General features: G+C 62.7%; 367 protein-coding genes, 1 tRNA gene and 2 pseudogenes (1 of these 370 only partly in view). 171 read left to right on the top strand and 199 right to left on the bottom strand.

Annotation, left to right across the window (positions count from 1 at the left end; all coding sequences use genetic code 11):
* Positions 1-405, bottom strand: the beginning of a protein-coding gene (locus tag EJ079_RS15315; protein ID WP_127809407.1) for an amidase. 792 nt of this gene lie to the left of the window's left edge; 405 of the gene's 1,197 nt are visible here — the first part of the coding sequence; the start codon lies at positions 403-405; its stop codon lies off the left edge, out of view.
* Positions 406-945: 540 nt separating this feature from the next.
* Between EJ079_RS15315 and odc2 the strand changes: the two genes are divergently transcribed.
* Together odc2 and EJ079_RS15325 are read left to right on the top strand one after the other, a co-directional pair.
* Positions 946-2,079, top strand: coding sequence for an ornithine/lysine decarboxylase (odc2, locus tag EJ079_RS15320; protein ID WP_027038225.1), 1,134 nt, complete (start codon positions 946-948; stop codon positions 2,077-2,079).
* A 171-nt stretch (positions 2,080-2,250) separates the two neighbouring features.
* Positions 2,251-2,820 (top strand): N-acetyltransferase, encoded by a 570-nt coding sequence (locus EJ079_RS15325; RefSeq protein ID WP_127809408.1) that lies wholly within the window; start codon positions 2,251-2,253, stop codon positions 2,818-2,820.
* Between the two features lie 92 nt (positions 2,821-2,912).
* Here the strand turns inward: EJ079_RS15325 and EJ079_RS15330 are convergent, their stop codons facing one another.
* From EJ079_RS15330 to flhA, 12 genes are all read right to left on the bottom strand, one after another.
* A complete protein-coding gene (locus EJ079_RS15330; RefSeq protein ID WP_127809409.1) occupies positions 2,913-3,197 on the bottom strand; it encodes an SCP2 sterol-binding domain-containing protein in 285 nt (94 codons plus the stop codon).
* Between the two features lie 198 nt (positions 3,198-3,395).
* A complete protein-coding gene (locus tag EJ079_RS15335) occupies positions 3,396-3,911 on the bottom strand; it encodes a hypothetical protein (protein ID WP_127270032.1) in 516 nt (171 codons plus the stop codon).
* A gap of 97 nt (positions 3,912-4,008) precedes the next feature.
* Positions 4,009-4,434 (bottom strand): hypothetical protein, encoded by a 426-nt coding sequence (locus EJ079_RS15340; RefSeq protein ID WP_127809410.1) that lies wholly within the window; start codon positions 4,432-4,434, stop codon positions 4,009-4,011.
* Positions 4,435-4,447: 13 nt separating this feature from the next.
* Positions 4,448-5,059 (bottom strand): rod-binding protein, encoded by a 612-nt coding sequence (locus EJ079_RS15345; protein ID WP_164748967.1) that lies wholly within the window; start codon positions 5,057-5,059, stop codon positions 4,448-4,450.
* On the bottom strand, positions 5,047-5,202 hold the full coding sequence (locus EJ079_RS33310; protein ID WP_164748966.1) for a hypothetical protein: 156 nt from the start codon (positions 5,200-5,202) through the stop codon (positions 5,047-5,049). The genes EJ079_RS15345 and EJ079_RS33310 overlap by 13 nt, the downstream gene beginning before the upstream one ends.
* 46 nt (positions 5,203-5,248) lie before the next feature.
* Complete coding sequence (locus tag EJ079_RS15350; protein WP_127271704.1) at positions 5,249-6,142, bottom strand: carbohydrate ABC transporter permease; 894 nt, start codon at positions 6,140-6,142, stop codon at positions 5,249-5,251.
* 1 nt (position 6,143) lies between these two features.
* Positions 6,144-7,094, bottom strand: a complete 951-nt coding sequence (locus EJ079_RS15355; protein ID WP_127271702.1) for a sugar ABC transporter permease — start codon at positions 7,092-7,094, stop codon at positions 6,144-6,146.
* Between the two features lie 94 nt (positions 7,095-7,188).
* A complete protein-coding gene (locus tag EJ079_RS15360; protein WP_027038230.1) occupies positions 7,189-8,514 on the bottom strand; it encodes an ABC transporter substrate-binding protein in 1,326 nt (441 codons plus the stop codon).
* A gap of 36 nt (positions 8,515-8,550) precedes the next feature.
* Positions 8,551-9,636, bottom strand: coding sequence for a sn-glycerol-3-phosphate ABC transporter ATP-binding protein UgpC (gene ugpC / locus EJ079_RS15365; RefSeq protein ID WP_127271287.1), 1,086 nt, complete (start codon positions 9,634-9,636; stop codon positions 8,551-8,553).
* Positions 9,637-9,816: 180 nt separating this feature from the next.
* On the bottom strand, positions 9,817-10,200 hold the full coding sequence (locus tag EJ079_RS15370) for a hypothetical protein (RefSeq protein WP_127396337.1): 384 nt from the start codon (positions 10,198-10,200) through the stop codon (positions 9,817-9,819).
* Positions 10,201-10,202: 2 nt separating this feature from the next.
* Positions 10,203-10,955, bottom strand: coding sequence for a flagellar biosynthetic protein FliR (fliR, locus tag EJ079_RS15375; RefSeq protein WP_023810025.1), 753 nt, complete (start codon positions 10,953-10,955; stop codon positions 10,203-10,205).
* Positions 10,952-13,039: a flagellar biosynthesis protein FlhA gene (gene flhA, locus EJ079_RS15380; RefSeq protein ID WP_127809411.1), complete on the bottom strand. Its 2,088-nt coding sequence runs from the start codon at positions 13,037-13,039 to the stop codon at positions 10,952-10,954. The genes fliR and flhA overlap by 4 nt, the downstream gene beginning before the upstream one ends.
* Before the next feature lie 147 nt (positions 13,040-13,186).
* Between flhA and EJ079_RS15385 the strand changes: the two genes are divergently transcribed.
* On the top strand, positions 13,187-13,486 hold the full coding sequence (locus tag EJ079_RS15385) for a putative quinol monooxygenase (RefSeq protein ID WP_127809412.1): 300 nt from the start codon (positions 13,187-13,189) through the stop codon (positions 13,484-13,486).
* Positions 13,487-13,615: 129 nt separating this feature from the next.
* The gene (locus EJ079_RS15390; protein WP_127809413.1) at positions 13,616-15,397 is read left to right on the top strand and encodes a chloride channel protein; all 1,782 of its coding nucleotides are present in this window, start codon (positions 13,616-13,618) and stop codon (positions 15,395-15,397) included.
* A gap of 49 nt (positions 15,398-15,446) precedes the next feature.
* On the opposite strand, the gene EJ079_RS15395 is transcribed toward EJ079_RS15390, so the two are convergent.
* From EJ079_RS15395 to EJ079_RS15545, 31 genes are all read right to left on the bottom strand, one after another.
* Positions 15,447-17,090 carry an MFS transporter gene (locus tag EJ079_RS15395; RefSeq protein ID WP_127809414.1) on the bottom strand — a complete coding sequence of 548 codons (1,644 nt, stop codon included), beginning with the start codon at positions 17,088-17,090 and terminating at the stop codon, positions 15,447-15,449.
* 230 nt (positions 17,091-17,320) lie between these two features.
* Positions 17,321-17,587, bottom strand: a complete 267-nt coding sequence (gene fliQ / locus EJ079_RS15400) for a flagellar biosynthesis protein FliQ (RefSeq protein ID WP_023810020.1) — start codon at positions 17,585-17,587, stop codon at positions 17,321-17,323.
* Positions 17,588-17,611: 24 nt separating this feature from the next.
* Positions 17,612-18,019 carry a flagellar hook assembly protein FlgD gene (gene flgD, locus EJ079_RS15405; protein ID WP_013529774.1) on the bottom strand — a complete coding sequence of 136 codons (408 nt, stop codon included), beginning with the start codon at positions 18,017-18,019 and terminating at the stop codon, positions 17,612-17,614.
* Positions 18,019-18,462, bottom strand: a complete 444-nt coding sequence (gene flbT / locus EJ079_RS15410; RefSeq protein ID WP_027038236.1) for a flagellar biosynthesis repressor FlbT — start codon at positions 18,460-18,462, stop codon at positions 18,019-18,021. Before flbT ends, flgD begins: the two co-directional genes overlap by 1 nt.
* Positions 18,459-18,806 (bottom strand): flagellar biosynthesis regulator FlaF, encoded by a 348-nt coding sequence (gene flaF, locus EJ079_RS15415; RefSeq protein ID WP_023810018.1) that lies wholly within the window; start codon positions 18,804-18,806, stop codon positions 18,459-18,461. Before flaF ends, flbT begins: the two co-directional genes overlap by 4 nt.
* Before the next feature lie 31 nt (positions 18,807-18,837).
* Positions 18,838-19,881: a flagellar hook-associated family protein gene (locus EJ079_RS15420; protein WP_127269451.1), complete on the bottom strand. Its 1,044-nt coding sequence runs from the start codon at positions 19,879-19,881 to the stop codon at positions 18,838-18,840.
* A gap of 4 nt (positions 19,882-19,885) precedes the next feature.
* Complete coding sequence (flgK, locus tag EJ079_RS15425) at positions 19,886-21,340, bottom strand: flagellar hook-associated protein FlgK (RefSeq protein ID WP_127809415.1); 1,455 nt, start codon at positions 21,338-21,340, stop codon at positions 19,886-19,888.
* A gap of 27 nt (positions 21,341-21,367) precedes the next feature.
* Positions 21,368-22,627, bottom strand: coding sequence for a flagellar hook protein FlgE (locus EJ079_RS15430; protein WP_127322241.1), 1,260 nt, complete (start codon positions 22,625-22,627; stop codon positions 21,368-21,370).
* Positions 22,628-22,706: 79 nt separating this feature from the next.
* Positions 22,707-23,375, bottom strand: coding sequence for a response regulator transcription factor (locus EJ079_RS15435; protein ID WP_013529780.1), 669 nt, complete (start codon positions 23,373-23,375; stop codon positions 22,707-22,709).
* Between the two features lie 222 nt (positions 23,376-23,597).
* Complete coding sequence (locus EJ079_RS15440) at positions 23,598-24,185, bottom strand: transglycosylase SLT domain-containing protein (protein ID WP_050592657.1); 588 nt, start codon at positions 24,183-24,185, stop codon at positions 23,598-23,600.
* On the bottom strand, positions 24,115-25,497 hold the full coding sequence (locus EJ079_RS15445; protein WP_127398111.1) for a flagellar hook-length control protein FliK: 1,383 nt from the start codon (positions 25,495-25,497) through the stop codon (positions 24,115-24,117). The genes EJ079_RS15440 and EJ079_RS15445 overlap by 71 nt, the downstream gene beginning before the upstream one ends.
* On the bottom strand, positions 25,494-26,873 hold the full coding sequence (locus EJ079_RS15450; protein WP_127809416.1) for a chemotaxis protein MotC: 1,380 nt from the start codon (positions 26,871-26,873) through the stop codon (positions 25,494-25,496). Before EJ079_RS15450 ends, EJ079_RS15445 begins: the two co-directional genes overlap by 4 nt.
* Positions 26,870-28,204, bottom strand: coding sequence for a MotB family protein (locus tag EJ079_RS15455; protein WP_127809417.1), 1,335 nt, complete (start codon positions 28,202-28,204; stop codon positions 26,870-26,872). The genes EJ079_RS15450 and EJ079_RS15455 overlap by 4 nt, the downstream gene beginning before the upstream one ends.
* A complete protein-coding gene (locus EJ079_RS15460; protein ID WP_127809418.1) occupies positions 28,201-28,827 on the bottom strand; it encodes a hypothetical protein in 627 nt (208 codons plus the stop codon). The genes EJ079_RS15455 and EJ079_RS15460 overlap by 4 nt, the downstream gene beginning before the upstream one ends.
* A gap of 3 nt (positions 28,828-28,830) precedes the next feature.
* Positions 28,831-30,477 (bottom strand): flagellar basal-body MS-ring/collar protein FliF, encoded by a 1,647-nt coding sequence (gene fliF / locus EJ079_RS15465; RefSeq protein WP_127397375.1) that lies wholly within the window; start codon positions 30,475-30,477, stop codon positions 28,831-28,833.
* A gap of 131 nt (positions 30,478-30,608) precedes the next feature.
* Positions 30,609-31,673 carry a flagellin gene (locus EJ079_RS15470; RefSeq protein WP_127270046.1) on the bottom strand — a complete coding sequence of 355 codons (1,065 nt, stop codon included), beginning with the start codon at positions 31,671-31,673 and terminating at the stop codon, positions 30,609-30,611.
* A gap of 258 nt (positions 31,674-31,931) precedes the next feature.
* A complete protein-coding gene (locus EJ079_RS15475; RefSeq protein WP_127809419.1) occupies positions 31,932-32,918 on the bottom strand; it encodes a flagellin in 987 nt (328 codons plus the stop codon).
* Between the two features lie 197 nt (positions 32,919-33,115).
* Entirely contained in the window at positions 33,116-33,847 is a 732-nt protein-coding gene (gene fliP, locus EJ079_RS15480; protein ID WP_023810007.1) for a flagellar type III secretion system pore protein FliP, read from the bottom strand.
* On the bottom strand, positions 33,844-34,338 hold the full coding sequence (locus tag EJ079_RS15485; RefSeq protein WP_127809420.1) for a flagellar basal body-associated FliL family protein: 495 nt from the start codon (positions 34,336-34,338) through the stop codon (positions 33,844-33,846). Before EJ079_RS15485 ends, fliP begins: the two co-directional genes overlap by 4 nt.
* Positions 34,339-34,355: 17 nt before the next feature.
* Positions 34,356-35,063, bottom strand: a complete 708-nt coding sequence (gene flgH / locus EJ079_RS15490; protein WP_127809421.1) for a flagellar basal body L-ring protein FlgH — start codon at positions 35,061-35,063, stop codon at positions 34,356-34,358.
* The gene (locus EJ079_RS15495) at positions 35,060-35,650 is read right to left on the bottom strand and encodes a MotE family protein (RefSeq protein WP_164873795.1); all 591 of its coding nucleotides are present in this window, start codon (positions 35,648-35,650) and stop codon (positions 35,060-35,062) included. Before EJ079_RS15495 ends, flgH begins: the two co-directional genes overlap by 4 nt.
* A gap of 3 nt (positions 35,651-35,653) precedes the next feature.
* Positions 35,654-36,895: a flagellar basal body P-ring protein FlgI gene (locus EJ079_RS15500; protein ID WP_127809423.1), complete on the bottom strand. Its 1,242-nt coding sequence runs from the start codon at positions 36,893-36,895 to the stop codon at positions 35,654-35,656.
* Entirely contained in the window at positions 36,892-37,419 is a 528-nt protein-coding gene (gene flgA / locus EJ079_RS15505; RefSeq protein WP_127397192.1) for a flagellar basal body P-ring formation chaperone FlgA, read from the bottom strand. The genes EJ079_RS15500 and flgA overlap by 4 nt, the downstream gene beginning before the upstream one ends.
* A gap of 3 nt (positions 37,420-37,422) precedes the next feature.
* Positions 37,423-38,211 (bottom strand): flagellar basal-body rod protein FlgG, encoded by a 789-nt coding sequence (gene flgG / locus EJ079_RS15510; RefSeq protein ID WP_013529795.1) that lies wholly within the window; start codon positions 38,209-38,211, stop codon positions 37,423-37,425.
* 11 nt (positions 38,212-38,222) lie between these two features.
* Positions 38,223-38,549: a flagellar hook-basal body complex protein FliE gene (locus tag EJ079_RS15515; RefSeq protein WP_127809424.1), complete on the bottom strand. Its 327-nt coding sequence runs from the start codon at positions 38,547-38,549 to the stop codon at positions 38,223-38,225.
* A complete protein-coding gene (gene flgC, locus EJ079_RS15520; protein ID WP_013529797.1) occupies positions 38,549-38,965 on the bottom strand; it encodes a flagellar basal body rod protein FlgC in 417 nt (138 codons plus the stop codon). Before flgC ends, EJ079_RS15515 begins: the two co-directional genes overlap by 1 nt.
* Before the next feature lie 2 nt (positions 38,966-38,967).
* Positions 38,968-39,348 (bottom strand): flagellar basal body rod protein FlgB, encoded by a 381-nt coding sequence (gene flgB / locus EJ079_RS15525; RefSeq protein WP_027038255.1) that lies wholly within the window; start codon positions 39,346-39,348, stop codon positions 38,968-38,970.
* Between the two features lie 79 nt (positions 39,349-39,427).
* Positions 39,428-40,267 (bottom strand): hypothetical protein, encoded by an 840-nt coding sequence (locus tag EJ079_RS15530; protein WP_127809425.1) that lies wholly within the window; start codon positions 40,265-40,267, stop codon positions 39,428-39,430.
* The gene (gene fliI, locus EJ079_RS15535; protein ID WP_127326680.1) at positions 40,254-41,657 is read right to left on the bottom strand and encodes a flagellar protein export ATPase FliI; all 1,404 of its coding nucleotides are present in this window, start codon (positions 41,655-41,657) and stop codon (positions 40,254-40,256) included. Before fliI ends, EJ079_RS15530 begins: the two co-directional genes overlap by 14 nt.
* Positions 41,658-41,660: 3 nt before the next feature.
* A complete protein-coding gene (gene flgF / locus EJ079_RS15540) occupies positions 41,661-42,383 on the bottom strand; it encodes a flagellar basal-body rod protein FlgF (protein WP_127809426.1) in 723 nt (240 codons plus the stop codon).
* Positions 42,384-42,390: 7 nt separating this feature from the next.
* The gene (locus EJ079_RS15545) at positions 42,391-43,512 is read right to left on the bottom strand and encodes a DUF1217 domain-containing protein (protein WP_127320967.1); all 1,122 of its coding nucleotides are present in this window, start codon (positions 43,510-43,512) and stop codon (positions 42,391-42,393) included.
* Positions 43,513-43,658: 146 nt separating this feature from the next.
* Here EJ079_RS15545 and motA point away from each other — a divergent pair, with 146 nt between their 5' ends.
* The 6 genes from motA to EJ079_RS15575 are packed head-to-tail and all read left to right on the top strand — an operon-like array spanning position 43,659 to position 48,497.
* The gene (gene motA / locus EJ079_RS15550; protein ID WP_127290388.1) at positions 43,659-44,534 is read left to right on the top strand and encodes a flagellar motor stator protein MotA; all 876 of its coding nucleotides are present in this window, start codon (positions 43,659-43,661) and stop codon (positions 44,532-44,534) included.
* 32 nt (positions 44,535-44,566) lie between these two features.
* Positions 44,567-45,514, top strand: a complete 948-nt coding sequence (locus EJ079_RS15555) for a FliM/FliN family flagellar motor switch protein (protein WP_127269588.1) — start codon at positions 44,567-44,569, stop codon at positions 45,512-45,514.
* A 16-nt stretch (positions 45,515-45,530) separates the two neighbouring features.
* Positions 45,531-45,917: a flagellar motor switch protein FliN gene (gene fliN / locus EJ079_RS15560; RefSeq protein ID WP_023809994.1), complete on the top strand. Its 387-nt coding sequence runs from the start codon at positions 45,531-45,533 to the stop codon at positions 45,915-45,917.
* Positions 45,918-45,960: 43 nt separating this feature from the next.
* Positions 45,961-46,971 (top strand): flagellar motor switch protein FliG, encoded by a 1,011-nt coding sequence (locus EJ079_RS15565; protein ID WP_027038262.1) that lies wholly within the window; start codon positions 45,961-45,963, stop codon positions 46,969-46,971.
* Positions 46,972-46,980: 9 nt separating this feature from the next.
* Positions 46,981-48,063, top strand: a complete 1,083-nt coding sequence (gene flhB, locus EJ079_RS15570; protein ID WP_127396602.1) for a flagellar biosynthesis protein FlhB — start codon at positions 46,981-46,983, stop codon at positions 48,061-48,063.
* Entirely contained in the window at positions 48,060-48,497 is a 438-nt protein-coding gene (locus EJ079_RS15575) for a hypothetical protein (protein ID WP_127380740.1), read from the top strand. The genes flhB and EJ079_RS15575 overlap by 4 nt, the downstream gene beginning before the upstream one ends.
* A 34-nt stretch (positions 48,498-48,531) precedes the next feature.
* Here the strand turns inward: EJ079_RS15575 and EJ079_RS15580 are convergent, their stop codons facing one another.
* The 4 genes from EJ079_RS15580 to EJ079_RS15595 form a co-directional block, all read right to left on the bottom strand.
* Entirely contained in the window at positions 48,532-49,302 is a 771-nt protein-coding gene (locus EJ079_RS15580) for a helix-turn-helix transcriptional regulator (protein WP_127396601.1), read from the bottom strand.
* On the bottom strand, positions 49,299-50,009 hold the full coding sequence (locus EJ079_RS15585; protein WP_127268993.1) for a helix-turn-helix transcriptional regulator: 711 nt from the start codon (positions 50,007-50,009) through the stop codon (positions 49,299-49,301). Before EJ079_RS15585 ends, EJ079_RS15580 begins: the two co-directional genes overlap by 4 nt.
* A gap of 553 nt (positions 50,010-50,562) precedes the next feature.
* Entirely contained in the window at positions 50,563-51,594 is a 1,032-nt protein-coding gene (locus EJ079_RS15590; RefSeq protein ID WP_127809427.1) for a histone deacetylase family protein, read from the bottom strand.
* A gap of 26 nt (positions 51,595-51,620) precedes the next feature.
* Entirely contained in the window at positions 51,621-52,412 is a 792-nt protein-coding gene (locus EJ079_RS15595; RefSeq protein ID WP_245481873.1) for a TetR/AcrR family transcriptional regulator, read from the bottom strand.
* A 124-nt stretch (positions 52,413-52,536) separates the two neighbouring features.
* Between EJ079_RS15595 and EJ079_RS15600 the strand changes: the two genes are divergently transcribed.
* The 8 genes from EJ079_RS15600 (at position 52,537) to EJ079_RS15635 (ending at position 63,162) form a co-directional block, all read left to right on the top strand.
* Positions 52,537-54,216 carry an amidohydrolase gene (locus tag EJ079_RS15600; protein ID WP_127809428.1) on the top strand — a complete coding sequence of 560 codons (1,680 nt, stop codon included), beginning with the start codon at positions 52,537-52,539 and terminating at the stop codon, positions 54,214-54,216.
* Positions 54,217-54,357: 141 nt separating this feature from the next.
* A complete protein-coding gene (locus tag EJ079_RS15605) occupies positions 54,358-55,452 on the top strand; it encodes an ABC transporter ATP-binding protein (RefSeq protein WP_127380735.1) in 1,095 nt (364 codons plus the stop codon).
* Positions 55,453-55,454: 2 nt separating this feature from the next.
* A complete protein-coding gene (locus EJ079_RS15610; protein WP_127380734.1) occupies positions 55,455-56,375 on the top strand; it encodes an ABC transporter permease in 921 nt (306 codons plus the stop codon).
* On the top strand, positions 56,368-57,168 hold the full coding sequence (locus tag EJ079_RS15615; protein WP_023809983.1) for an ABC transporter permease: 801 nt from the start codon (positions 56,368-56,370) through the stop codon (positions 57,166-57,168). The genes EJ079_RS15610 and EJ079_RS15615 overlap by 8 nt, the downstream gene beginning before the upstream one ends.
* A 23-nt stretch (positions 57,169-57,191) precedes the next feature.
* Positions 57,192-58,226 (top strand): extracellular solute-binding protein, encoded by a 1,035-nt coding sequence (locus EJ079_RS15620; protein ID WP_023809982.1) that lies wholly within the window; start codon positions 57,192-57,194, stop codon positions 58,224-58,226.
* A 68-nt stretch (positions 58,227-58,294) separates the two neighbouring features.
* A complete protein-coding gene (locus tag EJ079_RS15625) occupies positions 58,295-59,494 on the top strand; it encodes a serine hydrolase (RefSeq protein WP_127809429.1) in 1,200 nt (399 codons plus the stop codon).
* Between the two features lie 37 nt (positions 59,495-59,531).
* The gene (locus tag EJ079_RS15630) at positions 59,532-60,713 is read left to right on the top strand and encodes a serine hydrolase domain-containing protein (protein ID WP_127809430.1); all 1,182 of its coding nucleotides are present in this window, start codon (positions 59,532-59,534) and stop codon (positions 60,711-60,713) included.
* Between the two features lie 121 nt (positions 60,714-60,834).
* Complete coding sequence (locus EJ079_RS15635) at positions 60,835-63,162, top strand: Tex family protein (RefSeq protein ID WP_127809431.1); 2,328 nt, start codon at positions 60,835-60,837, stop codon at positions 63,160-63,162.
* Here the strand turns inward: EJ079_RS15635 and EJ079_RS15640 are convergent, their stop codons facing one another.
* Entirely contained in the window at positions 63,163-64,074 is a 912-nt protein-coding gene (locus tag EJ079_RS15640) for a LysR family transcriptional regulator (protein ID WP_127809432.1), read from the bottom strand.
* A gap of 138 nt (positions 64,075-64,212) precedes the next feature.
* On the opposite strand from EJ079_RS15640, the gene EJ079_RS15645 reads away from it, so the two are divergent.
* The 9 genes from EJ079_RS15645 to EJ079_RS15685 all read left to right on the top strand — a co-directional run bounded on the left by EJ079_RS15645 (position 64,213) and on the right by EJ079_RS15685 (position 78,039).
* Entirely contained in the window at positions 64,213-65,409 is a 1,197-nt protein-coding gene (locus EJ079_RS15645; protein ID WP_127321027.1) for an acyl-CoA dehydrogenase, read from the top strand.
* Positions 65,410-65,521: 112 nt separating this feature from the next.
* Positions 65,522-68,881, top strand: a complete 3,360-nt coding sequence (locus EJ079_RS15650; protein ID WP_127809433.1) for a transglutaminase family protein — start codon at positions 65,522-65,524, stop codon at positions 68,879-68,881.
* A gap of 6 nt (positions 68,882-68,887) precedes the next feature.
* Complete coding sequence (locus EJ079_RS15655) at positions 68,888-71,299, top strand: circularly permuted type 2 ATP-grasp protein (RefSeq protein WP_127809434.1); 2,412 nt, start codon at positions 68,888-68,890, stop codon at positions 71,297-71,299.
* Between the two features lie 66 nt (positions 71,300-71,365).
* The gene (locus tag EJ079_RS15660) at positions 71,366-72,250 is read left to right on the top strand and encodes a transglutaminase family protein (RefSeq protein ID WP_127809435.1); all 885 of its coding nucleotides are present in this window, start codon (positions 71,366-71,368) and stop codon (positions 72,248-72,250) included.
* A 138-nt stretch (positions 72,251-72,388) separates the two neighbouring features.
* On the top strand, positions 72,389-73,327 hold the full coding sequence (locus EJ079_RS15665) for a glycosyltransferase family A protein (RefSeq protein ID WP_127809436.1): 939 nt from the start codon (positions 72,389-72,391) through the stop codon (positions 73,325-73,327).
* Positions 73,328-73,426: 99 nt separating this feature from the next.
* Positions 73,427-74,524 (top strand): DNA topoisomerase IB, encoded by a 1,098-nt coding sequence (locus EJ079_RS15670; protein ID WP_127809437.1) that lies wholly within the window; start codon positions 73,427-73,429, stop codon positions 74,522-74,524.
* 117 nt (positions 74,525-74,641) lie between these two features.
* Positions 74,642-75,016: a YciI family protein gene (locus EJ079_RS15675; protein WP_127270092.1), complete on the top strand. Its 375-nt coding sequence runs from the start codon at positions 74,642-74,644 to the stop codon at positions 75,014-75,016.
* Positions 75,013-76,287, top strand: a complete 1,275-nt coding sequence (locus tag EJ079_RS15680) for an RNA polymerase sigma factor (protein ID WP_127809438.1) — start codon at positions 75,013-75,015, stop codon at positions 76,285-76,287. The genes EJ079_RS15675 and EJ079_RS15680 overlap by 4 nt, the downstream gene beginning before the upstream one ends.
* Positions 76,288-76,503: 216 nt before the next feature.
* Entirely contained in the window at positions 76,504-78,039 is a 1,536-nt protein-coding gene (locus EJ079_RS15685) for an aldehyde dehydrogenase family protein (protein ID WP_174800350.1), read from the top strand.
* 46 nt (positions 78,040-78,085) lie between these two features.
* Here EJ079_RS15685 and EJ079_RS15690 read toward each other — a convergent pair whose 3' ends face one another.
* The 5 genes from EJ079_RS15690 to EJ079_RS15710 all read right to left on the bottom strand — a co-directional run bounded on the left by EJ079_RS15690 (position 78,086) and on the right by EJ079_RS15710 (position 83,173).
* Positions 78,086-78,952: a hypothetical protein gene (locus EJ079_RS15690; protein WP_127809440.1), complete on the bottom strand. Its 867-nt coding sequence runs from the start codon at positions 78,950-78,952 to the stop codon at positions 78,086-78,088.
* A gap of 155 nt (positions 78,953-79,107) precedes the next feature.
* The gene (locus EJ079_RS15695; protein WP_127809441.1) at positions 79,108-79,980 is read right to left on the bottom strand and encodes a hypothetical protein; all 873 of its coding nucleotides are present in this window, start codon (positions 79,978-79,980) and stop codon (positions 79,108-79,110) included.
* A gap of 372 nt (positions 79,981-80,352) precedes the next feature.
* Positions 80,353-80,688: a hypothetical protein gene (locus tag EJ079_RS15700; protein ID WP_127809442.1), complete on the bottom strand. Its 336-nt coding sequence runs from the start codon at positions 80,686-80,688 to the stop codon at positions 80,353-80,355.
* A gap of 62 nt (positions 80,689-80,750) precedes the next feature.
* Positions 80,751-81,599 (bottom strand): endonuclease/exonuclease/phosphatase family protein, encoded by an 849-nt coding sequence (locus tag EJ079_RS15705; protein ID WP_127809443.1) that lies wholly within the window; start codon positions 81,597-81,599, stop codon positions 80,751-80,753.
* 110 nt (positions 81,600-81,709) lie between these two features.
* Complete coding sequence (locus tag EJ079_RS15710; RefSeq protein WP_127809444.1) at positions 81,710-83,173, bottom strand: phosphatidylserine/phosphatidylglycerophosphate/cardiolipin synthase family protein; 1,464 nt, start codon at positions 83,171-83,173, stop codon at positions 81,710-81,712.
* A gap of 304 nt (positions 83,174-83,477) precedes the next feature.
* On the opposite strand from EJ079_RS15710, the gene EJ079_RS15715 reads away from it, so the two are divergent.
* From EJ079_RS15715 to EJ079_RS15770, 11 genes are all read left to right on the top strand, one after another.
* A complete protein-coding gene (locus EJ079_RS15715) occupies positions 83,478-83,681 on the top strand; it encodes a hypothetical protein (protein WP_164749109.1) in 204 nt (67 codons plus the stop codon).
* 655 nt (positions 83,682-84,336) lie between these two features.
* Positions 84,337-84,858, top strand: coding sequence for an AraC family transcriptional regulator (locus EJ079_RS15725; RefSeq protein WP_127809445.1), 522 nt, complete (start codon positions 84,337-84,339; stop codon positions 84,856-84,858).
* 196 nt (positions 84,859-85,054) lie between these two features.
* Complete coding sequence (locus tag EJ079_RS15730; protein WP_127809446.1) at positions 85,055-90,352, top strand: YadA-like family protein; 5,298 nt, start codon at positions 85,055-85,057, stop codon at positions 90,350-90,352.
* Between the two features lie 7 nt (positions 90,353-90,359).
* The gene (locus EJ079_RS15735) at positions 90,360-90,917 is read left to right on the top strand and encodes an invasion associated locus B family protein (protein WP_127809447.1); all 558 of its coding nucleotides are present in this window, start codon (positions 90,360-90,362) and stop codon (positions 90,915-90,917) included.
* A gap of 13 nt (positions 90,918-90,930) precedes the next feature.
* Complete coding sequence (locus tag EJ079_RS15740; RefSeq protein WP_127809448.1) at positions 90,931-91,599, top strand: hypothetical protein; 669 nt, start codon at positions 90,931-90,933, stop codon at positions 91,597-91,599.
* Positions 91,600-91,638: 39 nt separating this feature from the next.
* Complete coding sequence (locus tag EJ079_RS15745) at positions 91,639-92,100, top strand: DUF4189 domain-containing protein (RefSeq protein WP_127809449.1); 462 nt, start codon at positions 91,639-91,641, stop codon at positions 92,098-92,100.
* Entirely contained in the window at positions 92,097-92,633 is a 537-nt protein-coding gene (locus tag EJ079_RS15750; protein ID WP_245481874.1) for an invasion associated locus B family protein, read from the top strand. The genes EJ079_RS15745 and EJ079_RS15750 overlap by 4 nt, the downstream gene beginning before the upstream one ends.
* A gap of 423 nt (positions 92,634-93,056) precedes the next feature.
* A complete protein-coding gene (locus EJ079_RS15755) occupies positions 93,057-94,505 on the top strand; it encodes a TolC family protein (RefSeq protein ID WP_127809450.1) in 1,449 nt (482 codons plus the stop codon).
* 39 nt (positions 94,506-94,544) lie between these two features.
* The gene (locus EJ079_RS15760; protein WP_127271964.1) at positions 94,545-96,677 is read left to right on the top strand and encodes a type I secretion system permease/ATPase; all 2,133 of its coding nucleotides are present in this window, start codon (positions 94,545-94,547) and stop codon (positions 96,675-96,677) included.
* A gap of 42 nt (positions 96,678-96,719) precedes the next feature.
* Positions 96,720-98,009: an HlyD family type I secretion periplasmic adaptor subunit gene (locus tag EJ079_RS15765; RefSeq protein WP_127320297.1), complete on the top strand. Its 1,290-nt coding sequence runs from the start codon at positions 96,720-96,722 to the stop codon at positions 98,007-98,009.
* Entirely contained in the window at positions 97,999-98,634 is a 636-nt protein-coding gene (locus EJ079_RS15770; protein ID WP_127809451.1) for a ribbon-helix-helix domain-containing protein, read from the top strand. The genes EJ079_RS15765 and EJ079_RS15770 overlap by 11 nt, the downstream gene beginning before the upstream one ends.
* Positions 98,635-98,693: 59 nt before the next feature.
* Here the strand turns inward: EJ079_RS15770 and EJ079_RS15775 are convergent, their stop codons facing one another.
* On the bottom strand, positions 98,694-99,623 hold the full coding sequence (locus EJ079_RS15775; RefSeq protein ID WP_127809452.1) for a transglutaminase-like cysteine peptidase: 930 nt from the start codon (positions 99,621-99,623) through the stop codon (positions 98,694-98,696).
* 323 nt (positions 99,624-99,946) lie between these two features.
* Here EJ079_RS15775 and EJ079_RS15780 point away from each other — a divergent pair, with 323 nt between their 5' ends.
* From EJ079_RS15780 to EJ079_RS15805, 6 genes are all read left to right on the top strand, one after another.
* Complete coding sequence (locus tag EJ079_RS15780) at positions 99,947-105,172, top strand: VCBS domain-containing protein (protein WP_164873797.1); 5,226 nt, start codon at positions 99,947-99,949, stop codon at positions 105,170-105,172.
* Positions 105,173-105,232: 60 nt separating this feature from the next.
* Positions 105,233-105,604 carry a hypothetical protein gene (locus EJ079_RS15785; protein WP_127270682.1) on the top strand — a complete coding sequence of 124 codons (372 nt, stop codon included), beginning with the start codon at positions 105,233-105,235 and terminating at the stop codon, positions 105,602-105,604.
* Between the two features lie 32 nt (positions 105,605-105,636).
* Positions 105,637-106,395 (top strand): transglycosylase SLT domain-containing protein, encoded by a 759-nt coding sequence (locus EJ079_RS15790; protein ID WP_127811344.1) that lies wholly within the window; start codon positions 105,637-105,639, stop codon positions 106,393-106,395.
* A 93-nt stretch (positions 106,396-106,488) separates the two neighbouring features.
* Positions 106,489-107,688 (top strand): ABC transporter substrate-binding protein, encoded by a 1,200-nt coding sequence (locus tag EJ079_RS15795; RefSeq protein WP_127809453.1) that lies wholly within the window; start codon positions 106,489-106,491, stop codon positions 107,686-107,688.
* Positions 107,689-107,709: 21 nt separating this feature from the next.
* Entirely contained in the window at positions 107,710-108,426 is a 717-nt protein-coding gene (locus EJ079_RS15800) for a thermonuclease family protein (protein WP_245481875.1), read from the top strand.
* Between the two features lie 151 nt (positions 108,427-108,577).
* Complete coding sequence (locus EJ079_RS15805) at positions 108,578-109,330, top strand: GGDEF domain-containing protein (protein ID WP_127396970.1); 753 nt, start codon at positions 108,578-108,580, stop codon at positions 109,328-109,330.
* Positions 109,331-109,388: 58 nt separating this feature from the next.
* On the opposite strand, the gene EJ079_RS15810 is transcribed toward EJ079_RS15805, so the two are convergent.
* Together EJ079_RS15810 and EJ079_RS15815 are read right to left on the bottom strand one after the other, a co-directional pair.
* Positions 109,389-110,936 carry a GMC family oxidoreductase N-terminal domain-containing protein gene (locus EJ079_RS15810; protein ID WP_164873798.1) on the bottom strand — a complete coding sequence of 516 codons (1,548 nt, stop codon included), beginning with the start codon at positions 110,934-110,936 and terminating at the stop codon, positions 109,389-109,391.
* Between the two features lie 43 nt (positions 110,937-110,979).
* Positions 110,980-111,657 carry an FCD domain-containing protein gene (locus EJ079_RS15815; protein WP_013529856.1) on the bottom strand — a complete coding sequence of 226 codons (678 nt, stop codon included), beginning with the start codon at positions 111,655-111,657 and terminating at the stop codon, positions 110,980-110,982.
* A 202-nt stretch (positions 111,658-111,859) separates the two neighbouring features.
* Between EJ079_RS15815 and EJ079_RS15820 the strand changes: the two genes are divergently transcribed.
* The 9 genes from EJ079_RS15820 (at position 111,860) to EJ079_RS15860 (ending at position 120,959) form a co-directional block, all read left to right on the top strand.
* Entirely contained in the window at positions 111,860-113,488 is a 1,629-nt protein-coding gene (locus EJ079_RS15820; RefSeq protein ID WP_127809454.1) for a choline dehydrogenase, read from the top strand.
* Positions 113,489-113,778: 290 nt separating this feature from the next.
* A complete protein-coding gene (locus tag EJ079_RS15825; protein WP_127809455.1) occupies positions 113,779-114,930 on the top strand; it encodes a cupin domain-containing protein in 1,152 nt (383 codons plus the stop codon).
* Positions 114,931-114,985: 55 nt separating this feature from the next.
* Entirely contained in the window at positions 114,986-116,143 is a 1,158-nt protein-coding gene (locus EJ079_RS15830) for a hypothetical protein (protein ID WP_127809456.1), read from the top strand.
* A 6-nt stretch (positions 116,144-116,149) separates the two neighbouring features.
* Positions 116,150-116,560 carry a RidA family protein gene (locus tag EJ079_RS15835; protein WP_013529860.1) on the top strand — a complete coding sequence of 137 codons (411 nt, stop codon included), beginning with the start codon at positions 116,150-116,152 and terminating at the stop codon, positions 116,558-116,560.
* Positions 116,561-116,586: 26 nt separating this feature from the next.
* Complete coding sequence (locus EJ079_RS15840) at positions 116,587-117,207, top strand: glutathione S-transferase family protein (RefSeq protein ID WP_013529861.1); 621 nt, start codon at positions 116,587-116,589, stop codon at positions 117,205-117,207.
* A complete protein-coding gene (fhmpcd1, locus tag EJ079_RS15845; protein WP_127811347.1) occupies positions 117,207-118,136 on the top strand; it encodes a 5-formyl-3-hydroxy-2-methylpyridine 4-carboxylate 5-dehydrogenase in 930 nt (309 codons plus the stop codon). Before EJ079_RS15840 ends, fhmpcd1 begins: the two co-directional genes overlap by 1 nt.
* Before the next feature lie 130 nt (positions 118,137-118,266).
* The gene (locus EJ079_RS15850; protein ID WP_127809457.1) at positions 118,267-119,097 is read left to right on the top strand and encodes an ABC transporter ATP-binding protein; all 831 of its coding nucleotides are present in this window, start codon (positions 118,267-118,269) and stop codon (positions 119,095-119,097) included.
* Complete coding sequence (locus tag EJ079_RS15855) at positions 119,094-119,909, top strand: ABC transporter permease (protein ID WP_127809458.1); 816 nt, start codon at positions 119,094-119,096, stop codon at positions 119,907-119,909. Before EJ079_RS15850 ends, EJ079_RS15855 begins: the two co-directional genes overlap by 4 nt.
* A gap of 39 nt (positions 119,910-119,948) precedes the next feature.
* Positions 119,949-120,959, top strand: coding sequence for an ABC transporter substrate-binding protein (locus EJ079_RS15860; RefSeq protein ID WP_127809459.1), 1,011 nt, complete (start codon positions 119,949-119,951; stop codon positions 120,957-120,959).
* 38 nt (positions 120,960-120,997) lie between these two features.
* On the opposite strand, the gene EJ079_RS15865 is transcribed toward EJ079_RS15860, so the two are convergent.
* Entirely contained in the window at positions 120,998-121,423 is a 426-nt protein-coding gene (locus tag EJ079_RS15865; protein ID WP_127809460.1) for a hypothetical protein, read from the bottom strand.
* A 100-nt stretch (positions 121,424-121,523) separates the two neighbouring features.
* Between EJ079_RS15865 and EJ079_RS15870 the strand changes: the two genes are divergently transcribed.
* From EJ079_RS15870 to EJ079_RS15905, 8 genes are all read left to right on the top strand, one after another.
* The gene (locus tag EJ079_RS15870; RefSeq protein WP_127397073.1) at positions 121,524-122,552 is read left to right on the top strand and encodes a BMP family protein; all 1,029 of its coding nucleotides are present in this window, start codon (positions 121,524-121,526) and stop codon (positions 122,550-122,552) included.
* 77 nt (positions 122,553-122,629) lie between these two features.
* Positions 122,630-124,198: an ABC transporter ATP-binding protein gene (locus EJ079_RS15875; RefSeq protein ID WP_127809461.1), complete on the top strand. Its 1,569-nt coding sequence runs from the start codon at positions 122,630-122,632 to the stop codon at positions 124,196-124,198.
* Positions 124,195-125,292, top strand: a complete 1,098-nt coding sequence (locus EJ079_RS15880; RefSeq protein WP_127809462.1) for an ABC transporter permease — start codon at positions 124,195-124,197, stop codon at positions 125,290-125,292. The genes EJ079_RS15875 and EJ079_RS15880 overlap by 4 nt, the downstream gene beginning before the upstream one ends.
* Before the next feature lie 3 nt (positions 125,293-125,295).
* The gene (locus EJ079_RS15885) at positions 125,296-126,231 is read left to right on the top strand and encodes an ABC transporter permease (RefSeq protein WP_127267958.1); all 936 of its coding nucleotides are present in this window, start codon (positions 125,296-125,298) and stop codon (positions 126,229-126,231) included.
* A 47-nt stretch (positions 126,232-126,278) separates the two neighbouring features.
* Positions 126,279-127,085 carry a 4-pyridoxolactonase gene (locus tag EJ079_RS15890; protein WP_127809463.1) on the top strand — a complete coding sequence of 269 codons (807 nt, stop codon included), beginning with the start codon at positions 126,279-126,281 and terminating at the stop codon, positions 127,083-127,085.
* A gap of 25 nt (positions 127,086-127,110) precedes the next feature.
* The gene (locus EJ079_RS15895; RefSeq protein ID WP_127809464.1) at positions 127,111-128,289 is read left to right on the top strand and encodes an alanine--glyoxylate aminotransferase family protein; all 1,179 of its coding nucleotides are present in this window, start codon (positions 127,111-127,113) and stop codon (positions 128,287-128,289) included.
* A 33-nt stretch (positions 128,290-128,322) separates the two neighbouring features.
* On the top strand, positions 128,323-129,069 hold the full coding sequence (locus tag EJ079_RS15900; protein ID WP_127809465.1) for an SDR family NAD(P)-dependent oxidoreductase: 747 nt from the start codon (positions 128,323-128,325) through the stop codon (positions 129,067-129,069).
* A 122-nt stretch (positions 129,070-129,191) separates the two neighbouring features.
* Positions 129,192-130,028: a sulfite exporter TauE/SafE family protein gene (locus tag EJ079_RS15905; RefSeq protein WP_127809466.1), complete on the top strand. Its 837-nt coding sequence runs from the start codon at positions 129,192-129,194 to the stop codon at positions 130,026-130,028.
* Between the two features lie 21 nt (positions 130,029-130,049).
* Here EJ079_RS15905 and EJ079_RS15910 read toward each other — a convergent pair whose 3' ends face one another.
* Positions 130,050-131,399 carry an HlyD family type I secretion periplasmic adaptor subunit gene (locus tag EJ079_RS15910; RefSeq protein ID WP_127809467.1) on the bottom strand — a complete coding sequence of 450 codons (1,350 nt, stop codon included), beginning with the start codon at positions 131,397-131,399 and terminating at the stop codon, positions 130,050-130,052.
* The gene (locus EJ079_RS15915) at positions 131,396-133,165 is read right to left on the bottom strand and encodes a type I secretion system permease/ATPase (RefSeq protein WP_127809468.1); all 1,770 of its coding nucleotides are present in this window, start codon (positions 133,163-133,165) and stop codon (positions 131,396-131,398) included. Before EJ079_RS15915 ends, EJ079_RS15910 begins: the two co-directional genes overlap by 4 nt.
* 997 nt (positions 133,166-134,162) lie before the next feature.
* On the opposite strand from EJ079_RS15915, the gene EJ079_RS15920 reads away from it, so the two are divergent.
* On the top strand, positions 134,163-136,247 hold the full coding sequence (locus EJ079_RS15920; protein WP_127809469.1) for a hypothetical protein: 2,085 nt from the start codon (positions 134,163-134,165) through the stop codon (positions 136,245-136,247).
* Between the two features lie 320 nt (positions 136,248-136,567).
* Here EJ079_RS15920 and EJ079_RS15925 read toward each other — a convergent pair whose 3' ends face one another.
* The 7 genes from EJ079_RS15925 to EJ079_RS15955 form a co-directional block, all read right to left on the bottom strand.
* Positions 136,568-137,206 carry a response regulator transcription factor gene (locus EJ079_RS15925; RefSeq protein ID WP_127809470.1) on the bottom strand — a complete coding sequence of 213 codons (639 nt, stop codon included), beginning with the start codon at positions 137,204-137,206 and terminating at the stop codon, positions 136,568-136,570.
* Positions 137,207-137,547: 341 nt separating this feature from the next.
* Positions 137,548-137,910, bottom strand: coding sequence for an AraC family ligand binding domain-containing protein (locus EJ079_RS15930; protein WP_164873799.1), 363 nt, complete (start codon positions 137,908-137,910; stop codon positions 137,548-137,550).
* A 2-nt stretch (positions 137,911-137,912) separates the two neighbouring features.
* Positions 137,913-139,346, bottom strand: a complete 1,434-nt coding sequence (locus EJ079_RS15935) for an FAD-binding oxidoreductase (RefSeq protein WP_127809472.1) — start codon at positions 139,344-139,346, stop codon at positions 137,913-137,915.
* A complete protein-coding gene (locus tag EJ079_RS15940; RefSeq protein WP_127809473.1) occupies positions 139,346-140,524 on the bottom strand; it encodes a M20 aminoacylase family protein in 1,179 nt (392 codons plus the stop codon). Before EJ079_RS15940 ends, EJ079_RS15935 begins: the two co-directional genes overlap by 1 nt.
* Positions 140,521-141,330, bottom strand: coding sequence for an ABC transporter permease (locus tag EJ079_RS15945; protein ID WP_127809474.1), 810 nt, complete (start codon positions 141,328-141,330; stop codon positions 140,521-140,523). The genes EJ079_RS15940 and EJ079_RS15945 overlap by 4 nt, the downstream gene beginning before the upstream one ends.
* A complete protein-coding gene (locus EJ079_RS15950; RefSeq protein WP_164873800.1) occupies positions 141,327-142,526 on the bottom strand; it encodes an ABC transporter permease in 1,200 nt (399 codons plus the stop codon). The genes EJ079_RS15945 and EJ079_RS15950 overlap by 4 nt, the downstream gene beginning before the upstream one ends.
* Positions 142,527-142,557: 31 nt before the next feature.
* Positions 142,558-143,613: an ABC transporter substrate-binding protein gene (locus EJ079_RS15955; RefSeq protein WP_127809476.1), complete on the bottom strand. Its 1,056-nt coding sequence runs from the start codon at positions 143,611-143,613 to the stop codon at positions 142,558-142,560.
* A 121-nt stretch (positions 143,614-143,734) separates the two neighbouring features.
* Between EJ079_RS15955 and EJ079_RS15960 the strand changes: the two genes are divergently transcribed.
* The 7 genes from EJ079_RS15960 (at position 143,735) to EJ079_RS15990 (ending at position 150,747) form a co-directional block, all read left to right on the top strand.
* Entirely contained in the window at positions 143,735-145,069 is a 1,335-nt protein-coding gene (locus tag EJ079_RS15960; RefSeq protein ID WP_127809477.1) for an aminotransferase class III-fold pyridoxal phosphate-dependent enzyme, read from the top strand.
* Complete coding sequence (locus EJ079_RS15965; protein WP_127397404.1) at positions 145,069-145,806, top strand: GntR family transcriptional regulator; 738 nt, start codon at positions 145,069-145,071, stop codon at positions 145,804-145,806. The genes EJ079_RS15960 and EJ079_RS15965 overlap by 1 nt, the downstream gene beginning before the upstream one ends.
* A gap of 101 nt (positions 145,807-145,907) precedes the next feature.
* Complete coding sequence (locus tag EJ079_RS15970; RefSeq protein ID WP_348629739.1) at positions 145,908-146,912, top strand: ABC transporter ATP-binding protein; 1,005 nt, start codon at positions 145,908-145,910, stop codon at positions 146,910-146,912.
* Positions 146,913-146,943: 31 nt separating this feature from the next.
* Positions 146,944-147,879 carry a 3-keto-5-aminohexanoate cleavage protein gene (locus tag EJ079_RS15975; RefSeq protein WP_127317813.1) on the top strand — a complete coding sequence of 312 codons (936 nt, stop codon included), beginning with the start codon at positions 146,944-146,946 and terminating at the stop codon, positions 147,877-147,879.
* On the top strand, positions 147,876-148,304 hold the full coding sequence (locus tag EJ079_RS15980) for an acyl-CoA thioesterase (RefSeq protein WP_127399093.1): 429 nt from the start codon (positions 147,876-147,878) through the stop codon (positions 148,302-148,304). Before EJ079_RS15975 ends, EJ079_RS15980 begins: the two co-directional genes overlap by 4 nt.
* A gap of 662 nt (positions 148,305-148,966) precedes the next feature.
* Positions 148,967-149,635, top strand: coding sequence for a HemK/PrmC family methyltransferase (locus tag EJ079_RS15985; RefSeq protein ID WP_245481877.1), 669 nt, complete (start codon positions 148,967-148,969; stop codon positions 149,633-149,635).
* Positions 149,632-150,747: a hypothetical protein gene (locus EJ079_RS15990; protein ID WP_127809479.1), complete on the top strand. Its 1,116-nt coding sequence runs from the start codon at positions 149,632-149,634 to the stop codon at positions 150,745-150,747. The genes EJ079_RS15985 and EJ079_RS15990 overlap by 4 nt, the downstream gene beginning before the upstream one ends.
* 49 nt (positions 150,748-150,796) lie before the next feature.
* Here EJ079_RS15990 and nadE read toward each other — a convergent pair whose 3' ends face one another.
* From nadE to EJ079_RS16025, 7 genes are all read right to left on the bottom strand, one after another.
* Positions 150,797-151,804, bottom strand: a complete 1,008-nt coding sequence (gene nadE / locus EJ079_RS15995; protein ID WP_127809480.1) for an NAD(+) synthase — start codon at positions 151,802-151,804, stop codon at positions 150,797-150,799.
* Positions 151,801-153,345 carry a class I adenylate-forming enzyme family protein gene (locus EJ079_RS16000; RefSeq protein ID WP_127809481.1) on the bottom strand — a complete coding sequence of 515 codons (1,545 nt, stop codon included), beginning with the start codon at positions 153,343-153,345 and terminating at the stop codon, positions 151,801-151,803. The genes nadE and EJ079_RS16000 overlap by 4 nt, the downstream gene beginning before the upstream one ends.
* A 26-nt stretch (positions 153,346-153,371) precedes the next feature.
* Entirely contained in the window at positions 153,372-153,638 is a 267-nt protein-coding gene (locus tag EJ079_RS16005; RefSeq protein ID WP_127809482.1) for an acyl carrier protein, read from the bottom strand.
* A 23-nt stretch (positions 153,639-153,661) separates the two neighbouring features.
* Positions 153,662-155,599 carry an asparagine synthase (glutamine-hydrolyzing) gene (asnB, locus tag EJ079_RS16010; RefSeq protein WP_127809483.1) on the bottom strand — a complete coding sequence of 646 codons (1,938 nt, stop codon included), beginning with the start codon at positions 155,597-155,599 and terminating at the stop codon, positions 153,662-153,664.
* Between the two features lie 77 nt (positions 155,600-155,676).
* Complete coding sequence (locus EJ079_RS16015; protein ID WP_164873801.1) at positions 155,677-156,069, bottom strand: autotransporter-associated beta strand repeat-containing protein; 393 nt, start codon at positions 156,067-156,069, stop codon at positions 155,677-155,679.
* 56 nt (positions 156,070-156,125) lie between these two features.
* Positions 156,126-156,224, bottom strand: coding sequence for a hypothetical protein (locus tag EJ079_RS34200; protein ID WP_164873802.1), 99 nt, complete (start codon positions 156,222-156,224; stop codon positions 156,126-156,128).
* Positions 156,225-156,314: 90 nt separating this feature from the next.
* Positions 156,315-156,391, bottom strand: a tRNA-Met gene (locus tag EJ079_RS16025).
* Positions 156,392-156,631: 240 nt separating this feature from the next.
* Between EJ079_RS16025 and EJ079_RS16030 the strand changes: the two genes are divergently transcribed.
* Positions 156,632-157,597: a Gfo/Idh/MocA family oxidoreductase gene (locus tag EJ079_RS16030; RefSeq protein WP_127317829.1), complete on the top strand. Its 966-nt coding sequence runs from the start codon at positions 156,632-156,634 to the stop codon at positions 157,595-157,597.
* A gap of 28 nt (positions 157,598-157,625) precedes the next feature.
* On the opposite strand, the gene mnmA is transcribed toward EJ079_RS16030, so the two are convergent.
* Positions 157,626-158,816, bottom strand: coding sequence for a tRNA 2-thiouridine(34) synthase MnmA (mnmA, locus tag EJ079_RS16035; RefSeq protein ID WP_127317831.1), 1,191 nt, complete (start codon positions 158,814-158,816; stop codon positions 157,626-157,628).
* Positions 158,817-159,104: 288 nt separating this feature from the next.
* On the opposite strand from mnmA, the gene EJ079_RS16040 reads away from it, so the two are divergent.
* The gene (locus tag EJ079_RS16040; protein ID WP_013529904.1) at positions 159,105-159,380 is read left to right on the top strand and encodes a DUF1153 domain-containing protein; all 276 of its coding nucleotides are present in this window, start codon (positions 159,105-159,107) and stop codon (positions 159,378-159,380) included.
* Positions 159,381-159,443: 63 nt separating this feature from the next.
* On the opposite strand, the gene EJ079_RS16045 is transcribed toward EJ079_RS16040, so the two are convergent.
* The gene (locus EJ079_RS16045; RefSeq protein WP_127809486.1) at positions 159,444-160,370 is read right to left on the bottom strand and encodes an NADP-dependent oxidoreductase; all 927 of its coding nucleotides are present in this window, start codon (positions 160,368-160,370) and stop codon (positions 159,444-159,446) included.
* A 90-nt stretch (positions 160,371-160,460) separates the two neighbouring features.
* Between EJ079_RS16045 and EJ079_RS16050 the strand changes: the two genes are divergently transcribed.
* Entirely contained in the window at positions 160,461-160,859 is a 399-nt protein-coding gene (locus tag EJ079_RS16050) for a helix-turn-helix domain-containing protein (protein WP_023809911.1), read from the top strand.
* 86 nt (positions 160,860-160,945) lie between these two features.
* Here the strand turns inward: EJ079_RS16050 and EJ079_RS16055 are convergent, their stop codons facing one another.
* Positions 160,946-161,323, bottom strand: coding sequence for a flagellar export protein FliJ (locus EJ079_RS16055; protein ID WP_013529907.1), 378 nt, complete (start codon positions 161,321-161,323; stop codon positions 160,946-160,948).
* 452 nt (positions 161,324-161,775) lie between these two features.
* On the opposite strand from EJ079_RS16055, the gene ctrA reads away from it, so the two are divergent.
* The gene (gene ctrA / locus EJ079_RS16060) at positions 161,776-162,471 is read left to right on the top strand and encodes a cell cycle two-component system response regulator CtrA (RefSeq protein WP_006203583.1); all 696 of its coding nucleotides are present in this window, start codon (positions 161,776-161,778) and stop codon (positions 162,469-162,471) included.
* Positions 162,472-162,573: 102 nt separating this feature from the next.
* On the opposite strand, the gene EJ079_RS16065 is transcribed toward ctrA, so the two are convergent.
* Positions 162,574-162,978: a response regulator gene (locus EJ079_RS16065; RefSeq protein ID WP_127268016.1), complete on the bottom strand. Its 405-nt coding sequence runs from the start codon at positions 162,976-162,978 to the stop codon at positions 162,574-162,576.
* Between the two features lie 239 nt (positions 162,979-163,217).
* A complete protein-coding gene (locus EJ079_RS16070; protein WP_024504504.1) occupies positions 163,218-163,847 on the bottom strand; it encodes a histidine phosphotransferase family protein in 630 nt (209 codons plus the stop codon).
* 391 nt (positions 163,848-164,238) lie between these two features.
* On the opposite strand from EJ079_RS16070, the gene EJ079_RS16075 reads away from it, so the two are divergent.
* Entirely contained in the window at positions 164,239-164,775 is a 537-nt protein-coding gene (locus EJ079_RS16075; RefSeq protein ID WP_236382921.1) for an EipA family protein, read from the top strand.
* Positions 164,776-164,965: 190 nt separating this feature from the next.
* Positions 164,966-166,102 carry a hypothetical protein gene (locus EJ079_RS16080; protein ID WP_127809487.1) on the top strand — a complete coding sequence of 379 codons (1,137 nt, stop codon included), beginning with the start codon at positions 164,966-164,968 and terminating at the stop codon, positions 166,100-166,102.
* 11 nt (positions 166,103-166,113) lie between these two features.
* Here the strand turns inward: EJ079_RS16080 and EJ079_RS16085 are convergent, their stop codons facing one another.
* From EJ079_RS16085 to EJ079_RS16110, 6 genes are all read right to left on the bottom strand, one after another.
* Positions 166,114-166,923, bottom strand: coding sequence for an RNA methyltransferase (locus EJ079_RS16085; RefSeq protein WP_127809488.1), 810 nt, complete (start codon positions 166,921-166,923; stop codon positions 166,114-166,116).
* Positions 166,924-167,087: 164 nt separating this feature from the next.
* Positions 167,088-167,432, bottom strand: a complete 345-nt coding sequence (locus EJ079_RS16090) for a metalloregulator ArsR/SmtB family transcription factor (RefSeq protein WP_013529913.1) — start codon at positions 167,430-167,432, stop codon at positions 167,088-167,090.
* Between the two features lie 150 nt (positions 167,433-167,582).
* Positions 167,583-168,362: a HugZ family protein gene (locus EJ079_RS16095; RefSeq protein ID WP_127809489.1), complete on the bottom strand. Its 780-nt coding sequence runs from the start codon at positions 168,360-168,362 to the stop codon at positions 167,583-167,585.
* A gap of 31 nt (positions 168,363-168,393) precedes the next feature.
* The gene (locus EJ079_RS16100; RefSeq protein ID WP_245481878.1) at positions 168,394-169,503 is read right to left on the bottom strand and encodes a CaiB/BaiF CoA-transferase family protein; all 1,110 of its coding nucleotides are present in this window, start codon (positions 169,501-169,503) and stop codon (positions 168,394-168,396) included.
* A gap of 70 nt (positions 169,504-169,573) precedes the next feature.
* Positions 169,574-170,335: a 3-hydroxyacyl-CoA dehydrogenase gene (locus EJ079_RS16105; RefSeq protein ID WP_127809490.1), complete on the bottom strand. Its 762-nt coding sequence runs from the start codon at positions 170,333-170,335 to the stop codon at positions 169,574-169,576.
* A 61-nt stretch (positions 170,336-170,396) separates the two neighbouring features.
* Entirely contained in the window at positions 170,397-170,933 is a 537-nt protein-coding gene (locus tag EJ079_RS16110) for an N-acetyltransferase (RefSeq protein WP_127809491.1), read from the bottom strand.
* Positions 170,934-170,962: 29 nt separating this feature from the next.
* Between EJ079_RS16110 and EJ079_RS33320 the strand changes: the two genes are divergently transcribed.
* Positions 170,963-171,127: a hypothetical protein gene (locus EJ079_RS33320; RefSeq protein WP_164748917.1), complete on the top strand. Its 165-nt coding sequence runs from the start codon at positions 170,963-170,965 to the stop codon at positions 171,125-171,127.
* A 77-nt stretch (positions 171,128-171,204) separates the two neighbouring features.
* Positions 171,205-172,197, top strand: coding sequence for a glutathione S-transferase family protein (locus EJ079_RS16115; RefSeq protein WP_127809492.1), 993 nt, complete (start codon positions 171,205-171,207; stop codon positions 172,195-172,197).
* A 1-nt stretch (position 172,198) separates the two neighbouring features.
* On the opposite strand, the gene EJ079_RS16120 is transcribed toward EJ079_RS16115, so the two are convergent.
* The gene (locus EJ079_RS16120; RefSeq protein ID WP_127809493.1) at positions 172,199-172,693 is read right to left on the bottom strand and encodes an NUDIX domain-containing protein; all 495 of its coding nucleotides are present in this window, start codon (positions 172,691-172,693) and stop codon (positions 172,199-172,201) included.
* Between the two features lie 53 nt (positions 172,694-172,746).
* Here EJ079_RS16120 and EJ079_RS16125 point away from each other — a divergent pair, with 53 nt between their 5' ends.
* Positions 172,747-173,670: a metallophosphoesterase gene (locus EJ079_RS16125; protein ID WP_127317849.1), complete on the top strand. Its 924-nt coding sequence runs from the start codon at positions 172,747-172,749 to the stop codon at positions 173,668-173,670.
* Here the strand turns inward: EJ079_RS16125 and EJ079_RS16130 are convergent.
* The 4 genes from EJ079_RS16130 to leuA form a co-directional block, all read right to left on the bottom strand.
* The gene (locus EJ079_RS16130) at positions 173,654-174,271 is read right to left on the bottom strand and encodes a hypothetical protein (RefSeq protein ID WP_127397201.1); all 618 of its coding nucleotides are present in this window, start codon (positions 174,269-174,271) and stop codon (positions 173,654-173,656) included. The two genes, EJ079_RS16125 and EJ079_RS16130, sit on opposite strands and share 17 nt — an antisense overlap.
* Before the next feature lie 114 nt (positions 174,272-174,385).
* Complete coding sequence (locus EJ079_RS16135) at positions 174,386-175,189, bottom strand: alpha/beta fold hydrolase (RefSeq protein WP_127811348.1); 804 nt, start codon at positions 175,187-175,189, stop codon at positions 174,386-174,388.
* Positions 175,190-175,387: 198 nt separating this feature from the next.
* Positions 175,388-177,163 carry a hypothetical protein gene (locus EJ079_RS16140; RefSeq protein WP_127809494.1) on the bottom strand — a complete coding sequence of 592 codons (1,776 nt, stop codon included), beginning with the start codon at positions 177,161-177,163 and terminating at the stop codon, positions 175,388-175,390.
* 184 nt (positions 177,164-177,347) lie between these two features.
* The gene (leuA, locus tag EJ079_RS16145) at positions 177,348-179,087 is read right to left on the bottom strand and encodes a 2-isopropylmalate synthase (protein WP_127809495.1); all 1,740 of its coding nucleotides are present in this window, start codon (positions 179,085-179,087) and stop codon (positions 177,348-177,350) included.
* Between the two features lie 422 nt (positions 179,088-179,509).
* Here leuA and EJ079_RS16155 point away from each other — a divergent pair, with 422 nt between their 5' ends.
* Together EJ079_RS16155 and EJ079_RS16160 are read left to right on the top strand one after the other, a co-directional pair.
* Complete coding sequence (locus EJ079_RS16155) at positions 179,510-180,676, top strand: ATP-grasp domain-containing protein (protein WP_127271680.1); 1,167 nt, start codon at positions 179,510-179,512, stop codon at positions 180,674-180,676.
* 4 nt (positions 180,677-180,680) lie between these two features.
* On the top strand, positions 180,681-181,457 hold the full coding sequence (locus EJ079_RS16160) for an esterase family protein (protein WP_127809496.1): 777 nt from the start codon (positions 180,681-180,683) through the stop codon (positions 181,455-181,457).
* Between the two features lie 372 nt (positions 181,458-181,829).
* Here the strand turns inward: EJ079_RS16160 and EJ079_RS16165 are convergent, their stop codons facing one another.
* A complete protein-coding gene (locus tag EJ079_RS16165) occupies positions 181,830-183,365 on the bottom strand; it encodes an MFS transporter (protein ID WP_127809497.1) in 1,536 nt (511 codons plus the stop codon).
* Between the two features lie 147 nt (positions 183,366-183,512).
* Here EJ079_RS16165 and EJ079_RS16170 point away from each other — a divergent pair, with 147 nt between their 5' ends.
* The gene (locus tag EJ079_RS16170) at positions 183,513-184,406 is read left to right on the top strand and encodes a LysR family transcriptional regulator (protein ID WP_127269787.1); all 894 of its coding nucleotides are present in this window, start codon (positions 183,513-183,515) and stop codon (positions 184,404-184,406) included.
* A 129-nt stretch (positions 184,407-184,535) separates the two neighbouring features.
* Entirely contained in the window at positions 184,536-185,615 is a 1,080-nt protein-coding gene (locus EJ079_RS16175; RefSeq protein ID WP_127809498.1) for a siderophore-interacting protein, read from the top strand.
* 7 nt (positions 185,616-185,622) lie between these two features.
* Here EJ079_RS16175 and EJ079_RS16180 read toward each other — a convergent pair whose 3' ends face one another.
* The 5 genes from EJ079_RS16180 to EJ079_RS16200 all read right to left on the bottom strand — a co-directional run bounded on the left by EJ079_RS16180 (position 185,623) and on the right by EJ079_RS16200 (position 188,831).
* The gene (locus EJ079_RS16180) at positions 185,623-186,726 is read right to left on the bottom strand and encodes an AbrB family transcriptional regulator (protein ID WP_127809499.1); all 1,104 of its coding nucleotides are present in this window, start codon (positions 186,724-186,726) and stop codon (positions 185,623-185,625) included.
* Between the two features lie 91 nt (positions 186,727-186,817).
* On the bottom strand, positions 186,818-187,063 hold the full coding sequence (locus EJ079_RS16185) for a type II toxin-antitoxin system Phd/YefM family antitoxin (RefSeq protein WP_127809500.1): 246 nt from the start codon (positions 187,061-187,063) through the stop codon (positions 186,818-186,820).
* Positions 187,064-187,091: 28 nt separating this feature from the next.
* On the bottom strand, positions 187,092-187,400 hold the full coding sequence (locus tag EJ079_RS16190; RefSeq protein ID WP_023809886.1) for a putative quinol monooxygenase: 309 nt from the start codon (positions 187,398-187,400) through the stop codon (positions 187,092-187,094).
* Between the two features lie 63 nt (positions 187,401-187,463).
* On the bottom strand, positions 187,464-188,243 hold the full coding sequence (locus tag EJ079_RS16195; protein ID WP_127270549.1) for an SDR family oxidoreductase: 780 nt from the start codon (positions 188,241-188,243) through the stop codon (positions 187,464-187,466).
* A 150-nt stretch (positions 188,244-188,393) separates the two neighbouring features.
* A complete protein-coding gene (locus EJ079_RS16200; protein WP_127809501.1) occupies positions 188,394-188,831 on the bottom strand; it encodes a DsrE family protein in 438 nt (145 codons plus the stop codon).
* A gap of 102 nt (positions 188,832-188,933) precedes the next feature.
* Between EJ079_RS16200 and EJ079_RS16205 the strand changes: the two genes are divergently transcribed.
* The 3 genes from EJ079_RS16205 (at position 188,934) to EJ079_RS16215 (ending at position 190,732) form a co-directional block, all read left to right on the top strand.
* The gene (locus tag EJ079_RS16205; RefSeq protein ID WP_127809502.1) at positions 188,934-190,037 is read left to right on the top strand and encodes a hypothetical protein; all 1,104 of its coding nucleotides are present in this window, start codon (positions 188,934-188,936) and stop codon (positions 190,035-190,037) included.
* 66 nt (positions 190,038-190,103) lie between these two features.
* The gene (gene vapB / locus EJ079_RS16210; RefSeq protein WP_023760667.1) at positions 190,104-190,349 is read left to right on the top strand and encodes a type II toxin-antitoxin system VapB family antitoxin; all 246 of its coding nucleotides are present in this window, start codon (positions 190,104-190,106) and stop codon (positions 190,347-190,349) included.
* A complete protein-coding gene (locus tag EJ079_RS16215; RefSeq protein WP_127809503.1) occupies positions 190,346-190,732 on the top strand; it encodes a type II toxin-antitoxin system VapC family toxin in 387 nt (128 codons plus the stop codon). The genes vapB and EJ079_RS16215 overlap by 4 nt, the downstream gene beginning before the upstream one ends.
* A gap of 6 nt (positions 190,733-190,738) precedes the next feature.
* Here EJ079_RS16215 and EJ079_RS16220 read toward each other — a convergent pair whose 3' ends face one another.
* Positions 190,739-191,686, bottom strand: coding sequence for a cation diffusion facilitator family transporter (locus EJ079_RS16220; RefSeq protein ID WP_127399193.1), 948 nt, complete (start codon positions 191,684-191,686; stop codon positions 190,739-190,741).
* A gap of 5 nt (positions 191,687-191,691) precedes the next feature.
* Positions 191,692-193,881, bottom strand: coding sequence for an anthranilate synthase (locus tag EJ079_RS16225; RefSeq protein ID WP_127809504.1), 2,190 nt, complete (start codon positions 193,879-193,881; stop codon positions 191,692-191,694).
* 317 nt (positions 193,882-194,198) lie between these two features.
* On the opposite strand from EJ079_RS16225, the gene EJ079_RS16230 reads away from it, so the two are divergent.
* Positions 194,199-194,969 (top strand): isocitrate lyase/phosphoenolpyruvate mutase family protein, encoded by a 771-nt coding sequence (locus EJ079_RS16230; RefSeq protein WP_127809505.1) that lies wholly within the window; start codon positions 194,199-194,201, stop codon positions 194,967-194,969.
* Position 194,970: 1 nt separating this feature from the next.
* Here the strand turns inward: EJ079_RS16230 and EJ079_RS16235 are convergent, their stop codons facing one another.
* From EJ079_RS16235 to EJ079_RS16250, 4 genes are all read right to left on the bottom strand, one after another.
* Complete coding sequence (locus EJ079_RS16235) at positions 194,971-196,026, bottom strand: succinylglutamate desuccinylase/aspartoacylase family protein (RefSeq protein ID WP_127809506.1); 1,056 nt, start codon at positions 196,024-196,026, stop codon at positions 194,971-194,973.
* Positions 196,027-196,112: 86 nt separating this feature from the next.
* Entirely contained in the window at positions 196,113-197,285 is a 1,173-nt protein-coding gene (locus EJ079_RS16240) for an MFS transporter (RefSeq protein ID WP_127272313.1), read from the bottom strand.
* 125 nt (positions 197,286-197,410) lie between these two features.
* Complete coding sequence (locus tag EJ079_RS16245; protein ID WP_127809507.1) at positions 197,411-198,787, bottom strand: FAD-containing oxidoreductase; 1,377 nt, start codon at positions 198,785-198,787, stop codon at positions 197,411-197,413.
* The gene (locus EJ079_RS16250) at positions 198,784-199,245 is read right to left on the bottom strand and encodes a membrane protein (RefSeq protein ID WP_023809876.1); all 462 of its coding nucleotides are present in this window, start codon (positions 199,243-199,245) and stop codon (positions 198,784-198,786) included. Before EJ079_RS16250 ends, EJ079_RS16245 begins: the two co-directional genes overlap by 4 nt.
* Before the next feature lie 142 nt (positions 199,246-199,387).
* On the opposite strand from EJ079_RS16250, the pseudogene EJ079_RS16255 reads away from it, so the two are divergent.
* Positions 199,388-199,944, top strand: a pseudogene (locus EJ079_RS16255) (sugar O-acetyltransferase).
* Between the two features lie 5 nt (positions 199,945-199,949).
* Here EJ079_RS16255 and EJ079_RS16260 read toward each other — a convergent pair.
* Complete coding sequence (locus EJ079_RS16260) at positions 199,950-200,945, bottom strand: helix-turn-helix domain-containing protein (protein ID WP_127809508.1); 996 nt, start codon at positions 200,943-200,945, stop codon at positions 199,950-199,952.
* Between the two features lie 127 nt (positions 200,946-201,072).
* Between EJ079_RS16260 and EJ079_RS16265 the strand changes: the two genes are divergently transcribed.
* Positions 201,073-201,717 (top strand): cysteine hydrolase family protein, encoded by a 645-nt coding sequence (locus EJ079_RS16265; protein ID WP_127266543.1) that lies wholly within the window; start codon positions 201,073-201,075, stop codon positions 201,715-201,717.
* 66 nt (positions 201,718-201,783) lie between these two features.
* On the opposite strand, the gene EJ079_RS16270 is transcribed toward EJ079_RS16265, so the two are convergent.
* The 9 genes from EJ079_RS16270 to EJ079_RS16310 form a co-directional block, all read right to left on the bottom strand.
* Positions 201,784-203,463 (bottom strand): formate--tetrahydrofolate ligase, encoded by a 1,680-nt coding sequence (locus EJ079_RS16270; protein ID WP_127321325.1) that lies wholly within the window; start codon positions 203,461-203,463, stop codon positions 201,784-201,786.
* Between the two features lie 312 nt (positions 203,464-203,775).
* Positions 203,776-204,900: a DUF2333 family protein gene (locus EJ079_RS16275; RefSeq protein WP_127809509.1), complete on the bottom strand. Its 1,125-nt coding sequence runs from the start codon at positions 204,898-204,900 to the stop codon at positions 203,776-203,778.
* A 104-nt stretch (positions 204,901-205,004) separates the two neighbouring features.
* Complete coding sequence (locus tag EJ079_RS16280; RefSeq protein ID WP_127809510.1) at positions 205,005-206,309, bottom strand: DUF6638 family protein; 1,305 nt, start codon at positions 206,307-206,309, stop codon at positions 205,005-205,007.
* Positions 206,310-206,376: 67 nt separating this feature from the next.
* Positions 206,377-206,712, bottom strand: coding sequence for a DUF559 domain-containing protein (locus tag EJ079_RS16285; RefSeq protein ID WP_348629592.1), 336 nt, complete (start codon positions 206,710-206,712; stop codon positions 206,377-206,379).
* 146 nt (positions 206,713-206,858) lie between these two features.
* Positions 206,859-208,769 carry an ATP-binding protein gene (locus EJ079_RS16290; protein WP_127809511.1) on the bottom strand — a complete coding sequence of 637 codons (1,911 nt, stop codon included), beginning with the start codon at positions 208,767-208,769 and terminating at the stop codon, positions 206,859-206,861.
* A 24-nt stretch (positions 208,770-208,793) separates the two neighbouring features.
* Positions 208,794-209,939 (bottom strand): hypothetical protein, encoded by a 1,146-nt coding sequence (locus EJ079_RS16295; protein ID WP_127266548.1) that lies wholly within the window; start codon positions 209,937-209,939, stop codon positions 208,794-208,796.
* Between the two features lie 31 nt (positions 209,940-209,970).
* Positions 209,971-211,059, bottom strand: a complete 1,089-nt coding sequence (locus EJ079_RS16300) for a hypothetical protein (RefSeq protein ID WP_127266549.1) — start codon at positions 211,057-211,059, stop codon at positions 209,971-209,973.
* Between the two features lie 311 nt (positions 211,060-211,370).
* Positions 211,371-211,760, bottom strand: coding sequence for a cytochrome c family protein (locus EJ079_RS16305; protein WP_127809512.1), 390 nt, complete (start codon positions 211,758-211,760; stop codon positions 211,371-211,373).
* A gap of 94 nt (positions 211,761-211,854) precedes the next feature.
* On the bottom strand, positions 211,855-212,712 hold the full coding sequence (locus tag EJ079_RS16310) for a LysR substrate-binding domain-containing protein (RefSeq protein ID WP_127809513.1): 858 nt from the start codon (positions 212,710-212,712) through the stop codon (positions 211,855-211,857).
* Positions 212,713-212,809: 97 nt separating this feature from the next.
* On the opposite strand from EJ079_RS16310, the gene EJ079_RS16315 reads away from it, so the two are divergent.
* Positions 212,810-213,706, top strand: coding sequence for a DMT family transporter (locus tag EJ079_RS16315; RefSeq protein ID WP_127809514.1), 897 nt, complete (start codon positions 212,810-212,812; stop codon positions 213,704-213,706).
* A gap of 69 nt (positions 213,707-213,775) precedes the next feature.
* Here EJ079_RS16315 and EJ079_RS16320 read toward each other — a convergent pair whose 3' ends face one another.
* Positions 213,776-214,387 (bottom strand): thymidine kinase, encoded by a 612-nt coding sequence (locus tag EJ079_RS16320; RefSeq protein WP_127809515.1) that lies wholly within the window; start codon positions 214,385-214,387, stop codon positions 213,776-213,778.
* A gap of 258 nt (positions 214,388-214,645) precedes the next feature.
* On the opposite strand from EJ079_RS16320, the gene EJ079_RS16325 reads away from it, so the two are divergent.
* The 3 genes from EJ079_RS16325 (at position 214,646) to choV (ending at position 217,737) form a co-directional block, all read left to right on the top strand.
* Positions 214,646-215,581, top strand: coding sequence for a choline ABC transporter substrate-binding protein (locus EJ079_RS16325; RefSeq protein WP_127809516.1), 936 nt, complete (start codon positions 214,646-214,648; stop codon positions 215,579-215,581).
* Between the two features lie 123 nt (positions 215,582-215,704).
* Entirely contained in the window at positions 215,705-216,559 is an 855-nt protein-coding gene (gene choW, locus EJ079_RS16330) for a choline ABC transporter permease subunit (protein WP_127266555.1), read from the top strand.
* A complete protein-coding gene (choV, locus tag EJ079_RS16335; RefSeq protein ID WP_024504539.1) occupies positions 216,556-217,737 on the top strand; it encodes a choline ABC transporter ATP-binding protein in 1,182 nt (393 codons plus the stop codon). The genes choW and choV overlap by 4 nt, the downstream gene beginning before the upstream one ends.
* A gap of 50 nt (positions 217,738-217,787) precedes the next feature.
* Here the strand turns inward: choV and EJ079_RS16340 are convergent, their stop codons facing one another.
* Positions 217,788-219,194 (bottom strand): ATP-binding protein, encoded by a 1,407-nt coding sequence (locus tag EJ079_RS16340; protein WP_127809517.1) that lies wholly within the window; start codon positions 219,192-219,194, stop codon positions 217,788-217,790.
* Complete coding sequence (locus EJ079_RS16345; RefSeq protein ID WP_127809518.1) at positions 219,191-219,907, bottom strand: response regulator transcription factor; 717 nt, start codon at positions 219,905-219,907, stop codon at positions 219,191-219,193. The genes EJ079_RS16340 and EJ079_RS16345 overlap by 4 nt, the downstream gene beginning before the upstream one ends.
* 252 nt (positions 219,908-220,159) lie before the next feature.
* On the opposite strand from EJ079_RS16345, the gene EJ079_RS16350 reads away from it, so the two are divergent.
* The 4 genes from EJ079_RS16350 (at position 220,160) to clpS (ending at position 221,820) form a co-directional block, all read left to right on the top strand.
* A complete protein-coding gene (locus EJ079_RS16350) occupies positions 220,160-220,462 on the top strand; it encodes a hypothetical protein (RefSeq protein WP_127266560.1) in 303 nt (100 codons plus the stop codon).
* A gap of 39 nt (positions 220,463-220,501) precedes the next feature.
* Complete coding sequence (locus EJ079_RS16355) at positions 220,502-220,735, top strand: hypothetical protein (protein WP_013529962.1); 234 nt, start codon at positions 220,502-220,504, stop codon at positions 220,733-220,735.
* 174 nt (positions 220,736-220,909) lie between these two features.
* A complete protein-coding gene (locus EJ079_RS16360) occupies positions 220,910-221,275 on the top strand; it encodes a hypothetical protein (RefSeq protein WP_127809519.1) in 366 nt (121 codons plus the stop codon).
* Between the two features lie 239 nt (positions 221,276-221,514).
* Positions 221,515-221,820, top strand: a complete 306-nt coding sequence (clpS, locus tag EJ079_RS16365) for an ATP-dependent Clp protease adapter ClpS (protein WP_023809857.1) — start codon at positions 221,515-221,517, stop codon at positions 221,818-221,820.
* 2 nt (positions 221,821-221,822) lie between these two features.
* Here the strand turns inward: clpS and EJ079_RS16370 are convergent, their stop codons facing one another.
* From EJ079_RS16370 to EJ079_RS16385, 4 genes are all read right to left on the bottom strand, one after another.
* Positions 221,823-223,901: a hypothetical protein gene (locus EJ079_RS16370; RefSeq protein WP_127809520.1), complete on the bottom strand. Its 2,079-nt coding sequence runs from the start codon at positions 223,899-223,901 to the stop codon at positions 221,823-221,825.
* Between the two features lie 63 nt (positions 223,902-223,964).
* The gene (locus EJ079_RS16375) at positions 223,965-226,787 is read right to left on the bottom strand and encodes a DUF4159 domain-containing protein (RefSeq protein ID WP_127809521.1); all 2,823 of its coding nucleotides are present in this window, start codon (positions 226,785-226,787) and stop codon (positions 223,965-223,967) included.
* Positions 226,784-227,749 carry a DUF58 domain-containing protein gene (locus EJ079_RS16380; protein ID WP_127809522.1) on the bottom strand — a complete coding sequence of 322 codons (966 nt, stop codon included), beginning with the start codon at positions 227,747-227,749 and terminating at the stop codon, positions 226,784-226,786. Before EJ079_RS16380 ends, EJ079_RS16375 begins: the two co-directional genes overlap by 4 nt.
* On the bottom strand, positions 227,749-228,753 hold the full coding sequence (locus EJ079_RS16385) for a MoxR family ATPase (RefSeq protein WP_127271985.1): 1,005 nt from the start codon (positions 228,751-228,753) through the stop codon (positions 227,749-227,751). The genes EJ079_RS16380 and EJ079_RS16385 overlap by 1 nt, the downstream gene beginning before the upstream one ends.
* Positions 228,754-228,904: 151 nt before the next feature.
* On the opposite strand from EJ079_RS16385, the gene EJ079_RS16390 reads away from it, so the two are divergent.
* The 3 genes from EJ079_RS16390 to EJ079_RS16400 are packed head-to-tail and all read left to right on the top strand — an operon-like array spanning position 228,905 to position 231,428.
* Complete coding sequence (locus EJ079_RS16390) at positions 228,905-229,534, top strand: DUF1285 domain-containing protein (RefSeq protein WP_127326869.1); 630 nt, start codon at positions 228,905-228,907, stop codon at positions 229,532-229,534.
* Positions 229,534-230,166, top strand: a complete 633-nt coding sequence (locus tag EJ079_RS16395; RefSeq protein ID WP_127809523.1) for a CoA pyrophosphatase — start codon at positions 229,534-229,536, stop codon at positions 230,164-230,166. The genes EJ079_RS16390 and EJ079_RS16395 overlap by 1 nt, the downstream gene beginning before the upstream one ends.
* Complete coding sequence (locus tag EJ079_RS16400) at positions 230,163-231,428, top strand: CCA tRNA nucleotidyltransferase (protein WP_127809524.1); 1,266 nt, start codon at positions 230,163-230,165, stop codon at positions 231,426-231,428. The genes EJ079_RS16395 and EJ079_RS16400 overlap by 4 nt, the downstream gene beginning before the upstream one ends.
* A 1-nt stretch (position 231,429) precedes the next feature.
* Here the strand turns inward: EJ079_RS16400 and EJ079_RS16405 are convergent, their stop codons facing one another.
* The 3 genes from EJ079_RS16405 to hemF form a co-directional block, all read right to left on the bottom strand.
* Positions 231,430-231,615 (bottom strand): DUF1059 domain-containing protein, encoded by a 186-nt coding sequence (locus tag EJ079_RS16405; protein ID WP_127269428.1) that lies wholly within the window; start codon positions 231,613-231,615, stop codon positions 231,430-231,432.
* A gap of 233 nt (positions 231,616-231,848) precedes the next feature.
* Positions 231,849-232,109: a DUF1344 domain-containing protein gene (locus tag EJ079_RS16410; RefSeq protein ID WP_127396775.1), complete on the bottom strand. Its 261-nt coding sequence runs from the start codon at positions 232,107-232,109 to the stop codon at positions 231,849-231,851.
* A 308-nt stretch (positions 232,110-232,417) separates the two neighbouring features.
* Positions 232,418-233,332: an oxygen-dependent coproporphyrinogen oxidase gene (gene hemF / locus EJ079_RS16415; RefSeq protein WP_127380582.1), complete on the bottom strand. Its 915-nt coding sequence runs from the start codon at positions 233,330-233,332 to the stop codon at positions 232,418-232,420.
* A 166-nt stretch (positions 233,333-233,498) separates the two neighbouring features.
* On the opposite strand from hemF, the gene EJ079_RS16420 reads away from it, so the two are divergent.
* Positions 233,499-233,756 (top strand): hypothetical protein, encoded by a 258-nt coding sequence (locus EJ079_RS16420; RefSeq protein ID WP_013529975.1) that lies wholly within the window; start codon positions 233,499-233,501, stop codon positions 233,754-233,756.
* On the opposite strand, the gene soxR is transcribed toward EJ079_RS16420, so the two are convergent.
* Together soxR and EJ079_RS16430 are read right to left on the bottom strand one after the other, a co-directional pair.
* Complete coding sequence (soxR, locus tag EJ079_RS16425; RefSeq protein ID WP_127396776.1) at positions 233,753-234,214, bottom strand: redox-sensitive transcriptional activator SoxR; 462 nt, start codon at positions 234,212-234,214, stop codon at positions 233,753-233,755. The two genes, EJ079_RS16420 and soxR, sit on opposite strands and share 4 nt — an antisense overlap.
* A gap of 160 nt (positions 234,215-234,374) precedes the next feature.
* On the bottom strand, positions 234,375-234,833 hold the full coding sequence (locus EJ079_RS16430; protein WP_127396777.1) for a tRNA (cytidine(34)-2'-O)-methyltransferase: 459 nt from the start codon (positions 234,831-234,833) through the stop codon (positions 234,375-234,377).
* A 443-nt stretch (positions 234,834-235,276) separates the two neighbouring features.
* Here EJ079_RS16430 and EJ079_RS16435 point away from each other — a divergent pair, with 443 nt between their 5' ends.
* From EJ079_RS16435 to EJ079_RS16455, 5 genes are read left to right on the top strand one after another with little or no spacing between them, the layout of a single operon-like run.
* Positions 235,277-235,672 (top strand): hypothetical protein, encoded by a 396-nt coding sequence (locus EJ079_RS16435; protein WP_127809525.1) that lies wholly within the window; start codon positions 235,277-235,279, stop codon positions 235,670-235,672.
* Between the two features lie 29 nt (positions 235,673-235,701).
* Positions 235,702-237,588, top strand: a complete 1,887-nt coding sequence (locus tag EJ079_RS16440; RefSeq protein ID WP_127809526.1) for an ABC transporter ATP-binding protein — start codon at positions 235,702-235,704, stop codon at positions 237,586-237,588.
* A gap of 10 nt (positions 237,589-237,598) precedes the next feature.
* On the top strand, positions 237,599-239,482 hold the full coding sequence (locus EJ079_RS16445) for an ABC transporter ATP-binding protein (protein WP_127809527.1): 1,884 nt from the start codon (positions 237,599-237,601) through the stop codon (positions 239,480-239,482).
* Positions 239,483-239,486: 4 nt separating this feature from the next.
* Positions 239,487-239,966 carry a GNAT family N-acetyltransferase gene (locus EJ079_RS16450; RefSeq protein ID WP_127270964.1) on the top strand — a complete coding sequence of 160 codons (480 nt, stop codon included), beginning with the start codon at positions 239,487-239,489 and terminating at the stop codon, positions 239,964-239,966.
* Between the two features lies 1 nt (position 239,967).
* Positions 239,968-240,279 carry a DUF6665 family protein gene (locus EJ079_RS16455; RefSeq protein WP_127326788.1) on the top strand — a complete coding sequence of 104 codons (312 nt, stop codon included), beginning with the start codon at positions 239,968-239,970 and terminating at the stop codon, positions 240,277-240,279.
* A 3-nt stretch (positions 240,280-240,282) separates the two neighbouring features.
* Here EJ079_RS16455 and EJ079_RS16460 read toward each other — a convergent pair whose 3' ends face one another.
* Positions 240,283-240,627, bottom strand: coding sequence for a cupin domain-containing protein (locus tag EJ079_RS16460; RefSeq protein WP_127809528.1), 345 nt, complete (start codon positions 240,625-240,627; stop codon positions 240,283-240,285).
* 314 nt (positions 240,628-240,941) lie between these two features.
* Between EJ079_RS16460 and petA the strand changes: the two genes are divergently transcribed.
* From petA to EJ079_RS16490, 6 genes are all read left to right on the top strand, one after another.
* On the top strand, positions 240,942-241,502 hold the full coding sequence (gene petA / locus EJ079_RS16465) for a ubiquinol-cytochrome c reductase iron-sulfur subunit (protein WP_127270959.1): 561 nt from the start codon (positions 240,942-240,944) through the stop codon (positions 241,500-241,502).
* A gap of 16 nt (positions 241,503-241,518) precedes the next feature.
* On the top strand, positions 241,519-242,820 hold the full coding sequence (locus EJ079_RS16470; RefSeq protein WP_127326789.1) for a cytochrome b N-terminal domain-containing protein: 1,302 nt from the start codon (positions 241,519-241,521) through the stop codon (positions 242,818-242,820).
* Positions 242,821-242,848: 28 nt separating this feature from the next.
* Positions 242,849-243,721, top strand: coding sequence for a cytochrome c1 (locus EJ079_RS16475; protein WP_127396067.1), 873 nt, complete (start codon positions 242,849-242,851; stop codon positions 243,719-243,721).
* Between the two features lie 127 nt (positions 243,722-243,848).
* The gene (locus EJ079_RS16480; RefSeq protein WP_127396068.1) at positions 243,849-244,544 is read left to right on the top strand and encodes a phosphatase PAP2 family protein; all 696 of its coding nucleotides are present in this window, start codon (positions 243,849-243,851) and stop codon (positions 244,542-244,544) included.
* Positions 244,545-244,720: 176 nt separating this feature from the next.
* Complete coding sequence (locus EJ079_RS16485) at positions 244,721-245,866, top strand: alpha-hydroxy acid oxidase (RefSeq protein ID WP_164873953.1); 1,146 nt, start codon at positions 244,721-244,723, stop codon at positions 245,864-245,866.
* 9 nt (positions 245,867-245,875) lie between these two features.
* Complete coding sequence (locus EJ079_RS16490) at positions 245,876-246,421, top strand: adenine phosphoribosyltransferase (RefSeq protein ID WP_013529989.1); 546 nt, start codon at positions 245,876-245,878, stop codon at positions 246,419-246,421.
* A 165-nt stretch (positions 246,422-246,586) separates the two neighbouring features.
* Here EJ079_RS16490 and EJ079_RS16495 read toward each other — a convergent pair whose 3' ends face one another.
* The 7 genes from EJ079_RS16495 to EJ079_RS16530 form a co-directional block, all read right to left on the bottom strand.
* Positions 246,587-247,057, bottom strand: coding sequence for a MaoC family dehydratase (locus EJ079_RS16495; protein ID WP_127396070.1), 471 nt, complete (start codon positions 247,055-247,057; stop codon positions 246,587-246,589).
* Complete coding sequence (locus EJ079_RS16500; protein ID WP_127396074.1) at positions 247,054-247,530, bottom strand: MaoC family dehydratase; 477 nt, start codon at positions 247,528-247,530, stop codon at positions 247,054-247,056. Before EJ079_RS16500 ends, EJ079_RS16495 begins: the two co-directional genes overlap by 4 nt.
* Before the next feature lie 121 nt (positions 247,531-247,651).
* Positions 247,652-248,626 carry a magnesium/cobalt transporter CorA gene (gene corA / locus EJ079_RS16505; RefSeq protein WP_127396071.1) on the bottom strand — a complete coding sequence of 325 codons (975 nt, stop codon included), beginning with the start codon at positions 248,624-248,626 and terminating at the stop codon, positions 247,652-247,654.
* A gap of 226 nt (positions 248,627-248,852) precedes the next feature.
* Positions 248,853-249,956: a redox-regulated ATPase YchF gene (ychF, locus tag EJ079_RS16510; RefSeq protein WP_127809530.1), complete on the bottom strand. Its 1,104-nt coding sequence runs from the start codon at positions 249,954-249,956 to the stop codon at positions 248,853-248,855.
* 90 nt (positions 249,957-250,046) lie between these two features.
* Positions 250,047-250,772 (bottom strand): aminoacyl-tRNA hydrolase, encoded by a 726-nt coding sequence (gene pth, locus EJ079_RS16515; protein ID WP_127809531.1) that lies wholly within the window; start codon positions 250,770-250,772, stop codon positions 250,047-250,049.
* Between the two features lie 23 nt (positions 250,773-250,795).
* The gene (locus tag EJ079_RS16520; protein WP_127270548.1) at positions 250,796-251,437 is read right to left on the bottom strand and encodes a 50S ribosomal protein L25/general stress protein Ctc; all 642 of its coding nucleotides are present in this window, start codon (positions 251,435-251,437) and stop codon (positions 250,796-250,798) included.
* Positions 251,438-251,684: 247 nt separating this feature from the next.
* On the bottom strand, positions 251,685-252,719 hold the full coding sequence (locus EJ079_RS16530; protein ID WP_127809532.1) for a class I SAM-dependent methyltransferase: 1,035 nt from the start codon (positions 252,717-252,719) through the stop codon (positions 251,685-251,687).
* Between the two features lie 294 nt (positions 252,720-253,013).
* Here EJ079_RS16530 and EJ079_RS16535 point away from each other — a divergent pair, with 294 nt between their 5' ends.
* Positions 253,014-255,020 (top strand): EAL domain-containing protein, encoded by a 2,007-nt coding sequence (locus EJ079_RS16535; RefSeq protein WP_127397023.1) that lies wholly within the window; start codon positions 253,014-253,016, stop codon positions 255,018-255,020.
* 85 nt (positions 255,021-255,105) lie between these two features.
* On the opposite strand, the gene EJ079_RS16540 is transcribed toward EJ079_RS16535, so the two are convergent.
* Entirely contained in the window at positions 255,106-255,534 is a 429-nt protein-coding gene (locus tag EJ079_RS16540) for a MarR family transcriptional regulator (RefSeq protein ID WP_127397024.1), read from the bottom strand.
* A 150-nt stretch (positions 255,535-255,684) separates the two neighbouring features.
* On the opposite strand from EJ079_RS16540, the gene EJ079_RS16545 reads away from it, so the two are divergent.
* Positions 255,685-256,542: an alpha/beta hydrolase gene (locus EJ079_RS16545; RefSeq protein ID WP_127809533.1), complete on the top strand. Its 858-nt coding sequence runs from the start codon at positions 255,685-255,687 to the stop codon at positions 256,540-256,542.
* A gap of 71 nt (positions 256,543-256,613) precedes the next feature.
* On the opposite strand, the gene EJ079_RS16550 is transcribed toward EJ079_RS16545, so the two are convergent.
* The gene (locus tag EJ079_RS16550) at positions 256,614-257,855 is read right to left on the bottom strand and encodes an MFS transporter (RefSeq protein WP_164873804.1); all 1,242 of its coding nucleotides are present in this window, start codon (positions 257,853-257,855) and stop codon (positions 256,614-256,616) included.
* A 173-nt stretch (positions 257,856-258,028) separates the two neighbouring features.
* Between EJ079_RS16550 and EJ079_RS16555 the strand changes: the two genes are divergently transcribed.
* Positions 258,029-258,931 carry a helix-turn-helix transcriptional regulator gene (locus tag EJ079_RS16555; RefSeq protein WP_127809534.1) on the top strand — a complete coding sequence of 301 codons (903 nt, stop codon included), beginning with the start codon at positions 258,029-258,031 and terminating at the stop codon, positions 258,929-258,931.
* 137 nt (positions 258,932-259,068) lie between these two features.
* On the opposite strand, the gene EJ079_RS16560 is transcribed toward EJ079_RS16555, so the two are convergent.
* From EJ079_RS16560 to lgt, 7 genes are all read right to left on the bottom strand, one after another.
* The gene (locus EJ079_RS16560; RefSeq protein ID WP_013530002.1) at positions 259,069-260,004 is read right to left on the bottom strand and encodes a ribose-phosphate pyrophosphokinase; all 936 of its coding nucleotides are present in this window, start codon (positions 260,002-260,004) and stop codon (positions 259,069-259,071) included.
* A 63-nt stretch (positions 260,005-260,067) separates the two neighbouring features.
* Positions 260,068-260,199 (bottom strand): hypothetical protein, encoded by a 132-nt coding sequence (locus EJ079_RS34205; protein ID WP_256747485.1) that lies wholly within the window; start codon positions 260,197-260,199, stop codon positions 260,068-260,070.
* A 43-nt stretch (positions 260,200-260,242) separates the two neighbouring features.
* Positions 260,243-260,830, bottom strand: a complete 588-nt coding sequence (locus tag EJ079_RS16565) for a hypothetical protein (protein WP_127321245.1) — start codon at positions 260,828-260,830, stop codon at positions 260,243-260,245.
* 43 nt (positions 260,831-260,873) lie between these two features.
* Positions 260,874-262,025 carry a Xaa-Pro peptidase family protein gene (locus tag EJ079_RS16570; protein WP_127270541.1) on the bottom strand — a complete coding sequence of 384 codons (1,152 nt, stop codon included), beginning with the start codon at positions 262,023-262,025 and terminating at the stop codon, positions 260,874-260,876.
* The gene (gene pgeF, locus EJ079_RS16575) at positions 262,025-262,819 is read right to left on the bottom strand and encodes a peptidoglycan editing factor PgeF (protein ID WP_127380566.1); all 795 of its coding nucleotides are present in this window, start codon (positions 262,817-262,819) and stop codon (positions 262,025-262,027) included. The genes EJ079_RS16570 and pgeF overlap by 1 nt, the downstream gene beginning before the upstream one ends.
* A gap of 107 nt (positions 262,820-262,926) precedes the next feature.
* Positions 262,927-264,015 carry a class I SAM-dependent methyltransferase gene (locus EJ079_RS16580; RefSeq protein WP_127809535.1) on the bottom strand — a complete coding sequence of 363 codons (1,089 nt, stop codon included), beginning with the start codon at positions 264,013-264,015 and terminating at the stop codon, positions 262,927-262,929.
* The gene (gene lgt / locus EJ079_RS16585) at positions 264,012-264,866 is read right to left on the bottom strand and encodes a prolipoprotein diacylglyceryl transferase (protein WP_127396991.1); all 855 of its coding nucleotides are present in this window, start codon (positions 264,864-264,866) and stop codon (positions 264,012-264,014) included. Before lgt ends, EJ079_RS16580 begins: the two co-directional genes overlap by 4 nt.
* Before the next feature lie 168 nt (positions 264,867-265,034).
* Here lgt and EJ079_RS16590 point away from each other — a divergent pair, with 168 nt between their 5' ends.
* From EJ079_RS16590 to EJ079_RS16600, 3 genes are all read left to right on the top strand, one after another.
* Positions 265,035-265,337 carry an accessory factor UbiK family protein gene (locus EJ079_RS16590; RefSeq protein ID WP_013530008.1) on the top strand — a complete coding sequence of 101 codons (303 nt, stop codon included), beginning with the start codon at positions 265,035-265,037 and terminating at the stop codon, positions 265,335-265,337.
* A 346-nt stretch (positions 265,338-265,683) separates the two neighbouring features.
* Positions 265,684-266,184 (top strand): YbjN domain-containing protein, encoded by a 501-nt coding sequence (locus tag EJ079_RS16595; RefSeq protein ID WP_013893499.1) that lies wholly within the window; start codon positions 265,684-265,686, stop codon positions 266,182-266,184.
* A gap of 27 nt (positions 266,185-266,211) precedes the next feature.
* Positions 266,212-266,571, top strand: coding sequence for a tRNA-binding protein (locus EJ079_RS16600; protein ID WP_127261686.1), 360 nt, complete (start codon positions 266,212-266,214; stop codon positions 266,569-266,571).
* Here the strand turns inward: EJ079_RS16600 and EJ079_RS16605 are convergent.
* The 4 genes from EJ079_RS16605 to EJ079_RS16620 form a co-directional block, all read right to left on the bottom strand.
* Positions 266,568-267,590 (bottom strand): glycosyltransferase family 1 protein, encoded by a 1,023-nt coding sequence (locus tag EJ079_RS16605; protein WP_127326801.1) that lies wholly within the window; start codon positions 267,588-267,590, stop codon positions 266,568-266,570. The genes EJ079_RS16600 and EJ079_RS16605 overlap by 4 nt on opposite strands.
* Positions 267,591-267,809: 219 nt before the next feature.
* A complete protein-coding gene (locus EJ079_RS16610; protein ID WP_127268417.1) occupies positions 267,810-269,225 on the bottom strand; it encodes an ATP-binding protein in 1,416 nt (471 codons plus the stop codon).
* A 49-nt stretch (positions 269,226-269,274) separates the two neighbouring features.
* Positions 269,275-269,994: a response regulator transcription factor gene (locus tag EJ079_RS16615; RefSeq protein ID WP_127809536.1), complete on the bottom strand. Its 720-nt coding sequence runs from the start codon at positions 269,992-269,994 to the stop codon at positions 269,275-269,277.
* Positions 269,981-270,514, bottom strand: coding sequence for a MarR family transcriptional regulator (locus tag EJ079_RS16620; RefSeq protein WP_027039379.1), 534 nt, complete (start codon positions 270,512-270,514; stop codon positions 269,981-269,983). The genes EJ079_RS16615 and EJ079_RS16620 overlap by 14 nt, the downstream gene beginning before the upstream one ends.
* 246 nt (positions 270,515-270,760) lie before the next feature.
* Between EJ079_RS16620 and EJ079_RS16625 the strand changes: the two genes are divergently transcribed.
* The 3 genes from EJ079_RS16625 to EJ079_RS16635 all read left to right on the top strand — a co-directional run bounded on the left by EJ079_RS16625 (position 270,761) and on the right by EJ079_RS16635 (position 272,894).
* Positions 270,761-271,654, top strand: coding sequence for a branched-chain amino acid aminotransferase (locus EJ079_RS16625; RefSeq protein WP_127268418.1), 894 nt, complete (start codon positions 270,761-270,763; stop codon positions 271,652-271,654).
* 145 nt (positions 271,655-271,799) lie between these two features.
* Positions 271,800-272,117 (top strand): hypothetical protein, encoded by a 318-nt coding sequence (locus EJ079_RS16630; protein ID WP_023809804.1) that lies wholly within the window; start codon positions 271,800-271,802, stop codon positions 272,115-272,117.
* A gap of 138 nt (positions 272,118-272,255) precedes the next feature.
* A complete protein-coding gene (locus tag EJ079_RS16635; RefSeq protein WP_127268419.1) occupies positions 272,256-272,894 on the top strand; it encodes an MBL fold metallo-hydrolase in 639 nt (212 codons plus the stop codon).
* Between the two features lie 225 nt (positions 272,895-273,119).
* Here the strand turns inward: EJ079_RS16635 and EJ079_RS16640 are convergent, their stop codons facing one another.
* The 3 genes from EJ079_RS16640 to EJ079_RS16650 all read right to left on the bottom strand — a co-directional run bounded on the left by EJ079_RS16640 (position 273,120) and on the right by EJ079_RS16650 (position 274,474).
* Entirely contained in the window at positions 273,120-273,551 is a 432-nt protein-coding gene (locus tag EJ079_RS16640) for a BA14K family protein (protein WP_127268420.1), read from the bottom strand.
* 177 nt (positions 273,552-273,728) lie between these two features.
* Complete coding sequence (locus tag EJ079_RS16645) at positions 273,729-273,941, bottom strand: cold-shock protein (protein ID WP_013530020.1); 213 nt, start codon at positions 273,939-273,941, stop codon at positions 273,729-273,731.
* A 320-nt stretch (positions 273,942-274,261) separates the two neighbouring features.
* Complete coding sequence (locus tag EJ079_RS16650; protein WP_006202520.1) at positions 274,262-274,474, bottom strand: cold-shock protein; 213 nt, start codon at positions 274,472-274,474, stop codon at positions 274,262-274,264.
* 491 nt (positions 274,475-274,965) lie between these two features.
* On the opposite strand from EJ079_RS16650, the gene EJ079_RS16655 reads away from it, so the two are divergent.
* The gene (locus EJ079_RS16655; RefSeq protein WP_127809537.1) at positions 274,966-275,382 is read left to right on the top strand and encodes a Kazal-type serine protease inhibitor domain-containing protein; all 417 of its coding nucleotides are present in this window, start codon (positions 274,966-274,968) and stop codon (positions 275,380-275,382) included.
* Between the two features lie 31 nt (positions 275,383-275,413).
* Here the strand turns inward: EJ079_RS16655 and EJ079_RS16660 are convergent, their stop codons facing one another.
* The 7 genes from EJ079_RS16660 to EJ079_RS33330 all read right to left on the bottom strand — a co-directional run bounded on the left by EJ079_RS16660 (position 275,414) and on the right by EJ079_RS33330 (position 279,086).
* Complete coding sequence (locus tag EJ079_RS16660) at positions 275,414-276,967, bottom strand: EAL domain-containing protein (protein WP_127809538.1); 1,554 nt, start codon at positions 276,965-276,967, stop codon at positions 275,414-275,416.
* Positions 276,968-277,115: 148 nt separating this feature from the next.
* Complete coding sequence (locus tag EJ079_RS16665; RefSeq protein ID WP_127809539.1) at positions 277,116-277,334, bottom strand: hypothetical protein; 219 nt, start codon at positions 277,332-277,334, stop codon at positions 277,116-277,118.
* Between the two features lie 99 nt (positions 277,335-277,433).
* Positions 277,434-277,571, bottom strand: coding sequence for a hypothetical protein (locus tag EJ079_RS33325; RefSeq protein WP_164482279.1), 138 nt, complete (start codon positions 277,569-277,571; stop codon positions 277,434-277,436).
* Positions 277,572-277,610: 39 nt separating this feature from the next.
* On the bottom strand, positions 277,611-277,892 hold the full coding sequence (locus tag EJ079_RS16670; protein ID WP_127809540.1) for a hypothetical protein: 282 nt from the start codon (positions 277,890-277,892) through the stop codon (positions 277,611-277,613).
* The gene (locus EJ079_RS16675) at positions 277,889-278,158 is read right to left on the bottom strand and encodes a hypothetical protein (protein ID WP_023809798.1); all 270 of its coding nucleotides are present in this window, start codon (positions 278,156-278,158) and stop codon (positions 277,889-277,891) included. The genes EJ079_RS16670 and EJ079_RS16675 overlap by 4 nt, the downstream gene beginning before the upstream one ends.
* 144 nt (positions 278,159-278,302) lie before the next feature.
* Positions 278,303-278,503, bottom strand: coding sequence for a cold-shock protein (locus tag EJ079_RS16680; protein WP_127809541.1), 201 nt, complete (start codon positions 278,501-278,503; stop codon positions 278,303-278,305).
* A gap of 190 nt (positions 278,504-278,693) precedes the next feature.
* Complete coding sequence (locus tag EJ079_RS33330) at positions 278,694-279,086, bottom strand: hypothetical protein (protein WP_164748817.1); 393 nt, start codon at positions 279,084-279,086, stop codon at positions 278,694-278,696.
* Positions 279,087-279,225: 139 nt separating this feature from the next.
* Here EJ079_RS33330 and EJ079_RS16690 point away from each other — a divergent pair, with 139 nt between their 5' ends.
* On the top strand, positions 279,226-280,848 hold the full coding sequence (locus EJ079_RS16690; RefSeq protein WP_245481680.1) for a sulfotransferase: 1,623 nt from the start codon (positions 279,226-279,228) through the stop codon (positions 280,846-280,848).
* 143 nt (positions 280,849-280,991) lie between these two features.
* Here EJ079_RS16690 and EJ079_RS16695 read toward each other — a convergent pair whose 3' ends face one another.
* Together EJ079_RS16695 and EJ079_RS16700 are read right to left on the bottom strand one after the other, a co-directional pair.
* Positions 280,992-281,345: a DUF1428 family protein gene (locus EJ079_RS16695; RefSeq protein WP_127809544.1), complete on the bottom strand. Its 354-nt coding sequence runs from the start codon at positions 281,343-281,345 to the stop codon at positions 280,992-280,994.
* Between the two features lie 75 nt (positions 281,346-281,420).
* On the bottom strand, positions 281,421-281,849 hold the full coding sequence (locus EJ079_RS16700; RefSeq protein WP_127268665.1) for a glyoxalase/bleomycin resistance/extradiol dioxygenase family protein: 429 nt from the start codon (positions 281,847-281,849) through the stop codon (positions 281,421-281,423).
* Positions 281,850-282,087: 238 nt separating this feature from the next.
* Here EJ079_RS16700 and EJ079_RS16705 point away from each other — a divergent pair, with 238 nt between their 5' ends.
* Positions 282,088-282,702 carry a glutathione S-transferase family protein gene (locus EJ079_RS16705; protein ID WP_127268661.1) on the top strand — a complete coding sequence of 205 codons (615 nt, stop codon included), beginning with the start codon at positions 282,088-282,090 and terminating at the stop codon, positions 282,700-282,702.
* Positions 282,703-282,718: 16 nt separating this feature from the next.
* Here the strand turns inward: EJ079_RS16705 and EJ079_RS16710 are convergent, their stop codons facing one another.
* The 8 genes and pseudogenes from EJ079_RS16710 to EJ079_RS16745 all read right to left on the bottom strand — a co-directional run bounded on the left by EJ079_RS16710 (position 282,719) and on the right by EJ079_RS16745 (position 292,324).
* On the bottom strand, positions 282,719-282,877 hold the full coding sequence (locus tag EJ079_RS16710) for a hypothetical protein (RefSeq protein ID WP_127268662.1): 159 nt from the start codon (positions 282,875-282,877) through the stop codon (positions 282,719-282,721).
* Between the two features lie 135 nt (positions 282,878-283,012).
* The gene (locus tag EJ079_RS16715; protein WP_127268663.1) at positions 283,013-283,321 is read right to left on the bottom strand and encodes a HigA family addiction module antitoxin; all 309 of its coding nucleotides are present in this window, start codon (positions 283,319-283,321) and stop codon (positions 283,013-283,015) included.
* Positions 283,322-283,348: 27 nt separating this feature from the next.
* Positions 283,349-283,627: a type II toxin-antitoxin system RelE/ParE family toxin gene (locus EJ079_RS16720; protein WP_023809788.1), complete on the bottom strand. Its 279-nt coding sequence runs from the start codon at positions 283,625-283,627 to the stop codon at positions 283,349-283,351.
* A 79-nt stretch (positions 283,628-283,706) separates the two neighbouring features.
* Positions 283,707-284,669: pseudogene (locus EJ079_RS16725) on the bottom strand (ATP-binding cassette domain-containing protein); the annotation flags it as partial.
* Between the two features lie 627 nt (positions 284,670-285,296).
* Positions 285,297-285,632, bottom strand: a complete 336-nt coding sequence (locus EJ079_RS16730; RefSeq protein ID WP_127809545.1) for a hypothetical protein — start codon at positions 285,630-285,632, stop codon at positions 285,297-285,299.
* A gap of 62 nt (positions 285,633-285,694) precedes the next feature.
* A complete protein-coding gene (gene uvrB / locus EJ079_RS16735; RefSeq protein ID WP_127809546.1) occupies positions 285,695-288,871 on the bottom strand; it encodes an excinuclease ABC subunit UvrB in 3,177 nt (1,058 codons plus the stop codon).
* 128 nt (positions 288,872-288,999) lie between these two features.
* A complete protein-coding gene (locus EJ079_RS16740; protein WP_127809547.1) occupies positions 289,000-290,622 on the bottom strand; it encodes a DUF2778 domain-containing protein in 1,623 nt (540 codons plus the stop codon).
* A gap of 436 nt (positions 290,623-291,058) precedes the next feature.
* Entirely contained in the window at positions 291,059-292,324 is a 1,266-nt protein-coding gene (locus EJ079_RS16745; protein ID WP_127809548.1) for a hypothetical protein, read from the bottom strand.
* A 107-nt stretch (positions 292,325-292,431) separates the two neighbouring features.
* Here EJ079_RS16745 and EJ079_RS16750 point away from each other — a divergent pair, with 107 nt between their 5' ends.
* Together EJ079_RS16750 and EJ079_RS16755 are read left to right on the top strand one after the other, a co-directional pair.
* Positions 292,432-293,460 carry a CapA family protein gene (locus EJ079_RS16750; RefSeq protein ID WP_127809549.1) on the top strand — a complete coding sequence of 343 codons (1,029 nt, stop codon included), beginning with the start codon at positions 292,432-292,434 and terminating at the stop codon, positions 293,458-293,460.
* A gap of 354 nt (positions 293,461-293,814) precedes the next feature.
* Positions 293,815-294,765: a hypothetical protein gene (locus EJ079_RS16755; RefSeq protein ID WP_245466242.1), complete on the top strand. Its 951-nt coding sequence runs from the start codon at positions 293,815-293,817 to the stop codon at positions 294,763-294,765.
* A 17-nt stretch (positions 294,766-294,782) separates the two neighbouring features.
* Here the strand turns inward: EJ079_RS16755 and EJ079_RS16760 are convergent, their stop codons facing one another.
* Positions 294,783-295,277 carry a DUF2314 domain-containing protein gene (locus EJ079_RS16760; protein ID WP_027039359.1) on the bottom strand — a complete coding sequence of 165 codons (495 nt, stop codon included), beginning with the start codon at positions 295,275-295,277 and terminating at the stop codon, positions 294,783-294,785.
* 443 nt (positions 295,278-295,720) lie between these two features.
* Here EJ079_RS16760 and EJ079_RS16765 point away from each other — a divergent pair, with 443 nt between their 5' ends.
* The 4 genes from EJ079_RS16765 to EJ079_RS16780 all read left to right on the top strand — a co-directional run bounded on the left by EJ079_RS16765 (position 295,721) and on the right by EJ079_RS16780 (position 299,092).
* Complete coding sequence (locus tag EJ079_RS16765; RefSeq protein WP_013530037.1) at positions 295,721-295,963, top strand: DUF1344 domain-containing protein; 243 nt, start codon at positions 295,721-295,723, stop codon at positions 295,961-295,963.
* Between the two features lie 232 nt (positions 295,964-296,195).
* Positions 296,196-297,818, top strand: coding sequence for an FAD-binding oxidoreductase (locus tag EJ079_RS16770; protein WP_127809550.1), 1,623 nt, complete (start codon positions 296,196-296,198; stop codon positions 297,816-297,818).
* Between the two features lie 15 nt (positions 297,819-297,833).
* Positions 297,834-298,466 carry a hypothetical protein gene (locus EJ079_RS16775; protein WP_127809551.1) on the top strand — a complete coding sequence of 211 codons (633 nt, stop codon included), beginning with the start codon at positions 297,834-297,836 and terminating at the stop codon, positions 298,464-298,466.
* A gap of 95 nt (positions 298,467-298,561) precedes the next feature.
* Positions 298,562-299,092: a dihydrofolate reductase family protein gene (locus EJ079_RS16780; RefSeq protein WP_127809552.1), complete on the top strand. Its 531-nt coding sequence runs from the start codon at positions 298,562-298,564 to the stop codon at positions 299,090-299,092.
* Between the two features lie 27 nt (positions 299,093-299,119).
* On the opposite strand, the gene EJ079_RS16785 is transcribed toward EJ079_RS16780, so the two are convergent.
* From EJ079_RS16785 to EJ079_RS16795, 3 genes are all read right to left on the bottom strand, one after another.
* The gene (locus EJ079_RS16785; protein ID WP_013530041.1) at positions 299,120-299,641 is read right to left on the bottom strand and encodes a hypothetical protein; all 522 of its coding nucleotides are present in this window, start codon (positions 299,639-299,641) and stop codon (positions 299,120-299,122) included.
* Between the two features lie 149 nt (positions 299,642-299,790).
* Complete coding sequence (locus tag EJ079_RS16790; protein WP_127809553.1) at positions 299,791-300,921, bottom strand: hypothetical protein; 1,131 nt, start codon at positions 300,919-300,921, stop codon at positions 299,791-299,793.
* 6 nt (positions 300,922-300,927) lie between these two features.
* Positions 300,928-301,362, bottom strand: a complete 435-nt coding sequence (locus tag EJ079_RS16795) for a hypothetical protein (RefSeq protein ID WP_127268292.1) — start codon at positions 301,360-301,362, stop codon at positions 300,928-300,930.
* 718 nt (positions 301,363-302,080) lie between these two features.
* Here EJ079_RS16795 and EJ079_RS16800 point away from each other — a divergent pair.
* Positions 302,081-303,019: a diacylglycerol kinase family protein gene (locus EJ079_RS16800; protein WP_127809554.1), complete on the top strand. Its 939-nt coding sequence runs from the start codon at positions 302,081-302,083 to the stop codon at positions 303,017-303,019.
* A gap of 79 nt (positions 303,020-303,098) precedes the next feature.
* Here EJ079_RS16800 and EJ079_RS16805 read toward each other — a convergent pair whose 3' ends face one another.
* Genes EJ079_RS16805 through EJ079_RS16815 form a run of 3 tightly spaced genes read right to left on the bottom strand, consistent with a single transcriptional unit; the run spans position 303,099 to position 306,837 of the window.
* On the bottom strand, positions 303,099-304,016 hold the full coding sequence (locus tag EJ079_RS16805; RefSeq protein WP_127809555.1) for an NAD(P)-dependent oxidoreductase: 918 nt from the start codon (positions 304,014-304,016) through the stop codon (positions 303,099-303,101).
* Positions 304,013-305,224: a mandelate racemase/muconate lactonizing enzyme family protein gene (locus EJ079_RS16810; protein ID WP_127809556.1), complete on the bottom strand. Its 1,212-nt coding sequence runs from the start codon at positions 305,222-305,224 to the stop codon at positions 304,013-304,015. Before EJ079_RS16810 ends, EJ079_RS16805 begins: the two co-directional genes overlap by 4 nt.
* Positions 305,221-306,837, bottom strand: coding sequence for a GMC family oxidoreductase N-terminal domain-containing protein (locus EJ079_RS16815; protein ID WP_127809557.1), 1,617 nt, complete (start codon positions 306,835-306,837; stop codon positions 305,221-305,223). Before EJ079_RS16815 ends, EJ079_RS16810 begins: the two co-directional genes overlap by 4 nt.
* A gap of 204 nt (positions 306,838-307,041) precedes the next feature.
* Here EJ079_RS16815 and EJ079_RS16820 point away from each other — a divergent pair, with 204 nt between their 5' ends.
* The 3 genes from EJ079_RS16820 (at position 307,042) to EJ079_RS16835 (ending at position 309,011) form a co-directional block, all read left to right on the top strand.
* Positions 307,042-307,983 carry a phosphoribosylaminoimidazolesuccinocarboxamide synthase gene (locus EJ079_RS16820; RefSeq protein ID WP_127809558.1) on the top strand — a complete coding sequence of 314 codons (942 nt, stop codon included), beginning with the start codon at positions 307,042-307,044 and terminating at the stop codon, positions 307,981-307,983.
* A 312-nt stretch (positions 307,984-308,295) separates the two neighbouring features.
* Positions 308,296-308,691 (top strand): acyl-CoA thioesterase, encoded by a 396-nt coding sequence (locus EJ079_RS16830; protein WP_023809765.1) that lies wholly within the window; start codon positions 308,296-308,298, stop codon positions 308,689-308,691.
* Positions 308,692-308,807: 116 nt separating this feature from the next.
* Positions 308,808-309,011: a hypothetical protein gene (locus EJ079_RS16835; RefSeq protein WP_127271958.1), complete on the top strand. Its 204-nt coding sequence runs from the start codon at positions 308,808-308,810 to the stop codon at positions 309,009-309,011.
* A gap of 150 nt (positions 309,012-309,161) precedes the next feature.
* Here EJ079_RS16835 and EJ079_RS16840 read toward each other — a convergent pair whose 3' ends face one another.
* Positions 309,162-309,530 carry a helix-turn-helix domain-containing protein gene (locus tag EJ079_RS16840; RefSeq protein WP_164781857.1) on the bottom strand — a complete coding sequence of 123 codons (369 nt, stop codon included), beginning with the start codon at positions 309,528-309,530 and terminating at the stop codon, positions 309,162-309,164.
* Between the two features lie 89 nt (positions 309,531-309,619).
* Between EJ079_RS16840 and EJ079_RS16845 the strand changes: the two genes are divergently transcribed.
* Positions 309,620-310,225, top strand: a complete 606-nt coding sequence (locus tag EJ079_RS16845; RefSeq protein ID WP_127809560.1) for an NADPH-dependent FMN reductase — start codon at positions 309,620-309,622, stop codon at positions 310,223-310,225.
* Between the two features lie 60 nt (positions 310,226-310,285).
* On the opposite strand, the gene EJ079_RS16850 is transcribed toward EJ079_RS16845, so the two are convergent.
* Positions 310,286-311,095 carry an MBL fold metallo-hydrolase gene (locus EJ079_RS16850; RefSeq protein ID WP_127809561.1) on the bottom strand — a complete coding sequence of 270 codons (810 nt, stop codon included), beginning with the start codon at positions 311,093-311,095 and terminating at the stop codon, positions 310,286-310,288.
* A 285-nt stretch (positions 311,096-311,380) separates the two neighbouring features.
* On the opposite strand from EJ079_RS16850, the gene EJ079_RS16860 reads away from it, so the two are divergent.
* A complete protein-coding gene (locus EJ079_RS16860; protein ID WP_127809562.1) occupies positions 311,381-312,307 on the top strand; it encodes a DMT family transporter in 927 nt (308 codons plus the stop codon).
* 10 nt (positions 312,308-312,317) lie between these two features.
* On the opposite strand, the gene EJ079_RS16865 is transcribed toward EJ079_RS16860, so the two are convergent.
* Positions 312,318-313,226 (bottom strand): alpha/beta hydrolase, encoded by a 909-nt coding sequence (locus tag EJ079_RS16865; RefSeq protein ID WP_127319675.1) that lies wholly within the window; start codon positions 313,224-313,226, stop codon positions 312,318-312,320.
* 174 nt (positions 313,227-313,400) lie between these two features.
* Here EJ079_RS16865 and EJ079_RS16870 point away from each other — a divergent pair, with 174 nt between their 5' ends.
* Complete coding sequence (locus EJ079_RS16870; RefSeq protein WP_245481681.1) at positions 313,401-313,940, top strand: CGNR zinc finger domain-containing protein; 540 nt, start codon at positions 313,401-313,403, stop codon at positions 313,938-313,940.
* A gap of 50 nt (positions 313,941-313,990) precedes the next feature.
* Here the strand turns inward: EJ079_RS16870 and EJ079_RS16875 are convergent, their stop codons facing one another.
* Entirely contained in the window at positions 313,991-315,499 is a 1,509-nt protein-coding gene (locus EJ079_RS16875) for a winged helix-turn-helix domain-containing tetratricopeptide repeat protein (protein WP_127809563.1), read from the bottom strand.
* 230 nt (positions 315,500-315,729) lie between these two features.
* Between EJ079_RS16875 and EJ079_RS16880 the strand changes: the two genes are divergently transcribed.
* A complete protein-coding gene (locus EJ079_RS16880) occupies positions 315,730-315,984 on the top strand; it encodes a DUF1127 domain-containing protein (protein WP_127398419.1) in 255 nt (84 codons plus the stop codon).
* An 82-nt stretch (positions 315,985-316,066) separates the two neighbouring features.
* Here the strand turns inward: EJ079_RS16880 and EJ079_RS16885 are convergent, their stop codons facing one another.
* A complete protein-coding gene (locus EJ079_RS16885) occupies positions 316,067-316,420 on the bottom strand; it encodes a winged helix-turn-helix transcriptional regulator (protein ID WP_127270482.1) in 354 nt (117 codons plus the stop codon).
* 129 nt (positions 316,421-316,549) lie between these two features.
* Between EJ079_RS16885 and EJ079_RS16890 the strand changes: the two genes are divergently transcribed.
* Positions 316,550-317,434: an NAD(P)-binding domain-containing protein gene (locus EJ079_RS16890; RefSeq protein WP_127809564.1), complete on the top strand. Its 885-nt coding sequence runs from the start codon at positions 316,550-316,552 to the stop codon at positions 317,432-317,434.
* 1 nt (position 317,435) lies between these two features.
* Entirely contained in the window at positions 317,436-317,828 is a 393-nt protein-coding gene (locus tag EJ079_RS16895) for a nuclear transport factor 2 family protein (RefSeq protein ID WP_127809565.1), read from the top strand.
* A 27-nt stretch (positions 317,829-317,855) separates the two neighbouring features.
* On the opposite strand, the gene EJ079_RS16900 is transcribed toward EJ079_RS16895, so the two are convergent.
* Positions 317,856-319,166, bottom strand: coding sequence for a hemolysin family protein (locus EJ079_RS16900; RefSeq protein ID WP_127295019.1), 1,311 nt, complete (start codon positions 319,164-319,166; stop codon positions 317,856-317,858).
* Between the two features lie 75 nt (positions 319,167-319,241).
* On the bottom strand, positions 319,242-320,156 hold the full coding sequence (locus EJ079_RS16905) for a LysR family transcriptional regulator (protein WP_127809566.1): 915 nt from the start codon (positions 320,154-320,156) through the stop codon (positions 319,242-319,244).
* Positions 320,157-320,283: 127 nt separating this feature from the next.
* On the opposite strand from EJ079_RS16905, the gene EJ079_RS16910 reads away from it, so the two are divergent.
* From EJ079_RS16910 to EJ079_RS16915, 3 genes are all read left to right on the top strand, one after another.
* Positions 320,284-320,511, top strand: a complete 228-nt coding sequence (locus tag EJ079_RS16910) for a hypothetical protein (protein ID WP_245481682.1) — start codon at positions 320,284-320,286, stop codon at positions 320,509-320,511.
* 195 nt (positions 320,512-320,706) lie between these two features.
* The gene (locus tag EJ079_RS34210; protein WP_281040132.1) at positions 320,707-320,829 is read left to right on the top strand and encodes a hypothetical protein; all 123 of its coding nucleotides are present in this window, start codon (positions 320,707-320,709) and stop codon (positions 320,827-320,829) included.
* A 9-nt stretch (positions 320,830-320,838) separates the two neighbouring features.
* Positions 320,839-321,510, top strand: coding sequence for an NAD(P)-dependent alcohol dehydrogenase (locus EJ079_RS16915; RefSeq protein WP_245481683.1), 672 nt, complete (start codon positions 320,839-320,841; stop codon positions 321,508-321,510).
* A 12-nt stretch (positions 321,511-321,522) separates the two neighbouring features.
* On the opposite strand, the gene EJ079_RS16920 is transcribed toward EJ079_RS16915, so the two are convergent.
* On the bottom strand, positions 321,523-322,230 hold the full coding sequence (locus EJ079_RS16920; protein ID WP_127809567.1) for an LssY C-terminal domain-containing protein: 708 nt from the start codon (positions 322,228-322,230) through the stop codon (positions 321,523-321,525).
* A gap of 109 nt (positions 322,231-322,339) precedes the next feature.
* Between EJ079_RS16920 and EJ079_RS16925 the strand changes: the two genes are divergently transcribed.
* Complete coding sequence (locus tag EJ079_RS16925; RefSeq protein WP_127809568.1) at positions 322,340-323,053, top strand: gamma-glutamylcyclotransferase; 714 nt, start codon at positions 322,340-322,342, stop codon at positions 323,051-323,053.
* 12 nt (positions 323,054-323,065) lie between these two features.
* Here the strand turns inward: EJ079_RS16925 and EJ079_RS16930 are convergent, their stop codons facing one another.
* The 3 genes from EJ079_RS16930 to EJ079_RS16940 all read right to left on the bottom strand — a co-directional run bounded on the left by EJ079_RS16930 (position 323,066) and on the right by EJ079_RS16940 (position 325,659).
* Positions 323,066-323,872, bottom strand: a complete 807-nt coding sequence (locus EJ079_RS16930; RefSeq protein WP_127396635.1) for an extensin family protein — start codon at positions 323,870-323,872, stop codon at positions 323,066-323,068.
* Between the two features lie 116 nt (positions 323,873-323,988).
* On the bottom strand, positions 323,989-325,047 hold the full coding sequence (locus EJ079_RS16935; protein ID WP_164873957.1) for an extensin family protein: 1,059 nt from the start codon (positions 325,045-325,047) through the stop codon (positions 323,989-323,991).
* A gap of 186 nt (positions 325,048-325,233) precedes the next feature.
* Positions 325,234-325,659, bottom strand: a complete 426-nt coding sequence (locus EJ079_RS16940) for a DUF3775 domain-containing protein (protein WP_013530064.1) — start codon at positions 325,657-325,659, stop codon at positions 325,234-325,236.
* A 141-nt stretch (positions 325,660-325,800) separates the two neighbouring features.
* On the opposite strand from EJ079_RS16940, the gene EJ079_RS16945 reads away from it, so the two are divergent.
* Together EJ079_RS16945 and greA are read left to right on the top strand one after the other, a co-directional pair.
* On the top strand, positions 325,801-326,340 hold the full coding sequence (locus EJ079_RS16945) for a tetratricopeptide repeat protein (RefSeq protein WP_127270421.1): 540 nt from the start codon (positions 325,801-325,803) through the stop codon (positions 326,338-326,340).
* Between the two features lie 271 nt (positions 326,341-326,611).
* Complete coding sequence (gene greA, locus EJ079_RS16950) at positions 326,612-327,085, top strand: transcription elongation factor GreA (protein WP_013530066.1); 474 nt, start codon at positions 326,612-326,614, stop codon at positions 327,083-327,085.
* A gap of 242 nt (positions 327,086-327,327) precedes the next feature.
* On the opposite strand, the gene waaC is transcribed toward greA, so the two are convergent.
* The 3 genes from waaC to rfaD are packed head-to-tail and all read right to left on the bottom strand — an operon-like array spanning position 327,328 to position 330,262.
* A complete protein-coding gene (gene waaC, locus EJ079_RS16960; RefSeq protein ID WP_127809570.1) occupies positions 327,328-328,317 on the bottom strand; it encodes a lipopolysaccharide heptosyltransferase I in 990 nt (329 codons plus the stop codon).
* Positions 328,314-329,321 carry a lipopolysaccharide heptosyltransferase II gene (gene waaF, locus EJ079_RS16965; RefSeq protein WP_127809571.1) on the bottom strand — a complete coding sequence of 336 codons (1,008 nt, stop codon included), beginning with the start codon at positions 329,319-329,321 and terminating at the stop codon, positions 328,314-328,316. Before waaF ends, waaC begins: the two co-directional genes overlap by 4 nt.
* A complete protein-coding gene (gene rfaD, locus EJ079_RS16970) occupies positions 329,294-330,262 on the bottom strand; it encodes an ADP-glyceromanno-heptose 6-epimerase (RefSeq protein WP_127809572.1) in 969 nt (322 codons plus the stop codon). The genes waaF and rfaD overlap by 28 nt, the downstream gene beginning before the upstream one ends.
* A gap of 149 nt (positions 330,263-330,411) precedes the next feature.
* On the opposite strand from rfaD, the gene EJ079_RS16975 reads away from it, so the two are divergent.
* The 6 genes from EJ079_RS16975 to EJ079_RS17000 all read left to right on the top strand — a co-directional run bounded on the left by EJ079_RS16975 (position 330,412) and on the right by EJ079_RS17000 (position 334,592).
* Positions 330,412-330,648, top strand: a complete 237-nt coding sequence (locus EJ079_RS16975) for a type II toxin-antitoxin system Phd/YefM family antitoxin (protein ID WP_023809741.1) — start codon at positions 330,412-330,414, stop codon at positions 330,646-330,648.
* The gene (locus EJ079_RS16980) at positions 330,641-331,054 is read left to right on the top strand and encodes a hypothetical protein (protein WP_236382885.1); all 414 of its coding nucleotides are present in this window, start codon (positions 330,641-330,643) and stop codon (positions 331,052-331,054) included. Before EJ079_RS16975 ends, EJ079_RS16980 begins: the two co-directional genes overlap by 8 nt.
* Positions 331,055-331,090: 36 nt before the next feature.
* Positions 331,091-331,723: a LysE family translocator gene (locus EJ079_RS16985; RefSeq protein WP_127809573.1), complete on the top strand. Its 633-nt coding sequence runs from the start codon at positions 331,091-331,093 to the stop codon at positions 331,721-331,723.
* 143 nt (positions 331,724-331,866) lie between these two features.
* Positions 331,867-333,360, top strand: a complete 1,494-nt coding sequence (gene rfaE1 / locus EJ079_RS16990; RefSeq protein WP_127395769.1) for a D-glycero-beta-D-manno-heptose-7-phosphate kinase — start codon at positions 331,867-331,869, stop codon at positions 333,358-333,360.
* A 7-nt stretch (positions 333,361-333,367) separates the two neighbouring features.
* A complete protein-coding gene (locus EJ079_RS16995; protein ID WP_127270425.1) occupies positions 333,368-333,940 on the top strand; it encodes an SIS domain-containing protein in 573 nt (190 codons plus the stop codon).
* The gene (locus EJ079_RS17000; protein ID WP_127809574.1) at positions 333,933-334,592 is read left to right on the top strand and encodes an HAD family hydrolase; all 660 of its coding nucleotides are present in this window, start codon (positions 333,933-333,935) and stop codon (positions 334,590-334,592) included. The genes EJ079_RS16995 and EJ079_RS17000 overlap by 8 nt, the downstream gene beginning before the upstream one ends.
* Positions 334,593-334,596: 4 nt before the next feature.
* Here the strand turns inward: EJ079_RS17000 and EJ079_RS17005 are convergent, their stop codons facing one another.
* Together EJ079_RS17005 and EJ079_RS17010 are read right to left on the bottom strand one after the other, a co-directional pair.
* Entirely contained in the window at positions 334,597-335,391 is a 795-nt protein-coding gene (locus EJ079_RS17005; RefSeq protein ID WP_127809575.1) for a glycosyltransferase family 2 protein, read from the bottom strand.
* 250 nt (positions 335,392-335,641) lie between these two features.
* Positions 335,642-336,121 carry an Lrp/AsnC family transcriptional regulator gene (locus tag EJ079_RS17010; protein WP_013530077.1) on the bottom strand — a complete coding sequence of 160 codons (480 nt, stop codon included), beginning with the start codon at positions 336,119-336,121 and terminating at the stop codon, positions 335,642-335,644.
* A gap of 239 nt (positions 336,122-336,360) precedes the next feature.
* Between EJ079_RS17010 and trxB the strand changes: the two genes are divergently transcribed.
* Together trxB and EJ079_RS17020 are read left to right on the top strand one after the other, a co-directional pair.
* Entirely contained in the window at positions 336,361-337,335 is a 975-nt protein-coding gene (trxB, locus tag EJ079_RS17015; RefSeq protein WP_127267436.1) for a thioredoxin-disulfide reductase, read from the top strand.
* A gap of 79 nt (positions 337,336-337,414) precedes the next feature.
* A complete protein-coding gene (locus EJ079_RS17020; protein WP_023809733.1) occupies positions 337,415-338,311 on the top strand; it encodes a LysR family transcriptional regulator in 897 nt (298 codons plus the stop codon).
* Between the two features lie 24 nt (positions 338,312-338,335).
* Here the strand turns inward: EJ079_RS17020 and EJ079_RS17025 are convergent, their stop codons facing one another.
* Positions 338,336-338,833, bottom strand: a complete 498-nt coding sequence (locus EJ079_RS17025) for an isoprenylcysteine carboxylmethyltransferase family protein (protein WP_127809576.1) — start codon at positions 338,831-338,833, stop codon at positions 338,336-338,338.
* 720 nt (positions 338,834-339,553) lie between these two features.
* Complete coding sequence (locus EJ079_RS17030; protein ID WP_127267438.1) at positions 339,554-341,605, bottom strand: elongation factor G; 2,052 nt, start codon at positions 341,603-341,605, stop codon at positions 339,554-339,556.
* Between the two features lie 309 nt (positions 341,606-341,914).
* Here EJ079_RS17030 and EJ079_RS17035 point away from each other — a divergent pair, with 309 nt between their 5' ends.
* Positions 341,915-342,319, top strand: coding sequence for a cupin domain-containing protein (locus EJ079_RS17035; RefSeq protein WP_127809577.1), 405 nt, complete (start codon positions 341,915-341,917; stop codon positions 342,317-342,319).
* Between the two features lie 147 nt (positions 342,320-342,466).
* Here EJ079_RS17035 and EJ079_RS17040 read toward each other — a convergent pair whose 3' ends face one another.
* Positions 342,467-343,423 carry a hypothetical protein gene (locus EJ079_RS17040; protein WP_127809578.1) on the bottom strand — a complete coding sequence of 319 codons (957 nt, stop codon included), beginning with the start codon at positions 343,421-343,423 and terminating at the stop codon, positions 342,467-342,469.
* 220 nt (positions 343,424-343,643) lie between these two features.
* Between EJ079_RS17040 and EJ079_RS17045 the strand changes: the two genes are divergently transcribed.
* Positions 343,644-345,161: an MFS transporter gene (locus EJ079_RS17045; protein ID WP_127396155.1), complete on the top strand. Its 1,518-nt coding sequence runs from the start codon at positions 343,644-343,646 to the stop codon at positions 345,159-345,161.
* Between the two features lie 62 nt (positions 345,162-345,223).
* Here EJ079_RS17045 and EJ079_RS17050 read toward each other — a convergent pair whose 3' ends face one another.
* Positions 345,224-346,426, bottom strand: a complete 1,203-nt coding sequence (locus EJ079_RS17050; RefSeq protein ID WP_127809579.1) for a pyridoxal phosphate-dependent aminotransferase — start codon at positions 346,424-346,426, stop codon at positions 345,224-345,226.
* A 208-nt stretch (positions 346,427-346,634) separates the two neighbouring features.
* Between EJ079_RS17050 and EJ079_RS17055 the strand changes: the two genes are divergently transcribed.
* The 3 genes from EJ079_RS17055 to EJ079_RS17065 all read left to right on the top strand — a co-directional run bounded on the left by EJ079_RS17055 (position 346,635) and on the right by EJ079_RS17065 (position 349,274).
* The gene (locus EJ079_RS17055) at positions 346,635-347,528 is read left to right on the top strand and encodes an EAL domain-containing protein (RefSeq protein ID WP_127321442.1); all 894 of its coding nucleotides are present in this window, start codon (positions 346,635-346,637) and stop codon (positions 347,526-347,528) included.
* Complete coding sequence (locus EJ079_RS17060) at positions 347,525-348,373, top strand: EAL domain-containing protein (protein WP_127381719.1); 849 nt, start codon at positions 347,525-347,527, stop codon at positions 348,371-348,373. The genes EJ079_RS17055 and EJ079_RS17060 overlap by 4 nt, the downstream gene beginning before the upstream one ends.
* 292 nt (positions 348,374-348,665) lie before the next feature.
* A complete protein-coding gene (locus EJ079_RS17065) occupies positions 348,666-349,274 on the top strand; it encodes a glutathione S-transferase family protein (protein WP_127322770.1) in 609 nt (202 codons plus the stop codon).
* A 31-nt stretch (positions 349,275-349,305) separates the two neighbouring features.
* On the opposite strand, the gene EJ079_RS17070 is transcribed toward EJ079_RS17065, so the two are convergent.
* The 3 genes from EJ079_RS17070 to EJ079_RS17080 form a co-directional block, all read right to left on the bottom strand.
* Positions 349,306-349,560: a hypothetical protein gene (locus tag EJ079_RS17070; protein ID WP_127809580.1), complete on the bottom strand. Its 255-nt coding sequence runs from the start codon at positions 349,558-349,560 to the stop codon at positions 349,306-349,308.
* Complete coding sequence (locus tag EJ079_RS17075; protein WP_027039317.1) at positions 349,557-349,757, bottom strand: hypothetical protein; 201 nt, start codon at positions 349,755-349,757, stop codon at positions 349,557-349,559. Before EJ079_RS17075 ends, EJ079_RS17070 begins: the two co-directional genes overlap by 4 nt.
* 269 nt (positions 349,758-350,026) lie before the next feature.
* Complete coding sequence (locus EJ079_RS17080) at positions 350,027-350,239, bottom strand: cold-shock protein (protein ID WP_010910991.1); 213 nt, start codon at positions 350,237-350,239, stop codon at positions 350,027-350,029.
* Between the two features lie 296 nt (positions 350,240-350,535).
* Between EJ079_RS17080 and EJ079_RS17085 the strand changes: the two genes are divergently transcribed.
* Positions 350,536-350,865, top strand: a complete 330-nt coding sequence (locus EJ079_RS17085) for a hypothetical protein (protein ID WP_127809581.1) — start codon at positions 350,536-350,538, stop codon at positions 350,863-350,865.
* A gap of 34 nt (positions 350,866-350,899) precedes the next feature.
* Here the strand turns inward: EJ079_RS17085 and EJ079_RS17090 are convergent, their stop codons facing one another.
* The gene (locus EJ079_RS17090) at positions 350,900-351,469 is read right to left on the bottom strand and encodes a methylated-DNA--[protein]-cysteine S-methyltransferase (RefSeq protein WP_127809582.1); all 570 of its coding nucleotides are present in this window, start codon (positions 351,467-351,469) and stop codon (positions 350,900-350,902) included.
* 181 nt (positions 351,470-351,650) lie between these two features.
* Here EJ079_RS17090 and EJ079_RS17095 point away from each other — a divergent pair, with 181 nt between their 5' ends.
* From EJ079_RS17095 to EJ079_RS17115, 5 genes are all read left to right on the top strand, one after another.
* The gene (locus EJ079_RS17095; protein WP_127809583.1) at positions 351,651-352,556 is read left to right on the top strand and encodes a lytic transglycosylase domain-containing protein; all 906 of its coding nucleotides are present in this window, start codon (positions 351,651-351,653) and stop codon (positions 352,554-352,556) included.
* Between the two features lie 5 nt (positions 352,557-352,561).
* Positions 352,562-353,050 (top strand): GNAT family N-acetyltransferase, encoded by a 489-nt coding sequence (locus EJ079_RS17100; protein ID WP_127326851.1) that lies wholly within the window; start codon positions 352,562-352,564, stop codon positions 353,048-353,050.
* Positions 353,051-353,335: 285 nt separating this feature from the next.
* A complete protein-coding gene (locus EJ079_RS17105; RefSeq protein ID WP_127809584.1) occupies positions 353,336-354,604 on the top strand; it encodes an ABC transporter substrate-binding protein in 1,269 nt (422 codons plus the stop codon).
* A 52-nt stretch (positions 354,605-354,656) separates the two neighbouring features.
* On the top strand, positions 354,657-355,619 hold the full coding sequence (locus EJ079_RS17110; RefSeq protein WP_127809585.1) for a sugar ABC transporter permease: 963 nt from the start codon (positions 354,657-354,659) through the stop codon (positions 355,617-355,619).
* A gap of 1 nt (position 355,620) precedes the next feature.
* Complete coding sequence (locus EJ079_RS17115; protein ID WP_127809586.1) at positions 355,621-356,445, top strand: carbohydrate ABC transporter permease; 825 nt, start codon at positions 355,621-355,623, stop codon at positions 356,443-356,445.
* A gap of 12 nt (positions 356,446-356,457) precedes the next feature.
* On the opposite strand, the gene EJ079_RS17120 is transcribed toward EJ079_RS17115, so the two are convergent.
* Positions 356,458-356,793, bottom strand: coding sequence for a hypothetical protein (locus tag EJ079_RS17120; protein WP_127399076.1), 336 nt, complete (start codon positions 356,791-356,793; stop codon positions 356,458-356,460).
* A 147-nt stretch (positions 356,794-356,940) separates the two neighbouring features.
* Between EJ079_RS17120 and EJ079_RS17125 the strand changes: the two genes are divergently transcribed.
* Positions 356,941-357,684 carry a DUF899 family protein gene (locus EJ079_RS17125; RefSeq protein WP_127809587.1) on the top strand — a complete coding sequence of 248 codons (744 nt, stop codon included), beginning with the start codon at positions 356,941-356,943 and terminating at the stop codon, positions 357,682-357,684.
* A gap of 211 nt (positions 357,685-357,895) precedes the next feature.
* Positions 357,896-358,450, top strand: coding sequence for a DUF4142 domain-containing protein (locus EJ079_RS17130; protein WP_127809588.1), 555 nt, complete (start codon positions 357,896-357,898; stop codon positions 358,448-358,450).
* Positions 358,451-358,543: 93 nt separating this feature from the next.
* Here the strand turns inward: EJ079_RS17130 and EJ079_RS17135 are convergent, their stop codons facing one another.
* On the bottom strand, positions 358,544-358,864 hold the full coding sequence (locus EJ079_RS17135; RefSeq protein WP_127809589.1) for a DUF1476 domain-containing protein: 321 nt from the start codon (positions 358,862-358,864) through the stop codon (positions 358,544-358,546).
* Positions 358,865-359,082: 218 nt separating this feature from the next.
* Here EJ079_RS17135 and EJ079_RS17140 point away from each other — a divergent pair, with 218 nt between their 5' ends.
* The 5 genes from EJ079_RS17140 (at position 359,083) to EJ079_RS17160 (ending at position 363,265) form a co-directional block, all read left to right on the top strand.
* Positions 359,083-359,472, top strand: a complete 390-nt coding sequence (locus EJ079_RS17140; RefSeq protein WP_127809590.1) for a DUF6152 family protein — start codon at positions 359,083-359,085, stop codon at positions 359,470-359,472.
* A complete protein-coding gene (locus tag EJ079_RS17145; RefSeq protein ID WP_127809591.1) occupies positions 359,473-359,934 on the top strand; it encodes a hypothetical protein in 462 nt (153 codons plus the stop codon).
* 281 nt (positions 359,935-360,215) lie between these two features.
* On the top strand, positions 360,216-360,608 hold the full coding sequence (locus tag EJ079_RS17150; RefSeq protein ID WP_127809592.1) for a RidA family protein: 393 nt from the start codon (positions 360,216-360,218) through the stop codon (positions 360,606-360,608).
* A 283-nt stretch (positions 360,609-360,891) separates the two neighbouring features.
* Positions 360,892-361,665 carry a hypothetical protein gene (locus EJ079_RS17155; RefSeq protein ID WP_127809593.1) on the top strand — a complete coding sequence of 258 codons (774 nt, stop codon included), beginning with the start codon at positions 360,892-360,894 and terminating at the stop codon, positions 361,663-361,665.
* 715 nt (positions 361,666-362,380) lie between these two features.
* Positions 362,381-363,265 (top strand): reverse transcriptase family protein, encoded by an 885-nt coding sequence (locus EJ079_RS17160; protein ID WP_127809594.1) that lies wholly within the window; start codon positions 362,381-362,383, stop codon positions 363,263-363,265.
* Positions 363,266-363,361: 96 nt separating this feature from the next.
* Here the strand turns inward: EJ079_RS17160 and carB are convergent, their stop codons facing one another.
* On the bottom strand, positions 363,362-366,853 hold the full coding sequence (gene carB / locus EJ079_RS17165) for a carbamoyl-phosphate synthase large subunit (protein WP_127809595.1): 3,492 nt from the start codon (positions 366,851-366,853) through the stop codon (positions 363,362-363,364).
* Positions 366,854-367,006: the final 153 nt, after the last annotated feature.

Raw genomic sequence — 367,006 nt, forward strand, 5'->3', positions numbered from 1 at the left:
GCCGCCGGTGTCTGAGCCGGTGGCGATATCGGCCAGCCTGCCCGCCACCGCCGCCGCCGACCCCGATGAGGAGCCGCCGGTGACGCGGTCGGGTGCCGCCGGGTTCACCGGAAACGAGAAATGCGCATTCTGGCCGAACAGCGCGAAGGCAAGCTCGTCGGTCTGCGTCTTGCCGACGAAGCGTGCGCCGGCATCGAGGATCATCTGCACGGCGGGTGCGGTGCGCGAGGCCGCGTGGCTTTCGGCGAATTTTTGCAAATTGCCGCAACCGGTGCGGTAGCCGGCGACGTCGTAGATGTCCTTGACGGCCAGCCGCAGGCCGGCCAGCGGGCCTAGCTGGGCATGTGCCACCGGCATCCGGCGAAGATCGAGAAAGGCGTTGAGAGGGCCGTGCGTGCCTGTCATCGTTCGATATCCGGATACGGTTGCCGCAACATTGTTCGGCGCCAGAAATTTTACAACCTGCGATACGATTTTTATTGATTGTGAAAGTCTTCGCCCTTATATCGCGCTTGCCCAAAGTCGCACGTGCCTGTGGGTGTCCGCCGATCCTCGAATGGTGAGGGAAATCGGTAAGGTAACTGGAGCCAACCCCTCCAGTCGGTCTAGCGGCCAACCGCCAGCCCGAGGACACCTTGAAGCAACGACGGTGCGGGCCTTTCTGGTGTTCTGCCGGTTGTCCAAAAACCGGGGTTACTGAAGAGGCACACCTTCATTGCCGGCAGTGCGGACGGGTCTCCCATCCAAGCCAAGGCAGACAAAGCGAACCGAGGCCGGGCAAGGCCAAGGTTCACCGCCGCGAGACGGCGCTTCATGGTTCCGGGGTCTCCACCGGCTGGTTCCATGGATATCCGTCCCGCCTTTGTCCACCGCGTGTTCGCGAGGCTGACAGCCCGCGTCCCGCAGCCTTATTGCGCGCCGAAAGGCGCTGATGGAGAGACCCCGATGGCCACCCAGCGCATCCTTGACTTCCTCGCCACCCGACGTCCGTCCGGCCCCTGCCTCGTCGTCGACCTCGATGTCGTGCGCGACAATTTCCGCGCCTTCGAGAAGGCGCTGCCCGATTCCAAGATCTACTATGCGGTGAAAGCAAACCCGGCACCGGAAATCCTGCGCCTGCTTGCTGCGATGGGCTCGTCCTTCGACACCGCTTCCGTTGCCGAAGTCGAGATGGCGATGGACGCCGGCGCGCCGGCGGACCGCATCTCCTTCGGCAACACCATCAAGAAGGAGCGTGACATCGCACGCGCCTACCAGCTCGGCATCCGCCTGTTCGCCGTCGATTGCGTCGAAGAGGTCGAGAAGATCGCCCGCGTCGCTCCAGGCGCGCGCGTGTTCTGCCGCGTGCTGACCGATGGCGAGGGCGCCGAATGGCCGCTGTCGCGCAAGTTCGGCTGCGTGCCGGCGATGGCCGTCGACGTGCTGCGCCATGCCAAGGGGCTCGGCCTCGACGCTTATGGCGTGTCGTTCCATGTCGGCTCGCAGCAGACCGACCTGACCGCCTGGGACCGTGCGCTGGCCGACGCCAAGGTGGTGTTCGCGACGCTCGCCGAGGAAGGCATCGTCTTGAAGATGGTCAATATGGGCGGTGGTTTCCCGACGCGCTATCTGCGTGACGTGCCAGCCGCCCAGGCCTATGGCCAGGCGATCTTCTCGGCGCTACGCAAGCATTTCGGCAATGCGCTTCCCGAGACCATCATCGAGCCGGGCCGTGGCATGGTCGGCAATGCCGGCGTCATCAAGTCGGAAGTCGTGCTGATCTCGAAGAAAGCGGCCAATGACAATGTGCGCTGGGTGTTCCTCGACATCGGCAAGTTCGGCGGTCTTGCCGAGACGATGGACGAGGCGATCCGCTACCCGATCGTCACCGCGCATGACGGCACGGAGACCGCACCTTGCGTGCTCGCCGGCCCGACCTGCGATTCGGCCGACGTGATGTACGAGAAGACGCCCTATCCGCTGCCTTTGTCGCTGACCATCGGCGACGAGGTGCTGATCGAAGGCACCGGCGCCTACACGACCACCTACTCGGCGGTCGCCTTCAACGGCTTCGAGCCTCTCCGATCCTACGTGATCTGACGGCGCTTCCTCAGCGCATTTTCGGACGGCGAACCGGACACAACTTCGCCTGAAAATGCGCTGAGAGAGCCGATCAGATCATCCCCGGTGGGCGCGTGTTGTCCACCCGGGCTCGCCTGTGGAACAGATCTCCGCTCGCCAGGGATTGCGGAAATGGAAATGTCAGTTGAAATGGAAATGCCAGTTGAAATTGGGGGCCACGCACCGGCCTCTGTGATGGTCGCCGAAACCGCCGCCGATGTTGCGGCGCGCGAGGCGTTGCTCGATCGGGCCATGGGGCCGAAGCGCAGGAAAAAGTCGTCGGAGAAGCTGCGGCGTGGCCGGCGGCCCTCGGAAGGCCTGGCCTTCGTCGCCCGCGATGCTTCGGGCGGCGTGGCCGGCACCGTGCGGCTGTGGGATGTCAGGCTGGGCGAGGGCGGTGCGGCCGTGCTGCTGCTTGGCCCGCTTGCCGTCGACCCGTCGCTCAAGAATGCTGGCATCGGCTCGGCGCTGATGCGCCATGCCATCGCCGAAGCGGCGCGTCTCGGCCATGCCGCTATCCTTTTGGTCGGCGATGCGCCCTATTACGCGCGCTTCGGCTTCTCGGCCGAGAAGACCGGTTCACTTGCCATGCCAGGACCCTATGAGCGGCATCGCCTGCTGGCGCTGGAACTGGTGGAAGGCGCGCTTGACGGCGTGCACGGCACGCTGAAGGCGGCCGGCCGCAAGCTGAAGGCGCTGGAACTGATATCGGCGGCCTGACACGAAGCCGGCAGCATTTCATAAAAAAAAACGCCGCCCGAAAAGGCGGCGTTTTTGCGCTTGGTGGGTGCCGCTTGGGCGGCTGGATGCCTTCAGCCGATCAGCTGGCTGAGCGCCATGGCGACGTTCATGTCGCCTTCGACCTTTATCTTGCCGGTCATGAACGCCATTGTCGGGTTCAGGTCGCCAGCGATCAGCGAATCCAGATCGTCGAGCGAGAGCTTGATGGTGCAGTCGGTGGGTGCATCGGTGTTCGAGACGGTTGCGCCGTCGATGACGATGACGCCGTCGCTGCCGGTGTCGAATTTCACGGAACGATCGAACCCGCTGCTGGCCACGCGCGACTTGATCTTCTCGGCAATCTCCTGAACGCTCACGCTGTTCTCCTTGTCTGGTTGCATCTGTCTCGCAACGGCGCTTCGATCCAGCCGAAGCCCATGCCGCGGTTTCGCGATCACGGTCGCTGCCGCATATAGCTTTGGGTTGACGTTTACGTCAACGCGAATTCGGGCGGTTGGTTCCTGCCGTCGCGGCAGGTGAGCCCCGATGAGGCCGGGACTCCGAGCCGGGGCAACTCAGTGTTCCTTGAACGCCTTGGTCATTTCGCTCGCCGTCTCGCTTTTCTTGCGGCGCAGCCAGTTGTCGCGGATTTCGTCCTTCGACAGGAAATTGACCTGGTCGATCAGAACCTCATGCACCAAGGGCGCGCCGACACGCGCGTTGACGGTATCGCGGATTGCGGCGCGGAAGGCATCGAGATCGATGGTCGCCTTGTTGGTGAAGTCGATCTGCGGATTGGAATAGAGGTAGGAATAGACCTGGTCGGTGATCAGCGCTTCGGCCGGAATGGACAGCTTCTTTATCTGCTCGGGTTCGACGGTGTAGACGAGCTTGGTCAGGAAATAGCCGCCGATCTCAGAATCGCGGATCAGCGGCACCGAAATAATGTCGGTCTTGACGTAGTCGAGACCGCCCAGCATCGGCTTCGGCGTTTCGCCGACACCGCGCTCGCCGGCCGCCTGAAACGAATAGAATACTGCGCCGAGAGTTGCTGCGCAGATCCAGACGGCGATGGCGATGACCTTGATCATCGGCTCTTGTCAGTCCCTTGATCAGTCCCTTGTGAAGGCGACGCGGCACTGCGCCGTTGCTTCGGCAGTATCTCCCAAGTGTCGCTCGTGTTCGGCATCATGCCTTCATCCAGCCGAACTCGCCGGCGGAGTAGGTGCCGTCGGTCTCGGCGCGCTGGATGGCGTGCCGCAGCAGGCTGGCGACTTCGTTGACCGCGCTGAGATGCGCCAGGATCGCCGCTTCGTTCTTCGCCAGCTTCTGGCGCAGCCGGGTCAGGCCCTCGCGGTGCTGTTCGAGGAATTCGGCTTCGCTGCCGCCCTTCATGGCGCGCGTCAACTCGTAGAGGTAGCGGCTCTTGCGGGCGTTCGATGCCTTGAGATCATAGTTGGTCGCGTTGCGGATGCCGGCGGTCTCTTCCTCGACCACTTCCTCGATGCGACCGATGATGGCGGCGAGGTTGCCGGGCCGCGCGAACGGGATCGGCGATTCCGACGCGGTCGTGCGTGCTGGCAGATTGGGGGTGGATTCTGAAAAGTCGGCCATGGCGTTTCCCAGTCTAGATCTTGATGTTTGTTTTTATGGTCGTCTCGTCACCGGTCATCGACCCCGCAGCCTTGCGCTGCAATTGGTGAACCAGCGAGGTCGACAGGCTGTTTTGCTGGTCGATCTCGGTCTTTTCCAACCCGCCCGAGACCGGACCGACCGGAACCACGCGCTTGCCTTCGAGATAGTGGTCGGCAAGCATCGACTTGGCGATGCCGATGCCGCCGCGTTCGGCCATCACGTCGGCCACCCGCTCGGCAAGCTGCGATTTCCACATGTCGCCAGCCAGGCCCTTGCCGTAGACGCCCTCGGTATCCTTTGGCAGCATGTTCTGGATGAAGGTCTGCAGCACCATCGCCTCGAACTTCTTGAATTTGTTGGCCGGGTCGGTTGCAGCGGCGGCCTTGTCGGCGGTGGCGCGCGACAGGATCGAGCCGGCATCGACCGAAGCGGCGGTGTCGAGTGAAAACGTGCCCGCAGCGCCGCCGGCCCGCTTTGCCAGCGCGGCGCGGGCGGTCTCGATATCCGCCGGGTCGGCGGCTCGGGCCACATCCATAACGATGTCGCTGGGTGGAGAAATCGCCAAGAAAGTCCGCCTTTTACCGGTTTTCCTTAGCCAGACCATGCCTCAACAAGCTTGTGGCAGGCTTGCGGGAAGGAGAGGGAGCGGAGTGCGCGGATCGGATCGAAGCTGCCGGCTTCGCGCCATCGGGCAGATTTTTCCATCGTCGCCTTTGGCCGGAAGCTGACGATCAGCTTGGCACCCACGAGCTTGCTTCGATGGTCCGCCGAGGGTGGGATTTTCGCCTCAGCTTCACTCCTTGACCGCCCCCGTCATCGAGGAGACGTAGTGCTCGACAAAGAAGGAATAGAGCACCACCACCGGCAGGGAGCCGATCAGCGCGCCTGCCATCAGGGCTCCCCATTCATAGACGTCCGAACGCACGAGTTCGGTAAGCACGCCGACCGGCACGGTCTTGTTTTCGGACGACTGGATAAAAGTCAAAGCGTAGATGAATTCGTTCCATGACAAGGTGAAAGCGAAGATGCCGGCGGAAATCAGGCCAGGCACCGACAGCGGCAGAACTATCTTGGTCAGGATTTGCCAGCGGCTCGCGCCGTCGATCAGCGCGCATTCTTCCAGTTCGAAGGGTATCGAGCGGAAGTAGCCCATCAAGAGCCACGTGCAGAATGGAATGAGGAAGGTCGGATAGGTGAGGATCAGCGCGAACGGCGTATCGTAAAGCCCGAGGTTGAACACCATTACCGACAAGGGAATGAACAGTATCGAGGGCGGCACGAGATAGGCCAGGAAGATCGCCAAGCCGACCTGCCGCGCCCCGGAAAACCTCAAGCGCTCGATCGCATAGGCAGCGAACACCGCCGCCAGCAGCGACAGGAAAGTTGAGGCGGTCGAGATGATGATCGTGTTGAGAAGCCAGCCCGGATAGGATGTGTCGAAGAGCAGATACCGAATATGCTCGAGTGTCGGATTGACGACCCAGAACGGATTGAAATTGGCATAATCCGTCATCTCGAGATTGGGTTTCACCGCCGTGATCGTCATCCAGTAGAACGGGAACAGCAGCACGATGACGAAGATCAGGAGCGGCAGATAAACGGTGACCACGCGCCGGGGCAGGCTCTGGAGATAGCCCATGCCGCCTTCATCCGTGTTCGGACGATTGTTCGTTTCGATCGCGGCCATGTCAGTCTCCACCGCCCTGCTGCCATTTACGACGTTGCAGCCCGAAATAGCTGAAAAGGATCGCCGCTAGCAGGAACGGGATCATCGCCACCGCGATCGCGGCTCCTTCGCCAAGCTGGCCGCCGGAAATGCCGCGCTGGAACGAGAGCGTCGCCATCAGATGGGTGGCATTCACCGGCCCGCCGCGGGTCAGCACATAGATCAGCTGGAAATCGGTGAAGGTGAACAGGACCGAAAAGGTCATGGTGATGGCGATGATCGGCGTCAGCAGCGGCAGCGTCACATAACGGAACAACTGCCAACGGCTGGCGCCGTCGAGCGTCGCGGCCTCGTAAAGCGATTGGGGAATCGTCTGCAGGCCGGCCAGCAGCGTGATGGCCACGAAAGGAATGCCGCGCCAGACATTGGCAGCGATCACCGAGGCGCGCGCGTTCTCCGGATCGCCAAGGAAATTGATGCGGTGATCGATCAGTCCCATTTCCATGAGAGCCCACGACAGGATGGAGAACTGCGAATCGTAGATCCACCAGAAGGCGATGGCCGAGAGCACCGTCGGCACCACCCACGGCAGCAGGACAATCGCGCGGAAGAACGATTTGAAGGGAAGGTTCTGGTTGAGGATGAGCGCCAGCCAGAGGCCGAGCGCGAATTTCAGGATCGAGGCGCTGATCGTGTAGAGCAAGGTGTTGAAGACGGAGAGCCAGAAGACGGCGTCGCTCCACAGATATTCATAGTTTTCGACGCCGATGAAGATGCCGGGGCGGCCGATGCGGGCATCGGTGAAGCCGAGCCAGACGCCGAGCCCCAGCGGATAGGTCAGGAAGACAAGCAGCAGTGCAGCCGCCGGAAGCATGAAGCCGAAGCCAAGTGCGTTCCGGCTTTCGCTCCAGCGCGACAGAATCCGTGAGAAGATCGAAGGTCGCGGCTGGATAGCAGCTGACGGCACGGCCATGGGTTGGCTCCTGCTGAGGTCTCATTGATAGGCCGGATCGGCCGCGACGCAATCCGAAGCCAGCCGGGCAGCCGCGCTGCCCGGCTGAGCCGGCTCAAACGCGATAATAGCGATTTGCCCGCTTCTCGGCCTCTTCCATTGCCTCTTGCGGCGTGGCCTGGCCGGTCACCGCTTTGGCGAACATGTCGACCAGCACGTAGTCGGCCATGGTTGCCGCCGAGGCATAGCCGAGCGGCCCGGCATAGCCGTTAGGCCGCAGAGTAGCCGAAGCCTTGGCGTAAGCGGCGTTGTTGGGATCGGCAGTCCACACGGGGTTGTTGTCGAATGCCTTCAGTGTCTGGCAGCAATATCCGGCCGAGGAGGTGATCCAGTCCTTCATTTGCGGTTCCTCGAACATGAACTGCAAATACGCCTTAGCCGCGTTAGGGTAGGGCGTGTAATTGAAGATGACAGCCGTGGTCACCTGGAACAATTCGACGGATTTGCCGACAGGACCGATGGGCAGGTTGGTCGTGCGTATGTCCTTGGCGATTTCAGCCAGCTTTGGATCTTTGTCCTTGTTGATCTTGGCCGTGTTGTAGGCAGAAATTCCATTGGCGATCACCCCCAGTTCGCCGGCCAGGAAGGCGCGGTTGTTGTTGACGTCGAGCCAGCTTTCGGTGCCTGGAATGAAGGTCTTGTAGAGTTCCTGCGCGTATTCGATCGCCTTGAGGGTCTCGGGGCTGTTGATCGTTACCTTGCCACTCTCGTCGACCATCTGGCCGCCATGGCTCCACAGCAGCCAATGAGCATAGTTGTTGCCGTCGCCGACGCCATGGCCATGCGTGAAGCCGGCAGGATGGCCCTTCGCTTGCAAGGCCTTGCAAAGTTCCAGGAAGCCTTTCGTGTCCTTGGGAAACTCCGAAAAGCCGGCCTCTTTCACCCAGCTTTCCCGATAGACGATGGCATTGCCGATCGTGGCCAGGGGCAGGCCGACGAACTTCCCGTCGCGTGTCGCATATTGCTTAGGTCCCTCGTGCCAGCCGCCATATTTCGAGCCGAGATACTCGCCCAGTTCGCTCACGTCGTGCAGCTTGTCGGGATATTGGTGCGGGTCATCGAACCAGACGAACATCAGGTCGGGGCCGGACCCGACATTCGCTGCGACCGCCGCCTTGGGACGAATGTCCTCCCAGCTTTCCTTGTCGACGCGAACCTCGACACCTGTCGCCTCGGTGAAGCGTTTGGTGTTGGCCAGCCATTGGTCCTCATCGCCCTGGACGAAGGGCGACCAGCGCAGCAGTCTAAGCTTGGCGCCATCCTCGGGTTTGTATTTCAGTCCGTCCTGGGCAAGGGCCGGAGAGCTGATGAACCGACTTCCCAAGGCACCCGCCGCCGCGCCGGCGGTGGTGCGGATCACGTCGCGTCTGGTGAACTTCATGCTCGTTTCCTCCTGTTGTTGTCCTTGCCTGTGGTCCTACTGATCGATACGTGTCTGGAATCTCTGTCCGGTTTCTGCGTGAAAGAGATGGATAAGGCTGGGCTCGGCCGTAAGCCGGATGGTTTCGCCCGGCGTAAAGGAATGTCGTTCCCGGAAATTCGCGACGATCTCTTCGCCGCCGGCTGTCCGGCCGATGAGCTGCACTTCGGACCCGGTTGGTTCAACCACCGCGACGGTGACCGGAATGCCCTGGTCGTCGGACAGCCGCAAATGCTCGGGCCTTATTCCCAGCACCACAGGCTCGCCATTGCGGATGGAAAGTGCCGAGGCCAACGGGACCGAAATCCCCCCGGCGCCGCGGAACGAGGGTGAGCCGTCGGTAGCGATCTCGCCCCTCAGCAAATTCATGGCCGGCGAGCCGATAAAGCTGGCGACAAAAAGATTGTTCGGCCGGTCATAGAGTTCCAGCGGCGGCCCTATCTGCTCGACGATGCCGTCATGCATGACCACGATCTTGTCAGCCATGGTCATGGCTTCGATCTGATCGTGAGTGACGTAGACTGTCGTGGTCTTGAGGCGCTGGTGCAGTTCCTTGATCTCGGCGCGCATCTGCACCCTGAGTTTGGCGTCGAGATTGGACAGCGGTTCGTCGAAGAGAAAGACCGCCGGATCACGAACGATCGCGCGGCCCATTGCGACGCGCTGGCGTTGGCCGCCGGAAAGCTGCCGAGGATAGCGAGCCAGCAACGGCACCAGCCCAAGGATTTCGGCCGCGCGGCGCACGCCGGCATCGCTCTCCGGCTTGGAAACTCCTTTGAGCATCAGCGAGAACGCCATGTTCTCGGCAACGGTCATGTGTGGGTAGAGCGCATAGTTCTGGAAGACCATGGCGACGTCGCGCTCCTTGGGCGCAACGTTGTTGACGACACGTTCGCCAATCGCGATCTGGCCGCGTGAAATCTTTTCCAGGCCGGCGATCATTCTGAGGAGGGTTGATTTTCCGCAGCCCGACGGTCCGACCAGAGTGACGAACTCGCCGTCCTCGATGTTCACGCTGACCCCGTGCAGGATCTCGACAGCGCCGAATGATTTATAAACTTCGCCAATTGCGACAGACGCCATCGATCCTCCCAACAAATTCCCGCGACGTCGTCGAAGGAACAACGCTTCCGCTAGCGACAGCCCTGGCTCCTCCCAGGCTCACGCTAGGCCGAAACGGTAGCGCTACCAAACCGGGCTGTAAAGCGTTTACGGGAAAGCCGAACCTTGGAGGGTCCGCTTCGCGCCACGCAATCCTCCCAGCTACTCCTGCGTCCGCTTCTGCGTGATCAGGTCCAGCCGCTCGCGGTCGGAGCGTTCGCGTTCGTCGCGGTTGCGTACGTCCTTGTAGGCGCGCTCGACCATATTGGTGCGGGCGGTCGCCGCGGCGATGAGGCTGGCTTCCTGCCTGGCGCTCGCCAGGTTCGCTTCCTGGCGCACGACCGCCTGGGCAATGCGGCGATGGTAGAGATCGGGAAACAGGGCGGAGAGCGAATCGTCCTGGTCGAAATGGCCGACCAGTTCCCTGGCTTCGGCCTCGGCGGCACTGGCCGCCGCAAGGAAGGTGGCGTGGCGGGTTTCGTGCAGCGCCTTCAGCTGTTCCTGAACCTTGACCAGCTTCTTGAGGCGGTCCTTGCGCGTGCTCATTTCTATCTCGCCAATGTCAGATCGACGAAGCCGTCGACGAACAGCGACAGCATGGTGCCGACGGCGAAATAGAAGATGATCATGCCGCCGGCGATGATGAAGGGCTGGGAGATGAAATAGATCGGGATCTGCGGCGTCAGCTTGTTGACGAAGCCGATCGTCAGATTGACGAGAATAGCATAGGCGACGAACGGGCTGCCGAGGCGGATGACCAGGAAGAAGGTGTCCGACACCGTGTCGGTGACATCGACGAGGGCGGCCTGCGGGTTGAAGAAGACGTTGACCGGCGCGACCGTGTAGGAGGAAACCAGCGCGCGTATTATCTCGTGGTCGAAATCGAAGACAAACAGCATCAACAGCGCCGAGAACGAGATGATTGCGGCAAGGGCTGCCTGGGGTTCGGGTTCCTCGATCGCCGGTCCGCCGGTGCCGCCATAGCCGACCAGCATGGCGATGGCCGAGCCCATGAAGCGCAGGGCTTCCATGTAGAGCCTGGTCATGGCGCCGATCAGGCCGCCGACCAGAAGTTCCGAGATGATCATCGGCACCAGGATTTGCGGGCGCGGGTCGACGAAAGGAAAGATCTTGTCCCACAGGAAGGCGAGCAGGCCGCCGGTGGCGGCGACCGCCACGAACAACCTGACCTGGACCGGGACGCGGGCGCTGGAGAGGCCCGGCATCAGCATGAAACAGGCGCCGATGCGGCAGAAGGCGAGGAACGCCGCGATGACGACGCCTTGCGACAGCACGCTCACGATATGGTTCCGAGCACCTTGATCTCGACGCCCTTGGCGATTTCGACATGGCTGAGCACCGGCAGTGTGGTGAACAGGCGCTCGATAATCATGCGCACATAGGGGCGGGCGTCGGGCGCGGTGACGAGGACGAAACGCTCGCCGGCTTCCAGATATTTCTTGATCGCCTTGGTGGCGTCCTGGCCGAACTCCTCGAGCTGGCGCGGGTCGATGTCGAATTCGCGCACCTCGCCCTTGGCGTCGCGCTTGAGGCTCTGGTGGAAGGCGAGGTCCCAGCGATTGCCGAGGCGCAGCACCTTCAGCACGCCGCCCTCGGACAGGTCGCCGCATATCTGCTGGGCCATGCGGATGCGGACATGCTCGACAATCTGCTCGGTGCGGCGCACATGCGGCGCGATCTCGGCGATCGCCTCGATGATCAGGTGCAGATTGCGGATCGAGACGCGCTCGGCCAGCAGCAGCTTCAACACCGCCTGCAGGCCGGGATAGGAGATGTGCGTGGTGCAGATCTCGTCGGCGAGCTTGCGGTATTCCTGGTCCTGGCGTTCGAGCAGCGCCTTCATGTCCTTGTAGGACAGAAGCTGCGGCAGGTTGTTGCGGATGACCTCGGAGAGATGGGTGAGCAGCACCGACATGTTGTCGGCGAAGGTGTAGTTCTCGCGCTTCAGATCCTCGGCGAAGGCTTCGACCACGGAATAGGCGCGCATGCCGAAGGCCGGCTCGCGGATTTCCTCGCCCGGTATCTCGGGTATGTCGCGGTTGCCGAGCAGCACCATGATCTCGCCGACGCGCATCTGGTACTCGGCCACCACGGTGCCGTGCACCTTGATCTGGTAGCTCTTCGGCGGGATGGCGAAATCGTCGGCGACGCGCACTTCCGGCACGACGAAGCCGTACTGGGTGGCGAATTTCTTGCGCATCTTGCCCATGCGGAAAACCAGTTCCTGATGCGACGTCAGCAGCCTTGTCGACAGCTGCTTGCCGATCAAAAGCTCGATCTCGGCGGTGGCGAGCGAAGCCTTGACCGAGTTCTTCTCCTCTTCGACCTTGGTCGCCTTTTCCTGATCCTTGATCGCCTCGGCTTCGGCGACGGCGCGGTTGGCGCGCATCGGGATGACGTAGCCGAGACCGGCCATGCCGGCGGCGAGCGCAAAGAACGGGAACAGCGGCAGGCCGGGCATCAGGCCGAGCAGGACCAGCAGCGATGCCGCGACATAGAGGGCGCGCGGGTGGGCACCGAGCTGGCCGAACACCGCCTGGTTGGTCGAGCCGCGGGTGCCGCCCTTGGAGACGAGCAGGCCGGCGGCGAGCGACACGATCAGTGCCGGGATCTGGGTGACGAGGCCGTCGCCGACCGACAGCTTGATGAACACGTCGGCGGCTTCGCCCATGCCCATGCCGTGCCTGATGTAGCCGATGGCGATGCCGCCGACGATGTTGATGGCGGTGATGATGAGGCCGGCGATGGCGTCGCCGCGCACGAACTTCGAGGCGCCGTCCATCGAGCCGAAGAAGGAGCTCTCTTCTTCCAGTTCGCGGCGGCGCAGCTGCGCGGTCTTGTCGTCGATCATGCCGGCGGACAGGTCGGCGTCGATCGACATCTGCTTGCCGGGGATGGCGTCGAGGGTGAAGCGCGCGCCGACTTCGGCGATACGCGTGGCGCCCTTGGTGATGACGATGAAGTTCACCACGATGAGGATCATGAAAACGATGAGGCCGATGACGAAGTCGCTGGCCATCACCAGCTTGGAGAAGCCGGCGATGACGTAGCCGGCCGCGTGCGTGCCCTCATTGCCATGCGCCAGGATCATGCGCGTGGTGGCGATGTTGAGCGACAGCCTGAGCATGGTGGCGATGAGCAGCACGGTCGGGAACGACGAGAAATCGAGCGGCCGCTGGATCCACAGCGCCACCATCAGGATCAGCACCGAAAGCGCGATCGAGAAGGCGAGGCCGATGTCGATGAGAAAGGCCGGAATCGGCAGGAACAGCACGGCCAGGATGATGACGATGCCGATGGCGAAAAAGACGTCGCGGCCGTTCTTGGCCACCGCGCCGGGCTGAATGCTTTCGCTGATCGCCATACCGTCCTCAAACCCCATAGACTGCCGAGCGCGCGACAGCCCTGTGAGGGTAGCCCGCCAAGCTTGCGCGAGGGTGGGAGACTGGCTAGTTCCAACGATCATGCGCAGGTCGCCGTGTCGGCCGGCCTCCTGAAGAAGGCAAACCCCATGCTTCTGATCATCGGCACCATCCGCTTGCCGCCAAACAAATTTGAGGAAGCCAAGCCCGCAATGGAACGCATGGTTTCCGGCAGCCGAGCCGAGCCCGGCTGTCTCGAATATTCCTATGCGCAGGATGTCTTCGATGCCGGGCTCATCCGGGTCACGGAAGTCTGGAGCGACAGGGCGGCGCTCGACGCGCATTTCGCCTCGCCGCACATTGCGGACTGGCGTGCGAGCTGGGCGGCGCTTGGCATAGGTGAGCGCAACCTCGTGCTCTATGAAGCCGGCGAGCCCATGCCGACCTGAACTGTCCATCGGCGATCGATATCGCGCTGTCGCCAACAGGGTGTCTGTCGGCATTGTGGTTGCCATGCCGTGCCGCCGGGCGTATCAGGCTGGCTTTCCACTGCCTTTCGATATCGGCGAGCCGCCCCGGTGCTTTCCAGAAACCACAGCGAAGTCTATGCCCGCCGGCTGCGCGCGGTGCTGATCAGGTCGTTGCCCCTGCTCGAGGCACGCGGCATCGTGGTGGTCATCCTCGCCGGTGTCGTAGGCGTAATGGCTGGCATATTGGTCACGGCGATGAGCCAGATCGTGCAGGACCTGCACGGGCTGCTGTTCGGCGTTCAGCCAGGCGGCCGGCTTTCCGGCATGTTCTCGCTCGCCAATCCGATGCAGGCGCTGGTACCGGCGATCGGCGGCATGCTGCTGGGGCTGACGGTGGTCTGGCTCAGGATACGGAAATTCCGCACGCCGATCGACCCGATCGAAGCCAATGCGCTCTATGGCGGGCGCATGTCGCTGACCGACACCTTCATCATCGCCGGCCAGACGATGATCTCCAGCGGTTTTGGCGCCTCGGTCGGGCTGGAAGCCGGCTATACGCAGGTTGGCTCCGGGCTGGCATCGCGGCTGGCGGGCATCTTCAGGCTGCGCCGCAACGATGTCCGCATCCTGGTCGGCTGTGGTGCTGCCGGCGCCATTGCCGCCGCCTTCGATGCACCGCTGACCGGCGCCTTCTACGGCTTCGAACTGGTCATCGGCATCTACTCGGTCGCCAATGTCGCGCCAGTCTTGACAGCGGCGATCTGCGCCTCGCTGACCGCCGAAATGTTCGGCGGCGTGCCGTTTCCGCTCGAGCTTTCGGGCCTGCCGGCGCTCACCGCCAGCCAGTATGTGCCGTTCCTGCTGCTCGGCCTGCTCGGCGGTGCCGCCTCGATCGCCATCATGCATCTGGTGACACTGATCGAGCGCGGTTTTGCCAGGCTGTCGATCGATGCGGCGCTGCGCCCGGTCATCGGCGGCGTCATCGTTGGCTTGTTGGGGCTGATCACGCCGCAGGTCCTGTCCAGCGGCCATGGCGCGCTGCATCGCGAATTCTCGATGAATTACGGGCTGGCCGTGGTGGCCAGCGTCTTCGTGCTCAAGCTGGCGGCGTCGGCGGTCTCGCTGGGGTCGGGTTTTCGCGGCGGATTGTTCTTTGCCTCGCTGTTCCTCGGCGCGCTGCTCGGCAAGGCGTTCGCGGATGTGATGCTTGTTATTTCTCCGGCAACCGGCATCGACCCTGCCGTCGCCGCCGTCGTCGGCATGACGTCGCTCGCCGTCGGTGTCGTCGGCGGTCCGCTGACGATGACCTTCCTGGCGCTGGAATCGACCCGCGACCTGACGCTGACCGGCGTTGTGCTGGCCGCCTCGATCATGTCGGCGATCCTGGTGCGCGAAACCTTCGGCTACTCGTTCTCGACATGGCGCTTCCATCTGCGCGGCGAGACCATCCGCAGCGCCCACGATGTTGGCTGGATGCGCAGCCTCACAGTCGGCTCGATGATGCGCAAGGACATCAAGACCATCTATGCCTCGACGACGCTGGCAGCCTTCCGCAAGCAAGTGCCGCTCGGCTCTGCCCAGCGGGTCATCGCCGTCGACGCGGGCGACCACTATGTCGGCGTGCTGATCGTGGCCGAACTGCACAGCGATCCTTCCGATGGCGAGGTGCCGGTGCGCGATCTTGCCAAATACAAGGACGCGGTGCTGGTGCCGAGCATGAACGTGCAGGCCGCCGCGGAAACATTCCAGCGGGCGGGCGCCGAAGAACTCGCTGTCGTCGAGGATTTCACCGACCTCATCGTCTTGGGGCTTTTGACCGAAGGCCATCTGATGCGGCGCTATGCCGAGGAACTCGACAAGGCGCGCCGCGACCTGTCGGGCGAGGGGTGACGGGAAGGCCAAGCGGGGTGCCTGCGGCAGGGGGCGCGATTGCGGAGCCCTAATGCTCGATCGGCCCCTTGGCCATCACGAGAGCCGTGCCGGCGGTGGTCGGGCGTTCGATCATGCGCCGCACGCGGGGCGGTTCGTCGCCGCTGTGCAGGGCCCGCACGCGTTCGCCGATGACGGCGTCGGCATGGGTTATGCGTCCATTGTGCCTGATATATTCGATCCAGGTCGGCGTGTGATAATGCTCGATCCATACGGTGGGATTCTCGAGATCGCGCGCCAGCGTCCAGTTGCGGGCGCCGTCACGACGGCGGATGCGGCCGCGTTCGGCCATGATGGCGAGGAACTCCGGTTCATCCTCGTGCCGGATCACATACTCGATCATGATGGCGATGGGACCGCTGCGCGGCTTCAGGTCAAGCGCCAAATGCGGTTCCTTGAAGCGATTGAGCGGATCGAGGTTGAGCACCTGCTGTTGCGGTAGCGGGAGCAAAAGACCGATGGCGCCGCCGGCCAGCATGGCGACGCTGGCTGCGATCAGCGCGGCTTCGGCGCCGTGCGCATCGGCGACGACACCCCAGATCCAGCTGCCGAGCGCGATGCCGCCGAAGGTCGCGGTCTGGTAGACCGACAGCACCCGGCCGACCACCCAGCGCGGCGTCGCCATCTGCACCGTGACGTTGAAATGCGAAAGCGCGATCACCCAGCAGGCGCCGCCGACAAGCAGGCCGAGCGACGTCTGCCAGGCATGCTGGCTGACGGCGGCATTGAAGGCGCAGACAGCGAAGCCGGCGAAAGCACAGCGCACCATCGTCTCGCTGGAGAGCAACTGCCGCAGCCTGACGCTGATCAAGGCGCCGCCGACCGCGCCGATACCAAAGGCGCCGAGCATGATGCCATAGGTCAGCGCATCGCCCTTGACGACATCACGCGCCACCAGAGGCAGCAACGCAAGCACAGCGCCTGCACTGAAGCCGAACGCAGCGCCCCTGACCAGCACCTTGCCGATGTTGGGCGACATGGCGACATAGCGCAGGCCGGCGCCCATGGCGGCCCCCAGCGATTCGCGCGGCAAGGTCGATACCGGCACGTCCGGCTTCCAGCGCGCCAGCACGACGATCAGGCCGATATAGCTCACCGCGTTCGCCGCGAAGGCGGCCGCCGCACCGGCCGCGGCGACGATGATGCCGCCGATCGCCGGACCGACGCTGCGCGTCAGGTTAAAGCCCATCGAATTGAGGGCGACGGCCGCCGGCACCTTGTTGCGGGGAACGATATCGCCGACGGAGGCTTGCCATGACGGGCTGTTGAGCGCGGTGCCGCTGTCAATCAGGAAGGTGAAGGCAAGCAGCGTCCATGGCGTGATCAGGCCTGAATAGGTGAACAGGGTCAGAAGCACCGACACCACCAGCATGAAGGTCTGGGCGACAAGCATCACCTTGCGCCGGTCGAAACTGTCGGCGATGGCGCCGGCTACGAGTGCAAACAGCATGATCGGCAAGGTGGTCGAAGCCTGGACCAGGGCCACCTGATAGGGCGAGGTGGCGATCGTGGTCATCATCCAGGCGGCGCCGACACCCTGGATCAAGCCACCGAAATTCGAGACGAGGCTTGCGCCCCACACGGCGCGGAAAATGCCGTGCCGGAAGGGCGCCAGCGCCGAGACGCTCTCGCTGTCCGGCTTTTCGTCAATCATTTGGGGTTCCTGCCATGTCGTGCCTGCTCGTCAGACAATCGGTTTGCGCAGACCGTTTGCCGAAAGTAGGGCATGGCGCCGCAAAGGGCAAAAAAGCGCATGGTCCAACAATGGGATAGAGGCGGTCCAGGCCTTGTCCGCCGTGGGTCCGGAGGTGCCGCGGGGATCGGCGGCGTCTGTCCTCAGACAATTGCGAACGGCATGCCGCGGCACACCATCCTGGAACAGGCTCAGAAGCCGTTCTGGATGCGCTCGAAGATGACGTTGGTGAAGGCCGATATCTGGCTGCCGATGAAGGGGCCGGTCAACGCCACCACCAGCATGATCGCGACGATCTTCGGCACGAAGGTCAAGGTGATCTCCTGTACCTGCGTCAGCGCCTGGATGAGGGCGATGCCGATGCCGACCGCCATGGCGACCAGCACCACCGGAGCGGACGCGACGAGCACCGTCCACACCGCGTACTGGACGATGTCGAGAGCGTCGGCCTCATTCATGGGACTGGCTCTCTGCCGAAAGCGTCAGCTTGCTGCCTTGACCGAGACTCCCGGACCGACCGCGACTTCGGTGCCGTTCTGCAGCACGGCGATGAGACCGTTGCTGGCGAGGCGCACCGAAGCCACGGTGCCCGTGGTCAGGCCGTCGGCGGAGGTGATCGAGCGCCCGATCAGTGCGTCGGCCTGCGACAGCGCCGAGGACTGCATGATCTGATTGAGCTTGGTGTTGGTCTGCACAGACTGCTCGACCTGAGAGAAGGTGGCGAGCTGGGCGACATATTGCGTCGAATCCATCGGCTTGGTCGGATCCTGGTTCTTCATCTCGGCGATCAGAAGCTTCAGGAAGGACTGGTAGTCGACCGCTGTCTTCGAGGTCGACGCCGTGGCCTGATTGGCGCCTGTCGGAATCGTCGTCGTCATGTCCACGTTCATCAGTATCGTGCTCCCACGGCCAGCGGGCGCTCGGCACCCAAAACATCGTCATTACCACCCAGCGCGCGGCGTTCGAGCGGATAAAGCGCGCGGATCGCCTTCAGCGCCTCGTAGATATGATCCTCGCCGACCATGCGGTCGATCTGTTTCAGCGCGCTGCAGATCTGGGTGTCCTCGAAGCTTGCCAGAAGCAGCGGCAGCGAACGGCGGAACATGTCGCGCGCGGCGGCGGCGCCGGCCGGGTTCATCAGCATGACCTGCAGGATGAAATAAAGCTGCTTGAGCGGCGTCGAGGCATCGTCGGCCTGGATCACGTGGCTTTCGAGCAGGAACTGGACGTCGTTCATCAATTCGACGGTGACCTTGCGGTCGACCCGGATGACGGCGCCGTTGATGTAGATCTTTTCGTTCGGCTTCAGCGATATCTTCAGCGTGTTGGTCATTGAATGCCGTCCCTGATGATCTGGGACACCTCGATCAACCCTTCGAAATTGTTGGTGCGGCCCTGACGGATGTCCTCCGCCTCGCGCAGCAGCCACAGGCCGATGGAAATGAGATTGGCGCGCAGTTCCTTGGGCAGGGCGTTGTCGCTGGAGCCAAGATCCTCGACGAAGGCGGTCCAGACGCGGTTGGTGAAGTGAAGCGCCTCGATCGCCTCCATCGAATCGTGGCCGGCCGCTGCTGCCGCCGCCAGCATGTCGATCGAGCGGGTCAGAAGCTCCCGCTCGCGGTCCTTCGCGTCGGCAACGGAGTTGCTCTGGATGTCGGCGTAGGAGAATTGGTACATCGTTGGGGCTCTACCGTTCCGTTAAGCGTTGTCAGGTCAGGTAATTCAACAGGCTGAGCTGCTGCAGGCGTGCGGTCAACGCGAAAGACGTTTCGATGTGCTGTGTCAGGTCCGCGACCCGTGTCGCGGCTGCCGCCGGATCGACGGCTTCCAGATCGAGAATGTGCCGTTCGAAAAGGTCGACCTGCGTTTTCATCCGATCGTTGGCATCGGAAACCCGCTTCTGGACGATGCCGGTCTCGGATTGAAGCTGGCCAATGCCGCTCAGCGCTTCGCCAACCAATGTGGTGGAGCGGCTGACAACCGTATTCTTCGCCGCCTGGCTGATGTTGCTGGACATCAGGCTGCTGACCATGGCTGCGGCCATGGCGAGTTTCTGAATGCCATCGCTGTTGGCGCTGGTCGAAGTCGGTGTGGTTTCGTTGAGTGCGATGCGGCTGACGATCTGCTGGTCGGTGGCGTTCGACCAGTCGCCCTGCCAACCCGCGCCCGTGAACAGCGGCGCGACATCGTTGGTGATGAAATCGTCCATCTGGGCGGCCGTGATGTTGGCCGCTGCCGGGTCGTCCTGGGTGAAACCGAAATTGGTGAGGAAAGCGGTATCGAATGCAGCCTTGGCGGGAGAGCCGGCAGCCGTGAAATCGTTGATCGGCTTGACGTCGGTGTTGGTGCCGGCAAACAGATATTCACCATTGACGCTGGTGTTGAGGATCGAGGTCAGCTGCTGGATGGTCGCCTTGCCGGAGTCCCGGGTGAGGCTGTTGGACGAGTCGCTTGAGGAAGCGGTGGTCAGGGCGGACAGGAAGGTCTGAGCGGCGCCGGAGAGCTGGCCAAGCGAGGTCTGTGTCGAGGAAAGCCTCGCGCCGACTAGGCCGTTGGAATCGATAATGACGTTGAGCCGGTCGAGATCGCGCGAGAAGGTGACGGACTGGGCGGTGCGCCCTCCGAGAGCCAGCCCGACATCGGCGACCCTGCCGGTCGACGCTTCCTTCGTGGCTTTGACGAGTTCGGCCTGCATGCGCATCTGCTGGGAGCGCATGGCATTGGAGATTGCGGCCGAGGAGACTGAAGTCATGGAATTATCCCACCGCGTTAAGCAAGGCCGTCAGCATGTCGTCGACGGTTTTCATCATCCGGGCCGATGCCTGGTAGGTGTGTTCGAGGTCGAGCAGCAACGACATTTCCTGGTCGACATTGACCCCGGTCGCGTTGGACAGCGCTTCGGCGCTGCGCGATGCCAGTGCTTCCTTGGCATCGGAGGCGGTCGAAGCCTGCTGGCGCACGCCCTCGAACCAGCCGATCGAACTGGCGGCGTAGTCGGATACGCTGGAGGTTGCCGAAACGCCGGCGGCGGGGTCGAAAGTCATCGGCTGGTCGAGCCGGTCGCCATAGGCGACCAGAAGGGTGGAATAGGACGCGCCGCCGCCGGTGTTGGCGACATAGGCCGCACCATTGGCGCCGCCGTCGCGCAGCAGCGTCGGGTTGCCGCCGGTGCTCGGGTCCATCGCCGCATTGACGCTGATGGACGCGGCAAGGCCGGTGACCAGCGTGTCGGCGGCCGGCACGGCCGGCGCTCCCGACCAGGTGAACAGGCCGGCGGCATTGGCCATCGAGGGTGCGGTCTCGGCAAAAGCGGTGATCAGGCCACGCGCGGTCTCGTCGAGCTGGCTCTGCATGGTCGAGGCGACGCCGTCGCGCAATTGCAGCAGGCCGGCAAGCGTGCCGCTGGCGCTGGTGTTGCCGCCGGCTCCCGCCGAGATCGGCACGTTGTCGATGTAAACGGCATTGCCGGCGGCACCCGCGGTATAGCCTGCCGACGCCGCGAAGGTGACCGTGCGCGGTATCGTCTCGAACAAAGTCGTGCCGTCGCCGGTGGTGATGACCATGTCATTGTCGCCTCGTGTGAAGGTCGACACTGGGACATAGTTCGAAATCTTCTTCAAAAGCGCGTCGCGCTGGTCGAGCGCATCGGAAACGTCGGTGCCGGAACGGGTTCCGGACATGACCGCCGTGTTGGCATCCTGGAACTGGCTGAGCAGCGAGTTCAGGTCATCGACGGCGGTGGCGATCTGGCCGTCGGTCTGGGTGCGGAAATCCTGGACTGCCTTGGAGCCCTCGTTGAGCGAGCGCACGACCTGTTTGGCGGCGTCGATGACCGAGGCGCCGAGGTTCTGGTTCGACGGCGAGGTGGCGTAGAGCTGCAGCGCCTGCTGCAGGTTGGCGATCGCGGTCGAGGGCGAGGACGCATTGTCGACGCCATTGACCGCGACGCCCAGCTGATCCATGCCGCTGTAGAGCGCGTTCTGCCCGCTCCAAGCCGATAGCGCGCCGAGATTCTGGCGAAACAAAAGCTCGTTGGCTGCGCGCTGGATATCGACCGAACGCGCGCCCGGCGCCGTGCTGGTGACGACGGCCTGGCGCCGCGAATAGTCCGGGTTGGAGGCGTCGGCGACGTTGCGCGAGACAACGCTTGTCTGTCGCGCGGTGTTCATAAGCGCCGACTGGGCGATACTCAATGCGGTAGACAGTGACATGCGGGTCTTTCGCGGGCGACGCCCGTCTTATCTCTTCAGGTTGACAAGGACGTCCATCAGATCGGAACCGGTCTGGAAGACTTTCGAATTGGCGGTGTAGCTGCGCTGCGCCGCGATCATGTTGGTCAGTTCTTCGGCGATGTCGACGTTGGAATTCTCGAGCGCGCCGGAGATGATGGAGCCGAGTTTGCCTTCATTGGCAAAGCCGACACGAACCGCGCCGGACTCGGTGCCCTGCGAATAGACGTTGCCGGGCAGCGCGGTGAGCTGGTCCGGGCTCTGCACGTCGGCCAGCGGAATCTTGTAGAGCGGCTTGGTCGAACCGTCCTTGTACTGTGCGTAGATGGTGCCGTCCTTGCTGATCTGGACCTTGTCGATGGTGCTCGGCGCGTTGCCGTTGACCTGGGCATCGGAAACCGTGAAGCCGGCGCCAAGCTGGGTCAGCGCAGACAGATCGAGATTGAGGGTGGCGCCGTTCGGCACGGTAAATGAAACGCCGGTGGGCGTGCCGGTGAGCTTGCCGGTGGTGGTGTCGAAGGTCAGGTTGGCCGAGCCCAGCAAGCCGCCAGCGGTGTAGGGGAACGATGTTCCAGCGGTGGCCTTCGACTGATCGAAGACCGCCACCTGCCAGGTGCCGGCGCCGGTGTTGGTGAAATAGACGTCGAGCAGCTTTTTGTTGCCGAGATTGTCGTAGGCGACCATCGAGGATTTCGACGTGTATTGCGCGGTCGCAGCGTTGGCGGCGGGCAGGTTGGCGGTCGCGACCGGTGTCGCGCCGGCCGGCAGGTTGCCGGCATAGCTGCCCTCGGTGCTCGGCGTTGCGGTCATTCCCTGGTCGGAGATGACAACCGGGACCAACCCCTCGAAGCCATTGACCGTCGCTGCCGGTACGCCGTTGTCGTAGCTGTACGCCATCAGCTGGAAGCCGGCCGAGTTGACCAGTCTGCCCTGACCGTCGGGAACGAAAGCGCCGGCCCGGGTCAGGTAGGGGGTGCCGCTCGGATCCTGGACGACAAAGAAGCCATCGCCGCTGACGGCAAGGTCGGAAACCGAGGTCGTGTACTGAAGCACACCCGGATCGCTGACCGCCTGGCGGATCGTCGTGGTGACGCCGCCAGAATTGTAGGCACCGCCGGTCGACGGCATGACCAGCGTCGAGAATTCGGCGGAGGAGCGCTTGTAGCCGGTGGTGTCGGAATTGGCGATGTTGTCGGCGACCGTCGATAGGCGGTTTGCCTGGGCGTTCATGCCGGAAACGCCGGTCCGCATCATTCCGTAGAGGCTCATCGAAACGTCTCCGCTGTGTCCATGCTGCTGGCTACGAGGCTACGCATGTTTTCTTGCGCGAGGCTGGCGCGGCGCTGCATCAGAAGACGAGCCGGTAGCCGAGGAAACGCTTGGAATCGATCGGGTCGGTGCCCAGCTTCTCGCGCAGCTTCTTGCGCAGTTTGCTGATGTGGCTTTCCACCACGTTCTCCTCGACCTCTTCGTCGAAGATGCCGTAGATGGCGTTGAAAACCTGGGTCTTGGTGACACGGCGCCCGCGATTGCTCGCCAGATATTCGAGGATGCGGCGTTCACGGCGCGGCAGGGGGAGGGGCTGACCGTCGATCTCGGGGTCGCGGCCATCCATGAAGATGCGCATGGCGCCGATCTCGGTGTAGGCGACGTCTTCCTGGGCGCGGCGGCGGATGGCGGTGATGCGGGCCAGGATCTCGCGGATATGGACGGGCTTGCGAATGACGTCGTCGACGCCGCTCTCGAACAACCGGAGCGTGTTCTCCAGCGAATGCTGTTCGCTGAGCGCAATCACCGGGGCGCCGGTGCGGTCGCGGATCTGGCGCGGAGAGATGGAGCCTTCACGGCAGTCGCCGATGAGGAAGGCCCGGACCGAGCGCAGATCGGTGTCCGCGGCAGAGTTCACCCACTCACCGAATTCGCCGGACGCAAAGCCTGCACAGGCGATGCCCTCACGATCGAAAAGTGAATTGTATCCCTCTGTTACGAGCTCGCGCTCGTCAACGATCACAATCATCGGCCCCGCCTTCCGAATCAAATCATTTGCCCCGTGAAGAGAGGCGTATCCGCTGGCGGGAATCCTGAACAACCGTCATTTCTTGTAGCTAGTTTCTTGGGAGTCTGGAATCGTTTCGGTTGCATTAGCGGGCGGCCAGATGTGCTTTCGGCGGCAAGTTCTGACCAAGTCAAACCGACAATTCGGGTTGTACGGTTGGTCTATTAGTAACGGGAAATGCGCTTACGGGTTGCAGAAGCCGCGGGCGTTCGCGGTCCATTTTCCAAAGCCGGTGGCGACCATGTTGGCAATGACGCGGCAGACATAGATCTTCTGCGCCGGGTCGTTGTCGGGACCGGCATGATAGCGGGCCACGGCCATAGACCAGGTCTCGTGACGGGCATGAAGGCTGGCCAGGAAGCGCGCCGCATAGTCGACGTTCTGGCGTGGGTCGAGCATGTCCTCGACGCTGCGAAAATGCGATGCGTGGTAGTGGTGATTGATCTGCATGCAGCCCAGATCGATCAGGGTCTTGCCCTCGCGCCGGGCATTGGCGAAGGCGGCAAGGGCCTCGGTTCGGCTCCTCGGAAAGACTGCTTTTCCTTCTATATTCAAGGCATTGGGTTGAAGGCTGCCCTTGTTTCCAGTCTCCGTCAGGCCAACGGCATAGAGGATGCCGGCGGGCACGCCATAACGATCGGCGGCGCGCAGGATCTCCGGCTCGCAGGGATTGGCCGCGGCTGCGGCGGCGTTTGCCGCGCTAGATAAAGATATCGCCGCCAGCGCGCTCGCGAGCAGGCGAAGTGCCGCGGCCGTAGTCCTGCGCGTCATCGTTGCGTTTCCCTGAGGATTGCTGGCCCGGTTGCTGGCCGCCGGCTCCACCATTGCCGCTGCCCGAATTCCCCGGTTGAAAGGATGCTGGATCGCGGCCTGTCGCCGCCGCCATAGGAGCGGTTGCATCCGCCCGGGTTGTAGCGGGAACTGCTACCGAAGGTTGCAGTATCGTGACCTTGTCAACCTCGAAGCCGAGCCCCCGCAGCGACTTGACGATGGCCTCGCTGTCGGCCGACAGCCGACGATAAGCGTCGTGCGTTTCAGGCTTCAGCTCAATCGAAAGTTGTTCCCCGGAGAGGCGAAGATTGGCCGTCACCATGCCGAGTTCGGCGGGGTGGAGTTCGATCTTCAACACATGTGTCGGAACGGCAACAGAGCTGGCCAGATGGGCGGACGTGGGTGAGGCTGAAAGCGCCTTTTGCGGCCCGGCGTCGGCGGCTATGGCGTTGATCACATTGAGGGCTGCCTGGCTGATGGGACTCTGCGGCGGTGCGGGGAAGCTCCGTTCCGAGACGACGTCGATGCGCGCAGTGGACAGCGACTGTTTTCCCGCTTCTGGACGCATCGAGGACTGGACATCCTCGATGCTCTTCATCGCATTCGCGGCGTGCTTCGACCGCACGCCGGGCACATCGGCGGCCGGTGCGTCCGGCAGCTTCTGGGCCGCCGCCGCGGCGTCGCGTTTTGGCGCGCTGGAGGCAGCGCTCAGTGACTGACCGTCAAGCGCCGTCAAAGGTCCGTCGACGATCGACGCCTGCTCCGGCTTCGGCATGGTTTCGAGTGCTTCGCGTCCGCCTGCGGATTTTGGCCGGTAGGTCTTTGGCAGTGAAGCCTGCCCATCGAGCGCCGGGTCCGACGGATTCTCGCCGGTCATCGTATTGCCCCCGGCTGCCTTGGCCGTTGTCGAGAAATGCCGCAGGTCATGAAACGCGATCAGCAGCGGCAGGTCGTCCTGAAGCGGCTCGGCGTCCGGCGCCGTCTCTTCAGCGTGGGCCTTCGCGTTTGCTTCCAAATCGTCCTTGCCGGCTTTCACGTTTGCCACTTTGGCCGAGATGGTCCTTGCGGGCTCGGCCGATGCTGGTTCGGCCTTGGCGTCATGCCCGGCAAGGCCGGCAGCGAGCTTGCTCCAGTGCTGGTCGCGCGATCCCGCCTCTGTCGACGGCTGCCGTTCCGGGCGGGCAGCACCGGCATCGTCGCGCAGCATCTTGCCGAAGCCGGCGTCATCGTTCCTGCCGTTCGCGGCCGGCTGCTCCGACGTCGCGCGCGTGGAGGCAAATCCTGGCAAAGCCGAGCCGAGGCTGGTGGTCATTTGGGGGCGGCTCCAAGCATCTGGTCGATCAGGTCGAGCTGTCGACGTGTTCTGGTCATGGCGGCGTCGGTCGGATCGGCGGGCTCTGGACCGGCTGCGGGTGACGGTACCGACGCTGGCATGACAGTCGCAGGGTCGGGGGATGCCGCTGCTGCCCTGTCCGGCGCATTGGCGGCTGGTCCGCCGGAGGCCGCGGTGACGGCGGGTTGCTCCGAGATGGCGCCTTCGACCGGTGGCAGGCCACTGTCATCGGCGCCTTGCACCGTGGCGATCTCGGGCACCGGCTGCGCCGCGGCGGCAGGAACTGGGGCAGGCTTTTCCGCCGGAAGGGCGGTGGGCGGCGCGACGACCTCGCCGGCAATGGCCTGCGCGGCGTCGAGCAAAGCGCGGTCGCCCTCCGACAGCCGGCTGCGGTCGATCTTGCCGAGCTTGGCACGAACGTCCTCGATTGTCCCCGAGGTGACGGTGGAAAGGCTGGCATAGAGCAGGGCGCGTGGATCGTCCTGATTGGTGTTGCCGTCGCGGCCCTGTTCCGCCCGCGCCGAAGCGAAGGCCGATAGGTCATTCAGGCCGTCTATCGCGGCCCGGCGGGCGATGCGCAGATAGATCACCTTCTCGCGCTCGGGATCCATCATCGAGGTGATGTCGCCCAGCTTGTCCTGGCTGATCGACATGTGCAGCGCGATGACGCCGGAGACGAAGGAGTCGGCGAACTGGCTGGCATAGGGCGAATAGAGGTAGCGCTCGACATATTGGGTGGAAGCAAGGGCGAAGCGTGCCGCGTCGCCTTGCGCGACTGCAAGGCCGACCGAACGGCGAAGTGCCGCTTCCTCGACCAGCGTGCCGGGGCTGAGCAATCTTGCCTCGTCGAGCAGACGGAGTGCGGTCGCCGGCTGATCACCGGCAAGCAGTGAGCCTTTGACCAAAGCGAGGAAGGCGCCGAGATCCGGAGGCAGCGCCATGGGATCGATCGGCCTCAAGGCTTCGATAGCCTCGCCGGGCCGGCCGTTGAGGTAATCAATCACGCCTTTGGCGATGGCAAGGCTTTGCGGATCCGTCGTAGCGCGCGACGTGGCCGCTTCGACGGTCACCGGGTTGCCGCCGCTCATGCCGTAGACAAGCAGGGCTCGAAAGTTCTTGGGATCCTTGTAGTCCTCGGCATTCGCCGCCCGCAGGCGCGCATCCGCCATCTCCAGCAGCTTGGCCTGCATCGGCAGGGCGGCATGATCGCCGGCGGCTATGCGGTCCTGGATGAGTTGCAGCGAGCGCACCAGCTGATACGGCTGCAGCGCGTCCTGGGCGAAACCGGCCGACGGGTGTCCGCCGGCCAGCAGCAACAGACCAATCAACCGGCGGGTGACGGCCGCTCGCTTCATTCGCCGGTCGCCATCAGGATCTCGATGCGACGGTTCGCGGCCGCCAATGGATCGGCTGCTATTTTCGGCTGGCGGTCGGCGAAGCCGGCGACCTCGGTGATGCGGCGTTCGTCGACGCCGCCGCGCACGAGCATGTAGTAGGCGGAATGCGCGCGCGCCGTCGACAGCCGCCAATTGTCGTAGCTGTCGCCGCGGAACGGCCGGGCATCGGTGTGGCCGTTGATGCTGATGGTGCCCTTCTGGCTGTTGATGATGCGGCCGATCTTCTCCATCGCCAGCACCAGTTCGCGTCTCGGCAATGCCGAGCCGACCTCGAACATGCCGAAGTCGAGCTGATCGGTGATCGAGATGACGATCCCCTTGTCGGTGGCTTCGACCGAGACGCCGTCGTGCAGCTTGTCGCCGGGCTTGAAGGCATCGGCCAGCTGCCGCTTGACGTCGGCAGCTGCCTTGACGGCAGCCGCGGTTGGCGCCTTCTCGCCGATGTCGGGCTTGGCGGCCTTTTGCGCCTCAGGCTCTGCCTTGGCTGCGTCGGCGACCGTGGTGCCGTCCGGTTTGGTCTCGCCGGCAATTGCCGTGGCAGGGTTCGCGGCCTGCTTGCCGGTCGCGTCCTTGGCCAGCGGCTCAAGCGGTGAGGCCGCGACAGGCGGCACGGCTTTGACTTTGAGCACTTTCGTTTCGGCGGTCTTGTCGCCGGGCTTGGCCGGATCGCCCTCGATCTTCGTGCGCTCGGCGCTGGCTTCGGCGCCGGGCGCCGCTACCTGCTGCGACCAGAAATCCGGCTCGAAGGGATCGCGGTAGGAGGCGCCACCGGAGGCGCCGGTAGCCGGGCCGGCAGCCTGCACGCCGCCGTCGCCTTTCTGGCTGACATTCTGCATGACGCCGGTATCCGCGGCGATTTCCGAAAGCACCGCGTAGGGGTCGGCGAAGAGATGGTCGTCGGAGCGTTCCGCCTGCTGCGGCTCCTGCTTGTGGTCCGACGCTCCCGCGCCGGCATTGCCGTTCTGTCCGGCTTTGCTGGTCGCCTCTTGCGGATCGTCGGCCGTCAGCCCCATGGCGCGCGGACCGTCGCCGAGATCCTCCAAGCCCTTGCGGCTCGAATTGCGATCGACCAGCTTGACCGGGTTGAAGTAGCTGGCGACGGCTGCCTTAGTCTGCTCGTTCGCGGCGTTGATCAGCCACATGACCAGGAAGAAGCACATCATGGCCGTCATGAAGTCGGCGAAGGCGATCTTCCAGACGCCGCCATGGTGGGCCTCGTCATGGTCGTCATGGCTGCGCCGCACGATGATGATCTCGTGGCGGCCGTGGTCGGCGTCTGCGACGCTCATGCCAGGACCTCCGAGAGGACCGTCGACCATTCGGCCATGCGCGTCTCGAACACTGCTTCGTCGATGGCGACGGTCAGGTCGAAGCCTGGCGCCTCGACAAAATCGAGATTGGCGGCGCCGGGTCCGAGCGACGCCTTCAGCGTTTCGAACATCGAGAGCGGGCCGCGCACGACGATGCGCACCGCTTCGGCATCGCCGACCGCTTCGCGGATGGCGCCGGCCAATGCCTCGATCGAACGTTTCTGCAGATCGTCGCTGACGATGCCGCCGATGATGCGGGCGACCGTGGCGGCGACAAGTCCGGTGACGCGCGCCTCCATGGCATCGATGCGCAACGAGACCGCCTTGCCGACATCGTCGCCGAGGCTTTCGAGAAATATCCTTGCTTCCTCGGCATTGACCTGGCGTTCGGCTTCGAGCGCGGCGTCATGCGCAGCCGACAGGCGGACCTGCAGCGCTGCCTCCGCCTGGGCGACCGCCTCGGCGATCAGCGTGCCGATATCGGCCTGCGGCGCCGGCGTCTCGGGCTTGTGTTCGGGATCGATTGCTGCCCGGGACTGGCCGGCACGTTGCGCGCGCGTCCCGAAATCAGGCAGAAGGTCGAAGAGGGCTACGGAGGGCATGGTTTACACCGCCACTTCCTGGGCAGCCCATTTGCGCAGTATCTGCGCGGTGCGCTCCTCGTTGAGATCGACCATCCTGGCAAGCCTGTCCTGCGGCGCCGGCCGGATCTTCTGGCGAAGATCGTCGAGCGGCGTGGGGCCTGGGCGTGTGCCTGGCAAGGCCCCAATCGCGGCACTGTCGGTGGCCGCCATTGCCTCCGGCGTCGGCAGCGAGCGCTGGACGTCGTCGAAGCTGGGACCTGCCAGGGCCGGAGTAGCCTTTGCCGTCAGCGCCGCGGCCATCGGCCTCAGGCCGAAGAAGGCGACCAGGAACACCACGACGATGAAGGCACCGGCATTGATCATCGTGCCGGCATGCTGGCCGATCGAATCGAGCATTCCCGCCTGCGGGATCGCCTCGCCATCCAGGCCGTCGATGAACTCGACCGCCGAGACGTCGATGATGTCGCCGCGCTTTTCGTCAAGGCCGGTAGCGGACGTGACCATCTTCTGGATCTCGGCAACGCGCTTGGCGATCTGCTCCGGCGTGGCGTCCTTGCCGAGGATGGCCGTCAGCCGTTGCTGATTGACGACCACGGCAATCGACATCTTGGTGACGGTGTAGCCGTTTGAGACCGTGGCGATCTTCTTGGAATTGATCTCGTAGTTGGTGATCTCTTCCCTGCGGTCGTTCTGCGAGGAGGATTGCGGACCATCGGTGGCGGTTGCCTGGGTCTCGGGCAGATTCTGCTCGACGCTGGCCGGAGTGGAAGCCTGCTTCTGGTTGTTGTTCTCGTTGGCGCGCACCGACTGCACCGAGCGTTCGACGCGGGAATTCGGATCGAAGATGGTCTCTTCCGTCTGCCGGGTGTCGGTGTTGACCTCGGCCTTGACGCTGGCGCGGAAATTGTCGGGGCCGAGATAGGCCGTCAGCGCACGGCGGATGTTGTCTCCGATCTGCGCCTCGACGGTCTGCTCGACGCCGAGCGTGCGGGCGGCGCTGGTGTTGGAAGGATCGTCGCCCGCGGCCAGCAGATTGCCGCTGGAATCGAGCACAGTCACCTTGTCTGCCGACAGGCCGGGAACGGCGGCGGCGACGAGATGGCGGATCGACATGGCGCTCTTCTCGGCGTCGATGCCGGCGTAGCGGATGACCACGGAGGCCGAGGGCTGCTGTTCGTCGCGGCGGAAATTGGCGCGTTCAGACATGACGATGTGGACGCGCGCAGCCTTGATGCCCGATATCGATTGGATGGTGCGGGCGATCTCGCCTTCCAGCGCGCGCACACGGGTGATCTGCTGCATGAAGGAGGTGAGGCCGAGCGAGCCGACATTGTCGAATAATTCGTAGCCGGCATTGGCGCTGGTCGGCAGACCCTTCTCGGCGAGCAGCATGCGGGCCTGAGCGGTGGTGCCGGCCGGCACCAGAACCGAGGTTCCATCGGCGCCGACATCGAAACCGATGCCGGCTTCGCCCAGCACCAGGCCGATCTGGTTCACGTCGGCGCGGTCGAGTCCAACATAGAGCGTGTCGTAAGCGGGGCGGTTGAGATAGACCGAGGCAATGCCGATGACGCCCATCACCAGGACGGCGATGCCCGCCAGCATGGCGAGGCGCTTCACGCCAAACCCGCGGAGATTCGAGATGATGCTCTGGATCTGTTCCGGCACGTTCAACGACTCCCAGCATGATTGTCCGCCGGAACTCTAGTCTTCGAAGCTTGTGCGAAAATGAAATCGGGCCGCGCTGGCGGCGCGGCCCGATTATCTGATGGAAAGGACGGCGCCGGTGGCGCCCGTGATCAGCTCTTGAACAGAGACAGGATCGACTGCGAGGCGCTGTTGGCGATCGACAGCGCTTGAACGCCGAGCTGCTGCTGAACCTGCAGTGCCTGGAGTCGGGTCGATTCCTTGTTCATGTCGGCATCGACAAGCTGGCCGACGCCGCGGTCGATGGAGTCCATCAAACTCTGGGTGAAGGTCTTCTGCAGGTCGATGCTGCTCTTGGCCGAACCGAGGATGGTGGCGGAGTCGGTCAGCTGGGCCATGACGTTATCGATCCTGTTCACCATCTGCGTGATGATGTCGTCGGTAATGCCTGGTGCCGTGATATCGAGGTTGTAGGCGGAGATATTGTCGACCTTGGCGACCGCTCCCGCCGCCGTCTGGCCGGCGGTGTTCGCGGCGATGTCCGTTCCTCCGCCCGCGATCACGCCCGCATAGGCGTTGTCGTACAGGGTCTGGGCGGCGCCCGTGGAATAGATGGACGTCTGGCGATCGAGGGTTCCGTAATTCTTGACCTCGGCGGCGAGGCCGTAGTCGAAAAGCTTGGTGCTCTCGACATCGATATCGATCGTCCCGATCGAGATGGCGCCGGATGAGGAACGATTGAATGAGGACACGATCTGGGAGTCGGGCTGGACGCCGTCATTGGCGGCCGCAACCTGCTTTGAGGTCACCGCTAGGAAGTTCGAGCCTGAAAAGGTGGCCGCATCGGCGAACGACTTCATCTGCGCCTGAAGCGCCTTAATCTCGGTCTGCGTCTTTGCCTTGGCCGCGTCCGTCTGGCCGACGGTCGAAAGCAGCTTGGTCTTGATCTGGCCGATCGTTGTCAGCACATTGTTCATGCCGGTGTAGGCGGTATCGACTTTCGAGGCGCCGAGGCCGAGTGCATCCTGCACCGTCGACAGGGCCTGGTTGTCGGAGCGCATCGTGGTGGCGATCGACCAATAGGCGGCGTTGTCCGAGGCTTGCGAGACACGGTAGCCAGTCGATATGCGGGCCTGTGTCTGCTCGAGTGACTTGTTGGTGGCGCTGAGGCTTTGAAGCGCGGTTAACGCCGCGGCGTTGGTCATGATACTCGCCAAGAAAGTCGCTCCTTCTCAAAGGCCGGCATGCTCAGACATGCCGGATAGGCCTGCTTCAACCGTGGTATCGTGCCAGTAGGGCCGATTCGCCAACCGTTGTAACCTATTGGTTAACCATAATTAGCGGGACATGGTTAACAGCCTGTTAAACGCGGGCTTTCGAGAGTTAAGGACCGAGCGTTGCGCGCGGTCCGAGCAAACGCAAATCGGGCCGCGCTTTTGGCGCGGCCCGATTTTAGTGCGAGTTGGCGGATGCGATTAGCCGCGGAAGAGCGACAGGATCGACTGCGACGAACCGTTGGCGATCGACAGCGCCTGGATGCCGAGCTGCTGCTGGACCTGCAGGGCCTGGAGGCGGGTCGATTCCTTGTTCATGTCGGCATCGACGAGCTGGCCGACACCGCGATCGATGGAGTCCATCAGGTTCGAGGTGAAGGTCTTCTGCAGGTCGATACTGCTCTTGGCGGCGCCGAGCGTGGTGGCGGCGTTGGTCATGGCCTTGAGCGCGGCGTCGACGACGTTCATCTGCTGCGCGATCTGGCTATCGCTGGCAGCCGTGCCACCCGAAAAGATAGTCAGCGAGGCAACCGAATAGGTGTCGGTAACCGCTGCGGCAGCACCCAGGGTGGGGTTCGAGGCCGTGGCAACAGCAGCGCCCGTGGTGCCGAGGCGAGCCGTGTCGAGAATACCCTTGGCGGTTGGTGCCGCGCCGGCATCGTACAGCTTGATGCTTTCCACATTGACATCGATCGTCGAGATCGAAGCCGCGCCGGTTGCGTCGCGGTTGAAGGCCGAAACAATCTTCACGTCGGCCGCGGTGCCTGTCGCAGTGGACACCGAAAGCATGTTGGTGCCGGAGAAGGTGGCGCCATCGGCGTAGGCCTTCAACTGGTTCTGAAGGGCGGCGATTTCGACCTGGGTCTTTTCCTTGGAGGCGTCCGTCTGGCCGTAGGACGCGACCAGCTTGGTCTTGATCTGGTTGATGGTATCGATCGCGCTACTCATGCCGGTATAGGCTGTGTCGACCTTGGAGGCGCCGAGGCCGAGAGCGTCCGAAACGGTGGACATTGCCTGGTTGTCGGAGCGCATCGTGGTGGCGATCGACCAGTAGGCGGCGTTGTCCGAAGCCTGCGAGACCTTGTAGCCGGTCGAGATGCGGGCCTGGGTGTCGGTGAGGGATTTGCTGGTGGCGTTGAGGCTCTGCAGGGCCGTCAATGCGGCGCTGTTCGTCATGATGCTGGACATGGTACTCGTACCTTGATTTTACAGGTATTTTTTACATACCGGATCTACCGGTATGACGGTGCGGCATCATGCCCATGATCTCTCAAATCGATCACCCGCCATCTGCGAGCGAATATGCGGGCAAGTCCCTACCAAAGGGCTAAACCGGACGGTTAATCGAAAATATATTGCTGGGATTTCGAGCCGACGCGGCAGGGTCAGTTGAAGGAGCGCACCAGGCTGCCGACAAGCAGGTTCCAGCCGTCGATCAGGACGAAGAACAGGATCTTGAACGGCAGCGACACCACTGTCGGCGGCAGCATCATCATGCCCATCGCCATGGTGATGGTGGCCACGATCAGGTCGATGACCAGGAATGGCAGCACGATCAGGAAGCCGATCTCGAAACCGCGCCGGATCTCCGAGATCATGAAGGCCGGCACCAGGATGCGCAGGTCGACGGTGTCACGCGAAACGGTCTGGCCGCGCTCGCGGGCGAGGTCGGCGAAGAGGTCGAAATCCTTGTCACGCACATTGCGCAGCATGAAGGTTCGGAACGGGTCCGAAATCTTGTCGAAGGCTTCGGTCTGGGTGATCTGGTTGTCCATCAGCGGCTTGACGCCGGTGTTCCAGGCCTGATCGAAGGTCGGCGCCATGACGTAGAACGTCATGAACAGCGATAGCGAAATGAGGATGAGGTTTGCCGGTGTCGACTGCAGGCCGATGCCGGCGCGCAGGATCGAGAAGGCGATGACGAAGCGGGTGAAGCTCGTCACCATGATCAGCAGGCCCGGCGCCACCGACAGCACGGTCAGCAGGCCGAACATCTGGATGATGTAGCCGACGGTAGTGCCGTCGGCCTTGCCGATTCCGCCGAGATCGAGTTGCTGCGCCGCCGCGACGGACGTTGCGGCCGCGATCATCGCCGTGGCGAGAAGGAACTTTCTCATTCGAGCAGCAATGTCCTGATAAGAATCTGCTTGGCGTGACCCTGGCTGCGGATCGAGGCGCGTTCCTCGAGATCGGCCTTCAGGTGCTGGTAGCCGCTGGCGCCCTCGATCTGATGCATCTTCAAGGTGCGCACCAGGGCCAGAAGATCCTGGTGGATGTCATCCGACATTGCCTGTGGCTGCGGCCCGTCATAGACGACGGACACCTCCATTCTGATCCAGGTATCGGCAGGCGAGGCGATGTTGGTGGTGATCGGCGCCAGCACGACCAGTGTAGGCCCCACGGCTGGCTGCTCGGCAGAAGCCGGCTGCTCCGTCTTGCCTTCATTCTCGGGCGCCGCCGGTACCGACGACGGTGCGTCGACACCCTTCAGATAGCCGCCGGACATCCAGCCCATGCCGATGGCGGCCGCCGTCACAACCAGCAGCAGGCCGGCCTGCATGGCAGGGGAGGGACCCTTGCGTGGCTGAACCTGTTCGATATTTGCCACGGCGCCCTGCTCCGATCCTAGAACGGAAGAACCTGGTCGAGAATCTGCTGGCCGTAGGCAGGCTGCTGGACCTCGGTGATGCGACCGCGTCCGCCGTAGGAGATGCGGGCCTCGGCGATACGTTCGTAGGGGATGGTGTTTTCGGCGCCGATATCGGCCGGCCGCACGATGCCGGCGAGCGTCAGCACCCTGAGCTCGGCGTTGACGCGCACTTCCTGCGATCCGGTGATCATCAGATTGCCGTTGGGCAGCACATCGGTGACGATCGCCGCGACATTGAGCTCAAGCGTCTCCGAGCGCTTGATCTCGCCGTCGGCAGTCGTGTCCGTGGTGGAGCTGAGAGCCCCAGCGCCCTTGCCGGCGGTGCTCCACTTGTCCCACTGCGCGCTGAGGTCGTAACCGAGCTTGCGACTGGCGGTGCGGCTCCTGTCGTTCTGGTTCTTGAAGTTGGCCCGATCGTTGATCTTGATCTTGACCGTCAGGATGTCGCCCTGGGACAGCGCCCGCGGGTCGGTGAACAGCCGGCTCTGGCGGTCGTCCCACAACGAGAATTTCTTGACTGGCGCGGGCGGCGTTTGCGGATAGCGATAGAGGGAGCCGGTACTGCCGCCATCGATGCCGGAGCCGACCGGGGACAGAGCCGGCTCCCTGCCGACCTCCTTGAGGTTGGTTCCGCAACCCGACAGCACGGTGACCGCGCACAGGACAAGCATTTTCCGGATCATGACGGATCTACCCTTCGGGCTGCGCTGGCCATAATGCCGGTGAGCGTCGCCGCCGCCTTCTGGTCCATTTCGTTGAGGATGACGCTCGCCTTGCGTGAATCGAGCTTCATCAATATGGCCGCAGCCAGATCGGCGTTGACGATGGCCAGCCGCTCGGCGGCGGCGTCGGGCTTCATGCCGGCGTAGATCTGGACGACGCCGTCCTCTGCCCGGGCCAGGAAAACCTCGCGTCGCTTCAGCCAGGTCTCGTATTCAGCTTTCTTTGCATCGAGTGCTTTCATGCGCTCGTCAATGCCGGCCTGGAGCTGCTTCAGTTCCTCCGCCTGCAGGACATAGCGGCGGTCGCGGGCGGCGTCGGCGATGTTTGAGCAGAAGCGCTCGATCTCGCTTTGGTCCGGCGCCTTTTCCCGCGTCAATTGCTGCGGCGCCGCTGCCACCGGTGCCCCCGGCAGGACCTGGCGGACCGTCTCCTCGCCGCGCGCAGTGTCGCCGGCAAAGGGCAGCGTCGCGAGAATAGCGGTCGCGAGCAGGATCGCGGCTTTGCGGTGTCTGCCATCATGGCGTGGGAAGGAGCGCGTCATCGGCATCGCCTATTGCAGAACCAGGTCGGCCTGCAGAGCCCCGGCCGACTTGATGCCCTGCAGGATGGCGATGATGCCATCCGGCTTGACGCCGAGGCGGTTGAGGCCGGAAACGAGGGTCTGGAGATCGGGTCCGTCAAGCACGGCAACGCGGGCGTCGGGCCGGCTGGCGTCGATGGCGGTGAACGGTTCGACGGCGGTCTCGCCCTTGGAGAAGGGCTCGGGCTGGACGATGCGCGGCGCTTCGGTGATGCGCACGGTGAGCGTGCCGTGGCTGATGGCGACACGTGAGATCTTGACGTCATTGCCGATGACGATGGTGCCGGTGCGCTCGTCGATCACGACACGGGCCGGCGTGTCGGATTCGACCACCAGATTCTCGATTTCGGCATAGAAGCGCGCCGCCGAGACACCCTTCGGCCTTCTGATCTGCACGGTGCGAGAATCGCGCTCGGCCGCCACCCGCATGCCGAAGCGCTGGCCGGTGTAGTCGTTGATGGCGTCCGCGATGCGGATAGCGGTCGAGAAATCGGGATTGCGCAGTTGCAGCGTCAGGACCGCCTGATCGTCGAACTCGGCCTGGACAGCACGCTCGACGATGGCGCCGTTCGGCACGCGGCCGGAGGTCGGCACGCCTTGCGTCAGCTGCTCGGCCTGTCCCTGGGCGGTAAAACCGGACACGATGACCGAGCCCTGGCCGACGGCATAGATCTCGCCGTCCGCTGCCTTCAGCGGCGTCATGATCAGCGTGCCGCCGGAAAGCGAGGTCGCGTCGCCCATCGAGGAGACGTCGATGTCGATGCGGGCGCCCGATTGCACGTAGGGCGGCATGTTGGCGGTGACGATGACGGCGGCGACATTCTTGGCGCGCGCACTGCCGCCTTCGGTGGCGATGCCGAGATTTTCGAGCATCGCGCGGATCGACTGTTCGGTGAATGGCGAGTTGCGCAGGCTGTCGCCCGATCCGGCAAGGCCGATGACCAGGCCGTAGCCGACGAGCTGATTGTCGCGCGAACTCTGCAACTGGGCGATGTCCTTGATGCGCGCGGCCACCTGGCCCGGCGGCAGCGAACTCGGCCCGGTCGAAACCCGGAACATGCGGCTGGTGGTGGCCGGATCATATTCGGGATCGCTGTAGACGCCGCCATTCTTGGCGGCGAGCTCGCGCTTGGCCTTCGACGTCAGGCCGTCGGCCAGCGCCGGCTGCAGGCCAAGCACGGCTGCCAGCATCAGGGTAAGCCCGCGCATCATGACGCGCTGACCTGGATGGTTCCGTCCGCCATCACCGTGCCGGACAGGATTTTGCCGCTGTCGATGTTGCGAACCTTGACGAGGTCGCCCGCAGCTCCCGGCTGCAGCGTCACGGCGGTGGCCGAGATCGTCAGCCCGCCGGCGATGAAGAAGATCTGCACGGAAGCACCCTGTTCGACCAGCCAGGCCTCGCGGATGGCGGTGGAAGGAATGTAGCGGCCGGGCAGCAGCGTGCGCTTGGCGACCTTGCCATCCAGTTCTTCGGCTCGCGTGGCGACCGCCTCCGGCTTGTGCTTGCCGACGATAAGGGTGACCTGTTTCAGGGCAGCCAGGTTGATGGTCTCGCCGGGATAGATTACCCGGCTCGGAATAAGCACCACCTCGCCGCCAGCTTGATTGCTGGCGATCCGGGTGGCCGATTGGTTGGCCGACTCCTGGGCAAAAGCCGGCATCGTGCCGGTCACCAGCGCAAGGATGAGCGCGGTGCGGCGGAATGCGGACAGGAGGCCGGGCGTCGACATCATGCGTTACCTGATGTTCTTGGAGACCACGGAGGCCATGTCGTCGGCGGCCTGAATGACCTTGGAGTTCATCTCATAAGCGCGCTGCGCCGAGATCAGTTCGGTGATTTCCTTGACCGGGTCGACGTTGGAGGCTTCGAGATAGCCCTGCTGGATGGTGGCAAAGCCGGGATCGCCCGGCACGCCGACATTCGCCGGCCCCGAAGCCGTGGTTTCCTGGAACAGATTGTCGCCGAGCGGCGCCAGGCCGGCCTCGTTGGCGAAGTTGGCGATCTGAAGCTGACCGAGGTTCTGCAGGTCGGTCTGGCCGTCGATGCGGGCGAAGACCTGGCCGGTCTTGTTGACGATGACCTCGACGGCATCCACGGGAACATTGATTGCCGGAATGACGGCAGCGCCGTCGACCGTCACGAGTTGGCCGGTGGCGTTGGTGTTGAGAGCTCCGGCGCGGCTGTAGAGCGTGCCGCCGTCGGCACCCTCGATCTGAAACCAGCCCCTACCGGTCAGCGCCAGGTCGAAACTGTTGCCGGTGCTGGTCAGTTCGCCCTGGGTGTGCACGTTGCGCACGGCCGTCGTCTTGACGCCGAGGCCGATCGAGACGCCCTCCGGCACCAGCGAGGCGTTGGAGCGGTTGGGCACGCCCTGCGTGCGGTCGACCTGATAGAGCAGGTCGGAGAATTCGGCACGGGCGCGCTTGTAGCCGGTGGTGTTGATGTTGGCGATGTTGTTGGCGATGACTTCCAGATTTGTCTGCTGGGCATTCATGCCGGTGGCGGCGATGGCGAGTGCTTTCATGGCGGAATTCCTCAGATGCCCATTCGACTGACTTCGAGATAGGCGGAAACCACCTTGTCGCGGATGGCGACGGCGGTCTGAAGCGCCTGCTGCGCGCTCATCACGGCGTCGACCACCTGACGGGTGTCGGCGTCGCCCTTGAGCGCCTGCAACGATACCTGCTCGGCATTCTGCAGCGTGTTCACGGTCTTGGAGGCTGCCTGGCTCAGCGCCTCGGCAAAGGAGGTGCCGACATTGCCGCCGGCCGAGGGTGTCGCGCCGCCCTGGAGCAGGCTTGTGGCCGCGTCGTCGCCGCCGATCGACGGCTTGAACTGAAGCGCTCCGATACCGCTGATCATTACTGGTTCCTCATCAGGTCGATGGTCATGGAAATCAGGTCGCGGGCCTGCTTGACCACCTGAAGGTTGGCCTCGTAGGAGCGATTGGCCTCAGTCATGTCGGCCATTTCGATCAGCACGTTGACGTTGGGCATCTTGACGTAGCCCTTCTCGTCGGCGGCCTCGTTGCCGGGCTGGAACTCGACTGGAAAGTCACTGGGATCTCGATCGATCGAGTTCACTGCAACCGTTGAACTGCCGGAGGCCCGGTCAAGCTCAGAGACGAAGCTGATGGTCTTGCGGCGATAAGGATCGGAGCCGGGCGCGGTGCCGGTCGACTGGGCGTTGGCGAGGTTTTCGGAAACCACGCGCAGGCGCTCCGACTGGGCGCCGAGGCCTGATGCTGCGACTTTGAGGGCTGCGGTCAGTGCGTCCATGGTCAGCTCTTCACCGCCATCATCATCATCGTATGAAACGCCTTGACGATCGCTGTGTTGAGCTCGAAGGAGCGGCGCACCTCGCCGGCTTTCAGCAACTGGTCTTCCAGAACGACCGAGTTCTTGGACGGCATGACGACGCCGTCATTCTCCTGCGGCTTGATGGTGAAGCCGGCATTGGTCGCTGCATTGCCGAGATGGCCGGCCTGGGTCGCCTGCAGCGATACGGCAGCGCGGTCGAGCACCTTTTCGAATGGCTCGACATCGTTTGCCGTATAACCCGGCGTGTTGGCATTGGCGATGTTGCCGGCGACTGCCGACTGGCGCACGGCCAGCCATTGCGCTTGCTTGGCGGCGAGGTCGAAAAGGGAAACGGGCTCCATGGGAATCTCCGAGCAGGTACCCAGAGACTAGGCCACCAGTCTTGCGCGGGCCTTGCGGATGGCGGGAGCCGGAGATCGTTTATCTGGAGAGTTCGATCACCCGGTCGGCACTGGTGACCATGACCCATTTGCCGTTGCGCTGCTCGATGGAGGACACCTGACTGGAGTCAGGCAGTATCGAGCCGCGCTGGACGATCCAGAGGCCAGCGTCGTCCTGGATCATGGCACGGCCGTTAGCGACATGAACCATGCGGAATTTCGCCGCGTCGGCTGGAAACGGTTGCTCGTCGGGTGCGGCTGCGGGATTGGCATCGTCCCGCACCGTCCCCGTGGCAAGAAGATCGAGATTGGCCGCGGGAATATCCTTTGCCGTCAGCGGCGCGCTGCGTTGCGCGACCACGCCGCCGCCCGCTCGCCCGGAATTGGAGCCGGTGCCGCCGAACTTCATCGCCTGGACGCCAAACTGGTCCTGGTTGAAGAAGATGTACCAGGGGAACAGGGCGCAGATCAGGCCGAGCGTGATGCCGAGCGCGGCTATGACGAAATCGCTGCGTCGGTCGGACTTCTTCTTCAGTCGGGGAAACGGTGCCTTTGGCGGCTGCGGCCATTCGGTGCGCGGGAACAGCCCGTCGATCAGCGAGTCGCGGCTGGCCTGCGTCATCTCGGCAGCCACCGCCTGGGGAGCCCGGGGCAGAGCGGGTTCGACGGGCCTGGCCAGATCAGGATCGGCTTTGCCAGCCCGTGGCAGGATTGGCTTGACGGCTCTGGCCAGAACGGCCTCGGCTTTGGCTGCGATGGCACGGGCCGCCTTTGCCTTGGCGGTTCTCGTTTCGTCAGCCTCGGCTTGCTCCACGGCGTTGGCCTCGGCGATCATGTCGCGCAGGATGCGCTCGGTATATTCGCGTTCAGTCTCCGGCATCGGCGTTCAGCTTGCTCTTGAGGTGGCGGGCGAGATCGGAGAACGGGTCGGTCGACGGGCGATCCTTCGGCGCTTGCGTCAGCGCCTCATAGATCAGCGGCACCTGGCGCACGGCGATGTCCAGTTCGGCATCGGCGCCCCCCTGATAGGCCCCGAGCAACCGGATATCGCGCGTGTCCTCGAAGCGCGAGATCATCGACTTCAGCCTTGTCACCAGCGCGCGCTGTTCGACGCTCCAGGCCTTTCCGGCCAACCGCGATATGGACGACAGCGGGTTGACGGGGGGATAGCGACCCTGTTCGGCGATCGTGCGATCGAGCACGACATGGCCGTCGAGGATGCCGCGCACGGAATCGGCGACCGGATCGTTGTGATCGTCGCCGTCGACCAGCACGGAAATAATGGCGGTGATGGATCCTTTGCCTTCCCCGCCCGGCCCGGCGCGTTCGAGCAGCTTGGGCAGTTCGGTGAACACCGAGGCCGGATAACCGCGCGCGACCGGCGGCTCGCCGGTACCCGTCGCCACCTCACGCAGGGCGTGGGCGAAGCGGGTGATCGAATCCAGCACCAGCAAAACGCGATGCCCCTGGTCGCGAAAATGCTCGGCGACGCGCATGGCGGTGTCCGGCGCACGCCGGCGCATCATGGCGCTTTCGTCGCTGGTGGCGACGACGGCGACGGTCTTGGCCATGCTGTCGCCGATAGTATCCTCGAGGAATTCACGGACTTCTCGGCCGCGTTCGCCGATGAGCGCCACCACGACGGTATCGAATGCGTCGGCGCCGGCGAGCATGGCGAGCAGCGTCGACTTGCCGACGCCGGAGCCGGCAAAGATGCCGAGGCGCTGGCCGAAACAGAGCGGCGTGAAGATGTCGATGACCTTGACGCCGGTCATGAAGGCAGTGCCGACGCGTTGCCGCGCCATGGCTCCCGGCGTCGTCTGGGCGCCGCGCGATGTGTCGTCTCCCCGGGCGAGCGGCGGGCCGCCATCGATCGTCCTGGTGAGTGCGTCGATGGTGCGGCCGCGCCACGAGGCATGCGGCGCCACCACGAGCGGACCTCGGCGGAAAACGGCATCACCGATGCCGGAATCGGCGCTGCGTTCGAAGGGTGCCACGACGGCCTCGTCGCGGCCGATCTTGACGATCTCGCCGCGCCGCGCACCAGCATCGCCGCGCTGCTCGACGATGTCGCCCAGCCTGGCGAAGCCGGAAAGGCCGTGCACCTTGTAGTGCGTGGGCGTGACTTCGATGACGCGGCCGCCGCGCTTGAGCAGCGCCTCGGCGTCGGCGAAACGCCGCCAGACCCGTTCCAGCGCGGCAAGCCGGTCTTCCGGCGCCGGCTGGAGTTGTCTTTCGAGTGCGCGCAGGGATGGCTGGTCGAGCGACATGGATTACTTCGAGCCGAGCGTCTTGATCGCCTCGTCGGTGGAGGAGTCGGTCTGCCGCATCAGGGCGGCGGTGTTCTCGAAGGCGCGCTGGACCATGATCAGCCTGGTGATCTCCAGCACCGGATTGACATTGGACTCTTCGAGAAAACCCTGGGCGACGCCGATATCCGCGCGATCGGTGACAGGCTCCGGGGTGCGTGCCGGAACGATGCCGGAATTGCCGTAGCGGACGAAGTTCGGGCCTGGGTCGAAATTGTAGAGACCGATCGAGCCGACAAGCTGATCGTTCTGGCGCAACGAACCATCGGCCCCGGCCTTGGGTGGGCCGTTGCGGGGATCAAGCTGGATCGGCGAGCCGCCGGCATCGAGCACCGGGTGGCCCTCGATCGACATCAGCTCGCCGTTCTCGTTCATCGAAAAGCGGCCGTCGCGGGTCATGACGGTGCCGACCGGCGTCTCTATGGCAAACCAGGCATCGCCCTGGACGGCGAAATCGAAGGGATTTCCGGTCTCGCTCAAGGCACCGTGGGCGCCGGAAAGGTAGGTCTTGCCCGGGGAGGCGAAGGATACCGATTTCTGCCCGGTGCCGGAGACGACGTCATCGAACTTCACGCCGGTGGCGCGAAAGCCGATCGTCGAGGCATTGGCGACGTTGTCGGCGATGGTGTCGAGGCGCCGCTCGAGCGCGATCTGCGACGAAAGGGCGACGTACAGGCTATCCCGCATGATGGTCTCAGAACCTCAGTTTCTGCATGGCCATCATCAGGTCGGTGGAGATGCCGACTGTGAGTGGCTGGGCAAACAGCACGCTGACCGAGGTGACGGCCGATGAAGTCGGGTGGTTGATCTCGTACATGCTGGTGAAGCGGGTCAGGAACTTGCCGAGTTTCTCGGGGTCGGAGAAATCCGAGATGTCGAGTTTTTGCTCGAACAGCTGCGCCTGCTTGTCGACGTCGGCGGTGGCGAAGGAATCGGGCAGGCCGAGCACGGTGCGCACGACACTGGCAAGCGCGGTGTCGGCCAGCACGTCATACCAGCTGGTGATGGTTGGGGCCTTGCGATCGAAGTAAAGCGCCAGCCGCACACCCTGGTTAGCCTGACCGGCATCCTCTTCGAGGGTCTGGCGCATGTATTTGTCGACGGTCGGCTGCTGCGCCGGATTGATGGTGGTGGTGTTTTCGCCATAGGCCTCGAAGTTGAAGGCGGAGGCAAGCGCGGCATAGGTCTTGTCCGTCATCTTGTTGGCGACGCTGTCGGGATCGCGGACGCCGCCCTGCAGAACCCGCTTGATGAGATCCTTGTCCTCCGTCGCGGAATCGAGACCGAATGACGCCAGCGCGTATGTGTAGAGCCGGTTGTTCGACATCAGATCGTCGATCGACTTCACCTTGGTGATGTTGGCGAGATAGTATGTCGTCTCGCCCTTCACATAGGCCGAATTGGGATCGAGGCCGGCGATCTGGGCCTGGATGGCATAGTTCTTGGTCACCAACTGCTGTGTCTTGTTGTAGATGGTCGCATCGGCGCCGTTGGCGGCGAAGTTGAAGGCGCTGACGAATTCGGCGTAACGCTTGTCGGTCAGCTTGTTGGCGAAGCTGTCGGGATCGGAGACGCCTTCCTTGAGTGCCTTGACCATGAAGGCCTTGGCGTAGTCCATGTCCTCCAGCCCGTAGGCCTTCATGGCATACTTGAACAAACGGTCGTTTTTGACGAAATCGTCGATCGATTTCACCTTGGTGATATTCGCGAGATAATATTTGGTGTCGCGATCAACCACGGGCTGCTGCTCGATCCTGTCGATCGATTTTGAAATGTCCTTGGTGATGAGCTGGTAGCTGGTAAAGGTATTGAGCAAAGACGTGCCTCCGGCCGAAGCTATGCCGGCACAATACCCCTACTTCCTTGCGCGAAACTGAATCGCTTCCACGCCCTCGATTCAAGCCTCACACAAGGCACGGGGACTATCCCTAGCTCCTGATGTGAAATGCGGAAGGACCTGTCGTGGGCATTCTGATTGGACTGGTGGTAACGCTCGGCTGCGTCCTCGGCGGCTTCATGGCCATGGGCGGCCATCTTCACGTGCTGATCCAGCCATGGGAGGCCGTGATCATCTGTGGCGCGGCTTTTGGCACCTTCCTCGTTGCCAATCCGATGAAGACGGTCAAGGACACCGGCAAGGCCATTCTCGAAGCCTTCAAGCAGGCGGTGCCGAAGGAACAGGACTATCTCGAGACGCTCGGCGTGCTGCACTCGCTGATGCGCGAGCTGCGCTCGAAATCCCGCAGCGAGGTCGAGGCGCATATCGACAATCCGGAAGAGTCGGCGATTTTCCAGGCGTTCCCAACCGTGCTGCACAATCATGACCTGACGCATTTCATCTGCGACTACTGCCGCATCATCATCATCGGCAATGCCCGCTCGCACGAGATCGAGGCGCTGATGGACGAAGAGATCCAGACCATCAGGTCCGACAAGATGAAGGCCTATCACGCGATGGTGGCGGTGGGCGATGGCCTGCCGGCGCTCGGCATCGTCGCCGCCGTGCTCGGCGTGGTCAAGGCGATGGGCGCGCTCGACCAGTCGCCGGAAATCCTCGGCGGTCTGATCGGTGCCGCACTTGTCGGAACGTTCCTCGGCATCTTCCTGTCCTATTCGGTGGTCGGGCCGGTCGCCACCAAGATCAAGACGGTGCGTGAGAAGAAGAACCGCCTCTATATCATCGTCAAGCAGACGCTGCTGGCCTACATGAACGGCGCGCTGCCGCAGGTGGCGATCGAGTTCGGCCGTAAGACCATCTCGTCCTATGAACGGCCGACGATCGATGCCGTCGAGCAGAGCACGATGAATACCGGCACCGTCGAAAAGAAGGCCGCCTGAACGATGCGCGATAGATCGGTCCCAGCACTGTCATGACCAGTCCGGGCAGCCCAGCGGAAGCGCGTTCGCTGATCATCGAGCGTCTGGTCGGCGACAGCGGCGAGGCCGCGCAGGTCATCGACGCAGGCCGCGCCATGGCCGAACGCGCCGTACCGCTGTTGCAGAAAAGCCTGACCAGCGAGCTTGGCGTTCCGGTCGTCGTCGACCTCAAAGCGATCGAGGTCAGCCGCGTTCCCGAGGCGCGTTCGCGTGCCGGCGACACGTTTGCCATGACCGTGATCGGCTCGTCGGCGTCCTCTGATGCGATGACCCTGGTGATCGATGCTCCGGCGATCGCGATCATGGTCTGCACGCTGTTCGGCGGCGACCCGGATCTGCCGGCATCGCCGATCGAACGCGATCTGTCGCAGATCGAAATCGATGTTTCGACCATGGTGTTCCAGCAGGTCGCGCAGGCCCTCAACGGATCGGGAAAGCGCTCGCTCGACCTGCGCCTGCCCGCGCCGCGAGCAATGTCCGGCACCGAGGCGAAGCGGTATGTGCTGCGCGATGGCGCGGCAATCCGTATCGTGCTTGGCATCTCGACGCCGGCCGACAGTGGCACCGTCACGGTGACGATGCCGCAGCGCGTCGTGCTGGCCAGCCGCGACGGAGCCGTGCCTGTCAGCGACGACGATCACGGCCCCAGCTGGCGCGCCCGCTTTTCGGAAGAGGTGATGCGCTCCACCGTGGCGCTCGAGGCCACTATGCCGCTGGCGCGGCTGACGCTCGGCGACCTCGCCGGTTTCGAAATCGGCGACGTCATCGAATTCGAGGAAACGGCCCAGTCCCAGGCGCGTCTCAGCGCACGGGGCAAGACGCTGTTCGTATGCGAGTTCGGCAAACTGGGACAGAATTACACCGTCCGGATCAGGCATCCTTACGACGCCGGGCAGGACTTTATCGACGGGCTGATGCCGGCTGCCGCCGGACGCGCCTGAGCATTTGGAGACGATCATGGCCAAAACCAAGGCGGAAGCCGACCTCGACCAGCCGGACGAGCAACTCGATCGCGCCATCGAAGAGTTGCGCGGTGTCCTGCATGAAGAGGAGCAACGCCCCGATGCGGCCTTCAGGGCGGCCTCATCAGCCAATTCGAGCGTGATCATGAACATCCCCGTCGATGTCCAGATCATCCTCGGCAGCACCGAGATGCCGGTCTCCGATCTGATGGCGCTGCAAAAAGGCTCGACCGTGGCGCTCAATCGCCGCATCGGCGAACCTGTCGACGTCGTGGTCAACGGCCGCAAGATCGCGCGCGGCGAGATCACCGTGCTGGAAAGCGATCCGTCGCGGTTCGGCATCAGGCTGACCGAAATCATCGCCGGCACGAAGGGCGCCTAGACATGGTTTGCGGGGCTTGCCGGTGGCAGCGGAGGCGAGTGGCATGACGACGCCGGTGACCTTGACCCGCGCGCAGAAGGCGGCCGCCATACTTGTGGCGATGGGCAAGCCGTCGGCCAGCCGCCTGCTGAAATTCTTCAAGCAGGAAGAACTGAAGGCCCTGATCGAGGGCGCCCGCCTGCTGCGGACGATTCCGCAAAGCGATCTTGAGCGCATCGTCGCCGAGTTCGAGGCCGAGTTCACGGAAGGGGCGGGATTGCTTGATTCCGCCGACAGGATGGACACCATCCTCAACGAATCGCTCTCGCCCGAAGAGATGAGCGCGATCATGGGCGACAAGAAATTCGAGGTCGCACCGGAAGGCCCGCCGCCGATCTGGCCCGAACTCGAAAAGCTCGAACCGGCGCGGCTTGGTGCCTTCCTGGCCGGTGAGCATCCGCAGACGGCGGCCATGGTGTTGTCGAAGCTGGCGCCGCAGGTGGCGGCCAACGTGCTGCTGACACTGACCAAGCCGATGCGTGGAGAAATCATCAAGCGCATGGTGACGATGGCCAATGTTCCCGACGCTGCCGCCAGGATCGTCGAAAACCGGCTGCGCACCAGCGTGCTGGCGGAAACCTCGACCAAGGACACCTCGGCCGGGCAGGCGCGTGTCGCCAGCGTTCTCAACGAACTCGACAAGCCGCTGCTCGAGGAGGTCATGCAGGATCTGGAAGCAGCCGGCACGCCTGATCTCGACGGTGTGAGGGCCCGCCTGTTTGCTTTCGACGACTTGCCGTTGCTCACCCAGAAAGCCCGGGTGCTGCTGTTCGACGGGCTGTCGACGGAGTTGGTCACGCTGGCCCTGCGCGGCACTTCGGCCGCACTCGCAGAATCGGTGCTGTCGGCCATCGGCGCCCGCTCGCGGCGCATGATCGAAGCCGAACTCGGACAGGGCTCGGACGGGGTCCCTCTCGCCGACATCACGGCGGCCCGCAAGACGATCGTTACGACGACGATCCGCCTGTCGCGCGAAGGCGCCTTCGAACTGCCCTCGACCCAAGACGCCGCCTAAGGCCGCGCCATGGCTGACGCGGTCGACAAGGATTCGAAAACCGAAGAGGCGACGGAAAAGAAGATCCGCGACACCATCGAACAGGGCAAACTGCCCCATTCGCGGGAGACAGCGCTCCTTGCCTCGTTCGTTGCCATCCTGGTGTTCACCGTCTTCTACGCCAAGGATGCGATCATCGATCTCGGCATGTTCCTGTCGATGTTCCTGGAGAAGCCGGAAGCCTGGCCGATGGACACCGAGACCGACGTCATCGCGCTCTACAAGATCGTCCTCCTCGAGGTTGGCCGCGCCGTCCTGAGCCTGATGGTGCTGCTGACCGTCGCCGGCGTCGGCGCCTCGGTGTTCCAGAACATGCCGCAATTCGTAGGCGAGCGGGTCCGGCCGCAACTCTCGCGCATTTCGATCGCCAAGGGGTGGAACAGGCTGTTCGGCATCCAGGGTTGGGTCGAGTTCCTGAAGTCACTCGGCAAGGTCGGGTTTGCCATCGTCGTGCTGAGCTTCACGCTGTCGGAAGACCACCGAAAGCTGCTCGCCGGGATGATCACCAATCCGGTCGCCTTCGGTCTCGTCATCCGCGGCATCGCCGTCGACATCCTGGTGGCGATCGTCTTCGTCATGGGGCTGATCGCGGCAATCGACATCGTCTGGTCGCGCTTCCACTGGAAGCAGGATCTGCGCATGAGCAAGCAGGAGGTCAAGGACGAGTTCAAACAGTCCGAGGGCGACCCGATCGTCAAGTCGCGGCTGCGCTCGCTGGCGCGCGACCGGGCGCGCAAGCGGATGATGACGGCGGTGCCGCGCGCGACGCTGATCATCGCCAACCCAACGCACTTCTCGATCGCGCTGAAATATGTGCGCGACGAGGACTCGGCACCCATGGTGCTGGCCAAGGGGCAGGATCTGGTGGCGCTGAAAATCCGCGAGATCGCGCGGGAACACAACATCCCGGTCTTCGAGGACGTGGCGCTCGCCCGCTCCATGTACAAGCAAGTTTCGGTCGATAGTGTGATCCCGTCACAATTCTACCAGGCCGTCGCCGAACTGGTGCGGATCGTCTACTCGAAAAAGGCTGAGCGCAGACAGATTTCATGAACCGGCAACCACACGCAAAATCTCGCGAGATCATAGTCGCCAGCGCCATCGAGCAGGTGGTGGGGGAACTCAGGCTGATCGATGTCGCCGACTACATCGCCTTTATCCGGCTGGAGCATTTCGCGTGCCTGTCGGACCTGGTTGATTCAGCGGTCGAGTTGTTCTTCATGCCGGGCACTCTGCGGCTCGGCCATGGTGGTGAGGCGCATGTCGACTGGAGCGGCAGCCCGCGCATCGTGCTCGATCTGGAACTGAGGCCGCCCGGCGTCACCGTCTATTTCCAGCTGACGCTGAGCGAGCTCGGCGCTTCGGTGGCGGTCAACTACGTGTCGTTCGAGAAGCCGGGCGAAGACCCGGAGCACAATACGGCGCTGCTCGAGGCGGTGATCGAACAGGCGCGCATCCGCAGGGTCGAGCCGCTCGCCTATCGCTGACGTCGGTCGCTATCGAGCTGCCTGTCGAAAACCCCTATTCGATCAAGCCCAGCCGCAGCGCCTTGGCCACGGCCTGGTTGCGATTGACGGCGTTGAGCTTCTGGGTCGATTGGGTCAGATACTGGTTAGCGGTGTGCACCGATAGTTTCAGGAGCCGCGCAATCTCTTCGCTGGTGTTGCCGTTGGCGGTCAGCTTCAGGCATTCGAGCTCGCGCTTGGAGATTGCCCGCATGCGGCCGGTATCGCCCGGACGGATGCGGGCGACGGCGGCGAACAGCGAAAAGCAGCGGGCGTGTATTTCGTAGAGCGCATCCTGCTGCAAGGTCATCTCCGAGCCCAGGAATACGACAAGACCGCATTGGCCGCGGTCGGCGTGCACGGGAAAAGCGATGCCGCTGGTTCCGGGCACCAGCGCCGCCATCTGCTCGGTCCAGGCGAGAGTGGTAAACAGCTCCACCATGGCAAGGACGCCGTCATCCGTCCACCAGCGCGGTTCGGTCGAGAGGCGGGTGTGGCGCACGATCTCCTCGCCGTTGGCGCCTGAGATGAACTTGGTCGCCACGGCAATGCCCGGATAGTCGGAATCAAAGCATGGCACGAGCCGCGCCCGCTCGGGCGAGGGGCTTACGAAGAAGAGGCCGAAAGCCGAGGCATTCATGTCAACGGCGATCCAGCGGCAGCGGCGCACGGCATCGGGAATGGTGACAGCGTGATGGGTTTCGGAGCTAAGGGTGAAGGCCCCGAACGGGTTGCGCTGCTCGTTGAAAAGGGCTTCGGCCGTTTCCTTGATATCGGCGTGTTTCAAATGATGCCGCTCCTGATCGCCGTGGCGATGGCCATCGCGCGGTTGCTGGCCGCAAATTTCTGGATGGCGTGGGTGATGTAGCTGTTGACGGTGTTGGAGGAGACGCCAAGGATGACGGCGACCTCGTCGGTGGTCTTGCCTTCGGAAACCCAGAACAGGCATTCGCGCTCGCGATCCGACAACGGATCCTGCATGGCGGCAGCGGCAATCAGTTGCGGGATGTGCGAGAGCGCGTAGCAGCATTTCAGTTGCGCCCGCATCAACGCCGGCTGGTCGATGCTGCCGGCGGTCGCCGCAGAGAACAGGGCGAACAGGCGCTGGCGACCGACATTAAGGCGCAGCGAATAGATTTCGGCATGGCCGAGCACGTCGAGAAGGCGGGCTTCCTCTCCGGTGATCAATCCGTCTGTTTCTGGTGCCCGGGATGCCACGAGCGGATGTGGACGGATACCTGGCGCGACGGTGAGCGCGCCTTGCGCGAGCCCGGCGATCAGCCGCTTGCCGATCAGTTCGATGGCATCGAAAATCCAGTTGGAGGAGACGATGCGCGCATCGTTGCGGTCCTGGTCGTGGACAATGGCGACCAACATGTAGCTGTCGGCCCCGATCTCGGCGGTCAGTTGCATGAAAAAGCTGGTGAGATCGCCGCGCGACGTCAGGCGCGAGCCCAATGTGTCGGATTGAAGAAGTGCGGCGGGACTGCTCATTCTTGTTGCTTTTGGCCGGAATCGTTTCTGCTGTCCGGATGCTGGGAGCCAGCCGCCGAACCCGAATACGCATTACTTTGACGAAGACACACGCGTGGCGCAGGGCTGCGCCGAACCAAATCCCGAATCCATTCAGGGAACGCGAAGCCGTCCGCGTCTGGTGCCGGAAAAGCTCCGGAACAAGAGACTTTGGGTGGTCGCCGCGCCCCCCAAGGACCGGCTGATTCGGGTCTAATCTACCCGCAGTTGAATCTGACATCAAACGCGATTTGACAAAATCGAATCCGGTGGACTCACGTGCGACTCAGAGGTCGGTTTTCGCGCCTCGGACAGAAGACCGGGACGCGAAAATCTTCGCCGGCCATTTCGGCAGCCGGTCGATTTCCCCAGGCTAGGGAGTATTTGAATGGACGGGCGCGCCGGTGCTGGCGCCGAACGCTAAGGCCTTGGCCTGATCGTGGGAGCCGGGCGATGTTGCCGCCCGGTCCCGGTGGCCTTTTGCTTATGCCTGTCGTTGTCCCAAAACCGCTAGATGCTCCGGGACGACAGGCATTTACCGATCCTCGAACCCGGTCAGCACGCCGACCGCGTTGATGCCGATCTCCTCGACGGCATAGCCGCCTTCCATGACGAACAGCGTCGGCAGGCCGAGCCCGGCGATGCGGCGGCCGATCTTGGGATAGTCCGATGTCTTCAGCTTGAACTGGCTGATCGGGTCCTTCTCGAACGTATCGACACCCAGCGAGACGATGACGACATCCGGTGCATAAGCGGTGAGCCTGGCGCAGGCATCCTCGAGCGAGGCGTTCCATGCATCCCAGTCGGTGCCGAAGGGCATCGGATAGTTGATGTTGAAGCCTTCGCCGGCACCCGCGCCGCGTTCGTCGGCATGGCCGAGGAAGAACGGGTACTCGACCATCGGATCGCCATGCAGATTGAGCACCTGGACGTCTGCACGGTCGTAGAAGATCTCCTGCGTGCCGTTGCCGTGGTGATAGTCGACGTCGAGGATCGAGATGCGTCTGGCGCCCTGGTCGCGGAACCATTGCGCGGCGACGGCGGCGTTGTTGATGTAGCAATAGCCGCCCATGAAGCCAGCCCCGGCATGGTGGCCGGGCGGACGGCAGAGCGCGAAGGCGGAAGCCTCGCCATCCTTGACCAGGCAGGCGGCGGTCAGCGCCACGTCGTAGGAAGACTTGATCGCAGCCCATGTGCCTTCGACGAAGGTGGCGCCGGCATCGAAGGAATAATAGCCGAGCAGTGCGTCGATGCGCTTTGGCGGCACGTCGCCGCGCAGGCCGCGCGTCGGCCAGGTGAAGGGCATCGCCGTGCCCGTGAGGCCTGCTTGCAGCCATTGCGGCCAGACCGTCGGGAGAAAGTCGATATAGTCCGATTTGTGGATGCGCTTGGCGGCGGCGAGGTCATGTTCGTGCGGCGCGATGATGGGACCCAGTTTCTCGCTTTCGACCCGTGCCTTGATGAATTCGGCCCTCGATGGCTTTTCGAAACCCGGCACGATGGCTGATGTGACCAGTTCCATTTGGCCGGCATGGCCGGCGTGAAGGGGGGAGAAAACAGTCTTCATAAATTCCTCTCGAAGTGCGAAATCAGTCAAGATTCAAGATTGAGATAAGGGCTCACCAGAGCGAGCCACATTCTTTCCACATCGTCCTCGATGAGGTCGTATGTCTTGCGGTCTCTTTTCAGCCCGACAAGCCGGCAGGCGTGCCCGACGTCCATCATCAGCACGCCGAGCCGGCTGGCGATCTTGTTTTCAAGCGCCGGGTTCACATGCTGCAGCCATGCGGCGTAGAGCGCGATGATCTGCTCGTCATATTCGTTCTGGATCGGCCTGAGGTCGGCATTGCCTGAAATGGCCTCGATCACCGGCATCAGGCTGGCGTTTTCGAGGTAGAGTCTGGACGTGTCGATGAAGAGCTTGCGCACTTCGCGCCGAAACTCTTCACGGTTGGTGGGCGGGGCGACCTTGATACGCTTGGCGATCACCTCGGGAAAGGATGACAGCCAGCGCCGGGCGAGGTCCAGAAGAATGGCTTCCTTGTTGGGAAAGTATTGGTAGATCGAACCAACCGACAAGCCTGCGCGCTGCGCAATGGCGAGCGTCGTCGGCGTCTTGGTTCCTTGCTCCCGCGTCAAGACCAGCGCTGCGTCGAGAATCCGGTCGACCACCTTGCTGGAGCGTTGTTGCCGCGGCTGTTTGCGCGGTTCGAGCGCTATCTTGGTTTTGCGGTCGAGACTGCGCTTCACGCTTGATGTCCTCGTTCCCCGCCCGGTCTCAACATGGTGGGAGCTTGCTGTCCACAATACATTCCAGATTCGGTATGTTGACAAACGCGAATAATCAGTCGCATTCTTTATCCACGCTGCCTCTTGGGATGACAAGGGGAATTTCCAAGACAGCGCACTGGCATTCTTTTTCGTCCATGGCGTCGCTCCGGTGGGGTGGCAGGTCGTTGGACAAGAGGGTTTGTCGGTCCCAGTCAGTCGTCAAAAGCGCGGAGTTGCGATGTCTGTCACAGGTGCGGGTCACAATGCGGATCTGATCGTCATCAACGGTCTCGTGCAGACCATGGACGACGACAATCCCACCGCCGAGGCTGTCGCCGTCAAGGATGGCGCAATCATCGCCATCGGCAGCCGTGCCTCCATCGAAGAGTTCAAGGGACCGGCCACCAGGGTCATCGACGCCAAGGGCGGTTCGGTGGTCCCGGGGTTCATCGAAGCCCATATGCATCTGTTTTCGGGCGGGGCTGAACTTGCCCACCTTCAACTCACCGGTATTCATGGCTTCGAGGCGCTGCAGAAGGCGATCCGCGACTATGCGCCGACCCGGCCCGACGCGAAGATGCTGGTCGGCCAGGGCGTCGACTACACCGTGCTCGGCAGCGAGCGCGTGACGCGCCATCACCTCGACGCCATCTTGCCCGATCGCCCGTTCTGCATGGCGGCGCCCGACCATCACACCATGTGGGCCAACACCAAGGCGCTGGAAATGGCCGGCATCCTGCAGGGGCGCACGCTTGGTCCGGGCAATGAGATCGTCATGGGTGACGATGGACTGGCCGCTGGTGAATTGCGCGAGGGTGAGGCCTTTGGCCCGGTGCTCGATCTTGCCGGCGAAGGCCGGGTGCGGCTGGGGCTGTCGACCGGCGGCGAGCCGGACCCGATGCCGACGACGGCGGAGCGGGACGCCGACCGCGACATCATGCGGCGCGGGCTCGCCTGGTGCGCCCGCCACGGCATCACCTCGATCCAGAACATGGACGGCAATCTCTATCAGCTTGAGCTGCTGGCCGAGATCGACGCCGAGGAAGGCTTGCCCTGCCGCGTCAAGATCCCGTTCCACTACAAGAATTTCATGACGCTCGACATGCTCGACAAGGCGTCTGATATGGCCGAACGATACAACAGCGAATGGCTGTCGTCGGGCATGGTCAAGGTGTTCTACGACGGCGTTCTCGATTCCTGGACAGCTGTCATGGTCGAGCCTTATGCCGACCGGCTCGACTGGGTGGGCGAGCCGCTGTTCACGCCGCAACAGTTCATCGATCTGGCCGTCGCGGTCGACAGACGCGGGCTGCAGATCGCCGTGCATTCGATCGGCGACGGCGCGGTGCGCGCGGTGCTCGACGGTTATGAGGCGGCGCAGAAGGCGAACGGCAAGCGCGACAGCCGTCACCGCGTCGAGCACATCGAGGTCACCACCACCGCTGATGTGCCGCGTTTCGCCGAACTCGGCGTCATTGCCTCCATGCAACCGCCGCATCCGCCGGGCGCAATGGATTTTCCACTGGAGCCGACGGTATCGCGCATCGGACCGGCGCGCTGGCCGCTGAGCTATGCCTGGCGGACCTTGAAGGATGCCGGCGCGCATGTCGTCTTCGCATCCGATTGGCCGGTGTCGCCGATCGATCCGATCCTGGGCATTCAGGCGGCAGTGTTGCGCAAACCGTGGGCAGAAAGCGACCCGGACCAGAGTTTCTCACTGCATGAAGCGATCGCCGGTTACACGATCGAGGGCGCCTACGCCGAATTCGCCGAGCACCGCAAGGGCACGCTGAAATCAGGCTACATGGCCGATCTGGTGGTTTTGTCGATGGATATCGAGAACACCGCCCCGGCCGACCTGCACAAGGTGCGGCCGGTGACGACGATTTGCGGCGGCAAGGTCACCTATCAGGCCTGACTATGGCATGGGGCTTGCAGGCCTCAATGACTGATTGAACTGTGACCCAATGCCGGGCTTGCCAACCCACCGGCCATGTGGTCACATCGAACAGGGGAAGAGCTCCGCCAGCAAGAGCGGGGTCAACAGTGAGGCGTAATCGTGCCGGACAAACCGGATCGGAATGCGATTGAAGTAGTAAACGTCAGCAAAATTTTCGGATCAGGTGAGGGGCAGGTAGCTGCCCTCGACACGGTCTCGGTATCTATCCGCGAGAACGAATTCTTCACGTTGCTGGGGCCATCCGGCTGCGGCAAGACGACGTTGCTCAGGCTGATCGCCGGCTTCGACTTTCCAACCGCCGGTGAAATCCTGCTCTACGGCCAGGACATCGCGCCGCTGCCACCCTTCAAGCGGCCGGTCAACACTGTTTTCCAGTCCTATGCGCTGTTCCCGCACATGACGGTCGCCGACAATATCGGCTTTGGCCTGGAGATGCTGGGCAAGCCGAAGGCCGAGATCAAGGCGCGCGTCGCCGAGATGCTGAAGCTGGTCAAGATGGAGGCACTCGCCGGGCGTCGCACCAGCCAGATCTCCGGCGGCCAGCAGCAGCGCGTGGCCTTGGCCCGCGCTTTGGCGCCGCAGCCGAAGGTGCTTTTGCTCGATGAGCCGCTGTCGGCGCTTGACTACAAACTGCGCAAGGAGATGCAGATCGAGTTGAAACGGCTGCAGCACGAGACCGGTATCACCTTCATCTTCGTCACCCACGACCAGGAAGAGGCGCTGACCATGTCAGACCGCATCGCGGTGATGTCATCGGGCAAAATCCTGCAGGTCGGTTCGCCCTGGGATATCTACGACAAGCCGGCGGAGCGCTTCGTCGCCGACTTCATCGGTGAAACCAACTTCCTCACCGCCGCCATCAGCGAGATGGCCAACGGCAAGGCGCGCGCCACGCTCAAATCCGGTGCGACCATCGAGGCGACCGTGGCCCAGGGCTTCCAGCCCAAACCCAACGCCACGGTGGTGGTTCGGCCCGAACACGCCAAGCTGACCAAGGCCAAGGGCGAACTGTCGGGGACGGTCGAAAACATCGTCTATTTCGGTACCGACACCCACATCCATGTTCATCTCGACAGTGGCGAACTCTTCACCGTACGCCAGCAGAACACGCGCAGCGCGGGCTGCGGTTTCGAGAAGGGCGACGCAGTCGGCATCCTCATCGGCAGCGATGCCGCTCAGGTTCTGAAGGACTGACGATGGCGACCGCGGAAGAAGTCGCCAAGGCAGCGGAGCGGCGCGATGTCCGTGACCGCTGGCTTTTGTCAGCGCCAGCGCTGCTGGTCATTTTCCTCGCCGCGACCGGCCCCTTGCTGATCGTGCTCGTCTACTCGTTCCTGACGCCAGGCTCCTATGGCGACGTGAAGTGGCAGTTCTCGCCGGAAGCTTGGGTATCGGTGTTTCTGGAACGCGATATCTTCGACGACACGCTTTCGATCGCCGCCGCCCACGTCACCATCTTCCTGCGCTCGATCAAGCTCTCGGTGGTGACGACGATCGCCACTTTGGTGCTTGGTTTCCCGACCGCCTATTTCATGGCGACGCGCAGCGAAAAGACCCGCGATCTCTGGCTGTTCCTGATTACCATTCCGTTCTGGACCAACCTTTTGATCCGCACCTTCGCGGTGCTGCAGATCATCCGCAACGAAGGCATCGTCAACACGATCCTGCTCAAGCTCGGCATCATCTCGGCGCCCATCCAGATACTCTACACCGACACGGCGATCCTGATCGGCATGGCCTATGTCTACCTGCCACTGATGGTGCTGCCGATCTATGCCAGCATGGAAAAGCTCGATTTCCGGTTGGTCGAGGCGGGGTACGACCTTTACGCGTCGCGCTTCCAGGTGCTGCGGCGGATCATCTTTCCGCTGGTCAAGCCGGGGGTCATCGCCGGCTCCATACTGGTCTTCATTCCAGCACTTGGCGCCTATGTGACACCGAGCGTTCTTGGCGGCGGCAAGAACATGATGTTGTCCAACCTGATCGAACTGCAGTTCGGGCAGGGCCGCAACTGGCCACTCGGCTCGGCGCTGTCGATCGCCGTCATGATCATCGTCATGGTGGCGCTGCTTGCCTATGTGCGCAATGCCGGAAGATCGGGGGTGCGTCATGGCTAAGAACTTTTCCATCAAGCACCAGCCAGGATTCACCGCGATCGCCGCGACCTGCTTTATCGTGCTGTACCTGCCGATCATCGTGCTGGTCATCTATGCCTTCAACGCGGCGAGCTCGACCTCCGAATGGGGCGGCTTTTCGCTGAAATGGTTCCAGTCGGCATGGCAGAACACGCAGGTCGTCGATGCCACGCTGCGTTCTTTCCAGATTGGCTCCATCGCGGCGGTGCTCTCCACGATCTTTGCCACCATGGCGGCGCTCGCCACCACCCGCACCGCGCCCTATCCCGGCCTCACCTTCAAATATGCGGCGATCAACCAGCCGCTGATGGTGCCCGAGATCGTCACCGGCGTGGCGCTGCTGATCTTCTTCTCGCGCATCAAGATCTTCACCGGCTATTCCGGCATCGGCTATCTGGTCGCCGCACACACGGCGTTCTGCATTCCCTTTGCCTATTTGCCGATCCGGGCGCGGCTTGAGAATATGGACCTGACGCTGGAGCGTGCCGCAGCCGACCTCTACGCGACGCCCTGGAAGGCTTTCCGGCGCATCACGCTGCCGCTTCTGTGGCCCGGCATCCTGGCCGGGCTGATGCTGGCCTTCGTCATCTCGCTCGACGATGTCGTCATCACCGAGTTCGTCAAATCGGGCGGCCAGGACACGCTGCCCACCTACATGCTCGGCCAGATCCGCCGCGGCATCACACCCGAGATCAACGCGATATCGACCGCCTTCCTGCTGCTTTCGGTCGCGATCGTCACGTTGTTTTTCTTCGTCAGCAGGAAACGAGACTGAACCGAAAAATGGGAGTTAAAACCATGAACTGGAAGACAACAGCAACCGCCATGGGGTTGGCGTTGCTCGCCTCGACGGGCCTGGCCCGCGCCGACGGCGTGCTCAACATCTACAATTGGGGCAACTACACCAGCCCCGACGTGATCAAGAAGTTCGAGGCCAAATACAACGTCAAAGTGACCATCACCGACTACGATTCCAACGACACCGCGCTGGCCAAGGTTCGCCAGGGAGGCACCGGCTTCGACATTGCGGTGCCGTCGCAGACCTACGTGCCGATCTGGATCAAGGAAGGCCTCATCCAGGAGACCGATCCTGGCAAGATGGAAAACTTCAAGAACGTGGCGCCGGAATGGGCCAATCCCGATTTCGATCCGGGACGCAAATACAGTGTTCCATGGGCGTGGGGCACGATCGGCGTGGTCGTCAATACCGATGCCTACAAGGGGCCGGCCGATAGCTGGGGCATCATCTTCAACACGCCTGACGAGCTCAAGGGCAAGGTCAATGTCGTTCCGGAGATGGGCGATGTGATGTTCGCCGCGATCAAGTATGTCGGCGGCCAGCAATGCACCGACGACAAGGCGGTGCTGAAGAAGGTGCGCGACCTGTTGGTGGCGGCCAAGCCGAACTGGATCGCGATGGAATACAACACCATCGAGAAGATGGGCGCCGGCGACTTCAAGGCGACCAGCGACTGGAACGGCTCGGCGCTGCGCCAGCGGCTGGCCAACCCGGCCATCCACTACAACTATCCGAAAGAAGGCTTCGGCCTGTGGAGCGACAACGTCGTCGTTCTTAAGGAAGCCAAGAACGTCGAGAACGCCAAGCTTTTCCAGAACTTCATCATGGACCCGGAAAACGCGGCAGGTCTCTCGGCCTTCCATCGCTACGCCAATGCCATCACCGGCTCGGACAAGTACATGCCGGCCGACATGAAGGACGCGCCCGAAGTCATCATTCCGGCCGCGGACAAGCCACGTGGCGAGCTGCAGCAGATGTGCTCGCCGGAGACCCAGGAAATTTACACCAAGATCTGGACCGAGTTGCAGAAATAAACTGGGTTCGACGGACCCGGCGGCACACGCCGCCGGGTCCGTTTTCATGTTCAAGGGACTCGGCCGTCATGGACTCCTATCGCAATTCCGATCCGCGGCCGCCGATCATGCAGGGCTCGCCGCCCGCCATGGTACCGCCGAAGCTCGACTGGGACCGGCCGCCGTGGAACCGCTGGGCGTTCCAGCACATCCGTGAAATTCTGCCGACCGCCGAAGTCTGGCGCGGCAACGGCCATCGCCACCGCTTCGAACGCGCCGAGGCCGATCTCGACGGGCTGGCGGTCGAGGACAGCGAGGGCATGCCGACGACGCTCGCCGGGTTGCTCGACGAGACCTATACGGACGGCTTTCTGGTGCTCAAGGACGGCAAGGTCGCCTATGAGCGCTATTTCAACGGCATGGATGAGCGCACGCTGCACTTGTCGCAGTCGATGGCGAAGTCCGTTACCGGTTCGGTGTTCGGCATACTGGTCGGGCGCGGCCTGATCGATCCGGCCAGACTGGTAACAGATTACCTGCCGGAACTCGGCGTTACCGGCTGGACCGGCGCCAGCGTCCAGCATGTGCTGGACATGACCAGCGGCGTCCGTTTCTCAGAGGAATATACCGACCGCTATTCCGACATCGGCCAGGTCGATGTCGCCACCGGCTGGAAGCCGGTGCCGCCGGACAGCGATCCGGCCTTTCGTTGGCCCTCGCACATGTTCGAGCTGATCCTCGGCTTGAAGGACACGATCCGCCCGCACGGGGCTCAATTCGAATACCGCTCGATCGAGACCGACGTGCTTGCCTTCATCATGGAGCGGGTGACGGGCAAACGGCTGCCGCAGGTAGTTTCGGAAGAACTCTGGCAAAAGCTCGGCGCTGATGAAAGCGCCTGCTTCACGGTCGATAGCGCCGGCTATGCGGTGGCCGACGGTGGCTTCAACGCGACGCTGCGCGACTATGGCCGCTTCGGCCAGCTGATCCTCGACAATGGTGGCGGCGTCGTGCCGGCCGGCTGGGTCGAGGCGACGCGCAACGGCAGGCATGGGCCGGACTTCAGCCCCAGCCTGCCGGAGGGCAGCTATCGCAACCAGTTCTGGATCGAGGATCCGCGCTCGCGCGCACTGATGTGCCGCGGCGTGTTCGGTCAGATGATCCATATCGACTGGAACACCGGAATGGTCGTGGTGAAGCTTTCGACCTGGCCGGATTTCGCCAATGGTGCCTATTCCATAGCGACGCTGAAGGCCGTGCACGCTATCGCCGCCACGGCACTTCGCTGAGCCCCCACAAGGAAGAAACGACCCGGAAGGAAACGCCATGACCGGCAAGACCGTGTTCGAGACCCGCTATGGCTTCCGGCGCAACCAGGTGGTGCTCGCCAACTGGCGCGAGAACCCGTTCAACCGGTGGTCGTTCCAGAATCTCGGCGAACTGGTGCCGACCGCCCGCGTGGCGGCGACGTCGGGCGTTGTCGAAACCCCCGTGTGCGATATGGGCGGGCTGCTCGGCGAGAAGGTCACGGTGGCCGGCATATCGGAGACAGTGGCTGAATTTCTCGCGCGTTCGAGCACCGACGCACTGACGGTGATGAAAGACGGCAAGATCGTCGGCGACTGGTTCGCCCCGCATATGGATTTCGGCGCCCGCCACATCATCTTTTCGATCAGCAAGTCGCTGACCGCCATCATTGCCGGCATTCTGGAAGGCGAGGGCGTATTCGACCCGGAAGCGCCGGTGACGGCCTACATCCCTGAAGCCGCCGGCTCGGCCTATGGTGATGCGAGCGTGCGGCATGTGCTCGACATGAGCGTCAGCCTCGATTTCGAGGAAGCCTATCTCGATCCGGAGAGCGCTTTCGCCCGCTATCGTCGCGCCACGCTGTGGAATCCGGGCGGCGGCACGGAGAGCCTGCGCGAATTCATTTTGACCCTGCAACGCCTTGCAGAGCCGCATGGCCAGACCTTCCGCTACCGCTCGCCGAATTCCGACCTGCTCGGCCTGCTGCTCGAGCGCGCGTCGGGCCAGCGGTTCACCGACCTGGTTCGCGAGAAGCTGTGGCTGCCGCTCGGCGCTGTCAGCGAAGCTTCGATCGGCGTCGACATGGAAGGCACGGCGCGCACGGCCGGCGGCATTTCGGTGACGCCGCGCGATCTGGCGCGTGTTGGCGAGATGATGCGGCAAGGCGGGGTGGCCAATGGCCGCCGCATCGTGCCGGAAGCCTGGGTGCGCGATACGGTTGCTAGCGGCGGCAGTTCCGAGGCTTGGCAGCGCGGCGCGATGCAGCCGCTGTTCCCGAAGGGCCGCTATCGCAACAAATGGTACCAGACGGGCTTGCCGAACGGCGCCTATTGCGGCATCGGCATTCATGGCCAGTGGCTGTATGTCGATCCCAGGACCAAAGTGGTGATCGCCAAGATGTCGTCGCAGCCCGAGCCGGTCGACGATCCGCTCGATGTCGAAATCGTCGCCTTCTTCGAGGCGCTGAGCCGCATGGTCTAGACTGGGCCCGAGCATTAGCGCTGCTTTCCTGTGGACCCGCCGGGCTGATCGAAGCGCGGCGGTTGGCGGACCGGACGTCTGCGCCTATGGTCGCCGCTCTTTGGACGAGAGCAGGTACGACATGGCATCCGACATCAAGCGCATTGCAGCCATCATCGCGGCCGAGATCAGTGCGCGGCCCGAACAGGCGGCCGCGGCGATTGAACTGCTCGATGAGGGCGCGACAGTGCCGTTCGTGGCGCGCTACCGCAAGGAAGTCACCGGCGGGCTCGACGACACGCAATTGCGCGATCTTGCCGAACGCCTTGCCTATCTGCGCGAGCTCGATGCGCGCCGCGACACCATCCTTGGCTCGATCCGCGAACAGGGCAAGCTGACCGAGGAGCTTGAAGGCAAGATCGTCGCCGCCAGCACCAAGGCGGAACTTGAGGATATCTACCTGCCCTACAAGCCCAAGCGCCGGACCAAGGCCGAGATCGCCAGGGAGCGCGGGCTGGGGCCGCTGGCCGAAGCCATCCTGGCGAACCGCTCATTGGTGCCTGCCGAACTGGCGCTGGCCTATGTCAGCGAAGAGGTGGCCGATACCAAGGCAGCGCTCGAAGGGGCGCGCGACATCCTGTCGGAACAATTCGCCGAGAATGCCGATCTGGTCGGCAAATTGCGCAGCTACATGAAGGAGCGCGCTTTCATGCGCGCCAGGGTGGTCGACGGCAAGCAGGAAGCCGGTGCGAAATTCTCCGACTATTTCGACCATGTCGAGCGCTGGGCAAATGTGCCGAGCCATCGCGCGCTGGCGATGCTGCGTGGCCGCAACGAGGAAGTGCTTTCGCTCGACATCGAGGTCGATGCCGATGATACGTCGCCGGTGAAGCCGGTCGAGCGGATGATCGCCAATGCCTATGCCATCGGAGGCAGCCTGCCGGGTGACCGCTGGCTGATGGAGGTGGCGGGCTGGACCTGGCGGATAAAACTGTCGCTGCACCTGACTCTCGATTTGATGCGCGACCTGCGCGAGCGGGCAGAAGAGGAAGCGATCCATGTGTTCGCCCGTAACCTCAAGGATTTGCTGCTGGCCGCTCCCGCCGGTTCGCGCGCCACTATGGGGCTCGACCCCGGCATCCGCACCGGCGTCAAGGTGGCGGTGGTCGACGGCACCGGCAAGGTGCTGACCACGACGACGGTCTATCCGTTTCCGCCCAGGAATGATGTGCGCGGCACGCAGGCGGAGCTCGCCAAGCTCATCCGGCTGCACAAGGTCGAGCTGATTTCGATCGGCAACGGCACCGGCAGCCGCGAGACGGAAAAGCTGGTCGCCGACATGCTGTCCGACATGCCGGCGGATGGTGGTCAGAAGCCCCTGAAGGTGATAGTCAGCGAGGCCGGCGCCTCGGTTTATTCGGCATCGGCGACGGCGGCGGCGGAATTCCCCGGCCTCGACGTATCGCTGCGCGGCGCGGTGTCGATCGCTCGGCGCCTGCAGGATCCGCTGGCCGAACTGGTCAAGATCGAACCTAAATCGATTGGCGTCGGCCAGTACCAGCACGATGTCGACCAGTACCGTCTCGGCCGCTCGCTGGAAGCGGTGGTGGAAGACGCGGTCAACGCCGTCGGCGTCGATCTCAACACCGCCTCGGCGCCGCTGCTGGCGCGCGTTTCAGGTCTCGGCGCGTCTCTGGCCGACGCGATCGTCGCCCATCGCGATGCGACCGGGCCCTTCGCCAGCCGGAAAGATCTGCTCAAGGTGCCGCGGCTCGGACCTCGGGCCTTCGAACAATCTGCCGGCTTCCTGCGCATTGCCAATGGCAGCGAGCCGCTCGATGCCTCGTCGGTGCATCCGGAGGCCTATGGCGTGGCGAAGAAGATCGTCGCCGCCTGCGGGCGCGATGTGCGGTCGTTGATGGGCGATAGTGCCGCGCTGAAGGCACTCGACCCGCGCGTCTTCGTCGATGATCGCTTCGGCTTGCCGACGGTGCGCGACATCCTGGCGGAGCTGGAAAAACCGGGCCGCGACCCGCGCCCGGGCTTCAAGACGGCGACCTTCGCCGACGGCGTTGATGACATCAAGGATCTGAAGCCCGGCATGCTGCTTGAAGGCACGGTCACCAATGTGGCCGCCTTCGGCGCCTTTGTCGATATCGGAGTGCATCAGGACGGGCTGGTGCATGTCTCGCAACTGGCCGACCGGTTCATCAAGGACGCGCATGAGGTCGTGAAGGCCGGCGATGTGGTCAAGGTGCGGGTCGTCGACGTCGACATCAAGCGCAAGCGCATCGCGCTTTCCATGCGCAAGGATGGCGGCGAGGGTGGCGCACCGCGTGGCGGGCCACGCGACAATGGTGGCGGCAGGCCGGCACCACGTTCGCCGGCACCGCAGCAACGTCAGCCGGAGCGGCCGGCACAGCAAGGCGCATTCGGTGCTGCCTTGGCGGATGCGCTGAAGCGGAAGTAACTACCACGCCAGAACGGCCGGCTCCTTCTCGACCTGGCCCAGCAGCCAGTCGCGAAAACTGGCGACTGGCGGATGGCCGCGCTTGTCGTGTGGGACGACGAGATAGTAGGCGCTGCGGCTTTGCATGGGCTGGCCTGGCGCCGGCACCAGCTGGCCGCGCTGCAGTTCGCCTGCAATGAGGATCAGCGGCAGCAGCGCCACGCCGAGCCCCGCCATGCAGGCCTGGGCGGCGGTGCCGAACTGCTCGAACTGCATGCCCGGTCCGGTCGGCGCGCTCAGGCCCTGATGCTCGAACCATTCGGTCCAGGCGCCAGGACGCGTCGCCATGTGCAGCAGCGGCAGGCGGCCGATATCGGCCGGTGAGGCGATGGCGCGGCCAGTGAGGAATTCGGGCGACACGACCGGCGCCACGGTTTCGCGCACCAACAGTGTCGAGTCGGCCTCGGGCCAGTCCGGCAGGCCATAGTGGATGGCGGCATCCAGCCTCTCCTTGGCGAAGTCGAAGCGGCCGACGCGGGTGACGAAATTGATGGTGATATCGGGATTGTTTTCTACGAAATCGGGGATCATCGGCATCAGCCAGCGCGTGCCGAAGGTCGGCAGGATGGCAAGGTTCAGGATGCCGCTATGCCGATTGCTCATCAATCCAAGGGCTGCGTCACGCAACTGACCAAGTGCTGAACGCACCGCTTCGGCGTAGATGTCGCCCGATGTCGACAGCCTGACATTGCGGCTGTCGCGTTCGAACAGCCGGCGGCCGAATTGATCTTCAAGCGATCTGATCTGCCGGCTGACCGCGCCCTGGGTCAAATCGAGCTCCTGGGCGGCAGCGGTGAAACTGCCCAGCCGGGCCACAGCCTCGAAGGCGGCAAGGGCGCTTATGTTGGGCAAAAGGCGGCGTTGTACACTCATGATCCATTCCTAGAGCTCATTGATCGGTGAATCAATTTCGTTTGATTTTTTCGAGACGCAGGCCGATAGAACGGGCCAACATTTTGCTTCATGCATGTCATCGTTTTGAGCGACATGCATTGGTTTGGGAGAAACGCGATGGCCGCCGACAAGAACGCATTCGTCTGGGAAGATCCGTTCCTGATCGAGGGCCAGCTTTCGGAAGACGAGCGCATGGTGCGCGACGGCGCGGCCGCCTTCGCCGCCGACAAACTGGCGCCGCGGATCGAGGACGCCTACCTCAACGAAACTTTCGATACCGCGATCTTCCGCGAAATGGGCGAGGCTGGCCTGCTCGGCATCAACATCCCCGAGGAATTCGGCGGGCTTGGCGCGAACTACGTCACCTATGGGCTGGTCGCGCGGGAAGTCGAACGTGTCGACTCGGGTTATCGCTCGATGATGTCAGTGCAGTCGTCGCTGGTGATGTATCCGATCTACGCCTATGGCTCGGACGAACAGCGCAAGAAGTACCTGCCCAAGCTTGCCAGCGGCGAGTGGATCGGCTGTTTTGGCCTGACCGAGCCGGATGCCGGCTCCGACCCGGGCGGCATGAAGACACGCGCCGAGAGGACAGCCAACGGCTACAAGCTGTCCGGTTCGAAGATGTGGATTTCCAACGCGCCGGTCGCCGACGTGTTCGTCGTCTGGGCGAAGCTGAAGGGCGAGAACGGCAAGGACGAAATCCGCGGTTTTGTGCTGGAAAAAGGCATGAAGGGGCTGTCGGCGCCGAAGATCGGCGGCAAGCTCAGCCTGCGCGCGTCGATCACCGGCGAAGTGGTGATGGAAGGCGTCGAGGTCGGCGAAGACGCGCTGCTGCCCAACGCAAAAGGCCTTGGCGGACCGTTCGGCTGCCTCAACCGGGCTCGCTTCGGCATTTCCTGGGGCTCGATGGGCGCCGCCGAGGATTGCTGGCACCGCGCCCGCCAATACGGTCTCGACCGCAAGCAGTTCGGCAAGCCGCTGGCCGGCACGCAGCTCTACCAGAAGAAGCTGGCGGATATGCAGACCGAGATCGCGCTTGGGCTGCAGGCATCCTTGCGCGTCGGGCGGCTGCTGGATGAAGGCAAGATGGCGCCGGAAATGATCTCGATCGTCAAGCGCAACAATTGCGGCAAGGCGCTCGACATCGCCCGCCAGGCCCGCGACATGCATGGCGGCAACGGCATCCAGATCGGCTACCACGTCATGCGCCACGCGCAGAACCTGGAGACGGTCAACACCTATGAAGGCACGCATGACGTGCATGCGCTGATCCTGGGACGGGCGCAGACGGGGATACAGGCGTTTTTCTGAGCCGGCAACCGTTGCTTAAATTAGGTGCACCGCAACATCTCTGCTTGGAGAATGGTCGCCAGATGTGTCAGGGTTCAGCGAAATCGTTTGAAACGCTGAATTCCGGGGCTCCATGGCAATTCTGGCAGCTGTCTACCACCTGACCCACTACAAGTACGACCGGCCGGTGGTTCTCGGGCCCCAGATCATCAGGCTGCAGCCGGCGCCGCATTCCCGCACCAAGGTGCTGAGCCATTCGCTCAAGGTCGAGCCGGCCAACCACTTCGTCAATCTGCAGCAGGACCCCTACGGCAACTTCCTAGCCCGCTTCGTCTTTCCGGAGCCGGTGACGGAGTTGAAGATCGAGGTCGACCTCGTCGCTGACATGACAGTCTACAATCCGTTCGATTTCTTCGTCGAGCCGTCGGCCGAGGCATTTCCATTCGAGTATCCGGAAGAAATCCGCGACGATCTCGCCATCTATCGCACGCCGGAACCGGCGGGACCGCTGCTGTCGGCGCTGCTGAACACCATCGATCGCAGCGCAGCCAACACCGTCAATTTCCTAGTCGACCTCAATGCGCGGCTGCAGCGCGAGATCGCCTATATCGTGCGCATGGAAACCGGGGTGTTCTCGCCGGAAGAGACCTTGGCCGCAAAAAAGGGGTCATGCCGGGATTCGAGCTGGCTGCTGGTGCAGATCCTGCGCAATCTCGGCATCGCCGCGCGCTTCGTTTCCGGCTATCTGGTCCAGTTGAAGCCCGATCTGGTGGCGCTCGATGGTCCAGCCGGAACCGCGGTCGACTTCACCGATCTGCATGCCTGGTGCGAGGTCTATCTTCCCGGCGCCGGCTGGATCGGCTTCGATCCGACCTCGGGCCTGCTCACCGGCGAAAGCCATGTGCCGCTGGCCGCCACGCCGCATTTCCGCAACGCGGCTCCCATTTCCGGCATGGCAAGCTTCGCCAATGTCGAATTCGGCTTCGAGATGCGGGTCGACCGCATCGCCGAACATCCGCGCATCACCAAGCCATTTTCGGACGAAAGCTGGCAGGCGCTCGACGCGCTGGGCAACAAGGTCGATGCAGCGCTTGCCGCCGGCGACGTGCGGCTGACGATGGGGGGCGAGCCGACTTTCGTGTCGATCGACGATTTCGAGTCGGCCGAGTGGAACACCGCCGCCGTCGGTCCCACCAAGCGCGAAAAGGCGGACGAACTGATCCGTAAACTGCGCGAGCGCTTCGCGCCCGGCGGCTTTCTCCATTACGGCCAGGGCAAATGGTATCCGGGCGAAAGCCTGCCGCGCTGGACCTTTTCGCTCTACTGGCGTGCCGACGGCCAGCCGGTATGGAGCGATCCGTCGCTAATCGCACGCGAAAAGAGCGAGGCCGATATCGGCCCGAAGCAGGCCGAAAGCCTGCTCACCGCGATTGCCGGCGAACTCGGCATCGACAAGGCCATGGTCAGCGAAGCCTATGAGGATCCGGCCGAATGGCTGCTCAAGGAAGGCAAGCTGCCTGACAATGTCGATCCGTCCAACTCCAGGCTGGAGGATCCGGAAGAACGCAGCCGTATGGCGAAGGTGTTCGAACGCGGACTGACCAAGCCGTCCGGCTATGTGCTGCCGGTGCAGCGCTGGAATAGCCAGGCATCGGATCCGCGCTGGCGCTCGGAAAAATGGAAGACGCGGCGCGGCCGGCTGTTCCTGGTACCCGGCGATTCACCCGTCGGCTACCGCCTGCCACTCGGCACGTTGCCCTATGTGCCGCCGGAGCAATTCCCCTACATCGTGCCGGTCGATCCGTCGCTGCCACGCGGACCGCTGCCCGCGCGTGAAGCCATCCTGCCCTCGGCGGCTCCGGCTGAACTGGAAGGTGCCGACGAGATGGCGCGCCGCCAGCAAGCGGCATCGTTCACCGCTGCGACCGGCCAGCAGGACCGGGTCGAACAAGAGATCACCGAGATCGGCGGCGCGGTGCGCACCGCGCTTTCGGTCGAGCCGCGCGATGGGCGGCTTTGCGTGTTCATGCCGCCGGTCGAGGCGCTGGAAGACTATCTCGAACTGGTCGCTGCGGCCGAGAACGCGGCGAAGGCGATCGGCCTTCCCGTGCATATCGAGGGCTACGGCCCGCCTCACGATCCGCGCCTCAACGTCATCCGCGTCGCGCCTGATCCCGGCGTCATCGAGGTCAACATCCATCCTGCTTCCAACTGGCAGGATTGCGTGGCGACGACGACGGCGATCTATGAGGAAGCGCGGCAGACACGGCTTGGCGCCGACAAGTTCATGATTGACGGCCGCCACACCGGCACCGGCGGCGGCAACCATGTCGTGGTCGGCGGTGCGACACCCAATGACAGCCCCTTCCTGCGAAGGCCGGACCTGCTGAAGAGCCTGGTGCTGCAATGGCAGCGCCATCCGTCGCTGTCCTATCTGTTCTCCGGCCTGTTCATCGGGCCGACCAGCCAGGCGCCACGCTTCGACGAGGCGCGTCACGACTCGCTCTACGAGCTTGAGATCGCGATGGCGCAGGTACCGCATCCGGACCAGGGCAACGCACCCTTGCCATGGCTGGTCGACCGGCTGTTCCGCAATTTGTTGACCGACGTCACCGGCAATACGCATCGTTCGGAAATCTGCATCGACAAACTGTTTTCGCCGGACGGACCGACCGGTCGGCTGGGACTGGTCGAATTCCGCGGCTTCGAGATGCCGCCCAATGCACGCATGAGCCTCGCGCAGCAACTGCTTGTCAGGGCGATCATTGCCCGTGCCTGGAAGAGCCCGCTCGATGGCCGCTTCGTGCGCTGGGGCACCTCACTGCACGATCGTTTCATGCTGCCGCATTATGTCTGGGCCGATTTCCTCGACGTGCTCGACGACCTCAAGCTCAACGGCTTCGAATTCAGGCCCGAATGGTTCGACGCCCAGCTCGAATTCCGCTTCCCCTTCTGCGGTCAGGTTCAGCATGCCGGCATCAAGCTGGAACTGCGGCAGGCGCTCGAACCCTGGCATGTCATGGGCGAGCAAGGCGCGATCGGCGGCACCGTGCGTTTCGTCGATTCCTCGGTCGAACGGCTGCAGATCAAGACCGAAGGGCTGAACCCGGAGCGTCACGCAGTTGTCTGCAACGGCCGCATCGTGCCTATGAAGGTCACCGACAATCGCGAAGTGGCGGTGGCGGGCGTCCGCTTCAAGGCCTGGCAGCCGGCATCGGGCCTGCATCCGGCGCTGCCGGTCAACACGCCGCTGGTCTTCGACATCTATGACCGCTGGTCGGGACGTGCGGTCGGCGGCTGCGTCTACCACGTCGCCCATCCCGGCGGGCGCAATTACGACACCTTTCCGGTCAATGGCAACGAGGCGGAAGCTCGGCGGCTCGCCCGCTTCGAACCGCGCGGCCATACGCCATCCGCCTATGTGATCCGTGAAGAACAACCGGCGGAAGATTTCCCGATGACCCTTGACCTTCGGCGGCCGGCAAGACTCTGATCAGCGATGGCAAAGGGGAATCACAAGAGGGGACGCGGCAAGCCGCAGACCCACAGCCTGCTGGAGCACTACCAGCCGATCGACGGCGTCGTCGACGAGATGGTCGATGCGTCAGGCAATCCTCGCCCGGCCTGGAAGCATTTTGTCGAGGCGCTCGAGGAACTTGGCGCTGAAAAGCTCGGCCAGCGCTTTGCCCGCGCCGACCAATATCTGCGCGATGCCGGCGTTTATTACCGCGTCTATGACAAGGCCGGTGCCAATGAGCGCGAATGGCCACTGGCGCATGTCCCGGTTCTCATCGAGGAGAGCGAGTGGGCGGCGATCAGCGCCGGCCTCGTGCAGCGCGCCGACCTGTTCGAGGAAACCATCGCCGATATCTACGGGCCGAACCGGCTGGTCGAGAAAGGCATCCTGCCGGCGGGATTGATCGCCGCCAGCCCCGAATATTTGCGGCCTGTCGTCGGCACCAGGCCGGCGGGCGGCCACTTCCTGCATTTCTGCGCCTTCGAACTCGGCCGCGGACCTGACGGCCAGTGGTGGGTGCTGGGCGATCGTACGCAGGCGCCGTCCGGCGCCGGTTTCGCACTGGAAAACCGCGTCGCCACCACACGCGCGCTGTCCGACATCTATGGCGAGATGCATGTGCACCGCCTTGCAGGCTTTTTCCGCCGTTTTCGCGACGCGCTGATCGGCATGGCCAAGGAGACCGACGGCCGCGTCGCCATCCTGACGCCGGGGCCGCTCAACGAAACTTATTACGAGCACGCCTACATCGCCCGCTACCTCGGCATCATGCTGCTCGAAGGCGAGGATTTGACCGTCTCCGGCAGCCGGCTGATGGTGCGCACGGTTTCCGGCCTGATGCCGATCAGCGTGTTGTGGCGGCGGCTCGACGCCGCCTTCGCCGACCCGCTGGAACTGCGCCCGGATTCGCAGATCGGCACGCCGGGCCTGGTCGAGGCGATCCGCCAGGGCGCGGTTGCTACCGTCAATGCACTGGGCTCCGGCCTGATGGAGACGCGCGCGCTGCTTGCCTTCCTGCCCAAGATTTCACGGGCCTTGCGGGGCGAGGAATTGCTGCTGCCAAGTGTCGCGACATGGTGGTGTGGGCAAGCTACCGAGCGCGCGCATGTGCTGGCCAATATCGATCGCATGGTGATCGGGCCGGCGCTGTCGACGAGGCTTGCCTTCGAGGACGACGATTCGACGAAGCTAGGCTCGGCTCTGTCGGCCGGTGAGCGGGCGGAACTGGTGGCGCGCATTGAACGTGACGGCGGCGATTTCGTCGGCCAGGAAGCGGTGACGCTTTCGACGACGCCCGTCTATGTCGGCGGCTGGCTGGAGCCGCGGCCAGCGAGCCTGCGCGTCTACCTGGCGCGAACGCCGGAAGGCTGGACGGTGATGCCGGGCGGTTTTGCCCGTATCGGCCTGTCGCTCGACCCGACGGCGATCGCCATGCAGCGTGGCGGCCAGGCGGCGGATGTCTGGGTTGTCAGCGACAAACCGGTGGAGCGCGAGACGCTGCTGCCGCAAGAAGGCGACAGTTTCAGCCGCACCAGGCCCGGCAGCCTGCCCAGTCGCGCGGCGGAGAACCTGACCTGGCTCGGCCGCTATATCGAGCGCTCGGAAGACACGGTGCGTATCCTGCGCGCCTACCATGTGCGGCTGGCCGAAACCTCCGACCCGGATATGCCGCTGCTCGCCGACATCAGGGATTATCTCGAACCTTTCGGCATCGATGTGGAGACAGCGATCCCGTCAGGGCTGATCGGCACGCTGGATAGTGCGGTCTACAGCGCCGGGCAGATCCGCGACCGCTTCTCGCCCGATGGCTGGCTGGCGCTGAAGGACCTGTCGAAAACCATCCATCAGTTCGCAACGACGGTCGCGCCCGGCGACGACGCGACCCGGGCGATGACAGTCATCCTGCGTAAGCTCGCCGGCTTTTCCGGCCTGCTGCACGAGAACATGTACCGCTTCGCCGGTTGGCGCTTCCTCGAGATCGGCCGCCGGCTGGAGCGCGGTATCCAGATCTCCCGCACGCTGTCGCGGCTGACCAGCGCCAAGGCGCCGGACGGCGCGCTGGACATGATGCTGGAGATCGGCGACAGCGTGATGACCCATCGCCGCCAATATCCGGTGCAGGCCGGTCGGCGCACGGTGATCGACCTGCTGGCGCTCGATCCGCTCAATCCGCGCTCGATCCTGTTCCAGCTCGAAAGGCTGAAAGCCGAAATCGGCCTGTTGCCGTCACTCGGCGGCGAGGGACAAATGTCGCCGGCGGCGAAGGAAATCCTGCAGCTCAACACCCAGATCGCCATCAAGGAGCCTTCGGATATGACGGCAAAGGCGCTGGACGACCTCGCCTTTGAAATCGGCGGCCTCTACAACAGCCTCGCCAAAGCCTATTTCGGCTAAGCAGGTTCCGCAAAAGTGTCGCACGGTTTTGCGACAAGAACCTGCGCAAAGGCAGAAAAATAGAACATGCTCTACGACATCAGGCTTCATCTGCATTACGATTACGCTGCAGCGGCCGGCGGCGGTCGTCATCAGGTGCGCGTACTGCCGTCGACGATATTAGGCGTGCAGCGTGTCATCGCCGCATCCCTGTCCTTTGCGCCGGCACCCAACGAACGTTCCGACTTTTCCGATTTCTTCGGCAACAACGTCACCTCGATCGCCTTTCGCGACGCGCATGACGCGCTCGACATCAGGATGAGCGCCCGCGTGTCGGTGTCTCGGCCCGAGCCCGGGCTCGACGTGTCGCCCGATATCGCCCGGCTGAGGCAAGAACTCGCCGCGATGCGGTCTCTGGCACCTGATGCACCGCACCACTTCCTGACGGCCAGCACCCATGCCGGCATCGACGATGCGATCACCGCTTACGCACGCGACAGCATCGCCGGCTCTGCCGCCGGCACGACCGTGAGCCTGTGCAATCGCATCCATCGCGATTTCACCTATGACGGCGAAGCGACAACGGTGCGGACCCGGGCCAGTGATGCCTTCAAGTTGAAGCGCGGCGTCTGCCAGGACTTTTCACACATCATGATCGCCGGCCTGCGCGGGCTCGGTATTCCGGCCGGCTATGTCAGCGGCTTCTTGCGCACCATCCCGCCGAAGGGCAAGCCCCGGCTGGAAGGCGCCGATGCCATGCATGCCTGGGTCAAGGTCTGGTGCGGGCGCGATGCGGGCTGGCAGGAATTCGATCCGACCAACGGCATGCGGGCCAGCAACGACCATATCACCGTCGGCCACGGCCGCGACTATTCGGACGTGGCGCCGATCGTCGGCGTGCTCAAGACCACGGGGGGACAGGTTGGCGAGCAAGCTGTCGACGTCATTCCGGTCGTGCTCGAAAGAGCCTGAAGCAGGTCGTACACGCAGCGGTATTTGCGCCGCAATTCGGGATGGACAAGACTGCTTCTCAAATACCGATGCGGCCGCTAGTCTGTATTTCGGGGTGACGGTAGTTGTATCCTCAAGCGCATGGCGCGAGGTTTGTAATTGAGAGCAATCAGCGTCGTCATTCCTGCCTGTAACGCGGCGGCGACCATTGCTGCAACGCTGGCATCGCTACGCAGCGAGGCCGAGATCATCGGCGAGATATTGCTGGTCGACGATGCGTCGACCGATGGCACGGCAACCATCGCGCGGGAGGCCGCGGCACAACTCTCGTTGCCGCTGCGCGTGCTGTCGGCCAAATGCCGCGATGCAGGCGGTGCCCGCAATTTGGCGCTGGCCGAAGCGGTCTATTTCTGGGTCTACCTGATCGATGCCGACGACCTGCATCTGCGGGGCGGGTTGCGCGCACTGCTCCGCAAGGCCCGGGAGCAGCCGGAGGCCGACATGATCGTGGGTGCCTACCGGCGACGGGTGAACGGCCAGGACCGGCAGATCAAGATGCCGAACGGCTATCAGGCTGCGTGCCTGGCAAATGCCTCGGCCTATGTGAAAGGCGACATACGTTCGGTCGCCGTGGGCAGCGTTCTGGCATCGCGGACCCTGATCGGCGAGACGCGGTTCCCCATCGGAATGGCCTATGACGAGGACACGCTGTTCTGGGCACGGCTGATGAGCAAGGCATCGCTCGCCATGGTTTCGCAACCTGTCATGGTCTATGAGGTTTCGCCGGTACGTTCCGATGACCGCTTTGCCCTCAACCCGGTGCGGCGCTTTCTGGACTGGCGCCGGGAACTGCGCACACTGACCGACTGCAACATCCCGTTGTCGGCGCTCAAGGCCAGGGAAGGGCTTGTCGCCCTCAAGATCGCCCGGGTCCACTATGCGCGCGGCGATCTGGGCACCGCGGCGCGCTTCCTGGCGGTAGCCGCGGCCGCGCCGAAGCGGCGCTCAGAAGCTTGGCGCTGCCTGCGCTACAGGTTCAAGCTCGCGGCGCGGCGGCGTTTGTCGGCGCCGCCGATCAAGCTGCAAGGCGCTCTGTAGGCGCCGGCCAGCGCGATATCGGCGCGAGGCGCTTTTCGGACGGCGGGTGGAACCAGGGGTCGGCCAGTGGCTTATCTACGGAACTCGCGTGGAGCCGACATGTTGCAAAAATCCGGATTGTCGCCCAGCCGACCGGCTGGCGAGGACGCTGTATCGCCAGATGGTGCGCCCAAAAACGGGGCACAAAGCTCGGCCGACCATGCGTCGCTTAGCTATGTCAGTGATGCCGAGCCCGGTATCCGGCGGCTGAAAACAGGCAAGGGGTTCTCCTACAAGGGACCGGACGGAGGAACAGTTTCGGCCACTACCAGGGCCCGCATCGAGGCGATCGTCATTCCGCCGGCCTGGACGGATGTGTGGATTTCGCCGGACGCGGACGGCCATATCCAGGCAACCGGCAGGGACCAGCGCGGACGCAAGCAATACCGCTATCATCCGCAATGGGCCGAAGAGCGCGATGGTGCCAAATATTCGAGCCTGGTTGCTTTCGCCGAGAGCCTGCCAGACCTGCGGCACAGGATCGACAGCGATCTGCGCCGTCGTGGCCTGCCGTTCGAGCGTGTCGTCGCCGCGGTCGTCTGGCTGCTCGACAACACGATGATCCGCGTCGGCAATGCCGCCTACGCCCGCGACAACAAGAGTTTCGGGCTGACCACGTTGCGCGACCGGCATGTGGATATTGTCGGTTCAAGCCTGCGCTTTGCCTTCAAGGGCAAGTCGGGCAAGGAGTGGAAGCTGAAGCTGGTCGACCGCCGCATCGCCAGGATTGTGCGCGGCGCGCAGGACCTGCCAGGCCAGAAGCTGTTCCAGTATCTCGATGAGGACGGCAACAGGCGGCCGGTCCGCTCCGAGGACGTCAACCGCTATATCCGTGAGGCGGTCGGTGACGCCTTCAGTTCGAAGCATTTCCGCACCTGGGGCGGCACCATTCACGCCGCGTCGCTGTTTGCCCAAACGGAACTGCCGCAAAGCCAGGCGCAGCGAAACAGGGCGATGAACAGCGTCATCGACAAGGTTGCCGAGCGGCTGGGCAATACGCGTGCCGTCTGCCGCAAATGCTATATCCATCCGCGGGTCTTCGAAGCGTGGTCCGAAGGGCGGTTGCTGAATGAAATGGCGCAAGCCAACAAACGCAAACGCTCCATCGATGGTCTCGATGACGAGGAAGCTCTCGTGCTGCGATGGCTGAAACTGTGAGAAAGCTGACCGGCGCGGCTGGCCGTGGCCAAATCCGTCCACATCTGGATTTTTTTATCGACGTCGTGTCGGGATCGGTCTTACTGTTTCGTCCTTTGACAGAGAAAAGGACCAGCCATGCTCTACGCAATCCTCTGCTATGCCTCCGAAGATGTCGTCTGCTCCTGGAGCAAGGCACAGGACGATGAGGTCATGGCCAATCTCCTCGACGTTCAGGACAAGTACGCCAAGGCTGGTCGGCTCGGCCCGGTGGCACGGCTTCTGCCGACGACCGCCGCGACGACCCTGAGAAAGGTCAAGGGCGAATCAGTCGTCATCGACGGGCCGTTCGCCGAGACCAAGGAACAGTTCCTCGGCTTCTACACGCTCGAATGCGCCGATCTCGACGAGGCGGTGGAGTTCGCCCGCGAGCTTTCCGAAGTCAACCCGAGCGGCGGCTCCTATGAGATCCGGCCGGTCTCGATCTTCAATCCCGCCAAGGTTTCCGCATGACCGAAATGGCCTGGATCAGCTCCGCGATCAGCGCCGCCCGCCCGCAGGCGATGGGTGCGCTGCTGCGTTATTTCCGCGATCTCGATACGGCGGAGGAAGCTTTCCAGGACGCGTGCCTCAGGGCGCTGAAGAACTGGCCGCAGAACGGGCCGCCGCGCGACCCGGCGGCGTGGCTGATCTTCGTCGGCCGCAACAGCGGCATCGATGCGGTGCGCAAGCGCGCCAAGCAGGCGCCGATGCCGGAGGAAGACCAGGTTTCGGATCTGGAGGACGCCGAGAGCGATATCGCAGAGCGGCTGGACGGGGCGCACTACCGCGACGACATATTGCGGCTGCTGTTCATCTGCTGCCATCCTGATCTGCCGGCAACGCAGCAGATCGCGGTGGCGCTGCGCATCGTCTCCGGTCTTACGGTCAAGCAGATCGCGCGCGCCTTCCTGGTTGGCGAAAGCGCCATGGAGCAGCGCATCACTCGCGCCAAGGCGCGCATTGCGGACGCCGGCGTGCCGTTCGAGACGCCGGGCGCGGTCGAGCGGTCGGAACGGCTCGCCGCCGTCGCCGCCATGGTCTACTTGGTCTTCAACGAGGGCTATTCGACCAACAGCGGCGAGGCGCCGGCCCGCGCACCGCTGTGCGAGGAGGCGATCCGGCTGGCACGGCTCCTGCTGCGGTTGTTCCAGACCGAGGCGGAGATCATGGGGCTGACGGCGCTGTTGCTTCTGCAGCATGCGCGCGCACCGGCCCGTTTCGACGAGAGCGGCGAGATCGTGCTGCTCGAAGACCAGGATCGCAGCCTGTGGAGCCGCAAGATGATCGATGAGGGGCTGGCGCTGGTCGACAAGGCGCTACGCCATCGCAAGCCCGGCCCCTACCAGGTGCAAGCGGCGATTGCCGCATTGCACGCGCGGGCCGAAAGGGCCGAGGATACCGACTGGAACGAGATCGACCTGCTCTATCGCTTGCTGGAGCAGATGCAGCCGTCGCCGGTGGTCACACTCAACCGGGCCGTCGCGGTCTCGAAGGTGCGTGGACCGGCAGAGGCGCTGGCCATGATCGAGCCGCTGGAAGAACGGCTTTCCGGCTATTTCCATTTTTTCGGCCTCAAGGGGGGCCTCTTGATGCAGCTCGACCGGGGCGACGAGGCGCGCGTCGCCTTCGACCGCGCCATAGCGCTTGCAAACACGGCGGCGGAAGCGGCACATATCCGCATGCATATCGACCGGCTGATCAGGGACGGTGCGGTACGCCCAGCGGCCAAGAAGGCAAACTGAGCGCCATCTGCCCCATCTGGCTCAATCGTGCAGTTTGGGCTTAGACCATGCCGGGGTGGTGATTTTCCCTTGAAACGAGTAATGCCACGCGATGATCGTGCCTGAGGTGCCTTTGTGCACGCGGGCAGCATGACGCCAGGCTTTGACCGGCATGCCTTTTGTGCATGTCGTTGTTCCAAAACCGGGGCACTTTTGGGCGACATGCATTATGAGCGACTGGATCTGAAAGGGACAAGAATGACGATAGGCAAGGAAACGACCGAACTGCTGGCGAAACTGGGTGTGGCCAAGGAGACGCTTGTCGGCGGCGACCTGATCGTGCGCAGCCCGGTGACGGGCGAGCAGATCGCGGCGCTGAGGACGATCTCGCCGGCCGAAGCGGCTAAGACCATCGATGCCGCGCACAAGGCCTTCCAGGCCTGGCGCATGGTGCCCGGCCCGCGGCGTGGCGAACTGGTGCGGCTGCTCGGCGAGGAGCTGCGCGCGCACAAGGCCGAGCTTGGCCGGCTGGTCTCGATCGAGGTCGGCAAGATCCCGTCCGAGGGGCTCGGCGAAGTGCAGGAGATGATCGACATCTGCGATTTCGCTGTAGGCCTCTCCCGGCAATTGTACGGCCTGACCATCGCCACCGAGCGCCCGGGCCATCGGATGATGGAAACCTGGCATCCGCTCGGCGTCGTCGGCGTCATTTCCGCCTTCAACTTCCCGGTGGCTGTGTGGTCGTGGAATGCAGCCCTGGCACTGGTCTGCGGCGACGCAGTGGTGTGGAAGCCGTCGGAAAAGACGCCGCTGACCGCACTTGCCTGCGAGGCTATCTTCAAGCGTGCGGTCGAGCGCTTCGGCGCGGACGCACCTGATGGCCTGGCGCCGGTGCTGATCGGCGACCGCGCCGTCGGCGAGATCCTGGTCGATCACCCCAAAGTGCCGCTGGTTTCGGCAACCGGCTCGACCCGCATGGGCCGCGACGTCGGCCCGCGGCTGGCCAAGCGCTTTGCGCGCGCGGTGCTGGAACTCGGCGGCAACAATGCCGGCATCGTCTGCCCGACCGCCGATCTCGACATGGCGCTGCGCGCGATTGCGTTTGGAGCGATGGGCACGGCCGGCCAGCGCTGCACGACGCTGCGGCGCCTGTTCGTGCATGACAGCGTCTACGACGCCTTGGTTCCGCGCCTCAAGAAGGCTTACGAGAGTGTGTCTGTCGGCAATCCGCTGGAGACCTCCTCGCTGGTCGGGCCGCTGATCGACAAGGCGGCCTTCGACGCCATGCAGAAGGCGCTGAAGGAAGCCGCTGCCCATGGCGGCAAGGTGACCGGCGGCACGCGGGTCGAGAACGGCCATCCGGATGCGTACTACGTGCACCCGGCGCTGGTCGAAATGCCAAGCCAGGTGTCACCGGTCACGGAAGAGACCTTCGCACCGATCCTCTACGTGATGAAATATTCGGATTTCGACGCGGTGCTCGACGAGCACAATGCCGTGGGGGCAGGCCTGTCCTCGTCGATCTTCACCCGAGACCTGCAGGAATCCGAGCGTTTCCTGGGTGTCGACGGATCGGATTGCGGCATTGCCAATGTCAATATCGGTACCTCGGGCGCCGAGATCGGCGGTGCCTTTGGCGGCGAAAAGGAAACCGGGGGCGGCCGCGAGAGCGGCTCCGACGCATGGAAGGCCTATATGCGGCGCGCCACCAACACGGTGAACTATTCCAAGGCGCTGCCGCTCGCCCAGGGCGTGTCATTCGATATCGACTGAAAGGCTCGCCGGCTTGGGCATCCCCGCACGGGGGATGCCGCACCGGTCAGCTGCCTGCCGGCGAGTCGAAGGCCTTGACGAACGCGGCATCGATGATAGCCAGCTTGACGGCCTGGGCGGTCATGTATTCCCGGTAGAAATCGCCCGACACCCACATCACCGAATTGCCGCGCTGGCCAAGCCAGCCAACGCTGCCGAGGTCTTCGGCATCCCGCAGTTTGCGTGCCAGGTGGGTTCGCGACAGCTTGAGCCATTTGGCGAAATCGCCGATCGAGACGACGCCGGTCGGTATTTCAGCGAGGCCGGCATGGTCGGGATCGACGCCCGATATCAGCCAGTCAATGACGACGCCGCCATTGTTGAGCCAGGTGAACAGCGAAAAGGTCTGCCTGGGCTCGCGCACGGGGCTGGAGGAGATCAGGCCGTCGGCCACCAGCGGCTGCACCCTGGCGAGAGCATCGGGCCGCTCCAGAAACGTCGCCAGACGGTTCGCACCGTCGAGACTGTCCAGCGTGTGCAGGTGCGCCATCATCCAGCCGGCAACCGTCTCCAGCGTGTTCATCGTTGGCTGAATGGGGCGGATGCGGCCGTCCTGTGTTGCCGGCAGGTGCTCGATGAAATTGTAATGCAGCATCTCCTTGAGGAAGGCGTCGGCGGTGTTGCGGCTGGCGACGGAATTCTCCCGGATGACGTCGATGAAACGCGCCGCCGTCAACTGCTTGCGGTAATCATCGGGCTCCCGTCTGAAATGCAGGGCAAGGCAGATATGCGCCATCAACCAGCGCTGCTGGGTGGCAAATATCGAGGCAAGCCTCGGGTTCGTCCCATAGGCCTGGATCATCGCCTGCGCCTGGGCACGGACACAGCGATGCAATGCCGGGTGACCGGCAATATGGTCAAAGGTCTGCGTCATTCCCCCCATGCTCCGATCCAGCCTTACGGCCACGAAGACGCAGATCACATTTTCAGCCTTCACGGCCCGTGTCCAGACGCGCCCTGTCTATAACAGGTTATGATCGCCAGGAGACAAGGTTCTCGGTCCGGGCAGATATCGATCGCGCCGATCCTTCAGCGGTCTTCCGGGGCTGGAAAACAGGCGTCGAAGGCCGCATCGACAATGGCCAGTTTGGCGGCCTGGACGGTCATGTACTCCTGGTAGAAGGTGTTCGATACCCACATCACCGAATGGCCGCGCTGGCCGAGCCAGCCGATGCTGCCGAGTTCCTCGGCAGCGCGCAGCTTGCGGGCGAGGTGGGTCCGCGAGAGCTTGAGCCATCTGGCGAAATCTCCGATCGACACCACGCTGGTCGGAATCCGGTCCAGGCCGGCATGATCGGGGTCGATGCCCGACATCAGCCAGTCCATGACGATACCGCCATTGTTGAGCCAGATGAACAGGGAAAAGGTCTGGTTGGGCTCGCGCACCCGCTTGGAGGCAAGCAGGCCGTCCGCCACCAGAGGCTGCAGCCTGGCAACCATATCGGGCCGCTCCAGGAAGCTGGCCAGCCGGTCGGCACCATCGAGATGATCCAGCGTCCGCAGATGAGCAAGGACCCAGCCGGTGAAAGTCTGCACGGTTGCCGCCGTTGGCTGCAAGGGGTGCGTGCGCCCGTCGCCACCCGAAACGTACTCGGCGACATGATAGTGCAGCATCTCCTTGATGAAAGCGTCCGCCGTGTTGCGGCTGGCCACCGCGTGCTGGTGTACGAACTCGATGAAACGCGATACCGTCAGCTCCTTGCGGCGGTCGTGCGGATCGCGCCTGAAATGCATGGCAAGGCCGACATGACCCATCAGCCAACGCTGCTGCGTGGCGAAAATGGAAGCCAGTCGCGGGCTCGTTTCATAGATGTCGATCAGCGCCAACGACTGTGCCTGGACACAGCGATGCAGGGCCGGATGGCCGGCAATGTCTTCCAGATTCAGCGCCTTCCTCCTCATGTTCCGAGTTAACTCCAACAGCGGAGTCGCGTCTACATTTTCCAGCCTTCGATAGCTGTGTCCAGAGGCACCGAATGCGAAGAGCAAGCCCAACCCGAACATGGGGCCGGCCACGACCGGTTGATGGTGGGATCCGCTAACCGGTTGTCATGCCCTGGGAAGCGGGCCGGTGATCTGCGGCTTGACGGGGATGGTGGAGAGTGAGTTACCGTGCCAAGTGCAATCGCGACAAAATCAGCCATCCAGCTGCGCGAACCGCGCCGCGCGTCAGTCTGCAGGGGCGTTTTCAACTGATCCATGGCGGCATCATCTCTCGCGCCCAATACGCGACCAAACCGGCCAGCTTTGGCCGGCCGGTTGGTACGATCGGCATCAGCCGCAGACGCGGACCTCTTCGATCACCCTGTGGTGGTGGCGCCAGTGCCTGACCAGTTCTTTGTGGCAGCGGTGATGCCGGTGGTGGCGGCGATATTCGCCGTACCGGTATCCGCCATTGTCATACTGAACGTCCTGGTCGCCATCATACTGATTGTCGTAATAGCGATCGCGGTGGTGACGGCGAATAACGATCCCACTATCGGAATCGTCATCCGGCAAATATCGGTCGTCATCGTCGGACTGGATGGTCACGCTTGCCGCGTGCGTCGGCGCAGTGATCGCCGCTGTCGCGGCCAATGCCAACAGGCAAGCCAGAATCAGCTTTTTCATCTCGTCCTCCTGCGCGTTCGAGACATGTTAACTCGGGGAAGAACTGGGCGTTCCGTCTAATTTTACACGCTTTGCGACGCGGAAGACATTAAGGCGTTATCGTCTACCCGCTCCAGGCGCACCAAGGCCGTCAGCGGCAGGTGGTCGGAGGCAACGCGCGAAAGCGGCGTGTCATGCGCGTTAATGGCGGCAATCATGCCGTGCCTGTTGGCCATGATCCGGTCGAGCGCCAGCAGTGGCAGGTTCGACGGGAAGGTGGGGACCGCCGGCGGCTGCGGGCCGAACGTTGCATGCAGCGTGTTGAGAGCGGAGCGGTTGCCAAGTCGCCATTCGTTGAGGTCGCCGAGCAGCAAGGTCGGTCTTTCGTCCGGGCTGTTCATCAGGTCGAGCACGACGCGCGCCTGCTGGGAGCGCGAGCGGCGCAGCAGGCCGAGATGGGCGGCGATGATGCGCAGCGTCTGGCTTCCGTCGAGGTCGATCTCCGCCACCACCGCGCCGCGCGGCTCCAGTCCCGGAAGCTTGATCTGGTGCACGTCGCGAACGACGCCCTTCTTGAACAGCAAGACGTTGCCATGCCAGCCATGGCCCTTGCCGGTGGCCGAAATCGGCACCGGAACCAGGCCGGTTTCCCGTTCGAGCCGGGGCAGGTCGAGAAGCCCATTACGGTCGCCGAAGCGATTGTCGGCCTCCTGCAGCGCGATGAGATCCGGATCGATTTCGCGGATGACGCGGATGGTCCGTTCCGGGTCGAATTTCCTGTCGACGCCGATGCATTTGTGGACATTGTAGGAGGCAACCAGCGTGCCGGTGGTGGCTGTCGTCTTGAGTGCGGCGGCATTCGCTTTCTGCATCCGGCGGTCACGAAGGGACAGAAGCATGGTTGCCGGGAGGCTGCGTCCAATTCTGTGCATCTCTGTGCTGCTCGTCCTCGCTGGCATCAATTCAGAAGCCGGATACAGTGAAAATAGGCAATTTCCGCGTATGTTCCATGACGGACGAGTTCCTCAAGCGCAACTCCGCCTTAGAGATAGGGTGAACCGAGCCACAATACCCGGTCGAACAGCCTGATAAGAAACGGCCGGGCTCGCAAGGCTTCCAGCGTCACCGGCACGGCGGAGGCGATCGCCGACCCGATCCGCGCCTCGATCTCGCTGGCAAAGCCGGCATCGAGCACCTCCAAGTCGATCTCGAAATTCAGCCGCAGCGATCGGGCGTCTAGATTGGAAGAGCCGACATAGGCCCACACTCCGTCGATCGAAAGCAGCTTCGAATGGTCGAACGGTCCCTCGGTGCGCCAGACACGGCAATAGTGTTTGAGCACCTGATCGAACTGCGCCATCATCGCGCGGTCGACGAGGAAAAGATTGTTCACCGCCGGCACCACGATGTCGATTTCGACCCCGCGCCTGCCGGCGGTGATCAGCGCGCTGATCAGTTCCCGATCCGGCAGGAAATAGGGCGACATCACGCGTATAGACTTGCGGGCGACCGAGAATGCACCGATCAGCAGCTTGTGGTTGGTCTCGTTGCTGGCATCCGGGCCGGAAGCGACCGCCCGCACCATCATCGGTGCGCCTGGCGACGGCGACAGCGGGGCGATGCGCCAGGCGTCGCCTTTCAGCGCCTCGTTGGTGGCGAAGCGCCAGTCCTCGGCGGCAACCGAAAAGAGGTCGGCGACGATCGGACCGGTCACCCGGAAATGTGTGTCCCTGGCGCTGTTGGAGCCGGCGAATTCGGCGGAGAAGCCTTTTCGGATGTTCATGCCCCCGGTGAAGGCGGCGATGCCGTCGACCACCAGGATCTTCCGGTGGGTCCTCAGATTGGCGTAGGGCAGGCGCAGGCCCATGACGATGTTGCCGTTGAAGACATCGGCGGGGATGTTGGCCTCGCGCAAATGCCCCAGGATGCTCGGCACCGAGTAGCGGGCGCCGACGGCATCGATCAGCACGCGGACGGTGACGCCTCGGTGGACGGCGCCGGCAAGCGCCTGGACGAAGAGCAGGCCGACGGCGTCATTGTCGAAAATATAGGTCTCGAGCAGGACGCTGCGCTCGGCACCATCGATGGCCGCGCACATGGCGGCATAGGCCTCGTCGCCGGTCTCCAGCACATCGATTGCATTTCCAGGATTGAGCGCGCGCCGCGCCACCCTGTCGCCCAATGTCCGCAAGCCCGTGAACCGTTGCCCGTAGCGCTCGACGATCAGAGCCTCTTCGACAGCGACGTCGCGCTCGTGCTTGGCGGATACCGCGCCATCGGCAAACGGGCGCTGGGCGGTGATCGTGGCGCGGCGAATGCGGTTGATGCCGGCGACGGCATAGATCAGCACGCCGAGAATCGGGGACAGCACCATCACGCCGACCCAGCCGGTGGCGGCGCGGACATCTTCCTTGGTCATGACGGCATGGACGATGCCGAGCGTCGCCATCACCACGGAGATGATCGCCAGAATTTGCGGCCAGTGAGTCGCCAGGGTCGCCAACATGCCGAGACTATCCAGCGAGCGGTTGCAGAAGGCAATGCAGCCGCTCGTGCCGTGCATTCGGTGGATGGTGGCATGCGGCCTTGGCTGAAGAGTTCGACCGGCCGCAGAGATCGATGGGTTGAAGCACCCCGATAGATCCTGTTCAGAAGGACAAACCTGACCCAGGGGAAGCATAAAGCCTGGCATCGTCCTGTTCTTCCCAGGCCCACCGAAGCCTCTTATGCTTTGGTACCACCTCTATTGTATATCAGGAGGATGAATTTAGTTATATAAACACTTTGATTGATGGCGAGGGGGGCGCTGAATGATGAAATTCAACTTCGATGGACCTCCCGGCGATGACGCAGTTGCGGACACGTCGGCAGAATGCCAACGCCAATTGCTGCCTCTCGTCCGTGAGATCGTTCAGGCAGCGGTCGCTGCCGGGTGGAGCGAGGAGGACGTTCTTCTGGGGTTTGTGGAACTTACATGGGATTTGTACGAGAATCGTCGCGACGATCTGCAATGACCGGCAGCAAATCGGGTAGCTCTGCATTGCCTTGAAGGGCTGCTGAATTGGTCGAATTGTCCAAACCTGAAGCAGGGCTCCGAACTCAGGCCAACCAGAGGCCTCGCGGCAGCGGGCTCGGTGTGGCAGCTTTTGCGCGGGCAGCTTTCACGATAGGAATTTTTTCTTGACTCGGTGACCTCAGCTAAGGTATAAATTCGTGCATGGTGCTGATTTGCGCCAGTGACCCGCCGAACAGGCGGGTTTTTCGTTTGATGCTCCGTCAGCCAATGCGCCGGCGAAGGTTCCGAAATGGTCCAGCCCTTGCCTTGTTGACTGGTCCGTCTTCTTATCCCGAACAAAATTTTTTCTTTGCGTACGGATGTTATTCACACTCCGCGCCATGTGCGTTACGTTGGATCCGGGTCGGGCTAAGGGGGATTTCAGGCGGCGGACAAGCGGCTGAGGCCAGGCAATGAAAAATACGGACGATGCTCGGGAAAGCGGCGTTTCCCGGGGCGTCAATCGAGAACGGACAGCTCGATTTGTCCTGGACATAATTCCTGAAAGCGCCGGGCCCAGGAGGGTCACCGCGCGGGGGAGTGTCATATCCTCCGTCCGCGATCCCGTCTCGCAGACATTCATCGTTCGCCGTCCGGCCGGAACGATCCGATGAATGGCGATGCCGGTCGGCTTCGATCAATCACGAATTGTTTTTCGGGGGAACGAGGAGGAAGGCCTCCGGTTGAACCTCATCTGGGACGTGTCAGGAGGCCGAAAAATGCCGGGTGATGATGGTTTCCCCGGACCGGCTTCCGGAACCAATCTGCGACAGCCGACGCTCAACGCGAAAGGCGGACTTTCGGTCCGCAGCACACGCCGCGTGCAGGAATTTCTGGACAAGAACTTTACGCGCAAGCTGGCGCTTGCCGAAATGGCCGCTGTTTGCGAGCTTTCGCCGTACCACTTCATGCGGGCTTTCTCGAGGACGTTCGGGGTGCCGCCGCACCAGTATGTCCTCGAGCTGCGGCTGGATTTGGCTGAAAGACTGCTTGCCGACAGCCGCATGACGATCGCCGACATCGCGCATTCCTGCGGATTTTCAAGCCAGAGCCATTTTACCACCGTGATGAAGAAATACCGCCAGGTGACGCCGCTGCAGCTGCGGGTGGGCAAGCTTAACGCCAAGGTTAGATGAGGCGGCGCTTAGGTCGTTGCTTTATTTCTTGGTTTTAAAGCATTGGCTAAGGTAACAAGCCGTTAACCTCTGCAGGTTTGCTCCGATCTTTTCTCACAAGGCAGCAATTTCGTGAAATACCGCGGGCAGGAATCATGTCTTCCTGCGGTGGAGCGGAATTGTCAGACATTTCGTGCCGGCCAGCGGAGAGGGAACCATGACCGACAACCAGTTTTCGAACGGCTCGCTTCTTGTTCAGCGTCGCGCGGCGCATTTCGCCGGGCACTGGATCGCGGGGGCCGATGTCAGTTCCCGCTCGGTTCGCCGCCGCCTGATGGCGGTGCTGCGGATGGCGCATCGTGCGCTCGGTATGGGGCGCAAGCGCCTGGGGCTGGGAACTTTGGGCGTTGGCGGGATGCTCGGGGCCGTGGTGGGGATCATGGTCCCGCAGCCGGCGTTCGCGCAGCTTGCCATTGGTAACGGGGTTCTGACCAACACCGCGAACTGCACGACTCCCTCCGCGGGGGTGCAAAGCACAGCGATCGGATGTGCCACCAGCGCCACCGGCTCCGCCTCGACCGCCATTGGTGCTGGCGCCAAGGTGAATGGTGACAACGGCGTGGCGATAGGCACCGGTAACACCGCAACGGGCAATGCTTCGATCGCCATCGGCTATACGATGAGTGCCACTGGCCTCAACGCCATAGGCATAGGCGTCTTCGCGAACGCGACCGGCGTCAATGCTCTTGCCGTAGGCGGGAACGCCCGCGCGCTCGTGGATGGAGCATCAGCTTTTGGTGTCAACAGCACCGCAAACGGGGCGAACGCGACTGCCATCGGCTCCACGGCTACTGCTGGCGCCGCCGCGACGGCCGTTGGCGTATCGAGCCAAGCGACCGGCGGCAATTCCGTCGCTATCGGCAGCGTAAGCCAGGCTTCGGGGAACAGTTCGACCGCCCTCGGCACGGGGACCGTCGCCAACAGCTTTGGTACCGCGGTTGGATCGACCAGCCAAGCAACCGGCGGCAACGCGACCGCAATGGGAGCGGGTAGTAACGCAAGCGGCGGCAATTCGATAGCGCTGGGAGTGGTCAGCCAGGCGACCGGCGGCAATTCTCTCGCCGCCGGGAACGGCGCCAACGCCAGCGGAGTCTCGGGCGTCGCCGTCGGCAACGCTGCTAGGGCGACCGGCAACAGCTCAACGGCACTCGGGGTGCAAGCGGTGGCGATCGGCGACAGCACGGTTGCGGTCGGGCAGGGTGCGGGTGCCGGCTCGACCACCGGAAATGCCAGCTCGGTCGCGGTGGGCATCGCGGCAGGCACGCTCGTCAGCGGCGGACAGAATACCGCTGTCGGCGGCGGCGTCCCAAGCGTCTTGAGAGGCGCTGGCTCCGGCGTCACGGGGCAGCGCAATGTCGCCCTCGGCACTGGTGACGGCGCCGTTGCCTATGACGCAACGCTCTCCGCCTCCGCGGGCAATCTGGTCACCGGCAACGACAACATCGCGATCGGAACCAATGCCGGTATTGGTGTCGCCGTCAGCAACACCGCGTCGATCGGCCACAACGCTCAGGCCAGCCAGACTAACGCCGCCGCCATTGGCACGGGATCCATCGCCAGCGGCGTGAATTCCATCTATCTGGGCGCACGCTCCGCTGTCGGAACGGGGGCTCTCGCTCAGAGCGCGATCGCTATCGGCGTGGACGTGACGGCAAACGTGGCTGATGCCACGGCGATCGGCCGTACAAGCGTGGCATCGGCCCAGTTCGCCGTCGCAATCGGGGTAAATTCCCGTGCGACGGGGATAAGCTCGTCAACGCTCGGCCCCAACGCACTCGCCTCAGGCAATTTCGCATTGGCTTTCGGCAATGCCGCCGTGTCGAGTGGAATCGGCTCGGTCGCGATTGGATCGGGTGCCCAGGGCACGGATGTTGGCGCCGTGGCGCTCGGCAATGGCGCCCGTGCGACCCTCGCGCGCGCAACGGCGCTGGGCGTTAGCGCATCGGCGAGTGGCGCGAGCGCGCTGGCGATGGGCGATACCGCGAACGCGAGTGCCCAGAACGCGATCGCCGCCGGAACGAACGCGGTCGCAAACTCCGTCGACGCCGTCGCCATCGGCACCAACGCAAACGCAAGCGGCGGCAAGGCCGTCGCAATCGGCGCGGACAACGTTGCTTACGGCGACGGCGCGGTCGCCATCGGCGATCCCAGCTTCGCCAGCGGCACCGGCGCCTTCACCGGCGGCGCCAACAACATAGCCAACAGCGACGGCACGGCGACCGCCACCGCGGCCAACATGGCCAACGGCGCTGTCGCCATCGGCAACAACAACAAGGCGATCGGCCAAGGCTCCGTGGCGCTGGGCAACGGCTCGACCGCGGGTGCCGCCGGCCTCGCGGGCAATATCGCGCTTGGCGATGGCGCGACGGCGGCGGCGAGCTCCGGCGACGTGGCGCTCGGCTCGGGCTCGGTGACCACCACGGCGGTCGGCACGGCCAGTGGGGTGGTCAATGGCACCACCTACGCCTTCCAGGGCACCAACCCGACTTCGACGGTCAGCATCGGCGCGCCTGGTGCGGAACGCACCATCACCAACCTGGCCGCGGGGCGGATCAGCGGGTCCTCGACCGACGCGATCAACGGCTCGCAGCTCTTCGCCACCAACCAGGCGGTCGATGCCATTGGCGCCGTCGTCAACAACATCAATGTCGGCGGCGGCATCAAGTATTTCCATGCCAACTCGACGGCGGCGGACTCCTCGGCGACGGGCACGGACTCCGTTGCGATCGGACCCGTCGCGACCGCAACGGGGACGAACGCCATCGCGGCCGGTGTCAATTCGAGTGCATCCGACGCCAATGCGTCGGCCTTCGGCAGCGGCGCCGTCGCATCGGCGCTCGACGCAACGGCGATGGGATACATTTCCAACGCCTCGGGTCAGTACAGTACGGCCATCGGCGCCAATGCCAACGCGACAGCCACCTCCAGCACCGCGATCGGCCAGAACTCCTTTGCTACCGCCCTTCAGGCGACCGCTGTGGGCGTGGGAGCGAATGCCGGCGCCCAAAATGCGGCCGCTCTCGGCGCGGGAGCGAATGCCGGCGCCCAGAATGCGATTGCGCTTGGCGCCCTCTCCAGCGCCGTCAATGCAGGCGACGTGGCGCTCGGCTCGGGCAGTGTCACCGACGTCGCCGTCGGCACGCCGAGCACCGTGATCAACGGCACGACCTACGCTTTCCAGGGTACCACTCCGACTTCGACGGTCAGCGTCGGCGCGGTCGGTGCGGAACGCACCATCACCAATGTCGCCGCGGGGCGGATCAGTTCGACGTCGACCGACGCCATCAACGGTTCGCAGCTCGCCGCCACCAACCAGGCCGTCGACGCCATCGGCACCACGCTCAGCACCATTGGCGGTTCCGTGACCGATCTCGGCAACACGATCAACAACATCGCCGGCGATACCTCGACCGCCTATACCGACGCCAATGGCGAGGGCATCCGCTACGCCCGCACCAACGAGGCCGGTCTGGCGCAAACCGATTCCTTCGCACAAGGGGTCGGCTCCACCGCCGTCGGCTACCAGGCGACCGCGACCGGCGACAGCGCGCTGGCGCTCGGCCGCGACAGCAATGCCAGCATCGACGGCGGCGTGGCGCTCGGTTCGGGTTCGGTTTCCGATCGTGCGATCGCTCCGACTACCGGGCAATTGCCCGCCGGCCCATCCAACTTCATCCAGTACAACACCACCGACAAGACGCTGCTCGGTGCCGTTTCGGTGGGCGATGCCACCTCGTACCGGCAGATCACCAATGTGGCCGACGGCACCCAGGACCAGGACGCGGTGACGGTGCGCCAACTCGCCGGCGCCATAGCTGCCGTATCGGTCACCTCGACCAAGTATTTCCATGCCAATTCGGCGGCGGGCGACTCGCTGGCGGTCGGGGCAGAGTCGGTCGCGGTCGGTCCGACCACGGTCGTCAACGGCGACAACGGCATCGGCATCGGCAACGGCGCCATCGTCGACCAGACCGCACCCGGCGGAACTGCGATCGGCCAAAACGCCCATGTCATGCTGGCCGACGGCCTGGCCTTCGGCACCAATTCGCTGGCGTCCGGCATCCAGTCGGTGGCGCTCGGCGCCGGCGCTCAGAGCACCTTCCTCAACAGCGTGGCGCTCGGTGCGCAGTCCATCACCACGGTCGGCGCGCAGGCAGGCTACACGGCCTTTGCGCTCGCCGGTCCGCAAACGTCGGTCGGCGAGGTGTCGATTGGCTCTGCCGGGGCCGAACGCAAGCTCACCAATGTCGCGGCGGGCTCTGCCGACACCGACGGCGTCAACGTTTCGCAGTTGCGCGGCGTGACGCAAAACGTCAGCAACCTGTTCGGCGGCGGCACGACCGTCAATCCCGACGGCTCGATCACCGGCCCGACCTACAACATCCAGGGCAACAATTATTCCACCGTCTATGACGGCTTCACGGCCGTCGACAATGCGCTGACCAGCATCAGCAATGGCGGCGGCATCAAGTATTTCCACGCCAACTCGACGCTGGCCGACAGCATCGCCGGCGGCACCAACGCCGTTGCGATCGGACCGGAGAGCGTGGCGAGCGGCACCGACAGCCTGGCCGCGGGACATGGCTCGACGGCCGCTGGGCAAGGCGCCGTCGCGCTCGGTCAGGGCGCGCAAGCAAACAATGCCAACGATGTGGCGCTCGGTTCCGGTTCGGTGACGCAGACCGCCGTCGGGACCTCCAGCACCGTCATCAACGGCAAGACCTACACTTATGCCGGAACGACTCCAACCGGAACCGTCAGCGTCGGCGACGCCGGCGCCGAGCGGACGATCACCAATGTCGCTGCCGGCCGCGTGTCTTCCGACAGCACCGATGCGATCAACGGCTCGCAGCTCTACGCCACCAATACGGCGATCGAGGATCTGAAAGCCGGCGTCGGAAACCTTACCGAGAACGCGGTGACCTATGACGCCCCGGGCGGCGTCAAGTCGAACACCATCACGTTGCAGGGCGGCGACGTCAACGCGCCGGTCGTCATCTCCAATGTCGGCCCCGGCGTCAAAGGGACCGATGCGGTCAACGTCGACCAGATGAACCAGGGCCTGACCGCGGGCAAGAGCTATACGGACAACCGCGTAGCCTACGCTATCGATACGTCCAACGACTACACCGACAAGGTGGCGGTCACGACCTTGCAGCAGGCCAACGACTATACCGACCAGAAGCTCAGCCAGCTCAATTCGGACATCAGCGGCATCCGCGACGAGGCGCGGCAGGCGGCCGCAATAGGCCTTGCGGCCGCCTCGCTGCGCTATGACGACCGGCCCGGAAAGCTGAGCTTGGCGGCGGGCGGCGGCTTGTGGCGGGACGCAGGCGCGTTCGCCTTCGGTGCGGGCTACACCAGCGAAGACGGCCGCATCCGGGGCAATCTGTCGGGCACGGCCGCGGGTGGGCATGTCGGTGTCGGCGCCGGCATCAGCTTCACCTTGAACTGAGACAGGAATGAAAGGACTTGTTGCCCTGACCTGCCTGGCACTCTGCGGCGGCCTCATGCCGGCCGCCGGGCAGGTCGCGTCGACCTACAGGATCAAACCTTCGGACGTGGTGGTGCCGCCCGAGGTGAAGCTCGGCGACTATCAGCGCACCATCCGCCCATTCGATAACTGGACGCTGATCTGCGACGAGAACCTCAAGGCCCGCAAGAAGGTCTGCAACGTCTCGCAGATCATCGAGGACGCATCAGGCAAGATGGCCTTCAGCTGGTCGCTTGCCGCCACACAGGACGGCAAGCCTTACATGATCCTGCGCACCGCTGCGAATGCCAGGAGCGATGGCCTGGTGTCGCTGAAGTTCGATGGGCAGAAGCAGCCGATCGACGTGCACCTGAACGGCTGCAACGAAATGGTCTGTGTCGGCATGTTGCCGGTCGGCCCCGTCATGCGCCGACAGATCTCGCAGAATGCGACACCGGCGATCACCTATTCGACAGTCGACGGCCAGACGATCACCGTGACCGCAACGCTCAAGGGGCTGTCAGAGGCCCTTTCACCACTCAAATAATCGGGGCATCACCATGAGCCAGCAGGACCAGTTCACGTCCGCGAAACGCACTCCGGCCGTCGAGGCGGATCGGCAGAGGCGGGCCGAGCCCCCAAGGCGGCGCTGGCCACGCGTGGCCGGATATTCATTGCTGGGATTGGTCGTGGCGGGGCTTGGCTTCGCCGCCGGGAACTATGCCGCGATCGCCAATCTGGTCGGCGGCGCGACGGCCGCACCTGCAGAAACTGCGGCGGCCCCCGTGCTTCCGGACATGCCCTTCCTCGAGCATGTCAAGCAGGCCGGTGTGCAGGCCTGCTCGACCGTCTATCCGGCGCTCGGACAGATTCTGACGAACGGCACGAAATACAGCGTCAAATCCCTGTGGAACGATCAGGCGGCCGACAAGCACGCCATTCAGGCCTTTGTCGGCATGGACTATGCGTCGGAAAGCTATAGCGGACCGGCCGCCGGCATCGTCTTCGCATCGCCCACCGCCACGGGTTGCGAAGGGGCGATGGTGCGGGTGGCGCCATTCGCCAGCCCTTGCGCCGACATCGCATCCATCCTGCCGCAGGGCAGCAAGATTACCGACCATCTCGGGCAGGTCGAGGTCTACGAACTCGGCGGCAATGCCGGTGAAGCGCTTCTCCTGCCGACGGGCAAAAGCTGTGTGGTGATCTCCCTCGCTTCGGCGGCGAAGTAGGACGCGAAGCGATTGAGGTTAAGGAAAGGATGGCCGACCATGAGATCGCAGGCTTTGGCAGTTTTGGGCTTGACCCTGTTGTGGAGCGGACAAGTCGTCTCAGCCGACCTTGTGGCCCCATCGGAGCCGCAACAGGAGGAAAAAGGCATATGGGCGGCCATTGCCTATTCGCAGGCCGATAGCAAATACGGCTTCTTCTGGGGCGCCGACAAGCGGCAGGAAGCGAAGGACATCGCACAGAAATATTGCGAAAACGCGGGCGGAAAAGCCTGCAACGTCGTCACCGTCTTCCGCAACCATCGCCATTGGAATGATGACGACGAGACCGGCTTTCCCTACAAGCACTGCGGTGCCCTCGCCGTGGCGGACAAGGTGGAGAACCGTTTTACGCCCTGGGGCGTGAACTCGGCAGAGACCCGTCGGGAAGCGGAGGATCTCGCTTTGCAGGCCTGCGAGGCGACGGGAGAGAAATGCAAGATCCGCGAGTGGGTCTGCACATGAAGCCTGGCCCGAAGGCCGTCTCCGCATGTGGGGCAATTCTATTCTCGTTGATGTCGCCGGCGTCCGCCCAGCAACAGGTGGCGGCTGTCCCGGACGGACCGTCATCGCTGCGTGAGGTCTATCAGGACTGGAGTGTGACCTGTTCGGTTCGCGAGAAGGCGAGAGTGTGCTCGCTCGCGCAAGACCAGGTCCAGCAGAACGGGCAGAGGCTTCTTGCCGTGGAGATCGCGGCACGCCCGGACGGCTCGACGACGGCTACCTTGCTTTTGCCCTTCGGCATCCTGCTCGATCCGGGCGTGACGCTGCAGATCGATGATCAGCCGCCACTGTCCCCGCAGCGATTCAGGACTTGCCTGCCGACGGGTTGCGTCTCCGTCTTTACCGTCGATCGGCCGACGCTTGGAAAGCTGAGGGGAGGCTCGGTGCTGAAGCTCAATGTCACGACGGACGCCGAGACCCCGCTGAGCTTCCCGGTGTCGCTTCGCGGCCTGACCGCGGCGCTCGACCGCATGGTGGCGTTGAGCGCAAATTAGAGATACGCGCTGACCAGCTTTTGGCCGTGATGAGCGACATGACGCGCAAGCCGGCCGCCACTATGGAGTATTTTTTGGACGCGGCACCCAAGGGGGGCGTGCCTGAAAAAGCGTTCAACCTCCGGTTGGATTGTCGACAACCGCTATCCGAACCGGCCATGATTCTGGGCATATCGGCCCACTGGCTGCGATTTTTTGTGCTTCCCCACTGAATGGGGCGTCCGGATACAACCGCAGCGAGCCGACGTTATGTGCTATTTTTGCTACATCTCGCAGCCTTGTTGCCCAAAAAGGCTATTTAGCGCCCTCTAAATCAATAATCGCTCACACATTTCGTGAATTTGTGAATAATCCACCGACGGGCAGGCCTTGGCTTGGTTAGCGCTCTGAAAAGGACGCTGGGGAAACGTTAGGGTGGGATTAATGAATACGACAAACATGTCGACCATAGGCAGGCGCCTTGGTCTTTTGATGGCGGCCACCATGCTGACCTGCGGGGGTGCTCATGCGCTTACGCTCAAGGAGGCGATGGCTGTCGCGGTGGAATCCAATCCCGAGATTGGACAGGCGATCGAAAACCGCGAAGCAATCGAGTTCGAGTTGCGGCAGGCCAAAGGCCTTTACCTTCCCAGTGTCGATGTCGAGGGATCGGCTGGCGTTCGCCGGCTCGACAATTCGTCCCGGCGCTCGCTGTCGATAGAGAACGATTCGCTCTATCCGGCGGAAGCGAATCTGGTGGTGACCCAGAAATTATTCGACAGCGGAGCGCGTCGCGCGGAATTGAACCGCCAGGCATCGCGCGTCGACGGAGCGTCGTTCCGGGTGCTGGAACGGTCCGAATTCATCGGGCTGTCCGTTGTCCAGGATTACCTCGAATACATGCTGCAGGCTTCGATCGTTTCCGAAGCCAAGAAGAATCTGGGTTTCCATCAGGCGATACTCGGCGACATCCGGCAAGGCATCTCAGGCGGGGCGTTGAACGAGGCCGACCGCCAACAGGCCGAGGAGCGTCTGTTCGCGGCCAAGGCCCGCATGCAGGAGGCGACCGAAGAGCTGGAAGCCTCCAAGATCCGGTTCTTCAAGACCGTCGGCAAGCCGCTGGTCAATGCTTCGCGGCCGGGTGACGTCGCCGCCGCGCTTCCGCGGTCACTGGATGACGCGATCGGCCTGGCACGACAGAACAATCCGCGCGTTCACATGGCCACCAGCGATATCGACGCCGCGGCTTCCCTGGTGGATGCGGCCCGGGCGAAATATGGCCCTGAAGTCATTGCTGAAGGTCGGGCCAGGGCAGGCACCGACATTGACGGCGACGACGGGGACACCAATGACCTGCAGGCGCGTCTGGTGCTGCGTTGGAATTTGTATCGCGGCGGCATAGACAAGGCCAATGAACAGGAGCAGATCCGCCGCGCCAGCGAGCAGCGGCTCGCCTATCATCAGGTCTTGCGCGAAATCGAGGAAGCCGTTCGCACCTCATGGGATCGCCGTTTCCGGCAAGCCGATCTGGCGAAGACCCTGAGGCAACAGGCCGCCGCCAATGAAAAGCTGGTCGCTTCCTATCGCGAGCAGTTCAAGGTTGGACAGCGCTCGCTGCTCGACGTGCTCGACGCGCAGAATACGCGGTTCAACACGGCAACGCTGGCCGATACCGCGTCCTACGCATCGCTGTTTGCCCAGTACCGGCTCCTGGCCGCGACCGGACAGTTGCTGAAAACGATGAATCTCGAGCCGGCAAAGCAAGCGACAGCCTATGCGCGCACCGAGTTTGCAACACCGGAAACCGCGGACACCGAGACCTATGCGCGGACGCCATCGGAGCAGAAGAACGACCTGCCATTCGATATCCTCGCCCCGGTGAGGAAGAAATAAGACGACGCAAGGTCCAGCGAGCGTCCTGACGGGCAGATCGTGAACCAGCAACCCAATATCCTCTCCCCCAAGGAGGCGTTCAAGGCCTGCTTCTCGGCCGTTGCCGGATATCTCGGCAGGCCGAGCGCGGAGACCGTGCTGTTTGCCGGCGTGCCGCTCTCGGACACGCGAATTGCGGCCGACGACATCAGGCACCTTGCCGAACGCATCGGCCTGGAAGTCACCGAGTTCAACCACCGCGATTTTCTCAGGGGGCGTATCGACCTGCCGGCAATCGTCTTTCGCGTCAGCCAATTGCCGGTTGCCCTGCTCGCTCTGGGCGAAGACGATGCGTATATCACCGCGCCCCAGGAAGACGGCCGCACCACGATCGGCCGATCGGAACTGGCCGCCAGCTACATCAGCGGCGGCGCTTCCTTCTCGATCACCTATGCCAATGCCGCCGAGACCATGTCGGTCGGCTCGGCGGCCAGGATCGAGCGGAGACATTGGCTTACGGGGACGATGGGCGCTTTCTGGCGCACCTACTCAAAAGTCGTCCTGGCGGCGGTGTTCATCAATCTGCTGGCCATAGCCTCGCCGATCTTCACCATGAACGTCTACGACAGGATCCTGCCGAACAAGGCAATATCGACACTATGGGTGCTGGCTCTCGGCATCGGCGCGGTCATCCTGTTCGACCTGCTCTTGAAGACGGCCAGGGCCTCCCTCATCGACTATGCCGGGCGCAAGGCGGATCTCCGGATATCCTATCTGCTGTTCGAGAAAGTGCTGAACTCGTCGCTGTCGGCGCGCCCCGGCTCGACCGGTGAATACGCAAACAGGGTCACGCAATATGAATTCGTCAGGGAGTTCTTCACCTCCAACACCATAAGCGTGTTCATCGACACGGCATTCGTCTTCGTCTTCCTCCTTGTGATCTATGCAATAGGCGGATGGCTGGTGATCATACCGGCGCTGGCCTTCGTGATGTCCGTCATCGTCGGCCTGATCACCCAGCGCCGCATCGGCAAGCGCGTCGCCGCCTCGATGAACGAAGCGTCGCAGCGCCAGGCCCTGCTGGTCGAATCCATCTCGACGCTGGAGACCATCAAGTCGTTGCGCGCCGAGGCCTATCTGCTGCGAAAATGGGGAGAGCACTCCAAGAACGCCGCCAACACGTCCGAGAAGATCAAGCAGCTTTCGGCGGCGGCGGGCAACATCACCCAATCCATACAACAGCTGGTGACCGTCGCCCTGGTCGTGGCCGGCGCCTATGCCTTCTCGGAAGGCCATGTTTCGACAGGAGCAATCATAGGAACGGTGATGCTGGCGAGCAGGGCCGTGGCGCCGCTCGGCCAGATCGCCATAACGCTGTCCCGGTTTCGCCAGGCCATGCTCTCGCTGAGAATGGTGAACTCGATCATGGCTCAGCCGGAAGATCGACCCGACACGGTGGGCTTCGTCAACCGCCCCATCCGCAAGGGGGCGATGGTGTTCAGGAATGTCGGGTTTGTCTATCCAGGCTCGGAAAACGAGGTTCTGACCGGCCTGAATATCTCGGTCAAGCCGGGTGAGCGGATCGGCATCATCGGCCGCATAGGATCGGGAAAGACGACGATGGGGCGGCTGATCGGCCGGCTCTTCCTGCCGACTTCCGGTGAGCTGCTGCTGGATGGGATCGACATTCGCCAGTATCACCCGTCCGAGGTTCGCGCCGCGGTCGGCATCGTTGCGCAGGCCGGCGACCTGTTCTCGGGCACCATCAAGGAAAACCTCCTGATGGCATGCCCCGAGGCTACAGACGAACAGATCATCGAAGCGGCAAAGGCGGCCGGTGTCGACGATTTCGTTTCACGCCACCCGCGCGGCTACGACATGAATGTCGGCGAGCGCGGCACCAATCTTTCCGGCGGCCAGAGGCAGACGGTGGCAATCGCACGCCTGCTGCTGACCAAACCGAAAATCGTCTTTCTGGACGAGCCGTCGGGCTCGATGGATCTTGCATCGGAACGCCAGTTGATCAAGCAGCTCAAAGTCGCCTTCGACCGCGACACCACGCTGATCGTCTCGACACATCGCTTCAGCATGCTTGAGCTGGCCGACCGCCTGATCGTTATCGAACAGGGCAGAATCGTTGCCGACGGACCGAAGGACCAAGTCATACAGGCGTTGCAGAAAACAAGCGCCTGACAAAACAAATATTGCTGCATCCAATGCGTTGGGGCGTGGGAAATGCTTGCCAGAGAAGATCGACCGCCGCTGTTTGCGTCGGCGTCCATATTCATCATCGGAGCGCTCTTCGTGGTCTTCGTCGCCTGGGCGTCCTTTGCCGAAGTCGATGAGATCGCACGCGGCGACGGCAAGGTCATACCCGCTTCCAAGACCCAGATCATTCAGGCGAGTGAAGCCGGTGTCGTTCAGGAAATCGCCGTGACGATTGGCCAGGTGGTCAAGAAGAACGATCTCATCATCCGCCTGGACAACACGCTCAACACGTCCAGTCTCGGCGAGCAGCAGGCCAAGGCGCGCGCGCTGGAAGTGCGCATAGCAAGGCTGAAATACGAACAGGCCGGCAATCTCTCGGGCCCATTTCCGTGCCCGCAGGACATCCAGTCGGTCGCTCCGCAAATCTGCGACAACGAACAGAAGCTGCTCATCGCCCGGCGCGGGAACTTCGATAACAAGCTATCCGTGCTCAAGTCACGCCTTGACCAGCGCGAGAGGGAACTGGCCGAGGCGCAGGCCAATTCCGATCGTCTTACAAAGAACCTGGTCGTCAGCGACCAGGAGGCAAAATTGGTCGACGCGATGGTCAAGAAAGGCCTGATGGCACGGACCGAGCAACTCCGGGTGGAGCGCGAACAGACCGAGCTCAACGGCCAGCTGAACCTTGCGGGCGAAACGATAAAGAAGATCAAATCGTCGATCACGGAAGCCCAGCTTCAGGTCGAGGAACTCGGCCTGCAATTGCAGCAGGAGGCGTTGGACGACCTGACCCAGGCGCTGGCTGAACTGTCGGTGGTGGATGAGACCATAAGGGGAGCCACCGACAAGGTCGCGCGCACTGATATCCGTTCTCCCGTGGATGGCATAGTCAACACGCTGGAGCTTAACACGGTAGGCGCCTTCGTTCAGCCTGGCGCCGTGGTGGCCGGCATCGTGCCGACCTCCGAGACGTTGCTGGTGGAGGCACGGGTCTCGCCACGGGATGTCGCGTTCATCCGTCCAGACCAGGAGGCCCTTATCAAGGTCACCGCCTATGATTTCTCGATCTTCGGCGGCATCGAGGGCAAGGTCTCGAACATCACAGCCGACAGCCTGGTCGATCAGAAAACGGGGGAACCCTACTATCAGGTGCGTGTGGCGACCGACAAATCCACCCTTCAAAGAGACGGCAAGGCCTATTCGATCATCCCCGGAATGATCTGCTCGGTCGACATCAAGACCGGGCGCAAGACGATCCTGCACTACCTCCTGAAGCCGATCAACAAGGCGCGCGAGGAGGCGATGAGTGAGCGGTAGCGCCAGCCTTCATCATTCCGGTCGGCTGCTGCCTCCAGTCGCCGCCGAGGATTTTGGACTGGAATTCCGGGTTGTGGCGCGCGGCGGCATCCGGCGCGGCATCCGTCTGGAGCGGGCATTCTGGATGTCGCTGAAGCAGATGGCCGAAAGCAGGAAGTGCACGATCGGCATGCTCATCGACGAGATCGCCGAAAGCCAGGCACAGACAGGCAATTTGACATCCGCGATCCGGGTGGCCTGCATGCGTGGGTTGGGAGACGAAAACCTGACCCTGCGAAGGCTTGCATCGATCAACACCATCAACGCCATACTGGTCGCTTGCCCGTCTCCGGCCTTTGCCCTGGCTTCGTCGAAGAAGATCCTGTCGTTCAACGCGCCGTTCCAGCAATTGGTCAAACGTCAATTGCCGATCGCCCCAAGCGATGACGCACGGCACGATCTCAAGCTGGCGCTGGACCTCAATGTGGCCGACATATTCGCGCGGCTCGATGCCAATGGCGAATCGCCGGTGGCCACCGGTTTTGTCATCGGCGCGGGCGACCGTCGATACCGGGGACAATTGAATGCGGTGCGGGCTCCGGTGCTCGAGCCGGAGCTGCTGATGGCGTTCGTCTTCGGCGGCTAGAGCAGTTCACCGTTACACTTACCGGAGTTGCTCTGCATGCATCGCCAATGCTGGCGAACCTATGGCTGAAAGCCTTCGCCGGGTGCGACGGTTGCGAAACCGCCCTTGATGTCGGCCATCTGGGCTCCGCCCGGTCTTGAACCGTGGATCCAGGCCCGGTCCGTGCTGAACGAATAGAGCGGAACGTAATCCGGAAGATCGCTGTCACGCACGACAGTGTTGCTGAGGCTGTCGAGAATGAAGGTGCCGCTGCCTGTGCTCACCGACAGCACTGCGTGAAAGAAGCCTCTCTTGCGATCCTGGAGGACGACAAGCGCCATGCTTTGCGTGGGAATGCCGGCCCTCAGCAGGGCTGTCATCTTGAGGATGGCAAAATCCTCGCAATCGCCTGCTCGCCGCTCGAGAATCTCCGAAGGCTTCGCCCAATAGTCGAGCTTGCCGTAGACGACGCTGTCTTTCCTGTAGGCGATCAGGCGATTTACGCTGCTGTTGACGAAGGACAGCTTCTCGCTGAATCCCTTGCCTTGTGCGGCGGCGATCATGCCGGCAAAAGCCGCGCTCTTGTGCTCGCAGGGGCTGCCTGCCGAACAAGCGGCGATTGCCCGGTAGACCGGCGCCCAGCGAGCCGCGACGGGAAAATTGCGCATGGACAAGGCAACCGATCCGAATACCCCCGGAATAATCGACGCGGTCTGCAGCGGATCTATCCCGGCGTCATCTCGCGCCGTTGACGAGCCATCCCCGCCGCCGACATCTGGGCCATAGCTGCCGGTGACCATACCGACCCGGTAAGCGCCCGCGGGCTGCCAGGGCTGAGGCCTCGCCAGCGAAACACCGCCGAGACTGGGTGGCGTCTGGACCTTCTCCTGAGGCCAGCCGGGTGCGGCGATATCGCTCGCGAATGACGGCCCCGCCAGGCCGACAAGCCCGATTGCCAGCAGGAGCATCTGGAGCCGGGTTTTTCCCGGAACTGATTTTTGCTTTTTCATAACGCCCACCTTTGACTGTGGACGCTACCAATCTTGTCTCAAATTATTGGAAAGGAAGGTGGATAAATATCCAGCAACTGTCTTTATCCACTTTGCTTAAATTTTTATTCAAATTTATACTTTGATTTGCCGAAAAATGGTGGCCAGCCCTCCATCAAGGAGGCCTTCAGAAACAAACATATATCAGGTTATATTGCCGCGGTTTACCACGTGTAAAAAATGCCGGGCAATGCATATCAGAATATATGAAATAGATTAGGAGGCAGTTGCAAAGTAGAAGTGTCCGCTGTCTCTATCCGGTAAATATCGGAGGGGTTTCAGCCATGACGAACAATATCGAGTTGGACAGCTTTTCGGCTTCCTTGAACGAGCATTCCGTGTCCAATGAACACGGCCATCAGGCATCGCCGGCGGAGATGCAGGTCGCACAAGCAAATTCGACGCAGCAGCCCGCGCCGGCAGCGTCCGAGCCGGTGCCGGTCGATGTCGGCGGAGCGCCTGTCAAGCCAGAAGCCCCCGCGGAAGCAAAGGCGCCGCCGGCAGCTGCGCCGCACGAATATGTGGCCGACGCCAGCCATGTGGTGAGGCTTCCTGCCAACGCCTCCATCGACAACATCAAGGTCGACGGCCAAAACCTTGTGCTCGAACAGGCCGACGGTTCGGTGATCGTGATCAAGGACGGCGCCCTGAACGTGCCGACCTTCATCATCGGCGATGTCGAGGTGCCGCGCGTCGCGCTGCTGGCGGCGCTGGAAGCCAGCCATGTCGATGTCGCCTTCGGCGCCGACGGTTCCATGTCGGCCGGCCCGGGTGGTTCGAATTCAAGCGCAGGCGGAGATTTCTCGGTTCCTCCCGGCGGCATCGGCGACGGGTTCGACCTGTCGGCACTGTTGCCGCCGACTGCCTTGCAGTTCGGGCTCCTGGAGCGGCGCGAGTTGTTCCCGTCCATCGTCGACAGGCAGGTTTCAGTGACGGCCACGTCACTGCTTGCCCCGACCGAAGCGGCCAGTGAAGCCGGTCTTGACGGCGGTGGGGCGCAATCTCCGGGCAGCGAAGCGCTGACCGACAATGAAACGTCCAGCACTGGAACGATCAGCATCGACGCGCCTGATGGAATTGGGTCGATCGTCATCAATGGCGTCACCGTCACTAGCGTCAACCAGCAGATCCCGGGAGAGTACGGTTACCTGACGATCGTCTCCTTCAATCCGAGCACCGGTGCTATCGAATACAATTACACGGTCACCGAATCGGTCATTCATACCGATCAGACAGCCGGCTATGATCCCAACAACGACACCGTCCCGGACAATTTCAGCATCACTGTCACGGATGTTGACGGCGATTCGGCCAGCACGACCTTTGCCGTCGCCATCGTCGACGACGCGCCGACGGCGGTTGCCGATACGGACAGCGTGACGGAAGACGGTGCGACGGTCGCGGACGGCAATGTCATTACGGCCAGCGGCGGCGCGGACGCGAATGTGACGGACGGCGTTGCCGACGTTAGGGGTGCGGACGGGGCGACGGTAACGGGCGTCGAGGCAGGCACGGTTGCATCGGCCTCGGGCCATGTCGGTTCGGCCGTGGGGGGCAGCTACGGTTCGATCACGATCGATGCAGACGGCCACTACAGCTACACGCTGAACAACGGCGCCGCGGCGGTCCAGGCGCTGACCAGCGGCCAGCATCTGACGGACACGTTCACCTACACCCTGACCGATGGCGACGGCGATACCTCGACGACAACGGTCGAGATCACCATCAACGGCACCAACGACGTGCCGCAGGTCGTCGTCAACCAAGGCAACCCGGCTGGCGCGCATGACCAGGTCTATGAAGCAGGTCTGGCGGCGGGTTCGGCGGCCGGCGACGGGAGCACGGTGGCAACAGGCACCTTCACGGTGTCGGACGCCGACGGGCTCGACGATGTGCAGACCGTCACCATCGGCGGCGTGACGGTTGCCATCGGCAGCCTCAACGGTTCGGCCTTCCAGGGCGACCACGGCACGCTGCTGATTACCGGCTATAACCCGGCAACCGGCGTTGCGACCTATCAGTACACACTGACCAGCACGACGACGGACGTTCCGGCAGTCACCGAGACCGACAGCTTCTCGCTCACCGTCTCGGACGGCACCTCGTCGTCCGTCCCGGCGGCCATCGTCATCGACATCGTCGACGACGTGCCTAATGCGGTCAACGACACCAACAGCATCAGCGAAGACGCGCTCTCGCCGGTCAACGGCAATGTGCTGACCAACGACCTTCATGCCAACAACCAGCCGGGCGCCGACACGCCGACGAGCTTCGTCAGCTGGGATGGCTCGACGACGGGCGCACACGGCACCTTCGTTGCCAATCCCGACGGCACCTACACCTACACGCTCAACAATGCCGATCCGGCGGTGCAGGCGCTGGACGCCGGCCAGACGCTGACCGAGACCTTCAACTACACGATGAAGGATGCCGACGGCGACACCGATACGGCAACGCTGACCATCACCATCAACGGCACCAACGACGTGCCGCAGATCGTCGTTGACCAGGGCAACCCGGCCGGCGCGCATGACCAGGTCTATGAGGCGGGTCTGGCGGCGGGTTCGGCGGCCGGCGACGGCAGCACTGTGGCGACAGGCACCTTCACTGTGTCGGACGCCGACGGGCTCGACGACGTGCAGACCGTCACCATCGGCGGCGTCACGGTTGCCATCGGCAGCCTCAACGGTTCGGCCTTCCAGGGCGACCACGGCACGCTGCTGATCACCGGCTACAACCCGGCAACCGGTGTTGCGGCCTATCAGTACACACTGACCAGCACGACGACGGACGTTCCGGCAGTCACCGAGACCGACAGCTTCTCGCTCACCGTCTCGGACGGCACATCGTCGTCGGCCCCGGCGGCCATCGTCATCGACATCGTGGACGACGTGCCGACGGCGCATGCCAACACCAACAGCGTGTCGGAAGGCGCGCAGGCCTCGGGCAACGTGCTGACGGACGGGACCATCACCACCGAGCAGGACAAGGACAGCTTCACCTATACGGTGACCGACGCCCACGGCAACACCACCACCGGCTCCATCCTGGTCGACATCGTCGATGACATMCCGACGGCGCATGCCAACACCAACAGCGTGTCGGAAGGCGCGCAGGCCTCGGGCAACGTGCTGACGGACGGGACYGCGGARGTTCTGGGTGCCGACGGTGCTGCACCTGGCGGCGCGGTGACGGGCGTGGCAACCGGTTCGAACGTGTCGAACCCGGTGAGCGGCAATCTCGGCGGAGCCGGYATCGCGGGCCAGTACGGCACGCTGGTCCTGGGCGCCAACGGCGCCTACACCTACACGGCCAATCCCAACGCGGTGACCACCAATGCGGTCGATCACTTCGTCTACACCATCACCGACGGCGACGGCGACACCTCGACGGTGACGCTGGACATCACCGTGAACAATGTGACGGTGACGGCATCCGACACCGATGCGCTGGTCAGCGAGAAGGGCCTTGCGACGGGCAGCGATGCGGCCGGCAACAGCGAGATCTTCAACGGCGCGATCACGCCGGCCGGCGGCACCGGCCCGTACACCTATACGCTGACCTCGCCGGCCAGCGGCAGCTACGGCAATCTGGTGCTCAACGCCAACGGCACCTACACCTACACGCTGACCCAGACCTATGATGGTGCGACGACCAACAATGGCATCACCACCGAGCAGGACAAGGACAGCTTCACCTATACGGTGACCGACGCCCACGGCAACACCACCACCGGCTCCATCCTGGTCGACATCGTCGATGACTCGCCGGCCAGCGGCAGCTACGGCAATCTGGTGCTCAACGCCAACGGCACCTACACCTACACGCTGACCCAGACCTATGACGGTGTGACGACCAACAATGGCATCACCACCGAGCAGGACAAGGACAGCTTCACCTATACGGTGACCGACGCCCACGGCAACACCACCACCGGCTCCATCCTGGTCGACATCGTCGATGACGTGCCGACGCTTGGAGCTTTCACGCCAGGGACGATCCCCAACGAGGTCGGATCCGTCAACGGTTTGTTTGACTTTGTGGCGGGAGCCGACGGTGTCAACCATTTCAACATCACAGGTCCGGCGATCACGGGGGTTAGCTACAGCACGGCAGTCCAGGCTGACGGAACGACGGTGCTGCTGGCCGAAACCTCCACGGGGACTGACATCTATTCACTCACCTTGCATCCAGATGGTACCTACGCCTTTGCGCTTATCACACCCGATGCAGCAACAACGGTAACTCAAACGCTCACGGGGCTGTCGCCGGGTGGTCCGACACCTTTCCTTGAAACATCGGATGGCCTGATCGAGTTCACCGGTACTGGCACGGGCGTCAATTCTTCGACACAGGGCTTCGGTGTCGCCGATCAGTTTATCGAGAAAGATGAGAACTTCACCATGGAGTTTCACACCTCCGCAACCGCGGGGGATGACGCACCGACGCTGAATCCGAAGTTCATAGGCAGCCTCGATTTCGCGGCAAGCGGCAACAGCTCGGGCTCTGTATCGTGGATCGCAACCAATTCCGTCACCGGCGAGACCCGTAGCGGAACGGCGACAGTTACGAACGGACATCTGGTCATCGATCCTTCGATCGACTTCAACCTAATTTCCATAACCGGTGATGCTGGTTCGAAAATCAGGCTGTCCGCCGTCGACATCTCACAAACGATACTGCCATCCGACACCACGTTGCATTTTCAAGTCAGTGCGGTCGATGGTGACGGTGACGTTAGTGCAACCCAGTCCTTGGACATCCACCAGGTAGCTGCAAGTTCGGGTGGATCCTTTACGCTGGCAGGGTTTGCGGGCACCGTGAACGACGTGATCGCCGGCAGCACCCACGCTGACACGATCTCAGGCGGAGCCGGCACCGACATTGCCGACTATACCGGGAGCGCGGCGATCTCGATAAACCTGACAGATGCAGGTGGCGCCGCCGGTGTTCATGGCACCCCCAGCAATCCGAGTGATGGCAACATCACCGGGGGCGATGCCACGGGAGATACGCTGACTGGCATCGAGGGCTTGATCGGCGGTTCCGGCGATGACTATCTCTACGGAAACTCCGGCGCCAATTACCTGGCCGGCGGATTGGGCAACGACACGCTCAGAGGCGAAGGCGGCGCCGACACTTTGATCGGCGGCGCCGGCAACGACCTGCTGGTCGGTGGTGCCGGGAGTGACACGCTCACCGGCGGGACGGGCACTGACACGTTCAGACTTGAGAACCTCGACATCAAGGATCTGATCACGGACTTCAATGGCGGCGACGGCGACAAGATCGACCTGACAGCCCTGTTCGACTCGGCTCCTGCGAATGTCGGCAACTTCGTCAACTACGACGCAGGGACCGGCGTGCTGAGTGTCGACACGAGCGGATCGGGAGATCCGGCCAATTTTGTCCAAGTGGCGGAACTCACGAACCACCCCGCTGCCAACACGATCACGCTGCTCTACGACGATGGCATAACCCAGCATCAGACAACGGCAAACGTGGTGTAACGCCATAGCGCACAACCACGTGACTATGTTATACGTCGCTAATATCTAGGGGAGCTCAATATGAAACGTTCTGCAAGACTGCTTGTTTCCGCTGCGACGCTGTTGCTGGCAGTCGGGTCGACGGGGTATGCCGCCGACATCATCGACGGTCCGACGGGCGACTATTGCCGTGTCGTCGGCACCTCCAACCTGGTGCTGAACGACAACATCGTCGATCTGAAGCAGGAGGTTGTGAAGTTGATGGACGAGTCGGTTGCCGTCGCCAACAGCTCGGAGTGGATCAACTCGTCGCGGCCCGTCTTCGTCTGGGCGTCGGAGGCCAAGGTCGCTTGCGGCAAGGCCTATGGCTACCTGAAGACGAACTACAAGGACGAAGACTACCTCAACAAATGCGAGTGTTTTCACGATCGCATGGTCGAGTACATGCACTGACCGGATAGGCGAACCCACGCCTGTTGGCCATCATGACAGCCGACGGATCCTTCCTGAAGGCGGTCGCGGGCGCGATCGTGTTGTTTGGCTTTGTCCAAACGGTCACGCCGGCCAGTGCCAACTGGCTGGAACGACCATCCGTGAAACCACAGCTTTCGTCCGGACTGAAGCAATCGGTGCGCTGTGATCCGGCCACGGAGTGGACCCGGCAGGCTTTCAAGGCATTTGCGAGTTGCCAGGCATCGATCTATGGCCTGGAGCCGATGCTGGCGCATGCGGTGATGGAGATCGAAAGCGGCTTTGATCCCGACGTGCAAGGCGGCGACGGCGAAGTCGGCCTGATGCAGGTGATGCCGGCGACCGCCAGGATGCTCGGCTTTCGAGGTTCCCTGGACGATCTGAGCGCGCCGGCGGCCAACATCGCGCTGGGGGTCAAATATCTTGCACAGGCCAACAGGCTGGCCGCGGGCGATCTGTGCACCACCGTCATGAAATATCGCGCCGGGCACAATGAAAGCCGGTTCTCGGCCCTTTCGGTCCGCTACTGCCAGCGTGCGCGGGCAATCCTGGCAAGGGAAGGCTTTGAAGTGACCGGGCCTTTGCCGGTGGCGACGTTCGGCTTTTCCGCATTTTCGCCGGGCGGAGAGGGCGGAGCCCCTGCCCAGGCAAAGGGCGTCTGCGTGCGCCGCGTGTTCGTGCCGGGGCCGCGATACATGAAATGCGCCGACTATCGAAGTGCCGGGCAAGCAAGGCAGATCAGGACGCTCAGAGGCAGGCTTTTCGGCGGCTAAAAGAACTACAGACGGCACTGCAAGTCCGCCGTAACATGCGTTGAAGACCAGACCGGGAACAATATCCGGCGGCACATAGGGGTGGGAGCATTCATGGAAGCTGGCCGACAGGTCCACTGTCCGCGGACATGGGCAATCGCCTTGGCGCTCGCCGCGATCTTATCGGGCTGCCAGTCGAAGGGCGGCGTGTCCGAAGTGCTCGATCCGGCGGCGATTGCCGCGCCTGCCGGGCAGAATGGCGCCGCCGGTGCCGGTCCCGTCCAGGCGACCCAGTCGCTGGGCACCGGTTCGACCAAAGTCACGATGCTGCTGCCGTTGTCCGCCCCCGGAACGGCCGGGGAAAACGGCAGGAAGATGCTCGATGCGACCAAGCTGGCGATGACGGATATCGGCAACGGATTGCTGACGCTGACGATAGAGGACACCAAGGGCGACAGCACGCAGGCCAGCAAACTGGCAGTAACGGCCATTACGACGGGATCGAAAGTCGTCATTGGCCCGACCGAGCTGCCGGCAGCCCAGCATATTGCCACGCTTTCGGGATCGAAGCGGCCACCGGTTCTGGCGCTTGCCGACAATTTCGCCGGCGGCGCCGGGGTTTATGCCGTGCTCCTTGGCGAGGCGGACAGCGCCGCAGCCGGCGCCGCGGGACTTGCTGCGAAAGGCAGCAAGAAGTTCGTACTGCTTGTCGCGGACGGTCCAAACGCCGGCGCCATGGAGAAGCGGGTCGCAAACAGCCTCAGCATCTACGGCGCGGCGCTTGCGGTCACTCTCCGATATTCTGCCGGCGATGGTGGCGCGAAGGCGGTCGACGAAATGGGCTCACTCGTGGACGCCCCCGACGCCGTCATTGTCGCCAGTGGCAATGGCAGTCCGGCGCCTATCCTTGCCGCCCTCAAATCGAAGGGCATTCCGGGAAAGACCATCTCCGTCGTCGGAACGAACCGTTGGCTGGAGCACCCCATGGATCCGCTCTTCGAGGGGGCGTTTATCGCCACGCTCGATCCAAGTGAAACCGGGCCGATCGCCGACCGCTTCAGGACGACATACAACTATCCTGCCGACGTCAACGTGGCCTATGCCTATGATATGGTTGCCTTGACGGCAGGGATTGCCAGCGCGGTCGGGCCTGATGGTTTCAGCAAGAAAGTTCTCGAAAATCCAAACGGCTTTCGTGGCTCGACCGGCCTGTTCCGGTTTCGGGCCGACGGATCCAGCCAACGCTCGATGCCGTTCTATCGGATTGAAAAAGGTGCGCTCAAGCTGGTTGCCAAATCGACGTCGGGTTTCTGACCGGCGCAAATCCCCGAGATCTTGTTCAAGCTGATGGCTAGGCCGGGCCGCAGCCGCTTGGCGATCGCGCTCGGAAGCTTCCTGCTTCTGGCCGGTATCCTGCTGATCATTCAGGGCGGGGCGTTGCTTTCGGTCGATCGGCCTGTCCGTGCCCCGTCGCCGGATGTTGGCGATACCCGGCCTATCCGGCCGGTTGCCCCGGTTGCCGGCGCGCAACGCCTGGAGCCGGCGCGCAAGGTTGCTCAAGACCTGATCGCTCCGCCACGGCTTGATCCCGCTGAGATCGAACGGGCCGAGCCCCGTCCGCCACTCAGCGAGCTCGGTCTCGCCGTGCCCCCGAAAACGCCAATGCCCGGGGATTGGCGGGAGGTCTTGCTCTACCGCCCGATCGCCACATCGTCGGCGATGTTCGAAGCCATGGGCCGCAAGGTGGTCATCAGCGGAGTGCGAGGCATCGATCTCGACAGCTCCTGCTCGTTTCATGACGTCATCTGGCCTTGCGGCGTGCGCGCCCGCGCCGTTTTCAATTCCTGGCTGAGGGGACGCGCGCTGCACTGTTTCGTACCGCCGGACGTCGAGCGTTTTGCCGTCGCCGCACCATGCAGGCTGGGCAAGCAGGATGTTGGCGCCTGGCTTGTCTCCAACGGCTGGGCCACGGCGCTGCCGAGCGGCATCTACGGCAAGGCGGAGGCGACAGCCCGAAAGGCTGGGATGGGCATATTCGGCCCGGCGCAATAGCCTGCCATTCATTCCCTGATGTTTTGTTTGTTAACCGCCACGGGCGCAGCCTTGATGGGGTCATCGCGCAATCGATTAAATTGCAAGCTTCCTTGAAACTGAAATTGCAACACACCGGCCTTATACCAGCCCAACCACAGGAGATCGGCCAGTGATAAAGACTATGGCGAGCACCACCGACCAGGCATGGAAAAGCGTCGCTTTGCTGACCTTTCTGGGAACCGCTGCAATCCTGGGCGTTTCCGTCGGCCTCAATTACCTGCTCCTGTTCTCCGAGGCGCTGACGCCATTTGGGCGCAGCATGATCACGGCAATCCTGTTGCCCGTTGTCCTTGGCGTTCCGCTTTTTCTGTTCGTTGGATTGAAACAGATCGAGCTTCGTCGCTATCGCCGGGAACTCGACAAGTCGGCAACCTTCGACACCATGACCGGCTGCCTGAACGGAGCGGTCTTCACGTCGATGGTCGAAAAAAGAACGGCACGGCCGTCGGTGCCGGGGCCGAAATCGGGCGCCTTCCTGGTCATCCATTCGGAACATCTGCGGTCCATCAACCTGCGCTTTGGTCTTGAATGGGGCGATCAAGCCTTGCGGCTCATAGCCTCGACCATACAATCGTCGGTGCGCGCGGAGGATCTGGTTGGACGCATGGGGACGTCGATGTTCGGGGTTTTCCTCGCCGGCGCGACCGAAGCAGAAGCCAGGGAAATCGGCGAGCGTATCAGTGCGCGCATCGCGCAAGTCTATTTCGCGCCAAAAGGGACGGAGGATGCCCTGACCGTCAAGGTCGGCGGCGTGGTGTTCGAAAACCAGGTGGAGTTCGCGGACATGTTCCGGTCCGCCGAGCAGCGCATGGCCGGCGTCCAGGACGGAGCCGCGTTTGAACTGACGCATCTCCATAGCTGACCGTCGCTGGGAACCAGAGCCATTCGGAAACCAGGGGAACTGTCGGACGCGGCCGCGGTTACGCTGAGGACGGGGTAGCCCGTGAAGACGCCGCCCAGGTTTCGGCGATGGCGACGATCGCGGCGTTGATCGGTCCGCTCGGGATCGCCGGCATCACCGAGGCGTCTACGACAAAGGCATTGTCGAAGCCGTTCAGCCGCAAGTCAGGATCGACGACGGCCTCAGCGTCACGACCCATCCGGCAGGTGCCGGCCGGATGGTGATGGGTGGAAGCAGCCCTGGCGATGAAAGCATTGAGTTCGGCATCGGACTGAACCGGTGCACCTGGCAGGATCTCCGTATCGCGCCATTCGTCCAGGGCCGCATGATGGCCGACCATGCGCGCCCGCTTCAACGCCATCCTGAATGTCGCGCGATCGTGTTCGGTTTCGAGGTAATGCGGGTCGATGACCGGCGCATCGTTGCGGCTCGGGCCGCTCGGTGTGATGCGCCCGCGGCTTGTTGGATGAGTGACGCCGCACAGGATGGTAAAGGCCGAGCCATAAAGCGGGGTCTTCAGGCCCTCGGCCGCCGACGGCGCGACGACGCAGGCGAGCACGATATCGGGACTTCCCGTGGAGCGGGTCGGGTCGTCGCTGTGCAGGTACATCAGCGATTCGGAGTGCTGCAGGCGGGAGGGCGGCACCGGCTTCTTCGTGCTGTAGACATTGCCGAGAGCCAGCAGATGATCCTGCAGGTTGCGGCCGACATCGCCGCGATCGGCAAGGCAACGTATGTCAGCTTGCTTCAGCGTATCGGGACAGCCAATGCCCGACCGCATGAGAATGAGCGGCGTGGATACTGCGCCGGCGCAAAGGACGATCCGGTCGGCGGACAGCGTTCCGGTCTCACCCTCGCACACCACGCTCACGCCCGTGATCTTGTGGCCGTCCAGCACCAGGTGCTCGACCTCGTGGCCGGCAAGCAAGGTCAGGTTCGGCCGCGCCATGACCTGCAACGACAGATAGGCGTCGGCGACGCTCAGGCGCTTGCCGTCACGTATGTTGAGTGAATTGGGACTAGTGCCGACCAGTTCGCCGCTGTTGTGGTCGCTCAGGGCGGGAGCACCCATGGCGCGCCCGGCGGCGATGTAGGCCCGCACGACCGGACTGACCTCGGCGTCCGGCAGATAGACGTCCAGCGGGCCACACTTGCCGCGTGTCGGCCCGTCGAAGGCAGTGAAGGCTTCGCTGCGGATGAAGCCCGGCAACAACCCCCGATAGGACCAGCGCTCGCCGCCAGCTTGCGCCCAGGGTTCGAAATCATCGGCATGGCCGCGGACATAGGCCATTGCATGCAGGCAGCTCGAGCCGCCGACGATCCTGCCGCGCGGCCATTCATGGACGCGGTTGGCGGTGAAGGGCTGGGGCACGGTCCGGTAGCTCCAGTCGTAGGCGCGGCCCTGGAGCATCGTCCATTTCAGCGGATCGGCGATGTCGGGATCGGCCGGCATCGCCCCGGCCTCGACGAGGCCGACCTGGCACGACCGGTCTTCACTGAGCCGGCTGGCAACAACCGAGCCGGCGGATCCCGCACCGATCACCAGCACGTCGAAATGACGTTTCAATTTGAAATTCCCCGCACAGGCTCACTATCGGAAGCTGATACGATCACGCGGCAAAGGCGCCGGCATTCGACCGTTCCATGATCTGTCTCTGCACGGACAAAAGGTGCGCGCGCATTGCGGCCTCTGCCGCTTCGGGATCGCGCTGCGAGATCGCCTCGGCGATCAGGCGATGCTCGCCGTCGCGGTGGGCGATCCGCTTGGGGCAGGTGGGGGCTGCGGTGCGCGCAACCTTCACCCGCGCATCGACGCCGACCTGGCGCAGCATCTTGTAGAATTCCGCGGCGAGATGGTTGCGGGCCGCGGCAACGATCGCGAGATGGAAAGCGAAGTCGACCTCACCCGACGGGGCGTTCTCCGGCGTGGTTGCCGCGTCGAGGATCCGCGCCGTCTCGAAAGAGGAGGCGCGCAGCGACGCCAGTCGGGCAAGGCCCGGCTCCATGATCAGGCGCAATTCCAGGACCTCGATCGGATTGGTTACCCTGACCAGTTCCTCGCCATATCTCGGAAGGGCGGTCGGCGCCCGCCTGGCGCGCGCCGGTTTGAGGTCGCCCGAAAGGCGCAGCACTTCAAGCGCCTTGCGAAGCTGATGGCGCTTGACGCTCAGATGTTCCGCAAGATCGCGCTCGGACGGAAGCTTGCCGCCGCCCTGCTGCAACTGGCGGACCGCGGCGATGATGTCGTCGAGATCCGATGGTCCGACCTGCGGCTCGAATGCGCTCAAAACCAAATCTCCTGTCCGATCGGCAGACCGCCGACTCAACGTCCGGCATCATGTTGTGACACGAAAGCCTGTTCGACGGCACTCAACCAATTCAACCAATCTACAGCTGTACGCAATGGTTGACAACACCAGTTGCGCGATGGTTGACTGCCCATGTCGACGGTTGCCATCGCGGCGGGCCGTTTTCTCCCGAGGATCACGCATGCCGGCTGGCGAAACCTTTGACTACGTCATTGTCGGTGCGGGATCGGCCGGCTGTGTGCTGGCGAACCGGCTGAGCGAGGACCCTGCCGTATCGGTGCTTCTGCTGGAGGCGGGGGATTGGGACCGCGATCCGATGATCCACATCCCGCTCGGCTGGGGCAAGATACTGACCGAGCGCCGCCACGACTGGATGTATTTCTGCGAGCCCGAGGCCAATGTCGGCGGGCGCAAGGTCGAATGCGCGCGCGGCAAGGTCATCGGCGGCTCTTCCTCCACCAACGCCATGGCTTATGTGCGCGGCAATCGCGGCGACTACGATCGCTGGGCGGCAAGCGGCCTGACGGATTGGTCGTTCGACAAGGTGCTGCCCTACTTCAAGAAGCAGGAGCGCTGGGAAGCGGGGGAAAGCCGGTACCGTGGTGGCAGCGGGCCGCTGAACACCCAGTTCTGCCGGTACAAGGACGAACTGATCGATGCCTTCGCCACAGCCAGCCGTGATGCCGGATACCCGCAGACCGACGACTATAACGGCGCCATACAGGAAGGCTTCGGCCGGCTGCAGATGACAATTGCGAACGGCCGCCGCTGCTCGACCGCGACCGCCTATCTGCGGCCTGCCATGCGCCGCGGCAACGTCAAGGTGCTGACCGGCGCGATGGCGACGAAGATCCTGCTCAGGGATGGCCGTGCAACGGGCATTGCCTACACCAGAGGCGGGGCGAGCCATGAAGTACTGGCGCGGCGCGAAGTCCTGCTTGCCGGCGGCGTCATCAACACGCCGCAGCTGATGATGCTGTCAGGCATAGGCGACAGCGGTGAGCTCGCGGCGCATGGCATCGAGACGAAGGTCGATCGTGCGCAGGTCGGAAAGAATTTGCAGGACCACGTTTCGGTCATCCTGATGTATCGGCGCAAACAGCCGGGACCGTTTCTCAAGATGATGCGGGCCGATCGTATCGGGCTGGATTTCGTCAAGACCTATCTCACCGGAAAGGGCTTTTCGGGAGATGTGCCTGGCGGCGTCGTGGCATTTCTGAAGAGCGACGCAAGCCGGCCGCTGCCGGACGTGCAGCTGCTTTTCACCGCTGCACCGCTGGGGGCATGGCCTTACATGTCGCCGTTCAAGGCGCCGTTCGCCGACGGCTTTGCGACCCGTATCGTTGCGGTGCAGCCGGAGAGCCGCGGCAGCGTCAAGCTGGCGTCGAGCGATCCGGTCGCCGCGCCGCTGATCCACCAGAACTTCCTGTCCTCGCAGCGCGACTGGCAATCGCTTCGCGCCGGCTTTCGCGTTGCGCGCAACCTTGCCAGCCAGCCGTCCATGGCTCCGTTCGTCGGCGCGGAGTTCTTTCCCGGCCCGAAATGCGCGAGCGACGAAGAGATCGACGAGCATATCCGCAAGACCTCGATCACCGTGCATCATCCGGCCGGCACGTGCCGCATGGGCGTCGATGCGGCATCGGTGGTCGATCCGGAATTGCGGGTGCGCGGCATCGCCGGACTTCGTGTCGTGGACGCCTCGGTCATGCCCGACCTCGTCTGTGGTAACATCAATGCGGCGGTCATCATGATCGCCGAAAAGGCCGCGGATCTGATCCGCAGCCGCGCTCAACAGAGCGTGGCGGCCTGATAGAGGCGGCCGGAATACAACCAAAGTCTTTTGGTTGAGACTGAAAAACTGCGTTGGTTGGACTGTCATGCGCTTCCGCATGGCCGTGGCGAAGCGGTTTCACACCCTGATTGCGAGCCGTATCTCGCGCATTTCTAGGCTATTCTGCCTATTTCTGGGCATTTGCCTCCCAAAAATGCACCTCAACCAAAAACTTATAAAATTCGCAATTTGGCTATTGTCGAGCAAAACCAATGCGAATACGGTTGAGTTGGTTAGAAGTATTTTCTTCGTGACGAGAGGTGTCCGATATGTCCCTGGCGCAACCAGCTAACGATGTGCTCACCAACAAGAAGGCAGCACTCAAGGGCCTCTATGACGCCCTCTACGCAAAGAACATGTTTCCGTTCTGGGCGACGTCGGAAGGCGTCGATCATGACGAGATCAAGCAGCTGATGGCGACGTCGAAGGCCGTTCCCTTCGTGTGGTCCTATTCGGACATCGAGCCGCTGCTGCAGCGCGCCGCCGAACTGGTGACCATGGACGACAGTGAGCGCCGTTCGCTGATCCTGGTCAATCCCGGTCTTGCGCCCAAGCGTGCATCGGTCAGCACCATGTACACCGCCTACCGCCTGAACGATCCCGACGAGATCATGCCGCCGCACAAGCACTCGCCGAGCGCCATCCGCTTCGGCCTGACCGGCAGGGGCAATTTCACCGGCGTCGAGGGCGAAGACGTGGTCTTCGGCCCGGGCGACATGGTGCTGACGCCCAACGACGCCTGGCACAATCATGGCACCGTCGGCGGCGAGCAGGCGGTCAACCTGTCGGTGCTCGACCTGCCGCTGGTCGAAACGCTGCATGCCGTCCATTTCGACCACAAATACACCGAGATGGTCGATGGCAAGGAAGTCGAGAAGAAGGTGCAGACCGCCCGCTATCCCGGTGACTACTCACAGCGCATCTATGGCGAGGGTGGCCTGATGCCGCGTTTCGTCGATCACAAGCGCGGCGGCGGCCTGTCGTCGCCGATGTATGTCTATCGCTGGGAGAAGATGGAAGCGGTCCTCGACGCCCACAAGGATTGGGATGGCGACCCCCATGAAGGCATCGTCATCGACTATGTCGATCCGACCACCGGCGGACCCGTCTTCCACACCATCAATTTCTACGTGCAGATGCTGCGCCCCGGCGAGAAGACCTTGCCGCAGCGCGAGACCGCCAGCCTGCTCTTGGCGCCGTTCCGCGGCAACGGCCATTCGATCATCGACGGCAAACGTTATGACTGGAACCAGTTCGACACCATCGCCATACCTGGCGGTTCCTGGGTCGAGCATGTCAACGGCTCGTCGAGCGAGCCGGTGATCTTCTTCGGTGCCACTGATGCGCCGACGCAGAAGGCGCTGCTCCTCTACAAGCGCTGGGGCCGCAACCAGGCCGGCGATCTGCTCCGCCTCGTCTAGTTTTCGGCCCTTCGGCAAGCACTGTCCCGCCGCGATTGGCGGCGGGGACATCGAAATGACGTTTCAGCAGCAAGGGCGTATGCATTTGGTTTCGGCGTTCAACACCAAGCAGATCGGCCATGTCGACTGTCCAGGCGGCGGCCAGGTCTGGGTCGATGGCAACATCCTTTATATCGGCCACATGCGGCCGCCGAGCGGCACGACGCTGGTCGACATTTCCGACCCGCGCAATCCGCGCAAGATAGCCACGATCGATGTTCCGCCCGGCTGGCATTCGCACAAGGTGCGCGCCAAGGACGGGCTGATGATCATCAACCACGAGCGCTTTGGTGATGCCGGCCCGGCCGATTTCGGCGGCGGACTGGCGCTTTACGACACAACCAAGCCGGCGCAGCCCAAGCTCATCTCGAAATGGATAACCGGCGGCAAGGGCGTCCACCGCTACGACTTCGACGGCCGTTACGTCTACATCTCGCCGACCGCCGACGGTTATGTCGGCAATATCGTGATGATCCTCGATCTGATCGATCCGGCACAGCCGGTCGAGGTCGGACGCTGGTGGATACCCGGCCAGTGGACGGGTGGCGGGGAAGAATACCCGTGGCATGACTATGTCACGCCGCGCTGCCACCATCCTCTGCGCATGGGCGACCGGCTCTATGTCAGCTACTGGCATCACGGGCTGTTCATCCTCGACATTTCGGACATCACCAAGCCGAAGCTGGTCTCGCACGTCAATTCGAGCCCGAGCTTTCCGCATCCCACCCACACCTGCCTGCCGATCCCACAGCCGCTCAAGGGCCGCAACATCATGGTGGTGGCCGACGAGGATGTCGCCAAACTGCGACCTTCACCGCCGGCCTTCACCTGGATCTACGACATCACCGACGAGACCAACCCGTTGCCGATCTCGACCTTCCAGGTGCCTGGCCTCGACCCGGATGGCGCGCCGCAACCGCCGATGACGGGCTGCCACCAGCCCTCCGAGCGGTTCAATGGAACCGTCATTCCGTTTGCATGGTTCGCGCAGGGGCTGCGCCTCGTCGACATCGCCGATCCGTTCGCGCCAAAGGAAGTCGGCCATTTCATGCCCGACGCGCCGGAGGGGGCGGAGCGTTCCTCGTCCAACGACGTGACCATCGACGACCGCGGCATCGTCTACCTGATCGATCGCATCCGCGGCGTCGACATCATCGAAACCAGCGTTCTCTAGGGGGGTATGTTGAGCGACAGCACGCGAAAATCCGCCAGCCACTACGCCATCGGCAACAAGAACCCGAACCTGCCGTTTCATCCGGCGGTGCGTGCCGGCGATTTCATCTTCGTCTCGGGCCAGGTGCCGAAGGACGAGAACAACAACATGATCAGCGGCACGATCGAGGAAGAGACGCTGGCGACGCTGAAGACCATTGCGCGCGTCATCGCGCATGAAGGCGCGACGCTGTCGGATGTCGTGCGGATCACCACCTATCTCGAGGATACGCGCGATTTCGGTCGCTACAACAAGGCGTTCCTCGAAGGGATCGGCGACGCCGTTCTGGCACGCACGACCGTCGAGGCAAAGGCCGTCATCAACACCAAGATCGAAATGGACGCCATCGTCTACAAGCCGCTCCCGGCGAGCAAGTAGGCCTTGGACACTAGCGAGGAGACGACATGTACAAGCTGTTAGGCCGCCAGACATCAGGCAACGTCCAGAAGGTGCTCTTCATGCTCGAAGAGCTGGGGGCCTCCTACAAGCGCGAGGATTATGGCCGCCAGTTCGAGAACACGCAGACGGCGGAATACAAGGCGCTCAACCCGACCTCCAAGGTGCCGACGCTGGTCGACGGCGACACCGTGATCTGGGAGTCCAACACCATCCTGCGCTATCTCGCGGCATTCGGCGGCGAACAGTTGAATGGCGCCACGCCGGCCGAAAAGACCGAGGTCGAGCGCTGGATGGACTTCCTGCTGGCTGCGGTCAATCCGGGCTACCTGGCGGCCTTCAAGGGCGCCAAGCTCACGCCCGAAGAACAGACCGCCGAATACAAGGAACAAGTGAAGGACCTTGTCGCGCAGCTCAAGATCGTCGACGGCCACCTGGCCGGCAAGGACTTCCTGGCGCTCGGCAAGCTGACCCTTGCAGACATTGCCTGCGCGCCGATCCTGAAGCGCTGCGTCGACTTCAAGATCGACCGGCCGTCGATGCCCAATCTGGAGCGCTGGGTGGCCGCGATCGCCGCTCGGCCGGCCTTCAAGGCGGCAACCACTGCTGCTCCGGCAAAGGCCGCATGATGATCAAGCGCGCCGCTCTCATCGGACTGGGAACGATGGGTCCAGGCATCGCCGCGCGGCTTTCGCGCGGCGGGCTCGATGTGACGGCGTATGATGTTTCGCCAGGGGCAATCGAGCGCGCCCGCGGCATGCTTGATCTCGCCGGCGGCGTGCTCGACCGCCTCGACATCAAGGCGCCCGGGACAGGCGCCGGCAGCGTGCGCTTCGTCGAGACGATCGCCGAGGCCGTCGATGGCGCCGAACTGGTGATCGAGAACGTGCCCGAGAATATCGAGATCAAGGCGCAGACCTATCGCGACATCGATCCGCTGATCGGCCCGTCCGTCATCGTCGCCTCCGACACGTCGGGCATCCCGATCACCAAGCTGCAGGCGCATATCTCGCATCCCGAGCGGATGGTCGGCATGCACTGGTCGAACCCGCCGCACATCATCCCGATGATCGAGGTGATCGGCGGCGAAAAGACCGCGCCTGAAACCGTGACTGTTATCCGCGATCTCATCCGCTCGATCGGCCTGCTGCCGGTGGTGGTGAAGAAGGACGTTCCAGGCTTCGTCGAGAACCGCGTGCTCTATGCGCTGCTGCGCGAGGCGGTCGATCTTGTCGAGCGCGGCGTCATCGAGCCGGAAGACCTCGACACCTGCGTATCCTGGGGCATCGGCTACAAGATCGCCGTCATCGGCCCGATGGCGCTGCTCGATATGGCGGGGCTGGACATCTACAAATCCGTCTCGTCCTTCCTGAATGCCGATCTCTCCAACCGCGACGATGTCGCGCCGATGGTGCTGGAGAAAACGGCTGCGTCGAAGTTCGGCATCAAGTCGGGCGAGGGCATGTTTGCCTACACGCCCGAGCAGACAAAGGCGCTGCAAGGTGAACGGGCGCGCAAGCTCGTCGCGGTGCGGCGCATCCTGGAAGGCCGGGAGTAGCCAATGTCACATGGTGCGCAGAGGGCAGGCCGGTTTGAGGAGTTCCACCGGTCGGCTGTTTGTGTGAAGGGCGCCTTCGCCATCAAGATGGTGCGGGTGCGACAGAAAACAGCGCGCGGGGCGGCAAGCCATGCGCATTGAAACCATCCGGGCCGCCGGCGACAAGCCGGCCCATATCCGCCATGACGATCTGATCTCCGCCAAGGGCGTTTCGGTGGTCATGGCCCGTCAGCTGATCCTCAGGAACATCGATCTTTCGGTGCCAAAGGGATCGTTCGTTTCCCTTATCGGCCCTTCCGGCTGCGGCAAGAGCACCTTGCTCAAGGTGCTGGCCGGACTGGTGCAGCCGACCCAGGGCAGCGTTTCGATCGCCGGGCTCGCGCCGACCGAGGCGGCGCGCAAGCGGATGATCGGCCTCGTCTTCCAGGACGCCAACCTGCTCCCCTGGAAAAACGCCGTCGACAATGCCTCGATGCTGCTCAGCATTGCCGACAAGTCGCTGTCGCGCTCGGATCTGCGGGCGCGCGGGCAGGAGATGCTGGAACTGGTCGGGCTTGGCGACAGCGCCCACAAGCGGCCGAACGAGCTGTCGGGTGGCATGCGGCAGCGGGTCGCCATTGCACGGGCCCTGGCGCTCGATCCCGCAGTCCTGCTGATGGACGAACCGTTCGGCGCGCTCGATGCCATCACCCGCGATTCGATGGGCCAGTCGCTGCTGGAGATCTGGCAGCGGACCGGCAAGACGATCGTGCTCGTCACCCATTCCATCGACGAGGCCATCCATCTGTCGCGCCATGTTCACGTGCTGGGGATCAAGCCCGGGCGGATCACCGAGAGCCTCGACATTGCGCTGCCTTATCCGCGCGACCTGTCGGTCACCGAAGATCCGGAGTTCGTCAGGCTGGTGGTCCAGTTGCGAACGATGCTGCGCTCCAGCCATCAACCGGGAGGCGCGTCTTGAGCGACCAACCCATCACCGACCTTTCCGAGCCGCGCCTCGCCTCCAACTGGAGTGCGGCGACCGGCAGCTGGCTTCCTGCGGTCATCCTGCTGCTGGTGACGATCGTGCTGTGGGAAGCGGCCGTGCGGGTCTTTGCCATATCCGCTTTCATTATTCCCGCTCCGTCCGAGATCGCGAAGTCGCTGGTCGCGCAATGGGGCACGCTGATGCAGGCGACGCTGGTGACGGCGGGCGAGATCCTGTTCGGCTTCCTGGTCTCGGTCGTGGTCGGCATCGCCATTGCGCTGCTCATCGTGCGCTTCGATTGGTTGGGACGCGCGCTGTATCCGCTGGTGGTGCTGTTCCAGAACGTGCCGAAAGTCGCGCTCGCGCCGATCTTCATCCTCTGGTTCGGATATGGACTGGCGCCCAAGATCGGCCTGATCCTGGTCATCGCCTTCTTCCCGGTGACGCTCTCTATGCTGGCCGGCATGCAATCGGTCGACCGCTCGCTGCTGTCGCTGATGAATTCGGTCGGGGCCAGCCAGACGCAGATCCTGTTCAGGATCCGCGTTCCGCACTCGCTGCCGAACCTTATGGCCGGAACCAAGATCGCCGCCACTTTGAGCGTGATCGGCGCCATCGTCGGTGAGTTCGCCGGGGCGTCGGACGGTCTCGGCTACGTCATCCAGTTCGCTTCGACCCAGCTCGACACGGCGCTGGTCTTCGCAGCGCTGCTGCTCGTTTCCGTGCTTGGCATCGCCTTCTACTACGCCGCCGAAATCCTCGAACGCATCGTGGTGCCGTGGGCGCCGAAATTCAGCCAGTCCTAGGCCCACTCGATCAACCAAATTCATAAAGGGGAACAAAACATGCTGAGACGGTCACTTATCAAGGCAGCTACCTTGGCAGCTTTTGTCGGCGCGCTCGGCTTCTCCAGCGCGGCTCTGGCGGCCGACAAGGTCAACGTCCAGCTCGACTGGGTGGTGCGCGGCAATCACGCCATGTTCTTCGTCGGCAAGGAAAAGGGCTTCTTCGCCAAGAACGACATCGATGTGGCCGAGATCCGCAAGGGATCCGGCTCGCCGGACGCGATGCGGCTGGTGGGCAATGAGAACGCGGATTTCGGGTTCGGCGATCTTCCCACGCTTGCCGTCGCACGCTCGCAGAATGTTCCGGTCGTGGCGCTGGCGGCCGTCAATCAGCACTCGCCGCTGGGGATCATTTCGCTGGCCAAGACGCTGAAGCTCACCAAGCCGTCCGACCTCAAGGGACTGACCATCGGCATTCATCCGGCCGGCTCCACCTACATCTTCTTCAAGGGTTTCCTGGCCGCCAACGGCCTGACCGAAAAGGACATGACGCTGAACAGCGTCTCGCCTCCCTATGAAAGCTATTTGCTGCTTGGCCGGGTTCAGACGGTCGTCGGCTATATCGATGCGGAGGTTCCCGAACTGGAAGCGAAGGCCGGAGGCCCCGGCTCGCTCAGCATCATGATGGGGGCGGACCATGGGTGGAAAGCCTATGGCTCGGGCCTGTTCACCTCGCAGGCGATGATCAAGGACAAGCCGGACGTCGTGCGCCGCTTCGTCAAGGCATACAGGGAGGCCTTCGACTATGTCGTGGCGCATCCGGAAGAGGCTGCCGAGATCACGGCCAAGGCAGCGCCCGGCTATGCGGACAAGAAGGACGTGCTGCTGGCGCAGATCAACGCCGACATCGCATCGACGTTCAGCAGCCCCGACACAAAGGAACACGGTCTCGGCTGGATGACGAAGACGCAGTGGGAGGAGACCCTCAAGACGCTGACGGACCAGGGCGTGCTCAAGGCGGCTCTGTCGGCGGACGACGTTTTCACCGACGCATTCCTGACAAAAGAATAAGAGGTGCGCGGTGTTCGAAGGGAAAGCTCGATGAGCGCCTACCGGCAGACCAGGCTGTCCTGCGCCATGGCGCAGGACACATCACGCTCGCCTTTCGCCGCATCGGTGCGGTCGAGCGTGACCTGCACGCGGGTGGCATATGCTCGGCTCGCCAGACCGCACCACAGCCGCTCGACGGGCAGGTTCTCGCGTTTGTCGTTGAGGATCGTGAACGTGCCGGTCTTCGCATCGAACCAGAGCTCGACGCGGGTTTTCTTGCCCGGCTCGACCGTTGCGATCCCGGCTGAATACCAGTGGGCGAAGTCGGCGTTGCAGGAGAGGCTTTCGCTGCCCGCATTCGAAATCGTCAACGGAACCATGTCGAGCCCGTCAGTGCCGGTGCGGACGGTGACATGGTGCAACTCAACCGCGTTGGCGAAGGACGACAACGCCAGCATCACCGGAAGGGCATAACGGATCTTCACTTTGCCTGAGCTCCATAATGTAATTTTTCCTAGGCAGTCTATCTCGCTTTTGCGCAATAACAATAAGAATATTGATTGGTGAAACAACAGAGAGGGTAACATGTTTAAGCTTCTTAAGAGCAGTGTAAGTGCAGCTATATTGACCGGTGTCTTGATGAGCGGCGCGCTTGCCGGCGAGGTCAAGTCGATCGCCATCCTGACGCCCGAAGAAGGCACGGACTATGGCTGGAACCAGCAAGGCATCGACGCCGCCAAGGCGGCGGGCAAGGCCGCCGGCGTCGAAGTGGTCGTGGCCCAGGGCCTCGGCTATGGCGATGTTCGTCCGACCTTGCGGGAACTTGCCTCCGACGGCGCCAGCCTGTTGATCGCGCATGCCAGCGGCTACAACACCTCGGCGCCCGAAATCGCCAAGGAACTGAAAGTTCCGGTGGCGATCGTCGACACGCCAGCCGGCCTGGAGAAGGGCCTCGTCGCCGACTACACGCTGAGCGGCCACGAGGGTGCCTATCTGGCCGGCCGTCTCGCCGCCAAGGTGTCGCGTTCCAAGTCGGTCGGCATCGTCGTCTCGGGCGAACCGCCATCGTGGAATTCGCAGTCGGCGGCGTTCGCACAAGGCGTGAAGGCGGAAAATCCTGACGTCAAGATCACCTATGCGGTGATCGGCCCTGCCGCCTACAGCGATGCGGCCGGCGGCAAGCGCGTCACCGAAAGCGTGATCGCATCGGGTGCCGACATCATCTTCGGCCAAGGCAACGGTTCGAGCTTCGGCATGCTGCAGGCGGTCGAGACGACCAAGGCAGCCGATGGCGGCAAGGTCTATTTCATCGACGTCATCGGCGACAAGTCACCGATCGACAAGGGCTTCCTGCTGTCGTCGGTGGTGTGGAACATCGAGCCGGTCTATGCGGCCATGATTGCCGACCTGAAGGCCGACACGTTCGGCACCAAACACTATACGATCGGCCTCAAGGACGACTCGGTCAAGCTGCTGAAGACCGCTGCGATCCCGGACAATGCCTGGACGGAAATCCAGGCGCTGCGCGAGGACGTCATTTCCGGCAAGATCAAGGTTGAGCCGGTCTATGACGCGGCCGCCGTCAGGGCATTGATGACCAGCGTCGCCCAGTAAGGCGATCACGGTCGGCTGCCGGAGGGGTGATCCGTTCACCCCTCCGGACGATTCCTGTTTTTTGGTGCTGGGCTTTCATGAGCGGTTTTTCTTCATCGTCCGTTGCAGGGCGCGACATCGTCGCGCTTGAAGGCGTGACCAAACGGTTCCCCGGCATCGTTGCCAATGACAGCGTCGACCTGTCGATCCGCCCGGGCGAAGTGCATGTGTTGCTGGGCGAGAACGGCGCTGGAAAATCGACACTGATCGGCATGTTGTCCGGCCTGCAGCAGCCGGACGAAGGACGCATACTGGTCGACGGCAAACCGACGCCGATCACCTCGCCGCGCCATGCGCTGGCACTCGGCATCGGCACCGTATTCCAGCACATGATGCTGGTGCCGACGCTGACGGTGGCGGAAAATCTCCTGCTTGGCGGGCCGTGGTGGCAGCGCCCCAGGACCGAGGAACTGGCGGCGCGCGTCGCCGAGATCACCGGCACGCTCGGCATCACCGTCAAGCTTCAAGCCAAGGTATCGGAGTTGTCGCTCGGCGAGCAGCAGCAGGTTGAGATTCTGCGCGCGATGCTGCGCAACAGCCGGCTGCTCATCCTTGACGAGTCCACCTCCATGCTGACGCCGAAAGGCATCGACGAACTCGGCGCACTGATGCGCCGCCTTGTCGAGCAGGGCCTGGCGATCGTCTTCATCACCCATAAGCTCAAGGAGGCGGCTGCCTTCGGCGATCGCATCTCGGTGCTGAAGCTCGGCCGCAAGGTCGGCGAGATCCCGCCCGAGCGGTTTCGCGCGCTGGGCGAACAGGAGATCGTCTCGGAGATCGTGGAATTGATGTTCGGCAAGCAGAAGGATGATCCGGAAGCCGTCGAGCGTCCGGTCCGCACTGCCCGAGCAGAAGCGGCCCCGCTGCTTCAGGTCGCAGATCTGGCGGTCGCGCCGACGGACAATGCGCCGGGCCTGTCGTCGATCTCCTTCGACATCCGCCCGGGCGAGATCCTGGGCATTGCCGGCATCGACGGCAACGGCCAGAAGCAACTGGCGGAAGCGCTGGCCGGCCAGCGTACAGCTGCCGGCGGCTCGATACGGCTGGACGGCGCCGCCATCGAGACGCTGAGCGTCGGCGAGCGCCGCCGGCGCGGCCTTCGCTACCTGACCGACGACCGGCTGGGCGAGGGCACTGTCGGAACCTTCCCGGTCTCGATCAACTTCTTCCTCAAGCAGGTCGGCGCGGCCCCGTTCTGGCGCAACGGCGTCGAGCAGCGCGCGGAGATCGACAAGCGCGCCGCGCAGCTCGTGCGCGAATACGACGTGCGTACGCCGAGCCTGAAGACGCCCGTCGCGCGGCTGTCCGGCGGCAACATCCAGAAGGTGCTTCTGGCACGGGAACTGGCTGAAGGCGCCAAGGTGGTGATCTTCAACAAGCCGACCTACGGGCTCGATCTCGCCAACACTTTGGCGTCGCGCCAGCGCATCCGCGACACGGCGGCGCGTGGCCTTGCGGTGCTGCTGATCTCCACCGACCTCGAGGAATTGCTTGGTCTGTGCGACCGCATCGCCGTCATCGCCGATGGCGCTTTGGTCGGCACCGTCGAGAACGTAGACGACGCCCGCACCAAGGTCGGTCGCCTGATGATCGGACTTGCCGCATGAGCATCGACACCGCACCCACGGTCAGTGCTACCGCACTCGATGCCACGAGCGGGGCAACGACGCGTCGCGACATCGCGCATCGGTTGCTGATGACGCTCGGCCCGATCCTCATCGCTCTCGTCATAGCCGGCTGTATCCTGCTTGCGGTCGGCGTCGACCCGCTCGCCTACTACGGCTTCGTGCTGGAGAAAGGACTGTTCTCGCCGCTCGGCATCCAGCAGACGCTGACGCGCATGGCGCCGCTGCTGTTTCTTGCCGCCGGCCTGATCGTGGCCTTTCGCGCCGGCATGTGGAATCTCGGCGGCGACGGCCAGTTCCTGCTCGGCGCGGTGACGGCGGCGGCCAGCGCTCCTATGTTCGTGCAGGTCATGCCAGCCTGGCTGGCGCTGGTCTGCTCGTTCCTCATCGCCATGGTGGTGGCGATGATCTGGTCGCTGGTGCCGGCCCTGCTGCGTGCCTATCAGGGCGTCAACGAGATCATCACCACGCTGATGATGACGTTCCTCGGCACCTCGCTCGCCAATGTGCTGGTCAAGCTGGCGTTTCGCGACCCCAACACGACCGTGCCGCAGACCCGTACGCTGCCGGTGGAAGACCGGTTGCCGCGCCTGTTCGAAACGACCATCACCAGCGGCTTGCTGCTTGGGCTGGCGGCGATCGTCATCGTGCATCTGGTGATGACGCGCACGGCGTTCGGGCTGAAGCTGAGGATCGTCGGCGCCAATCCACGCGCGGCGGTTCACTCGGGACTCGGTGTCCCCGGCCTGACCGTCGCCGTCTTCGCCATTTCGGCCGGGCTGGCCGGGCTTGCCGGCGCCGTCGACATCATCGGCGTCCAGGGCAATGTCCGCGCCGACTGGAATCCCGCCTACGGGCTTGCGGTGATACCCGCCGTGTTTCTCGCCCGCATGAACGGCTTTGCAGCCATCGGCTTCGTGTTCCTGCTTTCGGTGCTTTCGATCGGCGGTGAGAGCGCGGCGCGCCGGCTCGGCGTGCCCAATCATTTCACTCTGGTGCTGGTTTCCATCGTGCTGATCGTGCTCGCGCTCGCCGAATATTTCGATCACCGATACAACCAGTCGCGGAGGGCCTAGGGCATGACCGGGCTGTTCAGCGAAGTCTTTCTCAGCGCGCTCCTGTTCGGCGCCGTCACCGCGGCGATCCCGCTGCTGCTTGCCGGGCTCGGCGAGCAGATCTCCGAGAAGGCGGGCGTGCTCAATATCGGCATCGAAGGCATGATGCTGGCCGGCGCCTATCTCGGCTTTGTCGGCGCTTTCTATTCCGGGTCGCTGTGGCTGGGCTTTCTCACCGGTGCCGCCGGGGGTGCTGCGGTGGCGCTTGTCATGGCGCTGCTTTGCGTGCGCATCGGGCTGAACCAGATCGTCATCGGCATCGCGCTGACCTTGGGGCTCGAGGGCCTGACGGCACTGCTCCACCATTTCCAGTTCTCACGCAGCTACCCGCGCCTGCCCGCGGCGGATGCTACCGTCATTCCGCTGCTTTCGGACATCCCGGTCATCGGGCCTGCATTCTTCAAGCATCATCTGATCGTCTATCTGGCGGTCGCGCTGGTTTTCGGCATGAGCTACCTCTATCGGCGCACGCAACTCGGCCTCAATTTGCAGGCGGCAGGCGACAAGCCGGCCGCGCTCGATGTCGCCGGCATCGATGTCGTGCGGACCCGCACCATCGCCGTGTTGACGACCGGAGCGCTGGCTGGGCTCGGCGGCGCCTATCTCGCCAATGTCGGGGCTGGGCTGTTCATTCCGTTCATCACCAATGGCGCGGGCTTTCTCGGCATCGTGCTGGCCATGCTGGCGCGCGGTCGCCCGATCTGGGTGCTGTTCGGTGCGTTGCTGTTCGGTGTCTGCCTGTCGCTGACGACGGCCATGCAGGTGGCCGGGATCAACATACCGACCGACATCATCCAGATGCTGCCGTTCTTGGCGGTGATGATCATGCTGGTGCTGTTCGGCCGGCGCGCGAGCCTGCCGGCGGCGCTCGGCATTCCATACGAGCGCGGCGCGCGCTGAGGACAATTCATGCGCGGACGGGACCCGCGCCAAGAAAGGAGGCAAGAATGTCGGATACCAAGGTCTACCTGCTCGACGGCGGCTCGCTCGTTCTCGACGGCTATCATGTGTTCTGGAATCGCGGCCCTGGCGGCGAAGTGCGCTTCCCGGTCTATTCGATCCTGATCGAACATGCCGAGGGCCGGTTCCTCATCGACACCGGCTACGACTACGATCATGTGATGAAGGTGCTGCCATTCGAAAAGCCGATCCAGGAAAAGCACCAGACCATCCCCGGCGCCCTGGCGCTGCTCGGCCTTGAGCCGAAGGACATCGACGTCGTGGTCAACTCGCATTTCCACTTCGATCATTGCGGCGGCAACAAGTATTTTCCGCATGCCAAGAAGATCTGCCACCGGACCGAGGTGCCGCAGGCGTGCAATCCCCAGCCTTTCGAACATCTCGGCTATTCCGATCTGAGTTTTTCGGCGGAGGCTGCCGAAGCGCGTGGCGCGACCGGGCAATTGCTTGCGGGAACGACACGGGCGAACTCGAGCTTCGAAGGCGTCGATGGCGACGTCGACCTTGCCAGGGGCGTCCGGCTGATCTCGACGCCCGGCCATTCGATCGGCCATTACAGCCTGCTGGTCGAGTTCCCCAAGCGCAAGCCGATCATGTTCACGATCGATGCGGCCTATACGCAGAAGAGCCTTGAAACGCTGTGCCAGGCGGCGTTCCACATCGATCCGGTAGCGGGCGTCAATTCGATGCGCAAGGTGAAGAAACTTGCCGAGGACCATGGCGCCGAGTTGATGTACTCGCACGACATGGACAACTTCAAGACCTACAGGACCGGCACGCAATTCTACGGCTGACCCCGCCAATCCGGAGACCAAGACGATGCGCTATCTCGAACATGCCGATCCGGTCATCACCCTGACCGCGGGGCCGGTGAACGCCTATGCCGAAGTGCTGCGCGGCCTCGGGCGCACGGTGCTCTACGACTACGACCCGGCGTTCCAGCTTTTCTACGAAGGTGTGGTCGACAAGGCGCAAAAGGCGATGCGGCTGTCGAACAAGCCGGTCATCCTGCATGGCGAGCCGGTGCTTGGCCTGGAGGCCGCCGCGGCCTCGCTGATCACGCCGGACGATGTCGTGCTCAACCTTGCCTCAGGCGTTTACGGCAAGGGGTTCGGCTATTGGGCGAAGCGTTATTCGCCACATCTGCTCGAGATCGAGGTGCCCTATAACGAGGCGATCGATCCGCAGGAGGTCGAGGCAATGCTGAAGGCGCATCCGGAGATCACCGTCGTTTCCGTCTGCCACCACGACACGCCGTCCGGCACCATCAATCCGATCGACGCCATCGGTGCGCTGGTTTCAGCGCATGGCGGCTATCTCATCGTCGATGCCGTCTCGTCGTTTGGCGGCATGAAGACGCATCCCGAGGATTGCAAGGCCGATATCTATGTCACCGGCCCGAACAAATGCCTGGGCGCGCCTCCCGGCCTCACGATGATGGGTGTCAGCGAGCGGGCCTGGGCCAAGATGAAGGCCAATCCCCTGGCGCCGCGCGCGTCGATGCTCAGCATCGTCGACTGGGAGCATGCGTGGTCGCGGGACAAGCCGTTTCCATTCACGCCGTCGGTCTCGGAGATCAACGGGCTCGATGTCGCGCTCGACCTCTATCTCAATGAGGGACCGGAGGCGGTGTGGGCGCGCCATGCACTCACCGCCAAGGCCATGCGCGCTGGCGTTGCCGCGATGGGCCTGTCGATCTGGGCTGCCAGCGACAGCATCGCGTCGCCGACCACGACCGCTGTCCGCACGCCCGAAGGTGTCGACGAGAAGGCGCTTCGCCAGGCCGCGCGCGCCCGTTACGGCGTGGTGTTTTCGTCGGGGCGCGGCGAGACCTTGGGAAAGCTGACGCGCATCGGCCATATGGGACCGACAGCCCAGCCGATCTATGCGATCGCGGCGCTGACGGCACTGGGCGGCGCCATGAATGCGGCCGGCCAGAAACTGGCGATCGGCAGGGGCATCGACGCGGCGCTGGCCGTGATCGACGCCGACGCCTGAACAGACATCACCACGGATTGAGGGAGCATTTTCATGACTGAACGGCTTGCGGGAAAGACGGCCCTGGTTACAGGCGCCGCGCAGGGTATCGGCAAGGCGATCGCAGCGCGGCTTGCCGCCGACGGGGCAACCGTCATCGTCGGCGACATCAATGCCGAAGGTGCCGGGGCGGCGGCTGCGGCGATAGGCGGAAAGGCGAGGGCGATCGCCGCCGACATTTCCGATCCGGCATCGGTCAAGGCACTCTTCGCCGAAATCCAGGCCCTGACCGGGGGCATCGACATCCTGGTCAACAATGCCAGCATCGTGCCGTTCGTCGCCTGGGACGATGTCGATCTCGACCACTGGCGCAAGATCATCGACGTCAATTTGACCGGCACTTTTATCGTCAGCCGTGCCGGTACGGACCAGATGCGTGCGGCGGGGAAGGCCGGACGGGTAATCAGCATCGCATCCAACACCTTCTTTGCCGGCACGCCGAACATGGCGGCCTATGTCGCGGCCAAGGGTGGCGTCATCGGCTTCACCAGGGCGCTCGCCACCGAGCTTGGCAAATACAACATCACCGCCAATGCGGTGACGCCCGGCCTGATCGAGAGCGACGGCGTCAAGGCGAGCCCGCACAACGAGGCGTTCGGCTTCGTCGAGATGCTTCAGGCGATGAAAGGCAAAGGGCAGCCGGAGCATATCGCCGATGTGGTCTCGTTCCTGGCCTCCGACGATGCGCGCTGGATCACTGGCCAGACGCTCAATGTCGACGCCGGGATGGTGCGCCACTAGCCAAAGCGCATCCCAAAAACGCTACGACCCTTCTGGGCGACCTGCATTTTGGGTCGCAACAGCGGATGAGCGGCCGTGTCCGCAAGGCCGTGCCGCAAATGGCCAATCAAGGAAAAATCATAGTGGACTTCGGATTCGACACGTCGGTTTTCGACGGGCTGACGATTGCAATGCTGATCGCCGGCCTGGCCATGACCGGAATTGCCTCCGGCGTGCTCGCCGGTCTGCTGGGAGTCGGCGGCGGCATCGTCATCGTCCCGGTGCTGTTCTGGGTACTTAGCCTGTTCCAATTTTCGCCTGCTGTGATCAGCCATCTGGCTGTCGCGACGTCGCTTGCGGTCATCATCCCCACCTCGATCTCGTCGATGCGGTCGCACAACAGGCGCGGCAATGTCGACCGGGCACTGCTCACTCTGTGGGGACCGGCCATTTTCGTCAGTGCCCTCATCGGCGGCATCATGTCGAAATTCATCCCGGGCGCCGGCTTGCGGCTGGTCTTCGGCGTCGTCGGCCTGCTGGTGGCCGTCAACATGGCATTGCCGAAGCACCTCGTGATCTCCGATCACCTGCCGCAAAGCGGCTGGATCAACCGCGCGATCGCTGCTGTGATCGGCTTTGTCTCTTCGCTCATGGGAATTGGCGGCGGCACGCTCTCGGTGCCGACGCTTTCCAGCTTTTCCTTTCCGGTCCACCGGGCCGTCGGCACATCGTCGGCACTTGGCCTGCTCATCGCGCTTCCGGCGGTGGCCGGCTTCATCTGGTCGGGTCTCGAGATTGCCGGCAGGCCCCCGCTCAGCCTGGGCTACGTCAGCCTGCCGGCGGTTGCCATCATAGCGCCCGTGAGCTTCCTGTTCGCCCCTCTGGGCGCAAGGCTCGCCCACGCGCTCAACCCGCGCTACCTGAAACTTGCCTTTGCATTCTTCCTGGCGATCACGGCCGGGCGAATGCTGCTTTCCTGAATCCGGTTAGGCGGCTTACGGCTATTTTTCCCGCATGGCCCGGCGGAAGTTCTGCGTGATCGGCTCGGCGAGATAAGAGAGAACGGTGCGAGCCCCCGTCCGGATCATCGTCTCGCTCGACATGCCGGGCAGCAGCTTGCGACCCTCCAGCTTGCCGAGTTCGCTTTTGTCGATCACAACCGTCGCGGCGAAATACGGTGCGCCGCTGCGTTCCTCAACCATGCGGTCAGCCGACACGATCTCCACAACACCCTCGAGCGGCGGCAGGTTGTAGCGGGCGAAGGCCGGGAAGCTGACGCGCGCGGGCTGTCCGGGTGCGATCGTCTCGACATCCTCCGGCTTGACCATAGCCTCGACCACGAGTTGTTGTCCGAGCGGGACGATCGTCATCAATGTCTCACCGGGTTTCACGACACCGCCTGCCGTATGGACCTTCAGCTCCATGACAATGCCGTCAACGGGCGCGACGACGTTGGTACGGCTAAGCACGTCCCTGGCGGAACGCTCCTGCTGTCCGAGGTCAAACAGCTCCGCCTCGACTTTGCTCAACTCGTCGACGGCCTCGTTCAGGCGCACTGTGTTGAGGTTCAGGATCTGCATGTCGATCTCGGCCATGGCGCTTCCGGCACGGGCGATTGCCGCGACATTGGTGGCGCGCTCGCCCTCGATCTCCCGCTGCTGGCGTCTGAGCGACAGGTTCCGTTCGCGGGTGGTCAGCCCTTTCTTGAGCAGACCCTCAAGGTCTTTGCTTTCGCCCTCGATTGCCTCGATCTGCTTGTCTTCGGTGACGACAAGCTGCTCCAGCCCCGTTATCTCTTCCTCGACCTGGTGACGGCGCTGGCCGAGAATTTCCCGCTCGTCCTTCAGATTGTGGTGCTTCGCTGTAAACACGTCACGCTGTGCTGCCACCGCGTCCTTCACGGCGATCGCGGGGTTTGCGAGCAACGCCGGATTGAACTCGATCTCGGTCTTGCCGTCACGCTCGGTCCTGAGACGCGCGGCCAGCGCCTCACGCGTTGCTATCCGGTTCTGGATCAGGTCGAGCTGCGCCTTTGCCTGCGTGCCGTCGAGCCGGACGAGGATCTTGCCCGCCTTGACGATATCCCCGTTGGCGGCGTTCAACTCCGCGATGATGCCGCCCTCGAGGTGCTGGATGAGCTTGCGGTCGCCGGCGACCTTGATCACGCCCGACGCTACCGCAGCGCTGTCCAGCGGCGCCAGGGCCGCCCATCCCCCGGCCACGCCGAAGAACAGGAACATGATCGCGAAGCCGGTGCACGTCACGCCGGTGAGACGCAGCGGCACCGGTTCCAGCAGCGAGGGCGGGGGACGGGGCAGCGGCACGACGTTCAATTCGGGGGGGCGGCTCATGCTTCCTTGACCTCTTTGATTTCCTTCACCACTTCAAGGGCTGGCAACTGGGCCGCCTTGGGCAGATGGGCCACCTTGCCGACACGGCTGGCGAGTTCGTTGAAGACATGGTCGCGCGGCCCGAAGAGATCTTGCTGACCCCTGTTGAGGACCAGTATCTTGTCTACCTTGTCCAAAATGTTGGCGCGGTGCGCGATCAGGATAACGGTCGTGTTCGTCGCCTTGGCCACGCCGAGAGCGGCAATCAATGCCTCCTCGCCCTCCCTGTCGAGGTTGGAATTGGGTTCGTCGAGGATAAGCAGCGCGGGATCGCCGTAGAGGGCCCGCGCCAGCCCGATGCGCTGGCGCTGCCCGCCCGACAGTATCGCACCTGCTTCGCCGATCTCGGTGCCATACGCCTTCGGCAGTCCTTTGATCAGCTCGTGGACTCCCGCCAGCTGCGCGGCCTCGACCACCTTGTTGAAGACCGCCGGGCTGAGCGTAGCAAAGCGGCAAATGTTTTCGGACACGGTGCCGGCGAAGAGTTCGATGTCCTGCGGCAGATAGCCGACATGACGACCACGGTCCTCCGCCGCCCATTGGGCGACATCCGTTCCGTCCAGCAAGGCGCGCCCCGCGGACGGGCGCCAGGCGCCGGCGAGTATGCGCGCCAGGCTCGTCTTGCCGGCCCCGCTCGGGCCGATCAACGCCATCGCTTCACCGGGCTCGAGGCGGAAGTTGATGCCTTTGAGGATATGCTCGCCACCCTGTCGGGCAAGCACAAGGTTGTCGGCCTCGAACCTGCCTTTCGGACGGGGCAGTGGCAGGACCGGTGTGGCCTCCCGGTGCTGTCCGGCGACCGCGGTGAGGCGCCGGTAAGCGGCACGGGCTCCGACCGTCGCCTTCCAGGTGCCGATCGCTTGCTCGACCGGTGACAATGCGCGCCCCATCAGGATCGAGGCGGATATCATGATACCGGGCGAGGCCTCGTTGCGAAGAACCAGATAGGCACCGAGGCCGAGTATGGCCATTTGCAGGGCCAGCCGGTGACAACGCGCGATGGCCGCGATGACCCCACCCCGGTTAGCGGCAAGGACTTGTCCTTTGTTCGCCTCGTCCTGCTGTGCCTTCCAGCCTTCCATCAGCGGCTTTAGCATACCCATCGCCTGGACGACCTCGGCGTTGCGGATCGCCGCCTCGGCCTGCACATAGGCCCGCGACTGCGCACCCGCAGCCTCGATCAAGGGCTTTCGCGTGACATATTCGTTGAGCAGCGCCAAAGCGAACAGGATGATCCCGCCGCCAAGCGCCAGCCAACCCAGCCAGGGGTGCATGATGAATATGGCAGCGAAAAACAGCGGCGCCCAAGGCGCGTCGAGGATCGGGAAGATGCTGGGACTGGTGCAGAAATTCCGCACCTGGTCCAGATCGCGCAACGGACGGGCGTTGGCCTGGCCGGGCGCCGAGGCGGCATATTCCACCGATGCGGTCAGGAGAACCGGTCCCAAGCGCGCGTTCATCCATGATCCGACCTTGGCCAGAAGACGCCCGCGTATTACTTCCAACCCGGCGAGCGTCCCGAGCGCGGCCGCCGCCATCAGCGACAGCATCGCCAGCGTCTCCAGGCTGTGGCTGGACAGCACGCGGTGGTAGACCTGGAGCATGTATAGCGCCCCGGTCAGCATCAGCACGTTGATGCCGCCGCTGAACCAGATCAGTGGCCGGATGGCGCGCCTGACCTCTTTCATAACCACTTGCAGGGCAGGGGGCTGTTGGGTGATCTTCATCGTTCATATCTCGCGGGATGACATCTCGTGCAACAGATCGCGGGGCAGCCAATGCGGCCGTGATCCTCCATTGTGTCGCGGCCTAAGAGGAGGCGTCCATTCCCGGTTCGATGGTATTGAGGTCAATGTCCGCACCTGATCGAACGATATATATCTTTCGATAGATCAGTCCGGCGCAGGCGCTGCGACGGATCTTATTGGCATGCCATCGCGCGGCTTTCCGGCCTTGCCGGCCTCATGTCGATGCCAGCGCGGATGTCGGAGGAAGGCCCGTTCCTGGGGGGCGAGGCCCATGCCATGCGCCACACCCAGACCAATTCCGGCCGACTGCCGAGGTGCGGCTTTTCGTAGAGAAGGTGCAGGTGCAACGTCTTCGGTCTGGTCGACCAGTTCAAGACCGGGGTCGTGCCGGCAAGCAGGGCCGCATCGCCGACTATCTCACCCGCCACGGATTCGTCATCCTCGATTAATTCGGATCGTCTCATCCATCACTATGAGATCGTCGAGACGGGGCAACGAGTTCCGGCGTATCAAGAACAGCGCCTGATCAACCTAACACGGCCAAACTCATCCGCGCTCGGCGGGCTGCAACCCGAAAGCTCCTGCGAGCGCCAAACAACGTGCCCTTACTTAGAGGGAGTCAAAATTGGACGCTGATCGGGGCTCAGTTTTGCAAAGCGGTTGACACGTGTGGCTTGCTCGGATGCGAGCTTTCACTACGGCTCTTCTCGCGGGCTAATGTTTCTAGTTATATTGATGGCAGCGACACTTTCGAAACGATATATATCGTTCGATATAGGTCGTAATACTATCAGACGGAAAGTTGACCAGCCGTCCTTAGGCTGCGCCAAATAGGCCCCTCAGCAGCCAGGGTTTGTTGGCATCTCAAGTGATAGCCGGGGGGGCAATCGTGGTTTTCTACGATCCACCATTTCGCCGCGGCCTGACCTAATCCAACTAACCCTGGAACAGCTCAATCACAATTGGGAGGCAGGTTATGGCTACTATTACCAACACAAATCTCGTTCTCGATGAGCAGATCGGCGTACAGACCGTCACCGATGACAATGATGTCCTCCTCGACCAGGCGCTCATCGACGATCTCGTGGCCCTGGGTGTGGCGGGAATCAGTCTCGGTACCGACGCCACGACAGGTTTTCCGCAGGTGGCCGTCAACACCGCCCTACTTGACACAACCGGAGCGACCGATTTGGCGCTGTCGATCCCCGCTGACGGCACGACGAGCGGCCTCTTTACCGTCGACGGTACGGAAATCTTCCTCTACAACGAGGGCGGCGTCATTTATGGGCGCGAGGCCGTGAATGGTGTCGCTGACCCCACGGGCGATCTGGCGTTCGCGGTTGCGCTTGATAAGACTGACGTGTCGTCAGCGCAGATTTACCTCGTCCAATACGAACCGCTGCATCACAACGATCCCCTCGCCGTTGACGATGCCGACATCCTGTCTTTCGCCGAAGGCAAGATCACACTGGATGTAACGACCACCGAACTCGTAACGACGTTTCAGTCGCTGGACTTCGCGTCGATCCCGTCAGGTAGTCCGCAGGAGACGCTCACGGTTGCGACAGCCGATCTCACTGACAATCACAGCGCCAAGTTTGATGGGCTCATCTTCCCGGCAGGTGCAGTCACTGATCCGACGACCATCAACACGAACCCCGGAACCGATGATGATCTGAACCCCAACGCGATCGGCTTCGGTGTGAAGGGCGGCCAAGCCTCTCAGTTGAATCAAAATGAGGGCTTCTTCGTTCAAGACGCGGCCTGGACTTCTGCTAGTCCGGATGCGAACGAGATCGGCGGTATCAGGTTCGACGTCCAGGGCGTAGGCGGCGTGAAGAGCGTTAACATTGAGTGGTGGACTGTCGATAATGGGATAGTAATTGAGCACGGGACCGACACAGTAGTATTACCTGGGGGCAGCTCCGTCTTTGAGAATTACACCATCGAATCGGCCGATAGCGTCGACCAAATCTACGTTCGATTTTTCTACGACACGAAGCAAAGCACGTCCGGCGTGCGCGTTGAGAACCTCGAAGTCGCGTTCCCCTCATCGAGCGAGGTGACGGTCGTCAACCACGAGGATCTCGGGACGCACCTCGTGTTCGAGGACGCCGGGCCGACGTTCGACGGCATCACTGGTGATGCCACGCCGTTCCAGGTCGGATTGGCCGCCAATCAACAGGACACCGGGACGTTCGACCTTACTCCCGGAGCCGATGGCTCACACGTCACCATCACCGCTTACACCGATCTCGGTGGCACTGCCATCGAGGAGATTCTCAACGCCGACGGAACCACGCTGACGTACCACGACGTGGCCACCGATACGGACCTTTACCAACTGAACGTGACCGACTCGGGATACACCTTCGACGTGCTCTTCACACCCCAGGGTGAGCAGTCCGACCTCAACTTCAATGCGGTCAAGTCGGGCGGTCCCCAGGAGACCTTGATAGTACCCACGGTGGATAACACCGGCAGCATCGTCTTTGACGGTCTGATCTTCAACGCTACGCCCGCAGCGAACGCGACCGAGGCAGCCTTTGCGCCGTTCAACACTGCTCCACTGGGAGGCCCGACTGTAGCGGCTGACGACCTTAACCCCGATGCAGTTGGGTTCGGCGTGAAAGGCGGTCAGGCTTCGCAGATCAACAACAATGAGGGCTTCACCTTCTCCACTGCGGACGGGTCTGACATCAACAATCTGGCCTTCGCGGTCGCAGGAATTGGAAACATCAACGCCATCACGGTAGAATCGTGGCTTTACGACGATGGCGGCAATCTGATCGATCACAATATCGACAACGTTACTGGCTTGCGCTCGGGCAATCAGACCGTGACCATCGACGACGATGGTGGTCAAGCCTTCGACACGGCCTACGTTCAGTTCCACGTCGCCGGTGCCAACTCGGGTGTTCGCATCCTCGACTTCTCGACGAGCATCGAGGGTCCGGTTGACGATCAGCCGTTCGAATTCACGCTGGCAAACACCGACCTCGACGGGGATGCCGCTACTCAAACACTAAGCATCCTCGCAAGCCAGGACTTCATCGTTTGATGACGTTCTCGTAGCCTTCATTAGCTTCAACGCAAGCGATCCGGCCCCCTTCGAGGGGCCGGACGTTCAAGGCTCTGGACTCAACCTAGGCGAGACGCAAAGCGGCAGCTTGCGGTGTATGCTGTGGTAGCCTGTTTGCTAAAGGAACCGGAGGAGGGGAGAGCCAGCAACCGCCAAGTCAATCCCCGGTTATCAGGCGGGTCGGACCGAGAGCAGGCGTCCGCAATCGTCGAGAAACAGACGATGTCACGGCCGATGCTATCGCGCGGCTTTCCTGCCCGTTGCCGGCCTCACTTGGATGCCCGATAAAAGTGCAGCTTTCAGAGGAGGCCCGTTCCTGAGGGGGGGAGGCCCTTGCCATGCGACACCCAGGCCAGTTCCGCCCGGCTGCCGAGGTGCAGCTTCTCATAGACGTGATGCAGGTGCATCTTCACAGTGCCTTCGGATACGTGCAACCGCTGCGCGATGGCCTTGTTGCGCAGCCCGCGCGAGACGAGATCGGCGATCTCGGTCTCCCGCCCGGTCAGCCTGGACATTGGCTGCGGCTGCGATCCGGGCATCAGCAGCTGCTGGACGATCTTGTTGTCGATCCACTTCTTGCCCGCCGCCACCGCATTCACGCATTCGATGAGAAAGCGGTGGCTGATGCCGTCCAGAAACAGGCCGTCGACGTCGAGCGTCTGTATTTCCCTGACATCGAGCCCGCCGGTTGGCTGCACGATGAAGATGATGCCGAGAGCGCTGCTGCAGGCCTTCAGCCGTGAGGAAAGACCTGATGTCTGCTGGTCCGCGAGATCCACGCCAACGATGACCATATCAGGTCGATGGCGCTCCACATGAGCGAGAACGTCCACAGGGCGGCGACACTGGGCGACAACATCGTGTCCAGCCTTCTGCAAAACCCATTCCAGACCAGCGAGATACACCCCCCGCGGGTCCGCGACAACTAACGTTGACATGCGAACACCGTCCGTAAAAAAAACGCAACGAACTTGGTTAAACACCCGTTAAATCAGGAAACCAGAGCCCAGGCAGATTGTCAAGGAATAGCTAATATGCATATTGCTATGATGACAATCCGCCGTCTGCCAGGCGGATCGGCGGATATCTCACATCGTACTTGGGCGGAAAGCTGGCTAGCTGCCCTTCCTGGCCGCTATCACCATGAAATCGCTTCCAAGCGTGACGCTTTGCAGCCGACGATATTGACCTGCAATGCGTACTTCGCGGAGCTGCCAACAGCTGTTTCACTACCCCGGAACTGCGCGGTGAAAGGCGAACCTATGATATGCCTGTCACTTCAAGGTTCTACCGTCCCTTGCCGCGCGGCCCAGTCGTATGGGTACAGGCAGTAAAAATAGCCGGTGCGTTCGGTTGCGATGTATTTCAGATGCGTGCCATTGGGCAGCCAGACGATGTCGCCAGGGCGGCATTCGTGGCGGCCGTCATCCAGTTCGATCGTCAGCGTGCCTTCATGGATGAACAGCACCTCGTCATAGGTCACGGTCCAGTCGATCGAGGCGTTCTCCAGATACTCAATGCCACCGCCCATGGTCCGGCTGATCTCGGCATTGATGACGCGCGCGATCGACGACGTTCCGGTCGGCGTGACTGATGGCTTCAGAGTCAACTCGCTGTGCTTGAAAATCCTGGCCTTGGACATTGTCATCCTTTCTTTGCGCGAAGATTGGCTTTGGAGGGAGTGACGCCGGACGGAGCCAGCCCGGCGAGCCATCTCGTCACCGGATCCAGCTTGCGCCCGGCATGTTCAAGATCGTCGCGCCGACGCACCGCGCCACGGACGAAATGCGCACCGACGAAGCGAAAGGGTTCGGGCGGGAAACCGCGCGCCACCGGACGCACCAGCGCCGAATGCGTCAGTTCCGATTCGCCGTCAGTCAGCAGGCTGGTGAGGATCTCGCCGCCGATATAAGCCATTGTCGTGCCATTGCCGGAAAAGCCGTAGCCGTAGACGACATCGCGGTTGGCGGGCAAAGCGCCGAACAGCGGCACGCCGCTGACCGTCCGGTCGATCGGGCCGTTCCACGATGTTTCGAGCGGGAAATCGGCGAGCGCCGGGTGGCCATCCCGCAGCACGCGACGCATTTCGGCGACCCGTGGCGACAGGCCATGGAAACGCTGGTCGACGATGCCGCCGAAGCCAATGACGCCACCGCTGACGCCGACGGACAGCCGACCATCGCGCGTCGGAGACCAACCGCCAACGAAGACGCGGGAATCGATCATCAGCGGCGCCCGGCGGTAGCCGACCTTGTCGAGAAGGTCTGGAATGGGCTGTGACATGGCGTCGTCGCTGGAGATGTTGAAGATCGCAGGGGCCAGTTCCGGAATCGCCCCGGACCAGGCGTTCATGGCAAGCACGACCTTGCCGCAGGACACAGTTCCTTTCGCCGTTTCCACCGTGAGCTTGCCACGTCGCGAAAACCGCTTCATCGGCGACTTTTCATAGATCCGAACGCCGCGGTTCAGCGCTGCACGACGCAGGCCGCGCACCAGGAACCCTGGATGCACAGTTGCCGACGAAGCGTCGAACGCACCGCCAAGGTGGCTCGTCGTACCGGCCATCGCCGCGATCTCCGGGCGCGAAACTCGCCGCGCCGGGACGTAGCCGTGCGCTGCCAGCTTGTTTAACGCGTCGTCCCAGGCGCCAAGCTGTGCTTCGCACGTAGCGCCCCAGATCCAGCCGATGCGATCGAACCAGGCGTCGATTGCCTCGGCCTTGCAGAAAGCCTCGATGCCGCCGATCGCGGCTTCGGATGCCTTGATGATCGAAAGCGCGTCGTTTCCGTCGCGCAGCGCGGCAAGCGCGCTGTATTTGGTCCACGCCGAAAGCACCATTCCGGAATTGCGGCCGCTCGGGCCACCACCACAAATGTCGCGCTCTACAATGACAATGTCGAAGCCTGGATTGTGCTGCTTGAGGCGAATGGCGGTCCACAGTCCGAGATACCCGCCGCCAACGATGCAGATGTCGGCCTGCGTTGTCTCTTCGAGCGGAGGCGCAAGGTCCGGGTCCTCGGGCAATGCCTGCCGCAGCCAATGGCTCCGCCAGCGGATGTCTTTTTCCGGCAACTGCATCACGATGCGCCTGCGGCGGACAGGCGGCGCTCCACCAGCCTGACCCAAAGACTGGCGCCCATCGGCAGGATAGCGTCGTTGAAATCGTAATTGGTGTCGTGCGCGGCGGCCTGGTGCGCGTCGTCCGCCTGGCCAAGCAAGAAATAGCAGCCCGGCCGCTGTTCCAACATGTAGCAGAAATCTTCAGAACCCATCTCGGGAGGCGGATCGACGACGAGACGTTCCGAGCCCATCACCTCGTTCGCAATCGCGATCATCGCGTCGGCTTGCGCCGGAGTGTTGATCGTCGGCGCGAAGGGCGTTTCGTAGCGAATATCGACGCTGGCGCCAAAAGCTTCGGCCTCGTTTTTCGCGATGCGGCGGATTGCCATCTCCAGCGTCTTTTGAACCTGATGGTCGAAGGTGCGCACGGTGCCGGTCAGAAACGCCGCATCGGGGATGGTGTTGAAGGCTTCGCCGGCGCGCAGGCTGCCAACGGTGACGATTGCCGGAGAGTGCACATCGGTCAGGCGACCGGGCAGGGCTTCGATTGCCAGCAGGATGCGCGCGGCGACGGGGAGTGGATTGATCGCAAGATGCGGCATCGCCGCATGGCCGCCCCTTCCATGCACGACGATCTCGAAGCGATCAGCCGCCGCTGCCACCGTCTCGTGGTGGACGGCGATCTCGCCCAGCGGCCGTTCGCAATTGTGCAGCGCGTAGACTTCATCGCAGGGGAAACGCTCGAAAAGGCCATCATTCAGCATGGCGAGGGCCCCACCTCGGCCCTCCTCGGCCGGCTGGAAAATGAAATGCACGGTGCCGGCGAAGTCGGGCGAGCGGGCAAGCGCCGAGGCTGCGCCGAGCAGCATCGTCGTGTGACCGTCATGGCCGCAGCCATGCATCCTCCCGGGAATGCGGGATGCATGCGGCAGCGGCCGCGCCTCGGTCATCGGCAGGGCGTCCATGTCGGCTCGGATGCCAAGACTGCGACCAGCGCCGAGCCTGCCCCTGAGCGTACCGACGACACCTGTCCGTCCGACGCCTTCGGTCGTCTCGATGCCCCACGAGCGCAGTTTGTCCGCCACGAAACGCGCCGTCTCGAACTCTTCGAAGCCGAGTTCTGGATTGGCATGCAGATGCCGCCGCCAGGTCGTCATCTCGGTCTCCAACTGCTGTACCGATGGAACCAGTCTCATGCCGATGCCCTTGCGCGGAGAGTTTGCGAGCGGCCCTGAAGGATGGCGATGACACCAAGCAGGGTCGCAGAGAATGCGATCAGCAGCACAGCGACGGCCGCGATGGCAGGGCTGATGGATTCGCGAACCCCGGAGAAGATCATGCGAGGCAAGGTTCGCTCCGCGCCTGTCGAGAGGAAACTTGCGACGACGACTTCGTCGAAAGAGATGATGAAGGCGATGATGGCCCCTGTAATGACGCCCGGCGCTATCAGCGGCAGCACTACCTTGAAGAATGTGCGGATGGTGCCGGCGCCGAGCGATGCGGCCGCGCGAACCAATGTCCGGTCGAAGGTCGAAAGGCTGGCGACGGCAGTCGTCAGCATCACAGGCACGGCCATCGCCGTATGCACCAGAATGATGGATAGCTTGTTGCCTACGAGTCCCAGTGTGGCGAAGAATGAAAAAGCCGCGACGCCGACGATGACAACCGGCGTCACTAAGGGCGCGGCGATGATCGCGTAGAGAATCCGTTTGCCGGCAAAATCGCCCCAGGCGAGTCCGATCGCCGCAGGTATGCCGAGCAGCAACGCCAGAACCGTGGTGGACAGCCCGATGACGACCGAGTTCCACAGTGCGTTCGGCCAACGCTGGTCGACCCACAGTTCGGCATACCAGCGCAGCGACCAGCCCGGCGTCGGAAATGCCAGCGAATTGCTCGAGGTCAGCGACATAGGGATCACGATCAGCAGGGGCAGGATGATGAACGCCAGCAACGTCGCCGCATAGGCATACATCAGCCACTTCCGGAAGCGGTCGGCGCTCATGCGACATGCGCCTTGCGGCGGAAGAGGACGGACGCCGTCCAGAACAGCAACGCAAACAACACGAGGATCATCAGCAGTTGCAGCGAAAGCGCTGCACCCATGCCCCAGTTCAGTGTGCTGTTCGTGTAGAAAGCTATGTAGCTGGAGATCATCTGGTCGGTCGGCCCGCCGACAAGCGTCGGGGTGATGTAGTAGCCAAGTGCGAAGACAAAAACGATCGCCCCGCCGGACAGGATCCCTGGCAGGATCAACGGTAACTGCACGCGGCGCCACGCCGTGAGCCACGGCGCACCCAGCGACAGTGCCGCGCGCATGTAGGTGGTCGGAACCCGCCGCATGACAGCGACGACGGAGAGCACCATCATAGGCAGCAGAACCTGAACCATCGCCAAATAGAGCGAAAAGCGGGTGTAGATGAGGTCGAGGGGTTCGCTGACGATACCCAATCCGAGCAGAGTGGAATTCACGGGGCCGTTCTTCTGCAGCACGATGATCCAGATGACGGTGCGCACCAGCAGCGACGTCCAGAGCGGAAACAGGATCAACGCGAACATCAGCTTCGACCACGCCGGGGGCGCGCTGACAATTGCCTGCGCCAGCGGCACGGCGAGCACCGCGCAGATGACGGTCACCACGATGCTGATCCAGATCGTACGCAGCAGCGCGTCGACGAAGATGGCGCGGTCGGCGGAAACGGCTTCGATCGAATTGTCCGCGCCTCGCTTCAGGTCCAGGCTCGCCAACAGATAATAGTCCGTTCGCGCGCTTTGCTGGCGCGCTATGACCTGCCAGAGATCGATGTTTTTCCAGCCGGCCTGTTTGGAGAGCACCTCGTCGCGCACGGGACGCATAGTGAGTTTGCCGTCGGCCGCATCCTTTGCCGTCTTGATGACGAGGAAACGGCTGCCGACGACGCGCTGGTTCACGAGTTGCGCCAGGACGCCTTCCTTCCCGGCGCGCCGCGCGTCGGCCAAATCCTCGACGAGTGCTGCAAAGACGGGTTCGCCAGGCAGGCCGCTATCCGCATTCCAGCCCGCCAGAGCGGCAATTGTGCGCGGCAGGTTGTTCGAGAAATCCGAGTTGTCGACGGCCAGAGCGAGGAAGCGCGCTACCGGCCACAGAAACAGAATGACGACGAACAGAATAAGCGGGGCCGTCAACAGGGCGAGCATGCCGCCCCGTTGGCGCCGCTTCATAGCCGGCTTTGTCCCGACCAACATGCCTGGGTTACTTCGCGAGCCAGGCCTTGAAGCGTTCTTCCAGTGCTTCCTTGTGCTCGGTCCAGAAGTCGTTGTCATAGGAGGCGCCGTACTGAAGGTGCTCCGGCGACGTCGGCAGGTTGGCCTTCCAATCCGCGGGAATGAGGTCGGCGGCTTCCTTGCGGCCGGTGCCATAGGCATAGAGTTTCGAGAAGCCGGCCTGGTTTTCAGGGATGGAGAACCACTTGAGGAGATCCAGCCCGGCCTGCTGGTGCGGCGCGCCCTTCACCACCGCCCAGTAGTCGGTGCCATAGAAGAAGCCAGCGTCCCATGCGATCGCATAGGGCTTCTTCTCGTTGATGGCTTCGTTGGTGATGCGCGCATTGAACCCGTCGCTGAGAGCCACTTCACCACTGTCGAGGTTCTGGATGCCCTGCGTCGTTGTGGACCACCAGACGACGTTCGGCTTGATCTTGTCGAGCATGGCGAAAGCCCGATCGACACCTTCCGGCGTGGCCAGCACCTTGTACATGTCCTCGCGTTTCACGCCGTCGGCCATCAGCGCATTTTCCAGCGTGAACTGTGCCTGCTGGTAAAGCCCGCGCTTTCCCGGAAATTTCTCGACGTTCCAGAAATCCGCCCAGCTCTTCGGCGCGGCGTCACCTTTGTAGACCTTCGTGTTGTAGGCAAGGACCGTAGCCCAGGTGTCGGATGCGACGCCGCATTCGTGCAGGGTGCCTGGAAGATAATTCGCCGCGTCGCCGGTGATCTCGGGCGTCAGCGGGACGAACAGGCCTTCGGCGCAGCCGACTTCCATGGCGGGCGCTTCGACCGAGACGACGTCATAAGTGATGTTGCCTGCCTGCACCTGGGCACGCACCTTGGCGACCTCGCCGCCCCATTCTTCCATGACGATCGGAACGCCCGTCTTTTCGGTGTACTTGTCCCAGACCCCATCCTTGTAGGCCTTGTCCCATGTACCCCCCCAGCCGACCACCGTGACGGGGTCGGCCGCGGACGCGGCCAAAGTCGAGGTCGCGAGGCAGATCGCGGCGGCAGATACGGCTTGCAGATAAGTCCTCATTGCAGTTCCCCTTTCTTATCGTTGTGGATTTGATCAAATTTCAAACGCAAAATGGATTGATTAGCAACAGGAATTTACGATACGGTGCAAAAAAGTGAAAAAGCCAAAGGGATTTGATCGAATGCTGCAAGGCACTAGAGACGTGCGCGCCAATGTCAGTCTCGCTGCTGTTCTGGACGAGGCGCGACAGCGTTTCGCTGACGCCAACCCGAACAGCCTGGCGCGTCAGAACGAGGCCGCGGCATCGTTGCCGGGCGGCAATACGAGGGCTGTTCTATGGTATCGGCCATTCCCCGTATCGTTTGTTTCCGGTGAAGGCTGCAGGGTGACCGATCTGGACGGCCATACCTATGTCGACCTGGTCTCGGAATACAGTGCCGGTTTCTACGGCCACTCCGACAAGGCGATTTCGGCGGCCCTTGTGGACGTCATACAGGGTGGCATCATGCTGGGCGCACCCAACCGCTATGAGGCGCGCCTGGCTGCCGCGGTGGTCGACCGTTTTCCGGCCATCGAGCGCGTGCGCTTCTGCAACTCGGGCACCGAGGCGAACATCATGGCTATTTCGGCGGCTCGCGCCATTACCCAGCGCTCGAAGATACTCGCATTCCGCGAGGGCTACCACGGTGGCGTACTCACCTTTGCGCATGGCGGCTCGCCACTCAATTTGCCTTTCCCCTTTGTCTTCGCCGACTACAACGATAGTGCAGGCGCCGTGGCGGTCATCAAGGAACAGGGCGACGAGCTTGCCGCGGTGATCGTCGAGCCGATGATGGGCGGCGGCGGCTGCATCCCGGCGACGCGTGAGTTCCTGGAAGCGCTGCGCGCGGTGACGAAGGATACCGGGGCGCTGCTGATTTTCGACGAGGTCATGACTTCGCGCCTCGACTACCGCGCGCTCCACGGGGCGCATGGGATTTTTCCCGATTTCGTGACGCTCGGCAAGTATATCGGCGGCGGCGCCAGTTTTGGCGCATTCGGTGGACGCGCCGACCTCGTCGATCGCTTCGATCCGGCTTTGCCCGGTGCGTTCTCGCATGGCGGGACGTTCAACAACAATATTCTCAGCATGGCTGCTGGCTTCACCGGTCTGACCCAGGTGCTGACGCAAGAGGCGAGCCGCGCGATCAATGCGCGCGGCGATCGCCTGCGCGAAGCGATGAACGTCTCCCTTGAAAGGCATGGCGTCGAGGGCATCGTCATAGGGCGTGGGTCGTTGATGAACCTGCATTTCGTCAGGGGGCCGGTGGACACTCCGGCGCGGCTCGACGATGCCGATCCTTCGGTGATTGCGCTTTGGCATATCGAAATGCTGTTGCGAGGGTACTACGTGACGCCGCGCGGCATGCTGGCGTTGTCACTGCCATTTGGCGACGCCGAACTCGACGGCTTCGCCGGCGCATTCGACGATTTCCTGTCGAGCAACCTCAAAATACTGCCGCGCCGGACAAACTGATGCTTGATCGCAAGGATGCCAGTGCCGGCTCGGCCGCGCAAAAGACAGCTCATGTTCGTGTCCATACGGGCTTGAAGGAAGCACTGATGAACGGTGACTTCCTGCCCGGCCAAAGACTGGTCGTGCGACAGCTTGCCGAACAGTACCGGACCAGCGCCATGCCGGTGCGCGAGGCCTTGCGGCAACTCGTCAGCGACGAGGCAATGTTCGACCACCCAAATCGGGGCGTCATCGTCCCCGAGGCCACGGTGGCGCGTATTTCGGATCTGGTGCGTGTGCGCTGCAGCGTCGAAGGAACGGCGGCCGAGTGGGCCGCGACGACCATCACGCCCGAAGAACTCGATGAATTGGCGAAGCTGAACGGGCTGATGCGCGAATGCGTCGAGAGCAATGTCATGGCTAATTATCTCGGCCTGAACAGGCGCTTCCATTTCACGATGTACCATGCCGCGCGGTCACCTCTCATCCAGCAGATCATTGAGAAATTGTGGCTGCAGGCAGGACCGTTTCTGAACATCGTCCGCTCGGACGTGACCTACGGCCTGGGCCTGGACCATCACGACGAAATGCTCGCGGCGCTGCGTCGCGCCGATGGCGCGGCTGCGCGCAAGGCGCTGGTTGCCGATCTGCGTGAGGCCGCCGACATCATTCTTCGCGCCGCGGCGGCGGCTGAGGCTCAGCCTGCGCGCAAACGCCCGGCTTCGGCACGCCGTGATCCCAAGGCGCAGGCGCGGTGATGGGCGGATCCCCGCGTGGCCCGGTTCATGTCGAGTTTCGTGGCGTCAGCAAGCGCTACGGGCAGACGGTCCAGGCGGTGCGTCAGCTCGACCTGGAAATCATGCGCGGCGAATTCCTGACGCTGCTGGGGCCTTCCGGGTCTGGCAAGACGACGGCGTTGATGATGCTTGCGGGGTTCGAAGATACGACCGAGGGCGAAATCCTCATTGACGGTCAGCGCATCGACAACGTTCCCGCCAATCGTCGCGGCATCGGCATGGTGTTCCAGAACTACGCGCTTTTCCCGCACATGACGGTCGCCGAAAACCTGGCTTTCCCGCTCGAGGTCCGCAAACTTGGCCGCGACGAGGTGACGCGACGTGTCAGGAACGTTCTCGATATGGTCCAGTTGCCCGAATTCGGCAACCGGCGTCCGGCGCAGCTTTCGGGTGGGCAGCAACAACGCGTCGCGGTTGCCCGCGCCCTGATCTTCGAACCAAATCTTGTCCTGATGGACGAACCGCTCGGCGCCCTCGACAAGCAATTGCGCGAGCAGATGCAGTTCGAAATCAAGGATATCCATGCCCGGCTCGGCGTCACGTTCGTTTATGTGACACACGACCAGACCGAGGCGCTGACCATGTCGGACCGGATCGCGGTGTTCAGTGCCGGCCGCATCGAGCAGCTTTCGACACCACGCGAACTGTATGAGCGTCCGACGGGCAGCTTTGTGGCGAGCTTCATCGGCGAGAACAACCGCATGTCCGGCACCGTGCTTGCCGGCGGTGAAAACGGTGGCGTGGCCGTCCATCTCGACGATGGCGATCTGGTGTTGAACGCCATTTCCCCTGGCGCGACGCCCCCTGCGGGCGCCAGGGTGACGCTGTCGATCAGGCCCGAGCGCATGTCCTTATTGCACGATGGCTCCACCGCCCTCAACGTGATTGCGGCAACCGTCGTTCAGTCCGTCTATGTCGGGGATCACATCCGGCTCGTCGCTGTGACGGCGGGCGGCCTGAAATTCATTGTCAAGCTTGCCGCATCGTCGTCTCGGTCCGAACTCAATGCGGGCGAGGCGGTTCGATTGGGCTGTGGTCGTGAGGATTGCCTCGCGCTCGAGAGATAACAACAAAAGGCAGACAAGAGAGAGTTCAACAATGAAGAAATCGCCGAAAGTCGTCATCACCTGTGCGGTCACCGGCTCGATCCACACGCCGACGATGAGCCCGTATCTGCCGATAACGCCGTCCGAGATCGTCGACGCCGCCGTCGGAGCAGCCGAAGCCGGAGCGTCGGTGATCCATCTGCATGCCCGCGATCCGGAGACCGGCAAGCCTACCCCTGATCCAAAGCTGTTTATGGATTTCCTGCCGCGCATCAAGCAGCAGACCGACGCCGTGATGAACATTTCCACCGGCGGCGGGCTGAAGATGACCCTCGAAGAGCGCCTTGAAGCCGCGCACGCTTCGAAGCCGGAACTCTGCTCGCTCAATATGGGATCTATGAATTTCGCCCTGCACCACATCGCGCCGAAATACACCGACTGGAAATACGACTGGGAGAAGGGCTACCTGGAAGACACAAAGAAGGGCATCGTCTCCAACACGTTCGAGCAGATCGAGCGTATCATCGTCGAAGTCGGCCAGGCTTACGGCACGAAATTCGAGTTCGAGTGCTACGATGTCAGTCACCTCTATACGCTTGCGCACTTTCTAGACCGCAAGCTGCTGAAGCCGCCGCTTTTCGTCCAGACGATCTTCGGGCTGCTGGGCGGAATCGGCGCCGACCCAGAAGACATGATGCACATGCGCAGGACGGCTGATCGGCTGTTCGGAGACGATTATCTCTGGTCGATCCTTGCCGCGGGCAAGCACCAGATAAATCTCTGCACGATGGGCGCGATCATGGGCGGCAATGTACGGGTCGGTTTGGAAGACAGCCTCTATGTCGGCAAGGGCACGCTCGCTAAGAGCAATGCCGAACAGGTTGCCAAGATAAAGCGCATTCTCAACGAGTTGTCGCTCGAAATCGCGACGCCCGACGAAGCCCGTCAACTGCTGGATCTCAAGGGCGCAAACGAGGTCGGGTTTTGACGCCCGGCATCGAAACCTATGTCGGCGTCGTGCATCCTTGGATGTGCGACGCGATGGGCCATCTCAACGTTCGTCATTATGTGGCGATGTTTGATGACGCCAGTTTCCAGTTGCTGGGCAGGATTGCCGATCCTCGTTTGACGCCGACCCTCGGCTGGGCGGATGTGAGGATGGAGATCGACTACGTGCATGAAACCGCGGCGGGAACTCTGGTCACCGTTCGCAGCGTTATAGAAAAGCTTGGGAAATCGTCGCTGACTTATCTGCATGAAATGCGCGGTACGCTGGACGGAGTCCTGCATGCGCGCATGCGCACCGTAACGGTGCGCTTCGATCTTCAAGCGCGGAGCAAGATCGAGATCGAAGGCGAAGCCCGGCAGGCGAGCGCGAAACTTCCGATGGGTGAAGCCGATACGCGTGGGTGACGGCGAGAATATCTGGTGACGGCATCGTTAGCCGCATTGGCGTCACTGAGCGAGATGCTGTAGGTCGCTGAAGGCTTCTACTCGCCCTAGGAAGGTCAGATATAGCCGCTATCGCACAGGACACCGCATGGGCAGCCCGCCACAATCGGCCATTGCGTACGATAGTGGCGTTTGAAGTGGTAGCGGGAGAGGGACTTTAATCGGCATAAAGTCAATGCGTTATATCGTCTTAGTCAAAATTTTGAAAAAAATGAATCCACAAACGGAATGGAAAACTTTCAATCTTCATTTGCTGGAAGCGGATACTTGAGGCGGAGAATCCGATCCAAGGTAACTGCCGCCTGACAGGATGAGTGGCGGGCTTAGCGTGTTAGGCGACGCGGCGACTTATGCGCCGGAGGCGAATGACAGCAATGCGCCCAAAGTCGGTCATTGAAGTTTACAGCTGGGTAGCTCTGATTGGAGCCACATCCCTTGGATGGGACGGCATCTATATGGCCGAGCTGGCGCGCTGCGAAGTATCGGCGGATATCTTTAGCAGCCGTTTACCGGAGCGCGATAGGTCATTGTGTATGCAATACCGTCGGATGACGTAAGGAACCGCCGTGCCGCACAGAGCAGCAGCCCTAGCCGGTCGTTCTACGCCCCGCCTGCATCGTTTCATGAGCGTGATGCTCGAACTGGCTCCGGGCGTTCTCGTGCCGCGTAAGGAAACAGAGTTGCTCGGACAGAGCGCGCTCGCGATTCTTCGCGATCGCGCGCCCGGCCCGATGGTGATCGACATGTGCTGCGGCTCCGGCAACCTTGCTCTGGCGATCGCGGCGGAAGTTCCGTCGGCCTGCGTCTGGGGGGTGGACGTGACTGACAGCACGGTCGCGCTCGCCCGTAGCAATGCCGAACGCTTGGCCCTTCAGGACCGGGTCGCCATCCGGAAAGGGGATCTGTTCGGTGCGCTGGAGGGCGATGGGCTTATCGGCGCGGCGGACATGATTGTCTGCAATCCGCCCTATATCTCGACCGCGCGCCTCGAAGGCGAGAGCGCGCATCTGCTTGAGGGCGAGCCGCGCGAGGCCTTCGACGGGGGGCCTTACGGCATCTCGATCCACCAGCGGCTGATCCGGGACGCAATCGATTTCCTCAAGCCTGGTGGCTGGCTGCTGTTCGAGTTCGGGCAGGGGCAGGACCGCCAGGTGGCTGCCCTGATAGCCAGAGCCAAGGCCTATGAACCCGTGACATTCGCCAAGGATGAGGTCGGAATGCCGCGTGTCGCACTCCTCCGCAAGCTGGAGAACGGTGCGCCCGCGATCTCATCCTCCGCAAGTTTGGCATGAGCCAGATTCGTCCCCTGCAGGCCGCGGATATTCCGGCCGTCGTCGGGCTCTTTCAAAGAACCTTCCGGGACGGTGGAAAGCCGCCGCCTCCGGCGCTTGAGACTTATCTGCGCTGGCACTATCTTGAAGGCCCGGTCTGCGATCCGGAGATCGCGTCTCTCGTCCATATTGCGAGCGAAGGCGACATTTCAGGCTTTGTCGGCGTGAATGTACTGCCGATGAGGCATGGCCAGCGCAAGCTGCGCGCCGCCATCTGTGGTTCGCTCATGGTCGAAACGCGGGCGAACGACCCGATGGCCGGCGCAAGGCTGCTCAGGACATTCCTGGCCGGGCCGCAGGACATCTCCTTCAGCGAAACCGCAAATGCCCTCTCGACGCAGATGTGGACGAAACTGCGCGGGGTCGCCCTGCCGCAATACAGCCTGGACTGGATCCGGGTAATCCGGCCTTCGGCCTTCCTGCTCGATCTAGCCTCGCGGCGAGCCGGCGCCGTGCGCTTGCTTGACCCGCTCGCGCGCGGACTCGATCGCTATCTTCGCGGACGGATGCAGGAGAACGAGATGCGCTGGTCCGGGGTCCCGGAACTCTGGAATCGCAAGGGCGGCCTCAAGGTTGCCGAAATCGATCATGCCGGTTTTGCGGCTCTTTTGGACCCGTTGATGCGCCAGTTCCCGCTCCGACCCGACTGGAGCGCGGAGCAGCTTGCGCATATCCTCGGGGAGGCTTCCCAGAAGCCGGACTATGGCGAGGCCGTGTTCGCGTCCGTCTCCTCCCCCAGCGGGGCGCTGGTCGGCGCCTTCCTCTATCACACCCGCCCGGGCAGGATGGCGCGCGTGCTGCAGGTTCTGGCCCTGCCGGGGCAAGCTGGTTCCGTCATCGACTGCTTGATTGGCGATGCAGCGCGGCGCGGCGCCGCCGGCCTGCGCGGCCGGACGCAACCCGCCCTGCTGGCAGCGATGCTGGGTCGACGGGTCGCCTTCACTCAACCGGCCTCGACCGTGGTGCATTCGCGCGACGAGGAACTGGTGAACGCGTTCCTGAGCTCGCAAGGCTTCTTCAACGGGCTGGCCGGCGAGCACTGGAATCGCCTGGCCGGGGAGCGGTTCGAATAGGCCATCATTGTGCGCGCGCGGCAACATAATCCCGATTGTCGCGCCGATCTCAGCAGGCGATTTCCTCGACGGGGCGGACGAGCTGCGGGCCAAGGTGCAGATAGCGCGTCGCCCGGCGCTTGGCGGCGATATCGGCCCAGACGCGTTCGACCTCGACCGTAGTCAGCTTCGCGGCGGTGCCGACCTCCACGGCTGAAAGGCCGTTATTCAGGCCGAAGAGGCAAATATCCATGCGGTCATAGGGCAGGGAGAAATAGAACTCTTCCTGCGTCTGCTCGAGGGAATAGGTGTCGGTCGTCGGCGCCCTGCGGCAGATTTCCTCGGGAATGCCGAGATGGGCGGCAAGCGCATAGACCTGGCTCTTGTAGAGATGGGCGATCGGTTTGACGTCAGCTGCGCCGTCGCCATTCTTCACGAAGAAGCCTTGGTCGTATTCGAGCCGGTTCGGCGTGCCGAGCACGGCGAAATTCAGCCGGTCGGCGTGATAGTACTCGATCTGTTTGCGCGTGCGCTGCTTCATGTTGGTGGCGGCGACGATGCCGAGATAGACCGCCGGCGACATGCGCAGCTTCGTCTGCCGGCCTTCGGGGCCCTGCACCACCAGCGAGGAGATGTTGTAGCCCTCGCCGGCGAGCGAATTGGCGATGACGATCTTTGAGGCCCAGCCCGGCCCGTATTCCGGCACCAGCTCGCGGATGAAGGCATCCCGCCGCTCATAACAACCCATCGCGTGCAGCGTCGGGCCGATATCCTCCACGATCGCTTCGACGCCGAAGGTTTCGGCGGCCAGCCGGCCGAGGCGGAGGCTGTCGGGATCGGAGTCGTTTTCCGGCATGAACAGGCAGAAGACGTTCTTCGCGCCGACGGCGCGGGCGGCGAGCGCGACCGAGACGCTGGAATCGATGCCGCCAGAGAGGCCGAGCACGAGCCCGCGCTTGCGCATGCCGCGTAGCTGCTCGCGCAACCCGGCGACGATGCGATCGGTTTCCGCAGCGTTGTCGAGCGTCAGCGCGTCGGCCGAGAAGGCGGGACGGCTCGGGGCGAGGGAGTGGTTCATTCTGCAGTCCCCAACGTTTCGGCCGCCAGTCTTCGGCTGACCTTTCCGGTATCGGTCTTCGGCAACTCGCGGCGGAACTCGATGAGCTTCGGCACCATGAAATCCTCGAGATGAACGGAGCAGTAGCGAATGATGTCCCGTTCGCTCAGGGTCTCGTCCGAGAGAACGACGAGGGCGGCAATGGCGTGGCCGAGCACCGGATCCGGCACGCCGGTCACCACGGCTTCCACGATGCCGGGATGGGCGTGCAGCACAGCTTCGACTTCCTTCGGGGCAACCTTTTCGCCGCGCGTCTTGATGATGTCGTCCTTACGGCCAACGAAATAGAGGAAGCCGTCCTCGTCCGTCCGAAACAGGTCGCCGGTGTGGAGCCGCTTTTCCCAGGGATGCGGCCCGGGACGCAGCATCTGCTCCGTGGCCACGTCGTTGCGCCAATAGCCCTGCATGACATGCGGGCCGCGGATGACCAACTCGCCCGCCACGCCCGGTGGCACGCGGTTGCCCTCATCGTCGACGACGATCGCTTCCGTGTTGGGAATAGCGATGCCGACGGAACCCGGCCGGCGGTCCAGCTCCTCCGGGGGCAGGTAGGTGCAGCGCTTGCACTCCGTCAGACCGTACATGGAATAGAGCTGCACGCCGGGGAACAGCTCGCGCAGCCGGGCGATATGCACCGGCGGCAGGGCGGCGGCGGTGTTCGAGATATAGCGCAGGCTCGGCAGGAAACCCGGCGCCAAATCGCGCATCTGCAGGATCAGCGCCGCCATCGTCGGCACCAGCGGGAAACCGGTGACCTTCTCGGCGCGGATGCGCTCGAAAATGGCCTGCGGAAAGGCGAAGGATTTTTCGAGGACGAGGGTCGCGCCGAGCTTCATCGCCATCAGCAGCTGATAGAGGCCGTAGTCGAAAGCCAGGGGCAGGACATTGAGGATGATGTCGTCAGGGGTGTTGCGCAGATAGGTCGTGATGGATTCGGCCGCGGCATCGATATTGCGATGCGTCATCATCACGCCCTTGGGGCGGCCGGTGGAGCCCGAGGTGTAGATCAGCATGGCGAGGTCGATGTCGATCCCGCCATGGCGAACGGGCACGGGCGCGACCTTGAGACAATCCTCGAAGGAGGCAGCGCCATCCGGTGTATGGCTGGATGGCGCTTGCGTCGACGCGACGAAGAGCGGTTGGTCCGACAGCGCACGCGCCTGGATCACGACAGGCATCAGCTTGGCCTGGGTCAGGATCGCCGCAGCCTCGCAATCGTCGATGACATAAGCGAGCTTGTCGGCCTTGGTGGAGGCGTTGATCGGGCTGAAGGTCGCGCCCGCCTTGAGAACCGCGAAGATCGAGACGGCGGCTTCCCAGCAATTGTCCATGAAGACGAGAACGCGGTCGCCGCGCTGCACGCCGTTCGCGGCGAGGGCGGTCGCGAGCCGGTTCGACAGATCGTCGAGCTCGTCATAGCGCAACCGCTTCCGGTCGGTGACAAGCGCCGTCTTCGCGCCATGCGCGGCCGCGTTCGTGATGAGGAATTGCTCGACCCGCATGAGCTCGGGCCTTCCGCTGCCAGCCGTCACGCCGCGACGAGCGATGCGGCCTTCGCTGTGATGAAGGCCGTGATGCGCGCCAGTGAATCGAGGTTGGCCGGCACGATATCGGCGTCCGCAACTGTGATTCCGCAATGGTCCTCTATAAAGGCCACCAGTTCCAGAACGCCGGTCGAATCGATGATGCCGTTCTCGATCAGCGAGTCCGTATCGGCGAGGGCGTGGGTGGTGTCGCCGAACAGGAAGTTCTCGATGACAAAGGCCTTCACTGCGTCTCGGATCGTATCGGTCATGTCGTTCGCTTTCCTTGGTGGTGTCAGGCGGCCTTTGCGTTGCAAATGCCTGTGCCGGTGAAAGTCGTCAGCCACAGCTGCGTCGACAGGATGCCGACAAAGGCCGCGTTGTCGCGAAAGCCGGAGGCCGGCTGGCGGCTGCATTTCTCATGTAGTTTTGCCACTGCCTTCGGATTGAAGAGCCCGCCGGCGCTGACTGCGGCGTCGCCCAGGGCCGACTGGACATAGTCCCTCGTGCCCGGCCCAACGAAGGACTGGCTGTCCGGTGCGCGATAGGGCTGCTTGGTCCGCCGGCCGATGGCGGCCGGCAGCAGGTCTTTGGTCGCCTCCCGGAGAATATGCTTCTCCACGAGCCCCTTCAGCTTCATCTCGGGAGGAAGGCCGGCGGCAAACTCGACCAGATGATGGTCGAGGAAGGGAAAGCGGCCCTCGATGCCGTGGGCCATCGCCATGCGGTCGCCCTGGCTGGACAGGATATAGCCGGGGAGAAGGAAGCGGGCTTCCAGATATTGCGCCTGATGCAAGGGATGCCAGCGGGCGAACGCCTCGGGCAGCCGCGCGGCGAGCTCCTCGGCGGCGTCATATCCGGACAATGTGGCACGCAGATCGCCCGAGTAGAACAGCTTCGTCGCCGCCGTGCCGTCGAACCTCGGCCGATGGGAGAACAGCGGATCGTCGAGCGCCGCGCCGCTAGCCCCGAAGAAGGAGAACAGGTACTCGGCCGATTGCTGCCTCAGGCCCGGAAGATAGGGGTAGAGCTTGCGGAACAGATGCGGCCGGATGCGGGAGCTGGGCTGTCTCCCGCAAAAGCGCCGAACCCTGGCCTCCTTGAAAATATCGTAGCCGGCAAAGACTTCGTCGGCGCCTTCGCCCGTCAGCACCACTTTCAAGCCGGCCTCGCGCACGAGGCTCGAGAGCTTGTAGAGCGGGGCAGGGGCAGTGCGCAGGATCGGCCGCTCCGTGAAGCGGATAACGTCAGGGAAGACGGCGGCGATATCGCCTTCCCCGCAGGCGACGGCGCTGTGATGCGTGCCGAGCGCACGGGCCATCTCGAGCTGGAAGGGGCTCTCGTCATGTTCGGCGCTATCGAAGGTGACCGAGAAGGTCCTGAGGCCACCCGGCGCCATGCCCGCCGCCAGCGCCGATGTGATGGAGGAATCGAGGCCGCCAGAGAGATAGGCGCCGACTGGCACATCGGCGCGCATGCGGATCCGGGTCGCCTCCGTCAGGAGGGCGCGCAGTTCCTCGGCCGCGGCACGCTCGTCCCGGTGCCGGGGCGGCGCGTCCCGGTCGGGATACTCCAGACTCCAGTAGGGCCGCGTCGAGACGCTGCCTTCTTGCACGATCATCAGGCTTGCGGGTTCGAGTTCGTAGATATTGCGGAAGGCCGTGCGCGGCGCGATCGGGGCCCAGAGCGTGAAGATCTGGTCGAGTGCGACCGGATCAATCTCGGCCGCGACGTCCGGGGCCTGGAGGAGCGCCTTGATCTCCGAGGCGAAGTAAAGCCGTTCGCCCTGCCTTGTATAGAAGAGCGGCCGGACCCCCATGCGGTCGCGCGCCAGAACCATGCGGCGGCGGCGGCCGTCCCAGAGCGCAAAGGCGAAATCGCCATTGAGCGCGGAGACGCAATCCTCCCCCATCTCGTCATAGAGATGCAGGATCACTTCGGTGTCGCTGGCTGTCCGGAAATGGCGGCCTTTCGCGCGAAGCTGCTCGCGCAGTTCCACATAGTTGAAGATCTCGCCGTTGAAGGCGATCGTCAGATCGCCCGTCGCATCGGACATGGGCTGCTGGCCGTCCCCCAGGCCGACGATGGACAGCCGCGCATGGCCGAGGCCGGCCGCCTTTGTGGTGAAGAATCCCTGCTCATCGGGGCCGCGATGCGCAATGGCAGCCGTCATCCTTCCAAGGAGCGCCCTCCCATCCCGGACAGTGCCGAAATAACCGCTAAAACCGCACATGCCGAGATATTTCCAAGTCCACCAGCGCGGCTCGGACTATAGCCGCCAAAATACCGGTAGGTGTTAAACATCTGGGACTATTCATGAGAATGGTAAATTTTGAGCGGCCGCCGACGGCTGATTTCTTGCGTGAGCATTGGATCTGCCGCGAGATGAGGGCAATGACGCCCTTCGGCGACATAGTCGCCACTGACGGTCAGCTTGCTTCCGAGGCTGCCGGCGATGCCCACAGTCCCGGCATTGGTCAGCCCGACAATGGCTTGGGAAGTGCCGGCGAGATCGAGCGTCGCGCCCGCCGCGACCGAGAATTGCGAGGCGGAACTGAACGTGTTGGCCGCGCCTGCGGCGAGCGTGCCGCCATTGACCGAAGTGGCGCTGGCGAAAGCCGAGTTGTCCGAAGTCAGAACCACTGTCCCCAAGCCGTCCTTGACGAAATCGCCGGTACCCGAGAGCGCGCCGGCATAGCTCACATTAGCTGTCAGGTCGAAGGTGAACGAGGCGCCCGCACCGATCGAGACATCGCCGCCTAGCGCTCGGCCGCCGAGATGACGCCGCCTTGGTCGACGGTCCAGTCCAGCAGCGACGTGCCTGAAAGGGTCAGCGTGCCGGCGCCATCCTTCACCATCGCAAATGACTCCACATCAAGGGATGCATTGGGACGCACCGGCATAGGCCCCATCGATTTTATTGATCTTTTTGCCGTCTTTAAGAGGGCTGGTAGCGGGAGAGGGACTTGAACCCCCGACCCCAGGATTATGATTCCCGTGCTCTAACCAACTGAGCTACCCCGCCAGGGCGGCGAAAGGCCCGAAATCCGCCTCAAATCGAAAGGCATGTCGGGGGCGTTCGCCAAGGTCGCGCGGATATAAGGTTGGGAGGGTGAGCCTGTCAAGCTTCGAAGCAACCGGCTTGCCGGCTTATCGTCATTATCGAAAAGCTTTGCCACGCGGACATTTGGTTGCCGCCGCCGGGGTTGAGTTCGAAGGGGCACGTCGCTATGTCTCGGCCACGAGTTTTTAGAGTTTGAAACAGATGAAGCCGCGCATAGCAGTCCTCGGTTGCGGATACTGGGGCAGCAACCACATCCGCACTCTCAAGGCGCTCGGCGCGCTGTACGCGGTCTCCGACACCAACCGGGCCCGCGCAGAAGGCTTCGCCAGCGAGCAGGACTGCCTGGCGATCGAGCCGGACCAGTTGTTCGTGCGTGACGATATCGACGCCATCGTCATGGCGCTGCCGCCGCAATTCCATGCCGACCTTGCCGTGCGTGCCGTCGCGGCCGGCAAGGACGTGCTGGTGGAAAAGCCGATCGCTCTGACTGTGGCGGATGCCGAGCGTGCGGTGCAGGCGGCCAAGGACAATGGCCGCGTCTTCATGGTCGGCCATGTCCTGCGGTTCCACCCTGCCTTCGAGACGCTGAAAGGGCTGATCGACAAGGGCGAACTCGGCGAAGTCCGCTACATCCACTCGCACCGGCTCGGCCTCGGCAAGTTCCACACAGAGAACGACGCGCTGTGGGACCTGGCGCCGCACGATCTGTCGATGATCCTGGCGATCACCGGCACAGAGCCGATCGAGGTGCGCGGCGAGGGGGCCGCCCTGCTCGACAATCTCAGCGACTTCGCGCATCTGCACATGCGCTTCCCCAACGGCCTGCGCAGCCATCTCTTCACCTCGCGTCTCAATCCCTATCGCGAGCGGCGGCTGACCGTGGTCGGCACCAAGGCGATGGCGGTGTTCGACGATGTCGAGCCATGGGAACGCAAGCTTGCCGTCTACCGCCATGCAGTGTGGCAGGACAGCGGCCAATGGGCCTTCACCACCAATGAGCCATCCTATGTCGCGGTTGCCCAGGGCATGCCGCTGACACGCGAGCTGGAGCATTTCATCCAGTGCATCGAGACGCGTGCCGAACCGCGTACCAGCGGCGAGGAAGCGATCAGGGTGCTGCGCATCCTGACCGCCGGCACGGTCACCCACACCAAGTCGAATTCCTGAAGCGCGGATTATTTATTCGGCAGGTATCTTATTCGGCAGGTATCTGGGCCGGCCTGGCGGCAAGCCGGGTCAGCATCGCCTCGGCCTCGGCGCCACGCTCCGAACGCTCGATGAAGCCGCCGCCGAACACGCGAGCTTCGTTGCCGTCATCGGAGTAGAGCACGCAGGCCTGGCCCGGCGCGATGCCGGATTCGCCGTCGACCAGTTCCACCCATGTGGCGCCGGCACGATGATGCAGCACGGCCGGGCGCGGCGGCCGCGTCGAGCGGACCTTGGCGAACAGCTCCAGGCCGCCTGCAGGGACGTCTGTGAGCGGTCCGTCGCCCAGCCAGTTCATATTGCGCAGATAGATCTTGTGCGTCTCCAGCGCCTCGCGCGGGCCAACCACGACGCGAGCGCGGTCGGCATCGAGGTGGACGACGTAAAGCGGCTCGCCGGAAGCGATGCCGATGCCGCGGCGCTGGCCGATCGTGTAGCGCAGGATGCCCTCATGGCGGCCGAGCACGCGGCCGTCGATGTGGACGATGTCGCCCGGATTGGCCGCGGTTGGCTTCAGCTTGGCGATGATGTCGGAATACTTGCCCTGCGGCACGAAGCAGATGTCCTGGCTATCCTGCTTGGCGGCAACCGCCAGCCCCATCTCCTCGGCGATGGCGCGAACCTGCGGCTTCGACAGGCCGCCAAGGGGAAAGCGCAGATAATCGATCTGTGCCTGCGTGGTGGCGAACAGGAAATAACTCTGGTCACGGTCGGCGTCGACCGGCCTGTAGAGTGCGCGGTGGGCGCCGTTGGCGCCGGAACGGATGTAGTGGCCGGTGGCCAGCGCGTCGGCGCCGAGCTCCTTGGCGGTGGCTAGCAGGTCGGCGAATTTCACCGTCTGGTTGCAGGAAACGCACGGGATCGGCGTCTCGCCGGCGACATAGCTCTCGGCGAAGGGATCGATGACTGCCTTGCGGAAGCGTTCCTCGTAGTCGAGCACATAATGGGGGATGCCGAGCGTCTCGGAGACACGGCGGGCATCGTCGATGTCCTGCCCGGCGCAGCATGAGCCGGCCCGGTGCGTCGCCGCGCCGTGGTCGTAGAGCTGCAAGGTGACGCCGACGACGTCGTAGCCCTCGCGTTTCAGCAGGCCTGCGACGACAGAGGAATCGACGCCGCCCGACATGGCGACGACGATGCGGGTGTTTTCGGGACGTCCGGGAAGATCGAGACTGTTCATGATGCTTTCGTTCTGCGCGGCGCCTCAATGCCAATGTCGAGAATATAGGTCAAGCTTTACGGCCGCGCCAGCGCACAGGGCGATTCATCGGTTGCGGCCGAGCCCGCAAAGAGATGCAATTTTCTCCGCAAAATCAGGGTTGCCGGGCCGATGTTTCAAATGCCGGTGAAAAGACTAACGCGGCGTTCATGATCCTTACCTAGTCATTAGGGTCTGCTTAGGCAATTTTTAAAGCTGTGGCGGTAACGTGGCGGGGATTGGGTCTTTGAGTTTTTTGTAGAGAGTACGATGACCGATCTGGTTAGACCGAGAGTCAAATATGTTATCGGGCCTGACGGCAGCCCTCTTACGATTGCCGATCTGCCGCCGACCAATACACGTCGCTGGGTTATCCGGCGTAAGGCGGAAGTGGTTGCGGCCGTGCGCGGCGGGCTTTTGAGCCTGGACGAGGCATGCCAACGCTACAAGCTCACCACCGAGGAATTCCTGTCCTGGCAGGCGTCGATCGACGAATATGGCCTTGCCGGGCTGCGCACGACACGCATCCAGCAATACCGGCACTGACCATTGCGAATTTAGACGAAGGGCGCGGCTAACCTCGCGCCCTTCTGTTTTCACCGTTCCCGCTCAGAGCGATAGCACAACCTTGCCGATCGGCTTGGTGGCGAGGAAGGCGTGAGCGGCCCCCGCCTGGTCCAGCGGGAAGCTCTTCGCCACATGGACGGCGAGCTTGTTGGCATCGATCAACCTAGCCAGTTCCACCAGGCCCTCCCTGTCGGGAACGACGGACATACGCTCGACCCGAATGTCTCGCGCGCCGGCCTGGGTCCTGGTGTTGTCGCCGACATCGAGCAATGACACCAAAACGCCGCCACGCCTGAGCACCTTCAGCGAGCGTTGGGCGTGGTCGCCGCCCATTGGATCCAGCACCAGATCGATGTCGCGAACCTGATCGGTGAAATCGCCCTTGGTGTAGTCGATGACCTCGTCGGCGCCGAGTTCGCGGACGAAATCGAGCTTGCCCGGGCTGACCGTGGCGACAACGTAGGCGCCGCGCGCCTTGGCGATCTGCACCGCCAGATGACCGACGCCGCCGGCTCCTGCATGGACCAATATGCGCTGCCCCGATTTCAGCCCGCCGTGGCGAACAAGCCCTTGCCAGGCGGTGAGGCCGGCCAGCGGCAAGGCGCCTGCCTTAAGGTGGTCCGCGCTCTTCGGCTTCAGTGCGATTTGATCGGCAGGCACGGCAGCCAGCTCGGCATAGGCCGCCGCCTGCTTGGGGAAGCGCGGCATGCCGAACACCTCGTCGCCGATCTTGAAGCCGGTGACGCCGGCGCCGAGTGCTTCGACAGTTCCCGAGATATCCCAACCCAGGATGTAAGGCGGCTCGCCGAGCAAGGGGTAGTAGCCGGCACGGACGGCGCCGTCGACCGGATTGATGCCTGCTGCCTTGACGCGGACCAGCACTTCGCCGGCCTCTGGCGTGGGATCCGGCTGATCGGCGATGACAAGGACGTCGGGTCCGCCGACGGAATTCTGGATAACGGCACGCATTGAGATGTCTCCTGCTCGGTTGGTGTCACTATCATTTGGATAGTAATATCCCCTTGTCCAGTATGTACCTTCCTGATATATACGCACCTCATGGATAGTGAAGATGATTGCGGTTTCGGCTATGACGCGTTCCGGCGAACGTGCCCTTCGCACACCGTGCTGGAGATGCTGGCCAGCAAATGGGTGTATCTGGTGGTTTGCGCGCTACGCAAAGGCCGGCTGCGCAATGGCGAGCTTGCCCGGAAGCTCGAGGGCATCACGCCGAAGATGCTGACGCAGACGCTGCGGGTACTCGAGCGCGACGGCCTGGTGCGGCGCGAGATTTTCCCGGTCATTCCGCCGCGCGTCGAATATGAATTGACCGAGCTCGGCCAGAACCTGGCGGGGCTGCTTACCCAGATCAGGTCATGGGCGGAGCAGCATGCGCCGGATATCAAGGATGCCCGTGCAAGGGCAATTGCCGAGAGTGAAGGGGATTGGGCCGCGTAGGGCGGGTTCATTTTTCCCACAGGAGCCGCAAGCCGCGACAATGCGCCAGCCTGATGGCGAGCGTTGGTGCGGCAAACCGCCAGGTCTTAGCCGATCATGGCGCTGCGGCCACCGACTTCGGCTTCGCGGATCTTCGTGTCGCGCGATTCCAGCATTTCCGCCTTGGAAAGCTCCGCTTCAGCTTCGCCGAGTAATGATTCGGCGGCGCTTCGCTGCTGGGCGAGGTCGCTTTGGGAATTCCTGAGGTTGTCGCGGCGCAGGCGAGCCGCCTTGGCGAAGGTCGGATAGGCGAAATGGTTGATGTCTGTGATGCCGGCCTTCTTTTCCTCGGCGGTGATCTGAAGCTCCAGCTCGACGGCCATGCGTTCGAACTCGGCGATCATCATGTCGAGCTGCAGCAGCTGCCGCCGCTTCTCATTCACCTGAAACTGTTTCAGCCGAACGAGGTTTTCACGTGACTTCATGATTCGGTACTCCCGGAAACGCACACCCGCACTTATCGTCCAAACCACCTGGAAACGCCCAGGCCGCACCCGTGTCCACCGCCTTTCCCCGAACTATGGGAAACAAAACCCTAAAGTTTTTTGCCGGCGGTAACCATTCGTTTACGGGCATTGTTAATCATACGGGTCAGGACTTAAGGCCGGGTAAAAATTCCGGCCACCGATGCGGAAGCGACGTCGATGAGTCCCTGGAGTCGCTTAGTCCAGGTTGTTAATGTGTTGCATTAGGAATTTGGTTCTGAGATTCGTTATTAGATTCAAGAGGGTGTAGAAAGAGGTTAAAAAATCTGGTACCGTCATGGACGGGAAATTAGGATTTGTTAACCATTCAATGGCAGCCTCTGCACAAGGCAACCACTGCTCCGGGTCCGGACGGGTCGTGAAATGGTCCGGCAGCAGAAAAGGGGAATGAAATGCGTGTTCTGCTGATAGAAGATGACAGTGCAACCGCACAAAGCATCGAACTGATGCTGAAATCGGAAAGTTTCAACGTCTACACGACCGATCTCGGGGAAGAGGGCGTCGATCTAGGCAAGCTCTACGACTACGATATCATTCTTCTCGATCTCAACCTGCCTGATATGTCGGGCTACGAGGTCTTGAGAACGCTTCGCCTTTCCAAGGTCAAAACACCTATTCTCATCCTCTCCGGCATGGCCGGCATCGAGGACAAGGTGCGCGGCCTCGGCTTCGGCGCGGACGACTACATGACCAAGCCGTTCCACAAGGATGAGCTGGTTGCCCGCATTCATGCCATCGTGCGGCGCTCCAAGGGCCACGCCCAGTCGGTCATCACCACCGGCGACCTAGTGGTCAACCTAGATGCCAAGACCGTCGAAGTCGGCGGCCAGCGCGTGCACCTGACCGGCAAGGAATACCAGATGCTGGAGTTGCTTTCGCTGCGCAAAGGCACCACGCTGACCAAGGAAATGTTCCTCAACCACCTCTATGGCGGCATGGACGAGCCTGAGTTGAAGATCATCGACGTCTTCATCTGCAAGCTGCGCAAAAAGCTCGACGCGGCATCGGGCGGTCAGAACTACATTGAAACGGTCTGGGGGCGCGGCTATGTGCTGCGCGAACCGGAAGACATTCGCGTCAGCGCCTGAGCGACGAATCGCTCGAATCTTTTCCATAAAAAACCCGGCTTCGGCCGGGTTTTTGCATGACGGCTGGTAAGGGTCTGTTTTGGGCTGCTGAGCAGGAAACCGTCACGCACTTTTTCTGGAATTGCTCAAGGGTACCGAATCAGGTGCGCTCTTCAAGGTGCGAAAGCGCTCGAGCAGCTGCGGGCGGTTGAACGGCTTCAAGAGATAGCCCTGGGCGCCGGCTCGCTTGGCCCGCATGATCGAAGCAATATCGAGCTCGACCAGGGAAATCAGGATCTGCGGCCTTATCGGGCTCTCCATGGCGCGGACGCGACGGATGAGATCGACCGCCGGTACGTCAGGCAAGGCGCCATCGACGACGATGATGTCGGGCATGTCGGCGGCGCACATCTCCAGCGCGTCAAGTCCGCTGGCGGCCTCGATGACAATCATTTCGGAGCCGCCCAGGATGCGTTTTGCAACCTTCCTGATGACGCTTGAATCGTCGACGAACATGCAGCGTTTCATTTCCGGGTCCTCTTTGCCTTCTGGCAGTCCGGTAGCGTCGGGGGCATTCAGGACGCACCATAGGCCAATCTGGTAAAGAAGCCGAAAAGGCGTTAGGTAAAATTTTTACAAAGATAGGCAGGTGCCTACTTTTATTCGCGAATGCTTTGGCGCTGCCTGGACGACCAGACGCATCTCAAGTCGATGAGCTGGAATTACAGATTTCAATGTAGAAATACTTCGCGCTATCGGCTGCGCAATCAGGCCGCAGAAAGCACGATTTCTTCCGGCGTCGCGTGGATCGATATCGTCATGCCGGCTTCGCGCGCCAGAAGCAGCGTGTAGTAGGGCTGCACGGAATGCGCGTCGATCGGTTCCTCCGGCTTGTGGCCGGAATGCAGTTCGAGGAATTTCGGCGGCACACGCAGCATCGGGCCAGCCGACGCAAGCGCGAAACGCGGCTCGGTCTCGAGGTTTTCCAGCGTCACGGAAAGCTTGCCGCCGCGCGGAATGGCGGCATTGGCGACGAGGATCAGGTTGAGCAGCAGCTTGACCTTGTTTTTGGGCAGCAACGCGCGGGGCCCGTTCCAGGTCAGTTCCGGCTTTTCGTTCTTGAGGAAGGCGATGGCGACCGCTTCGGCATCGCCGGTATCGATCAACATGCCGGCCGAGCCGGCGGCACCGAAGGCGATGCGGGCGAACTGCAGGCGGGCCGAAGCGTTGCGGGCGCTCTGGCGGATCAGCTTCATGGCGTCCTCATCGGCGCCGCCTTCATCAAGCAATTCGAGCCCGTTGTTGATCGCGCCGACCGGCGAGATGATATCGTGGCAGACCCGACTGCACAAAAGCGCTGCCAGATCGGGTGCGGAAAGGGTGAACAGATCGGCCATCGGCGAAAAATCCCTGCAAAATCTCACAACTCATGGCCGGGCGATCGATCGTCGCCTGCCACACGAATCACGCACTCTCTCCTCGGGCTTTCTGAATACACAGCGCCCGTGCGTGCAGCAACAAATCCAAATTGTGGTTGTGGCAAATGGCGTGTTCACGCAGGCTGCCGGCCCCACTTGAGCGACCCCAAACAGCCTTCGAACCGCCATGTTCATGTGGGAGCTTAATGGTTGAAAAAGGATTACGGCATAGTTTGCCCCTAACAGTTACCCTTAACGGCCGGCTAAAAGAGCCGTACGGGGTGCGAGGCGTCGGCGAAGGTGCTCCCTGACGGAGATTGGAAGCATGTTTTCCCGATACTACGACCGGAGCTTTCTCCGTGTCTTCTCAATGGCGGTCACGCTCCTGGGCGTTCTCGTCTTCTCGACTTCAGCCCTGCGGGCCCAGGAATACACCGCTCAGGAGATTGTCGATTCCGGTCACAAGTTCTTCGGCGCGACATCGGGCGGGCTCGCCACGGTCGTCGAGAAGATTTTTGCTTCCTACGGCCTGCCCAACGGCTATCTGCTGGGCGAAGAGGGCTCGGGCGCGCTGATCGGTGGCCTGACCTATGGCGAAGGCACGCTCTACACCAAGAATGCCGGCGATCACAAAGTGTTCTGGCAAGGCCCATCGCTCGGCTGGGATTTCGGCGGCGAGGGGTCGCGGGTGATGATGCTGGTCTACAATCTCGACGATGTGGGCAGCCTCTACAACCGCTATGGCGGCGTCGCCGGTTCGGCCTATGTGGTGGCTGGTGTCGGCTTCAACGTGCTGAAGAACAACAATGTGGTTTTGGTGCCGATCCGCACCGGTGTCGGTGCCCGGCTTGGCGTCAATCTCGGCTATCTGAAGCTTACCGAGCGCGCCACCTGGAATCCGTTCTAAGCTGAAGTCCTTGGCTGTCGTTGCCCAAAACCGGGACCGCTTTTGGGTCGACATGCATTAAACTCGTGGCGTTGCGGCAAACCCTTGCCGCAACGCTGGATTTCCGCCATGTCAACGTGGCACAGTCAAAGCGCTCTATGCGCTTTTGGTTTATCTGGTTTGATGCTTACCGGCCACAACGGGTAGTCACTTGGTCCAGTCGGTCCTGTTCTTCGTCCTCGGCTTTCTCTGTGCTGGCTTTCTGGCGCTCATGGTGGCTCCGGCCATATGGCGTCGTGCGGTCACGCTTACACGCAGACGCGTCGAATCCTCGATCCCTCTGACGCAAACCGAAATCCAGGCGGACAAGGATCGCATCCGCGCCGAATACGCCATGACGACGCGCCGCCTGGAAATCAGCGTCAAGGCGTTGCGAGAGAAGACGGCCGAACAACTGGTCGAGATCAATCGCGGTCGCGAGGCCATGAAGGGCCTGGCGGTCGAGCGGACGGACAAGAACCAGGCGCTGACCGAGTTGGGCGCGAAGAACGAAGCGCTGCGCCAGCGAGAGGGCGAGTTGCAGCAGCTTTCGGAGCGTCTGAAGGAAACCGAACGCAAGCTGGAAAAGCGTGCACTTGAGCTGCAAAAGCTGGAGCGCATGTATGACGACGCCAGTTTTTCCTCGAGCAGCCGACAGATCGAGCTCGTGGCGCGAGAGTCCGAAATGCAGAAACTCGCCAGTGACATTGCGATGCTGCGCGGCCAGCGCAAGGAAGCCGACAGGCGCGGCCAGGAAATCGCGGCCGAAAGCAAGGCCGCGCGGGAGGCCCTGAAAGCCGAGAAGAAAAGGACCGCCGAGCTCGACAAGAAGGTCGAGCGGCTGCTGGCCACACTTGCCGATCGCGAAGACAAACTCGACCGCCGCGAAAAGGAACTGGCACGCATGCGCGAAAGATCGAAATCCGAAGACAGCGCGCCAGCCTTGCGGCTGGTCGGCAAGGGCGGCGATGTCGCCAAGAGCGATGATTTGGACAAGGCAATCGCCAAGCTCGACAGTGACCGTGAGCAGCTCGAGGCGAGGCTGACGGCGCTGGCGCGCGAGAACAAGCGGCTGAAGGCCGACCTCACCGCACTGGCCGCGTCCAAGGCCACGGACAGCAGCTCCGCCTTGCGCGAGCAGATGAACGCGCTGGCGGCGGAGGTCGTCCATCTGACGGCGAAGCTCGAGGGGCCTGGTTCGCCGATCGCCAAGGCATTGGCGGTACCGTCGGACGCCCGCTCCGGCAACGGTGACCGCAGTCTTGCCGACCGCGTGCGCGCGCTGCAGAAGGCTGACGCGACAAGCTGAATCAGGCCTCCTTAGTCTAGAATTGCTCTAGCCGAAAAATGATGCAGCGCGATGGCTGAAGCCGCGGCGACATTCAGGCTGTCGAAGCCTTCCGCCATGGTGATCCGCACGTTGCGCAGGCTTGCGAGCAGGTCGTCCGGCAAGCCTTCGCCCTCGGTGCCGAGATAGAGCGCCAGGCGCTTGCTGCGCTGCGCATCGCGGATGTCGGTCTTCCCGCGTGGCGACAGCGCGAATTGTTCGAAGCCACGTCGGGCGAGCATCGTTGTGAAGCCGGCGGTGTCGGAGAACGATGCGAAGGGGATCTTGAGCGCGGCGCCGACCGAAACGCGGATCGCCTTGCGATAGAGCGGATCGCAGCATGTCGCATCCAGCAGAACCGCGTCAGCGCCAAAGGCGGCGGCGTTGCGGAAGATCGAGCCCACATTGTCATGGTTGGCGATGCCGACGAGCACTACGACCAGCGCACGAGGCGGCAAGCCATCGAGCAGGGCTTCGGCCGGCTGCGGCTCTCCCTTGCGGCCAATGGCAAGGATGCCGCGATGCATGTGAAATCCGGCGATAGCGTCCATCACCGCGCTTGTGGCGACATAGACCGGGAGGTCGGCGGGCGCCTTGCTCAGGATGTTGTCGAGACCTGCCAGCCGGTTTTCCAGGACCAGGATCGATTCGGCGGCAAAGCGCCCGGTCGAGAGCAGCAGGTCGAGCACCACCTTGCCTTCGGCGACGAAGCGGCCTTGCCGGCCGGCGAGGTCACGCTCGCGAATGTCGAGATAGGCAGCGACGCGCGGATCTTGCGGGTCGTCGATGCGAATGGGATCCATGCATTCCTCGCGACCGTCGCATCGGCCCGAAAATCCGGACCGCTTCCCGGCGCTAACCTTGTTTGGAAAGCACGATGCGACGATTCGGGACAGTCAGCCAGCTCTGTACGCCCCGGATGGGCGCATGTCGCTCTGAAATCGCCGGCGAGATCGGCGCTATGTGGTCAGGTTCCAGCACGGCGCAAACGGTGCGCCATCTGGGACAGATCATCCTTGCCGCTGCCGAAAATGCCGTCCAGCATGACAAGCAGTTCTCGCACGGCGTCGGATTTGCAGGAGTAGTAGATCATCTGCCGGTCGCGGCGGGTGTCGACAAGGTCGAGCGCCCGCAACTTGGCGAGATGCTGGGACAGGGCGGATTGGCTGAGCATCACCTTCTCGGCGATGGCTCCCACCGACATTTCACCTTCGGCGAGGTAGCTCATGATCAACAGTCGCTTCTCATTGCCCATCAGCATGAGAAACTCTGCCGCCGATTCGGCGTTCACGATTAGCTTTGTCGAGACCATCGATCCCCCATGCTTCCTGTTCATCCCGACGCCATGGGGGCAATGGCGTCTGATTCCAAATTCACTTGTCGATCGGCGCTGGCGATTCAGCGTCACCAAAAGGTAGAGCATTTCACTTAAATCTCAAGTGTTGCTTTTGGTCCAGCATAATTAAGTCTCCGTCCCGGCGTCGACAATGGCTCGGCCGGCCTTGGCCATATCGATCAGAACGTGCCGCAATTCGCCTGCCTCCACCAAAGGTTGTGGGTAGAAGACCCGGCAAACATCGTCGCCCGACACCAGGTCCATGCCATCGGCATCGAATCCGGCAACACGCCAGCCGTTGCCGGATGCCCTTGCGAAATGCTGTGCGTAGACGGCGATCGCGTCGACATGGTCGGCGTTCATGTGGTCGATGGCCGATTGTTCGCGCGTCGCGAGTTCCTCGACGATCGGTCCGCTGGTGAGCAAATCCGATTGATCGAGCTGATAGGCCTTGCCGAAGCCGCCGTTGAGGCTGGCGCGTTGCGGACCGAGGCGAAAGATCGAAAAGTCGCCGAGACCGGCGTAAAGTTTCGCCTTGGGATTGTGATTGAGATAGCGGCGCTCGACGCGGGCGTGTTCGGCAGATCCGCGCTCAAGCCGCGCCGCCTGGCAGATCAATGTCAGGCGCGGGTGCGCCAGCGGGTCGCCCTTGCCCGGTTCGCCGAGCAACAGGGAACAGCGCGGATCGGCAAGCAGGGCGCCGGTGTGCGCCGAAAGCATCGACACCAGGATCAGCGGCGCGCCATCGATGTCGGTGGCCACGCCGACCCTGCTGGCCAGCGGCGAGCCGGTTTGCGGTTCGATCACCGCCAGGGCGCCAAAGCGGGCGCTGCGCAGAAGCGTCTTCGCCAGCCGGATCGCTTCGGCGTCCGTCTCGCGGATCACGTCCTTTTTCGGCTCGTCCAAGGCAGCACCGCAGTAAGTTGATCCTTCTTCTCTAGTTATCGGTCAGCAAGCCGGATTTGACAAGGCCGTCGATCTCGGCTTTCGCAAAGCCGAAACGTGCCAGTATTGCCGATGGTGACAAATCCTCATTGCCTGGCATAGTGGCCAATGTCGGTTGCGAGCTTGAGAAACGCGGCGCGGGGGCCGGGCGCTCAAATGCACCTGTCGCCACAGAGGCGTTGCGTGCCCGATTGTGCGGGTGGTGCTTCGCCTCTTGCAGCGACAGGACGGGTGCAACGCAGGCATCGGTTTGCGCGAACAGCAGGTCCCAGTCGTCGCGCGATTTCTGGCGGATCCGATCGGCAATGGCGGCGCGCATCGGCGGCCACAGGGCCTTGTCGTACTGGCCGGACGCAAAGCGTTCGTCGAGCGGCAGCAGCCTGGCGAATTCGGCGAATTGCGGCTCGAGGCAGCCGATGGCGATGTGCCCGCCATCCGCCGTCTCATAGGTGTCGTAGAACGGGGCGCCGGAATCGAGCAGGTTCGCGCCGCGCTTGTCGCTCCACAAGCCGGCCGCCGTCAAGGCGTGCAGGGGCACCGCCAGCATCGAGGCACCGTCGACCATCGCGGCGTCGATGACTTCACCCTTGCCCGTGCGCGAACGTTGGAACAGGGCGGCCAGCACGCCGGCAATCAGCATCATGGCGCCACCGCCATAGTCGGCGACAAGGTTGAGCGGCGGGACGGGACGGCTGCCGACATGGCCGATGGCGTGCAGCACGCCGCTATAGGCGAGGTAGGTGATGTCGTGGCCAGCGCGGCCGGCGAGCGGGCCGTCCTGACCGAAGCCGGTCATACGGCCGTAGATCAGCGCCGGGTTGCGCGCCAGCGCCGTTTCGGGGCCGAGGCCAAGCCGTTCCATGACACCCGGGCGAAACCCTTCGAGCAACATGTCCGCCTTTTCGGCAAGGCGCAGCAACAGATCGGTGCCTTCACGGCGCTTCAGGTCGAGGTGCAGGAGGGCGCGGCCATGGCGGTCGATGTTGTACTCATCCGGCAGCGACAGGAGTTCGCTCGTCCCCATCCGTTCGATGCGCAGCACTTCGGCGCCCATCTCCGACAGCATCAGGCCCGCCAGCGGCACCGGTCCGAGTCCGGCCATCTTTGATCACCTTCAGCCCGGCAAGCGGGCCGGTTTTAGCGGCAGCGGACAGGCCGGTGCTCATGACCTTCTATTTCGGCGCCATGCGAATGGCGCCGTCGAGACGAATGGTCTCGCCGTTCAACATCTGATTCTCGATGATGTGCAGGGCGAGAGCGGCATATTCGGACGGTTCGCCCAGGCGCGACGGGAAAGGCACGGCGGCGCCCAGCGAATCCTGAACTTCCTGCGGCATGCCGGCCATCATCGGCGTCTTGAAGATGCCGGGTGCGATGGTGCAGACGCGGATGCCGGAACGTGCAAGATCGCGCGCCACCGGCAGCGTCATGCCGACGACGCCGCCTTTGGATGCCGCATAGGCGGCTTGGCCGATCTGGCCATCATAGGCGGCAACCGAAGCGGTGTTGACGATGACGCCGCGCTCGCCGCCCTGCAGCGGCTCGAGCTTCGACGCGCGCTCGGCGGCGAGGCGGATCATGTTGAACGTACCGATCAGATTGACCTCGATCACCTTGCGATACTGATCAAGGGGATGGGGACCATCCTTGCCGATCGTCTTCACGCCGATGGCGATGCCGGCGCAATTGACCAGGATCCGCGGCTCGCCAAGCTTGGCGGCGACGTCGGCGAGCGCAGCGGTTCCGCTGTCGGCGCTGCTGACGTCGCACTGGACGGCAATACCACCGATCTCGGCCGCGACCTTGGCCGCGCGGTCAATGCCGACATCGAAGATGGCGACGCGAGCGCCCTTGGCGGCCAGCGCGCGCGCCGTTGCCTCGCCAAGGCCGGAGCCGCCGCCGGTGACGATCGCGATCTGGCCGTTCGGGTTCATGGCGTCATCCTTTGATCTCAGGAACAGTGGGACGGATCAGGCGCTAGATCGACGGGAAAGGTCAAGCCATCGCCGCGACAGGATCGGCCACCCTGGCCTGATCGGCGTGGCAGACCTCGCCCAAGAGCCTGGCGACCGCGCCCGGCGCGATCTCGTGCGACAGCAGCCGGTCGAGATCGACGGGGCGCGGCATCGAAATCTGGCCGCGCGGAATCCGCTTGAAACCGAGCGGCCCGTAATAGGGCTCGTCACCGATCAGCATGACGGCAGGTGCGCCGGTCTTGGCGGCGGCCTCCAGCGCGATTGCCACTAGCCGGCGGCCGATGCCGAGATTCTTGAAGGCCGGCCGCACCGCGAGCGGCCCGAGCATTAGCGCGCGGCCTGCACCGGCGGCGATGCGGGTCATGCGCACCGAGGCGACGACGATGTCGCCATCGACGGCGACAAAGGACAGCGAGCGCTCGTGCCCTCCGGCTTCACGAATCTTGTAGGCGGCCAGCACAAAGCGGCCGGGCCCGAAGGCTTCGTCGTTGATGGCTTCGATCTCGGGGTCGTGCGCCGGGGTTTCCGGCAGGTATTTCACGTCGGCAAGGCTCATGGTCTTTGCGTTCCGGTAAGGAGGAAAGGTTGCTGCAAACGGCAGCGTTCGCCAGTCAGCGCTTCATCAAGCGCGGGCGCCCTTTCGTCGTCGGTAAAACCGGATCGAAGCAAAATCGAACATGCGGATTGTCCGCTAGCATCAATTTCCCGCCGCTGCAATCGGCCGTTTTGTTCGTCATTTCCGCCAAGTGACGGTCTGTTCAGCACCTGACGTCTTCGACAGGGCAGCCTTGCGCCTACATCAACCAACAGGACGCAAGGAGATTTGTATGGGAATGCTGGTCGAAGGAAGGTGGCAGGACCGCTGGTACGATACAGCGGACAATGGTGGCAGGTTCGTGCGGACGCAGTCGCAATGGCGCGACTGGGTCACCGTTGACGGGGCGCCTGCCGAAGGCCGGACGCGTGGTTTCAAGGCCGAGCCCGGCCGCTATCACCTCTATGTCTCGCTTGCCTGTCCGTGGGCCCACCGGACGTTGATCTTTCGCGCGCTGAAGAAGCTGGAAGGCGTCATATCGGTGTCGGTGGTGCATCATTTCATGGGCGCCAACGGCTGGACGTTCGTGGCTGAGGACGGCGCCACGGGCGACATGCTCTATGGCCTCGACTTCCTGCACCAGATCTATGCCAAGGCCGATCCCGCCTATTCGGGCCGGGTGACTGTGCCGGTGCTGTGGGACAAAAAGGAGCAGACCATCGTCTCCAACGAGTCTTCCGAAATCATCCGCATGCTGAATTCAGCCTTCGACGAATGGGGCGACGCCAGCCTCGATTTCTATCCGAAGGCATTGCGCGGCGAGATCGATCGCATCAATGCGCTGGTCTATCCCGCGGTCAACAACGGCGTCTATCGCGCCGGCTTCGCCACCACGCAACGCGCTTATGAAGAGGCGTTCGGTGAAGTGTTCACAGCGCTGGATGCGCTGGAGGAGCGGCTGTCGAAGCAGCGCTATCTCGTCGGTGGTCCTATCACCGAGGCCGACTGGCGGCTGTTCACCACGCTGGTGCGCTTCGATCCGGTGTATGTCGGCCACTTCAAATGCAATCTGCGCCGTATCGCCGACTACCCGAACCTGTCCAACTATCTGCGTGATCTCTACCAGGTGCCTGGTGTGGCCGGGACGGTGAACATGCATCATATCAAGGCGCACTATTACGGCAGCCACCAGACGATCAATCCGACGCGGATCGTGCCTGTCGGACCGGATCTGGATTATGCCGCATGGCACGACCGGGCGCGCTTCGAGAAAGCGGCAGCCTGATCTACCAGTAGGGCGAGGGCTGCTCGCCGTCAAAAACCTCGGCGATCCGGCGCAGCGTCGCCGGCGTCGTGCCCTGCGGCAAGCGGTCGAGCGGGAAGAAGCCAGCTTCGGCGATTTCGTGATCCGGCCGCTTCGGCGCCGTCTGGCTGAAATGCTCGAGCAAATAAAAGCCGACATGGTCGCGGCGGCTGGAGCGGCGGTTGAAATGCATCGATTTGAACACCGGCGGGGCGGTGAGAGCGATGTTGCCTTCCTCGGCCAGTTCACGGGCCAGTGCCTCGTTCATCGTCTCGCCGACTTCGACGCCGCCGCCGGGCAGCTGCCAGCCTGGTACGTAGGTATGGCGAATGAGGAAGACGGACCTGGACGCCCTGTCGTGGATCAGGCCGCGCACGCCAAGCGTCATCGGCCTCCGCAGCACGAAATAGAGATGGAACAGCCTGGCCCTCAAACCTGGCCAGCCGGTCTGGCGGAAGGCATCTTCAGGGCTCGTCATTGATAGCGAAACCGTGGGTGGAAAGCCGTGCGCGGGTCGCCTATGAAGGTTGTATGTTCAGGCTCGCGCATATTTCTGATGTCCATCTGGGGCCGCTCCCCGATGTATCCTATCGCGATCTCGCCTCCAAGCGCGTGCTCGGCTATGTCAACTGGCAGCGCAACCGCCGCCGCCATATGCATGATGCGGTCATCGACACGATCGTCGCCGACATCAAGGCGAACACGCCTGACCACCTCGCCGTCACCGGCGACCTGGTCAATCTGGCGCTCGACGGCGAGATCGAGATGGCCAGGCACTGGTTGGAGACGTTAGGGCCGGCGCATGATGTTTCGGTCGTTCCGGGCAACCACGACGCCTATGTGCCAGGCGCCTTCGACAAGGTCTGCCGATCCTGGGCGGCGTGGATGAGCGGCGACGGCGTCAACACGCCGGTCGATCGCAACGCATTTCCCTATCTGCGCGTGCGCGGCAACGTCGCACTGATCGGTGTCTCGACGGCGCGCGCCACGGCGCCCTTCATGGCCAATGGTTTCTTCATGGAGGGCCAAGCGAAGCGGCTCGGCAAAATCCTCGGGGATACCGCCGGACAGGGGCTGTTCCGCGTCATCATGATCCATCATCCGCCGGTGCGCGGTGCGGTCCCGCAGCACAAGCGGCTGTTCGGCATTGCCCGCTTCAACAAGATCATTCGTCGCCACGGCGCCGACCTTGTGCTGCACGGCCATTCGCATCTGCCGTCGCTGTTCTTCATAGGCGGTCGCGGCGTCAGGATCCCGGCGGTCGGTGTCGCTGCCGCCGGCCAGGCGCCGGGCGGCAAGAACCCGGCGGCGCAGTACAATCTGTTCGACATTGACGGCGAGACGGGCAATTGGCGGATCCGGCTGACACGGCGCGGCCTGACCGGGCCGTCCATACCGCCATCCGATCTGCAGACGGTGGAGCTTGGCGCCGAGGCCGCTATGGCCGCAAATTGACAACCATGGCCACGATGCGGTCCCAGAACAGGACGACCGACACCACAAGGCCGACCAGTGCGCCGGCAGCGATCAGGCCAAGCCCGGACAGAAGGGCCGACCAGCGTTTGCCGCGCTCCGCTGCGCGCAGCGGCGGTTCGGCTTCCGGCACATAGGCACGTTTCAGGCCGGCGACGGCGGGTTCGACGCCGCCTTCCAGCATCCTCTGACGCTCGACGATGCGCTCGGCGACATAGCGCGTCACGGAATCGGCAACCGGCTTCATCTCGGTGGATTCGGCAAGCACCACTCGGCCGATACGGGTGTCCTTGAGGAAGCGATAGGTCCGGCGGTCGCGCCCCATGGCGACATGGCTGATGGCGTCGATCCACAGGCGCGGCTGCAAGCCGGACGAGACGACAAAGTCGAAATTGTCCATGTCGGCCGGAACATCGGCAAAAACCGGTGCCAGTTCGGCGGCGAGCAGATCGAGACGCATGCGATGCGCCTCGCGCATGTCGACGACGACGTCGTCGCGGTCGGCGAAGGCATTTTTGACATCACGGATGGCATCGGACAGTTTCTTGGACTGGTCGATGGTCTTCTCGCCTGCTTCCTTCATCGGCGTCCGCCTCGTAGGTTTGGTTAACACCGGGTTAACACAGCCGCCGGCAAAATGCACTGGCGAGATCGACGGCCCCGGGGTGTCCAGGAAGGTTGTCGTGCGCGAAAAAGGTCAGCTGGCTGCTGCGGCGAATTTCTGGCGGTGTGGCCTGGCGCGACGATTGGTGTTCCGGCGAATGATCTCGGCAACAAGGTCGGGGGCTTCCTCAGCCAGCATATGGCCGGCCTCCAGCACGTGGTGCACGTGAAAATGCGCCGGCAGGTCATCCGCCTGGGTAAAGGGCAGCACCGCATCGCTGATTCCCCATGCCACCATCACCGGCATGTTCAGTCCATCGAGGCGATCGTGCGGGATGACGCCTTGCCGACCGTCCACGGTCATGGCGGCTGCGATCTCGACGAGCTTTTCGAGTTGGCCGGGTCGCCTGCGCATTTCCCAAAGGGTGTCCACCGTATGTTCGAGCGGCGGGGCTGAAGGTCCCGACATGACGGCGAGGCAGGAGCGGATCTCGGACCGATCCGCGGCTTCGGCATAGCGGCGCAACAGCGGTCCATTGATTTCTGGGCCAAGGCCGCCCGGCGCCAGAAGCGTCAGCGAGGCTATCTTTTCGGGCTCGGCCAGCGCCATCAGCGCCGCCACGGCACCGCCCATCGAGTGGCCCACGAGATGAACGCGCTTCAGGCGACGCTCCGAGAGATCGGCGAGCACGGCCTTGGCTGCCACCCTGGCGGGACCGGCGGCGGGAAAATCGAGCGACAACCCGTGCCCAGGCAGATCATAGGCCAGCGTATGCGTGGAAGGCGTCAGGGCGGAAATCACCTCGCGCCATACATCATGGCAGCCGCCGAAACCGTGCAGCAGGACGATGGCCTTCGAGCCAACACCCTCTTCGGCGGCAAAAAGTGATGCGGTCATGAAAGCTGATTTTTTGTTATTGCAGAATGCGCGACACCCAATGGTGGCTGAATTGCTCCTAGTCCAACGTGATGACCAGTAAAATTTTCGCGATTTGTACGGTTGTGTACAGAACTTGGCGACCAATCGGCAATCGGCGATCGGAGCGCAGGAAATCCATCGGGACGCGGCACAGCCAGTACGCGGACGTCGATGGTGTCAGCTTGGGCTGCCGAGCCCGGCAGCGCGGAGTGCCTGGACCAGCCGGTCGGTCAGGTCGGCCGGATATTTCCGCTCGACGAAAGTCGCCCGCGGATCGGCGGCAAATTTGGGGAACTCGGTGGTCAGTTGTTTCAGCAGCGTGCTCACCAGATGATCCTGTCCGGCAGCCTTGGCGCCGATCAGCCGCGCCGCCAGATAGTGTGATTTCGTTGCCGTCGTTCTCAGGGCCATGCTGGCTGCGACCGCCTTGTTCATGTCGCCGAGCATGAGCTCACCGACGAACAGCCCATAATCCCACCATGTCGGGTGCCCGCTGAAGGTCTCCGCCGCATGATCGAGGATCGGCGTTCCCTCAGCATATCGTCCGGCGAAGATCAGCCTGTAGCCGTAAGCGGCGGCCATGCCGAGATCGTAGGGATTGAGTTCATAGGCCTTGCGCATCCAGCGGATCGCTTCGTCCGTATTGCCGAGGCGTGAACTGACATAGCCGTAGGAGCGATGGGCATAAGGGCTGGTCGGACCCATCTGCACGCCGCGATGGGCAAACTCGACGGCTGTCTCAATCGTCGCACTGGGCGGATAGGCGTAATGATCGGACACCGCCTCGAGATGCAGGGAAGCAAGTTCCGAATAGACGAGCGAGGACTTGGTTCCACCATTGGCCAGCTTCTCGAGGCAACGGTAGGCTGCCTCATGGGTCCTGGCGTTCTGGTCGAGGTAATATTTGCCGTTGAGCAGCAGACATTGCGTCAGACCGTTTGGCGTGCCGGTCTGCTCGATATAGTTGTAGATGGTGCCGGAGGCGGGGAGTGCCGAGCTCAGCATGTCGGCGATACGGTCTTCGACCGCGGCAGGTGCGCTGTCGGCGGGGGTGAGATTGCGCGATAGAAGCACCCGTCCGGACGCCATGCTTTGCAGTTCTATGGTGATGTCGCCCGCGTCCGGTCCAGATAGGACGTCGAATATGAAGCTCGTCGCGTCGTCGGCCGGATCGCCGACGGTGTCGCGGCCGATGAAGTCGATCGTATTGAAGCCACTCAGGCCGGCGCGCAGCGATGCGGCGACACGGCTGGCGTCGGGGCCGTCAGCCTTCAGTCCGATATAGACTTGCGGCAGAGCGTCAGCCCTTGCCGATGCCGTGATGCTTGCGGTTGCGCCAGCGATCTCCGGCATTGCCGAGATGTCGCCGCCTGCCAGCAAGGCAGTGCTGCCCTGGCGAAGGATCAGTACGCCCAGCATGGCGATGACCAAGGCGATCGCCATCCAGAAAAAGCGGAGATGGCGCGCCACCGAGGGGGCAGGCGAAGACGGTACGGAAGCCAGAGACATCGCCTCCAGCATGCCCGTGCCGGCTTCGTTTGACCGATCGGCGGATGCGGCGCCGTCCAGCCTGAGTTCGGGAACCGCCTCGGCAATATCCGGCAGGCGGATCGCGTTCAATTCATAGGCAGGAACATAGCCGCCGCGCGGAATGGCGATGCGGACCGGCTCGGCAATTCCCTCATTGGCAAAATAGTGCTGCAGAAGCTCGCGCAGCCTGCCTGCCTGCACACGCACCACGGCATCGGTGGACGGATCGAAGTCGCCGTCCTTGCCGAAAACATCCATGGCAATGGAAAAGCCCTTGAGCCTGTCGGCTTCGCCGGCCTGTTCACGTTCGACAAGATAACGCAGCAGCTTGCGCGCGCGTTCGGATCGGCCGAACGTTTGGCTGGCAAGCAGTCGCTCCAGTGTCTCGCGCACTGCGGGGGCGGCAGGCGTGGCATGCTGCAAGTGTCGATCCTCTCGAAGTCGGCACAGGTTGAGGCGCGATCATATAGGTCCCGCACCACCACACAAGTATACACCCCGTTATGCGATCACGTACCCACCGGATAATTCCGCGGTGGTTAATGGCCCGAAAGATCGGAACCGATCACCAGGTTGGGTGGGTTCCGATCTTTGTTCCCGTCGGGCGTCAGCCGGCTTTTTTACCGACGATACGGTTCGCGGCAGACATCACCGCCTCCAGTGAGGCGGCGACGATGTTGGTGTTGATGCCGGCGCCGAACAGCTTGCCCTGGGGATACTCCATCTCGACATACGAAATGGCCGACGCGTTCGAGCCGCGCTGCATCGAGTGCTCGGAATAGTCGAGCACCGACATCTCGACGCCGACATGGCGCGACAGCGCATTGACGAAACCATCGATCGGGCCGGTACCCGTGCCTGTAATCGTCACTTCCTTGCCGTCGTCGAGGATGACCGCCTCGACGACGCGCCGGCCCTTGATCTCGGTGCTGGGATAGGTGTGGTGATCGAGGAATTTCAGCCGCGCGCCGGGCTGGTCGACATAGGTCTCGATAAAGCGCTCGTAGATGCGCCTGGCCGGCACTTCCTTGCCCTCGGCATCGGTGATCGCCTGGATTTCCTGGCTGAACTCGATCTGCAGATTGCGCGGCAGGTTGAGGCCGTAATCGGCCTGCAGCACATAGGCGATGCCGCCCTTGCCGGACTGCGAATTGATGCGGATGATGGCTTCGTAGCTGCGTCCGACATCGGCCGGGTCGATCGGCAGATAGGGCACTTCCCACAGGCTCGTATTGGCCGTCTTCAGCGCCTTCATGCCCTTGTTGATGGCATCCTGGTGCGAACCGGAAAAGGCGGTGTAGACGAGTTCGCCGACATAGGGATGGCGCTCGGGGATCTTCAACTGGTTCGAATATTCGTAGACGTCCTTCATCCGGTTGATGTCGGAGCAATCGATCAAGGGATCGACACCTTGCGTGTACATGTTCAGCGCCAGCGTGACGATGTCGACATTGCCGGTGCGCTCGCCATTGCCGAACAGCGTGCCTTCGACGCGGTCGGCGCCGGCCATCAGGCCGAGCTCGGTGGTGGCTATGCCGGTGCCGCGGTCATTGTGCGGATGCAGCGAGACCAGCAGGTTTTCCCGGTTGTCGAGGTTGCGGCACATCCACTCGATGCGATCGGCATAGATGTTGGGTGTCGACATCTCGACCGTCGAGGGCAGGTTGACGATCAGCTTGTTGTCCGCCGTCGGCCTGACGATCTCGGTGACGGCGTTGCAGATCTCCAGCGCCACTTCGAGTTCGGTGCCGGTAAAGCTTTCCGGCGAATACTCGAAACGAAAGCCTCCGCCGGCCTTGGCCGCCATGTCGGTGATCATCTTGGCGGCGTCGGTGGCGATGCGCTTGATGCCGCCGACGTCCTTTTCAAAGACGACGCGACGCTGCAGCTCGCTGGTCGAATTGTAGAAATGGACGATCGGGTTGGTGGCGCCCTTCAGCGCCTCGAAGGTGCGGGTGATCAGCTCCGGTCGGCACTGCACCAGCACCTGCAGCGAGACATCGGCTGGCACGTTGCCTTCCTCGATGCACCAGCGGGCAAAGTCGAAATCGGTCTGCGATGCCGACGGGAAGCCGATCTCGATCTCCTTGAAGCCCATGTCGAGCAGCAGGCCGAACATGCGTGCCTTGCGCTCATGGCCCATCGGATCGATCAGCGCCTGGTTGCCGTCGCGCAGGTCGACCGAGCACCAGATCGGCGCCTTGTCGATCACCTTCGAAGGCCAGGTCCGGTCGGTGAGGCCGACGGTCGGATAGGGCTGATATTTGCGAGCCGCGTCGGGCATCCCTTTGGCCGAAACCGTGTCGGCTACCGCGGCATCGGAGCGGATTTCTTCTCGTGCGTTCATCGTCGTTTCTCCCGGCGGCTCATGGATCCACCTTCGGTGGATTGATGGCGAGCGGCGCCTTTACCAGAATTTCGTTCGCTTGATGTGATTGCCAAGGAGCATGCGCTTGCGCGGCGGTTCGACCGCCGGGCGCTCCTTCAGCGAACCCGGCGATCGCCGATAAGGCCGAGAAGAAGCAGGGTCGAAGCCAGCGCGCGCACGGTCTCGCCGGAAAAACCGGTCGAACGGGAAGCGTTGGTGGCGCGCGTGTTCATGGCGGTTCTCTTACAGGAGCGGCTTGTGAGAGGCAAGTGGGGGCCGCGTGGCGGCCGTGATCTGTCTGATGTTGTCCCGAACATGCGCGCTCTTCCCCACGCGCGGCAAATGCGCCAGACTCGGGCATCGACAGGGTTTCGATGCCCCTGTCGCGGGAGGGGTCGTCCATGAATTTCGTGTTCTTCTCGCCGCATTTTCCCGCCAACGGCGCGGATTTCTGCGACCGTTTGAAGAAGGCCGGGGCCAGGGTGCTCGGTATCGGCGACGCGCCCTATGACGCGCTCGACGCCAAGCTGAAAGCAGCCCTTTCGGAATATTACCGCGTCGCCAACATGGAAGACTACGATCCGGTGTTTCGGGCGATGGGGCATTTCGTCCACAAATGGGGCCGTATCGACCGTTTTGAATCGCTCAACGAACATTGGCTTGAGCTGGAAGCCAACATACGCACCGACTTCAACATCTACGGCACCAAGCTCGATTTCGTGAAGAACCTTAAGCGCAAGAGCCGCATGCGTGCCTTCTTCCGCAAGAGCGGCGTCGACACCATCGCGCAGCGCAAATGCTCCGACCGTGCCGGGGCCATGACTTTCATCCGGCGCGTCGGCTACCCCGTCGTGGTCAAGCCCGACAGCGGTTCCGGCGCATCGAACACCTTCAAGATCTCCAACGCCAAAGAGCTCGACCAGTTCTTCCGGGACAAGCCCGAGGACGTGACCTTCGTCATGGAGCAGTTCATCGAGGGGCTGGTGGTGACCTTCGACGGGCTGGTCAACCGCGACGGCGAGGTGGTGCTGGCGGCCAGCCACCGCTACGACCAGAGCGTCATGGAGGTGGTCAACAAGGACCGCCATATGAGCTACACCTGCTTTCCCAGGATCAGCCCGGCGGTCGAGGAGGCCGGCCGCAAGATCCTGAAAGCATTCGACGTACGCGAACGCTTCTTCCACATCGAGCTGTTCGAGACCAAGGACGACCGGGTCATCGCGCTGGAGGTCAACATGCGCCCGCCCGGCGCCTGGATGACCGATGCGATCAACTATACGTTCGACATCGACGTCTACGCGGCATGGGCCGACATGGTGGTCAGGGATGCCGCCGGCGGCCCTTACGAGGGGAAGTATTTCACCGCCTATGCCAGCCGCAAGCGACGCCTCCACTATTTGCACAGCCATGAGGACGTGCTAGCCGCGCAGCGCGATAAGATCGTCCACCATCAGGCCATCGAAGAGGTTTTCAGCCGCGCCATGGGAAATTACGCCTACCAGATGCGCTCGAAGGACGAAGCAGCGTTGCGTGCAGCGGTCGCGTACATCCACGCGGAAAAGGCGTGAGGCGATGGACATTTCCTATCACAAGAATTTCTCGAGCCAGCTCGGCCGCGACATGGAATACAAGCGCTACGGCCATGCCGGCCGGCCGGTGGTGGTGTTCCCGACCTCGCAGGGCCGGTTCTACCAGTTCGAGGATTCCGGCGGGGTGGGCGCACTGGCCGAATTCATCGACACCGGCCGCATCCAGCTGTTCACGGTCGACGGCGTCGATTCTGAATCCTTCTTCGACAAGCATGCCGACGCCGCCCACCGCATCGCCCGCCACGAGGCCTATTTCCGCTATGTGCGCGAGGAGGCGCTGCCGGACTTCCTGTCCACAGCCGAGCAGGCCAATGGCGGGCGCAAGCTGAAGCCGCTGTTCTCGGGCTGTTCGATGGGCGGCTATCACTCGTCGAACTTCGTCTTCCGCTTTCCTGAACTCGCCAGCGGCGTCATTGCCCTGTCGGGCGTCTATTCGGCGCGCGACTTCTTCGGCAAAGCGCTCGAGGGCGACATTTTCTACAACTCGCCGCTCGACTATCTGCCCGGCATCGTCGATCCTAAACTGCTGGCCCGGTTGAAGACGCTCAGGCTGATCTTCTGCTGCGGCCAGGGCGCCTGGGAAGAGCGGATGCTGGTCGAGACGCGCAAGTTGGAACAGATCCTGCGCGACAAATCCATTCCCGCCTGGGTCGATTACTGGGGCGGCGATGTCAGCCACGACTGGCCATGGTGGCACAAGCAACTGGTCTATTTCTTCGGCCGTTGGCTGGATGAGGACCTGATGCACAGGCTGGATTGAGGTGCATTGATATTCAGGTGAGGCTGGCCTGCAAATGACGGCTTCCTGCGCTTCCGGTGCTCACGTACTTAAGTACGCTCCGCTCCGGTTCTCGGAAGCCACCATTTTCGACTCAGCCTGACCTGAATCTCAACGCACCTCGGGCACGGACGAATGATCTCTCCCGACCCGATCCGCCGTTTCGTCGAGGCCCCAATGCCGGCGACACGGAAGCCTCTCTCGTCGCGTTTACCGCCGACGCATCCCTGAGCGACTGGGACGGTCTTTCCGGGCGCGAGCAGATCGCGCTGGAACCAGTCGAACAATATCGGCGTTGGCATCGTCCGTATCACACTGGACGGCGATCGTATTTCGAGTTTGGTGATCGCCTGACTACCCTTCCTGGCCTGCCGGCAGAGCGGCGGTCTCGTCTTCCGACGCCGATCCGCGACGCAGGCCAAGGAAGACGACGATGGCGGTCATGACGGTGATTGCCGCCAGCACGATCAGCAACCTGTCGAACGCCGCCTCGTAGGCCTGGACCAGAACAATGGCTCCAGCCTGGGGCGGATGTTGTGCTGCTTCGCCGAGATTGCCGGTCACCAGCAGTTGGGCTGCCGCTGCTGCCTGCGTCGAAGATGCCGTTCCCTGTGCGGCGAGATGCGCGGCGGTAAAGCCGGAAAGGGTCGCCATGACGATCGCCAGCGCCACGCCCTCGCAAGCGACGCGGGTGGTGTTGAAGATGCCGACCGCCATGCCGGCGCGCTCTCTCGGCACGACACTGACGGCGAGCCCGTCCATCAATCCCCAAGGCAAAGCGATGCCGACGCCGATCAGCATCAGCGGCGCCACCAGCGCACTACCGACCGGTGGTGTCAGGCTCAGCCAGACAAGCCCGGCGGCAGCGACGAGCAGGCCGACGCCGCAGATCGTGGCCGGCGCGATCCAGCGCGCCAGCTGTCCGGCGAGCATCGGCAGGATCAGCAGCGGGCCTGATAGGCAGATCATCAATTGCCCGGCCTTGATCTCGCTCATACCCTCGATGCCGATGAAGCGGATCGGCAACAGGACGAGCAGGACGACGAAGGCGTAAGCGGGTGCCGCAGCCAGAAACTGGACGCCGACGAAGCGAGGATAGGCAAACAGCGTGAGATCGAGCATCGGCCGTTGTGCTCGCCGCTCGACAACGACGAAGGCGACAAAACAGATGGCAGAAGCGGCCAGAAGGGAGACGACAAGGGGATCGGCCCAGCCGCTCTGCGGGGCCTGGAGCACGCCATAGGTCAGCGACGCCAGCGCGATCGTGAAGGTGCCGGCTCCCGCCCAATCTAGGCCCGTCGCATCCGGGTCGCGCGATTCCCTGATGGTGCGCAGGCCGAGCATGGCGGCGGCAATCGCGAGTGCTGCAACCAGAAGAAAGATCGACCGCCAGCCGAATGCAGAGATGAGCAGGCCCGACGCGATCGGGCCGAAGGCGAGGCCGACGCCGAAACTGGTGCCGAGGAAGCTGAAGGCGCGCAGCCGCAACGGCCCTTCGAATTCCTGGGCAAGTGCCGAGGCGCCGCCAGCGAAGGCGGCCGCACTGCCGATACCCTGCGCGGCGCGGAAAATGTCGAACCAGATGATGTCCGGCGCCAGCATCGCGCCCAGCGACGCCAGGACATAGAGGGAGAGGCCGACGAGGAAGAGGCGCTTGCGCCCATGATTGTCGGCCAGAGCGCCCGACGCCATCAGGGTGGCGCCGAAGGTCAGCATGAAGGCGTTTGTCACCCAGTTGAGCTCGATCGGACTGCCGTCGAGATCGGCCGCGATGCGCGACAGAGCGACGGCCGGACCGGTGAAGGTCAAGGGCATCGTCATCGCGGCAAGGCACACGGACAAGAGCACGAGCCATCTCTCGGCAGAGCCGGTTGTGGTCCTGGAAGTCATGGATTTCCCTATCTGAAACAGTACTCGCCGGTGGCCCGCGCCATTGCGGAGCCGGTCGTGATGACAAGATAGGTCGTCGGCATTTCAGGAAAAATGGTGTTATATCTCCTGGCATATCGGATTGAAACGCTCGAATGGAATGACGCAATGGATCGTCTCAACGGGCTCCTGGCCTTCGCCCGCACCGCCGAATTCGGCAGTTTCGTCGCCGCCGGGCGGGCGCTTGGCATCTCGGCTTCCGCTGTCGGCAAAAGTGTCGCCCGGCTCGAGCAGGAACTCGGCGTGCGGCTCCTGCAGCGCAGCACGCGGCGCATTGGCCTGACGGAAGAGGGCAAGCTGTTCAACGAGCGGGTGCGCCGCATCCTCGACGACATCGACGATGCCGAGGCGATGCTGTCGCAGACACGGGAAACACCGCGTGGGCGGCTGCGCATATCCACCCCGATCGTCACCTATCATCTGCTGCTGCCGGTGCTGTCGGAGTTCATGGCACGCTATCCCGAGATCGAGCTCGACATCGATTTCAACGACCGGATCGTCGACGTCATCGACGAGGGTATCGATGTCGCGATCCGCAGCGGCGAACTGCCGGATTCGCGCCTTGTGTCGAGACCCGTTGCGCCCTTTCGCATGCTGCTGTGCGCGGCGCCCTCCTACCTGGACCGCCATGGCGCCCCCAGCGTGCCGGCTGATCTCATCAGACATTTCGGCATAAACTTCCGCTTCCTGAATAGCGGCAGGCTGCTGGAGTGGCCGTTCACTACCGGAAGCGCCGAACCGCAGATCCGCTCGATGCTGACCTGCAACAACATGGAAGCCTTGAAGGGCGCCACGCTCGCCGGCCTCGGCATAGCTTGCATGCCGGATTTCCTGGTGCGCGAGGCGCTGCACGAAGACAGGCTGCGTACCGTCCTCGATGGTCATGTCGACGGCCGTGGCCAGTTCCGGATGCTGTGGCCCTCCAATCGCCATCTGTCGCCGAAGGTGCGCGTCTTCGTTGATTTCCTTCCCGAGCGACTTGCTGCGACAAGCGGCTCGTAGCCAACTCATCGAATAAATATGATTATTATTGTCATGTTTCTGTGGAAACATCGGAGCGGCTGTGGCATGCCGCTGACGGTGAGGGTGCCGCGCGGCGCCTTGCCCGAACCGTTTCGAAGGACTTGAGCGATGGACCAACTTAGCGCGCAAACCCGGATCAGCGACGCGGCGATCAGATCGGTGATGGACCGGCTGCGCGCAGAGCACAGCGAATTCGAGATTGACACTGGCGTTGCCGACCAGTGGGAGCTCCGCCTCTACTACGGCTCGTTGAGCGCTACGCTCGATGATGAAAGCGTGCTGATCCGCGTCGCGGCGACAGACGAAACCTGCCTGTCCTACATGAAGATGACGGTCGCCGGCCATGTCGCCGAACATCTCGGCACGACCAAGGGCATCCATTGGCAAGGCGACGGCAGCGACGCCGGTACTCCGGTCTTCTTCCGCGAGATCATGGTGATGTCGTCGACGCGGATATCGGCGCATATGCAGCGCCTGCGCTTCGCCGGCAAGGATCTCGGCCGATTTAGCCATGGCGGCCTGCACATGCGGCTGCTGCTGCCGCCGCCTGGCCGCCGGCTGGTTTGGCCGACGATGGGCGCTGACGGCTTGATCGTCTGGCCTTCTGGCGACGATGCGCTTGCCGTGCGGGTCTACACGATCCGGGCGCTGGATGCCGCAAGCGGTTGGCTCGATGTCGATTTCGTGTTGCACCCCGGCCAGAACACGCCCGCCGCCACATTCGCGCAAAACGCACGGGCGGGAGACGTCATCGGCATGATCGGACCCGGCGGCGGCGACGCCCCGGTGGCGCAGACCTTGCTTCTGCTCGGCGACGACACCGCGCTGCCCGCCATCGGCAGGATTTTGGAGCATCTGCCGCCATCAACACGTGCCGAGGCGCTGATCGAGGTCGATAGCCCGGATGACCGAATGGCGCTGGCGCAAGGGGACAATATCGACATCACCTGGCTTTACCGGCGCGGCCTCGATGCCGGCACCGCGGGCCTATTGTCGACCGCCTTGCGTGAGCGCAATCACATGGCGCTTGCCGACGGCCTGTACGTCTGGGCAAGTTGCGAATTCGGCGATTTCCGGGAGATACGCAAGATCGTGCGCAAGCAGTGGGGCCTGCCGCGCGACCGGCACCTGGTTACGGCCTACTGGCGTCGGGATGCGCATAGCGTGGGCGAGGGCGGCGAGGACTAGTCGCTGCTTATTGCCTGACGCTTCTGGCCACCAGCCGAGCGACGCTCGGGCCGACCAGCAGCACGATCAGGAAGCGTGCCGATTGCAGGGCCATGACGAAGGAGATGTCGACGTTCTGCGCGGCGGCGGCGATGATGGCGATGCTGTCCATGCCGCCGGGGCTGGTCGCCAGATAGGCGGTCAGCGGATCGATGCCCAGGAGATGGCTGATCAGGAAGGCAAGGCCGCCGCAAAAGGCGATCAGCGCCACGATCGAGGCGATGATCTGCGGCAATGCGCGCGTTGCATGGCGCAGGATCGCCCTTGTGAAGTTCAGGCCGATCGACCAGCCGACCATGGCGTAGCTGACGGCCAGCAGCCATTGCGGCAATTGCATCTCCACGCCCAAGCCAAGATGGACGACGGTGCCGAAGATAAAGGTGCCGAGGAAGAAGGGCGAGGGCAGCCGGAAAATCTTTCCCGACAGGCCGCCAACCAGCGCGATGCCGATGGTGGCGGCGAAGGCCTGGCGGTCGATCGGCGGAAACCAGACGATGGGCGGGATTTCGACGCCCGAGGTGTCGACCCACATCTTGGCAACGAGTGCTGCGGTCATCGAGACGAAGATGACGCGCAGATATTGCATGAAAGCGACGAGACGCTGGTCGGCACCGAAGGCACCGGCCATCAGCACCATGGCGGTGGCCGCACCCGGCGACGAGCCCCAGACGGCGGTGGTGCCGGGCAGGATGCGCCAGCGGCTGATCAGCCAGCCGAGCAGACTGGAGGCAGTGACGGTCGCCACCACGACGCCGAAAAACAGCGGCCATTCCTGGTAGAAGACCGGAAAGATGTCGGCCGAGATCGAGCTGGCGACGAGGCAGCCGACGATCGCCTGGGCGGCGCCGAACAGAAGACGCGGCACACGCACCGTGGCGCCATTGGTGCCGGCGACGATGGCCGCCAGCATCGGTCCGATCAGCAGCGCCGCCGGCAGGGTGGCGAGTTCCAGCGCGCCGGCAAACAGCAGGGAAACAACCAGCAGGGCAAGCCACTGCCAGAGCTTGCGCATCCGCGCCATGCGCTCGAGTGTGGGCAGGTCCGGGGATGGCTGCTCGGCCGCGGAATCCATGTTTCGGTCTTAGACCCGCAGGGCGAAAAATGCGAACCGCGATTCACAGAAAAATGATTGTTTCACCCGTCCAAGTGTCGAGTAACAGGTTTCATAAGCCGGCGTCGAACCGTTGCTCGATCTCATTGCGACCCATGCGGTCGAAATCGTCGGGGACAGAAAACTGGCCCTCCATAAAACCGACCCGTCGCGCCTGCAGCGCCGGCTGTTCGATCGGCACGATTCTGGCCAACGGCTTGCCGGATTTGGCAATAACAAACGACTCGCCTTGGGCTGCACGTCTCACAAGGCGCGACAGATGGGCTTTCGCATCGCGAATGTTTACTGTCTGCGTCAAAGGTTGCTCCTCAAAGTTGGCATCGAACTCACCCCGTCTTGCCGTCAGCCAACCCGAAGCCGCCGACGGGGTGGGTTTCGACCTGGAATTCAAAACCGGCGATGAACGGCCGCGCCTTGGCGATCGCCGCCTGGACTTCGGGAAGCTGCAGCGAGGCCTTGTGGCTTTCAGCGTCGGTCCACACTTCGGTGACCCAGATCGCGTCGGCATCGGCGGGGTCGCGCGCGATGATATAGCTCAGGCAGCCCGGCAGGGCGCCTGTACTGTCGCGCAGAAGGTCCATGACCGCGTCACGCTGGCCGCGCGCCGCCCGCATTTTGCCGATCAGTCCGTACATTCCGTTGTCTCCCTTTGAGGTTTTCGACAAGAACATGCAGACCGCCAGTATGCCGGTAGCCGTTCAAGGCATCAACTGGCCGCCATTCACCTCGATCACCTGGCCGGTGATGTAGCCGCTGAGAAGGTCCGAAGAGAGGAACAGATAGGCGCCGACGCAATCCTGCGCCGTGCCGGCGCGTCCCTGCGGAATGGTGGCGACCATGCCCTTCATCTGCTCGTCGGTCGAATAGCGCTCGTGGAACGGGGTGAGAATGGTTCCGGGCGCTACCGCGTTGACGCGGATGCCGAAGCCGATCAGTTCCTTGGCCATGCCGCGCGTCACATTGGAGACGAAGGCCTTGGCCGAGCCGTAAAGCCCGGCGCCGCCGCCGGCGCCGTTGCGCGCGGCGATCGAGGAGGTGTTGACGATGAAGCCGCCCTGTTTCTTCAGCCACGGGATCGCCTTGCGCGAAGCAGTCAGCACCGAGCGCGCATTGAGGTCCATCACAGCGTCGTAATGCGCCTCGGTCTGCTCGGCATAAGGGATGCGGCCAAGCATGCCGCCGGCATTGTTGACCAGCCCGTCGAGGCGGCCGAAATATTGCGCGCTGTCCTCGACGACGCGCTCGACATCGGCGGCAACGGAAAAATCGCCCTGAACGAGAAACACCTCGCCGCCCTTGTCGGCAATCGTCAGGCCGAGCTTCTCGGCGGCGTCTTGACTCGAATTGTAGTGCAGCGCCACCTTGCATTTCTGCGCTGCATAGGCCAGCGCGAGCGCCGCTCCGATGCCGGTCGACGCACCGGTGACCAGCACTGCCTTGCCGGCAAGATCGGGTATGCTGAGTGTGGTGGCTGGCACGGTTCTTCCTCCGGGAGGTCTGCCTGTCCTTCGTAGGCCCTTGCCACCCCGGTGTTCAAGCCTTTGAGCAATTCAAGGAAACGTGTGGAGCGGTTTCCCGGCAAAGCGAGTAGCGCTTTCCCTCGGGGAATTTGCGCCAAACAAACCGCTCTACGGATGCAGATAGGCGTAACCCTGGCCTTGCAGTTCGGCGAGTTTGACGACGCCGCCCTTGTCGGCGGCATGAAACCCGGCGAGCAGGTCGGGGAGCGAAATATCCATGCCTTGCATGGTGTTGGCGCAGGCTTGGGGTTCCAGCCCCTGCCGCACCAGGCCGGCGAAGCGCCCGGAAATCGCGGCCGATATGCCTTTCGACTTGAAGGCCGCGAGCGCGGGGCCATGCACGACCAGCACGATGTCGACATTGCCGCCGGTGCCCTCATAGTGGTTCTTGATGTTGCCGAGCACGAAATTGACCTTGTCGGTGTCGCTCAAGTGGTAGGCGACTTTTTGCCTTGCGGGCTCGGTGGCGGCTGCCTGTGCTGCCCGCAAACCGAGAAGCGTTCCGGTTCCGGCAAGAACCGCGCGGAACATATCGCGCCGACGCATGGAATCCTCCTCCGCTTGGCGGCCCGCCGCGAATTGCGTGGCTGCGGCCGCAATACTAGCATAAATTGACGTTGCGTCCTGTCGATGCGGAGGAGAGATCACATGGCGTTCAGGGCAGGGGAATGGAAGACAGTCGCCGGCGCCGGGTTTGGCGCGGCGCTGCTTGGCTTGCTTGCCGGATCGGCCTCCGCCGACGATGCGCTGAAGCTCACCGAACTCAGTCCGAACGGCGCTGATGCCTGTTTCGGCCGCGTCTATGATGCGGGGCATCTCAAGGCGCACCCGAAGCAGAAGGTGACGCGGATCTTCTTCTACTACGGCCATGATCCGGTCAGCCGGCCGAACGAGGAACCGACCGTGAATTCCGACACGTCCTACAATGCCTTCATCGCCACCACCGTGCGCGGCGCCAAGTCGCCGGAATGGGCCGGCGGCTGGTGCAATCATGCGTCCGAGGACGGCAAGACAGGCCCGGTTCATTGCGGCATGGAATGCGACCGGACGCTTGCGTCGCTGAAGGTCGACGACAAGGGCCGGCTGTTCCTCTCGGATCTGCAGCCCGACATCTATCTCGATGCCGGTTCGGAAGAAGAACTTGGCGCTGCGGAATATAGCAGGCAGGCACTCGGCAAGGATGACGACAATTTTCGCCTCGACCCGATCCCAGCGGCGACCTGCAAGGCGGAGTTCGCGCGCATCGATCCGGTCGACCCGGCGCTAGGCCCGCCGCTGCGCGAGCGGCTGAAGCCGGACCAGGCCTTCTGCTATGGGCGCGACTACGATGCAGCGCATCTCGCCTCGCACCCCGATCAACTCACCCGGTCGATCCGGGTTTTCCGCGGCAAGGTAGAGCTGGCGTCCTTCGCCCCGGGTGGCGACGCCGCCAACTGGCCAGACGGCGCCGACATTGCCGTTACCGTCACCACACGGCAGGGATCGGCTGAGGTGACGCAGACCTATTCCTGCCAGGGCGAAGCCGACCAGTGGCGCTGCGCGGCCAGTTCGAAGATGAGCGATTTTTCCTGCGACATCGCGCAGAAGGAGATTTTCCTCAAGCGTGGCCTCAATGGCACGATAATGCTGGCAAATCCCAACAGTGCACTCGCGATCGTCGACCTGTGTTCGAAGGCCGCCGATGGCAAGACGAAATCCGACGACAAGGTCTATCGGCTGCAGCCGATGCCGCAATCGGCCTGCTCGCCCTGAGCTCGGACTTGTCTATGTCGCCATGAAGGGATATATCTTTGCTATATCTCATTTGAGGATAGCATGATGGACAAGGCGAAAGTGTTCTGGTCGGGCCGGTCACAAGCTGTGCGTCTGCCCAAGGAGTTCCGTTTCGAAACAGATGAGGTTTCGATCCGCCGTCACGGGCAAACCGTCATTCTGGAACCGCTTGCGCAGGACTGGGCGTGGCTAGACCAAGTGATCGGACCGCTTGATAACGATTTCGCCGAGGCGGCGCTCGAACGTCAAGACGGGCAGGATCGACCTGCCTTGGATGACGTTTTCAAGTGATCTACCTGCTCGACACCAATGCCGTCATCGCGGTCATCAAGGGCGACGCGGGTCTGTTGGCGTTGCTGAAACGGCACAGGCCGCAGGACTTTGCCCTCTCTGCGATCGTCGCGCACGAACTGTACTATGGTGCTGAAAAGAGCCAGCGAAGAGCTGAAAATTTGGCGCGCATCGAAGCTCTGCAGTTCCCGGTGCTCGAATTCGACCGAGAAGACGCAAGACATGCTGGGGAGATTCGGGCAACGCTTGCGACGTTGGGAACTCCGATCGGTCCCTACGATGCGTTGATCGGTGGGCAAGCGCGCGCTCGGAACCTTACGCTGATGACCCGTAATGTCCGGGAATTCGAGCGGATAAAAGATCTCTCAATCGAGACCTGGTGAACCGCCTCAGGCGAACGGCACGGCCGTCGTGCCCTTCGGCAGCTTGGCCTCGTCGTCGGGCTCGACATGGATGGTGACGCGCACCGAGGGGATTTCGGCTTTCAGCGCGTCCTCGATGCGGTCGCAGATGACATGGCTGGCGCCGACCGACATGTCTGCGTCGACGACCAGATGAAACTCGATGAAGGTGGCGCGGCCGGCGATGCGCGTCTTGAGGTCGTGCACCTCCAGCGCGCCCTTGCAATTGGCCGAGATGACGTCACGGATGCGCAGGTGTTCCTGGGTGTCGACGGCGCGGTCCATCAGCCCGTTCATCGACGAGCCGATGACATGCCAGCCCTGCCACAGAATGTTCAAAGCCACGAGGACGGCAAGTGCGGGGTCAAGGATCTGCCAACCGGTCAGGATCGCTCCGACCAGGCCGCCGAAGACGCCGATCGAGGTGACCACGTCGGTCATGATGTGGTTGCCGTCGGCGACCAGTGCCGGTGATTTCTCCGCCCTGCCGGCGCGGATCAACGTCCAGGCCCAGAAGGCGTTGATGACCGTAGCGACGCCGTTGACGGCAAGACCTTCCCAGGGCTGTTCGAGCGGTGCCGGGGTCTGCCAGTGGCGCCAGACCTCGTTGAGGATCAAAAGGGCGGCGAGCACGATCAGCACGCCTTCCAGCACCGCCGAGAAATACTCGGCCTTGTGATGGCCGAAAGGGTGGTCCTGGTCGGCCGGCTTGTGGCTGACCTGGATCGCCCAGAAGGCTGCAACCGAGGCAATGACGTTGACGATCGATTCCAAGGCGTCCGAGTAGAGCGCCACCGAGCCGGTGACGTACCAGGCGGCAGCCTTCAGCGCGAGCACGACAAAAGCGACGATAATCGACCAGAAGGCGAGATTGGCGATTTTGCGCTTCGCGGCCGCCTTGGCCGCGATCGCCATCGTGTTCTCGGCTTCAGCCATGATCGTCAGGCGGCCTTTTCCTTGGCCTTGCGGGGCAAGTGGGCGACGATGTTCTCGATGATGCGCATGCCGGCATTGTGGCCGAGCGTCATGATCGATTCCGGGTGGAACTGTACCGCGGCGATAGGCTCCTTGCGGTGTTCGAAGGCCATGATTATGCCGTCCTCGGTCTCGGCTGTGACGATGAAATCGTCGGGCAGGCGCACCGGATCGGCAAAGATCGAGTGGTAGCGGCCGACGGTCACTTCCTTGGGCAGGCCCGAGAAGATGATGCCGGGCTTGGAGACCCGGATGCGCGACGGCTTGCCGTGCATCGGTATGTGCAGCTGCCGCAGTTCGCCGCCATAGGCCTCCGCCAATGCCTGCAGGCCAAGGCAGACGCCGAAGATCGGCAGTTCGCGGGCGCGCGCCTTCTTGATGGTTGCGGCGCAATCGAAGTCCTTCGGCGTGCCGGGACCGGGCGACAGCACGACGAGATCGGGTTTCAGCCGGTCGAAGACTTCCTCAGGCACCGGCGAGCGAACGGTCGAGACGTTGGCGCCGGTCTGGCGGAAATAATTGGCCAGCGTGTGGACGAAACTATCCTCGTGGTCGACCAGCAGGATGTTGACGCCGTCGCCGACGCGCGCGGTCGTGCGCTCGGTGCTGGCGGAATTGCCTGTCTTGGCGTCGCGGATGGCGGAGAGCATGGCGGATGCCTTCAGTTCGGTTTCGGCTTCTTCTTCCTCGGGAATGCTGTCGAACAGCAATGTGGCGCCGGCCCGCACTTCGGCAATGCCGTCCTTGATACGGATGGTGCGGAGCGTCAGGCCGGTGTTCATGTCACCGTTGAAATTGACCATGCCGATCGCACCGCCATACCAGGCGCGCGGGCTCTTCTCGTTCTGTTCGATGAAGCGCATGGCCCACAGTTTCGGCGCGCCGGTGACGGTGACCGCCCAGGCATGCGACAGGAAGGCATCGAAGGCATCCATGCCTTCGCGCAGCCGGCCTTCGATGTGGTCGACCGTGTGGATCAGGCGCGAATACATTTCGATCTGCCGACGGCCGATGACGCGCACCGAACCCGGCTCGCAGACCCGCGACTTGTCGTTGCGGTCGACGTCCGAGCACATGGTCAGCTCGGATTCGTCCTTCTTGGAGTTGAGCAGTTTCAGGATCTGCTCGGAGTCCGAAATGGCATCGTCGCCGCGCTTGATGGTGCCCGAGATCGGGCAGGTCTCGACGCGGCGGCCGTTGACGCGAACGAACATTTCGGGCGAGGCGCCGATCAGGTATTCGCCTTCGCCCAGATTGATGAAGAAGGAATAGGGCGAGGGGTTGATTGCCTTCAGCTTGCGCGAAATCTCGGATGGCTGCGTTTCGCAGCGCTCGTAGAACATTTGGCCGGGCACGACCTCGAACAGGTCGCCGCGCTTGAACGAATCCATCGCCTTGCGGACCAGATTGGCGTATTCGCCCGGTTCATGGTCGCCGCGCGGCGGGATGCGGTCGGGGCTCTTGAACGGCTCGGCGATTTCGTCGCGCGGCAGCCCTTCGGTCGAAAAACCTTCACCGGCATAGTCGTAGCGGTCAGTCCAGGCCTTGGCCGAATAATGGTCGACGACCAGGATCTCGTCGGGCAGGAAAAGCACCAGGTCGCGCTGGCTTGGCTTGCGCTCGAGCTTGTAGTCGACCGGGTCGAACTGGAAGGCGAGGTCGTAGCCGAAAGCGCCGTAAAGACCGAGATTGGCGTCTTCCTCGGTCCTGAACAGAGCGGTGATGGCGCGCAGCACCGTGAAGACCGAAGGGACGCGGCTGCGCTCCTCCTCGGTGAAGACACGGCCGGGCTTGGCGACATCGAGGCGGATGAGTGTCTTCGACGTCTCGGCGATGGTGACATCCGCCTGGCTGGCGAGCGCCTTGCCGATGACCGGCAGCAGCGCCTCGCCACGGCGGTTCAGCGCCTCGATGCGCATGGCACGGCCGCGCGCCGAGACGACCAGTGGCGGATCGATGATGGCGGTGTCCCAGCGCGTGTAGCGGCCGGGATATTCATAGTTCGAGGAAAATACAGCGCCGCGGCGCGAATTCAGGCCATCGACATAGGCGTCAATCGCACCTGCATAGGGCCGATCGTGGCGCGCGCGCGTGATGGTTATGCCACCCGCGGTCACGAAACTTTCCGCGCCGTTTTCCAGAAGCTTTATCGTCATTGCCGTCTCCATCAGCGTCTTGGGGCAACGGACCCGGGAATGGCTTGGAAAAAACAAATGGCCGCCCGGACTTTCCGCTGCGGCCACCCTCTCTTTTCACGCGCACGTGTTCGAACAGGCCGCTGTCAGCAGGCCCACCACCAAATGGTCTTGATCGAACGCATGTTCATGGCGAAATCCATAGCCGCGAAAAACCGGATGCGCAACTGATTTGAAAAGCCTGCGGTGGCTGTCGCTTCTGCACCTCATGGTACATCGCCAGAGCCGGCTATGGCGCTTAGAATGTTCATCAACAGCAGGAAGACGGGAAAACAATCATGACCGAGCAGATCGAGCGCGCGCGGACGTTCCATTCCCTCCACATCAAGGGAAACCCGATCGTTCTCTACAATGCCTGGGATCCGGGCTCGGCCAAGATCGTCGAGAAAGCAGGGGCCAAGGCGATCGCCACCGGAAGCTGGCCGGTGGCTGCCGCGTTCGGCTATGCCGATGGCGAGAAAATCCCGCTGGAGCTGGCGCTCGACAACATCAAGCGCATTGTCACTGCCGTCGACCTGCCGGTGACCATGGACCTCGAGGGCGGCTACGGCGTCGATCCGGAGATTGTAGCTCGCACGGTGACGTTGGCGCTACGGGCCGGCGCTATCGGTTTCAATTTCGAAGACCAGGTTGTCGGCGGCACCGGCCTGCACGACATTTCTGTCCAGGTAAAACGCATCGAAGCTGCGGCAGCGGCCGTCAAGGCCTCCGGCATACCGGCGTTCATCAACGCCCGAACCGACATCTTCCTCAAGGCGAAACCGGATGCGCATGACGACGTCCTGCTCGACCAGGCCATCGAGCGCGCGCAGGCCTTCGAAAAAGCCGGCGCACACGGCTTCTTTGCGCCGGGTCTTGGCGATGAGGACCTGATCGAGACGCTTTGCAAGGCAATCGCGTTGCCGGTCAACATCATTGCGCTGGGGCACGTGCCGCCGCGCCAGCGGCTGGCCGAACTCGGCGTCGCCCGCATCAGCCACGGCCCGGTGCCTTACCGGCAGATGGCGGAATGGCTGGAGGCGAAGGCGCGACTGGCTATTTCGGGTTAAGTCAGTCCTCCAGCGTTCCCGACCGGGCGTCGGTGCTCTTCCTGTCGCCGACCAGCTTCAGAAGATCCTCGCCGGCGCGGATGATGCGGCGCGAGCGGCGGGTCAGGATGATGCCGTCCTGCGGCGCGAACACCTCGGTGCGGCCGTCGGCTTCACCCGGTGCATGGACGATGGTGGCGAGGCGCGCGCCCCTGGCGACGCGGTCGCCGGGTTTCACGTCGTAGAGCACGGCACCGGCCCGTGGCGCCGGCATCATGTCGATGTTTTCCAATGGCGCCACGAAGCCGGTGAAAGGACCCGGCGCGGGCAGGGTGCTATCGGCGATCACGCCGCGCGCCACCAACAGCCGGTAGAGGCCGTCGGCGTCGGCGGCGGCCAGGGCACCGTCGACATCGAGGATGCCGCGATATTCGACGGTGGTGGCGACGCGGCGGTCGAGCTTGGCCACATCGGCGGGGACGTTCTGGTAGGGCATGATCGAGGCGCCCTCGAAGGTGCCGTCGGTGTCCTCGCTCCACAGCACGACCGCGTCGACGCCCATGGCGGCGGCGCAATCGGCCATGGCAGGCCACAGGCTGGTGTGGACGTAGAGATAGGCGAGGCCCTCGTCATCGCAGTGCAGGTCGAGCACGATGTCATGGCCGAGCGAGAGCTGCACCAGCCGCGTCTTCAGCCGCTGGTCGACGCTGCCAAGGGTGGTGTCGGGCAAGAGCGCTGTGTCGGGCGCGGCGAGCAGCGGAAAGCCGCGGTTGAAATTGGTGCGCGTGCCCAGATGGAAGCGGCCCTGATGCTCGCCGAAATGATATTGCGCCCGGCCGATCGGATTGGCCCAGGGCACGATGGTGAGATTGCCCTTGATGCGGCCTTCGGCCTCCGCCCTGGCAACCATCGGCATCAGCGCGTCGATGGCGACGACGCCCGGCAACTCGCCGGCGTGGAGTGCCGCCTGCAGATAGGCCGAAGGAGCAGCCTTGTCGGAACCAGTGAAGCGGAACAGCGGGAATTCGTAGGAAACCCCTTCGCTTTCGCCGGCGATGCGCTCGATCGATTTCTGCATGACTTCCTCCATCAAGAGCGAGAGACATGCGATTTGAAGGCGCCGATGTCGATTGGTCCAGCCCGCCGCGCTATGGGCGCAAGAGGCTATTCAGCCGGAAGCGGGATGACCGGCGCGCGCCGGTCCAGCGCCTGCGACAGCACGGCGACGGTGACCGCCAACAAAGCTAGTGCTGCGCCGACCAGCGGCAAATTGGCATAGGAAACACCGGCGGACAGGGCCACGCCGCCGATCCAGGCGCCGCTGGCATTGCCGACATTGAAGGCGCCCTGGTTCAGCGTGGCGGCGAGGTTCGGCCCCTCGGAAGCGGCCTCGACGACCCGGATCTGCAGCGGCGGGACGACGACGAAGATCAGCAGACCCCACAGGAAGACGATGCCGACGGCAACGCTTGCGATTGCGCCGAACTGCCTGAAGCCAACGAAGAGCAGGGCCATCAGCAGCAGCGTGCCGATCACTGTCGGCATCAGTTTCCAGTCGGCCAGTCTGCCGCCGATAATGTTGCCAATGGTCATGCCCGCGCCGAACAGCAGCAGAACCCACGTGACTGCGGAGGTCGACAAGCCCGACACCTCGGTGAGGTAGGGTTTGATGTAGGTGAAGACGGTGAACAGGCTTGCGGAAGTCAGCGCCGCGATCAGCATCGCCAGCCAGACCTGCAGCTTGCCCAGCACGCGCAGTTCGCCGCGCAGGCCGCCACCGCTTGGCTGGGCGACATCGGACGGCACCAGCCAGGCGATCGCTGCCACCGAGATCAGGCCGATACCGACCACGGCAACGAAGGTGGAGCGCCAGCCGAACGCTTCGCCAAGTGCGGTTCCGGCGGGAACACCCAGGATGTTGGACAGCGTCAGCCCGGCGAACATCAGCGCGATGGCGCTGGCCCGTTTGTTGCGCGGTACCAGGCTGGCGGCAACGACCGAGCCAATGCCGAAGAAGGCGCCATGGCCGAAAGCGGTGAAAACGCGCGCGGCCATCAGCGTCCAGTAGTTGGGCGAGATGGCGCAAAACAGATTGCCGATGACGAACAGGACGGCCAGCCCGACCAGCACCGGCTTGCGCGGCAAATGCGCGGTGGCCATTGCGACGATCGGGGCGCCGAAGACGACACCCAGCGCATAGCCGGTGACCAGCAGGCCCGCCGAAGGGATCGACACGCCGAGGTCGGCTGCGACCTCGGGCAGCAGGCCCATGATGACGAATTCGGTGGTGCCGATGCAGAAGGACGCAATGGCAAGCGCAAGGATCGGCAAGGGCATGGGGCGTCCAGACTGAATCGGTTCAAATTGAAACTGCGCGAAGGACGCCACCGTGCGCAAGCTGCATTGCTGCATTGCAGCGATGCAGAAAGGAAGAGCTTTGAAATGGGGTCGCCAACAGGCTGTCAGGCCAGCGGCTTCAATTCCTGGGCAATGGTTGGCAACAGCTCCGAGACATTCGGGTGGATGTGCACGGCACGCGCCAGCGTGTCGACGGGCGCCTTGGCGTACATCAGGTCGAGTACGCAATGGATAACCTCGTCGCCGCCGGGGCCGAGCACCGAGCAGCCGAGGATCTGCCTGGTGTCGGCGTCGACCAGAATCCTCATGAAGCCCTGCGTCTCGCCCTTTTCGATAGCGCGGCCGACGCGGGTCATCGGCCGCTGGCCGACCAGCGCGCGACGGCCGGATTTCTTCACCGCGGCCTCGGTCATGCCGCAGCGGCCGAGCGGTGGGTCGATGTAGAGCGCATAGGCTTCGATGCGATCACTGACCTTGCGCGGATCGTTGTCCAGCAGGTTGGCGGCGACGATCTCGTAGTCGTTGTAGGAGGTGTGGGTGAAGGCGCCCCTGCCGTTGCAGTCGCCCATCGCCCAGATGCCGGGCACGCTGCTGCGCAACTGGTCGTCTACAGAGACGAAGCCGCGCTTGTCGACCTCCACGCCAGCCCTCTCCAGGCCGAGGTCATCGGTGTTGGGCGTCCGCCCCAGAGCCAGCAGCACGTGCGAGCCGACCGCCGGCGGTTTGCCGGCGGAGAAGGTCACGGCAATGTCCTGGCCCTGTCTGGCGAAAGCGATGTCGTCGGCGCCGACATGGACCGTGATGCCCTCGTTTTCGAGGATCGACAGGATGGCGGCGGAGACATCCTCGTCCTCGCGGCCGGTCAGGCGTGGGCTCTTCTCGATGACGGTGACTTCGCTACCGAAGCGGCGGAACATCTGTGCGAATTCGAGCGAGATGTAGCTGCCGCCGACGACGATGAGATGGCGCGGCAGCACGTCGAGATCCATCATCGAGGAATTGGTCAGATAGTCGATGTCGTGGATGCCGGGAAGGTCTGGGACCGAGGCTCGGCCGCCGGTGTTGAGGAAGATCTTTTCGGCGGTCAGCAGATCGTCGCCGACGCGCACCGTGTTGGCGGATTCGAAACGCGCATGGCCGCGATAGAGGGTGCATTTGTCCATGCCGGCAATCCAGGTCTCGAGATTGGTGCGGGCGTCGATCGTCACCTTGTCCTTGCGCGCCTTGATCCTGGCATAGTCGACCCCGACGGGGCCACTGAGCGTCACGCCATAGTCGGCGGCGCGGCGCGCCAGATGCGCGGCATAGGCACTGGCGACCATGGTCTTGGTCGGCATGCAGCCGGTGTTGACGCAAGTGCCGCCGACCAGCTTGCGCTCGATCAGCGCCACGCTCATGCCGGCGGCCGTCAGCCGGCCGGCCAGCGGAGGGCCAGCCTGTCCGGCACCGATGATGATGGCGTCGAAAGCTTTCGTCGTCATGCCACCGCCGCTACGATCAGCAGGCCGCCGATGATCGCCACCGCGTCCTCGATGAAGGCGGCGGGCGGATCCTTGCCGAAGGCGGCTGCGAGCCGGCCGCGAGCTTCAGCGCCGCCCAGCGTGCCGATGACAGCGCCGATGGCGCCGGCAATCAAGCCGCCGATGGTGGCGCCGCCTGTCGCGCCGATCACCGCGCCGGTGAAGGCGCCCATGACGATGCGGGCGCCGAATTGCTGCGGCACTTTACGGCTCGGCGTCGACGGCAACTGGTCGGTGACCAGTTCGACGATGGCCAGGATGGTGAAGATGCCGACAGCCGCCCAGTGACTCATGAAGCTCGCCCAGGTGCCGGCAACCGGCAGCCAGCCGAGATAAGCGCCCCAGGCAACGGCAGCCGGCGCCGTCATGGCGCGAAGACCGGCAATGACGCCGATCAGAAGTGCGAGAATGTAGAGCATGGTCGATCCCCCTCGATCACCCGGGCCAGGACGGCCTTGAGACGCAGGCTACCATAGGTCCAATATTTGACCAGTACTTGCATCGGCGCTTTTCTGTTGGCCGCACTTGTGCTTTTGAAGGACGTGAACTGGAGACCGCGTCATGGCCGAAAGCGAGCGCGTGAAGATGGCGGCCGGCGAATGGTACACCTGCCTCGATGATGAGCTGGAGTCCTTGCGTGTGGTAGCGCGTGACGCGGTGTTCGAGCACAATTGCCTGCCGCCGCGGCAGCGCGGCAATCTCGGGTCGGGCTTGAAAGCTTTACTCGGCAACGCCGGCGAGGGTGCCCGCATCGAGGCGCCGTTTCACTGCGCCTATGGTTTCAACATCTTTCTCGGCGACGGCGTCTTCCTCAATGCCGGCTGCACCATCCTCGACACGGCGAGTGTGCGCATCGGCAAGGGAACGCTGCTCGGTCCCAATGTGCAGATTTATTGCGCCGAGCATCACAAGGAGGTCGCTGGGCGGCAAGCTGGACTGGAGATCGCCAAGCCGGTCGAGATCGGCGCCAATGCGTGGATCGGCGGCTCAGCCGTCATCCTTGGCGGCGTCAGCATCGGTGAAGGTGCCATCGTCGGCGCGGCGCGGTGGTGACGCGCGACGTGGCTGCGAACACTACGGTGGTCGGCAATCCGGCACATCGGGTCAAGCGGGACTGAATAGATCAGGACGACAGAACGTACGTCATGCGCTCGCCCTGGTCGGTCCTTCTGGAGAATTCGCGCCGATATTGCGCCGGCGATGTCCTCAGCCTTGCGGCGAAATGCTGGCGCAGCGAGGTGGCGCTGCCGAAGCCGGCTTCGAAGGCGACCATGTCCATCGACTTTTTGGTCGCCTCCAGCAACCGTTGCGCCAGTTCTATCCGTTGGCTGGTCAGCCAATCGCCGAAACTGGTGCCGATCGATTTTTGGAAGCGGCGGGTAAAGGTGCGCCGGGTCAGGCCGGCGGCCTCGGCGACGCTATCCAGGCTATGCGTCTCTCCGAGCGCCGCGCGAACCGCGTCGAGGGCTTGGGTGAACCGGTCGGCGTCCGCGCTTCTTTCCACCGGATGCTCGATGAATTGCGCCTGGCCGCCCTGCCGATGCGGAGAAAGGACGATCTGGCGGGCGAGCCGCAGTGCCGCTTCCGCGCCGTAGCGGGCGCGCACAATGTGGAGACAGCAGTCCAGACCGGCGGCGACGCCGGCCGAGGTCACGATGTCACCATTGTCGACATAGAGCACCGAGGCATCGACGGCGACGTCGGGGTGGAGTTTCTGCAACTGTTCGGAATAGGCCCAGTGCGTCGCGGCACGACGGCCCGAAAGCAGCCCGGCCGCGGCAATGGCGAAGGTTCCAAGGCACAGGCCGACGATCAAGGCGCCGCGTTGGTGCGCCCGGCGCAACGCCTCCATCAGCGGCGGCGATGCCGGTTCGCCGAGATGATGCCAGCTTGGAATGATGACGATATCGGCGCCGTCGAGCCCTTCGAGCCCATGCGGCGCGGCAATTGTCAGTTCGGCCTCGGTGTGGATCGGGCCGGGCTTGACCGCGCAGATGCGGAAGTCGAAGCGCGGCAGGCCCAGCGCCGTCCTGTCCTCTGCGAAGACCAGGCACGGTACGGAAAGATGGAACGGGCTGATGCCGTCGAAGGCGAGTACGGCAATGATCGGGTCGGTCATGGGTGCTTCCGGCAGTTGAATGCGGATTGTCCCAATTCTTTCGAATGATGTCAATCGGGCCACTTTCGACTGTCGCGGAGTCCGCCTATTTTCGGTCCATCACATTCAAGCCGGAAAGGAAAACACCATGTCTGACCCAGCCAACACCACGCCACGCCGGGCGCTGATCGTCGTCGATGTGCAGAACGATTATGATGGCGGCAGTCTTGCCATCCAGCATCCGCCGTTCCGCGACAGCGTCGTCCATGTGGCGCGGGCGATGGATGCAGCGACTGCTGCCGGCATCAAGGTGGTGGTCGTCAAGCAGATGGCGCCCGAGACATCGCCGATCTTCGCCGGGGGAAGCCATGGCGGCGAACTGCATCCCGAAATCGCCAGGCGTGGGCGCGACCATTATGTCGAAAAGAACCTGCCCTCCGCCTTCACCGGCACCGACCTCGAGGACTGGCTGCGCGCCAACGCCATCGATACGATCACGGTGGTCGGCTACATGACGCACAATTGCGACCTGTCGACCATCATCCACGCCGTGCATATGGGCTTTGCCGTCGAGTTCCTGTCGGATGCGACCGGATCGGTGCCTTACGCCAACAGCGCCGGCTACGCCTCGGCCGAGGAGATCCACCGCGTGGTCACGATCATCCTGCAGTCGCGCTTTGCCGCCGTGCTCAAGACCGCCGAATGGGTCGAGTGCCTGAAGACCGGCGCGCTGCCGGAACGCGACACCATCTTCGGCTCCAACCAGCGGGCGCTGTCACGCAGCGCCGCGTAGGGACTATCTGAAAACAGAAAGGGCGCCGCATCGCTGCGGCGCCCTTTCTGTTCGAATAGAAGGATTCTAGAACAGGCCTTCGATCTGGCCCATCTCGTTGAGGAAGATCTTTTCCGAGGACGGCGCCCTCGGTAGGCCGGGCATGGTCATGACCTCGCCGCAGATGATGACGACGAAGCCCGCACCTGCCGAAAGCCTGACCTCGCGCACCGGCACCGTGTGGCCGGTCGGCGCGCCGCGCAGGTTCGGGTCGGTCGAGAACGAGTACTGCGTCTTGGCCATGCACACCGGCAGGTGGCCGTAGCCGGCGTCTTCCCAGGCCTTGAGCTGGTCGCGCACCGACTTGTCGGCGATCGCTTCCGAGCCGCGATAGATACGCTGGACGATGGTGTTGATCTTCTCGAACAGCGGCATCGCATCGGGATAGAGCGGCGCGAACTGCGAAGCACCGGATTCGGCCAGTGCCACCACCTTGTTGGCGAGATCCTCGATGCCGGCCGAGCCGTGCGCCCAGTGCTTGCACAGGATCGCCTCTTCGCCCATCGAGGCGACATAGTCCTTCATCGCCTGGATCTCGGCGTCGGTGTCGGAGTAGAAGTGGTTGATCGCGACCACCGCCGGCACGCCGAACTGGCGGATATTCTCGATGTGGCGGCCGAGGTTGGCGCAGCCCTTCTTCACCGCCTCGACGTTTTCCTTGCCGAGGTCTTCCTTCTTGACGCCGCCATTCATTTTCATGGCGCGCACGGTGGCGACAATGACGGCCGCCGCCGGCTTGAGGCCTGCCTTGCGGCACTTGATGTCGAAGAACTTTTCAGCACCGAGGTCGGCGCCGAAGCCGGCTTCGGTGACGACGTAGTCGGCGAGCTTGAGCGCCGTCGTGGTGGCGACGACCGAGTTGCAGCCATGCGCGATGTTGGCGAACGGGCCGCCATGCACGAAGGCCGGGTTGTTCTCCAGCGTCTGCACCAGGTTAGGCTGCATGGCGTCCTTGAGCAACACGGCCATGGCGCCGTCGGCCTTGAGGTCGCGGGCATAGACGGCCGACTTGTCGCGGCGATAGGCGACGATGATGTCGCCGAGGCGCTTTTCCAGGTCCTTCAGGTCGGTCGACAGGCACAGGATAGCCATCACTTCCGAAGCAACGGTGATGTCGAAGCCGCCCTCGCGCGGGAAACCGTTGGCGACGCCGCCGAGCGAGCAGATGATCTCGCGCAGCGCCCGATCGTTCATGTCCATGACGCGGCGCCAGACGACGCGGCGGGTGTCGATGCCGAGCTCATTGCCCCAGTAGATGTGGTTGTCGATCAGTGCGGAAAGCAGATTGTGCGCCGTGGTGATGGCATGGAAGTCGCCGGTGAAGTGAAGGTTCATGTCCTCCATCGGCACGACCTGCGCGTAGCCGCCGCCGGCAGCGCCGCCCTTGACGCCGAAATTCGGGCCTAGCGAGGCCTCGCGGATGCAGACGATCGCCTTCTTGCCGATGCGGTTCAGGCCGTCGCCAAGGCCAACCGTAGTCGTGGTCTTGCCTTCGCCGGCCGGCGTCGGGTTGATGGCGGTTACGAGGATCAGCTTGCCGTCCTTGTTGCCCTTCACCGACTTGATGAATTCGGCTGATATCTTGGCCTTGTCGTGGCCGTAGGGCAGCAGGTGTTCGGTCGGAATGCCGATCTTCTGGCCGATCTCCTGGATCTGCTTTTTCCTGGCGCCGCGCGCGATCTCGATGTCGGACTTCACTTCGGCCATGACGGCTTTCCTCTGGATTGAACGGTGGAGGGGACGGGTTTGATCTTACTGGCAAGCAGGTTGGAACCGGGCGCGGGCATGTTCTAACCCTGTCGCTGCCGCGGCGTCAATTTGTATGCAACTATGTTTCCTCTAGAGAAAATCCTCTGCGGGCCGGCCGACCTGGCGTCGGTTTTTCCTGGCTCCGTTTCCGCGCCGTATAGAAGCCAGAGGATGCGTCGTTCCGCCGTCTCAAAACAGCCGCACAATGCACGGAATGCGACAGAGGCGACGGCGCAAATTCGCCATCGCCTGGTCCCTAATGGAACAGCGTTACTGCGTCAGCACGTTGCTGATTTCGACCATGTTGGAGCGCACCCTGAGCACATAGAAGCCCATCGTCGTCAGGTGCGTCGGCAGCAGCCATCCATCCTCGCGGCCATTGGCGATGATGAAGGGCTGGATGCGCAGCGCCGAGACGAACTGCGCGTCCATCGTGTCCCACAGGCTCTGCAGATGCTTTTCCTTGATGACGTCCTCGAAGTCGGCCTGGGCGCCCTTCATCAGGCCGTAATAGGCGTAGAGTTGGCCGTAGGCGAACCAGTAACGATCGTCAGCGCGGAAATCGAACCAGCCATTGTTGTGGTTTTCCGCGCGTTCCTTGAGGATGGCCGAGGTCGAGCCGATGTCGGATGCGATGCGGTCGATATATTGCTTCAGATTGTCGGCGCGAGCATCGAAGGTCGCCTGGCAGGTGGCAAGTCGTGCGTTGAAGGAGCGCAGCTTGCGCACCGCGTCGCGGTAGTAGCTCGGCGTCGGCGTCTTCGGGCCGAACGGGCTCACCCCGAAATACCAGGTGTATTCGTCGAATTGCAGATTGCCGCGAGCATCCTGCAGATCAGCATCAATCTGCGATGTGGTACGGACCCGGCCGAGATTGTCGGCGAGTTCGGTCGCCGTGCGCCGCACCGCCTGATTGATGCCGCGCTGGAAGGAGGCCTTGTTGTCCATCCACGGCGTGTGGTCCCAGTCGATACCGAACAGGCCCAGCTTGTAGAGGATCATCGACGAGATCCAGGCATTCTGGTTCACGTTGAAGTCGGTCAGGTCAGCGGCGATCTGGGCAATGCCGGAGTTGCCGCAGGTCTTGGCGGTGTCGGTTCCGGCACCGGCGGCGACCTGTTCACCGGCGGAGACGTTGCGCTTCTCGAATGTGTAGGTGCTGGGATAATTGGGGTTGAAGTTGGTCCACCACTGGGTGGCGTAGAAGAAGTTTGCATAGAGGCCGATCAGCACCAGCAGAGCGAGGCCGACCACGGCCTTGAGGATCCAGCCGCGCTGCGTGTACCAGCGTCCGGCCCACAGGAACGGCCACAGGACGACACCGATCAGGAGGCCGATGCCGCGGCCGATCCACTGGAAAATACGGGTGAAGAAATTCACGATCGGATCGAGCATGGCTGTGTCACCCCCTCAAAGCATGATGCCAAAAAGTTGCAGACTTTTGGATAACATCATACGCCAAAACAAGAAGTTAGAACGAAATAACGGTTCATTTCGTTCTAGTCAGTCAGGCCGTAGAGGCGTGTGCGAAACGCCACCTTGTCCTTCAAATATGTGGTTTTGAGAACGTCCACAACATGCGATCGCCAGGCGTCGCTGAAGCCGTCATAGTCCTTGTAGAAGCCGTCCTTGTTGAAGATGTAGCGCGAGACGAAGTCCGACGGCACGAAATCCGAGATCAGCCGGTTGGTCAGCCAGGCGTCGGGGTGGTCTGGCTTGGCGCGGATCACCAGGAAACGCTGCTGCGGGAAGACATCCTCGATCTTCAGGTGGCCGAGCTGGGCGATCTCGCGCTTGGCGGCGTTGAGGAAGGGAAAATTGCCGTCCCTGGTGATCAGGTCGGCATGGCTCTGGATCCAGGTCTGCAGCCAGACCTTGTCGACATTGGTCAAATTGCGGTTCGGCTCGGCGTCGCGGATCAGCGCGCGCACCACCATCTCGGCCCGGTGCTCGAGATAGCCCGAGGCCTCGACCCAGGAGGCACGCGGCAGCTCGATGCGGCCGGTGGTGGCGAGGAACTTGAACACCTTGTCGGCGTCGTTGATCGAGAGATAGCTGACCTGCCACGGCCGCGAGCGGCGAAAACCGGGGGCGGCCGGATCGCTGATCACCGTCGTCACATCCGGATCGACGAACACGTAGAGCCCGCCGAAATGCCTGGTCCAGTAGGCGTTATGTCGGAAGATCACCTGGTCGGGTACCAGCGCGTTCTCGCGGATGTCGCCGCAGATCTTGGCGAGCTCGACCATGCGGGTCAGCATGGCGTTGTCGCGCCAGGCATCTGGCTCCTGCTTCAGCCGGTCCACGAGCTTGCCGAGTTCGGCTGCCTTGCCCAGCACATCCTCAGCCGACAGCACCTTGAATTCGACCTGGCTGATCGACAGCAAATCCTCGATGTCGTTGACCTTGGGAATGGAATCCTCGATCTCGCCGTAGATGACGTCTTTGATCGTCAGCGCATCGATGGCGCGCCGGTTCCTGGACATGAACTCGAACATGAGTTGCGAGGTGTTGGAGAAGGCGGTGTGCACCACCGGCAGGTCGATCTGCGACGGCGTCAGGATGATGAAACGGCGGTTGACCTCGTTGGGATCGAGATAGTCATAATCGTCACATTCCTCGGCCACTTCGGGCGAGAAGCCGGTGCGGTCGATCTGGAAGCTCTTCAGTTTCGTCGGCTTCAAGCCGAATGCGGCCAGCGCCTTGTTGTAGCGCTGGATCAGGTGCGGCTCGTCGACCGTCAGCAGCCGGCCATAGATTAGCTCGTTGTCGCGCAAGAGATCGGGTTTCTTGGCGGGGCTCATCTTCCCTTCTCCCCGTTTACGGGGAGAAGGTGCCCGAAGGGCGGATGAGGGGCGGCGCAGACGCTCATCATCTTTCCTCCGACGTTGAAGCTGGCAAAAACTTCACATCGACAGCAATCATTTTCCGATCGAGTCGACCATCCAGCGCAGCAACAATCGTATCCAGCACGCTCTTACGGCTCGTCAAAACATCAGCGTGCCAAACCCTCAACACCGACCAGCCGTTCCTGTTCATCGTCTCATCCCTGTATCGATCGTGGGGCCGATTTGCATGCTGACTTCCATCGACTTCCACTACCAGATTAGCCTCACGGCAGGCGAAGTCTGCGAAATATGGGCCGACCGGGAGCTGACGGATAAACTTGTGGCCATTCAGCCGCCTTCCACGCACTTCGTGCCACAGCCATTCCTCGGCATCATTCTCGACTTTCCGAAGCTGCCGGGCGGGCTTGCTACCTTTGGCTCATTACTGCCTCGCACAGCGCTGCCCCTCATCCGCCCTTCGGGCACCTTCTCCCCGTMWACGGGGAGAAGGAAGAGGTGCCAGGCTCACGCATTCCATAGCCCCTTTTTCTTCATCTCCTCCATCTCGCGCGCGGCTCGCTCGCGCAGGCGGGCGTCGCGCAGCAGTTTTTGCACGGCGGAGTCGTCGGACTTGTCGGAATAGCGGAACTCCGAGTCGGCATAGCGGTTGATCTCCTGCATGACCATGTCCATCGAGAACGGCCCGCGCAGTTCCTCGATCATCGCTTTCTTCTCGTCGTAGCCCTTGTGCATGAAGACCTCCGGCTTCTCGAACCAGTCGTCGGGAAGCTCGATGTCCATGGCGCGCATCTTGATAGCGTCGGTGACGTTCTTGATGGCGCGGCCGGTGAAGCGGGGCTCGGCATCCTTGATCAGGTGCAGATAGGTGCCGATGTCGGCCATCGATTTCGGTGCGCCGTTCTCCTTCATGTAGCGCTCGTAGACCTTCATCAGCCCGTCTTCTTGCGGCCTCTCGTGCTCCTCATAGGCTTCGGTCACGGCGCGCTGGATTTTCTGCGCGGCGTAGAGATCGTGGTCGCCGAGCGGGATCTTGTGGTTTTTTCCCGCCAGCAGGACAAAAATGTCGATGTAGTCGTTGCGGCTCTGCGGCCCGTCGACCAGCCAGCGGGCGCCGGCGCGCTGGCGCAGCGCGCCGTCGACATTTTCGGGATAGTTGGAGAACATGCCGAACGAGCAGTTGCCGCGCACCACGGTCGCGGCACCGGCGAAGGCATCCATCAAGACGCCGGTGATTTCCTGCTGGCCGGCCGAGGCGCGGTCGTCTGAGCGGCGCGCCGCCACCTGGTCGATGTCGTCGATGGTCCCGAATCCGATGACGCGCGGGTTCAGCACATTGTTGATGAACTGGCGGCAGTTCTGGCCTGATTTGCCCTGATAGGACGAGATCTGGTCGACGCCGAAATTCTCGTAGGCGAAGGGATAGCCGGCGACCTGGCAATAGCCGTTGACGAGGCCGGCGATCATCTGGATCAGCGTCGTCTTGCCGGTGCCGGGGGCGCCGTCGCCAATGAAGGTGAACAGGAAGCCGCCGAGTTCGACGAACGGATTGAGTTCGCGCTCGAAGTCGTAGGCCATCAGCATCTTGGCGAGCTTGACCGACTGGTATTTGGCGATGTGGTTGCCGACGACCTCTTCCGGCTTCTTGAATGTCATCACCAGCGGTTTTGAACGCTTGCCCGGCGCGACGTCGAAACCATCGAGGGTGAAATCGTCGGCATCGATACGGATATGCGCGTTCTCGAACGGGCCGATGCCGTCGAAGCGGCCCTTGCGGGCCAGAAGCCCGTCGATGGCGACGCGGGCGAAGGCGCGCGCCCTTGTCATCAGGTCGGCGTCGTCGGACGATCCCGAGATCGCCTTGTCGAGGCCTGCCAGGATCGACTTCACCGCATCCTGCGGCGTATCGAACAGGAAGTCCGGTTCGGGACTGTCGTTGGGCGCCTCGCCGTCGCTGTCGATCAGCTGGAACAGGTAGGAGGCGAGGCTGAAGGCCGAAATGTAAGCCGAGGCCGACAGAAGCTTCTTGAAGGTGGACGCCTCGTCGCCCTCGAGCGGCGCGCGGGTGTTCTTGGCCTGCAGACTTTCAAGGTCCGAGCCCTCGGCAAAGACGTCCGATATTGCCAGCGCGATCGCCGTGCCGCGCCGGGCGCGAAACAGGAGCGTGTGCTGCGGGATGGTCAGCAGCTGGTCGTCGGGATGAACGGCGCCGACGGTCTTGGCCAGCTCGACCTCGCGCGTGCGGCGCACCGAACCGGCCGAGACGGTCGAAACGAAGCGGCGGTTGGTGCCGGCAAGTGCTGTGCCGGAGGAGCTAGACGGGTCCTCCGGCACGACGACGCGGGTGATGAAGCTCTGCGCGGTGGCGCGGTGCTTCTCGATGGCGGCTTCCGGGATGGTGGTCAGGCCGGTATCCATGAAGGGTGCTCCGTGGTGTGACGGTCAGACGTCTGAGATGACCTGTCCGTTCGACAGAATGTGAACCTTGTAGCCGGCAAAGATCTTCTGCGCCTCGCCGGCGGCGTAGAGCGCCTGATAGGCCTCGTGCGGGATCAGCGCATGGTTTTCGTAGCTCGACACGCCCTGGCGCGCGGCTTCCAGATCGTCGGTGTTGATGAAGAATTCCTGCGTCGTCTTCTCGCTGGAAAACAGCCCCTTGCGGCCGGGTTTCTCGGCCTTGGAATAGACCTCCTGGATGGTCCAGGTCAGCAGCCAGGCATTTTCGGGCTTGCGCACCTTGGCCAGGACTTCGGTCACCGTCGAATTGTTGTCGGTGATGCCAGCCGAATAGAACGGGCCGAGCACGACGCGGCGCAGCTGCTTGGGATGCAGCGGCTCGAAATCCTTGTCGAGATTGACCGCGATGGTCGCCGGCGACAGCGTGTAGGCGGAGTTCTTCTCGGTGAAATCGTCGAAACGGTGGGCAAGCTCGGGATTGAGCAGGCCATCGACCGGCAGAGGAATGTCGATCGTCTCGTTCAGCTTGCCGTTTCTGTCGACGAGCTGGCGGATCATCGTTTCGGACGAATCCTCCACCGTCACCATGTAGACCAGAGGCAGGTTGGCGCTGCCGTCGAACGTCGCCCAGTGGACGAGATAATAGGGCCGCCCCGTCTTCGGATTGACCGAGACCTTGGCCGTTTGCGCCAGGGTGAACGGGCCGAACGTGTTCTCGCTTTTCACGTCCTCGAGATAAAGCCGCTCGGCTATCGACTTCTGCAGCGCCGCGGGGAATTCCTTGTGGCGCAGGATGAAGTCGGCCATCTCCTCGCGCAACTCGCCGGCGAGCGGAATGTTGGCAAGCCGCGCGTCGGCCTGGCGTCGGTCGTTTTCCAGTTCGAGCAGGTTCTGGAACACCGGAAATCCGCTTTCGGCGCGCGAAATGCGGAATGTGTCCATGAAGCCCAGCCGGTTGCGCCAGCAGGAAAACGACTTGTCGAGCCTGGCGATGTGTTCGGCGACGATCTTGGCGACGATGCCGTGCCGGTAGAGCGGCGAGCGATCGTCGCGCATGAACACTTCAAGGCCGCTGAGCGCGGCCGTGATGGCGGAAAAATACCGTGCCGCCGCTTCGTTTTCGGGGGTCATGCCTGGTCGCTCGCGGGCAGTGCTGTCACCCTTAAGACTGCACGTAGTTAGCCGAATTGTGCTTCTTCAGCACCTCGTCGAAGCGGCGGGCGAAGGCATCGTCGGCCAGCTTCTTGCGGCGCTGGATATCGGCGGTGGCGACCATGTTCTTCTCGTGCATCTCAAGCAGGTCACCGATGTGCTTTTGCGAAGCAGCACCGATACCGGCCATGGTTTCCTCGGCGGTGTTGTCGACCTGGCTGCCCAGCGTGTTGATCTTGTGGGCGACGTCCTGCTGGGCGGCGGTCTTCAGCGAATCTTCCAGCGCTTTGTAGAGCACGATGCGCTGCTCGGTATCGATGGTCAGCTTGTTGATCAGCGTCGATTGCGCGGCGATCTGGTTGTTGAGCGAATCGACGAAGGTCTGGAACATCGAGGTGTAGCGCTCGAGCGTCTGGCTCTCGGCCAGCAGTTCCTGCTCCTTGGCCTGCTTTTCGTTGTATTCCGTCGCCAGCTTGGAGCGTTCGCCTTCGAGCTGCGTGCGGTCCTTCTGGCTGGTCGAAGCGGCGATCTTGTTTTCGATGTCGAGCAGCATCGGGTTGAGCTCCTCGATGCGCTTTTGCACGGCTTCGAGGTTGGTCATGGTGGTCTTGCGGCGCTCGATCACCTGCGACAGGCTGGTTTCCGAGGTCTTGTAGCGTTGGTCGAGAACCTCTTTCTGCGCCTTCAATATGCCGACGATGGTGTCGGATTTGACCAGCAGTTCCTGCAGATTGCCGGCCAGCGACATGTTGCGAACGCGGTCGGTGCGCATGCGCTGCTTGCTCTGGCTGGAGAAGATGCCGATGAATTTTTCCCAGCCGGTGTAGTTCTTCATGCTCTCGAACTCGGCGCCGAAGACGTTGGTGGCGTCCTCCAGCCCGATGATCAGGTCGGCAATGTTGCCTTCCATCACCTTCTGCTGCTTCAGCACATCCTCGATGCGGGCGTTCTCGAGGTCGAAATTGGCGTCGCCGATCTTCTTGTCTGATGTGGCAAGCGTATCAAGCATGGTGCCGGATTGCTCGATCTTGGAGCGCATGTCCTGCACGACCTGCTTGGTCTTGGCAATTTCGGCGTCGAAATTCTGCAATGTCGCCATTGGGGCCTCCCGCTTCGGCATGACGTCGCTGGTCGCGAACAGCGGCGAATATATGTGGGGCATCAGGGGATTGAAAGACGTGAAGATAAGGGCGGCGTGAAAACAAAAAAATTCGTCAGGGTCTTGAAAGCCAGTGAAGGTGTGGGCTTAGCGTGATTAGCTTGCCGACCGGCTATAGTTCAGCTGTCATTGAACTTTCATGCGGCAAGGCGAAGGCGCACGGATGCCTTTGTATTGGGCAAACCACCGAAGCAATCGCGGCCGCGATATGCGAGGAGAAAGCCGGTTTTACAGAGCTGGCGAACAGCGGATCAGGGCTTGGGATCGGCCTTCAGATAGGCGATGACATTGGCGATGTCGTCGTCCTTGGTCAGGCCGGCAAACGCCATCTTGTTGCCGGGCACTTTCAGCTTGGGTGCCCTGAGATACTCGGCGAGATTGGCTTCATCCCAGACCAGGCCGGCGGCGCCGGCACTCTTCATCGCCTCGGAATAGCGGCCAAGAAAACTCTCGGCGCTGCCGGCGGTGCGGCCAACGACGCCCAACAGATGCGGACCGACCTTGTCGCGGTCCGTGGCTGCTTCATGGCAGGCCATGCACCGGTTGAAGGCCTTCTTGCCCAGGGCCGGGTCGCCGCCGGCATGGGCCACAAGCGAGCTGGCAAGGAGAAGGATGCTGGCGGACGAAGCGGCTCGAAACATGCTGCCCCCGGAGAGTTCTGGCTGGCGGCCTTATAGTACCGAGGCTTTAACAAACGCTGCATCGCGGCGGGATTGCGGAAGACAGGCCCGCGAGTCAGGCCTGTTGTGCCAGATCTCGGCGCAGGAAATCATTCAGCCGCTCGACCGCCTGGGTCGTCGACAGCGGGTTGCGCAGGATGCCGATTTCGAGGTCCGGCAGCACCGGCAGTCCTTCATTGCCGCCGACGATGCGCAGCGATGGCGGTACGCTGCGCAGGGCGAGGCCAGCCACCGCGAGCCCGGCCTGGACGACGGCGATCAGGCCAAGCAGAGAGGCGCTTGAATAGGTACAGCGATAGGAGCGGTCGGCATCGCCAAGCGCCTGCAGGACATTCATCCTGGCGGCGCAGCCCGGTTCGAACAAGGCGACCGGAAGCGGGTCGGCCTCCCAGGCGACATGGTTGGGCGAGGCGACCCAGACGAAGCGTTCCAGCCGGATCACCTCAAGCGGCTGCTCCGGCAAGCGGGTGATGATCGCCAGATCCAGCCGCCCCTCCGCCAGCGTCTTCACCAGCGCGGTCGACTGTTCGCAGATCAACTCCACCGTCACCAGGGGATGCTCCGCCGCGAAGCGTGAGAGCACGGGCGGCAGGAGGAAGGCGGCATAATCGTCGGGCACCCCCAAGCGGACGCTGCCTGTCTCCTTGGGCCGGGTGACGCTTGCCCAGGCTTCATCCGACAGTTTCAGCAACCGGCGCGCATAGATCAGGAAATCCTCGCCGATCGCATTGGGAGTGACGGTTCTGGGACCACGCACCAGAAGCTGGTTGCCGACCATCTCCTCCAGCCGCTGCATCTGCATGCTGACCGCCGACTGGCTGCGGCCGACCCGAGGTGCTGCATTGGAAAGGCTGCCGCTCTCGACGACGGCGACAAAGGTTTTCAGCAGGTTGAGCTCGAGTGGCGCGGCCATGGTGCTATCAGCATATCGAATAGATCATTCCAAATCCATTCGCTTGTTTGAAGGTGGCGCCAGTGACCAGATGGTTGGGATCGCTGGGAACCACCACATGACGGACGCCTCGACAGCCCGCTTCCCGGCCGCGAGCCTTGCTCTGGCAATGGTGATCGCAGGCACGGTCGGCGCCTTCGCCACGGAATCGGGGCTGCATCCCGTTGCCGTCGTCTTCTGGCGATGCGTGTTCGGCGCGATCTTCCTTCTCATATGGTGCCTGTTGCGCGGCTACCTGCCGGATCGGACGCTGTTGCCGTCCCGGCTTGCCCTTGCAGCACTTGCCGGCGTGTGCATGGTGCTGAGCTGGACGGCCTTCTTCGCAGGCTTCGCCATGACGTCGATCGCCACGACGACGATTATCTACCATATCCAACCGTTCTTCGTGGTCCTGATCGGCGTGGTTTTCCTAAGGGAACGCATCTCGCCCGACCAACTGCTGTGGATGCTCGCTGCCTTTCTCGGCGTCGTGCTGGCCAGCGGCCTCGTTTTCGCGCACGGTCATGCCGATGCCAACTGGGTGCCGGGCATTGCGCTGACGCTGGGCGGCGCACTGCTCTATGCCGTTACAACGATCCTAGCCAAAGGCCTGGGCCAGCAGCGCGCCGAAATCACGGTACTCTGCCAAACACTGGTGGGGGTCGTCATGCTCGCCCCGTTCGCCGGCATCGGCCAACATATTGCGCCTGCATCATGGGGCTGGCTGCTCGGCATCGGCGTGCTGCACACTGGCATCGCCTATGTGTTGATGAATTCGGCCTTCCCACGGCTGACGACACCGGTGATCGGCGTCATCACCTTCATCTACCCGGTCGTCGCCATCATCGTCGACTGGGCTATCTATGGGCATCCGCTCGGACCGGCGCAGGCAGCCGGCATGGCACTGATTGCGCTGGCAACGCTTGGTGTGCGGCTTGGCTGGCGGTTTCCAAGACGGCGTGTCTCGACCGTGTGAGCCCGAAGCAATTCCCGGGAAAGCACATAGCGCTTCCCCTGGAATTGCTCCAATAACCAAGAGACAGAGTCAGCCTTTGATAAAGCCGATGAAATCGTCTGGCGTGGCGCGGCCCATCTCTTCCTCCCAGTGGCGGCGGCAGAGCGAGACATAGACATCCTTGCCGATTGCCACCTGCTCGCCCTGGCGCGCCACCTTGCCATCGGGGCCGAGGCGCACGACCATCGTCGCCTTGCGGCCGCATCGGCAGATGGTGCGCACTTCGCGCAAATCGTCGGCGATAGCCAGCAGCGCGCGCGAGCCGGAAAACAGCTTGCCCTGGAAATCGGTGCGCAGGCCGTAGCACATGACCGGGATGTTCAACCGGTCGGCGATGCGGGCGAGCTGCCAGACCTGCTCCTCCTTGAGGAACTGCGCCTCGTCGACGAAGACGCAATGCACTGACGTATGCGCGTGATGATCGGCGACGCGGGCGAACAGATCGTCGCCATCGCGGAACATCTCGGCTTCCGTCTCCAGGCCGATGCGCGACGAGATCAGGCCGGTGTCGCCCTTGCGGTAGTGGCCGGCGACGAACAGCATCGTGCCCATGCCGCGCTCGCGATAATTGTAAGAGGCCTGCAAGAGCATCGTCGTCTTGCCGGCGTTCATCGTCGCGTAGTGGAAGTAAAGCTTGGCCATGCCGCTCTTTTAAGCCGACTTGCCCTGATACGGGGAGGGGCGGTCGCCCGCATTCCCCTGAAAAAGCCGGCCCGTCTTCGAAAAAACCGTCCGGCATGGCAAAAGCGCCTGATGTGTCGCTGATTGGCCAGCCCGCGCCGTTGATCGCGATTGTCTTAATGCTTGAAACCACACCAGAATGGTGTTTGGCTGACGAAACAAGGCGGGCATAGAAACCGTAGCTACGCTTCGCCAAAGAATCACAATGGGAGACTGTCTATGTCGCGTATGAACTCTTTCGTCGCCGGCCTCGGTCTGGCGGCTTTTTTGTCCACCAGCGCTGCCTTTGCCGGCGATCCGGCGAGCTGCAAGGCGGTGCGCCTTTCCGATGTCGGCTGGACCGACATCCAGGCGACGACCGGCGTCGCCTCCGTGCTGCTGACCGCGCTCGGCTATGAGCCGCAGACGATCCAGCTGTCGGTGCCGGTGACCATGGCGTCGCTGAAGAACAAGGATCTCGACGTGTTCCTCGGCAACTGGATGCCGTCGATGACCAACGACATCAAGGACTATACCGCCGATGGCTCGGTCGAGACGATCAGCACCAACCTGACCGGCGCCGGCTACGGCATCGTCGTGCCGACCTATGTCGCTGACGCCGGCGTGAAATCGCTGACCGATATCGGCAAGTTCAAGGACAAGTTCAACGGCAAGATCTATGGCATCGAGGCCGGCAATGACGGCAACCGCATTATCCTCGACATGATCAAGAACCCGAAAGACAATCTCGAAGGCTTCGAGCTGGTCGAATCCTCGGAGGCCGGGATGCTGACGCAGGCCGAGCAGTCGATGAAGAGCAATGAATGGATCGCCTTCCTCGGCTGGACGCCGCATCCGGTGATGGGTGCCATGAAGATCACCTATCTCGATGGCATGGGCGACAGCGGCTTCGGCGCCGCCACTGTCCATACCAATGTGCGCAAGGGTTACACCACCGAGTGCCCGAATGCCGGCAAGTTCATCGCCAACCTGAAGTTCAATCTCGATATGGAAGGCGAGATAATGGACGCGATCCTCAAGGGCGCTGACGCCAATACGGCTGCGACCGACTGGCTCAAGAAGCATCCGGACGCGGTTGCTCCGTGGATTGCCGGCGTGACCACTTTCGATGGCGGCGACGCCGCTGCAGCCGTGAAGACTGCGCTCGGAAGCTGAGCAGGTCTTGCGTTCGGCGTGACCGATCAAGAAGGGCAGTCACTGTAGAAAGGGCTGCCCTTTTTCATATCCTGTGACAAGATGACCGTCCGGCAAGGACGGCGACTGCCAAAGAGGGGCAAGATGGATCCGATTTCAAAATTCTTTGTCAGTTATAAAATCCCCATAGGCGAGTGGGGCAAAGCGTTCTTCACCTTCCTTACCGACAATTTCAACACCTTCTTCCGCGGCCTCTCCGGCGGCTTGAATTTCCTGCTCGATGGAGTGGTCGACACGCTGCTGTTGGTACCGCCGGTCCTTCTCATCGCGCTGATTGCACTGCTTGCCTATTATCTGCAGCGATCGAGAGGCTTGGCGGTGGCTGTCTTTCTCGGGTTGCTGTTCATCCTCAACCAGAACCTCTGGAAGCAGACGGTAGAGACACTGGTGCTGGTGGTTGCCGCCGCCGCCGCCTCGATGGCCATCGGTGTGCCACTCGGTATCTGGGCGGCGCACAAGCCGAAGGTCTATCGCGTCATGCTGCCGGTGCTCGATTTGATGCAGACGCTGCCGACCTTCGTCTACCTCATCCCGGTGCTGACGCTGTTCGGCCTCGGCAATGCGCCCGGCCTCATCGTCACCATCATCTTCGTCATCCCGACCGCGGTTCGTCTGACGCATCTCGGCGTTGTCTCGGTGCCGAAGTCGATCGTCGAGGCCGGCGAGGCGTTCGGCGCCACCAAGAGCCAGTTGCTGTGGAAGGTGGAGCTGCCCTCGGCGCTGCCCACCATCATGGCCGGTCTGACGCAGTGCATCATGCTGTCGCTGTCGATGGTGGTGTTTGCCGCACTGATCGGCGCGGGCGGCCTCGGCACCGAAATCAACCGGGCGCTGGGTTCGCGCAAGATCGACCTCGGGCTCGAGGCGGGCCTCGCCATCGTCGTTTTGGCCATCGTGCTCGACCGGATGACCCGCATCGCCGTTGGAGGCAAGAAATGACCGTCGCCGTCGATTTCCGGAACGTCGATATCGTCTTCGGCGCCGACCAGGCCGGATCGCTGAAGATGATCGACGCCGGAGCCAGCCGCGCCGAGATCCTCGAAAAGACCGGCAATGTACTGGGTTGCGCCGGCGCCAGCCTGACGGTGAACGAGGGCGAGATCTCCGTGCTGATGGGCCTCTCCGGTTCGGGCAAGTCGACATTGCTGCGGGCGGTCAACCGGCTCAACGTGGTGTCGCGCGGCCAGGTGCTGGTCAAGGATGGCGACAAAACCGTCGACGTCGTCACCTGCGACGAGGCGACCCTGCGGCGCCTGCGCCAGAAACAGGTGGCGATGGTGTTCCAGCAGTTCGGCCTTTTGCCCTGGCGCACGGTGGAGGAGAATGTCGGTCTCGGCCTCGAACTCGCCGGCGTACCGGAAGCCGAGCGCAAGGAGCGCGTGCAACGCCAGCTCAAGCTGGTCAATCTCGACCAGTGGTCGAAGAAATACGCGCATGAGCTGTCGGGCGGCATGCAGCAGCGCGTCGGCCTGGCGCGGGCCTTCGCCACCGAGGCGCCGATCCTGCTGATGGACGAGCCGTTCTCGGCGCTCGACCCGCTGATCCGCACCAAGCTGCAGGACGAATTGCTGCAGCTGCAGGCGGAATTGAAGAAGACCATCATCTTCGTCAGCCACGACCTCGAGGAGGCGCTGAAGATCGGTTCCCACATCACCATCATGGAGGGCGGGCGCATCGTGCAAACCGGCGCGCCGGAGGACATCGTGCTGCGGCCTGCCAACGACTATGTCCGCGACTTCATCGCCAATGTGAACCCGCTGTCGGTGCTGACCGCCTGGAACGTGATGCGCGACCGTCGCGATCTGGAGCACGGCAAGGACGGCTGGGTGTGGCTCGACCGCCGCAAGACGACGCGCTTCAAGATCGATGATCACGGGCTGGTGGCGGCGGCCGAACGCGATGGCAAACCGGCGGTCTGGGTGTCGTGCGCCGATGTCGAAGGCCAATCCGAAGAAGCCGCGCAAGTGTTCTGGGCCAATCCGGGCACCTCGCTGAAAACCGTGATGCTGGCCATGCACCGTTCGCAGACCGCTCCCGTGGCGCTGTTCGACGACCAGTCGCGCTTCGTCGGCGCCATCGGTATCCGCGATGTGCTGAGCGCGGTGCTGAGAAGGTAGGTTCTTCGGAACTCAATATCGACGAGGCGGCGACCAATCGCGCCTCTTTTTTAAGCCGCCAGCGGCAGGCGCAGTTGGGTCAGCAGGCCACCGCCCGGGTTGTTGGACAGGCGGATCTCGCCGCCGGCGGCACGCGCGATGTTGCGGGCAATGGTCAGGCCGAGGCCCAGACCGCCGGTCTGGCGGTTGCGCGATTGTTCGAGGCGCACGAACGAGCCGAACACGGCGTCGATCTGTGCCTGCGGTATGCCCGGCCCTTCATCGCGGATGGTGAGCAGGATCATGTTCTCCGACCGGCGCAGCGAAAGATGCGCCTTCTTGCCGTAGGTGACCGCGTTCTGCACCAGATTGGTGACGCAGCGCTTGAGCGCCACCGGCCGCGCCATGCAGATCAGCCCGCGCGAACGGGTCTCGTCGTCGAACGACACGTCGTCATAGCCGTCGGCGATCGATTCCACGAGCGACCAGAAATCGATGCGTTCGTTCTTTTCCTCGGTCACTTCGAAGGTGGCGAAGTCGATCACCGAGCTGGCGATGCCCTCGACATCGGCGAGGTCGTGCGCCAATGCCTCGCGGACCGCCGATTTGCGCAACAGCTCCAGGCGCAGGCGCATCCTGGTCATCGGCGTGCGCAGATCATGCGCCAGTGCCGCCGCCAGATGTTCGCGGTCCTCGACATATTCGCGCAACCTTGCCTGCATGGCATTGATCGCCTTGGCGGCGGCTCGCACTTCGCGGCTGCCGCTCTCGGCGATCGGCGGGCTCTTCAGATCCTTGCCGATCCGGTTCACGGCGGTTTCCATCATCCGGTAGGGCGCCGTCAGTCGGCGCAGCGACCAGATCGACATGATCACCACCAGCCCTGCGATCAGCGAATAGAGCGGCAGGCTGTCGAAGCTCAGGATCGGGCCGACCGGCGTGATCGGCTCGGTGAAGTTCAGCCATTGGCCGTCGGCGAAGCGCAGCGAGGCCGTCAGCTTGTCGCTCTGGGCGAAGTCGGCGGCCAATACCAGAAGGTCGCGTTCGACCTGGCCGATGTCGGGTCCCGGGGCCGTGCCGTCCGCGTCATCGGCCTCGCGCGTCGCCGGATCGCGTCGTACGCGTGCATCGGTGATGCCGAATTTCGACAGCCTGCCGACGAGGATGTCTTCGAGTTCGGCCAGTTCGTCGTCACCGGCGATCGACGAAGTGACCGCCGGCGTGTCCGAAACGGTGAGCGCGTAGGTGGAATTGAACAGGCCGGTCGCCGTCGCCTTGCGCTCGTCCGGACTGGCGTCATGCATGAGCTGCACCAGCGAGAAGGCACGGTCGTTGAGCCGGTAGAGGTCGACGACGTCGTTGGCCGCGGCGCGGTCTCGCGATACGATGTAAAGGGTCGCGACCTGGCTGATCAGCAGGCCGGCAATGACGATCAGCAGCACCCAGACAGGCAAGGTCTGCGGCAGGAAACGTCTCATTCGGAGGTCGTCTCGGGCAGGAACTGGTAGCCGCCGCTGCGCACGGTCAGGATCAGCTTGGGCGTTTTGGGGTCGTCTTCCATCTTGCGCCGCAACCGGCTGACCAGGATGTCGATGCTGCGGTCGAAGGAATAGTCGCTGTCGCCGCCGGACAGTTCGATGAGCTGGTCGCGGGTCAACACGCGCTGCGCGCTCTTGACGAAGGTCTGCAGCAGGTTGAATTCCGCCATGGTCAGCTCGACCCTGATATCGTCGGGTGCGATCAGCCGTCGCCGAGCACAATCCATCGTCCAGCCGGCGAAGCGGTAGATCTGCTTGGTGGTGGCGCGCTTAGGCTCGGCGGCGCCATTGCGCCTGAGCACGGCGCGGATACGCGCCAAAAGCTCGCGCGGGTCGAAGGGTTTGGGCACATAGTCATCGGCGCCCATTTCCAGGCCGACGACGCGGTCGGTCGTCTCGGTGACGGCGGTCAGCATGATGATCGGCGTCGAATACTGGGCGCGCAGGTCGCGGCACAGCTCCAGCCCGCTCTTGCCGGGCAGCATCACGTCAAGGACGATGAGGTCCACCTGGACGCGCCGCAGGATGGTCTCCATCTCAATGCCGTCGGCGGCAACCGAGGTGTGCAGGCCCCGCTTCTGGAAGAATTCCTGCAGCAGGTCGCGGATGCCCTTGTCGTCGTCGACGATCAGTATGTGTGCGTCGGATTTCACAGCAGCCCTGTCATTGTTGCCAAGCCCTTCTGTCTTTGATTGCCAAGCCCTTCTGTTGCAACCCACACGATAGAATTCAGGCCATATGTTGGCCAGTGGCTATGATGGGTTCACACCGGCTTTCTCAGACACAATCCAGAAACAAAATTCTACAGTTCAGAAAAACTCCTGAAAAATTTCAAGGGCATAACTGGTCTCGTGGCGGTCAGGTCATCGGCTGCGACGCTAGTCTCCGGGTTTACGGATAAACCGATGCCAAGGTTGTCGATCAGTTTGTTGGGTGCGTTGCTGGGCTTCTGCCTGGTCACTGCCGCTGTCGGACAATCGGACGCAAAGGTGACGCTCACAACCCGGAGCGAACGGTGCGCCAATCTCAGCCACCAATTTGATGAAGCCCTCGAAACCCACGCCACGGCAACGCAGGTCACCGCGGCAAAGGCACTTCAGAGAAAGGGCAACCGGTACTGCGCCGCCAAGAAACAGGCGCAGGGCATCCGGATGCTCGCCAATGCTTTGAAGCTGCTTGGAGTGACGCCGAACGACCCGGTTCAGTAACACTCAGAAACTTGACCCGCATAAAAAGGAAACGAAGCCATGAAAAAGTCCATCCTCTCCGCCACCGGTCTCGCCGTCGCTCTGGCTTTCGCGATGCCGGCTCTCGGCAACGCCGCCGCCACCACGACCGCTGCTCCGGCTGCTTCGACGACCACAGCTCCGGCGACTGCCGCTCCGGCCAAGGCTGCTCCGAAGAAGGTCGTCAAGAAGACCGTCAAGAAGCACAAGAAGGCTGCCGAGAAGGCCGTCAAGAAGGACGCCCCGAAGACGTAATCAGGTCCGGCATAAAATGCCGGCCTGTTGGCCAAGGACGCTCCAGCTGGTTTCGGCTGGAGCGGCCTTCTTCCTGTCCGAGCCACTGAAGCCCCGACGAAGTCTGGCACCGGCAGCTTCCGCCTCGACTGACACTTAACCCGTTTGCAACGCCGGCCGTGTAGGACAATCCGCATGAAGAAGCGGCTTTCGTCCATTTTGCGCTCGATGGTGATCGGCGGCCTGGTTGCCACCGGCGTCGCCAGGGTGCTGATCCTGTTCACCGCCAGCCCGGTGCCCGATCCGGCCACCGGACGCACCGAGCCTTCGCTGTTCGCGCCGGCGATTTCCACCAACTGGGACTACATCACGCCGGCACAGACCTGGCTGCTGATCGTGCTGACAGGCGCGACGCTGATCTGCGTCGCCGCATGGCCGATCACGGTCTGGCTGGAACGCCGGGCGGATGCGGGTGGAAACCGCTTTCACCCCGATATGCGGCCCGCCACGACCGCGCGGCAGATTCCCAGCCGTCGCATGTTCGGCCGCCAGGGCCGTTGAACGGCAACCGACACTTTCCCACATGATTGTGAATGGCCGCGTCGGCGGACACTGTTTTCGCGCGTCGACCAAAATGGACGACCGCTTTCGCTGGTGCCAGAATGGCGGCAGGGTTGCTACGCCAGAGCAATTCACCGTTTCGTGGAAACGGCGAACCGTTCTGATCCTTTGTCTTGACGCAATTCCGGGCGGAAAACCGTTTTACACTTTTCCTGGAATTGCTCTAACTGTCGGTTCCAATGCCTGAAATCACCACAAAACCGCGCGTCCAGGTCAAGCCGCAGGTCGAACGGCCAAAGCTCTACAAGGTCATCCTCATCAATGACGATTTCACGCCGCGCGAATTCGTCGTGACGGTGCTGAAGGGTGAGTTCAAACTCAGCGAAGACCAGGCGCATCGGGTGATGATCACCGCGCATCGTCGCGGCGTCTGCGTCGTCGCCGTGTTCACCAGGGATGTCGCCGAGACCAAGGCGACGCGCGCCACCGATGCCGGCAAGGCCAAGGGCTATCCGCTGATGTTCACGACGGAGCCGGAGGAGTAGCTCTACCGCCCTTCGCGGTACCACATCGAACCCATTGCCAGAAGCAGCAGGCCGAGGCCGAGGAAGCCGCCGAACAGCGGCACGCGCGAGACGGCCTTGAGCACGCTGTCGTCCGTGGTGCGCAGTCCGATCCAGTCGTTGCCGGACGCGGCACCAGCCGAGCGCACAGGCACGATGGAGGGTAGCGTCACGTCGCTGCCAAGGGCTGTGGACGACGCCAGCCGGCGCACGCTGCCGCCGGTGGCTTCAGCCGGCGCCTTCAGCCGGCTTTCGGTGGAAATGACGTCGGCGAATTCCGGGGCGTTGACCGGCCCGACATGGGCGAGCGCGGTGAGGTCGCCATTGGCGACCTGATAGAGGCCGACCTCGCTGGTCTCGACGCTGCCGAGGAAGACGCCGGGCTCGGATTTCTCGAGCTTGACGGTCAAGGTCTTGCCGGATGGGGTGATGATCTGCGCGGGGCTGGGATCGTCGGCCATCGTCTGGCGGCGGATTTCCAGCACCATGCCGCGGCCGTCGGCGGTCAGCCGCTCTTCCTCGAGCTCAGGCTCCTTCATCAGCCAGTGGGCGATGCGCCGGTAGAGCTGGACATGCGGGCCGCCGCCCTCGAAGCCGCGCGCCCACAGCCAGCCCTGATCGGACAGCAGCATGCCGACGCGGCCTTCGCCCTTACGGTCGAGCAACAGCAGCGGCCGGTTGTCGGCGCCCTTCATCACCACTGCGCCTTCGGGATTCTGCACGCCGATGGTGCGGAACCAGCGGCTCCAGTGCGGCGGCTCGGTGGCAGAGCCATCCAGCCCACGCGTCACCGGGTGGCGCTGGCCGAGTTCGGTGAGGCGCGGATAGAAGGCCTTGTCGACCACCTCGCCGGTCGGCATCGCCGGCAGGGCGGACATCAGCGGCGTACGCGCGATCGAGCTTTCGCCGGCATATTCGGGGCCGGCCGCGATCAGCAGCGCGCCGCCCTTTTCGACATATTCGGAGATGTAGTCGTAATAGAGGATCGGCAGCACGTCGCGGTGCTGGTAGCGGTCGAAAATGATGAGGTCGAAATCCTTGATCTTCTCGACGAACAGCTCGCGGGTCGGGAAGGCGATCAGCGACAATTCGTTGATCGGCGTGCCGTCCTGCTTTTCCGGCGGCCGCAGGATGGTGAAATGGACGAGATCGACCGAGGCGTCGGATTTCAGCAGGTTGCGCCAGGTGCGTTCGCCGGCATGCGGCTCGCCGGAGACGAGCAGCACGCGCAAGTTCTCGCGAATGCCGTCGATGAGCGCGATGGCGCGGTTGTTGGTGTCGGTCAGTTCGCCCGGTTCGCGATCGATGGCGAGTTCGACGATGTTGCGCCCGGCACCCGGAATGGTGACCTGCAACGGCATCGCCTGGCCAACGGTGGCGTGCTCGACCGCGACCTGTTCGCCATTGACCGAAACGCGCACATCGACCGGGCCGGTCTCTTTTTCGGTCGAGATGACGCGGTAGGTCATGTCGAGCGGCTTGCCGACAAGGCCGAAGCGCGGGGCGTTCTCGAAACGTATGCGGCGATCCTTCTCGTGATCGTTGCCGGTTATCAGCGCATGCAGCGGAGCGTTGAAATCGGGCGCTCCCGGGGGGGCGTCATGGACCTCGCCATCTGTGATCATGATGGCGCCGCCGATCCGTGACGGCGGCACGTCGCGGAAGGCGCCTTCAAGCGCGCCGAACAGCCGTGTCTCGGTGCGTTCCTCGGCGGCCTCGGATTTGCCGGCCTCGACGACGCGCACGTCGAACTGCTTGAAGCGGCCAAGCCGCTGCTGCAGCCCGGCCAACGCCTCGTCGGTCTGCTTGGTGCGGTCGCCGATATCCTGGCTCTGGCTGCGGTCGACGACGAGGGCGACAACGCTTTTCAGCGGCTCGCGCTCCTCGTTGAGGAACACCGGGTTGAACAAAGCGGCGGCGAGCGCCAGAAGGGCGATGAAGCGGAAGACCGAACCGCGCTGGCGAAACCACAGGCCGACCAGCGCAAGCAGCGCCAGCGGCACCAGCGCCAAGGTCAGCAGTGGCCAGGAGATCAGCGGTTCGAAGGAGATCGACCAATTCATTCCTTACCCTCCTCTTTTTGGGGAGGGTTTATCCGCGACCGGAGGGCACCAAACAAACTCATTCTACTGCCCCAGCCGTTCGAGCAGTATGGGCACGTGCACCTGGTCGGATTTGTAGTTGCCGGTCAGCATGTACATCATGATGTTGACGCCGGCGCGCAGCGCGTAGATGCGCTGCATCGGGTCTGCCGGCACGGTTGGCAGCAGCGCATCGCCGTTCTGGTCGACCGCCCAGGCGCCAGCGAAATCATTGGCGGTGATCATGATCGGCGAGACGCCATCGCCGGTACGCACCGGCCGGTTCTCGGCGTTGCTGGCGTCGAGCGAGGCCTCGACCCAGAGCGGGCTGCCGGCGAAGCGGCCGGGGAATTCGGGCAGGATGAAGAAGGATTTGGTCAGCACGTGGTCGGACGGTACCGGTTCCAGCGGCGGCACGTTGAGGTTGCCGAGGATGTCGCGCAGCCGCTCCGTCGCCGGGCTGGTTGAATCGGCGCCGATGCCGTTGGCGAATTGGTCGCGGGTGTCGAACAGCACCGTGCCGCCTTGCTGCATATAGGCGTCGACGCGGGCGATCGCTGCCTGGCTGGGCATCGGTGCGGCCGGATCGATCGGCCAGTAGATCAGCGGATAGAACGACAGCTCGTCCCGGGAGATGTCCACACCGGCCGGCTCGCCCGGTTCCAGCGCCGTCTTCTCGACCAGGAATCGCGTCAGCCCCTCGAGCCCGGCGCGGCTGATCGAATCGTCGCCCGGCACACCGGTCAGCACATAGGCGATGCGGGTCTTCGAAATCGCCTCGATGGCAATTTCGTCACCCGGCTTGGCGTCGTCGGCGCGGGCAAGGTCGGCATGACCGAACAAGCTACCCAGCGCAATCAGGACGGCGGCGGTGGTTGTCACGGCACCGGCGCGGCGCGGCCGGCGTGAAAACAGGCCGCCCATCCAGAACACCGCCAGCGTATCAAGCAGCATCAGCACCAGGGCGGCCGCGACCAGCGTGCCTTTCAAATTGCGCGATTCGTCAAAGGCATACTGGATCGAGGTGACCGGAACAGTGATTTGCGGGCGCGCCAGGGGCGCCAACTTGCTGTCGGCTTCCAGCAGATTGTGGGCAAATACACCCGTCTCGGAACCATAGAGACCTGGCGGGTTTTCAAAAGTCACCGGCAGCGCGCCAGCGCCCGGTACAAGCGGCCGTGCATCCGGCGTCGGCGGCACCAGCGAGCCGTCGGCTGCAATCATGCGATAGGGCGCCAGCGACGCCGCGGCGGCTTCGGCATTGGCGATGGCCGCGCCCTGGTTGCGCGACAGCTGCACGATGCGGCGCAGCATCTCGACGAAGCTGCCAGAGATCGGCAGGTTCGACCAGGTTGCCTCGGGGGTGACGTGGAACAGCACCAGCGTGCCCTTGCCTTTCTTCAGTCCGGTGACCAGCGGCGTGCCGTCGGCAAGGGCCGCCCAGGTGCGCTCGACGATATCGGATGTCGGCTCGGCCAGCACCTGCCTGCTGACGGTGACCTCGGTCGGCGGCGCCAGATCGGCGAACGGGCCGGCCTTGGGGAATTCGGTGACCGGCTGCGGCGACGTCCATGACAGCGCGCCGCCGAGCGACCGCTCGCCGGTGCGAAGGCGGACGGGCAGCAAATCGTCGTCATCGCCCGCGGTGGCCAGCCGCGAACCGGCGAAACGCACCAGCGTGCCGCCATTGTCGACCCAATCGACAAGTCTCTGCCGGACCTGTCCGGGAATGGTGCCGATATCGGCCATAACGATCATCGCGGGCTTCTGGTCGAGGATTTGCGGGATGGCGTCGGCAAGATCGGCGCTGGAGGGTTCGACCAGATCGGCGAAGGGCTGCAGCGCCCGCCTGATGTAGTAGAGCGGCGACAAAAGCGGCTGTGCCTGGTCGGCCTCGGCCTGCGACAATAGACCGACGCGCCGCCGCTTGGAGCTTTCGTCGAGGACGCGGACCGCACCAGCCTGCCGCTCGCCGTCGAGCGCGATGGAAGCGAAGTCGTTGCGCAGCTCGAACGGCACCGCCATGGTGCCGGTGGCGGTGGTTTCGCCAGGCGAAAAGGTCAGCGTCGCATCGGCGATGCGGCGGCCCTTGTCATCGAAGGCGCCGGCGGTGACCTGAGCCGGGGCAGGGTCGCCCGGCGCGCGGATGGCGGTCAGTGCAAAGCCGTCGACCTGGTTGTCGGCGGCGGTCAGGCCGGTCAGCGACAGCCTGTCCGCGGTTGCCCAGACGACACGCGCGGCATTTTTCGACAGAAGCGTGTTGAAGGCGGCTTCATCGCCCTTTGCCGCCAGGCCGTCGGCAAGCACGGCGACGCTGGCCCCGGGCAAGGTCTCCAGCACGCCGGCCACGCGGGCATAGATGGCGGGCCGGTCGGTCGGGATCGGCCGCGGCTTGGCGGCGCGCAGCCGGTCAAGCGCGGTGGCGGCATCGAACGGGCCGACCTCGGCATTGGCCTTTTCGGCGGTGAAGGCGATGACGACCGGCACGCCGTTGGCGCCGGCATCGTTGATCAGCCGCTCGGCGGTGGCGACGCGTTTGCCCCAATCGGCGGCACTTGCCCAGTCATTGTCGATGACCAGGGCAAGGGCGGCTCCCTCGGCCGGCAGCTTTTCGCGCGGGTTGAAGACCGGGTCGGCCAATGCCGCGACGATGAGGGCCGCCATCAAGAGCCTGAGCAGCGTCAGCCACCACGGGCTCTGCTGCGGCGTCTCCTCGCGCTTCAGCACGCGCGCCAGGATCTTCAGCGGCGGGAAGATTTCGGTCTGCGGCTTGGGCGGCGTCAGCCTGAGCAGCCACCAGATCACCGGCAGTGCCAGCAGGCCCCACAGCACCATGGGGGCGCCAAAGGAAAGCGGCAGCCAACTCATGCGACAGCCTTTCCTGGCCGATCGCCGCTGGCGATCATGCCTGCATGACCGCCGGCGGTCGGCCTGGCCGAGGGGCCGTCAGCAGTCATCGCCATGTGCAGCCGCACCAGTGCGTCGGAGGCGAGCCGATCGGTGTGGTTGACGGTAAAGCTCCAGCCAAGCCGTTTGCACCAGCCCGTCAGTTCATGGCGGCGGGCGGCGTAGAGCAGGCGATACTCATCACCCAGCATTTCGGCGCGGCCGGCGGTCAGCTTGTCGCCGGTCTCGGGATCGGTGAACTCGGTTCGGCCAGCATAGGGGAAGGTCTCCTCGGCCGGGTCCGCGACCTCGATCAGGTGCGCGCGCACGCCGTGGCGGGCCAGCACGTCGAGCCAGGCCATCGTCTCTTCGACCGGATCGAGGAAGTCGCTGACGATGACGATGTCGCAGAAGCGCCTGATGTCGGACAGGTCGGGTTTTGCCGGCAAATCGCCCGCATGCATCAACTGGGCGGCGATGCGTTCGGCGCCGTTACGGGCGGTGAACGGGTCGGTGAGGCCCGGCCAGGCGATGCGCTCGCCGCTGCGCGACAACAGTTCGGCCATGGCCAGCGCCAGCACCAGCGCGCGCGATTGCTTGGAAACGCTGGCGCCGGTCGATTTGTATAGCATCGACGGCGAGGGGTCGGCCCACAGCCAGACCGTATGGGCGGCTTCCCATTCGCGGTCGCGCACATAGGTGTGGTCGTCGCGGGCCGAGCGGCGCCAGTCGATGCGCGAGGAATCACCCTCGACATAGGGCCGGAACTGCCAGAAATTTTCACCGATGCCGCGCTTGCGGCGGCCATGCCAGCCGGCGATCACGGTGTTGACGATGCGGCGCGCTTCGACCAGCAGGTCTGGCACAAGCGAGGCCCGCAACCGGCCACGGGCGAGCGCGTCGCGCGTCGCTGCCGGAGCCTGGACCTCGCCGATGCGCTGCATCAAATTCCTTTCACGAGTTTCGCCACCACGTCACGCACGCCGGTGCCTTCGGCGCGGGCGGCGAAGGTCAGCGCCATACGATGCTGCAGCACTGGCTCGGCCAGCGCACGGACGTCGTCAACCGAGGGCGCCAGCCGTCCGTCGTAAAGCGCGCGCGCCCTTGTGCACAGCATCAGCGCCTGGCTGGCGCGCGGGCCGGGACCCCAGGCGACGTTCTTGTCGGTCTCGGCATTGCCTTGGCCGGGACGCGCCGAGCGCACCAGCGTCAGGATCGCCTCGACGACGCTTTCAGGCACCGGCATGCGGCGGATCAGCGTCTGGATCTCCTTCAGCCGCACCGGCTGCAGCACGTTTTGCGCTTTCGCGTCCTCGATGCCGGTGGTTTCCAGAAGGATGCGGCGCTCTGCCTCGATCTCGGGATAGAGGATATCCACCTGCATCAGGAAGCGGTCAAGCTGGGCCTCGGGCAACGGATAGGTGCCTTCCTGCTCCAGCGGGTTTTGGGTTGCCAGCACGTGGAAGGGCGCCGGCAGGTCATGGCGGGCGCCGGCAATGGTGACGTGGTATTCCTGCATGGCCTGCAGCAGGGCCGACTGGGTACGCGGCGACGCGCGGTTGATCTCGTCGGCCATCAGCAACTGGGCGAAGATCGGCCCGGAGATGAAGCGGAAGGAGCGTTTGCCGGTTTCGTCCTGCTCCATCACTTCGGAGCCGAGGATATCGGACGGCATCAGGTCCGGCGTGAACTGGATGCGACGCGAATCGAGGCCGAGCACGATGCCAAGTGTTTCGACCAGCTTGGTCTTGGCGAGGCCCGGCACGCCGACCAAAAGCGCATGGCCACCGGCCAGCAGCGCCACCAGAGTACGCTCGACGACGCTTTCCTGTCCGAAGATGACCCGGCCGACCCCGTCGCGGATCCGGGAGATGTCGGCAAGCGCCTTTTCGGCCTCGGCGATCATGTCCTTTTCGCTGATAGGGCTTTCCTTGACCATCACGCTCATGCCGCATCGATCCTTGTGGTTGGAATACCATGGCTGGAACAACGGCTGCACCATACCATAAGTTGCCGCGATTCGGCCTCGCGTGGCGCCTATGTCGAAATAATCACAGACTTAGGCTGACAAGCGCAACAACAGTGACTATTTCGTGACCATGACGGGACCCTTGGGACATCGTGAAGAAAGCCTGACGGATGCCACCGAGGCGCGTGGCCTCGAGGCGCTCATCTCGCGCGCCGCCCGTGCCGGCAAGGGCGCGGCACCCGTCGAACGCTGGAATCCCGACTTCTGCGGCGATCTGGACATGGAGATCAAGTCCGACGGCACCTGGTTCTATCTGGGCACGCCGATCGGGCGCATGCCGCTGGTGCAGCTTTTCTCCTCGGTGCTGCGCAAGGACGCCGATGGCAGGACCTATCTGGTGACACCGGTGGAAAAGGTCGGCATCCGCGTTGCCGATGCGCCGTTCATCGCGGTCGAAATGGACGTTTCGGGTAGCGGCGAAGCGCAGACCATCACCTTCCGCACCAATGTCGGCGATGTCGTCGAGGCCGGGCCGGAACGGCCGTTGCGGTTTGTCGACGAGAACGAGACCGGCGGATTGAAGCCCTATGTGCTGGTGCGTGGCCGCCTGGAAGCGCTGGTGGCGCGGCCGGTGATGTATGAACTGGTCGGGCATGGCGAGGAGGTCGAGATCGGCGGCAAGACGATGTTCGCGGTGCGCTCCAAGGGCGCCGTGTTCCCGATCATGCCGGCGGACCAGTTGAAGCGGCTGAGTGCGTGATGGACCAGGTGACGCCGGCGCCGTTTTCATCCGCGGATTTTCGCGCGCGTTTTGCCGTGCAGCCCGATGCGCATGCCGGCGACGATTATGGCGATCATCGCTTCAACCCCGGCCATCCGCGCCTCAACCAGGGCAAGGCGCTGCGCAATGCCGCGGTGCTGATCCCGGTGGTCGATCATGAGGGCGATGCGACGGTTCTCCTGACCAAGCGGGCTGAAAAGCTGCGCAGCCATTCGGGGCAGGTGGCATTTCCCGGCGGTACCATCGATCCGACCGATCCGAGCCCTGAGGCGGCGGCGCTGCGCGAGACTTCCGAGGAGATCGGGCTTGGCCGAGACCGCATCGAGATCATTGGCCGCATGCCCGACTATGTGGCCGGCAGCGGCTACCGCATCGCGCCGGTGCTGGGCATCGTGCTGCCCGGTTTCCAACTGACGCTCAACGCCGACGAGGTCGACGCCGCTTTCGAAGTGCCGCTGCGCTTCCTGATGGATCCGGCCAACCACAAGCGCGACAGCCGCATGTGGAACGATCTCGAATGGTTCTTCTACGACATGCCTTACGGCGACCGGCGCATCTGGGGCGTCACCGCCGGCATCATCCGTACCCTCTATGAAAGGCTCTATGCGTGAGTGTCTCGATCGCGGACAGGGCCGACTGGCTCGGCGACAAGCATCTGCAGCGCCTGCTGTTCGCACTGGCCGAAGGCGGTGAAGAGGCGCGAGTCGCCGGCGGCGCGGTGCGCAACACGCTGATGGGCCAGCCCGTCGCCGACATCGACATCGCCACCACCTGCCTGCCGGAGGAAACCCTCCGCCGCGCCGAAGCGGAAGGGTTCAAGGCGGTGCCAACCGGCATCGAACATGGGACAATCACCGTGGTTGCCGGCGGAAAACCTTATGAAATCACCACCTTGCGCGCCGATATCGAGACCGACGGGCGACGCGCGAAAGTGTCGTTCGGGCGCGACTGGAAGCTTGACGCCGAGCGGCGCGACTTCACCATCAATGCGCTCTATGCCGAGGCCGACGGCAGGGTTGTCGACCTGGTCGGCGGCATTGCCGACATCGAGGCACGCCGGCTGCGCTTCATCGGCGACCCGGAAGCGCGTATCCGCGAGGATTATCTGCGCATCCTGCGCTTCTTCCGCTTCTTCGCCTGGTACGGCGATGGACGGCCGGACGCCGAAGGGCTGAAAGCCTGCGCCCGGCTTAAGGAAGGGCTGGCCCAGCTTTCGGCCGAGCGCATCTGGTCGGAACTGAAGAAGCTCTTGTCGGCGCCCGATCCGTCACGGGCGCTGCTCTGGATGCGGCAGGCAGGCGTCTTGACCGCAGCGCTGCCGGAAAGCGAGAAATGGGGCATCGATGCCATCCATGGGTTGGCCAAGGCCGGGAAGGATCTGGGCTGGGCACCCGACCCGCTGCTCAGACTGGAAGCGATCGTGCCGCCCGATGCCGCTCGCATGAAGACGCTCGCCGAGCGGCTCAAATTCTCGACAGCCGAAGCGGATCGCCTGCGCCACTGGGCGCTTGCCACCGCCGTCGAACCGAAGACGACCGAGGGCGAACTGGCGAAAAGGCTCTATCGCGGCGACCGGAACGGGTTTGTCGACCGGCTGCGGCTGTCGCTTGCGGCAGCCAGGGTGCGCGCCGTCGAGGACAATGAGGCGCTGCTCGAAGCCGGTGGCTTTTCGCGCCTGCTTGCCTTCGCCGTCAAATGGGAAAAGCCGTTGTTTCCGCTGAAAGGTGCCGATCTCACGGCGCTCGGCGCAACTCCAGGACCGAAACTCGGCGAAATCCTCAGGAATCTCGAGGCGGAATGGGTCGAAGCCGGGTTTACCCCTGATCGCGACGCGCTCCTCAAGCGCGCCGCCGAAGCTTTGAACGCCGGGTAGATCAGGCCGCGTCGCGGCTCTTTTCGATGCGCGAGCGGATCGCCTCGATCATCGTCTCGCGGATAACCGTTTCGCCATGCGTCTCGCGCATGTGCTCGACGGCACGGCGCATCACCTCGGCCTCCTCGTCGGCACGCGTGTGCCAGTCACAGCCGGGCACGAGTGACCCGCAGTGAAATTCCTTCATCAGGTTTCTCCTTTTCCTCCGTGAAGCCTGGTCGAGGCTTCGGTACTTTTTTGGCTCATGGTCCAGTTCCAGGGTTTAATCCGCGGACCGCGAGCGGGTGAGAAGCATAACACAGATGGGACGGCATTGGTTGCGGTCAACGGCAAAAAGGCGGAGCAGCGCTGCTCCGCCCTCTTAACACTATCCCGAAACAGGACCGGACATCGTCTCATCCTGCTCTGGCGGGCAAGCCATCATTTTGCGGCCTTGACGGCCTCGGCGACCTTGTTCTTGCCCTTCATATCCCATGAGACACGGACTTTTTCACCGACCGTCAGGCCAGGATCCTTGAAGGTCTTGGGAAGCGTAAAAGACGATCCATCATCGAGGACCAGGCTCATGGCCGTCGTGTCAAAGGTCTTGATCGTCCCGGTGGTGTGCTTGACGGCGGCGAATGCCACTGAACCGGAAGCGAGAAGGGCAGCGGCGGCAGCCGAAACAATGATCTTGCGCATTGCGAAGTACTCCTGGAAAGGCGGGTATCTTTTGACGAAGATGTCCCGCGTCGTCTGGGCCGTCCGGTCGCGTCGGGTCGCGACTCGCTTTGTCTGACGCAATTCCGGTCGGAAAGCCGTTTCGCACTTTCCTGGAATTGCGCGCAGGCGAACCGCCGGCGCTTCCCGACCCGGCCCCACAAATAGGCCAGTCTTTTCAACGGCCTATTAGACGAAAAAGAAATTTTGCGCCGCACCGTGTGCCACATTCCATGCCCATTTCGAGCGAATGGGACATCAATGCGACTCACGCCGCGCTCACCATTTTGTTACGGCCAGCGAACCTCGGGCGGCAGGCTGGAGAGAATGGACGCGACATTGCCGCCGGTCTTCAGTCCGAAGATGGTGCCGCGATCGTGAAGCAGATTGAATTCGACATAGCGGCCGCGGCGGATGAGCTGTTCGTCACGGTCGCCATCGGTCCAGTTCTCGTTGAAGTTGGCGCGCACGAGGTGACCGTAGACGACGAGAAAGGAGCGGCCGACATCCTGGACAAAGTTGAAATCGGCATTCCAGCCGCCTTTGTCCTCGCCCGAATGCAGCCAGTCGAAGAAGATGCCGCCGGTGCCGCGCGGCTCGTTGCGGTGCGACAGATAGAAGTACTCGTCGCACCAGGCCTTGAATTTCGGGTAATCGGCGACCGCGGCATTCTTCTCGCAAGCGAATTGCATGGCGCGGTGGAAGGCGAGGGTATCAGGGTCGTCCTGGGTGCGGCGGCGATCGAGCACCGGTGTCAGATCGGCGCCGCCGCCGAACCATTGGCGCGATGTTACCACCATGCGCGTGTTCATGTGCACGGCCGGAACGTTGGGATTCCACGGGTGCGCGATCAGCGAAATGCCGGATGCCCAGAAGCGCGGGTCTTCCTCGGCGCCGGGCATCTGCTTCCTGAATTCGGGCGAGAACTCGCCATGGACGGTCGAAGTGTGGACGCCGACCTTTTCGAAGACGCGGCCGTGCATCATCGACATGGTACCGCCGCCGCCACGGCCCTCGTCGCGTTCCCACGGCGTCTTTTCGAAACGGCCCGGCGACCACGAGGCCAGCGGCCCGCCAAGGTCCTGCTCGATCTGCTCGAAAGTGGCGCAGATGCGTTCGCGCAGCGCCTCGAACCACAGCCGTGCCTTCATCTTCTTCTGTTCGATGTCGGCGGGCAGGCCTGCCGGTATTTCTGGTCGTTCCAAGTGCCGTCTCCGGTTGGGGCGGCGAGTCCCACAAATGACTCGTCTTTTGCCGGCGCGATCCCTAATCTCTTAAGGGCAAGGGTCAAGTCACTTTGGTTTTGCGCATGATCCTTTCCGAAACTCGATTCCGATTTCGGGTCATGCGCCAGGTGCAAGGAGCTGTTTCGTGCGCACCCCGGCAAGACCGCCGCTGGATGGCCTGAAGAAAAGGCTCGATCAAAGCCGGGCCGAGCGCGTGCGTATGCCGCGTGACGGTTTCCTGCGCGAGACCTTCGTGCTGCCGCGCTCCGATGCGCGGCTCAAGGCCAAGGAATGGTTCGAGCGCTTTCCCAAGCAGGCCTACTGGACCGAAATCGAAAGCTGGTTCGAGCGGCCGGGCGACCTGATTGAGTTCACCATCAGGCGGTTGCCAGCGGCGGACTAGGATGTCCTCGAGAGAGGCGGAGCAACCAGCCGCCTAGCGCCTGTGCCTTCCCTCGCCAGCCGGTCGCCCTTGTTGCGCAGCGGGCATTTGTCGATCGACATGCAGCCGCAGCCGATGCAGTCGGTCAGCCCGTCGCGCAGTTTCTTCAACTGGGCGATCTTGTGATCGAGCCCGTCGCGCCAGGCGGTCGACAAAACGTTCCAGTCATCGCGCGTTGGCGTGCGGCCTTCTGGCAGCGATGCCAGGGCTTCACCGATCTCGGCCAGCGAGATGCCGACCTCCTGCGCGACCTTGATGATCGCCACGCGCCGCAGCACGTCGCGGCCGTAGCGGCGCTGGTTTCCCGCCGTACGGTGGCTGCGGATCAGGCCGCGGGCCTCATAGAAATGCAATGCCGACACCGCCACACCGCTGCGCATGGCCACTTGGCCGACTGTTAATTCCGTGACAGCAGCCATTTCGCACTTTCCGCTTGACCTCAAGTTAAGTTGAGCTTGTAGCGAAGAAATATCGTTTGGGCAAATGCGGGAGAAGGCGATGTGCGCCTGGGTGAGAATAAGTGGAGAAACCCCTGTCGTCGTCGACGATAGGGGTGATGTTGTCGATGGGTTGTGGATTCTATCCGAGTTGCCGGACGGCTTCGCCCGTCACCATGGCGACGGAAAGCGCGACGTTGATGCTGCGCGCCGTACCCTGCATCGGGATGGTCAGCCGCGCATCCGCCGCCTGATGGACAGGATCCGGCACGCCTGCGGATTCCCGGCCGAACAGGAGTATGTCGCCTTCGGCGAAGATGAAGCTGGTGTAGGCCGTCGTGGCTTTGGTCGACAGCAGCACCAGCCGGCGCGGACCAGCCTTGCGCCATTCCTCGAAGGCATGCCAGTCGACATGCCGGGTCAGGGCAGCCATTTCGAGGTAGTCCATGCCGGCTCGCTTGAGCGCTTTGTCGGAGAGCGGAAATCCGGTCGGTTCGATGATGTCGACGCCAAGTCCGAGGCACGCGGCGAAGCGCAGGATTGTGCCGGTGTTGCCGGCAATGTCAGGCTGGTAGAGCGCGATGCGGAGACGACAGTTCATTTCCGCGTCCTTCTAATAAGTGGCGGATCGGCCACAGCGGCTTGGCGGTTTTGGAAATTGCTGGACCTGCGGGTGGCCATTTTCTGCGAAGTCGGTTATACGGCCAGCATTGTCAACCCGAACCGATGGAGGGGTAATTCATGATGACCATGCACATCCAGCGCCCCTCTCGTGGGCTTACCTGCCTGCCGGCGGTTTCGGTACGACGATTCTCCTGACTCTCTAAGACTTGATCGCACCGATTCCCGCCGAAACGATTTTTCGGCTCTCGAAGGAATCCTGCGATGTTTTTCAAAAAGTCAAAAGGGCTGAACGCCCCAGCTGAACCTGTCCGGACCGATGCTTGTCATGTCCAGACCGACGCAATGCGTGCCTCCGGCCGAATGCCGGCGGACGATATTGCTTCGCCTTTTTATCTCGATTTTCACACGGAGGACGGACCGATGTTCGATCCCTATAGAATACCTGGCTCGAGGAGCCTGCATATCCACCGACTGCCGACCTGGGCGCTGCTGATCGGCGACACCTATTCGTCGGCGGTTCACGCCGAGGTTCGCCGCCGGCCGCATCGCGGCATGCTGCCGGATGTCGATTTTTCGCGCGCGGTTCCCGATCTGAGCCGGCCTTCGCTGGTGCGCCGGATCATCCGGCTGATCCGGCCGGGCGCGAAAAACCGGGCTGGCGGCACCGTGTCGTCAGGATCGTCTGGCGCAGCTGTCGGCGAAAAGCCCGCGAGCCCCTATATTGCGCGAAGCAGGGCCGACGGTCCGGGTGGTTCCAGACCGTCGGCCCTTGACGCCATGGGTTCCGGGGATTTCGTACGCTCACGTGCCGCGTAAGCGGCAAACACATTTCACAGGCATAACCTATGTTGTTGTTTAGCTGGTTTGAAAAAAGGCTCGATCCGTTCCCCGCAGCGGAACCGGTCGAGCCGCCCAAGACGCTGGTTGCCTTCTGCCTGCATTATACGCGCGGCGCATGGCCCTATATCCTTTTCGACGCGGTGCTGGTGACGGCCATCGCGATCGCCGAAGTATGGATGTTCGGCTTCCTCGGCCGCATCGTCGACTGGCTGTCGGGGCAGAATCGCGAAACCTTCCTGCAGACGGAAGCCTGGAAGCTCACCGGCATGGCCTTCATCGTGCTGTTCGCGCTGCCGGGCACGGTATGGCTGCATTCGTTTCTCAACCAGCAGACGCTGATGGGCAATTATCCCATGCGCATCCGCTGGCAGGTGCACCGCTATCTGCTCAAGCAGTCGATGAGTTTCTACCAGGACGAGTTCGCCGGCCGCATCGCGACAAAGCTGATGCAGACGGCTCTCGCCGTGCGCGAATGCGTCATCAAGGTGATCGACGTCCTGAACTACGTTATCGTCTATTTCCTCGGCATGCTGCTCATCGTCGGCTCGGCCGACTGGCGGCTGGCCGCGCCGCTCGGCTTCTGGCTGGTCGGCTATATCCTTTTGCTGCGATTTTTCATTCCCCGGCTGGGCAAGGTCGGCGAGGAACAGGCCAATGCGCGCTCGATCATGACAGGCCGGGTCGTCGACAGCTACTCCAACATCCAGACGGTCAAGCTGTTCAGCCACGCGCGCCGCGAAGCGTCATTCGCCAAAGACGGCATGTCCGGCTTTCTCGAAACGGTCTACCGGTCGATGCGGCTTGTGACAGTGCTTTTCGGCTCGCTCTACATACTGAATGCATTGCTCTTGTTCTCTGTCACCGCGATGGCGTTGTGGCTGTGGCTGGGGCAAGCCGTGACGATCGGCGCGGTCGCCGTGGTCATCGGCCTTGTGCTCAGGTTGTGGGGCATGTCGCAATGGATCATGTGGGAAATGTCGGGCCTGTTCGAGAACATCGGCACGGTGCAGGACGGTATCGCCTCGATCTCGCTGCCGCGCCTTGTCGAGGACAGGCCGGACGCGAAGGAGATCAGCGTTTCCAGGGGTGAAATCCGCTTCGAGGACATCCGCTTCCACTACGGCAAGCAGAAGGGTGTGATCGAAGGCTTGTCGCTGGCGGTGAAGCCGGGCGAAAAGGTCGGCATCGTAGGCCGTTCCGGCGCCGGCAAGTCGACGCTGGTCAACCTGTTGCTGCGCTTCTATGACCTCGAAGCCGGCCGGATTCTGATCGATGGCCAGGAGATCGCCGGTGTGAAGCAGGATTCGCTGCGTGCGCAGATCGGCATGGTCACGCAGGACACCTCGCTGCTGCATCGTTCGGTGCGCGAGAACATCCTCTATGGCCGGCCCGATGCCTCGGAAGAGCTGCTTGTCGAGGCGGCGGGGCGCGCCGAGGCGCTGGACTTCATATCAGGGCTTTCGGATGCCGGCGGCCGGAAGGGCTTCGATGCCCATGTCGGCGACCGCGGGGTCAAATTGTCCGGTGGCCAGCGTCAACGCGTCGCCATTGCTCGCGTTATGTTGAAGGATGCGCCAATACTTATCCTTGACGAAGCGACCTCGGCGCTTGATTCCGAAGCCGAGGCGGCGATTCAGGAGAACCTCTACAAGCTCATGCAAGGCAAGACCGTCATCGCCATCGCGCACCGGCTGTCGACCATCGCGGCGATGGACAGGCTGGTGGTGATGGACAAAGGCCGTGTCATCGAGGAAGGTTCGCACGAGGAACTCGTCGCCCGCGGCGGGCTCTACGCCCAGCTCTGGCAGCGCCAGTCGGGCGGGTTCCTGCTTGAGGGCGGTCCCGCCGACCCCGCCAACGACGCACTTGCAAAGGGGCAAGCCGCAGAATGATGGCCGCCGCATGATGACTGCCGTCTATCGCTGGTTCGAGAACTGGGTCTATCCGTTCAGGGAGCCAGCGAATCTTCGGCCACCGACCAGCGTCGGCGGTTTCCTCTGGCACTATGTCGGCCAGGCGAAGTTCGCCTTCTTCGCCATGCTGGTCATCGGCGGCATCGCGCCGCTGGTCGAGGCCGGCCTGTTCTACTTCGTCGGGCGGCTGGTCGATATTCTCGACCAGCTTCCCGCCGAGCGCAGCTGGCACGCACTGTGGGCCGCCGCCGGTCCTGAACTGGTTTTCATGGTCGTGGTGGTGCTGGTCATCCGCACCGTCGTCGTCGGCCTGTCGGCGCTGGTCGATGAGCAGACGATCACGCCGGGCTTCTACAATCTGGTGCGCTGGCAGGCACACCGGCATGTCTCGCGCCAGTCCTACGCCTTTTTCCAGAACGATTTCGCCGGCCGCATCGCGACAAAGGTCTGGCAGGCGGGGCAAGCCACCGGCGACCTGATGGAAAGCTTCATCGAGGTCGTCTGGTTCATGATCGTCTACACGGTGACGACGCTGGCGCTGGTCGCAGGCCTCGATCTCAGGCTGGCGGTGCTGGTGGTGATCTGGATTTCCGCTTTCGCTTGGCTGGCCAAGCTCTACTTGCCGGCAATCCGCAAGCATGCCGAGGAAACCGCCGAGGCCGGCTCGATGATCACCGGCCGCATCGTCGATTCCTATTCCAACGTGCAGACGCTGAAACTGTTCTCGGCCGACGGCGACGACCGCTACATCAGGAACGGTTTCGACATCTACCTCGACGCATTGCGCCCGTTCACCCGCCGGCTGACCGGCGTGCGCATGGCGTTGACGACGCTGTCGGGCATCATGATCACGGCGATCGGCTGCTTTGCCGTTTATCTCTGGGTCGAGGGCTCGATCACCGTCGGCGCGGTCGCCTTCACGCTGTCGCTGGTGCTGCGGCTCAACATGCTGCTCGGCCGGCTGATGATGCAGCTCAACAGCATCTTGCGAAACCTCGGCGTGCTGGAGAACTCCAAGGCGCTGATTTCGCAGCCGCTCGGCCTCGCCGATGCGCCCGACGCCAAGGAACTTGTCGTGGCGGGCGGGCGTATCGAGGTGAAGAACGTCGAGTTCCATTACGGCAAAGGGTTCGGCGTGCTGAACGGCATCGACCTTGTCGTCAAGCCGGGCGAGAAGGTCGGGCTGGTCGGACCGTCGGGCGCCGGCAAGACGACGCTCGCCAATCTGGTCCTGCGGCTCTACGATCTGGAGGGCGGCTCCATCACCATCGATGGCCAAGACGTCTCCGATGTCACGCAAAACTCGCTGCGCGCTAATATCGGCGTCGTCAGCCAGGACACGGCGCTGTTCCACCGTTCACTGCGCGACAACATCAAGCTCGGCATGCCAGACGCGACCGATGCGGAGGTGATCGCGGCGGCGAAAAAGGCCGAGGCGCACGAGTTCATTCTGACCTTGCGCGACAACAGGGACCGCGCCGGCTACGAGGCTTTTGTCGGCGAGCGCGGCGTCAAACTGTCAGGCGGACAGCGCCAGCGCGTGGCGATCGCCCGCGTCTTCCTCAAGGATGCGCCGATCCTGATTCTCGACGAAGCGACCTCGGCGCTCGATTCCGACATCGAGGCGGCGATCCAGGAAAATCTGACGCGGCTGATGGAAAACAAGACGGTCATCGCCATCGCCCACCGGCTGTCGACGATCGCGGCACTCGACCGACTGGTGGTGCTCGACGGCGGCCGCATCGTCGAGCAAGGCACGCATGACGATTTGGTAGCACTCGAGGGGCTCTATGCGCGGCTGTGGAAGCGGCAGTCCGGCGGTTTTCTCTATCACGAGGACAGCGTGCTCGAAGAGACACGCCCGGCGGAGTAGCTCCATGGGTGGATCAACAGGCGCCATCTCAGAGGTCGGCTACGTTCTCAAGCGGCTCCGACCGACCATGCCGGCTTTCGACACGCTGAAGGAAGAGAGCCGGCAGGAAGGCTACTGGATGCTGGTGCGCCTGGCGGATGGCTGGGCAAGTGGCCGCAACAAATTCCTGAAACGGGGCGAGGCGCTGTACGGAGCCTGGGATGGAAGGGAACTCGCCGGCGTGTGCGGGTTGAACATCGATCCCTATTTCGAGGCCAGGGACCACGGCCGGGTCCGGCACCTGTTCGTCAGTGCGCGTCACCGTCGCGCCGGCCTTGGCCGGATGCTGATCGAAACCGTTATCGACAGGGCACGTCACCATTTCGCCGCGCTGAACACCCGCGCGCCGCAAGAGGCTTTTGGTTTTTACGCACGGCTTGGATTTACGCACGTGGAAGGCGAAGAATTCGTCACTCACCGCATGGTTTTCGCGAAAGGAGACTGAAATGTCCTTGCGTCCGCCATCTCATCTTGCCGGCGGCTCGGCCGCTGAAGCCGCCTTCGACGCGCTCGGCCATGAAATATTGGCGGAAAAGGCGGCAGCACTTGGCCGCGCCGGCCAGCGGGTAGAGGAAACGCTGGCCAGGCTGCGCGACAATGCCGACGAGCAACTGCGCCCCCGGCTGCTCAAGGATGCCGCCGAGGCGGTGCATGGCTATTTCATCCAGCGCGAGCTGTGCGGCTTGCGCAAGCACGATGCCGTCATTCGTGAATACAACATCCCGAAAGCGGTGCTGGCCAGGCTCGGCGCGAAATAGGGGTCACTCCAGCCATTCGGTGATGAAGCTGCCGTTTTCATGGATGTCGGTCGTTTCCAGCGGGCCTGGGCCGAGATTGGTGAATTTGTGCGGCGTGTTGGGCGGCACGATCAGGATCTGGCCGGCGGATGCCTCGATCTCATGGTCGCCGACAGTGAACAGGCCGGTGCCCTGGCGGATGATGAAGATCTCCGCGTAGGGATGCGTGTGCAGGCGGGGGCCGCCGCCGACGCCAGGCAAATAGTTGAAGATCAGGCAGGAGTTGGAGCCGTAGGCGCCACATTGCAATTCGCCCTTCCAATGGTCGGAGCGAACAGACCAAGTGTCGCGGTCTATGACGTGTGCCATGATGGCAAGGATAGACCCGGCTGGCGCCTTGTGTCGAGCCGAACAGGGGCGTCGGATTTGCGGTTGTTTCCCGGTTGTTTAGCGATGTTTGGCGGCTATCCGGCGTCGCGTTGAGCGGTGGCGGATTTTGTCCCCGCGACAATCTGCCCTTGTGCCTTCGCCCGTCTGGACAAAAACGGGCTTCACGCATAAACCGAAGTCCAAATGCCGGAGGAATTCGCAAGCCTGTTCGCCATGCGCTGTCGGGTTGGCGTAATTGAGCGGGGAACAAGGCTCAGCCACCGGCACGGAAGAGGCGAAAGGATCAGGCACCCGTGAGCGCAACCGACACCCAGGATCCCAACCGTCGTGATTTTCTCTACGTCGCCACCGGCATGGCCGCAGTGGTCGGCGCGGGTGCCTTCGCGTGGCCGTTCATCGACCAGATGCGCCCCGATGCCTCGACGCTGGCGCTCGCTTCCGTCGAAGTCGACGTCGCCTCGCTGACGCCGGGCATGTCGCTGATCGTCAAATGGCGCGGCAAGCCGGTCGTGGTCCGCAACCGCACCGAACAGGAAATGAAGGACGGCGAGGCCGTCAAGCTGGCCGATCTCAAGGACCCGATCGCCCGCAACGCCAATCTGCCGGCCGATGCACCGGCGACCGACGCCAACCGCACCACACCCGGCAAGGAAGCCTGGATGGTGATGGTTCAGGTCTGCACCCATCTCGGCTGCATTCCGCTCGGCCAGGAAGGCGATTTCGGCGGCTGGTTCTGCCCATGCCACGGCTCGGTCTACGACACGGCCGGACGCATCCGCCAAGGCCCGGCGCCTGAGAACATGGCGGTGCCGGTATTCAAGTTCATTTCCGATACCAAGATCCTTATCGGTTGAGGCAGGGGACATTTCGATGAGCGAGGGACACTCGACCTATACGCCCAAAACCGGTCTCGGACGCTGGTTCGACGCCCGCATGCCGCTGCCGCGGCTGGTCTATGACAGCTTCGTCGCCTATCCGGTGCCGCGCAACCTCAACTACGCTTGGACGTTTGGCGGCATCCTGTCGATCATGCTGGTGGCGCAGATGCTGACCGGCATCGTGCTGGCCATGCACTACACGGCCGACACCAATCTCGCCTTCGGCTCGGTCGAGAAGATCATGCGCGACGTGAATTCGGGGTGGCTGCTGCGCTACATGCATTCGAACGGCGCCTCGTTCTTCTTCGTCGCCGTCTACATCCACATCTTCCGTGGCCTCTATTACGGCTCCTACAAGGCGCCGCGCGAGCTGCTGTGGATCCTCGGCTGCATCATCTATCTCCTGATGATGGCGACCGGCTTCATGGGCTACGTGCTGCCATGGGGCCAGATGAGCTTCTGGGGTGCCACCGTCATCACTGGCTTCTTCAGTGCCATTCCGCTGGTCGGCGACTGGATCCAGCAGCTGCTGCTCGGCGGCTTTGCCGTCGACAACCCGACGCTGAATCGCTTCTTTGCGCTGCACTATCTGTTGCCGTTCATGATTGCCGGCGTCGTCGTTTTGCACATCTGGGCGCTGCATGTCGTGGGCCAGTCGAACCCGACGGGTATCGAGGTCAAGTCGAAGACCGACACTGTCGCCTTCACCCCCTACGCGACCATCAAGGACGCGTTCGGCATGATCGTGTTCCTGTTCTTCTTCGCCTATTTCGTCTTCTACCTGCCGAACTATCTCGGCCATCCCGACAACTACATCGTCGCCAACCCGCTGAAGACGCCGGCCCACATCGTGCCCGAATGGTACTTCCTCCCGTTCTACGCGATCCTGCGCGCCATCACCTTCAATGTCGGGCCGATCAACTCCAAGCTCGGCGGCGTGCTGTGCATGTTCGGCGCCATCGTCATGTTGTTCCTGGTGCCGTGGCTCGACACTTCGAAGGTACGCTCTGCCGTTTACCGGCCCTGGTACAAGCTGTTCTTCTGGCTGTTCGTGGCCGATGCCATCCTGCTTGGCTGGCTGGGCTCGCAGCCGGCCGAAGGCAGCTATGTGTTCATGGCGCAGATGGCGACATTGTTCTACTTCGCCTTCTTCCTGATCGCGCTGCCGGTGCTCGGCCTGATCGAGACGCCGCGACGGCTGCCGAACTCGATCACCGAGGCGGTCCTCGAGAAGAACAAGGGCGGCAGCGGACATCCGGCGGGCGCTACGGCGGCGCCGGAAACCAAAGGCTGAGCGGGTAGAGAATCTAAGGGGATTTGGCATGAAAAAGATTCTCACCTCGCTGGCGCTGGTCGGCCTCGTGGCCGTCGGCATCGGGTCGGCGGGCACTTGGGCGATCGCCGCCGAAGAGGCGCACAACGCCGCCGCGCCGACGCATTTCCCGATCGACGAGCCGAAGGAAATGGACTGGAGTTTCACCGGCCCGTTCGGTACCTATGACAAGGCGCAGCTGCAGCGCGGCCTCAAGGTCTACAAGGAAGTCTGCTCGGCCTGCCATTCGATGAACATGGTGGCGTTCCGCACGCTGTCGGACCTCGGCTATTCCGATGCGCAGATCAAGACGCTGTCGGCCGAGTACACGATCCATGACGGTCCCAACGATGCCGGCGACATGTTCGACCGTCCCGGCAAGCCGTCCGACCACTTCCCGCCACCGTTCGCAAACGACGAAGCGGCCGCCGCTTCCAATGGTGGTGCTGCTCCGCCCGACATGTCGCTGCTGGCCAAGGCGCGCGGCGTCGAGCGCGGTTTTCCGCAATTCGTCTTCGACATCTTCACCCAGTATGACGCGGGCGGGCCCGACTATATCCACTCGCTGCTGACAGGCTATAACGAGACACCGCCTGCCGGCATGGTTATCCCGGAAGGCACCCACTACAACCCCTATTTCATGTCGGGCGTGTCGCTGAAGATGCCCAACCCGCTGTCCGACGGCCAGGTGACCTATGATGACGGCGCGCCGCAGACAGTCGACCAGTACTCCCGCGACGTTTCCGCCTTCCTGATGTGGGCGGCCGAGCCGCATATGGAAGACCGCAAGAAGACCGGTTTTCGCGTGCTGGTGTTCCTGCTTCTGTTCGGCGCTCTGGTCTATCTCACCAAGCGCAAGGTGTGGGAAGGCGTGGCGCATTGAGCCACACAATCAAGTGATCGCGAAGGGCGCCGAGAGGCGCCCTTTTGCATTTCCGGAGGCTGGTCATGTCACATGGCCGTCACCGCATCCGGCGATCCTGTGCTGCTCTCATCAAAGGATCGCATTCATGAAAAGATACGCATCGCTCGCGGCAGGCCTGTTGCTGCTCATCGTGGGCTCGGCCGCGCAAGCGGAAGACGCCCAGCCCTTCATCACCAACAAGGATGTCGACCTGACGATGATCCTGCCGCCGCCGCCGGCAAACGATTCGGCACAAACCAAGGCCGAACTCGGCGAGGTGCTGACTTTGCAGGTCACGCGCACCCCGGAGATGGTCGCCAGCGCGGTGGCCGATGCCGAGGAGAATGTCTGGCGCTTTGCCGACGTGATGGGGCCGAAATTCAACAAGGAAACGCTGCCGAAATTCAGCGCCTTCTTCGATCGCGTGGTGGCTACCGAAGGCGCTGTCGTCGATCCCGCCAAGGATGTCTGGAAGCGCCCGCGCCCGCATCAGCTCAGCGATCTCGTCAAGCCTGCGGTCAAGCTGTCGAGCTCCGGTTCCTGGCCTTCCGGACACGCCACCGTCGGCACGATGATGGGCATCATTCTGTCCGACATGGTTCCGGAAAAGCGCGCCGAGATCATGGCACGCGCGAGCAAATACGCTCACAACCGCGTGGTTGGCGGCATCCATTTTGCGTCCGATGTCGAGATGGGCAGGATTTCCGGCAGCGTCATTGCCGCAGTCCTGCTCAACCGGGACGACTTCAAGGCTGAATATGAAGTGGCCAGGGCCGAGCTTCGTTCCGATCTCGGCATGTAATCCTCGTCAGCCGGATTTAGACGGGAAGGGGCGCTTAAGGCGCTCCTTTCTTGTCTGCGCCATTGCTTAGGCGGAAGTTCGGCAATTAGTCCGTTGGCATGGCGGCATGAGGTTGATATTCGACGCATCGAACGGTGGCGAGAAGCTCGTCCCGCCATGGCTTTTGGATTTCGATGATGCGGCTCAGCGACTGTCACAACTTTTCCGATTTCCGGCTGATGGCACAGCAGCGGCTGCCCGGGCCGATCTTCAATTACATTGACGGCGCGGCTGACGATGAGGTCACCTACCGCCGCAACGCCGCAAGCTTCGAGACCTGTGACCTGGTTCCCAACGTGCTGCGCGGAGTGAGCGAGGTCGACATGTCGGTGACGGTCATGGGCCAGAAGCTGGCGATGCCGTTCTATTGCTCGCCGACCGCCTTGCAGCGCCTGTTCCACCATCAGGGCGAGCGCGCGGTCGCCAAGGCCGCAGCCAAGTATGGCACCATGTTCGGCGTCTCGTCGCTTGGCACCGTCAGCCTCGAGGAGGCGCGCAGCATCAGCAGCAGTCCGCAGGTCTACCAGTTCTATTTCCATCGGGACCGCGGTCTTAACCGGGCGATGATGCAGCGGGCAAAGCAGGTCGGCGTCGAGGTGATGATGCTGACCGTCGACAGCATCACCGGAGGAAATCGCGAGCGCGACAAACGCACCGGCTTTGCCATTCCCTTCAAGCTCAACCTTGCCGGTATGGCGCAGTTCGCGCTCAAGCCGGCCTGGGCGATCAATTATTTCACGCATGAGGGGTTCAAGCTGCCGCAGCTCGACGAGCATGTCGACATGGGCGGCGGCACGATGTCGATCAGCCGCTACTTCACCGAGATGCTAGACCCGTCGATGACGTGGGACGATGTCGCTGAGATGGTCAAGCTTTGGTCGGGTCCGTTCTGTCTCAAGGGCGTTATGTCGGTAGAGGACGCAAGACGCGCCGTCGACATCGGCTGCAGCGGCATCGTGCTGTCGAACCATGGCGGGCGGCAGCTGGATGGCTCGCGGGCGGCGTTCGACCAGCTTGCCGAGATCGTCGATGCCGTTGGCGACAGGATCGATGTCATCATGGATGGCGGCGTGCAGCGCGGCACCCATGTGCTGAAAGCGCTATCGCTCGGTGCCAAGGCCGTCGGCGTCGGACGCTACTATCTGTTCCCGCTCGCGGCGGCGGGCCAGCCCGGCGTCGAACGGGCGCTTGAGCAGATGCGGGTCGAGATCGAACGCGGCATGAAGCTGATGGGCTGCAGTTCGATCGAACAATTGTCGCGCAAGAACCTCCGTTTCAGGTAATCTCGACCCATGAAATCCTCCCTCGAAGACACATTGCTCGCCGCGATCCGTACCATTCCGGACTATCCCAAGCCCGGCATCCTGTTTCGCGACATCACCACGCTGCTCGGCAATGCGCGCGCCTTCCGCCGCGCCATCGACGAACTGGTACATCCCTACGCCGGCCAGAAGATCGATAAGATCGCCGGCATCGAGGCACGCGGGTTCATCCTTGGCGGCGCCGTCGCCCATCAGCTCTCGGCCGGCTTCGTGCCGATCCGCAAGAAAGGCAAGCTGCCCTACGAGACGGTGCGCGTCGCCTATAGCCTGGAATATGGGCTGGACGAGATGGAGATGCACAAGGACGGCGTTGCTCCGGGCGAGAAGGTGATCCTTGTCGACGATCTGATCGCCACCGGCGGCACCGCGGAGGCGGCGGTCAAACTTCTGCGCCAGATCGGCGCCGATATCCTCGCCGCCTGTTTCGTCATCGACCTGCCGGACCTCGGCGGCCGCGCCAAGCTCGAAGCCCTCGGTGTGCCGGTCAGAACGCTGATAGGGTTCGAGGGGCATTAGGTTTCTCCCTCGCCCCGTTTACGGGGAGAGGGAAGCGAAGCGAGCAACGCGAGCGGAGCAGGGTGAGGGGTAAGTACGACCGTCGAGTTTAAGACACCAACGCTGGCGCCGCCCCTCATCCGCCCTTCGGGCACCTTCTCCCCGTAAACGGGGCGAAGGAAAAAGCTACTCCACCTTCACCAGCACGGCGCTTTCGAACTCGAGCACCTTGTCGCCGGTGGGATCGAAAGCTTCCGAACGCAGCGCCAGCAGCCGCCAGCCGGGGCGTGAGGCGATTGGGCGGTGCGACAGCGCGGTGCGCGTGAAGGTGATGGTTTGCCCGGCATAGACCGGCTTCAGCCATTTCAGGTTCTTGAAGCCGGGCGAGGGGCCGAATTCCGGCACCGGACCGGGACCGCTCCACGCAGCGATCTCGGCGTCCATGCGGTTTTCCAGATTGAGTTTCATCCAGGTCGCGGCCGTGTGCCAGCCAGACGCGCAGAGGCCGCCAAGAACGCTTTTCTTCGCGGCCTCCTCGTCGATATGGAAGATTTGCGGGTCGTACTTGCGGGCGAAGGCCTTGATCGCCTCGGGCTCGAATGTGTGCGAGCCGAGCGTGACGGTGGTGCCGATACGGAAGAACTCGTCCAGTGTCATGCTTGGCTCCCCGCGGCATCGCGCGTGAGGAACATGACGGAGTTCTCGAGCTCGAAGACGCTTTCGCCACGCTGGTTGAACAGCTCGCTGCGCATGGTGACGAAGCCGAGTTGCGGCTTCGATTTCGACAGGCGCTTGGCAACAACCATCAGGGTGCCGGTCAGTTGGTCGCCGGCCAGGACCGGTTTCTTCCATTTGACCTGATCGACTCCGGGCGCGCCCTGGCAGGTCGAGTCCAGCAGGAACGCATCGCAGAGCATGCGCATGAACATGGCGCAGGTGTGCCAGCCCGACGCTGCCAGCCCCCCGAGGATGCTGGCCTTGCCGGCCTCCTCGTCGAGATGCATCGGCTGCGGGTCAAATTCTCCGGCAAATTCGACGATCTCGGCGGCACTCACGAGCTTCGAGCCGAGGTCGATCGATGCGCCCTCGATGAAGTCCTCATAGGCCCATGCTTTTATCTCTGCAGTCATGGTCTGGAATCCGGCTTGTCGACCCACGATCCCCAGGATCGGGGTTTCCGGATGCAGGCCGGCGTTCATTTGGTCAAGCGATTTCTACTGCGCCAGCCTGTGGCAGGACCGACAACGCCACTCAGAGCCAGCCGCGGCGGCGGAAGTACCAGAAGGGCAGGATCGCCGACAGCACCATCATGGCGATGGCGAAGGGATAGCCAAGTTGCCATTTCAACTCGGGGATGATGTCGAAATTCATGCCGTAGACCGAGGCGACCAAAGTCGGCGGCAGGAAAATGACGGCGGCGACCGAGAAGATCTTGATGATGGCGTTCTGCTCGATCGAGATCATGCCGAGCGTGGCGTCCAGCAGGAAGGAGATCTTCTGCGACAGGAAGGTGGCGTGGTCGGCGAGCGACAGCACGTCGCGAGACAGCGTCTTGATGCGCGCCTTGGTGTCCTTGCTCATCTTGGTGCGGGTCGAGGCATGGGCGAAGAAGCCTGCCAGGCGCTGCAGCGAGATCAGGCTGTCGCGGATCGAGGAGGCGATGTCCTCCTTGCGGCCGATGGCTTTCAGCAACTCCTGGAAATCACGGTTGCGCTTGGAAACCTTGGTCGACCGCGCCTCGAAGATATCGCGCGAGATCGCCTCGATGTCGCGGCCGGCGCGTTCCAGAATGTCGGCAAGACGGTCGACGATCGCCTCCAGCAAGCCGATCAGAATGGTGTCGCCGCTGGTGCAGCCGGTCGCCACCTTTTCGGCGCGCTGCGGAAAGGTCTTGAAAGCTTTCGGTTCGTGGTAGCGCACCGTGATCAGTCTTGTGCCGGCGAGCACGAAGGTAACCGGGGACATCAAGGGATCGTCGATTTCGGTCTGGGCGGGCAGGGTGGCGGTCATGAAATAGGCGCCGTCCTCGACATAGAGGCGGCTCGAAATCTCGATCTCCTCCATCTCCTCGCGCGTCGGAATGGCAACGCCGAGCCAGCTCTCGATCGTCGCTTCCTCTTCCTTTGTCGGGTTGAACAGGTCCGCCCAGACGATGGTCTCGCTGTTTGCCAGGAGATCGTCGACGACGCGCAGGCGGTCATTGTCCACGACGAAGGCCTTGATCATCGCCTGATATCCCTTGCTGGGGCCAAAGGGTGCGTTCGGATTGACGCGTCGTGTTGGATTGCACGGGTTCTCGACGTCAGCGCCGACCGTGCGTCTGCCGCTTAGACCTGTGACGTGACAAAATCAAGACAACCGGCTGTAGGGCGGATGGCCGCCGTCGCCTTGGAAGCATGTATCGAGGAACTTCGCCGACAGCTTGCCGGGATGTTCTCGAGCGCTTCAGGCATCAGGTGTTGAACTTGAACAACAGCACATCGCCGTCCTGGACGACATATTCCTTGCCTTCGTCGCGCGCCTTGCCGGCTTCCTTGGCCGCCACTTCGCCGCCCAGTGTGACGAAGTCGTTGTAGGAGATGGTCTGGGCGCGGATGAAGCCGCGCTCGAAATCGGTGTGGATGACACCGGCGGCCTGTGGCGCCTTGTCGCCCCTATGAATGGTCCAGGCGCGCGTCTCCTTCGGCCCGGCGGTGAAATAGGTGATGAGGTGCAGCAAATCGTAGCCGGCGCGGATGACCTTGTTGAGGCCTGGCTCGTCGAGGCCGAGCGAGGACAGGAATTCCATCTCTTCCTCGTCCGAGAGCTGCGCGACCTCGGCTTCGATCGCCGCCGAGATCACCACTGTGCCGGCGCCCTGGGCGGCGGCCATCTTTTCCACGGCCCTGGTGTGTTCGTTGCCGGTGGCGGCGTCGGCCTCCGCGACATTGCAGACATAGAGCACGGGATGCGAGGTCAGAAGGTTCAGGCCCTGCAGGATGCGCAAATCTTCGGCCGAAATACCCTTGAGCAGGATGCGGGTCGGCTTGCCGGCCTGCAGCAGTTCGAGCGCTGCCTCCATCAACGGCAGCACGGTCGTCGCTTCCTTGTCCTTGCTGCCGGCGCGCTTGCGGATCTGCACGATGCGGCGCTCTAGGCTGTCGAGGTCGGCAAGCATCAGCTCGGTCTCGACCGTCTCGGCATCGGCGACGGGGTCGATGCGGCCCTCGACATGGGTGATGTCGTCATCCTCGAAGCAGCGCAGCACATGCACGATGGCGTCGACCTCGCGGATGTTGGCGAGGAACTGGTTGCCCAGCCCTTCGCCTTTCGAGGCACCGCGCACCAGGCCGGCAATGTCGACGAAAGAGATGCGAGTTGGAATGATCTCCTTCGACTTGGCGATCGCCGCGATCTTCTGCAGGCGCGGATCTGGCACCGCCACCTCGCCGGTGTTCGGTTCGATGGTGCAGAATGGATAGTTGGCGGCTTGCGCCGCAGCCGTTCTGGTCAACGCGTTGAAAAGCGTCGACTTGCCGACGTTGGGCAAGCCAACGATGCCGCATTTGAAACCCATTTTTGTTCGGTCCTATCGGGAAAATAGAAATTTGATCAGGGCTATGGGCGATAGGGGTGATCAACGTCAAGCCCTTCGGTCCCTCGATGCTCAGTCCTTGCCGCCGAACAGCTTCTTCAGCATGGCGGCCATTGGACCGCTTTCCGGCAGCTTGACCACCGGCTGTTGAGGCCGTGCTTGGCGGACATGACTTTGCTGCTTGTGCGCCGGCTGCTTCTGCGCTGGCTTTTCGGGCTCCGGCCCGGCCTTGCCCTGGACGGCGAGACTGGCCTTATTCATGAAGCCGGATTCGTCGCCCTTGACGATCATGGCGGCATTGTCGGCGATCGCGTCGAGCAGCGGGTCGAGCCATTCGCGGTCGGCTTTGGCGAAATTGCCGAGCACATGGTGCTGGACCATTTCCTTGACGCCGGGATGGCCGACGCCGATGCGCACGCGGCGATAGCCATTGCCGATATGGCCGTCGATCGACCGGATGCCGTTGTGGCCGCCGGCGCCGCCACCGGTCTTGATGCGCAGCTTGCCTTCGGCAAGGTCGATCTCGTCATAGAAGACGGTGAGCGCGGAAAGCTCGAGCTTGTAGAAGCGCAGTGCTTCGCCGACCGACTGGCCGGACAGGTTCATGAAGGTCTGCGGCTTGATCAGGACGATTTTTTCGCCGCCGAGCGTGCCCTCGGAAATCAGGCCCTGGAATTTCTTCGACCAGGGCGAAAAGGAATGGCGGCGGGCGATTGCGTCCGCCGCCATGAAACCGACATTGTGGCGGTTGTCAGCGTATTTCGCGCCCGGATTGCCGAGACCTGCAAACAGCAGCATCGCCTGCTCCGGGCGTGAAAGAGTTACTTCTCGTCGGCGGCAGGAGCTGCCTCAGGTGCAGCCGCTTCAGCCGTCTCTTCCGTCTCCGGCTTCATCGCCGACGAACCGGCAATGGTCGCGATGGTGAAGTCGCGGTCGGAGATCACAGGCTTGACGCCAGCCGGCAGCTTGACCGCCGAGATGTGGATCGAGTCGCCGATGTTGGCGCCGGTGAGATCGACGGTGATGAACTCCGGGATCGCATTGGCCGGGCAGTGGAACTCGACTTCGTGACGCACGATGTTGAGCACGCCGCCGCGCTTGATGCCGGGCGACTTGTCCTCGTTGATGAAGTGGACAGGCACGTCGACATTGACTTCGGTGTCCTTGCCGATGCGCAGGAAGTCGACATGGACAGGGAAATCCTTGACCGGGTCGAGCTGGAAGTCCTTCGGCAGGACCTGGATCTTCTTGCCGTCGACATCGATCGTGGCGATCGTGGTCAGGAACCCGCCGCCATGGATCTTGTAGTAGATGTCCTTGTAGGTGAGCGCGATAGCCAGGGGAGGCTGCTTGTCACCATAGATTACTGCAGGCACTTTACCGTTGCGGCGAACTGCACGGGCGGACCCCTTACCGACCTGTTCGCGTGCTTCGGCCTTGAGCTCGTAAGTGTCGTGGCTCATGGCATTTCCTTTCGGTTTACTGGAGCGCTCACGGTTGGCAGAGTGCCTGGACCGTAAACGTCGAAAGCCGACATACCCATGCATGATCTGGTCCGAAAACCGGAATCCACTTTTCGGGATCATGCGGGAAGGCGGCCTTCCGCCGCGTTGCCTCCAAGGGTGTCTACGCGGGTGGCGGCTCTATAGCGGAAGGCGGCCGGAGGTGCAAGCCAAAGGCACGCCCAGCCTGGTGCAGTCCAGGCGGTCGCTATCCGCGCTTTTCGATGACGGCATAAAGCACGTTGCGGTTCTCGCCGAAGAACACCCGCGCCTCGACGGTGTTGCGGTCGACGCTGGCATTGACGATGTTCCACATATCGACCTCCGATCGCAGCAGCAACACCCAGTCCATGAATGTCTCCCGGTAGCCGGCGTCAGGCGTGCCCTCGGCGTAGTTCGCAAACAGGAACGTCCCGTTCGGCTTCAACATCTGCAGGCAGGTCTTCGTGAGTTTCACCGCGACGTTGTGGGCGAGGTAGTCGTAGAGGCCGGAGGCATAGATGAAATCGAACTTGCCGAGCTTGTGGCCCCGCGTGAGCACGGTTCGCACCGAGCCGTCGATGGCTTCGACCGCGGTGCCCTGGAAGTCGCGCGCGATCAGCCCAACGCTCTGGGGATCCTGATCGAGCGCAATCCAGCGCTTGAGACGGCCCTCCGTCAAGGCTACCGAGCGATTGGCCTCCCGCAAATGGCCGGCCGCGATCGCCAGGACCTCGGTTTGCGGTCCATTCTTGACCGCAATCTCGTCGACATATCGGGTCAGGAGGTCGCGTCGTTCCCGTGCCGCGACGCATGAGGGTACGTTCTGGGTATGGCTATAGAGCGCCTTGCCGATCTCCGAGGCATTGGCCACGCTCTCTGCCACGTGCGGGTCGCAATAGATGTAATCAAGCAACTGCGCGTCGCCGGAATAGCCCCTGGGCTTGGTGAAGGACCAGCGCGTCAGCGGATCCTCGAGAAAATACTTCAGGATCGGATGGTTCTGCGCCACCGGTATCAACGCATGCCAGACGTCGGGATGAACCTTGGAATGCAGGCCATTGAGGAAGGACAGCAAGCGACCGACGATCTCGGCGGGGTTCTTGTCCTGTTCGATCTGCTGCTGTGTCGCGTGGAGAATGAGCGCCAGCTCCGCGCGCGCGGTTTCGAACGCTTCGCCATGATGCTCGAGCTTTCCCCGAGGCAGCGTGCCGGCGAGCATCGCGGCAGTAATCAAGCTTTTGCCATCAAGAACGGTCTGCACGCCATCACTCCATAGTTAACAGTCGGTTAACTTATTGCGTAGAATGCTCCATTTGCCAATGTCGGGCTGACGGCATTTTATCGTTATGATTAATTTCCCGCCAACCATGTTCCTCTTTAGACGGCTTCCGGCCCGAATTCCGGGTTCGAGTTAACGGAAACTTGTCTTGCGCGATTGCATTTGTTTGCCCGGCGTCGCAATCGCCGTCGCGTCCCAAAGGAGCCGGCCCGCGTGGGGGCAGAAGCTGGAAATGAGTTCGGAAAACAAAATCCCTTTCAAACGGGGTCTATTGTGATGAACGAACACCTGTCCTCCGTATTGGTTGATACGGTTGATGCGGAGCCGTACGAGCCGCGCTATGAACTGAGCGCCGACGAGCTCCGCACCCTTTACCGCACCGAAGCGCAGGCGACGCGAAGAGGAGAAGCCAGGCCAGGGCTCTGGATTGCGGTTGCGATCTATCTCTTGTTTTCGGCAACGGATCTGCTGCTGATCCCGGACGTTGCCGCCTACACGATCACGGCGCGCTTCGCGGTCGGCTTGAGCGCGCTTTTGATCCTCGAAGCACAGCTTCGCCGGGGGATTGGAACGGAATGGCTCGACGTGACCTGCGCCGGAGCCATCATCTTCGGCTATGTTGGTTGGTTGTGCCCAGCGGTTCTTGGCGCGGACAAGGAAAGCGTCTCCTACTATATGGTCTTCGGGACCATATTCATGATGAGCGCAAATCTTTTCTTTACGTTCAACTTCAAGCTTTCCATCGTAACTTCCGCAATAATATTGTGCATACTTTACATCGTGAATTATTTCGTTCCTTCAACCCTTACATATAAAATGGTATTCGGGGCTTTTTATATTTCCTGTTTCACGTTCACCTCGTATGTGAACTGGAAGCTGAATGAGGAACGCTACAACGTCTTCCTGAATGCCCTGGAAGCCAAGATCCAGCACAATGAGGCGACCGAACGCGGCAAGGCCCTGCTGAGGTTGTCGCGGACCGATCCGCTGACGGGTCTGGAGAACCGGCGCGCGATCGACGAAAAGCTGCGGGACTACTGGAGCGAATGGCAAAAGGTAGGCACCAGCTTCGGGGCGATCCTCATCGACGTGGACTTCTTCAAGAAATTCAATGACTGCTACGGCCATCAAGAAGGCGACCGCTGCCTGATCCATGTCGCCAATGCCCTTAGCGATATGATCAAACAGTATAATGGCTCCATCGGCCGCTATGGCGGTGAAGAGTTCATCGTCCTGGCTCGCATGGAGAAAAAAGAGCAGATCCTGGACATCGCGGAAGCCATTTGCAGCACAGTGGAGAACCTGGCTCTGACGCACGAACTGCGGCGCGACGGCGTCTCGATCGTAACCGTGAGCGTTGGTGCCGCATTCACCAGGACGCAGACCGGGGCCAAGCTGGAGAAGATCATCCACGAGGCCGATCGCGCGCTTTATCTGGCAAAAGCCGGCGGCCGAAACTGTGCCCGGCTGTTCGACCCAACCGATCCGCAAAGCAGCGACGAGAGCGAGAACATTGCGGCCTTGCTGAAGATCGCGATCGGCCAGAATCTCGTTTCACTGGTTTATCAGCCTATCCAGGATGTCAAATCGGACCGGGTTGAAGCGGTGGAGGCTCTGATGCGCCTCAAAATGCTGGATGGCACATCGGTTCCGCCGAGCCTGTTCATTCCCGTCGCGGAACGAACCGGCGCGATCCTGGAACTCGGGCGCTGGGCGATAAGGACGGTGTGCGCCGAGCTCCTGGCGGACGACCACGTCCGTGTCGTCAGCGTCAACGTCTCTCCGATCCAGCTTAAGACACCTGGCTTCGCAACGTCTGTCGCGACCATTCTGGGCGAAACCGGCGTCGCCGGCAGCAGGCTGGCCTTCGAGATCACCGAAGGGCTGGAGATGGAGATGCACTCGGACATTCTGCGCTGCATCAGCGACCTGAAGCTGCTCGGGATCAAGATATGGCTTGATGATTTCGGGACCGGCTTTGCGGGCCTTTCGTGGCTTCGCCTGATCGATTTCGACACGGTGAAGATCGACCGCTCTTTTCTGCACGACTGCAGCTCCCTGAGCGGCAAGGCGATGCTGCAGGACATCATCACCCTGGTTCGAAATCGCGGCCACAAGATCCTGGTCGAAGGGGTGGAAACCGACGAACAGATGGCTTTGATGCGCGAATTCGGCATAGACAAGATCCAGGGCTTCCATGTCGGCCGCCCCGCTCCCGCTGTCAGTTTCCAGGCAAAGCGGGCCATGCGCAAACGGTCATTTGCCGTGCTTAAGTCCGCATGATGATGGCCTCTGTCCGACGTTTGGCTTAGCCGCCGTCAAAAGCCGTGCTGATTGCAATTAATCCATGACAGGGCCAAGCAAGGGGCTAGCGGTCGCCGGTCAACGCGTTGCGTAGCGCCTGGATCTGCCGGTTCAAGGCATCGAGCTCGGCCAGCGTCATGCCCGAGCGTTCGACCAAGGTCTCGTTCAGACAGTTGCACTGGACAAGCAGCCCGCGCCCGGCTGATGTCAGATCGACCTGCACCTGGCGCTCGTCGGTCTGGCTGCGCTGGCGCGTCACCAGCCCGGCCTGCTCCATTCGCTTCACCAGCGGCGTGACGGTGCTCGATTCCAGAGCGAGCCTGTGGGCGATCGTGCCGACCGACATGCCGTCGGCCTCTCCAAGCGCGTTCAGTACCAGGTACTGCGGATAGGTGATGCCCATATCGTCCAGCATCGGCTTGTAGGTGCGGTTGATCGCCATGCTGGTGGCGTAGAGCGTGAAACAGAGCTGATTGTCCAACGGGAGAGGCACGGCGCATTCCTTTTGCCAATATGGGCATCAAGTCGATACCACGAAAAATAATATCGCGATACATATTTTTGTGGACAAGGGTTTTGGGCCGCGTTAGCTATATGGTTATCGCGATATTGTTTATTGCGGACATAACCAAAGGAGATTGAGATGACCTCGCAAACCAAGCCCGGCTCCGGCAGCGGTACGATCACCACCAAGGACGGAACGCAGATTTACTACAAGGACTGGGGGACCGGGCAGCCTGTCGTCTTCCATCATGGCTGGCCGTTGAGCAGCGACGATTGGGACGCCCAGATGCTGTTCTTCCTGTCGCAAGGCTACCGTGTCATTGCCCATGATCGGCGCGGCCATGGGCGCTCGACCCAGACGGATATCGGCAACGAAATGGACACCTATGCCGCCGATGTCGCGGAACTCGCCGCTTATCTTGACCTCAAGAATGCCATTCATGTCGGACATTCGACCGGCGGCGGCGAAGTGGCGCGCTATGTTGCCAACTATGGCGCCGGCGGCCGTGTCGCCAAGGCGGTGCTGATCGGCGCGGTGCCGCCAATCATGCTCAAGACTGCCGCCAATCCCGGCGGCCTGCCGATCGAAGTGTTCGACGGCTTCCGCTCCGCCCAGGCAGCCAATCGCGCCCAGTTCTTCCGCGACGTTCCATCAGGTCCGTTCTACGGGTTCAACCGTCCGGGCGCGGACATCTCGCAGGGCGTCATCGACAATTGGTGGCGCCAGGGCATGATGGGCGGCACCAAGGCGCATTATGATTGTATCAAGGCTTTCTCGGAAACCGACTTCACCGAGGATCTGAAGGCAATCGACGTGCCTGTCCTGGTCATGCACGGAGACGACGACCAGATCGTTCCGATCGCCGATTCGGCGCTGCTGACGATCAAGCTGCTCAAGAAGGGCGAGCTCAAGGTCTACAAGGGCTTCCCGCACGGCATGGCCACGACCCATGCAGACATCATCAACGCCGACCTGCTGGCCTTCTTCAAGGCTTAAGGCCATGGCCCACAAAAATGCACCCGTCATCAGGCGGGTGCATTTTTGTGACAGCGGCAGACCCGCCTGATCTAGGCGGCCGCCTGCGCTTTGCGCGCTTCCTTCATGTTTGGCAGGAACACGGTGAGCAATCCAAGAAACGGCAAATACGAGCAGATCTGGAAGACGAAATCGATGCCCTTCATATCGGCGACGATACCGAGCACGGCCGCCGCGATGCCGCCCATGCCGAAGGCGAAGCCGAAGAAGATGCCGGCGATCATGCCGACGCGGCCCGGCACGAGTTCCTGCGCAAAGACGACGATGTTCGAGAAGGCAGAGGACAGGATCAGGCCGATCAGCACCGTCAGCACCATCGTCCATTCCAGATTGGCGTAGGGCAAGGCGAGCGTGAAGGGCAGCACGCCGACGATGGAGAACCAGATCATCGCCTTCTGCCCGTAGCGGTCGCCGAATGGGCCGCCGAGCAGGATGCCCAGCGCCGAGGCTCCGAGGAACAGGAACAGCATGACTTGGCTCATCTGCACCGAAACGCCGAACTTATGCATGGAATAGAAGGTGTAGTAGCTGGCGAGGCTGGCGATGTAGGCATTCTTGCTCAGCACCAGCAGGGTCAGCACGATCAATGCGTTCATCACCTTGCGGCGCGGGAAGGGCGAAACGAAGCTCGCCGCCTTGCGGGTGCCCTGTGCGGCACGCAGCCGGCTGTACCAGCCGCCGACCTGCCACAAAACGATGATGCCGATCAGCGAGCCGATGGCGAACCAGGAAATGCTGGTCTGGCCGAACGGCACGACGATGAAGGCTGCCAGCAGCGGCCCCATGGACTGTCCGAAATTGCCGCCAACCTGGAACAGCGACTGCGCCAGGCCGAAGCGGCCGCCGGAGGCGAAGCGGGCGATGCGCGAGGATTCCGGATGGAAGATCGCCGAGCCGATGCCGATCAGCGAGGCGCCGATCAGGAGCAGCGAATAGTGCCCGGCATAGGCGAGCACAATCAGGCCGATCAGCGATGACGCCATGCCGTAGGGCAGCGAATAGGGCATCGGCCGCTTGTCGGTGATCATGCCGATCACAGGCTGCAGCAGCGACGCGGTCACCTGGAAGGTGAAGGTCAACAAGCCGATCTGCCAGAAATCGAGGCCATAATTCTCTTTCAGGAGCGGGTAAATGGCCGACAGCAGCGACTGCATGATGTCGTTGATGCAGTGGCAGAAGCTCACCGCCAGGATGACGGTGAAGGCCGTCGCCTGGGCTGAAGCGTGACTGGTGGTCGCCGGTGGGGCGACGCTGGCGGCTGTCGTATCGGTCAAGGTAGGCTCCGTGGTCTTTTTGGCGGGCAGGCCCGCAGGCAGTTGACGGACGCACCTGCGGCCGCCTTGTCGGACGCTCCTGTGGAGCGCTTGGGACCGGTGCCTTATAAGCTGCTTGCGGGATGACTTCTTTCGTGGTTTGGTCCAATAGTTTCGCAAGTGGGCCATATCGGATGCCGCACGGCAAAGAAGTCTTTCACGCTGGCAACGCCAATCTCGGGCAGTTGCACGAGAGCCGCTGGCAGTGGCTTGAGCAAGTGGCCGGGCCGGCGGTGGCATTGCCGACCGAATATCCCGATGGCTACCGTGTGCCGAAACACCGCCACAGCCGCAGCCAGCTCTTGCATGCGCTTGTCGGCGTGGTGCTGGTGACGACGCGCTACGGGCGCTGGATGGTGCCGCCCGACCACGCGATGTGGATTCCAGCCGGCACCGAGCATTCCGTCGAGATGCTGGGCGATGTCTCGATGCGTTCGGTCTATGTCATGCCACAGGCGATCCCCGGGCTGCCCGAAGGCTTGCGCGTCGTCGGCGTCACCGACCTGATGCACAGCCTGATCGTGGAATCGGAAAAGCTGCCGCAAGGCGGCGTTCTGGAAGGACGTGGTGGGCTGATCATGAACCTTTTGCTGCACGAAATCCCGACCTTGCCGGAACGGCCGCTCGGCCTGCCATTCCCGTCCGATCCAAGGCTGTCGGCGCTCTGCCGGCGCTTCGTCGCGGCACCGTCGCCGCATGCGACGATCGATGAATGGGCGGATGCCGCCGGCATGAGCCGCCGCTCCTTCACCCGCGCCTTCCAGCGCCAGACCGGCCTGTCGCTGTCGACATGGCGCCAGCAGGCCTGCCTGTTCGCGGCGCTGCCCAGGCTGGCGGACGGCGAGCCGATCACCAGGGTGGCGCTCGATCTCGGCTATGACAGCGTGCCGGCCTTCATCACCATGTTCAAGCGCATGCTGGGAACCTCGCCGCGCGGCTATATGCGCGGCGCACGAGAAAGCGTCGAGGTCGCTCGTCGCCTGGTCGGCCAGGTTCGGTTGGAAAGCCCTGCGCCGCAACGGCAGGTGCTGTTCTAGAGCATTTTACCGTTTCATGGAAACGGCGAGCTGCTCTAACTCTTTGTTTTGACGTAATTCTCTAGGGAAAGCGCTACGCGCTTTTCCCGGGAAAACCGCTTCACACTTTTCTTAGAATTGCTCTAGCTAGAATTGCTCTAGTCGAACAGGCTCGACACCGATTCCTCGGTCGCGGTGCGCGAAATGGCTTCGCCCATGAGGTCGGCGATCGAGATGACGCGGATGTTGGGCGCGTCGAGCACGCCCTGGGTGGGCTGGATGGAATCGGTGATCACCAGTTCCTGCAGCTTCGAGCCGCTGATGCGGGCAACCGCACCGCCCGACAGCACACCGTGGGTGATATAGGCGGTGACACTGGTGGCGCCGTTGGCCAGCAGTGCATCGGCGGCGTTGCACAGCGTGCCGCCGGAATCGACGATGTCGTCGATCAGCAGGCAATCCTTGCCGGCGACCGCGCCGATGATGTTCATGACTTCCGATTCGCCGGGCCGTTCGCGGCGCTTGTCGACGATGGCCAATTGCGCATCGAAGCGCTTGGCCAGCGCACGGGCGCGGACCACGCCGCCAATGTCGGGCGAGACAACCACGACGTTGCCGAGTTGCTTGTATTTGGCCTTCACGTCGCGGGCCATCACCGGCACGGAAAACAGATTGTCGGTCGGAATATCGAAGAAGCCCTGGATCTGGCCGGCATGCAGGTCAAGTGTCAGAACGCGGTCGACACCGGCGCGGGTGATCATGTTGGCGACCAGCTTGGCCGAGATCGGCGTGCGGCCGGAGGCGCGGCGGTCCTGCCTGGCGTAGCCGAAATAGGGGATGACCGCCGTGATGCGCTTGGCCGAGGAACGCATGAAGGCATCGATCATGATGAGCAATTCCATCAAATGATCGTTGGTCGGGAACGAGGTCGATTGCAGGATGAAGACATCCTCGCCGCGCACGTTTTCCTGGATTTCGACGAAGATTTCCTGGTCGGCGAAGCGCCTGACCGTGGCTTTGCCCAGCGGGACGTTGAGGTACCGGGCGACCGCTTCGGCCAGCACCCTGTTGGAATTGCCCGCGAAGAGTTTCATGCACGGTTCCTGGTGGAGGATGATGAGACCTGACGGACTCGCTTGCGCCCTTTAACCGGGCTTTTAGCGGCCCGCGCCGGTATTGCAAGCGCCGAGATCGGGAATCCGCCGGCTAAACTCAAGAAAGCTCCGCGCCATCGCCGGGCTGCAACAGGGAGCAGCGGACTTGCGCTGCTCCTTCTTCTCGTTGGGCATTGGATTTTCCCAAAACCGTCTCCACTTTTTGGGCCCGATGCCTCTAGCCCGCCTTGCCGCCGAGCCAGGCCGCGAATTGGTCGATGGTCTGGTCGGCGATCGTCTGCATGGTGGCCGGCGAGACCCCCTTCCAGCTGTCGCCGCCCGCGCTGGCGCCGGAATTGACCGACGGGGCCTTCTGCTGACCATTGATGCGGTGCAGCCGGTTGCCGGCGGGGTCATAGACATCCCAGACATAGATGACGGTGGTGTCGGCGCCTTCCGACATCGTCGAGAAATAGCCCTTCAGCACATGTGTCACGGTCTGGTCGGCGCTGCCGGCGAGCGTGATACCGCGCTGCCTGGCGCGGGTCTGCAACTCCGCCGTCAGAGGTGTCGCGGCTTCCACCGAAGCGCCGACGATCGGCGCGATCTGCAGGCGGGTCTTCGACAGGATGGCAGCGCTTTGGGCTGATGTGACCGGTGCGGCGGTGGTTGCGGGAGCGCCCGCCGTGCTGGTGGCGGGCAGCGTCTGGGTCGACGTCGCCGGCGGAGTGATCGCCGACGGTTCGAGCACGTCCTTTGCGTTGGTGCAGGCGGCAAGAGCCAATGCCACAAGCAATGACACGGTCGTCACATGCGATCGTCTCATTTGCCTTCTAACTCCTTGGCGAAGAACGCCTCCCATTGTGGATTCACTGTACGATCAAGTCGAGATCATGGCGGGACAGCGGCTTGGGCTGGGATTCGGTGGTCAGGTAGGTGCGGCCAAGCGTCATCGCCGTCTCGGTATCGGAGTCCATGATGATCATATGGGCGAACAGCGTCATGTTGGGCGCGATCGGTTCGGGATTGCCCTGGTAGAACATCGGCATGTCCATCCAGGACGGGGTGAAGCGGGCGCCGACCGAATAGCCGCAGGCGTTCAGCCGGTGCTTGGTCAGGCCGTGTGCCTCCATGGTGCGGGCATGCGCATCGAAGACGTCGCCGAAGCTGTTGCCCGGCGTCATCGCCTTTTCGACAGCCAGGAGTGCCGCGCGGGCGGCGTCGAACAATTCCTGATGGCGCTTCGACACCTTGCCGGTCAGCACCGTGCGCATCATCGGTGCGTGGTAGTGGTTGAAGACGCCGGCCCATTCGAGCGTCAGCTGGTCATTTTTGGTGAGCTTGCGGCGGCCGGCCTTGTAGCGGCACAGCAGCGCATCGACGCCGGAGCCGATGATGAATTCGTTGGCCGGATAGTCGCCGCCGCCGGCAAAGATCGCACCCTGCATGGCGGCCAGGATCAGGGCTTCGTCGCCGCCTTGCTTGATCAGCGGCAGCGCCGCGTCGAGCGCATCGTCGGAGAGATTGGCGGCCTTCTCGGCCTTGGCGATCTCGGCCGGGCTCTTGAACAGGCGCAGGCGGCCGACAATGCCGGACGCATCGGCGATCTGGCCGAAGGTCTGCAACTGTTCGTCGAGCCGTCGGCCATTGAACGCGGTCAGGCCATGGGTGTCGTATTCGACACCGATGCGGGCTCCGAGCAGGTCGAGTTCGTTGAGCAGATTACGCAGGTCTACCGCCGGATTGGCGCCATTACGGTCCGTCCACAAGACGATGTTGTCGATAATCGAGGTCTGACGCGCCTGGCGCAGGTCGGCCGAGCGGGTCAGCAGCACCATCGAACCGTCGGCCTTCACCACCAGGCACTGGAAGAAGCAGAAGCCGAACGTGTCGTAGCCGGTCAGCCAGTACATGCTTTCCTGCGCGAACAGCAGGATGGCATCAAGCTTCTTTTCGGCCATCTCGATGATCAGCCGGTCGCGCCGCGCGTCAAATTCAGATCGTTCAAAATGCAGCGCCATTATTCCCTCTCCAAGACGATTGCCGAAACCTGCCGGCCGTAATCGGGCTCCTTGCGATGCGTGGTGCGCCGGTAGGAGTAGAACAGGCCTTCCTCGGCGTAAGTGCAGCGGTCGAGGCCCTCAGCCGTCACGCCGGCCTCGGCCAGCCGGTCAACCGTGTAGCGGTTGAGGTCGAACATGGCATGGCCGGCATTGGCGGACGGCGCGAAATAGAGGATGTTTTCGGCGTCGGCATCGACAAAGCGGGCGACGAATTCCGGGCCGACCTCGTAGTTATCAGGGCCGATGGAGGGGCCCAGCACGGCGACGATGTTTTGACGCCGGGCACCGAGGCTTTCCATTGCCAGGATGGTGTTTTCGAGCACGCCGGTGAACGCGCCTTTCCAGCCGGCATGCGCGGCGCCGATGATGCGCGCCTCAGCATCCGCGAACAGCACGGGACCGCAATCGGCGGTCGAAGCGCCGATGGCGATGCCCGGCCGGTCGGTGACGATGGCGTCTGCCTTGGGCCGCTCGCCGGCAAAGGGCTCCCTGGCGATGATGACGTCGGGCGAATGGATTTGCCAGGCGGTCAACAGATGGTTCGCCGGCACGCCCATCCAGGCGGCGACGCGGCCGCGGTTCTCTGCGACCAGCGCCTGGTCGTCATTCGATCCGGTGCCGATGTTGAGGCCCTGGTAGATGCCGCCGGAGACACCGCCGATGCGGGTGAAATAGCCGTGGCGGATGCCTTGTGCCTGCGCCTTGTCCAGCAGCGGCGACCGAACGGGATCCGGTTTGGTCTGATTCAGCATGCGGGCGTTGTTGTCCGTGTGGGCGGTTTCGTCAAGAAGAAGGTGCTTGGTCGAGAACAGGCGCTGCAAAGCGCGGACGGGAGATTGGGAGGGGCGGCGGTAAAAAGTCAATCCGCCCCGGCGAAGGGCCGAACCGCCACGCCGCGAGGCAGTACCGCAAGCACCTTGAACAGCTCGCCCATGGCTTGCGGCCCTGCGAGGCGCTCGACGTCGCCGGCGATCCTTTCGCGCGCCGCCTGGCCGGCATCGGCGCCAAGCCGGCCGGCGCGCTCGAGGATGCCCATGCCGAGCAGGAAGTCGCCCTGTGTCGTCAGATGGGCTTCGAGGCCATGTGCACGCACGATCGCGGCCAGGGCGGCGAAATCGACATGGGAGGTGAGGTCGGCCTCACCGGGATTGGCCAGCACATCTTCGTGATCGTGGCTGCGCAAGGCCTGCAGCGTGTCCCCGACACCCGGCTGGAGATGGCCATAGTCGAGAAACAGGCCAGCGCCGCCATGCCTGGATATGCGCTCGGCGATCGTTGCCATGAGCGCGGTGCGGGCAGGCGCCACTTCGGCGATCGAACCTTGCGGCGCTTGGGTGGCATCGGCGGGCAGCAGCGTCGGGTCGACCGAGCCGGCGCCGGCGAAGAAGCAAAGGTCGTTGGTCTCGTCGAGGCCGACCACGCGCTCGCGCCAGCCGGCGCCGGCGCGGAGGAACTGGCGGATGGGCACGGCGTCGAACAGTTCGTTGCCGACGATGAACAGCGGTTGCTGCGGCAAGGTCTCGATGGTTTCATGCCAGCCAACCGCGAAGGGTGTGGCGCCAAGCGTCTGCTTTTGCACCTCGGTCAGGCGCGGGCTGGTCTCGATCATGGCGAAGGTGGCGCCGCTGGCCAGATCAGGATCGAGCCGCGACAGCGTACGCAGCATGTCCTTCATCAGCGTGCCGCGGCCGGGGCCGATCTCGGCGATGGTGGCCGGCAGCGGCCGGCCGCTCGCCTGCCACGCCTGGTACATCCACACGGCGACCAGTTCACCGAACATCTGGCTGATCTCCGGCGCGGTGATGAAGTCACCGGCCGCACCAAAAGGCTCGCGCGTCGTGTAGTAGCCGTCCGCCGGGTCGAACAGGCACATCGCCATGTATTCGTTGATCGGTATCGGCCCCAGGGCCTCGATCAGGTCGACGATGCGGGTCTTCAGCCGTGTCATGCCGGCTGCGGCTGCGTCACCGGCTTGGCGGTCAGCATCGCCCAGATGCCGGCCAGCACCATCGGCGTCGACAGGATCATGCCCATGGTCAGCCAGTTGGTGCCGAGGAGGTAGCCGAGCTGCTGGTCGGGCTCGCGGAAGAACTCGACAAAAATGCGCGACAGGCCGTAGCCGCAGATGAAGGCGCCGCCGACGAAGCGCGGCGTCTTCAGCTTGAGGCGCGAATGGGTGAGAATGCGCAGCACGAGGAACAGCACCACGCCTTCGAGAAGCGCCTCGTAGAGCTGGCTCGGGTGACGGGCAAACGGCCCGCCATTGGGGAATTCGAAAGCCCAGGGCACGTCGGTTGGGCGCCCCCACAACTCGGAGTTGATGAAGTTGGCGACGCGCACCAGGCCAAGGCCGACCGGCACGCCGGCCGCCACGACGTCAAACAGCGACCAGGTGCGGATGCCGCGCTTGATGGAAAACAGCGTCATGGCGAGGATGACGCCAAGCAGGCCGCCATGGAACGACATACCGCCTTGCCAGACCGCCAAGATATCGAGCGGGTGGGCGATGTAGCGTGGCAGATCATAGAACAGCACATAGCCGGTGCGGCCGCCGAGCACGACGCCGATGGCCGCCCAGACGATGAAGTCGTCGAGATCCTCCGGCTTCATCGGCAGGACGCCGTTCGGCCACAGCCTGGCATTGGCGGCGAGCCGCTTGGCGTACCACCAGGCAAACAGGATGCCGACGATATAGCCGACGCCATACCAGTGCACCGCCAGCGGCCCGATCTGGATGAGGATCGGGTTGATGTTGGGGAAGGGCAAGGAGGCCAGCGGCAGCAGGAAATATTCGTTCAACGGGGAACTCTCATTTCGAAACGCGTTTGCGCGCGGACCATGCGGCAGGGTTTTGGCAGGGTCAAGGCAAGGTGGGCGCCCTCGACTTGATGCCGCAGCGCGGCGCAACATGCTTGCATTCGACGCGCAGCGCCACTACGTCAATTTGTGCAAGCGCGAGGATTTGCCATGTCGACCGGACCGAACCGCATTCTCGATGAATTCGCCAAGCTGATGACCGACGCCGCCGGCGCCGCCCAGGGCGTGCGCCGGGAGGTGGAGACGGCCTTCAAGGGGCAGGCCGAACGCATTCTCAACACCATGGACGTGGTGCAGCGCGAAGAGTTCGAAGCCGCGCGCGAGATGGCCGCCAAGGCGCGGGAAGAAAACACTCGCCTTGCCGCCCGCATCGAGGCGCTCGAGGCGAAGCTTGCCGAACTGGCCGGCGACGCCACACCAGCGACGGCGGCCAAGCCGCGCACAAAAAAATAATCGTTAAACTTTTCCACATAGCCCGATCCTGAAAAGCGCTTTGCCGTGAATCGCTTAACGGCATTGCATGAATCTTTGTGACAGCGGCTTTCCACATGCAAATGACGCAGTGCGAAAAATTGGGCTGTTCACGCGACTCCCGATCAATAGACTGAATTTGTTGCATGATTCGGAGCAGGGTCATGCGACCGGGCGGTGGGGTCCGGTCTGGGGTCTTTGCGTCGAGAAGGTAGTCTTTTGCGCGAAGAAAGTCCTGGCCGTCCGAGTTCTAGACAAGATTGTTCGTTGTGTGTGCCCTCCCGCGGAGCGTGTGGCGGCGCTCGTACAGAACGACAGGAAGCATTCCATGGAACTTCTCGAACTCGAATTCTCCCGCGAAATCCATCCGGTGGATGTTATCGAGCAGGTGGCCCACAACAACGACTGGTCCTTTGAGCGGGCCGGCGACGACGAGATTTCGATCTCGGTTGCCGGAAGCTGGACCGACTATCACGTCTCCTTCTCGTGGATGGAGGATTTCGAGGCGCTGCACCTTGCCTGCGCCTTCGACATCAAGGTGCCGGAGACCCGCGCGCTGGAAGTGATGCGGCTCTTGTCGCTGATCAACGAGCAGATGCTGTTTGGCCATTTCGACCTCTGGGAGCAGGAGGGCGCGATCATGTTCCGCCAGTCGCTGCTGCTGGCCGGCGGGGTCGAGCCGTCGAGCCAGCAGGTCGAAGTGTTGCTGTCGTCGGCGCTGGAAGCCTGCGAATGCTATTTCCAGGCGTTCCAGTTCGTTGTCTGGTCGGGAACCTCGGCCAAGGACGCCCTGGCCGGCGTGCTGTTCGAGACCTACGGCAACGCCTGAGTCCCCGCAAGGCAGACAAGAACCAAGATGAGTTCGAACAGCGAGCGCAAGCCCGAGATCAGTTTTGCCGATTTCGATCGTGTCGACATCCGCGCCGGCACGATCGTCGAGGCCGAGCCGTTTCCCGAGGCGCGCAAGCCCGCATTCAAGCTGAAGATCGATTTCGGCGCCGGCATCGGCATCAAGAAATCGTCGGCGCAGATCACCAAATATTATACACCGGAGACGCTGATCGGCCGGCAGGTGTTCGCGGTGGTCAATTTCCCGCCGCGCCAGATCGGTCCATTCATGTCGGAAGTGCTGACGCTCGGCTTTCCCGACGAAGAGGGCGCGGTGGTGCTCGGCGCGATCGAGCGCAAGGTGCCGGATGGCGGCAGGTTGTTTTAGGCCGCCAGCTTGCGCGTCGTTCCCAGCGCTTCCTCGACCGTGTCGAGGAACATCTCTGCACAAGCCTTCCAGCTGTAGCGCATGGCGCGTTCGCGTGCTTCGGCACGGTCTACATTGAGCGCGGCAAGCGAGGCCTCGCGCAGATCGTTGGAGACCGCGCCGCCAAAGCCGTCGCCGACAATGTCGATCGGCCCGGTCACCGGATAGGCGGCAACCGGCGTGCCGCTGGCCAATGCCTCGATGATGACGTTGCCGAACGTGTCGGTGCGGCTCGGGAAGACGAAGACATCGGCCGAGGCATAGATCTCGGCCAGTTCGTCGTTGGGGCGATGGCCGAGGAAATGCGCTTGCGGATATTTTGCCTTCAGCCTGGCAAGCTCGGGGCCTTCGCCGACGATCACCTTGCTGCCCGGCAGGTCGAGGTCGAGGAAGGCGGAGAGGTTCTTTTCGATGGCGACGCGGCCGACGCAGAGGAAGACCGGGCCCGGGAAGCCGAGATCCTTCTTCTTGTCGGGCCGGAAATGATCGGTATCGACGCCGCGCGTCCACGGCCGCAGCTTGGTGAAGCCGCGCGCCGAGAGGTCGTCTGCGAGCGACTGGGTGGCGACCAGCGTGCCTTGGCCGGAATTGTGGAAATCGCGCAGCCAGCGATAGGCCCAGCTTTCCGGCACCGGCAGCCGTGCGCTGAGATATTCGGGGAAGCGCGTGTGATAGCTGGTGGTGAACGGCCGGCCGGCATTGCGGCAATAGCGCCGCGCCATGATGCCGAGCGGCCCTTCGGTGACGATGTGGATGTGGTCGGCCTTGCCTGCGTCGATCAGGCGCGCGACATGGCCGGGCGTGGTCAGCGCCAGCCTGATGTCGGGATAGGTCGGCAAGGGCAGGGTGCGAAAGATGTTCGGCGTCAGGAAATCCACGGCGACATCGAAAGATTTCAGCGTCTCGGTGAGTCGCTCCAGCGTGTGGACAACGCCGTTAACCTGCGGCCGCCAGGCATCGGTGACCATCAATATGCGCATGGCGGCCCTTTGCAGGAAAGGTCGACGGTTGCCTTGAGACGATGCCGGAACGGCGACCAGACCGCTGCTCTCGCTTCGCTCCAGCGCACCCGGACGGGCACGGGGTCGAAGTGAGGCGGCAAGGTCGAATCAATTGAGGTCGCGCGCTTCATGCGCGTTCTTGATCATGGTTTCATGACGGGCGGATGAAGCCTGTTTCCACTTTCGGTATCGTGCCGGTTATGCGGGAACCTTGATGATAGCGCGCAGTCCGCCGAGCGGGCTGTCTTCAAGGGTGATGTCGCCGCCATGGGAACGGGCGATGTCGCGGGCGATCGACAGGCCGAGCCCGGTGCCGCTGGCATCGAGGTTGCGGGCTTCGTCGAGCCGCACGAAGGGTTTGAAGACGTCTTCGCGCCGGTCGGCGGGAATGCCCGGACCATCGTCGTCGATGGTGACCAGCAGCGAGCCGCGGCCATGGGTGGCGTTGACTTCCACCGTCTTGGCATAGCGGAAGGCGTTGCCGATGACGTTGGACATCAATCGGGCAAAGGCGTTCGGCCGCACATGCACATCGGGGTCTCCGGCAAGCGTCGTCGACAGCTTGCGCTTGCGCAGCCTGGCTTCCTCGCCGAGCTTTTCGAAATAGGCCTCGAGATCGAACCGTCCGGCGTCTTCCGAAGCCTCGCCACGGGCAAAGGCGAGATAGCCTTCGAGCATCGACTGCATGTCGTCGATGTCCTGGTCGAGCGCGGCCTTGGTCTCGGCCTTGCCGCCGGAAAGCGCCAACTGCAGCTTGAAGCGGGTGAGGATGGTTCGCAGGTCATGACTGACGCCGGTCAGCATGGCGGTGCGCTGCTCGATCTGGCGCTCGATGCGTTCGCGCATCTGCATGAAGGCAAAGCCGGCGCGGCGAACCTCCTCGGCGCCGCGCGGCCGGAAGTCACGCGGCATCGGCCGGCCCTTGCCGAAACTTTCGGCGGCTTCGGCAAGCATCAGGATCGGCCGGATCTGGTTGCGCAGGAAGGGAATGGCGATCATCAGGAGCACCAGCGAGGTGCCGACCATCCAGATAAGGAAGATGTGGGTGTTGGAGGCATAGGCCTGGCTGCGGCGCACGAAGACGCGCAGCACCTTGCCCTCGAGCTGCACGCGCACCTCGACGATGTTGGAGTTGCCGACCGTGTCGATCCAGAACGGGCGGTTAATCTGGCGGGTGATCTCCGACGAGAGAACATCATCCAAAATCGAGAAAAACGGTTTTGGGCCAGGCGCGGGCAGCGGGTCGGGCGGCAAGAGGTCGACCTTCAACTGCATGCGGTCCTGGGCGATGCGTATGATGTTGGTGTAGTCGGCATCGCGCGGATAGGTTTCGATCAGGTCGATGATGGCGGCGATGTCGCGCACGGTGGCCTGCGACAGGCGCTGCGTCACGGTTGCCCAATGACGTTCCATGAAGACGAAGGCGACGACCGATTGCAGCAGGATCATCGGCGCGATGACGATGATCAGCGAGCGGGCATAGAGCCGCTTGGGCATATACAGCGAGACGAGGCGCCAGAAGCGGTTCCAGGCGCGCGGCACCGCCTTCAGCGTCCGCGCGGCGCGTACGCTCAAGCCGCCATTGCCCGGCTGTTCCAGTTCCGTGGTTGCCATTCGCTCATTTCGCTTGCCCGCAGCCGCTCAGCAGGCCGCAGGCGGCATTCTATTCCACGCTGAGCCGATACCCAATACCGCGCACGGTCTGCAGCCAGACCGGGTTGGACGGATCGCGCTCGATCTTGCGGCGCAGCCGGTTGATCTGGACGTCGATGGTGCGCTCGCCGACCTCCGAATCGTCACCGACAAGCTCGTGGCGGGGTATCGTCTCGCCGGCCCTTGCCGCGAAGATCGCCAGGATCTCCTGCTCGCGGTCGGTCAGCTTCAGCGCCTCGCCGCCACGCTTCAACTCGCGCCGGGCGATCTGGAAGGTGTAGGGGCCGAAGACCAACTGCTCGACCTTGGGCGTGGTCGCCGGGCCACCACGGCGAAGGATGTTGTTGATGCGCAGGATCAGCTCGCGCGGATCGAACGGCTTCGGCAGGTAGTCGTCGGCGCCGGCCTCAAGCCCTGAGATGCGGCTGTCGGTCTCCGACAGGGCCGTCAGCATCAGGATCGGTACGTTCTTTTCGGCTCGCAGCGACTTGGTCAGGTCGACGCCCGTTTCACCGGGCATCATGACGTCCAGCACCAGAAGGTCGAAGTCGAGGCCGGCAAGCTTGCGCCTGGCTTCGCCGGCAWTGCCGGCGACGGTGACGCGAAAGCCGTTTTCGGTCAGATACTGCTTGAGAAGATTGCGGATGCGGGTGTCGTCGTCGACGACAAGCAGATGCGGCGCGTCGTCGTCCGGCGCGGCCGCGTGATCGACCCGTTCAGTGCTCTCCATGGCTTTTCCCTGACATTTTTGCGGACCCAACGTCGATCTGCGCCCTCAGTTCCGGATTGACCATCGCTTCGAGGAACCGTTCCACCAAGGTCCGTTCGGTTACTCCGGAATCCCCCAATGCAGCATGGATGCGGCGCGACTGTGGCCGCGCCAGCGCCAGCGCCAGCGCACGGCCCTTGGCGGTCGGATAAAGTTCGCGCTGTCGGCGGTCGCGCGGACCTTGCAACTGCACGACATGGTCGGTGTCGATCAACTGCTTGAGCACACGGGCCAGGCTCTGTTTGGTGATCTTCAGCACGTCGAGCAGTTCGGCTACCGTCAGGCCCGGCCTGCGGTTGACGAAATGCAGCACCCGGTGGTGGGCCCGGCCAAAGCCGTAGTCGGCCAGGATCTGGTCCGGATCGGAGGTGAAGTCACGATAGGCAAAGAAGAGCAGCTCGATGATGGCGAAGTCGATGCCGTCCTCGACCGACATCGCGGTCCTGATCGGTTTTCCTGCGGCTGGGCTTCGATCCGTCATTATTTCTCCGTGGGAAAGAGAGATTATGTCAGTACTATTGACGTAATTTCCCTGCAATGGTAATTTTTGACAAGCTTTTGGGCGGATTGCGAACGAAAAGGCAAGGGAAGCCGGTTTTTCCGGAATTTCCTAAGTTTGCCAGAGCGCAATTATCCGCCTACGCTCCACCATAAAAGCCGCTTTGGGCGGCCGACACGAAACACACAACGATACAAGTATCCGGGCTGCCGCCCGTGGGAGGTTACCATGGCATCCGTTCCCTTCGATCAACTCGATGGCTCCATCTGGATGAACGGCGAATTCGTCCAATGGGGTGACGCCAAGATCCATGTGCTGACGCACGGGCTGCATTACGCCAGCGCCGTTTTCGAGGGAGAACGCGCCTATGGCGGCGAGATCTTCAAGCTCAACGAACACACCGAGCGCCTGCATGAATCGGCACGCCTGCTCGGTTTCAATATCCCCTATACGGTGGCCGAGCTCAACGACGCCTCATCCACGCTTCTCAAGAAGCAGGGTTTCCAGGACGCCTATGTCCGGCCGATTGCCTGGCGCGGCAGTGAGCAGATGGGCGTCTCGGCGCAGAACAACCGCATCAACTGTGCCATCGCCATCTGGCAATGGCCGAGCTATTTCGATCCTGCGCAGAAGCTGAAAGGCATCCGTCTCGATGTGGCGGAATGGCGCCGGCCCGACCCGCGCACCGCGCCTTCCAGGTCGAAGGCCGCCGGCCTCTACATGATCTGCACCATGTCCAAGCACGCCGCCGAGGCCAAGGGCTATGCCGACGCCATGATGCTCGACTGGCGTGGCCAGGTCGCCGAAGCGACCGGAGCCAACATCTTCTTCGTCAAGGAGGGCAAGATCCACACACCCAAGCCTGACTGCTTCCTCGACGGTATCACCCGCCGCACGGTCATTGGGCTGGCCAAGGATCGCGGCCTGGAGGTGATTGAACGCGCCATCCTGCCGGAAGAGCTGGAAAGCTTCGAGCAGTGCTTCCTGACCGGGACGGCGGCGGAAGTGACGCCGGTTTCCGAGATCGGGCCTTACCGATTCGAGGTCGGCGAAATAGCCAAGAATCTTATGAATGACTATTCTGCGGCCGTTCAGCCCAAGCACGCGATCGCCGCAGAATAACGAAAGTCACAGCTTTTTTAGGAAGTAGGGGCGGTTTTCGGGCCGCCCCTTTTATTTCAGCGTTTCTGCATTTGACTTTCGTCCAATTCGGCGTCTCATGATGGTGTCGGCCCGGGAGGCTGACAGCTATGGAGGGACTAATCATATGGACATGAACACGCTTCTTCCGATCATCATACAGGTGATTACTGGCGTCATCGGTGGTCAGGCGGTCGGTGCGGCGCTCAAGACGGCGGCGATGGGTCAGCTTCCCAAAATCCTGGGCGGAGCCATTGGCGGCGTCGGCGGTGCGGCGATCCTCGGCAGCCTGCTGGGTGGCGGTGCGGTCGATCCGGCGGCTGCGGCAGCAGCAACGAGCGGTCTCGGCAGCGCGCTGAACCTGCAGAACATCGTCGGCGGCGCCGGCGGCGGCGCGATCCTGACCGCCATTCTCGGCGCGGTCATGGGCGCCATGAAGAAGTAGGCGGGCCGTTTCGGTCTTTTCAAATGGGCGGCTTCGGCCGCCCATTTCCGTTTTCGGAGCTACCGATTGTTCGTCTTTCGAGGGTGGACGCCCTTTGTCCGCGCCTCTACATCACCCGTGAACATCGAAAGGACGATCATGGGTCAGCTCAATGCCGGCATCGTGCCGGTCACACCGTTCCAGCAGAATTGTACCATCCTGTTCGACATGGATGACAAGCATGGCGTCGTCGTCGATCCGGGCGGCGATATCGACAAGGTGCTGGCGGTGCTGAAGGACAATGCGATCTCAGCCGGGGCGATCTGGATAACGCATGGCCACATCGACCATGCCGGCGGCGCAATGGAGTTGAAGGAGGCGCTCGGCGTCGAGATCATCGGTCCGCATGAGGCCGACAAGTCGCTGCTCGACAATCTGGAAAACCAGGGCAAGCGCTACGGCATCGCCGGAGCGCGCAACTGCGTGCCCGACCGGTTCCTGTCCGAAGGCGAGACCGTGTCGTTCGGCGGCCATGTGTTCGAGGTGCTGCACTGCCCCGGCCATGCACCAGGTCACGTCGTCTACTACAACCGCGCGGCCAAGTTCGCCCATGTCGGCGACGTGCTGTTCCGCGGCTCGGTCGGCCGCACCGATCTGCCGGGTGGCGACCATGCTGCACTGATCGCTTCGATCAAGGACAAACTCCTGCCGCTCGGCGACGACATCGGCTTCATCTGCGGCCACGGTCCCGGCGGACGTTTTGGCGAGGAGAGGCGGACCAATCCTTTTCTCGTTTAGAGCAATTCACCATTTCACGGAAACGGCGGGGCCGCTCTAACCTTTGTTCTGACTCAATTCCCAAGGGAAAACGCTTTGCGCTTTTCCCGGGAAACCGTTTCACACTTTTCCTGGAATTGCTGTAGGGCGTGCCGATATTCGCCTGCCCCAATCCTGTGATGCTCCAAACAAAAAAGCGCTGGCCTTGCGGTCAGCGCTTTTCTGTTGGGGCAGGGAGGCCCTGGTTTAGTTCGCCGTGCAGAAATGCTGTTCGCCGTCATTGCCGGTGAACGTGCCGGTGCGGGAATTGAAGGTGCGGTAGCGGTCCGAGCAGTATTCGTACCAATCACGCGTCCACGGCTCGGCATAACGATCAGCGTAGACCACCCGCGGCTCCGCATAGTAGCGGCGGACCGGGGCCGGGCGCACCACCACGTCACGATCGTAGTAACCGTCATCGTAGTAGCGGTCAGCGTCGGGCGGCGGGCGGTCATTGGCCAATGCGCCACCGATCAGCGCACCGGCCGCGAGGCCGAGCACGCCGGCGGCAATGGCATCGCCGTTGCCATGATGGCCATGATGGCGGCGCCAATCACGTGCGTTGGCGGCGGGCAAGGCCGAAAGCGTGGTGGCGACCACGGCAGCGGCCAGGACGGCGGTCTTGAAAATTCGGTTCATCTCGGTCTCCTTCGTGCCGGCCCGTGTAGTTTCGGGGATGCGGTCCGGCTTTACCAAAGACTAATATGCAACCGTGGCTGAACGGGGGCTGAACGGATTTCGACGAATTTATTCAAAACAGGCGTCAAAGGTCACGCGCCCTCCAGGGAGCGAAAACCATCGCCGGTCCAGGCCGGCTCAGCCGACCGACAGGTTGACGGCCTTGGGTCCCTTGCCGCGCTTGTCCGGCTCGGTGTCGAACGACACTTTCTGGCCATCCTCCAGGCCGGGAAGGCCGGACGCCTGCACGGCTGAAATATGGACGAAAACATCCTTCGCGCCATCATCGGGCGTGATGAAGCCGAAGCCCTTGGCATGGTTGAAGAATTTGACGGTGCCGGTCTGCGGCATGGGAAGCTCCTTTGTCCCATAAACTCCAGTCTCGGGCCGGCAAATGCCCGAGTGGAAATTTGTCCTTTATTTTAGCGTCATCGGCAAGAGAAAGTTTTGCGGGCGTCTAAAGCACGTTGCGGCACGCTTTGGCTCTTTGTTTTTATGCAAGTCGTTGCCCAGAACCTGGCGGCTGGGCGACATCACCGGCCCGCGCCTTCGATAAGGAAAAGGCGCGACGAAGATCGCCGCGCCTTTCAAAAATTCAGATCCCTCTCCAGGCCAGGTGCAGGCATGGAGCCTCCGTCGCACGTCCGAGTGACATGCGGCGCGCCGATGGCTCAGGCTGCGCGGAGGTTGACGGCCTTGGGGCCCTTGCCCATGCGGTCCGGCTCGACGTCGAAGGTGACCTTCTGGCCGTCGACGAGCGTGCGCAAGCCGGAGGCTTCGATCGCGGAGATATGGACGAACACATCCTTGGCGCCACCATCGGGCGTGATGAAACCGAAGCCTTTGGTCGCGTTGAAGAATTTAACGGTGCCGGTCTGGGCCATTGGGGAAACTCCTTCACCCGTTCAGTCTTTGGTGGTCCCGCCCGCCGCCTGGCGCAAAGGGCAGTTCCCGGTGGTTGCTTCGGCAGTCATGCATTGGCGCATGGTCAAACCCCCCGCCGAAAACGGGGCCGTCAGAGATTCACAGTATCGGGGAAAGGTCGTCCAAAACGTTCCGCTCTCCGGGTCGCAAATGCCCGAACACGGAATTTATCGCACGGAAACGTGATGGTTGCAAGATACCGCCGCGGGCCGCCGTACTGGCGCATCCCGACGCATCAATCGACTGACCTGAGCATCGATGGGCTCGGCATAGGCTTGCTTGCCGGCCGGGTCATCGGCCAGAGCCGGGCCACGAATGGGCCAGACATCGCGGCGCGCTGACCTCCCTTGCGGTCCAGGCGCCGTTATCGTTTGCCGAGCTCAAACGGGGGTTGCATTCGGCAAGGGAATGGCGAGGATCGGTAACCGGGGACCGATCGTGGGAGATCATCATGAAATTTCTGGCGGCAATCTTTTCGCGGCAGGGTTTTGTCATCTTGTTGCTGTCGGCAATTCTTGCCGCCTGCACCGTTGTCGTCGATGAGGGACCAGGGCCACGCCCGCGTCCGCCACGGCCCGAGCCGCAATATTGCAGCAAGCAGTACGAGCCGGTCTGTGCCCGGCGCGGCGGCGACCGCCAGACCTTCGCCAATTCCTGTCTCGCCGACCGGGCTGGCTACCGCATCGTGCGCGACGGTCCGTGCCGCGACAGCGGCGGTGGCGGTGGCGGTGGCGGTGGCGAGCAGACGTTCTGCACCCGCGAATATGCTCCGGTCTGCGGCCGCCGGCATGGCGAGATGCGTACCTTCCCCAATTCCTGCGAAGCCCGCGCCGCGGACTATCGCGTCGTTGGCGACGGGCCGTGCTGAGAACGCTGCGCCTTGTTGAGGACGACAGGCGTCAAGCCGTCGGCTTCACCTGGCGACAGTAGGCGATGAACTCGGACGCAGGCATGGGTTTGGCGAACAGCCAGCCCTGGCCGTAGTCGACGTCGCGCGCCGCGAGGTAGTCAGCCTGCGCCTGCGTTTCCACGCCCTCGGCAACGATCTTCAGCTTCAGTGTCTTGGCCATGTCGATGATATGCGGGGTGACGGAACTGGTGGCGGAATTCGTGCTGATCGTATCGATGAACGATTTGTCGATCTTGAGCGCATCGAGCGGCAGCCCCTCGAGATAGGACAGGCTGGAATAGCCGGTACCGAAGTCGTCGATTGCCACTGCGTGCCCCATTTCGCGGGCACGAATGAGCGTCGAGCGCGCCGAGTTGATATCGACGAAACCGCGTTCGGTCGCCTCGAGCCAGATTTGCTGCGGCTGGATCCCGGTGTGCTGCAATGCTTTCTCGATAATAGGCAGGACCCGCGCGGTGCCGACATCGGTTGCGCTGAGATTGATGGCGATGTGAAGCGAGCGATCGGCGACCAGGAGCCTGTTCAGGTCGAACACAACCATCGCAATGACCTGATCGGTGATCGCCGTGATCAGGCCGCTCTCTTCCGCCAGCGGAATGAAAAGATCGGGCCGGACCAGGGAGCCATTCGGCCGCTTCCAGCGCACCAGCGCTTCCGCGCCGATGCAATTGCCGGTCCTGAGCTCGACGATCGGCTGATAGTGGACGATGAATTCGTGCTTGCGCACGGCGATCTGCAATTCTCCCGAGGGCGAAAGCCGCCTTCGTGACAGCCACACAACCACGCCGATGATGAAGGCAGCCATGAAGGCGCCGAGCGGGAGCAGCATGAATTGCTGCTTGCGAACGCTGCCCAGGATCTGGCTTGTCGGTTCGGTGGCGACAGCAATCCAGTCCGTCCCGCGCGCGGTGGCAAATAGGAGATCGTCATCGATGCCTTCGCCGGGGCCGGCGATGACCTTCTCGATACGAGCAGGATTCGGGCCGTTCAACGCGCCAAGAAGGATGCCCGTTTGCGTCGTCAAGGCGAGCTGGACACCGGGATCGACGATGACGTCGACAAAGCGTACCGGATCGACAAGGACGTTGTGGTCCCTGTATCGCAGCGCCATCAGAAAATGGTCCTCACTTATCACCGGCTGCATGCGGGCGGTGACGGCCATGCCGTCCCTGGTGGTGAAGTCAGGGGTGGATTGCGCCACGCGCCCTTCGGTCGGTCCCCAAGAAGAGCATTTGAGCAGGCCGTTTTCGAAATAGCCCATTTCTTCGATCGGGCGCGTGCTGATGGTGAGTTGCCGCATACGGGCTATATGGTCCGCCGAACAGCGGATGCCGGTGAACTGGTCGATCTGCCGCAAAGCGGCGGTGGCATCGTTGAGCGAGATGTCGGCCCTGGCGATGGCGCGGCTGGCGAACAGCCGCAGCCGCTCATGTTCCTTTTGGACGGCCTGGGTCCAAGCGAGATGAAACGTCGCCGCGATGGGCACGATGGCGCCCAGCATGGCCAACACCACCGCCGTCACGATGATGCGCGACCTGTCCATGCGCCTCCTGCCTTCGGGTATGAGCGGCGATCGTGGGTGGTCGCCCGCAACGTCTCGGCCACCAATCGCGGCAGCGGCCCGGTTCAGGCGGATCTTAGGGCCTCGATCTTACGTGAACTTTAATGGAGTCGTGGGCAGCACCGCTGCTCTAAACCGGATAGGCGCCGTCGGCCGGGCCGGCGTAAAGCTCGCAGCCATTGTCGTCGCAGATGCGCAGGCGATCGAGGATTTGCGGCATGGCCAGCGTGTGGAACAGCGCGGTGGCGCCCTGCAGCGCGGCGCGCAGATTCGGCGCCTCCAGCGATACCTTGTCGAGAGTGGCTTCGTCGGCGTCGCGCGACCGGTAGAACTCGATGACGAAATTCAAACGCGCCTCCGTGGCAGAGCATTGCGCAGGCCTGTCCAGTCAATTCGCCACCTCACAGAGGACGACGGAAAGGGCGCACGAGGCGCGCCCTCCAGTTTGTCAGCCTTTCGACTTCGGCTTCAAGCTGCTCTCCGCCTGCTTGACCGACGAACCGAACGGGGAGGCGGGCTTTGCCACGACCTTGTCCTTCTTCGGCTTGCGTGTCTCGCGGTTGCTTCGCTGTTGACCTTTGGACATGTCGTGCTCCTGCTTCAGTGTTGGCTTGGCGGTGGGGTCTCAGACGAGCGGGTTGCTGGCAACAACGGGGTTGTCGGCAACAACCGGATCTGCCGGTTCGAGATTGTCTTCGGTGGTGACCCGCTCATAGCTCTCCTGCTCGCTGCGGATGCGGTATTGCGGCGAACCATCCTTGACCGGCAGCCTGCTCTTGATCTGGAACAGTTCGGCGGTCTTCTGAACGAGGCCGGTGCGGCTCTTCATGCGCACGGTCTGACCGATCGAAAATTGGTGCGCGGGTGTGTCGGTGCGCGGGCGCGCATTCTGCTGGAAACGGATCATGCTGCATTCTCCCTGTCGCGCTTCAGCGCTGTTTCGAGTTCGAGGTAATCGATGGCGACAAGCTGGCTGGTGGGCGGGTTTTTCGCTGCCCTTGCCGGCAGATGGATGAAAGTGGCGACGCGGCGCCAGGCAAGCCGCGACATGCCCTCGATCAGCTCTTCGTCGTGGTCGATGTCGTAGTCGCCGGCCGGCAGCTGCCCTTCCAGTCCGCCGAGCACGAAAGGTGCGGTGAAGTGCGCGATGGAGTGGGTGGTGCGGTCCGGCATTGTCTTACCTATGCAAAGCAGCGGTCCTGAAAACAAAAAAGCGGGGACGAGCCCCGCTTTCCTATTTCCGGCAGTCGCTGGAAATAAGCCTCTTTCGAGAGCTGCCAGTACATCCGTGGTCAGCGTTCATCGAATTCGGCCGGATCAGATCAATTGCAAATTGGCGGCCGACTCGCGGCCCTTGGTGTCACGCTCCAACTCGAACTGCAGCTTCTGGCCTTCGGCGAGGCCGGAGAAGCCGGCGCGCTCCAGTGCGCTGACATGGACAAAGACGTCCTTGCCGCCATCGGTCGGCTGAATGAAGCCGGTCCGGCCATTGTAGAACTTCACGGTTCCGGTGTTCATGTCGGTCTTTCGAAGAATGAGAATGGCCGCGCGGAGCGAATTGCCGCGCGCCCGGTATCGATGATTTGGAATGAGATTGGCGGGTCGAGAACCTCTGACGCCGCGAGATGCCAATTCTGGCCCAAAGCGATCCTGTACAGATAGGCCTTTGTTGTAATTTAATCAAGGCGTTTTAAAATAAAATTGTGCTTCATTCAAAAAATTGCGCGCTGTAACTATCAGAAAAATGATGATACAAATTCATACAATTCAAAAACTGTTTGAAGCTTAGCGGGAATAATTCTCCCGGTATTTCATTTTTCTTGTGAGTTGAAGAAGGAGACCTCGAGATGTCCGTAAAGACGCCAACAGGCACCCCCGTAACGATCACGCCGGTCGCAAAGCCGGTAATGGCAAAGCCGATGGTTGTCCTGTCGCCGCGGCTGACTGTCAGAAGTGACGAGGCGGCAAAGCGAAGGATGGCCGACACCGATGGAACGGTTCGGCGTGCCAGGCAGGTTGCCGAGACCAATCGCCTGATTTGATCTTTCCGCACCGACGAAAGGACGAGACAGCAAGCGAAGCCTTGAACCTGGCGCGCCAATGGCCTAGATCGCCACAGGCGGATAAAACACGGCAGGTTTCCCATCAACAGAGATCAAAGACGAGCGGCGGGTGCGGGAGCCAGGTCTGGCGCAGGCGGACAGCCGCCGCTGGGCCTCGACCAGTATGTGCAGCAGGCGTTGCAACTGCATCAGGCGGGGCGCCGGCAAGAGGCTGAGACGATCTACCGGCAGGTGCTGGCGCGTCAGCCCAAGCATGCGGCCGCGGCGCATTTCCTGGGACTGCTGCTGCACCAGACCGGGCGCAGCGAAGAAGGGCTGGATCTCATCGAACGGTCGGTGAGCCTGCAGCCGACGAATCCCGATTTCCTCAACAATTTCGGTACGGTGATGCGCGACCTCGGCCGCCCTGCTGCGGCCATCGATTTCTTCCGCGGTGCGGTGGATCTGCGGCCGGACCAGCTCGCGGCGCGCGACAATCTCGGCTCATCGCTGAAGCAGGTCGGCCAGTTCGAAGAGGCCGAAGAGATTTATCGCGGCACGGTTGCACGCAATCCATTTCACGTGCGCGCCCGCATCGGGCTTGCCGAAACCCTGCAGGAAGCCGGGCGGCTGGATGAGGCGCTGGCTGCCTTCCGCGAAGCGCTGGCGATACGCCCCAAGGATGCCGACCTGCTGCACGGGCTCGGCGTCGGGCTGATGGAAAAGGGCAAGCTCGACGAGGCGGTCGACCTGTTCCGGCAGGCGTTGGCGATCAACCCCGCCATGGCCACAGCCTGGCTGATGCTGACGCAGGTCAAGCGCCAGAAGGAGCGCGACAGCGAGCTTGGGGGCATGGAAGCCCAGCATGCCAAAGCGCCGCAGGACAGCCTGGCACGCATGCAGCTGTCCTTCGGACTCGGCAAGGCGAATGACGATCTCAGGGATTATGGCCGGGCCTTCGACTATTTCGCCGAAGGCAATGCGATCCGCCGCAAAGGCATCAACTACGACCAGGCCAGGACGCGGGCCGAATTCGAGGCGATGAAGGCCACCTTCGATGCCGGCTTCTTCGAGAAGCACAGGCCCAGCTCAATCAGCGACGACACGCCGATCTTCATCGTCGGCATGCCGCGTTCGGGCACGACGCTGGTCGAGCAGATCATTGCCAGCCATCCGCAGGTCTATGGCGCAGGCGAGCTCAGCATCTTGAAGAAGGCGGTCGGCAAGCAGTTCCCGGCGACCATGCCGGGTGGCTTCCCATGGGGCGTATCGGATATGGGCGATGCGGATTTTGCCGAGGCAGGGCAAGCCTATCTCGACATGCTGCATGCCCGCTATCCGAACATGCGTCACGTCACCGACAAAATGCCAGGCAACTTCCTGCTTGTCGGCTTCATCCACATGATGATGCCGAAGGCCAGGATCATCCACTGCGCGCGCGATGCGGCGGCCACCTGCCTGTCGATCTACAAAGTGCATTTCCGCGGCGACAGCCATCGCTATGGCTACGATCTCGGCGAGCTCGCCGACTTCCACAATCTCTACACCGACATCATGAAGCATTGGCACACGGTGCTGCCGGGCGTCGTGCATGATGTACGCTACGAGGATTTTGTCGCCGACCAAGAAGGACAGACGCGGACATTGATCGCTCATCTCGGCCTGCCCTGGGACGACGCGGCTCTATCGTTCCACGAGACCGACCGACCGGTTCGCACGGCTTCGGCCGCACAGGTGCGCCAGCCGATGTATCAAGGGTCGGTCGATCTGTGGAAGCGCTATGGAGATCGGCTGAAGCCGCTGCTCGACAAGCTGGATTAGCGCAACGCTATCTAGCTGATCGTGGCCTTAGCGATGGCCTAAGCACCCGCGTCGTCATCCTAGGGTCTTCGCGACGGAGCTTCGCTCCTGCTTCGCCTAGGATGACGAAGCTGAGAGGCTTCTTCTAATCTGCTACCGGCTGCTCAAAGCTCAATGAATGGCTTGAAGCCACCGAAGATCATGCGCTTGCCGTCGAACGGCATGTCCGCCCAATCGGCCTTCAAGCGGGGATCTGCCATCACCTTGGCCATGACGGCATCGCGGCTCTCCCGCGACTCATAGACGGCCGAGGCGAAGACGACGATCTCGTCGTCCTTGGCCTGCACGGCACGCGGGAAGGACGTGACCTCGCCATAGGGCACGTCGTCGCCGATGCATTCGACATAGGCGAGCGCGCCATGTTCCCTCCAGACAGGCCCTGCGAGGTTGGCCAGCTTCTTGTAGTCATCGAGTTTTGCCTTGGATACGGCAAGTACGAAACCATCGACATAGGACATTTTGGATCTCCTCCTGGAAGTTCACAGGGCCTCACCGGCGCCGGCCGGTGAGGGGCTCGGGCCATCGTTGGCAGATCAAGCTTTCTTCACCGGCGCGTTCATCGCCCATTCGACGCCGAACGGGTCGCGCATATTGCCCCACTGATCGCCCCAGAACATGACTTGGAGCGGCACGGCGACTTCGCAGCCGGCATCGACGGCGCGCTTCCACCAGGCTTCGATGTCGTCGCTGCCGAGGTGAAGCTGCATGGTGTAACCCTGCGGCTTGACGGCGGGCATTCCGTTTTCCGGATAGAAATCGGAGAGCATGAGGGTCGAGCCATTGATGTGGAGGTGAATGTGCATGGTGCGGCCTTTTTCGTCCGCCGGGTAGGCAAAGACCTGCTCCGCGCCGAAGGCCTTCTTGTAGAATTCGGCAGCCTTGAAGGCGCCATCCAGCTGCAGATAGGGGGTCAATCCGCCGAGCACTTTGGCCGCGGGCTGAACGGGGGTCTGATCAGTCATTTGTTGTTCCTCTTTGCGTTTGGCCTTGCGAGCCATAGGACGGATCGGACGGCGGCGATCCTACATGGCGGCGAAATTTTTTTGGCGGTCGGCCCTTGATTATCCCGGACAGCCGCGGGCTCGAGCGAGAGGCGTGAAACGAACTTGCGTCGGCGGCGCCCAATCAGAGCGCAATTCTCTCGGCTCGCAGGCTAGAACAGATGGATCACGCGAACGCCTCTTCAACCCCGGGACGACAATGATCCTCTACTATCAAACCCACTCACCCTTCGCGCGCAAGGCGCTTGTCTTCGCCCATGAGGTTGGCATTGCCGATCGGCTGGAGGTCATCCATCATGAGACCAGTCCCACCTTGCGCAACGCCGATGTCTACGCCGAAAATCCGCTTGGCAAGGTGCCGGTGCTGTTGCGGCCAAATGCGTCGCCGATCTTCGATTCCGATGTCATTTGCGCCTATCTCGACACACTGCATGACGGCCGCAAGCTGCTGCCGCAGGACGGCGAGGCGCGCTGGCAGGCGTTGCGGCTTCAGTCGGTCGCCCAGGGCCTCGCGCAGACAGGCATCGCTTTGCGCTGGGAGACAGAAAGGAGACCCGAAAAGCTGCGCTATGGTGCTCTCGCCGACGGATACCGGGAAAAGATCGAGGCGAGCTACGACTGGATCGAAAGCGCGCTGGACGACGAGGCACCGCTCCATGTCGGCCACATCGCCTTGGCCACCACGCTGTCCTGGATGGCGTTCCGCCACCTGCCGCCTTTTCGCTCGCGGGCACGGCTGACGCACTGGTTCGAGGCTTTCGAAAAACGCGTATCGATGCAGGCGACACCGCTTTCAGGTGATACGCATGACTGACTGGCGCCTCGCGAGGTCAGGGGCGGCGGCCGTTCTGCGCGTCGAAGACGTCCGGAAAGCCGATATCCTTGCGCAGCGAGGCCGGCAGCGAAAGCAGGATGCGCTCGCTGCGGTGACGAGCGCGCGCTGCCGCATACCGGGTTGCGACGCGACCGATGGATGAAAGAACCGACATGATAATTCTCCCTGGGTTGGCGCCGGCATCATCGTGTCGGCATCCCAAGGACGCGACGGGCTGAGGCTATCCGACAGACCGTCGAGATTTTTTATCGCGGCGTCTGATGGTCTGTCCGAATGCTGCCGTGCGGACCTACGCAACCCTGAGCGTAGGGATCGCTGAAACATCAACTTCACGCTCTGCGTGCCAAGCATCGAAAGCCGCTTGCATTCGAAGCCAGATCGCGGCGCCGTCGCCGAACAGCTTCCCGAGGCGAGCGGCCACAGCCGGCGAAACCGGCTTCTTTTCGCGGATGATGTCATAGAGCTGCTGCCGGGAGATCCCGAGCAGATTTGCAATTTCCACCTTGGTCTTTCCAGTTGCCGGGATAATGTCCTCAAGCAGCGCTCCCGGGTGGGAGGGACAACGCTCAATAGGACGCGTCGGCTCGTGCACGGTCATAAGTCGAACTTCTCCAGTCTGGCCGCCTCAGTGATATTGCTCGAAATCGACGCGGGCAGCGTCCTTGCCGTCGAACTCGAATGTGATGCACCACGGACCGTTGACGTGGACCGTGTAGCGGATTGGATCGAAGCCTTTCAGCGGGTGGAAATCGAAGCCGGGAAGGTTCATTTCCTCCGGCTTCTCCGAAGCTTCCAGGCGGTCAAGCCGGACAAGAATGCGCTTGTGCATCTTGGCGTCGATCTTGCCGGTCTTTCCAGTTTGAAAGAGGTCCGACAGCGCCTTGTTCTTGAAGGACTTGATCATCGATATATGTAAACAGATTGCTTACAGAAAACAAGGTCTGTAAGCAAATAATTTACATGCCAGTCGACCTCCGTTGACCTCATCCTGCCGTTTCGGCCACTGAGCGGAAGAACTCCTCGGGGGCCTCGACTTCGGTCAGCTTTCGTTTGTCGATCAGCCAGAAGCGGTTGCCGATGGCGCGGATGAAGGAGCGGTCGTGCGAGGCGAGCACACAGCTTGCCTGATGCGCCAGCAGTTCCGCTTCCAGCGCTTCCTGGCCGTCGATGTCGAGGTGGTTGGTCGGCTCGTCCAGCAGATAGAAGTTGGGATTGGCGAGCCTCAGCGCCAGCATCATCAGACGCGCCTTCTGGCCACCGGACAGCACGCCGATCTTTTTCTCCTGCATCTCGATGACCACGCCAGCACCGGCCAGCAACGACCGTGCGCGCTGCTCGCCGACATCGTAGCGGCGCGAGACCATCGCCAGCGGCGTGTCGTCGCCGCTGATGCCCGACAGCGCCTGATCGCTGTAGCCGAGCACCGTCGACGGCGTCACCTTCACATTCCGCACCGTGTCCGGTTCGACAATGGCATTGCGGATCAGGGTGACGAAGCGCGACTTGCCGACGCCGTTGCGGCCTAGCAGCACGATGCGGTCGCCCTGGCAGATGTGGCGCTTGCCGGTCCGAAACAGCAGCGTGCCATCGGGTGTTTCGACAGCCGCGTCGTCGAGCGTGATCAGCACTTTGGCGTGAGTGTCGCGATTGGCCAGTTTTATGGCACCCGCCGACTTCTCGCGATGCGCCGGGTTCGCCGCTTCCTCCAGTTTTTCGGCCCGCTGGCTGAGTTGCCTGGTCTTGACCGTCAGCAGGTCGCTGCCTGAATTGATGCCGATATTGTTGAGCTTGGCCGCCTGCCGGCGCAATTGCTGCGCCACCTTCATGTCGCGCTGGAACTTGCGCTCGGTCGAGGCGTCGACCTCGTCGAGCGCCCGCCTGGCGCGGGAATAGGGCAAGGCAAACACGGGCGACTGTTCCGGGCGCAGGAACAGCGTCCGGTTGGTTCGCTGGATTTCCTGCGGTGTCAGGAAGTGAAACTCCATCAGGATCGGTTCTTCCGGTCCCTTGAAGAAATGAAGCTCGGCGTGGGGGAGCACGAGCCGGCGGACAGTTTCAGATACGCTTTCCACCTTATATTCCTCGGCTTGCAGTCCTAGACCTGCGAGGAGCGTCCTGGCGGCCGAAATCGTCATTGCCGGGCCAAAGCCATCGAGATCGATTTGGCTGTTGCCGCTCCATTTCAAAGGCAAAGGCTTGGGGACATCAGGCATGTGCCAAAGTTTGATGCTGATGCGATGGACGCGTGCTCGATTGCGCCTGGTCAAAATGTCGATTTCCAGATCGCCATAACCTAGAAGAAAGCCGCACGGCTGATCCTGATAGACATATAGCCATTTAGGAAAGCCAAGATGTTTCTGGACCCGACCGAGATCAGCTCCGGCCCGCAAAGGCGTGTCCTTGCTGCCTAAGATTAGGGGGAGGATATGGAGTTTGCCTCGCTGTCGCATCGATCAAACCTTGGTTGGCTGGATATCCCGTCGCGGGAGCATATTCCGCCTGCCCTGACCATTGTGCTACCAAGCTGATTGGGCCCAGCGGATTAATTGAGCTTCACAGGTCAATGGGCCGGATCAGACAGGTCTCAAGTAACCGCCGCTTAGTCCATATTCTTTGTTGAGATCGAGTAGGAAATGCCCGAACACCGCGCTTGTGCCGAGATCGATGACGATCACGAGAAGGGCGTTGAACCTGCCGGTGCCAATCAAAACTTGATCGAACCGATTTTGGGCATCTCGGTAAACATAATGGACGTCGTTCAAATAGGGCACGCCGACTTCGTCCAGATTTAACGCGTCGACATAGGGCCATATGTCTACGACAGCATTCGCCGTCGCGGTGATATTCGTCATCAGCTCGGCAAAGCAAGCCTTGAACTCTTCTTCATCAAGTCTGCGAACGACGACCATCACCTATTCTAAGCGGCGGCATCTGAAATCCGCAACCAATCGCAGACTCGAAGCTGCAGCTCCTACTTCCCCGGCCGTCCCGTCTTGCCCGGCCGGCGTTTTTCACGGCGGGCGTCGCCTAGGTCTTCGTAAGAACCGATGCCGGCGCGCTGACGAACAACCGGTTTGGCGGAATCGTCGCGTTCCTTCGCGCGCCCCTCTGCCCTGCCGGGCATCTCCCCCACTTGGGGGGAGATTGGCTGGGGCTTGGCAGGCACTTTTCCCTCGACCGGCTTTTCCGTGCGCCGCACGGTCATCTCATCGAGCGAGTTCTTCTTGAACAGTGGCTTGGTGACGTCGCCGGGAATGCCGAAATCGGAGCCATGCGCCTCTTCGGCCGACTGTTTCTTGAACAGCGAGCGTGACACCGCGCCGGCCGGCGTCGGCATGTCGGTGCCCGGGCCCATATCGTCGATCGAGGGTTTCGAAAACAGCGGCTTCTTCACCGGTACGGCGCCGTCGGCGCCCATCTCGTCGAGATCAGGCTTGCGGAAGAGGTTGGGCCGGGCAGCCTTGGCCGCCTCTTCTGCGGCACGCGCCGCGTCGAGCTTGCGGAAACGCTCCTGTTCCTCTGCTGTCCGATGTTTGGCCACGCCCTTGTTGTGCTTGCCCTTTTCGCGGCCTGAGGCAGGACTTTCCATATCGGCGTATTTGGCCAGTGGGTCTTCGGAGATGGACAATTCTATCTCTCGCAGACGCTTGATCTCGTCGCGGATGCGAGCCGCCTTTTCGAAGTCGAGATTGGCTGCGGCATCGCGCATCTGCTTTTCCATCGCGTCGAGATGGGCCTTGAGGTTGTTGCCCATCATGGCGCCGGCACTGTCGGTGAACTGCGAGATGTCGGCGCGGACGTGGTCCTTCTCGTAGACCGAATCCAGGATGTCGGAGATGCGCGATTTGACCGATTCCGGGGTGATGCCGTTGGCCTCGTTCCACTCCACCTGCTTTTCGCGGCGGCGGTTGGTTTCGGCCATCGCCCGTTCCATCGAGCCGGTCACCTGGTCGGCATAGAGGATGACCTTGCCGTCGACGTTTCTGGCGGCGCGGCCGATGGTCTGGATCAGCGAGGTTTCCGAGCGCAGGAAACCTTCCTTGTCGGCGTCGAGAATGGCGACGAAGCCGCATTCGGGAATGTCGAGGCCTTCGCGCAGCAGGTTGATGCCGACCAGCACGTCGAAGGCGCCGAGGCGCAGATCGCGCAGGATCTCGATGCGTTCCAGCGTGTCGATGTCCGAGTGCATGTAGCGCACGCGGATGCCTTGCTCATGCAGATATTCGGTCAAATCCTCGGCCATGCGCTTGGTCAGCACCGTCACCAGCGTGCGGTAGCCGGCCTTGGTGGTGTCACGGATTTCGCCGACGACATCGTCGACCTGGGTCTTGGCCGGGCGAACCTCGACCGGCGGATCGATCAGGCCGGTCGGGCGGATGACCTGCTCGGCGAAGACGCCGCCGGCCTGCTCCATCTCCCAGCCGCCAGGGGTCGCCGAGACGGCGACCGAAAGCGGACGCATGGCATCCCATTCCTCGAAGCGCAGCGGCCGGTTGTCCATGCAGGACGGCAGACGGAAGCCGTATTCGGCCAGTGTCGCCTTGCGGCGAAAGTCGCCGCGATACATGCCGCCGATCTGCGGCACGGTGACATGGCTTTCATCGATGAAGACCAGCGCGTTGTCGGGAATGTACTCGAACAGCGTCGGCGGCGGATCACCCGGCTGGCGGCCGGTGAGATAGCGCGAATAGTTCTCGATGCCGGCGCAGGAGCCGGTGGCTTCCAGCATCTCGAGGTCGAAGCGGCAGCGCTGTTCCAGCCGCTGCGCCTCAAGCAGGCGGCCGGCCCGCTCGAGTTCGACCAGCCGGTGCTTGAGCTCTTCCTTGATCGACTTGATCGCCTGGTTCAGCGTCGGGCGCGGCGTCACATAGTGCGAATTGGCGTAGATCTTGACGCTTTTCAGCTCGCCGGTCTTCTGGCCGGTCAGCGGGTCGAACTCGGTGATCTGCTCGATCTCGTCGCCGAACATCGAGATGCGCCAGGCGCGGTCTTCCAGGTGGGCCGGGAAGATCTCGATCGTGTCGCCGCGCACCCGGAACGAGCCGCGAACGAAATTGATGTCCTGGCGCTTGTACTGCTGGGCGACGAGATCGGCGAGCAGCGCGCGCTGGTCGAGCCGGTCGCCGATCTGCATCTGGAAGGTCATCGCCGTATAGGTTTCGACCGAGCCGATACCGTAGATGCAGGACACCGAGGCGACGATGATGACGTCGTCGCGCTCGAGCAGCGAACGCGTCGCCGAATGGCGCATGCGGTCGATCTGCTCGTTGATCGAGGATTCCTTCTCGATGAAGGTGTCGGTGCGCGGGACGTAGGCTTCCGGCTGGTAATAGTCGTAGTAGGAGACGAAATACTCGACGGCGTTTTCCGGGAAGAATTTCTTGAACTCGGAATAGAGCTGCGCCGCCAGCGTCTTGTTCGGCGCCAGGATCAAGGCAGGGCGCTGCGTCTCCTCGATCACCTTGGCCATGGTGAAGGTTTTTCCGGAGCCGGTGACGCCGAGCAGCACCTGGGTCCGGTCGTTGTTGTCGACGCCTTCGACCAGATCCTTGATCGCGGTCGGCTGATCGCCGGCCGGCTCGAAATCCGAAACCATCTTGATGGCAATGCCACCTTCGGATTTTTCCGGGCGGGCGGGGCGATGCGGCGTCCACAGCACACCGTCCTTGTGCAGCGGATTGCCGGATTCGATCAACGCCGACAGTGCCGCCACCGTCGCGGTGACGCTGCCCGAAGCCATGGTCTCGGCGTCTTCCAGCGAAATGTCGAGACCCGCGACCGGGTTGAGGCCCGCTGCCGTGCGCTCCCTGGCTGACGCCGCGCCACCCATCGAGGTGCCGCGCGAACTGCGTCCGGGCGAGCTTGAGCGCTCGGGTATCTTCTTCGACGGCTTCGGCGATTTGCCGCCGTCGCCCTTGCCGGCAAGACGTCCTTCCTTTTCGGCTTCCTCCTCGATCTGCTCGGCCCAGTCCGCGATCGAACCGGTCAGCGGCGTGCCAGAGAGCTCCGGCTGCGGCATCTCGGCGAAGCCGCCTCTGTGCAGCGGTTCCGAAGCGTCCAGGAAATCGGTCAGCGGGCTGCGCCGCTTCGGCGCGGCGCGGTCGTCATTCGCCGTCGGCGGCGTTTTCTGATCGGGAGATTTGGCCATGTCCCGAATATGGGATTTCCTGGCCAAAATGGAAAGAGCGCGGTGGGGAGAGGCGTGCCGGACAGCGCTGCTCCTGACAGCAGGCTGTCAGGAGCAGGCGGGAAGGTACGCCCGAAAGCCTCTTATCGCTACACGCCCCTGGCGGCTGATGCGACCTGCGTCGCCGACCCGTTCAGGCGCGGCACCACGACGAGGCGTTTGATCTTGCCCTTCTTGAAGGCGGCGAGGAAACGCGCATAATCCTTGAAGGCGACGCAGCCGCTCGACTGGGCGTAGCGGCCCCGAAGCAGATACGTATGGGCCAGAAACCCGTCGCGATTGTATTTGTTGCGGCCATCGACCGGCGTCAGGCGCAAGGCCTCCACACCATGAAAGCGCGACTCGCGCAGCGACAGATTATAGGTGTTGGGCGGTGTCGGCCCGCGGTTCTTCTGGTTGGCATAGCGCGGCTGGTCCGTCATGGCGCCGATGCCAGAATGCGCCTCGAGCTTCGAGCCGTCAGGCATGTAGACGGTGCCGGCGCTGATATCGTAGACGGCGACGCCATTTCCGGCTCCGCTTCTGGATCCCGGCGAGTTGAACAGGTTCCTGAACGCCTTGCCAAGGCCGCCCGAAGGCGTGTCGGGCTTGGCATAGGCCAAAACGTCACCGCCGTCGGCCGGCCGGCCTTGCCGCGTCGGTTTTGCCGGCTGAGCCTGCTGGACCGTCTCGCGTGCCGGCTTCGGCTGCTGGACGGGCTTGGGCTGCTGAACAGATTTGGGCTGCTGGACGGACTTAGGCTCTTGCTGGACGATTTTGGGCTGCGGCGCGTCAAATTGCGGGCGGCGGGTCGGCAACGGCACGTCGTCGGTCAGCGCGTCCGGCAGCGAGGCGGCATCGCCGGGTTGGTCCTGCTGGGTTTCGACGGGTGACACCGCGACATCGGCTGACGATTCCTCGATCGGCAGCGGTGAGGCAAACGCCTCGGCGTCGACCGGCAGCGACTGCACGAGGGCAAGCGCCAACTGCGAATTGTCCGGCGTATCGGATTGGGCAAAGCCCATCGGCTGCGGTGCGGTCTGCACGACCACCGAACCAGTATCCAGCCGGGCGAAACGTTCGGCTGCCGGAACTGGCATGTTATCGGACAGGCTGGCCGTCACCTGGACGGACGGCACCAGCGACGCCTCGGCAATTCGCGGTGCGACGGTGGAGATCACCGGGCGGGTGTTGGCACTGGGGACAGGCTTTCCGGCGTCGGCAAAGGCAGCGGCCAGCTTCATCGGCGAAAGCGACGCTTCCATGCGTTCAAAGCGCTCCTGCGCCTTCGACTTCACGGCGGCGGGCGTCGGCTTTGCCTGCGCCACAAGGCGTTCGGATTTTTCCGCCTGCGAGCTTACCCTGGCCAGCTTGAAACAGCTGGCGCCGCACTGCACTGAATGATCATGCAGGGCCTGAGTGCCGCCATTGGCATTGGCCAGCACGAAGGGGGCTTTCAAGAAGTGCTGTTTCAGCGGATCGGTAAGTGCGAGCGATCCCGGCATGGACAGCGTCTGGGGCAGGCCAACCGAAGTCGCCGACAGCGAGGCGCCGACGGAACTGAGGCCGGCCATGGTGCCGATCAACCAAAGGCCGATGGCAGTGCTGACGCAAGGCAGCGCGACCCAGCGGGCCACCCGGCCAGCGTTGAAGGAAGAGGAACGCGGAGCATCGACGAACTCGCCGCCCTCATGCTGTCCCCGGTTCTTTTTGTGTGTACTCAACAACGCCATGCAACCAATCTCGCTTCAATCGGTTTCCCCGTACGTGGCCTTGAGAGCCGCGACGACCATTCTGTGAGTGATCCCAGGTGGTCCCCGACGCGTTTGCCGCGTCTGTAGTTGGTTGCCGATTGCTTCAAAATATGGACAAAGTTGGTTAATCAATTCCTCTCAAAACCAACGACGAGATGTGGATTTGGGCCAAATTTGGCTTCGTCCACGGCCAGGAAAGTGGTGTTGTCGCCCTTCCGACCTGGTTTTGCTGCCTGTTTTTGGCGGCCGAGTCAAGCAAAACAGCCGCTGCTAATTTTTGCGAAGCGCCTTCGCGCGGCATCTGCAGTGAGGTGACTGCCAGCAGACATCGCCTGGGAAAGGCGCCTGCTTCCAGTAAAAATGTTGGCGGTCTTGCCAAGATTTCCCCTGCGGAAGGGCCTGAAGCAGCCCGTCCTCAGTTGAACCAGAGCGCAAACGTCAAAAACCCGCCGCCGCCGAACTGGCGCTGGATCTGGTCGAAATCGTCGCTGGTCACGAGTTCGCCGCTTTCGAGGTAGGGCGCGATGGCCGGGCCGGTGATCGACAGCACCAGATCGAAGTTTTTCGGGTCATCGAAGAAGCGCTTCATGTTGATGCCTAGGCCTGTGCCGGCGGTGACGCGGAAATGCGGCAGCAGCTTGCGGCCTTCCAGGAGATCCTCGGCCATGGTCAGGGCGGCGAGCCAGGCCTGAACCTGCTCCTCGCCGACTTCGAGGCCGGTGAGTGGGTTCTCGCCCTTCTGCTGCGGTCCAGGCAGCCATTCGCGGTCATTGTCGGTCTCGGCACGGATCGCCTTCCAGTCCTCACGCGACAGCCGGATCATTTCCAGCAAATGGCGGCGCGCCGCTTGCCGGCGCTCCGGTTCGACCACCGGCCAGTTGACGAGATGCACCATCGAGATGAAATCGGCGATGCGCCATTCCGACGAGAAGATGCTCGAGCCCATGTCGCCGGCCGGCGGCACCAGAATATCCTGCAACGGCAATTTGGCGCGCGGGAACAGCATGTGGAACGAGCCGTCGAAGGTGCTCCTGAAATCATGCGCAAGCCAGAAATCGGCCTGCGCCATCAGGAACTCGGCATAGCCCTGCAGCCAGTATCCGTCGGCGCGGTCGAAACGGAAGGTGAGCGTGGGAACGGCGTCGTCCGATGTAATGCCGCCGCGTGACAACCCGGCAATGATCGCCGCCATGCTCTCGTCCGGCGCGATGGTGCCGTCCTCGTTGAGGTCGATGCCCGGACGGGTGAGATCGATGACCATGCCGATATCGGCATCGGGCGGCACCGACGCAAACGTTGCCGCGGATTTCTCCAGCCGGTCGCGGAAGCCGACCAGGATGGCGCGGAACTGCTCGTAAGTCAGCGGCTCGGGATTGGGATTATCGGGCACCGGCAACCGCATCAGCGGCAGCATGAAGGATTGCGGGCTTTCGAAACCATGACGGTGCAGGCCGGTAGCCAGGATCTCCAGTGCGGTGAAGAACTCGCCCGCCCCGGCCGCATAGGCGGACGCCGGGTCTTTTGGCGCGGCGGTCTCCAGCATAGACAGGGCAGCGTCGCGCGCGGCCACGCTCTTCGCCTCGAACAGTCGGGTGGCCGCTTCGGGCATTGCCGCCGACGCGGAAGACAGCGGCAGGAGCAAAATGAAAGCGGATGTCAGCAGGCCTGCCAGTCGTGTCATCTTTTCCCCCCAATATTTGTCGCGCCGCGCAAATATACACCATTTGCAACGCTGCGCTTCAACCCGCCGCGAGGACGGTTTACACAGGGCAAACAATTGGGCATCGCGTGTCGAACTATCCGCTTTCCTACAAGCTGTCCTGGCTGCCGCGTTTCCTCAAGCCATCGCTGGCCGGCGACGCGCAAGACTTTGCGCCCATGGCGGAAACGCTGATAGATTCAGCGCCAAGGCGGACAATGCGGCTGGCGTTCGTCGGCGACATCTCGGCGGTGGCCAATCGCGGTGCGCCGGACTGCGATCCGGCGATCAAGGCACTGCTTGGCGGCGCCGATCTGGTGATCGGCAATTGCGAAAGCCCTGTGGTGGATAGACCAAGCGCGGCGCTGGGCACAAGGCTCGGCACGCATCATGCGATGAGCGAGTTGTTTCTGGCCGAGGCCTTGGCGGCGGTTGGTATTGCGCGAGAAAGGCTCGTGCTGTCGCTGGCCAACAACCATGTGCTCGATCAGGGCGTCGCCGGTTTCGACGAGACGGTCGCGGCGTTGCTGCGGCTCGGCATCCGCACGATCGGCCTGGCCGCCGACGGTCCGGTTGTGCCGGTGCAGGTTGGATCGGTTGATATCGGCTTCGCAGCCTTCACGCTGTGGCGCAACGCCGATGAGAACCTGTTCTCCGGGCGGGTGTCGATGGACAGCGATCAGGCTGGCTGGCCGCGCGATGGTTTCGACCTACTCTGCGCCGTGCCGCATTGGGACTGGGAGTTCCGGCATTTTCCCCGCGACGAGACGCGAGTTCTGGCCAGGCGGCTGGCCGGGCAGGGCGTCGGACTGATCGCCGGCCATCACGCCCATGTCGTGCAGCCGGTGGAAAGGATCCACAAGACGGTGGTCGCTTATGGGCTCGGCGATTTCCTCGGCACCGCCTTCGCCCGCCAGCCATGGCCCGGTCGCATCGGTTCTATCCTCATTGTCGAAGTCAGTGCCGATGCCGGTACGCGCGGCACGATCGCATCTTACCAAATGCATCCCTTCATGCGCCTGCGCGCCGGCGACCGTGAGCGGCTGGTGGTGGTGGAGGCATTGGAGGGCCGAGTGCGTGACAAGGTCGAGGGGCGACTGAAAGCGGTCTTTCCTTAGTGCTGCAAGTGACGAGACGTTGCCTATGGGGTCCATGGCTGGCGCATGCATTGTCTTTTGCGGCGCTGGTCGACCCCCACTCCGTCTCGGCTTCGCCGAGCCACCTCTCCCCCGATCGACGGGGTAGAGGAAAGGCGCCAAGCTTTTGCCGTCAGCGCTCGTCCAGCAACGCTCCTTTCCTTTCCCTCCGGAGGGGGGAAGGTGGCGCTGCGAAGCAGCGACGGATTGGGGGAACCACGTGGTAATCAGGCGCGGACATTTGTTGAAGAGGCACTGCAGTCGATACATCGAACAAAACCAGCTATCATGAATTTGTCGAGGCTTGCGGGGGTAGCGGTGGAAACAGCGGATTTCATGCCGAGCGAAACGGTCATCGCCGGCATCCGGAAAGACATCGAGGCCTATGAAGCGGCGAGGGCTTCGGCGGTCCGGCAGGTGCGCTGGCGAGTGCCGGTGTTCGTGGGGCTGGTGCTGGTGGCCGTGGTGCTGGTCGCGTGGCTGTTCAACAAGGTCGCCGACCCCAACGAGCAATGGGTCTCGACGCCGCATGTATTTCTCTATGTGATCGGCTTCGCGGCTTCGATCCTGCTCTATTTCCAGGCCAGGAAACCGGCGACGCGGCTGCAGCAATCGTTCCGCGAGACGCTGCTGCCGATCATCTTCGGCTTCATCGCCGACATGCGCTACCAGCATGGCGTGACGCCGAATTCCTTCGACCGGTTGCCGCGCACGGCGGTTGGTCCGTTCAACCGCCAGGCGTTCGACGACATCGTCGCGGGCCGCTACGAAGGGTTTCCGTTCGAACTCTACGAGGCGCATCTGCGGGAAGGGTCGGGCAAGGGCTCGTCGACCGCTTTCCAGGGCGTCATCGTCGCCTTCGAGACCATCGCGCCGTTCCCCGGCATATTGGTGGCGACGCGCCGGACCAACGCGGTCATCAGCTTCTTTCGCGGCATATTCGCCAGCAAGCTGCAGGAGCTGTCCAGTGGCGATGCTTTGCTCGATGCCGCCTACGAGTTCCGCACCGACAATCTCGGAGCGGCACAGCCACTGGTGAGCGGCCGGCTGGCGCAGGCGCTGAAATGGCTTGGCGAAACCTGGCCCGACGATCCGGCCCGTGTCGCGCTCAATGGCAGCGATGGGTTCCTGCTGCTGCCGCAGACGAAGAACTTCTTCGAACTGCCGGATATTTCGGTGCCGCTCGACTACAGCAGGCATGTCGCGCCGATGATATCGGACATGGGCGCGATGCTGGCGACGGCGGCGCTGGTGCGAAAGATCGGCGGGAGGGACGAGGCAAGCTAGTCCGGCCGAGCATACGATCAACAATCGTAACCGGAGTTGTCACGCATATAGTCCGCTTCATCCTTTGACATTCTCTTGAACATCACACAGACGGTGAAGCTGCCGACTTGCCGCCCGTCGCGTCTGTATCCCCAGTCGGAAACATCGTCCCTGGTGAATTCTATATTCTGGCCGAGGACGACATTGCGCACTGCCTCCGGCTGGTTTGCCAATATGCCGACGAAGCCGGTTTCCGTGCGGCGGAACGGGATGACCCAGAAGTGCTCGCGGACATTCCCATCGCGCACCTCGACCTTCAATTTGAACCTGTCCGTGCCCGAGGGCGGTGCTTCGGCCAGGGCCAGGAACTCATCCAAGCTGGCATGCGCCTTCGCAGTCGCTACCGCCATCTCGGGATCGTCCCTGGCAAACATAACCGTTTTGTCGTCGCCCGAATCCGCGCCTTGTGCGCCGGCCGATCCCGGAGCAAGCGCGAGCATCAGGGATATCATGGCCCGGACTGCAAGCTTCATGGAAGGCCCCCCTTCATCGTAACGACGCACCATCCTGCATCCGTTCCCGATTTGCAACCGGAGCGCGAGTTCTGATCCGCTTTGGAGTGGCGGTTTTGAACTGATCCATGAAACAAAATGTGTACCGAAGACCGGTCGGCAGTCTGTTTCGTGATGCCGCCCGAGACGGATTGCGGCGGCCGCGCCGTGATCGAAACCGCCCGCCACATCTAGGCTAAACGACTCTTTTCGTGGACAGAAGTGCGCCATTGGGGGAGCCGAAGCGGCCTGAAATAATCTTGGCCGCAGACAATATGTCGGAATTAAGCCTATGATATTGTTTGCGAAAATTCACCCAACGTGATTTGCGGAGGGAGCGCTTTCCGTTCCAGTTTCAAGCCGTCCGGTGCTGTCGTTTCCCAAGGCGGCGGTCCGGAAAGTGAAACAGCACGGAGTGCTTACCAATGAAGAAGACCCTCGCAACCACCGCCGCTCTGCTCGCCTTCCTCGGCACCGCCTATGCCGCGACCGTTCAGGGCACCATCCAGGCCGTCGACCCGACGACCAAGTCGATCACCCTCGACGACGGCAAGATCTACCAGCTGTCGCCGGAGGCGACGATCGGGAAACTGAAGGTCGGCGCCAAGGTGGCTGTGACTGTCGATGACAAGACCGGCATCGTGACGTCGATCAAGAAGGCCTCGTAAGGCGAGAACATCGTGCGTCGGCAGACCTGCTGACCGGATTTTACAAGCCCTGTTCCACTCATGGCCGGTCCCTCCGGGGATCGGCCATTTTCATCCGTCGGCTCTCGATGCCGGGCGACCTGGATAAGGTCTTCCGGCTGGACCCCAGGGCCGGCCGGCGGAATGCTGTCCGGCGGCATCGCTATGGTTTTTGCCAAAAAGCCGCGCTATCCCTTGGCCAACGGGGGATATCATGGCCGACGAACAAAAAGGGTTTCGCCTGTCGCGGCGGTTGCTGCTGGGTGCGGCTGTCGTCGGCGGCGCGGTGCTGTGGGGCGGCAACACGGTGGCGCGGCTGGCGCGCGCGCCTTCGGGGCCGAAGAACGCAGGACGGATAGCCGATATAGACGGCTTCGCGCTGCCTCTGAAGCCGCTGGACAATGCGCCGGCCTTCGACGCGTCGCTGCCCTGGTCGGCAAAAGGCGGCGACATCAACGATGCCAGCGGCCTGTCGATGACGCCGGTTTACGGCGTCGTCGAGATCAGCGAGGACGAGCACATCGGCAATGCGCTGGCCTTCGCGCGTGCCAATGGCCTGAAAGTCTCACTGGCCGCCATCCGCCATTCGATGGGCGGGCATGCCTTCGACGACAACGCGCTGGTGCTCGACCTCAGAAAGTTCAACAAAGTCACCGTCGATGCGGCGGCCAAGACCATGACCTTGCAGCCGGGCGCGCGCTGGCACGACATCCAGAACCTTCTGCATCCGCGCTTAGCGGTGAAGGCGATGCAGTCGACCGACATCTTCTCGGTCGGCGGCTCACTGTCGGTCAATGCGCACGGAATGGACCACCAGGCAGGCTCGGTGGCGGGCTCGATCCGCTCGATGCGAGTGATGCTGGCTGACGGCTCGGTGACCACCTGCTCGCCGACCGAGAACACCGATCTGTTCCGGCACGTCGTGGGCGGCTACGGCCTGTTCGGCGTGGTGCTGGAGGCGACGCTCGATGTCGTCGACAACGTCGTCTACCGGACCTCGCGCGAAATCATCAGATCGGACGATTTTCCGAAATTCTTCGCCGAGGTGCTGGAGCCGAACAAGGAGATCGGCCTGTTCTACGGTCATCTGTCGACGGCGCCCGGCAATTTCCTCGAGGACATGATCGTCTACCGTTATGACAAGGTGGCGGAGCAGCCGCCGGCGGATCAGCCTGAGATCGGCGAGCCGGGTTCAGTCGGGTTGAAGCGGGTGATCATCAACCTGGCGAAATGGGGCAGCCTGTTCCAGGAGTTGAAGTGGTTCACCGAAAAGACCCTGGAGCCGAAATTCGAAAGCTGCACGGTGGCGCGCACCTCAGCCATGGCCGAGGGCGAGGCTTGTCTCGTCACCCGCAACAACCCGATGCACGATTCGGTGCCCTATCTCTTCAACGATCGGATGGAGGAAACCGACATCCTGCACGAATATTTTATTCCACGTGCCGCCTATGTCGAATTCATCGCGGAAGCGCGCGAGATCCTGCGCAACCAGACGCTGCCGGTGCTCAATGCTTCGGTGCGCATCGTCCACAAGGAGGATGTGGCGCTGACCTACGCGCCGGAGCCGGCCTATTCGCTGGTGCTCTACATCAACCAGCCGACCGATGCCGACGGCAATGCCAGGATGCGGGCGCTGACGCGGGCGCTGATCGACGTGACGATCAAGCATGGCGGGCGCTTCTTCCTGCCTTACCAGCTGCATTACACGGCCAGGGAATTGCTGGCCTCCTATCCCGAACTGCCGGCCTTCCTGGCGGCGAAGCGGCAGTATGACCCGACGGAACTGTTTTCCTCGACCTTCTCCCGTGCCATCAAGGCGCTGAGCGGGGTGGCGTAGACTTTAGGAGACTTCATGCGCAAGGTATCAGCCGCGGCACTCATCCTCATCGCGCTGTGCGCTGGCCCTGCCGGAGCCGAGGATCTCAAGGCCTTCAAGCTGACCATCGATGGTGTGACGGTCGATATCGATCCCGGCGAGAGCGCAGACGTGACCCTGCCTGGCGGCAAGCGGAGCAAGGTGACGCTCGAGCGCAACGACTTCGCCACCTTTTCCGGCAGCGTCTTCTCCTTCGTTCACCCCAGCAACATTTCGGTGACCAAGACCGACATCGGCGATGATATCACGCAGTATCTGATGGCGTCGGCTCTCGGCACGATCGTCGTGGTGCAGGAATATGGCGCGATGAATCCGGTGTCGCTCAACCAGCTGATGCTGCAGGAGATGACCAAGGAATCGGTGCAGGCCGGCGCCACGCTGACGCAGGAGCCGACCACGCGCAAACTCGCCGACGGCAAGGAATTGACCGGCATCCACGCCGAGGTGAAGACACGCACCGACACCGCCGATTTCGAGATCGTCGGCGTCGGTCTTGCCGATCGGGGGCTGCTGTTCATCACCCGCATTGCCGGTGAGGATGCAGCGACCGAAAAGCCGCTGGTCGACAAGTTCTGGCAGAGCCTGAAAGTCAAGTTGCAGCGGGACTAGGGTCGTGTCCCGGTTTGAATTTCGGTTGGGATCCACACTTTTGCGTAACGGCGGCTCAAGTTATTCTAACGATCCGGATGTGGAGATCCTGCAGCATGGCGAAGCTCATTTTCAGAATGAACCAGTCCCTCGACGGTTACGTCGACCACCAGAAGATGCCGTCAGGCCCGACAATCTTTCGTCACTGGATGGAGCAAGTGCGCAATTTGAGCGGCAGTGTTTACGGTCGCGGCATGTACGAGGTCATGCGCTATTGGGACGAAGACCATCCTGAGTGGAGCGCGGAGGCGCACGAATTCGCGGCGGCGTGGCGGAACCAACCGAAATGGGTTGTGTCGCGCTCGCTGAAGTCGGTCGGCCCCAACGCCACACTTGTCGCGGACGACGTCGAGGCGGTGATAGGTGGGCTTAAGGCTGAGCTCGTCGGGGAGATTTCAGTTTCCGGACCGGACCTGGCACGAAGCCTGACCGACCTTGGTCTTATCGATGCGTACCAACTCTATTTCCACCCGTTCGTGCTTGGTCAGGGCAAGCCATTCTTCGCCGGCCCCCGGCCACCGCTTCGCTTCGTGGCCAGCGATCTGATAGGCGACGACGTGATCAGGTTGACCTATGTGCCTGCCTGATCACGCGGTCGTCAAACGCCGGCGGGCCTAAAGCCCTTTCGGCATCAATCCGGCCAGCCAGTTCACGGAGCGTTTCGCGGCGTCGGCGGTTGCCGAGGCGGCGCGGCCGAGATCGGTCTTGACCACGGCGTAGCCGTTCTTGGTGCGATAGAGCACACCGGTTCCGCCATCGACCACCTGTTCATAGGCGACGGGCCGGGCGGCATCGGCTTCCATGGCCGTCGTCGGCGAACCGACCGAGACGCTTGGCCGGTGGCTCAATTCAGGCGGCAATGGGCTTTCGGTCCTGACAACCCGGCTGGCGGGCTTCAGTTCCGGGCGCGATGCGGTCGCGGCCAGTTGCGAGGAGGACGACGAACCCTTCGTGCGGCAGATGCCGGAGACGAGCGGATAATTGAAATTGCGCTCGTGCAGCATCTGGCTCTTCATCGCCGCTTCGCACTCGGCGACGGTCGACCATTTGGCCGGCGTCTCGCCGATATATTCGCAAAGCTTGGCGTCGCAGTCGCAGCCGACAATGGTCATGGCGACAAGGGCGGTCTTGATCACGGTCTTGTCCCTTCGAGATGCCCCCGGCAGCCCATTCATTTCTTCCCATTCCTTCGCGCGCGAACAAGGCGGGATTTGGCCGCGATTGTGGAATGGGCGTGGCGGAGCGCAGGAAATGCATGATCCTGGCCGGGCGTGGCCGAAAGGCCTCAGTAGTCGTAGACGTGTTCAAGCCTGGCGCCGGCCTTGATCAGCGCCGGCAGCACGAGATGCAGCTTGCGCACGGCGACGATCATACCGGTGCGGCGCATCGCCGGGTCGGCCGGCAGCGGATAGCTGAACAGGATGCGCATGCCTTCGGGGATGGCGATCGTATCGGTGGAGAGCACGGTGACCATGATCTCGTCATTGCCGCCGATCTCGACGAAGGAGACGCCCTTGTCGATCAGGCGCGGGATCATTTCGGTGAAGACCTGATAGCGCCTGGTGACGAAGATGGTGCCGTCAGCGCCCATGTCGCGTTCGAGCAAGGTGTCGGGCTCGTTGCGGGTGGCTTCGCCGACGGGTCCCTTGGCCCAGACATGGATGTCGAGCAAGGCGGGGTCCATCGTGGCGGCGAGGGCCTTTTTGATCAGGTCGGCATAGCCCTGCTTGATGGTGTCGGCGAGGCCGAACGCCAGCTTGCGTTCGCTGGTCCGGATCGAGCTGTCGCCCGGCGCCGGCTGCACGGCAAACAGGCCGGCGCGCTTGTCGGCATAGGGGAACTGATACCAGGGCACCTGGTCGAGAAACCCTGCATAGTCCGCCGCCACCTTGGCCTGATAGATGTCGGCGGCGGTGCGCTTTGCCGTCGTCGCCTCGGTGATGCGGCCGACCGTGTTCTCATAGGCCCACTGCAATATATGCTCGATCGAGTGGCTGGTGCCGATGATGACCAGCATCTGGTGGTTGGCGTAGTTGAACTTGTAGGGAGAACTGGCGCGGATGACCATGGCGTAGTCCTGCCAGAAGCGGCCGACATAGGACCAGTAGGGGAAGCCGCTCGGCTGGTCCTTGTCGACGAAGCCGGCATATTCGCGCGCGGCGTAGACGATCGCCCATTCCGGATAGGTGAGGAAGGTCGATTCCTCCGGCCGCTGGTAGCCTGGGATCTCGGCGCGAACCTTGTCGGCCAGCGCCTTGGGCGGCGCGCCATCGGCAATTCCGGGCAGCGGCGTCTTGTCGAGCGACGGCGTCGTCAGGAAGCCGTAGCTCAGCCCGGCGATCGGGATGAGCATGACAAGGACGATCAGCCAGAGGATCGTCTTGATGATGCGCTTCAGCCAGCGGAACAGGAACATGGCCAGTCAGGCCGTGGCGAAGTGTTCGTGTATGCGCCTGGCCAGCCGGAAGCCGACATAGACGGCGAAGCCACCAATGACGAGGTGCGGCAGGTTGGCGAAGAAGCGGGCCGGGAATTCGATATCGTTGAGGGAGCGGAAGCCGTTGATGAAGATACCGGCATCGAGGCAGCCGGAACCGGTGATCAGCCCGAGCACGCCGTCGAACAGGTAGACCGAACCGAACAGCTTGAAATAGAACACCGCCTGGCGGTGCGAGATGAAGGCGGCGGCCAGAGCCCAGACGCCGGAGAAGGCGTGCAGCAGGTCGTCATACCATTGCAGCGAGAACAGGCCGAACAGATTGCCGTCGGCGTCGTTGAACGCCGGTATGTAGCCGATGGCGACGACGCCGAAGAACAGGAAGGCATAGGCGACGGCAAGCTTCTGGATGAGCGTCATGAAGTGTCCCCCTCGAAGAGTCCGCCTGAAAACAGACTCTGACGCTGGGATACTAACTGATTTTGGCGCGCGGTGAAGCGGCGCCCGCGAGATCGCCGGCGAAGGATATCGAGGGGCAAAAAGGCAGTCGGCGCCGGGATTTCTCCCAGCGCCTCCCTGTCAGATCAGGACACGGTCGCGGCAGCAACTTCCGTAAAGTCGTCGCGCCTTGCCGGCCTTGATTTTGACGGTCCTGCCAGTCCGCCACCCGAGAGCAGCGTCCGTTCGGGACCACGCCGGTCTCCACCCTTGCGGGCTTTGCCCTGCGCACCATCGAAGGTTTTTGCCGTCCTTCATGGCAGCATCGGTCCGCCGTAGGCGTTGGCACGCTTTCCGCGGCCCCGTAGGTCTCGGCTCCGTCCCTCGAAACAGGCAAGCCTGCTCTCGCTTCGGGCCGTACGGGCCTCAGGAAATCCGCCTTTCACTTCGCCTTTCGGCTTGATGATCGGTAGCCGCCTGAGATGGGTTTAACGTACGCCGGGTAAGGGTCCTGGGGAATGGCCGGAGGCCTGTGGATAACGGGATTATCGGGGATCAAGCTGGGACAGCGAAATTTTCCTGTCCGCCACGATGGGCGTCATCGGCGGACATTCGGCCTTGCCCTGCCGCCCGGTGCGGTCTTCAATGCCGGCAAAGGATTCGAGGCGCCGAGCGCCTCGAATCCTTGCGGGAGGGTTGCTTGAAAGTTGGAGTGGTTCTCAACCCGATTGCCGGTGGGGGCCGGCTGAAACGGCATTGGCCTGATGTCGCCGTGTCGCTGAAAAAGCATTTCGGCGAATTCGAACTGCGCGAGACGCAAGCGGAAGGCGACGCCGAAAGGCTGGCAATCGATCTCGCGATGATTGGCTTCGACCTGGTGATCGCGGCCGGCGGCGACGGCACCGCCAGCGAAGTGGCCGACGGGCTGCTGCAAGCGGCCAGGGAAAGCGGCCGGACCACCGAGCTTGGGCTCTTGCCATGCGGCACCGGCATCGATTTCGCGCGTGGGCTAGGTCTGCCGAAAAAGGTCGATGCCGTGCTGAAGCGGATCGCCGAAGCCAAGCCCCGCAAGGTCGATGCCGGACGCATCTGCTACGTCGACGATCACGGCGCGCTGGCCAGCCGGCATTTCATCAACATCGCCAGCCTGGGGCTTTCCGGCGCCACTGACCGCGCCGTCAATGCCGACAAGCGCAAGGGCAGGATGTCGGCCAAGGCGCTGTTCCTGTGGCGCACCGTGGTCGAGTTCATCCGCTACCGCTTCCAGGAGGTCAGCATAACGGTCGACGACGGCGTCCCCGTCGAAGCGCGCATGGCGCTGGTGGCGGTGGCAAACGGAAAGTTCTTCGGCGGCGGCATGATGATCGCGCCGGATGCGGAACTGACCGACGGGCAGTTCGACATCGTCATCCTGCGCGCGGCCGGCAAGCTGAAGCTGATCTGGGACATCCGGCTGCTCTATGGCGGCCGGCATCGCAATCATCCTGCGATCACCATCCTGCGCGGCAGGAAAGTGGTGGTCGAACCGCTCGGCGATTTAGAGAAGAACGGCGCGCTGGTCGACATAGACGGCGAGTCGCTGGGACGCATACCCGCGACCTTCGAGATCCTGCCCGGTGCATTGACGCTCAGATACTGAATCAAGCCGTTGACAGATTGATTCAGATGGATCCGCCGATCCAGCCAACGCCCTGAAATCGTTTGATATCCAGCCGGCGTCAGAGTTCGAGCTTGGCCGGAAAACCAGGTGCGCGCAGGTCGGTGCCGACGGCATCTTCCAACAGTTTGACGATCTGGGTCGACCAGGCGCCGCCGCCATAGGCGGCCTTGCCTTGCTGAAAAATGGCGTTGACGTGCGATGCCAGCTCAAGCGGCACGCCGGACTGCTCGCCGATGGCGAGCGCGAAGCCGAGGTCCTTCAGCGCCAGGTCCATGGTGAAGCCGATGTCGTAGGAGCCGTTGAGGATGAGCTGGCTTTCGGTCTCGTGGACGAAGCTGTTGCCGGAGGAGGCTGATATGGCGTGGTAGGATTGGGCGAGGTCAAGCCCGCCCTTTTTGGCCAGCATCAGCGCTTCGCCGGCGGCAACGAGATGGATGAAGGCGAGCATGTTGGTGATCACCTTGATCACCGCCGCCGAGCCGACCGGACCCATCAGGAACGATTTTGCGCACATCGCCTCGATGGCCGGTCGATGACGCTCGTAGAGCGCAGGATCGCCGCCGACCAGCGCCGTGATCTTTCCGGCCGCCGCCAGGTGCACGCCACCGGTGACCGGGCATTCCAGCGTCTCGACGCCCCTGGCCGAGGCGACGGCGGCGAGGCGGGTAATTTCGTCGCGGCCGTTGGTCGACATCTCGATCCAGGTGCCGCCTGCGGGCAGGCCCTCCAGCAGACCATCGGCGCCCGCCAGCACGGCTTCGCTCACCTTCGGAGAGGGCAGGCAGGAGATTGCGTTGCCGGCCCGTGCGGCGGCCTCGGCGGGGCTGCTTGCCGCTGTGGCCCCGAGCGCCACCAAGCGTTCGACGGCCGCGGGATCGCGGTCGAAGACGGTGACGGCAAAGCCGTTGCGGACCAGGCTGGCGGCAAGGTTGCCGCCGAGATGGCCAAGGCCGATAAAGGCGTAGCTTTCGTTCACGGCATCAGCGGCGTCTGCATCATCTGCAGATGCAGGTCCTTGCCCGTGTAAGGGTGTGCTTCGCAGACCGCCTCGTTGAGCTCGACGCCGAGGCCGGGCTCCTTCGACGGGATGACATTGCCGTCCTGCCACTCGATCTTTTTCTTCAGCAGCGTGGCGTGGAAACCGTCCCACTGCTTCAGCGATTCGAGGATGAGGAAGTTGGGCAGCGTCACCGCCAGTTGGATGTTGGCCGCACCCACGATCGGTCCGCAATAGCAATGCGGTGCGATCTGGATGTGGTAGGCCTCGGCCATCGCCGCGATCTTCTTGGTCTCGAGGATGCCGCCGGAGCGGCCGAGGTCCGGCTGCAGGATGGTCGCGGCGCGGTTCTCGATGACGCGGGCGAACTCGAACTTGGTCGTCAGCCGCTCGCCGGTGGCGATCGGGATCGAGGTCGCGCGGGCCACTTGGGCCATGACCTCAGGCATATCAGGTGGCACCGGCTCCTCGAACCACAAGGGATCGTAGGGTTCGATGGCGCGCGCCATGCGCAGCGCGCCGGACGCTGTGAACTGGCCGTGCGTGCCGAACAGGATGTCGGCGCGGGTGCCGACCGCCTCGCGGATCGCCTTGATCATGCGGGTGGACAGGTCGATATCGACGAGGCGCGGCTGATGACCGTCGAAGGCGGTGTAGGGGCCGGCGGGGTCGAGCTTGACGGCATTGAAACCCTGCTCGACATATTCGAGCGCGCAGGCAGCGGCGAGATCTGGATCGTTGTAGACGTTCTTGCCGTGCACATCCTCGGAATGGACGCTGCCGCTGTGCGGATAGAGATAGGTGTAGGAACGCAGCGTTTCGTGCACTTGGCCGCCGAGCAGTTTATAGACCGGCTTGTCGGCTTCCTTGCCGATAATGTCCCAGCAGGCCATTTCCAGCGCCGAGAAGCAGCCCATGCCGGACACATCGGGGCGCTGGGTGAAGCCGGAGGAATAGGCGCGGCGGAAGAAATTCTCGATGTCGTGCGGGTCGCGGCCGATGAGATAGCGCTCGGCCATGTCCTCGACCATCCGGGCGGTAACATGGGCCGAGAAGGTGGCGTTGTAGGCCTCGCCATAGCCGACGACGCCGCCGTCGGTGGTCAGCTTGACGAAGATGAAATACTTGCCGCCGATGCCGGGCGGCGGATTGCCGACAACCCAGGTCTTGACGTCGGTGATCTTCATTCTTGGTCCTCCAGAACCAGTTCGGCGCCTTTCCAACCGGTCATGATCGAGGCGGCGTTGGTGTTGCCGGTGATGTTGTCGGGAAAGATCGAGGCATCGATGACGCGCAAACCTTCCAGACCATGCACCTTGAGGCGCGGGTTGACGACGGCGCGCGCGGGATCCGGCCCCATGCGGCAGGTCGAGACCGGATGATATACGGTGCCCGAGCGCTTCCGGAAATCCTGGACCAGATCGGCATCGGAGGTGATCGAGGGACCGGGCAGGACCTCTTCCTCGATGATCTCGGCCATGGCGGGCATCGAGGCGATCTTGCGCACGAATTTCACCGCTGCCAGCATCTCCTCGACATCGGCATTGGTGGAGTAGGCATTGGCCGTTATCTTGGGGTAGTCGCGCGGATTGGCCGAGCGGATCATGATCTCGCCACGGCTCGACGGGCGGCAGTTGGATAGGCCGATGGAAAAGCCCGGCCATGGGTCCGGCGTCAGGATGGGGCGCTCGCCGCTCTTGGGAATGACGGTCGAGAAGGCCTGGAAATAGAGCTGCATGTTGGGCCGCGTCGCCGTAGGGTCGGTGCGGAAGAAGCCGCCGGCATTGTTCATCGACAGCGACAGCGGGCCGGAGCGGGTCAGGATGTACTGCATGCCGACCAGCAGCTTGCCCCACCAGGGACGCAGCGTCTGGTTGAGCGTCGGCAGCTTGCCCTTGAAGGTGTAGTTGATGCCGACATGGTCCTGCAGATGCGCGCCGACATTCTCGTTGCCGTGGACGATCGGAATGCCCAGGCCCTTCAGTAGCGCGGAAGGGCCGACGCCGGACAGCTGCAGCAATTGCGGCGAGTTGACCGAACCGCCCGACAGGATGATTTCGCGGCCGGCACGCGCCGTCTTCATCTCGCCGTTCTGCTGGTATTCGACGCCGACGGCACGCTTGCCCTCGAACAGGATTTTTGTCGCCAGCGCCTTCATCTCGACGCGGACATTCCCGCGCTTCATCGCCGGGCGCAGGAAAGCGCGCGCCGCCGACATGCGGCGGCCATCGCGGGTCGAGATCTGGTAGATGCCGACGCCCTCCTGGGCGGCGCCGTTGAAATCCGGGTTGAGCGGCAGGCCGGCCTGCTGGCCGGCGGCGAGATAGCGCCTGGTCAGCGGGTGGACGGCGTTAGAACAGTCTGTGACATGCAGCGGGCCGCCGACACCGCGCCATCGGTCGGCGCCGGCCTGGTTGTCCTCGAGCGCCTTGAAGGTGGGCAGCAGATCGTCATAGCCCCAGCCGGGATTGCCGGCGGCTGCCCAGGCATCGAAATCCTCGCGCGCGCCCCTGATCCAGACCATGGCGTTGATCGAGCTCGAACCGCCGAGCAGCTTGCCGCGCGGCCAGTGATCGGCATTGCCGGCGAGGCCCGGATCCGGCTCGGCCTTGTAGTTCCAGTTGACGTCGGGATCGAAGAAGGTCTTGCCGTAGCCGAGCGGCATCTGGACGTAGAAGCGGCGGTCGGTGCCGCCGGCCTCCAGCACCAGCACCGAGAAGCGTCCCGAGGCCGAGAGTTTTTCGGCCAGGACCGAGCCGGCCGAGCCGGAGCCGACGATGATGAAATCATAGGTCTGCATGATGATGCGGGCGGCTCCGGAAAATTGGCTGCAGCCTAGACGCGGCGGCGCTCCCAAGTCGCCGCGCCTTCCGGCATCAGTTGTGAAAAAAGCGACCGCCGAACTGGCCGGGTTTGCGGGGATACCCGACAATCGCGCTTGATATGCACCGGGGCGACAGCTTATGCGATGGGATCGGCCACCTTGCGGAAGGCAGGAAATCATATGCGGACCCTTCCTGACGCGTTCATTCCCGAACTGCCGGGCCACTACAGCGGCAAGGTCCGCGAGAACTATGACCTTGCGGATGGCCGGCGCATCATCATCGCCACCGACCGGCTCAGTGCCTTCGACACCATCCTGACGTCGATCCCCTGCAAGGGCGAGATCCTTACTCAGACGGCGCGCTACTGGTTCGAGGAAACCGCCGACATCTGCCCGAACCATGTTCTCGAATACCCCGACCCGAACGTCGTCGTCGGCACAAGGCTCGACATCCTGCCGGTCGAGATCGTCGTGCGTGGCTATCTGGCCGGAACCACCAGCACCTCGATCCTGACGCGCTACAAGCGCGGTGACCGCGACATGTATGGCATCCGCCTGCCGGATGGCCTGCGCGACAATGAAAGACTGGCGGAGCCGATCATCACGCCGACCAGCAAGGCCGCGCATGGCGGCCATGACGAACCGCTGTCCAAAGCCGAGATTCTCGAGCAGGGTCTTCTCACGCAGGCGCAGTGGGATACCGTATCGGACTACGCCTTGCGGCTGTTCGCCCGCGGCCAGCAGCGCGCCACTGAGCGCGGCCTGATCCTGGCCGACACGAAATACGAATTCGGCACCGACAAGGACGGGACCATCATTCTTGCCGACGAAATCCACACGCCCGACAGCAGCCGGTACTGGATCGCGTCGAGTTACGGACAGGCGCTTGCCGACGGCAGCCGGCCGGAGAGTTTTGACAAGGATTTCATCCGCTCATGGGTCTCGGCGCGCTGCGATCCCTACAACGACCCGATTCCAGAGATACCCGACGAGATCGTCGAACAGGCTTCGCGGGTTTACGCGCAGGCTTATGAGGCGATCACGGGCAAGGAATTCGTGCCCGATGTTTCCGGGGATACGGTGCTGGATCGCATCAGAGCTAACCTTGCAGGTTATTTTTGAGAGGTGCCCCTCTCAGCTAACGCCTGGTCTTAAGCCGCGCAGTCGACCCCACTCCGTCGAGCTTCGCTCGCCACCTCTCCCCCGATCGACGGGGTAGAGGAAGGGCGCGAGCTTGGGGTGGCGCTGCGAAGCAGCGACGGAGTGGGGGAAGCCCCCTCCAAAACCCGAAGCCGCTGAAAATCAGGCACAACCGCGCGAATGCCAGGGTTAGCCTATGGCCATGGAGGCCAGGAAACAGCAGCTGCGGCGCGTTGACCTGATCCTGCAGCGGCGATACGGATCGATGATCATCACCTCACAAGGATTTCTCGCATGGTGCACTACGCTGAAGGACGGCCGCTTGGCGATCTGACGCTGCGCACCCTGGCCATGCCTTCGGACGCCAATGCGGCCGGCGACATTTTCGGCGGCTGGGTGATGGCGCAGATGGACCTGGCCTGCGGCATCCGCGCCGCCGAGCGCGCCAAGGGCCGCGTGGTGACGGCGGCGGTCAAGGAAATGTCCTTCGCCAAGCCGATGAAGATCGGCGACACGCTGTGCATCTACACCCATGTCGAGCGCGTCGGCCGCACCTCGATGACGCTCAAGGTCGAAGCCTGGGCGCAGCGCTACCTCTCCGACCTGATGGAGAAGGTCACCCATGCCGATTTCGTCATGGTGGCGCTGGATGGCGAGGGCAAGCCGAAAGCGGTTCCTGCCGAAAGCTGACGCGAGCCGTTTTTCCCACGCTTGGTCATTTGTAACATGCCTCTCCGGGGAGACACGTTTCGCGACATCCGATGGTTGCCTCCAAGCCCGATCCTGCTGCAATCGGAGGAGAGACAATGCGTCAACATCTGCTGAACGGTTGGCTCGTGGCAGCCCTGGTCGCGACGACCTGCCTGCTCGGCGTGACCGCCTACGCGGAGGTGAAGGAAGATATCTCGCGCAGTGCCTGCACGCATGGGGAACAGGCTCCCGGCAAGCAGGGCGCACGGTGTGATAGCTGTGGCGCCGCGCGATGCGATGTCCGCGCATCAGGAGCCTGAGCGGCAGCCGTCAGGAGACGGAATGAGCGGCAATCCGCCAGCCGACACGGCGCGTGCATCCGGGCAACGATCCGCACAGCCGAGATAGAATTTCCGATCAGACAAGCCGGATGTTGCGTGCCGGGCTGGATCCCTTGCGGTGCAAGGGTTTCAGGCGTGCGTGCCGTCGAATTTTTCGCGCGCAGCCTTGACGCGCATGGTGTTCGCGCGCGCCCATTCGCTCAGTGCGCTGACGGGGATCAGCAGCTCGTGGCCGAGCTCGGTCAGCTCATAATCGACGCGCGGTGGAATGGTTGGAAACACGGTGCGGGTGACGAAGCCGTCACGCTCCAGCCCGCGCAAGGTGGTGGTCAGCATCTTCTGCGAGATGCCGCCGACGGCAGCGCGCAATTCGTTGAAACGCAGCGGTCCGTCGCCCAGCTTGCCGACGACCAGAACGGTCCATTTGTCGCCGACGCGCTGCAGGATTTCCGAGATGGCGCGGCAGTCTTCGGAGCGGTGTGGGTGCCTCGGTAACAAAAAAGTGCCTTCTTGTGCATCGCGTTTCCAGTATCTCATATAGCGCAGGTATCCAAATGATACCAGTACTTCGTGCAAGGAGAGCCCTTATGTCCAAACCCAAAATTGCCATCGTCGTCGGATCGACGCGCGCCGCTCGTTTCGCCGATGTGCCAACCCAGTGGATCGCCAAGATCGCCAAGTCGCATGCCGACATCGATGTCGAGGTCGTCGACCTGCGCGACTTCCCGCTGCCGTTCTTCGACGAGGTCGCATCCTCCGCCTGGGCGCCGTCGCAGAACGAAGTGGCACAGCGCTGGCAGAAGAAGGTCGCCGAATTCGACGGCTTCATCTTCACCGCCGCCGAATACAATCATGGCCCGACGGCCGTGCTGAAGAACGCCATCGACTACGCCGCCAATGAATGGAACAAGAAGTCGGCCGGCTTCGTCGGTTATGGCAGCGTCGGCGGCTCGCGTGCCGTCGAACAGCTTAGACTGTATGCCGTCGAATTGCAGATGGCGCCGGTCAAGTCGGCCGTCCATATCGCCTGGGGCGATTTCCTCGCCGTCCGCCAGGGCGAGAAGAAGCTGGAAGACCTCGAGCATCTGAACCAGGCCGCCACCGCGCTGGTCAACGATGTTGCGTGGTGGGCCAAGGTGCTCAAGGCAGCGCGTCAAGCCGACGCCGTTGCCGACGAAGTCAAGGCGGCCTGACCGCCAATTCGAATTATCCTCCCAAGGATCCAGGGCGGCGCTTGCGTCGCCCTTTTTCGATTATAGCGGCTCGAATTGAAAGCTGGCGCCGGATCGGACGACGCGGCCGATGCCGGGCGAATCCAGATGCGCGCCGGCAACGAAACAATGTTCGTCGGCTGCAAGCGCCAGCAACCGCAACCGGCTTTCGCGCGCCTGGTCCTGATCGGCGTCGAATTCCCACGTCACCTCAGGTCGATCGAACTGAAGCGATGGGACGTGAACGGTGTCACCCCAAATCAGAACGCGTTCGCCGCCGCTCGAAACGCAAAAGCAGCTATGTCCCGCTTCATGGCCATGAGCGTCGACAATGTCGACATGTGTCCCGATACGGTCTCCGGCTTCGAAGGCTTCTGCCATGCCGTGAAATCGTTCGAGCCGCGCTTCGGCGCGAAAAAAGCCGAGTTCTTCCCCGGGAACGAGCAAGCGCGCCAGGCGCGGGAAAGCGTCGCGGCCGTCGGCAAGCACAAGACCATGGATGTGGTCGAGATGCGTGTGGGTGAAGCAGACGGTACGGACTCGTCCGGCATCGATGCCGGCTTCGTCCAGCGCCTCGGGAAGTCGGCCCATGGTGGGATGCCAGGCGTTCGAGGCGCCGGTGTCGATCAGGATGATCCCGTTTCCATCGTCAATCGCGAAGGCATTGACGGAAAGCCTGAGTTGACCAGCAACCAACGCGACTTGTTGCGGCAATTCATCGCCAAATGGCTTGTCGCCGCGTTGCCGAAGCCGTCCGATCGGCATGTCGACATAGCCATCGCGCAAGGAGGTGATGCGCAAGTCACCAAGATCGTAGGTCTGATAAAGGTCGCCTGAAGCTATGCGGCGCATTTTTTCCGATCCGTCTGTAAACAATCGACAACATGCGACGGGCCAGCCGCGTCGGCAACCCGCCCCGTCAATTCGATCTATGCCATGTGTGCGTGCGTCGCCTGCCGTGACCGGATGATGCAGTCGGCGAGGCGGTCTGCCTCGTCCAACTCGTCGGTATGGTGCTGATATCCGGATGTCGCGAAAGCCGCGAACACGACGCCAATCGGGGTTGGACTGCTACATCGACGGGACTGCCATCTGGTCGCGCCCTTTGCCCTGATATATCCGGCTGCAATCCGTCACATGAGTGAAGCCGTGAAGACATCCAGCCTGACCGGCGCCGTTTCCCCGATGATCCCGGTGCTCGTATGCGCGCTGGCGATCTTCCTGCTGTCCGGGATGGATGCAGCGATGAAGATCCTGGTCATCGCGGTCGGCGTCTACAACACCTTGCTGTGGCGCAGCATGGTCGCGACCGTGGTCGCGGGCGCGGCCTGGCTGGCGGGACCGCGCTTAAAGCCAACCGTTCCGGTGCTGAGGCTGCATGCGCTGCGTGCCGCGGTTGTCGGCGTCGTCCTGATATCCTTCTTCTGGGGCTTGGCCAGGCTGCCGCTCGCGGAGGCGATCGGGCTCAGTTTCGTGGCGCCCTTGTTTGCCCTGTTTCTCGCCGCGCTACTGCTGGGCGAACGGATTCGGCGCCAGGCTGTCTGGGCATCGCTGGCCGGCATTGCCGGCGTCGCCATCATCATGGCCGGCCAGTTCGGGCAGTCAGACTATTCGCAAGATGCCATGCTCGGCACGGCGGCGGTGCTCGTATCGACGGTGTTCTACGGCTACAATCTCATCCTCGCCCGGCAACAGGCGCAGTTGGCCAAGCCGATCGAGATCATGCTGTTCCAGAACCTTTGCGTTGCCATCCTGCTCGGCCTCGCGGCACCCTGGCTCGCCGTCGCCCTGCCGAGTAATCTTTGGCTTCCTTTGGCCGGGGTGACGGTGCTGTCGCTTGCCGGGCAGTTCCTGATGAGTTGGTCCTACGCCCGCGCCGAAGCGCAATATCTGATCCCGACGGAATACTCGGCCTTCATCTGGGCGGTCGCGCTCGGCTGGTTCTTCTTCGGCGAGGAGGCGACCTGGACCACCTTGACCGGAGCATGCCTGATCGTCGCCGGCTGCCTGATCGCGGCGCGAGCCAATCCCAGGCTTGCCGAACCCATCGAAATGGCGGTTTGAGCGCCGACGTTCAGCGCCCTGCAGGTTCGCGAAAGACCCCAGTCTCCACCTCGTGGATGAAGTGAGCGATGAGAGCCGCGCATTGGCGATGATGCGTTTCGAGAAGCATGTGTCCGCTCTCAAAGACATGGATTTCGACTGCGTCGAGGTCGCGGCTGTAGGCCATGATCTCGTCCAGCGCGAAGAAGGCGTCGTGCCGTCCCCACAGCACGAGGCATGCTGGCTGTTGGTCGCGGAGATAGGCTTGGATGGCCGGGAAGCGCGCGATGTGCGAGCCATAATCGGTGAAGAGTTCGAACTGAATGTCGGTGTTGCCGGGCCTCGCCAGGCGCTCCGTATCGAGATACCAACCCTCGGGCGGAAACAACACCTTCAGACGCTCGGGGAGACCGCCGATATATTGATTTCGGGTCCCCTCGAAATTCATCCAGTCCGGCAGTTTGGCGCGGTTTTCTTCAGTCGGTTCGGCGAAGAATGCCTTCGGCGCGTCCCATTCCGGTCCCAGCCCCTCGTCATGAGCATTGCTGTCCTGCGCGATCAGGCCGAGGATGCGATCCGGCTGCCGTGTGGCGAGATGGTAGCCGACAGGCGTGCCGAAGTCGGTGATGTAGAGGAAGAATCGCTGCATGCCGAGGGCCTCGACGAAGGCTTCGATCGTGTTGGCCAGGTTCTCGAACGTGTAGTCATAGGCATCGATGGAAGGGGCGGACGAAAAGCCGAAACCGGGCAGGTCCGGCGCCACCACATAGGCTGTTTCCGCCAGCGGTTCGATGACATTGCGATAGACGTGCGACGAAGTCGGATATCCGTGCAGCAGCAGGATTGCCGGTCTGCCGGGGTCGCCGGCATGACGGTAGAAGATGTCGAGGCCGTCGACATTGATGGTTTCGTGGTAGGTCTTGTAACGATTGCTGCACATCCTCTCTCTCCCAGTGGTCCGCGCCGACCTGGCGGCGCTATGGGTTTGACACCACATATCCCTGTGATAGTGGTTACATCATGTAACCGTATAATGCGGTTGATGAGGTTATGTTCCATGGGCGATGCATACACCGAATGGGTGCCGGATCACTTCATAGGCGGGCATCCCGCCTTGGACCTGTCGAACGCCGTGTTCGACCGGCGGGTGCCGGCAGCAGACAATGAACTCTTCAAATCCGTCCGGGATGTTGCGAACTGGTTCAGCGCCTCAGGGCTTGCCGACGATCGCCAGGCGCAGGCCGTTGCCGAGATAGCGGACGGGCGGTTCGTGGAAGGTGTCCGCGAAATGCGGGAGGCGTCATTTCAGGTTTTCGAGCCAATCGCCGCGGGCAAACCGTCTGCGGTCGAACCGCTCGGTTTGTTGTTCTCGCGCACGGCAAGCTCGCTTGCCGCCGGCTCTATCGAACTGGATGGCACCAGGCCGAAGCTTGCCCTTGCCCGGTGGCGGGACCCGGACGCCGTCACCGCCTTGCTGGCCATGCTGTCCATTGAAGCGTTCTTCACCCTGCCGCGCGACAGGCTGCATTCCTGCCCTCGCTGTGGCTGGCTTTTCCTCGATACGTCGCGAGGCGGCAAGCGGCGCTGGTGCAGCATGCGCACCTGCGGCAACCGCGAGAAGGTCTCGCGCCACCGAGATCATGCCCATGCCTAGACCCGGGTTAGCCACGTCGTTTTGCTGCGGGCAGGCCGAATACCGGCGCGTCACTCCGGAAGACCGGCCTTGCGAAAACCATCGACGAAATGCTCGAGCGTAGCGGCGTCGCGGAATGGCTCGGTCGTCGCCCAGTGATGGGTTGTGAAATGCGGGTTGCCGACGAGAAACAGCTCGGCCTCCGCGCGCGCCTCGTCGAGCCGGCCGAGTTGGGCCAGGCTTGCGGCCAGGAAACGGCGTGAGCTTGTGCGATAGGTCTCGTCACGGCGCAACGTCTCGATAGCGGCTTGGTAGTCGCGCGCCGCATATTGCGCCTGGCCGAGCGTCAGATAGTACCAGCTCGCTGGAAACGGGTTCAGCCGGAACGCCTTGCTGATGTGCTCGAGGCCCTCTTCGACCCGGCCGGACAGGACGGCGATGTCGGACAATGCCGCCCAGGTGTCGGCCTCGTTCGGGTCGAGCTCGATCGCCTTGGCGAATTCCGCATCCGCTTCAGTGAAACTGCGCTCATAGGCAAGCAGATAAGCCAGGATCCAGCGACAGCCGGCATCGTTGGGATCGATCGCCACGGCCTTGCGCGCCAGCTCCAGGGCAACGCTGCGGGCAGCCTCGGTTGGTCCGCCCCAATGCACCTGTCCCATCCAGTGGTTCATGGCAAGCCAGCGATAGGGCTCGGCGTAATCAGGATCGAGCGACACCGCGCGCGTCAGCATCAGATGCGCTTCCTGCGCCATCTGCGGCGAGTCGTCGATCAGCTTGCGCGCCCGCACGCAGAGGTCATAGGCCTCCAGATTTCGCGGCCGATTGCGCGGCGGCGGCGCGCGCAGCCGGCCAAGCAGCGCTTCCACGATCTTGGCCGTCACCTCGTCCTGAACGGCAAAGATATCCTCCAGGCCGCGATCGAAGCGTTCCGCCCACAGATGATCGCCGCTCACCGCGTCGACCAGCTGTGCGTTGATGCGCACGCGCCCCGCGGCGCGTCGTGCGCTGCCTTCCAGCAGGTAGCGCACGCCAAGATCCCCGGCGATCTCGCGCACGTCCATCGCTTTTCCCTTATAGGCAAAGGTCGAGTTGCGGGCAATGACGAACAGGCCGGAGATCCTGGACAGGTCGGTGATGAGGTCTTCGGTCAACCCGTCCACGAAGGAATCCTGCTCGGGATCGTTGCTGAAATTGACGAAGGGCAGCACGGCTATCGATGGTTTGTCGGGCAGCGGCAAGGGTTTTCGCTTGGCCTCGCCGAGCTGTTCGACGGCCCCCGTGAAACGGTAGCCGACGCGCGGAACGGTGGATATCCATTCGCCGTTCTCGCCGACAGGACCAAGCAGCTTGCGCAACTGCGCGATCTGGACGGTGAGGTTGCCTTCCTCCACGGCCGTGCCCGGCCATGCAGCGTCCATCAACTCGGCCTTCCCCAAGATTTCACCGGGCCGCCCGACGAGTGCTGCAAGCAGGCTCAGCCCGCGATAGCCAACGGCAACGGGGACGTCGTTCCGAAGCAGCGTTCCCGCACCCGGATCAAGCACGAACGGACCAAAGGCAAAACGCGATCCCTGCATAGGCGCATCTATAGAGCAATTCCAGGAAAAGTGTGAAGCGGTTTTCTGTTCGGAATTGCGTCAAAACAAAGGGTTAGAGTAGTTTGCCGGTTCCGTGAGCCGGTGAACTGCTCTAGCTCGTTTGGAAGTTTTGAGAACTATTTGGGAGGGCTTAATTACGGCGCCGTCCGTATCGCGCAGAATTCAACCTCATCGAGAGCCCCAGGCCCTCAAACCATATGGAGGTTGCCATGACCAATACACTTGCATCAGCCCAGCGTTGTGCAGCGCGAGCGGGAACGCCCGTGCGGCCGGCATCGCGCCGGCTCCTGAAGACCCTGCGAAGCATCATAGCGAGTTGGCACGATCGGATCTGGCGCGAACGGATACGCTTTCGCTGGCAACTCAGGCAGATGTCGAAGGACAATCCGCATCTGATCGACGATATCGGCCTGACGATACAGCAGGTCGAGGGAGAGATCGCCAAGCCCTTCTGGGAACGATAGAGCGAATGCCGCAATTGCGTCGGGCGTCAGCGCACCGCCTCGCGATGGGCGCCCAAACCGAGGTCGCTTTGGGCGATATGCATCAGAGGGCATCCATATGTACGCCATTGGTAATCTGAGTGCAGCCGGGCAGGCCGAATTGCTCGGCCCACAGACATAGTGAACCTGCTGCTGCGTTGAGCGCCGCGCCGCGTTCTGTCAGCGAATAGACTACCTTCGCTGGAACCACGGAAAAGACCTTGCGGTCGACAAGGCCGTCCGCCTCCAGTTCTCGCAATTGTTGCGCCAGCATCTTTTCACTGATGCCAGAGAGCGCCTGCTTCAATCGACCAAATCTGCGCGACGCCGTTCCGAGCTCGCAAAGGATATCTACTTTCCACTTTCCTTCGACCATCCTGACGGCCGCTGCAAAGCCATTGTCCGCGGAATTGTTCATCGCGCGTTCCTTACCTTCTGGTGACCACTTACGCCCGGGTGCGTATCGCGCGCCGCTCGTTTTGACATACCTCTCAAGACGATCACAGCAAAACGCGGTCTGACGCCGCCAATTGATATGGAGTGTGGAATGAAGCTTTCAATCACGGTTATTGGAACGGGCCGTATGGGCTCGGCGCTCGCCGGCAGCCTGCTTCAGTCGGGATATCCGACGACTGTCTGGAACAGAACCAGACAGAAGACCGATCCACTCGCCAGGCTGGGCGCAATCGTCGCCTCCTCCGTGGAGGAAGCCGTGAACGCAGGCGAGATCATCATTGTGAATGTCAGCGACTATGAGGTGACAAAAGCGCTTCTCCACAGTGACGCCATCGCCTCAGCCATTCGCGGCAAGCTGATCGTGGAGTTGACTTCCGGGACGCCAAATGGCGCACGGGAAGCCGCTGATTGGTATAGGGAGCACGGCGCAAGCTACCTTGATGGCGCGATCATGGCGACGCCGGATTATATCGGCACGGACGCCGGAACCATCCTGCTTGCCGGGCCAAGGGCGGCTTTCGACACGAACCGCGATGTGTTTCGCGCTTTGGGTGGCAATGTTCAGCATGTTGGCGAAGAACCAGGGCGTGCGAACGGGCTCGATAGCGCACTACTGGCTATCATGTGGGGCGCTCTGTTCGGGACGCTCCATGCGATCGCCGTGTCGCAGGCCGAAGAGATCGAACTCGGTGAACTGGCGCGGCAGTGGTCCGCGACGGCGCCGGTCATTGACGGCCTGGTGACCGACCTCATCAAGCGGACGAGCGCTGGCCGATTTGCCAGCGATAACGAAACGCTCTCGTCGATCTCGGCGCACCACGGCGCAATGCAGCATCTATTGGAGTTGATGCAGTTCCGCGAAATCGACCGTTCAATAGTCGATGGTTATGATGCGATATTCAAACGGGCCATAGCGGCGGGCCACCTGCACGATGATTTCGCCGCGCTCTCGCAATTTCTGGCGACAGGGAAGTAGCATGCCTTTGACGCATCTCATCGATAAGTATTGTGCATCGTGGTCCACCGAAAACGCCGAGAAGCGGCGGGCGTCGCTGTTATCGATCTTGAGCGATGGCGCGACGTATACCGATCCAACCGTTCACGCCGTTGGTGCCGAAGAACTTCTAGCCCACATTGCAGGAATTCAGAGCAAGTATCCGGGTGCATGCATTCTGCGGACCAGCAACGTGGATGTTCATCACGGCGTTGCGCGCTTCGCGTGGAAGTTTGTGATGCCTGACGGTTCGTCTTTGCCCGAGGGCCTGGACATCGCTTTTCTGGATGAGGAGCAGAAACGGATAACGCGCATCATTGGCTTCTTCGGTTTGTTGAAACCAGCTCGATCTCTGGCAGAGGGCGGCGTCAGCTAACCGGTCAAAAGCTGACATTCGAACATGTCAGCGCACCGCCTCGCGGTGGGCGCCGGGCAGGCGGGTGGCGATCAGCTTGTCGATGCGGCGGCCGTCGAGATCGACCACCTCGAAGCGCCAGCCCTGCGCGTCGACGCATTCGCCGGTCGCCGGCAGATGATGCATGTGCGACAGCACATAACCGGCGACGGTTTCGTAATCGCGGTTTTCCGGCAGGTCGATGCCGAGAATGTCGGCCATCTCGTCGGCCTGCATGTAGCCGGCGAGCAGCCACGAGCCGTCCTCGCGCTTGACCGCGTTTTCCTCATCGCCGGCGTCGGTGTCGGCGCGGAACACGCCGGTGATGGCTTCCAGAATGTCGGCCGGGGTGACGATGCCTTCGAAATGGCCGTATTCGTCATGCACCAGCGCCATCGGCACGTCGGATTCTTTCAGCTTCTGCAGCACATCCAGCGCGTCGGCCTGGTCGTAGACGATGGGGGCTGCGCGCACATGCCTGCGCGGGTCGAGAACGCGGCCGGCAAGCAACGCGGCCAGCACGTCACGCGTCTGGACGACGCCGACCATGACGTCGACGCCGCCGTCGCCTGCCGGCAGGCGCGAATGCTGGGTTTCCATGAGCAGCTTGCGGATGGCCGCCTCGTCGGATTGCAGATTGATCCAGTCGACTTCGGTGCGCGGCGTCATCACCGCGCGCACGGCGCGGTCGCCAAGCCGCATGACGCCGGCGATCATGCGCCGCTCGTCGGATTCGATGGTGCCGTGATGCTCGGCCTCGGCGACCAGCATCTTGATCTCCTCATCGGTGACCTTCTCCTCGCTTTCGCCGCGCTGGCCGAGCAGCCACAGGATGGTGCGGCCGGAGAAATCGAGCAGGAAGACCAGCGGCGCCGAGACGGTGGCGAGGATGGTCATTGCCGGAGCGACCCTGGCGGCGACCCGCTCGGGGTCACGCAACGCGATCTGCTTTGGCACCAGTTCGCCGACGATCAGCGAGAAATAGGTGATGATGGCGACGACGATGCCGACGCCGAGCGGATCGGCGACGGTCTCGCGGATGCCGGTCGAGGCCAGGAACTGCGCCAGCCGTTCGCCGAGCGTGGCGCCGGAAAAGGCGCCGGAGAGGACGCCGACCAGGGTGATGCCGATCTGCACCGAGGACAGGAACTTGCCGGGATTGGAACCCAACTCGAGCGCGCGGCCGGCGCCATTGATGCCGCGGTCGATCATCGCTTTCAGGCGGGCCGGTCGCGACGAGACGATGGCAAGTTCGGACATCGACAGAAGGCCGTTCACACAGATGAGGACGACCACGATAGCGATTTCTACGTATAACATGAGCGGTCAATAGCATTGCGGCGCGGTCTTCGAAAATAGTCCGACGTGATTTTTGAGAAATGACCGGCATTTCGGTCACGCGGCATCCCAGGGCGGCGTCGAAAAATGTTCGACGAGGGCGTCGACGACAACCCGTACCTTTGGCGTGAGCGCGCGCGTTACCGGCCAGACGGCATGCACGACGATGTTCTCGACCAGGCAGTCCGACAGCACCATTTCGAGATCGCCGCTTTTGAGGCTGTCGGCGGCCAGCCATGTCGGCAGGAAGGCGATGCCGCAGCCGGCGAGCGCTGCATCCAGCATCGGGTCGCCATGGCCGAGAACGAGTCGCGCCTTGGGCATGAAGGTTGCGAGATGGCCGTCGGAATGCCTGATCACCCAGGGCCGGACGATGCCCTCGCGACCGTAGCCAATGACGCTGTGATCGGCGAGATCCTCGACCGATTGCGGCCGGCCATGCCTGTCGAGATAGTCGGGAGCCGCGCATATGGCCGAGCGCTGGGCGTAGAGGCGCCTGGCCGCAAGCGACAGGCTGTCGTCGAGTTCGCCCATGCGGATCGCCAGGTCGATGCCCTCCTCGATCAGGTCGACGCGGCGGTCATTGAAGGAGACTTCCACCGTCAGGTCCGGAAATTTCCTCGAAATCTCGAACAGCACGGGGGCGACGCAGCGTCGGCCGAAGGCCAGCGGCACGTCGATCCGAAGCCGGCCAGACGGGACCTGACGGCGCGAGGCAAGCAGCGACTGTGCGGCTTCGATCTCGGCAAGGGCCCGGACGCAGGCTTCATAATAGCTGACGCCTTCGCTGGTCGGGCTGAGGCTGCGGGTGGTGCGGTTCAGCAAGCGAACGCCGAGTCTCTGCTCCAGCTGCGCGATCGATTTGCCGATCGCCGACTTCGTCACATGCAGCCGCTCGCCGGCGCTGGTGAAGCTGCCGGCCTCCACCGCCTGTACAAACGCGACGATGCCTTGCAGGTCGGCCGTTTCCATGGCGATTTCCTATTGTCGACTTTTGATCCGCAATCAGTGTCAAATTATACCACACCGAAGCACTATTTTCTATAGTCGAAAGGCATAAATGTCTCGCCTGGCATCAACGCACGGAGCGCGACACGACATGAGCACCCCAATCAACAGATCCTGGCAGATGAGCGGTTTTGGCCTGTCGAGGCTAAGCCAGGTGGAAGGCAAGGTGCCCGGGCCAGGGCCGCACGATTTGCTGGTGCGGACCAAGGCCGTGTCGCTCAACTACAAGGATAAGATGATCGTAGACGGCGTGCTGATCCCCGACCTTGCCTTTCCCTTCGTGCCGACATCCGACGCGGTGGGTGTGTCCAGCCGATAGATGGGTAACAGTTTGAACCGGATAGATAGGTAACAGTTTTCCCCCTTATGATGGGTTCGCGGCAGCGCCAAGCGGTTGGGTTGGATGCCAGTCTCTCGCCAAACCATCGCCGGTCCTCCCGGCGGACAAGAAAACTGTCACCCATCTAATCAGTCCATTCTGTTACCTATCTATCCGGTTCGGACAGGTGAAGTGGTGGCCGTCGGCAGTGCGGTCAGCCGCTTTCAGGTCGGCCAGCGCGTGCTCGGCCAGGTGATCGCCGATTGGCCGGATGGCGACGCACCGCCGGTGCTGCATAAGCACACGCTGGGCTCGTAGCTGTCGGGAATGCTTTCCGACCATGTCATCTTCGGCGAGGACGCCGCGGTGCTGGCGCCGCCATCGCTCGGCGACATCGAGGCCGCGACATTGCCGATCGCGGCGCTGACAGCCTGGTTCGCCATGGCGGAAGCGACCAGACCGGTGCCGGGCCAGACCATTCTGATCCAGGGCACCGGCGGCGTGTCGCTGTTTGCGCTGCAGTTCGCCACCGCGTTCGGCCTGCGCGCCATCGTCACCTCAAGCAGCGATGAAAAGCTTGAGCGGGCGAGAAAGCTCGGCGCCTGGCAAGGGATCAACTACCGCACGCAACCGGCCTGGGATGAGGCCGTGCGTGAGCTGACGAATGGGCTGGGCGTCAACCACGTGCTGGAAATGGTCGGCGGCGATAATGCACGGCGATCGCTGAATGCGCTTGCCGCCGACGGTCGGCTGTCGATCATCGGCCTGTTGGGCGCGATGGAGCTCAGCTTCCCTATCATGCCCTTCATGCGCAACCGCATCACCGTGCAGGGCCTGTCGGTTGGCCATCGCCGCGCCTTCGAACGTATGAATCAGGCGATCGAGGCGCTGGCGATCAAGCCGGTCATCGACAAGCTCTTTGGCTTCGACGAGGTGCCGCAAGCCTTGCAGCATCTGGAGAAAGGGCCGTTCGGCAAGATCGTGATCACCACGAACTGACTTTTGCGATGGTCAGGGCAACTGCTTCAACACGCCGACAATTGCCTCGCCATCCGTGAAATAGGGATCGCCGCCGCCATTGCGTCCCGTACTGGTGGCGCCGACGCCCGATATATCGCTGGTCGAGATCAGCGTGCCGGCGGTGGCCAGGTCGCGCATCAGGAAATCGCGCTCGGCGTCGATGTCGGGGCCGATATGGTGGGTGACGGCGCCGGTGTCGTGGCTGAGGCCGACGCTGCGATCGAAGCTGGCCGAGCCCAGCCACAGCGGCCGGCCATCGTCGCCGCTTGCATCGGTCTGCCAGAAGCGGACATGATGCCGGCGGTCGGCGCTGAGGCCCTCCGGCTTCTCGAAGGCGAGATCCTGGGCGCGGCCATCGAACAGCAGCCTGCTGACCGGCGCATCGGGGTAGGGGTGGTCGAACAGCACGCTTTCACCAATCTCGATCGCGGTCTTCAGGGTCACGGCGTCGGCGGTGTCCCAGCCGGCGACGGCGAAGGCGTGCACTACTTCCTTTCGCGTACCGACAAGACCGACATTGATGGGATCGCCCGGAATGCCTTGTGGCGTGTGCGTCACCATCTCGAAGCTGTGCTTGCGAAAGCCGCGATCGCGGAACGTCCAGAATTCCGGTGCGGCGAAATAGGCGAGCGCCAGATAGGCGGCCAGCAAGGTCGCCACCCAGATTGCAACGCGTCGCCGAAAACTTCGCTGGCTCATGAACGCCGCCCGATCCGTGCGGTATCTGTTGCCTGACGGACCCTGGAAATCAATGGCCAGCAGCGCGCCGCCGGTCTATCGTGGGCATCGTTTCCTCGCGGGGGCAGCAATGGAGCGGAAGCTGGCAGGCCGCAAGCCAATGGCGTTGACCGCCGAGCTTGTCGCGCAAGTTGAGCGTGTCGAGCCTGATCCCGGGCCAGAGCCCGGAACCAGCGAGCACACCGATGCGGAGTTCGATGGCCTGGTCGACAAGCTGCTATCGCAGCATCGTCCCGAGACGCTTTGGGTCTTTGCCTACGGGTCGTTGATCTGGAACCCCGAATTCGCCCATGTCGAGCAGCGCCCGGCCACGGCGCCGGGATGGCACCGCTCGTTTTGCCTGAAACTGACCCGCTGGCGCGGAACCCGCGATTTGCCGGCCCTGATGCTGGCGCTCGATCGAGGCGGCAGCTGCAACGGCATCGTCTATCGGCTGCCCGCGGAAGATCATTTCGGGCAACTCGGCCAGTTGATGCGCCGCGAGATCGATGCCAACCCGCCAACCAACGTGCCATGCTGGATCAAGGTCAAGACCAGGGACGGGCCGCTGCGTGCCTTGGCTTTCGTCGCCGCGCCGGACGGCAGCGCCTATGCCGGCCGGTTGCCGTTGGAGCAGGTTGCCGACACTCTGGCGCGGGCTGCCGGTCATTGGGGCTCTTCGGCGCAGTATTTGTTCAGGACCGTGAGCAAGCTTGAAGAGAGCGGCATCCGCGACCGGAATCTCTGGCGCATCCAGGACTTGGTTGCACGGCAGATCGCCGCTTCAACCGGTGGCGCCGATTAGGCTGATCTCTTCCTAACGGCAGGCGCGATAACCGTTTTTGCGGTTCTTGATGTCGAAATGGAAATGGTTGCGGTGGTCGTAATTGTAGCCGGGGCCGAGCACGGTGGTGAAGTACTGGCAGCCGTCGGCGCGCACATTGTTGAGGAAGCCGCGGGTGCGGAAAGCGAACAGGCCGGGCTTACGCACGTCAATGTCGTCGCCATTGTTGAGTTCGATGCTCATGACGTCGAGCGCATTTCCCTTGCCATGCTCGGACAGGACACCTTCGCCGGCAATCCTGCGGCAGGAATAGCTGGAGCCCTGGTGGATGGTCTTGACGTCGGAGAAATAGCGCCAGCGGGCGGAGGGGACGAGCTCGTTCTTCGTCCAGCCGGCAAAGGTGGCGGCCATGTCGCAGGTCAGGGTTGCCGCGGGTTTCATCTGGATGTTGCCGATGGCCGAAACCTTGACCGGATAATCGATGCCGCACTGGCCTTCATGGATCGGCGCCAGGTCGGTGTAGGCGACATCGAGACGCTTCAATTGCTGCCGGCAGTCGGTTTCGCTGGCCGGCATCTGCTCGACGGGCGACATCGGCTCGTCCATGCGCGGATAGGCGGCCTGCGTCATGTATGGATTGGAAGGGACAAGCTTCTGCATGCCGGCATATTGCGGCACGGCAGCCGTCTGCGCGCCGACGTCGACGGCTGGCTGCAGCGACAGCACACTACCGGTGTTGCAGGCGGAAAGCGCCGCCAGCGCCAGGCCGGCGGTCAGCATTGCTGCATATTTTGTCTGGCGCGCGGTGGCGAAAAACAAGGCCCGAAATTTGCCGGCCATTGGCGGAATCCCGTTGATGGATATCCGGCATTTTAACGATCAAGGGTAAAGGAAAACTCAGCGCCCGCGTTCATGCCTGCGGCCGAATTGCGGCACGCGGCCTGGATCAGCCATGCTCACTGGCAGAACGTGCCGCCATGCCGGCGCGGTTCGAGATCGAGATGGAAATGCAGGGAGTGATCAGGATCGGCGCCTGGACCGAGCACCGTCTTGAAGGGTCCACAGGCCGCCTTGCGCACGGCGTTGAGGAATTTGGCGTCCTTCTCCGGCGGCGCCGGGCCGACCTCGATCGTCTTGCCGTCCGACAGCGTGAAGCTGGCGATGTCGAGCGCGTTGCCAAAGGCGTGTTCCGACAGTTCTCGGGTGCCGTTGCGTGGCCGGCAGACAAAGGCCGATGCCTGGCCGATCGATTTCAGGTCCTCACCGAATTCGGCTTTCGCCGCCGGCTGGATGACATCGGCGGCAAAACGCGCCGTTGCCTCGGCCATTTTGCAATTGAGCTCGGTTCCGGGGCCGATGGCGACGGACTTTCCAAGGTCCTTCAGCACGATGGGATAGGGGATCGAACAGCCGATTTCGGGCTGGCTTTCCGCCTTGTGTTCTTCGAATTCGACGCCGAGCGTCTTCAGCCGTTCGCGGCAGGCGACTTCCTCGGCTGGCATTTTCTCATCGGGGAGATCGGCCGAGCGCGGATCGGGCAGCATCTTCTTCTCGTCCGCGTCCGCCGGCTTTTGCGGCGGTTGCGGGGCAACGGTGGGCGGCTGAGCCTCGGGCTCCGCGATGTCCGGTTTTGGCGTCGGCGTTGGCGCGACCGCCGGCGGTTCCGGCTCGCTTTTCGTATCGGTTGAGGGTTCGGGAACCGGCGGTTCGGGAAGTGCCTGCTTTTCCTGGCGGGATTTTTCTTCAGGGTTACGGTCGGGCGCGCCGGCGGTGTTCGGACCTTTCTTCTGCTCCCCGGTCTTTGCTGCGTCGGCCTTTGGAGTGTCCGTCGGGCGTGGCTCGGGCACCGGAATATTGGGTCCAGGCACCGGAACATCGGCAGGCAAGGGCAGCCGCAACTGCGTTTTCTGCTGTGTCTGCTTCGGCGTCACCGACCGGTGTCTTCGTGGTTTCAGGTGCTTTCCGCCTCGCTGTTTGAGGCGCTGTTCGGCTCGTGGAGTCAACGGCTGCTCTATCCTCGGCGTCAACGGCTCGTGATGCCGATGGCGATGTCTCGCCTCGGCCGGCATCATCAGCAAGGCCGTGACGGCCATGACGAACAAGATCCTGAACGTTCGGGAAAAGATAAGCGACCCCATCGCCGTCAACGGCGCCGACGCAAGGTGGTTGCCTCGGCCGCATCACGAACGGTAACCGCTCCGTTACGCACCGATCGCTTCCAGCCCTTCCTCCAGCCAGTCGGCGAGCAGCGGCATGCCAAGCAGGTATTTTGCGGTGCGCTTGTTGGCGCGTTCGCGCGCGGCCGCCAGCGCGTCCGCCCATTCGGTGGCGTCGTAGTCGCCGCGACCGACCCAGGCCAGCGCGATCAGTTCGGCTGCTTCATCGACATTGAGGTCGTTGATCAGTTCGCGCAGCTCTTCCTCGGTCAGATTCTCGGAGCTTTCCTCGGCAAGGCCGTCATGGTGATGGTTGACATGGGACTCGCCGTCGAGCTCGACCTCATGCTCGGCGCCATCGGCATAGTCTTCATTGACGGCCGCACTCAGCGCCTTGGCCTTGAGGATGAACAGGCGCACAGTGTCGGGGCCGATCGAAAGCTCCCAGTCCTTTTCAAGCCGCCGCTGCAAGGGCCGTCTCCCTCAGGTCGTTTGCCGGATGATAGCGGATTTGCGGCATCCGTCACCTGATGTTCTCCGCACGCAATTTTCCGGGATGAAACGCAAGCCGACCGGCGTTAGTGTTGCATTCTCACCCTCCAGGAGGCTTCGATGCATAAAAGAGTGCTGATCCAGGTGGCGACTGCCCTTGTCGCGCTGCAGTTCCTTGCCGTTCCAGTGTTCGCCGCCGGCGGTGACAGTGGCGGCAGCGATCAGACGGTCACCCAATGCAAGAAGGGCGAAGTCTGGGACAAGAAGAAGAAAAAGTGCGTCGCACCCCAGGAGGGCATGCTCGACGACGACAGCATCTATGATGCCGGCCACGCGTTGGCGATGGCCGGGCGCTATGACGAGGCGATCGCCGTGCTCAGCCTTGCCGCCAACAAGCAGGATCCGCGCATCCTCAACTATCTCGGCTATTCGCACCGCCATTCCGGCCGCGTCACCGTCGGCCTCGGCTATTACGAGGAGGCGCTGCGCATCGATCCGAACTACACGCTGGTGCGCGAATATCTCGGCGAGGCGCATCTGCAGATCGGTGATCTGGCCGGGGCCCGGCAACAGCTGATGGAAATCGAGAAGCGGACCGGCAAGGGTTCGCGCGAATATGGCATGCTGGCCGAGCAGATCGACCATTTCATGAGAAGCTGAAAAGATCCCAGGGCTTTACCAAGCGGCCGCGAGCGATCGCGGCCGCTTTTTGTTGCCCCCAGCCTCATTCACCGCCTTGGCTGATGAAAACGGGGATGATTTTAGCAAAACCGATTTTTGGGCGTGAAAAACCCGCTGACATTGCTATATTCAGGGAAATTGCGGTGAAACGGTTCCGTTAGCCCGAGGCTGCCGGACCCGTTTTCTTTTTGTACCCATCGACAAGGCTTTCCCCGAAACGCGGGGGTGGCAGCAGGAAAGGTCAGGCATCATGAACAAGGTCCCGATGACAGGCGAGGGGTTCGCGTCATTGAAGGAAGAACTGCGCTGGCGCCAGCAGGAAGAGCGGCCGCGCATCATCGAGGCGATCTCCGAAGCGCGCTCGCATGGCGACCTGTCCGAAAATGCAGAATATCATGCCGCCAAAGAGGCGCAGAGCCTCAACGAGGGCCGCGTCAACGAGCTTGAAGATTATATCGCGCGGGCTGAAGTGATCGACGTCAGCAAGCTCAGCGGCGACAAGATCAAGTTCGGCGCCACCGTGGTGCTGGTCGACGAGGACACCGAGGAAAAGAAGACTTACCGGATCGTCGGCGACCAGGAGGCGGACGTGAAGTCCGGCCGCATCTCGATCTCCTCGCCGATCGCGCGTGCGCTCATCGGCAAGGAAGTCGGCGACGCCATCGAAGTCAATGCGCCCGGCGGTGCCAGGGGATATGAGATCGTCCAGGTGCAGTTCATCTAGGGGATTTGAGGGGGGCGCGGCTGCGATTTTTAAGCTGAGGTTTGCGCCGCCCCTCATCGCCCTGCCGGGCATTTCTCCTCGTATAGTGACGGGGAGAAAGATGCTCTCATCGACGATTTCGCCGATTTTCAACGTAGCAGAATAGACGCTGGCCTTGCGTTCAGCTCTCTTCTCCCCGTCGTTATACGGGGAGAAGGTGCCGGCAGGCGGATGAGGGGCAGCGCCAGCCTTTCCGATTGACGTCAATTCTTGCCAGCGTTGGCCTTGCCAAGGACCTGGAGTCCCGCCAGCCTCTCTGCCTCCGCCACCACCTCCGCCGGCATCACACGCTTCCCGGGCACTGCCAAAAGCGTCGACGCATATTGCCCGCGCGGACCCGTCAACCCGGGCTCGGTCGCCAGGAACACCGCAACCGTTGGCAGGCCGAAGGCGCTGGCGAGATGGGTCAGCCCGGTGTCGGCGCCGATGACCAGTTCCGAGCGGCCGATGAACGCAGCGATGTCGGCCAGCGGTGACTTTGGCACCACAACTGTCGATGGCACTGCCTTGGCAATGGCTTCGGCCACGGCCTTCTCGCGCTCGTTCGACCAGGTCGTGACCGGCGTTATCCCCCGCTCAATCAGGAGGCGCGCGGTTTCAATCCAGTCTTCGGCCGGCCATTTCTTGTCTTCGCGGCTGGTGCCGTGCAGCAGGAAGGCGGTTTTTCCGGCGATGCCCGCCAGAGTGCCGACGGGCGGCACGATGCCGGAGTCCAGGGTCGAAAGATCGGGCTGATAGCCGAGCGCCAGCCCGAACAGCCGCCGTATCCGTTCGATGGCGTGCAGGTCGCGCGGCACGGGATAAGTGGCATCGTAGAACAGCGTCGCAGAAGGTTCGCGCGCGCTCGAACGGTCGAAGCCGGCAATGGGGGCGCCGGCCTGCCTTGCCACCAGAGCCGATTTCAGGAGGCCTTGCGCATCGATGACGAGGTCGTAACGGCAATGGCGCAAGGTGCGGCGCAGGGCGGCCGCCTCGCGCCAGGTGCCGCTATCGAGCAGCGCCTTGCGCCAGCGCCGGATCGCCACCGTGTGGATCCGATCGATCGCCGGGTGAAGCGTGGCGATACCGGCAAATGCCTCTTCGACGCACCAGTCGAAGGACAGGTCCGGGCGGTTGCGACGAGCATCCTCGACGGCCGGAAAGGTGTGGATGACATCGCCCATCGACGACGTCTTGACGATCAGCACCTTCATGCCGCGGCCGGGATGTCCAGCAGCCGGTCCGCCGCTGCTGCGACCTGGCCGACTTCAAGCGTCTTCAGGCAGTTGAGGTGGCCGAGCGGGCAGACCTTCTGGTGGCAGGGCGAGCACGACAGGCCAAGCCAGACCAACTCGCGGCGTTCGCCCAGCGGCGGCGTGTTCTCAGGCGAGGTCGAGCCGTAGACGGCGACGATCGGCGTGCCGACGGCGGCCGCGACATGCATCAGCCCGCTGTCGTTGGACACGGCCAGCCTCGCGGCTGATATCAGGTCGATGGCGTCCTCCAGCCGCGTCTGTCCGGCGAGATCGACGAGGCCGGGGGCCAGGGCCGCGATCTCCGCCGTCACGCCGCGGTCGTTCTTCGAGCCGAACAGAGCGACCTTCAAGCCTTTGCCCATGAAATCGCGGGCAAGTCCGGCATAGCTTTCGCTGGGCCAGCGCTTGGCCGGGCCGAATTCCGCACCGGGCATCAGGGCCACGAATTTCTGCGGCGCCAGGCCGAAACGGCCGAGCAGGTCGACCTGGTTTTTCGTGTCCACGCTAAGCCGTGGCGCCCGGAAAGTGCCGCCCTGGGCGAGACCGAAATAGGCCTGCGCTGTGCGTCGTTTCACGTCATCGGGCAGCGGCACAATGTCGGTCAACAGGCCGTAACGCATCTCGCGTAAATTGCCGACACGGCGCGGAATACGGGCAAAGAACGGGATCAGCGCCGACTTCCAGCTGCCCGGCAGGATATAGGCCATGTCGTAGCGGCCGCGCAGCAGCCGGCCGAAGCGGCGGCGATGGGTGAATTCGAGCGCGCCGGGTTTGAGCGGAAAGTCGATCTGCTGGCGGATTTCGGGCATGCGCTTGACCAGCGGCGCGGCCCAGGCCGGCGCCAGCACATCGACAGCGGCGTTGGGATGCAACTCCTTCAGCGCCGAAAACAGGCACTGCGCCATCACCATGTCGCCCACCCAGCGTGGGCCGATCACGAGGATCGTTGGGCTTTCAGCCATTCGACATAGTCTCTGACACCGGTTTCCACTGTCCGGAATTGGCCGTTATAACCGGCCGCGTGCAAACGGGACATATCAGCTTGCGTAAAGCTCTGGTAGCTGCCCTTGAGATGGTCGGGAAAGGGGATGAATTCAATCTCTCCTTTCCCCAACGTGTCTATCACCGTTTCGGCTATGGCGCGGAAGGGCTGGGCACGGCCGGTGCCGCAATTGAAGATGCCGCTTGAGCCCCGTTTCCACAGCCACAGATTGACGTCAGCGACATCGCCGACATGGATGAAGTCACGGCTTTGTTCGCCGGGTCCGAACCCGTCATAGGCGCCGAACAGTTTCGGGTTCTCGCCTCGCTCGACCTGGTTGAACAGATGGAAGGCGACGGAGGCCATGGCGCCCTTGTGCGCCTCGCGCGGGCCATAGACGTTGAAGTAGCGCAAGCCCACGACCGGTGAATGGTCGGTATCGAAGGCGGTGCGCCCGGCGAACACGGTTCGCCTGACGTAGTCGTCGAACAGCTTCTTGGAATAGGCGTATACGTTGAGCGGCCGCTCGAGCGCGGGATCCTCGCGAAACTCCGAGCCGCCGCCATAGACGGAAGCCGAGGAGGCATAAAGGAAAGGCACGCGCAACGCCTGGCTTGCATGCAGCAGCCGTTTCGAGAAGGCGTAATTCACCTCCATCATGAATTTGCCGTTCCATTCGGTGGTGGTCGAGCAGGCGCCCTGGTGGAACACCGCCTCGATGCGGCCGAGCGAGCCGGCCTCCATGCGGTCCAGGAAATCGTTCTTGTCGAGATAGTCGGCGATCTTGAGATCGGCAAGATTGGCGATCTTGTGACCGTCGGTAAGGTCGTCGACGACGAGGATGTCGTCATGCCCTTCGGCATTCAGCGCGGCGACGATGTTGGAGCCGATCATGCCGGCGCCGCCCGTGACGATGATCATGAAGGGCCTCTGGTTGCTTGCGATTCCGGTCCTTATAGGGGAGGCTAGGCGGGCTGTCGACAAAGCCAGGTGCATGCGCCTGTCCTGCCACTTTTATGCGCTTGTCTGTTTTGTCTGTTTTGTCTATTATGGACAAAACAGGGTATCCCATGAAAAACTATCCATCGACCGATCTGAAACAGAATCTTGGAGATGTGCTTGCAGCTGCCAGCCAGCAGCCGGTCTCCATCACTCGCCACAACAAGCCGAGATACGTCCTGATGAGCATCGAGGCCTACGAAGCGCGCTTCGGCAACGACAGCCGCCGCGTCTACGCTGCGGAGGATGCCCCGACCGAACATGTCGAGATGCTCGAGGAGTACGCCGCGGAATTGGACCGTGATTAAACCCGCCGCTGCGGACGTCTGGCGATATCCATATCTTTGGCATCGCCAACACGGAGACGGCGAGACCGAAGGCCGGAAGTCACGGCCTGTGGCCTTTGTGGCTGTCCTTCCTGGGAAAGCCGGCGGTACGAACCTCTTCATCCTTGCAATCACTTCCACGCAGCCGGGCCGTGATCGCGTTGCCGTTAGCATCCCGGAAATTGAACGCCACCGTGCGGGCCTCGACCCTATGCCCCTTTGGGTCATGGTCGATGAGTACAATCATGATATCCTGGAAGCGTCGGCCTATTTCGAGCCGGGTGCGCGAATCGGCGCGTTCAGCCCGTCATTTCACAAGAAAATTATGTTCGCTTTTACTGCGGTTGTCCGCACGGGTCAGTCCAAAGCCATCCCGCGCGCGGACTGAATCGATAGAACAGAGCACGATCGTGAGGGACCAAAAATGCCATCGACCGAACTGCTCATCGCGTTTTTCGCCACCACGGCGATTTTCGCCTACATTCCAGGCCCGGCCATGCTCTATGCCGCCGCGCAGACGATGGCGCGCGGCCGCTGGTCCGGCCTGACGGCGGCACTTGGCATCCATCTGGGCGGCTACGTGCATGTTTTCGCAGCGGCTGCCGGGCTGTCGGTGCTGTTTCATGCCGTGCCGACGCTCTACCTGGCGGTCAAGCTGGTCGGCGCGCTCTATCTGATCTGGCTTGGCGTCGCACTGTTTCGCAAGCGTGCGGACGGCGATGCGGCGCTGCCTGCGATCGAGCGTAAATCGGCGCGGCGCGCCTTTTTCGAGAGCATCACCGTCGAGGTGCTCAATCCGAAGACAGCGATCTTCTTCATGGCGTTCCTGCCGCAATTCATCGACGCCTCGGCGGCGTTTCCGGTCTGGCTGCAGTTCGTCGTGCTCGGCACGATCGTCAATCTGATGTTCTCTTCGGCCGATATCGTCTGTGTGTTCCTGGCGGGCGCCGTGATCGGCCGTTTGCGGCGTTCGAGCCGCGCACAGCGGCTGATGCAACGGGCGGGAGGGGCTGTGCTGGTCGGGCTGGGCGTCCATGTCGCCCTGCAGAAGAGCTGACCGCCCGAGCCTGCCGGGATCATGCCCTGCCGTTGCGCTGCGTGAATTTGCGGTATATCGGCTTTCGCCATGAACGATCCGACCAGTCGATTGATGAGCACTTATGAGATTGAAATCGGCCTTTTCCCTGTGTTGCCAGTGACATGATCAAGCACAATCCGCCTTCTCCCGAACCGTTGCACCGCGCCATTGCGCGGTTCGGCCAGGCCACAGTGCTGGTGGTCGGCGACTTCATCCTCGATCGTTTCGTCAACGGCGTCATCGAGCGGATCTCGCCGGAGGCGCCGATACCGGTGCTGCACGGGCGCGGCGAGACCTCGACCATGGGCGGCGCCGGCAATGTCGTGGCCAACATCGTTTCGCTCGGCGCTGCCGCTATTCCCGTCTCGGTCATAGGCACCGATGTGGCAGGCGATAGCCTGGTGCGGATGCTCGGCGAGCTTGGCGCCGATACGGCGGGCCTCGCGCAGGAGCGTGGTCGCATGACCTCGTCCAAAAGCCGCTTCAGCGCGCTCAACCAGCAGGTGCTGCGTTTCGACGAAGAGGAGATCAAGCCGCTCGGCGCTGCGGAGCGAGCCGGCCTGATCCGGCATTTCCGCGCCGCGCTGGCGCACGCCGACATCGTCATCCTGTCCGATTACGGCAAGGGCATCCTGCTCGACGGCGTCGCCGGCGACTTGATCGCCATCTGCCGCGAGGCTGGAAAGCCGGTGCTGGTCGACCCGAAGGGCCGCGATTATGCGCGCTATGCCGGGGCGACCGCCATTACCCCCAACCGCAAGGAACTCGGCGAGGCCGCCGGCCATGCGGTGTTCGCCGATGACGAGATCGTGGCTGCCGCACGCGAGCTGATTTCGGCACATGGTTTCGATTTCGTGGTCGCGACGCGCAGCGAAAAGGGCATGAGCGTGGTCGGCCCCGACGAGGCGCGCCACATCGCCACCCAGGCGCGCGAAGTGTTCGACGTTTCGGGCGCCGGCGACACGGTGATCGCGAGCTTCGCGCTGGCGCTGGCCGTGGGCGCCGATACGGTCATGGCCGCTTCGATCGCCAATGCCGCTGGTGGCGTCGTGGTGGGAAAACGCGGCACCGCGCGGCTGACGGTCGAGGAACTCACCGGCGCGCTGTTCCGTTCGCATGGGCCGACGGCCCACAAGGACGCCATCCTCGACGCCACGTCGGCCGCGCGCATGGTGGCGGCGTGGAAGGAAGAGGGCCTGAGCGTCGGCTTCACCAATGGCTGCTTCGACATCCTGCATGCCGGCCATGTCAGCTTGCTGCACGCGGCGCGCAGCCAATGCGACCGGCTGGTGCTCGGCCTCAACAGCGATGCTTCGGTGCGGCGACTGAAGGGCGCCGGGCGCCCGGTCAACGACCAGCACGACCGCGCCTGCGTGCTGGCAGCACTTGCCTCGGTCGATGCGGTCGTGGTGTTCGAGGAAGATACGCCGCTGGCGCTGATCGAAGCGCTGCTGCCCGACATACTGGTCAAGGGGGCCGATTACACGGTCGACACCGTGGTCGGCGCCGATGTGGTGCAGAAGGCCGGCGGACGCGTCGTGCTGGTCGATCTGGTCGCCGGAAAAAGCACCACCAACACCATTGGCAAATTGCGCGCCGGCGGCACCACAAACTGAGGGTTTCATGTCCGAGTTGAACGATTACCTTGTCCGCTCCGTGGCTGCCATATCAGCCATGGTCGAACGGGACCTGACCGGTGAGATGGAGCGGGCAGCGAGCGCCGTGGTGACTGCGCTTTCGTCGGGGAAAGCTTTGCTCATCGCCGGCAATGGCGGCTCGGCCAGCGACGCCATCCACATTGCCGGCGAACTGGTCGGCCGCTTTCTCAAGGAGCGCAAGGCCTACAATGTCATCGCGCTGCCGGCCAATGCAGCGGTGCTGACCGCCTGGGGCAACGACTATGGCTTCGACACGGTGTTTTCGCGCCAGGTCGAGGCGCATGGCGCTGCCGGCGGCGTGCTCCTGGCGATCTCGACCAGCGGCAATTCGCCGAGCATCCTTGCCGCCGCCGAACAGGCGCGGAGGATGGACATGACGGTGATCGGCATGACCGGCGACACCGGCGGCAAGCTGAAGCCTCTGTCCGATATCCTGCTCAACGTGCCGTCGACCTCGACGCCGATCATCCAGCAGGGGCATCTGTGCCTTTACCATCATTTGTGCGAGGTGGTCGAAGCGCGCCTCAGCAATGGCTGATTCCACGACCTCTGGCCGCTTTCCGCTGGCGGAGCCGGGCCTATGGGTCGAGCGGGTCGGCTCAAGGGTGTTCGCCGCCGGCTCGCCGGCGCTGTTCCTCGATCGCGACGGCACCATCAATGTCGATACGGGCTATCCGGATGATCCTGCCGAAATGGTGCTGCGCGCGGACATAGCCGCGGTGATAGCCGCCGCCAACCGGGCTGGCATTCCGGTCATCATCGTCACCAACCAGTCGGGCATCGCGCGTGGCTATTTCGGCTGGGGCGATTTCGCTGCCGTCAATTGCCGCGTGCTCGAGCTGCTGCGCGCCGACAATGCGTTCGTCGATATGGTCGTCGCCTGCGCCTATCACGAAGCTGGCTCCGGTGTGCTTGCGGTTGCCGATCATCCGATGCGCAAGCCCAATCCGGGCATGCTGCTGGAGGCGGCAAGGCGCCTCGGGCTCGATCTGCGGCGTTCGCTGATCGTCGGCGACAAGGAGGCCGACATGGAGGCGGGACAACGCGCCGGCCTCGCGCGGGGCTGGCTGGTAGACGGGCAAGCGGCTGTCCGATCGGGCTTCACAATTCGGCCTTGGTGCGAGCGCGCGGATTTCGACGGCCTGATCGCCGCAATAGGTGCACTTGGCGCCGCCTCGGGCGCGCCGTAACGGCTTACGTCCGGTCTTTGTCTCGCCAGGCTTCATAAAGCTTGGCCTCTGTCGCGAACGAATACAGCATCACCAGCATCGAATAGACGAACCCGTGCCGGCCGCACAGGAAGTAGCGCTTGGCCAGGTAGAACTTCAGGAAGTTGCCGAGAGGCGACAGCACCAGTCTTATCAGGCCGGGCTTCTTGGCTCGTTCGACAAGCGTGGCAACCTTGAGGCTGGAGTAGGTGTTGGCCCTTGCCAGATCCTCGGCAATAGTCATTTCGCGGCGATGCAGCAGCACGCCATTTTCTATCGTGCCGGTTTCGCCTGGCACCTCGAACGACTCATGGACCCGCAGATTGAGGTCCATCGTGGCCTTGTCGCGGCGGAAAAGACGCAGCAGCCTGTTGTGAAGCACCCAGCGGTGCGCATAGCCATAGCCCTTCAGCTTGTCGCGGCGTCTGATGTACCATCCGTCGAAGGCGTCATTCCCAAGCTGGGTCACATTCGTGATTGACTGCCTGAGCACGTCGTCGATGGCCTCGTCGGCTTCAATCGAAAGGCACCATGGTTGCGTGGCCTGATCGAGCGCGAATTGCCGCTGACGAGGAAAGCCCGGCCAATCGTTGTGAAAAAGCCTTATCGGGTAGCCTTTGGCGATGTACCCATTGACGACGTCCAGAGTGCTGTCCGTCGAGCCCGAATCGACGACGATGATCTCGGCGCAGAAATCGACGCTTTCCAGGCACTCGCCGATCATGTCGGCCTCGTTCATGCAGATGACCAGCGCCGAAACCGGGCTAGAAAATCGAGTCATCGTCCCACCCCACGGCACACTGTTCTCGGAATTGGGCTGCCCTGCGCCCCTGTTTACGCAATCCCGAAAGCGCTATGCGCTTTACCCGGGAAAACCGTTACATACTTTTTCTGGAATTGCTCTAGGAAACCAACAAGACGGCTGCGGCAGAAATTCCGGCTTCACAGGAGAGCTATCGAACGCCAAAGCGGCGCTGATATGGCGAGGCCTTCAAGCGACATCGGCGAAAGCTCGTTGCGGTTCAACCCGCTCAAGGCTGTGCGAACGAGACCAGCCCTTCGTCCTTGACCCGGCGGATGGTGAGCGCTGTGCGCACCGTGTCGACATTCGGGGTCGAGGTCAGTTCCTCGATGACGAAGCTCTGGAAGGCGCCAAGGTCGCTCGCCACGCAATGCAGCAGGAAATCGGATTCGCCCGACACCATCCAGGCGTCGCGTACGATCGGCCAGCCGCGGGTGCGCTCGGCAAAGATGCGCAGCTCGGCATCGGCCTGATGATGCAGGCCGACCAGGCAGAAGGCAACGACATCGAGGCCGAGCGCTGGTGCATTGAGCAAGGCACGGTAGCCACGGATGATGCCGGCTTCCTCCAGGCGCTTGACGCGGCGCAGGCATGGCGGCGCCGAAATGCCGACGCGGTTCGACAGTTCGACATTGGTCATGCGGCCGTCGCCCTGCAATTCGCGCAGGATCTTCCAGTCGATGGCGTCGAGGTCGGCCTTGAGGGGCATGTGGGCTCTCGATCATGAGGGGTAATACGCAAGAATCTTGCGTGATTTTGTAATTAAACGACTTCGCTGTCCATTCCATCCTTCGCCCGGAATATTTCGCGGGATCAGCGGCCGACAGGTGCGACAAAGCTTTCCGGGGACGAACTCCAACTTGCCTTGCTGGCGTCGTGGGCAACACTTACATTACGCGCGACAATGATCATGCCGCAATTGCCGGCAGCCCTCCGCAGAGGCTTTAGATGACCACCAAGCACGCGCCCGTTCTCATCATCGGTTCCGGCCCGGCCGGCTATACGGCGGCGGTCTATGCCGCCCGCGCCATGCTGAAGCCGATGCTGGTCGCCGGCCTGCAGCAGGGCGGGCAGTTGATGATCACCACCGATGTCGAAAACTATCCCGGCTTCGCCGACCCGATCCAGGGTCCGTGGCTGATGGAGCAGATGCTGAAACAGGCCGAGCATGTCGGCACCGACATCATCAACGACATCATCACCGAGGTCGACCTCAACGTGCGACCGTTCCGCGCCAAGGGCGATTCCGGCACGACCTATACCGCCGACGCGCTGATCATCGCCACCGGCGCGCAAGCGAAATGGCTGGGCATCCCGACCGAGCAGGACTTCATGGGTTTTGGAGTCTCGGCCTGCGCCACCTGCGACGGTTTCTTCTACAGGGGCAAGGATGTCGCGGTGGTCGGTGGCGGCAATTCCGCGGTGGAAGAGGCGCTCTATCTGTCCAATCTCGCCAGGAGCGTGACGGTCATCCACAGGCGCAGCGATTTTCGCGCTGAACGTATTCTGCGCGAGCGGCTTCTGAAGAAGGACAATGTCCGCGTCATCTGGGACACGATCGTCGATGAGATCACCGGTCGACCCGGCAAGACGCCGCTGCCGCCCTCGGTCGAGGGGCTGAAGCTCAAGCATGCGGTGACCGGCGAGGTGTCGCACCTCAAGATCGACGGCGTGTTCGTGGCCATCGGCCATGCGCCGGCGGTTGAACTGTTCGCCGGCAAGCTCAAGCAGAAGCCGAACGGCTATCTGTGGACAGCGCCGGATTCGACCCGCACCGATGTGCCGGGCGTGTTCGCGGCCGGCGATGTGACCGACGATATCTACCGCCAGGCGGTGACGGCAGCGGGGCTCGGCTGCATGGCCGCGCTCGAGGCGGAGAAGTATCTGGCCGGCATCGAAGTGCATCGCGAAGCGGCCGAGTAGAGAGTTCAGAGAGCGGCTTAGAAACGCCGTGTAAAAGCCTGATTTTTCATTCAGACGCCAAAACAGAACGAGGGGAATCATGGCGTTGGACTGGGACAAGCTACGCGTGTTTCACGCTGCGGCGGAGGCGGGGTCGTTTACCCATGCGGCCGAGACATTGCATCTGTCGCAATCGGCGATCTCGCGGCAGGTCAGCGCGCTCGAGCATGATGTCGGCGTGCCGCTGTTCAACCGCCACGCCCGCGGGCTGGTGCTGACCGAGCAAGGTGAGATGCTGTTTCGCACGGCGCATGACGTGCTGATGAAGCTGGAGACCATCAAGTCCCGGCTGACCGAGACCAAGGATCGCCCGTCGGGCGTGCTGCGGGTGACAACGACGGTGGGGCTGGGCGCCGGCTGGCTGACCGAGCGGGTGCAGGAATTCATCGAACTCTATCCCGAAATCAGCCTGCAGTTGATCCTCGCCAACGAGGAGCTGGATCTCACCATGCGCCAGGCCGATTGCGCCATCCGGCTGCGCCAGCCGCAGCAGCCGGACCTGATCCAGCGCCGCCTGTTCACCGTGCATTTCCACCTCTACGCGGCCCCATCCTATGTCGCCAAGCACGGCAAGCCGTCTTCCGTCGCCGAGCTGAAGGCCCATCGCATCGTCACCTTCGGCGTGCCGGTGCCGTCGCATCTGTCGGAGCTGAACTGGCTGGAAACGGTCGGTGATTTCGAAGGCGGACAAAGGGTGCCGACGCTGCAGATCAACGACATATTGTCGATCAAGCGGGCGGTGCAGGGCGGTGCCGGCATCGCCATGCTGCCCGACTATGTGATCAGCAAGGACTCCGATCTGGTGCAGCTGCTGCCGGAGACCGAGGTGCCGTCTTTCGACACCTATTTCGCCTATCCCGACGCGATGAAGAACCAGGCCAAGCTGCATGTGTTCCGGGACTTCATCATCGCCAAAGCCCGAAGCTGGTCCTTCTGATTTTCGTTTTCACGCCCTGCGGGATTATCCCCGCCAGGGCATCAGCCGAGGCAGCCAGCCGGGCACGTTGCGGCGGTAGGTCTCGTATTCGGCGCCATAACGGCGGCTAAGCGTCGGCTCTTCATAGAGCCTGACGAAGGCGCCCATGGAGACAGCGCTGACGGCGGCATAGGCGACCAGCGCCCAGCTCGAGAACAGCAGCGCCTGGCCGAGGATGATCGACAGCACGGCGACATACATCGGGTTGCGGACATGGCGGTAGATGCCGCCTATCACCAGCCTCTCGGTCGGGGCGACCGGTGCGGGTGTGCCCAGGCCCTCAAGCGCAAAATGGCCGAAGGCATGCAGGAGTGCCGCGCCCGCGGCAACGATCAGAAGCCCGCCAACAGGGGCAAAGCCCGGCAGGCCCGACCAGGGCAAGCCCCAGCGATCGGTCAACAGCCAGGGCACCAGCCCGGCAACCACGCACGGCGCCGCGATGAAGAAGGCCGCACTGCCGGCGATCGCCGAAAACCTCCGCATTGGCTGCTTGCTCCGCGATTGCCTTAGAAATGCACGCCTGCTGCCCGCTTCCACATCATTGCCCAGTTTTGGCATTTCGAGCCGGAAGCCAGCCGAGATTAGCGATTCTGTAGTTGCAATTGCCCGATTCAGCGCTCCATTTCGAAGATTTTGCTGGTCCTATTGGCTTCTGGAATGGGTTAGACCACAGCCTGCGTCTTTTTGCATGTGTGTGTTGCAAAATAGATGCTTGTTTCTTGGGCATGATGAGCACATATATAGATCATCTCCTGGGCGCGTTCTCCTCCCATTAGCGCCCTCGAGTGTTCCCCTCTGGAGGTTAGCCTTAACAGGCACTCCAATCAAACTCAGCCGGATCTTCATTGATCCGGCTTTTTTGTTGCCTGTACCCTGCTGGGCCGGCCAAAAATTCCATCACAATTGCCACGTAACGGTGACATGTAACCTCTGGTAACATATCCCGGACGCCCGCGACCTGCTATGTAGATCATAGGACGCGGTGTGGTTCGGACGGGAGATGGGGGCATCACTCGTACGGCCCGGGCTCAGGCGGCTACCGCGTCCGAACCGTTTTTCCGCCGAACTCGGCGGTACCAAATGCGGCGGACCTGACGTTTTACCTCCCAAGGAAACGGTCCGCGAACAAAACGACGTCCGGTCCCCGCCGGACGTCGTTTTCTTTTGTTCCCCCGAATCAGGTTCGAGAGGAACGCCACGCCATCAGGCAGCCTTGCCGTTGGTGTTCATGGCGTCGTCGGCCAGACGGCCGGTGAGTTCGGCCATGTGGTCGAAGACGGCACGATAGCTGGCAACGCCCGCGGTCGCCGAGCGCAACTCGATGATCAGGTCGCCGATCTCGGCTTGCGGCATGGTTGCCTCGACGACATCCCATCCCGGCCAGTCGGGTCGCGCGTCGTAGCCGAGGATCTGGCCGCGCCGCTGCGGGATGAGAGCGATGATCTTCGAGGTGGCGTCGGAGGGGGTGACGATCTCGACCTTCATCACGGGCTCCAGGAGCACCGGCAAGCACGCGGCCATGCCTTCCTTCATCGCCAGCCTGGCCGCCATCTGGAAAGCCATGTCGGAGGAATCGACCGCATGATAGGAGCCGTCCGACAGGTTGACTGCGACATCCACGACCGGAAAGCCCAGCGGCCCGGATTTCAGATAGTCGCGGACCCCGGTCTCGACCGACTGGATGTAGGTCTTGGGCACGACGCCGCCGGTGATGGTGTCGGTGAACTGGAAGCCGGAACCGCGCGGCAGCGGCTTGATCTCGATCACCACGTCGCCGAACTGGCCATGGCCGCCGGACTGTTTCTTGTGACGGCCGCGCTGCTGCGCCGATTTGCGGATCGTCTCGCGATAGGGCACCGCCGGCGGATGACCTTCGACCGGTATCTGGTTCTTGCCTTCCAGCCGCTCGCGCACCACGCGCAGATGCATCTCGCCATGGCCCGACAGCACGGTTTCGGCCGAGTCCTGATTGTGGCGCAGGCTGAGCGAGGGGTCCTCCTCGGCCAGCCGCTGGATGGCAGCCGACATCTTCACTTCGTCCTTGCGCTCCTTGGGGCGGAGCGCGAAGGCGAAGACCGGCTGCGGCGGCTCGAACTGGACGAGCGGCTTGATGCCGCCCTTGGCCGAGCTCAGCGTCTGGCCGGTCTTGACCTCGTCCAGCTTGCCCAGTGCCACCGTGTCGCCGACCTTGGCGATGGAGAGCTTGGACTGGTCCTTGCCGAGCATCCGGTAGATGCCGGAAACCTTGGCCGTGTCGCCGCCGGGCAGCCAGAGTTCGGAACCGTCGACGACCTGACCGGAGAGGATGCGCGACACCGACAGCTTGCCGCCATGCGAGGTGTGGATGGTTTTCATCACCTGGACCAGGGTAGCCGCGCCGTCGGGTGCACCGAGCCGTTTGCGGGTCGCCTCGATGTCGGGTGCGTCGTGGCGGATCGCCTTCAGGAGGCGCAGCACGCCGTTGCCTTTTTCGGCGGTGCCGATCAGCACCGGGATCACCGCACCGTCACGCAGGTCGGCGGCGAGGTCGTCGAAGATCGCATCCTTGGGCGGCTCGATCTCCTCGAGCAGTTGTTCCATCAACTGGTCATCATGGTCGGCCAGCGTCTCCAGCATCGAGAAACGCGCTTCGAGCTCGCGCGCCTTGTCGTCGCCGGGAATCTGCGCCACCTCGCTTTCGGCATATTCGCGATAGATGTAGGCGCGCTCCAGCGCCAGGTCGATCGAACCAATGACGACACCGTCCTTGCGCAGCGGAATCTGGCGCAGCAGCAACGGCACGGCACTGGCCGGCTGCAGCATCTTCAGCGTGTCGCGCACGCCGGTGATTGCCTTGTCGACCTTGTTGAGGAACAGAATGCGCGGCACTCCGAGATCGTCGAGCTTGCGCATGATCAGTTGCAGGGCAGGGATCTTCTTTTCATCGGCCTCGGCTACGACGACCGCGAGGTCGCAGGCGGCCAGCACCGGTTCGGCCTCGAAAGAGAATTCGATGGAACCGGGACAGTCGACGAAGGTGATCTGCTCGCCCATGAATTCGGTCGTGGCGACCGTCGCCTCGACGCTCATGGCGTGGGCGCGCGCCTCGGGCGAATGATCCGAAACGGTGTTACCTGATGAAACGGGATTTTGTCGGGGAATTGAGCCCGTACGGGCCAATATGGCTTCGAGAAGTGTCGTCTTACCGCTTGCGAAGGGACCGACTATGGCAATGCATTTCGGTCCCGTGCGTCGTCCTCCGGCGCGAGTACCCATGACTGACCTCCACTCAGGCGTTTCCCGTAGGACCGACTGGCATGTATGGTTCAGGCTTGGTCAATCGGTCCTGAGCGGCGGCCGGCCTGTTCGACCGTCGCGGGCGGGTTCTTTTCAAGTGCCACCTGCCCAAAGCCATCGTCCCACTTGTTTGCCGGCAGGGCAAGAAAAATAGAAACCCTTTGCTCGGCAGTGGACCGTGCGGATCATATGCTGGGCTGGCAGCGGGAAGCTGTTGCACGTCGACCGATATCGGCCGAAACTGAAAACAGGCGACCCATCGCCCGCTGTTTGAAGGACCATCGACCCATGAAGATCATTGCCTGCGGCAGCGTGCCGACCGTCATCGCGCCGGAAAAATACTTCACCGGCCGGGTGCTGCAGACGCCGATCATCGAGAAAGAGGCGCCGGCGCGGCTGCGGGCCACGCTGGTCAGCTTCGAGCCGGGCGCGCGCACCCACTGGCATACGCATCCGCTTGGCCAGACGCTGTACGTGACGGTGGGCGCCGGGTTTGCCCAGACGTGGGGCGGCCCGATCCAGGAGATCAGGGCCGGCGACGTCATCTCGTTCGCGCCTGGCGAAAAACACTGGCATGGCGCGGCGCCCAAATCGGCGATGACGCATATCGCGATGCAGGAGGCGCTCGACGATGTCCATGTCGATTGGCTGGAGGGGGTCACCGACGAGCAGTTTGGCGGCCGAGACACCTAACCGGCGGAGGGCAGGCTTCCTGCCGCAGCGATCGTCGCGCCAGCTGCAAAACCGCTGGCATTTAAACCACTCTGACGCCCAGAAAATTCAGCCTCCGCCGGGCGCCTTCCCACGCCCTGATGCTGACATCGTTGAGATAGCAGTCCATCAAGACCCTGCAGCCGACCAAAATCTCGATCGGTTGTCCGGCAAAACCATTGCGCCCGGCCGCCCAAAAAAATTGTGTATTGTTCCGTCGTCAAAGCCATTTTCTCCGAAATCGGAGACCCCCCCTACGTCCCCTTCAAACCAACGCTGAAAATCGACAAGGGTGCTGTTGCTTCGGTAATCTCGTCCCACGGCTTGATCGCCTGAAAAGGTGCCAAAAACGACATCGGTCGCCTGAAGGACTCTGGTGTGGCTGTAGCCGATTTCGTCACGCATCCACCTGTACCTTGTGTCGTAGGTGGAGACGAATTCCGCAAACAAGTCGAGCCGGCCGGTCTTCTTGGGAGTGTAGGTAAACCAGATGCCGCTTTCGAGCATGGCGTGCAGGTAATCTCTATCGCCGGCGCTGTTGTTTTCGAAAAATACCAAGCCGCCCAAATCCGGCGCTCCATCCCACTCGTAAGATTCGTCTCGCAGAATGCGTCCGTCCCCGGTCCGGTTGAACCAGCTGTATTTGTAGTTACCGAAGGTGCCAGGCCAAAAATGGAAATACTCATAGGGATCGCCTTGCAGTTGCCGCGTTTCCATCGGCATCGCCCCATCTTTGCGGCGCGGCAAGACAACCATTTCGGAGCGATCGAAACTGTTGCCTAGAATTCGCTTTCGATCGTTGCGATCGGCAAAGCGTTTCAGTTTTGCCCTGGTCCATTTTTCAGTTTCCTCGGTCCAGTAACAGCCCGACTGTGCTTTCAGGTAATCAATTTTTGCCTCGCCAAGAGCGGAGATCTGGCCCTCGTCGTTAGGGTCCGACTGCTTGAAATAGTTCATTGATGTGGCTGTCTGCTCGGCAAATGAAACACTGAGCGCCTGCTTGAACCGCTCGGTATTTTCAGTGCCCGGCCCGGACACTATGAATTCGCCGTCGTGATTGTTTGATGGATTGCCGCCTTTGGCCATGATGCATCTCCCTTCCGAGGCTTCATGGTTGATCGAATGCGGCCGGCTTCCTCGTCGTCATATGACGATGGTCCGCGGGTTCGCTGCGCACGTTTCCCGGATTGTAAGCTGATTTCGCGCGTCTGGCTCGCACGCCATGCCGGCCGGCAACGTCCCTCGGAGCCACTTCGGCTTTGACTGTAGCACCTGCATGGCCTCTAACTCACGTCTGGATATAGCCATGTCAAAGCACCGTCTGCCCCTGGTCGCCGCTATCTATCTTGGTTCGTTCGTGGCTCTGCTCGACGTCAGTATCGTCAATGTCGCGCTGCCGACCATCCAGCAGGCGTTGCAAACCGATTTCGGCGGCCTGCAATGGGTGGTCGACGCCTACACGCTGTGCCTGTCCGCCTTCATGCTGTCGTCCGGCCTGATCGGCGACCGCTATGGCCGCAAGCGCTCGTGGCTGGCCGGCGTCGGCATCTTCGTGGCCGGCTCGCTGATCTGCGCCGTCGCGCCCAATCTGCCGGTTCTGCTGGCCGGCCGGGTGGTACAGGGCATCGCCGGCTCGCTGCTCATTCCAGGCGCGCTGTCGATCCTGACGCAGGCCTTTCCCGATGCGCGCCAGCGCGCTGGCGTCATTGGCGGCTGGGCGTCGTTCGCCGCCATCTCTCTGCTCGTTGGTCCCGTCCTCGGTGGCATCCTGGTCGAGACCGTCGGCTGGCAAAGCATCTTCCTGATCAACCTGCCGCTGGGCTTGATCACGATCGCGCTCGGTGCTGTTTCGATCAACGAGACGGCGCATCCCGAACATGCCCATCTCGACCTCGTCGGCCTGGCTCTCAGCATCCTTTGGCTGGGGGCGCTGACCTTCGGCCTGATCTCGGCCGGCGAGAATGGCTGGGGCGAGCCAAGGACGGTCGCGGCGCTGGTCGCCGGCGTCGTCGGCCTGGCTGCTTTCCTCGGCTTCGAGGCGCGCACTGCACGCCCGATGCTGCCGCTTGGCCTGTTCCGCGATGTCCGCTTTGCCGTCGCCAATGTCGCTTCGTTCGCGCTCGGCTTCACCTCCTATTCCAGCGTCTTCTTCTTCTCGATGTTCCTGCAGCAGGTGCAGGGCTGGTCGCCGACGCAGACCGGCCTGCGCATGGCGCCGGCCTTCATCGTCCAGATCGTGGTGTCGCCATGGATCGGCAGGCTGAGCGCCCGCTATGGTCACTCTGCGCTGATGACCATCGGCTATGTTGCTATCGGCCTGTCCATGCTCGGCATGTGCTGGGCCGGCCCTTCGACGTCCTACGCGATGCTGTGCCTTCTGTTCGCCATTGGCGGCCTCGGCAACGCGCTTGCAATCCCGACCGGCAGCGCTGCCGCCATGTCCTATGCGCCGCGCGAACGCTCGGGCATGGTGTCGGCGGTCATCAATGCCACCCGCCAGAGCGGCCTTGCCATCGGCATCGCCTTGCTCGGCGCCTTGATGAGCATGCGGGCAACCAACCTTTTGACCGGGTATCTCGGCGATGCCGGTGTCGCCAACGCGGAAGCGGTCGCCCGTGCTGCGATTTCACGGCATGATTTCGCAACCGATGCGGCGATGGGCGAAAGCGGCGTGCATGAACTCTATGCTGCCGCCTATGCCGGCGGCTTCCACGCCGCGATGCTGACGGCAGCGATCGGCGCGTTCCTCACCGCCGCATTGCTGGTTGCCGTGCTGGCGCCGGCCGAGGCGCGCTCGGCCAAAGAGACCAAGCACGAGGCGTGAGGCTGACGGCCCATTAAAAAACCCGGCGGTGAAGCCGGGTTTTTGCGTTCATAGTGCGTCGGTCAGGTCAGCGAAGCCGTAAAACGCTGGATCCGTGTGCAGGCTTGTTCCAGAAGCGTCTCCGAGGTCGCGTAGGAGATGCGGAAGTTGGGCCCGAGGCCGAAGGCCGAGCCGAACACCACCGCGACGCCCTCGGCTTCGAGCAGTTCCGAGCAGAAGGTCTCGTCGGTGTCGATCAGCCTGCCAGCCTTGGTCTTCTTGCCGATCAGCTGGGCGCAGGAAGGATAGACATAGAAGGCGCCTTCCGGCGACGGACAGGTGATGCCGCGCGCCTGGTTGAGCATCGACACGACAAGGTCGCGCCTGCCTTGAAAGATCGCCTTGTTTTTGGCGATGAAATCCTGCGGGCCATTCAGCGCCTCGACGGATGCCCATTGCGCAATGGTGCAGGCGCCCGATGTCTGCTGACCCTGGATCATGTCCATCGCCTTGATCAGTTGAACCGGACCCGCCGCATAACCGATGCGCCAGCCGGTCATTGCATAGGCTTTCGACACGCCATTCATGGTCAGCGTGCGCTCGTAGAGCTTAGGCTCGACCTCGGCGATGGTCCTGAAGACGAAATCGCCATAGGTCAGGTGCTCGTACATGTCGTCGGTCAGCGTCCAGACATGCGGATGCTTCAACAGCACGTCGGCCAGCGCGCGCAGTTCGGCCTCGGTATAGGCGGCACCCGAGGGGTTCGACGGCGAGTTCATCAGCAGCCATTTGGTCTTCGGCGTGATCGCCTTTTCCAGCACGGAAGCGGTCAGCTTGAAGCCATTGTCGATCGAGGTGTCGGCAAACACGGAGGTGCCGCCGCAGATGGCCACCATCTCGGGGTAGCTGACCCAATAGGGGCGAGGAATGATGACCTCGTCGCCGGCGTTCAGCGTCGCCATGAAGGCGTTGAACAGGATCTGCTTGCCGCCGGTGCCGACTATGGTCTGCTCGGGCTTGTAGTCGAGATTGTTCTCGCGCTTGAACTTTTTTGCGATCGCCTCGCGCAGCGGCACGATACCCGAAACCGGCGGATACTTGGTTTCGCCACGGCGGATCGCCTCGATTGCCGCATTCTTGATGTTGTCTGGTGTGTCGAAATCCGGTTCGCCGGCGCCGAGCCCGATAATGTCACGGCCGGCATTTTTCAGCTCGCGCGCTTTCTGCGTGACCGCGATGGTGGCGGAAGGCTTCACGCGGGAAAGGGTGTCGGCAAGAAAGGCCATGAGCTTGACGTCTCCATGGAAGATCGGCGCGGCCAGGAGCGACCGCGGCGCTTCTCATGTCGCATGATTTCGCGCAACGCAAGCATTGTCGGCTGATCCACGTCTCAAGGAGCTGTGATCGGGACCCGGGGTCGGCAACAATAAATTCATTAACGAGCGGTAGAGGCTTGAGTGGCAGGATGGCAGACCAATTGCGGAGCGAGGAACCGTGTCGCGCAGCGTCGGGCTTGCCCACATCATCCGTCAGGACGACGGCACCTCCACCGGTGTCTGGGGTATCTACACGCTGCAAAGCGCCTTCCAGCCGATCTTCGCTTTCAAGGAAGGCAAGCTGTCAGTGGTCGCGTTCGAAGGGCTGATCCGACCGTTCCGCGACGGCGAGCCGCAATCGCCGATGAATTTCTTCTCGACCTGTCCGGCCGCCGACCGGCTGCATATCGAGGCGCTGACCAGGACGCTGCATCTTCTCAACGCCGGTGCCTGCCTGCCGCGGGAAGCATCGATCTTCGTCAATTTCGACCCGTCAGTGTTCACCGAACGCGCCGTTGCCGACGCTGCCTTGCGCGAAATGCGGCTCGTGCTGCACGAGGCCGGCATCGACCCGCGTCGCGTCGTCTGCGAGGTGACCGAGCAGCGGTCGGCGTCGCAGGAAGCCTTGCACGGCTTCGTCGCGGCACTGAGGGCCAACGGTTTTCGCATCGCCGTCGACGATTATGGCGCCGACGATTCCGACATCAATCGGGTCAAGGAATTGAAGCCGGATATCGTCAAGTTCGATGCCTACTGGATCACGCAGCTGATGGAGTCCGGCGCCGGCTTTGCGTTGCTGACCACCATGGTGAAGAACTTCGAGGAGCAAGGTATCCATACGGTGTTCGAAGGCATCGAGGAGGGCTGGCAACTGGAGCTCGCGGAGAAATCGGGTGCGTCGATGGTGCAGGGTTTCGTGCTGGCGCGGCCCGAATTGGCGCCGACCAGCTTTGGCGTCTTCGACAAGGCCAGGCAGGCGCCTGCCGCTGCTGCCGTCGACACGGCTGCTCCTGCCGCGGCAATGCCTTCGGCGCGGCCGGTCAAGGCCTTCGGGCGCCGGGTGGCGACATGAGAGACGATCGGCGGCGCAATGTCGGCGATGCGATCCAGGTCGACGAAGTCGGCATCGAATACGGCATCTATGGCGAGTTCCGGCTGCGTAGCGCCTATCAGCCGATTTTCGCGCCGCGCGGCCGGTCGCTTCACGCGGTGGCGGCCGAAGCCCTGATCGAGCCGCACCGTGCCGGCCGCCCCGGCGCGCCGAAGGTGTTCTTTGAAAGCGTTGCGGTCTCGGACCGGCTGTTTGTGGAAACCATGTGCCGGGCGCTGCATCTGAGGAATTTCCGCAACATCGGCGTCGACGGGCTCGACCTGTTCTTCAACTACAACCCGTTGATCAACGACCATGCCGGGCGGGCACTGGCCGAAATTCGCCTGATGACCAGGCATCTCGGCGAGTTCGGCCTGGCGCCGGCCATGCTGGTCTGCGAAATCACCGAACAGGCGGCGGACGATGCGCTTCTCGTGCGGCTGGTGCGCGAGATGCGGCGCGACGGCATCCGCATCGCCATCGACGATTTCGGCACCGGGCACTCGACCGAGGAGCGGGTGAGCCTGCTCAAGCCCGACATCGTCAAGATCGACGGCACCTGGTTCGCGGAGTTCTGCCGCCACGCTGCCGCCGAACGGTTCTTCCGCCCGCTGGTTTCCAGCCTGCATGACCGTGGCGCCAAGGTGCTGGTCGAAGGCATCGAGCAGCCCACCCATCTGCGCGTCGCGCTCGAAGGCGGCGTCGACCTGCTGCAGGGTTTTCTCCTTGCCCGTCCGGCCTTGGCCGGCACGGTATTCGAGGAGAAACCGCTGGTCATCGATGCGCTGCTGGGCCGGGACAGCAAGGTCGTGCCCCTCTTTGGCTAGGGCATGTCGATATTCAGGTGATGCCGGCCTGCAAACGGCGGCTTCCTGCGCTTCCCTAGTTCTACTGCCACGCAGTAGAACTGAGCTCACGTACTTAAGTACGCTCCGCTCCGGTTCTCGGAACCCACCGTTTTCGGCTCGGCCTGACCTGAATCTCGACATGCCCTTCAACGGCCTCAGATTTTCGGCGATTCACACATCAGCGGCGCTGATCGTCGTACCAAAACAAATCATTGGTTGAGACCGCCGCCGCTGCGATAATCGCGCGGAGACAGTGCTCCGGGGAACAGCCATGATACTTTACGGCATGATCGACAGCGGCAATTGTTACAAGCCGCGCCTGCTGATGGCCAAGCTTGGCCTTGGCTTTACCAATGTCGAAGTGAGTTCGCACACCGGCGATACGCGCAAAGCCGACTTTGTCGCCAAGAATCCGAACGCCATGGTGCCGCTGCTCGAGTTCGACGATGGCCGGCGGCTGGCCGAATCCAACGCCATCCTGCTCTATCTCGCCGAAGGCACACGCTTCCTGCCGGCGGACAGGTATGAGCGTGGGCTTGCCTATCAATGGCTGTTCTTCGAGCAATACAGCCACGAGCCTTACATCGCCGTGCGCAAGGCGCTGCTGACCTTCCCCGAACGTGCTGGGGATGCGACCCCGGAGCGGCTGGCGGTGACGCTGGAGCGCGGCAACAAGGCGCTCGGCGTGATGAACAGGCATCTGGAAAACAATGCCTTCTTCGCCGGCAGCGCGCTCAGCGTCGCCGACATCGCGCTCTATGCCTATACGCATACGGCGGAGCAGGGCGGCTTCCAGCTCGACGCCTATCCGGCGGTGGCGGCCTGGCTTGGCCGAGTGGAAGCGGATCCGGGGCATGTGCTGATCGGGTGGATGGGGTAGTTTGTCCCGCGCCAGGTGGGCGGATGGGTAGCTACTTCAAGAGATGATCATAGTCCGCATGGGTGCCGATCCAGAACCAGATCACATCATCGTTGGTGCGGGTGGCAACAGCCCGGTAATTGTCGTCAACTCGCGCAGACCAGTAGCGTCCGACCTGTTTGAAATGCAGCGAGGGATCAAAAGGGTGGGAGCGGAGTCTTTCAAAACGCCTGTCCGCTATTGCTCTGATCGCCGATGGCAGTTTTTCGTAAGCCTCCCAGAACGATGGGGAGGCGACGTGATTCACAGAGGCCGCGTCCGACCAGCGCGATGGTCCGTCAGTGCCTGTTCGGCAAGCTTATCCAATCGGCCGGCCTTCGCATCGGCCTCGATCTGCCGATCCCACATATCCTCCCGAAGCGCTTCGAACCAGGCAGCAAACGCCTTCAGTTCTTCAGGGCTCAGTTCCGCAACGGATTTTTCAATTTGCTCAAGCTTGGTCATGGCCGAATGATACCACTACTAGGCTAAAAGTACCACCGGTGGGACTGTAGCGCCCGTTGCAGCACCCAACCCCAGACAGCAAAAAGGCGGGATAAATCCCGCCTTCCATGCTTGGTAGCCTGATCGGGAGGGTCCGGTCCGGGCTGGCAGCTATCTGCTGATCCAGCTTGTCGGGTCTTTCCGCTCCAGCGCGCTTCTCGCGCGACTGTCAGTACATCCGTGACTTGCCGCGCGCCCCGAGCTCTCGCCCGGCGCGCGCTATCGCAAAATCAGGCTGCCTTGCTCAGAGATCCAGCGGACGACTTGCCAGTGCGGCGGTCCTGCTCGATCTCGAAGTTGATCTTCTGGCCTTCGACCAGGGTCGACAGTCCAGCACGCTCGACAGCGGAGATGTGGACGAAAACGTCCGCGCCGCCCGCGTCAGGCTGAATGAAGCCGAAGCCCTTGGTGGCGTTGAACCACTTGACCGTTCCAGTTGCCATTTAGATAGTCCTTCACATTTGCTTTAGATTGACCGGACCGAGGTCCAGCCGGTGTGCATCGAGATTTTGGAGATAGACGTCAGCAAACGCGATTATCGCGAGGCCCGGATCGATCGGCCGAAATATCAATGGAAGGCATATAGGCTGCTTTCGCACGAAAAACAAGACTGCGTGAGAAAGCCGTGATGAGGGCGCCGCCCAATGGCCGCCCCAATCGCGTGAGAGCGTCGCGATGATCGGAGCCTGTGGGCGCTCGATCCACACCCGCTTGGGAGGGGATTTTGGGGGAGAGGACCATGAAAATCATTCTGCTTGCCGCCTGCCTGACGCTTGTCGCCGCTCAGGCGCAGGCGATCTCGCGCTACGACCCGACGCGTATGAGCTGCGGCAAGGTTCAGGCGACGATCGCCCGGCAAGGGGCGGTCATCCTGCGCTACCAGTCGAAGCGGGTGCCGGGACTGCCGCTCTACGACCGCTATGTGCAGAGCCAGCGATTCTGCAGCATGGGCGAGGTGAGGACACGGGCCTACGTGCCGAGCGCCGACACAAAGTCCTGCCCGGTCTACAACTGCAAGCGGCCGGACAATGACCGGCATTTCCGCCGGCGGTTCTTCCACAACAACTAGGCACCTGCCTACAACGATTATGCAACTGCCTACATCAGAACCCGAACGACACCTGCGCTGGTGGCGGGGGGCCGACGCGCACGCCTTCCATGGCCAGCATCTTCTCCTTGGTGATCGATCCGCCGGGCGCCGAGAAGCCGCCGATCTTACCGCCGGCGGCAAGGATGCGATGGCAAGGGATGACCAGCGGCACCGGATTTGAGCCAAGAGCGGCCCCGGTTTCGCGGGCGAGCCCGGCATGGCCGGCGGTTTTGGCCAGCTCGCCATAGGTGGTGGTTTCGCCGAAGGAGAGTTTTCGCGCGGCGTCGTAAATGGCGAGGCGGAAATCGTCGACGCCGTCGAGATCGACCGGCACGGCGGAGAAATCGATGTCCTCGCCCGCCGCATAGGCCTTGATCGCCGCGATCAGCTCGACCACCCATGGCGGCTGCGCCGTGGCACTGGAAACGCCGCCATGGCGCAGCAGGCGCCGCTCCACCGTTTCGCGGCTGCGTTCGGGCAGGCAGAGCCGGATCAGGCCCTTTTCGCTCCAGGCAATGCCCATGAAACCGATCACTGTTTCTAACACTGCGTGGCCGGCCGTGATCGAAACTGTCGTGACCATGATGCGTTCCTTCCCGCAAAGTGGCGAAATCCGGGATTCGTTCCGGTACATATCCGGAACAATATGGCATCACCGCCTGCGTCTCGCCACCCGAAAACCACCTGATCGCCCCGATTGCCCGGCCTGAATCGCTGGTGTAAGGAATTTCTTAACAACCCGACAAACCGGACCCGAGCGCGGCTTGCCAGCAAAACTCAACCTTATCGCGATCGGCGTGATCCTGGCCGCCGTCGGCATCAGCGGCTGCACGTCGACCTCGCAGATGAAGCCCGCGCCTGCTCTCACCGAAACAGCGACCGCCGCCGGCACTGACGCCGGTTTCACCGTGCCGCTGCCGGAGACAGTTTCGGTGCTGCCGGAATCATCAGGGATCGCCCCCGTTCAGACGGCCGAGCTGCCGCTCGATCCCGCCGCACAGCCGGCTGCCGCGACCGCCGCTTTTGCCGGATCGATACCGGCGGCACCAGCCTTGCCTGCGGTGATGGCCGCCAATGCCTGGCAGGCGCCGCCGCCAGCAAATGCGAACGAGCCGGTCAAGGCGGCCGAGACCTATACGACCGCGGGGCTGGTCGTGCCGGCAACCGCCAAGGGCGATCGCATGCCCGGCGTCCAGCAAGTCGCCTATGTCGTGCCGCAGAACCCGGCGGCCCTGGTCCAGTTCCCGGCAGGGCCCGTGCAAGAAGAACACGCGACGGGCGTGCGTGGCGATGTCGAGCGGCTGATCGAGAAATATGCGGCGATCTATCAGGTGCCGGTGGATCTGGTGCGCCATGTCGTCAACCGCGAGAGCACCTTCAACCCGAAAGCCTACAACAACGGCCATTGGGGGCTGATGCAGATCAAACACGCGACGGCGCGCGGCATGGGCTATGACGGGCCGGCCAAGGGCCTGTTCGATGCCGAAACCAATCTGAAATACGCGGTGAAATATCTGCGCGGCGCCTGGCTGGTGGCCGGCGGCAACGCCAAGAAGGCCGACTGGCTCTACCAGACCGGCTATTATTACGACGCCAAGCGCAAGGGCCTGCTCGAGGCGACCGGCCTTGGCCGCGACCGCCAGCGCCGTCGCCTGCAGCCCGACGCCTGAGCGCGATGCCTGAACCGCGCCCGCCGGCTCTCAACGACATCCGGCTGCGCAAAATCCTCGACGAGACGCTGGTTCCGCCGCACTGGCCCGACGGCTTTGTCATGCGCAGCTTCGAGCCCGGTGATGCGCTGCCCCTGCATGCGCTGTTGACCGAAGTGTTCGACGACGGCGCCGACGGTCCGTTCGACGAGTGGTGGCCGCGCATCGCCGACGATCCCGAATTCGACCCGGCACTGTGCTTTCTCGTCATCGACGCCAAGGGCCGGCTGGCGGCAGCGGCACTGTGCTGGACCCGCGCCTTCGTCAAGGATCTAGCCGTTCATCCGGAGGCTCGCGGCAAGGGCGTTGCCGAAGCGCTGATGTGGCACGCCTTCGCCGTTTTTCGCGAACGCGGCGCCGATCATGTCGACCTCAAGACCAACACGGTCGAGAATCCCGCCGCCGTCCGGCTCTATGAGCGGCTGGGCATGATGCCTGTCGCCTGGGAAGGCTAGGGTGTGCTGATATTCAGGTGATGCCGGCCTGCAAATGATGGCTTCCTGCGCTTCCGGTGCTCACGTACCCAAAAATACGCTCCGCTCCGGTTCTCGGAAACCACCATTTTCGACTCGGCCTGACCTGAATCTCAACACACCCTGATGGGTGTCGCCTCACGCAGGAACGGCGCGATTTGGGAACCCAAAGCGCCGCTTCGCATTCAATGGGAGGTGAGGGCCTGACAAGCTGCCGGCGGGTGGGAGGAATTTTCCGCGGCCGGCCGCGGAGGGACATCCACCACCATGAAGTTTTCTCACGCATTCCTGGCGCTTGGCGTCGCCGCCATGCTGGTTGGCACGCCGGCGCGGGCCGTCGAGCTGTCGATGGTGTCGGGCGATACCGGCGACGGCATCAAGGTGCTGCGCGAGATCCTCGACCGTTACGAGAAAGACAGCGGCAACAAGGTCAGCATCGTCGTCATGCCGACGTCCGGAACCGACCAGTTCGGTCAGTACCGGCTTTGGCTCGCCGCCAGAAACAGTGACATCGACGTCTACCAGACGGACGTGATCTGGGCACCGCAGCTCGCCAGCCAGCTGGTGGATCTGACGGCAGCGACCAAGGACGTCGTGGCCGAGCATTTCCCATCGATCATCCAGTCACAGACCGTCAACGGCAAGCTCGTCGCCTTGCCGATCTTCACCGATGCGCCAGCGCTCTACTACCGCAAGGATCTCCTCGACAAATATGGCGCCAAGGTGCCGGCCACCTGGAAGGAACTGGCGGACACCGCCAGGCTGGTCATGGACAAGGAGCGTGCGGCCGGCAATCGGGATATCTGGGGCTTCGTCTTCCAGGGCAACGCCTATGAAGGGCTGACCTGCAACGCGCTCGAATGGGTGATGTCGAATGGCGGCGGCCAGATCATCGAGCCGGACGGCTCCATCTCCATCAACAACAGCCAAGCGGCGGCGGCGCTCGACATGGCCAAGGGCTGGGTCGGGACCATCGCGCCACCCGGCGTGCTTGCCTACCAGGAAGAGGAATCGCGCGGCGTCTGGCAGACAGGCAATGCGGTGTTCATGCGCAACTGGCCCTATGCCTATGCGCTCGGCAACGGCGAGGGCTCGCCGATCAAGGGCAAGTTCGACGTGGCACCGCTGCCGGCCGGCACGGGCGAGGGCGCGCGCCCGGTCGCGACCCTGGGCGGCTGGAACCTCGCCGTCTCCAAATATTCGAAGCATCCGGATGCCGCGATCGAGCTGGTCAAGTTCATCGCCTCGCCCGCGATGCAGAAATACCGCGCGCTGAAGACGTCCAACCTGCCGACCATCCAGGCGCTATATGACGATGCCGACATTGCCAGGGAGCACCCGATTATTCCGCGCTGGAAGCAGATATTTCTCAATGCGGTGCCGCGCCCGTCGGCCGCGGCCAGGATCAAATACAACGAGGCTTCGAGCCAGTTCTGGAACGCCGTTCACAACACGCTCTCGGGCGACGGCACCGCCGCCGACAATCTGGCCGACCTCGAAGCGATGCTGACCAAGCTGAAGGGCCGAGGCTGGTGACGCGACGATGCCGGGGCACCCGCCCGGCGGGACCGCAACGAGCGGGAGCGAAATGACAGGAATGGAACCGGAAACAGCCAGGGCCGCGCACTCGCCGTTGACGGCACAGCGCGTTCGCTCGGCGTGGCTTTTCCTGGCGCCAATGCTTCTGGTGCTCGCCGCGGCGGCCGGCTGGCCGCTTGCCCGCACGGTTTATTTCAGCTTCACCGACGCCTCGCTAGCCGACCTCGACGCGCGCCAATGGGTCGGCTTCGGCAATTATTTCTCGGTGCTGCACATGCCGAGCGGCCGGACCCTCTATGACGGGCTGCTCGTCGATCCGGTCTGGTGGCGTGCCGTCTGGAACACGGTTCGTTTCACGGTGATTTCGGTGACCTGCGAAACCATCCTCGGCACGATCGTTGCCCTGGTTCTCAATGCCGAATTCAGAGGCCGCGGCGTCGTCAGGGCAGCGATCCTGATCCCCTGGGCGATCCCGACGATCGTCTCGGCGAAGATGTGGCAATGGATGCTCAACGACCAGTTCGGCATCATCAATGTCGTGCTGCTCAACCTCGGCCTGATCAGCACCAAGATCGCCTGGACGGCCAACGCCGACACGGCGATGGCGGCCGTCCTCATCGTCGATATCTGGAAGGCGACACCGTTCATGACGCTGCTTATCCTGGCCGCGCTGCAGATGCTGCCGAGGGAGATCATCGAGGTCGCCAGGCTCGACGGCGCCAACTCCTGGCAGATCTTCTGGCGGGTGACCTTGCCGCTGATCCGCCCGGCGCTGATGGTGGCCGTGATCTTCCGCGCGCTCGATGCGCTGCGCATCTTCGACCTGATCTATGTGCTGACGCCCAACAATGTGCACACCAAGTCGATGTCGGTATTCGCCCGCGAGAACCTGTTCGAGTTCGACAAGTTCGCCTATGGGTCCGCCGCCTCGACCTTGCTTTTCCTGATCCTCGCTCTGCTCACCATCATCACCATCCGCATCGGCCGGATCAGCCTGGACGGAGGCCGCTGACATGTGGATCGTGAAGCGCACGGCCTTTTACCTGCTGGTCGCGTTCATCGTCTTCGTCGCCGTGTTCCCGTTCTACTATGCCATCGTCACCAGCCTGAAATCGGGGACCGACCTGTTCCGGGCCGATCTGTGGCCGACGACGATCAGCCTCGCCAACTACCGGAATGTGCTGACCGAAGGCAGCTTCGTGCGAAACTTGCTGAACTCGCTGTTCGTCTCCGGCGCGGTGGTTGCGCTTTCTCTGTTGCTCGGCGTCACATCGGCCTATGCGCTGGCGCGCATTCGATTCCGCGGCCGCTCGGCCCTGCTGTTCATCATCCTGTCGGTGTCGATGTTCCCGCAGGTGGCGCTGCTGGCCGGGCTGTTCGAACTGGTCCGCCTGTTCGGCCTCTACAATTCGCTGTTCGCGCTGATCTTCTCCTACATGATCTTCACCTTGCCGTTCACCGTCTGGGTGCTCACCACCTTCGTCCGGGACCTGCCGGTCGAGGTCGAGGAGGCGGCGATCCTAGACGGCGCGACGCCGTGGATCATCATCACGCGGGTCTTCCTGCCATTGATGTGGCCGGCGCTGGCAACCACCGGCCTGCTGGCCTTCATCGGCGCGTGGAACGAGTTCCTGTTCGCGCTGACCTTCACCTCCAACAACGCACAGCGGACCGTGCCGGTGGCGATCGCGCTGCTCTCCGGCAACTCGCAGTTCGAGATCCCCTGGGGCAACATCATGGCCGCCTCGGTGATCGTCACGGTGCCGCTGGTGGTGCTGGTGCTGATCTTCCAGCGCAAGATCGTCTCCGGCTTGACCGCCGGCGGTGTGAAGGGGTGAGGGACGAAGTCCTCAGATGTCCGGCGCGTTGCCGATCTTCTGCTTGAGCTCCAGCGCCCAGGCGCGGCCTTCGTCGCCGCCCCACAGCAGCCAGGCGATGTAGCCGGCCGAAGGGTTTTGCTCATTGCCGTAGTTCCTGCCGCGCTTGTCGATCTCGTGGCGGGCGAAATAGCTGACCATGCGGCGGATGGTGGAGGGCGCGAGCTTTTCCCGGTTCTTCAGCTCGGTGGCGCGGGCGACGCCGATCTCGGTGCCGCCACGGCCGAACTCGCCGCGCAGCCTGAGGCCCTTGGCGGCATTGTCGGCCACCACTTGCGGGCAGCGCAGGTCGATCTCGTCGTCGTGCATGTTGTTCCCCGGATCACGCTGCCCGAACAGGTATTACGACATCTCCACCATGCGCAATAAATGTCGGGACCGATCGCCGCCAAACGTCCTTGGGTCGCAGAGCAACCGCGCCGGGGACGCCGGCGCCGCGACTTGAAGGAGCCGATCATGATCACCTTTCCCAATGAATCCGCCAAATACCGCACCGCGCGCGAAAAATTGCTGAAGAAGGAAATCGAGCTGCGCCGGGTCATGGAAGAGGTCGCCGAGGCCCGGCGCGCGCTGCCGCCGGGCGGGCTGATCCGCCAGGATTATGAGTTCGACGGGCTGGACGGCGATGGGAGGCCTGCAAAGATAAAGCTGTCGGAGCTGTTCGCGCCCGGCAAGGACTCGCTCATCCTTTACAACATGATGTTCCCGCGCCACCCGCAGGAGAAGCGCGATGTGGCGACCAGCGGCGGCACGGCGAAGCTCGCCCGGCAGGACCAGCCATGCCCCTCCTGCACGGCGCTGCTCGACCAGTTCGACGGCGCGGTCGGGCATCTCCAGGCCGCCGGCTTCAATTTCGCGGTGGTGGGCAAGACCGCGCTCGAAAACCTGGTCACGCTCGGCCGCGACAGGGGCTGGCGCAACATGCGGCTGGTGTCTTCGGCTTCCAACAGCTTCAAGCGCGACTACAATGCGGAGGCGGCCGACGGCTCACAGATCCCGCTGCTGTCGGTGTTTCACCGCGACCCCGACGGCATACGCCATTTCTGGAGTTCGGAACTGGATTTCGCGCCGACGGAGCCGGGCCAGGATCCGCGCAGCCTCGGCACCTGCGAAACGCTGTGGAACCTGATGGATTTCACGCCGGAAGGCCGCCCGAACTGGAACGAGCAGCTGCAATATGGCGAGGCGTGTTGCCACTGAAAGGCAGCTCTGGCCAGCCGCCGCGTTTCAGTTTTCGGAACATGAGTCCCATGGGCTGGCTCGAACGAGGGCATCGGCGAGCGTTCGAGTCAGGCACGGATACGGTGGGGCAATTGAGGCGACATGCGCAGGCTTCTTCCTCAAGAGCTGCAACCGGAGTGCCCAAGCGACGTTGGATTGTCCGAGGGACAATTCCAACCGGAGACATGCCATGAAGACGCTTACCATTCTGACCGCAGCAGCATTGCTTGCCGGCGCGCCGGCCTTTGCCCAGTCGAACACGACCGCCACGACCACGCCGCTCGCTACGACGACGAAGGTCGACACTTCGACCTTCATCAAGACGGTGCCGAGCGCCAATGAGTTCGAGATCGAGTCCAGCAAGCTCGCCGAGCAGAAGGCGACCGATGCCGACGTCAAGGCGTTCGCCAAACAGATGATCGCCGACCACACCAAGGCCGGCGAGGAATTCAAGGCGGCGCTTGCCCAGGGCCAGACAACCTCGGCCACCGCACCGTCCGGTCCAGCCCTACAGCCCAAGGAGCAGAAGATGCTCGATGAGCTGAAGGGCGCCAGCGGCGATCAGTTCCAGGCCAAATACATCGAGATGCAGACCAACGCCCACAAGGAAGCCGTCGCGCTGTTCAGCGGCTATGCGCAATCCGGCGACGACCCGGCGATCAAGGAATTCGCCAAGAAAACCCTGCCGACGCTGCAGATGCACGAAAAACATGTGAAGGAACTGGCGGCCGCGCATCAGGGGTGAGGGCGGTTCAAGGCCGACGCTCTATGGCGCCCCCCTCTGTCTGGGGGCCATAGAGCGTTACGGTGGCAAACCAAGCACAATAATGAGCGGCGCTCAGGTCGACCTGATCTGCTCCACCGCGGTCACCAGCAGCTCTTCCATGGCGGTGCGTATCTGGGCATCCGACTGGGCGATGCCCGCCGCGTCGAAATCGGCGCGGACCTTGCGGAACACGTCGTTGTCGCCTGCCTCTTCGAAGTCCGAATGCACCACTTCCTTCGCATAGGCGTCAGCGTCCGCGCCGGATTTGCCGAGCTGTTCGGCGGCCCACAGGCCGAGCAGCTTGTTGCGGCGCGCCATGGCCCTGAACTTCGTTTCCTCGTCCATCGCGAACTTCTTTTCGAAGCCTTCCTGACGGTCTCTCATGCTGCTCATGGTTTGCCTCGTTCGATGTGAGTCCGATCTTCAGCCCGAGGGAAGAGCGGGCAGGGAAGGCGAGAGTGGCGTGCATGGATGTCATTAGCAAGGCCGGATCGTTCACGCCGGTGATGAGCGGGGCGCCTGGCGGTTCCGGTCATTGGCCGATGTGATTTGACGTTGCCGCGCTGTGTCCTACTCTCGAATGCATGGTGGACGAACCGAGGAGACGAGCGATGCAGTCGCCTTTCAATGGAATTCGCAGCGTCGCGCTGACGGCGGCCGTGATCCTTGCCGCCGGCACCGCGGCCTATGCCCATCATGGCTGGTCGTGGACGCAGGACGGGTTTTTCGAACTCAGGGGCAAGATCACGGCCATCTATATCGGCAATCCGCATGCCACGCTGGATGTCGACGCCGAGGGCGAGGCCTGGCGGGTGGAGATGGCGCCGCCGTCCCGCACCATCGCCGCCGGCTTCACCGAGGAGGTGGCCAAAATCGGCGACGAGGTGACCGCGATCGGCAACCGCTCGCTCGAGGCGAGCGAAAAGCGCATGAAAGCGGTGCGCCTCATCGTCAACGGCAAGACCTATGATGTCTATCCCGACCGCGTGCCGCCGGCCTAGATGACGGAGCTTCTCGCCGGCATCGAGCAACTCGCTTTGGCGCGGTGGCTGAAGGGCTCCTTCATTGCCTACCCCGTGGTCAATGCGCTCCACATCATGTCGATCGGCGCGCTGCTGACCAGCGTCGTGCTCATGGACCTCAGGATCTGCGGCGCCTTCCGTTCGCTGCCCTACGCCGCGTTCGTCGCGCTGCTGCGCCGCGTTGCATTGGCGGCGTTCGCGGGCGCGCTCGTCACAGGCTCGCTGCTGTTTTCGGTCAAGGCGGGCACCTATGCGGCGATGCCGGTCTTCCTCGCCAAGATGGCACTCATCCTTCTCGCCGGCGTCAATTTCTTCGCCTTCATGCGCTTTCGCCGCGCAACGGGCGGCGACGAGCCGGCAGGCGGGACCGCTATGGCCTTGCTTTCGATGCTGCTGTGGATTTCCGTGCTTTTCGCCGGACGGTTCATCGGTTTTCTTTAGCCAAATCGAGCGTCGGCACTGGCCTTCCCAAGACGGACGGATAAGCTCCCGCAAGAAGAGGGTTGGCGCAAAGACTTTTTGCGAAGAGGACCCCCACCCTAACCCTCCCCACAAGGGGGAGGGGATTTAGCAGCGCTGACCTCGGCAACTGCCGATGTTTCGGCCCAAGAGGATGAAAGAAGAGCGCGCGGCAGCGTTCCCTCCCCCTTGTGGGGAGGGTTAGGGTGGGGGTCCTCTTCACAAAACCACAGCGACAGCTGCACAAACTCAGGGAGCTCGCCATGAAGAAAGAAATCATCGAAGTGCCTGTTATGTCGGACAAGGTGCGGGCGCTCGGACTGCCCTGTTCGACAGCGGTCAGGGCCAACGGCTTCGTGTTCATCTCGGCGACGCCGCCGGTGGACATGGTGACCGGCGAGATGGTGCGCGGCGACATCGAGGTGCAGACCGAGGCATCGCTGAAGGCGCTGAAACATTGCCTGGAAGCGGCCGGCACCTCGCTGGAAAACGTGGTGATGGTGCGCATCTACGCCGTCAATTCCGGCTTCTACAACGCCATCAACCGGGTTTATGCCCGGTATTTTAGCGTGAACCCGCCGGCGCGGAGTTTTGTGCCGGTGGCGTCATGGCCGATGGAGTTTGATATCGAGATCGAGTGTGTTGCGGTGGCGTGAGGGGTGGCTCTCACCACCAGATTTTGACCCTGGTAGAGCGAAGAAGCGGGCTTAAGGGTGGATATTTCAACTTAAGTATAGTGCTTTCGCAATTGCGTCGGGTGAGTTCAATTTCCGACCGCCGCTATTGCCTGAAAGATACGGAAATGGGTAGATTGTCGCGTCAAATTCGGGGAGCTTAACTCTGACTAAAAACATCGCAGATGCGCCTCGCGCGACTCATTTTATGGACTCTGGTGATTTTAAAGTACTCTTTGACATCTGCAAAAAATGCAGATGGTTGATGAGTGAATATGACGCTCTCGTTAGGCTTTGGAATGATTGCCATGATGCTGAGTCTCGCGACTTAATTATAGATCTTGTAAACAATTTTAAAGTAATAACATCCTTCGATATGGTGGATATAACGAAATCTGTTTCTGCTCATGTCCAAGAGAAATGGTCGCTGTCTGCAAAGAATACCATTTTCTTTGCCGTGAGCGACGACCATGAAGCCGATGGATCTCAGGCTTTTTTGCAGCAGTTAAAGAATGATTTTAGCTCCGTCGATGGCTGGTCTGAGAAGAATTTCAGAAACTCTTTGGTCGGCTACAGTGATGCATTTGGAAATGGAAAGAACTACGTACTGTTTGATGATTTCTTCGGGACTGGAAAGACTATCGAGCGCCAAGCAACGAAATTTGTCGAATATGTCAAAAATAGCCAATACAAAGATAATAGGGTATATCTTCTAGCTATTGCCGGTATGGCTGCTGCAAAATCTCGACTGGATGGCCTTGGCCTGGACTATCATTCAGAAATTTGGCTCAATCGCGGAATATCGGACAGATACGAGGGTGCAGACGTGAGTTCGAAGCGAAAGATCATGAAATCCTTGGAAAAGAATCTCGCGGCGATATACAAAGGTCAGTTCATGCCCTCTATGGGGTATGGGTCGTCTGAGGCCTTGTTTTCTGTGCACAATCACAATTGCCCAAACAATGTTTTTCCAATATTCTGGTGGCCTGTATATAAAGACTACAAACCGAGAAAGACAATTTTTAAAAGGCTCAGGTGATGACCTATCCTACCTTCATATTGGAGGTATTGCGTGAGATATATCGCAATCGCGGATGGGTTGACGGGTACCAATTTCATAAAAGGTATCGGCTGTCTCCGCTCCAGATGCTCGAATGTGTGGATTTCCTGCAGGCCAATGAGATTGCGACGATCGAGCATGACGAGGTGGGACTTAGAATTAGGCTTCTGCCGCAGGGCGTAGCTTGGATTGACGCCCATGCGCCTGAGCTCTTCATGAGGCCTAGAGCTGACAAGGAATGGAGATACGTTCCGCAGCGCCGGCCGCGTGCCGAGGACTTTGATTTGTATGTTCCCAGAATGTCCAGCCTTGAGCTCGACTTCTTGACAAAACTGGGAGAGACGGCAGACTGAGGTTTCTGAATCAGCGAGTTTGCACCGGCATTAAGGAACTAGCGCAACGAGGTGGATTCGCCTCGGCGACTTAGGCTAGAGTTAAGCCCATTCGGCAATCGAAGAAGATTACCGAGAGGTTCTACGAACCTCAGACAACTAACATTGTTATTTGTCGATGAAGCAGTCGATTACTAATATGTATATTATGTGGTGACTTGGTGCCGGTGCAACCATACAGTGAATTTTTAAAGCAAAGAACTTTCCGTTGGCCACTTAAGCATGCAGCCAAACGGGGTCTCATAGCGTACGCGGAACGGTTAGAGGCACAAGGCCTTCCTGTAATCTTAGATATTCAGCACATGGCTTGGCATTCCGGACTTGAGGCGAAGTTCATAGCGAGCGTAGCTCTGGACAACCGCCGCTACTACAGTCCTAGAAGTATCCCAAAGCGGAGGGGCGGAGAACGCTCCCTTTTTGTACCTCGACCATTTCTGGCGGGGCTGCAGCGATGGATTTTGGACGAAATTCTCTCGAAGCTCAGCCTGCATCCGTCGGCTTTTGGGTTTGTTAGGGGGCGCAACACCGTTGGCAATGCGAAATTGCACGCTGCGTCGAAATGTATTTTAAAAATAGATATTCGAGATTTCTTTGGCTCTATCAAATATGCAGCGGTCGATGATATTTTTCTTGGAGTTGGATACTCGCCAAAGATATCATATTATTTGTCGAGGGTGTGTACTTTAGATGATGTGCTTCCGCAGGGAGCCCCAACTAGTCCGGCGATTAGTAATATCGTGATGCTTCAGGCTGATGTGCGGATTGCAGAATTTTGTAACCAAAATGGGCTTCTGTTTTCGAGGTACGCGGACGATATCTGCCTCTCCGGAGATCTAATACCCGAGAGTGCCTTTCCGTTTCTTAGCGACTGCTTGTCAAATTTTGGCCTCGAAATCGCTGAGGAAAAGACTGTCCTTGCCTTTGAGGGTCAAAAGAAAATCATCACTGGCATTTCGATTTCCGGTGGAGAGCTGAGACTGCCAAAGGAATCGCGTAGAAATTTGAGGCAAGCCATCCATTATATCAATAGGTATGGAATTGAATCTCATAAAAATAACGCAGGAATATCTGACCCAATCTATAAATATAGACTCCTGGGTCAGATAGAGTACTGGCTATCTATCGAACCTCACAATGAGACAGCCCGCCTCGGGAAAGAAATTCTCAAGCTGAAGCCATTGAAGTAAATCGCAATTTCAATTTTTCTTGGTGGTTTATCCGTAAAATCGGATCTCCCTCTGAGTAGCCATAATCTTGATGCGGTCACCTCAATCTGTTAAGCTTTACGCAAAATACTCCTGCAGCGGCCTCACTTCGAGGCTCCCCGCCTTCAGCGCCGCAATCGCCTCCGCCACCGCAGCCGCACCCGACAGCGTGGTGTAATACGGCACCTTCTGCATCAGCGTCGCGCGCCTCAGTGACTTGGAGTCCGACACCGCCTTCTGGCCGTCCGTTGTATTGAACACGATCTGCACCTGGCGGTTGCGGATGGCGTCTTCGATGTGGGGGCGGCCTTCCAGCACCTTGTTTATCTTCTGGGCGTCGACGCCGTTTTCGGCGAGGAAGCGGGCCGTGCCCGAGGTGGCCAGCACCTTGAAGCCGAGGCCGGCCAGGCGCTTGACCGCCGGCAGGATGCCCTTCTTGTCCTCGTCGCGCACCGAGACGAACAGCGTGCCGGAACGCGGCAGGTCGACGCCGGCCCCTAACTGGCTCTTGGCGAAGGCCAGCGCAAAGTCGCGGTCGAGGCCCATGACCTCGCCGGTCGAGCGCATTTCCGGGCCGAGCAATATGTCGACGCCGGGGAAGCGGGCGAAGGGGAACACGGCTTCCTTGACCGCGATGTGGCCGGGGTTTCTGGGGTCGGGCATGGCGCCGTAATGGGCGAAGGCGTCTTCCAGTTTTTCGCCGGCCATGATGCGGGCGGCGATTTTCGCGATGGGACGCCCGATGGTCTTGGCGACGAAGGGCACGGTGCGCGATGCGCGCGGGTTGACCTCCAGCACATAGACCGTGCCGTCCTTGATCGCGTACTGCACGTTCATCAGGCCGCCGACATTGAGCGCGCGGGCAAGGGCTGCCGTCTGGCGCTCCAGCTCGTCCACCAGCTCCGAAGGCAGCGAGTGCACCGGCAGCGAGCAGGCCGAGTCGCCCGAATGGATGCCGGCCTCCTCGATATGCTCCAATATGCCGGAGACGAAGGTCGACTTGCCGTCGCAGAGGCAGTCGACATCGACCTCGATGGCACCCGAGAGATAGGTGTCGAACAGCAGCGGGTTCTTGCCCAGCAGCGTGTTGATCTGGCCGGTCTTGTCGTTGGGGTATTTCTGCTTGATGTCCTCCGGTACCAGGCCGGGCACGGTGTCGAGCAGATAGGTCTGCAGCATGCCCTCGTCATGGATGATCTGCATAGCGCGGCCGCCGAGCACATAGGACGGACGCACCACCAGCGGGAAGCCGAGCTCGCCGGCAACCAGCCGGGCCTGCTCGACCGAATAGGCAATGCCGTTCTTCGGCTGGCTGAGGTTCAGCTTGTGCAGCAGCTTCTGGAAGCGGTCGCGGTCTTCGGCGAGATCGATCATGTCGGGCGAGGTGCCGAGGATCGGGATGCCGGCCTTCTCCAGCGCGTCGGCCAGCTTCAGCGGCGTCTGGCCGCCGAACTGCACGATGACGCCGACCAGTTCGCCTGAGGCCTGCTCGGCGCGCAGGATCTCCAGCACGTCTTCCGCCGTCAGCGGCTCGAAATAGAGCCGGTCTGAGGTGTCGTAGTCGGTCGAGACCGTCTCCGGGTTGCAGTTGATCATGATCGCTTCGTAGCCGGCGTCGCGCAGCGCGAAGGCGGCGTGGCAGCAGCAATAATCGAACTCGATGCCCTGGCCGATGCGGTTCGGCCCGCCGCCGAGGATGACGACCTTTTTGCGCGACGAGACCTGCGCCTCGTTGGCCAGCGCGCCGGCGAACGGCACTTCATAGGTCGAGTACATGTAGGCGGTCGGCGAGGCGAACTCGGCCGCGCAGGTGTCGATGCGTTTATAAACTGGATGAACGTCGAGCTTTTCGCGAGCTTTCTGAATCACTTCGGCATCGGTCTTCGTCAGCGACGCGAGGCGGGCATCGGAGAAGCCCATGGCTTTCAGCATGCGCAGGTTGACGGCATCCTCGGGAATGCCGTGCTCGCGGATGCGGGCTTCCATGGCGACGATGCCGGCGATCTGTTCGAGGAACCACGGGTCGATCTTGCACATGGCGTGCACGTCTTCCAGCGAGGTGCCCATGCGGATCGCCTGCGCCACCATGCGCAGCCGGTCGGGCGTCGGCGTGCCCAGGGCTGCGCGAATGGCGTTGCGGTCGTCGGCATGGTTGGCGGAACCAAGACCGGGGATTTCGATCTCGTCCAAACCAGTGAGGCCGGTTTCAAGTCCACGCAGCGCCTTCTGCAGCGATTCCTGGAAGGTGCGGCCGATGGCCATGACTTCGCCGACCGACTTCATGGCGGTGGTCAGCACCGGCTCGGCGCCGGGGAATTTTTCGAAGGCAAAGCGCGGGATTTTTGTCACCACGTAATCGATCGACGGCTCGAAGGAGGCTGGCGTGGCGCCGCCGGTGATGTCGTTCTCCAGCTCGTCCAGCGTGTAGCCGACGGCGAGCTTTGCCGCGATCTTGGCGATCGGGAAACCGGTCGCCTTGGAGGCCAGAGCGGACGAGCGCGAGACGCGCGGGTTCATCTCGATGACCACCAGGCGGCCATCGGCCGGGTTGACGGCGAACTGCACGTTGGAGCCGCCGGTCTCGACGCCGATCTCGCGCAGCACCGCGATAGAGGCGTTGCGCATCATCTGGTATTCTTTGTCGGTCAGCGTCAGCGCCGGGGCGACGGTGATCGAGTCGCCCGTGTGCACGCCCATCGGGTCGATGTTCTCGATCGAGCAGACGATGATGCAATTGTCCGCTCTGTCGCGGACGACCTCCATCTCGTACTCCTTCCAGCCGAGCACGCTCTCCTCGATCAGCACTTCGGTGGTCGGCGAGGCGTCGAGGCCGGACTGGACGATCTCGTAGAATTCGGCGCGGTTGTAGGCGATGCCGCCGCCGGTGCCGCCCATGGTGAAGGACGGGCGGATGATGGCGGGCAGGCCGACATGGTCGAGAGCCTGGGCGGCGATCGCCATGCCATGGCTGATGTAGCGCTGCTTGCGGTCGCCTTCGCCGAGGTTCCAGCGGGTTTCCAGCGCGTCAAGCGCGGCGTCGAGATCGGCAGGCGCCTCGGCCTTGACGGCGGCGCGCTCGGCCTCATGGGTCTTGCGGTCGGTGTTCTTGACGTCGGTGGCGTTGGCCAGCATCGACTTCGGCGTTTCCAGCCCGATCTTCTTCATCGCCTCGCGAAACAGCGCGCGGTCCTCGGCCTTGTCGATGGCCGTGGCGTCGGCGCCGATCATCTCGACATTGTAGCGCTCGAGCACACCCATGCGGCGCAGCGACAAAGCGGTGTTGAGTGCGGTCTGGCCGCCCATGGTCGGCAGCAGCGCGTCGGGCCGCTCCTTGGCGATGATCTTGGCGACCACTTCAGGCGTGATCGGCTCGATATAGGTGGCGTCGGCCAGTTCCGGGTCGGTCATGATGGTGGCCGGGTTGGAATTGACCAGGATGACCCGGAAGCCTTCCTCCTTCAGCGCCTTGCAGGCCTGCGTGCCGGAATAGTCGAACTCGCAGGCCTGGCCGATGACGATGGGGCCGGCCCCGATGATCAGGATCGACTTGATGTCAGTGCGTCTTGGCATGTCAAAGGTCCGTTCGGCGGGCGGCTTGCACAAAAAACCGGGACGGGAAGACCCGGCCGGTTGTGCTCGCGATTCTGGTATCAGGCTAGGAGGGCCTTATAGGGAAGAGTTTTGACTGATGTAACCCCGAAAATGCGAGGTAGGGGAGTAGGG

This window comes from Mesorhizobium sp. M7A.F.Ce.TU.012.03.2.1, from assembly GCF_004006095.1.
GTDB lineage: Bacteria > Pseudomonadota > Alphaproteobacteria > Rhizobiales > Rhizobiaceae > Mesorhizobium.

Bases quoted from the DNA above. Each gene is read 5' to 3' on its own strand.
- EJ079_RS15660 (WP_127809435.1), top strand. From the start codon at position 71,366: ATGCTCTACGACATCAGGCTTCATCTGCATTACGATTACGCTGCAGCG.
- flgF (WP_127809426.1), bottom strand. From the start codon at position 42,383: ATGCGGGATAGCCTGTACGTCGCCCTTTCGTCGCAGATCGCGCTCGAG.
- EJ079_RS16350 (WP_127266560.1), top strand. From the start codon at position 220,160: ATGCCAAGGTTGTCGATCAGTTTGTTGGGTGCGTTGCTGGGCTTCTGC.
- EJ079_RS15900 (WP_127809465.1), top strand. From the start codon at position 128,323: ATGACTGAACGGCTTGCGGGAAAGACGGCCCTGGTTACAGGCGCCGCG.
- EJ079_RS16445 (WP_127809527.1), top strand. From the start codon at position 237,599: ATGATGACTGCCGTCTATCGCTGGTTCGAGAACTGGGTCTATCCGTTC.
- greA (WP_013530066.1), top strand. From the start codon at position 326,612: ATGAACAAGGTCCCGATGACAGGCGAGGGGTTCGCGTCATTGAAGGAA.
- clpS (WP_023809857.1), top strand. From the start codon at position 221,515: ATGCCTGAAATCACCACAAAACCGCGCGTCCAGGTCAAGCCGCAGGTC.
- EJ079_RS15640 (WP_127809432.1), bottom strand. From the start codon at position 64,074: ATGAGTGTACAACGCCGCCTTTTGCCCAACATAAGCGCCCTTGCCGCC.
- EJ079_RS16450 (WP_127270964.1), top strand. From the start codon at position 239,487: ATGGGTGGATCAACAGGCGCCATCTCAGAGGTCGGCTACGTTCTCAAG.
- EJ079_RS15625 (WP_127809429.1), top strand. From the start codon at position 58,295: ATGGACTCCTATCGCAATTCCGATCCGCGGCCGCCGATCATGCAGGGC.
- EJ079_RS16310 (WP_127809513.1), bottom strand. From the start codon at position 212,712: ATGGCCGCGCCACTCGAGCTCAACCTGCTGAAAACCTTTGTCGCCGTC.
- EJ079_RS15740 (WP_127809448.1), top strand. From the start codon at position 90,931: ATGAGCCAGCAGGACCAGTTCACGTCCGCGAAACGCACTCCGGCCGTC.
- EJ079_RS15515 (WP_127809424.1), bottom strand. From the start codon at position 38,549: ATGATCAGCGGTATCGGAGCGCTTCAGTTCAAGCCGTCGATCGGCGGC.
- flgD (WP_013529774.1), bottom strand. From the start codon at position 18,019: ATGAACGTGGACATGACGACGACGATTCCGACAGGCGCCAATCAGGCC.
- EJ079_RS16190 (WP_023809886.1), bottom strand. From the start codon at position 187,400: ATGTACGGACTGATCGGCAAAATGCGGGCGGCGCGCGGCCAGCGTGAC.
- EJ079_RS16760 (WP_027039359.1), bottom strand. From the start codon at position 295,277: ATGAAGCTTGCAGTCCGGGCCATGATATCCCTGATGCTCGCGCTTGCT.
- EJ079_RS15895 (WP_127809464.1), top strand. From the start codon at position 127,111: ATGCGCTATCTCGAACATGCCGATCCGGTCATCACCCTGACCGCGGGG.
- EJ079_RS16740 (WP_127809547.1), bottom strand. From the start codon at position 290,622: ATGGCGTTGTTGAGTACACACAAAAAGAACCGGGGACAGCATGAGGGC.
- ychF (WP_127809530.1), bottom strand. From the start codon at position 249,956: ATGGGTTTCAAATGCGGCATCGTTGGCTTGCCCAACGTCGGCAAGTCG.
- odc2 (WP_027038225.1), top strand. From the start codon at position 946: ATGGCCACCCAGCGCATCCTTGACTTCCTCGCCACCCGACGTCCGTCC.
- EJ079_RS17160 (WP_127809594.1), top strand. From the start codon at position 362,381: ATGGCTTGGCATTCCGGACTTGAGGCGAAGTTCATAGCGAGCGTAGCT.
- EJ079_RS16830 (WP_023809765.1), top strand. From the start codon at position 308,296: ATGGTGCACTACGCTGAAGGACGGCCGCTTGGCGATCTGACGCTGCGC.
- carB (WP_127809595.1), bottom strand. From the start codon at position 366,853: ATGCCAAGACGCACTGACATCAAGTCGATCCTGATCATCGGGGCCGGC.
- EJ079_RS16135 (WP_127811348.1), bottom strand. From the start codon at position 175,189: ATGACCGCATCACTTTTTGCCGCCGAAGAGGGTGTTGGCTCGAAGGCC.
- EJ079_RS17065 (WP_127322770.1), top strand. From the start codon at position 348,666: ATGATACTTTACGGCATGATCGACAGCGGCAATTGTTACAAGCCGCGC.
- EJ079_RS17080 (WP_010910991.1), bottom strand. From the start codon at position 350,239: ATGGCAACTGGAACGGTCAAGTGGTTCAACGCCACCAAGGGCTTCGGC.
- EJ079_RS16650 (WP_006202520.1), bottom strand. From the start codon at position 274,474: ATGGCCCAGACCGGCACCGTTAAATTCTTCAACGCGACCAAAGGCTTC.
- EJ079_RS15340 (WP_127809410.1), bottom strand. From the start codon at position 4,434: ATGGCCGACTTTTCAGAATCCACCCCCAATCTGCCAGCACGCACGACC.
- EJ079_RS17030 (WP_127267438.1), bottom strand. From the start codon at position 341,605: ATGGGTACTCGCGCCGGAGGACGACGCACGGGACCGAAATGCATTGCC.
- EJ079_RS15585 (WP_127268993.1), bottom strand. From the start codon at position 50,009: ATGAGCAGTCCCGCCGCACTTCTTCAATCCGACACATTGGGCTCGCGC.
- EJ079_RS15445 (WP_127398111.1), bottom strand. From the start codon at position 25,497: ATGACCACCAGCCTCGGCTCGGCTTTGCCAGGATTTGCCTCCACGCGC.
- EJ079_RS17005 (WP_127809575.1), bottom strand. From the start codon at position 335,391: ATGACTCGATTTTCTAGCCCGGTTTCGGCGCTGGTCATCTGCATGAAC.
- EJ079_RS16915 (WP_245481683.1), top strand. From the start codon at position 320,839: ATGCTTTCCGACCATGTCATCTTCGGCGAGGACGCCGCGGTGCTGGCG.
- EJ079_RS15695 (WP_127809441.1), bottom strand. From the start codon at position 79,980: ATGAGGAGGAAGGCGCTGAATCTGGAAGACATTGCCGGCCATCCGGCC.
- rfaD (WP_127809572.1), bottom strand. From the start codon at position 330,262: ATGATCATCGTCACGGGCGGCGCCGGCATGATCGGCTCCAACATCGTC.
- EJ079_RS16535 (WP_127397023.1), top strand. From the start codon at position 253,014: ATGAACGAACACCTGTCCTCCGTATTGGTTGATACGGTTGATGCGGAG.
- leuA (WP_127809495.1), bottom strand. From the start codon at position 179,087: ATGAACGCACGAGAAGAAATCCGCTCCGATGCCGCGGTAGCCGACACG.
- fliI (WP_127326680.1), bottom strand. From the start codon at position 41,657: ATGTCGCTCGACCAGCCATCCCTGCGCGCACTCGAAAGACAACTCCAG.
- EJ079_RS16180 (WP_127809499.1), bottom strand. From the start codon at position 186,726: ATGGATTCCGCGGCCGAGCAGCCATCCCCGGACCTGCCCACACTCGAG.
- EJ079_RS15970 (WP_348629739.1), top strand. From the start codon at position 145,908: ATGCGCGGCGAATTCCTGACGCTGCTGGGGCCTTCCGGGTCTGGCAAG.
- EJ079_RS16470 (WP_127326789.1), top strand. From the start codon at position 241,519: ATGAGCGAGGGACACTCGACCTATACGCCCAAAACCGGTCTCGGACGC.
- EJ079_RS17085 (WP_127809581.1), top strand. From the start codon at position 350,536: ATGAAAATCATTCTGCTTGCCGCCTGCCTGACGCTTGTCGCCGCTCAG.
- EJ079_RS16605 (WP_127326801.1), bottom strand. From the start codon at position 267,590: ATGCGCATATTGATGGTCACCGATGCCTGGCGGCCGCAGGTTAACGGC.
- EJ079_RS16645 (WP_013530020.1), bottom strand. From the start codon at position 273,941: ATGCCGCAGACCGGCACCGTCAAATTCTTCAACCATGCCAAGGGCTTC.
- EJ079_RS16360 (WP_127809519.1), top strand. From the start codon at position 220,910: ATGAAGAAGCGGCTTTCGTCCATTTTGCGCTCGATGGTGATCGGCGGC.
- EJ079_RS16155 (WP_127271680.1), top strand. From the start codon at position 179,510: ATGAATTTCGTGTTCTTCTCGCCGCATTTTCCCGCCAACGGCGCGGAT.
- EJ079_RS16560 (WP_013530002.1), bottom strand. From the start codon at position 260,004: ATGAAACTCTTCGCGGGCAATTCCAACAGGGTGCTGGCCGAAGCGGTC.
- EJ079_RS16710 (WP_127268662.1), bottom strand. From the start codon at position 282,877: ATGTCGGTTCTTTCATCCATCGGTCGCGTCGCAACCCGGTATGCGGCA.
- EJ079_RS16620 (WP_027039379.1), bottom strand. From the start codon at position 270,514: ATGACGGATCGAAGCCCAGCCGCAGGAAAACCGATCAGGACCGCGATG.
- EJ079_RS16945 (WP_127270421.1), top strand. From the start codon at position 325,801: ATGCATAAAAGAGTGCTGATCCAGGTGGCGACTGCCCTTGTCGCGCTG.
- EJ079_RS16375 (WP_127809521.1), bottom strand. From the start codon at position 226,787: ATGAGTTGGCTGCCGCTTTCCTTTGGCGCCCCCATGGTGCTGTGGGGC.
- EJ079_RS16300 (WP_127266549.1), bottom strand. From the start codon at position 211,059: ATGGCGACATTGCAGAATTTCGACGCCGAAATTGCCAAGACCAAGCAG.
- EJ079_RS15840 (WP_013529861.1), top strand. From the start codon at position 116,587: ATGTACAAGCTGTTAGGCCGCCAGACATCAGGCAACGTCCAGAAGGTG.
- EJ079_RS15960 (WP_127809477.1), top strand. From the start codon at position 143,735: ATGCTGCAAGGCACTAGAGACGTGCGCGCCAATGTCAGTCTCGCTGCT.
- EJ079_RS16295 (WP_127266548.1), bottom strand. From the start codon at position 209,939: ATGACCCCCGAAAACGAAGCGGCGGCACGGTATTTTTCCGCCATCACG.
- EJ079_RS15870 (WP_127397073.1), top strand. From the start codon at position 121,524: ATGTTTAAGCTTCTTAAGAGCAGTGTAAGTGCAGCTATATTGACCGGT.
- EJ079_RS16385 (WP_127271985.1), bottom strand. From the start codon at position 228,753: ATGAGCGTGATGGTCAAGGAAAGCCCTATCAGCGAAAAGGACATGATC.
- EJ079_RS16600 (WP_127261686.1), top strand. From the start codon at position 266,212: ATGAGTTCGAACAGCGAGCGCAAGCCCGAGATCAGTTTTGCCGATTTC.
- EJ079_RS16090 (WP_013529913.1), bottom strand. From the start codon at position 167,432: ATGGTCTCGACAAAGCTAATCGTGAACGCCGAATCGGCGGCAGAGTTT.
- EJ079_RS16105 (WP_127809490.1), bottom strand. From the start codon at position 170,335: ATGAACCCGAACGGCCAGATCGCGATCGTCACCGGCGGCGGCTCCGGC.
- EJ079_RS15820 (WP_127809454.1), top strand. From the start codon at position 111,860: ATGCCGGCTGGCGAAACCTTTGACTACGTCATTGTCGGTGCGGGATCG.
- EJ079_RS16475 (WP_127396067.1), top strand. From the start codon at position 242,849: ATGAAAAAGATTCTCACCTCGCTGGCGCTGGTCGGCCTCGTGGCCGTC.
- EJ079_RS15830 (WP_127809456.1), top strand. From the start codon at position 114,986: ATGACGTTTCAGCAGCAAGGGCGTATGCATTTGGTTTCGGCGTTCAAC.
- EJ079_RS16305 (WP_127809512.1), bottom strand. From the start codon at position 211,760: ATGTTTCGAGCCGCTTCGTCCGCCAGCATCCTTCTCCTTGCCAGCTCG.
- EJ079_RS15350 (WP_127271704.1), bottom strand. From the start codon at position 6,142: ATGGCCGCGATCGAAACGAACAATCGTCCGAACACGGATGAAGGCGGC.
- fliN (WP_023809994.1), top strand. From the start codon at position 45,531: ATGGCCAAAACCAAGGCGGAAGCCGACCTCGACCAGCCGGACGAGCAA.
- EJ079_RS15950 (WP_164873800.1), bottom strand. From the start codon at position 142,526: ATGAAGCGGCGCCAACGGGGCGGCATGCTCGCCCTGTTGACGGCCCCG.
- EJ079_RS15825 (WP_127809455.1), top strand. From the start codon at position 113,779: ATGTCCCTGGCGCAACCAGCTAACGATGTGCTCACCAACAAGAAGGCA.
- EJ079_RS15730 (WP_127809446.1), top strand. From the start codon at position 85,055: ATGACCGACAACCAGTTTTCGAACGGCTCGCTTCTTGTTCAGCGTCGC.
- EJ079_RS16430 (WP_127396777.1), bottom strand. From the start codon at position 234,833: ATGAACTGTCGTCTCCGCATCGCGCTCTACCAGCCTGACATTGCCGGC.
- EJ079_RS16925 (WP_127809568.1), top strand. From the start codon at position 322,340: ATGGAGCGGAAGCTGGCAGGCCGCAAGCCAATGGCGTTGACCGCCGAG.
- EJ079_RS16835 (WP_127271958.1), top strand. From the start codon at position 308,808: ATGCGTCAACATCTGCTGAACGGTTGGCTCGTGGCAGCCCTGGTCGCG.
- EJ079_RS16580 (WP_127809535.1), bottom strand. From the start codon at position 264,015: ATGACACGGCTGAAGACCCGCATCGTCGACCTGATCGAGGCCCTGGGG.
- EJ079_RS15355 (WP_127271702.1), bottom strand. From the start codon at position 7,094: ATGGCCGTGCCGTCAGCTGCTATCCAGCCGCGACCTTCGATCTTCTCA.
- EJ079_RS16875 (WP_127809563.1), bottom strand. From the start codon at position 315,499: ATGCAGGGATCGCGTTTTGCCTTTGGTCCGTTCGTGCTTGATCCGGGT.
- EJ079_RS16260 (WP_127809508.1), bottom strand. From the start codon at position 200,945: ATGACCGACCCGATCATTGCCGTACTCGCCTTCGACGGCATCAGCCCG.
- EJ079_RS16905 (WP_127809566.1), bottom strand. From the start codon at position 320,156: ATGGAAACGGCCGACCTGCAAGGCATCGTCGCGTTTGTACAGGCGGTG.
- EJ079_RS15725 (WP_127809445.1), top strand. From the start codon at position 84,337: ATGGCGATGCCGGTCGGCTTCGATCAATCACGAATTGTTTTTCGGGGG.
- EJ079_RS16100 (WP_245481878.1), bottom strand. From the start codon at position 169,503: ATGGCCGGACTCGGACCGGTGCCGCTGGCGGGCCTGATGCTGTCGGAG.
- EJ079_RS16630 (WP_023809804.1), top strand. From the start codon at position 271,800: ATGGACATGAACACGCTTCTTCCGATCATCATACAGGTGATTACTGGC.
- choW (WP_127266555.1), top strand. From the start codon at position 215,705: ATGGATCCGATTTCAAAATTCTTTGTCAGTTATAAAATCCCCATAGGC.
- EJ079_RS15910 (WP_127809467.1), bottom strand. From the start codon at position 131,399: ATGAGCCGCCCCCCCGAATTGAACGTCGTGCCGCTGCCCCGTCCCCCG.
- EJ079_RS16225 (WP_127809504.1), bottom strand. From the start codon at position 193,881: ATGACGATAAAGCTTCTGGAAAACGGCGCGGAAAGTTTCGTGACCGCG.
- EJ079_RS15370 (WP_127396337.1), bottom strand. From the start codon at position 10,200: ATGAGCACGCGCAAGGACCGCCTCAAGAAGCTGGTCAAGGTTCAGGAA.
- flhB (WP_127396602.1), top strand. From the start codon at position 46,981: ATGGCTGACGCGGTCGACAAGGATTCGAAAACCGAAGAGGCGACGGAA.
- EJ079_RS16275 (WP_127809509.1), bottom strand. From the start codon at position 204,900: ATGCTCGATCCGATCGTGAATTTCTTCACCCGTATTTTCCAGTGGATC.
- EJ079_RS16625 (WP_127268418.1), top strand. From the start codon at position 270,761: ATGGCATCCGTTCCCTTCGATCAACTCGATGGCTCCATCTGGATGAAC.
- EJ079_RS16205 (WP_127809502.1), top strand. From the start codon at position 188,934: ATGGCGTTCAGGGCAGGGGAATGGAAGACAGTCGCCGGCGCCGGGTTT.
- EJ079_RS17035 (WP_127809577.1), top strand. From the start codon at position 341,915: ATGAAGATCATTGCCTGCGGCAGCGTGCCGACCGTCATCGCGCCGGAA.
- EJ079_RS17115 (WP_127809586.1), top strand. From the start codon at position 355,621: ATGTGGATCGTGAAGCGCACGGCCTTTTACCTGCTGGTCGCGTTCATC.
- EJ079_RS15785 (WP_127270682.1), top strand. From the start codon at position 105,233: ATGAAACGTTCTGCAAGACTGCTTGTTTCCGCTGCGACGCTGTTGCTG.
- EJ079_RS15385 (WP_127809412.1), top strand. From the start codon at position 13,187: ATGCTTCTGATCATCGGCACCATCCGCTTGCCGCCAAACAAATTTGAG.
- EJ079_RS15925 (WP_127809470.1), bottom strand. From the start codon at position 137,206: ATGTCAACGTTAGTTGTCGCGGACCCGCGGGGGGTGTATCTCGCTGGT.
- EJ079_RS17145 (WP_127809591.1), top strand. From the start codon at position 359,473: ATGACGGAGCTTCTCGCCGGCATCGAGCAACTCGCTTTGGCGCGGTGG.
- EJ079_RS15965 (WP_127397404.1), top strand. From the start codon at position 145,069: ATGCTTGATCGCAAGGATGCCAGTGCCGGCTCGGCCGCGCAAAAGACA.
- EJ079_RS15755 (WP_127809450.1), top strand. From the start codon at position 93,057: ATGAATACGACAAACATGTCGACCATAGGCAGGCGCCTTGGTCTTTTG.
- EJ079_RS15430 (WP_127322241.1), bottom strand. From the start codon at position 22,627: ATGAGCCTCTACGGAATGATGCGGACCGGCGTTTCCGGCATGAACGCC.
- EJ079_RS16045 (WP_127809486.1), bottom strand. From the start codon at position 160,370: ATGCGTGCCGTTATCCAGAATTCCGTCGGCGGACCCGACGTCCTTGTC.
- EJ079_RS16380 (WP_127809522.1), bottom strand. From the start codon at position 227,749: ATGCAGCGCATCGGCGAGGTCCAGGCTCCGGCAGCGACGCGCGACGCG.
- EJ079_RS16160 (WP_127809496.1), top strand. From the start codon at position 180,681: ATGGACATTTCCTATCACAAGAATTTCTCGAGCCAGCTCGGCCGCGAC.
- EJ079_RS16460 (WP_127809528.1), bottom strand. From the start codon at position 240,627: ATGGCACACGTCATAGACCGCGACACTTGGTCTGTTCGCTCCGACCAT.
- EJ079_RS16895 (WP_127809565.1), top strand. From the start codon at position 317,436: ATGCCTTTGACGCATCTCATCGATAAGTATTGTGCATCGTGGTCCACC.
- EJ079_RS16125 (WP_127317849.1), top strand. From the start codon at position 172,747: ATGTTCAGGCTCGCGCATATTTCTGATGTCCATCTGGGGCCGCTCCCC.
- EJ079_RS16555 (WP_127809534.1), top strand. From the start codon at position 258,029: ATGCCGCACGGCAAAGAAGTCTTTCACGCTGGCAACGCCAATCTCGGG.
- EJ079_RS15680 (WP_127809438.1), top strand. From the start codon at position 75,013: ATGACCGAAATGGCCTGGATCAGCTCCGCGATCAGCGCCGCCCGCCCG.
- EJ079_RS16410 (WP_127396775.1), bottom strand. From the start codon at position 232,109: ATGCGCAAGATCATTGTTTCGGCTGCCGCCGCTGCCCTTCTCGCTTCC.
- EJ079_RS17090 (WP_127809582.1), bottom strand. From the start codon at position 351,469: ATGGTCACGACAGTTTCGATCACGGCCGGCCACGCAGTGTTAGAAACA.
- EJ079_RS17150 (WP_127809592.1), top strand. From the start codon at position 360,216: ATGAAGAAAGAAATCATCGAAGTGCCTGTTATGTCGGACAAGGTGCGG.
- trxB (WP_127267436.1), top strand. From the start codon at position 336,361: ATGACCACCAAGCACGCGCCCGTTCTCATCATCGGTTCCGGCCCGGCC.
- EJ079_RS16930 (WP_127396635.1), bottom strand. From the start codon at position 323,872: ATGGCCGGCAAATTTCGGGCCTTGTTTTTCGCCACCGCGCGCCAGACA.
- EJ079_RS15475 (WP_127809419.1), bottom strand. From the start codon at position 32,918: ATGTCCAGCATCATGACGAACAGCGCCGCATTGACGGCCCTGCAGAGC.
- pth (WP_127809531.1), bottom strand. From the start codon at position 250,772: ATGCTGCTGTTTGCAGGTCTCGGCAATCCGGGCGCGAAATACGCTGAC.
- fliP (WP_023810007.1), bottom strand. From the start codon at position 33,847: ATGAGAAAGTTCCTTCTCGCCACGGCGATGATCGCGGCCGCAACGTCC.
- nadE (WP_127809480.1), bottom strand. From the start codon at position 151,804: ATGAACCACTCCCTCGCCCCGAGCCGTCCCGCCTTCTCGGCCGACGCG.
- flgA (WP_127397192.1), bottom strand. From the start codon at position 37,419: ATGATGTCGACGCCCGGCCTCCTGTCCGCATTCCGCCGCACCGCGCTC.
- EJ079_RS16675 (WP_023809798.1), bottom strand. From the start codon at position 278,158: ATGCCGGACCGCACCACCCACTCCATCGCGCACTTCACCGCACCTTTC.
- EJ079_RS16860 (WP_127809562.1), top strand. From the start codon at position 311,381: ATGAGTGAAGCCGTGAAGACATCCAGCCTGACCGGCGCCGTTTCCCCG.
- EJ079_RS16680 (WP_127809541.1), bottom strand. From the start codon at position 278,503: ATGAACACCGGAACCGTGAAGTTCTACAATGGCCGGACCGGCTTCATT.
- EJ079_RS15765 (WP_127320297.1), top strand. From the start codon at position 96,720: ATGCTTGCCAGAGAAGATCGACCGCCGCTGTTTGCGTCGGCGTCCATA.
- EJ079_RS15555 (WP_127269588.1), top strand. From the start codon at position 44,567: ATGACCAGTCCGGGCAGCCCAGCGGAAGCGCGTTCGCTGATCATCGAG.
- EJ079_RS16355 (WP_013529962.1), top strand. From the start codon at position 220,502: ATGAAAAAGTCCATCCTCTCCGCCACCGGTCTCGCCGTCGCTCTGGCT.
- EJ079_RS16280 (WP_127809510.1), bottom strand. From the start codon at position 206,309: ATGAGCCCCGCCAAGAAACCCGATCTCTTGCGCGACAACGAGCTAATC.
- EJ079_RS16590 (WP_013530008.1), top strand. From the start codon at position 265,035: ATGTCGACCGGACCGAACCGCATTCTCGATGAATTCGCCAAGCTGATG.
- EJ079_RS15880 (WP_127809462.1), top strand. From the start codon at position 124,195: ATGAGCATCGACACCGCACCCACGGTCAGTGCTACCGCACTCGATGCC.
- EJ079_RS16000 (WP_127809481.1), bottom strand. From the start codon at position 153,345: ATGCGGGTCGAGCAATTCCTCATCACGAACGCGGCCGCGCATGGCGCG.
- EJ079_RS15885 (WP_127267958.1), top strand. From the start codon at position 125,296: ATGACCGGGCTGTTCAGCGAAGTCTTTCTCAGCGCGCTCCTGTTCGGC.
- EJ079_RS16730 (WP_127809545.1), bottom strand. From the start codon at position 285,632: ATGGTCGTCGTTCGCAGACTTGATGAAGAAGAGTTCAAGGCTTGCTTT.
- EJ079_RS15575 (WP_127380740.1), top strand. From the start codon at position 48,060: ATGAACCGGCAACCACACGCAAAATCTCGCGAGATCATAGTCGCCAGC.
- EJ079_RS15675 (WP_127270092.1), top strand. From the start codon at position 74,642: ATGCTCTACGCAATCCTCTGCTATGCCTCCGAAGATGTCGTCTGCTCC.
- flaF (WP_023810018.1), bottom strand. From the start codon at position 18,806: ATGTACCAATTCTCCTACGCCGACATCCAGAGCAACTCCGTTGCCGAC.
- EJ079_RS16455 (WP_127326788.1), top strand. From the start codon at position 239,968: ATGTCCTTGCGTCCGCCATCTCATCTTGCCGGCGGCTCGGCCGCTGAA.
- EJ079_RS17125 (WP_127809587.1), top strand. From the start codon at position 356,941: ATGATCACCTTTCCCAATGAATCCGCCAAATACCGCACCGCGCGCGAA.
- EJ079_RS34200 (WP_164873802.1), bottom strand. From the start codon at position 156,224: ATGGTGAAGGATGGCGCCGGCACGCTGACCCTTTCAGGCACGTCGCTG.
- EJ079_RS17140 (WP_127809590.1), top strand. From the start codon at position 359,083: ATGCAGTCGCCTTTCAATGGAATTCGCAGCGTCGCGCTGACGGCGGCC.
- EJ079_RS16995 (WP_127270425.1), top strand. From the start codon at position 333,368: ATGTCCGAGTTGAACGATTACCTTGTCCGCTCCGTGGCTGCCATATCA.
- EJ079_RS17155 (WP_127809593.1), top strand. From the start codon at position 360,892: ATGAGTGAATATGACGCTCTCGTTAGGCTTTGGAATGATTGCCATGAT.
- EJ079_RS16655 (WP_127809537.1), top strand. From the start codon at position 274,966: ATGAAATTTCTGGCGGCAATCTTTTCGCGGCAGGGTTTTGTCATCTTG.
- EJ079_RS16485 (WP_164873953.1), top strand. From the start codon at position 244,721: ATGCGGCTCAGCGACTGTCACAACTTTTCCGATTTCCGGCTGATGGCA.
- EJ079_RS15850 (WP_127809457.1), top strand. From the start codon at position 118,267: ATGCGCATTGAAACCATCCGGGCCGCCGGCGACAAGCCGGCCCATATC.
- EJ079_RS15795 (WP_127809453.1), top strand. From the start codon at position 106,489: ATGGAAGCTGGCCGACAGGTCCACTGTCCGCGGACATGGGCAATCGCC.
- EJ079_RS16900 (WP_127295019.1), bottom strand. From the start codon at position 319,166: ATGTTATACGTAGAAATCGCTATCGTGGTCGTCCTCATCTGTGTGAAC.
- EJ079_RS16395 (WP_127809523.1), top strand. From the start codon at position 229,534: ATGGACCAGGTGACGCCGGCGCCGTTTTCATCCGCGGATTTTCGCGCG.
- EJ079_RS16745 (WP_127809548.1), bottom strand. From the start codon at position 292,324: ATGACACGACTGGCAGGCCTGCTGACATCCGCTTTCATTTTGCTCCTG.
- EJ079_RS16770 (WP_127809550.1), top strand. From the start codon at position 296,196: ATGGCCGACGAACAAAAAGGGTTTCGCCTGTCGCGGCGGTTGCTGCTG.
- EJ079_RS15395 (WP_127809414.1), bottom strand. From the start codon at position 17,090: ATGATTGACGAAAAGCCGGACAGCGAGAGCGTCTCGGCGCTGGCGCCC.
- EJ079_RS16235 (WP_127809506.1), bottom strand. From the start codon at position 196,026: ATGCAGAAATCGATCGAGCGCATCGCCGGCGAAAGCGAAGGGGTTTCC.
- EJ079_RS15460 (WP_127809418.1), bottom strand. From the start codon at position 28,827: ATGCCCTCCGTAGCCCTCTTCGACCTTCTGCCTGATTTCGGGACGCGC.
- EJ079_RS16780 (WP_127809552.1), top strand. From the start codon at position 298,562: ATGGCGAAGCTCATTTTCAGAATGAACCAGTCCCTCGACGGTTACGTC.
- flhA (WP_127809411.1), bottom strand. From the start codon at position 13,039: ATGGCGATCAGCGAAAGCATTCAGCCCGGCGCGGTGGCCAAGAACGGC.
- EJ079_RS17110 (WP_127809585.1), top strand. From the start codon at position 354,657: ATGACAGGAATGGAACCGGAAACAGCCAGGGCCGCGCACTCGCCGTTG.
- EJ079_RS16500 (WP_127396074.1), bottom strand. From the start codon at position 247,530: ATGACTGCAGAGATAAAAGCATGGGCCTATGAGGACTTCATCGAGGGC.
- EJ079_RS16435 (WP_127809525.1), top strand. From the start codon at position 235,277: ATGTTCGATCCCTATAGAATACCTGGCTCGAGGAGCCTGCATATCCAC.
- EJ079_RS16050 (WP_023809911.1), top strand. From the start codon at position 160,461: ATGGATAGTGAAGATGATTGCGGTTTCGGCTATGACGCGTTCCGGCGA.
- EJ079_RS16115 (WP_127809492.1), top strand. From the start codon at position 171,205: ATGGGAATGCTGGTCGAAGGAAGGTGGCAGGACCGCTGGTACGATACA.
- EJ079_RS15985 (WP_245481877.1), top strand. From the start codon at position 148,967: ATGAGCGTGATGCTCGAACTGGCTCCGGGCGTTCTCGTGCCGCGTAAG.
- EJ079_RS16325 (WP_127809516.1), top strand. From the start codon at position 214,646: ATGTCGCGTATGAACTCTTTCGTCGCCGGCCTCGGTCTGGCGGCTTTT.
- EJ079_RS16755 (WP_245466242.1), top strand. From the start codon at position 293,815: ATGCCGAGCGAAACGGTCATCGCCGGCATCCGGAAAGACATCGAGGCC.
- EJ079_RS16640 (WP_127268420.1), bottom strand. From the start codon at position 273,551: ATGAACCGAATTTTCAAGACCGCCGTCCTGGCCGCTGCCGTGGTCGCC.
- EJ079_RS33325 (WP_164482279.1), bottom strand. From the start codon at position 277,571: ATGTCCAAAGGTCAACAGCGAAGCAACCGCGAGACACGCAAGCCGAAG.
- EJ079_RS15650 (WP_127809433.1), top strand. From the start codon at position 65,522: ATGGCAATTCTGGCAGCTGTCTACCACCTGACCCACTACAAGTACGAC.
- EJ079_RS17010 (WP_013530077.1), bottom strand. From the start codon at position 336,121: ATGCCCCTCAAGGCCGACCTCGACGCCATCGACTGGAAGATCCTGCGC.
- EJ079_RS16520 (WP_127270548.1), bottom strand. From the start codon at position 251,437: ATGAGCCACGACACTTACGAGCTCAAGGCCGAAGCACGCGAACAGGTC.
- EJ079_RS16670 (WP_127809540.1), bottom strand. From the start codon at position 277,892: ATGATCCGTTTCCAGCAGAATGCGCGCCCGCGCACCGACACACCCGCG.
- EJ079_RS16570 (WP_127270541.1), bottom strand. From the start codon at position 262,025: ATGGCGCTGCATTTTGAACGATCTGAATTTGACGCGCGGCGCGACCGG.
- EJ079_RS15700 (WP_127809442.1), bottom strand. From the start codon at position 80,688: ATGAAAAAGCTGATTCTGGCTTGCCTGTTGGCATTGGCCGCGACAGCG.
- EJ079_RS16545 (WP_127809533.1), top strand. From the start codon at position 255,685: ATGACCTCGCAAACCAAGCCCGGCTCCGGCAGCGGTACGATCACCACC.
- EJ079_RS17100 (WP_127326851.1), top strand. From the start codon at position 352,562: ATGCCTGAACCGCGCCCGCCGGCTCTCAACGACATCCGGCTGCGCAAA.
- EJ079_RS16315 (WP_127809514.1), top strand. From the start codon at position 212,810: ATGACGGACGCCTCGACAGCCCGCTTCCCGGCCGCGAGCCTTGCTCTG.
- EJ079_RS17000 (WP_127809574.1), top strand. From the start codon at position 333,933: ATGGCTGATTCCACGACCTCTGGCCGCTTTCCGCTGGCGGAGCCGGGC.
- EJ079_RS16220 (WP_127399193.1), bottom strand. From the start codon at position 191,686: ATGGCTGAAGCCGAGAACACGATGGCGATCGCGGCCAAGGCGGCCGCG.
- EJ079_RS15610 (WP_127380734.1), top strand. From the start codon at position 55,455: ATGGCGACCGCGGAAGAAGTCGCCAAGGCAGCGGAGCGGCGCGATGTC.
- EJ079_RS15420 (WP_127269451.1), bottom strand. From the start codon at position 19,881: ATGACTTCAGTCTCCTCGGCCGCAATCTCCAATGCCATGCGCTCCCAG.
- asnB (WP_127809483.1), bottom strand. From the start codon at position 155,599: ATGTGCGGTTTTAGCGGTTATTTCGGCACTGTCCGGGATGGGAGGGCG.
- EJ079_RS17045 (WP_127396155.1), top strand. From the start codon at position 343,644: ATGTCAAAGCACCGTCTGCCCCTGGTCGCCGCTATCTATCTTGGTTCG.
- EJ079_RS15990 (WP_127809479.1), top strand. From the start codon at position 149,632: ATGAGCCAGATTCGTCCCCTGCAGGCCGCGGATATTCCGGCCGTCGTC.
- EJ079_RS15745 (WP_127809449.1), top strand. From the start codon at position 91,639: ATGAGATCGCAGGCTTTGGCAGTTTTGGGCTTGACCCTGTTGTGGAGC.
- EJ079_RS16320 (WP_127809515.1), bottom strand. From the start codon at position 214,387: ATGGCCAAGCTTTACTTCCACTACGCGACGATGAACGCCGGCAAGACG.
- EJ079_RS16270 (WP_127321325.1), bottom strand. From the start codon at position 203,463: ATGGCCGAAGTGAAGTCCGACATCGAGATCGCGCGCGGCGCCAGGAAA.
- EJ079_RS15875 (WP_127809461.1), top strand. From the start codon at position 122,630: ATGAGCGGTTTTTCTTCATCGTCCGTTGCAGGGCGCGACATCGTCGCG.
- EJ079_RS16030 (WP_127317829.1), top strand. From the start codon at position 156,632: ATGAAGCCGCGCATAGCAGTCCTCGGTTGCGGATACTGGGGCAGCAAC.
- flgK (WP_127809415.1), bottom strand. From the start codon at position 21,340: ATGTCACTGTCTACCGCATTGAGTATCGCCCAGTCGGCGCTTATGAAC.
- EJ079_RS17020 (WP_023809733.1), top strand. From the start codon at position 337,415: ATGGCGTTGGACTGGGACAAGCTACGCGTGTTTCACGCTGCGGCGGAG.
- EJ079_RS16265 (WP_127266543.1), top strand. From the start codon at position 201,073: ATGTCTGACCCAGCCAACACCACGCCACGCCGGGCGCTGATCGTCGTC.
- EJ079_RS16490 (WP_013529989.1), top strand. From the start codon at position 245,876: ATGAAATCCTCCCTCGAAGACACATTGCTCGCCGCGATCCGTACCATT.
- soxR (WP_127396776.1), bottom strand. From the start codon at position 234,214: ATGGCTGCTGTCACGGAATTAACAGTCGGCCAAGTGGCCATGCGCAGC.
- EJ079_RS15940 (WP_127809473.1), bottom strand. From the start codon at position 140,524: ATGAGACTGGTTCCATCGGTACAGCAGTTGGAGACCGAGATGACGACC.
- EJ079_RS15775 (WP_127809452.1), bottom strand. From the start codon at position 99,623: ATGAAAAAGCAAAAATCAGTTCCGGGAAAAACCCGGCTCCAGATGCTC.
- EJ079_RS16085 (WP_127809488.1), bottom strand. From the start codon at position 166,923: ATGGATCCCATTCGCATCGACGACCCGCAAGATCCGCGCGTCGCTGCC.
- EJ079_RS16795 (WP_127268292.1), bottom strand. From the start codon at position 301,362: ATGACGCTCATCCAGAAGCTTGCCGTCGCCTATGCCTTCCTGTTCTTC.
- EJ079_RS15670 (WP_127809437.1), top strand. From the start codon at position 73,427: ATGTTGCAAAAATCCGGATTGTCGCCCAGCCGACCGGCTGGCGAGGAC.
- fliQ (WP_023810020.1), bottom strand. From the start codon at position 17,587: ATGAATGAGGCCGACGCTCTCGACATCGTCCAGTACGCGGTGTGGACG.
- flgC (WP_013529797.1), bottom strand. From the start codon at position 38,965: ATGGACGCACTGACCGCAGCCCTCAAAGTCGCAGCATCAGGCCTCGGC.
- EJ079_RS15440 (WP_050592657.1), bottom strand. From the start codon at position 24,185: ATGACGCGCAGGACTACGGCCGCGGCACTTCGCCTGCTCGCGAGCGCG.
- EJ079_RS16390 (WP_127326869.1), top strand. From the start codon at position 228,905: ATGACGGGACCCTTGGGACATCGTGAAGAAAGCCTGACGGATGCCACC.
- EJ079_RS17060 (WP_127381719.1), top strand. From the start codon at position 347,525: ATGAGAGACGATCGGCGGCGCAATGTCGGCGATGCGATCCAGGTCGAC.
- EJ079_RS16765 (WP_013530037.1), top strand. From the start codon at position 295,721: ATGAAGAAGACCCTCGCAACCACCGCCGCTCTGCTCGCCTTCCTCGGC.
- EJ079_RS17050 (WP_127809579.1), bottom strand. From the start codon at position 346,426: ATGGCCTTTCTTGCCGACACCCTTTCCCGCGTGAAGCCTTCCGCCACC.
- EJ079_RS16700 (WP_127268665.1), bottom strand. From the start codon at position 281,849: ATGACTGATCAGACCCCCGTTCAGCCCGCGGCCAAAGTGCTCGGCGGA.
- EJ079_RS15600 (WP_127809428.1), top strand. From the start codon at position 52,537: ATGTCTGTCACAGGTGCGGGTCACAATGCGGATCTGATCGTCATCAAC.
- flbT (WP_027038236.1), bottom strand. From the start codon at position 18,462: ATGACCAACACGCTGAAGATATCGCTGAAGCCGAACGAAAAGATCTAC.
- EJ079_RS16005 (WP_127809482.1), bottom strand. From the start codon at position 153,638: ATGACCGATACGATCCGAGACGCAGTGAAGGCCTTTGTCATCGAGAAC.
- EJ079_RS15710 (WP_127809444.1), bottom strand. From the start codon at position 83,173: ATGTTGGCGACCCTGGCGACTCACTGGCCGCAAATTCTGGCGATCATC.
- EJ079_RS16565 (WP_127321245.1), bottom strand. From the start codon at position 260,830: ATGAGACGATCGCATGTGACGACCGTGTCATTGCTTGTGGCATTGGCT.
- EJ079_RS15645 (WP_127321027.1), top strand. From the start codon at position 64,213: ATGGCCGCCGACAAGAACGCATTCGTCTGGGAAGATCCGTTCCTGATC.
- EJ079_RS17075 (WP_027039317.1), bottom strand. From the start codon at position 349,757: ATGACCAAGCTTGAGCAAATTGAAAAATCCGTTGCGGAACTGAGCCCT.
- EJ079_RS15615 (WP_023809983.1), top strand. From the start codon at position 56,368: ATGGCTAAGAACTTTTCCATCAAGCACCAGCCAGGATTCACCGCGATC.
- EJ079_RS16120 (WP_127809493.1), bottom strand. From the start codon at position 172,693: ATGACGAGCCCTGAAGATGCCTTCCGCCAGACCGGCTGGCCAGGTTTG.
- EJ079_RS16110 (WP_127809491.1), bottom strand. From the start codon at position 170,933: ATGAGCCTTGCCGACGTGAAATACCTGCCGGAAACCCCGGCGCACGAC.
- EJ079_RS16165 (WP_127809497.1), bottom strand. From the start codon at position 183,365: ATGACTTCCAGGACCACAACCGGCTCTGCCGAGAGATGGCTCGTGCTC.
- EJ079_RS16880 (WP_127398419.1), top strand. From the start codon at position 315,730: ATGACCAATACACTTGCATCAGCCCAGCGTTGTGCAGCGCGAGCGGGA.
- EJ079_RS16820 (WP_127809558.1), top strand. From the start codon at position 307,042: ATGCGGACCCTTCCTGACGCGTTCATTCCCGAACTGCCGGGCCACTAC.
- EJ079_RS16705 (WP_127268661.1), top strand. From the start codon at position 282,088: ATGATCCTCTACTATCAAACCCACTCACCCTTCGCGCGCAAGGCGCTT.
- fhmpcd1 (WP_127811347.1), top strand. From the start codon at position 117,207: ATGATCAAGCGCGCCGCTCTCATCGGACTGGGAACGATGGGTCCAGGC.
- EJ079_RS16920 (WP_127809567.1), bottom strand. From the start codon at position 322,230: ATGAGCCAGCGAAGTTTTCGGCGACGCGTTGCAATCTGGGTGGCGACC.
- EJ079_RS15590 (WP_127809427.1), bottom strand. From the start codon at position 51,594: ATGAAGACTGTTTTCTCCCCCCTTCACGCCGGCCATGCCGGCCAAATG.
- EJ079_RS15655 (WP_127809434.1), top strand. From the start codon at position 68,888: ATGGCAAAGGGGAATCACAAGAGGGGACGCGGCAAGCCGCAGACCCAC.
- EJ079_RS16815 (WP_127809557.1), bottom strand. From the start codon at position 306,837: ATGCAGACCTATGATTTCATCATCGTCGGCTCCGGCTCGGCCGGCTCG.
- EJ079_RS16230 (WP_127809505.1), top strand. From the start codon at position 194,199: ATGACCGAGCAGATCGAGCGCGCGCGGACGTTCCATTCCCTCCACATC.
- waaF (WP_127809571.1), bottom strand. From the start codon at position 329,321: ATGGCTGAAAGCCCAACGATCCTCGTGATCGGCCCACGCTGGGTGGGC.
- EJ079_RS16850 (WP_127809561.1), bottom strand. From the start codon at position 311,095: ATGCGCCGCATAGCTTCAGGCGACCTTTATCAGACCTACGATCTTGGT.
- EJ079_RS15750 (WP_245481874.1), top strand. From the start codon at position 92,097: ATGAAGCCTGGCCCGAAGGCCGTCTCCGCATGTGGGGCAATTCTATTC.
- corA (WP_127396071.1), bottom strand. From the start codon at position 248,626: ATGATCAAGGCCTTCGTCGTGGACAATGACCGCCTGCGCGTCGTCGAC.
- EJ079_RS15325 (WP_127809408.1), top strand. From the start codon at position 2,251: ATGGAAATGCCAGTTGAAATTGGGGGCCACGCACCGGCCTCTGTGATG.
- EJ079_RS16055 (WP_013529907.1), bottom strand. From the start codon at position 161,323: ATGAAGTCACGTGAAAACCTCGTTCGGCTGAAACAGTTTCAGGTGAAT.
- EJ079_RS15345 (WP_164748967.1), bottom strand. From the start codon at position 5,059: ATGGTCTGGCTAAGGAAAACCGGTAAAAGGCGGACTTTCTTGGCGATT.
- EJ079_RS17130 (WP_127809588.1), top strand. From the start codon at position 357,896: ATGAAGACGCTTACCATTCTGACCGCAGCAGCATTGCTTGCCGGCGCG.
- EJ079_RS16910 (WP_245481682.1), top strand. From the start codon at position 320,284: ATGAGCACCCCAATCAACAGATCCTGGCAGATGAGCGGTTTTGGCCTG.
- uvrB (WP_127809546.1), bottom strand. From the start codon at position 288,871: ATGGCCAAATCTCCCGATCAGAAAACGCCGCCGACGGCGAATGACGAC.
- EJ079_RS15735 (WP_127809447.1), top strand. From the start codon at position 90,360: ATGAAAGGACTTGTTGCCCTGACCTGCCTGGCACTCTGCGGCGGCCTC.
- EJ079_RS16975 (WP_023809741.1), top strand. From the start codon at position 330,412: ATGAAAAACTATCCATCGACCGATCTGAAACAGAATCTTGGAGATGTG.
- EJ079_RS16240 (WP_127272313.1), bottom strand. From the start codon at position 197,285: ATGCCCTTGCCGATCCTTGCGCTTGCCATTGCGTCCTTCTGCATCGGC.
- EJ079_RS16250 (WP_023809876.1), bottom strand. From the start codon at position 199,245: ATGCTCTACATTCTCGCACTTCTGATCGGCGTCATTGCCGGTCTTCGC.
- EJ079_RS16985 (WP_127809573.1), top strand. From the start codon at position 331,091: ATGCCATCGACCGAACTGCTCATCGCGTTTTTCGCCACCACGGCGATT.
- EJ079_RS16865 (WP_127319675.1), bottom strand. From the start codon at position 313,226: ATGTGCAGCAATCGTTACAAGACCTACCACGAAACCATCAATGTCGAC.
- EJ079_RS16340 (WP_127809517.1), bottom strand. From the start codon at position 219,194: ATGAGACGTTTCCTGCCGCAGACCTTGCCTGTCTGGGTGCTGCTGATC.
- mnmA (WP_127317831.1), bottom strand. From the start codon at position 158,816: ATGAACAGTCTCGATCTTCCCGGACGTCCCGAAAACACCCGCATCGTC.
- flgB (WP_027038255.1), bottom strand. From the start codon at position 39,348: ATGGAGCCCGTTTCCCTTTTCGACCTCGCCGCCAAGCAAGCGCAATGG.
- EJ079_RS15495 (WP_164873795.1), bottom strand. From the start codon at position 35,650: ATGCCGATGACGCGCTCCTTCCCACGCCATGATGGCAGACACCGCAAA.
- EJ079_RS16170 (WP_127269787.1), top strand. From the start codon at position 183,513: ATGGATCGTCTCAACGGGCTCCTGGCCTTCGCCCGCACCGCCGAATTC.
- EJ079_RS16660 (WP_127809538.1), bottom strand. From the start codon at position 276,967: ATGGACAGGTCGCGCATCATCGTGACGGCGGTGGTGTTGGCCATGCTG.
- EJ079_RS15915 (WP_127809468.1), bottom strand. From the start codon at position 133,165: ATGAAGATCACCCAACAGCCCCCTGCCCTGCAAGTGGTTATGAAAGAG.
- EJ079_RS15945 (WP_127809474.1), bottom strand. From the start codon at position 141,330: ATGAGCGCCGACCGCTTCCGGAAGTGGCTGATGTATGCCTATGCGGCG.
- ctrA (WP_006203583.1), top strand. From the start codon at position 161,776: ATGCGTGTTCTGCTGATAGAAGATGACAGTGCAACCGCACAAAGCATC.
- EJ079_RS16790 (WP_127809553.1), bottom strand. From the start codon at position 300,921: ATGTTCCTGTTCCGCTGGCTGAAGCGCATCATCAAGACGATCCTCTGG.
- EJ079_RS15835 (WP_013529860.1), top strand. From the start codon at position 116,150: ATGTTGAGCGACAGCACGCGAAAATCCGCCAGCCACTACGCCATCGGC.
- EJ079_RS15455 (WP_127809417.1), bottom strand. From the start codon at position 28,204: ATGAGCGTCGCAGACGCCGACCACGGCCGCCACGAGATCATCATCGTG.
- EJ079_RS15890 (WP_127809463.1), top strand. From the start codon at position 126,279: ATGTCGGATACCAAGGTCTACCTGCTCGACGGCGGCTCGCTCGTTCTC.
- EJ079_RS15335 (WP_127270032.1), bottom strand. From the start codon at position 3,911: ATGATCAAGGTCATCGCCATCGCCGTCTGGATCTGCGCAGCAACTCTC.
- EJ079_RS16810 (WP_127809556.1), bottom strand. From the start codon at position 305,224: ATGAAGATCACCGACGTCAAGACCTGGGTTGTCGGCAATCCGCCGCCC.
- EJ079_RS16200 (WP_127809501.1), bottom strand. From the start codon at position 188,831: ATGCGTCGGCGCGATATGTTCCGCGCGGTTCTTGCCGGAACCGGAACG.
- EJ079_RS16610 (WP_127268417.1), bottom strand. From the start codon at position 269,225: ATGGCAACCACGGAACTGGAACAGCCGGGCAATGGCGGCTTGAGCGTA.
- EJ079_RS16480 (WP_127396068.1), top strand. From the start codon at position 243,849: ATGAAAAGATACGCATCGCTCGCGGCAGGCCTGTTGCTGCTCATCGTG.
- EJ079_RS16245 (WP_127809507.1), bottom strand. From the start codon at position 198,787: ATGACGACGAAAGCTTTCGACGCCATCATCATCGGTGCCGGACAGGCT.
- EJ079_RS15630 (WP_127809430.1), top strand. From the start codon at position 59,532: ATGACCGGCAAGACCGTGTTCGAGACCCGCTATGGCTTCCGGCGCAAC.
- EJ079_RS15935 (WP_127809472.1), bottom strand. From the start codon at position 139,346: ATGCAGTTGCCGGAAAAAGACATCCGCTGGCGGAGCCATTGGCTGCGG.
- EJ079_RS17025 (WP_127809576.1), bottom strand. From the start codon at position 338,833: ATGCGGAGGTTTTCGGCGATCGCCGGCAGTGCGGCCTTCTTCATCGCG.
- EJ079_RS16890 (WP_127809564.1), top strand. From the start codon at position 316,550: ATGAAGCTTTCAATCACGGTTATTGGAACGGGCCGTATGGGCTCGGCG.
- flgG (WP_013529795.1), bottom strand. From the start codon at position 38,211: ATGAAAGCACTCGCCATCGCCGCCACCGGCATGAATGCCCAGCAGACA.
- pgeF (WP_127380566.1), bottom strand. From the start codon at position 262,819: ATGCTGAATCAGACCAAACCGGATCCCGTTCGGTCGCCGCTGCTGGAC.
- rfaE1 (WP_127395769.1), top strand. From the start codon at position 331,867: ATGATCAAGCACAATCCGCCTTCTCCCGAACCGTTGCACCGCGCCATT.
- EJ079_RS16290 (WP_127809511.1), bottom strand. From the start codon at position 208,769: ATGGATACCGGCCTGACCACCATCCCGGAAGCCGCCATCGAGAAGCAC.
- EJ079_RS15360 (WP_027038230.1), bottom strand. From the start codon at position 8,514: ATGAAGTTCACCAGACGCGACGTGATCCGCACCACCGCCGGCGCGGCG.
- EJ079_RS16595 (WP_013893499.1), top strand. From the start codon at position 265,684: ATGGAACTTCTCGAACTCGAATTCTCCCGCGAAATCCATCCGGTGGAT.
- waaC (WP_127809570.1), bottom strand. From the start codon at position 328,317: ATGAAGGTGCTGATCGTCAAGACGTCGTCGATGGGCGATGTCATCCAC.
- EJ079_RS17040 (WP_127809578.1), bottom strand. From the start codon at position 343,423: ATGGCCAAAGGCGGCAATCCATCAAACAATCACGACGGCGAATTCATA.
- EJ079_RS15635 (WP_127809431.1), top strand. From the start codon at position 60,835: ATGGCATCCGACATCAAGCGCATTGCAGCCATCATCGCGGCCGAGATC.
- EJ079_RS16635 (WP_127268419.1), top strand. From the start codon at position 272,256: ATGGGTCAGCTCAATGCCGGCATCGTGCCGGTCACACCGTTCCAGCAG.
- EJ079_RS17105 (WP_127809584.1), top strand. From the start codon at position 353,336: ATGAAGTTTTCTCACGCATTCCTGGCGCTTGGCGTCGCCGCCATGCTG.
- EJ079_RS15450 (WP_127809416.1), bottom strand. From the start codon at position 26,873: ATGAAGCGAGCGGCCGTCACCCGCCGGTTGATTGGTCTGTTGCTGCTG.
- EJ079_RS16175 (WP_127809498.1), top strand. From the start codon at position 184,536: ATGGACCAACTTAGCGCGCAAACCCGGATCAGCGACGCGGCGATCAGA.
- EJ079_RS16695 (WP_127809544.1), bottom strand. From the start codon at position 281,345: ATGTCCTATGTCGATGGTTTCGTACTTGCCGTATCCAAGGCAAAACTC.
- EJ079_RS34205 (WP_256747485.1), bottom strand. From the start codon at position 260,199: ATGCCCAACGAGAAGAAGGAGCAGCGCAAGTCCGCTGCTCCCTGTTGC.
- EJ079_RS15435 (WP_013529780.1), bottom strand. From the start codon at position 23,375: ATGATTGTGATCGTTGACGAGCGCGAGCTCGTAACAGAGGGATACAAT.
- EJ079_RS17135 (WP_127809589.1), bottom strand. From the start codon at position 358,864: ATGAGCAGCATGAGAGACCGTCAGGAAGGCTTCGAAAAGAAGTTCGCG.
- EJ079_RS16370 (WP_127809520.1), bottom strand. From the start codon at position 223,901: ATGAATTGGTCGATCTCCTTCGAACCGCTGATCTCCTGGCCACTGCTG.
- EJ079_RS15500 (WP_127809423.1), bottom strand. From the start codon at position 36,895: ATGATGCGCGGGCTTACCCTGATGCTGGCAGCCGTGCTTGGCCTGCAG.
- EJ079_RS16495 (WP_127396070.1), bottom strand. From the start codon at position 247,057: ATGACACTGGACGAGTTCTTCCGTATCGGCACCACCGTCACGCTCGGC.
- EJ079_RS15565 (WP_027038262.1), top strand. From the start codon at position 45,961: ATGACGACGCCGGTGACCTTGACCCGCGCGCAGAAGGCGGCCGCCATA.
- EJ079_RS15715 (WP_164749109.1), top strand. From the start codon at position 83,478: ATGATGAAATTCAACTTCGATGGACCTCCCGGCGATGACGCAGTTGCG.
- EJ079_RS15620 (WP_023809982.1), top strand. From the start codon at position 57,192: ATGAACTGGAAGACAACAGCAACCGCCATGGGGTTGGCGTTGCTCGCC.
- ugpC (WP_127271287.1), bottom strand. From the start codon at position 9,636: ATGGCGTCTGTCGCAATTGGCGAAGTTTATAAATCATTCGGCGCTGTC.
- EJ079_RS15530 (WP_127809425.1), bottom strand. From the start codon at position 40,267: ATGCCGGAGACTGAACGCGAATATACCGAGCGCATCCTGCGCGACATG.
- EJ079_RS15690 (WP_127809440.1), bottom strand. From the start codon at position 78,952: ATGACGCAGACCTTTGACCATATTGCCGGTCACCCGGCATTGCATCGC.
- EJ079_RS16405 (WP_127269428.1), bottom strand. From the start codon at position 231,615: ATGAAGGAATTTCACTGCGGGTCACTCGTGCCCGGCTGTGACTGGCAC.
- EJ079_RS15920 (WP_127809469.1), top strand. From the start codon at position 134,163: ATGGCTACTATTACCAACACAAATCTCGTTCTCGATGAGCAGATCGGC.
- EJ079_RS16070 (WP_024504504.1), bottom strand. From the start codon at position 163,847: ATGGCCGATCTGTTCACCCTTTCCGCACCCGATCTGGCAGCGCTTTTG.
- EJ079_RS16885 (WP_127270482.1), bottom strand. From the start codon at position 316,420: ATGAACAATTCCGCGGACAATGGCTTTGCAGCGGCCGTCAGGATGGTC.
- EJ079_RS16040 (WP_013529904.1), top strand. From the start codon at position 159,105: ATGACCGATCTGGTTAGACCGAGAGTCAAATATGTTATCGGGCCTGAC.
- EJ079_RS16775 (WP_127809551.1), top strand. From the start codon at position 297,834: ATGCGCAAGGTATCAGCCGCGGCACTCATCCTCATCGCGCTGTGCGCT.
- vapB (WP_023760667.1), top strand. From the start codon at position 190,104: ATGGACAAGGCGAAAGTGTTCTGGTCGGGCCGGTCACAAGCTGTGCGT.
- EJ079_RS16130 (WP_127397201.1), bottom strand. From the start codon at position 174,271: ATGAAGGAAGCAGGCGAGAAGACCATCGACCAGTCCAAGAAACTGTCC.
- EJ079_RS17120 (WP_127399076.1), bottom strand. From the start codon at position 356,793: ATGCACGACGACGAGATCGACCTGCGCTGCCCGCAAGTGGTGGCCGAC.
- EJ079_RS15860 (WP_127809459.1), top strand. From the start codon at position 119,949: ATGCTGAGACGGTCACTTATCAAGGCAGCTACCTTGGCAGCTTTTGTC.
- EJ079_RS16075 (WP_236382921.1), top strand. From the start codon at position 164,239: ATGGCGGTCACGCTCCTGGGCGTTCTCGTCTTCTCGACTTCAGCCCTG.
- EJ079_RS16845 (WP_127809560.1), top strand. From the start codon at position 309,620: ATGTCCAAACCCAAAATTGCCATCGTCGTCGGATCGACGCGCGCCGCT.
- EJ079_RS16440 (WP_127809526.1), top strand. From the start codon at position 235,702: ATGTTGTTGTTTAGCTGGTTTGAAAAAAGGCTCGATCCGTTCCCCGCA.
- EJ079_RS15930 (WP_164873799.1), bottom strand. From the start codon at position 137,910: ATGTCCAAGGCCAGGATTTTCAAGCACAGCGAGTTGACTCTGAAGCCA.
- EJ079_RS16715 (WP_127268663.1), bottom strand. From the start codon at position 283,321: ATGACCGTGCACGAGCCGACGCGTCCTATTGAGCGTTGTCCCTCCCAC.
- choV (WP_024504539.1), top strand. From the start codon at position 216,556: ATGACCGTCGCCGTCGATTTCCGGAACGTCGATATCGTCTTCGGCGCC.
- EJ079_RS15705 (WP_127809443.1), bottom strand. From the start codon at position 81,599: ATGCACAGAATTGGACGCAGCCTCCCGGCAACCATGCTTCTGTCCCTT.
- flgH (WP_127809421.1), bottom strand. From the start codon at position 35,063: ATGATCCGGAAAATGCTTGTCCTGTGCGCGGTCACCGTGCTGTCGGGT.
- EJ079_RS15975 (WP_127317813.1), top strand. From the start codon at position 146,944: ATGAAGAAATCGCCGAAAGTCGTCATCACCTGTGCGGTCACCGGCTCG.
- EJ079_RS16720 (WP_023809788.1), bottom strand. From the start codon at position 283,627: ATGATCAAGTCCTTCAAGAACAAGGCGCTGTCGGACCTCTTTCAAACT.
- EJ079_RS16065 (WP_127268016.1), bottom strand. From the start codon at position 162,978: ATGAAACGCTGCATGTTCGTCGACGATTCAAGCGTCATCAGGAAGGTT.
- EJ079_RS15790 (WP_127811344.1), top strand. From the start codon at position 105,637: ATGACAGCCGACGGATCCTTCCTGAAGGCGGTCGCGGGCGCGATCGTG.
- EJ079_RS15955 (WP_127809476.1), bottom strand. From the start codon at position 143,613: ATGAGGACTTATCTGCAAGCCGTATCTGCCGCCGCGATCTGCCTCGCG.